The sequence below is a fragment of the Micromonospora sp. USAFONa4 genome (assembly GCF_057197825.1).
Genome location: NZ_CM170072.1, coordinates 1,314,692 through 1,770,579, shown reverse-complemented (window position 1 = coordinate 1,770,579; position 455,888 = coordinate 1,314,692). Strand labels below are relative to the sequence as shown.

The following is a 455,888-nucleotide window of genomic DNA, read 5'->3' as shown; positions in this document are numbered from 1 at the left end:
CTTCGCCGACCTGCACGCCCGCTCGTCCTGGCGCGGCGACCCCGAGGCGTACGGGCGCAACACCGCGCTGCTCTGCGGCGACCTCTGCGCCGCCTGGTCCGACCAGATGTTCCACGAGTGCGGCCTGGACGCGGGGCGGGTGCACCGGGGGTACGCGGTCTACGCGCTGATGCGCACCGAGGTGATCGCGGGGGAGTACCTGGACCTGGTCTCCGGGGTGGGCGACGGGTCGGTGGCGAGCGCGCTGACCGTGGTCCGGATGAAGGCGGCCCGCTACACGGTCACCCGGCCGTTGCAGATCGGGGCGACGCTGGCCGGGGCCGGGCCGGAACTGCTCGCCGCGCTGGCCGAGTTCGGCGACCCGCTGGGCGACGCGTTCCAACTGCGCGACGACGTGCTGGGGGTCTTCGGCGACCCGACGGTCACCGGCAAGTCGGTCCTGGACGACCTGCGGGAGGGCAAGCCGACGGTGATGATGGCGCTGGCCCGCGGCGCCGCCGACCGGGCGCAGGCCGCGCGGCTGCGGGAGCTGTTCGGCAACCCGGCGCTCGACGGCGACGGTGCCGCCGAGCTGCGGAAGATCATCGAGAGCACCGGGGCCCGCGAGCGGATCGAGGAGATGATCCGGGTACGCGCGGAGGCCGCCCTGGCTGCCCTGGGGTCCACCCCGGTGACCGCCGAGGCCCGTGCCGCCCTGACCGCCCTCGCCGCCCAGGCCGTCGACCGTCCCCACTGAGTCGCGGCTGCGACAGGCGGCGACTTTTGACGGGATCGACGAAAGTTGGTGCCGAATCGGCGGAAGGTATGGACACATCGATGCTCGCCATTTAATGTCGGGCCATCACGAATCTGTTTCGTCGAGGTGAACCGGCGGCGCGGGAACCCATCGACTGGTGACCTCCGATCGATGGGGTCCACTCCATCCCTCGCAGGTCGCGGCCAGCCGGGCACGGCACCCCGGCGGGCCGACCGCATCCCCCGCTACGGCATCCGGCGCGACGGCGCGCGCCCGCCCTGGCAGTCACTCGTCAGGAAGGGACGGCACACCCATGTCCACCCAGGACGCCCCCACCCCACGGCTCCGACGACGGCTCTCCGCCGCCTCGGCGCTGCTGCTGGCCGCCACCGCCGGCACGGTCGCCCTCGGCGCCGGCCCGGCCACACTGGGCGGCCCCGGCCCGGCCCAGGCCCACCCCATCGTCGGCACCGACTTCCAGCAGGTCACCCTCGCCAAGGGCGTCGCCGAGGTGGGCGAGCCCATGACGATCGCGGTGCTGCCCGACCGGTCGGTCCTGCACACCGCCCGCAACGGCACCGTCCGGCGTACGGACTCCGCCGGCACCACCTCCGTGATCGGCACGCTGCCGGTCTACACCCACGACGAGGAGGGGTTGCAGGGCGTCGGGGCCGACCCGAACTTCGCCAGCAACCGGCACATCTACCTCTACTACGCCCCGCCACTGGCCACCCCGGCCGGCGACGCGCCGGCGACCGGCACCGACTTCTCGGCCTGGCAGGGCGTCAACCGCCTCTCCCGGTTCACCCTCAACGCCGACTTCACGATCAACACCGGCAGCAAGGTCGACATCCTCGACGTGCCCGCCGACCGGGGCATGTGCTGCCACGTCGGCGGCGACATCGACTTCGACGCCGCCGGCAACCTCTACCTCTCCACCGGCGACGACACCAACCCGTTCGACTCCGCCGGGTACGCGCCCATCGACGAGCGCACCAACCGCAACCCCGCGTACGACGCGCAGCGCAGCGCGGCCAACACCAACGACCTGCGCGGCAAGATCCTGCGGATCAAGGTGAACGCCAACGGCACGTACTCGATCCCGGCGGGCAACATGTTCGTCGACTCGGACGCGCGGACCCGCCCCGAGATCTACGCGATGGGCTTCCGCAACCCGTTCCGGATGAGCGTGGACCGGGCCACCGGCATCGTCTACGTGGGCGACTACGGCCCGGACGCCGGCACCACCAGCGCCCGGGGGCCGAGCGGCCAGGTGGAGTTCAACCGGGTCACCGGGCCCGGCAACTACGGCTGGCCGTACTGCACCGGCACCAACACCGCCACCGAGACGTACGCCGAGTGGGACTTCGCCGCCGGGACCGGTGGGGCGAAGTACAACTGCTCCGGCGGGCCGACCAACAACTCGTTCCGCAACACCGGCCTGCCCACCCTGCCCGGCGCGAAGCCGGCCTGGATCCGGTACGCCGGCGACGCCGGCACCCCGCCCGAGTTCGGCGGCGGCTCCGAGTCGCCGATGGGCGGCCCCGTCTACCGCTACGACGCCGCGCTGAACTCCACCACCAAGTTCCCGCAGTCCTTCGACGGGCAGTTCTTCGCCGGCGAACTCGGCCGGGGCTGGGTCAAGCCGATCCACCTCAACGCCGACGGCAGCCCGGGCGGCATCGACACGTTCCCGTGGAACGGCAAGCAGATCATGGACATGGCGTTCGGGCCCGAGGGCGCGCTATACATCCTCGACTACGGCACCGGCTACTTCAACGGCGACGCCAACTCGGCGCTCTACCGCTACGACTACATCGCCGGCGGCAACCGGGCGCCGACCGCCGTCGCCGCGGCCGACAAGACCTCCGGCGCGGCCCCGCTGACCGTGAACTTCTCCTCGGCCGGGTCCAGCGACCCGGAGGGCGGGGGGCTCACGTACTCGTGGGCGTTCGGCGACGGCACCAGCTCGACGGCGGCCAACCCCAGCAAGACGTACACCGCCAACGGCACCTACCAGGTCACCCTGACCGTCCGCGACCCGCAGGGCGCCACCGGCACGGCGAACGTGCAGATCGGCGTCGGCAACACCGCGCCCACGGTCACCATCAACAGCCCGGCCAACGGCAAGCTGTTCAGCTACGGCGACACCGTGCCGTTCAGCATCACGGTGACCGACCCCGAGGACGCCGCCATCGACTGCACCAAGGTCAAGATGACGTACGTGCTGGGCCACGACAACCACGGCCACCAGATCACCTCGAAGAACGGCTGCTCCGGCTCGATCACCATCCCCGTCGACGGTGAACACGACGACGCGGCGAACATCTTCGCCGTCTTCGACGCCGAGTACACCGACGCGGGCGGGCTGACCACGCACAAGCAGCACACCCTCCAGCCGCGCAAGCGCCAGGCGGAGCACTTCAAGACCTCCTCCGGCGTCGGCACCTTCGACAAGGGCACCGCCGAGGGCGGCAGGACCGTCGGCGACATCAACAACGGCGACTGGATCGCGTTCGAGCCGTACCGGATCGACAACGCGACCTCGTTCAGCGCCCGGGTCTCCTCGGCCGGCGCCGGCGGCACCCTCCAGGTGCGGGTCGGCTCGCCCACGGGCACCGTGCTCGGCTCCGCCACCGTGCCGGTCACCGGCGCCTGGGACGCGTTCACCACGGTCAGCGGCAGCATCTCCGGGGCGCCGGCCAGCACCGGCACGCTCTACCTCACGTTCGCCGGCACGGGCACCGGCGCGCTCTACGACGTGGACACGTTCGCCTTCACCACCGGCTCGGCGGGGGTCCGCACCGGCCCGGTCGTCGGGCTCGGCGGCAAGTGCCTCGACGTACGCAACGCGGCCACCGCCGACGGCACCCAGATCCAGATCTACGGCTGCAACGGCACCGCCGCGCAGACGTGGACGGTGACGCCGAACTCGACGGTCAAGGCGCTGGGCAAGTGCCTGGACATCTCCGGCGGCGGGTCCGCCGACGGCACAAAGATCCAGCTGTACGGCTGCAACGGCACCGGCGCCCAGAACTGGTCGGCCCAGGCGGACGGCACGCTGAAGAACCCGCAGACCGGCAAGTGCCTGGACGTCTCGGGCAACACCCCGACCGACGGCCAGCCCGTGCACCTGTGGACCTGCCACACCGGCGCCAACCAGAAGTGGACCCTGCCCTGATCTGAGGCGGGGAGGGGCCGCCGCGCCCCTCCCCGCCCCGGCCGGCCCTCGACAGCCCCGGCAATTGGAGAGCGACATGCGCAGACTCCTCCGACCCCTCCTCGGCGCGGCCACCGCCGTCCTCGCCGTCCTCGCCTGCACCACCCCGGCCACGCCGGCCAGCGCCGCCGACGCCCCGTACGACGTGCTGGTCTTCTCCAAGACCGCCGGCTTCCGGCACGACTCCATCGCGGTCGGCACCCAGGCGATCCGCGACCTCGGCGCCGCCAACAACTTCACCGTCACCGCCACCGAGGACGCCGCCCAGTTCACGACCGCCAACCTGTCCCGCTTCGAGGCGGTGGTCTTCCTCAACACCACCGGCGACGTGCTCGACGGCACGCAGCAGAGCGCCTTCGAGTCGTACATCGGCGCCGGCGGCGGGTACGTCGGCGTGCACGCCGCCGCCGACACCGAGTACGGCTGGTCCTTCTACGGCAACCTGGTCGGGGCGTACTTCGCCTCGCATCCGGCCATCCAGCCGGCGAACGTGAAGGCGGAGAACCGGGCGCACCCGGCGACCGCGCACCTGCCGCAGACCTGGAACCGCACCGACGAGTGGTACAACTACCAGACCAACGCCCGCTCCACGGCCCGCGTGCTGGCCACCCTCGACGAGTCCTCCTACTCGGGCGGCTCGATGGGCGCCGACCACCCGCACTCGTGGTGCAAGACCTACAGCGGCGGCCGGGCCTTCTACACCGGTGGCGGGCACACCCAGGCGTCGTACGCCGAACCGGCCTTCCGGTCCCACCTGCTCGGCGGCATCCGGTACGCGGCCGGCCGGGCCAAGGCCGACTGCCGGCCCGAGACCGGCTACACGCCGCTCTACAACGGCTCCACCACCGGCTGGTCCCAGGCCGGGCCGGGCAGCTTCAGCAACGCCGACGCCACCCTCACCTCGGTCGGCGGGATGGGCCTGTACTGGTACAGCGCGAAGCAGTTCACCAACTACTCGCTGAAGCTGGACTGGCGGCTCGCCGGCGACGACAACTCCGGCGTCTTCATCGGCTTCCCGCCGTCGAGCGACCCCTGGTCGGCGGTCAACAACGGCTACGAGGTGCAGATCGACGCCACCGACGCGGCCGACCGCACGACCGGCGCCGTCTACACCTTCAAGTCCGCCGACATCGCCGCCCGCGACGCGGCGCTGAACCCGCCGGGGGAGTGGAACACCTACGAGCTGCTCGTCGAGGGCGAGCGCCTCCAGGTCTTCCTGAACGGCGTGAAGATCAACGACTTCACCAACACCGACCCGGTCCGCTCGCTCGCCGGCCACATCGGGCTCCAGAACCACGGCACCGGCGACGACGCCTCGTTCCGCAACATCCGGATCAAGGAACTCGGCGTCAACCCGCCGGTCGGGAACACCGTCCAGGCCGAGGCGTTCAGTTCGGCCTCCGGGGTATCGCCGTTCACCAAGGCCGGCGCGAACGGCGGGCAGACCCTCGGCCACATCGACCCGGGCGACTGGGCCGCGTACGCCGGGCTCGACCTGACCGGCACGACGTCGCTGCGGGCGCGGGTCGTCTCCGGCGGGGCGGGCGGCACCATCCAGGTGCGTACGGGCTCCGCGACCGGCACCGTCCTCGGCTCGGTGGCGGTGCCCAACACCGGCGGCTGGAACACCTTCGCCGACGTCACAGCCGCCCTCTCCGGTGTGCCGTCCGGCACCGGCACGCTCTACCTGACCTTCACCGGCTCGGGCACGGGGCTCTTCGACGTGGACGACTTCACGCTTGTCAAGTCCGGCGGCAGCGGTGGCGTCGGGCCGATCCGCGGCCTGGGCGGCAAGTGCCTGGACGTACGCAACGGCGCCGCGGCCGACGGCACCCAGATCCAGATCTACGGCTGCAACGGATCCACGGCGCAGACGTGGACGGTGACGCCGAACTCGACGGTGAAGGCGCTGGGCAAGTGCCTGGACGTCTCCGGCGGGGCGTCCGCCGACGGTACGAAGATCCAGTTGTGGACGTGCAACGGCACGGGGGCGCAGAACTGGTCGGCCCAGGCGGACGGGACGCTGAAGAACCCGCAGACCGGCAAGTGCCTGGACGTCTCGGGCAACAACCCGGCCGACGGTCAGGCCGTGCACCTGTGGACCTGCCACACCGGCGCCAACCAGAAGTGGACCCTGCCCTGATCCGCTGACCTCCCGTTCCTCCCCGCGATCCCGCGGTCCGCGCCCGGCACGGTGTGCACACCGGGAACGGACAGCCGCAGGATCGCGGGGAGGGGCGGGGGCTTTCGTGGGGGGCCCGGCGGTCCTAGAGTGGGGTCGGCGACCGTGGCGGTTGCCGGTGACCGGCGGGAGGCGCAACCCGGCGGGTCCAGGTGCATCCGCACCCACCGGTGTCCCGCCGTGGCCCGCCGCCGCACCGGCCCGGCCGGTCGCCCTCGCCCCGGTCACGCACCCACGGAATCCCCCATCAACACAGGGGAGAAGCACCATGGCGCGACCCATCACGCTCTTCACCGGCCAGTGGGCCGATCTTCCGTTCGACGAGGTGTGCCGCCTAGCCTCCGAGTGGGGCTACGACGGGCTGGAGATCGCCTGCTGGGGCGACCACTTCGAGGTCGACAGGGCACTCGCGGACGACTCGTACGTCGAGCGGAAGCGCGAGACCCTGGCGAAGCACAACCTGAAGGTCTTCGCGATCTCCAACCACCTGGTCGGCCAGGCTGTCTGCGACCACCCGATCGACGAGCGGCACCAGGGCATCCTGCCCGCCCGGATCTGGGGCGACGGCGAGCCCGAGGGCGTACGCCGCCGCGCCGCCGAGGAGATCAAGGACACCGCGCGGGCGGCGGCGAAGCTCGGGGTGGACACCGTCGTCGGCTTCACGGGCTCGTCGATCTGGCACACGCTGGCGATGTTCCCGCCGGTGCCACCGTCGATGATCGAGCGCGGCTACCAGGACTTCGCCGACCGGTGGAACCCGATCCTGGACGTCTTCGACGAGGTGGGCGTGCGCTTCGCCCACGAGGTGCACCCGAGCGAGATCGCGTACGACTACTGGACGACGAAGCGGGCGCTGGAGGCGGTCGGGCACCGGCCCGCGTTCGGGCTGAACTGGGACCCGTCGCACTTCGTCTGGCAGGAGCTGGACCCGGTGAACTTCATCTTCGACTTCGCCGACCGGATCTACCACGTCGACTGCAAGGACGCGAAGGTGCGCACCGGGGACGGGCGGCGGGGCCGGCTCGCCTCGCACCTGCCGTGGGCGGACATGCGGCGCGGCTGGGACTTCGTCTCCACCGGCCACGGCGACGTGCCCTGGGAGGACTGCTTCCGGGCCCTGAACGCGATCGGCTACGCCGGCCCGATCTCGATCGAGTGGGAGGACGCCGGGATGGACCGCCTCGTCGGCGCCCCGGAGGCGTTGCAGTTCGTCCGCCGGCTCGCCTTCGACGCCCCGGCCGCGGCCTTTGACGCCGCGTTCACCAGCAAGGACTGACCGCCCGGGGTCGTACCCCGAGCGGGCCGGCGTCGGGGGCCCGCACACGAACGGGCCGGTCGCCCTGAGGCGACCGGCCCGCGCGAAGGTGCGATCAGAGGGTGCTGCCGTTGGTGCCCGAGCTGGACGGCTTGCTACGGGGCGTGGCGGTGGTCGACCCGGAGGTCGAGGCCGTGCTCGACGACCCGGTGGAGCTCTTCGCGCCGACCGTGGCCGGCGTGCCGGCGAACGCGTCGTCGGCGGCGGTCAGCTCCTGCTTGTGGCCGTTGCTGCTGAGCTTCTCGCCCAGCTTCGACTGGCCGAGCTTGTCCTTGCCCTCGCTGTAGAGGCGGGTCGCCTGGGCCTGCGCGACACCGGCCGCCTCCTGGACGGTCGGGTGGTCGAGCACCTTGCGGCCCCGGATCACCAGCTCCTCGTACTTTTCCCGACCGGCACGGGCGCCCAGGACGAATCCCGCAGCCAGCCCGCCAAGGAACATCATCTTTCCGCGCATGGCGGCTCCTTCCGTACCTGACGCGCCGTCGACCGACGGTTACCCCGCCGGAGGCGACCAAATCGCGCCTGCCTTCTCTGTCTGCAGCTAACTACCCATCCTGCTCTCCGCTCATACCTCCTTGTGCCGGGATGACGATTTGTCCAGGTTTATTGTCGTGTGCGCGGGCGCCGACCGAAGCGGTAACCCCCTGGACCAACACCCCCCGGAATCCTGTACTCTTGTGCCGTCGCACGGCGCAGCGAGATCGGCGCCGGACGACGCAACGGTCCCCCGTAGCTCAATTGGCAGAGCAGCCGGCTGTTAACCGGCAGGTTTTTGGTTCGAGTCCAAACGGGGGAGCTTCCACACCAGACGCCCGTCGGCCACGCCGGCGGGCGTTCGCCGTTCCCCACGCCGGCCGTCGCCCGCGCCCGTCGTGGCGGGGATCGTGCCCGCCAGGTGCGGGACGACCTGTTTCGCCCACCTCCGGGGCGCGCGCCCGGCAGGATGGTCGCTGTCGACTTGGACTCCCGCTGCGTCGATTGGTGCGTCGATTCGTGGGTAGGTGAGTGGCCGGGCCGGCTTTTCCCGGACCGACGGAGAGCGGGAGGTGCGCGATGCTCGCCGAGACCGACGTCGTCGTGGTCGGCGGCGGCCTGGCCGGGCTCGCCGCGGCCCGGCGGCTGCACCGCGCGGGTGTGCCGTGGCGGCTGCTGGAGGCCGGCGGCCGGCTCGGCGGTCGGGTCGCCACCGACGCGGTCGACGGCTACCTGCTGGACCGGGGCTTCCAGGTGCTCAACACCGCGTACCCCCGGATCGGCGCACTGCTCGACGTCGACCGGCTGCGCCTCGGACACTTCACCTCCGGTGTGCTGGTGCGCAGGGGCGACCGGCTGGTCCGCCTGGTGAACCCGCTGCGCGAACCCACCGGCGCGCCCGGCACCGCGCTGGCCGGCGTGGGCTCCCTGCTCGACCGGCTACGGTTCGCCGCGCTCGCCACGGGCTGCGCCACCCTGCCGAAGGAACGGCTGCTCGCCGCCCAGGAGACCACCACCGAGGCCGCGCTGCGCCGCGCCGGCCTCTCCGACGCGATCGTCGAGGAACTGCTGCGGCCGTTCCTGTCGGGGGTCCTCATCGACCGCGAGCTGGAGACCTCCAGCCACGTGCTCGCGATGGTGCTGCGCTCCTTCGCCCGGGGCCGGATCGGCCTGCCCGCCGAGGGGATGGCCGCGCTGCCCCGCGCCGTCGCCGACCCGCTCCCCGCGGAGCTGATCGACCTGGACACCCCGGTCGCCGAGGTCGCGCCCGGCCGGGTCCGCACCCAGGCCGGCGACCTCCGCTGCCGCGCCGTCGTGGTCGCCGTGGACCCGCCCGCGGCGGCCACGCTGCTGCCGGGCCTGCCGGCGGTACGCACGCACGCCTACACGACCTACTACCACAGCACGCCGGAGCCGCCGCTTGACGAGCCGATCCTGCTCCTCGACGGCGACCGGCGCGAGATCGTCGCCAACACGGTGGTGGTCAGCAGGGCCGCGCCCACGTACGCGCCGGCGGGGCGGCACCTGGTCGCCACCTCGGTGGTCGGCCCGTCGGCCCCGCCCGAGCCGACGGTACGGGCGGAACTCACCCGGCTCTACGGCCGGTCCACGGCGGACTGGACCCATCTGACCACGGCGTCCATCCCCGACGCGCTGCCCGCCGCGCCCCCGCCGCAGGGGCGGCTGCGCAAGCCGGTGGCACTGGGGGAGGGACTGTTCGTGGCCGGGGACCACCGGGACAGCCCCTCCATCCAGGGTGCCCTCGCCAGCGGCTGGCGGGCCGCCGGGGCCGTCCTGTCGGAGCTGCGTACCGGCTGAACGGAGGGTCACGTCCCGTTGAAGATCACTTATGCTCCTCGCCATGCCCGCACCCCTTCCGCCGCCCGACTTCGACGCTGCGGCGGCGTACCCCCAGGTCGGTCAGGTGCGCGCGGCCCTCGCGGCGCGCGACTGGCCGGCCCTGCGCGCGCTCGTCGACGGGCAGGACCCGCACGGCCGGACCTTCCTCGTCGGCGAGGCCGGCGAGGCCGAGGACATCGAGGAGTTCCTGCGTGAGGTGCTGGCGCAGCGTCCCGACGACGCGCTCGCCGGCACCCTGCTGGGGTCGCACCTGATCCGCGCCGGCTGGCGGATCCGCTCGTCCTACCGGGCGCAGCACGTCAGCCGGGAGCAGTTCGCCCGGTTCCACGCCCACCTGCGGCGCGCCGAGCAGGTGCTGATCGACGTCACCGCCCGGCACCCGGACGACGCGGCGGCCTGGACGCAGCGGATCACCAACGCGCGCGGGCTGGAGCTCGGCCAGGCGGAGGCCCGCCGCCGCTACGACCAGCTCGCCAAGCACCACCCGCACCACCTGCCGGCCCAGGCCTCGCTGCTGCAACAGTTCTGTCCCAAGTGGAGTGGCACCTGGGAGCGGGCACACGGCTTCGCCCGGGAATGCGCCGACGCCGCCCCGCCCGGCGCCCCGAACGCGGTGCTGGTGGTCGAGGCCCACCTGGAGGAGGCGCTCGACCACGACGACCTGCGCGAGGCGGGCGCCCACCTGCGCGGCGCGCACGTGCAGCGCGAGATCCACCAGGCGGCGCAGCAGTCGGTCTGGCACCCCGAGTTCCGCAACGACTGGGGCTGGGTCTGGGTGCGCAGCGTCTTCGCGATGGCCTTCTGCCTGATGGACGAGTACCAGGCGGCGGCACAGCAGTTCGCGGCCATGGGGCCGCTCGGCGACGAGGCGATGTTCGGCTACATCGACGGCGACTCGACCAGGCAGTTCCAGAAGTTCCGCGACAAGGCGTACGCGAAGGGTGGGCGGTCATGATCCAGGAACTGGACGTGGACGGGGTGCCCACGCTGCTCGCCCCCACCGGCGGGCCGATGCGCGCCGGGCTGACCTTCCGGGTCGGCACCGCCGACGAGACGCTCGCCCGCAGCGGCATCACCCACCTGCTCGAACACCTCGCGCTGGCCCCCCTCGGGCTGGCCGACTACCACGTCAACGGCGCCACCGCGCCGGTGTTCACCACGTTCCACATGCAGGGCTCCGCGCAGGACATCGCCACCTTCCTCACCTCGGTCTGCGCCAACCTGACCGAACTGCCGCCCGGCCGGCTCGACGTGGAGAAGGAGATCCTGCGCACCGAGTACAGCAGCCGGGGCACGGCCGCCGTCGACGACATCCCGCTGTGGCGTCACGGCGCCCGCGACTTCGGCGTCACCAGCTACCCGGAGTGGGGGCTCTCCGCGCTCACCGCCGACGACCTGCGGCAGTGGGCGGCCCGCTGGTTCACCCGGGAGAACGCGGTGCTCTGGATCGCCGGGAAGGCCGTCCCCGCCGGGCTGCGCCTGACGCTGCCTGAGGGCGTACGGCAGCCGGTGCCGGCCGCGTCGTCGGCGTTGCCGCAGACCCCCGCGTACTTCGTCGGCGGGTCGCGGGCGGTGGTGCTGGACGCCGTCGTGCGGCGCCGGACCGCCGCGAGCGTCTTCGCCGGGGTGCTGGAGCGCGAGCTGTACCGGGCGCTGCGCCAGGACGGCGGGCTCTCCTACCAGACGACGGCGGGCTACGAGCCGCGCGGCGACGGCCACGCGACGCTGCGGGCGCTGGCCGACGCGCTGCCGGAGAAGCAGGACGCTGTGCTCGGCGGCTTCGTCGACACGCTCGCCAAGCTCCGGGTCGGCCGGATCGAACAGGCCGACCTCGACGCCGTCGTGGCGAAGCGGCAGGACTTCCTCGGCACCGCCGAGGTGGACGCGGCGCGGCTGCCGTCGTACGCCTTCAACGTGCTCACCGGGGAGCGCAACCTCACGGTCGACGAGCACCGCGCCGAGCTGAAGAACGTCGGCACGGACGACGTGCACGAGGTGGCCCGCGAGGCGCTGGCCGGGGCGCTGCTGATGGTGCCCGAGGGGCACCGGGCCGACTGGGCGGGCTTCGTCGCAGCGCCCACCCGCTCGGCCGACACGGTCGCCGGCACCCCCTACCGGGAGAAGGAAGGCGACGGCGAGCTGCACGTCGGCGTGGACGGGGTGAGCTGGCTCGGCCGCGGCGGCCCGCTCACCGTCCGGTACGCCGAATGCGCCCTCATGCTCGCCTGGCCCGACGGCGCCCGGCAGCTCATCGGCGACGACGCCATCTCGATGCGGATCGAACCGACAATGTTCGACCTGCACCCCGGGGCGATCCGGGTGATCGACTCCCAGGTGCCGGCCGACCGGCAGGTGGTCATGCCGGCCCGCGACCCGGACCGCATCCCGCAGCCACGGGCCGCGGCCGGCACCGAACGGCGGGAGCCGGTGAAGCGCTCCTGGTGGGAGATCCCACTGATGGTCGTCAGCGGCCTCGCCGCGCTGGCGATCGGCGGGGGGACCTTCCTGCTGACCCTCGGCATGTTCATCACCGAGACGGCCGAGAGCGACGAGGGCTGGCTGTGGGGCGTCATCGCGGTGGGATGGCTGCTCACTGTTATCCTCGCGTTGCCCATCGTGCTGCTACGCCGGCGACGCCGATGAGCGACGGCGCCGTTTCGTGCTGGCCGGTGATCCACCGGGCGGGATAAGATCCGGCGCGGTAATGGGGCGGTAGCTCAGCCGGTTAGAGCAGGGGACTCATAATCCCTCGGTCGCGGGTTCGAGTCCCGCCCGCCCCACCCCGAACGGAGGGGGCCAGGGCCGCATAGCGCAGGTCGCCGCGGATGTCCTGGCCTCGCTGTCATGCTCCGGCCCGACTCACGTTCTTGGCAGCAGGTGAGCGAGTTCCGCGCAGCGCCGCACGGGTTCGTCGCGTTCAGCTCGACATCTGGCGGAGATGCGGGCGGAGGCCGGGCTTCGGGGCGGCGGATGCGCCTTCCGGTGCCCGTCCTCGGGAGCGGCGAGTCAGTTCTGGCCGGGGCTTGCTACCGGTAGTCCTGCGGCCTTGGCCGATTCAAGCAGCCGCCGGTCGTAGGTGACAAAGGCGATGAGTGTCGTTCCGGACTCGTTGGTCAGTACCTGGGCGGTGGCGAGGTGGATGGCGTCGAGGCTGCGTAGCGTCGGCTCGGCGAACGCGGCCGCGGTCGCGCGGATCGTGCTGTCGATCTCTAGTCGGAAGAGCCGTCCGACGGCCGTCGGTACTCCGATCAAGGCTTGCGGAGCTGACCGGCGCAGCGCTCCGGGCACTTCCACCTCGACGAGGGCAGAGGAAACCAGCGGCACGTCGTCGTGGCTGTTGAGCCAGGAGACGAGGTCAGTGGTGCATGCCTCCTGCCGAACCAGCTTGACGACGGCGGCGGAGTCGAGGTAGATCACCAGCGCTCCTCATCCCGCAGCGCGGTGAGGGTGGCGGCCACGTCCACATCCTCGTCGCCGAGCTTCGGTGGAAGCGGAACAGGACCACCGCCGGTGGGGGCGACGGCTCGCCCCGCAGCTACCAGCTTGGCCAGCATCGACCTGTCGTCGCGTACTGGAACAAGTCGCGCGATCGGGTGACCTCGGTCGGTGATCTCGACGGTCTCACCGCCGCTCACCCGAGCCAACACCTGGCTCGTGTTCTGGTTCAGCTCCCGCACACCGATGCGCTCCATGGACAGAAGTGTAGAACTAAATGTTCTACGGTTCCAGTAGCCCGCGTGACCAGCGGCTTCCTTCTCGCCAAGAACAGAAGCGACGGCACCAGGCAGCCAATCAGGAGCCCTCCGGAGATCCCGCAACGCGGTACCCCGTCCGACCACCGCCTGCCCTCGGGATGCCACGGACGTCGGCCGCACGTCGGGCGTGGCGTCGACGCCATCCATACCAGGCGGCAGCGGCACCACCGCCACGGCCGACTCATGGCCCCTGGAAAAGGTAGATCACATCCCCGACCGCCAGCGCGATGCCGGCAAGCATGAAGCCGACACCGGCGACGGACATCGTGGTGCCGGGAGGAACTGGCGGATAGCCGACTGTCCGTTCCTGCTTCTGCCACGAAAAGGCGGATTACGGTGATCTCTGCTTCACCCCCCGGCAGGGGCCACCGACCTCGGCGCGTACGCGGCGGAAGGGATTCCGATGAGCAGTTCGTCAATGTCGTTCGACACCGCGCGTCGGATCCTCGGCCAGCGTGACTCCGAGTGGAGCAACAGGCTGAATACCCTGCTCGGGCTGGCGGCCCTGGGTAGCGGGGCCGTCGGTTTCGCTGTGCCGGCGATCAAAGCCGGGTGGGGTTGGATCGATCAGAAGAACGAACTGGTCAGCCAGCTCACCTCGGCCGTCGACCGCGTACGCGACCGGTGCCTGGGCGCCAGGGGCCGCGAGCGACACGAACTCATCGCGGCGGCACACACCGCCGTGGTCACCGGCGCGTTCTTCGCCGCCCTCAGCGAGGTGGTCGGCAAGAAGTACGCGCGGCTCAGCCTCACCGAGGTCGAGAAGCAGCAACTGGTCTCCGGCAGCGTCGACGGCGACCACGAGAGCATGGTGTCCTACCTGCTGAACGTGCAGGTGCCGATGCCGTGGGCCGCCTGCGGATTCGAGGAGAACCTCGCGGCTTCGGTGGCTCCCTTCTACGAAGGCCTGACGGGGCGCTGCCTGCACTTCTTCCGGGGGCTCGCCGCCTGGCAGCGGATCGAGCCCGAGATCCGGGCCTCCGACGAGGGCAGGACGCTGGCGTCGGTCGTCGTGAGCAGGGCCGTCACGCGCTACCGGAACGACTACCGGCGGCTGGCGGCCGAGGTGCCGGAGTTCGGCATGTGGGCACTGCTGGACCAGTTCGAACACGCGACGGCGGCCCGGAAGTCGGCTCGTCAGCGGTCCGAGGAGTTCCAGCGGCGTTCCCTCTCGCTGATGGAGCAACTTCTCGCCGGCCTCTCCCGGATGCGGGAGAGGGACCTGCCGACCGAACGTAGCCGGACGATCATGGCGCAGCGCAATCGTCAGCTCCTGTCCGAGCCGCTCGCGCACGTCACGAAGGTCGACCTGGAGTCCGGCCTGAGCATGCCGGACACCGAGACCGGCTACGTCAACCCACGCTTCCAGTGGGCGGTGATGGGCGGCAGTTCCCGCGCGTGGGACGAGGAGTGGTGGGAGCAGCAGCGGCGCGGGCACCGCCTGGACCACTTCCTGGCCGCGTACTTCACCTCGGCGCGCAGCGCCGAACTTCCGCTGGTCATCCTGGGCCACCCGGGCGCGGGGAAGTCCCTCCTGACCAAGATCATGGCGGCCCGGCTGCCGCCCGAGCACTTCACCACGGTCCGCGTGCCGTTGCGCCAGGTGCGGAACCCCGCAGCCAAGATCTACGAACAGATCCAGGACTTCCTCGACGACGACACGCACCTCGGCGTGCGATGGCGGGACCTGTCCGACGCCAGCCGGGAGGCCACGAGGGTGGTGATCCTCGACGGCCTGGACGAGCTGATGCAGGCCACCCGGACGACCGAGTCGGGATTCCTGCACGAGGTCCGGGAATTCCAGGAGAAGGAGGCCAAGCTCGGTTCGCCGGTCTCGGTGGTGGTGACCTCCCGCACCGTCGTGGCCGACATCGCGAACATTCCGGCGGGTTCCCTGGTCGTCAAGCTCGAAGACTTCGATCGGAGCCAGGTCGATCACTGGGTCGACATGTGGAACAAGGTCAACCAGGAGCCGATCGCGAACGGCACCGTGAAGCCGCTCGCGGTGGACAGCGTCTGGGCGATGGGCGAGCTCGCGCGCCAGCCGCTCCTGCTCCTCATGTTGGCCGTCTTCGGCGCCACGGAGGATCCGCCGACCGGCGGCGACGGTCAGGTCACGCAGGCCCAGGTGTACCAGTGGTTGCTCAACGGCTACATCGCGCGCGAGGTCGCGAAGACGCCAGGGACGGCCACGAACCTCCTCTCCGAGGACGAGGAGATCGCAGCGCGCGCGGACCACGAACTCTGGCAGCTCGCGATCGCGGCCTTCGCGATGTTCAACCGCGGCCAGCAATCCGTCACCGGCCAGGACCTCAACAGTGACCTGGCTCCGATGTTGCGTGCGGGCGCGGCGCAGGGGAGCCACCGCAAGCGCCTGGCCCAACCGCTGGATCCCGCCATCCGCACCATCGCCCGGTTCTTCTTCATCCACGCGGCCGACGTCAGTGGCGTGGTCTCCGGGAGCAGTTACGAGTTCCTGCACGCGACGTTCGGCGAGTACCTGATCGCCTACCACGTGCTGGAGCAGCTGAAAGGTCTCGCCGACGCGCGCCGTCGGCTGCCGGTGGGCCAGGAGTGGACCGACGACCAGTTCTTCGCGCTGCTGTCCCACCAGCAACTGTCGGTCGGCGGTGCCATCATGCCGTTCCTGCGGGAACTCTTCGAGGCCGCGCCGACGGCTCAACGGCAGGCGATCGTCGCGGAGCTGAAGGCCCTCGTCCGGTTCAGCCAGGAACGGGAGGGAGTGGGTCGCTTCGAGGGCTACAACCCGTCGAGCCGTTTCCTGCTCGGCCGGGTCGCCGCGTACCTCGGCAACCTGCTCACGCTGCTGACCGAGCTCTGCGACGGGCCTGTTCCGCTCGACGAACTCGCGCCCGAGGGGGACGACCAGCTGACCTGGTGGCGGTCCACCGTGCGCTTCCTGCACGCCGGACTCGACGACAACGGGTGGTCGATGCTGCTGTCCAGCATCGACCTGTCCGTCGCCGACGAGGTGCCGTCCATCCTCAAGCGGCGGGCGCCGATAGACAGGTTGCTCATCCACCCGTACGAGGCGCGACTCGCCGGAGATCCCGAGCGTGAGTTGCAGCTCCTGCTCGGCGCCACGGCCCTGCACGGGCGTCGCCTCGCCCACTGGGGTGACGAGACCGGCGACGTGTGCATGAAGATCGTGTCGTCCCTGGTGCACCGCGACGAACGGACCGGCGACCACGAGGCCATCATGGACGCGGCGGCCTCGTCAGCCTCGCCGGAGACGGGGAACCTCTTCGTCGAGTACCTGGTCCGCCATGCCGGTCGGCTCAACTACAAGGACGTACGGAAGCTGGCCCAGACCGCGCTCTGGATGAACAGCACCCAGGCGGCCGTGCGCATCGCCCCGGTGGTGGCGCAGCACCCGAAGCTGTTCATCGAGTACCCGCGGCTCCTCAGCATCTACGAACGGGGTCTCACGGACGCCCGCGAGATCGCCGAGGTCTTCGCCGCGATGCGCGTCGGACTCGCCGTGTGGCAGGGCGATGACGCCGAGGCGTTCAAGGAGATCGTCGGTCACCTCGTCGCCCGGCAACGGGGCCGTTGGAGGGAGGTAGCCATCCAGCCGATCAAGGGCCTGTCGAACCTGGCCACCGAGGTCATGCGGCCGGCCATCCCGCCTCTCGTCGCGATCCTGGCGGACGACTACCAGCGACGTCCCCCTGTCCCGGCCTACTACTCGTCACTGTCGAGTGGGCGGCACCGGGAGGACGGACCGGTTCAGGATCGCCGGCCTGACCGGAGCAACTGACGATGGCCGCCGGGACGCGAGCGGGAGGCGGTACGTCGACCCGGGGCGACGCGATGGACGCGCCCCGGGTCGGCGGGTACGGCCTGCCGTCAGCGGGGAGCGGGCTGCCCCAGCAGTTCCAGCGCCAGGCGCACCAGTTCCGGGCCGGCCTTCTCGGGGCTGCCCGTGTCGAACGGCGGATCGGGGTCGTACTCGACGACCAGTTGGAGTGCCTGGGCGATCCGTTCGCCGGCGATCTTCGCGGCGAGGTGCAGGGACATGTCGATCCCGGCGGACATGCCGGCGGCGGTCATGATCCGGCCCGCCTCGACGTAGCGGCCCGGGACGAAGGTCGCGCCGAACTGGGCGAGCTGGTCCCTCAGGCTCCAGTACGTGGTCGCGCGCAGCCCGCGTAGCAGGCCGGCCGTGCCCAGGACGAGGGCGCCGGTGCAGACCGAGACGGTCCAGGTCGTGTGCCGGTGGATCCGCTGGACCCAGCGGATCGTGTCGGGATCGGCCTGGACGCCGCGGACGTTTCCCCCGGGCACCAGCAGCACGTCGGCGCGGCGCACCTGGCTGAGCGTGCGGTCCACCCCGAGGGTGAGCACGCCGTTGTCCGTCCGGACCGGGCCGGTCCGCTTGCCGACGGTCACCACGGACGCGCCCGGGATCCGGGACAGCACCTCGTACGGGCCGATGGCGTCGATCGGGGCGATCCCGTCGAAGAGCAGGATCGCGATGCGTGGTCCCCGGGCGGGCCCGTCCGGGTCGGTGGGCCGCTCCGCGCGGGCCGGATCGCCCAGGCCGGTGGCGGCCAGGCCGACGCCGGCCCCGCCGGCCACCGCCGCCCGCAACGCCGTCCGCCGGTTCACGTCCATGCTGAACATCGATTGCCCCCTTCGGTCGGGCTGAGCTTGCGCATGTCCCGGTGGTCGGTCACGCCGCGGCTCCGGTTCCGCACGACGCGAGGCAGGTCCGGATGCGAGGGCCCCCGGTCCGGATCGGCGGGTCCGGTGCGGCATCTCGCTCCGTGTACCGGCCGACCCGCCCACCACCGGGCGACCGACGTGCCGGAGGGCGGTCCGTGGGGACCGGGCACCGTACGGCCGGCACCGCCGTGAACAGCACGGTGCCGTCGACCGGGCCAGCGGCGGTCGGCGCGGATCGTGGCAGCGTCGTCAGTCGCCGGAGGGCTGTGCGCCGACGCCCCGGGCGGACTTCGGGCGTGGCCCGTTCGCGGTCGCCGACCCGGTGAGCGCCGCCGCCCGCCCGCTCAGCGCGTCGACGCGTTCGACGAGTCGGCGTACGGCGTCCTCGTCGTCCGCGTCCACGGCCGTCACGTGTTCGAGCAGCGCGGCGTAGTCCGACGTCAGCGCCAGGTACTTCCTGCCGAACGTCTCCTTGGCGCCGTCGATGTAGGCCTGGCGCTGCGCCATGGCGTACCACCGGTCGAGGTCGATGATCTGCTGGGCGAGCACGGCGGCGGCGGCGCTGAGCGCGCTGCGGGCGTCGGCGTTGTCGTCGCGGCGGCGGCGACGGGCGTCCGCGAGCCGGCCCGCGCGGCGGCCCCCGACGTAGAGCACCGTCGCCCCGGCGACGACGGCCACGATCGCCGCGGTGGCGAGCAGGAAGCGGGGCAGCGACGGGCTGATCGTCCGCGCGCCGTCGGGCACGGTGCCGGCCTTCACCAGCAGGTCGTAGTTGACGGTGACGACCTTCAGCGCCTCCAGGGGGCGGTCGGCGAAGGTGTCGACGCCCCGGCTGACGGCCATCTCCGCCACGAAGGCCCGGCCGAAGTTCCCGTCGTCGCGCCCGGGCAGCAGCGCGCACCCGTAGGTGTCGTACTCGTCGCCGTCGCGGCTCATCACCAGCACGACGGTCCCGTCGGCGGCGCGCTCGACCTGGCGGCAGCCCTGCCTGAGGTCGGCGCCCGGTGCCAGCATCAGCACGACCAGCCGGCGGTTGCCGATGATCCGTTCGGCCGCTGCGCGGTCCAGTTCGACGCCCGGCGCGACGTACACGGAGGAGGCGCGCACGTGGCGGGCGACAGGGCCGTCCAGCGCCCCGCCGGTCCACACCGCCCAGCCGGCCAGCGCCAGGCAGGCCAGGACGGCGACGCCGAAGGGCGTGCCGAACAGGTCGGCGAGCCGACGTCGTACGGACTGGCTCACGACAACCTGCCCCGGAGGTAGAGGTGCGGGCGGTAGCTGGCGATGCCCAACGTCCGGGCGCCGTCGTCCAGCTCGTCGACGGCCTCGTCCAGCAACGTCCGCACGTGGCGGTCCGGCAGCCCCTCGTCGAGCGCGGCGCGGGCGGCCTGGAGCTTGACGATGCCCCGGGTCAGCGCCGGATCGCTGCGGGCGTCGGTGAGCAGGGACATCTCGACGGCGAGCGAGGTGAGACCGGCCAACCGGGCCGGTGTGCCACCCCGCCCGGGGTCGCCCCGCCGGACCACCAGGGCCTCCGACCGGCGCAGCGACCGGACCGAGAGGATCAGGAACGTCGCCACGCAGCCCGCGAAGAGCCACGGCAGGGCGGGCAGCGCCACCCGCAGCGGGTCGATCGGCCGGTACGGCAGCGGGCGGTCGAACAGCCCCGAGTAGCGCAGGTCGGTGACCCGGTTCAGGTACGCCGTCAGGATGTTGCCCTGGGGGTAGTCGTACCGGCTCAGCCGACCGCCGAACTGGCCGTAGAAGCTCGCCCCGGCCAGCTCCGCGAAGTCGTCGGCCGCCGGGCCGTGGTACTCGATCCAGAGGCCGTACATCACGACGATCGGCGTGTTCGGGAACAGCTCGGCCAGCGCCGGACCGTACCGGGGCACCGGCTCGCCGAACGGCTGCGCGGGCAGCGCCACGTACCGGGCGCCGTCCGGGAAGGCGTTGCGCGCGGCCTTCTCGGGGACGCCGGTCAGCGTGGCCCCGGCGCCCAGGTGCAGGCCGGTGGCCCGCAGGTCGGCGGCGACGGCGGCCAGCTCCCGGTCGGTCGGGTCACGCCATCGCAGCTCGTCGTGCTCGGGCGGGTCGGGCGCGTCCCGCAGCGCGGCGATCAACGCCACCAGCATGCCTGTCACGTCGGCGGTGGCGAACTGGGCGCGCCAGCCGGGCAGGGTGTCGGGTACGGCCTGGTAGATGCCGCCGCTGACCTCGGTGCCGATCACCCGGACGGTCGCGTTCTTCACGTCCCGGACCCGTTCGCGTTCGTCCTCGTCGAGCCCGGGCGGCGCGACCAGGATGCGGACGGGTTCGGCGCCGGCGGCCTCGCGGACCCGCTGCTCGTTCCAGCGCGCCGTCGCGCCGGGGAGCCGCACCACGGGGTCGGCGGCCACCAGCGCGGTCATCTCGTCCACCGAGGGCACGCTCGCGTCGCTCAGCTCACCCGCCGAGCCCTCGTCGATCTTCGCCGGGGCGGCCGGCGACCGGCCGTAGCTGACGTCGACGCTCTGCCGCTGGGCGAGCAGGAAGACGACCAGGACGACCACGGCGACGCCGAGCAGCGACCAGCGCAGCAGCTCGTACCGGTATCGCCTGCGGGGTTTCACTGGTGCGTGCGCCACAGCCGGTCGGCCTCCCTCGCGTGTTGCGCCGCCTCCCGGGCTGCGGACGCCCCGCCGTGCCCGGCGGCGATGGACTCGGCGCGGGCCAGCAACTGCTCGGCCTGCGGCACCCGGGTCGCCGCCGCGTCCCGGCTGACGGCCGCGCTGTCGATGGCCGCGCGGGCGGCGGACCAGGCGGTCCGGCGCTCCCGCCCCCGCGCCCGCCACCGGGGCAGCAGGGTCGTCGCGAAGCCCGCGCCCACCAGCAGGACGCCGCCGACCAACCAGGCGAGGAGGGTGTGGGACATGCGCTCCAACCATCGGGCGAGGGGTACGGGGGTGCGCTCGGGAGCCGTCGGGGCAGGCAGGGGTACGACCGAGTCTGGCTCATCGAGGCGAATCGGTGCGCACCAGCCCCACCGGCCCTGGCCTGCGGTCGGCCCGGCACGCCGGGGCGTCGTATCGTCTCCGCATGGCGCACCCGGTCTGGGCGGACGGCAGGGCCTACGAGGCGTACGTGGGCCGGTGGAGCCGCCCCGTCGCGCGGGAGTTCCTGCGGTGGCTGGCTGTGCCACCGGACCACCGCTGGCTCGACGTGGGCTGCGGCACGGGCGCGCTCACGTCGACCGTGCTGGCACTGGGGGGCCCGGCGTACGTCTCGGGCGTCGACAGCTCGCCGGGCTTCGTCGCGTACGCCCGCGCGGCCGTCCGCGACGAACGGGTGGCCTTCCAGGTCGGCGACGCCCGGGCGCTGCCCCTGCCCGACTGCTGCGTCGACGTCGTCGTCAGCGGCCTCGCGGTCAACTTCGTGCCCGAGCCGGCGCGCGCCGTCGCCGAGTTCGCCCGGGTCGTCCGCCCCGGCGGAGTGGCCGCCGCCTACGTCTGGGACTACGCCGGCGGCATGGCGCTGCTGCGGCACTTCTGGGACGCCGCCGCCCTGCTCGACCCGGCCGTGGCCGAGCGGGACGAGGGCCGCCGCTTCGCGGGGTGCGACCCGGACTCCCTGCGCGGGATGTGGACCGACGCGGGCCTGACGGCGGTGGCGCTCCGGCCCGTCGACGTGCCCATGGTGTTCGCGGACGTCGACGACTACTGGACGCCGTTCCTGGGCGGGCAGGGCCCCGCCCCCTCGTACGTCGCCTCCCTGACGGCGCCGCAGCGCGCCCGCCTGCGCGATCTGCTCTCGGCCCGCCTGCCCGTGGCACCGGACGGCTCGATCCGGCTCACCGCCCGGGCCTGGGCCGTCCGGGGCGCGGCGCCGGCCTGAGCACCGCAGGTGCCCGCCGGGCCTTCGCGGTCGGGGGCGCGCAGCCGGGGTGAGGCCGTCCGGCTGTCCGCTTCGAGACCCAGCGGTACCCGCCGCCGACGTCCTCGGTCAACCTGATCCGTGACGCCGGGTGTCCCGCCCGTCGTGGAGATCGGAGGACCGATGAAGGCCCGTTTCCGATGGCGGTCGACCCGGGTGACGCTGTTCGCGGCCCTGGCCGCCGCGCTGGTCGTCGCACTGCTGCCCGCCTCGCCGGCGCTCGCGCTGCCCTCCGGCAGCGGCTGGTCGGCCTCGTGGAGCTACTACCATCCCACCGCCTACCAGTACGCCGGCACGCTGCCCGGCGTCCGGCTGACCGGCTACGCCACCGACAACTCCGGCACCAGCACCACGGTCGGTACGATCGAGGACACCGCCGACGACGGCCGCTGCGCCAGGGTGATGCTCTACGCCAACGGCGTCGGCTACGTCGCCGACCGGACCACCTGCGGCAGTGGCAGCTACCTGACCTACTCCACCGGCAGCTACAGCCAGGGGCTGCTGGTGATCGTCTACCGGATGATCGCGGGCACGAGCACCCACGACAAGGGCTTCGCCATGTTCGTTCCCGGTTCGTCCGCCGATCCGGAGCTGCGCACCGTGGGCACGGGCGCCAGCTGGTCGTACTACACGTCGACGGCGTTCCAGTACACGGTCACCCGTCCCGGCGTGCGGCTGACCGGCTACGGCGCCCACCAGTACGCGGACCAGCGCTCCTCGCTGAACACGGTGGAGAAGACCGCCGCCACGGTCGGCTGCGCCACGGCCAAGGTCACCGGCGGTATGTCCACCAGCGGCGGCACCTGCGTCAACGGCGGCAGCACGTCCTTCTCCCGCTCCGACCTGACCAACAACCTGGAGGCGTCCGCCTGCTACCAGCCGGTCCCCGGCACCCAGCGCTGCCTCGCGGTGGGCATCCCCGAGCCCTGGTGAGGAGACCGGCACCCGGCGGACGCACCCGGCCCGCCGGCCCGGCAGTCCCGCCGTCCCCGGACCTACCCGGGGACGGCGGGCCCGTCAGCGGCGGCGCTTCGGCAGGTCGAACTGGTCGGCGGCCCGGCAGTCGCGTGGACCGCCGACCGCGCCCGGCCCGGCCCGGTCGAGCGCGGCGCGCGCCCGGATCCGGCCCAGGTTCCAGGCGTACCAGGGGTCCGGCTCGTCGAGGTCCTTGGCGACCCAGCTCAGCGTGCAGCGGCGCACCGGATCGGGCAGGCCCGCCAGCGCCGGCGTCGCGTCGGCCGAGAGCGCCCGCAGGTACCAGGCGTCGATCTTCCCCGTCTGCTCGTACCGGGCGATGTTGCGGCGGGCGGCGTAGTCCTCCGGGTTGAGCACGGCCAGGCCCAGCAGCATCACCACGGCGAGCGCCACCGTCGTGCCGGGGATCCAGGCGCCGCGCCAGCGGAGCCCGGCCACCAGGATCATCAGGAACACGGTGCCGAGCAGCAGCTCGAACGCCATCACGAAGAGCCGCTCGCCGGTGAAGCTGTACGCCTTCTGGTACGTGTACATGCGGGACAGCGCCGACCCCACGATGACGAAGCTGAGCACGCTGAGCAGGCCCAGCAGGACCCGCAGCAGGTGGCGCTCGACGGCCCGGTCCCGTCGCGCCCAGCGGGCCACCCCGCCGAGCACCGCCAGCGTCAGCATGGTGACGACGACGAGCTGCCAGAACCCGCTGCGGGCGTACTCGGCGTAGCTGAGGCCGGCGGTGCGCAGCACGTGTCGCTGTCCACCGAACAGGACGGTGAACTGCACCGCCACGAAGCCGCCGAAGAGCAGCGTCAGGGCGCTGATGACCGGCGCCCACTCCACGAGGCCGAATCGGCGCGTGCCGGGCCGGTCCATCGTCGACAGGTCGGGCGGCGCGGCCAGCGTGTAGACGGCGGCGACGGCGCAGAGCCCGCCCACGGCGGCGAGGAGGATCCAACGGAACGTCGCGCCGCCGTCGACCTCGGGAACCAGCTCGCCGAGCATCACGGAGAAGGCGCCGTCGGCCGAGGACAGGAGCGCGCCGAAGACGATCAGCGCGGCCACGGTGGCGGCGGCCGACCCGACGACCCGGCGGGCCAGGTGCGGGTTCGCCGGGGCGTGCAGGTGCCCACGCACCCACGGCAGCCCCCGCAACGCCGCGAAGGGGGCCGCCACCAGGCTGAACAGGATGGAGCGGACGAGCCGGCCGCCCACGATCGCGAGGGTCGCGCAGCAGAGCGCGCCGAGCACGCAGAACGTCACCAGCCACCAGGCGTTGCGGAAGGCCAGGACCGACAGCAGCGCCAGGGCCGCCACCGCCCAGCCGGCGCGGATCAGCCGGTCGGCGCGCGGCAGTTCCGCACCCGTCCGCCGGACCGCGAGGACCACCGCGACGGTCAGGGCGAGCCAGCCGAGGAACCAGCCGATGCCGGTGCGGGTGAGCGGTACGAAGAACGCCAGGCCCAACGCTCCGGCGAGGACCGCGAGCGGTACGGCCCGGTCCTGGGTGGGCGCCGGCCCCGGCCAGCGCGTGTCGAGGAACGACGGCGGGCGCGGGACCGGCTGGTAGCCGCGGTACGGCGCCGGCGCGCCGGCCGGCACCCCGATCCGGTACGGCGCCGGCAGCGGCGCGGCGGCGGGCTGCTGGACGGTGGTCGCGGGCGGGCGGGCAGCGGATGCGCCGGTGCCCGCCGACGCGGCGGCCGGTGCTCCAGCGGTGGCCGCCGCCGTGACAACCGGTGCTCCTGCGGGGGACGGCGTGGCGGTCGCGGGCGTCCCGGTGTCGGGGGTCGCCTCGCTGGTGGGCCCGTTCGTGGTTGGCGCAGCGGGGGCGGTGGTGGTCGGTGCGGCGTCGGTGCCCTCCGGCGGCGGGCTGACGGCGTCAGGTGGCGGCGCGGCAGTCGGTGCCGCGGCGTCCGCCGCCGCCATCCTGACGGTCTGCGTTGGGATGTTTCTCGCCGGCTCGACGACGACCGTCGGCATGCTCGTGGCGGTCGCCTCGGCCGGTCCGGCGGCGGGGACGGCCGGTGCCGGGGCCGGCGGGTCGGAGGCGACCGCAGCCGCCGTGGGGGCGGCCGGCACCAGCGGGATGAACACCGCGTAGCCGCGCGTCCCGGCCGGGATGCTGACGGGGATCGCCCAGGCGGGGGCGCCCTCCGCCCCGGGCCACACCATCGGGGGCGGCGCGCCCTCGATGGACGGCATGACGAGCAGGTGCGGCGTCGCGTCTCGGGGGTCGTCACCGTCGGTGCTGCCGGGCGCCTCGCCGGAGCCCGGAGGGCCCGGCACCGGTGGTGGCTGGGTCACGGAACCCCTCCTCGTTAGAACGGTCGGCACACTGTACGGCCGACTCCGGCGTTTCCGCCGCCCCGCGTGCCAGCCGGCACCGAGGTGGCGAACGGGAAAGGCGAAGCGGACTCATTCGGCATATCACCAGAGTTTCCGCAAGTGCTGTCCTCAGGGATCAGCCGTCCGATAACGGACAGGACGCCGATCGCCTCTCCGGCGCACTGTTGTAGCAGGTCAGAGGCGTGAGGATGGCGGGCCACAACCCATTCCTCGGGCCCGGCGGGGACAGCATCGTCCCCGCCGACACCGCCATCACCGAACCGACCCCGCGACGGCCGCGGCGTAGCGCAGCGCCGTCCGCCCACGCAGCGCGAGGTCGCGATCCGGCAGTCACGTCCCGGGTGCCCGGGCGTCGCCCGTCCCATCCTGCCCACCGGAACCGGCCCTGCTCCCAGCCGGTCGGTCCGGTCACCGAGCACGAGAGGAGCCGGCAATGGCCGCTCCCACCGCCACCGCCTCCCTGAACGCCTCCACCTACTCACCCGGCGACCAGATGATCCTGACGGTCACCTACGGCGACGCCGACACCAAGCCGGTGACCGTCACGATCGTGGTGACCGACGCGCAGGGCAACAGCAGCGCGCCGGTCAAGGTCACCGCCGTCATCGACCCGCTCACCCTCACCGTCACCGACGACTCCGGCCGCACCTGGACCAGGGCGTCGGACAACGGGTCCGTCGCCGTCTACCGGGCGGTGGCGTGATGCCCCGGGTCACCGTCACGGTGCGCGACAACGGCGGGCGTACCGCCACCGCGACCGCCGACTACACGATCGCGCCGCCGGTGCTGGGCGGCTACTACCTCTCCGGCGGCGCCGACCCGACGGCCGACATGGCCGGCGGCAACTTCCGCTCGCTGACCCAGTACCGCAGCTTCGCCGACGGTTACATCTTCCCCGGCTACCAACGGCCGTGGCTCGTCACGCTCGGCAGGGCCGGGATGCAGATCAACATGGTGCTGGAGCTGAAGCACTACGGCGCGCCCAACGCCGGGCCGCAGACCTTCACCGTGGACGGCGTGACCTACACCGTCCCGGCGCCCGCGATGACCATCCAGCAGCGTCCGGGCACGACCTGGCCCCGGGCGTACGGCTACAGCCAGGTCCTGGCCGGGCACTGCGACGGGCTCTTCGCCCGCGCCCTGTCCCAGTACCGGACCATGGGCTTCGGGGTGAACATCCAGCTCGCCTCCGAGCTGGACACCGACCACGAGTTCGGCACCACCGAGTCCGGCGTCACCTACCCGTGGGCGCAGTCGGACGCCCGTGCGGTGCAGGCGATGACGTACATCGTGAACTGGTTCAAGGCCCGCCAACTGCCCGCCGGCACGACGTTCTCGGTCGGGGTGGGCGGCTTCGACCGGGCCTGCTTCCAGCGCACCCACCCGGAGTCGCTGATGGCCAGGCTCGACTTCCTCCAGTGGAACGCCTACGCCACCAGCCCCACCCACACGGCGCTGGCCCGGTTCCGCCGGGCGAAGGACTGGGCGGTGGCCGACCTCGGCCCGGTCGCTCTCTCCCGCCCGGTGATCATCGCCGAGTGGGGCGTACGGGTGGCGGAGGTGCCGGACCAGGCGGGCTGGATCGCCACCGTCCCGGCCGCCATCGCCCAGCTCAACGCCGAGCGGGGACCCCGGATCGCGCGGACCAACTACTTCAACTCGGGCTGGGGCACCCTGTCGCCGAAGTCGACGGGGCTGGCCGCGCTGAAGGCGGCGTACGCCACCCGGCCGTACGTCTGAGCGGCCGGCCGGAGGTCCGCCGGGAGCCGGGGAGCCCGGCGGCGGAAGGATAGACGTCGATCATGAGGTCCATCGATGGTGGTATAAGATCCGCCGGATCGCGCGCAGGCCCGCTCGTGCGCCTCCCGGTGCGATGTCCACCGAGCCCGCTGCGCCAGGACAGCCATGGAGATCATGTGAAGTTCAGTCGTCGTCTCGCCCCTGCGATGGCCGCCCTCGTGCTCGCGGTCGGCGCCGTGGTCGCCCCGGCCGGCGCCGCACAGGCGCATCCTGAAGCGGACACGGTAAACGTCTATCCGCCGATCCAGGGTTCGTCCACCTGGGACCGGTTCGGTCTCTCCGGGCCGACCTCGCACCACATCGTCTTCGGCCACTGGGGCTACCCCAACGACTGGGCCGTCGACATCTACCGCAGCCCGGGCGCCACGATCGTCTCGCCGTTCGGCACCAAGACCGCTTCCGGGCACCCGGTCGCCGTCAAGGTGGTCACCGTCCAGGCCGGCTGCGCGACCCGCAATCTCGCCGACGGCGGCTACCGCATCGGGCTCGAGGCCCGGGACACCACGACCGGGCAGATCCTCGGCCGGGCGGACGTGATGCACGTGAACAACAAGCCCGGCGGCATCGTCGTCGGCGCCTCGGTCGGTCCGTGGACCAAGCTCGGCGAGACGGGCCGCTTCCGCTGGTCCAGCTGCTACCAGGTCAACGGTGACAGCGGGGTCCACATCCACCTCGAAGTCATCAACCAGCACCGCTACTCGTGCTACGTGTCCCGTGGTGCGAACACCGCCCTGACCGACCTGACCGTGGTGGGCAAGGTCGGCGTGCACTACACGGGGCAGCGGCAGCGCTGCTGATCCGTCGATCGACGGCGGACGGGTGCCCCGGCTCCGGTCGGAAGCCGGGACACCCGCCCGAGCCGGGCGCACGCGCGGCTCCACCCCGGCGTCAGTAGGCCAGCTCCACCGGCCGGCCGAGCACCCGCGCGCCGTTGTTGGCGAGCCAGCCCTCGGCCGCCGCCGCGTGCTGGCTGAACGTGTGGATGTCGCGGAACCGGCGCTGCAACGACGACGAGTCCCGGGCCGCCCCGCCGCCGGCCGCCCGGTAGCAGGTGTCGACCGCGGCGGCTGCCCGCTCCGTCACCCAGGGCAGCGCGGCGGAGATCCGCGGGTGCAGCGCGGGGATCGCCGCCGGATCGGTGGCGCAGGCCGCCCAGAGCTCGTCGGCCAGGTCCCGCAGCAGCGCCCGGGCGGCCCGTACGTCCAGGTCGGCGCGGCCGAGCTGGAGGCGGAAGGCCGGCGAGTCGGCGAGCGACTGCCGGGCGTAGAGCCGCTGCCGGCCGCCCTCGAGCAGCGCGACCATGTCGTCCAGCGCGCCCTGCGCGATGCCGACCGCCACCGCGCCGAGGTGCAGGACGAAGTGGACCAGCGGCGCCACGAAGCCCGGCCCCGGCACGCAGGGCACGCCGGTGAACAGGTCGAAGCTCTCCTCCGTGGGGCAGAAGGCGTCCGCCACCTCGATGTCGTGGCTGCCGGTGCCGCGCAGGCCGAGCACGTGCCAGGTGTCGTGCACGGTGACCCGGGAGGCCGGGAAGAGCATGGAGCGCATCGCCGGCGGTGCCCCCGCCGGCCCGGCGTCCCCGGCCAGCACGCAGTTGCCGAAGATCCAGTCGGCGTGCCGGGCGCCGCTCGCGAACGCCCACCGACCGGTGACCCGGAAGCCGCCGTCGACCGCCTCGGCGCGCCCCTGCGGGGCGAACCCGCCCCCGACGACCACGTCCGGACCGTCGGCGTAGAACTTGTCGAACCGGTCGCGGGAGAGCATCGCCACCAGGTGCGGCGTCTCGGCGCCGATCATCACCGTCCACCCGGTGGAGCCGTCGGCCCGGGCCAGCGACTCCAGCACCCGCAGCCCGGTGTGCAGGTCCGCCTCGTACCCGCCGTGGCTGCGGGGGACGAACATCCGGAAGCAGCCGGCCGCCCGCAGCGAGTCGAGCAGATCGGCGGGCAGCCCCCGGGCCGCCTCGATCTCCCCGGCCCGGCGGGACACCTCCGGGAGCAGTGCGTCCACCGCCCCCGTCAGCCCGTCGGGGTGCTGGTCCTCCATGGGTTCCTCCTCGCCTCGTCGCTCGGCCTCCACTCTGGACCGGCGGACGACCCGGGGCCAGGCTCGCCGCTATCGGATCCCCGCCACTTCGCGCGGTGGGCATCCGCCCGACGCCGCCGCCCGGGGAAGGGCCGGAACGGCACGCCGACCCGACCCGCTCCCTATGCTCGAAGCATGGAACTGCGGATCTTCACCGAACCCCAGCAGGGCGCGACGTACGACGACCTGCTCGCCGTGGCCCGCTGCGCGGAGGAGGCCGGCTACGGCGCCTTCTTCCGTTCCGACCACTACCTGAAGATGGGCGCGGTGAGCGGCGACCCCGGCCCGACGGACGCGTGGACCACGCTCGCCGGCCTGGCCCGGGACACCCGGCGGATCCGGCTGGGCACGCTGATGACCGCCGCCACCTTCCGGCTGCCCGGCCCGCTGGCCATCACCGTCGCGCAGGTCGACCAGATGAGCGGCGGCCGGGTCGAGCTGGGCATCGGCGCCGGCTGGTACGCCGAGGAGCACACCGCGTACGGGATTCCCTTCCCGTCACTGGGGGAGCGCTTCGACCGGCTGGAGGAGCAGCTCGCGGTCGTCACGGGGCTCTGGGCGACGCCGCCCGGCGCGACCTTCGACTTCGCCGGGACGTACTACCCGGTCGGCGACTCGCCGGCCCTGCCGAAGCCGGTGCAGGACCCGCGCCCGCCGATCCTGCTCGGCGGCATGGGCCCGAAGCGCACGCCCCGCCTGGCCGCCCGCTACGCCGACGAGTTCAACCTGCCGTTCGCCTCGATCGAGGACTCCGCCGCCCAGTTCGACCGGGTCCGGGCCGCCTGCGCCGAGACCGGCCGCGACCCGGGCGAGCTGCGCTGGTCCAACGCCCTGGTGCTCTGCTGCGGGCGCGACGACGCCGAGGTGGCCCGGCGGGCCGCCGCGATCGGCCGGGAGCCGGACGAGCTGCGCGAGAACGGCCTCGCGGGCACCCCCGCCGAGGTGGTCGACAAGATCGGCCGGTACGCCGAGATCGGCAGTGAGCGGATCTACCTCCAGGTGCACGACCTGGCCGACCTCGACCACCTGGAGCTGGTCGCCGCCGAGGTGAAGCCCCAGCTCTGAGCCGGCGGGCAACCGCCGCCCCACCACCGCGTCGACTCCATGCACCCACGACGGCGGGAAGTCGCGCGGGGCGGCGGCCCCCGTCGTACCGGCCGTCAGGCGTGGCCCACCCGGGGCGCCGGCCCCGGATGGGGCACCGGGTGCGGCGGGGGCGTCGGCGGCGGCGCCGGCTTGGGGCGGGGCGTGGTGCCCGCCGGGTACGCCCCGGCCGACGACACCGGTCCGATGCCGGTCGGGTCGATCTCCTCCTCGGAGGGGAACACGTCGCCCCGCGGGGCGGGATCGCGGTAGCTGCTCATCGGCGTAGGGTTCCCCGACGGGGGCGCGGTAACCGTGCCCGATCGACCGGTTTTCCGTCCCGCCCTGCTCGTCGGATGATGCGTCCCGACGACCGCGGTGTCGAACGGGGGTACGACATGGAACTGCACCGCAACCGGGGGGCGTTGGTGCTGCCCCTGGCCTGCGTGATCGGGGGCGGGGTGCTGCTGGCGCTGCCGGGGGAGCACGTGCTGCTGCGCCGGCTGGTCGCCGTCGGCGCCGTGCTGCTGGGTGCGGGCGTGCTGGTCGGCCTGCTGCGCCCGTTCCGGTTCGTCATCGGCGCCGACGGCCTGAGCGTCCGCCGCCCCGGGCTGCGCCGCACGATCGCGTGGGCGGAGGTCGCGGCGCTGGCGCTGGCCCGGCCGCCCGCCCGGCAGGGGCTGCCGTCGACGCCGCGACTGCTGCTGGTCCCCGCGCCGGGCGCGCTGGTCGACCTGCCGGCCGACGCGCACCACCCGGTCGACGGCCGGGCCGCGGTGGAGCTGCTGGACCTGACGCGGGTCCGGGAGAGGCCCGCCGAGGTGGCGGCGGCGCTGACCCGGCACGCCGGGGACCGTTTCGTCGACGCGCTCGGCGGGGCCCCGGCCGCCGACCGCCACCGCACCCCGTGACCACCGCCGGGGCCGGGCCGCGGCACAACTGGGCGGGCAACGTCCGCTACGCCGCCCGCCGCCACCACCGCCCCTCCTCGCTCGACGAGCTGCGCCGGCTGGTGGCGGGCAGCGACCGGCTCCGGGTGGTGGGCACCGGGCACTCGTTCAACCGCCTCGGCGACACCACCGGCGACCTGGTCTCGCTGGCCGGGCTGCCCGCGACCGTCGCGCTCGACCCGGACCGCCGGACCGTCACCGTGCCGGCCGCCATGCGGTACGGGGACCTCGCGGCCTGGCTGCACGCACGCGGGTACGCCCTGGCCAACCTCGCCTCGCTGCCGCACATCTCGGTCGCCGGGGCGGTCGCCACGGGCACCCACGGCTCGGGGGAGACGATCGGCAACCTGGCCAGCGCGGTCGCCGGGCTGGAACTGGTCACCGCCGGCGGCGACCTGCTGACCGTGGACCGGGCGGCCGACGGGGACACCTTCGCCGGGATGGTCGTGTCGCTGGGCGCGCTGGGCGTCGTCACCCGGGTCACCCTGGACGTGGTGCCGACCTTCGAGATCCGCCAGCACGTCCGCCTCGGCCTGCCCCGCGCGGCGCTGGACGCGGCGTTCGCCTCGGCGTACAGCGTCAGCGTCTTCACCGACTGGCGGTCGCCGCGGCTGCGGGAGGTGTGGGTCAAGCAGCGCGCGGACGCGGCCCCGCTCCCGGCGGACTGGCTCGGCACGACGGCGGCCGACGCGCCGCGGCACCCGGTGCCGGGCATGCCCGCGCGGAACTGCACCGCACAGCTCGGCGAGCCGGGCCCGTGGCACGAACGGCTGCCGCACTTCCGGCTGGAGTTCACGCCCAGCAGCGGGGCGGAGTTGCAGTCGGAGTACCACGTGCCGCGCGGCTCGGCGTCGGCAGCGCTGGCCGCGCTCGATCCGGTGGCGCACCTGATCGCGCCGGTGCTCCAGGTCTGCGAGCTGCGGGCGGTGGCCGCCGACGGGTTGTGGCTCAGCCCGAACCACGGGCGGGACAGCCTGGCCATCCACTTCACCTGGACCGCCGACGCGGCGGTGGTGCTGCCGGTGGTGGCGGCGGTGGAGCAGCGGCTCGCGCCGTTCGCGCCGCGCCCGCACTGGGGGAAGGTCTTCGGCCTCGCCCCGGCGGCGGTCGCCGCGGCCCTGCCCCGGTACGCCGACTTCCTCGACCTGGCGTGCCGGCTCGACCCGGCCGGCACGTTCCGCACCGACCTGCTCGACGCGTACCTCCCGCGGCCCTGACGGGCGGAGGCCGGGGGAGCGGTCCGGTCAAGTGTCGGATGTTTGCCTCGACACCTCCGACGGCTTTCCGACAGCAGGGTTCCCGTGGTTGCCTCTGACGACCCTGTCGTGTCCACAGAGGAGAGACATGTCCCCGGATCTGGCCGGCGCCGGCGACCGGTTGACGCCGATCGACAACCGCGACCTCGCCCCCATCACCGTCGTGGCCCAGTGCCTGGACAACCAGTGGGTGACCCAGGACCTGCTCGAACGGATGCTGAGCCGGCGGCTGTCGTACCGGGACGTCGAGCGCTCGCGTCGACGCGACGCCCGCGCCGAGTACCTGCGCTCGATCCTCAACGCCGAGCAGGTCGTGGTGAACCGGGCCTACTTCTTCAACAACCCCGTCGTCCACCAGGACTTCACCACCGAGGGCCCGCAGCGGGACGCCTTCCGCGCGTTGCTCGACGAGAGCGTGCTCGTGCCGTTCCTGCTGTCCGAGCGCACCCCGGTGGCGGAGCCGAGGTTCGGCGTCGACTCGGCGGGCTGGTCGGCGTGGGTACGCGTGCTCGACGAGGTCGACACCGTACGCTGCCTGCGCCTGTCCTGGGACGACGCGCAGAACCGGCTGCTCACCGAGCGCTGCATCATCGCCGAGTTCCGTCGCTTCCTGCTCCAGCTGCCGGCGTTCAACCTGGCGGAGCTCCAGCGGGACCTCCGGCTGGACGACGACAGCCTGCCGCTGCTCAAGCGCCGGTTGCAGGAGGTCGCCATGTGGGCTCTCAGCGCCGAGCAGGCCGACCGGGAGGGCTTCTACCGGGAGTTCCTGATGGAGCCCGACACCAACCCGGCCGACGGGATGTTCCGCGCCGGGCCCCTGGTCGCCGAGCTCAAGCAGCTCGTCGACCTGCGCTACAACACGGCCCTGCCGGACGCCGTCGACGGCTTCGCGCTCATCCCGGCGGACTCGCTGCGCCGCACGGCGATGCAGGAGTACCGGCGGGAGCGGCCCCCGGAGCGCGACATGGACGACCTGCTCGGCCTGCTGCGGACGCTGCGGCCGTACGCCTTCGACCTGGTGCAGCTCCCGCTGCGGATCGACCTGACCGGCCTCGAACTGCACCACGTGCACCAGGCCCGGCGGACCGACGAGTGGCGGGGGTACGTGGAGAGCCTCCGGGCCCTGCTGGACGAGCCGCTCGACTTCGTCACCCGCTCCCAGCAGGTGTACGACCGCTACGTCGCCCTGGCCCGGCGGCTCACCGACATCGTGGGGGAGCGGCGGCTGGACCGGATCAACGCCTGGGAGCCCGTGATCCGGGTGACCGTCGAGGTGATGGGGAGCAGCGTCTCGATCGTGTTCGACGGCGACCCGCGGGTGGAACTGGTCGGGGAGGTGGCCACCGAGGTCGCCGCGCGCGGGGCGACGGCCGTCGTCCGGTTCGCCGTGGTGGGGCGGGACCAGCGGCGGGCGGGGCGCGAGCTGGGCACCGGTATCGACGTCATGCGGGTACGTCTCCAGCGGGCCGGGGAGGATTGGCGGGAACTCGTGCGCCGGCTGCGGGAGATGGGCTTCCCGGTGTCCGACGGCGACGAGGAGGCCAACGAGGCGAACATCGACCGGCCGGAGGGGGACGATGACTGACGAGCGGGGCGAGTACGCCGAGCTGCGCAGGCGGCGGCCCGAGTACTTCACCAACCCGCCGGACGCGGCGGTCGAGATCCTCGACGGGGCGGAACAGGTGGCGGCGGCGGAACGCGCCAAGGCGGCGGCGCTGCGCGCCCGTGGCCTGCCGGTCGAGTGGAGCCGGACGGGGGTGGTCTACCGGGACGAGTACGTGACGCTGCTGCGCGACCCGGTCCGCCTCCCCGGCGGGGCTGTCGGGACGTACGTCCGGAAGCTGCCCACGGGCGGCGCCGACGGGGTCGTGCTGCTGCCGGTGCTCGACGGCGCGGTCGTGCTGGTCGAGCACTTCCGGCACGCCACCAGGCGCTGGCACCTGGAGGCGCCCCGGGGGTTCGGCGAGGCGGGGGTGGCCGCCGAGGAGCAGGCCGTCCGGGAGCTGCGTGAGGAGCTGGGGGTGGCGCCGACCCGCCTGGTCGACCTCGGTGAGGTGCACCCCGACACCGGCACCGCGACCGACGCGGTCCGCCTCTATCTCGCCGAGATCGCCGAGCTGGGGCCGGTCGGCGCGGCGGAGGGCATCCGGGCGCCCCGGGCCCACCCGCCGGAGCGGGTCGGCGAGCTGATCAGCGACGGGACGATCACCGACTCGTTCACCATCGCCGCCTGGACCCGAGCCTGGCTGCGCGGGCTGCTGGCGGCCGGTACGCGCTGATCCCGCGACCGTCCGGTGCCGGCCGCCCGCCCGTTCCCCGGCGGCCGGCACCCGGTCAGTGCCGGTTGCCGGCCAGCTGATCGCGGAGGCTGCCGCGCTGCACCGCCCGGCTGATGTCGCTCGGCGAGACGATCCCGACGAGGCGGCCGTCGGCGACCACCAGCGCACGCCCGTCGGCGCACTCGCTGAGCCGGGGGAGCAGCTCGTTCAGCGGCTCGTCGGGCCGGGCGAGCACCAGTTCGTCGGCGCGGCAGGCCACCTCGGCCAGCGTCGTGCCGGCCCGGCGGTCCGCCGGGATGCCGCGCACCCGGTCGAGGGTGACCAGGCCGACGGGCCGGTCGTCCTCGGTCAGCGGCAGCGCCGTGTGCCGGTACGCGAAGAGGTAGTGGTCGACGAAGTCGCCCACCGTCATCTGTCCCGACGCGGTCTGCGGCTGCGGCGTCATCACGTCGGCCACCCGGATGCCCTGAAGCGCGCTGCCCATCCGGGCCTGCCGCTCCTCCATGCCGGCGGCGCCGATCAGGAACCAACCGATCAGGGTCAGCCACAGCCCGCCGATGCCGACGCCGGCCAGGAACTGCCACAGCCCCAGCCCGATCAGCACCGCGCCGAGCACCCAGCCGGCCCGGGCGGCGACGACCGACGCCTTCGTCCGGTCGCCGGTCGCCTTCCACACGGCGGCGCGCAGCAGCCGCCCGCCGTCCAGCGGGGCGGCCGGCAGCGCGTTGAAGACCGCCAGCAGCACGTTGATGCCGGCCAGCCAGGCCAGCGAGCCCAGCAGGAGCCCCTGCACCCCGGCCACGGCGAGCACCACCGCGATCGCGCCGAAGAAGAGTCCGATCAGCAGGCTCACCAGCGGGCCGACGCCGGCGATGCGCAGCTCCGCGCCCGGGTCGCGCGCCTCGCCGCGCAGCTCGGCCACCCCGCCGAAGAGCCAGAGGGTGATCCCGCCGACCTCCAGCCCGTTGCGCTTGGCGACGATCGCGTGCGACACCTCGTGGGCGAGCAGGCCGAGGAAGAAGACCACCGCCGCCGCGAGCCCCGCCAGGACGTACGCGGCGACCGGCCGGTCCGGGTAGGCCCGGGGGAACTGGTTGGCCGACAGCCCCCAGGCGATCAGCGCGAAGATGACCAGGACGCTCCAGTTGACCCCGACCGGTACGCCCGCGATCCGGCCGAGCCGGAAACTCGCCCTCATGTTTCGGGTACTACCCGCGATCGTCGCGCCCATGCCAGTTCGGAAGGCCATGCTGGCCGATGCCGCGACGGGCGGACCGTCCGATGACGAGGTCCTGGCCGGTTGCTGCGCCGGAACTCGGCGTGGTTAGCGCTCAGGCCCACCGCCAGCGGAAATGACGGACGGCGGCCCGCTGAACCAGTCGGGCCGCCGTCCGCAGAATGGGATCAGAGCGAGCGGATGTTCTCCGCCTGCGGGCCCTTCTGGCCCTGGGTGATGTCGAACTCCACCCGCTGGTTCTCATCGAGGCTGCGGAAGCCACTCGATGCGATCGCGGAGAAGTGGGCGAAGACGTCGGGGCCGCCGCCGTCCTGGGCGATGAAGCCGAAGCCCTTGTCGCCGTTGAACCACTTCACGGTGCCTGTAGCCATGTCTGCTCCTTCGCAGGCTGTTGGAGACCGCACGGTGTGCGGACTCTCGCGCCGCCGCGTTGATCGCCCGCGCCGAACCGACACGACAAACGAAAAGAGCGCCTGGATGAGGTTTCAGATAACCCCATCAGGCGCCGGAAACGTCTACGGAAATCAAAACTGCAACAGGGAGACCGTAGCACAGGCGGGTAACAGCCCCTGGTCTCCCTGCGTGTGTCCCTGTCCTGGCGGCGCGACGTCCGCAGGTTCTTCGGGGTGCGGCAGACGGTCCTTCTCGTGGTGGAGAAGGACCGTGCGGCGCGGGGTCAGGTAGCGCCGGCCTGCTGGCGGCACTGGTGGTCGCGGTTGTGCTGGAGGGCCTCTTCCAGCTGGTCTTCGAGGATGATGATCCGGCAGGCGGCTTCGAGGGCGGTGCCCTGGTCGACCATCTCCCGGGCCCGTGCGGCCAGGCGCAGCTGGTAGCGGGAGTAGCGGCGATGTCCGCCGGCGGAGCGGAACGGGCTGATCAGCTTCGCCTCGTCGAGGCGGCGCAGGAAATCCTGCGAGGCACCCACGATCTCGGCGGCGCGGCCCATGGTGTAGGCGGGGTAGTCGTCGTCGTTGAGCATGTCGTCGGGTTGGGCCATACATTCCTCTTCGCGAACGAGGGCCCCGGCGCAACACGCGCCGGGGCCCAGGGTTACGGGTTGAGTACACCATCCACCGACAGGTTCGTCGGGTTCTCGTTTCCGCACCGTGCCGCTATCGGCAGGCGGTGCGAGGATCGCATAAGCGTGACCGGAGACCACCTCACGTTCGATGGGACTACGGCGTCCGCCTCAGAACTCGCACTACGTCCTGACAGCGGGCGATCCAACGGCGTCCAGCCCTCCCTTTCCTCTTCTTGCATTGCCTACGGTTGCTATCCGCCGATGCCGGAGCCCCACGCGACTTCATGGCCCCGCACATGTGCGGCGGATCCTTGCTGCATCAGGCGGAGCCCCGAACCTTGCATCGGCCCTGCCTGCGGTCTGCCCTGACCTGGAGTTACGTCAAGGTCTTGTCCTGCACTTGCCGTGTTGCGCGCGGTGATGTGGTTCCACCGCAGTTGCCGAGCGGGCCGCGAGAAGTTCCGGGCCCTGCTTCGACGCTCCTGCTCTCGTCAGCGTCTTTAACCGATCTCTGTCGTCAACGGAGGCAACACTACCCAGCCCCACCAAGAATGTCTAGCCTCGGGAGACCAGATTTTCTGGGCCGCTGATCGCGGGTCTCCCCACCGTGCCGCCGGCCCGCGGGGATGTGCGCCCGGCGACGCGCAGGTCAGCCAGCGCTTCGAGATGTGCGCGAGGACGGCGGCGACCTGCGCTGCCGAAGCCGGTCCGGTTCGTGGCTGTCTGAGCTGCGGTACGTAATCAACTGCTGACGGCGACGTTGACGGCTTCCCCGTGGACGTATACCTATTTAGTCATCGTCGTCAATCTTTCGGTCGCCGCCACGAGCCGATGGCCGGGAGACGCAGAGGAGTCCATGTGAACCGACGCACCTTCCGCCGCGCCGTCCTGTCACTCGGCATCGCGACGACCACTCTGGTCGCAGCGACCGGCACCCCGGCGTACGCCCGGCCCGACCACCCCGCGCCGGCCCCGGCGGTCGCCAGCCCGGTGTTCGCCATCACCGACGGCGTGGCCCGTCAGGTGGCCCTCACCGGTCGGTCCGAGCTGACCCGGTTGGGCGGCTCCGCCGTGAACGGCCCGGTCGACCTGCTCGCCGCCGGCGTCGACGCCCGGCTCGCCGGTGACCTCCGCGCCGCCAACCAGCGGCTGCTGGTCGCCAAGGGCCTGCCGGGCGGCACCGGCTCGCTGTTGCGGTTGCGGCTGGCCCACCCGGACATGCGCGCGGCGCTGGCCCGCGGCGAGGCACCGCTGGTGGCCGCCACCCCGCCCGACGACTCGGCGACGAGCGTGACCGCCTACGACCGCTCCGGCGGCACGGTGGTGCTGGATGCCACGCGGGTGCCGCGGCAGCCGGTGCTCGTGGTGGACGTGGACACCGAGCGGGCGCTCACCGCGGGGCTGGCGATGATGCGCCAGGAGCTGGGCGAGAGGGGCATCGGCCGGGCGGCTCCGGCGCGTCCGGCGACCCGCGCCTCCGGGGTGACCGCGTCGGCCGGTTACTGGGCCACCAAGGTCGACGCGGTCCGGCTGAGCGACGACGAGGAGCCCTGGATCAAGGGGGACGCCGAGATCTACAACCTCGTGGCCGGGTTCGGGTTGGACGGCAAGGTCAAGGTCGACCTCGTGCAGATGCCGTATCTGGATCACGACGGCACCACCTACCAGCCGAACCAGTTGCTGGTGCACTTCTCCTCGTACAAGTACAACCTGGCCGACGTGGTCATGATGGAGGACGACGGGGACACCAACTACGCGGCCCTGGTCAAGGCCATCGCCGGCGCGTTGCTGGTGATCGTGGACGGTGGCGCGTACACCCCGTTGGTCAACGCGATCCTGGACGCCGTCCCCACCTCCTGGTACACCGACGACCCGGACTTCGTGGACGCCTGGTACACCCTGAGCACCGCCAGCAGCGGCCGGAAGCACGGCGCCGCCGCCAATGGCTGGATGGACCTCTCTCCGTACTGGGTCGCGCAGTTCTGACAGGCCCGCTCTTCGGGCAACGCGGGACCACGGCCGCCCTGGCCGTCGGCGACGCCTTCGCCGCCCTGCGGGCCGGGTTGCGGGAGGTGCTCGACGCGCAGGGCCGCATCCCCTACCCCGGGTGGCGCGGTGACCATCTCGCCCATGCCGGCGCGGCTCACTGGGCGCGCTGTACCCGTTGAACGGGCGTAACGGAGGAAATGTCTGTCAGTTCCGCTCGACCCCCGCTGGACGTCTCCGGGCAGCGGATTGTCTACTCATCTATACATTTACATGCATTACAGTGGCGCCGTGCCAGCCCGTACGGGTACAGGCGGCCCACGGCGGCCTCCCGGCATCCCTAATCTTGTGGAGAGGTGCTCGTGATCAGTAACTCCTCAGCGCGCCGCCGTACCCTGCTGGCTGCCGCCGCTGGTTTCGTCGTGGCTCCGTGGGCGGCGACCGGCGTCGCGCACGCGGCGGTCCCGAAGGTCTACCTCGACCCCGGGCATGGCGGCACCGACCCCGGCGCCGTCGGCAACGGCCTGACCGAGAAGGCCCTGACCCTCAGCATCGCGCTCCAGACCCGCGACATCCTCAAGGCCAGTTACAGCGTCGACGTGCGGATGTCCCGCACCTCGGACATCACCCGCAGTCTCACGTACCGCACGAGCGACGCCAACGCGTGGGGCGCCACGATCTTCGTCAGCATCCACATCAACTCCGGCGGCGGTACGGGTTTCGAGAGCTACCGGTACCCGGGCACCTCCAGCGCCCTGCACAGTCCGGTGCACTCCCGGGTCCTGTCGGGCATGCGCACCGTCGGCTCGGTCACCGACCGCGGCCTGAAGACCGCCAACTTCCATGTGCTGCGCGAAACCGCCATGCCCGCCGTCCTGGCCGAGAACCTGTTCATCGACACCGTGGCCGACGCGAACCTGCTCAAGCGCGCCGCCTTCATCACCGCCACCGCCCGGGGGCACGCCAACGGCATCGCCGCCTACCTCGGCCTCTAGGATGCTGCGTCGCTGAGGCGCCTGCACGCCGCAGCGGGGCCGGCGAGGACGCGCTACGTGGTCCTGGCCGTACGCGCGGGGTGGCTGCTCGTTCAGGTCGGCAGCCGCCCCTGGTCGTGGCCGTGATGGAGTCAGCCGGCGGCTTTGGCGACGATGCGACTGATCTCCTCCTGGCCGAAGGCCCGCATGGTCGTGGTGCGGACGTTGCCCGCCCCGCCGAGCCGCACGAGCGCCGCGGAGGCGGTCTCGTCGTCGGGCGCCTCGACGACGGCCACGAGGTCGTACAGCCCGGCGGTCCACCAGATGTTCTGGAGATTCGCCCCCAGTTTCTGTGTCGCTGCGGCGAAGGCCTCGGCGTGCTTCGCGGTGTCCTTGGAGTTTTGGATCCCCTGATCGGTCCAGTTCAGCAACGCGACATACGTCGACATGACCCTTCACCTCCACGAAGAGGTTTCAGCGTAAGGTAAATTCTGGTCATAATTGCCGAAAGCCACCAGAGGGTCGGCGCCGGTAGTGGATTGGAGCACGACGCCGTCGAGGACTGCTGCCGGGTCGACGTCACGGTCATGATCACGCTGATGCCGTGGGCGGCCGTCGCCGCCGGGCCTGCCTTGGCTCGTGGTCGGGGTGGCGCGGGTAATTCAGTCGTCGCAGCCGACGCCGTCGCCGTCACGGTCGAGGTCGTAGATGTCGCTGCCGATCACTCGCACCGGACCATGGACGTACGCCGGTCCATTCCCGCTGCCACCAGCGCAGTCGACGTCACTGGCAATGGGCACGCATCCGCTGTAGTTGGGGTCGCACTGGCGTTCCTGCTTCGTGCCGACTCGGACGACCTGGGTGACGGGTGCTTTCGTGACCTGCGACCGGATGAGCTTCTTGGATGTCTGTACGCCGTCGACCAGCGTGATCTCGTAGGTGAGGGTGCGGATCCCGGGGGCACCGCGAGTCTTCACCTTTGTGGTGCCTTCGGGTAGCGACGAGTCCTTGACCGTCCTGGTCGTGTAGTTGATCCGCTGCTTCTCCGTGACGGTCCGGGTTTGCGGCACAGGCGTAGGGGCCGCGCTGGGCGTCGTCACGGCAGCGCCATGTGTCGGTGTCGTGCTGGGTGGCGGGTCGCTGGCCGGCACCGTCATCGGCTCGTTGACGGCGCTGATACTCGGAGCAGCCTCGGCTGCCTTGCCGTTGGTCTCGGTAGCTGGCGGCGAGGCGAGCGCGGCCACGATCGATCCTCCGCAGCAGAGGAGCGTCAGCACGGCGGCGCAGGCGAGGGCGATCTTAGCCACGCTGGGTCGGGCCTGCGGATGAATCGGCAGGCCGGAGACGGATCCGGCGGTCGGGAGCTGCGGTGCTGGGTAGGCAGCCACAGGCCCGTCTGCGCCGGGCTGGATGCTGTGGGGTGGTGGTGGCGCCTGCTGCGACCACGGGTCCTGTGAATGTGGAGATGTCACGCGCCAAAGTGTGTTGAACGACAGCGACCGGCATCAGTGGCTGGCCGGACACGATCGGTATCATTTGATTCGAACGTGGCAACTGACGGGTGTCGTGGGGTAGCCCATCGGCGCACGATTTCTCTGCTTTGCCGACCCCGCATCCGGCCTTTGGCGACCCAGGGTTCCGAGCGTCGGCTGCACAACCTGGCCCATAGGTCGGCGCGGCCTGCTGTGTGGTGTGCTGGAAATGCCATAGCAAGGGAATCGGCTGTCGGAATTCCGACATCGATTAGTGCGGCTGCTCGGTGGCAACTAGCCTGCGTCAGGCAATCAGTGCGCCGGTGGTTGAGCGACGCCGACAAGATCCATCTCGTTAGGACGAAAAGTGAGTTCAAGCCTTCCGGGTCCTGAGGTGTCAGGCGACCAATACCCGACCGACGCGGAGCTTAGGTCGATGAGTTCCGAGGAGTTGAGTGCGCTTGCCCAGTCGCTTGGTGCCCCACAGGCCCCGGCACCGCTCAGGGTGACCGGCCAGAAGTGGAAACTTGCGGTTGCGGCTGCCGTTGGAGGCGTGTTCCTGTTTGGTGCTGGTCTTGCCACGGGTGCCGTGGTCTTTCGCCCTTCTGGCCAAGTTGAGGGGGGAGGAGAAGGCGACCCCGTCTTGGTTGCTGCTAAGGACAAGTGTTCGTTGTCTGAGTACGCGACGGTCGGAGACGGCGGGAAGTCACTCACCCTTGATAGCGGAGGGAAGGAGGCCTTGGGGCTCGCCTACTCGGACATCGAGTGCGTTCTGAAAGAGGTGAGGGCGCCTGACCATGTTGTTTCTGAGATGACGTCTACCCGGGCGCTTGACGGCAAGCAAAGCGCCAGGTGGGGCAAGATGCGAGCTTCATGGACGTATCATCCGGACCAGGGGCTTGATGTGATCCTTGTTGCCGATTGAGATCCTGGGGCCTGCCGGTCAGCGGCACGGGGCGGCGATTGCTGGGTTCACAGTTGCAAGGTTGCTTGAACGCAGCTAATTTTGTAATGCCGATTGCGTGCATCCCGGCGCAGTACCTCGTTAGGAGCGATGAGTAACCGCCGCCGCCGAGACTTCGGTTCCGGGCCCATGCCCTCGTGAATTTGTCGATGTCCGCGATAAACATGCGCCCTGTCCAGCGGCCATCACGGCCCGCTCACCCAGGAAGCGTCAAAAGCGGGCTAAGTCGCTCGTCAGCGGCTAGGTGGCGGGCTCTTGATGCCTTCAACAAAAGCAACCCAGCTGCTCGGGTTGAAGGTCAGCGTCGGGCCGTTCGGATCCTTGCTGTCCCAGCTGCGACCGGTGACCGAACGCTGGGTGGTCCACCTGCCCGTGGTGGTCGGGGATCTGCTCGCCGCGCAGCGGATCGCCCGAGTGGTGGCGCACTGGACGCACGTGCTGCCACAGGCCGACCCGGCGGGCACGACCGTGTCGGCCGAGGACGACCAGAACGTACGCCACTGCCTGTTCTGCGACCGGCGCCTGGCCAGCGGCCTGCGGTGTCTGCTCTGGCTCGACCACGACGGCGAGTGCTTACGGCGGCCAAGATGGCGGTGAGCGGGTAGTCGTCGTCATGCCGACAGGCACCCGGCTCGGGCGGGAGTTCCCCGTCGGGGATAGTGGCGGGGTGGCTGGGTTGACCGTGGGGACCGACGACGCGTACCTCTGGCTGGAAGATCTTGATGGTGCGGACGCCGCGCGGTGGGTGCGGGACCGCAACGCGGAGACCGTTGTCGCCCTGACCGGGGGCGACGCCTTCGCCGCCCTGCGGGCCGAGCTCCGCCAGGTGCTCGACGCGGACGACCGCATCCCCTACCCCGGGTGGCGCGGCGACCATCTCTACTACAACTTCTGGACCGACGCGGCGCGCCCGCGCGGGCTCTGGCGACGGACGACCCTGGAGCAGTACCGCCGGCCGGAGCCGGAGTGGGACGTGCTGCTCGACCTGGACGCGCTGGCCGCCGAGGAGGGCGAGAACTGGGTCTGGGGCGGGGCGACGGTCCTGCGGCCCGGCTACGGGCGCGCCCTGGTCAGCCTCTCCCGGGGCGGGGGCGACGCGGTCGTGGTGCGGGAGTTCGACCTCGACCGCCGCGTCTTCGTCGAGGACGGCTTCACGCTGCCCGAGGCGAAGAGCGACGTCGACTGGATCGACGCCGACCACGTCTACGTCGCCACCGACTTCGGGCCGGGCTCGCTGACCTCCTCCGGCTATCCGCGCCTCGCCAAGCGGTGGCGGCGGGGCACGCCGCTCGCCGAGGCCGACGTCGTCTACGAGGGGCACGCGGACGACGTCGTCGTGTACGCCACGCACGACCCCACGCCGGGGTTCGAGCGCGACTTCGTGGGCCGCCGGCTGGACTTCTACCGTACGGAGAATTTCCTCCTGACCGGGGCGGGCGATCGGGTCCCGATCGCCGTGCCGGAGGACGCCCAGTGGGACGTGCACCGGGAGTGGCTGCTGATCCGGCTGCGCTCGCCGTGGCCGGTGGCCGGGGTGACCCATCCCGCGGGCGCCCTGCTGGCGACCCGGTTCGACGCGTTCCTCGCCGGTGGGCGGGAGCTGACGGTGCTCTTCCGGCCCGACGACCGTACGGCGCTCAGCGGCTGGTCCTGGACCCGTGACCGGCTGATCCTGGCCACCCTCGTCGACGTGCGCAGCCGGCTGGAGGTGCTGACGCCCGACGGCGAGGGCTGGCGGCGGGAGCCGCTGCCCGGGGTGCCGGAGTTCGACCACAGCGAGATCGTGGACACCGACCCGGACAACGACGACGCCTACCTGCTCGCCTCGGAGGGGTTCCTCCAGCCGGCGACGCTGCGCCTCGGGCAGGTCGGCGGGGCGGTCGAGACGCTCAAGCGGGCGCCGGCGTCCTTCGACGCGGACGGCCTGGCGGTACGCCAGTTCTTCGCCACCTCGGCCGACGGCACGCGGGTGCCGTACTTCGTGGTCGGGGACCCGGACGCGCCCGCCGGTCCGACGCTGCTCACCGGCTACGGCGGGTACGAGATCTCCCTGACCCCGGGCTACAGCGGGATGATCGGCCGGGGGTGGCTGGCCCGGGGCGGCACGTACGTGGTCGCGAACATCCGGGGCGGCGGGGAGTACGGCCCCCGGTGGCATCGGGCCGCGATCCGGGAGAACCGGCCCCGGGCGTACGAGGACTTCGCGGCGGTGGCGGCGGACCTGGTGGCCCGGGGCATCACCACGCCGGAGACGCTCGGCATCGAGGGCGGCAGCAACGGTGGGCTGCTGATGGGCGTGATGCTGACCCGCCATCCGTCGCTCTTCGGGGCCGTCGTCGCGCACGTGCCGTTGCTCGACATGCGGCGCTACCACCGGATGCTGGCCGGCGCCTCGTGGATGGCCGAGTACGGCGACCCGGACGTGCCAGCCGACTGGGAGTTCCTGCGCGGCTACTCGCCGTACCACAACGTCGACGGCGACCGGGCGTACCCGCCGGTCCTGCTCGTCACCTCGACCCGCGACGACCGGGTGCATCCCGGGCACGCCCGCAAGATGGCGGCCCGGCTGCGCGAGCACGGCCACGACATGGCCTACTACGAGAACGTCGAGGGCGGGCACGGCGCGGCGGCGAACAACGAGCAGCGCGCCTTCGTCTGGGCGCTGACGCTGGAGTTCCTGTGGCGCAAGCTGGCCGGGCAGACCCGCCCGCCCCTGCCGCGCCGGTCCTCGCCAGCCGCCGTGGACGAGCGGATCGCTCCCTGACCGGGCGCGACGCGATCCGGGGACGCCGCCAGCCGGCCGTGGGGTGCCGGCGAACGGAACCGTCAGGCCGTCGGGGGTGGGGCGGGCAGCTCGTCGACCACCACGACCTCGGTGCCGGGGCGCACCTCGGCCAGCAGTTCCCGCTGCCCGCTCTTCGTCAGCCGGATGCAGCCGTTCGTGGTGTTCCGGCCCAGTTCGCCGTCGTGGTACCAGCTGTGGATGCCGATGTGCGCCCCGCGCAGGCCGGCCGGCACCGAGTCGGGGTCGTCGGGCACCGAGCCGAGGGCGTAGATGTCGACGCCCCCGTACACGCTCTGCGGCGGCGGGGTGCGGCCCAGGATGAAGGTCCGGCCCAGCGGGGTCTCCTGGCCGCGCTGGCCGAGGCTGACCTCCCAGCTGCGCACGGCCCGGCCGGCGCGGTACCAGGTGAGGCGGTGGTGCCTGCGTTCGATCACGATCTGGTCGGCCAGCGCCACGGTGGTGTGGCCGCCGGGCGGCAGCCAGGCGAGCGTGCGGTTGGCCGACGGGAGCAGCACCGCCGTCCAGCCGGCCCGCCGCTGGGCGATCGGCATGGTCAGCTCGACGCCGCTGATGGTGGGGTCGAGGAACGCCAGCGGCCGGCCGCCGGGGGCGGTGTAGGCGGCGATGCGGCGGGTCGGGTGCAGGCCCTCGGTCAGGGGCGTGGTGTCCATCGTGTCCCGATCGGCCGGGAAGCCGGTGGGCGCCGGGCCGTAGTCGACCACCGGCAGGTCGTCCGGCGCGGGCGCGGCGACGGGCACCCGCTCCGGCGCCGCGCTGGTCGGGGCCGCGCCGGTCGGCGCGGGCGGCCCGATGACGACCGGCGGCGCGGTGGGCTCGGCCCCGGGGGTCAGCGCCCAGCCGGTGGCCCCGGCGGCCAGCAGGAGCAGGGGTACGCCGACGGCGGCGGCCAGCGCGCGGACGTGTCGCCGGTTCATTCGGTCAAAACGCACAAACTAACTGTAACGGGTGAACGGCGGCGAAACCCCGTCCCGGCCGGAATGCCGGCCGGGACGGGGTCCGCAGGGTGGAGCCTCAGCTCAGCCGCGCGCCAACGTGGATGGCGATCGCGTCGTGGGCGGGCACGTTCGCGGCGAACCAGCCGCCGCCGTCCACGGTGATCACCGGCCCGCTGCACGTGCCGTTGCTGAAGGTGCCGTGGACGACGTCGCAGTAGCGGCCGGCCGGCAGCCCGCTCTGGTAGGACCGGCCGTTGACCGCGGAGTCCTCGTCGTTGATCGTGACGTAGCCCTTGCCGGACCGGCCGAAGGCGATGTGGTTGTTGCCGTTGTCGTACCAGTTGACGACGCCGGCGCCCTCGGTGGCGTTGCGGAAGCCGACCATGTTGGCGATGACCGGCCAGCGGTGCTCGCACTCCCAGCCGGAGTAGCAGGTGGTGTTGAGGGTCCGCCCGGAGCCGTCCGAGGGCGGGCCCTGGTCGCGCTGGCTGTACGTGTAGCTCGACATCACCGTCGGGGAGCCGTACGGCCAGGCGAGCATGAACGCGTTGGCCAGCGCGTAGATGCCCCGGTCGCGGTAGGTCAGCACCCCGCCGACGTCGCGCTGGGTGTCGTGGTTGTCCACGAAGACGGCCGCCGAGGAGCTGGGCAGGTGCCCCCACCCCTCGCCGAAGTTGCGCAGGTAGGCCAGCTTCTCGGAGCGGAAGACCCGGGCCAGGTCCTTGCCGTAGCGGAACTCGTGCACGTCGCCGTTGCCGGTGTACTCGCCCGGCTGGATGGGCTCGCCGGCGCCGTGGATCACCTCCTGCACGATGTACGCCGAGCGGGACAGCTTGCCCCTGATGGCGGCGATGTCGGCGGCCGGCATGTGCTTGCTGGCGTCCATCCGGAAGCCGTCGACGCCCAGCGAGAGCAGGTCGTTGAGGTAGCCGGCGATCTTCGTCCGGACGTAGTCCGACTCGGTCTTCAGGTCGGCGAGGTTGACCAGCTCGCAGTTCTGCACCTCCCACCGGTCGTTGTAGTTGGCGATGTCGTCGCCGCCGTTGCGGCCGCAGTGGTGGAAGTCCTGCGTCTGGTAGATCCCCGGGTAGTCGTAGTGCCCGTACGACGAGCCGGCCCAGCCGGTGCCGCCGTTGTCCTGCCCGGACATGTGGTTGACGACCGCGTCGACGACCACCTTCACCCCGGCGGCGTGGCAGGTGTCGACCATGGACTTGAACTGCGCGCGGGTGCCCTTGCGGGACTCGATCCGGTAGCTGACCGGCTGGTACGCCAGCCACCACTGCGAGCCCCGCACGTGCTCCTGGGGCGGCGAGACCTGCACCCAGCCGTACCCCTTCGGGCCGAGGTTGGTGCGGCACTCGGTGGCCACCGACGACCAGTTCCACTCGAAGAGGTTGGCGATGACCTTCTTGCCGCCTGCCGGGGCCGCGCCGGCCGGGGGAGCGGTCGCGGCGGTGGGGACGATCAGGCCGGCGATCACGCCGAGGGCGACGATCGCCGACAACCGTCGACGTCTCTGCATGGAGGACTCCTGACGGGGGATGGGGGACGGGCGGTGGCGAGGCCGGGAGGCCCCGATGGTGCCGGGATCTTGCAGTACGGCTTGAAAATTTCCGAAAGGTTACAAGCGCATTGCAAGTACTGTCAATGCATGGGCATGTGTGGATGCCTTCGGCCTGCCGGCCTCGTACGACGGCCAGGCGCCTGCGACCGAGCGGTCAGGTGGCCGCGTCGAGCCAGCGTCGCCAGCTCGTGCGGGTGAGAGCCTGCTCGGGATGCGCGGCCACATGGAGGACGAACTGTGCCCGGAGCCGGACCAGGGGATCATCGGCGGACGTCAGCGTCCCCACCTCACGGAGGAACGGCGAGTCGTGAAGCTGCCGGACCAGGCTGGCGTACAGCCAGTCCTTGCACCGGTACGGCCGCCTCAGCGCCGCGAGGATCAGCTCAGCGATCTCTGGCCTGACGGCCTCCGGGAGACCGCCCCGATCGAGCCGGCGAAGGAGCACCTCCTTCGTTCCCCAGCGGGACCACATCCACGACTCCGGCGCTCCCCACTCGTCGGGATACTCCGCCTCCCACCGCAGGTAGAGGGCGGCGATCGGCGCCCACCGTGCGCGGCCGGCGCGGTCGTCGTCCGAAGCGTCCCGGAAGGCATCGAGAGGTCCGTGGATCGTCTGCGCCTGATGCCACCGGAAGTCGGCGCGCGCCTGGTCCAACCTCGCGGCGAGCCGAGCCTGACCGGACCTCGACCGGTACTGCGCTGCCCACAGGTCGTTCGACAGGTGCAACGCTTCGCCCGCCGCGGCGAGCAGGGCCTGATGCCGAGCGAGCGCATGGTGACGTACGACCGGATCGACCGCCACCAGGTCGAACAGCCAGGAGTAGTCGCCGCGCGGCTCCGCAGACACCATGGCAGCTTGCCATCCCCGCCCAACCAGGAAGCGGCAGGCTTCAGCAGAGGTGCCAGCTTGGCCTGAGACCTCGTCAGGTGGAGCCGACGAGCAGCCCGCGATCGGCCATGAAGGCTCGCAACGTCTCCGCGTCCTCAGCGAACATCAAGCGGCGTGGGATCACGGTCGCCGGCATCCGGCCGACGTACACGATCCAGAACTCGGGGGTGTCCCGCACCCGAGCCACCCCGTCCCAGGCGATACCGCCGGACTCCGAGCCGCTGCGCATCATGATGTTGTCGTCGGTGATGTCGTAGGCACCCTCGACGGCGTAGCGACCGGAGCGACGCCGGGCCCGCCACTGCACCCAGGGTGAGTACAACATCGACAGCACGCCACCCAGGACCATCGCCATGCACAGCGACGAAACCCGGTCACCCCACGAGAACCCCCGCGAGACGGCAAACCCGATCGCCCCGACCGCCACCAGCGCCGCACCGACGTAGCCGAACTTGCGCAACCGGACACTGCCGAGCGCAGCGGCCACGCGGCCCGGGTAGGCGGGATCGGCGGGGACGTCGAAACGGATGTGCACGCCAGAACGATAGTGCCCCCTACCGTTCGTCGGCAGCGCCTGACTCGCACCGACCGACCGGATCGTCCGTCGTCAGCGGTACGACCCCGACGTACCGTCCCGGGATGACCTTCTCGCCTGCCTCGTCGCAGCAAGGTCGGGTGGCACAATGCGCCTGTGTCGATCTCCACGGAAGGCTCTCCCAAGGCTCGGATCGTCACGGCGTTGCTGCGGGACGACAACCGGGTGCTGTTGTGCCACCGATCTCCTGAGCGCCGTTGGTATCCCGACGTCTGGGACATGCCCGGTGGGCACGTGGATCCCGGGGAACTGCCCGGCGCGGCACTCGCCCGGGAGCTTCGAGAGGAACTGGGCATCGACATCGCGGCGCCGTCGGGTCCGCCCGTGCACGAAGTTCATGCCGACACGTTCGACATGCAGATCTGGCTGATCGAAGCGTGGACGGGTTCTCCGGTCAACGCCGCGCCGGACGAACACGACGCCATCGCGTGGTTCACCGAGGACGCGCTCGGAGAACTGTCCCTGGCTCATGACAGCTACCTCGCCCTGTTCAGCAAGGTCCTTGGCGAGCACCGAGCCTGACCACGACCGGACCCTCTGAAGATCACACGCAGGCCCCCGCTTCGGCGCCGGTGCGCGGAATTTCCGCGCGCCGGTGATCCGCCCGCCCTGTCGGTCCGTACTCGATGGGGAACAGGGCCGGCCGGTGGTGCGCCGCCGCGAGACGATCGAGGAGCAGATGGCCCGGGCACAACGGAACCAGAAGCCGCCCACCGTCCGGACCACCAGCACCAGCCGGGGGGCCCGCACCCGGTCCCGGCCCGCGGTGGCCCTGCTGACCCTCTCGGCGCTCGCCGCACTGTGGGCCGCCACCATGCTGACCGGCGCCGGCTCGGCCGCGTACGCGTACGGCTTCTTCTTCACCGAGTTCTTCGCCGGGGTGGTCGCCCTCGTGGCGTTGAGCCTCACCGTGATGATGGGGCTGCTCGCCACCGACCGGCTGGTGCTGCTGATCCGGCACCGGGTGCTGCTCCAGTCCGCGCACCGGGCCACCGGCATCCTCGGCGTCGCCGGGCTGGTCTTCCACGTGCTCACGAAGATCGCCACCGGCCGGGCGGCGAGCACCGACGCGGTGGTCCCCTTCGTCGGTGGACGGGGCCTCTACGTCGGCCTCGGCACGGTGGCCGCCCTGCTGATGGTGAGCGTGCTCTGGACCGGTGTCGTCCGGGCCCGCTTCGCCGGGGTCGGCCCGAAGTGGCTCTGGCGGACCCTGCACTCGGCCGCGTACCTCTCCTGGCCGTTCGCCATCGTGCACGGGCTCAACGCCGGGCGGCCCGCGAAGCCCTGGGTGCTGCTGAGTTACCTCGCCTGCGTCCTGCTGGTCGTGCTGGCGCTGCTGGTCCGCCTCTCCGTCAGCCTCGGCCGGCGCCGCCGGGAGCAGCACCAGGCCGCCGCGATGAACCAGGCCCTGGCCGGGCGGCCCGCCGAGGACGCCCCGCGTCGGTCGCTGTTGCGGGGCCGGACCCGACGCGCCGACCGGGCGGCGGAGCCGGAGAGGCGCGCGGGGACCTGGGCCGGCGCCACGATCGCCGGCACGGCGGTCACCGGCACCTGGTCCGTCCCCGCCGCGCGGCGCCGCGACCCGGAGCGGTTCACCGTGCCGGCCGTGCCCGAGCCCGGCACGCTCCGCGACCCGGCACGCCCCCGCCGGCGTGCGGCGGAACTCGCCCCGGCCGGTCGGCGCCGAGAGGAGGAGGCGCCCACGTCGACCGGCCGCCGCCGTGCGGAGCCCGCGTCGATCAGTCCCCGACGCGAGGAGGCACCTGCGTCGACCGGCCGCCGCCGCGCCGGCGAGAGCACTCGCCGGGACCGGGCGGAGCGGGACGGGGCGCGGCGAGTGGTTTCGCCGCCCCGCCGCCGGGAGGAGGCCGAGGAACCCTGGGACAGCCCCCGACGCTGGGAGACGAGCGACCCGATCTCCGCCGGTCCCGTGTCCGCCGCGCCGCGCAGCGGCGGTGGCCGGCACAGCGTCGAGGACGACCGGGACCTCGAACCGGACTACTGGCGGCCCCCGGTGCGGTACGTCCCCGAGGAGGTCCCGCTGCCGGCCGACGACACGCCGACCCTGGTCGACCTCGCGTCCCGGCGGGCACGCCGGGCCGCCGGCGAGAGCCGGTCGGTGCGCCGCCGCCGGGTCAACGCCGACGCCGTCGACGGGGCGTACTGGGCCGGGCTGCGGGGTGAGGCGAAGTGACGCGGACGACCGTGCCGCCGGTGGCCTGCGTCGGCGAGCCCCGGCTCACCGCCGGCTTCGCCGAGTTCGGCCGGCTCGACCTGCCCGCCCACGAGGAGGTGCACGGGCCGGTCGGCCCGATGGAGCCGGCCACCCTGCTCCGGCTCGCCGAGGGCGTACAGCTCAAGGGCAAGGGCGGCGCGGGCTTCCCGTTCGCGAGGAAGCTCCGCTCGGTGCTGGAGTCCTGCGAGCGGGGGGACCTCCCGGCGGCGGTGGTGGTCAACGCCACCGAGGGGGAGCCGGCGAGCTGGAAGGACAAGGTGCTGCTCACCCGGGCCCCGCACCTGGTCCTCGACGGCGCCGCGCTGGCCGCGTACGCGTTGGACGCCGACGAGATCGTCGTCGGGGTGGCCGACGACGGGGTGGGCCGCGACTCCCTGACCGAGGCGCTGGAGGAACGCCGGATGCCGGCGCCCACCAGCATCGTCACCGTGCCGCACCGGTTCATCTCCGGCGAGGGCGGAGCCCTGGTCAACGGCATCAACGGGCTGCCGCACATCCCGCCGGGCACCAAGCGACGCTCCAGCGACTCCGGCGTCGGCGGCCTGCCCACCCTGCTCTCCAACGCCGAGACGTACGCCCAACTCGCGGTCGCCGCCCGGCTCGGCCCGTACGAGTACGCGGCGCTCGGCACCGACGACGAGCCGGGCACCGTCCTGCTCACCGTCACCGGCGCGGCGGGACGCCCGGCGGTGGTGGAGTGCGCGGCCGGCACCGCGCTGCGCGAGATCCTCGACCTGTGCGAGGTGCCGGACGGGCCGGGCATCCTGACGGGCGGCTACCACGGCAGGTGGATCACCCGGGAGGCGGCGGAGCGGGCGGAGATCTCCCGCAGGGGGCTGGCAGCCGTGGGCGGCACCCTCGGCGCGGGCATCCTCGTCCCGCTCGGCGCGGACACCTGCCCGCTCGGCGAGGCCGCCCAGGTGGTGCGCTACCTGGCGGGCGAGTCCGCGGGGCAGTGCGGCCCGTGCCGGATGGGCCTGCCCGACCTGGCCCGCGCCGTCGACCTGGCGGTCGCCGGCAGCGCCCCGGTGGAGGTGGTCCGCGCCGCCGCCGGCGACGTGAAGGGCCGCGGGGCGTGCAGCCACCCCGACGGTACGGCCCGGTTCGCGCTCTCCGCGATGGAGGTGTTCGCCGAGGACCTGCGGCTGCACACCACCGGCGAGGGTTGTGGCCGGCGGGTCCGGGCGGTGATGGGCCTGCCGGGCGCCCCCGACCCGAACCCGCAGCGGCTCACGCTGGACTGGTCCCGCTGCGACGGGCACGGGCTGTGCGCGCACGTCGTGCCGGACTTCATCCGGCTCGACGGGAACGGCTACCCCGCCTTCCCGCCCACCCCCGTGCCGACCTGGCTGCGCGAGGGCGCGCGCAAGGCGGTCAAGGTCTGCCCCGAACTCGCGCTGCGGCTCACCCCCGCCCCCTGAGGGGGCGGGGGAGGCCGGCGGGTCAGCGGGGGGTGAGGCGGTCGGTGCCCAGGCGGGCCTGGAGGACCTCGGGGACCAGCACCGAGCCGTCGGGCTGCTGGAACTGCTCCAGGATGGCCGGGAAGAGCCGGCTGGTGGCCAGCGCCGACCCGTTGAGGGTGTGCACGAAGCGGGTCTGCTTGCCGCCCGGCTCGCGGTAGCGGATGGCTGCCCGGCGCGCCTGGTAGTCGCCGGCCCAGGAGACCGACGACACCTCCTTGTACTTGCCGGTGCTCGGCATCCACACCTCGATGTCGAGGGTCTTCTTCATCGACGCGCTGGCGTCGCCCGCCGACAGCAGGGTGCGCTGGTAGTGCAGGCCCAGCTTCTCGACCAGGCTCTCCGCGTGCAGGAGCATCTCCTCCAGCGCGGCGTCGGCCTGCTCCGGCAGGCAGAACTGGAAGATCTCCACCTTGTTGAACTGGTGGCCCCGGACGGTGCCCCGCTCGTCCGAGTGCGAGCCGGCCGCCTCGCGGCGGTAGCAGGGCGTGTAGGCGAACGCCTTCAGCGGCAGCTTCGCCGTCTCCAGGATCTCGTCCTGGTAGGCCCCGAGGATCGCCGTCTCCGAGGTGGGCAGCAGGAACTGCCCGCGCGGGGCGGACTCCCGGTCCAGGTGGTAGACGTCGTCGTAGAACTTCGGGAACTGACCGGCGGCGAAGCCGGCGGTGTCCAGCAGCAGGTGCGGCGGGAGCAGGAACTCGTAGCCGGCGCTGATGTGCTCGTCGACGAAGAAGTTGAGCAGCGCCCACTCCAGCCGGGCGCCCATGCCCGTGTACATCCAGAAGCCGGAGCCGCCGAGCTTGACCCCGCGCTCGTGGTCGACCAGGCCCAGCATCCGGCTCAGCTCGATGTGGTCGCGGACCTTCTCGATCGCCGGCGGCTCGCCGAAGGTCCGGACGACCCGGTTGGCCTCCTTGCCGCCCGGCAGCACGTCGTCGGCGGGCAGGTTGGGCAGCTCGCTCATCACGGTGCGCAGCCGCGCCTGCACCTCGTCCAGCTCGGACTCCAGCTCGGCGAGCTGCTTGCGCCCCGCCTCCGGCGTGGAGACCTCCGGCTCGGTGCCGGCGCGCTTGGCCGCCGCGTAGGCGCGCGCCTCGGCCTTGCGGCGCTGCCGCTCGCCGTCGATGCCACTGATCAGGGCGCGGCGTTCCTGGTCGAGCCGCTGGATCTCGTCCAGGGCGCGGTTGACCTCGGCGGGATCCAGTCGCTTCGCCAGCGCGGTCGCCACCGCCTCGCGATCCTTCCGGATCAACTCCATGTCGAGCATGCTGCTCCGTACGCTCCGTCCGGACGTCGGGTGGACCCACCGATGCTACCGCCGCGGCCCGCTCGCGCCCCGGCCCGGTCTCGACGACCCTTCCTTACCCGTCAGGCGGTCAGAGCCGGATGGGCATCAGGACGGAGAACGCCTCGGCGTCGTCCGGCCGGCGCACGGCCAGCGGGGCGATCGGCCCGTCCAGCTCCAGCAGCAGCTGGCCCCGGCCGGCCGCGTCGAGGGCCTCCAGCAGGTAGCCGCCGTTCACCCCGACGCGGAAGGCGTCGGACTCCCCGGCCAGCTCGTCCGCCCCGACCAGCCGCACCCCGCCCCGGCCGTCCGGGCCGAGCACGGTCACCGCGAGCGGAAGGCCGTCGTGTCGCCGGGTGACGACGGGGGCGTCGGCGCTGGTCAGGGCCGCCCGCAGGGCGTCGGCGTCGACCGTCAGCCGGTGCGCCGGACCGTCGGACGTCGGACGGAGCAGCCGGCGGTGGTCCGGGAAGTCGTACGGCAGGACGGCGGCATCGACCGTGCGGCCGGCGACGGAGACGGAGATCGTGCCGGCGGCCACCGTCAGCCGGGCCTCGGGGGTGCTCCCCGCGCCGGTGTCGAGCAGGGCCCGCACCTCGTCGACGAAGGCGACCGGGGCGAGCACCCGCACCGCCGGCCCGTCGACCCGGGCGTCCGCCCGCGCGACGGCCAGCCGGTGCCGGTCGGTCGCCACCAGCCGTACGCCGTCGGCGTCGGACTCGAACAGCACGCCGGCCAGCACCGGCAGGTCGGGGTCGGCGCCGACGGCGAAGCGGACCGCGTCCACGGCGGCGGCCAGGTCGGCGCGGGACAGGACGAGACGGGTGGTCATGGCGGGCTCCCCGGGGTCGATGAGCGTACGGATCCGGGAGAGCTCCCTGCGGGCGTCGGCGAGACCGTCCTCCAACCGGCGCAGGTGCGCGTCGAGCAGGCGGTGGATCTGGACCGGCTCGGACCGCAGCGCGGCGGCGATCTCGGCGACCGGCATGCCGATCCGGCGCAGCCCGGCCACCAGCCGGGCGGGGGCCACCTGGTCGGCCGTGTACCAGCGGTAGCCGGTCACCGGGTCGACCAGGGCCGGGGCCAGCACCCCGGCCGAGTCGTAGAACCGCAGGGCGCTCACGGTCAACCCGCTGGCCCGGGCCAGCTCGCCGATGCTGCGCAGGTCGCTCTCCACGGCGCCGATCCTGTCGTCTCAACCTGGTCGAGGGTCAACCCGCGCGGGGCCGGGCGGCCCGACGGTCGGGGCCTGCGCTCAGCGGGGCCGGTCCAGCACCCGGAAGGTCATCCCCGCCCGCACCAGCCGGTCCAGCAGCGCGTCGCCCATCGCGGTCACCGGGGTCACCTGCCCCGCCGTGGCGGGCAGTTCGTCGCCGGCCAGGCAGAGCGCCGACTCGCCGAGCATCTTCGCCGTCTCGTCGTAGCCGGGGTCGCCGCCGGCCACCTCGGTCAGCACCCGCCGCCCGCCGCCCGTGGCGACGAACCGGACCCGGAACCAGGACTTCGCCCGCTGCTGCGGCGTCGGCCCCTGCCCGGAGGCGAGCCGGCCGAGCAGCCAGCGCCGGGCCGGCGGCAGCCTCACCAGCGCCACCAGCCCGCCCAGCCCGACCCCGCCCGCCAGCACCGTGGGCAGCCGCTTCACGGCCGCGAAGTGCCGGTAGCGGAAGTCCGGCCCGTACTCCGGGCGGGCGGCAGCCGAGCGGCGGACCACCTGCGGGTCGATTGTCGGCAGCGGCACGATCCACATGCCCAGCTCCTTCGAGCGGGCGAGGCGGCCGGGCACCGCGCGTACCCGCCGCCCGGTCGGTCGCGGCTCGACCTGCCGCCGCTCGCGGGCCGCCCGGGACGCCTCGGCGGTACGGGAGAAGGCGGTGAGCGCCGAGTGGTACGTGCCGGCGGAGAACCGCCCCCCGGCCCGGACGAAGCCGTCGACGGTGATCGGCACGTCGTCCGGGAGGTGCTTGAGCGTGAACCAGACGCCCAGGTCGTGGGGGATCGAGTCGAACCCGCAGGCGTGCACGAGCCGGGCCCCGGTGCGCTCGGCCTCGGCGTGGTGGCGCACGTACATCAGGTCGACGAACTCGGGTTCGCCGGTGATGTCGAGGTAGTCGGTGCCGGCGCGGGCGCAGGCGGCGACCAGCGGCTCCCCGTGGTGCACGTACGGGCCGACGGTGGTGGCCACCACCCGGGCGCTCTCGGCGACCGCCCGCAGCGACTCCGCATCGGTGACGTCGGCGGTGAGCAGGGGCAGCCCGGCCAGCGCCGGGTCGATGGCGGCCAGCCGGTCCCGTACGGTGGCCAGCCTGCCGGGGTTGCGCCCCGCGAGCGCCCAGCGCAGCCCCGGCGGAGCGTTGCGGGCCAGGTACTCGGCGGTCAGCCCCCCGGTGAAGCCGGTGGCCCCGAAGAGGACGACGTCGTACGTCCGCTGCTCACGCATCTGCCGAGTCTGCCACCCGGCACGGCGGGCCGCAGCGTTGCGCCTCAGCCGGCGGCGGCCGGAAGATCGGGGCTGAGTACGGCGCGGACGCAGCCGTCGGCCCGGTCCCGGAACAGCGCGTACGCCTGCGCCCCCCGCTCCAACGGCAGCCGGTGGGTGGCCAGGTGCTCGGTACGCAGCTCGTCGCGGGCCATCCGCTCCAGCAGCATCGGGATGTAGCGCTGCCCGTGCTGCCGCGCGCCCCGCACCGTCAGCCCCTTCTGGGTGACCGCCCCGAGCGGGAAGGTGTCGACGAAGCCGGTGAACTCGCCGAGCAGGAAGACCGAGCCGCCCTTGCGGCAGGCGTGCACGGCCTCGCGGACGGCGGCCGGTCGCTCGGCGCCGCCGGTGAACCGCTCGGCCAGCGACCGGGGGCCGTGCCCGTCCCAGGCCGCCCCGACCGCCTCGACGCACACGTCCGGCCCTCGCCCGCCGGTGCGCTCGCGCAGCTCGGCGACGACGTCGGCGCGCCGGTGGTCGATCGTCTCCGCGCCGGCGTGCCGTTCGACCATCCGCAGCCGCTCCTCGTCGGTGTCGACGACGACCACCCGCTCCGCGCCGAGCAGCCCCGCCGCCCGGGCCGCGAGCTGCCCGACCGCGCCCGCGCCCCAGACCGCCACCACGTCGCCGGGGCGCACCTGGCCGAGGTCCGCGCCCATCCAGCCGGCCGGCGCGGCGTCGGAGGCGAACAGGGCGCGGTCGTCGCTGACCGCCTCCGGCACGGCGAACGCGCCGACGTCCGCGTACGGCACCCGGACGTACTCCGCGTGGCTGCCGGCGAAGCCGCCCATCGCCCGGGGCTGGCCGAACGCCCCGCCGGTGGGATGGCCCCAGGCCGCCTCGGTGACGGCCGGGTCGGCGCTGCCGTTGTCGCAGCAGGAGGGGAGGTCGCGCCGGCAGTACCAGCAGCTGCCGCAGGCCACCGACGAGCAGACCACCACCCGGTCGCCGACCCGGTGCCGGCGTACCTCCGGCCCGGCCTCGACCACCTCGCCGAGGAACTCGTGCCCGAGCACGTCCCCGACGGCGAGGAACGGCACCCGCCCGGCCAGCAGCGGCAGGTCCCCGCCGCAGGTGGCGCTCTGCCGGACCCGGACGATCACGTCGTGGCCGTTGCGCAGCTCCGGGTCGGGCACCTGCCGTACCGCCAGCTCGCCCGCGCCCACCCAGCACAGCGCCCTCACCGCGGCGGTCCCGGCGGACGGTCGGCCGGCCAGCGGTCCGCGCGGAGCACCTCGCCGGTCTCGGCGAGCTGCTTGACCTCCCGCAACGCCCGCCGGACCAGCAGGCCGGGATCGTCGCCGACCAGGTGGGCGGCGAGCCCCGCCGGGGCCGCCGCGCCAGGCACCGGCCGGGCGGCCAGCTCCGTGCCCCGGCAGCCGGGGGCCGGCCGCAGCTCGACCTGCACCGCGCGGCCGAGCCGGCGCAGGGGCTCCGGCCAGCGACCGCCGGGCAGCACCTCGCCGGGCGGGCGGTCGACGGTCACCACCTGCCAGCGCGCGGGCCGCGGGTCGGCGCCCGCCGCGCGGGGCCAGGCCGAGCCGCGTCGCCGTACGGCCAGCGCCCGGCCCGCCGCCGCGACGGCGAGCGCCACCGCGGTCGCGCCCGCCAGCCGTCGTCTCCGATCCACCTCGGCCCCGCCTCCCGGTCCCCTCCCACGCCGGACGCGCACCGGTGCGCGCGGCCGGTCACCCGCGTACGACCAGGGTCGGCCGGGGCGGGGTGAAGCCGGCTCCCCCCGAAGGGGTGAACGGGCCCGCGCCGGGTAACCGCCGCCGGCGGGACCTGGGGGAGTGGACGCGTCGGTGGAGGGCGGGGCCGGATGCCGGAGGACGTACGGGACACGGGAGTCGTCGCGGTCGCACCCGGGCCGGCCGGCACACCGCTGCTGACGTCGCGGCTGTGCCCCGCCCCGCCGCCGGAGCCGCTGGTGCTGCGGCCCCGGCTGCTGCGGGCGCTCGACGAGGGGACCGCCGGGCCGGTCACCCTGGTCCGCGCCCCCGCGGGGTGGGGCAAGACGACGTTGCTCGCCTCCTGGTTCCGGGCCGCCGGAGAGGCCGGCGCGCCAGAGGGCCGGGTGGGGCGGGGGCCGGTGACCGCCGCCGCCGGGGGGCGCCGGGACGACGGGCCGACCGGTGCCGCGCCGGGCGACTTCGGCGCGGCGGCGGGCGTACCGGCGGAGCCCCGCCGGCCCCGGGCGGCCTGGGTCTCGGTGGAGACCGGCGACGACGGGGACCGGCTCTGGTCCTACCTCGCGGCGGCGCTGCGCGCGGCCACCGGTCCCGCCGACGACGTGCCGGGGCCACCCGTGCCCGACCGGCCACCCCGCCCCGACCAGTTGGAGGTGCTGGCCGCGGCCCTCGCCGCCCGGGAACGGCCGGTGCTGCTGGTCCTGGACGACCTGCACCGGATCACCGACCCCGAGGCACTGGCCGGACTGGAGTTCCTGCTCCGCCACGCCGAGCAGCGGCTGCGGCTGGTGGTCGGCGCCCGTGCCGGGCTGCCGCTGGCCGTGCACCGGTTGCGGCTGGCCGGCGAGCTGACCGAGGTCGGCCCCGACGAGCTGGCCTTCGGCGACGACGAGGTCGCCGACCTGCTGACCGCGCACGGGGTGGCGCTGCCGGCGGCCGGGGTGCGCCGGCTGCGGGAACGCACCGGCGGCTGGCCGGCGGCGCTCCGCTTCGCCGCGCTGGCGCTACGCGGGCAACCGGATCCGGCCCGCTGGGCCGAGCAGTTCGGCGGCGACCAGCCGGACGTGGCCGGGTACCTGCGCGAGGAGGTGCTCGCGGGGCTCGACCCGGACGCGCGGGACGTGCTGCGCCGCTCCGCCGTCGCCGACGCGGTCTGTGCCGGCCTCGCCGACGCGTTGACCGGCCGGACCGACGCCGAGCAGGCGCTGGCCGGCCTGGCCGGCGACGGTGGGCTGCTGCGCCGCGACGACAGCCGCCCGCCCTGGTACCGGTGCCCCCCGCTGCTGGCCGACCTGCTGCACGCCGAGCTGGGCCGGCTGCCCGCCGACGAACTGCGCGACCTGCACCTGCGCGCGGCCGGCTGGTACGCCGACAACGGGCGGCCCGCCGAGGCGCTGCGGCACGCGCTCGCCGGAGGCGACCACGACCGGGCCGCCGCGCTCTTCGTGGCCCGCTGGCCGGAGCTGGTCCCGTACGACCGGGAGACGCCCGCCGACCGTCCGCCCGTGCCTCCGCCGCCGGAGGCCGTGCGCCGCGATCCGGAGCTCGGGCTGGCCTGCGCCGCCGAGCGGGCCCGGGCCGGCGACGCCACCGCCGCCGCCGGGCACCTGCGCGACGCCGTCGAGGCCGCCCGGACGCTGCCGGCGCCGCGCCGGGACCGGTTCCGGCGGTTGGCCACCGCGCTGGAACTCACCCTGGCCCGGCTGGCCGACGACCCCCAAGCGGTACGCGCCGCCGCAGCCCGGCTGCTCGCCACCCGCCCCGCCCCGTCCCCGGCGTCGCCCGACCTGCTCGCCGAGCCGGTGCCCGCCGAGCCGCGCGGCGCCGCCGCCGAGGACGCCGACGTGCGGGCGGTGGCCGGCGCCGCGCTGGGCCTGGCCGACCTCGCGGACGGGGACCTGCCCGCCGCCGGCCTCGCGTTCGCCCGGTCGCTCTCGGCGGCCCGGGAGGCCGGGCGACCGCGTACGGAGCTGGTCTGCGCCAGCCGGGCGGCCCTGCTGCACGCCGTGCGGGGCGAGCTGCGGGCCGCCGAGAACCTCGCCCGGGACGCCCTCGCCATGCCGCCCTGCCACGGCTGGTCCTGCCGGGAGGACTGCGCCCACGCGTACCTGGCGCTGGCCCTGGTCGCGCTGCACCGGGACCAGCCCGAGGAGGCGGCGGCGAACCTGGCGCTGGCCGCGCCCGCCACCGGCGAGCCCGTGGTGGGGGCGGTGGCGGCGCTGTGCCGGACGTACCTGCTGCGGGACGCCGGTGACCTGCCCGAGGGCCACCGGGTGCTGGCCGAGGCCCGGGAGCGGCTGGCCGACCGCCCCCGGGCCGGCGAGCTGACGCACTGGCTGCTGGCCGCCGAGTCGGACGTACGCGGGGCGCGGGGTGACCTGGGCGCCGCCCGGGACCTGCTCGGGCGGGCACCCGACGCGAGCGCCCCGCCGCTGGCCGTCGCCCTCGCCCGGGTGGAGTTGCGTGCCGGCGACCCGCGCGCCGCCGGGTATGCCCTGCCGGACTGGGAGTCGCCGGAGGCGGCCGGCTGGCCGCTGCCCGTACGCCTGGACGCCGCCGTGCTCGACGCGGTGCTGGCCGGGCGCGCGGGCGACGACCGGCGGGCCGGACGGCTGCTGGAGCGGGCTCTCGACCTGGCCGGGCCGGAGGGGTTCCGGCGGGCGTTCACCCGCGCCGAGCCCGGGGTCCGTGACCTGCTCGCCGCGCACCTGGACGCCGGTACCGCGCACTGGCCGACGGTCAGCGACCTCGTCCGGGGCGCCGACGCGCCGGCCGAGCGGGCCCCGGCGGAGCGGGGCACGGGGGCGCTGGACGAGCCGCTGACCGAGCGGGAGCTGACGATCCTGCGCTACCTGCAGAGCATCCTGTCCAACGTGGAGATCGCGGCCGAGCTGTCCCTGTCGGTCAACACGGTCAAGACCCACGTGCGCAACATCTACCGCAAGCTCGACGCCACCCGCCGCCGCGAGGCCGTCCGCCGAGCCCGCGCCCTCCACCTGATCTGACCCGCCCACCCGCCTGCCCACGGCCCCTCCGCGGTGATCATGAGGTTTGCGCCTTGGGAATGCGCATTCCAGTGCGCAAACCTCATGATCACCGACCCGGACGCGGCCCGGAGCCGGGTGGTCCGGGGGTGGTCGGTGGGTTACGGGGTGGCGGTGTCTACGGCCGTCAGGAGGTCCGCCAGGTCGTAGTCGCCGTCGTGGCGGGTGCCGTTGACGAACAGGGTCGGGGTGGCGTGGACGCCGCTGCGGATGCCGCCCACGAAGTCCCGCCGCACCCGGTCGCCGTGCGCCTGCCGCTCCACCTCCGCGGCGACCTCGTCGGCGGGCAGGCCGAGCTGCTCCATGCCGAGCGACAGGTGCACGGGGTCGAGCTGGTCCTGGTGCTCGTAGAGCCAGTCGTGCATCGCCCAGAACTGCCCGCGCCGGCCCGCCGCCTCGGCCGCCTCGGCGGCCTGCTCCGCGTACGGGTGCATGTTGGTGATGGGGAAGTGCCGGTACACCAGCCGCACCGTGTCGGCCCGCTGTCGCAGCAGCTCCCGCAGGTTCGCGTACGCGGCTCCGCAGAACCGGCACTGGAAGTCGGCGTACTCGACGATTGTCACCGGCGCGTCCACCGGCCCGCGGACGTTGTCGTGCCCGGTCACCGGGGTCCGCAGGCGGGCGGTGACCTGGAGTGGCGTGGTCATCGGGTCACCTCAGTCATGTCTCCCAGCCTTCTCCGTGACGGGGTGAGGGTGGCTCACCCCGCCCGGGTGGTCCGGCGTCCGGCTCAGCCCAGCACCGGGGCGACCGCGATGTGGTTCTGCACCTCGCGGATGCCCGGCGCGCACCAGACGGTCCGTTCCACCTCGGCCCGCTCCGGCATCGAGTGGACCAGCCCGCCGAGCAGCACGGTGTCGCCGTGCACCCGGACGGTGATCCGCTCCGCCTCGGTGGCCCCGTTGCGGGCCAGCGCGTCGACGATCCGTACCGCCAGGTCGTGCCCGTCCGGCCGGGTGTCCGGGCGGACGGTGATGCCGTTGCTGACCCCGCGTACGCCGGTCAACCGGGCCACGGCGCGTTCGGCGGCGCGGCGCTGGTACTCCCAGTCCACCTCGCCGTGCAGCGTGACCCAGCCGTGCGAGACGGTCACGTCGAGCTGCTCCAGGGGCACGAACGCGTCCCACTCCAGCGTGTGCCCGGCCGCGGCGGCGATGTCCGGATCGGCGCGTTCCGCGCCGGTGCCGAGGCGTACCGCCAGGTCGTTGGCGACCGCCCGGACCCGTGCCACCCGGTGCGCCGCCCGCTCGGCGGCCCACTTCTTGGCGTAGCTGTCCACCCGGCCGGTCAGCGTGACCACGCCCTCGGCGACCGTCACGCCGATCTCGTGCGGCCGTACCCGGGGTTCCCAGGTCAGCTCGTCGAGGACGGCCGACTGGATGTCCTGGTCGGTGCGGCTGATCGTCTCGGTGGCCATCTGTCACTCCTCACGGGATAGCTGCCGGCGCGTACGGGTCCGCCGGGACCGATCCTGGCGCTGGCCGGGGTGACGGCCCCTCACCCGACCCGGATGATCCTTGGGAGCGCTTCCAAGCGGCGCTCGGATCGGTTAGGGTAAGCGCGTTCCTCGGGTGCGGGAGCCGTCGCGCCGATGACCGGAGCCAGGGCAGCTCCGGCGCGATTCCGCACGCTCCCGTTGCCGGGTCCGGCCGTCACCACGTCGGCTCCCGGCGTCCGAACCCGGAAGGAACCGCAGATGCGCAGAAGTTACGCCGGCGCGGTCGTGTCCGCGTTGGTCGTCGCCGCGGCCGTCGTGGCGGCACCGTTCACCGCGGCCGGTGCGCCCACCGCCGCAGCCGCCGCCGAACCGTACACCTGGAAGAACGTCCGGATCGACGGCGGCGGCTTCGTCCCCGGCATCGTCTTCAACCCCACCGAGAAGAACCTGATCTACGCCCGCACGGACATCGGCGGGATGTACCGGTGGACGCAGGCCACGCAGTCCTGGACGCCGTTGCTGGACTGGGTCGGCGCCGACAGGTGGGGCTGGAACGGCGTGGTCAGCGTCGCCACGGACCCGGTGCAGACCAACCGCGTCTACGCGGCCGTCGGGATGTACACCAATGACTGGGACCCGAACAACGGCGCGATCCTGCGCTCGGCCGACAAGGGCGCCACCTGGCAGGTCAGCGAGCTGCCGTTCAAGAACGGCGGGAACATGCCGGGCCGGGGCATGGGCGAGCGGTTGGCCGTCGACCCCAACCGCAACAGCATCCTCTACTACGGCGCCGAGGGCGGCAACGGCCTGTGGCGCAGCACCGACTTCGGGGCGACCTGGGCCAAGGTGACCAACTTTCCCAACGTCGGCAACTACCGGGCGGACCCCAGCGACCCGAACGGCTACAACGGCCAGAACCAGGGCCTGACCTGGGTCAGCTTCGACAAGAGCACCGGTACGGCCGGCACCGCCACGCAGACGATCTACGTCGGCGTGGCCGACAAGGAGAACCCGGTCTACCGCAGCACGAACGGCGGCGCCACCTGGGAGCGGATCGCGGGGCAGCCGACCGGCTACCTCGCGCACAAGGGCGTCGTCGACCCGGTGGGCGGCTTCCTCTACATCGCCACCAGCGACACCGGCGGCCCGTACGACGGCGGCAAGGGCGACGTCTGGAAGTTCAGCCGCGCCACCGGCGCGTGGACGCGGATCAGCCCGGTCCCGTCCACCAGTACCGACGCGTACTTCGGCTACAGCGGCCTGACCATCGACCGGCAGCGGCCGAGCACGCTGATGGTGGCCACGCAGATATCGTGGTGGCCGGACGCGATCTTCTGGCGCAGCACCGACGGGGGCGCCACCTGGACCAGGATCTGGGAGTTCACCAGCTATCCGAACCGCTCCAAGCGCTACACGATGGACGTCAGCTCGGTGCCGTGGCTGACCTTCGGCAGCAACCCGTCCCCGCCGGAGGAGACCCCGAAGCTGGGCTGGATGAACGAGTCGGTCGAGATCGACCCGCACGACAGCAACCGCTTCCTGTACGGCACCGGCGCGACCATCTACGGCAGCACCGACCTCACCAAGTGGGACGCCGGCAGCCAGTTCACCATCAGACCCATGGTCAGGGGCCTGGAGGAGACCGCGGTGCTCGACCTGGTCAGCCCGCCGTCCGGGGCGCCGCTGGTCAGCGCGCTCGGCGACATCGGCGGCTTCCGGCACACCGACCTGGACGCCGTGCCGCCGATGATGTTCACCCAGCCGAACTTCACCAGCACCACCAGCCTGGACTACGCCGAGACGAAGCCGGCCGTGATGGTGCGCGCCGGCAACTTCACCGACGCGGACCGCCCCAACGACAGCCACGTCGCGTTCTCCACCGACGGCGGGGCCAACTGGTTCCAGGGCAGCGAGCCGTCCGGCATCAACAGCGGCGGCACGGTCGCCGCGTCGGCCGACGGCAGCCGCTTCGTCTGGGCCCCGGGGGACGCCGGCCAGCAGGTGGTGCACTCGGTCGGGTTCGGCAACTCGTGGACCGCGTCGACGGGCATCCCGGCCAACGCGACGATCGAGTCCGACCGGGTCGACCCGAACAAGTTCTACGGCTTCAGCGGCGGCAGGCTCTACGTCAGCACCAACGGCGGGGCGAGCTTCACCGCCTCGGCCGCCGCAGGCCTGCCCAGCACCGGCAACGTCAAGTTCAAGGCGCTGCCCGGCAGGGAGGGCGAGCTGTGGCTGGCCGGCGAGGGCGGGCTGTGGCGCTCCAGCGACTCCGGGGCCACGTTCACGAAGCTGGCCGGGGTGAGTACCGCCGGCAACGTCGGCTTCGGCAAGGCCGCCCCGGGACGGACCTACCCGGCGCTGTACCTGTTCGGCACCGTCAACGGCCAGCACGGCGTGCACCGCTCGGACGACACCGGCGCGAGCTGGGTGCGGATCAACGACGACCAGCACCAGTACGGCAACGCGGGCGAGGCGCTGACCGGCGATCCCCGGGTCTACGGCCGGGTCTACCTCGGCACCAACGGTCGCGGCATCCTGGTGGCGGACCGCCTCGGCGGCACGCCCGACCCGACGCCGACCACCTCCACCCCGCCCCCGACGACCCCGCCTCCCACGACGCCGCCCCCGACCACCCCGCCCCCGACCACACCGCCTCCGACCACCCCGCCGCCGACCAGCGGTTGCACGGCGACGTACCGGGTGACCGGCTCCTGGCAGGGCGGCTTCCAGGGCGAACTGGTGGTCCGCAACGCCGGCAGCGCGGCGATCGCCGGCTGGACGGTGGGCTGGACCTTCCCCGACGGTCAGCAGATCACCCAGCTCTGGGGCGGCACCCACACCCAGACCGGGGCGACCGTCTCCGTCCGTGACGCCGGCTGGAACGGCGCCCTCGGTGCGGGCGCCACCGCCACCGCCGGCTTCCTGGCCAGTACGGCCGGCGCGAACACCGCCCCGACCACCGTCACCTGCACCGCCCGCTGACCGCCGCGCTCCGCCGACCGCGCACCCCCGTCCCACCAGGGGCGGGACGTGCGCGGTCGTGCGGAGCGGCCGCGCGGCCCGGGTCTCCTACCGGCGCCGACGGGCTCCGGCTGCCCCGTTCCGGTCGGCACCGCCTCCGGTTCGTGGCCGGAAGGGAGGCGGGATACCCGGCACGCACCGAGAGGGCCGGTGTCCCCGCAAGCCATAGGCTCGGAGCTTCGCCCGTCGAAGGAGGGATCCTCCGTGAGTCCGATCAGGACGGCCTACCTCACCGCCGCGCGCTCGGCGGTGGACCTGCTCGCCGACCCCGCCGTAGCAACCCGCTGGGACGAACCGAGCGCCCTGCCCGCGTTCGGCGTGGGGGGCCTGGCCGGCCACCTCGCCAGCCAGGTGCTCGGCGTCCCCGCCGTGCTGGCCGCAACCGTCCCCGCCGGCGACCCCGTGGGACTGCTCGACCACTACGCGCGCAGCACCTGGCTCGGCTCCCCGGTCGACGCCACGGTGAACGTCGCCATCCGCCGCGCCGGTGACGGCCTCGCCGCCGACGGCCCGGCCGCTCTGGTCGACCGGTGCGCCGCCACACTCCGCGAGTTGACGGACGTGCTGGCGGCGGAGCCGTCCGATCGGGTCGTGCACGTCGCCCGTGGCCCGTGGTCGCTCACCCTGGACGACTACCTGGCCACCCGGCTGATGGAACTCGTCGTGCACGCGGACGACCTCGCGGTCAGCGTCGGTGTGCCCACCCCGGAGCTGCCGGCCGAGACGGTCGGCCCGGTGCTGACGCTGCTGGCCCGTCTCGCCGTACGCCGGCACGGGCAACCGGCGGTGCTGCGCGCCCTGAGCCGGGCGGAACGGGCCCCGGCGAGCGTCGCCGCCCTCTGACACCACCCCTTGCAGGGCCGCGAGCCTTCAGAAAACAGGCGCGGGCCCCGGCCGACCTCGATGGTCGACCGGGGCCCGCGCGTCGCGAGCGGGTGCCGGACCGGTCAGCCGTCGAGGCCGACGGGGGAGTTGGGTCGGTCGACGTCGACGAACTCGATGTCGTCCATCGCCCGGTCGCCCCGGCTGCCGGCGGCCCGCGCGGCGGTGCCGGCGGCCCAACCGATCGCCGCGCCGACCAGCGTGGCGCCGATCAGCAGCGTCCAGGGCAGCGCCGGCCGGCGGCCGGCGAGCGCGTCGAAGGCCTGGGTGGCCCGGCGCCGGGCCTCGTCCGCCGCCGATCCCACCAGGTCGCCGGCCTCGTCGGCGAGACCGGAGCCGCCCCGACGGGCCGAACGGGCGGTGTCGCGGACGCTGTCGCTGGCGGAGCTGACCGCCGAGACCAGGTGCTGCCACGCCTGGTCCGTGATCCGCTCGGGCTTGCTGCGGCGGTCCAGCAGGTTGCTTCCGAACATGGTGGTTACCTCCTCGGGGCCGAAGCGGGCGGCCATTTCGACTTCGGCGTCGCACCGGCGTGTGACGGTTCGCTCGTTTCCGCCTGTGCCCCGTGGGGCTGCTCCGCAAACCCCGTGTCGCGGGTGCGGCGGCCCGGGCGACGTTGGCCGGCGGCGCGCGGGCCCGGCGTCAGCGGACGGCGACCGCCACGGTCACGCCCCGCGCGAAGTCGTCGTCGCCGTCGTCGTCATCGTCGCCCCCGCCACCGCCGAACCCGCAGGCCAGTACGAGGGCCAACAGCGCGCTGACGCCGGCCAGCGCGGCAAGTCTCCTGAGCATCGATCGTCCTCCCGGTCGCAGTCGTGTCTCCGAGCCGATGCTAGGCAGAACGGGCAAGGCCCGGGGCCGAAGCGGAGCGGGCCACGCCGGGGGCCGGCTGTTGGGCGGTGCCGGCGGGAGCCGGCTACCCTGGGGCGCGACGTGTCAGCGGCAGCTGATCGTTGGTCGGACAAAACGTCAATAGTCCGGATAAGGGCGACTTGCTGTGCCCTGATCCGCGAATTGCTCATCCCGAGGGGTGGCGACCGAGGCCGTCAGAGGAATACTCTCGGTCGCGGCCCGCGTACTGATGAGGCGCCCGTCGGACGGGCGAGTGGAGGTGCTCGCGTGAGCCTGTCGATCGTGAAGTCGGTCCTGCCCGGTGGTGTCATCGAGATCGCCCCGCGGGGTGAGATCGACGTCGACACCGCGTACGAGGTGCGCGAGGCGATCGCCGAGGTCCTGACCAAGGGGCGCCCCGGTCGGATCGAGCTGAACATGCGGCTCGTCACCTTCATCGACTCGGTGGGCATCAGCGCGATGGTCGCCGGCTTCCAGACCGCCGAGGTGAGCGGCGTCAAGCTCGTCGTCACCGAGCCGAGCCGCTTCGTGCACCGGCAGCTCTGGGTGACCGGCCTGCTCGGCCTCTTCGGCGCCCCCGAGCCCTACTACGCCGGCGCACCGACCCCCGAGGTCCTCCCGGGCGCCTGACCGCCCCGCCGTCGGCCGCGAGGTCGGAGGCGGACCGCTCAGGCGTCGCCGAGGCCCGACAGGTCGACGTCCGCCACCTCGGTGACCGCGCGGATCGCCGTCACCGAGGCGTACCCCTCGGCCAGCAGCGCCAGGTCGGTGCCGGGCTGCACGGCCTGCCCCGGCTCCTCCAGCGACGTGCGGACGAAGCCGTGCCCGGCCTCCGCCACCGTCATCTGCACCTGGCCGAAGGTGGCAAGCGTGCCCCGGCGCACCCCGCGCAGCCGGCCGTGCGGCAGGTCCGGCGCGTTCACGTTGAGCACGCTCTCCACCGGCCCGGCGGTGAGCCGGGGCAGCAGGTCCAGGGCGACCCGGGCGGCCGTCGGCCAGTGCCGCTCGGCGTCGCGTACCCGGGCGGCGGCGGCCACCGCGGCACCCCCGCTGGCGGCCGTGGCCTCCCCGGCCGAGAGCACGTCGAGCGAGACGGCCATCGCCCGGCAGCCGTTCGCGGCGGCGGTGAAGGCCGCACCCACCGTGCCCGAGTGCAGCACCGCGCGTCCCGCGTTCGCGCCCCGGTTGATGCCGGACAGCACCACCGCCGGCGGAGGCCCGAAGGCGCCGTGCACGGCGATAAGCGCGATGAAGCCGGGGGAGCCGCCGACCGCGAACGCCGGCACCCCCGGCACCTCCGGCAGCGGGTGCTCGTGGACCACCACCTGCCCGTCGCGCTCCACGGCGGTCATCGCGGCGCTGGTGCCGCTCGCCTCCTCCAGCGGCGCGGCGACGACCACGTCCAGGCCCCGGTCCGCCGCCGCCCGCGCCAGCGCCTGGATGCCGGGCGCGGCGATCCCGTCGTCGTTGGTGACCAGTACCCGCAGCGTCATCGCTCGGCCGCCCGTTCGGCCAGTTCGTCGGGGCTGGTCCGCTCCTGCGGCCGGCTGCCGGCCGGTACGAGACGCACCCGGTCGACCAGGCCGGTGATCGAGTCGAGCCGGCCGGTGCCCAGGCCGTGCCGGGTCACGTTCAGCGCGCCGGCCGCCGCGCCGGTACGGATCGCGGTGCGCACGTCGCCGCCGCGCGCCACCACGGCCGCCACCCCGGCGGTCATCGAGTCGCCCGCCCCGCGCGGGTCGGCCGCCTCCAGCCGGGGCATCTCGACCTCGAAGACCTCGCCGTCGACCAGGGCGAGGGCGGGCTTGTCGGCCCGGCTCACCACCACGTTCTCCGCACCGCCGTCGTGCAGGTCGTACAGGGCCCGGGTGAGCTGCTCCTCGTCGTCGCCGTCGGCGCGGCCGTCGGCGATCAGCTCCTCGTGGCTGACCTTGAGGAAGAAGACGCCGCTGTCCAGCACGGCGTCGAGGTGCTCGCCGCAGAGGTCGACCACCACCCGGCTACCGTTGGCCCCCAGGTCGGCGGCGAACCGCCGGTAGAGGTCGGCCGGGACCAGCGACGGCTCGTTCGGCCCGCTCAGCACGCTGACCGTGGCGCGCAGGCCCTCGCCGAGCGCCAGGTTGTAGAGCTCGTCCAGCTCGTGCCGGCTGAGCGGCTGGCCGGGCACGTCCACGATCTCCTGCCGGGAGCCCTCGCGGCGGTCGTGCACGTACCCGCCGCTGCCGGAGTCGCGGACCACCACCTTCAGGTGCACGCCCTCGCTGACCAGCAGCGGCTCCAGCACCTGGCCGATCTCGCCACCGAGGGCGGCGCAGAGCACCACGTCGACGCCGAGCGACATCACCATCCGGGCCTGCCAGACGCCCTGCCCGCCGGGGTGCAGGTGCAGCTCCGGCGCCTCGCTGGGCTGGTCGACGGTCACCGTCAGCCGGGGCGTGGGCGCGAAGACCATCACGTGCCCGCTCATCCGTCGTACCCGTTCATGCGCCATCCTCCGCCGGTCGACACGTACCGTGACCATCCATCAGCTGACCGTAGTGGGGTCGGCGGCCGGACGTCCGGACTCCGGGCGGGATCGGCGCGGCGTTGCCAGGGCGCCCGGCATGCGCGACGATCGGGCGACCACCGACGCTGGGGAGACGGCGTGCTCAGGCGAAGTTCCTTCAGCTACACCGTCCAGGCGTGCTGCTCCCTCGCGGAGGCCGCGGCGCTGCTCGCCGACCCCACCCGGCAGGAGGACCTGCACCCGCTGATCGTCCGGGTCCGCCGGGTTCCGCCCCGTCCTGGCGCGCGGGCCAGCTACGACATCACCGATCGACTGGCCGCCGGGCCGGTGCGCCTGCCGATCACCTACCGGGCCGACGTCCTCGTCGTCGAGCCCGACGAGATCGTCACCGTGGCCCGGCAGTGGCCTGCCACCACGGTGCGCAACCACACCCGGCTGCGGGCGGAGCCCGACGGGGTGGTCCGCATCGAGGTCGAGATCACCCTCGCCGCGCCCGCGCCGCTCTTCGGCTACGCGTTCCGCCAGGCCCGCGCCGCCCACCTCGGGCTGGCCGCCCGCCTCGCCACGGCCCTCGACACGAGCCCGCCCGGGTCGCCGGCCGGCTGACCGCCGGACGGGCCGGCCGCGGTGAGCCGGAGGCGAAGGACGCCGTCGCGCCCCGGTCACCCGCGACGGGCGGGGCACCGGGGCGCGGGCGTCAGTAGACCGACAGGTGCACGTGGTTGGTGTGGTCGCTGGACGGGTCGCCGTTGGCCCCGCTGTACGACTTCCAGCCGCTGCTGGGGAGCCAGATCTGCCTGTACCAGATCACGTAGAGCACGGCGAGCCGGTCGGCGTTGCGCACGAAGTACGCCGACAGGTTGTTGCCGTACGTCCGGTCGCCGCCGGTGGCGTCGCCGCCGAAGCCGCCCTTCTGAGCCGCAAAGTCGCAGGCCCGGCCCTTCGGGTGTTCGCCCGAGCCACCGGGGCGGTAGCAGGAGACGTAGCGGGTGAAGCCCGCCGCCTTGGCCTGGTTGAGCGCGTGCAGGGTGCGCGGCGTGATGCAGCCGTTGGCGGGGGTGGGGTCGTTGACGCTGCACGACTCGCGCGGCCAGGAGCCGTCGGAGTTGCGCGGGGCCGCCTTCGCCGTCTTGCTGGAGGTGCCGCCCGGCGAGGTGCCCGCCCCCGTGGACTGCTGCCGCTGTTGCTGCTGCTCGCGGTTGGCGACCGTCAGCGCCCGCTCGGCCTGCTCCTTGCGCTTGGCCATCACGGTGACCTGCTTGCGCTGCTCCCGGATCTCGCCGTCCAGGGCGAGCTTGGTGCGGGTGGCCTGGTCCCGGGTCTCCTGGAGTTCGCGCAGGGCCCGGTCCTCCTTGGCGGCCACCGCGTCGAGGGCGGCGGCGCGGTCCATGAAGCCGTCCGGCGAGCTGCTGTTGAGTAGGGCGGACGCCACGCTGAGTCGGCCGGTGCGGTAGGCCGCCCCCGCGATCTCGCCGACCCTGGCGGTGTGCGCGGCCAGCTCGACCTCGGTGGTCTTGAGCTGCGCGGCGAGCTGCTGCTGCCGCCTGGCCGACGTGTCCAGGGCGCGCTTGGCGTCGAGGTAGCCCTTGCTGGCGGCCTCCAACTGGGCCCGCAGGGCGGGGGTGCCGCCCTCCTCGTCCTGGCCGGGGGCCGCCGCGAGCAGTCCGGCCCGGGTGGCGGCCGCCGCCGGGGCGGCGGTGACCGGGGCCACCGCGGCGCCGAGGGCGAGCATCGTGGCGATCAGGGCCGCCGTCCGGGCGGCACGTCGTCGTACAGGTGCCATCACTGGCATACACGTGTCCTTCCGTCAGCCGCCGACCGGGTTAGCTGACGGGTTCGGGACGGAAGATCCCTACCGCTGAAGCGGATGCACCCCACGAACATGGTTCCCCGGTTCGCCCCGCCGGGCGATTAGGCGGCGGCCACCGCCGGCACCGGTGGGTGCCGCCTGGCGGAGGCCGAAGCCGAGCCTACCGGTGCCGGTGTGACTGATGCAGCGCAGGTGACGCAGGGTGTACGTCCACTAACAGTCAAATCCGGCATAAGCGCACAATACTCTCCCAGATTTAAGGTTGTCCTCATTACCACTCAAGCGACCCGCAGGCCCCGCGCGACGCTCCGGGCTCGATCTGCAACGTGGCGTGCTCGATGTGGAAGTCGTCGTGCAGCGCGGCCCGGGCGGCGCCCAGCACCGCGCCGACCTCCGCGCCGGGTGCCATGGTCAGGTGGGCCGAGGCCACCTCCATCCCGGAGGTCAGCGTCCAGACGTGCAGGTCGTGCACCTCGGCGACGCCGGGCACGGCGGCCAGTCGGTCGTGCACCGCGGTCACCTGGAGGTGCTCCGGCGCGGCCTGCACCAGGATGCGCAGCGCGGCCCGCCCGAGCCGCCAGGTGCGCGGCAGGATGAGCACCCCGATCGCGACCGCCACCAGTGGGTCCGCCCACCACCAGCCGGTGGTGGCGATCAGCAGCGCGGCCCCGATCACGCCGAGTGACCCAAGCAGGTCGCCGAGCACCTCCAGGTACGCGCCGTGGACGTTGATGCTCTCCTTCGCCCCGGAGCGCAGCAGCGCGAAGGCGCCGATGTTGGCGAGCAGGCCGAGCACGGCGACCACCAGCATCGGGCCGGCCAGCACCTCCGGCGGGTCGCCGAAGCGGCGTACCGCCTCGATCACGACGTAGACCGCGACGCCGCAGAGCAGGGCGGCGTTGGCCAGTGCTGCCAGTACCTCCAGCCGGTAGAGGCCGAAGGTGCGCTGCGGGTCGGCGCCCGCCCGCCGGGTCGCGGCGATCGCCGCGAGCGCCATGCCGATGCCGAGCACGTCGGTGAACATGTGCCCGGCGTCGCTCAGCAGGGCCAGCGAGCCCGTGCGGAAGGCCGCCACCGCCTCCACCACCATGAGGCCGGCGAGCAGCCCGAACGCCGCCCAGAGCCGGCCCCGGTGGCGGTGCGCGGCATTCGCCACCGACCCGTGATGGTGGTCATGACCTGCGCCCACGCGCCCACCCTCCGTCAGGCGTCCGGATTCACGTTCAATCTATGCTCACATCGCTATGTATGCAAGTAACGGCAGCTCAGCCGATCGGGTCGACGGTGGTCAGCCGCTGGGTGGCCCGGGACAGCGCCACGTAGAGCGTCCGCACCCCCGACCCCGGGTCGGCCCGGATCTCGCCCGGGGCGACGAGGACGACCCCGTCGTACTCCATGCCCTTGGCCTCCAGGCTGGTCACCACCTGCAAACGCGGCGCGCCGAGCCCGCCCAGCCAGCCGGCCACCTCGTCGCGGCGCGGCACCGGCGTGATCACCCCGACCGTGCCCTCGACCTCGGCGAGCAGCGCGCCGGCCGCCGCCACCACCGCGGCCTCCAGCTCCCCCGGCGGCACCGACAGCGCGACCGGGTCGACGCCGGTGGAGCGCACCGCCCGGGGCAGCGGCAGGTCCGGGTGCAGCCGGCGGATCTCGGCCGCCGCCACCGCGAAGATCTCCGCCGAGTTGCGGTAGTTCGTGGTGAGGGTGAAGTGGTGCCGCTTGCGCCGGCCCAACGCCTGGTCCCGGGCCCGGTGCAGCTCCTCGGGATCCCCCGTCCACGCCGTCTGCGCCGGGTCGCCCACCACCGTCCATGAGGCCAGCCGGCCCCGCCTGCCGATCATGCGCCACTGCATCGGCGAGACGTCCTGCGACTCGTCGACCACCACGTGCGCGTACTCCCGGTAGTCGTCCGGGCGTTCCCGCGCCGCCTCGCGGGCGGCGCGCTGCCGGTCGGCGAAGGTGCTCAGCTCGCGGACCCCACCGGCCAGCTGGAACGGGTCCCGCTTCGCCCGGGCGGGCTTCATCGGCTTGCCGAGCAGCGCGTCAAGCTCGTCGAGCAGGGCGATGTCGGCGATCGTCAACCCGGCGGCGTCGAGGCTGCGGTACGCGTCGGTCAGCAGCCGGATCTCGGCGCGGGAGAGGATCCCCTCGGCGTAGCGGTGCAGCCGGTCCGGACGGGCCAGCCAGCCCAGCACGTGCCGGGGGTGCAGCCGGGGCCACCACGCCTTCAGGAACTCCCGGAACTCCGGCCGCTCGGCGATCTCGTCCTCGAACGCGCGCTGCTCGGGCAGCCGGCCCACGCCCAACCTGCGGGCCTGCGCCCACAGCGCCGCGAAGACCCCGTCGAAGCCGGCCCGGCGCACCTCGTTGCGGCGGGCGCCCCGGGGCATCGCCCGATCCCGGATGCCGTCCAGCTCGCGGCCCTCCAGCCGGAGCAGCTCGCCCCGGTAGAGCAGGCGCAGCTCGGTCGGGCCGCCCGGCACCGCGTCCCGGACCGCCCGCTCCAGCACCCGCCGCATCCGCAGCGAGCCCTTCACCGCCGCCACCGCCGGCGGATCGGTGCGGGTGGCGGTCAGGCCCGCGAAGAGGGTGCCCAGCGAGTGCAGGGTGGCGGTGTCCTCGCCGAGCGAGGGCAGCACCGAGGCGATGTACTCGACGAAGACCGAGGACGGGCCCACCACCAGGATGCCGCCGCCGGCGAACCGGCTGCGGTCGGAATAGAGCAGGTACGCGGCCCGGTGCAGGGCGACGGCCGTCTTCCCGGTGCCCGGACCGCCGGAAACGATCGTCACGCCCGAGCCGGGGGAGCGGATGGCCTCGTCCTGCTCCCGCTGGATGGTGGCGACGATGTCCCGCATCCCCCGGCCGGTGGCCTTCGACAGCGTGGCCAGCAGCGCGCCGTCGCCGACCACCGCCATGTCGGCGGGCGCGGCGACCGGATCGAGCAGGTCGTCCTCGATCCGGGTGACCCGCTCGGCGGAGGACTGGATCGTGCGCCGCCGCACCACGCCCAGCGGCTGCGCGGGGGTGGCCTGGTAGAAGGCGGCGGCTGCCGGGGCCCGCCAGTCGACCACCAGCGTGGACGCGTCGTCGTCGCGGATGCCGAGCCGCCCGACGTGCAGCACCTGCCGGTCGAGCAGGTCCAGCCGGCCGAAGACCAGGCCCTCGTGCTCGGCGTCCAGCATGTGCCGCCGCCGTGCGGCGTGGAACACCATCGCGTCCCGTTCGACAAGCGCCCCGAAGTTGCCCACCCGGGCGAGCCGGTAGCCCTCCTTCTCGGCGCTGACCGCCGACCGGCGCAGCTCGGCCAGTCGGGCGTACACCCGGTCGAGATGCCGCTGCTCGACGGCGATCTCCTGTTCCAGGGTGGTCTGGTCGGTCACCGCTCGCTCCTCCTGACGTCGGCGGCGGGCGGCGCGAACCGTGCGAACCGCGCCAGGCCAACCGCAAGAGGGTACGGCCCGCAGGCAACCAGCGGCGCCACCGGTGCGGGAAAGGAACCCGCGTCACGCCCGCAGGGGCCGCGACGCGCTCCCCGCCGGGCCCGGTCCAGTCCGCGTGGCGCTTCCCGTCGGGCCCGGTTCAGCCCGTGCCGCGCTCTCTGCCGGGCCCGGTTCAGTCCGCGCGGGTGGCGGCGGTGGCGCCCGCCCCGGGGGCGGTGAGCACGCGACGGAGCACGCCGCCGAGCGCCGCGTTGACCTCGTCGGGGCGTTCCATCATCAGCATGTGCCCGGCACCCGGGCAGACGGTCAGCTCGGTCGCCGGCAGCGCGCCGGCGATCGACTCGGCGCAGGGCGGCGGGGTGAGCCGGTCCCGGTCGCCGACCAGGGCGGCGGCCGGCAGGTGGGCCAGCGCGGCGAGGGTGTCCAGCCGGTGCTGCGCCCCGATGGACGCGCGGAACCCGCCGATCGAGCGGAGGGTCGCGCGGGCCACCGCCGAGGTGACCAGCCGGATGTCGTGCGGGTCGCAGCGGTCGCCGAAGAGCATCCAGCGGATGCTGGGACGCAGCGCGCGCAGCAGCGCCCGGGGCGGTCGCCAGGCCCCGCACCGGGCCAGCACGCCGGCCCCCGTGGTCTCGGCGAGCCGGATCAACCGGGCGATCCGGGGCGAGAGGCCGTACGCCGTGTGCGTGTGCCCCTCGGCGGTGGTGGAGACGAAGACCAGCCCGGCCGTCCGGGCGGCGAAGTGCGCGGGGTGGCGGTGCGCGTACTCCATGATCGTCATGCCGCCCATCGAGTGGCCGACCAGCACGACACGCCCGGCCGGGGCCACCTCGTCCAGCACCGCGGCGAGGTCGTCGCCGAGCTGGGCCACGGTGGCGGTGGGCAGCGCCATGCAGCTCGACCGGCCGTGGCCGCGGGCGTCGTAGGTCACCACCCGCACCGCGTCGCCGAAGCGTTGCCGCAGGTCGGCGAGCTGCCGGTGCCAGGCCCGCCCGTCCAGCGTCCAGCCGTGCAGCAGCACGACGGTGACCTCGGCATCGGCTGGTCCTACCGCCTCGACGTGCAGGCGTACGTCGTCGGGAAGACGTACCTCGACGTGCTCCGACATGGTCACCCCCCCAGGGCCGCACAGAACCGCAACACCGGGGATACCCGGTGGTAACACCGGCTACCCGTCATGAGACCACGGCAACCATGTCGGTGAGAAGGTTCGCAACCCGCTCCGGGCGGCCGGCGGGCCCGCCAAGCTGGGGGCATGGGGTCGCCCCGGGCCGCGCTGGCCGAGCTGCTCGCCGGCAACCGCCGATTCGTCAGCGGCCAGCCGGTGCACGGCCACGACGTCACCGCCGCCGCGGCGGCTTCGGGCGACCAGCAGCCGTACGCGGTCCTGCTCGGCTGCATCGACTCGCGGGTGCCGCTGGAGGCGATCTTCGACCAGACCTTCGGCTCGATCTGCGTGATCCGCACCGGTGGGCACGTACTGGACCGGGCGGTGCTCGGCTCCATCGAGTACGTGGTCGGTGAGCTGGACGTGCCGCTGGTGATGGTGCTCGGGCACGAGCGGTGCGGCGCGGTGGCCTCCGCCGTGGACGCGTTGCGTGGCGGGCGGTCACCGGGCGGCGCGCTGGCCCACCTCGTCGAGCAGATCGCCCCGGCGGTGACCGAGGTGGGCATCGACGACCCCCGGGTGCACCCGATGGCGGTCCGCCGGCACGTGCTCCGTACGGTCGCCGCCCTGCGCGCCGACGACCGGCTCGCCGTCCCGGTCGCCGCCGGCCGGCTGACGGTGGTCGGTGCCCTCTACGACCTGACGACCGGCGAGGTCACCCTGCTTGAGCCTTAGAAAAGCTCTCCGCCGCGTTGATCATGAAGTTGTTGCGACACGCCGAGGCGAAGCGCAACAACTTCATGATCAACGGGCAGAGGGGGCCGGACGCGCGAACGCCCGCCGGGAGGATCCCGGCGGGCGTTCAGGTGTCGCGTGGGGGAGGGGTCAGCCCTCGAAGACGCCGGCCTCGACGAGGCGCTTCTCGGTGGCGTCCCAGCCGTCACCCGGGTGGGTGGTGTTCAGGTTGTTGATCTCGGCGCGGATCTTCGCGGCGTGGCCGGCGGCGGCCAGCACCCGGATCTCCTCGACGAAGGCCTCGGAGTCGGTGCGCAGGTGCGCGGTCTTGCCGTTGGTCAGGTTCCGCACGTAGGCGTGCTTGCCGCCGTTGAGCGGGATGAGGTACTTGAACTCGCCCAGCACGCTGAGGGCGCCACCCTGGCCAGCCTGGCCGGCCCGGACTGACGCGCGCGCGGTCTTAGAGGTGTTGCTCGCCACGGAGGTACTCCTTGCAAGACGTACGGGAGGACGGAACGTCCGGGGGCTGTGCGGACGACACCCTGGTGGGTGGGCCCGCGGAAGATGTGCGCGGCACAGGCCGCCGATGGAACTGTACACGACCGCGGTCCCTGGCTGGTCATCGCGTCGTGAGGGGTCAACCGGGGTGCTCGTCCGACTATTCCGACCCGCGAATTTTCCGATTCCCTGGCGCATCATCCGTCACACCAGTCATCATGTGTTCCAGCAACCACTCGGGTGGTCGAGGTCGTAGGGGAAGACGCACCTCGCTCTCCGGGAGGTCACCGTGCCAACGCGTGGCGTCGTATACGTCCACTCGACCCCGCTCGCCGTGTGCTCACACGTCGAGTGGGCGATCGCGCGCGTCCTCGCCGCGCCGGTCAACCTGCAGTGGACGGCTCAGCCCGTCGACCCCGGCGCACGCCGGGCCGAGTGCGGGTGGACCGGTCGCCCGGGGACGGGCGCCGAGCTGGCTGCTGCCCTCCGGCAGTGGCCCATGATCCGTTTCGAGGTCACCGAGGAACCAAGCCCCGGCGCCGACGGCGAGCGCTTCATGTACGTGCCCGGACGGGGCCTGTTCCGGGCGAGCGTCGGCGCCGCCGGCGACATCCAGCTCGGCGAGGACCGCCTGCGCAGCATCATGGCGGGCGCGCGGGCGCCCGAGGCCCTCGCGCACGCCCTCGACAAGGCGCTCGGCACGGCGTGGGACGCCGAGTTGGAGCCCTACCGGTACGCCGGCGACGGCGCGCCGGTGACCCTGCTCACCCGCGTCGGCTGACGCCGGGGCCCGGACCGGGGCCGACTCATCCTGGCGGGTGAAGGTCAAGTTGCCCCGATAAGGGGTGAACTGGTGGGATGGGCCGCGTGTCGACTACCCCGCGACGTGCCGGCGTCGCGCTCGCCGCCCTGACCGCGCTGCTCGTCTCCGGGTGCTCCGGGCCAGCGGACCGCCGTCCCGACCCGGCCCCGACGAGCGCCGCCGCCCCGACGGCCATCCCGACACCCGCCGCGAGCGTCCCCGGCGCCGACCCCGCCGCCCGCGCCGCCGCCCTCGTGGCCTCGCTCGCCGACGAGGACCTCGTCGGCCAGGTGCTGATGCCGTACGCCTACGGCGACGCGGCCACCCGGGTCTCGCCCGGCTCGGCGGCCGGCAACCAGGCGCTGGCCGGGGTGGACACCCCCGCCCAGATGGTCGAGAAGTACCGGCTCGGCGGGCTGATCCTGGTCGGCTTCAGCGCCGACGACCCGACCAAGGGCAACCAGGAGACGACGAACGTCGACAACCCGAAGCAGGTCCGCGCGCTGACCGACGGCCTGCGCGCGACCGCCGGTCGGCTGCCCGCCGGGCCGGCGCCCTTCCTGATCGGCACCGACCAGGAGCACGGCGTGGTCACCCGGATCACCGACGGCGTGACCCTGCTGCCCAGCGCCCTCGCCGCCGGCGCCGCCGGACGGCCGGACCTGACCGAGGCCGCCTGGCGGGCGGCCGGCACCGAACTCGCCGCGATGGGGATCAACCTCGACTTCGCCCCCGTCGCCGACGTGCTCGCCACGCGCAGCACCGTGATCGGCTCCCGGTCGTACGGTGCGGACCCGAAGGTGACGGCGGGGCAGGTCGCGGGCGCGGTCCGGGGCCTGCAGGCCGCGGGCGTCGCGGCCACCGTCAAGCACTTCCCGGGGCACGGGCACAGCGCCGCCGACTCCCACGAGGGACTGCCGGTGCTCGACCAGCCCCGCCGGACGTTGGAGACCGGGGCGTGGCCGCCCTTCTCCGCCGCCATCGACGCGGGCACGATGGCCGTGATGTCCGCCCACCTCGACGCGCGGTCGGTGGACCCGGGCACCGCGGCGACCTTCTCGCACAAGCTGCTCACCGACGTGCTCCGTGGCCAACTCGGCTTCCAGGGCGTGGTGATCACCGACGGGATGAACATGCCGCCGGCCAAGCGCTGGTCGCCGGGCGAGGCCGCCGTGCGCGCGCTGAAGGCGGGCAACGACCTCATCCTCATGCCGCCGAACGTCCGCCAGGCGTACGACGGGCTGCTCGCCGCGCTCCGCGACAAGTCGCTGCCCCGGACCCGCCTCGTCGAGGCCGCGACCCGGGTGCTGACGATGAAGTTCAAGCTGGCCGACCGGCCCACGCCCGAGCTGTCCACGCTGGCCGGACCGGCGCACCGCAAGGCGGCGGAGGACCTGGCCGCGGCGGCGGTGACGGTGCTGCGGGGCGCCTGCGGCGGCGGCGTACGGGGGCCGGTGACCGTGACCGCCTCCGGCGGGCGCGAGCACACGCGGGCGGCGCTGACCGAGGCGCTCAAGGCGGCCGGGGTCAAGGTGGTGGCCGGCGGCGGCACGGTGGTGCACCTCGTCGGGTACGGCGACGGCGCCGGTGACCTGCGCGCCGACGCCGCCGTCACGGTCGCCATGGACACCCCGTACGTGCTGGCGAAGGCCAAGTCGCCCACCCTCCTGGCGACCTACTCCTCCAGCCGGGCGTCGATGACCGCCCTCGCCGGGGTGCTGGCCGGCAAGACCCGACCGGGCGGCCGGTCCCCGGTGCCGGTGACCGGCCTGTCCGCCACCACCTGCGGGGCCTGAGCCGCGTCAGTCCCGGTTGATCCGGGCCGACTGCTTCGCCAGCTGGTACGCCGGCAGCAGCTCCATGGGGTCCGAGGTGTCCAGGCTCAGCACGATCGGACCGTAGAGGGAGGAGATCGCGATGGCGCGGTCGTTGACCGTGCCGCCGTCCTCCTTGGGGTAGCTCGCCTCGACGGCGTCGACGGTGCCGGCCTTCACCCGCCGGTACTCCGCGTCCGCGTCCTCCGGCGCATAGGCGTCGAGGAAGTACTTGAGGTGCTCCTGTGCGCCGCCGGCGACCCCGTCGACCCGCCACACCCGCAGGAACCCGGTGGAGCCGGTCGACCGGGCGTCGATCTCGCACAGCATGAGGGCCTTGCCGAGGCGGGGCTCGCCGAACTTCGCCGAACCCTTCACCGCCTTAACCTTCCACCTCGCCGGCACCGAGAAGGTGACCGGCAGCTCGCAGGGCGTGCCCTTGCCGCCCACCGTGGTCCCGGCGGGAGCCGCCACCACCTCGTCGTGCCAGGGCGGGCCGGGGGGCACCGGGGAGGCGGTGACGCTCGGCGAGGCCGAAGGGGAGCCGCCGGCCGACGGTGCCTCCTTCCCGTCGGCGCAGCCGCCGGTCAGTCCGATGGTGAGCGCCGCGAGCACGGCGGCGCGGGTACGACGTTGCATGGTGTCCATTCCCCGTTGACGACGAGAGCCGGCTCATCAAAGCGGCGCGGAGCGGCGACGTCAATCCGGTTGATCTACGGTGCCGCGCGCAGGGCGGCCACCAGCCACTCCACGGCGGGCACCGTGGGCGGGAACGGGGGCCGCCGGTTGAGCACCCCGATCAGCTGCCAGTACCGCTCCACCCGCCGGTCGGTGAAGGTCGCGATGCCGTCGGCGAGCGCGAGCCGTTCGGCGCGGGACAGCCCCGGGTCCACCATCTCGTCGAGCACCGCCCGCGCCCGCCCGGAGTCCGGGGCGATCCCGGCGGCGAGCGCGGCGCGCGCCGGCTCGACGGAGGGCATCGCCGGCGGCGGGGACGTCGCCGCCGCCCCGGCCACCGCCATCGCCCGTACCCGTAGCCGGAAGGCGGGGTCGGCGACCAGCCCGGCCAGCTCGACCCAGGCGTCCACCTCCTCGTCGGTGGGCTCGTCGGGCAGGTCGGCGGGGAGCGTCCGCATCGCCCGGGCCAGCCCGTCGCCGCCGGGACCGGGCTCCACGCCACCGAAGACCTCGGCGACGAACTCGTCGATGATCCGTTGCCGCTCGCGGGCGGAGAGGCGGGCCAGGTCGTTCATCAGTCTCAACTCCTCGGTCGTGCTGCCACGTCGGGCGACCGACCGCAGCACCGCCCGGCGCAACCGCAGGGTGCGGATCTCCGCGTCCAGGGCGCGGCTGTGCGCCTGGGCCACCTCCCGGACGCTCGTCCGCCGCTGGAGGATCCGGCGGACGTCGTCCAGGCCGATCCCCAGCTCCCGCAGGCTGCGGACGAGGTCCAGCCGGGCCACGGCCGCCGCGTCGTAGAGGCGGTAGCCGCCGGTGGACCGGGCGGTGGGCGGGAGCAGGTCGAGGTCGGACCAGAAGCGGATCGTCCGGACGGACAGGCCGGTCCGGCGGGCGAGTTGCCCGATGGTGAACAGGTCGGTGCGGTCGGCCACGTCGACAAGCCTCCTGTCTCCAGCCGATGGAGAGTCAAGCGGGAAAACCGGGTCGCCTTCGGCCGTCCCACCTGGCACCCTCTGCGCCCATGGGGACAGCAGAGGGTTTCGCGTACGTCGAGCGGTCGGACGGCACGGTGGTCGTCACCCACCACGGCCGGGCGGCGGGCACCCTGCGCGGCGGCCGGGCGGCGGAGTTCCTCGCCGAGGTCGACGGCGACCCGCAGCTCGTGATGGCCCGGTGGACCGGCAACTACCGCCGGGGCAACGAGCGGACCGCCCGCCAGCACCCCCGCAACCGGGCTTGAACGACGCGCAAGGGCCCGCGCTCGTGCTGAGCGCGGGCCCTTGCGACGGTGTGTGCGGCTACAGCGGGATGTTGCCGTGCGCGCCCCGCGCCGCCGGGGCGGCGGCGAGGGCTTCGGCGATGCGGCGGCGGGTCTCGGCCGGGGTGATGACGTCGTCGACGACGCCGATCTCGAGGGCCCGGTTGACGCCACCGGCGATGCGGGTCTGCTCCTCGACGAGCTGCGCGCGCAGCGCCTCGCGCTCCTCGGCCGGGGCGGCGGCGAGCTTCTTGCGGTGCAGGATGTTGACTGCGGCGCCGGCGCCCATCACCGCGACCTCCGCGTCGGGCCAGGCGAACACCGCGGTGGCGCCCAGGGATCGGGAGTTCATCGCGATGTACGCCCCGCCGTAGGCCTTGCGGGTGACCAGGGTGACCCGGGGAACGACGGCCTCGGCGAAGGCGTGCAGGAGCTTCGCGCCCCGGCGGACGACGCCGTCCCACTCCTGGCCGAGGCCGGGCAGGTAGCCGGGTACGTCGACCAGGACGATCAGCGGCACGCCGAGGGAGTCGCACATGCGCACGAACCGGGCGGCCTTCTCGGCGCTGGAGGCGTCCAGGCAGCCGCCCAGGCGCAGCGGGTTGTTCGCGATGACCCCGACGGTACGCCCGGCGAAGCGACCCAGGGTGGTCACGACGTTCGGCGCCCACTTGGCGTGCAGCTCCACCCCGGGGGCGTCCAGCAGCGCCTTCACCACCGGCTTGACGTCGTAGGCCCGGTTCGTCTCGACCGGCATCTTCGCCGTCAGGTCGTGTCCTCCCTCGTCCTGGGCGGACACGTCGTCGGGCGACAGGCGCCCCTGCCGGCCGAGCAGCGCGGCGAGCTTGCGCGTCTCGGCCAGCGCCGCCTCGTCGTCGGCGCAGGTCACGTGGACCACCCCGGAGCGGCGGCCGTGCGGCTCGGGCCCACCGAGGCGGGCCATGTCGACCTGCTCGCCGGTGACGCTGCGGACCACCTCCGGGCCGGTCACGAAGATCCGACCCGCGCCGCTCATCACCACGATGTCGGTCAGCGCCGGCCCGTACGCGGCACCACCGGCCGCCGGGCCCAGCACCGTGGAGATCTGCGGCACCCGCCCCGAGGCCCGCACCATCGCCGCGAACACCTGACCCACCGCGTCCAGGGCGACCACGCCCTCGGCCAACCGCGCACCACCCGAGTGCCACAACCCGATCACCGGCACCCGCTCCCGTACCGCGGTGTCGATCGCGTCCACGACGTGCCGGCACCCCTCGGTGCCCATCGCCCCGCCCATCCGCGTCGCGTCCGTGGCGTACGCGACGACCGGCGAGCCCTCGACCTCACCGCGCGCCCACAGCACACCCGAGGTGTCCCGTGGCACCGACAGCCGCAACGAACCGGCGTCGAACAACGCCCGGAGCCGAACCTCCGGATCCCGATGGTCCGCGACGGACGAGGTGTCCACGCCAACGGCGGTGGTGGTCACGTGAGCCTCCATGGCTGTGGTCTCAGGCCCGCGTGAAGACGAGAGCCACGTTGTGCCCGCCGAAGCCGAACGAGTTGTTCAGCGCGGCGGGGATGTCCATGTGGCGCGCCTCGTTGGCGGCCACGTCCAGGCTGAGCCCGTCGTCGGGGTCGTCCAGGTTGATCGTCGGCGGTACGACACCGTCGCGGATCGCCAGGATGGTGGCGATCGACTCCAGCGCGCCCGCCGCGCCCAGCAGGTGACCGGACATCGACTTGGTCGAGGTCAGCACCGGGTGGTCACCCAGCGCCGCGCGCAGCGCGGTGATCTCCGCGACGTCCCCGACCGGGGTCGACGTGGCGTGTGCGTTGACGTGCACGATGTCCGCCCTGGCGACGCCCGCGTCCGCGATCGCCTTCGCGATCGCCCGGATCGCGCCCTCGCCCTCCGGGTGCGGCTGGACGATGTCGTAGCCGTCGGAGGTGAGTCCGGCGCCGGCCAGCCGGGCGTAGACCCGGGCGCCCCGGGCGGCGGCGTGCTCCGCCCGCTCCAGCACCACGATGCCCGCGCCCTCACCCAGCACGAAGCCGTCGCGGCCCTTGTCCCACGGCCGGGAGGCCCGCTCCGGCTCGTCGTTGCGGGTCGACATCGCCCGCATCGAACTGAACCCGGCGATCGGCAGCTGGTGGATGACCGCCTCGGTGCCGCCGGCCACCACCACGTCGGCCCGGCCGGCACGGATCATGTCCATGCCGAGCGCGATCGCCTCAGCGCCGGTCGCGCAGGCGCTGGCCACCGAGTGCACCCCGGCCTTCGCGCCCAGCTCCAGCCCCACCCAGGCGGCGGGGCCGTTCGGCATCAGCATCGGGATCGTGTGCGGGGAGACCCGCCGCGGGCCGGACGCCTCCAGGATGTCGTCCTGGGCGAGCAGCGTCAGCGCGCCGCCGATGCCGGAGCCCACGCTGACGCCCAGCCGCTCCGGGTCCAGCCCGGAGTCGGCCAGGCCCGAGTCGGCCCAGGCCTGCTGCGCCGCGATGATCGCGATCGCCTCGGAACGGTCGAGCCGGCGGAGCTTGACCCGGTCGATCAGGCCGGTCGGCTCGACCGCGAGCCGGGCGGCGATCCGGACCGGCAGTTGCTCGGCCCACTCCTGGGTGAGCGGACCCACCCCGGAGCGGCCGGCGAGCATGGCGTCCCAGGTCGACGCGACGTCCCCGCCCAGCGGGGTGGTCGCGCCGAGCCCGGTGACGACGACGTCGGTGTGAGCCATGATCAGGACTGCGCCTCGATGTAGCTGACGGCGTCCCCGACGGTCTTCAGGTTCTGCACCTCGTTGTCCGGGATCTTGACGCCGAACTTCTCCTCGGCCGCCACCACGACCTCCACCATGGAGAGCGAGTCGACGTCCAGGTCGTCGGTGAAGGACTTCCCCTCGGCCACGTCGTCCGGGTTCACCCCGGCAACCTCTTCGAGGATCTCGGCGAGGCCGGCGGTGATCTCGTCACGGGTCATTGCGGTTGGTTCCTCTCATCGTGGATCATTCGACGGCCGACGACGCCGGCCGTCACTCCCCGGCGCAGCGGCCGGAGGGGCTTTCAGGGGCAGCGGACGACCTGACCGGCGTAGGTCAGGCCACCGCCGAAGCCGAAGAGCAGCACGGGGGCGCCGGAGGGCACCTCCCGCCGCTCGACCAGCTTGGACAGGGCCAGCGGCACGCTCGCCGCCGAGGTGTTGCCGGACTCGACGATGTCCTTGGCGATGATCGCGTTCGGGATGCCGAGCCGCTTCGCGATGCCGTCGATGATCCGGGCGTTGGCCTGGTGCGGCACGAAGGCCGCCAGGTCCGACGGGTCGACCCCGGCGCGCTCGCACGCCTGCCGGGCCAGCGGCGCCAGCTCCGTGGTGGCCCAGCGGAAGACCGACTGGCCCTCCTGCTGGATGGACGGGCGCCAGCCCTCGATGCGTACCGCGTCGCCGCGCTCCGGCACCGAGCCCCAGACCACCGGGCCGACGCCGGCGGGCTCGCCCTCGCCGACGGCCGACACCACGGCGGCGCCGGCGCCGTCAGCGAAGATGATGCAGGTGGAGCGGTCCGTCCAGTCGACGATGTCGGACAGCTTCTCCGCGCCGATGACCAGGGCGTTGCGCGAGGCGCCGGCCCGGATGGCGTGGTCCACGGTGCCCAGCGCGTACGCGAAGCCGGAACAGGCCGTGTTGAGGTCGAACGCCCCGGGCGCGGTGATGCCGAGCTTGGCGGCGACCCGGCAGGCCACGTTCGGGCTGCGGTCGGCGGAGCTGCACGTCGCCACGACGACCAGGTCGATGTCGGCGGCGGTGAGCCCGGAGTTGGCCAGCGCCTTGCCGGCGGCGGCGGCGGCCATGTCGGCGACCGTCTCACCGTCGGCGATCCGCCGGGTGACGATGCCGACCCGGTCCCGGATCCACTCGTCGCTGGTCTCCACCAACTGGGCGATGTCGTCGTTGGTGACCACGCGGGAGGGCTGGTAGTGCCCCAGCGCGACGATCCGACTGCCGGTCATGCGTGACCTCCGATGCGGACGAGCGGTTGGCCCGGCGCGACCGGGTCGTCGTGGTGGGCGAGCCACTCGGTGAGCACGCCGCTGCCGTGCGCGGTCACCTCGACCGGGCCCTGCCGGGTGGCCACGTGGCCGACGACCTGGCCGGCGCGGATCGTGTCGCCCTCGGTGAGTTCCCGCGCCGGCTCGAAGGTGCCGGCCGACGGGGCCACCACCACGCGGAACTGCATGGTCGGCTCGTGGCCCGGCGCCATGCCGTGCCGGGCGATCAGGTCCCGGGCGGCGGGCAGGTCGTCGGGGGTGTTGAGGGTGACCACCTCGGGGGCCCCGGCCCCCTTCAGCTCCCGCTTCACCAGGCCCGCGAGGGTGCCGGCCGGGGGCAGCTCGATCACGCCGGTCACCCCGAGGTCGGCCAGGGTGCGCATGCAGAGGTCCCAGCGCACCGGCGCGGTGACCTGACGGACCAGGCGCTGCACCATGTCACGTCCGTGGTTGACCGCGGCCCCGTCGAGATTCGACAGCAGGATCCGGGCCGGGTCGCTCGGGGTGATCCCGGCGGCCACGGCGGCCAGCGCCGTCTCGGCGGGGGCCATGTAGGGCGTGTGGAAGGCGCCGGCCACCTTCAGGCGGATCACCCGGGCCTTGGCCGGCGGCTCGGCGGCGAGCTTCTCCAGCCCCTCGACGGAGCCGGCGGCGACGAACTGGCCGGCGCCGTTGCGGTTGGCCGGGTGCAGTCCGTGCGCGACGATCGAGGCGAGCACCTCCTCGGGGTCCCCGCCCAGCACGGCGGCCATCCCGGTCGGCTCCAGGGCGCAGGCCGCGGCCATCTCCCGCCCGCGTACGCCGGCCAGGGTGATCGCCGCCTCGGCCGGGAGCACCCCGGCGAGCGCCGCCGCGCCCAGCTCGCCGACGCTGTGGCCGACGGTGAGCGTGACGTCGTACATCGGCAGGTGCTCGGCGGCCAGCAGCGCGGCGGCGACCAGCAGCGGCTGGGTCCGCGCGGTGTCCCTGATCTCGTCCGCGTCGGCGGCGGTGCCGAGGTGCACCAGGTCGACCCCGGCCAGCGCCGACCACCAGCGCAGACGTGCTTCGGCGCCGGTGAGGTCCAGCCAGGGAGTCAGGAAGCCGGGTTTCTGGGAACCCTGGCCGGGCGAGAGTACGGCGAGCACGTCTATGACTCTCCCGGATACGCGCGGGTAGCGCTGTGCCGCCTCCGACCAAACCGCACTAGAACCTTTGGAGGGTTCCTACAAAAATCGGCGGCGATCATCACCTGTGTGTGATGTCTTGCTGCTATTCGGGGTCATTGTCTGGGTTGGTGCGACCGGGACCACCGGGTCGAGCCGGCCGACCGTGAGGGCCACCTGGAGCGCGAAGGCGTCCCGCGCCGCGAGCGGCGAGAAACCGGTGACGTCGGAGATCCGCCGCAGCCGGTAGCGCACCGTGTTCGGGTGCACGAAGAGGGAGCGCGCGGCGCTCTCCAGCGTGCCGCCGGCCGCGAAGAAGGCGTCGAGGGTCTCCAGCAGTTCCCCGCCGGCCCGCACCAGCGCGGCGTAGACGTCGTGCCGCAGCCGCCGGCGCGCCTCCGCGTCACCGGCCAGCGCCCGCTCCGGCAGCAGGTCGTCCGCCGGCACCGGCCGGGGCGCGGTCGGCCAGGCCGGTGCGGCCCGGAAGCCGGCCAGCGCGGCGCGCGCCGACTCGGTCGCCTCGTCCAGGCTCGGCACGGCCGGACCGACCACCACCGGCCCGTCCCCGAAGGCGCCGAGCAGCTTGCCGGTGGCCGCGACGGGGTCGGCGGCGCCGCCGAGCACGATGACCAGGCGGTCGCCGTGCACGCCGCCGATCACCTCCGTGCCGATGCGCCGGGCCTGCCGGTGCACGGTGTGCAGCACGGCGGAGACCTCCCCGCCGGGGGAGCGGCCGACCGCCACCGCCACCGGCGGGGCGTCCGCCCAGCCGAGCGCCGCCGCCCGGCTCGCCAGCACGTCCGGCGAGTCGCCCCGCAGCAGCGCGTCCACCAGCAACGCCTGCAACCGGGCGTCCCAGGAACCGCGCGACTCGGCGGCCCGGGCGTACACCCGGGCGGCGGCGAAGGCGATCTCCCGGGAGAACCGCAGCACCGCCTCGCGCAACTGCTGTTCCTCGCCCTTCGCCGCCAGGTGCGAGACCTGCTCCTCGACGACGTCGATCATCACCTTCACCAGCGCGACGGTCTGCTGGAGGCTGATCGAGCGGGCGAGCGCCTGCGGCGCGGTGGCGAAGACCTCGTCCGAGACCTCCTGGGTGCTGTCCGCCGTGCCGCCGCCGTCGCGCAGCCACTGCACCAGCGACCGGGCGCCGGCCTGGGCCACCAGCATCACCCAGGAGCGGTGGTCGGGCGGCAGGTCGCGGAACCAGGGCAGCGTCTCGTCCATCCGGGCCACGCTGGCGCTGGCCAGCGCCCCCGCCGCCCGCTCGATCCGGCGCAGCGTGGCCGACAGTTCCGTCCCGCCCGGCTCGCTCACCGCCCCAGCCTGACACGCCCCGACCTGCGCCTCCGCGCCGGGCGGCCCCGTCCGCCGGCCGTGGCCTGCCGGCCGTGGCCCGGCCCCGGGCTGCCCCACCGCCCCCGGCCCCGGGTGGCCCACCCGGGCGCGGGTGACGGGCCCGTGCCCCGGGCGGCGGTGGGTCAGGCCGGCGGCGGGACGGGCAGTCCCAGCTCCTGGGCCAGGATGGCGGCCTGCACCCGGCTGCGCAGGTCCAACTTGGCGAGGATCCGGCTGACGTGGGTCTTGGTGGTGCTCTCGGCCATCGCCAACCGGTCGGCGACCTGCTGGTTGGACAGGCCGAGCCCGAGACAGGCCAGCACGTCGCGCTCCCGGGGGGTCAGCGCGTCCACCGCCTGCCGGGCCGCGGCGGAGCTGGTGGGGGCGGTCGCCGCGAACTCGGTGATCAGGCGGCGGGTGACCGCCGGGGCGATGAACCCCTCGCCCCGGGCGACCGTCCGCACCGCCGCCACCAGCCCCGCCGCGTCGATGTCCTTGAGGACGAAGCCCGCCGCGCCGGCCCGCAGCGCCCCGAAGACGTACTCGTCGACGTCGAAGGTGGTGAGCACGAGCACGTCGGCGAGCCGGTCGGCGGCGATCTCCCGGGTGGCCGAGATGCCGTCCAGCCTGGGCATCCGCACGTCCAGCACCGCGACGTCCGGGCGCAGCTCCCGGCACAGCCGGACCGCCTCGGCGCCGTCCTCGGCCTCGCCCACCACCTCGACGCCGGCCGCCCCGGCCAGGATCAGCGCCAGCCCGGCCCGCACCGCCGGCTGGTCATCGGCGAGCAGCACCCGGATCACCTCGGCCATGCCACGCCCCGTCCCCTCACGACGCCACCTCCGTCGGCAGCTCCACCCGTACCCGCCAGCGGCCTCCCGCCGGGCCGGCGGCGAACCGGCCGTTCAGCAGCGCCGCCCGCTCCCGCATCCCGATCAGGCCGGCGCCGGCGCCGGTCAGCGTGCCCCGGCCGGCGCCGACCGGGTTCTCCACGCCCACCACCACCCCCGCCGGCTCGTACGCGACCAGCAGGTCGGCCTCGCCGGCGCCGTGCTTGAGCGCGTTGGTCAGCGACTCCTGCACGATCCGGTACGCGGCCAGGTCCACCCCGACCGGCAGCGCGCGGGGCTCGCCGCGCCGGGTCGCCCGGACGGTCAGCCCGGCGGCGCGTACCCGGTCCACGAGAGCGTCGACCTCGCTGAGCCGCGCCCGGGTCGTCTCGTCGGTGGCGTCGACGGCCGCACCGCCCTCCGCCGGCTCCCGCAGCAGGCCGATCATCTGCCGCATCTCGCCCAGCCCCTGCACGCTGCTCTCCCGGATCACCCGCAGCGCCGACTCGACCTGCGACCGGTCGAGCCCGGGCACGGAGAGCGCGGCCGTGGCGTGGATGGCCACCGCGCTCAGGTGGTTGGCGATCACGTCGTGCAGCTCCCGGGCCATCCGGGCCCGCTCCGCGCCGACGGCCTGCCGGCGGTCCAGCTCCACCAGCCGGGCCGTCTGCTCGGCCCGGGCCCGTTCGGCGACCGCCTGGTCCCGGTACTGCCGCACGCTGATCCCGGTGAGCACCGGCAGCACCCCGGCCAGCACCACGGGCGCCCCGATGCCCACGCCCCGCCAGTCGCCTCTCAGCAGCACCCCCACCGCCGTGCCGAGGACGCTCAATCCGATCGTGACCTGGAGCAGCCGGCGCCAGGTCCGGGCCGAGCCGTACACGCACGCGTCGTAGAGCACCTGGGTGTAGACGAGGACGGTGGCCAGGGAGCCGCCCATCGCGAGGTCGGCCAGCACCGCCACCGTGCCGAGCGCCAGGCTGGCCCGGGTGGCGACCCGGCGCAGGCCCACCGCCGTGCAGACCACCGCCAGCGGCAGCAGGAACAGCGGTTCCGGCAGGCCCGGGTGCCAGGACAGTTGCGGCTGCGTGCCCAGCCCGTACAGGACCACCCCGCCAACCAGCGAGGCGCAGGCCAGCACGAAGTCCCGCCCACCCGTCCCGGCCCCCACCCACCCCGCCACCCTGCCCCACCCACCCGCCGCCACCCCCCGATCCCACCACACCCCCACCCCGCCCGTTTCCGCCGATCATGCAGTCGTGGTGGGGGACGAAAGCTGCACCGGCGTACGAAATCCCCACCACGACTGCGTGATCGCGAGGGGAGGGGCGGGGGCGGTGGGGGAGTCGGGTGTGGCGTCGGTGCCGGCCAGTACGGTGACAGGGCCCGTCGGAGCGACCCCGGCGGGCGGGGCGAGCGTGAGGAGACTCCGATGGCGCACGGGGAGGCCGAGCACGGCTGCGCCCAGGGCGAGCCCTGCCGGCCGGGCCACCACGAGCAGCAGGCGGCAGCAAAGCACCGCCGGCTGCCCGGAGGGCTCCCGGCCCACTCGCCGGAGCACCCGGCCCGCGCGCCCGAGCGCCCCGAGGACGACGTCACGGTGCCCCGGCAGCGCGTCGCGGAACCGGCTTCGACCGGCGAGGCCGAGTTGGCGGCGCTCCCGGGCTGCCGCAGCGACCTGCCCGGCTGGGCCGGCGCGCACCGGCACGGCCCGGTCCGCCCCCGGCCGCGCGGCACCCGCCGCGAGCGGCCGCCACGCCGCTGGTGCTGACCACGGCGACGCCGCCCGGCCGCTAGCGTGACCGGTGTGAAGGCGATCGCGATCGACACGTACGGCCCGGCCGACCTGCTGACCGTCCGGGACCTGCCCGACCCGCCGGTCGGCCCGGACACGGTGCTCGTACGGGTGCGGGCGGCCGGGGTGAACCCGGTCGACTGGAAGGTGCGCGAGGGGCACCTGGCCGGTGCGATCCCGGGTCACTTCCCGCTCGTCCCCGGCTGGGACGCGGCCGGGGTGATCGAGGCGGTCGGGCCGGCGGTGACCGGGTTCGCCGTCGGCGACGAGGTCGTCGGCTACGTCCGGCGCGACCACATCCAGCACGGCACGTACGCCGAACTCGTCCCGGCACCCGAGCGGGCGCTGGCGGCCAAGCCGGTGCGGGCGTCCTGGGCCGAGGCGGGCGGTCTGCCCCTGGCGGGCCTCACGGCGTACCAGGCGCTCCAGTCGGCCCGCACCGGCGCCGGCGACACGGTGCTGGTGCACGGGGCGTCCGGCGGGGTGGGCCACCTGGCGGTGCAGATCGCCCGGGCGTTCGGCGCCGACCGCGTGATCGGCACGGCCGGCGCGGCCAACCACGACTTCGTCCGGTCGCTGGGCGCCGAGCCGGTCGCGTACGGCGACGGGCTGGCCGACCGGGTCCGCGCGGTCGCGCCCGACGGGGTGGACGTGGTGCTCGACCTGTTCGGCGGCGACGCGCTCGACGTGTCGGCCGAGCTGATCACCCGTCCCGCGCGGCTGGTCTCGACGGCCGACCCGGAGCACGTCACCCGGCTGGGCGGCAGCTATCTGTTCGTCAAGCCGTCGACCGTGGACCTGGGCATGCTCGCCGGGCTGGTGGACGCCGGCCGGCTGACCGTCCACGTCGAACGGACGTTCCCGCTGGCGCAGGCGGCGGACGCGCAGCGCCTGGTGGAGGCGGGGCACGTCCGCGGCAAGGTGGTCCTGGAGATCTGACCCCGCCCGGGGCCGGCCGTCCGGCGGGCGCCGGCGGCGGGCTCAGCGGGTGCGGCGGCGGACCAGCAGCGCGATCCCGGCGAGCCCCGACGTGATGACCAGCACCACCGCGACGTTGAGCAGCAGCAGCCGCTGCAACTCGCCGAGCGCCTCGTCGATGTCCTTCGCCGGGTTGAGCGCGTCCTCCGGGATGACCCGCTCGCCGCCGCCGACGCCCCCGCTGACGGTGTCGAACTGCCGCTCCAGCGGCACGCCCGCCGTGCGGAGGGTCTCCGACATGCTGAGCCGGCCGAGGAACCAGCCCGCGGCGGTCTTGCGGGCGTCCGGCTGCTTGGCCGGGCGGAAGACGCGCGGCCCGCCGACCGCCTTCGGGTAGAGGTCGTACGTCTGCTTCGCGACGTCACCGGCGAACACCACGACGGTGTACTTCGGACCGAGGTCGGCCGCCTTCGGGCCCTTGGGCTGCCCCGTACGGCCGAGGAAGTTGACCTGGTCGATGATCGCCACCACGTGCGTCGGGTGGGCCTCCGCGCGCAGCCGCAGCGGTTCTGCCAGCCCGTGCCCGGTGATCTCCACTCCGGCCGGTGGGGTCTTCGGCGCCGCCGTCGCCGTCCCGGCGGGACCGAGCGACAGGACCGCCGCCGCGAGCCCGCCCACCAACACCGCGACCAGCCGCCGCATCGTTCGGACCATCGCCGCCTCCTCGCCCCGTTCGATGGATGGCTTGCTGCAGGTCACGCGTTGGTTGGCTGACGGGGGTGACCGAACCCGTGCAGGGTGCCACCCTCAAGACTGCGCAGAACGTCGATCGGTTGCAGCTCGTGGAACAGTAATTGGAACTATCTGTGATCCCGGCCCGACCAATGAACGGTAGCCGTGGATCAGCGGGCGGATCGTACCTTTACGGAGGGGTTCATGGGGGGCAGGTTCCCACGTGTGGCGCTCACCTGGCCAGTGGTGGTCGGCGTGGCGATCGGTGTGTCGTTGGTGTTGCCGGCCGCGCCGGCGGCTGCTCACAACTCGCTGACCGGCAGCGATCCGCGCAACGGCGCCCGGGTGGCCGAGGCGCCGTCCCGGATCGAGCTGCGTTTCCTGGCGAAGGCGGACCCGAATACGACGAAGATCACAGTGACCGGTCCGGACAACGTGGCCGCGCTGGGCGGCGCGCCGGCCTTCTCCGGCTCGCGGGTGAGCGTCCCGTTCAAGCCGGGCCGGGCGGGGCTCTACATCGTCGGCTACCAGTTGGCGTCCAGCGACGGGCACCCGGTCTCCGGCGAGGTGCGGTTCACCCTGACCACCGGCACCCCCGCCGGGTCGCCGACGGGCGCGGGCACCGCCGGCCCGAGCGCCCCGGCGTCGGCCGTACCGCCTCCGTCCGGCGCCGTGCCGACCTCGGCCGCGCCCGATCCGACGGCCGCGGGCACGCCGGGGTCCGCGGTGCCCGCGGCGAAGGAGAGCGACGACGCGGCCGGGCGCGGCTGGCTGTGGGCGCTCGGCGGCGTGCTTCTCCTGGCCGCCCTCGCCGCCGGCCTGCTGCTGCGTCGCCGCTCCGCCCGCCGCTGACCGGCACGAGCCCGGGACGCCTCAGCGCCCGGACCCACCGGTCCGGGCGCTGAGCGGGTACGCCGCCGTCAGGCACCACCCCGAGCCGGAGGTCGCGGACCGACGTGGCGACGGCGTCGCAGGCGCGCGGGTGGGCCGTCCCGGCGGGGCGGTCGTGGCCGTCGGGAACGGGCCCGGCTCAGAACAGGCGGACCCGGGCGGCGCGCAGCCGGCTCAGGGTGCGCTCGCGGCCGAGCACCTCCAGCGACTCGAACAGCGGCAACCCGACGGTACGGCCGGTGACCGCGACGCGCACCGGCGCCTGGGCCTTGCCGAGCTTGAGCCCGCGCTCGGCGCCGACCGCCTCCAGCGTCGACTTCAGCGTCTCGGCGTCCCACGACTCCAGTGCCTCGAACGCCGCCGTGGCGGCGTCCAGCAGCTCCGCCGAGCCCTCCTTCATCGCCTTGGCCCAGGCGGCCTCGTCGATCAGGGGCGCGGCGAGGAAGAGGAAGTCGACGTTCGGCACGATCTCGCTGAGCAGCGCGATCCGGGTCTGCGCCAGCGGGGCCACGGCCGCGAAGGCGTCCGCGTCGAACTCCTCCGGCTGCCACGGCGGCGGGGCGATGGTGCCGGTGCCCGTCAGCCACGGCCGGCAGGCCTCGACGAACTCCTCGACCGGCAGCGCCCGGATGTACTCGCCGTTGAACGCGCGGAGCTTCTTCTCGTCGAAGAACGCCGGGGAGGGGTTGACGTCCTCCAGCCGGTACTCCTGCTCGATCACCGACCACTCGACGATCTCCCGGTCGCCCGACGGCGCCCAGCCGAGCAGCATCAGGTAGTTGCGCATCGCGGCGGCCAGGTAGCCCTCGTCCCGGAACGCCTCCAGGGCCACCTTGTCGCGGCGCTTGGAGAGCTTCTGCCGCTTCTCGTTGACCACCACCGGCACGTGCGCCCAGATCGGCGGCTTGACCCCGAGCGCCTCCCAGAGCAGCTGCTGCTTCGGGGTGTTGGGCAGGTGCTCCTCGGCCCGGATCACGTGGGTGATGCCCATGGTCATGTCGTCGACCACGTTGGCGAGCAGGAAGACCGGCGAGCCGTCGCCCCGGGCGATGACGAAGTCCTCGATCAGCTTGTTCTCGAAGGTCGGCTCGCCGCGGATCAGGTCGACCACCACGGTCTCGCCCTCGTCGGGCGTACGGAAGCGCAGGGCGCGCCCCTCGCCGGCCGACAGGCCCCGGTCCCGGCAGAAGCCGTCGTAGCCCTGGTACTGCGAGCCGGTGCGGGCCTGCACGGCCTCGCGGGTGCAGTCGCAATAGTAGGCGCGGCCGGACGCGTGCAGCCGCGCGGCGGCGGCCCGGTGCTCGCCGGCGTACTCCGACTGGAAGTACGGGCCCTCGTAGCCGCCGCGCTCGATGCCGATCCAGTCCAGCGCGGAGAGGATGCCCTCGGTCCACTCCGGCTTGTTGCGGGCCGCGTCGGTGTCCTCGACGCGGAGCACGAACACCCCGCCCTGCTGCTTTGCGTAGATCCAGTTCTGCAACGCCGAGCGGGCGCCGCCGACGTGGAACATACCGGTCGGGGAGGGGGCGAAGCGCACACGTACCGTCACGTCCCCCAGCCTACGGCGGCCCGCGACCGGATTCCGTCAGGGGTGCGGCTCAGGGCACCGAGCGGATCTTCAGCACCAGGACGCTGCCCAGCACGGTGACCGCCGCGGTGACCGCGTAGAGCACCGGGTAGCCGCCGAGGTGCACCACGAGCGGGGCGGAGAGCGCCGGGCCGAGCACCTGCGGGGCGGAGTTGGCGATGTTGATCACGCCCAGGTCCTTGGCCCGGTCGGTCGCGGCGGGCAGCACCTGGGTGATCAGCGCGGCGTCCACCGACAGGTAGACGCCGTAGCCGGCGCCGAGCAGCAGCGCGGCGGCCACGGCCACCGGCCAGACCGGGGCGACGGCGAGCAGCAGCGCGGCGACCGCGATGATGCCGCCGGCGGTGATGACGAAGACCTTCCGCTTCCCGGAGCGGTCCGACAGCCGGCCGGCCACCACGGCGGTGGCCGCCAGGCCGGCCGTGTAGAGCAGGATCAGCACCAGCAGGCCGCCCTCGGGGTCGGGGTGGCGCACCTCGTCGGTGAGGAAGTAGAGCAGGTAGAGCGTGCCGAGCGCGTTGCCGAGCTGCACCAGGAACCGGGTGATCCAGGCCCAGCCGAAGTCGGGGTGGCGGCGCGGCGAGATCCACATCGACGCGAGCAGGGCGCGCCACCGCAGCGCCGGCCGGTGCGCCCGGGGCAGCGGGTCGTCGGCGGTGAGCAGCGCGAACGGCAGGGCCAGCAGCAGCACCGCCGCGGCCATCGCCAGGTAGCCGGCGGCGGTGCCGCTCACCACGGCGGTGACCAGCACCACCCCGAGCACCAGCCCCAGCGCCTGGGGGATGCCGACCCAGCCGGAGACGCCGCCGCGCTGGGCGACCGGCACCCGGTCCGGCACGGCGGCGGTCAGGCTGGCCAGCATCGCGTTGAAGCAGACCTGGGCGGCGACCCAGCCGAGCGCGACCCCGGCGACGGTGCGTTGCTGCGCCAGCAGCACCAGGGCCGCCGCGCCGAGCAGCGCCCCGCCGGCGGTCCAGACGTGCCGCCGGCCGAACTCCCGCCCGGCCAGCCGCAGGCAGGTGCGGTCCGACAGCGCCCCGGCGAGGGGGTTCGCGAGCACGGCGGCGAGCGCGCCGAGGCCGGTGACGACGGCGAGCGCAGTCTCCTTGTCGGCCGGAGCGATCCGTTCCAGCTGCTGCGGCAGCAGCACCTGGATGGGCGTGAAGAACGCCATCCAGACCCCGAGGTTCGCGGCGAAGATCAGCGCGATCCAGCCCCGCCGCACCGGCGTGGTCGGCTCGGCGAGCGCCGCGGGCAGCGACGCGGGCGTCGGATCGACGGTGGTCACGGCCGGGCGATCAGGTCGCGGAACCAGGCGTACGAGGACTTGGGCGTACGGAGCTGGGTGTCGAAGTCGACGTGCACGAGGCCGAAGCGCTTGGTGAAGCCCTCCGCCCACTCCCAGTTGTCCAGCAGCGACCAGACGAAGTAGCCGGTTACGTCGACGCCCTCGGCCATCGCCGCGCGTACCGCGCGCAGGTGCCCGTCGAGGTACGCGATGCGCTCCGGGTCGTGCACCCGGCCGTCGGCGTCGGGCGCGTCGTCGTACGCGCAGCCGCTCTCGGTGACCTGGATCGGCGGCAGCTCGTCGCCGTACGTGCGGTGCAGCCAGCCGAGCAGCTCGCGCAGCCCGTCGGGGGCGACCGGCCAGTCGAAGGCGGTACGCGGATATCCCTCCAGCGGCACGAACTCGAACGGCAGGGGCGAGCCCTCCTGCGGGGCGCGTACGCCGGTCGGGTTGTAGTAGTTGACCCCCAGCACGTCGATCGGCGCGGCGATCACGTCGAGGTCGCCGGCGCGCACCACGGCGGTGTCGAAGCCCAGCTCGGCGGGATAGCCCCGGCCGAACAGCGGGTCCGTGAAGAGGCGGTTGTGCAGCGCCTCGTACGCCGCGGCGGCCGCCCGGTCGGCGTCGGTGTCCCCGGCGATGCGCACCGGCGAGTAGTTGTTCGCGATGGCGACCGGGCTGGTGGTGCGCGCCCGCAGCGCGGCGACGGCGAGTCCGTGGGCGAGCAACTGGTGGTGGGCCACCGGGAAGGCGTCGAAGAGCAGCGTCCGGCCGGGGGCGTGCTCGCCCGTGCCGTGGCCGAGGCTCATGTGGATGAAGGGCTCGTTGAGGGTGATCCAGAGCTTCACCCGGTCGCCGAGGCGGGCGGCGGTCGCGTCGGCGTACTCGGCGAAGCGGTGGGCGGTGTCCCGGTTCAGCCAGCCGCCCGCGTCCTCGAGGGCCTGCGGCAGGTCCCAGTGGAAGAGTGTGGCGACCGGGTCGACGCCGTGGGCGAGCAGGTCGTCCACGAGCCGGTCGTAGAAGTCCAGCCCGCGCGGGTCGACCGGGCCGTCGCCGGTGGGCCGCACCCGGGGCCAGGCGATCGAGAAGCGGTACGCCGAGACGCCCAGCCCGGCCAGCAGCGCGACGTCCTCGGCGTGCCGGTGGTAGTGGTCGCAGGCCACGTCGCCGGTGCTGCCGTCGGCGACCCGGCCGGGGGTGTGGGCGAAGGTGTCCCAGATGGACGCTCCCCGCCCGTTCTCGTCGGCGCCGCCCTCGATCTGGTAGGCGGAGGTGGACACTCCCCAGCGGAATCCGGCGGGGAACTCGGGCATCGCTGCGGTCGACATGCGCCCTCCCGTCGTACGTGAATCGTGCTCGCGACTCTAGAGCGCCGTCGATCGATGCGCCATAGGTCTTCCGGCGCCGCAACGCAATGGTTTTCGGCGTGTCTTTTCCGAACCCGTCCTAGTACGTCCGAATTTGCGCATAGAGTGCCGATATCGTGGGATGTCCTCACTGGAGGAAAGACGGAAATGATCCTCGTGGAACGCAGTGCGCACGTGATGGCGCCGGTGGAAGCGGTCTGGGACGTCGTGCAGCGGGCCGAGCAGTTGCCGGCCTGGCTGGCGGGGGTCCGTGCGGCCGAGGTGCTCTCGGGAGAGGGCTTCGGGCGCCGACAACTCGTCCAGGCCGGACGTGGCGCCGCGCATGAGGCCGAGGTGATCGCCTATCAGGCACCGACCCTGATCGGCTGGCGCGAACGCGCCAAGGGCGCCGGTGCCCGGGCGGAGGCGCGCACCGAGATCTACGTCCAGCTCACCGCGGACGAGGAGGAGGGCGGGACGATCGTGCGGCTCATCGTCGTACGCTGGCCGGCCGGTCCGGTCAAGGCCGCCCTGCTCCGCCTCGGCCTGCGCCGGGTCGGCGCCGACCTGGAGGACTCGCTCGCCCGGCTGACCGATCTGGCCGCCGTCGGCTGAGCCGGGCACGTCCTGGCGCCCACCCGCGACGGCGGTGGCCCGGTGTCCCCGCCAGGGACTCCGGACCACCGCCCGTTCGCTCGTCGGCGAACGACGAAGGGCCCGGCGCGAAAAGCGCCGGGCCCTTCGTCTCGTACGTCCTAGCTGTCGCCGCCGGTCTCGCCGACCGGGGCCGCGTTCACGTCCTCGATGGCGTACTTCTTGGCCGCCTCGGCCGGCACGCCCGCCGGCACCACGCCGCGCAGGGCGAGCTGCCGCAGCGTCGCGACCACCACCGACTCGGCGTCGACGTGGAAGTGCCGGCGCAGGGCGTGGCGGGTGTCGGACATGCCGAACCCGTCCGTGCCGAGCGAGGTGTAGTCGCCGGGCACCCAGCGGGCGATCAGGTCCGGCACCGCGCGCATCCAGTCGCTGACCGCGACCTTCGGACCCTCGGCGTCGGCCAGCTTCTGCTGGATGTACGGCACCCGCTGCTCCGCGCCCGGGTTGAGCAGGTTGTGCTCCTCGCACTCCACCGCGTCCCGGCGTAGCTCCGTCCAGGAGGTCACCGACCAGACGTCGGCGGCCACGCCCCAGTCCTGGGCCAGCAGCTGCTGGGCCTTGATCGCCCACTGCATGCCCGTGCCCGAGGCGAGCACGTTGGCCTTCGGCGCGTCGTCGCCCACCGACGGGGCGGGGGAGTAGCGGTAGATGCCCTTGAGCAGCCCCTCCACGTCCACGCCCTCCGGCTCCGCCGGCTGGAGGATCGGCTCGTTGTAGATCGTCAGGTAGTAGAAGACGTTCTCCTGCGCCTCGCCGTACATGCGGTGCAGGCCGTTCTCCACGATGTGCGCGATCTCGAACGCGAACGCCGGGTCGTACGCGACCACCGCCGGGTTGGTGGCGGCGATCAGCAGCGAGTGGCCGTCCTCGTGCTGGAGGCCCTCGCCGTTGAGCGTGGTCCGGCCGGCGGTGGCGCCGAGCAGGAAGCCCCGGGCCATCTGGTCGGCGGCGGCCCACAGCCCGTCGGCGGTGCGCTGGAACCCGAACATCGAGTAGAAGATGTACATCGGGATCATCGGCTCGTCGTGGGTGGCGTACGCCGAGCCCGCCGCCGTGAACGAGGCGACCGAGCCGGCCTCGTTGATCCCCTCGTGCAGGATCTGCCCGCCGGTGGACTCCTTGTACGACAGGAACAGCTCCCGGTCGACCGAGGTGTAGCGCTGGCCGTGCGGCGAGTAGATCTTCTGCGTCGGGAAGAGCGAGTCCATGCCGAAGGTGCGGGCCTCGTCCGGGATGATCGGCACCCAGCGCTTGCCGAACTCCTTGTCCTTCATCACGTCCTTGAGCAGGCGGACGAAGGCCATCGTGGTGGCCACCTTCTGCTTGCCCGAGCCGCGCTTGACGTCGGCGAAGCGCTCCGGGCCGGGGATGGCCAGCCGCTTCTGGCCCGAGCGCCGCGACGGCAGGTAGCCGCCGAGCTGCTGGCGCCGCTCCTTGAGGTACGCGATCTCGTCGGACTTCTCGCCCGGGGTGTAGTACGGCGGCAGGTAGGGGTTGTCCTCCAGCGCCTTGTCCGGGATGTCCAGGTAGAGCCGGTCGCGGAAGGTCTTCAGGTCCTCCAGCGTCAGCTTCTTCATCTGGTGGGTGGCGTTGCGGCCCTCGAAGTGCGAGCCCAGCGTCCAGCCCTTGATCGTCTTGGCCAGGATGACGGTCGGCTGACCGGTGTGCTCCATCGCCGCCTTGTAGGCCGCGTAGAGCTTGCGGTAGTCGTGCCCGCCCCGCTTGAGGTTCCAGATCTCGTCGTCGCTGAGGTCCTCGACCATCTTGCGGGTCCGCTGGTCGCGGCCGAAGAAGTGCTCCCGGACGTACGCCCCGGACTCCGCCTTGTAGGTCTGGTAGTCACCGTCGGGCGTGGTGTTCATCAGGTTGACCAGCGCGCCGTCGGTGTCCGCGGCGAGCAGCGGGTCCCACTCCCGGCCCCAGACCACCTTGATGACGTTCCAGCCGGCGCCCCGGAAGAACGCCTCCAGCTCCTGCATGACCTTGCCGTTGCCGCGCACCGGCCCGTCGAGCCGCTGGAGGTTGCAGTTGATCACGAAGGTGAGGTTGTCCAGCTCCTCGCGGGCGGCCACGCCGATCGCGCCGAGCGTCTCCGGCTCGTCCATCTCGCCGTCGCCCAGGTAGGCCCACACGTGCTGGTCCGAGGTGTCCTTGATGCCCCGGTGGTGCAGGTAGCGGTTGAACCGCGCCTGGTAGATCGCGTTCAGCCCGCCCAGGCCCATCGAGACCGTGGGGAACTCCCAGAAGTCCGGCATCAGCCGCGGGTGCGGGTACGACGGCAGGCCGCCGCCCGGGTGCGACAGCTCCTGGCGGAACCCGTCGAGCTGGTGCTCGGTCAGCCGCCCCTCCAGGAACGCCCGCGCGTACATGCCGGGGGAGGCGTGGCCCTGGTAGAAGATGTGGTCGCCGCCGCCCGGGTGGTTCTTGCCCCGGAAGAAGTGGTTGAAGCCCACCTCGTAGAGCGAGGCCGAGCTGGCGAAGGTGGAGATGTGCCCACCGACGCCGATCTCGGGACGCTGCGCCCGGTGCACGAGCATGGCCGCGTTCCACCGGACGTACGCCCGGATCCGCCGTTCCACGTGCTCGTCGCCCGGGAACCACGGCTCGTGCTCCGGCGGGATGGTGTTGATGTAGTCGGTGGTGGTCAGCGACGGCACCCCGACCTGGCGCTCGCGGGCCCGCTCCAGCAGGCGCAGCATGACGTAGCGGGCGCGCTTTGTCCCGCGCTCGTCGATGACACCGTCGAGCGACTCGACCCATTCGCTGGTCTCTTCAGGGTCGATGTCCGGAAGCTGGCTCGGCAGACCAGCGGTGATCACCGGGCGCTTGCGTTCCGTAGCCACAGGCGTTCCCTCGGTTCTGTGTGGGATAGGTCTCTAGCGCCATCCTGCCCCCTGGTGGCACCTGTCGTCACGCCCACCGCCCGGAGACGCGACGCGCGACACAGGTACCCGCCGGTAACTTTGCGCAACCGGCCGGCTTGCGCGCAAGGAAGGGCCCCTTCCTGACGCATTGCGTCAGGAAGGGGCCCTTCCTCGCACCCGGGCGCGCGGCGTCCGGCGGCGGGTGTCGATCTGCTCGGGCAGAATGCGCCGTATGCGCAGTGAGGTGATCACCGTCCAGACCGGGGCCCGGCCGACCGTCCGGGACATCACCGCGGAGGCCGAGCGGTTCGTCGCCGGGCAGGGCGACGGACTGCTGCACGTCTTCGTGCCGCACGCCACCGCCGGGCTGGCGATCATCGAGACCGGCTCGGGGTCCGACGACGACCTGCTGGCCGCGCTCGACGACCTGCTTCCCACCGACGACCGGTGGCGGCACCGGCACGGCTCGCCCGGCCACGGGCGCGACCATGTCCTGCCGGCGTTCGTCCCCCCGTACGCGACGCTGCCGGTCGTCGACGGCCGGCTGGCGTTGGGCACCTGGCAGTCGGTCTGCCTGGTCGACCCCAACGGCGACAACCCCACCCGGACCGTCCGCTTCTCGTTCCTGCCCGGCTGAGGGCGTGCCCGGGCTGCCGGTCAGACCGCCACGTCGCGTCGGGCGAAGGTGGCCGCGCCGACGGCGGCCAGCGCCACGGTGGCGGCGCCGAGCAGCAGCGCCCCGACCGGCTGCACGCCGTCGAGCAGCGGCGAGCCGCCCAGGTACCAGTGGAACGGGGACGCCTCCCGCGCCCAGGCGAGCCCCTGCACCTGGGGCAGGACGGAGTTCGCCAGGTAGCCGAGCACGGCCACCGCGGCGCTGACGCCGAGCGCCGCGGCCCGGCGCCCGGTGGCCGCGCCGACGGCGAAGGCGAGCGCGGCGAAGGCCAGCCCGAACAGGGCCAGGTGCAGGGTCATCGCCGCGAAGCCGCCGACACTGACGCCGTCGAACTGCGCCGGCCCGCTCAGCGCCACCATCGTCAGGCCGAGCAGGACGGCCACCGCCACGATGCCGACCGCCACCGCGGCGAGGCGGAGCAGGGCCAGCCGGGTCCGGCTGACCGGGTGGGCGAGCACCAGGTCGAGTGTGCCGGCCTCCTCGTCCCCGGCCACCGCGCGGGCCCCGGCGGCGATGGCGAACACGGCGATCAGCAGCGGCACCAGCAGGCCGTACACGGCGCTGCCGAGGTAGCCGGCTGCGCTGGTGAGGTCGCTGTAGTTGAACGCCTCCAGCAGCCCCTCCGGGTACGCCTGCAACGCCTTGGTCATCTCCGGCGTCTGCATCGTCGGCCAGAACGAGGCGTACATCGCCCCGACCGCGACGATCGACACGGTCCAGCCGAGCAGCGACCGGCGCGCGTCGTGGAGGGCCTTGGTGAACGGGTCACGCAGCAGCACGGACGGACTCCTCCCGCGAGTAGTAGCCGAAGAACAGCTCCTCGAGATCGGGCTCCTCGGAGAGCAGCCCGATCACCGTGTGCCCGGCGGCCGCCTTGACCAGCGCGTCGGCCCGCCCGTCGAGGCGGCAGCGCAGGGTCGTTCCCGCGACCGTCACCTCGCTGACGCCCGGCAGGGCGGCGAACTCCGCCTCGGCGACCGGCTCGGCGAAGGTGACCTCCACCCGGCGTACGGCACGCTCGCGCAGCTCCTCGACCCGCGCCACGGTGATCAGTCGACCCTCGCGGATGATGCCCACCCGATCGGCGGCCTGCTGCACCTCGCTCATCACGTGCGAGGACATGAACACCGTCCGGCCGTCGGCGCGCGCCTCCCGTACCAACGACAGGAACTCCTGCTGGAGGAACGGGTCCAGCCCGCTGGTCGGCTCGTCGAGGATCAGCAGCTCCGGGTCGTGCATGAACGCCTGCACCACGCCGACCTTCTGCCGGTTGCCCTTGCTGAGCCCGCTGATCCGCCGGCCGAGGTCCAGGTCGAGCCGGGCGGCCAACTCGTCGATCCGGGCCCTGGGTACCCCGCCGCGCAGGTTGCCCAGGTAGGTGAGCAGCTCCCGGGCGCTCTGCCGGCCGTCCACGACGAAGTCGCCGGCCAGGTAGCCGATCCGGCGGCGCAGGGCGACCCCTTCGCGGCGGGGGTCCGCGCCGAGGACGCTGATCCGGCCGCTGGTCGGGCGGATCAGGTCGAGCAGCAGCCGGATCGTGGTGGATTTGCCGGCTCCGTTGGGACCGAGGAACCCGTACACCTCGCCGCGCTCGACCCGCAGGTTCAGCCCGGTCAGGCCCCGGTTGCGTCCGTAGGTCTTGACCAGGTCGCCGGTCTCGATGGCAGGGTCAGCCATCGCTGCCTCCCCTCTTGTCGTACTCGGCCTCGAAGCGTTCGACGAGCTTCGGCATCTCGCGCTCGACGAACGCGTAGAAGTCGCGCATCACCCGCAGCCGTTCGCTGCCGGGCGTGCCCTCGCCGCCGACGACGGTCAGCCCCTGCTCCATGAGCTGGCGGAACACCCGGAACTTGGTGGCGTCGGCGGCGATGCGGATGATCGCGTCCGGCCTGACCTCGTAGGCGTGCCCCCGGTGGCCCGGCACCGGCACCCGCCGGGCCAGCCCGCTGGTCTCCAGCATCCGCATGCCGGTGCTGACCGAGCCCTTGGAGAGCCCGAGACCCTCGGCGAGCTGGGCACTGGTCTGCCACGGCGGGTCGCAGACGAGCAGCCAGCCGAGCAGTTTGCCGTACGCCGGCGGCAGGCCGAGCCCGCTCAGCACGACGGCGGCCTCCTCGGCGTAGTGACGCTGGGCGGACACTTCCGTCATCGACTCCTCGTTTCGAACATTCAATAAGTTTTAAACTGACGGTACGCGCGGGGCGGCGTCCCCGGCAAGGGGCGTCACGCCGCCGGCAGACCCGTACGGCCCGGGCGCCGAACTATCGGCCGAAAGTAGGATGTGCGGCATGGCGCAGCACACCGTCCCCGTCGGCCCGGCGGATCCCACCCGCGCGGCGCTGGCGGGCGACGTGGTGCGCCGCATCACGCACGTCGCCGCCGCGCTGCGCCACCACCAGGACCGGGAGATCGCCGAGCTGGGGCTGACCCCCGCGACCGCGCGGGCGCTGCACGAGCTGGACCCCGACCTGCCGCTGCCGGCCCGCGACCTCGCCGAAGGGCTGGGCTGCGACCGCTCCAACGTGACCGCCCTGGTCGACAAGCTGGAGCGGGCCGGGCTGGTCGAGCGGCACGCCGACCCCGCCGACCGGCGGCAGAGGACGCTGGTGGTGACCGGGCCCGGGCGGCGGGTGCGGGCCCGCGTGCACCAGGTCATGTCGGACTCCCGACTGCTCGCCGGGCTCACCGACGAGGAACTGGCGACCCTGCGCGAGCTGGTCTGGAAGGTCTCCGACGGCGGCTGCCCCGAGCGGTGCGACGACGACTGACCCACACTGCGTCGTTCGTGTCCGAGTGGGCGCACAGGCCGCTCGTCGGTAATGCTGTCCGACGTGACCACCCCGCAAGATCTCGACGACCGGTTCCGGGAGACGTTGGCCGCGCTGGCCACCCCGTCGCAGCGGCGTGACCCCGCACGGCCGGTCACCGACGACACGACGCTGACCGGCGCGCGGGCGCTGGACCTCTTCGACGCGCAGGCCGTCAGCCGCCAGCTCGACCTGGCAGGCCGGTGGCTGCGCAGCTTCGGCGAGGGCTACTACACGATCGGCTCCGCCGGCCACGAGGGCAACGCCGCGGTCGCCGCCGCGCTGCGCGCCACCGACCCGGCGCTGCTGCACTACCGCTCGGGCGCCTTCTACTGCGTCCGCGCCGCCCAGGCCGCCGGATGGACGCCGACCGAGCGCCCCGAGGCCGACCGGGACGGGACCGACCAGCCCTCGGATGAGCGGTCCGACCCCGGGCGGTTCGAGGTCGAGCGGTCCGACGCCGAGGGGTCCGAGGCCGGGCGGGGCGGTACCGACCGGCCGGCGGCGGCCGACGGGCCCGTCGAGGCCGCGCCGGCCGACCCGGACGGCCCCGGCGACGGTTCCGCGCCGGACGCCGGCGGCCCGGAGGAGCCGACCGGCGGCGCCGGGCCCGCCGTGGACCGGCCGCTCCGTCCGGGGTACGCCGAGGCGGCCCGCGACGTGCTGCGGGGCATGGTCGCCTCCAGCAGCGAGCCCCTCGCCGGCGGCCGGCACAAGGTCTTCGGCCGCGCCGACCTGGCCGTCGTCCCGACCACCTCCACGATCGCCTCGCACCTGCCCCGCGCCGTCGGGATGGGGCTGGCCGTGGAACGGCTGCGCCGGCTGGACACCGCCGGTCGGCGGGACGGGGTGCCGACCAGCGGCGACGGGGGCGCCACGCACACCTCCTGGCCGCCGGACGCCATCGTGGTCTGCTCGTTCGGCGACGCGTCGGTCAACCACGCCAGCGCCACGGCCGCGTTCAACACCGCCGGCTGGTACGACCACACGGGCCTGCGCATCCCGGTGCTCTTCGTCTGCGAGGACAACGGCCTCGGCATCAGCGTCCGCTCCCCGAAGGGGTGGGTGGAGACCACCCTGCGGTCGAAGCCGGGGGTTCGTTACTTCTCCGCCGACGGCGGCGACCTGCCGCGGGCGTACGAGGCGGCCGCCGAGGCGGCGGCCTGGGTGCGCCGGCACCGACGCCCCGCCGTGCTGCACCTGTCGACCGTACGGCTGATGGGACACGCCGGCGCGGACGCCGAGACCGCGTACCGGAGCCCGGGGGAGATCGCGGCCGACCTCGCCCGGGATCCGCTGACCGCCACGGCACGGCTGCTGGTGGGGGCGGGCCTCGCCACCGGCGAGGAGCTGCTGGCCCGGTACGACGAGATCGGCTGGCAGGTGCGGCGGATCGCCGAGGAGGTGCTGGACGAGCCGAAGCTGACCGCACCTGCCGACGTGGTCGCCCCGCTGGCACCGCGCCGGCCGGCACGCCTCGCCCGGGCGGTGGCGGACGCGGCGGCGCGTGCCGGCGGCCCCGGCGCCGGTGCCCGGGCGGAGGCGTTCGGCGGGAAGCCGCCGGAGCTGACCGGCCCGCTGACGCTGGCGCAGAGCATCAACGCCGCGCTCGCCGACGGGATGCTCGACCATCCGCAGATGGCCGTGTTCGGCGAGGACGTCGGCGCCAAGGGCGGCGTGTACGGGGTGACCAAGGGGCTGCGGGACCGCTTCGGCGTGGCCCGGGTCTTCGACACGCTGCTCGACGAGACCTCGATCCTCGGGCTGGGGCTCGGCGCCGGGCTGGCCGGGATGCTGCCCGTGCCCGAGATCCAGTACCTGGCGTACCTGCACAACGCCGAGGACCAGTTGCGTGGCGAGGCCGCCACGATGCAGTTCTTCTCGCAGGGTGCGTTCCGCAACCCGATGGTGGTGCGGGTGGCCGGGCTGGCGTACCAGGAGGGCTTCGGGGGGCACTTCCACAACGACAACTCGGTGGCCGTACTCCGAGACGTGCCGGGCCTGGTGATCGCGGTGCCGGCGCGGCCGGACGACGCCGCGCCCATGCTGCGCACCTGCCTGGCCAGCGCGGCGGTGGACGGCACCGTCTGCGTCTTCCTGGAGCCGATCGCGCTCTACCACACCCGTGACCTCTACGCCGACGGTGACGGTGAGTGGTTGTCCCACTACGCCGAGCCCGGCGCGTGGACCGGCGGTCACGTGCCGATCGGGCGGGCCCGCGTCTACGGCGTCGGCTCCGCCGAGGACGTCACAATCATCACGTTCGGTAACGGGGTGCCGATGTCGTTGCGCGCGGCGGCGACCCTCGCCGACGAGGGGGTCGGCACGCGCGTGGTGGACCTGCGCTGGCTCTCCCCGCTGCCGGTGGCCGACATCATCCGGGAGGCGGCGGCGACCGGCCGCGTGCTGGTCGTGGACGAGACCCGCCGCTCCGGCGGGGTCGGCGAGGGGGTCATCGCGGCCCTGGTGGATGCCGGATATGTCGGAGCGGCGCGACGGGTAGCCGGAGTTGACTCTTTTGTACCATTAGGTCCGGCGGCCCGTCAGGTTCTGGTCTCCGAGGAAGCAATTACCCAGGGTGCCCGCACGCTTCTGGCACGGTAAATTCCGTTCCACCCGGTGCGCCACTTGCGCGGGGAGCCACAACTGTGTGGACTTTGCCTGACGGCGTCGACGCGACGCCGCGGGCAGGGACGAGATGAGGAGGCACGCGACAGTGAGCGCGACCGCTGGTCAGGCCGCCGACGGGGTACGCAGCCTGGCGGACCGGTTCGGGATCGAACCGGGGATGGTCGTCATGGAGATGGGGTACGACGACGACGTCGACCAGGATCTCCGGGACGCCCTGACCGACCGCTGTGGAGATCTGGTCGACGAGGACACCGACGAGGTGGTCGACGCGGTGCTGGTCTGGTACCGCGACGGCGACGGTGACCTCTTCGAGCTTCTCGTCGACGCCCTCGGCCCGCTGGCCGACAACGGTGTCGTGTGGCTGCTCACGCCCAAGGCGGGGCGCGAGGGGCACGTCGAGCCGAGCGAGGTCGCCGAGTCCGCGCCCACCGCCGGCCTCCAGCAGACCTCCACCGTCAACGCCGGCCGGGACTGGAGCGGCGCCCGCCTCGTCCTGCGCCGCGGGGCCAAGGGCAAGAAGTAGGCCGGAGTCGGCGATCACCCGGCGGCGCCCGCTGCCGGGTGTGGCAGGCTGTTGCCCATCCGACCCCATCCTGAGGAGCTCGCATGCCGATCGAGGTTGGCGCCGAGGCGCCGGACTTCGTGCTCAAGGACCAGAACAACCAGGAGGTCCGGCTCTCGGACTTCCGTGGCAAGCGCACCGTGCTGCTGGTCTTCTACCCGCTCGCCTTCACCGGGATCTGCCAGGGTGAGCTGTGCGAGGTGCGGGACAACCTCAACGACTACGTCAACGACGACGTCCAGGTGCTGACCGTCAGCGTCGACTCGGTCTACGCCCACAAGATCTGGGCCGACAAGGAGGGCTACCAGTTCCCGCTGCTGGCCGACTTCTGGCCGCACGGCGCGGTCGCCCAGTCGTACGGCGTCTTCAACGACGTCGCGGGCATCGCCAACCGGGGCACCTTCGTGATCGACAAGGCGGGCGTGGTCCGCTTCGCCGAGATGAACATGCCGGGTGAGGCGCGCGACCAGCAGGGTTGGCGCAAGGCCCTCGCCGAGGCCGTCGCGGCCTGACCGACCGGGCACGCCGTACGACCGGGCCGGTGGGGGCAGGGTAAGCTTGCCACCCTCCGGCCCGCCGTACGGGGGGTTCCGGGCGCGTAGCTCAGTGGGAGAGCACTCGCCTTACAAGCGAGGGGTCGCAGGTTCGAAACCTGCCGCGCCCACCACCAATCACCAGCCGAAACCGCCCCAGGAAGATCACTCCCTGGGGCGGTGACAGCAACGGTGACAGCAGTAGCGGTCACGAGAGCCGACCGTCGAGCTTCCCGAGCGCCTGCCGCATGGCATCAAGGTTGGCGTGCGAGTAGATCTTGAGTGTGATCTTCACGTCGGCGTGTCGGGCGATGGCCTGGACGACGTGCGGCGGGACGCCCAGCTCCATCAGCAGCGACACGACCGTGTGTCGTAGATCGTGTAGCCGGACCTCCGGGCAGCCGGCCACCTCCCGCAAGGCGGCGAAGTGACGGTTCAGGTTGCGTGGCTCCATCGGAGTGCCAACTTCGGAGGGGAAGACTAGGCCGTGGTCCTGCCACACCTCCGCCAGCCGAGAGCGTTCCTTGCGCTGCCGTTCCTGGTGGTCGAGCAGGACGAGCCAGGGCCAGTCCGGCAGCGGAAGGATGCTGTCTGAGTCCTCGGTCTTGGTGTCCTGCAGGCGGAGCTTCCCGCCGGTCCGCTGCACGGTCTGACCGATGGCGGCGGTGCCGTTGTCCAGGTCCAGATCTGACCAGCGCAGCCCTAGGAGTTCGCCGCGCCGCAGTCCGAGCGTGGCCGCCACCACGTAGAGCGGGTAGAGCCGGTGGCCCTCGGCTGCGGCGAGGATCTTTCGAACTTGGTCGACGGACAGGCCCTTACCGATGCGGTAACGAGGAGAGGGGATGCGTACCAGCTTGGCGACGTTGCGGGAAAGCAGCTCTTCCCGCATGGCGTGCTGGAGCGCGTTGCGCAGCACCGCGTGCACGAACTGGATCTGACGGGTGCTCGGGTAGCGCTGACAGCACCGGCCAACCGAGCAGCACCGCCGATCGGGTCGACGGCTCTTGTCGAGGCCAGCGGTGCAGCAGAGACACTTCTGGCGGAACTCGTCTATGAACGCCTTGACGTGCTGGACCTGGAGGCCGTCGAGGCGCTTGCTGCCGAGTGCCGGGACCAGGTGCAGCCGGACGGCGCTCTCGTATCCCCGCGCGGTGGTGGGCTTGAGGTCGGCAACGTAGGCGGCCAGCCAGTAGGGCAGGTAGTCGGAGAGCTTCCAAGCCCGATCGGGAACGGGTATGCCGCGCTGGGATTTCGCCTTTAGCTCGATGAGCTTGGCGTGGGCTTCGTCCCAGGTTGCGCCGTAGACGAACTTCCGTTTGCGGGTGCCGTCGGTGGTGAGGACGTATGCCTGTCCGACCCAGCGGCCGTCGCTGGCGCGTTGGTAGATGGAGCCTTCGCCGTTGGGGTTGCGCCGGGCGTTGGTCGGGCGGGGTTTGGGCTGTCTGGGCATCAGGCGGCTTCCTCGGTGAGCATGGTGATGGCTTCGTCGATGGCGGCGGCGGGGATGAGGCGGCGGCTGCCGACTTTGAAGGAGCGGAGCCGGCCGGAGCGGATGAGGTCGTAGACGAGTGATCGGCCGATGCCTAGGGCATGGGCGGCTTCCTCGACGCGCAGCACGCGAGGACCGAACGGAGAGGTGGGGGTGGCGCTCAACGGGGTTCCTTTCTGGCTTGCTGTCGTGCCGTTCGGATGCGGTCACCGATGGCGGTGGCGAGTTCGAGCTGTTCCGGCGAGTCGTAGCCGATGCCGAGGATCTGCCAGTCGTTGACGACCAGGACGTCGGTGTCGTCGGGCAGTCCAGCGTCGGTGAGTGCGGTGTGGATCTGGTGGGTTCGGCGTTCCGCGCGGAGGTTCTTAAAGGTCGTGCTGTAGATGCGCGATTTGGTGAGGAAGTGGCCTCGGAAGCCGAGCATGTGCGCCCAGTGGCGCAGTTTGAGATCGGCGTACTGGTCGAGTCCGCCGAGGTTCCACGCGGTTTGGATCATTGCGCGGTGGTGAGCGGAGACCCGTAGCCGGTCGATGTATGCCTGTGAGCGGATGCGCCGGTCGCCGGTCTCGGTGGCGCCGGTGCCCTTGGTGGCGTACTTGGCGATGTAGCCGGCAAGCCGGGTGTCGGCCACGGCCTGGTCCCCGTCGTCGTCTGCGTCGTCGATGTCGACATCGGTGGCGGTGATGTCCTTGACGTCGACCTGTGCGCCCCACCCGAGGGGCAAGGGGGTTCCGTCCGGTCGTGCGGTGTCCAGCTCGACGGAGGAAGCCGCGGAACGCACCGCGTCGGCCAACACGTCGGCGGTGAGCCACACCGGGGGCGACGAGTCCGGCCCGGACGGGCCATCGGCGCGGATGACGGCGTGGAAGTGGACCAGGCCGCGCCGCTGGTATTCGGCCACCTTGGCGTAGGAGATCCGCAGGTGCGCCCCGGATGCGCGGACGGTGAGGCCACCAGCGGCGGCGACGGCGCGGCGTAGCGCGATGGTGAAGCGGTGCCAGAGTTGGCCGCTGTGTGCCTGCCACAGCACCGCGCCCGTGTAGTCGTAGGTTGCCGGGTCGACCGGGCTACCCAGGAGCGGGTGTCCCTCGGGGTGCCAGCGTCCGCAGGAGCAGGGCCGCTTACCGGGCCGGTTGTGCACCGCACCGAACGACGGGGCGGTGAGCGTGACGAACAGCCGCGTGGACCGAGCCACGGTGTCGGGGACGCCCTTGCCGCCGGACATGCCCGCGTGGATCAGGTGCCAGGCGTCAGCGGCGTACCGGTCGGCGCAGGACGGGCATACGGCCGATCGGCGGGTACCGCACGGCGCCCACACCTTGCCCTGCCGAGAGGCGATGAGGTCACCGCTGCCGGTGTGCCGAACCTCGAACTTGCCGAGCAGCCGCACCGGTTGCAGGCAGCCTTTGACGCTCTCGACGCCGGCCCGCCATTCCTTATAGGCCGGGGTGCGCATCCACCGGGACAGGGCTGCCTCAGCGTCATACGCGGTGGTAGGTGGTAGTGCCATGGGGTTCCTCCTTTCGGAGACGGGCCTGCCGTGCTCCAGGACGTGAAGCACGGCAGGGTCAGAGCGAGGTGGGGAGGGCTCGAACGTCAGTGGGCGTAGCTGGGAACCGCAGCGCCGCTGAGGTCACGAACCCGCACGACCGGCCGAGCGGTGGCAGCCGGGGCGGTGTGGTCATCGCGGCGAGGGTCGAACGTGGCGACTCCGGCGCGGGTGGTCTTGGCTCGGTACATCGCGGCGTCAGCAGCGGCGAGAGCGGCAGGCAGGTCACCAGCAGTAGGGGCAAGGCCGATGCTGGCCGTCACCGAGACCGTCACTCCGGTGGGCAGTACGACCGGGGCGGCGATCACCTGGGCGAGGTGGTCAGCGACGGCGGCCGGGTCGGGTTCGTCGATGAGTGCGGCGAACTCGTCTCCGCCGAGCCGCGCGGTTACTGCGTTGATCGTGTGGAGGCGGCCGGCGATGGTGGTGAGGACGATGTCGCCGGCGGCGTGGCCGTGGGTGTCGTTGACGGGTTTGAAGCCGTCGAGGTCGATCACCGCCACGTGCGGCCGGGCGGCAGCGAGGTGCGTCCACGCCTGGGTGAGTCCGGCGCGGTTGGCCAGGCCGGTCAAGGGGTCACGCAGAACGGCCCGCCGCAGGGCGGCCAGCTCGTAGCGGAGCACGGTCAGCCGATACCGGTTCCAGCCCACCAGGGCGACGGCGGCGACCAGGAGCAGACCGGTAACGAGGGCGAGGCTTATCGGCGCCCCATTGTGGACGGTGAGCGACGACAGGTAGGACAGCGAACGGGACACGGGGTGCCTCCTCGGCAGGGAAAGACAGGGGCCGTGCGGGGCCTGCCGCGCCCGCAGGATGGAGCGCGGCAGGCCAGGAGATGAGCGGGGTTAGTGCGTGTAGCCGTTGGCCGTGGCCGGGGTGAACCGGTCAGCGACCTTCGAGGCGATCGATGCCGGTAGCCGGGTGGCCTGTTGGATGTCGACGGCGGTGACCGGGCGGTCCAGGTCCGCGACGAGTCGCCGGATCTGGGCTTGCATCACGGCCGGGATGCCCAAGCCGTCCAGGGCCGGAGGCTCCGCAACGGCGTCACTGGTCGGCTCCACCCGGGGGACCGGGATCGAGGCGGGAACCTGCACCGGAGCGGGCGCCGCAGCTGGGACCGGTGCCGGGGTGGCGGGTTCCGCGACGGCGGCCGGCACGGTCACCGAAGCCGAAGCCGAAGCCGAAGCCGGAGCCGGAGCCGGAGCCGGAACGGGAGCAGGGGCCGGGGCCGGGGTGGGGGTCGGGGTGTTCGTGAGGTTGATGGACCGTCGTGCTTGGGTGCAGCGTGCCTGCACGATCGGCATGACCTCGGCCAGGAAGAACACCAGGATCGGCACCATGAGGTGCGCGGCCAGCATTCATGTCAACCATCAGCCGAGGCCGCAGTGTCAAACATCAACCGACGCACGACACTATGGCCGAAGCGTGGTGTGTTCAGACTTTCTTTACTTGGTCAAGGGCGGGCCTGCGGCCCGCCGCCGGGGCGCGCGTGCGGCCTGGCGGCCGGTCACGCCCCGGCGGGCCTGGAGCAGAGGAACAGCAGCAGCGCCCCGATCACTCAGCGCTAGTACCGATCGCCGTCGGAGCGCCGCCCCGAGAAGGCCCCGCACGGTAGGAGCGGCAAGACCCGAGCATGGGGGCGGCGCCCGCCGTGTCCAAGCAGACGACCCCCCGCGCCAGCCGCTACCGCAGCCCAGGTCAAGTCAAACCCGGCATCTGGGAGGGGGGTGGTTGCCGTCGTGCTCGGGCCGGTCGCCCAGGAGCCGACGCCGTACGCGGTCCCGGTCAAGTCAAAGGCGGCTGCTGTGGCGGTGTCCGGCGGGGGCGGGGTCCGCGACACGAAAGCCGAGCCCGAGCCAGGGCACCCGTCAGGGCAACGTGGTGGACTTCGTGGGTGCAGGAAGCTATTCCTGATCTTCCAGATACCGCAAACATACAAAACCGAATTCGGTCGGATGCCAGGTCGGGTCTTTTTCGTTGGAATAGCTGAGAACGGCATCTGGGCCGCGAGCGGCCATGCCCCAGCGATCCAGCGTTGCCAAGATTGGGGTTAGTCCGGAACGAAGTCCCGGGAAGTGTATCTCAAGCCCGGATTGGAGCCAGGAATATTCGGGTAGATCTTCACGTGTGTAAGTATGAGCCATGCCGTTGATATTGATCAGGGCGTGCAAAATGCGGATGTGCGGTGCTTCCAGGTCCGCGAGTGCAGCAACGATCATAATGGATAAATCAAGCGTGGCCACGTCATTGATGTTGTCGGCGAGGACTGCTGCCAGCGCCTTTACCTTCTGCTCGTGCATGGTATTGTTCGCAGCCTGGAATGCGCTGGTGGCTAACATTAGCCGGCCGTCATTATCGCCCGCCCATTCACTGAATTCCTCGGGTGATAGTCCAGTGGCTTCTTGAATTCCCGTCACCACTTGCTTGATGTTGTGCATGCCCCGTTCTTCGCGGACCGCGACTAGTTCGAGCGCGGGCTTGATGGCGGCGCCCACCAACGCGCCAACCGGTCCGGCCAGCCCCAGGCTGGCTGTGGCGATCTCGATGGCGGTGCGAGCGCCGAGCCGTCTCGCTCCCTCACTCTTGCTCATGCCCTCTTATAACCCATCCAGGCAACCACGATCTTGCGGCTCGGCCGCCCTTACAGCCGCAGTTTCGTCCAACTCCCATGATCATCAGGTCACTGGCAACGGCTGGGGCCAAGCGGCCCATGCCGCAGCGACGGCGCACAGCATTAGGCAGACGAACAGGCAACTCAGCGCGCCGCAGAGCACCAGTGCGACCGTCCCAAGGCCCTCCACGGGCATATCGTAGGCGGTGAGTCAGCCGTGTTGTCGCCCTGCACTTTCGACAGCAACGGGGACAGCAACAGGGCCAGACAGGCCGGGCCGAAGCCGAGCAGCGATGGACTGCGATCCGAGGTCAGAGGCACGTGCGGACTGGGCTGGACGAAGTGCCCAGAACTTACAAGCGAGGGGTCGCAGGTTCGAAACCTGCCGCGCCCACACTCTGACCAGCACGGAAACGGGCCGCCGGATGACCGGCGGCCCGCTGTCGTGGGCGGTCAGCTCGCGCAGACGGCGTACGCGCGCACCTTCCAGTTTCCGCTGAAGCCGTCCTCGTCCTCCATGGCACGGACGGTGACGACGGTCGAGCTCGTGGCCCGCATCTCGGTGAGGCGCACCTGGCCGTCTCCGCCGAGGATCTCGCCGCCCACCCCGTGCACGCGCGTGCCGGTAGGGCAGGTGGCGGTGACCGACTGGATGGAGGCGGAGCTGTAGACGCTGTCGTCGATCACCCGCTGCTCGCCGGGCAGCGGGTCGGCGCAGATCGCGGTGGCGTCCAGCCACCACGAGCCGGCGAAGCCGGTGCCGTCCTCGGCGCCTGCCACCACGACGCTGTTCTGGTGGATGCGCAGGTCCTCCAGGACGACCTCGCTGTTCGACGCCCCGACGACCGCGCCGCCGACCCCGATCGCGCGCTTGCCGGCCGGGCAGGACTTCTCGAACCAGTTCGACGTGCCGAAGCTCGGCGCGGAGCTGCCGGACACCATCACCAGACCGGCGGGCGGCGTGGCGCAGACGGCGTTCGCCGTGACCGCCCAGTTGCCGCCGACGCCGTTCTCGTCCTCGCGGCCGGTCACCGAGTACGCGTCCCCGCCGATCAGCGGCCGCATGATGTCCATGCCGACCTGCCCGAGGCCGGAACCGGTGATCGCGCCGCCGCCGCCGATGACCTTGGTGCCGGCCGGGCAGGTGGCGCTCTGCGACTTCGCGGCGCTGTTGCTCGGGCCGGTCGTCGTCTTGTAGGTCAGGCCGGGCACCGCCGCCACCGGCCCGGCAAGGGCGATCTGGCCGAGCACGAGCGCGCTCAACGCGGCCCCGCCCATGGCAGCCGTCCGACGCGTCCACCGGTTGCTGTTGAATCCCTCTCGCATGGTGTCTTCCTCTCCCTGGCGCTGTTCGCTTGCGATGACACCGGTAGGAGAGGCGTGGGGTCGGGATGCCAACAGAAAGTTCGAAGAAAAATTTCCCGCGGTTCTAATTGACCGGACGACGAGGAGCGAGGGACTGGATGGACATGGCGGCACCGGACGACATCGCCCTGGTCGAGGCACTGCGGCGCGGCGAACGGGCCGGGCTGGAGGGCATGTACCGGCGCTACGCCGACCGGCTCTACACGTACGCCCGGACCATGCTGCGCGAGCCGGAGGCCGCCGCGGACGCCGTCCACGACGCGTTCCTCACCGCCAGCCAGCGCATCGACCAGCTCCGCGAGCCCGACCGGCTGCGCTCCTGGCTGTACGCGATCGTGCGCAACGAGTGCCTCCGGCAGCTGCGGGAGAGGTCCCGTTCCCTGCCGCTGGAGGAGGCCGGCGAGCCGGCGGCCGACATCGCCGACCCGGGCACGGGCGTCAACGCCGATCAGGTACGCGACCTGGTGCACAGCGCGGTGGCGGCGCTGAACCCGGGCGACCGTGAGGTGGTGCACCTGGCCATCCGCCACGACCTGTCGTCCGCCGACATCGGCGCGGCCCTCGGGGTGCCCACGAACCACGCGCACGCCCGCCTGTCGCGCGCCCGCTCGCAGCTCGAACGGGCGTTGGGGGCGCTGCTGGTGGCCCGCACCGGAGCCCGGGACTGCCCGGGTCTCGCCGACCTGATCGACGGCTGGCAGGGCCGGCTCACCCCGACGCTGCGCAAGCGGGTGTCGCGGCACATCGAGAGCTGTGCGGTGTGCGGGCTGCTCCGGCGGGAACAGCTCAGCCCGGCCGCGCTGCTGTCGGCGTACACGGCTCCGGCCTTCCTGGTCGTCGCCGACTCGGTGTGGCCGCGACTGGCCGAGGCCGCGACCGCCGCCCCGGCCGATCCGGCACCCGGCGCGGGGACCGATCCGGCGGGCCCGGTCACGGCCGACCCCGCGCCGGCCGACCCGACGCTGCCAGCCGATCCGGCACCGTCCGCCGATCCGGCTTCGTCCGCCGATGCGGCACCGTTCGCCGGTCCGGCTTCGTCCGCCGATCCGGCGCCGCCGGCCGAGGCAATCCCCGGGATGGGGGACACCGGACAGGCACAGGGGGCCGCTAAGGGGCCTGCGGCGGATGGCGCGGTCGACGGGCCTACGCCTGCGGCGAACCGGCCGGTGACCCCGGACGGTGCGGCGGCGGGGCCCTCGGGCGGTGTGACGGCAGCGTCCTCGAACGATGCGGCAGCCGCTGCAGGCGGTGCGGTGGCGTCGCGCGGTGCGGCGCATCCTGTGCGGACGACCTCGCCAGCGGACCGCAAGCGGCACCGCCGGCAGGTTTCCGCGTCCGTGGCGCTGCTGATCCTCCTCGCCGCACTCGGGACCTGGGCGCTGGCACCCGGACGCCCGACCGCCGCGCAGGACGCCGCCGGCCAGCCGGTGTCGGAGACGCGCGGACCGGCGGCCGGCGATCCGGTGACGTCCGCCTCCGTGCTGCCGTCGGGCACTGCCCCGTTGACCGGCACGCGGGCCGCCGAACCGCCGCCGGCGGGCGGCGTCGGTCCGACACCCGGGCCCGTGGTCACGCCGGCGGACGGCGACGGGGTCACCCGGACTGACGCGCCCGACGCCGTGCCGGGTGGCCCCGCACCGGCACCGACCACGGCACCGACCAGACCTCCGGCCGTGCCCCGGCCGACCGTCACGCTGAAGGTGGCGGCGCCGTTCACGGTCTCCGCCACCGCCCACGTGCGGTGCGGGTCGGACACGTACACCCTCGTGGTGCAGGCCACCGGCAGTGCCACGCTCGGCGACGCCGAGGTGCGCTGGACACCCGCCGGGGGCAGGACGTCGGTCCGGGCCATGACGGTGGACGGAACGACCGCGCGGGCGACCGTCGGGCAACTGCGCGCACCGACGCTGACCTGGTCGGTACGGGCGACTGCCGGGGACGGCCGCACGGCGGGCAGCCCCACCTACACGGTCACCGATCCGTGCGTACGGCCGGGATAGCCGGGACGGTCGCGGGCGGCCTGCGGGACGAGCGGCCCGTCGGCGTCACTGTGGACGGGCCCGGGCGCAAGTGGACCCCGATGTCCTTGTTGTCCTTCCCGGGCGGTCCGGTCCGGACGGCTGAAATACGGTGTCGGGGTGGCGACGCTGAGACTTGAGCCGATGACCGCCGAGCAGTACCTCCGGTATCGGCGTGGGGCGGAGGCGAGCTACGCGCAGCACATCGCCGAGTCCGGCGCGCTGCCGGCGCCGGAGGCCGAACGGAAGGCCCAGGAGGATTACGCGAAGCTCCTGCCCGACGGCCTGGCCACGCCGGGGCACCATCTCTGGACGGCTTACGACGGTGACGACGAGGTCGGCATGCTCTGGCTGCACGTCGAACAGAAGTCGGACGGGCCGCACGCCTTCTGCTACGACGTCGAGGTGCGACCGGAACAGCGGCGCAGGGGCCACGGGCGGGCCATGTTCCAGGCCGTCGAACAGCGGTGCCGGGAGTGGGGAGTCGTCTCGATCGGCCTGAGCGTCTTCGGCTTCAACCTCCCCGCGCGCAGGCTCTACGAGCAGCTGGGCTTCGAGGCGACCGCCATCCAGATGCGCAAGCGGCTGTAGCCCACGAGAGCACGGCCGGGCATGCCCGGACGGCCGATCGGCCGCGTACGTCGTGCGGGCCGGGTTGGATGGGACGATGAGCTACGCGGAGGTCGCCGGGCTGCGCCTGTGGCACGAGGAGCACGGCGCCGGCCGTCCGCTGCTGTTGTTGCACGGCGGCTTCGGGTCGGTGGAGACGTTCGCGCCGATCCTGCCGGCGCTGGCCGCGCGTCGTCGGGTGATCGCGGTCGACCTCCAGGGCCACGGGCGCACCGCCGACGTCGACCGTCCGCTGCGCTACGAGTCGATGGCCGACGACGTCGCGGCGCTGATCGCGCACCTCGACCTGGCCGAGGCCGACGTGCTGGGCTACTCGCTCGGCGGCGGCGTGGCGCTGCGTACCGCGATCCAGCACCCGGCGCTGGTGCGCCGGCTGGTCGTCGTCTCCGCGCCGTGCCGGCGGCTGGGCTGGTATCCGGAGGTGCTGGCGGGCATGCCCGAGCCCGACGAGGAGGCGGGCGAGCGGATGCGGGGCACGCCGCCGCACGCGCTCTACACCCGCGTCGCGCCCCGGCCGGGGGACTGGTCGCGGCTCTGGGCGAAGACCGGCGAGCTGCTGCGCCGCGACTACGACTGGTCGGCCGAGGTGGCCGCCCTCACCGTGCCCACCCTGCTGGTCTTCGCCGACGCCGACTCGGTCAGCGCCGCACACGCGGTGGAGTTCTTCGGGCTGCTCGGCGGCGGCCACCGGGACGCCGGTGGGGACGGCGCCGACCGCCCGGCCTCCCGGCTCGCCGTGCTGCCGGGGCTCACCCACTACGACATCGTCGTCTCGCCGGCGCTGCCCGCCGCCGTGCTGCCGTTCCTCACCCACCCGGTGGCGCCGCCCGGCTGACGCCGGGCGCTGTCGGGACCGGGCGCCGCCGGAACCTCCGGCCGGTTGCGTTCCGGGTCGCCCGGTCACTCCGCCCCGGCGGGGCGGGCGTAGTGGAGGATGACCACCCCGCTGTCGAACGGGCGGGTGTCGACCAGGTCGAACCGGCGCGGGTCGAACCCCCGGTCGGCGAGCGGGATGCCGCTGCCGACCACGTACGGGTTGAGCTTGATGATCAGCTCGTCGACCTCGGGCAGGAGCTGGCCGGCGAGCTGGGCGCCGCCGCAGAGCCAGATGTCGCGGCCGGGTCGGCACTTCAGCTCCCGGACGAAGTCCACCGGATCCGTGGAGACGATCTCCACCTCCGGCTCGGCGGCCGGCGGCAGGGTGCGGGAGAAGACGTACTGCTTGAGGTGCGCGTACGGGCTGGTGACGCCCATCTTCAGCGCCGGGTCGTAGGTGGCCCGGCCCATCACCACCGCGTCGAAGCGGCCCGTCGGCTCGTCGATGCCGAACTGCGGGTGGGCGAACGTCGGGAGGGTCTGGGACCAGTTGGCAGCCAGGTGGGCGGCCAGGTCGGGCTCCAACGGGAAGAAGTCGTACGACCCGTCGGGGGCGGCGATGAAGCCGTCGAGGGTGCTGGCGACGTAGTACACGAGTTTGCGCAAACCGTTCCCCAATCACTACTGGTGTCGTGGATGAAGTTACTACATACGTAGTGGTTGTTGCTACGGTGTTTCCCGTGGCGAGAAACGTGGAACGACGGGCGGCCCTGGCCGACGCGGGGCTGCGGGTACTGGCGGCGACCGGGGCACGCGGCCTCACCCACCGGGCGGTCGACGCCGAGGCGGGCGTGCCGACGGGGACCGCCTCCAACTACTTCCGCTCCCGGGACGCCCTGCTCGGCGCGCTCGGCGAGCGGATCATGGAGCGCTTCGCCCCCGACGAGCGGGTCCTGGCCGAGCTGGGCGTCCGCGAGCCGTCCCTGGAGCTGTTCACGGACTACCTGCGCTACATCGTCGAGCGGACCACGCGGCAGCCCGAGCTCACCCGGGCGCTGATCGAGCTGCGGCTGGAGGCCGCCCGCCGCCCCGACCTGGCCCGGATCCTCGGCGACACCCTGCGGCGCGGCTACCGCGACGACGTCGCGTTCCACCTCGCCGCCGGATTACCGGGTGGCGCGTTCGAGGTCGCTCTGCTGCACTACGCCGTGGACGGGCTGCTGCTCGATCTGCTCGGCACGTCCATCGAGGCGGGATTCGACCCCGACGAGGTGGTCGTGGCGTTCGTGTCCCGGCTGGTCGGCGGTGTCGACCGGTGACTCCGACACAGGGAGGCGGCGTGGTGGAACTGGTGCCGATGACGGCCGAGGAGTTCGCGCGGGTGCGGGAGCCGCTCGTGCGCTCGTACGCCGAGGCGATGGTCACCGACCGCGGCCTGGCGCCGGCCGCGGCCCTGGAGCGGGCCACCACCCAGCTGCGCGAACAGCTCCCCGACGGCGTCGACAGCGCAGGCGCCCTGCTCCGCACGGCCCGGGTGGGCGACGTCGAGGTGGGGTGGATCTGGGTCGGCCTCCCCGGCGGCCCCGCCGGGCCCCACACCGCGTGGCTCAACAGCGTCGAGGTGCATCCCGGACACCGCAGACAGGGGTACGGGCGGCGGATGATCCAGCTCGTCGAGGCGGAACTCGCCGCCCTCGGGGTGCCCGAGCTGGGACTGAACGTCTTCGGCTCCAACACCGGGGCCATCCACCTTTACCACGACCTCGGCTACCGGGTCGCCGCCCAGCAGATGACGAAGCGCATCTCCCCGGCCGGCTGAGCCCGTCAGGAGTGTTCCCCGGCGCAACGGGAACCCCGCCCCGGACGCACCTGGGGAGGAGCGACGGATGAGGCATGGCGGCGGACTGACCATCGGTGTGCTCGGCTCGTACGGCGGTCGCAACCTCGGTGACGAGGCGATCCTGAGCGGTCTGCTCGCCGATCTGCGCGAGCAGGAGCCGAACGGGCGGATCATCGTCTTCTCCCGGAACCCGGAGCACACCAGGATCGCCCATCCCGACGTGGAGGCGGTGCCCTGGGAGGGGATCAGCCGGACCGACTCGGCGCTGGTCCTGGCCCAACTCGACGTGCTGATCCTCGGCGGCGGCGGCATCCTCTACGACCGGGAGGCCCGCCGCTACCTGCGGGTGGTCCGGGTCGCCCAGGAGCGGGGCCTGCCGCTGCTGACGTACGCGGTGGGGGTCGGGCCGCTCAGCGAGGACGTGGACACCGGCATGGTGCGGGAGACCCTGGCCAGCGCCACCCAGGTGACCGTGCGGGACCAGGAGTCCCGGATGGTGCTGGAGGAGGCGGGGCTGCTCAACCCGATCACCGTCACCGCCGATCCCGCGTTCCTGATCGAGCCCGAGGACTTCCCGGCGGAGCTGCTCCGCGAGGAGGGGGTGCCGGCGGGCAAGCGGCTGGTCGGGATGAGCGTGCGGGAGCCGGGCCGGGCCGCCGAGCGGCTCGACGTCGACGGCTACCACCGGCTGCTCGCCCAGATCGGCGACTTCCTGGTGCACCGGATCGACGCCTACGTGCTCTTCGTCCCGATGGAGCGCGACGACATCCGGCACTCGCACGGCGTGCTGTCGCACATGGTCGCCGCCGAGCGGGGCCGGATCCTGCACGGCACCTACTCGCCCCAGCAGGTGCTCGGGCTGATGCGCCACTTCGACCTGGCCGTGGGCATGCGGCTGCACTTCCTGATCTTCGCCGCGATGGCGGGCACGCCGTTCCTGCCCCTGCCGTACGCCGGCAAGGTCTTCGACCTCGCCCAGCGGCTCGGGGTGCCGGCGCTGCGCGGCGTGGAGCGGGAGGTCGAGGGCCCGCTGCTGGCCGAGGTCGACCGGCTCTGGGACGAGCGGGAGCAGCGGGCCGAGGCCACCGCCCGACGCGTGGCCGAGGTGTGCGAAGAGGCCCGGGGAACCTCCCAGGTCACCCGCGCCATGCTGGACAGCCTGCGGGCCCGCACCCTGGCCCCGGCGGCCTGACCCGCCGGCTCAGACCGCCGGCCCCCGCCAGCGGTAGCACCACCGGTCGGCGTTGGCGTCCACGGACTCCAGCTCGTAGATCTCCGCCTCGGCCAGCCCCTTCGCGCCGAGGTGGTGATGCGTCAACGGCGGGCGGCCGTTCGGGTCCAGCTCCACGGTGACGGTCTCGCCGTCGGCCACGCCACCGACCAGGGGGATCTCTGCCGTTGATGCCATGCGCCCCATCCTGCCCCGCCCCGGGGGACCCCGCAGCGGATAGCGGGGCAGCGGGCCGGGGCGGCCCGGCACTAGGGTCGGTGGATGGCGGAGATGGCGATCGATCCCACGCTCGGCCCGGTGCTGGCGCGCACCGGCGACGAGCGGGCCGTGCTCGAATCGTTCCTCGACTTCCACCGGGGCGTGCTGCTGCGCAAGGTGCGCGGGCTCTCCGACGCTGACGCGGCCCGCCGGCTGGTGCCCTCGGCCACCACCGTCGCCGGTCTCGTCAGACACCTGACGCTGGTGGAGCGGAACTGGTTCCCGTGCCTGCTCGCCCCCGGCCCGGGCGACGTCTACCTCACCTCGGAGGAGGACGCGGCGGCGAGCTTCGCGCTCACCGACGACGACACCGTCGAACGGCTCGCCGCCGCGTACGAGCGGGCGTGCGCCCGGTCCCGGGAGGTCGCCGGCCGGTTCGACCTCGACCACGTCGTGCCGCACCCGCAGCTCGGTGAGGTCTCGCTGCGCTGGATCCTCGTGCACATGATCGAGGAGACCGCCCGGCACGTCGGGCACGCCGACATCCTCCGCGAGCTGACCGACGGCGCCACCGGCACGCTCTGACCGCCGCCGGCCGGCGCGGCGACCCTGACCCGGGCGCGCCGACGCACGGCGGGCTCAGCGACGGGGCAGCAGGTCGGGCGGATACTCCATGCCGTCGTGGGTGCAGGCCGCCGCGGCGACCCGGGCCGCGTACGCCGCCGCGTCGGTCAGCGCCGCGTCGCGCAGCCGGGCGGCGATCACGCCCGCCGCGAAGGCGTCCCCCGCGCCGTTGGTGTCGACGACCGGTGCGGGCGGTGCGGCGGCGGGCACCGCCGTCGGTGCGCCCCCGCCGGTGTGCAGCTCGGCGCCGTCCGCGCCCCGGGTCACCAGTACCGTGCGGGGCGCCAGCGTGGCGGCGAGCGCGCCGGCCCCCGCGCCCAGCCGGACCCCGCTGACGAAGACCAGGTCGGCCACCTCGGCGAAGGGCCGGTGGTAGGCGTTCGCGCCGTCCCAGTCGTGCAGGTCGGTGGAGAGGACGACCCCGCCGGCCAGCCCCGCGCGCAGGGCGGGCAGCAGGGGAAGCGTCCAATCCATGATCGACAGGTGTACGTGGGCCGCCTGCCGGACCAGCGCGGTCACCTCGGCCGCCGGGAACGGGGCCGGCCCGTGCCAGGGGCGCGGGTCGTAGAGCGACATCCGCCGGCCGGCCGGGTCGACCATGTTCACCGACCGCCGGGTGCCGGCCGGGGCGTCGCCCAGCACGGCGTGCACGCCGGTGCGGGCCAGCGCGGCGCGGACCACGTCGCCGGCCGGGTCGGCACCGATGACGTCGACCACCGCCACCCGGAGCCCGAGCGCGTGCGCGGCGAGCGCCACCCCGGCGCCGGTGTTGCCGATCCGCAGGTCGATCGGGCCGACGGTGACGGAGTCGGCGGCCGGCAGCGGGATCGCGGGCACCCGTACCCGCACGTCGACGCCGAGACCGCCGATCACGAGGAGGTCGTACACGCGCCAGACCCTATCCCCGCCGCCCGGCGGCCACGGGGCCCGGGCCGCCCGCCGCCGGCTCGTCCAGACGGCCGACGGTGTGCTGGCCGGGGCCGTCGGCCCGGACCGATATCCTCGCCGGGGTCGTCGCGAGGAGGGGGACGCGTGCTGGTCGTCCACGGGGTCTGGCGGTCCGGCGTGGGGCTCGCCGTCTGGGCCGAGGACAGCGCGCTGCCGTCCCACGCGCCGCGCCGCCCGGGCCGGGCGCCCCGGGAACGGCCGCACCCGTTCGCCGCCGACCAGGCCGCGCTCGTCGCCGCGCTGGCCGCGGCGGCCGAGCCGGCCCACCTCGGCACCGCCCTGCTCACCCTCCCCACCCGGGCCGGCGCACCGCTGGACTCCCCGGAACTCGTCCGCGCCGACGTCGCCGCGGCGGTCCGCGGGCCGGTCACCCTCGCCGGCTGGCGGGTGCCCGTCCTCTGGTACGCCCCCGACGCCGCCCTGGCCCTGCTGCGCGGCGTCGACGCGGTGGCCGCCGTGCCGGGCGCGACCCTGCGCCACCTCGCCGAGCTGGCCGACTTCGCGGTCGACCTGGCGGCCCGGGGCCGGGTCCTGCCCGGCCTCGCCGAGGCACCCCCGGCGGCTCGCTCCGGGGCGGCCAGCGGCGGCTGCGCGGCTACTCCGGCTCCGGGCCGGACCCGCGCGGGCGGGGAGCGGGCGGAGGCCGGCGCCCGGGCGCTCTGGCGACCGTTGCTGACCGGCACGGACGCCGCCTGGGCCCGGGCGCTGGCGCTGGCGCTGCCCCCGGCCGCCCGCGCCGCCACCGGGCCGGACGCACCGGGCGACCCCGGTGCCGCCGCCAGGGCGGACACCCCGTCCGGGCCGGTCGCCGCCCGCCGCGCGCGACCCGGCCCGCCCGCCGGAGGCCACCGGCCCGCGCCGGCCGCCGTCGACGCGCCGGGCGCGCTGGTCGCCGACGCGCTCGACGCGCTCACCGACGCCGCCGTCCGGGCGGCCCTGGCGGAGACCGCGCTGGCCCGGGGTGTACGCCCGAACGGCGCGGTGCCGGCCTGGCTGGCCGCGCTCACCGGGCCGGTGCGGGAGTTCGCCGCCGACCCGGCCGCGCTGGACACCCTCCGCGCCGAACTGGACGCCTGGCAGCGCGACGCGGCCGGCGGCGCGGTGCGGGCCAGCTTCCGCCTGGTCGAGCCGCCGGCCGACGAGCTCACCGAGGCGGTGGTCGTGGTGCCCGCCGACCCGGCGGCGACGGCGCGACCGGCGGGGCGGTGGCGGATCGAGTTCGGGCTCCAGGCGGCGGACGAGCCGAGCCTGCACGTGGACGCCGGGCAGGTCTGGCGGGCGCCGGCGAGCGTCGCCGGGCTGGCCGGCCGCGGCGACGACCCGCAGGAGACCCTGCTCGCCGAGCTGGGGCGCGCCAGCCGGCTCTGGCCAGAGCTGGACAACGCCCTGCGTACGGCCACGCCGGAGGCCCTGGAGCTGGACGTCGAGGGGGCACACCGGTTCCTGCGCGAGGGCGCGCCGGTGCTGCACGCCGCCGGGTTCGCCGTGCTGCTGCCGTCCTGGTGGCGGCGCCCGTCGTCCCGGCTCGGCGCCCGGTTGCAGGCCCGCAGCCGGACCGCCCCGGGCACCGTCGCCGCCACCGTCGGGGGCGTCGGGCTGGACGCCCTCGTCGACTACCGCTGGGAGGTGTCCCTCGGCGACCAGCCGCTCACGGCCGAGGAACTGGCTTCGCTGGCCGCGCTGAAGACCCCGCTGGTGCGGCTGCGCGGGCAGTGGGTCGAACTGGACCCGAAGCGGCTCGCCGCCGGCCTGCGGCTGCTCCGTTCCTCCGGGGAGCTGACCGTCGCCGACCTGCTCCGGCTCGGCCTGACCGACGCCGAGCAGCCGGACGCGCTGCCGGTGCTGGAGGTCAGCGCCGACGGCGCGCTGGGCGACCTGCTCGCCGGGGCGGTGGAGCGCCGGCTCGCCCCGCTGGACCCGCCGCCGGAGTTCCACGGCACGCTGCGGCCGTACCAGCGGCGGGGGCTGGCCTGGTTGGCGTTCCTCCAGTCGCTGGGGCTCGGCGCGGTGCTCGCCGACGACATGGGGCTGGGCAAGACGGTGCAGCTGCTCGCCCTGCTCGCCGGGGACCCGCCGGACGCCGGCCCGACCCTGCTGGTCTGCCCGATGTCGTTGGTGGGCAACTGGCAGCGCGAGGCGGCGCGGTTCACGCCGGGGCTGCGCGTACACGTGCACCACGGCGCGGAGCGGGCGCGGGGCGAGGCGTTCGGCGCGGCCGTGCACGACGCGGACCTGGTCCTCACCACCTACTCGGTCGCGGCCCGCGACGCGGTCGAGCTGGCCGGGATCGACTGGCGGCGGGTGGTGGTCGACGAGGCCCAGGCCATCAAGAACGCCGCCACCCGGCAGGCCGAGGCGGTCCGCGCGCTGCCCGCCCGGCACCGGATCGCCGTCACCGGCACGCCCGTGGAGAACCGACTGGCGGACCTCTGGTCGATCATGCAGTTCGCCAACCCCGGCCTGCTCGGGCCGGCGGCGACCTTCCGCAAGAAGTACGCCGAGCCGATCGAGCGGCACGGCGACGCCGAGACGGCCGAGCGGCTGCGCCGGATCACCGGCCCGTTCGTGCTGCGCCGGCTCAAGACCGACTCCTCGATCATCTCCGACCTGCCGGAGAAGCTGGAGATGGAGGTGCTCTGCAACCTCACCGCCGAGCAGGCCTCGCTCTACCGGGCGATCGTCGACGACATGATGGCGCGGATCGAGTCCAGCGACGGCATCGAACGCCGTGGGCTCGTGCTCGCCGCCATGACCCGGCTCAAGCAGGTCTGCAACCACCCCGCGCAACTGCTGCGCGACGGCTCGGCGCTGCCCGGCCGCTCCGGCAAGCTGGCCCGCCTGGAGGAGATCCTGGACGAGGTCCTCGCGGCGGGGGAGCGGGCCCTGCTCTTCACCCAGTACGCCGAGTTCGGCGGCATGCTGCGCGGGCACCTGTCGGCCCGCTTCGGCCGGGAGGTGCTCTTCCTGCACGGCGGCGTCGGCAAGGCCGACCGGGACGCAATGGTGACCCGATTCCAGTCCCCGGGGGGACCGGCGATCTTCGTCCTGTCGCTCAAGGCCGGCGGCACCGGGCTCACCCTCACCGAGGCCAACCACGTGGTGCACGTCGACCGGTGGTGGAACCCCGCCGTCGAGGACCAGGCCACCGACCGGGCGTTCCGCATCGGCCAGCGGCGCCGGGTGCAGGTCCGCAAGTTCGTCTGCGCCGGCACGGTGGAGGAGAAGGTGGCGGCGCTGATCGCCGACAAGCGCAGCCTCGCCGCCTCGGTCGTCGGCACCGGCGAGCAGTGGGTCACCGAGCTGTCCACGACGCAGCTGCGCGAGCTGTTCACCCTGGAGGCCGGGGCGGTGGTGGAGTGAGCGGGCAGGCGCAGGGCGACGGCGGCGCCAACGGCCGGTTCGCCGACTACGGCCGGCCCCGCCGGGTGGACGGCGGGCTGCGGGCCCGCAGCACCCGGGGGGCCATCGGCCGGTCCTGGTGGTCCCAACGCTTCCTGGAGGTGCTGGAGTCGTTCGCCCTCGGCACCCGGCTGACCCGTGGCCGGTCGTACGCGCGGGCCGGTCAGGTGGTCCGGCTGGAGGTCGCCCCGGGCACCGTCGACGCCGTCGTGCAGGGCTCCCGCGCGCAGCCGTACGAGGTGGGCATCGCGCTGCCGCCGTTCCCGGAGGCGGTCTGGGCCCGCGTGGAGGCGGAGCTGGCCGCCCAGGCGTTCTTCAGCGCCCGGCTGCTCGCCGGCGACCTGCCCCCGGAACTGGAGGAGCTGTTCGGGGCCGCCGGCGCCCCGCTCTTCCCCGCCGGCGTGGCGGAGCTGCGTCAGCGGTGCAGCTGCCCCGACTTCGCCGTTCCCTGCAAGCATCTCGCGGCCACGTTCTACCTGCTTGCGGAGGCGTTCGACGCCGACCCGTTTCAGTTGCTGCACTGGCGGGGCCGGAGCCGGACGCAGTTGCTCGACCGGCTACGTGTCCTGCGGGCCGACGCCGCAGGCGCCGACGACCAGCCGGCCGCGACCGAGGTCGCACCGACATCGCCGTCCCTGCCGAACGGTGCCGTGCCGACGGCCGCGTCGTCCACGCCGGACGATGCCGTGCCGCCGGCCGCCCCGTCCGTGGTGGACGGTGCCGTGCCGCCTGTCGTGCCGTCCACGGCGCAGCCCGTGCCGTCCAGACCGGACGGTGCGGTCGCGCCGACGGTCGAGTCCACGCGGGACGGCGGTGTACCGGGTGCCGGGCGGGACGCCGAGGCCGTCCCGCCGGTCGGGGCGTCGCGGGCGCTCGCCGGCCTGCCGCCGGCCCCGCTGGCCGAGGCGGTCGACCGGTTCTGGCTGCCGCCGGTCCCGTTGCCCGACCGGCCACCCAGCCTGTCGACCGGACCGGACCTGCTGCTGCGGCAGCTCGGCGCGCCGGCCCCCGCCATCGGCGGGCCCGGTCTCCTGGAGCGGCTGCGGCGGGCGTACCGGCTCCTCGGCGGTTGAGACCGCCGACGGAACGGTACGCGGCCCCGGTTCACAGCCAGCGGCGGCGGAACCGCCACATGAGTGCGGCGTTGGCCACCAGGACCACCGCGCAGACGGCCCCGGCCAGTCGCCCGGCCAGCACGGTCATCGCCGGCAGCGATGCCCACAGCACGATCGTCAACAGCATCAGCCAGCGGCCGCGACGGGCCCGGGCCCGGTTGTCGAGCCGGGCGAAGAACGCCGGATCGCTCTCCCGGAGCTGACGGGTGATCTGCTCGAACCTGCGCTGATCCTCTTTGCTGAGCATGTGCCTTCCCCTCACGTGTTCAGCGGTTCGGCGGCATACCCGCTGCGGCGGCGGCTCACGCTCCCGTCCTGCTGCTACTTTGCCGCCCCGCCGGGCCCACGCCCGTCCGGCCGCGCCCCGGCCCTCCGGGCGCGCGGGGGAGCGCCTCAGCGCAGGCTTAGCCGCACCTTAAATTTGCCTGTGGCGATGAAAGGGGCCTCCCGCGCCGGGTCGGCCGCGATGGCCGGGTCCGGCCGGTGCCGTGCCGCGTACGCCCTGCTCGCGAGGTCCGTGCCGGGCCGCGCCGAGTTCCGGGGGCGCCGGCCCGCGCTGAGCGGCGCCTTAAGTGCCGTCCTGGGGGCTTCCGGTGCTGCTTGAAGGCACCTGAACGCTTCATTACCTTCCGGTGCAACCCCCTCAGGCACCAGTCGCCGCACCTGCCCCCGTGCCCGGTGCCAGTCGTCGCGGCGCAGCAGAAACGGATTGGTACATGGCCGACCAGAATGTGCCACCACGGCGACCGCGGGACGATCGCGGATGGGACGGGCGTCAGTACCCCGCCGCCGGCGACGGTCACCGCGACACCTACGCCCCCACCCCCTACGGCCACGACGCGCGCGCCCCGCACCAGGGCGGACACCCCGAAGGCACGCAGGGCCAGTACGCGCACGCCGGGCACCCGGCCGCGCGCGGGCCGCAGTGGGTCGGCCCGGAGGGCTTCGCGCGGCAGACCGCCGCGCCGTCGGCCGGCCCGGGACTGCCCAACCTGGACGACGGCGACGAGCCGGGCCCCAAGGTCGGCCGGCGCAAGGCCCTCGTCGCCCTCGGCGGCACCGCGGCCGTGGTCGCCGGCGGCGCCGCCCTGGCGATGACCCCGCAGATCCGCAGCCTCCTCGGCGACGAGGCGGTGGCCGGCGACGCCACCGGCACCACGGTCACCGACGGCACCCCCGCCCGGCCGAGCGGCCAGCAGCCGAGCACGGTGCGCACCTACACCGAGCAGAACGAGAGCTACATGGGCTCCCGGGCCGGCGAGGCGCTGAAGAAGAACGCGCCGGCCGGCGGCCGGACCTTCTCCGGGCCGGCCGCCGCCGCTGCGGAGACCAAGGTGACCGTCAAGACGGTGCTCGCCAAGGACCCGGTCCTGCACCTGGCCCGGCGGGCCACCTTCGGCGCCACCGGGCAGGTCCTCGCCGACATCAGGGAGCGGGGCATCGACGGCTGGCTGCGTTGGCAGCTCGACCCCGACAAGATCGCCCCGACGAAGGCCGAGCTGAAGCTCGCCGACCTGCCGACGCTGAAGCTGGGTACCGCGCAGCTGCGCGAGCAGCGCGAGCAGCTCAACGAGCGCGGCGCGCAGCCGGAGAAGGAGATGGTGGACGCCACCATCGCCCGGCAGATCTGGTCGCAGCGGCAGCTGTTCGAGGTCATGGTCGACTTCTGGAACGACTTCCTGCACGTCGCCGCGGACTTCGACGGGGGCGAGGTCTACCGCGCGTCCTTCGACCGGGACGTCGTGCGGGCGCACGCCCTCGGCAGCTACCCCGAGATGCTGCTCGCCGCGAACCGGCACCCGGCGCTGCTGCTCTACCTCAACCAGAACGACTCCCGCGCCGACGCGGTCAACGAGAACCTGGCCCGCGAGAACCTGGAGCTGTACTCGGTCGGCGTCGACGGCGGCTACACCGAGAAGGACGTCCGGCAGGCGGCCCTGCTCCAGACCGGCCGGGGCGTCAACGACGGGAAGTACGTGTTCCGCCCCGAGCGGCACTACGTCGGCAAGGTGAAGGTGCTCGGCTTCACCCACGCGAACGCCTCGAAGGACCCGAAGAAGGCCGAGGCGGCCATCGACGCGTACATCACGTACATCGCGCTGCACCCGTCCACCGCGAAGTACGTGGCGCAGAGCCTGGCCACCCGGTTCGTCTCGGACACCCCGCCGAAGTCCCTCGTGGAGCGGCTGGCGAAGTCGTACAGCCTGAACAAGGGCATGATCAAGCCGGTGCTGATGACGCTGTTCAGCTCCTCGGAGTTCTGGGCGGCGGTGGGCCAGAAGGTGCGCCGGCCGATGGAGTACCTGGTCGCCACGTACCGGGCCCTGGGGGTGTCCCCGGAGGCGTCGCCGAAGCACGACAACGGCGACAACAAGCGCACCCCGTACGCCCGGGGGCTGCGGCAGATCCACGACAGGATGCGCGAGCTGGGCCAGTACCCGATGGGCCAGCCCACCCCCGACGGCTACCCGGACGTCTACGTGGCCTGGACCTCCGCCGGCACCATGGTCCACGGCTGGAACGAGGCGGGCGAGCTGCTCGCCGGCCGACGCACCGTCTTCACCTACACCCCGCCGGAGAAGCTGGTGGCCCGGCCACCGGCCACCGCCGGGGCGTACGTCGACGCGCTGGCCCTGCGGCTGGTGGGTCAGAAGCTGAGCGCCAGGGAACGGTCCCTGATCCTCGGCGTGGCCGGCGTCGCTGCCGGCGAGAAGGTCGACGCCACGTTCGACGGGGCCGTCACCGCCGTAGCGCGGGCGATCCTCGCTTCCCCCCAGCACCACCTCCGGTGAGGCACCCGATGGAGAAGACTGTGCACACGTTCCCCCTGCACCCCGAATGCCCCGACCTGCGGCGGCTGGCCGACGACCCGGCCGAGGCGCTGCTGCGGGCGGAGGCCGACATCGTCGCCGCCGAGAACGCCGCCGAGGCCGACCGCTACCGGCAGCTGGAGGACCTCGAGGAGGCCCAGCAGGACGGCCGGGGCGTGACCCGGCGGACGTTCGTGGCCGGCGCCGCCGCCACCGCCACCGCCCTCGCGACCGCCCAGTTCGTCACCACCTCCGCCTCGTTCGCCGCCACCAAGACCGGCACCCTGATCCACGTCTTCCTCTACGGCGGGCTGGACGGGCTGAGCCTGGTCGCCCCGGCGGACGACCCGGTGCTCGCCAAGGCCCGCCCCGACCTGCTGCTCGGCGAAGACTCCCTGGCCGTCGGCCGCGGCTTCAAGCTGACCAGCGCGTTCAAGCCGCTGGAGAAGTGGCTGAAGAGCGGCAACCTGGGCTTCGTCCCGGCGGTCTCCGACGAGCGGCTGTCCCGCAGCCACTTCCAGGCTGCGGACGCCTGCAACCTCGGGGGGCTGCCCAGCGAGACCGGCGGCCGGGGCTGGCTGGACAGCCTGGTCGACGCGCTCGGCACGGGCACCGCGTTCCGCAGCGTCGGCATCGGCAGCACGCTGCCCCGGTCGCTGGTCGGCAACAACGGCGCGCTCTCCCTCAACAGCGTCGGCTCGCTGCGGCTCAACGGCGACGACCGGTACCGGGCCGCGACCGAGAAGGCGATCAAGGGGCTCTTCACCGGGATCAACCACCCCGTGCAGGAGGCCGTGCAGGACGGCCTTGGGGCGCTGGCCACCGCGCAGCGCCTCGCCGCGAAGCCGTACCAGGCGGCCGAGGGCGTCGAGTACAAGGGCGTCGGCAACGCGTTCCAGCAGCTCGCCCAGCTCATCAAGGGCGGGGCGAACGTCCGGGTCGCCACCGTCGGGATGGGCGGCTACGACACCCACGAGAACCAGGGCACCCGCGACGGCGGTCAGCTGCACCGGCGGCTCAACGAGCTGGCCGGCGCCATGGCGGCGTTCTTCACCGACCTGGGGGAGAAGTCGGCCGACGTGACCATCATGGTCTCCAGCGAGTTCGGCCGGCGGGTCGCCTCCAACGGCGGCGGCACCGACCACGGCCACGGCGGCGTGGTCACCGTGCTCTCCGGCCGCAAGCTCGCCGGCTCGCTGCTGGGCACCTGGAACGGCCTGGCCGACCTGGACTCCGGCGACGTGCCCGAGTACAACAACATGTTCAACGTCTACGGGGCCGTCGCGCAGGGCCGCTTCGGGCTCACCAACGCGGAGGTGGACAAGATCTTCCCCCGGCAGAAGTACCGCCCGATGAAGCTGTACGCGTGACGTACCCGCGCACCCACGCCGCCGGCCGCCGCGCCGGGACGACCCCGTCCCGGCGCGGCGGCCGGCCGGCTGCGGACGTACGCCCGCTGGTGCCGCCGCGACGCGGACCCGGCGGCCGGCGGTTGCTGGCCGCGCTGCTCGTCGTCGGCCTGCTCGCCAGCGTGCTGCCCTGGTGGCTGGACACCCCGCCCGGGTCGCTGCGGACGACGGCCGCCACCGTGACCGCCGCCGGCCGGATCACCGGGCTGGTCGCCGGCTACCTGCTGCTCGTGCAGGTGCTGATGATGAGCCGCCTGCCGATCCTGGAGCGGTGGGCCGGCGGCGAGCGGATCGCCCGCTGGCACCGCGACGTCGGGGCCACCCTGCTGGTGGCCGTGCTCGCGCACGCGTCGCTGATCCTGGTCGGGTACGCCGACCTGGAGGACAACCCGGTGCTCACCGAGGCCGGCGTGCTGCTGCGCGACTACGAGGACATGGTCTCCGCGTTCGCCGCCGCCGGCATCCTGGTGCTGGTCGGCCTCACCAGCGTCCGGGCGATCCGCACCGCGCTGCCCTACGAGCTGTGGCACGCCCTGCACCTGTCGAGCTACGCGGTGCTGCTGCTCGGCTTCGCCCACCAGTTCAGCAACGGCGCGCAGCTGTTCCGGCCCGGCCCGGTGCGTACCTTCTGGATCGGCATGTACGTGGTGGTGCTCGCCGCCCTGCTCTGGGGCCGGGTCGTCGCGCCGCTGGCGTTCAACCTGCGGCACCGGCTGCGGGTCGCCGACGTGGTCGCGGAGAGCCCGGACACGATCTCGATCTACCTGACCGGCGACCGGCTGGAGCGCCTGGAGATGCTCGGCGGGCAGTTCTTCCGCTGGCGGTTCCTCGCCCGGGGCTGCTGGTGGCAGGCGCACCCGTTCTCGGTCTCGGCCGCCGCCAACGGCCGCTGGCTGCGGCTCACCGTCAAGGTGGTCGGCAGGCACACCGCCGACCTGCGCGACCTCGAAGCGGGCACCCGCGTCTGGGCGGAGGGCCCGTCGGGCACCTTCACCGCCGCCCACCGCACCCGCGAGCGGGCCCTGCTGATCGCCGGCGGCAGCGGGATCACCCCCATCCGGGCGATGCTGGAGGAGCTGCCGCCCGGCGCCGCCCTGATCTACCGCGCCCGCACCCCGGGCGACGTGCTGCTGCACCGCGAGCTGGACTGGCTCGCCGAGGCCCGGGACACCGCGATCTGGTACGTCGTCGGCTCCCGCGACGATCCCGGCCCCCGCCAGGTGATGAGCCCGGACGGGCTGCGCCGGCTGGTGCCCGACCTCGCCCGGCGCGACGTCTACCTCTGCGGGCCGCCCGGCCTGGTCGAGCAGTCGCTGCGGGTGCTCCGCGAGGCCGGCGTGCCCCGCCGGCAGATCCACCTGGCCACGTTCGAGCTGTAGGAAGGCTTCCATGCGTCGCGCCCTGCTCGCGATCACCGGCCTGGCGGCCGGCACCACCGCCTTGGTGGTGCTGAAGGGCTCGCCGGGCACCAGCCCGGTCGCCCAGGACCTGCCGGCGGCGCCCCCGCCGGTGGCCCCCGCGCCAGCCGGTCCGACCCCGGGCGGCGGGGAGGTCTCCGCCCCGCCGTCGCCGGCCCGCACCAGCGCGTCCCCCCGGCCCGGGCGCACCGCCACCCGGGCGCCGGCGAGCCGGCCCAGCGCCACCAGCCGGGCGCCGTCCGCGCCGCGTACCACCACGAAGCCGCCGCCCGCGCCGACGACCCGCACCGTCACGGGGCCGGTGGTGGAGAACGAGTACGGCAACGTGCAGGTGCAGATCACCCTCTCCGGGACGCGGATCGTCGACGTGGTGGCCCTGGAGCTGCCCGAGGAGACCGCCCAGTCCGACCAGCGCAGCGAGCAGGTCGACGGCCGCTACAGCGGCGGCTCCGGGCTGGTGGTGCAGCGGCAGAGCGCCGACGTGGACACCGTCTCCGGGGCGACCGCCACCAGCACCTCGTACAAGCAGTCGTTGCAGGCCGCGATCGACCGGGCGAGGTGACGTGCCGGTGCCGGCGGCGGGGCGGCGCGAGCCGGGCGGGTCTCCGCCGGCGACCAGGCCGGGGCTGCGCCGGGTCGAGCAGGTCATGGGCACGGCGATCAGCCTCGACCTCGCCGACGACCTGCCCGCCGCCGAGCTGGCGGGGCTGGCCGGGGACGTGTTCGCCTGGCTGCGCGAGGTGGACGCCCGGTTCAGCACGTACCGGGCCGACAGCGAGGTGTGCCGCGTCGACCGGGGCGAGCTGCCGCTCGCCGGGGCCGGCGCCGACCTGCGGGACGTGCTGGCACGCTGCGCCGACCTGTGGCAGGCCACCGACGGCTTCTTCGACGCGTACGCCACCGGGCGGCTCGACCCGTCCGGCTACGTCAAGGGCTGGTCGGTGCAGGTCGCCTCGGACCGGCTGCTCGCCGTCGGGGCGGCGAACCACTGCCTGAACGCCGGCGGCGACGTGCGGGTACGCGGCCACTCCTCGACCGGGCGACCGTGGCGGATCGGCGTCCGCCACCCGTGGGACGCGATGTCCACCTGCCTCGTGCTCACCGGCACCGACCTGGCCGTGGCCACGTCCGGCGTCTACGAGCGCGGCCACCACGTGCTCGACCCGCGCCGGGGCGTGCCGGCCCGGGGGCTGCGCTCGGTCACCGTGGTCGGGCCGGACCTGGGGCTGGCCGACGCGTACGCCACCGCGGCCGTCGCGATGGGCCCGGCCGGCATCGGCTGGCTGGACGGCCTGCCCGGGCACCAGCACGCGGTCGTCACCGACGACGCCCGCCTCCTGCACTCCACCGCCCTGCCCCTGGCCGGCTGAGGTCAGCGGAAGGGGCGGGTGGTGGCGGGGCGGGAGCCGAGAGGGCGGGGGCGGCCCGGGCGGGAGCCGACGGGACGGGTGACCGGCCAGCGGCGGCGCGGCCGGTGCCGGGGCGGCGGCTCCGCGCCGTCCGGCTGGCGCGCGGTGTCGTCGGTGGACATCTAACCCCCCGCTCCCGGCGCGGGTGCGCCGTCGCCGTGCTCAACGAGCGCCGGCCCTCCGGCGTCGCTGCCGCGCCGCCGTCACATGCCCCGCCGCGGCAGCGGCAGGTGCCCGGGGAGCAGGTCGGAGGTGACTTTGACCCCGGTGGCCCGCAGTGCCTCGATCAGCGCGTTCTGCACCAGGTAGGAGTCGGGCAGTTGCCAGCGGGCCTGTTCGGGCGCGACCGCCCACCGGACGGTGCCCTCCGGCAGCCGGGTCGGTGGGGCCGGGATCCAGGAGCCGGGGCCGTGCCGGACCACGTGGAAGCAGTGGTCCAGCTCGGGGCGGAGCGGGTCGCCGGGGCGGACCAGGAACATCCAGCGGCCGGTCGGGGTCACCAGCACCGGCCCGCGTACGCCGACGCCGGCCGGGTGCGTCCGGACCGCGTCGAGCACGTGCCGGCCGAGGTGCGTGGGGACCTCCAGCACGTCGAACGCCCGCCCGGTGGGCAGCAGCACCCCGTGCGGCCGGGTGCGCCACCATGTCGCGACCCGGGCCGGGTCGGCGCTCGCCGCGTGCTCCCAGTTCTCCAGGGCGGGGTGGCAGCCGACCGTCGGGCAGCCGGCCCGCCCGCAGACGAAGCGGCTGCGGGCGAGGCAGGCGCCGGGGGTGACGTCCCAGCCGTGCATGGCGTACCGCACGGCCACCCGGCGCAGCCGCACCCGTTCCAACGGGGACAGTTGAACGACGCGCGGCGCGACATTCCCCCACATGTGCCATCTCCCCTCGCCGGACCCGGCCGGTGCCCAGGTCGCATGTCGAGCACCGTCACTGCCGTAACCCGCGATCGTTGAGCTGACGAACGGCTCGTGCAACTTGCACGAAAACTACGAGAACTGGCTGTACGGCTGACGCACACGCTGTGCGACCAGCGAAAACCTGAGACGTACGGATCGATCGCCGCACCCGGCAGGACCGGCCGGCACGCCCGCTCGAGCAGGCACAGGGGAAGGAACGGGTGGATGGACGAGTTGCCCATCGGGCGGCGGGTGGCCTACTGGCGAGGGCGGCGCAAGATGTCGCAGCAGGTCTTCGCCGACCGGCTGGGCAAGTCGAAGAGCTGGGTGGACAAGGTCGAGCGCGGGGTGCGCCGGCTGGACAAGTTCTCCGTCCTCTACGAGATCGCCGACATCCTCCAGGTCGACGTGCAGCTGCTGCTCGGCAAGGACCCGGAGCGGCGTACGGACGCGCTGAACTGCATCGACCAGGTGGAGGTGCAGGAGATCCGGGCGGCCCTGGAGCGGTACGACTCGATGAGCGCGTACTTCGACGCCGCGCCGTGCCCGCCGCCCCTGGCCGACATGCGCAAGGCCGTCAACCACGCCTGGCTCACCTACCAGTACGGCCGCTACGGAATGCTCACCCGGGCGCTGCCGAAGCTGCTGCGCGACGCCCAGGCCGCCGACGCGGGCCACGGCGGCGACCAGGCGGTCGAGGCGGCCCACCTGCTCGGGCAGGTCTACCAGATCGCCTCGTCGGTGCTGCGCAAGCTGGGCGAGTGCGACCTGGCCTGGCTGGCCGCCGACCGCTCGATGGCGGTGGCCCAGCGCGCCGACGACCCGCTGCTGGCCGGCATCGCCACCACCCGGGTCTGCAACGCGCTGGTGGCGATGGGCCGGCCCCGGCCCGCCCTCGAACTCAACGTCACCATCGCCAACCGGCTCGCCCCCGGCTCCGGCAACGCCGCCGACCCTGCCCTGCTCTCGGTCTACGGGATGCTGCTGCTCCAGGGTGCGATGGCCGCCGCCCGGATCGGCGACTCCGCCACGGTCGGCGACCTGATCAACGGCGCGCAGGAGGCGGCCGTCCTGCTGGGCGGCGACCACAACCACTACTGGACCTCGTTCGGGCCGACCAACGTGGAGCTGCACCGGGCGGCGGCGGCGGTCGAGCTCGGCGACGGGGGCCGGGCGGTCGAGGTGCACCAGCAGCGCATCCAGGAGCCGGCCTTCGGCGCCCTGCTGCCGGAACGCCGGGCCCACCACCTGCTCGACATCGCCCGGGGCTTCGCCCAGATCGGCGACGTGGCCAACGCCGGCGAGATGCTGCTGCGCGGCGACCGCCTCGCCCCGTCGGAGATCCGCTGCCGGCCGATCGCCCACGAGGTGATGTCGGACGTCCTGCGTCGCACACGTGGTGCGCCGCCTTCTCCGATTGCGGAGTTGGCTGAGCACATGGGAGTAGGGGTATGAGCGCGGTGGCGGCCTGATGGCCGGCCCGCACCCGAGCAGCGAGCGCCGTGAGGTGCTCTACGTCATCGCCTGCGGTTCGCCGCTGGCCCGCCACGTCGGCCGGCTCGTCGAGCTGGCGCACCAGGACGGTTGGGACGTCTGCGTGGTCACCACGCCGGACGGCGCCAAGTTCGTCGACCGGGCCGCGCTGGCCCGGCAGACCGGCCATCCGGTCCGCACCCACTACAAGAACCCGGGCGATCTCGACGTGCTGCCGCAGGCCGACGCGATAATCGTCTGCCCGGCGACGGTCAACACCGTCAACAAGTGGGCGGCCGGGATCACCGACACACTCGCCCTCGGGCTGCTGGTGGAGGCGCAGGGCCTGGGCGTGCCGGTGGTGGCGGTGCCGTACACGAACGCGGCGATGGCGGCCCACCCCGCCTTCCGGGCGGGCATCGCCCGGCTCGCGGAGTGGGGGGTCACGGTGCTCTTCGGCGATGACGTCTTCCCGTTGCACCCGCCGGGCACCGGCGAGCGGCACGTGCACGCCTTCCCGTGGGCCCTGGGCCTGGCCGCCGTACGCGACCGGCTCTGCCCCGTCGCCTGACGTGGAAGGAAGGGCCCCTGGCAATCGCTACGCGATTGCCAGGGGCCCTTCCTCACACCCGGGACACGCCGCCGTGTCGGTGGGCGAGGGCCCCGGCCGGGTCCGCGCCGGTAAGCTGGCCCGCCGTGAGCACCAACGCAGTCCCGCCGACCGTCGCCGACGTGGTCGCCGAGCTGGAGCGGCGCTATCCGCCGGCCTGGGCCGAGGACTGGGACCGGGTCGGGCTCGTGCTCGGCGAGCCGTGCGCCCCGGTCCGCCGGGTCCTCTGCGTCGTCGACGTGGTGCCCGAGACGGTCGCCGAGGCGCTCGACGCCGGCGTCGACATGATCGTCGCCCACCATCCGCTGCTGCTGCGGGGCGTCTCCTCGGTGGCCCCCACGACCTTCAAAGGCCGGATCGTGCACCGGCTGATCAAGTCCGACGTGGCGCTGTACGTCGCGCACACCAACGCCGACGTGGCCGCCCCGGGGGTCTCCGACGCCCTCGCCGCCCGGTTCGGGCTGACCGGGCTGCGCCCGCTGCACCGGCCCGCACCCGGTACGCCCGCGCACGGCGACGGCCGGGGGATCGGCCGGATCGGCGAGCTGCCGGAGCCGATGACGCTGGCGGAGCTGACCCGGCACGCCGCCGCCGTGCTGCCCGCCACCGCCTGGGGAGTTCGCGCTGCCGGGGAGCCCGGGCGTATGGTTCGTACCCTCGCGGTCAGCGGCGGCGCGGGGGACGGTTTCCTCGCCGACGCGACCGCGGCCGGGGTGGACGCGTTCCTCACCGCCGACCTGCGCCACCACCCGGCCGGCGAGCACCTGGCCGCCGACGGCCCGGCCCTGCTCGACGCCGCCCACTGGGCGACGGAACGACCGTGGCTGGACGACCTGGCCGTCCTCCTGCGGGAGGCGACGGGTGTCGAGACGCTGGTGTCCGACCTGGCCACCGACCCGTGGACCGTACACGCCGCCCCACCCGCGGTGGACGACAAGGAGCCCCGACCGTGAAGGCTGACCCCCAGGTCCAGCGCCGCCTGCTCGACCTCCAGGCGATCGACACCTCCCTCGCCCAGCTCGCCCACCGGCGCCGTTCGCTGCCGGAGCGGGCCGAGCTGGACGCGCTGGCCCGGGAGCTGTCCGCGCTGGAGGACGAGCGGGTCCGCGCCCAGGTCGCGGTCGACGACCTGGACCGGGACATCGCCCGCATGGAGAAGGACGTCGACCAGGTGCGGGCCCGCAAGTCCAAGAACGAGGCCCGGCTCGCCGCCGGCTCCGGCCCGGCCCGGGAGCTGGAGGCCCTCCAGCACGAGCTGGTCTCGCTCAACCGCCGCCAGGGCGACCTGGAGGACGCCGAGCTGGAGCTGATGGAGCAGCGGGAGACGGCCCAGGGCGTGCTGGACGGCGTCGAGCAGCGGCTCGCGGAGGTGCGGGAGAAGCGCGACGCCGCCGAGCGGCGCCGCGACGAGAGCCTGGCCGAGATCGCCAAGGAGGAGGAGTTCAAGCGCGGCGCCCGCCAGCCGCTGGCGGGCGACCTCCCGGCCGACCTGGTGCAGCTCTACGACAAGATCCGCGAGGACACCGGGCTCGGCGCGGCGCTGCTGACCGCCGGCCGGTGCGGCGGCTGCCGTCTGACGCTCTCCGGCGCCGACGTGGCCCGGATCCGCAAGACCGACCCGGACGAGGTCGTCCGCTGCGAGGACTGCCGACGGATCATGGTCCGTACCAACGAGTCCGGCCTGTAGTCCCGTGGCGCCGCGCGTGGTCGTCGTCGAGGCCGACGGCGGATCCCGGGGCAACCCCGGCCCGGCCGGCTACGGCGCGGTGGTCCGCGACGCGGACACCGGTGAGGTGCTGGCCGAGCGGGGCGAGTCGATCGGCGTCGCCACCAACAACGTCGCCGAGTACCGGGGGCTGATCGCCGGGCTGGAGGCCGCCGCCGAGCTGGGCGCCGCCGAGGTCGAGGCCAGGATGGACTCGAAGCTGGTGGTCGAGCAGATGTGCGGCCGCTGGCAGATCAAGCACCCCGGGCTGCGTCCGCTCGCCGCGCAGGCCGCCGGGCTGGTCGACCGCTTCGCCGCGGTGCGGTTCCACTGGATTCCCCGGGAACGCAACCGGCACGCCGACGCCCTCGCCAACGCCGCCATGGACGCCGCCGCCGGCAAGGCGCCGGCCCGGGCCGCGGTCGCGCCGCCGCGCGTCGTGGAGCCGCCGCGCGAGGTCGCCGCTCCCGACTCGCCGGCCCGCGCGAGGGCCCGGGAGGTGGCCGCCCGCGCCGCGTCGGCGTCGAGCACCGGCACCGACCCGGCCACCGCGCCCGCCTCCTGGGAGCCGCGGCCGAGCTTCACCGCCACCCGGCTCGTGCTCGTCCGGCACGGCGAGACGGCCTTCACCGAACAGCGCCGCTACTCCGGTCGCGGCGACGTGCCGCTGTCCGAGCGCGGCCGGGCCCAGGTCCGGGCCACGGCCGCCCGGGTGGCCGCGCTGGCCCCGACCGTCGCGGCCGTGGTCAGCTCGCCCCTGTCCCGGTGTACGGCGACAGCCGAGGCGATCGCCGGGGCGCTCGGCGGCGTGCCGGTGCGCCGCGAGGACGACCTGATCGAGTGCGACTTCGGGGCCTGGGAGGGGCGCACCTTCGCCGAGGTCCGCCAGGAGTGGCCGGGCGAGATGGACGCCTGGCTGGCCTCGACCCGGGTGGCTCCGCCGGGCGGCGAGTCGTTCGTCGACGTCGCCGAGCGCTGCCGGCGCGTGGTCGACGGGCTGTGCCGGGCGTACCCGGGGGAGACCGTGGTGGTGGTCTCCCACGTCTCGCCGATCAAGCTGGTGCTACGCGACGCCCTCGCGGCCGGCGACGGCTTCCTGCACCGGCTGTTCCTGGACGCGGCCGGCATCTCGGTGCTCGACACGTGGCCCGACGGCGGGGTCGCCGTCCGCACGGTCAACGACACCGCGCACCTCGCCGGGATCTGAGCCGGGCGAGCCGCCGTCCGGCCGCCCCGGTTCGCCGTTCGGCGCACGCCGTCCGCCGTTCGGCGCAGCAACCTCCTCCCGTAGAACGTGACCCCGGTCACAGGGTCGTAGCCTCCGGCCGTCATCAGTGTCGATCTACGACTCGCGGAGGTTTGTCGCAATGGCCGCACCCGAACCGGAGGCGCCGACAGCGGCGCGCTCCAGGGCGAAGGACCACAGCCCCTGGAACTGGTTGCTCTTCATCCCCATCGTGGTGCCCCTGATCCCGGTCTTCTTCAACGCCGACTCGCCCCGGTTCCTCGGCTTTCCGCGCTTCTACTGGCTCCAGCTCGTCTACATCCTGCTCGGCGTGGCCACCACCACGCTGGTGTACCAGATGACGAAGAAGCGGGCCGGCGCGCCGTCGGACGGGCCGGGCGACGCGGCGGCGGGTGATCGCTGATGTGGCGCGACCACCTCACCGAGATCATCGTCTTCTCGGTGCTCTTCCTGCTGGTCAGCGGGCTGGGATTCGTGGCGGCCCGGTGGCGGGCCCCGAAGGACATGGCCCACCTCGACGAGTGGGGGCTGGGCGGGCGCAACTTCGGCGGCTGGATCACCTGGTTCCTGGTGGGCGGCGACCTGTACACCGCGTACACCTTCGTGGCGGTGCCGGCGCTGATGTTCGGTGCCGGCGCGGCCGGCTTCTTCGCCGTCCCGTACACCATCGTCATCTATCCGCTGGTGTTCCTGGTGCTGTGCCGGCTCTGGTCGGTCTCGCACCGGCACGGCTTCGTCACCCCGGCGGACTTCGTCCGCAAGCGGTTCGACTCGCCGGTGCTGGCGCTGCTCATCGCGATCACCGGCATCGTGGCGACGATGCCGTACATCGCGCTGCAACTGGTCGGCATCGAGGCGGTGCTCAAGACCATGGGGGTGACCGGCGAGAGCACTCTGGCCCGGCACCTGCCGATCATCGTCGCCTTCGCGATCCTGGCCGCGTACACCTACCAGTCGGGGCTGCGCGCGCCGGCGCTGATCGCGTTCGTCAAGGACACGCTGATCTACATCGTGATCCTGGTGGCGGTGCTCTACCTGCCGTACAAGCTGGGCGGCTGGGGCGAGATCTTCGACGCCGCCGACGCGAAGTTCGACGCGTCGCCGAACCCCAACGACGGGGTGCTGCTCAACGCCAACAACCAGCTCCAGTACGTCACGCTGGCGTTCGGCTCGGCGCTGGCGCTGTTCCTCTACCCGCACAGCATCACCGGCGTGCTGGCCAGCCGGAACCGCGACGTGATCAAGCGGAACATGTCGGCGCTGCCCGCGTACAGCCTGCTGCTCGGCCTGATCGCGCTGCTCGGCTTCATGGCCATCGCGGCCGGGGTGAAGCCGCTGCCCGGGTCGAAGGAGGGCACCGTGGACAGCAACACGGTGGTGCCGGTCCTGTTCGACCAGCAGTTCCCCGACTGGTTCGCCGGCGTCGCGTACGCGGCCATCGGCATCGGCGCGCTGGTGCCGGCGGCGATCATGTCGATCGCGGCGGCGAACCTGTTCACCCGCAACATCTACAAGGAGTACCTGAAGCGGGACGCCAGCCCCGCGCAGGAGGCGAACGTCTCCAAGATCACCTCGCTGGTGGTGAAGGTCGGCGCGGTGGCGTGCATCGTCTTCCTCGACCCGCAGTTCTCCATCGACCTCCAGCTCATCGGCGGCGTGATCATCCTCCAGACGCTGCCGGCGGTGGCGCTGGGCCTCTACACCCGCTGGTTCCACCGGGGGGCGCTGATCGGCGGCTGGATCGCGGGCATGGGGCTCGGCATGTGGATGCTCTACCAGATCCCGAACGCCGCGACCGGCCGCAAGCACTTCGGCGGCTCGGCGTTCCCGCTGGCCGACTTCGGCTTCGACACCCCGAAGACGATCTACGTCGGGATCGTGGCGGTGCTGGTCAACCTCGCGGTCGCGGCGCTGCTCACGGTGGTGCTGCGGGCGGCGAAGGTGCGCGACGGCGGCGACGGCACCACGTCGGACGACTACTTCGCCGACGAGGGCGACCCGCGCGTCGTACCCGGCCCGCACCGGGACGCCGACGCCGCCCCGGAACCGGTCGCCTGAGCCTCTCCCGGGGACCGCGTCGCCCCCGGCCCCCTGCGGCCGGGGGCGACGCGGCGGGGGTGGCCGCCCTTCGTACGCTGACGCCCATGACGAGACGCGCGCTGGTGGCCGTCCTCGGCGGCTCCGCCGCGCTGCTGCTGGTGGTCGTCGGATGCGTGGGAGCCGCGATCCGGGCCGTCGACAACGACCCGGGCGACACGCCCGAGTGCCGGGAGTCGGTGCGCGCCGAGGAGGCGAAGGTGCGCACCAACCGGTGGACTCCGCCCGAGCAGCTGCCCGACCTCGGCGAATACCCGGAGATCCACTGGCAGTTGCGCGCGTCGGGCGACCCGTGCAGCCGCGCGCCGGGCCCGGTGGACTGGGCGTACCAGGGCGTGGTCCGGCTGCGTCCGGCGGACGCGCGGACGCTGGCGCAGCGGTACGACTTCGCGCCGTACGCACCCGCTGTCCCGGCTCCCCACTCCGGCAGCCCGGCGGACGCGTGGCCCGCTCTCGCGCCGTTCCTGCCGGCCGCGCCCCGTTGGCTGCACAGCCGGGTGTACGACGAGGCGACCCCGTCCACCCGGTGGCGGACCGCCTTCCTGGACGTCGAGCACCGGACGCTCCTCTTCACGCTCCAGGACCACTAGCCGCCCGGGCGTGCGTCCTTCGCCCGACCGGTCACCTGGCCAGCCTCCCGGCCGGGCAGCTGTCGCCGAGGCTCAGCGCAGCGCGCGCCAGAGCAGGTAGAGCCCGATCGACGTGCCGAAGACCACGATCAGCACCTTCAGCACCACCGGCGGCAGCCGGCGCACCAGCCGCGCGCCGGCGTACCCGCCGACAAGCGTCGCCGGCGCGACCACCGCCACGGCCGCCCAGTTCACCGGCCCGAACAGCGAGAACACCACGAGCGTGGTCAGCCCGACCAGGGCGGAGAGCAGATTCTTCAGCGCGCTCACCCGCGCCAGCGTCGCGTCCAGCACCAGGGCCAGGCCCGCCACCAGCATCACCCCGAGCGCCGCGCCGAAGTAGCCGCCGTACACCGCGCCGACGGCGACCATGGCCTGCACGGTGACCGTACGGCGGCGCGGCGCCAGGTCGCGCGGATGCCCGACGAGCCGGCGCAGCGGATCCTGGAACGCCAGCACCGCCGTCGCCCCGAGCACCAGGAAGGGCACCACCAGCTCGAACGCCCGGGCCGGGGTGGCCAGCAGCAGCAGGGCGCCGGCTATCGTGCCGACGATCGTGGTGGGCACCAGCGTGGCCAGCACCCGCCGGGGCGGCAGGTCCTGCCGGCTGCCCGCCACGCTCGCCACGTACCCCGGAAAGACCGCGACCGAATTGCTCACGTTGGCCGGCACCGGCGGCAGGCCCACCGCGATCATCGCCGGAAAGGTGATGAGCGAGCCCCCGCCGGCCACCGCGTTGACCGTGCCCGCGGCGAGACCGGCGGCGAGCAGCAGCGCGGCGTCGGAGACATCCATGGTCACCAGAGGCTAGTACCCGCCTCCGCCAGGACGGGTGCCGGACAGCCCCGGGGCGGCAATAGGCGCGGCCGTGGCGTCGTTAGGATGGATGCGCGACGGACGAGTCGACCGGGCGGTCGCGTCGGCGGGCTCCGGCCCGCCGCCGAGGAACGTCCGGACTCCACAGGGCAGGGTGGTTGCTAACGGCAACCCGGGGCGACCCGCGGGACAGTGCCACAGAAAACAGACCGCCGACCCCATCGGGGACGGTAAGGGTGAAACGGTGGGGTAAAAGCCCACCAGCACCCCGGGTGACCGGGGTGGCTCGGTAAACCCCACCCGGAGCAAGGCCAAGCAAGGGCCGTCACCAGACATGATGACGACCCGGCGCAGACGCTTGAGGGCTGCCCGCCCGATGTCTGCGGGTAGGCCGCTCGAGCCTGCCGGCGACGGCAGGCCTAGATGGATGGCCGCCGCCGACGCGAGCCCCTCGGGGCGCGCGCCGGTCACAGAATCCGGCGTACAGGTCGACTCGTCCGTCGCCCACCAGCTCAGAGACCTGATCAAGGCTCTGAGCTGGTGCTATTTTCGGGTGTCGATGGTCGTCTCTGGTCAACTTTGGTCGGCATTTGACGGCCTGACAACGGCCTGACGGCCTGGAGACGGCCTGATCTTGAAGGCGGATGGGGCGCGTTGCGGGTGGTTGTCGTCTGCCAGTGGAGCTGAGGTAGTGCCAGCACGTCCGAGTCACCTCGTAGTTCTTGCCATCTAAGTTGAGGTACCCAGCTCATGAGCATGACCGCATCGAGGCGAACCATGGACATCACGCAAGACGGGCCCTTCCTCATCATCGAACGCGACCGGTTCGTCGCCCGCTTTCCCGCCGACCCAAACGACGACCTGGAACAACTTCAGGACCAGGACATCTATGTGACCGTCGCTGGCGGACCGACCTACTACGTGAGCCTCATGACCCTCGGCGCGATCGACGCCGTCCTTCGCCGGTGGGCCCAGACCGGCGAAGCCGCCGGAGGGCGGTACTTCTACACGACGGACCTGGTCATCACGCCCCGACCAGGCATCACCGCGATGATCGAGGCTATCGATGGACTCGTTCGTGAACGAGAGATCGGCAGTGCCTGTCAGGTCATCCCTGACCCCGTGGGTAGTCGAGATGCCTCAGATTGAGTGGCAGGAGGCACCCGGCGAATCTGCCACTCAACCTGAGGCACCGCAGGTTACCGGCATGCTGGTGCCTTAAAAGAATTGGCAGACGACAGTGATCTACGGCCCGACGATTCGGACTTCGCCGGCCCCGTACGTCTCCACTCCTCCGGCGGCCCTGGTGACTACTACCGTTCCGGGACCGTTGTACGTCACCGAGTCGCCCGGCCCGATGGTGATGTCCTCGATCCGCCCGGCATCTCGGACGTACGTTGCTCGTGGGTGGCCTGGCCGCTGTTCTACGACCACCAGGCCGTCACTCTTCAGGGAGGCGATCACGGTGCGGATGGTGGTTCGGCTGACACCGTAGCCCTGGGATAGGTCCGTCTCGCTGGGTAGTCGCGACCCGGCCGCGTGCTCACCCGCTGCGATCTTGCGGCGGATGTCGTCGGCAACCTGTCGCCAGATCGCCCGCTCTGGGTCGAAATCGATCACAGCTCAGACCGTATGTGAGCACGTAGACCGCTAGGTCTGTACGTACTAATCTACATAACGTACGGTGAGGTATTCCGCTGTGCCGGTGATGGAGGACGCGAACCCGCCATCGGCCCGGTGGATGCGCCCTGCCCGGCCGGGCATCCTCCGAACTCGCGCCGGGCAGGGCGGCCCTCAAGCAGGGAGGAGCCCCATGCCGGCCGAACAGAGCACCTGGGCCAGGCCGCAGCCGCGCCCGCCCAAGCCTGGTGATGAGCTGTGGATCGACCGGGAAGCCTCGGTGCAGTTCGTGGGGCAACGGTTTGTGTTCCGGGTGATCTCGGTGTGCCCGAAGCCGACCTACCGCGGCTGGGTGTGGCTGACGGGCTACCAACTCGATGACCAGGGCAACGCTGTCGACAAGCGGGAGATCTTCGTTCGGCTGGCCGGCTTACGCGCTGCCCGTTGCCCTGATGCGGGCCTGGGGTCGGGCTCGGCTTTCGTGTCACGGCCCGACACCCGGCGGACACTGCCACAGCGGCGCTCTTGACCTAAACCGCGACCGGCAGCGAAGTCGGCTCCTGGCCGACCACCCCAACCCCGATGGCCACCACCCCCTTCCAGGCGCAGGTGTTGACCTGACCCGAACTTGGTGGCTGCTGGCACGGAGAGCCGTCTGCCCGGCACTACGGACGCCGCCCCCATGCTTGGGGCTTGCCGGTCCTGCCCTGCGCGTCATTCTCGGCGCTCAGTGCCCGGCGGCGGTCCGTTCTGACGCCGGGGTACACGAGGGTTAGCCCGGTCCGCCGGGGAGCTGCACTGCGGCTGTCAAGGGCTTCCCTGATACGCCGTGCGCCGGGGCGTGACCGGCCGCCAGGCCGCACGCGCGCCCCGGCGCGAACACAGCGGCGGGCCGCAGGCCCGCCCTTGACCAAGTAAAGAAAGTCTGAACACGCTACGCTCCGGCCACAGTGTCCTCCGACCCTAAGCACGTGGATAGCGGCAGCTGTGTACGTGCAAGAATCGAAGGCTTCGCTATGCGGCTCACGTCTTTCGTCTCCGGTGGGCAAGTCGTGGGGGCGGCGAGTTCGATGCTTGACGCTCCGTCTGGTACCAGGCGGTACGGCTACCGGGAGGCATGATGAGCCGGGCAGGACAGGCTGGCGAGGTCGGAAGTGTGTTCCGCTGCCTCGTCGCAACGCATTTGGCGGTGCATGGACTCCGGAGCCGCTCTGTCCTAGGTTTGGACCTGCCGAGCGGTGCGGATCCGATCCGGCTTGACTTTGAGACGAGCGATCCGACCGATGATATCCGTGTCACGTTCTCTGATGGGCGCCGGGCCTATGTGTCGGCGAAACGTAAGGTCGCCAAGGGCCGGCCGCTGACCGAGACTGTCGCTGGGTGGATTGCCCAAGCACCCACCTTGGGACTTGACGATCTTCTGATCATCGCAGGCGAGGACTTCGTCGGCCCTACTAAAGACCTTGACCGAGTGCTACGGAGACATAGGGCCGGCCTCCCGATGGAGACCAAGGATGAGCGCGATGCCTTCAACGCCCTTGCCGACCTGCTTCCCCAGGACGTGCGCGACCTTGTCCTTAACCGAGCCCGAGTCCTGCACTTGCCCGATTCGACTGGCGCAGGAACATCCCGGGAACTCTTGGCAGCCTTAATGGATTACGCCGTTTCCGATATGCAGGGTCGTCGGGCCGTTAGCACCCTTGCTGATCTCTTCCATCGGCAGGCTGGAGCAGCGCTCGGAAGCGGTATCGATGACTGGGTTGTTGCCTTAAATTCCGATGGTCTAACTGTGATTGCGGATCAAGGCGGTCCTGCGGGTATGCGCGCGGCGGCCCGACTTAGTGCGGTCCGTACCTACTGCAACAGGTTGAAGGCAGACGCTGGGCGGATCGATCTCAGTATGCTAGCCGACGGCTTGCCGCCCGTCGTCGTCGACGGCCTTGTCGACGGTCTGGAAGTCAGCATTGAGGGAGAGCGCACTCCTCAGAAGTTGCTGCGGTATTTGAGGCGTTGGCGGCGGATGCTTATTGTCGGCCAGCCTGGAGCAGGCAAGTCCATTGCATTGCGCGAGATTGCTGCACACTGTGCCACCCACTATCACGCCCCCATTCCGATACGCGTTTCGCTGCCGCGCCTGATGAAACAGCAGCCGGAACGGTTGACGATGGATGGAATCATCGCTGGAGCGATAGCGGATCTTGTTAGCGACGACCAGCGTCCCTCGCTGGCTGAGCACTTGATTGGAGAACTCGCGGAAGGCCGCGCAATCGTCCTTTGTGACGGGCTCGATGAGTGCGGTGCTCGCGCTCCATGGGTCGCGCAACAACTGGCCGATGTTCTCGATTCCCTGCACCCTAGAGTCGGCTTCGTTCTGGCCACGAGGGCGAGCGCCCAGATTCCGGCCGGCCGCCTCGGATTACCCAGGGTGGAATTAGCATCTCCGCAGGATCTCAGCACAACCGTCGACAGCGTCCTCGTCGCATGCGCTGATGCTCGCATCCCCGAGGGCGAGCGAGAGGCATGGTTAGCGACGCGGCGTGCTTGGATTAGGGATGCTAAAACCCAGTCGGATCACCTTCTCGCGGTGCCGTTGCTCGCCATCTTGCTGACGCTAGTATGTGCCAGCGCGGCGGATGCAGATCTTCCAAAGGGGCGCGCAACCCTACTGCATAGAGCGGTAGAACAGTCGGTCTACCGCTGGGAACAGACGCGAGGCACCCTAGACTCATCTCGGCCGTGGTCGCCCGCGCTGACTGCGGCCATGCTGCTCGACGGATTTATCGTGCTCGGCCGCATCCTCGACGGCGGGGCGACACCGCAGCGTGCCGAAGTTCTGGGAGCCTTGAGTAAGCTATTGAGAGATCCGGACCGTTGGGGGATGCCGCCCGCCCAGGCTCGTGAGGTGGCAGAGCACGTGCTCCGCTTCTGGGACGAGCACGTTGCTGTCTTTGTCGTGAACGCTGCGGACGAGCTCACGACTCGAAGCAAGGTGTTTGCCGAGATTGCCACCGCAATGTGGGCCCGCAGCTGCAACCAGATGCACTTGACGGAGTGGCTGAGTGAAGCTCTGGCCTACACGGATTCAGATGGCGCCATCGCGCTTGCAAGCGGACTTGATCCGCGAATTGTCGGAGCGCTGCTCGATGTCGCTGTCAACGATCGCCCAGACGCCACCCTCATGGTGGCCGACCTGGCGATCCGGGGAATAGCGGCGCCTACGCACAGCGAGTTGGAACGTACCCTGAATCAAATTGCAGCCGGAATCGTTGCCTCCGGCGAGGGCCGGCCACCTTCGAAGCGCGGCCCAAAAAATCGTTCGAGCCGGATTTTGATGTTTGGAGACAAGACTCGTGCTCCCGGCCCGTGGCCTTTCGTCCAAGCTGCGTGCCTGCTGGCACTGCCGGTCGACCACAGGCAGCAGCGTGCGGATTTGATCGCGAGGGCTGGACTCGACGCTCGTTCTAAGACAATCGCGGCAGCGCTGTGCGAGCTAACGGACGCGACGGTAGATGATCGCCCGTTGGGTTGGGAAGGGACGGCTGCTGTGAACGCGGCGCTTGCGATTCCGTTGCCGCCCAAGGGGGAGATGGTCCGAGAAAGCCGCCGACGGTATTCGATTGTGGGCAAAGACCAGCTCGCGCCTGGGCTGGCTCGGGTCGCTTTGGCGGCAGTCGACCGCCTTGACGAACTCGCAAATGATGCAGGAGAGCGGATATCCCAGATCGCGCACCGTGCTCCCGTCCGCACGGCTGAGCACATCTTCGACGCGCTAAGCCGTGCTGGGGTCGACACCGGCCTACGGTGGCCCGGCCTTGAATCCCTGACCAGTTGGATATCCAGCCACAAGGCTTACGAAGCGGCCCTGCTTGCCGACCTCAGTTCGCTTGCTGAGACCGGTTCAAGCCCGAGCAATGGGCTGTGGTCCCTCAGCGATGTCGGGGATCTAATAGCAGCGACGGGATACGACAATGTTGGATTGGGCGACTTCAGTCGAGCGTTCGTTTACGATGACGTAGAGGTTCGACGATCTTGGCTGGATGCGATAGCTGACGCGTATGGCATCAACAAGTCGGCGGTAGCGGAACAGGCCCGCCATCTCCAACGCATGAAAGAAGGGGTGAGTGACCCTAAGGTTGCAAGTGAGGATTGGTTTGTAGCGTCGGTGAGGCCACTAGTAGAGCCACGTTTGGTAGCCGATGTCGACACCGCGCTCAATACCAAGCAGCGTCGAGATTTGCTGTCGTTTCTTGAGGCGGACTCCACCTGGATTGCGCTGGCATCGGCAAAAGTCGTCGCGCAGGTGAAGAGGCCTCCCTGGGACAGCCGGGAACTTCTCGGTAAGGACATGTCGGTTTGGTCTCGATATCGCGCGGGGCTGCTTTACCTAGTTGCGATTCTCACTGCCGGGGATAGGCGGAGCGAACTGTTGGCCCAGGCTGTCGCCTCGGAATTGGCGGATCATCGATACGCGGCACGTATGACGATTTCGGCCGCACCAGGTTCCGACCCGGACGGCTTTATAGGGGAGGCATTGCGCCGAGACGTCGACCTATCAATCCGTCCGAGGGATGCGCGGAAGGAGCCGCCCGCACCGATTCATTGGACCTGCAATGACTGCAGAGCGGTCAATGATCTAGATGTAGAAGACTGCCCGGAGTGCGACGACGGTGTGCGGCCTGAAGCCTGATCTGCCGGCATCTTCCGCAGGTGCGAAATCATTTTAATAACACGTCAGCGATTTCCCGCATGCTGGTGACTACTGCATGCGCTCCGGCTGCACGGAACCTATCGACCTTAGCGGGGCGGTTCGCGTATCCGATTACAGGTACGCCGGCTGCTCGCGCCCCTTCGATGTCCGTAAGGGAGTCACCAATTAGTACGCATCGGGCCGGCGGCTCGCCTACCGCGTGAGCAGCTTGCCGGATCGGTTGCGGGTTGCCTGTCGCCTTCACCCGGTCGGACCACCACTGGAACAACTCGTCGCTCGGCACACTCCAGCCGAGGTCGTCGCCGGGCGCGGCGATGTATCCGTCCAGGCTCAGGTTCATGCCGAAGGTCAGTCTTCGCATGGTAGTCAGCCTCCCGTGAGCCGATACTCGGCGTACAGACCAGCGCGGCACGGAAGAATCATCGGTCACGCCACACCGAGGGCCGGTTCACCACCATGCCAGGACTCCTTAGCGCCATGGTGGCGATGCGTGCCCTCGGCGACCCGTAACCCGGCAACCGCAACGACACCATCGTCTACCGCACCCGCCATCCGGATCTGCCGCGAAGCGCCCCATGGTGTCGATAGACCCGCTCCTACTCGCCGGCGGAGTCCCAGACACGCTCGAACGCGTCTCGCGTGATCATGTAGGGGCTCCAGTCCTCGTCCGCGTCATCGAGGCTCGCCTGCCCCAAGCCGCCGTGCTGGTCTTCCTCCTGTCCGGGCCCGTAGCGGAGGACCGGACCGTTGTCGTACGCCTCGATCTGCCGTACGGGCCCGCCGTCCTCGGCGACCTCGAAGTACCAGACCGAGGGTCCCCAATCGTCGAATTCGTCGCCTCGTGACTCGTCCCAGCGCCGGCGGATGAAGCGGCTCGCCATAGTGGGAGCCTATGGTCCTCGCATGCACAGACCTGCCGACAACCGCGCCCGTACCGCGAAGCCGGTTTCCATGCTCCTGGGCGTCCAACCCGCTGAACTCGCCGTTCGGAAGACGGCTCGCGCAACCGAAACTCAGCCGTCGGTCACGAGCACAACCCGGTCGGGCCTCCACGTCGTACCCGAGCACCGGCTCGATTCCCAGCCCCTCGGGCGTCAAGAGCACCGATTTGCGTAGCCTGCGGCCGCTCGTGGCTCCAGAAGAGCGGGCCCCAACGGAATGCGCCCAGGCGCTCCGGTCCGTCAGGGGAGTACGGGCGTCGCGAACATGGGATGAGCCATCTCCATCGTGACAGTTCCGGTCACGGCCGGGCCGTTCGGTTACCGGCCGGCGTCGGTGCCGGTGACGGACGGGACGGCGAGTTGGTCCAGCGCGTCCTCGTACACCCCGACCTTGAAGTTGACCAGGTCCAGACACTTCCGGAGCTGGTTCATCTGGTCCAGGACCCGCTCTCGGTGCTCCCGCAGCAGCACCAGCCGCTCCGCCTCGGTGCCGCCGCCCGCACGGACCAGCTCGGTGTAGCGCCGGATCTCCGGCAGCGACATGCCGGAGCCGCGCAGGATGACGCAGACGGCGAGCCAGTCCACATCGCCCTTGTGGTAGACGCGGCGCCCGCCGGCATCGCGCCGGACCGGGTTGGCCAGGATGCCTTCCCGCTCGTAGAACCGCAGCGTGTGCACGCTCAGCCCGGTGCGCTCGGCGACCTCGCCGATGCTCAGGCCCGGGCCGACTTCGGACATGCCGTCCAGCGTAACGGGTTGACCTAGAGTCGGCTCCAGCTCCTAGGGTGCTCGCACGGGTAGCCGGCTGGCCGACCGCCCGGCGCGCGACGACCACAAAGGAGCCCCACCATGCGTTACCGCGTCCTGGGCCGTACCGGCATCGAGGTGAGCGTCCACTGCCTCGGCACCATGATGTTCGGCTCCGTGGGCAATACCGACCACGACGATTGTGCGCGGATCGTCCACGCCGCTCTCGACCAGGGGATCAACTTCGTGGACACCGCGGACATGTACTCCGCCAGCGAGTCCGAGACGATCGTCGGCAAGGCGCTGCAAGGCCACCGGGACGACGTGGTGCTCGCCACCAAGGTGCACTTCCCGATGGGCGAGGGACGCAACCGGGGCGGCAACTCGCGGCGCTGGATCGTCCGGGAGGTCGAGGAGAGCCTGCGCCGGCTGAGCACCGACTGGATCGACCTTTACCAGGTGCATCGGCCGGACTCCACCACCGACATCGAAGAGACACTATCGGCGCTGACCGATCTGGTACGCCAGGGAAAGATCCGCGCCTTCGGCTGCTCGACCTTCCCGGCCGAGCAGATCGTCGAGGCGCACCACGTCGCGGAGCGACGCGGGCTGCACCGGTTCCGGACCGAGCAACCGCCGTACTCGCTGCTCGCCCGGGGAATCGAGACTGACCTGCTCCCGGTCACCCAGCGCTACGGCATGGGCGTGCTGACCTGGAGCCCGCTTGCCTCCGGTTTCCTTACCGGCCGCTACCGCAAGGGGCGACCGGTGGACCTGTCCACAGGCCGGGCCGCGCTCACCCCGGCCCGGTTCGATCCCGCGATCGAGGAGAACGTGCGCAAGCTGGACGTGGTGGAGCGGCTCGTCGAGCTGGCGTCGGAGATCGGCTGTACGCTGCCGGAGCTGGCGCTGGCCTTCCCGGCGGCGCATCCCGGGGTCACCTCGGTGATCATCGGGCCACGCACCATGGAACAGCTCGACGCCGCGCTGAAGGGCGCCGAGCTCACACTGGACGACGCCGTGCTGGACCGGATCGACGAGATCATCCCGCCGGGCACCAACCTGTACCAGGCCGACGGGGCCTGGCGTCCGCCGGCGCTGACCGACCCGGCGCTGCGCCGTCGCCCGGTTGCCGACCGCGCAGCCGCCTGACGCCCAGGCCCCTGTCCGCACAGGCCGCGATCCGCGTGTCACGTCACGTGATCGCGGGTGACACCCCGGCAGGCGCCCGGCACTGCCGGGAAGAGCGATCGCTCGGATCGTGACGGTCACGGCTACGAGGAGGTGCTGCGGCTGCTCACGCAGGGTCTGCCGGGCCAGCGACGGTGGCGGGGAACACGGGTCCACGGCCGCGTTGCGCGGCTGTGGACCCGTCCCATCTTGGAGCCGCGCCCCAGCGCTCAGCGCGAGGCGCGGGCATGCGCCCAGCCGATGAGTTCGTCGACGTATCCGGCCGCCCGGGGCCGCTCGGCGAAAGCCTCGCGTAATCCGGCGCAGGCAGCATCCAGTTCCGGTGACGGTCCTCGCCCGGAGAGCAGGATGACCAGTGGTGGCCAATGGCCGATCTGCTTGTCGGGCAGTGCGCTCAGCTCGGCCAGGTAGCGGCCTGGCTGCAGCAGTTCGACCAGCCGATCCGCTGCCCGCGTCACGCCAGTGAGGAGATCGGCGCGCAGCCGATCCACATCGGTGTCGGCTGTCACCTGCCAGCGCTCGCGGTCACTGGCGGCGGGGTGGGGGCACGGCACCCGGCGTTCCATGAGGCCGATGCTGTAGATCTCGCTCGCTTTGTTCATCGGTCGGGTCTGCCCGGTCCTCCACGCCATCCACTCCCACCACTCCTTCGGGGCCGCTGCGGTATCGATGTAGAACATTTTCGCGGTGGGCCGGGACCGCTCCGACGGCTGTTTGTGAATGACGGCGACACCCTCGGGCGTAGTCAGTCGCCACACCGCACCGGAGCTACGAAAGCCCCGTGGATGCAAGGTCACGCCGATGTCATGCAGCAGGCCGCGTATCACCACGTCGAGTTCCGCCATGACCTTGACGGTACGGTCGTCCACCGGAGTCGGTGCAGCGCGCCGACGCAGCTTCGATCCGGCGATCTGCCCCGCCTCCGCTAGCTCGCCGAAGGACTGCCCCAGTACCACGACGTCGTCACCGCCGGCCTGACCCTGCCGTGCAGCCCGGGTCAGGTCGAAGGCCACAACGTCCGGGTCAGATGGCTCGACCTCCTGCGTCGGCCTGGCCCTGTGCGCATCGTTCTAGTGCGCGAATGCTCGGCCAAGCCAGATGCGGACACGTCAGCCCGACTGCGTCCGCCCGGCCTGCAGCCGGGGGTGACGAGGCGCTGCCAATTCCCGGACCGCTGACAGCAGACCGCTACCTCGATGGTCGTCAGCATGTTGCTGCTCGCGTCCTGGTGGGCGTACACCCCCACCATGGTTGTGGCGCTGCTCGGCGAGGTCGGCGGCGCGGGCAACTGCTCGCTCTGGCCTGTTGCACGGCGGCGACCGCAGCCGTGCTCCGGGGGCTCTGGCACGGCGGCCCGACGGCGTGGCGGGTGGTACGCGGCTTCGCCGCGCCGGTCGCCGTCGCGTTCCTGGTCGCAGCCGGCATCATGCTGCTCTTCGGGCCGCGCCTCGGATCCCTGATCACGACCCCGGTCGACCCGGCCCTCATCGCGACGGCGGCGGGCGGGCTGCTGGCGGTGCTGGCGCTGTCGGTCAGCGGGCTCCTGGTCCGTACCGCGTCGGCCCGCGCCTGGTGCGGCGACCGCTGAGCCCCTCATCCCGTCCGGCGCGGGCGCCCGTGCCGGCGGGCGCCCGCCGGCGGCGTGGCCGCGTCGCCGACCAAGGCGCCGCTGGGAGCGTTAGCGCCCCCGTCCGACGGGTAGTCGGCGAGGGCTCCTGACAAGCGGCGGGGAGGTCGTATGACGACGACCAGCACCTTCTTCGAGCAGTTGGCCGACGTCGGTCACGATCCACGGTTGTGCAAGGTCCGCGGCACCGTCCGGTTCGACATCCGGGAGGGGGACCGGGTGGAGCAGTGGCTGCTGGACATCGACCACGGAAGCATGAAGGTGACGCAGGGCGACAGCCCGGCGGACACCGTCATCACGGTCTCCGCCGATGTCGCGGAGGCGATGACGCGGGGCGAGATGAACGGCCTGGCCGGGATCGCCCGGGGCGAGATCATGGTCGACGGGGACCTCGCGTTGGCGATGCGGGTCGGGCGGCTGTTCCCGGTGCCCCCCGCCGCACGGCAGCAGGCCGCCTCCGGCCGCGGGGAGTGACCCGATGAAGGACATCCCGGGCACCGTGTCGTGCATCGACGGCAGCACCTTCATCGTCTCGGATTCCAGCGGTGACGTGGAGTCCTCGCCCGCGACCCCGGTCGGCCTGTTCGCCGCCGACTCGCGCTTCCTGTCCCGCTGGGTGCTCACCGTCAACGGCGAGCGGCTGACCGCGCTGTCGGTGGACGACAGCCAGTACTACGAGGCCGCGTTCTTCGTGGTGCCGGGCGGGCAGACCGACTACGTGGAGGCCGACGTGTCGGCGATCCGGCGGCGGCGGATCGGGCCGGATCTCACCGAGTCGCTGACGGTGTTCAACTACGGCGAGAAGGAGATGGACCTCGATGTGCGACTGGAGGTGGCGGCCGACTTCGCCGACATCTTCGACATCAAGTTCGACATCCGCCAGAAGGCCGGCAGTCACTACACCCACGTCGGTCCGGACGAGTTGCGCCTGGGCTACCGGCGCGGCACGTTCCAGCGCGAGGTGTCCGTATCGGCGAGTGAGCCCGCCGACTTCGACCGGGACGGTCTCCGCTTCACGCTGCGGCTGCCGCCCGGCGCCCGGTGGTCGACGGAGCTGCGGGTGGTCATGCGGGCGCTGCGTCCGGACGGTGTCGACCTCCGCGCCCCCGTGCGCGCGCTGCGTCCGGACGCCGCCACGCTGCCGACGAGCGTACGGGAGTGGGTCGCGGAGGCCCCGAAGCTCGACACCGACAGCGACGCACTGCAAGAGGTGTACCACCGCAGCCTGGTGGACCTGGCGGCGCTGCGCTTCGCTCCGCTCTCGCTCAGCGGCGCGACCGTGCCGGCGGCCGGGTTGCCCTGGTTCATGACCCTGTTCGGTCGGGACAGCCTGCTGACCTGCCTGCAGACCCTGCCCTTCACCCCGTCGCTGACCCCGCCGACGCTGCGGATCCTGGCGTCGTTGCAGGGCGCCCGGACCGACAACGTCCTGGAGGAGGACCCCGGTCGGATCCTGCACGAGCTGCGCTACGGCGAGTCGGCCGCGTTCGAGGAGCAGGCGCACTCGCCGTACTACGGCACCGTGGACGCCTCGCCGCTGTTCGTGGTGCTGCTCGACGAGTACGAACGGTGGAGCGGCGACACGGCGCTGGTGATGGAGCTGGAGCAGGAGGCCCGGGCGGCCCTGGCGTGGATCGACCAGTACGCCGACCTGACGTCCACCGGCTACCTCTGGTATGAGCGACGCAACCGGGTCACCGGGCTGGAGAACCAGTGCTGGAAGGACTCCTGGGACAGCATCTCCTACGCCGATGGCCGGCTGCCGGGCTTCCCCAGGGCCACCTGCGAGGCCCAGGGCTACGCCTACGACGCCAAGATCCGGGCGGCGCGGCTGGCCCGTACGTTCTGGAACGACCCGGCCTACGCGGACCGGCTGGAAAGCGAGGCGGCGGCGCTGTACGAGCGCTTCAACCGGGACTTCTGGCTCGACGACCGGGGTTACTACGCGCTCGCCCTCGACGGCGACGGCACTCCCGTCGACAGCCTCTCCTCCAACATCGGGCACCTGCTGTGGAGCGGGATCGTGCCCCCGGAACGGGCCGCGCGGGTCGCCGAGCACCTGCTGGGACCGGCGCTCTTCTCCGGCTGGGGAGTGCGGACCCTCGCCGAGGGGCAGGGCCGCTACAACCCGCTCGGATACCACCGTGGCACCGTCTGGCCCTTCGACAACTCGTTCATCGCCTGGGGCCTGCGCCGCTACGGATTCGCCGCCGAGGCGGGACGCATCGCCGAGGGCATCATCGACGCGGCCACCTACTTCCAGGGCCGGCTTCCCGAAGCCTTCGGCGGGTTCGACCGGCACACCACGCGGTACCCGGTCCGGTACCCCACCGCCGGCAGCCCACAGGCATGGTCCAGCGGAGCGTCCCTGCTGTTCATCCGGATCATGCTCGGCATCGAACCGCACGAGGACCATCTCGCCGTGGACCCGGCACTGCCTCCCGGCTTCGACCGGCTCGCACTGCTGGACATCCCGGGCCGCTGGGGCAGGGTGGACGCGTTCGCCCGGCACCGCTTCGACCGGCCGCGAGCCAACGGCGGCGGATCCGACCCGGGCCCTGCCTGAGCCGGAGCCGAACCCTGGATCCCGGTGGAGCCCGTCACCGGCTGATCTCGTCCAGCACACCACGCTGGAAGGCGCGGGCCTCGGGACCGCTCGGCGGCGGCCCGCCGGCCCGCGCCGCGATCGACCGTTCGATCAGGTCGGCAGCCGCGCCGCCGGTCGCGTGGCCGGCGGCCCCACCGCCGATCAGGCGGCGGGCAGCCGCGCCGTCGTCGGTCGGGTCGGCCCGCCGGCCGTCGGCGGCCAGCCGGCGGCCGGCGTCGACCTTCGACAGCCAGACGCCGTGCCGGACCTTGACCAGGGAGCGGCAGGCGCCGAGCACCGCGTCCTCGGCCCCGGAAGCGGGACCGTCGCCGGGCGGGGCCGGCAGGGCCAGCCACCAGCGCAGCGCGTCGGTCAGCAGGCGGCGCAGGTCGGCGGGGGAGAGGTCGGCGAAGGCCTCGGCGGCCGGCGGCCCGAGCAGCGCGTACCCGCACTGGTGCAGGATGCTGCGGTCCAGGCCGTACCAGAACAGGCCGTCCCCGGCGGGGCGGTCGGCGGCGGCCCACGTGGCCCGGAACGGCATCCGCGCCCCGGTGTTCAGCTCGACCTCGAACCCGGGTTCCGGCGTGCCGGAGCGGGCGACCTCCCGGCGGTACACGACCAGCTCCAGCCCGCGCGCGGGGCACGGCAGCGCCTCGTGCCGCAGCCGCGCCACCAGCTCCTGCCCGCGCCCGAGGTCGAGGGCGTCGGCGCAGACCAGCGCGACGTCCACGTCGCTGCGCCCCGGCTGGTACGCGCCCAGCCCGACCGAGCCGGCCGCGTACGCCCCGACGAGGTCGTCGCCGAGCACGTCGCGGGCGGCGGCGACCAGGTCGGCGAGGTAGCGGCGCAGGGGCGGGTCGAGGTCAGTCATCGGACTCGGCCCAGGCCGTCCCGGCGGGCAGGAACCACGCGCCCGCCTCGGCGCCGAGGGCGTGCGCGACGGTCAGCCGGGCGTGCCGGTCGAGCGCGGGCAGCCGGTCCGGCGGGAACCACTCCACGGCCACCGACTCGTCGTCGTTGACCCGGGCGGTGCCGGCGACCAGCCGGCAGTGGAAGCCGAGGTTGAAGAACTCGCAGCGGTCGCCGTTGGGGTAGGTGTGCGGGTGCGACACGACGCTGCTCAGGCGGACCGGCTCGACCTCCAGGCCCGTCTCCTCCCGCACCTCGCGGACCACCGCCGTGGCCGGCTGCTCGCCCGGCTCGACGATGCCGCTGACCACCGACCAGCGCCCGTCGTCGGCACGCCTGCCGAGCAGCAGCTCGCCGGCGTCGTTGCGCACCACCGCGCTCACGCTCGGCAGCAGGAGCAGGTCGTGGCCGACGCGCTCGCGCAGCCGCAGGATGTGGTCGGGAACGCCCATCCGGCGACCCTAACCGCCCCCCGTCCGTCAGTCGGGGCACGACAGCCGTTCCAGGGCGACGGGGCCGGCGTCGGAGGGCACGGCCAGCGCGAAGCACGCCGCCGAGTCGGCCCGCTGCCAGCCGAAGACGGAGGCCGCCGTCTTCGCGACCCGGACGCGGAAGACCAGCCGTACGGTCGCCTCCGCGCGGGGCCCGTCGCTGCGTACGGTCAGCACCTCGACCCCGTCCACCGCGTCGGCGGCCCGCCGCAGCGTCGACTCCCCGGCGGTCGGTTCGGCGAGCAACCGCGCGCGGGCGAGCTGCGCGGTGGCGGTCACCTCCCGCTCGGCCCGTTGCTCCAGCCGCTGCTGTGACCGGGCCCGCAGCAGCGGCAGCCCGGTGGCCGCCCCGACCACCGCCAGCACGATCGCCGGCACCGCCACCGCCAGTACGCGCCGCGGCCACACCGATGTCCCACCCCCGTGTCGCACGGGGCGATTGTGCGCCACGGCCCCGCCCCGCGGCTGCCCCGTCGCGGGCCGACGGGACGGGCACCGTACCCCCGAATGGCCCTGTTTTCGCAGTTCCAGCCCTTGACGGCGGGGGCACGTCTACTGTGGAGAACATCGGCGACTTGTGGTGTTCCGGTGGCGGCCGGGTGGTTCGCGGTGCACAGTGATCCCATGAGCGACAGCGGAAGCGGTGGGCACTTCTACTGGTGCACCCGGCACCACCGGGTCGAGACCGACGCCGACGTGTGCCCCGCCAGGCACGTTCTGGGGCCGTACGCCTCAGCCGCCGACGCGGAGAACGCCCTGCAGACGGTGCGGGAGCGCAACGACGCGTGGGAGGCCGAGGACGCCCGCTGGGCCGGGGAGGACAGATAGGCGGCGCGGGACGGCCCGCGCCGAGGCACGTGGTGCTCCGCGAGGGCGAGAGCACGTCCCCAGGAAGGGAACCGAGATGGCCGAAGCACAGCAGGCCACCACCCGCCCGGCCGCCAGACGTACGCCCGCCAGGAAGACCGCCGCGGCGGAGCGGACCGCGGGCACGACGCGGACCGTGCGCCCGGCCGCCACGTCCACGGCGGCGAAGAAGGCACCGGCCAGCAAGGCGACCGGCGGCGCGGGACGGGCCCCGGCGAAGAAGACCACCGCCGCGAAGGCTCCCGCCGCGAAGGCTCCCGCCGCGAAGGCTCCCGCGAAGAAGGCTTCCGCTGCGAAGGCTCCCGCCGGGAAGGCTCCCGCGAAGAAGGCGGCGACCAGGGTCGCCACCGCGGCGAAGAAGACGACGGGCGCGGCGAAGAAGACGACCGCCACCGCCGCGAAGAAGGCGCCCGCCGCGGCGAAGCGGACGACGGCGGCGGCCAAGAGCACGGCGGCGAAGAAGACGACCTCGGCGAAGACGCCAGCCCGGCAGGCGGCGACGAAGGCCGCCACCACGGCAAGGAAGGCCACCGCCAGCGGCACCGCCCCCGCCCGCAAGGTCACTTCGGCGGCGAAGAAGACCACGACGGCGGCGGGGAAGAGCACCACCACGGCGGCGAAGAAGACCACGACGGCGGCGAAGGCCCCGGCGAAGAAGGCCACCGCCGGGAAGACGACGCCGGCCAAGAAGACGACGGCGGCGAGGAAGACGGCCGCGACCCGGCCCACCGGCGGCGCCCGCAAGGCCGCCGCGACGAAGGCCCCCGCCAACAAGGCCACCGCGACCTCCTCGGCCACCACCCGCAAGGCGGCGGCGAAGAAGGCCCCGGCGAAGAAGACGACAGTCGCCCGGGCGCCGGCGAAGAAGGTCACCGCCCGCAAGGCGCCCGCCCCGACGACCGCGGCCCGGGCCACCGCACCCCGGGGCGTACGGGCGAGCGCGCGCAGGGCGACCGGCTGACCGCGACGCGGATGACCGGCGCTCGCCGGGAAGCGGATCATCCGCCACACTGTCAGGATTGACCCCGTGGTGATCCGACGCGTACTCGCACCCCGCATCGACTTCGGCGCGCTGCGCCGCGAACTGGGACTGCCCGAGGGGTTCCCGGCCGAGGCGCAGCGCGAGGCCGACGCCGCGGCGGCCGCGCCGCCCCGGCCCGCCGCCGACCGTACCGACGTCCCGTTCGTCACCGTGGACCCCGCCGGTTCCCGCGACCTGGACCAGGCGATGCACCTCGCCCGCCGCCCCGGTGGCGGCTACCGGGTGTCGTACGCGATCGCCGACGTCGCCGCGCACGTCCGCCCCGGCGGCGCGCTGGAGGAGGAGACCTGGCGGCGCGGGCAGACCGTCTACCTGCCCGACGGCACCGTGCCGTTGCACCCCGAGACCCTCAGCGAGGGCGCGGCCAGCCTCCTGCCGGACGTCGACCGGGCCGCCGTGCTGTGGACGATCGACCTGGACGCCGACGGCGGCACCGTCGGGGTCACGCTCGAACGCGCGCTGGTGCGCAGCCGGGCCAAGCTGGACTACGTCGGCGTCCAGGCGGACGCCGACGCCGGCCGGCTACCCGATGCCATCGCCCTGCTGCCCGAGATCGGGGCCCTGCTCACCGCGCGCGGGCTGCGCCGGGGAGCGATCAACCTGCCGCTGCCCGAGCAGGACGTCGAGGCAGACGGCGACGGCTGGCGGCTGGTGCTGCGCGGGCCGGTGCCGATGGAGGAGCACAACGCCCAGATCTCGCTGCTGACCGGGATGGCCGCCGCCGACATCATGCTCGCCGGCGGCATCGGCCTGCTGCGTACGATGCCGGCGCCGAAGCCCGAGGCGGTGGCGCGGCTGCGGGCCGCCGCCGCCCCGCTGGGCGTGCACTGGCCGGACGGCGCCGGCCCCGGCGAGGTGATCGCCGGGCTGGACCCGTCGCAGCCCCGGGCCGCCGCCTTCGTGGACCAGGCCGCCGAGCTGATGCGGGGCGCCGCGTACACGGCCTTCGACGGCACGCCGCCCGAGCAGCGGGAGCACGGCGGGGTCGCGGCCGCGTACGCCCACGTCACGGCGCCGCTGCGGCGACTGGCCGACAGGTACGCCACGGAGGTCTGCCTGGCCCTGCACGAGGGCCGTGCGGTGCCCGACTGGGCCCGCGCGGCGCTGCCCCGGCTGCCCGAGGTGATGGCCACGACCGACCGGACCGCCTCGGCAGCCACCCGGGGCGCGATCGAGCTGGCTGAGGCGGTGCTGCTGGAGCACCGGGTGGGGGAGACCTTCGACGCGGCGGTGCTGGACGTCGACGCGGCCCCGGACGGCAAGGCCCGCCCGGGCCGTCGGCCCGGCGGCACCGTGGCGCTGGACGAACCGCCGGTGCGCGCCCGCTGCCTCGGCGAGCTGCCGCTCGGCGAGCGGGTGCGGGTCCGCCTGGTCACCGCCGACCCCGCCACCCGCGCGGTGGCCTTCGAACTGGCCTGATCCGCCGGCCCGCCGCCTCTGCGCGCGATGGCTGCCGGGCGGCCCCGGTCCCGCTGGCGGACGCCCCGGCACCGTCGGCGGCAGCGGGGATTGTCACAGCGCCCACCGGTGCCGCCGGCCTGCGGGTTTGCGAGGATGGCGGCATGGCTTACGACGCGAGCACGCTGCCCGACGTGTCCGGGCTGACCGTCGGCATCATCGGCGGCACCGGCGACCAGGGGAGGGGCCTCGCCTACCGGTTCGCCCGGGCCGGCCTGTCCGTGCTGATCGGGTCCCGTACCGCCGAGCGGGCCGTCCGGTCCGCCGAGGAGATCGCGGCCCTGCCTGGCGTGCCCGCCGGGGCACCGGTGGCCGGCGGCGGCAACGAGGACGTGGCCCGGCGCAGCGACGTGGTCGTCATCGCGGTGCCGTGGGACGGGCACGCCGCCACCGTCGCCGCGCTCGCCGAGCCGCTCGCCGGCAAGATCGTCGTCGACTGCGTGAACCCGCTCGGCTTCGACAAGCAGGGCCCGTACGCCCTCAAGGTCGCCGAGGGCAGCGCCGTGCAGCAGGCCGCCGCGCTGCTGCCCGACTCCCGGGTCTGCGCCGCGTTCAACCACGTCAGCGCCCCGCTGCTGGCCGACCCGGAGATCGAGCGGATCGACCTCGACGTGCTGATCTGCACCGAGGACCGCGAGCTGGTCGGCGTGGTCGCCGCGCTGGCCGCACGGATCCCCGGCATGCGCGGCATCTACGCCGGCCGGCTACGCAACGCCCACCAGATCGAGGCGTTCACCGCCAACCTGATCGCCATCAACAAGCGCTACAAGGCGCACGCCGGCATCCGCGTCACCGACCTCTGACGGCCGGCCGCGTCCGCCGCTTCAGACCTTGGTAGGAAACGGCCCCTCCAGGGGCCTGCTCCTACCAAGATCTCTACCCGCGTCCGAGCGGGTGGCGGCGGTAGTGGGGGTGCGGAGGACCGACGGTGAGGGCGTTCTCGTCGAGGCCGTTGTAGACGACCAGATCGGTGTCGGCGAACGCGAAGCCGAGTGCGATGCTGCCGTTGGCCAGGTCGCCCGTCCCGCCCCACCACTCCAACAGCGCGACCTCGCGCAACCGGCGGCCCGGCAGGGCGGCCAACCCAGGCAGCGGCTCGGCACGCCAGGCCAGCCGGAAGCCGTCGGAGGTGGGCCAGGCGAGCGTGCCGCCCGGGGAGACCGAGTTCCAGGTGATCGAGAGATCGTCGAACTTCTGGTGGTTGACCTCCACCTGCTCGCCGGCGAAGTCCAGCAGCACCGGACAGTCCGCGAACCACTCGTCCTCGTCCAGATCCCAGACCAGCCAGACGCGAGTGAGCGTACGGCCGGCCAGCGCGGCGAGCCGGGCGCCGTGCGCCGTCTCGAGGTCGGGCCGCCCGTGCAACCAGGTCGGCCGGTAGCCGGGGATGCCAAAGTCGAACACCGGACGATTGTCGGCCACGAGGCGGACGGGGCGGGGAGGGGCCTTGGGCGCCGGTGCCGCGTACCACCTCCCGCCCGGACGCCGGTCCTGCGACGTCCGGGCGGGAGGCGGCCGGCCGGTGTCAGAAGGTGTGTTCCTCGGCGGGGAAGTCGCCGCCACGGACCTCGTCGGCGAAGCGCCGCGTCGCGTCGGTCAGGGCGCCCGCCAGGTCGGCGTAGCGCTTCACGAAGCGCGGCGCCCTGCCGGTACGCAGGCCGGCCATGTCCTGCCAGACCAGCACCTGGGCGTCGGTGTCGGCGCCGGCGCCGATGCCCACGGTCGGGATCGGCAGCTCCGCCGTGATCCGCTTGGCCACCTGCCCCGGCACCATCTCCAGCACCACGGCGAAGGCGCCCGCCTCGGCCACCGCCCGGGCGTCGGCGATCACGTCGTCGGCCGTGTCGCCGCGCCCCTGCACCCGGTAGCCGCCGATGGCGTGCTCGCTCTGCGGGGTGAAGCCGATGTGCGCCATCACCGGGATGCCGGCGCCGGTGATGGCGGCGATCTGCGCCGCGCAGCGCCGGCCGCCCTCCAGCTTCACCGCGTGGCAGCCGCCCTCCTTCATGAACCGCACGGCGGTACGCAGCGCCTGCGTGGGGCCCTCCTCGTAGGAGCCGAACGGCAGGTCGCCGACGACCAGCGCGTGCCTGGTCGCCCGGACCACCGCGCGGACGAGCGGGAGCAGCTCCTCGGCGGTCACCGGGACCGTGGTCTCGTAGCCGAAGACGTTGTTGGCCGCCGAGTCGCCGACCAGCAGCACCGGGATGCCGGCCTGGTCGAAGATCGAGGCGGTGTACTGGTCGTACGAGGTTAGCATCGGCCACCGCTCGCCGCGCTCCTTGGCGGCGATCAGGTCGCGGGTGCGTACCCGCCGGGTGGCCGGGCCGCCGTAGAGGGCGGTCACCTCGGACGGGGTGGACTCCACCATGGCTCTCTCCTTCCTCGAGGCCGCGTGCGCGGTCCCCGGGTTCCGCCGCGATCGTCGCACCCGACGACCGGCCGGCGGCAGAGCGCAGTGGAGGATGTCACTCCCGGGCCGCTGCCGGCCCGGGAGCGACCCGGCTCAGCCGTCCTCGCGCCACCGGTTCGTGATCGGCAGCCGCCGGTCCCGCCCGAAGGCCTTCATCGAGATCTTCGCGCCCGGCGCGGACTGGCGGCGCTTGTACTCGGCGGTATCCACCATCCGCAGCACCCGGTCGACGACGGCCGGGTCGTGGCCGGACGCGACCAGCCCGTCGCGGCCCAGGTCACCGTCGACGTAGCCGATCAGGATCGGGTCCAGCACGTCGTAGTCGGGCAGCGTGTCGCTGTCGAGCTGGCCCGGGCTCAGCTCGGCGCTCGGCGGCTTGCCGATGGAGTTCTCCGGGATGGGCGGGGTCTCGCCCCGGCGGGCGGCGTCGGCGTTGCGCCACTTCGCCAGCCGCCAGACCAGCGTCTTCCAGACGTCCTTGACCGGGTTGAAGCCGCCGACCGAGTCGCCGTAGAGGGTGGAGTAGCCGACCGCCAGCTCGCTCTTGTTGCCGGTGGTCAGCACCAGGTGCCCCTCCTGGTTCGACAGCGCCATGAGGATCACCCCGCGTACGCGCGCCTGGAGGTTCTCCACGGAGACCCCGGAGAGCGACATGTTCGCCAGGAAGGTGTCCACCATCGGCTGGATCGGCTCGACCCGGTAGTCGAGCCCGGTGCGCTTCGCCAGGTCGGCCGCGTCCTCCCGGCTGTGCTCGGAGGAGTGCTGGCTGGGCAGCGAGACGCCGACCACCCGGTCGGGCCCGAGCGCGTCGACGGCCAGCGCGGCCACCACCGCCGAGTCGATGCCGCCGGAGAGGCCCAGCACCACCGAGGGGAAGCGGTTCTTGTTGACGTAGTCGCGCAGGCCCAGCACGAGCGCCTGCCACACCTCGGCCTCGTCGGCCACCGGGGCGATCGTCCCACCGGTGACGGCCGGCCCGGCGGGCGCCGGCGGGATGTCCCCGGCCTCCGCCCGCACCACGCGCATCCCGTCCGCCAGCTCCTGCTCCGGGGCGACCGGCTCGCCGGCGGCGGGCAGCTCCACGTCGTGCACCAGCAGGTGCTCGACGAACTGCGGGGCCCGGGCGAGCAGCGTGCCGTCGGCGCCCACGATCATCGAGTCGCCCTCGAAGACCAGCTCGTCCTGCCCGCCGACCATGTTGACGTACGCGATCGTCGCCCCGGCCTCGGCGGCCCGGCGGCGGACCAGTGGCAGCCGGACGTCGTCCTTGTTCAGCTCGTACGGCGAGCCGTTGACGCAGAGGACGAGGCCGACGCCGGCCTGGCGGGCGGCGGCGAACGGACCGCCGGCCTGCCACAGGTCCTCGCAGATGGTCAGCGCCACGTCCACCCCGCCGACGCGGACGACGCTCAGCGCGTCGCCGGAGACGAAGTAGCGGTCCTCGTCGAAGACGCCGTAGTTGGGCAGGTGGTGCTTGAAGTAGGTGGCGACGATCCGGCCGTGGTGCAGCAGGGCCGCCGCGTTGCGGGCGCCGCGACCGGGCTCGGCGTCGCCGCTGACCTGCGGCGGGCCGTCGGCGTCCAGATAGCCGACCAGCACCGGCAGGGCGCCCGACCCGTCGGCGTCGAGGTCGGCGGCGAGGCGTTCCAGCGCGGCCTTCGACGCGGCGACGAAGGACCGGCGGAAGACCAGGTCCTCGACCGGATAGCCGGTCAGCATCATCTCCGGGAACGCGACGATCTGGGCGCCGGCGTCGGCGGCCCGGCGGGTCCAGTCACGGACCAGGCCGGAGTTGCCGGCGAGGTCACCGACGGTCGGGTTGACCTGGCACAGGGCGAGACGCAGGGTGGGCATGTCCTCATCTTGCCCCAGCCGTGCGGACCCGACACGCGGGCGGGGCGGGACGACGGGAGCCGCGGGACAGGGCGGGACGCCGGCCGGCCGGTCGCGTAACGTCGGCGTAACGAGGCCGGTGGAGACTGGTCGGTCAGGCCGGGTCGACCCCGGTCGCAGGTGCGCAACGGTGTCGCGAGGGGTGGAAGTGGACCGTCAGCAGGAGTTCGTCCTCCGTACGCTGGAAGAGCGGGACATCCGGTTCGTCCGGCTGTGGTTCACCGACGTGCTGGGCACGCTCAAGAGCGTGTCGGTGGCCCCCGCCGAGCTGGAGGCGGCCTTCGAGGAGGGCATCGGGTTCGACGGCTCGGCGATCGAGGGCTTCGCCCGGGTCTTCGAGTCCGACATGGTGGCCATGCCCGACCCGACGACCTTCCAGGTCTTCCCGTTCGAGGGCGGGGCCAGCGGCGAGAGCGCCCGGATGTTCTGCGACATCCTGCTGCCCGACGGCGGCCCGTCCTGGGCCGACCCGCGGCACGTGCTGCGCCGGGCGCTGTCCAAGGCCGCCGAGAAGGGCTTCACCTTCTACACCCACCCCGAGATCGAGTTCTTCCTGCTGGAGAACGGTCCGATGGACGGCTCGGTGCCGGTCCCGGTCGACACCGGCGGCTACTTCGAGCACACCACCCACGCGGTGGCCCGCGACTTCCGCCGGCAGGGCGTGCTGGCGCTGGAGCGGATCGGCATCTCCGTGGAGTTCAGCCACCACGAGGTGGCCCCCGGCCAGCAGGAGATCGACCTGCGCTACGCCGACGCGCTCACCACGGCCGACAACATCATGACCTTCCGGCACGTGGTCAAGGAGGTGGCGCTCTCCACCGGCGTGCAGGCCACCTTCATGCCGAAGCCGTTCACCGACCAGCCGGGCAGCGGCATGCACACCCACCTGTCGCTGTTCGAGGGGGAGCGCAACGCGTTCCACGACGCCAGCGACCCGATGAAGCTGTCCAAGGTGGCCCGGGCGTTCATCGCCGGGCTGCTGGTGCACGCCCGGGAGTACACGGCCGTCACCAACCAGTGGGTCAACTCCTACAAGCGGCTGTTCCCGCAGGCGTTGCCGGACCGGGTGACCGAGAGCCCCGCGTACGTCTGCTGGGGTCACCTGAACCGGTCCGCGCTGGTCCGGGTCCCCGCCTACGGCAAGCCGAACTCCGCCCGGGTGGAGGTCCGCTCGCCGGACTCGGCGGCCAACCCCTACCTGGCCTTCGCGGTGCTGCTCGGTGCCGGGATGAAGGGCATCGAGGAGGGCTACGAGCTGCCGCCGGGCGCCGAGGACGACGTGTGGTCGTTGACCAGCGCCGAGCGGCGGGCGATGGGCTACGAGCCGCTGCCGGAGAACCTGGCCGAGGCGATCGACGTGATGGCCGGCTCCGAACTGGTCGCCGAGGTGCTCGGCGAGCACGTCTTCGACTTCTTCCTGCGCAACAAGCGGGCCGAGTGGGAGCAGTACCGCCGCGAGGTCACCCCCTACGAGCGGCAGCGATACCTGTCGCTGTAGGCCCCCTCCCGGAGCCGGAGCGGGGCTCCCGCTGCTGGCGCGGTGCCGCTATCGTCTCGGTCACCGCGCCGGCACCCCCGCCGGGCGCAGAGTTCGGGAGGCAGTCGGTGCTGGAAGACCTGCTCAGCGGAGCCTGGCAGAGCGTCGTGTTCGGGGTCGTCGGGGTGGCCCTGATGGCGGCCGGGTTCGGGCTGGTCGACATGCTCACCCCCGGCAGGCTGCGGGAGCTGATCTGGGTACGGCGCAACGGCAACGCCGCGCTGCTGCTCGCCGCCAACCAGCTCGGCATCGCCGGGATCGTGTTCACCGCGATCCTGACCAGCTACAGCGACTTCGCCAAGGGGCTCGCCTCGACCCTCGTCTTCGGCCTGGTCGGGCTGGTCATCATGGCGCTGGCGTTCTTCGTGCTGGACCTGCTCACCCCCGGCAAGCTCGGCGAGATCATCTGCTCGGACGAGCCGCACCCGGCGGCGCGGGTCAGTGCCGCCACGCACTTCGGCGCCGCGCTGATCGTCTGCGCCTGCATCGCCTGACCTGTCCCGTCACACCCCCGTCGTAGGTTGCGGGGGTGAACCGGACGGACCGTCTCTACGCCCTGGTCGAGGAGCTGCGCGCCGTGTCGCCACGGCCGCGCAGCGCCCGCTGGCTCGCCGCCCGCTTCGAGGTGAGCACCCGCACCATCGAGCGCGACATCGGCGCCCTCCAGGAGTCGGGCGTGCCGATCTGGGCCGAGCCGGGCCGCACCGGCGGCTACGCGCTCGACCGGGCCCGCACCCTGCCGCCGGTCAACCTCACCCCCGTCGAGGCGGTCGCCATGGCGGTGGCGTTGCACCGGATGCGCGGCACGCCGTTCGCCGCCGCGGCCGGCACCGCCCTGCGCAAGCTGATCTCCGTGATGCCGGCCGCCGACGCCGCCGAGGCGCACCGGCTCGCCGCCCGGGTGCACCTGATCGGCGACGGCCCGGTGACGCCCGTCCCGGCCGCCGTCGCCGACGCGGTGCGCGCGCGACGCGTGCTGCGCCTGCGCTACGCCGACCGCGCCGGTGCCGGCTCGCTGCGTGACGTGGAGCCGCTGGGCTACCTCGGCAATCCCCGACACTGGTACCTGCTCGGCTGGTGCCGGCTGCGGGCCGGCATCCGCGCCTTCCGCGTCGACCGGATCACCTCGGTCACGACCCTCGCCGAGCGGGTGCCGGAGCGCGAGCTCTCCGCCGACGACATCGACATCCCCCAGGAGCGGATCCGCCGGCTCAGCCTGGTCTGAGCCGGGACAGCGCGGCCCTCCCGTGCACGGCATGCTGTCTCTTCCGCATGTTCCCCGCAGGAGGTCACCACGTGCCCGACGCGCTCAGCTACGCCGACGCCGTTCGCCTGCTCGGCGGGGAGAAGAGCAGGGTCGTCGACTGGTTCGACAAGCTGACCGGAGGAGCCCTGCTGGCCGCCTCGGTGCCGGTGCCGGCGCTGCTGGGGATCTTCGACGCGAAGGCGGAGTTCGTCCGGCTCGGCCACGAGCTGGTACGCGGCATGTCCGAGAAGCGCTCCGGGCTGTCCCGGTACGACCGCACGCAGCGCCTGGAGGCGGCGCACGCCGTCATCGCGGTGACCGCCTTCTTCGAGGTGCTGAGCGAGATCGACCTGCCCTTCGACGTGGCGAGCGCCCGGATCAGCAAGGCCGAGCAGTTGTCGTTGGCCGGCTCAGGAGCGGTGCACGAGGCGGCCCTCACCGACGCGTTCTTCGCCACCGCGGCGCCGCTGCCCGGTCCGCAACTGCCCTATCCCGCGTTCCGCCAGGCCCTGGTCGCCTACTACGGCGGGCTCGTCGGCCGGCTGCAACACCTCCTACACGGCCTGGCCGTGTGGGAGGCCGTCGACGAATGGCGGCGACAGGCGACGGAGAAGGTGCTGCTCCGGCTGCCCATGACCGCCGCCGACCGGCACCGCGACCTGCTGACCCAGCTCGCGGTGGACTACGTCGAGGTGTCGTTCTGGATCGGCCTGCACGAGCACGAGGCGACCCGGACGCAGGTGCGTGCCCTCTCGGTGGGGCTGGACGAGATGCGGCAGGCCCTGGTCGCCCTCTCCGCGGGAGGCCCGCCCGACGGCCGTCGGGCGGCGCTCGCCGCGGCGCACACCGCGGAGTTGGGACGGCCGATCATCTCGTCCGGGGAGGTGCCGGCCGGGCTGACGGTGCCGACGCTCGGCGAGGCGTACGTGCCGCCGCTGTGCCGGATCGAGGAGTTGCCCGCCCACGCGCGACCGAGCGACGAGGCGTGGTGGGACGGGCGGCCGTTGCGTGACGACCTGTGGCAGTCCCTGGTCGTGCACCTCACCTCGCCGAACGCCACCCGCGCCCCGCTGCTGGTGCTCGGCCAACCGGGCTCCGGCAAGTCCGTGCTGACCCGGGTCCTCGCCGCGCAGCTGCCGGCTGCCGACTTCATGGTGGTGCGAGTGGTGCTGCGAGACGTCCACGCCGCCGGGGAGCTCCAGGACCAGATCGAGCAGGCGGTCCGTAACGACACCGGAGAGAGGGTGGACTGGCCCGGCCTGTCCAGGTCGGCCGGCGACGCCCTGCCGGTCGTGCTGCTCGACGGCTTCGACGAGCTGCTCCAGGCCACCGGAGTCAGCCAGACCGACTACCTGCGCCGGGTGGCGGCCTTCCAACGGCGCGAGGCCGACCAGGGGCGTCCGGTGGCGGTGCTGGTGACCAGCCGTACCAGCGTCGCCGACCGGGCGCAGCCGCCGCCCGGCACGGTGGCCGTACGGCTGGAACCGTTCGACGGCGAGCGGGTACGGGCCTGGACCGCCACCTGGAACCGGGTCAACGACGGGGCGTTCCGCGCGCTCGGCGTGCAGCCGCTGGAGCCGGCGACGGTGCTGGCCCACCGTGAGCTGGCCGAACAGCCGCTGTTGCTGCTGATGCTGGCGCTCTACGACGCCGAGGGCAACGACCTGCGATCGGCTGGCGAGCTGCGCCGGGGCGAGCTCTACGAGCGCCTGTTGCGCAGCTTCGCCCGCCGCGAGGTCATGAAGCACCGGCCGGGCCTGTCCGAGCGGGACCTGGACCGGGCGACGGAGGACGAGCTGCGCAGGTTGTCGATCGTGGCGTTCGGCATGTTCAACCGGGGCGTCCAGTGGGTCACCGAGAACGACTTCGAGTCGGATCTCGCCGCGCTGCCGTTCCTGGGCAGCCGTCCGGCGGCTGTCACGACCGACGGACACCTGCGTACCCCGCTGCGACCTGCCGAGATCGTCCTGGGCCGCTTCTTCTTCGTGCACCGCTCACAGGCGATGCGGGACCAGACCCGGGCCAGCACCTACGAGTTCCTGCACGCCACCTTCGGTGAGTTCCTGATCGCCCGGACGACCGCGCTGGTGCTGGACGACCTGGTGGCCCGGGAGGCGAGCGCCCTGCTGGGGGCCACGCCGACGGACGACGACCCGCTCCACGCCCTGCTGTCCTTCGCGACACTGACCGGACGCACCCCGATCGTCACCTTCCTCACCGAGATCCTGACGTCGTGGGGCGGAAGCCGGCGGGACGCCGTGGTCGACATGCTGCTGCGCCTGTTCCGGGCGGCGCCTGGCCGGCGACCGGCTCGCCACTTCGAGTCGTATGAGCCTCGGCAGTTGTCGGTTCCGAAGCGCCACGCCGTGTACGGCGTGAACCTGCTCGTGCTGCTGCTCGCCGCGAGCGGGCAACTGCGGGGAAGCGAACTCCCCTTGGACAGCGGCGACGTCGTGTCCGGGTGGAACCGACTGGCTCTCTTCTGGCGTTCCCAGCTCAGCGACAGCGAGTACGCCGGCCTGTTGGGCGCGGTGCGGATCGAGCGGGCGTGGATGGGAACGCGACGGGATCTGCTCCTCTGCATCGGAGAAGGTCGGGACGAGTCGCCGCCGCCGGCGGGCGACCCCGGTTGGTTCGTCACCGGCTCCAGGGACGACAGCCATTCGGAGGAGGACGCGGCGAGCTACTACCTGACGACCGAAACGAACTTTGCGCTGCTCGCTCGGACCGCGCACTTCGAGTGCGACCCGAATCTCGACGCGGCGCTGCACGCGCTGGGACCGCTGGGGCATTCGCTCGACGCGCTCGACGGCCGCTGGACCTTCCCCGACGGCAACCGGTCGGAAGCCCGGCTCCTGCTCGACGTGTCGCTTCTCCCGATCCTCGGTGCGGGTGCTCGGGAGCGGGAGCGGGCCTACCAACGCCTGCTGGCCATCGTGCAGGAGCCGGACGAGACACCGCAGCTGCCGGTGGCGGAGTTCGTGCTGGATCGGATCTCGACCGATCCCGGGCTGTCCGCCGCGTTCGTCGCCGATGTGCTGTGTCGTGTCCAACGGGACGCGACGATCGTCGGCTCCCTGCTGGCGTCGGCCGCCCGCTGCGTTCTTGCCTTCCTCGGCCGCGACCGGGAGACCGACGTCAGGCTGGCTGAACAGGCCGACCGCCTGATCGCCGGCGCACAGTGGTACGCCGCCGCTGGCGGCAGTCCGCTCCACTGGCTCGACACCGACACCGCGGAGTTGGCCGTCCGCACGTACGAGGCGGGCGTGCGGCGGTACCCGGTATCGGTGGCCGAAGCGGCGAGTTTCCGCGCCCGCCACGGATCGCGTCGCCCCGACCTGGTCGACCGGTTGATTCCGCTCACCGACCCGTCCGAGTAGCGGTACTGGTCGCAAACACCGACAGGACGGTGTCGCGGACGGGGCGGAGGCTGACTCCTGACGGCGCCGGCCGAACGGCCGGCGCGCGAACGGGAGGCGACACATGGCCACGATCACCAGCGGGGTCAACTGGTTCGAGGTCGGCACGGACCGGCCGGAGGAGACCGGGCGCTTCTACACCGACCTGTTCGGTTGGGCGTTCGGCGAGCAGGGGACGCCGGAGGCGTCGTACCGGGTGACGGAGGCGGGGCCAGCGGGTTCCATCCAGGGCGCGATCCGGGACACCGGCGGGGCGAGCCCGAACTACGCCATCTTCTACGTGCAGGTGGCCGACGTGGCCGACGCCGCCCGGCGGGCGGAGGCGACGGGCGGCAAGGTGCTGGTGCCGCCGAGGTCCAACGACAACGGGCTCACCTTCGCCCACCTGGCCGACCCGGTCGGCAACCACTTCGGCGTCTACGCCCCGCCACCGGGGGCCTGAGCAAGACCGGCCGGGTCGCCGTCCGCCCCGGCCGGATCGCCGGGACGGACGGCGTACGTCACTTGCCAGCCGGTCCGCCGTGCCCGCCCCGGCCGCCCGGGCCGGGCAGGACGCCGGCCTCGGCGGCGGCGGTGACGGCGTCGGCCTGCTCCTGGGTCAGCTTGCCGTCCTCGACGGCCTGCGCCAGGCGCTCCTTCATCGCGGCCTGCCGGTCGGCGGGGTCGCCCTTCCCGGGCCGGTCGCCCTTCCCGGGCCGGTCGGCGGGCTTGTGCTCCCCGCGCAGCTTCTCCAGCGCGGCCGTCACCTTGTCGGTGTCGACGCCCAGCTCCGCGGCCAGCTTCTCGGCGAACTCCGCCTGCCGGTCGGCCCGCTGCTGCTGGCGGTCGCCGTCCTCGGCGGCGCTGGTGCTGGCGCCCGGCGCCGGGGTGTCGCCGTCCGCGGCGAACGCGACCGTCGGGGCGGCGAGGCCCACGCCGAGTACGCCGGCCGCGGCCAGCCCGGCCAGCAGGTGCTTCTTCCTCGTGGTGCGGGACATGTCGTCCTCCAGCTCGTCGATGGGTGGTGCGATGACCGCACCGACAGTGACCGGCAGGGCTGAGGGGATGCCGTGGCGACCCTGTCAGCGAGCTGGCAATCCGGGCCGGCCGATCGGACAAACGGGTTGCATCGGCGCGCGGGGGCGGCGAGGGTGTGCGGTCGGCAGGGCCCCGCAGGGGCGGAGCAGGTGACGGAAGGTGACCCTCGTGACGACGTCCGCGAAGATCAGGGAAGTCCCGCTGGGCGGGGCGGGCGGCGGCCCGTACGGCATCACGGTCGGCCCCGACGGCGCGCTCTGGCTGACGCTGGCCCATGCCGGCGGCATCGCCCGGATGGGTGCGGGCGGTGAGCTGCGCACCTGGTCGGTGTCGCCCGACAGCCGACCGTTGATCATCACGCCGGGCCCCGACGGCGCCCTCTGGTTCACCCGCTCCGGCGACGACCGGATCGGCCGGATCACCACCGGCGGCGAGCTGAGCGCCGTCGCGCTTGCGGCCGGGACCGGCCCCTGCGGCATTGCCGCCGGTCCCGACGGCGCCCTCTGGTACGCGGCCATGAGCGCCGACGCGATCGGCCGGGTCACCGTAGACGGGGAGCAGACGCAGTTCCCGCTGCCGGTGAGCGGCGGCTTCGCCTCGATGGTCGCCGCCGGGCCGGACGAGGCCGTCTGGTTCACGCTCAACCAGGCGAACGCGGTGGGCCGGATCGGCATGGACGGCGTTGTGACCCTGCACGCGTTGCCGACCGAGGGGGCCGCGCCGGTCGGCATCACCGCCGGCGTCGACGGGGCGCTCTGGTTCGTCGAGATCGGCGCCGGTCAGCTCGGCCGGATCACCCCGGACGGGCGGATCACCGAGTACCCGCTGCCGGACCGGTCGGCCCGGCCGCACGCGATCGTCGCCGACCCGGCCGGCGGCTGCTGGTACACCGAGTGGGGCGGCAACCGCATCGGCCATGTCGCCCCGGGCGGCGCGATCGACACGTACGACCTTCCGACCCCGGCCTCCGAACCCCACGGCCTCACGGTCGCCCCGGACGCCACGGTCTGGGCCGCCCTGGAAACCGGCGCCCTGGCCCACCTGACCCCCTGACCCCACCCACCCCCCCAGGTCCCACCCACCCCGGCGCGTTGATCATGAAGTTATTGCCGCCAGACGCCCGTATTGCCGCAATCAACTTCATGATCAACGCGCCGGGCGTGGCGCGGGCCGGGCGGGAGCCGGGCGCGGGCGCGGCGGGGGCCGGGCGCGGGGTGGGGTGGGGGCCGGGCGCGGGGTGGGGTGGGGTCAGCGGACTGCGGGGGTGACCGTCAGGGTGCCGGTTTCCGTGTCGAGGGTGGCCTCGGTGCCCACGGGGACGGTGAGCTGGCCGGGGCCGTGGCCGATCGGCAGGCCGCCGAGGACGGGGACGCCGAGGTCGCCGAGGCGCTCGGAGAGCACGTCGGCGACGCCGACCGACCAGCCGTCCGCGCAGTCGGTGAACTGGCCCACCGCGATCCCGGCCAGCCCGTCCAGGACCCCGGCGCGGCGGAGCTGGGTGAGCATCCGGTCCACCTTGTAGGGCGGCTCCTGGACGTCCTCGACGAGCAGGACCGCGCCGGTCAGGTCCGGCATGTCCGGGGTGCCCAGCGACGCCACGACCAGGCAGAGGTTGCCGCCCAGCAGCGGGCCGGTGGCCCGGCCGGGTACGCGTACCGCGAAGGTCTCCTCCTCGGCGACGGCGCTGACCGCGACCGGCTCGGTGGTCATCAGGGCGGCGTGCAGCGACTCGGCCGAGCGCAGCGGCGTGCGCTCGTCCAGCCAGGCCGCCCCCGGGCCGTGCACGCCGGCCAGCCGGGCGCCCCGCCAGAGCGCGAACTGCAACGCCGTGATGTCGGAGAACCCGGCGACCACCTTCGGGTCGCGGCGTACGGCGGCCATGTCGATCGCGTCGACGATCCGCTGGGCGCCGTAGCCGCCCCGGGTGCAGATCACCCCGCGCACCTCGGGATCGGCGAACGCCGCGTTCAGGTCGGCGGCGCGCAGGTCGTCCGCGCCGGCGAGGTAGCCCTGCCGGGCGTACGCGTTCGGGGCCAGCACCGGCCGCAGTCCCCAGCCGGTGAGCAGCTCGACACCCCGGGCCACCCGTTCCGGTCGGGTCGGCCCGGACGGCGACACCAGCATCACCGTGTCGCCGGGACGCAGCGCCGGCGGTCGTACGGCGGTGGCGGGACTCGTGCGGGCGGGGTCTGACACAGCGGCAGAGCCTAGTCCCGCGGGCGGCTCAACCGTCGAGGTACTGCTCGGCGTACACCCCCGACGGGGGGATGGGCGTGATCACGTCGATCAGGACGCGGTCGGGTGCGGCGACGATGAAGTGCCGCTGCCCGAAGTCCTCGTCGCGCAGCGGCAGTTCGGCGTGCAGTCCGCCCCGGACGACGAGCCGCTCCCATTCGGCGTCGACGTCGGTCACCTCCAGGTTGAGCAGGAGTCCTCGCGCGGGTGCCCGGTACGCCTCGGGCAGCGTCCGGTGCTGGTGGTCGAGCAGCGCCAGTTCGTACGCGGGCGGTCCCGGTCGGCGCAGGCTCACGTACCAGTCGGCCTCGAAGGTCGTCTCGAAGCCGAAGAACCGTCGGTAGAAGTCGTGTGACTCGCGCAGCCGCGCGGTGCAGACGACGGGGTAGAAGCTGGTCAGGTTCATCTCGGCCCCTTCGCATACCATCGGTATGTCGAGGACCGTATTTCACATACCGTCGGTATGTCAACGAGGGGGCGCGATGACCGAGGGTGTCCGGGCGCAGCAGCGGGAACAGACCCGGCGGGCCCTGGTGGCCGAGAGTCGGCAGCTGTTCGCCACCCGGGGCTACGCGGCGGTCGGCCTGGCGGAGATCGTGCGGGTGGCCGGGGTCACCAAGGGCGCGCTCTACCACCACTTCGCCGGCAAGGCCGAGCTGTTCCGGGCGGTGCTGGCGGAGGTGCAGCGGGAGGTGGCACACCGGGTCGCCACGACCGCCGACGCCGAGGAGGAGCCGTGGGCCCGGTTCACGGCGGGCTGCCAGGCGTTCCTCACCGCGAGCACCGATCCCGAGATCCAGCAGATCATGTTGATCGACGGCCCGGCGGTGCTCGGCTGGAACGAGTGGCGTGCGCTGGACGAGGCGGCGTCGGGCCGGCACCTGGCCGACGCGTTGACCCTGCTGATCGAGGAGGGGCTGATCGCGCCGCAGCCGGTGGCGCCCCTGACCCATCTGCTCTCGGGTGCGATGAACGAGGCGGCGCTCTGGATCGCCGGGGCGGCCGACCCGACCGCCCTGGCCGACACCCGTACCGCCCTGGCCCGGATGCTCGACGCGCTGCGCGCCCCCTGAGTCCGATCGTCCGCCGCGCCGGTGGAGGCGTTCCGGGGTCCGTCCGGGCCACCGGCTAGCCTCGACGTCGTGGCTACCGCGCTGGTGATCGAGAACGACCCGACCGACGACGTCCGCCGGCTGGGCGAGTGGCTGACCGAGGCCGGCCTCGACCTGTGGGTGGTCCGCGCCCACGCCGGTGACGAGATCCCCGCCGACCTGGAGGGATACTCGGCGCTGGTCGTGCTCGGCGGCGCGATGGCGCCGTACCCGCTGCCGGACGGGTCGCCCGCCGCGCCCTGGCTGCCGGCGCTGGAGGGGCTGCTGCGCAAGGCCGTCCGGCACCGGGTGCCGACCCTCGGCATCTGCCTCGGCGCGCAGTTGCTGGCCACCTCGCACGCGGGCGAGGTCGTACGCAGCCCGAGCGGCCCGGAGGTCGGCCCCTGCGTGGTCGGCAAGCGGGACGCCGCCGACACCGACCCGCTGTTCCGTTACGTTCCGCTGATCCCCGACGTGTTCCAGTGGCACGCCGACGAGATCACCGAGCTGCCCCGCGGCGCCACCCTGCTGGCGGCCTCCACCCGCTACCCCCACCAGGCGTTCCGCCTCGGCGACCGGGCCTGGGGGTTGCAGTTCCACATCGAGTGCGACACCGCCATGATCGCCGACTGGGCCGCCGACTCGAGGCTGCTGGCCGAGCTGGGCTACGACCCCGACCTGGTGGTGGCGGCCTGCCACGACGTGATGGTCGACGTCGAGGAGGTCTGGCAGCCGTTCGCCGCCCGGTTCGCCGCGCTGGCCCTCGGTGAGCTGGAGGACGCCACGCCCCGCCGCAGCCTGCCCCTGCTCGGGCAGTGATGAGCCGGCCGGCCAGGGCCGCGGGACGGCTCGCCCGCTACGGCTTCGGCACCGACGGCGGTGCCGGCGCCACCCGCGCCGCCGACCTGCTCGGCCCGGACGGGCTGGGGCTGTGGCGGCCGGACGTGCAGGAGCCCACCGACGGCAGCGCGGCGGAGCTGCTCGCCGCGCTCTCCCGGGCCGCCGACCCGGACCTGGCGCTGCGCCAGCTGCACCGCATCGTCGAGGCCGAGCGCCGGATGGCCGCGAACGGCACCGGTCCCGCCACGGGCCGGTCCGGGGGGAAGGCCCATCCCGGGACGCCTGTCGGGGCCGAGCGTCGGGAGGCCCCGGAGCAGGCGCTGCTGGCGGGGCTCGCCGACGACCCCGGCCTGCGCCGCCGGCTGATCGCCGTCCTCGGCGCCTCGTCGGCGCTCGGCGACCACCTGGTCGCCAACCCGGACCAGTGGCCCGCGCTGCGCACCGCCCCGGACGGGCTGGCGCCGACCGCCGAGGGACGGCTCGACCTGTCCGGCGACGGGCAGCCGGTGGCGGTGCTGCGCAGGGCGTACCGGCTGGCGCTGCTGCGGATCGCGGCGGCCGACCTGACCGGCGGCCGGGGCCTGGAGCAGACCATGGCCGCGCTCTCCGCGCTGGCGGACGCGACCCTGGCAGCGGCGTACGAGATCGCGGTCGGCGAGCTGCCGGCGGGCACCCCCCGGCCCCGGCTGGCCGTCGTCGCGATGGGCAAGTGCGGCGGCGACGAGCTGAACTACGTCTCCGACGTCGACGTGATCTTCGTGGCCGCCGAGGACGACGACCTCGCCGCGGCCACCACCATCGCCACCCGGCTCATCCACGTCTGCGGGCTGGTCGCCTGGCCGGTCGACGCGGCCCTACGCCCGGAGGGCAACCGCGGGCCGCTGGTGCGGACGCTGGCCAGCCACCTCGCGTACTACCGGCGCTGGGCGCGCACCTGGGAGTTCCAGGCGCTGCTCAAGGCGCGGCCGGCGGCCGGCGACCTGGCGCTGGGCCGGGAGTGGATCGACCAGCTCGCCCCGCTGGTGTGGCGGGCCGCCGAGCGGCCCGAGGCGGTCGAGGACGTCCGCGCCATGCGGCGCAAGATCATCGACAACATCCCGCCGAAGGAGCTGGAGCGCGAGATCAAGCGGGGTCCGGGCGGGCTGCGCGACATCGAGTTCGCCGTGCAGCTGCTGCAACTCGTGCACGGCCGGGGCGACGAGTCGCTGCGGGTGCCCGGCACCATCCCGGCGCTGCGCGCGCTGGTCGCCGGCGGCTACGTCGGCCGGGCCGACGGCGAGGGGCTGCTGCGCGGCTACCGCTTCCTGCGCGGCGTCGAGCACCGCCTCCAGCTCCAGGGGCTGCGCCGCACCCACACCGTGCCGACCGAGCCGGCCGCGCTGCGCTGGCTGGCCGCCGCGCTGGGCCACACCGCCACGCCGGGCCGCAGCGCCGTCGAGGAGTTCCGCGCCGAGTGGGTCACCCACGCCGCCGAGGTACGCCGACTGCACGCCAAGCTGCTCTACCGGCCGCTGCTGGAGTCGGTGGCCCGGGTGCCGGCCGACGGGCTGCGGCTCACCCCCGAGGCGGCCCGGCACCGGCTGGAGATCCTCGGCTTCGCCGACCCCGCCGGGGCGCTGCGTCACCTCCAGGCCCTCACCGGCGGGGTGAGCCGCACCGCCGCCATCCAGCGCACCCTGCTGCCGGTGCTGCTCAGCGAGTTCGCCGACGCCCCCGAGCCGGACCGCGGCCTGCTCAACTACCGGCAGGTCTCCGACAAGCTCGGCAGCACCCCCTGGTACCTGCGCCTGCTGCGCGACTCCGGGCCGGTGGCCCGCCGGCTGGCCCGGGTGCTCTCCTCCTCGCGGTACGCCGCCGACCTGCTGGCCCGCGAGCCGGAGGCGCTGCGGCTGCTGGCCGAGGAGAGCGAGCTGGCGCCCCGGCCCAGCACGGTCCTCTGCGAGGGCTTCGCCGCCGCCGCGGCCCGGCACTCCGACCCGGTCGAGGCCACCCGGGCGATCCGCGCGCTGCGCCGCCGGGAACTGGTCCGGATCGCCTGCGCCGACCTGCTGAGCCGGGCCGGCTCGCTGGCCCCGTCGCCGCCCCGGCCCGACGGCGGGCGCGCGGCGCTGGGCCTGGCCGACGTGACCGCCGTCGGCACCGCCCTGGCGGACGTCACCGACGCCACCCTGGCCGCCGCCCTGCGGGCCGCCCGCGCGGCTCAACCGCCCGTGCCGGGGCTGCGCTTCGCCGTCATCGGCATGGGCCGGCTCGGCGGGTACGAGTCGAACTACCTCTCCGACGCCGACGTGCTCTTCGTCTACGACGCGCCGGCCGGCGCGGGCGACGGCGCGGCGGGTGCCGCCGCCCGCGCGATCGCCGAGGAGCTGCGCCGGCTGCTCGGCATGCCCGCGCCCGACCCGCCGCTGGGCGTCGACGCCGACCTGCGCCCCGAGGGCCGGCAGGGCCCGCTGGTGCGCAGCCTCGCCGCGTACGCGCAGTACTACGCCCGCTGGTCGAAGGTGTGGGAGGCGCAGGCGCTGCTGCGGGCCCGGTTCGTCTGCGGCGACGCCGACCTCGGCGCCGAGTTCGTGGCGATGGTCGACCCGGTGCGCTACCCGGCCGACGGGCTGAGCCGCGAGCAGGTGGTGGAGATCCGCCGGATCAAGGCGCGGGTGGAGCACGAGCGGCTGCCCCGGGGCGCCGACCCGGCCACCCACACCAAGCTGGGGCGGGGTGGCCTCGCCGACGTCGAGTGGGCCGTGCAGCTGCTCCAGCTCCGGCACGCGGGGGCGATCCCGGCGCTGCGCGGCACGCGTACGCTCGACGCCCTCGCGGCGGCCCGGGACGCGGGCCTGGTCGACCCGACGGACGCCACCGAGATGGCGGCCGGCTGGACGCTGGCCGCACAGGTCCGCAACGCGCTGATGCTGGTCCGGGGCCGGGAGGGCGACCAGCTGCCCCGGCACGGCGTCGAACTGGCCGGCGTGGTCCGGCTGCTGGGCCGCGACGACCCCGGCGAGTTCCTCGACGAGTACCTGCGCACCTGCCGCCGCTCCCGGGCGGCGATGGAACGGGTGCTCGACTCCTGAGCCCGCCGCCCGGCCGGTCGTCGCTGCGGAGCTCAGCGGCGGCGGTGCACAAGCACCACGTGGTCGACCAGCTCGCCGGGCTCGCCGTTCGGGCCGGTGGCCTGCCGGCGCGGGGCGTCGAGCCGCTCGGTGTCCCAGCGGTCGGGGTCGAGGTCCAGCGCGGCCAGGGTCTCCTGCGGCGTGGAGAAGCGCGCGTGCGCGTGGTCGTGCCGTCCCCACGGCGGGACCTCGCCGTGCTCGACGATCAGCAGCCGGCCGCCGGGGGCCACGGCCCGGGCCGCCGATTGCAGCAGCTCCGCCCGGGGGAGCTCCAGCGGCGACTGGAGGAACTGCGCGGAGACCAGGTCGTACGCGCCGGGCGGAAAAGTGCGGGTGAGGTCGTGCCGGCGGAACTCGATGCGGGACGTGACCCCGGCGGCGGCGGCCTCCTCGGCGGCCCGGGCCAGGGCGGTCTCGGAGACGTCGACGGCGGTCACCCGCCAGCCCCGCGCGGCCAGCCAGAGCGCGTCGCCGCCCTCCCCGCAGCCGAGGTCCAGCACGGTGCCGGCCGGCAGCGAGCCGGCGACGTCGACCAGGATCGGGTTCGCCCGGCCGCTCCAGACCCTCTCGTGCCGCCCGTAGTGCTCCTCCCAGAACCGCGCGGTCTCCTCGTCCACGTCCGGGTGCCGCCCGTCGTGGCCGGTGGCCGTCGTGGTGTGGTCGTGCCGGTGTCCACCGGTCGTCGCGTCGTGCTGCACGTCTCGTCCTCCTGGTGCGCTGCCTGCCTCCTCGCCGAGCGTGCCGGCTGCGACGAGGTCGTCCCTGCCCGTCGATCGTGACGTGGCGGCAGCCCGGGAGCAAAGATTGTTGCCGGGTCGGCAAAAAGGTGGGCGACCGGTCAGCTGCCGAGCCGGTACTGCCCGGCGCGCGGCACCGTCACCGCCGTCCAGTCGCCGGCGGCGGCGACCGTGGCCCCGCCCGAGGCGGTCAGCCATCGGCTGTGCCGCACCCGGACCGGCACCGTGCCGGCTTCCGGAGCCCGGAACGTCACCGACGCGCCGTCCTGCGCGACCAGCTCGGCCGGCGCTTCGACGATCGGGGTCGGGTCGGTCACCGCCCAGACCCGCCAGTGCGGGCCGGACCAGACGGGCGTCAGGTAGGGCAGCCCGCCCGCGACCAGCTCGGCCTCGGCCCGTCCCACCCAGGACAGCGGGGCGTCCGGCACCGCGACGAACTGCACCGCGTTGGCGGTGAGCCAGTCCCGGTAGCTCGCGGCGGTCAGTGGCACCCCGGTGCCCGCGGCCCCCGGCACGGTGGTGAAGAAGAGCGGGTTGCGGTCGATGTCGGCCTGCCGCAGCCAGCCCCGGGCCAGGGGCACCTCGCCCAGCCTCGCCGCCTCCCAGTAGTTGCGGGTCGGCGGGACCTCCACCCGGCCGGTGAGGCGCTGCCCGTCGAGGAACGCCCGCAGCGGCGCGAAGTAGCCCGCCCGGCTGGTCGGGTCGTCGACGCTGCGCAGGTCGGCGGGGGGCACCGGCGGCTGCCACCAGCACACCGCCGCCAGCAGCCCGGCCAGCGCGACGCCCCAGGCCCGCGTGCCGCCGGCTCCGGCGGGTCCTACGCCGGTCCGCCTGGCGGCCCCGGGCCCGTCGGCGGGTGACGCGCCGCCCCGGCCCAGCCATGCCGTCAGCCGGGCCGGTGGGCGGGCGGCGGCGGCCAGCAGGGGCAGGGCGAACATGACGGCCAGCCGGGTGGCGTTCAGCCCCACCGGGGTGTGCACCAGCGCCGCCGCCAGCACCCCGGCCGCCGAGAGCAGCGCCCCCACCCGCACCGGCCGGTAGCCCACGAGCGCGGCCACGAGCAGGCTGGTCAGCACGGCGCGCACCGTGTCGGTGCGGCTGATGTTCATCCAGCCGCCGTCGCCGAAGAGCAGGGCGGTCAGCCCGAGCGGCAGCGCGGCGGCGACGCCGAGCACCAGGCCGTCGGCGTACCGGCGGGTCAGCAGGAGCGCCGCCCCGGCCAGGCCGACGAAGAGACCCGCGACCGGGCTCGTCGCCGAGGCCAGCAGCGCCCCGGCCGCCGCCAACCCGAGCCGCACGAGCCGCCCCCGCCTGTCGGGGCCCGCGCCGGTCGGTCCACCCGGGCCGGAATCGGTCGGTCCACCCCGGGCGCCGCCGGTGGAGGCGGTCGGACCGAGGGTGAGGGCGAGCAGCGCGCCGAGGCCGAAGGCCACCCCGAGGCCGTACGTCACCCGGCCCGAGACCAGGTTGCCGGCGATGGTGAGCACCCCGACGAGGCTGCCGAGCAACGGGCGGGGCACCCCGGTACGCACCAGCAGCGCCGCGAACGCGGTCGCCGCCGCCACCAGGGCCAGCGCGCCGGTGACCCGTACCCCGAGCAGCGCCATCACCGGCTGGGAGAGCAGGCTGTAGCCGAACTGCTGCACGCCGCCGTACCAGCGCAGGTCCACCGGGGCGAGGCCGTGCGCGGCGAAGAAGTCGGCCCGGGCCACCTGCGCGGCGAGGTCGGAGCCGGTCGGCGGGAGGGCGACGTACGCCACTGCGAGGAGCACGGCGGAGACGGCGGCCACCGCCACCACCCGACTGCGCCGCATGCCCACCTCCGTACCGCGACCACCGTACTGGCAGCATGTCCGGCGTGCCTCACCACCTCGCGCGCTGGACCGGCCTCGCCGGCTCGACGCTGCTCGCCGTGGCCGCGTTCCTCGGCGGAGCGTTCCCCGACGGCGACCTGCGCCCCACCCCGGTCAGCATCTGGCAGGGCCCGTACGGCCCGCTGATCATCGCCACCTGGGCGGTCGGCACCGGTGCAATGGCGTACGCCTGGTGGACGCTGCGTGACCGCGTGCCGTCGACCCGCTGGGCGCTGGTCACCGTCGGGCTCTGGCTGCTGCCGCTGCTTCTCACGCCGCCGCTGGGCAGCCGGGACGTCTACGCGTACGCCTGCCAGGGGGCCAGCTTCTCCGCCGGCCTGAACCCGTACGAGCAGGGCGTCTCGGCGCTGCCGTGCCCGTGGCTGGACACCATCTCCTACATCTGGCGGGACACCTCGGCCCCGTACGGGCCGCTGTTCGTGCTGCTCGCCGGGGCGGTGGTGAAGGCCACCGGGTCGCTGTACGGCAGCATCGTGCTGTTCCGGCTGCTCGCCGTCGTCGGGGTGGGGCTGACGGCGGCCTGCCTGCCGGCGCTGGCCCGCCGCTGCGGCGTACCGGGCGGCCGGGCCGTCTGGCTGGCGCTGGGCTCGCCGCTGATCGGGGTGCACCTGGTCTCCGGGGCGCACAACGACGCGCTGATGGTGGGGCTGCTCGTCGCCGGGCTGGCCGTGGTGGTGTCCCGGCCGGGTCGCCCCGGCCCGCTGCTCGGCGGGGGAGTGCTGCTCGGCCTCGCCGTCGCGATCAAGGTGACCGCGCTGGTCGTGGTGCCGTTCGCCGCGCTGGCCGCGATCGTCGGGGCGTACTCGATCAGGGCGCTGGTGCGCGACGGCGGGTGGGTGGTCGGCGGGGCGGTCGCCGCCGTGGTCGGCGCGACCCTCGCCACCGGCCTCGGCTTCGGCTGGGTGACCGGGCTCGAACAGGGCGGCCTGGTGATCGCCTGGACCTCGCCGCCGACGGCGGTGGGGCAGACCGTCGCCTACCTCGCCGCGCCGTTCGGCTGGCACGGCGACCCGCTGCCGGCCACCCGGGGGATCGGCATGGCGGCGCTGGCGCTGGTGCTGCTCTGGCTGTGGTGGCGGGCGCGCACCCGGGAACCGATCTGGCACGCCGGCCTGGCGCTGGCCGCCACCGTCGCGCTCGCCCCGCTCTTCCACCCCTGGTACTGGCCGTGGCCGCTCGCGGTGCTCGCGGCCACGGCCCGGCGCACCGGGTGGTTCGCGGTCGTCGCGATCGTCTCGTCGTTCCTGGTGCTCGCCGACGGCACGGGGCTGGCCCGGTACACCAAGACCGTCGGGGCGCCGCTGATGACGCTGTTCGTGATCGTGGTGGTGGTCCGCTTGGTACGGTCGGCCCGGGCGGCCCGTCGGCCGGTCGCCGTGGACTGAGGAGAGGGACGCCGGTGACCGCTCCCGGCACCCCGCCGCCGCCCGGCCCGGGCTCCCCACGGCCGCCCGGTCCGCCACCCGGGCCCCCGCCGTCGTCCGGATCTCCGTCGCCCGGACCCGCGCCGCCGTCGCCCGGTGCCGCCGGGCTCGCCCGTTGGGTCGGCCTGGCCGGGGCGGTGCTGCTGACCGTCGCCGGCTGGCTCGGCGGCGCGCTGCCCCGGGCAGCCACCCCCGCTCCGGGCCTCGGCGACGAGCCGTGGACCGTCGCGCTGTGGCTCGTCGGCACCGGGCTGCTGGTCGGCGCCTGGTGGGCGCTGCGCCGGGGTGCGCCGTCGACGCGGTGGGCGTACCGGACCGCCGGGCTGTGGGCGCTGCCGCTGCTGGCCGCGCCGCCGCTGGGCAGCCGGGACGTCTACTCGTACGCCTGCCAGGGCTGGGCGTACGCGCACGGCGTCGACCCGTACGCCGTCGGCGTGGCCGGGGCCGGCTGCCCCTGGGTGGACGCGGTCGCCCCGATCTGGCGGGACACGCCCGCGCCGTACGGGCCGGTCTTCGTGCTGCTCGCCGCGTTCGCCGTGACCCTCGGCGGCGGCCTGGTGGGCGCGATCGTGGCGTTCCGGCTGTTCGCGGTCGCCGGGGTGCTGCTGACCGCCGCCTGCCTGGTCGGGCTGGCCCGGGCCGCCGACGTGCCCACCCGCCGGGCGGCCTGGCTGGCGCTGGCCAGCCCGCTGGTCGCGGTGCACCTGATCGCCGGCGCGCACAACGACGCGGTGATGCTCGGGCTGCTGACGCTGGGCCTGCTCGTGCTGGTCCGCCGTCCCGGCAGGCCGGGGCCGCTGCTGCTGGCCGGGGCGCTGCTCGGGCTGGCGGTGACCGTGAAGGCGACCGCCGTGGTGGTGCTCCCGTTCGCGGCGCTGGCCGCCGTGCACGGCCGGCACACCGTACGGGCGCTGCTGCGCGACGGCGGCTGGCTGGCCGGCGGGGTGCTCGGCGCGGTGGCCGTCGCCTCGCTGCTCTCGGGGCTCGGCCTCGGCTGGGTGGGCGGGCTGACCCGCAGCGGCGACTCGGAGCAGTGGACGTCCCCGCCCACGGCGGTCGGCTTCGTCGTCGACTACGCGGGCGGCCTCGCCGGCCGGGAGCCGGGCGCGGTGCCGGTCGTCCGCGCGGCGGCCCTGCTGCTGCTCGCCGTGCTGGTGGCGGCGCTGTGGTGGCGGGCGTGGTCGGGGCTGCGCGGGGCGAGCGGCGTCGGGCAGCGGGTGGCCCGCCCGGACGCCGCCCGCCCCCGGGCCGCGTTGCTCGGGGCCGGGCTGGCGCTGGCCGCCACGGTCGCGCTGGCTCCGGTCTTCCATCCCTGGTACGCCACCTGGCCGCTGGCGCTGCTCGCGGTCGCCGCGACGCGTACGACCTGGTTCGTGGCGCCCTGCGCGGCGGCGGCCTTCCTCGCCCTGCCCGACGGCACCAACCTGGCCCGGTTCAGCAAGGCCCCGGGCGCGCTGGCGATGACCGCGCTGGCGGCCGGACTGGCGGCGTGGGGCCTGCTCCGACTCCGCCGGGCCGGTGCCGCGCGCCCGGACTGAGGGGCCGTGCCGCGCGTTCGGACTGAGGGGCCGTGCCGCGCGTTCGGGCCGGCGGGGTTCGCGCCGCGTTCTCGGGGCGTCGCGCCCGTGCCGCGCGCCCGGCTGAGGTCCGTGACGTGCGTTGTGGCTGGCGAGCCCATGATCGTGGGATGAGCGCAACCGAGGAAACGTTGCCGGGCAACGCCACCGCCGGCGTGGTGCGTGTCGGCGACACCGTGCGCCGTCCGGCCGGCCCCTGGACCGACGCGGTCGACGCCCTGCTGGAACACCTGCACGCGGTGGGGTTCTCCGGCGCGCCCCGACCCCTGGGCCGGGACGCGCAGGGCCGGCAGGTGCTGGAGTACGTCCCCGGCGAGGTCGGCGCGGCATCGGGCACGTACCCGGTGGCGGACCTGTTCGCGATCGGCCGGATGCTGGCCGAGCTGCACGAGGCGCTGGCCGGCTTCACCCCGCCGGCCGGCGCGGCGTGGCAGCGGCTCATCCCGCCCGACCGGGAGGAACTCGTCTGCCACAACGACGTGGCCCCCTGGAACCTGATCAGGACGGACCGCGGCTGGGTGCTCATCGACTGGGACGCCGCCGCGCCGGGCTCCCGGCTGTGGGACGTCGCGTACGCCGCGCAGAGCATGGCCGGCCTGCGCCCGGACCGGCCGGTGGCCGAGTCGGCGGCCCGGCTGCGTGCCTTCGCCGACGGCTACCGCCTCGACGAGGCGTCCCGCCCGGCCCTGGCCGGAATGCTCGGCCGCCGCGCCCGGGCGATGTACGACCTGCTGCGCGAGGGCGCGGAGCAGCGGCGCGAGCCGTGGGCCCGGATCTGGACCGAGGACGGCCCGTACTGGCTGGCCACCGCCGACCACCTCGCCGCCCACACGCGGGAATGGGAGGCGGCCCTGCGCTGACCGTCCTCCGGCGGGTGGAACGCTGTGGCTGTCAAAACCCTCGGTCGACAGCCGTGGTGTTCCACTCGCCGCCCGGGTGCCGCTGCCCCTGGTCTACGGGACCCGCTCGGTGGTACGCCCGCAGGACGGGCATCGGTCGCCGGTGCCGACCGGCCAGGGTCCGCGTAGGCGCTTGCGCAGGGCGATCGCCAACGGCAGCAGCGCGGGGCCGGCGACGCCGATGAGGACGGCCGTCGCGGCGAGGGCGTCCCAGCCGGGGTTGGGCGCGCCGCGCATGTTGCCGTCGAGCGCGCCGGCCAGCGGCTGAAGGAAGAGCAAGCCGACCGGGGTCAGCAGCACCAGCAGCGCCCAGCCGCCCCGGGGGTCGGCCCGCAGGGCCAGCCCCGCGCCGAGCAGCAGCACCACGACGAGCAGCGTCACGGCGGCGCCGGGCAGTATCCCGCTCGCCGTCCAGCCGTGGTAGCTGACGTAGGAGTCGTAGCGGGGCAGCAGGTTGACACTCGTGAGGCCGGCGGCGGCCATCGCGAGCAGGGGCGCCGCCCGGATCAGCGCCGGCAGCCGTCCGGGCAGGGCCAGCGCCACCAGCCCCAGCCCGACCTGTGGCAGCAGCACGAACAGCGGTGGCCGGGGCAGGCCGGCGAGGGCCGCAACCGGTACGACCGCGACCGTGAGCAGCAGGGCCAGGGCCACCGCGCGGCGGGTCCAAACACCAGGTGCCGCCGCGTGCACGGCTGCGGCGAGCAGCCAGGCCGCCCACACCCCGATCCCGAGCGAGACGAACGGTCCGGCGTGCGGCACGCCCCACTGCGCCATCGGCGGGTGCAGCTCCAGCCCCGACCAGGCCCCCGCCAGCGCCGTCGCGGTGAGGAAGGCGAGGACGGCGGCGAGGCGTACACCCGGGGTCAGGTCGGCGGCCCCGGCGGCCCGCAGCCGCTGGCGCAGGCCGCCGCGCACGAGGTCCGCGGCGTCCGCAGGCGAGGGCCAGCGTCGCCCCGGCCCGGCCAGGTCGAGGTACGTGCCGACGATCTCCGCGCCGCGCGCCCGCCGGTACTCGGCCGGGTAGGCGCGCAGCAGGCGGTGGTAGCGCCGCTCCAACTCGCTCATGCCAACCCCCCGGCGGTACGCGGGGCGAGCGGTCGGGCCGCGCGGGCGCGCAGGCGGGCGGTGGCCGCCTCGACGTTGCGGCGCAGGCGCTCGGTCTCGGCGCTCAGCGTGGCGTCGCCGGCCGGGGAGAGGCGGTAGTAGCGGCGCAGCCGGCCGTCCACCACCTCCTCGCGGTCGACCTCGACCAGGCCGGCGTCGGTCAGCCGGTCGAGCGCGCCGTAGAGGGTGCCGGGCCGCAGCGACACGCGCCCGTCGGAGAGGGCGGCGACCTCGCCGATCAGGCCGTAGCCGTGCATCGGCTCGCCGGCCAGCGCGGTGAGGATCAGGAAGGTGGGTTCGCGCAGCGGAGTGTCCACGGCAGCAATATAACGGACGCGAAGGTATTCAGCGGCCCCGTTACGTGTTGAACCTGCTCCGACCTCGGCCTTCGCGCGTCCGGGGTCCTGAGCAGCGCCAGTTCCTCGGCACTGCCCCAGTGACATGTGGACGCAGGAAGGCCCCGGGGGACCCGGGGCCTTCCTGAGGTGTCCTGCTGCGTCAGCAGTCGAAGTACATCGCGAACTCGTGCGGGGTCGGGCGCAGGCGCACCGGGTCGACCTCGTTGGCGCGCTTCCACTCGATCCAGGTCGAGATCAGGTCGGGGGTGAACACCCCGCCGTCGAGCAGGTAGTCGTGGTCGGCTTCGAGGGAGTCGAGCACCGCCGACAGCGAGCCCGGCACCTGCTTGACGTCGCCCCACTCCTCCGGCGGCAGGTCGTAGAGGTCCTTGTCGATGGGCGCCGGCGGCTCGATCTTGCTCTTGATGCCGTCGAGGCCGGCCATCATCATCGCCGAGAAGGCCAGGTAGACGTTGGCCGACGGGTCCGGCACGCGGAACTCGACGCGCTTGGCCTTCGGGTTGCTGCCGGTCACCGGGATGCGGGTGCAGGCGGAGCGGTTGCGCTGCGAGTAGACCAGGTTGACCGGCGCCTCGAAGCCCGGCACCAGCCGGCGGTACGAGTTGACCGTCGGGTTGGTGAAGGCCAGCAGCGACGGGGCGTGGTGCAGCAGGCCGCCGATGTACCAGCGGGCCATGTCGGACAGGCCGGCGTAGCCGGTCTCGTCGTAGAACAGCGGCTCGCCGTTGAGCCACAGGCTCTGGTGGGTGTGCATGCCGGAGCCGTTGTCGCCGAAGAGCGGCTTCGGCATGAAGGTCGCGGTCTTGCCGTTGGCCCAGGTCTCGTTCTTCACGATGTACTTGAAGAGCTGGAGCTGGTCGGCCGCGTGCAGCAGCGTCGAGAACCGGTAGTTGATCTCGGACTGGCCGGCGGTGCCCACCTCGTGGTGCGAGCGCTCCACGGTGAACCCGCTGTCGACCAGCCGGCGCACGATGCTGTCGCGCAGGTCGGCGAGGTGGTCGACAGGCGGCACCGGGAAGTAGCCGCCCTTGTACGCGGTCTTGTAGCCGCGGTTGCCGCCCGGCTCCTCGCGGCCGGTGTTCCAGGCGCCCTCGATCGAGTCGATGTAGTAGAACGACTGGTGCGCCGAGGTCTCGTGGCGGATGGAGTCGAAGATGTAGAACTCCGCCTCCGCGCCGAAGTACGCGGTGTCGGCGATGCCGCTGGCGGCCAGGTAGGCCTCGGCCTTCTTCGCCACGTTGCGCGGGTCGCGGCTGTAGGCCTCGCGGGTGAACGGGTCGTGGATGAAGAAGTTGAGCGCGAGGGTCTTCTGCGCCCGGAAGGGGTCGATGAAGGCGGTGGCGACGTCCGGGAGCAGGAGCATGTCCGACTCGTGGATCGCCTGGAAACCGCGGATCGACGACCCGTCGAAGGCCAGGCCCTCGGTGAAGAAGGCATCGTCGACGGACTCGACCGGCAGGTTGAAGTGCTGCATCACGCCGGGCAGGTCACAGAACCGTACGTCGACGAACCTCACGTCCTCGTTCTTGAGGTATCGCAGGAGTTCCTCGGGATTGGCGAACACACGTCCTCCTGGCACGTCCACGGGTGGCTAGGCTCTTGGCGACGCTATGGCCGCGCGGTTGCCCGGCCATGTCTTGAGTGTTTCTGCCGTGTTACGTCCCTCGCGGAGCGTCATCCGCGCCGCTCGGGCGGGCCGGACCGGGCGACGGGACACCACCGGCTGTGCCATTCTATTGACACTTGCTCGCTTTCGCCCCTTTTTGCTGCCCGGGTGCGGGCGACCGTCCCCGATCCGTCCACACCCCCTGGATACCCTTGACCGTTGTGACCAAGCCGCATGATCGCCCCGTACCGCCCGCGTCGGATCCCGCCTTCACGCCGCCCAGCCTGGGGCGCCGGTTCGGCGCGCTGGTGATCGACTGGGTGCTCTGCCTGCTCGTCGCCGGGGGCTTCGCCGACCCGGTCCGTGACGGGTGGGCGCCCGTGCTGGTGCTGATCGTCGAGTACGGCTTCTTCCTCGGGCTCTTCGCGCAGACGCCGGGCATGTTCATCACGAAGGTCCGCTGCGTCGCCTGGGCCGACGGCGGCCGCATCGGGGTGGCCCGGGCACTGCTGCGCGGCCTGCTGCTCGCCCTGGTCGTCCCGGCCCTGCTGATGGACGGCCACCGACGCGGCCTGCACGACCGTCTGGCGGGCTCCGTCGTCACCGACGCCCCCCGCCCCTGAGACGCACGAAGAGCCGGGCCCCGCGAGCAGGCCCGGCTCTTTCGCGTACGCGTCGGAAGGTCAGCGACCGCGCGTCTGGCGGAACGCGCCCCGCGCGGGTCGCATGTTCTTCGGGATCGCGCCCTTGGGCATCTGCGGGCGGGCGGTGAGCGCCTTGAGCCGCTTGTCCAGCGAGTTGACGTCCTTGCCGCTGAGGTTGCGCGGCAGCCGCATCAGCGTCATGCGCAGCTTGCGGATCGGCAGCTCGCCCTCCTCCTGCCCGATCACGTAGTCGAAGAGCGGGGCGGAGCCGATCACCTTCGCCAGCCGCCGCTTCTCCTGGCCGAGCAGCCCGCGTACCCGCTGCGGGTTGCCCTCCGCCAGCAGGATCACCCCGGGCCGGCCGATGACCAGGTGGACCATGTCCATCTGCGTGGTGGAGCTGACCGCCGGGGTGACCCGCCAGTCGCCCCGCATGCTCTCCATGATCTGGGCCGCCGCGCCGGGCTGCCCCTCGGCGGCGTTCATCATCGCCCGGTTGGACCGCAGGTTGAGCACGATCAGCAGGCAGAGCAGGGCGAACAGGATGCCCAGCGGCAGCCAGATCCAGCCCCAGAGCAGGACCGCGACCACGGTGAGCGCGAGCGGGATCAGCACCGCGGCAGCGGCCAACGGCGCGAACCACCGGTCCTGCTTGGCGGTGAACTTGAACACCATCCCGATCTGCTTCAGCCGCTGGCCGAACGAGACCTTCTCCTGGGGCTTTGCCATGCCGCAGAGTCTAGTGGTCGCCGCACGTCGCGTTGTCCGCGGCCGGGCTGAGCCCCTTACGCCGCCGTGCCGCGGCCGAGGGCCGCGAGGAGGACGGGGGAGCGGGCGGCCCCGGACCCACCTCCCGCGCGCGTCCGGCCCGCGCCGACTCCAGCTCCGCTGGCTTGCACGGGCTCCAGCTTCGTGCTGGCTCGCGCCGGTTTCAGCTCCGCGCCGAGCTGCACTGGCTTCAGCTCCGCGCTGGCTCGCGCCGACTCCAGCTCCGCGCCGGGCTGCGCTGGCTTCAGCTCCGACGCCGGACTGCGGCTCGGCCGGGCCCACCCCACCGCTCAGGAGCTGGTGGACCGCGCCCTGGCCTGGGGTGGCGGCGTCGGTCAGGGGCGGGGCAGGTAGATCCGCCAGCCGGGGACGGTGACCAGGTCGAACGCGGCCGGGTTGGCGCGACGGCGCTCGTCCAGGCGGGCCGCCAGCGGTGAGCCGGCCGGCGCGACCCAGGCCGGTGCCGCAGATTGCCGCACAGCCCGGCGGTACGGCAGGTACCGGTCGTGCCCCGGGCGCAGGTCGTCGTCGACGACCGCGCAGAGCACGTCCTCGCGGGTGGCGAAGGTGAGCCGGTTGCAGGTCCAGTAGCCGCCGTACACGTGCCGGACGCCCCGCTGGCGCAGCGCGGCGACCAGTCCGGCGTGCCGGGCCTCGGCGGCGCGGGCGGCCGGCGCGACCTCGACCGTGCCTGCGGTGGCCACGGCGGCGGTGCCCAGCGTCGCCGCGAGCACCAGGACCGCCGCGACACCCGTCACGCCCCGGCGGGCGGCCGACCAGAGCGGCCAGAGCAGGGCCGGAACGGAGATGAGCAGGCAGGACAGGTACCGGGAGCTTTCCACCGGCGTGCGGCCCGCGGCGTTGCTGGCCGTGTAGACGGCGAGCGTCCCGACGGCGGCCGCCACCAGGGCGAGCCGCACCGCCCCGCCCGCCGCCGCGTTGGATCTTGGACAGTTGCCGTCGGCCCTGAACGGCAACTGTCCAAGATCTGCGACGGGTGGGCGTAGCGCGCGCCAGGCCGAGAGGGCGGCCGCGAGGAGCAGTAGCGGGAGGGCGACCGCCCACCACGACTGGCCGGGCGCGCAGTGGCCCGGGGAGCAGAAGCCCATGCCCAGCGGCGGGCCGAGCACCAGCCCGCCGTGCAGCCGGTCCGCCCAGCCGGCGGGCTGCCCGGAGCCACCGGCGGCGAGCACCGCCGCGACCGGATTGCGCCCCGTCGCCAGGCTGTGTACCAGCAGCGGCCCGGCCCCGACGAGCGCGGCGGCACCGAGCAGCACGCCGGCCCTGCCGCGCAGCTCCCGCCGGCCGTACGCGAGGAGCACCGCGCCGGTCGCCGCCACGTACGGCAGCACCAGCGGGTCCACCCAGAGCATCAGCCCGGCCAGGAATCCCCACCCCGCCCAGCGCGGCAGTCGGCGTCCCGGCCGGCCGGTCGCCAGGTCGTACGCCAGCACGGCCAGCGCCACCCCGGCCGCGTTCATCTCCGGGTACCCGCCCCCGGCGATGAGCTGGTTCTTCACGACCCGGTCCGAGCCGAGCGCCAGCAGCGCCACGACGAGCAGGGCGAACCAGTGGTCCCTGGTCAGCCGCAGCGTCAGCCGCCAGGCGAGCACGACGAAGACCGCGTACAGGGCGAGCGTGGGCAGGCGTAGCCCGAGCGTCGACGGGCCGAACAGCGCGAACACCGGCGCGGCCAGGTAGGCCTCCAGCGTGCCCATGTACGCCTGGCCGTAAAACCAGACGGGGAACTCCTGCCCGCGGGAGATGTGCAGCGCGGCCAGGCCCATGGTGGCCTCGTCGCTGTTGGTCGGCGGCGCGTCGTGCAGCAGCAGCCCGAGGCGGTAGCCGGTCCCGGCCACGACGGCGAGCACGGCGAGGACGGTCGGCAGCACGGGCCGCCGGTCGGGCGGGAGCGCGGAACGCGAGTCACGCCACCGCTGGCGTACGCCGACCGTCATGAGCCGATCATGGCAGTTTGCCGCCGGCCCGTGGTCGAACGGTGCCGGCGCGTCGCCGGGGTGGTCAGCCGGCGGTGACCGGAAGGCCCTCGCGGGCCTCGAGCGCCTGCCGGTAGAGCCGCCCGGCCCGGTACGACGAGCGCACCAGCGGCCCGCTCATCACGCCCGCGAAGCCGATCTCCTCGGCCTCCTCGCGCAGCTCGACGAACTCCTCCGGCTTGACCCAGCGGGTGACGGGGTGGTGCCGGGGGGTGGGGCGCAGGTACTGCGTAATGGTGATCAGCTCGCAGCCGGCCTCGTGCAGGTCGCGCAGCGCCTGGGAGACCTCGGCGCGCTCCTCGCCCATGCCCAGGATGAGGTTGGACTTGGTGACCAACCCGTCGGCGCGGGCCTGCCGGATCACGTCCAGCGACCGCTCGTAGCGGAAGGCCGGCCGGATCCGCTTGAAGATCCGCGGCACGGTCTCCACGTTGTGGGCGAGCACCTCCGGCCGGGCGCCGAAGACCTCGGCGAGCTGCTCGGGGACCGCGTTGAAGTCGGGGATCAGCAGCTCGACGCCGCAGCCCGGCTGGAGGGCGTGGATCTGCCGGACGGTCTCGGCGTAGAGCCAGGCGCCGCCGTCGGGCAGGTCGTCGCGGGCCACGCCGGTGATGGTCGCGTAGCGCAGGCCCATCGAGACCACCGACTCGGCGACGCGGCGCGGCTCGTCGGCGTCGAACTCGGCCGGCTTGCCGGTGTCGATCTGGCAGAAGTCGCAGCGCCGGGTGCACTGGTCGCCACCGATGAGGAAGGTGGCCTCCCGGTCCTCCCAGCACTCGTAGATGTTGGGGCAGCCGGCCTCCTGGCAGACGGTGTGCAGCCCCTCGCGCGAGACGAGCCCGCGCAGCTGGGTGTACTCCGGCCCCATCTTGGCCTTGACCTTGATCCACGGCGGTTTGCGCTCGATCGGTGTCTCGGCGTTGCGCGCCTCGATCCGCAGGAGGCGCCGCCCCTCGGGGGCGGGCGTCGTCGTGCGCGCTGCCTGGCCGGTCGTCGGCGCGGAGTGCTCGATCGTCACAAAACCGAGCCTACGCCCGACGGCCGCCGTCGATGTAGTTCGGGCGACCGGCGTCACCCCGGGAGTCTTGTGACGCCGGACACCGGGGCCGGGAAAAACCAGTCACAGGAGCCCCGGCGTGGGTGCTAGCGTGCCCGCCAGAGCTGTGACGGAGCCGAGTAGCGCCCCGACCCGCCAGTTGAAGAGAGCCGCCGGTTGCTGCGAGGCGGTCTGGCACCGGGCCCGCGAAGACCCTCCCGAGCTGCGGGAAGAACGGCGGATGGCCGGCGCGCCGCGCGCCTGCGCGGGCAGGCCGCACCGCCCAGTAGAGCCCGCCCGGCTGGCCCCGGTGAAAAGGCGACGAACGAGGCCCCCGTGCGCGGGGGCGAAGGTGTGGTGGCACCGCGAGGTTTCCCGCTCGCCCGCACCTGACGGGGTTGGGGCGACGCCCGCCACCGGAGTTGGCAGGCGTCGCGATCGACCGAGAGGCAGCCCTGCCATGCAACGCGTCCTGTCCCGCCAACTCTCCGCCCATGTCGGCGTACCCGTCCGGATCGCCGGCTGGGTGCACCGCCGCCGGCTGCTCAAGTCGGTGGCCTTCCTGATCGTCCGGGACGCCGCCGGCCTGACCCAGGTGGTCATCACCGACCCGGCCGTGCGCGCCGAGGTGGAGGCACTCACCGAGGAGACGGTCGTCGAGGTCACCGGCACGGTGGTCGCGAACCCGACTGCGCCCGCCGGGGTCGAGCTGACCGCGCCGACGGTACGACCACTCGGCCCGCCCGCCGTACCGCCGCCGTTCGACCTGTACCGGCCGGCGCTCACCGCGAGCCTGCCCACCCAGCTCGACCACGCGCCCGTCGCGCTGCGCCACCCGACCCGCTCGGCGGCGCTGCGCGTCTCGGCGGCGGCGGTGGCCGGGTTCCGGGCCACGCTCGACGCCCGCGACTTCGTGGAGATCCACACGCCGAAGGTGGTGGGCTCGTCCACCGAGAGCGGGGCGAACGTCTTCGCGCTGGACTGGTTCGGCCGGCCCGCGTACCTGGCGCAGTCGCCGCAGTTCTACAAGCAGCTCATGGTCGGCGTCTTCGAGCGCGTCTACGAGGTGGGGCCGGTGTTCCGGGCCGAGCCGCACGACACCGTCCGGCACCTGGCGCAGTACACCTCGCTGGACGCCGAACTGGGCTTCGTCGCCGACCACCGGGACGTCATGGCCGTGCTGCGCGACACGCTGGCCGGGATGCTGGGCAGTGTCACCGAGCGGGCCGGGGCCGCGCTGGCCGCCCTCGGGGTGTCGCCCCCGGACGTGCCGGCCGAGATCCCCGCCGTGCACTTCACCGAGGCGCTCAGGATCGCCGGCGCGCCGGCCGACGAGCCGGACCTGGCCCCGGCGCACGAGCGGGCGCTGGGCGAGTGGGCGCGGCGGGAGCACGGCTCGGAGTTCCTCTTCGTCACCGGGTACCCGATGGCGAAGCGGCCCTTCTACACCCACCCGGACCCGGCGCGGCCCGCGTACTCCAACGGGTTCGACCTGCTCTTCCGGGGACTGGAGCTGGTGACGGGCGGGCAGCGGCTGCACTGGCACGGCGACTACCTGGCGGCGCTCGCCGCCCGGGGCGAGCCGGTCGAGCCGTACGCCGGCTACGTCGACGCGTTCCGGCACGGCATGCCGCCACACGGCGGCTTCGCCATCGGCCTGGAACGCTTCGTGGCCCGCCTGACGGGCGCGACAAACGTCCGAGAGGTCACCGCCTTCCCCCGCGACCTCCACCGCCTGACCCCCTAACCCCCACGCCCCATCTGGCGATCATGAGGTTGGCGGCACTGAAGGAGATCGACTTCGCCGCCAACCTCATGATCGACGGCGCAGGCGTGGGGGTGGGTGGGGGCCGGGGGGTGGGTGGGGTGGGTGGGTGGGGTGGGTGGGGTCAGGGTGGGCCTAGGAGGTCCCAGGGGTTGCCGGCTATGTCGCGGAAGACGGCGACCCGGCCGTACGGTTCCGTGCGCGGGGGCTTCACGAACTCCACGCCCGCCTCGACCATCCGTCGGTGGACGGCGTCGAAGTCGTCGACCTGGAGGAAGAAGCCGACCCGGCCGGCGACCTGGTCCCCGACCGATCGAGCCTGCCGGTCGCCGTCGGCGCGGGCCAGCAGCAGCCCGGTCTGCGCGCCCGGCGGGCGGACGACGACCCAGCGCTTCGGCCGGCCGCCGTTGGTCAGCGACGGGGAGTCCTCCACCAGCTCGAAACCGAGCACCCCGGTGAAGAAGTCGATGGCCGGGTCGTACTCGGCCACGACGATCGTGACCAGGTCGATCCGCATCGGTCAGGCCGTGACGAGGGTGGGCAGGTGGCGCTCGACGACCGGCAGCACGTCGGCCACGGACACCGGGCGGCCCAGCTCGGCGGTGAGCGAGGTGACGCCGGCGTCGCGGATGCCGCAGGGCACGATCCGGTCGAAGTGGCCCAGGTCGCAGTCGCAGTTGATGGAGAAGCCGTGCAGGGTCACCCCGCGGGCGACCCGGATGCCGATGGCCGCCACCTTGCGCGCCGGGCCCCGGTCGTCCTCGGGCACCCAGACCCCGCTGCGCCCCTCGACCCGGCCGGCGGTCAGCCCGAACTCGGCGCAGACGTCGATCAGTAGCTGCTCGGTGCGGCGGACGTAGGCGACCACGTCGACCGGGTCGGGCAACCGCACGATGGGGTAGCCGACCAGCTGCCCCGGGCCGTGCCAGGTGATCTTGCCGCCCCGGTCCACGTCGACGACCGGGGTGCCGTCCATGGGGCGGTCCCACGGCTCCGTGCGCTTGCCGGCGGTGTAGACGCTCGGGTGCTCCAGCAGCAGAACGGTGTCGCCGCGCTCGCCGGCCACCACCGACTCGTGCAGCCGGCGCTGCTCGTCCCAGGCGGCCTGGTAGTCGAGGACACCGGCGCGGACGGCCGTGAGGCCGGAGGTCGTCGTGGTCACGCCGCCAAGCCTAGACCCGTACCGGCCGGTCACCATCGGTGACGCGGCTCACGACGGGACCCTGCGGCGGGGCCGGCCGCCCGCGATCGCCAGGGCGACGCCTCAGCCCTGCGGGACCCGCCACAGCCACACGTCGTCGACCCGCTCGGGCGGCCCGAGCAGCGACGTCACCGTACGCCGGATGGCCTCCTCGTCGACCGGCCACTTCGCCCCGTGCACCTCGTCGGGCAGCACGATCGTCTCGATCCGCCAGTGCCGCAGGTCGGCGCGGACCTCCTCGACGCTGCCCTCCGTGATGATCGGCACCAGCCCGGTCCGGCCGGCCTGGTCCATCAGCGCGCCGAACGGGCGCGGCGGCGGGCCGATCCGGCCCCGCCCGTCCGGGCCGCCGGGGCCGAGGAAGAAGCCGGAGGGGATGGCGAACTCGCCCTGCCGGTGCGCCAGCGCGTGCGCCTGCCAGCGCTGGCCGTCGGGGTAGACGTCGAGGGCCAGCGGCACCGGGGTCAGCACCCCGCCGGGGGAGACGTACTCCCGCCACGTCCCGGCGGTGATGAAGCGCGGGATCGGCTCGCGTTCGATGGTCAGCAGCGGCGTCGGCACGAGCGGCAGCAGCGCCAGCGCGAACCCCGCCCACCAGGCCAGCCGCGTCCGGCGGCGCCGGGGTGGATCGGCGCGGAGCTGGTCGACGGCGTACGCGAGCAGCACCCCGATCACCGGCGCCACGACCAGCGCCAGCCGGGCGGGCAGGGCGGCGTTCACCACCGGCAGGTGCCCGAGCAGGTCGAACGGCATCGGCAGGTCCGTACGACGGCCGTCGATCTTGGCCTCGGGACCGAAGGAGAGCACGGTGAAGACGACGGCGGTCACGCCCAGCGCCCAGAGCGTCGCCCGGCGGGCCGCGTCGGCCCGGCGCCACAGCGCCACGAAGCAGGCGACGGTGAGCAGCAGCAGCCCGATGCCGAAGAAGGAGTTCTCCTCGGTCGGGTTCGGCGCCAGCCGGGTGCCCAGGCCCACCTCCCCGGCCAGCGACCGGCGCGGGTACGCGCCGTAGGCGACCACGTCCTCGGAGTGGATGACCGCGTCGAAGCCGGTGCCGTGGAAGCGCTGCGGGCCGGCGAAGTGCAGCCACAGCGGGTACGCCAGCAGCACGCCCGCGACGACGGCGGTCACGCCGAGGCCGCGCAGGAAGGTCGGCAGCGCCGCGCGGGCCTCGGCGCGACGGGCCGGGTGCAGCGCCCAGACGGCGACGAAGACGCCGAGCGCCAGCGCCGTGAAGAAGAGCCCCTCGGCGGCGATGGAGAAGGCGACGGCGACGAGCAGGCCGAGGATCGCGCCGTCGCGCAGCGGGTGCCGGGAGCGGCGCAGCGCGAAGGTCCGCCAGATCAGCAGCGGCACCAGCCAGCCCGCCGTCCAGTTCAGGTGGGCGTTGGCGTGCGAGACCATGCCGGGGGAGAAGCCGATGAACAGCCCGCCGACGGCGGCGGCGAGCGGGCTGCGGACCAGGTGCCGGGAGAGCAGCCAGTACCAGGCGAGCGCGGTGGCGGCCAGGTTGAGGGTGAGGATCACCAGGAACGTGGCAGGCGGCCCGATCAGGTACGTCAGCGGCGCGAAGACCACCGCGTACACGGTGATCGAGGTGTTGACCGCGAGGTTCACCCCGTCGGGGACGTTGATCAGGTAGGTGAAGAGCGGGTTGTCGCCGTGGGTCACCGCGTGGCCGCCGAAGGCCAGCAGCCATTCGAAGAGCGCCTGGTCGCTGGAGTTGACCGTGATGGCGCGGCTGTTCGGGTCCTGCCACAGCCCGCTGGTCACCCAGACGGCGAGCGCCAGCGCGACCAGCGCCACGATCAGGTCGGCCCGCCGGTGGCGGACGACGCGGGGCGGCGAGGCCGGCGAAGGCGCCAGGGACGGGGAGGTCGGCACGCAGCGGACGTTACCAACCGCACCGGGGCACGCCGGTCAGGACGCACATCCTCCGGGCGCGGAATGTGTGACCGTGCCCCATGTCACACCATCGACGCATCGACGTAACGTCGCGGCAATTCGCGGGTGACCCAGTTCACACCCCGTCCCCAGGAGGCCCCGTGCGCCGCTCCCCGTCCCTGCTCTCCCGGCTGACCGGCGCGGTCGCCGGGATGGTCCTCGCCGTCGCCGCGGTGGCGACCGTCGCCGCCCCCGCCCAGGCCGCCACCCTCACCCAGGTCACCAACTTCGGCTCCAACCCGGGCAACCTCGCCATGTACGCGTACCGGCCGGACAACCTGCCGGCGGGGGCCCCGGCCGTCGTGCTGCTGCACGGCTGCACCCAGAACGCGGCCGGCTACTTCGCCAACTCCGGCTGGCAGAAGTTCGCCGACCAGTGGAAGTTCACCCTGATCGTGCCGCAGCAGTCCAGCGCCAACCAGCCGCTGAGCTGCTTCAACTGGTTCACCGAGCAGGACATCACCCGAGGCTCCGGCGAGGCCCTGTCGATCAGGCAGATGGTCGACCACGCGAGGAACAACTACGGCACCGACGCCCGCCGGGTGTTCGTCAGCGGCCTCTCCGCCGGCGGGGGGATGAGCGCGGTCATGCTGGCCACCTACCCGGACGTGTTCGCCGCCGGCTCGGTCGTCGCCGGCCTGCCGTACCGCTGCTCGCCGCCCGCCTCCACCAGTACCTGCCAGTACAGCGGGGTGAACAAGACCCCGCAGGAGTGGGGCAACGCGGTCCGGGCCGCGTACCCCGGGCACACCGGCCCGCGCCCCCGGGTCGCCATCTGGCACGGCACGTCGGACTCCACCGTCGTACCGGCCAACGCCACCGAGCTGCGCGACCAGTGGACCAACGTCCGGGGCGTCTCGCAGACCCCCACCAGCACCGCGTCGCTGCCCGCCAACACCAGCCTGGAGGTGTACGGCAACAACGACGTCCGCGTCTACCGGGTCTCCGGCATGGGGCACGGCACCCCGGTCGACCCGGGCCCGGGTGCCGAGCAGTGCGGCACCGCCGCCGCGTACCTGCTCGACACCATCTGCTCGGCGTACCACGACGCGGTCTTCTTCGGCCTGAACGGCGGGACGAACCCCACCCCGACGCCGACGGCGAGCCCCACCGCGTCCCCGACGGCGAGCCCCACGGCCTCCCCGACCGCCAGCCCGACCACGGCGCCGACCTGCGTCACGGCCAGCAACTACGCGCACGTCGCCGCCGGCCGCGCCTACCAGTCCGGCGGCTACGCCTACGCCAACGGCTCGAACCAGCGGATGGGCCTCTACAACACCTTCTACACCAGCACCCTCAAGCAGACCGCCCCCAACCACTGGGTGATCGGCTGCTAGCCCCCCACCCGACTCCCAAGCGTTGATCATGAAGTTGTTGTCGCCGCGCCCGGCGTGTCCCGACAACAACTTCATGATCAACGGGGATCGCGGAGGCAGGGGCAGGGGCAGGGGGTTGGTGGGGTCAGGGGGCGGTGAGGGCCGCGTGCAGGGCGGCGGCCAGGGTGGGGTGGCGGTAGGTGAAGCCGGCCCCGGTGAGCACGCCCGGGAGGACTCGGGTGCTGGTCAGCGCCTCGTGCGCGAAGCCGCCCAGCACCACCTTCAACGCCAGCGCCGGGATCGGGACGATCGCCGGCCGGCGCAGCTGCCGGGCCAGCTCCCGGGTGAACTCGGCGTTGGTCACCGGGGCCGGCCCGACCAGGTTGACCGGTCCCACCAGGTCGTCGCGGTCCAGCACGAACCGCGCGGCGTCCAGCCAGTCCGCCATGGAGATCCACGGCAGCCACTGCCGGCCGCTGCCGAGCCGCCCGGCGATGCCCAGCCGGAACGGCAGCAGCTGCGGCTTGAGCAGCCCGCCGTCGCGGTGCAGCGGCAGGCCGATGCGCAGCCGCACGACGCGTACGCCCGCGTCTTCGGCCGGCCGGGTCGCGGCCTCCCAGACCCGGCATACGTCGGCCAGGAAGCCCTCGCCCGCCGGGGCGTCCTCCTCGACCGCCCGGTCGCCGGTGTTGCCGTACCAGCCGACCGCCGAGGAGTTCAGCAGTGTCCTCGGCCGGTCGACCTCGGGCAGGCCGGCGATGGTGATCGCCAGCGTGGTGGTGGTGTCGACCCGGCTGGACCGGATCAGCTGCCGGTACTCGTCGTTCCACCGCTTGTCGCCCACGCCCGCGCCGGCCAGGTTGACGACCGCGTCCGCCTCCGCCACCACCGCCGGGTCGAGCTGCGCGGCGGACGGGTTCCACTGCCGCTCGTCGGCGGTGCGCGGCGGCCGGCGGACCAGCCGGGTGACCTGGTGGCCGTCCGCCGTGAGCCGGTCGACCAGCCGGGTGCCGAGGAAGCCGGACGCGCCGGCCATGAGGATCCGCATGCTCCCATCTTCGGGTACGGACGGCGGATCGGATGCGCTGTGGCGGGCACGCACCGCACCGGGCGCGACGCCGCCGACCGGCCGGCCGGCGGCGTCGCGCCGGATCAGCAGCCGGCGGTACGCGTGTAGTTCTGCGTCCCGAAGTAGAGCGCCAGGTTGCCGCTGAAGCGCACCTTGATGTCGCTGCCGTTGAGGCGCTGCTCGTAGTGCAGGTGGGAGCCGGAGGAGCCGCCGCTGTTGCCCACGTAGCCGATGGTGGTGCTGTAGCCGACGGACTGGCCGACCGAGACGTTGAAGCCGCTGAGGTGGGCGTAGTAGGTGGTGTACCCGTTGCCGTGGTTGATCCGTACGTAACGGCCGTAGCTGGTGTCGCCGAGGTTGGCGACGACGTCCACCGTGCCCGGGGCGCTGGCCTTGACCGGATCGCCGTGGTCGTTGGTCCGGTTGAAGTCGATCGCGTACTGCGGGCTGTGGGTGGTGCGGGTCTGGCCGGACCACGTCTGGTTGCACGGGAACGGCGTGCGGAACGACGGCGCGGCGGCGGCGGGCGACGCCGGCACCAGGAACGCGGCGGTCGCCAGCAGGGCGGCGCTGAGGGAACTCGTCAGGCGGGTACGCATCCGAACCTCCACGGTCATAACCTTCGATCTATCTGCCGGATGATGTCAGAGAGTTTCGATGACCGGAAGCGTCCCTACCCAGGCGCACCATCGCGCTGCGAGGTGCCGCCGAAGGCGTTCCGACCTGAATGCCGTCGATGCGTCGCTCAGGCGGCGAGGCGGGCCAGCACCGGCGTGAGCGGGTCGAGTGCGTCCTCGCGTACGACGAAACGGGTGACGCCCCAGCGGCGCCCGTGTGCGGCGACCGCCGCGACGATCTCGTCCTCCGTGCCGATCAGCACGAATGGCGTCGCGAGCAGCTCGGCGACCGTTAGGCCGATCCGCTCGGCGGTCGGCGCGGCGGCGGCCTCGGCGTCGTCGGTGACGACGACGTGCTGCACGAGCGCCTCCAGCACCGGCGGCTCGTCCCGCCCCCGCGCTCCGGCGGCGACGCAGGCCAGTTGCGCCTCGATGTCCGCCTCGCGCCAGCGCACGTCGTGCCGGTGGCCGTCGGGCAGCGTGCGCCCCAGGCCGGACAGCCCGACCACGTCGGCGTGCGCGCCGGCCCAGCGCAGCATCGCGGAGTTCGCCGTGCCGAGGGTGAACGGGATCCGCCGCTGCACCGGGCGCGGGGCCTCCAGCCGCGCGCCCCGCACGACCAGGTCGGGGGAGTCGACGGTGACCTCCTCGCCGTCGAGCAGAGCGCGGACGGCCTCGGCCACGGCCAGGCAGCGGCGCACCCGCCCGGCGACGTCGGGGCGCTCCCGGCCGATCGCGCGCCACTCGGCCGGGGTGTGGCCGGCGCCGAGGCCGAACCGGGCCCGCCCGCCGGAGAGCAGGTCGAGGGAGGCCACGTCCGAGGCGAGCAGCATCGGCTCGCGGACGCCGGCGTTGGAGACGTACGAGCCCAGGCCGATCGTCGAGGTCACCGCCGCCGCGGCGGCCAGCGAGACGAAGGGGGACGCCGCCGAACCCGGATGGTCGGCGGTGAACAGGGCGTCGAAGCCGGCAGCCTCGACCCGCCGGGCCAGCTCCAGCCAGCTCGGGCCGTTGGACGGGATCGCCTGGAGGGTGAAGGTCGCCATGCGCCCACCCTGCCGGGCTCGGTCCGACCGGCCAAGCCCGACGGGGGCGATTCTGCTACCGGCAGACCTACCCGATCTCCCGGTGAGCGTGCTCTGCCACGACACGGTCCTAGTCCAGGATGGGGAGTGCTACCACCCGGCGGGGGAGGGTGCTCCGGTGCCAACTGTCAGGTCGAGGGCTCGTCCGGGGTGGGCTCGCGCCAGCGGGCCCGCCAGGCGGCCTCGTGCGCCTCGTGGGTGCTCTTCTCCTCGAAGACCATCTCGCGCAGGGCGCGCCGGGAGTCCGCCATGACCACCGCCTCGACGGCCACGAGCCCGACGCAGATCGCGGTGAGCAGGGTGAGGGCGGCCAGCCCCGGCAGCCGTTGGCCGACGGGAAGGGTGGCGGCCAACAGCAGCACGGCGCCGACCCTGGTCCACGAGACGGTGCCCAGGGTGCGCCACTGGAAAAGCATGTTCGCGCACAGGTAGCAGGCGACCCCGCCGAACAGCAGCAGGACGCCGGGCCCCTGCGTGGGGTCCCCGACAGGCGTGCCCGGATCGGCGACCTGGTGCACGATCTCCTCGGCGCCGAGGGCGAACAGGATGATCCCGGCGATCATCGGCAGGTACATGTAGGCGTACGCGTCGCGGGCCATCGAGACCCGGGGCCGGCCCTCGGCCGCGTGCAGGGCTATCCGGGCGGCCGGTGCGATCACGTCGTAGTGCGCCCACCACAGCGCGGCCGTGAAGAAGATGCCGAGCACCGCTGCGGCGACCGCCGGCCAGGTCGGGGGCTGGCCGAGCAGGTTGCTGCCGACGCCGACGGAGATGACGGACTCGCCCAGGGCGATGATCAGGATGAGGTCGTAGCGCTCGGTCCAGTGCTCGGCGGAGGTCACCGTCCAGCCCCAGGCGCCGGCGACCAGGCCCATGCCGTACTGGAGCAGGACGACGCTGACCCACAGGCCGTCGCGCAGCATCGCCGCCCGGCCCGGGTCGTCGATCTGGGGCGGGATCAGCGCGGCGGCCGTGAGCAGCATGGTGCTGATCGTGACCTCCGGGGAGTACTTCAGCAGCAGCCGCCGCTCCCCGGGTCTCTCCTGCGCGACGTGCCAGTACAGCGCCAGGTGCACGCCCCGGATCACCACGTAGCTGAGCGCGACCACCATCGGTCCGGCGGCCACGTCGGTCGCGTCGCTGAAGGCCTGGGGGAGCGACAGCGCGAAGCAGAACAGCGCCGCCATGCCGACGACCATCAGCACCGGGACGAAGCCCTCGCCGAGCCGGACCCGGGTGGCGACCACGCAGTGCACCACCCAGCACCACCAGAGCACGGCGAGCACGAGCAGGGCGTGTGCGAGCTGATAGCCGGAGATGTGGGCGGCGGTGGCGCGGGTGATGATGAAGAACGAGAAGACGAAGACCAGGTCGAAGAAGACCTCGAACCGGTCGACCCGGGCGCCGGGGGCGATCGAGACGGCCGGTCCCAGCCGCTCGCGCCACCGGATGCCGCCCACCTCATCCACTCTGGCAGCGCCCTGTCGCCGCCGGGCCGGAATCGCGTGAGCGTGCCGGGGGCGACGGTGAACGAGGCGGCCGGAACGGTGACGGGCGCCCCGGTCGGTGACCGGGGCGCCCGTCGTGTGGTCCAGGCGGGAACTACAGGCCGAGCTCGGCCTCGAAGCTGCCCGACTCCAGCCGCTCCTTGACCGCGACCAGGAAGCGGGCGGCGTCCGCGCCGTCGATCAGCCGGTGGTCGTACGACAGGGCCAGGTAGACCATCGACCGGACGGCGATGACCTCGCCCAGCTCCGGGTCGTTGACGACGACCGGACGCTTGACCACGGCACCCGTGCCGAGCATCGCCGACTGCGGCGACGGCACGATCGGGGTGTCGAAGAGGGCGCCCCGGCTGCCGGTGTTGGTCAGCGTGAAGGTCGCCCCGGCGATCTCGTCCGGGCTGATCTTGTTGGTCCGGGTGCGCTCGGCCAGGTCGGCGATCCGCTTGGCGATGCCACCCAGGTTCAGGTCGCCCGCGCCGTGGATCACCGGCACCATCAGGCCCCGCTCGGTGTCCACGGCGATGCCGAGGTTCTCCGAGTCCGGGTAGGTGATCGTGCCGGCGTCGAGGTCCATGCTGGCGTTCACGATCGGGTACGCCTGCAGGGCCTCGACCGCCGCGAGGGCGAAGAACGGCAGGAACGACAGCTTGACGCCGTGCCGCTGCTGGAACGACTCCTTGGCCTGCGCCCGCAGCTTGGCGACCCTGGTGACGTCCACCTCGACCACGGTGGTCAGCTGCGCCATCTCGTGCAGCGACTGCTGCATCCGCTTGGCGATCGTCGCGCGGATCCGGGGGAGCTTCTCGGTGCTGCCGCGCTTGGCGCTCGGCTGCGGCCTGGCGGCCGGCTTGGCCGGGGCAGCCGCGGCGGGCTGCTGCGCCGGGGCCGGCGCGGCCTTGGCGGCCTTCGCCTTCTCCGCCGCCTCCAGCACGTCCTGCTTGCGGATCCGGCCGCCGACGCCGGTGCCGTTGACCGAGGAGAGGTCGACGCCGTGCTCGCTGGCCAGCTTGCGCACCAGCGGGGTCACGTAGCCGGCGGCCTCCTCGCCGCCGCCCTGGGCGGGCGCCGACGGGCGCTGCGGGGCCGGGGCCGACGGCACGGCCTTCTGCTCGGCCTGCGCGGGCTGCGCCGAGGTCTCGGCCTCCGCCGACGGCTCGTTGTACGACATGCCCGGGGTCGGCTCCTCGACCTTGGGCTCCGGCTTGGCCTCGGCCTTCGGCTCCGGCTTCGGCTCGGGCTTGGCCTCCGCCTTGGGCTCGGGCTTCGGCTCCGGCTTCGCCTCGGCCGGGGCGGCGCCGATCACGGCCAGATCGGCGCCGACCGCGGCGGTCTCGTCCTCGGGAACCTTGATCTCCAGGACCGTGCCGGCCACCGGCGACGGGATCTCGGTGTCGACCTTGTCGGTGGACACCTCCAGCAGGGGCTCGTCCACCTCGACGGTGTCGCCGACCTGCTTGAGCCAGCGGGTGACGGTGCCCTCGGTGACGCTCTCGCCCAGCGCTGGCATCTTGACCGGGGTGCCCTCGCCCGACGGCGCGGCCTGCGCCTGGGTCTCCGGCTCCTCGACGGCCGGCTGCTCCGCCTCGGCCTGCGGCTCCTCGGCGGCCTCGGCGGCCTCCTCGGCCGGCTCCTCCTGCTGCGGGGCGGTCTCGCCGCCGCCGGTGGACTCGCCCTCGCCCGCGATCACGGCCAGCTCGCTGCCGACCTCGGCGGTCTCGTCCTCGCCGACCACGATCCGGCTCAGCACGCCCGCCGCCGGGGACGGGATCTCGGTGTCGACCTTGTCGGTCGACACCTCGAGCAGGGGCTCGTCGACCTCGACGGTGTCGCCCTCCTGCTTGAGCCAGCGCGTGACGGTGCCCTCGGTGACGCTCTCACCGAGCCGGGGCATGGTGACCGATACCGGCATCTTCAAAGACTCCTTCATTCCCCTGGTGGGATCATCGCCCGTCGCCGGACGCCGCGGTTGTCGTGATCAGGCGTGTGCGTGCAGCGGCTTGCCGGCGAGCGCCAGGTGCGCCTCGCCCAGGGCCTCGTTCTGCGTCGGGTGGGCGTGCACGAGCTGCGCCACCTCGGCCGGGTACGCCTCCCAGTTGTAGATGAGCTGCGCCTCGCCGACCATCTCACCGACCCGGGCGCCGACCATGTGCACGCCGACGACGGGGCCGTCCTCCACCCGGACGAGCTTGACGAAGCCGGCCGTCTTGAGGATCTGGCTCTTGCCGTTGCCGCCCAGGTTGTAGTTGTAGGTCTTGACCTTGTCGGCGCCGTACTGCTCCTTGGCCTTCGCCTCGGTCAGGCCGACCGACGCCAGCTCCGGGTCGGAGTAGGTGACGCGGGGGATGCCGACCTCGTCGATGACGGCCGGGTTCTGCCCGGCGATCTCCTCGGCGACGAAGATGCCCTGCTGGAAGCCCCGGTGGGCGAGCTGGAGGCCGGGCACGATGTCGCCGACGGCGTAGACGTTCGGCACGCTGGTGCGCAGCCGCTCGTCGGTCAGCACGTAGCCGCGGTCCATCTTGACGCCCTGCTCCTCGTAGCCGAGGTCGGCGGTGTTCGGGCCGCGGCCGACGGCGACCAGCAGCAGCTCCGCCTCGACGGTGTCACCGCCGGCGATGGTGACCTTGACGCCCTTGTCGGTCTTCTCGACCTTCTCGAACGGCTTGCCGACCTTGAAGTTGATCTTCCGCTTGCGGAACGCCCGCTCCAGCGCCTTCGAGGACTCCTCGTCCTCGGCCGCGACCAGCCGGGGGAGCGCCTCGACGATCGTGACGTCGACGCCGAAGGACTTCCACACGCTGGCGAACTCGACGCCGATCACGCCACCACCGAGCACGATCGCCGAGGCCGGGACCCGGTCGAGGGTGAGCGCGTGGTCGCTGGTGATGACCCGCTCGCCGTCGACCTCCAGGCCGGGCAGGCTCTTCGCGTACGAACCGGAGGCCAGCACGATGTTGCGGCCGGTGTAGCGCTTGCCGTCGACCTCGACGACGTTCTTGCCGACCAGCTTGCCGTGGCCCTCGACGATGGTGATCGACTTGTTGCCCTTGAGCATGCCCTGCAGGCCCTTGTAGAGCCGGGAGATCACGCCGTCCTTGTAGGCGTTGACCCCCGCCATGTCGATGCCGACCAGCTCGGCCTTCACGCCGAACTGCTCCGACTCGCGGGTCTGGTCGGCGATCTCGGCCGCGTGCAGCAGCGCCTTGGTCGGAATGCAACCGTTGTGCAGGCAGGTGCCGCCGAGCTTGCCCTTCTCGACCAGCGCGACCTTCAGGCCCAGCTGGACGGCGCGCAGGGCGGTCGCGTAGCCGCCGCTGCCACCTCCGAGGATGACGATGTCGAAGGTTGCGTCGTTCGGCTCGCTCACGTCCAACTCCCAGGTCGCGTCACTGCTTCGGGGGTCACGGCGGGGCAACACGGGCACACCCCACCTCGGTCATCTTGTCACCACCGCCCGCCGCCCGCGTAGTGAGGTGCCCAACGACACGTCCGTGACACGTACGCTTGGCACTGGCTTCGATGACGGACTGAGGGGGAGACGCTCGGTGGGACTGTTCCGGCGACGCAAGAAGACGCGGGCGGTCAGCCTCGACCGGGCCGCCGACCGCGCCGATCTGGAGCACCTCGAGGGCTTCGTCCGCAGCCGGCGCGGGGTCGAGGCCTACATCGAGCCGCGGACCACCGTCACCGAGACCACGGTCATGCTGATCGCCGACGACGGGGAGTGGACCCGCCGCCGCATCGACGGCCCCGACGGCGCCCGCCGCTTCGCATACCGGATGGGCATCCCGGTCTACGACGTGCGGCTGATGGGCTACCCGCAGCGGATGCGCGACTACAACGAGCGCCGCAAGCGCCGCCCCGAGCTGTTCTGAGCCGGCGCCCGGCCGGGTGGAACGCAAGGAGGGCCCCTCGTCGGCGAGGGGCCCTCCTTCGCGTACGTCAGCCGTTGGCGGCGACGTCCTCCACCAGCTGGACGAGCGTGCGGACCGGCACGCCCGTGCCGCCCTTGGTCCAGTAGCCGGTCGCCTCGCCCGAGTGGTAGCTCGGGCCCGCGATGTCGATGTGCGCCCAGTCGACGTCGGCGCTGACGAACTCCCGCAGGAACACCCCGCCCTGGAGCATGTGCCCCGCCCGGTCCATGCCGGCGTTGACCTGGGAGATGTCGGCGACGTCGGAGTCCATGCCCTTGCGCACGTCGTCCGGCAGCGGCATCGGCCAGGCCGGCTCGCCGACCGCGTCGCCGGCGGTGCGGACCCGCTCGCACAGCTCGGGGCTGCCCATCACGCCGGCGATCCGCTTGCCCAGCGCGACGACCTGCCCGCCCGTGAGGGTGGAGGTCTCGAAGAGGTAGTCGCAGCCGTCCTCGCAGGCCCGCGCCATCGCGTCGGCCAGGATCATCCGGCCCTCGGCGTCGGTGTTGAGCACCTCCACCTTCTTGCCGTTGTACATGCTGATCACGTCACCCGGCCGGTACGACCGCCCGGACGGCATGTTCTCCGCCATCGGCAGGTACGCCGTCACGGCCACCGACGGCTTGAGCGCGGCGACCGCCAGCATGGTCGCGGCCACCGCGGCGGCGCCTCCCATGTCGGACTTCATCTCCCACATGCCCTGCGCCGGCTTGATCGAGATGCCGCCGGTGTCGAAGGTGATGCCCTTGCCGACGAGCGCCACCCGCTTGCCGTTGCCGCCGCCGGTCGGGGTGTAGGTCAGCTTCACCAGCCGCGGCGGGGCCTCCGAGCCCTGCCCGACGGCGATGATGCCGCCGTAGCCGCCGGCGGCCAGGGCCGCCTCGTCGAGCACCTCGACCGTCAGGCCGGCCTCCCGGGCGGAGTCCGCCACCGAGTCGGCGAAGGACGGCGGGCGCAGCTCGTTCGGGGCGGTGTTGACCCAGTCCCGGCTGCGCCGGACCGCGCCGCACACCACCTGGGCGCGGGCGATCTCGGCCTGGGCGCCGGCGTCACCGGCGTCCGGCACGGCGACCAGCACCTCGGCCACCGGCTCCCGCCGGGACGGCTGCGGCCGGGTCTTGTAGCCGGCGAAGCGGTAGCCGCCGAGCAGCGCGCCCTCCGCCACCGCGCGCAGCGCCGCTGGGGCGTCGGCGTCGTCCGGCAGCGGCAGCGCGAGCGCCACCCGCGGCGCGCCCGCGAGCGCCCGTACGGCCCCGCCGGCGGCGCGGCGCAGGGTCTCCGGGGCCGGGGCGGCGCCGGTCGGCTCCGGGCCGAGCCCGACGGCGGCGACCACCGGGGCGGTCACGGTGCCCAGCGTGGCCAGCTTGATCACCTCGCCGGGGGCGCCGGTCGCGCCGAGCAGGGCCAGCGTCTCGGTCAGCTTGCCGTCGAAGGCGGCGGCGATGCTCTCCGCGCCGCTGGCCAGCAGCAGGGTTCCGGCCAGGCCGGTGGTGGCGTCCTGCTCGCCGGTCTGGCTGTGCAGGCCGATCACGATCGCGTCGACGGCGAGCTCGGCGGGGTCGGTGTCGACCAGGCTCAGGGTGGTGCTGGGCGATGTCACTGAAGCTACTCCGGGCGGGCCGGGCCGGTCGCGTCGTCGCGTACCGGCGATGGAGGTCTCCGGCGGAACGTACCCGTCGGAGGTCGGGGCTGTCCCGTCGACGGCTCCGACGGGTCCCGCCGATGCTAACCAGCCGCCCAGCTCCCGGTAAGTTCCCACCCATGACCGACGTGACCTCCGACGCCGCCGCGACCCGGCTGCGCCGTTCCCCGCTGCACGAGCGGCACACCGCTCGCGGCGCCAAGTTCGCCCCGTTCGGTGGCTGGGAGATGCCGCTGGAGTACGCCGGGGGCGGGGTGCTGAAGGAACACACCTCGGTGCGGACCGGGGTGGGCGTGTTCGACGTCTCCCACCTGGGCAAGGCGCGGGTCACCGGGCCGGGCGCGGCGGAGTTCGTCAACGCCTGCCTCAGCAACGACCTGGGCCGGATCGGGCCGGGCCGGGCGCAGTACACCCTCTGCTGCGACGACGCCACCGGCGGCGTGGTGGACGACATCATCGCCTACCTGCACGCCGACGACCACGTCTTCCTCATCCCGAACGCCGCGAACACCGCCGAGGTGGTGCGCCGGCTGCGCGCCGCCGCCCCGGCGTCGGTCACGGTCACCGACGAGCACGAGGCGTACGCCGTCCTCGCCGTGCAGGGCCCGCGCTCGGCCGAGCTGCTCGACGCGCTGGGCCTGCCGACCGGGCACGACTACATGAGCTTCTCCACCGCGACGCTCGACGGGGTCGAGCTGACGGTGTGCCGCACCGGCTACACCGGGGAGCTGGGCTATGAGCTGGTGGTGCCGGCGGCCGACGCGGTCGCGGTCTGGGACGCGCTCTTCGCGGCGGATCCCGAGCTGCGCGCCTGCGGGCTGGCCGCCCGGGACACCCTGCGCACCGAGATGGGCTACCCGCTGCACGGTCAGGACCTGTCGCCGGAGATCACCCCGGTGCAGGGCCGCTCCGGCTGGGCGGTCGGCTGGGACAAGCCGGCCTTCTGGGGCCGCGACGCGCTGCTCGCGGAGAAGGCCGCCGGCCCCAGGCGTACGCTGCGCGGCCTGGAGGCGGTCGACCGGGCGATCCCGCGCCCCGGCATGAAGGTGCACGTCGGCGACGCGGAGGTCGGCACGATCACCAGCGGCACGTTCTCGCCGACGAAGAAGCAGGGCGTCGCCCTCGCCCTCCTCGACACCGCCGCGAAGCTGACCGACGGCGACCTGGTCGAGGTCGACATCCGCGGCCGCCGCGCCCAGATGCGCGTCACCCGCCCCCCGTTCGTCACCCCCTCGGTGCGCTGACCGCGCCAGCCCCGCCCCTCCCGCCGTTTCCCCTTCCCGCAGTCGATCATGAAGTTGTTGTCACCCGGACCGGCGTGTCCCGGCAACAACTTCATGATCAACGCGGAAGTGGGAGGGGGAGGGGGTGGGGCAGGGGTCAGAGTGGGGGGTGGGGGCGTTCGCCGGCGTCCAGGACGGCCTGGGTCCAGCCGCCCTCGATGACGCCGGTGCCGTCCAGGACGGCCCAGTCGACGACGTCGGTGGCCTCCACGACGACCGGGGAACCGATGCGCACGCTCGGGTCGGTGTTGGCGTCGCAGGCGCTGGCGGCCACGATCCGCTCCGGGGCGTCCCACGAGGTCACCCCGGCCCAGACGAGCTCCGGGCCGTCGTCGCCGGGCAGGCCGTACTTCACCACGAGCTGCGTCTCCGGCGGGAGCTGGCCGGCGAGGAACCGGGCCCGGATGTCGCCCAGCCCCGCCCGGGCGGTGGCGACCGCCCTGCTCATCGCGTCGCCTGAGCGGGCGTAACGCACGTCCGGCTGGATGCCGGCGAAGAGGGTGGCGCAGGCGGCGGCGTAGTAGCGGCCGTCCGGCCCCGGGTGCCCGGCGGGCGGGCGCAGGCTGAGGAACGAGTCGGCGTCGGGGTCGGTGGCCGGGTCCAGCTCCAGGCGCAGCAGCACCGGCGCCGTCGCGCCGTGCTGTTCCGGATTGCCGTACGCCACCGCGATGTCGTGCCCGGTCACCGTGGCCAGCACCGGCAGCTGCACGAACGCCGGCACCTCCTCCCCGGAGAGCCCGTCGGTCCAGTCCCGCAGCAGCCGCCTGGCGGCCCCGGTCATCACCGCGCCCCAGGCCCGGGTCAGGTGGTCCGGCACGCCCTGGGTCTGCAACTCCAGCAGCCCGAAGCGGCGCAGTCCCTTCGTGGTGAACCAGAGCCCCTCGGCGTCGGAGGAGTAGGGCACCAGCACCCAGTCGACCAGCCGGATCCGCCCCTGGTCGTCGGGGAGCGAGCGCAGCGCCGTCGCCGGGTCGAGGAACTGGAGGCCGAACACGTCCACCACGTCGCCGTCGACGGACTCGGCGACGGCGGCGGCCACCGCCCGGGCCGCCCACTCGTGGGCCGGCGGCCAGCCGGGCCGGTACTCGGCCTGCACCACGACCAGGTGGCTCGCGGCGGCCAGCCGGGCCAGCTGCGCCTCGGTGGCGCCGAACGCGGTGAGCAGGTCCGGCGGCAGCTCGGGGAACTCGGCGATCGGCCGGGTGTCGACGCTCATCAGCGGGCTGTCGAGCATGTGCCGCGCCAGCCCGTGCACCGGCTCCGCCAGCCGGCCGGTGAGCCGCGCCACCGCCGTCTTCGCGCTCACCTTCGGCAGCCCCGTCATGGGCACCAGGTAGGTCGCGCTCAGCGACTCCGGAACCGGTACGGGCAGGAAGTCGTCCGTGATGAGCATGTCGTCCCCCGGTTGGCCGCGCCGGTGCTGTCGTGGGAGAACGCTACCCGGCGCGGTGCGCCCTGTTCAGCCGGACAGCACCACTCCCAGGTAGACCAGCGTGGTGACCACCTCCACGGTCGCGCCGAGCACGTCGCCGGTGACGCCGCCGAGCCGGCGTACCACGTGTCGCAGCAGCCCCACCGCGACGGCGAGGGCCACGGCGACGGCGAGGGGCCCCTGCCACGGGCGGCCCGGCACGGCCGCGAGCGCCGGCAGCGCGACGGCAACCGCCCCGGCGGCCAGGGCGACCGGGCCGACGGTGCCCGCGACCAGCGCGCCGAGCCCCTCCGGGCGGGCGGCCCGCACCCCGCGCCGGCAGGCCACCGCCACCCCGAACCGGCCCGCGGCGGTCGCCGTGACCACCGCCGCGAGCGCCGCCGGCCACGAGCGTCCCGCCAGCTCCGCGAGGGCCGCCGCCTGCACCAGGAGTACGACCACCAGCGCGACCACCCCGAACGGGCCCACGTCCGGCTTCTTCATGATCTCCAGCGCGGCGTCCCCGCGCCGGTACGACCCCAGCGCGTCCACGGTGTCGGCCAGCCCGTCGAGGTGCAGCCCCCGGGTGAGCAGCGCCCCGGCGCCGACGGTCACCGCCGCCGCCACCAGCGGGGGCGCGAGCGCACCAGGGAGCAGCAGGACGCCGGCGAGGAGGACGCCGAGCAGCGCGCCGACCGCCGGGGCGAGCGCCATCGCCGTGCCCGCCACCGACCGGTCGACGCGGCCGGCGCGTACCGGCAGGGTGGTGAAGGTGGTCAGCGCCAGCCGCGCCCCGTCGGCGAGCCGCGACTCAGCCGGCACGCCGGCCGGACGGGTCCACCGCTTCCGTGTCCGGCCCGGCGCCGTGGGGCTCGCGGAGGTCGGCCTCGGTGCTGGTCGGTCCGGGGCCGGCGGGCTCCGGCTCGCGGAAGTCGGGTTCGGTGCTGGTCGGTCCGGGGCCGGCCGGCTCCGGCTCGCGGAAGTCGGGTTCGTCGGTGTCCGGCTCGTCGTCCTCGCCGCCGCCGAGCGACGGGTGGGCCGGCAGCGCGGCGGCCAGCGCCAGCACCGAGCGCAGCAGCGGCAGCGCGGCCAGCGCGTTCGCGCCCTCGCCCAGGTCGAGCCGCAGGTCGAGCAGCGGGGTCAGGCCGAGCACGTCGGCGCCGAGTTGCACGGCGGGGTGCCCGCCGTGGTCGGCCAGCAGGCACCAGTGCCGGGCCTGCCCGGCCAGGTCGCGGGTGACCATGGCGGCGGCCACCCCGACCGGACCGTCGAGCATCACCGGCAGCCGGCGGGCGGTGGCGCCGAGCAGCACGCCGGTGGCCACGGCGACGTCCCCGCCGCCCAGTTCGGCCAGCACGTCCTTGGCGCTGCGGGGCGAGTTCCGGGTGCGGTGCAGCGCGTCCCGTACGGCCGCGCACCGCCGCATCCAGGCCGCGTCGTCGATCTCGCCCGAGTCGGTGACCACCCGCCGGAGCACGGCCGGCGCCTCGGCGCCCGCCGTCGCCACCAGCACCGCCGCCGCGGCGGCCTCGGTGCCTGCGCCGCACGCCCCGAGCACCAGCAGTCGTACGCCCGCGTCGGCGGCCTCCTCGGCGAGCCGCCAGCCGTAGCGCAGGGCGACCTCGACCTGCTCGCCGGTCAGCGTGGGCTCGGTCTCCATCGGCGCGGACGACGGGACCTCCACCACCTGGAGCTCGGCGCCGCTCTCGGCGGCCAGCCGGGCCAGCGCCCCCTGCCCGGCGCGGGCCTGCCGGGCCCGGCGCGCCGACTCGCCCTCCACGGTGCCGGCGGCGGCGTCGCCGAGGTGGTCGCCGTGCAGCAGCAGCACCCGCACCCGGCCCCACGGGGCCGGGGTGACGGTGCCCTGGGTGGCGGCGGCGAACCCGACCGCCCGCTCCAGCACGCCCAGCCCCGACCCGGGCACGTCCAGGGTGGCGAGCCGCTCGATCGCCTGCGGACCGGCGTACTCGTCGGGCATGGGCAGTTCCATGCCGGGCTGGATGACCAGGCCCGTGGCGACCATCGGCAGCGCCATGGTCGGGGCGGCCCAGGCGGTACCGGTCGGCTCGGTGCCGGGCGCCGCTTCCGGGGCGGCCGGCGGCGTGGGGGTGAACACGTCCGGGGAGGGCTCCGACGCGGCCACCGACCCGCCAGCGCCGCCGGGAGAGCCCGCGCCGTCGGGAACGCCCGGGGCGCCGACCTGCGCCCGGCCGGCCTGCGCGGACCCGGTCTGTGCGGGGCCGGCCTGTGCGGGGCCGGCCTGTGCGGGCACGGTGGCCGGGTGCGGGGCGCCCGGCTTGAGCCAGGCGGCCTGGCCGGCGACCACGAGGACGACCGCGTCGCAGGCGTCGGCGACCGCCCGGTTGGCCGCGCCCAGCGCGTCGGTGAAGGCCCGCCCGAGCGGGGTGGTGGGCACCAGGGAGAGCCCGACCTCGGGGCTGACCAGCACCAGCCGGGCCGCGCAGGAGCGCACCGCCGCCGCCAGCTCGGCGATGGTGGCGGTGTCGTCCGCCGGCTGGTGCGCCGGGTCGAGCAGCACGGTCACCCAGCCGCCGAGGTCGTCGACGAGCAGCGTCTCGTTGGGCCCGGCGGAGGCGAGCACGTCCGCGAGGCGGCGCGGGTCGGCCGCGGTCTCCTCGGTGGTCCAGGTCTCCGGTCGGCGCTCGCGGTGCGCCGCCAGCCGGGCCGCCCACTCCGCGTCGTCGGCGGGCGCGTCGGCGGCCGTGGCCACGTAGCGGACCGTCGGCGCGTCGGCGACCAGGGACTCGGCGAACTCGGACTTTCCGGACCGGATACCGCCGAGCACCAGGACCGTGTTCCACCCGTCAACGGACATGCCCGTACTTTAGAGCCAGCGCCCGGGTGCGGCCCCCCGGAGGTGCGGGGTACGACCGGCCCGGACCCCGCGGCGGCCGGCCGGTCACCGCCGCGGGCAGGGGCACCCCCGGGCCGCGCTCAGTCGCAGTGCTCGAAACCGCTGCCGTAGCTGGCCCCGCCGGTGGACCCGCCCCACTTCACGCACACCCCGGCGGCCCTGGCCCGCACCGGCCCCGCGTAGTACGAGAACGACCCGCTGTCGGTGCTGCGGGCCCGGCCCCGCACCTCCAGCCACGCCGAGGCGGCCGTCGCCGTGCCCACCGCGATCTCCTTCATCGTGACCACGCAGTTGTTGCCGCTGCCGGCGTGGTAGAGCAGGTAGACCCTGCCCTTCCGGCTGCCCGAGACGGTCAGCGGGGCCGAGTCGATCACCCTGTACCCGCTGCCGCACGCCTCGACCGGCGTGTACGGGTTCGGCTTCGCCGGCTGGCCGGTCGTCGGTCCGGGGCCGGGTGCGCCGGGAGCGGTCGCGGTCGGCTCGCCGCTGCCCGCCGTCGGAACCGGGGAGCGCCCGGGCGGCGACGCCGACGGACTGCGGGACGCCGACGACGACGCCGTCGCGCGGGTGGCGCCCGGCGTCGGCTCGACGCGCAACCGGCCCGTACCGTCGTCGGCCGCCGCGCCGGACGGACCCGCCGCCGCGGACTCGCCGGTCAGCGCCGCCGGGACGTCTCCGCCGGCCGGGCCTCTGTCGGGGGCCAGGGCGAGCGCGGCCACCCCGACCAGCACCACGAGCCCGGTGGCCGCCGAGCCGAGCAGCGCGGCCCGGCGCCGCCGTGCCGGCTGCGGCACGACCGGGTCCTCCCGGGTGGGCGGGACCGGTCCCCGGGCGTCGCTTCCCGTCGCCGGTCCCGGGTGCGGGCGGGCGGCGACGGGCGGCAGCGGCGCCCACGGATCCGGCGGGGCGACCGGCCCGGCGGGGGCCGGCGCGACGGCGTCACCGGCCGGGGTACTGCCCTGGTCCGGTCGCGCGGCGGCGGGGGCCGCCGAGGTCGGGCCGGCGACGGCCCACGGCGGGCGGGCGGACGTCGGCACCACGGCCAGGGTCGCGTCGCGGGCCTCGGCCGCGGCGTCGGCCATCGCCGCCGCGTCGCCGAACCGGTCGCCGGGGCGCTTCGCCATCGCCCGCCGCACCAGCGCGGCCACCGCCGCCGGGATGTCGGGCGGCAGCGGGGGCGGCTCCTCCTGGAGGTGCCGCAACGCCACCTGGAGCGGGTTGTCCCCGTCGAACGGCGGCTGGCCGGTCAGGCAGAAGTACGCCACCGCGCCGAGCGCGTAGACGTCCGTCGCCGGGGAGACCGGCTGGTTCGCGGCCTGCTCCGGCGACATGTACGAGGCGGTACCGAGCATCACGTTGGCGGCGGTGATGCCCGCCGTGGTGCCGGAGCGGGCGATGCCGAAGTCGACGAGCACCACCCGGCCGTCGCCCTTCACCAGCAGGTTGCCCGGCTTGACGTCCCGGTGCACGATGCCGGCGAGGTGGGCGGTGTGCAGCGCCTCGGCGGCCTGCGCCACCACCGACATGGTCGACGCCGGGTCGAGCCGCCCCGCGCGCCGCAGCCAGGAACTCAGCGGCTGGCCGTCCACGTACTCCATCACCAGGTAGTCGACCTGGCTGCCGTCGTCGAGGACGGACCGGCCGACGTCGTGCACGGCGACCACGCCCGGGTGGCGCAGCGCCGCCAGCATCCGCGCCTCCGCCCGGAACCGGGCCGTGAAATCGGGATCCGCGCTCAACGCCGGCAGCAGCGCCTTCACCGCCACCGTGCGTTCCAGCATGAGGTCGGTGCACCGCCAGACCGCGCCCATGCCGCCGATCGCCACCCGGTCGTCCAGCCGGTACCGGTCGCTCAGCACCACTCCCCGAGTAAGCACCGCGACACCGTACCGGCCCGGCGGAGCGGGGCTGGCCGCCCGGCGGGGCGGCGGCGGGCTACCGGGGTGTCTGGTACTGGAAGTCGTTGGGGTTGACCGCCGCCGGCTTCGGGTCCTCCTGCCAGGCGCCCTCCCCGGGGCGGGCGACGAGGGCGTCCAGCAGGTCCTCCCGTTCCATGTGCGCGGCTCCCACGATGCCGCCGCGCACCGCCATCGCCCGTAGCGCCTCGGTGTCCTTGTCGTGCAGCGGTTCGTCCATCGTCGCCTCCTCCAGGCCCGTCGGCGGTCGGCGACCGCCCCCGTCGCGCGTCAGGAGGCCCATACCCGGACAGGGGCCCGGGAACCCTGCGCCGCCCGCCCGGCGTACGGATGTCGGGCCGCCCCGCGCGCGGCCGACTACGCTGGCGGGGGTTCGTCCCACGGGACATCAGCGGCGAGGGGAGACGCGGCATGGCGTGGAGCTGGCGGTACGAGGGCGCGAACGGCGAGTCGGTCGAGGGGCCGGCGGAGTCGTTCAGCAGCCAGGCGGACGCCGAGTCCTGGATCGGTCAGGCCTGGCGGGAGCTCGCGGCGTCCGGCGTCACCTCGGTCGCGCTCGTGGAGGACGACCGGGTGGACTACCGCATGAGCCTGCTGCCTCCGGCGGAGTGATGGCCGGCGACCGCCCGGGGGGCGAGCCGTTGGTGCTCGGCGTGCCCCGGGCGGCGTTCCGGCCCAGCCCCGTCTTCCTCGCCCTGGTCGCGCTCTTCGTGACCAGCGGGGTGCTCACCTGGAACGGGTTCGGCAACGTCCGGCTCGACGTGTTCCTCTTCGTCGTGTCCGGCTGGCTGGTCTCGCTCTGCCTGCACGAGTACGCCCACGCCGTCGTCGCCTACCGGGCCGGCGACCGCAGCGTCGCCCACCGGGGCTACCTGACGCTCAACCCGCTGAAGTACAGCCACCCGCTGCTGTCGATCGCGCTGCCCGTGGTGGTCGTGCTGCTCGGCGGCATCGGCCTGCCCGGCGGGGCGGTCTGGGTGGACCGGCACGCCATCCCGGGGCGGCTGAGGCACACCCTGGTCAGCCTCGCCGGCCCGGCCACCAACGTGCTGTTCACGCTGGTGCTGGTGCTCGCCGTACGCCTCGGGGCGGCCGGCGGCGGGCCGGTCGAGTTCTGGGCGGCCGTGGCGCTGCTGGCGTTCCTCCAGCTCACCGCGAGCGTGCTCAACCTGCTCCCGGTGCCCGGCCTGGACGGCGGCAACATGATCCAGCCGTGGCTGAACCCGCAGTGGCGCAGAATGTACGACCTGTTCGCCCCGTTCGGCTTCATCCTGCTGTTCGCGCTGCTGTGGAACCCGCGGATCGGCGGCTGGTTCTTCGACGGGGTCTTCGCCGTCGGCGACTTCCTCGGCCTGCCCCCGTGGCTGTACGCCCTCGGCCTGGACCTGATCCGCTTCTGGCAGGGCTGACCCGCGCCCCGCCGGCACGACCCGGCCTGGCGGCACGACCCGGCTGGCGGCACGACCCGGCTGGCGGCACGATCCGGCCTGGCGGCACGGTCCGGCCTGGCGGCGCGGGCCGGGCGGCCTGTGGTGGCGCTGTGCGGTGGCCTGTGGTGACGCGGTCCGGCCCGGGCGGCCCTGTACGGGCCGGCCCGGGCCGGGACGCGTCACGGGCGCTCGGCGGGGGACTCCGTGCGGGCCGGGTCGCGCTCGACGATCGGGTCGACGATCTCGTCGATCGCCTTGAGCAGCTCGGCGTCGAGCTTCACGCCGGCCGCCTTGACGTTGTCGTGCACCTGCTCCGGGCGGGAGGCGCCGACGATCGCCGAGGAGACGTTCGGGTTCTGCAACACCCAGGCGACGGCGAGCTGCGCCATGCTCAGCCCGGCCTGCTCGGCCAGCGGCTTGAGCCGCTGCACCCGGGTCAGGACCTCGTCCGTCATGAACCGGGAGATGAAGCCCGCGCCCGACTTCTCGTCGGTGGCCCGGGAGCCGGCCGGGGGCGGCTGGCCCGGCAGGTACTTGCCCGAGAGCACGCCCTGCGCGATCGGCGACCAGACGATCTGCCCGATGCCCAGCTCCTCGCTGGTGGGGACGACCTCGGACTCGATGACCCGCCAGAGCATCGAGTACTGCGGCTGGTTGGAGACCAGCGGGATGTGCAGCTCACGGGCGAGCTGGTGGGCCTCACGGATCTCCGACGCCTTCCACTCGGAGACGCCGATGTAGAGCGCCTTGCCGGAGTGCACGACGTCGGCGAACGCCTCCATCGTCTCCTCCAGCGGCGTGCTGTGGTCGTACCGGTGGGCCTGGTAGAGGTCCACGTAGTCGGTGCGCAGCCGGCGCAGCGAGCCGTTGATCGACTCCATGATGTGCTTGCGGGACAGGCCCCGGTCGTTGCGGCCCGGCCCGGTGGGCCAGTACACCTTGGTGAAGATCTCCAGCCCCTCGCGCCGCTCGCCCTCCAGCGCGCGGCCCAGCACGTCCTCGGCGCGGGTGCCCGCGTACACGTCGGCCGTGTCGAAGGTGGTGACGCCGGCGTCCAGGGCGGCCCGGACGCAGGCGAACGCCGCGTCCTCCTCGACCTGCGAGCCGTGGGTGATCCAGTTGCCGTACGAGATCTCGCTGACCATCAGGCCGGAACGGCCCAGGTGACGGAATTCCATGAGTCGACCCTAGCCCGTTCCGATCATGCCCACCCCTCGTGGCGGGCCTCCGTGTCGCTCAGAGCACGGGGCTGGTGTCGACGAGCAGCCGCTCGATCTCGGCGACGACCTCGTCGCGGTCGCGGTGCACCGGCTCGATGAGCGGCTCGCCCCGCCGGTCGAGCGCGCCCCAGCGGCCCGTGCCGTCGCCGACCAGGAACGCGACCGGGTGGACGACCAGCGCCGGATAGCTGGGCGCCACCAGCACCTTCCCGGCCCGGTTCACCACGCCGCGCCGGCCGGCCACCTCCACCACGGCCAGCCCCTCCTCGGTGAAGCCGTCGACGTACCGGCCGTCGGCCAGGACGGTGGCGAACCCGTGGTGCCGGGTGGGCACCACGATCCGGCCGTTGCGGTCGACCGCACCCCAGCCGTCGCGGCGGACCACGGCCACGCCGCGTTGGAACGGGCGTACGTCCGCGAAGCCGTGCGGCACGACCACCTCGCCGGTGGCGTCGATCGCCACCCAGCCGGCGTCGCCGCCGTCGGACACCCAGGCCAGCCCGTCGGAGAACGAGCGGACCACCGGGTACGACGGTTCGAGCACCGTGGCGCCGGCGCGGTCGATGAGCGACCACCGCTCGGTCTCGGGGCGCCGCACCCAGGCCAGCCCGTCGCGGAACGGCTGCGCCTCCGCGTACTCGGCCGCGATGACCAGGTCGCCGTCCGGGTCGGAGAAACCCCACAGGTCGCCGTCGCGGGCCGGCATCGGGGGCCGGTCACGCTCCAGCACCTCCTCGCGGCTGCGCGGGTACGGCCCGAAGCCCGTCTCCGCGACCCGCTCCGCCACCGCGTCCAGGCTCAGCCGGATCCGGGCCTGCAACTCGGGGTCCTCGGTGCCACGCAGGTCCAGGGCGCGCTCGAAGTGGTGACAGGCCTCCATCAGCCGGCCCTGGTCGTAGCAGGACCGCCCGGCGTGCTCGTGCAGCACCGCGCGTAGCCGCTGTGGCAACTCCGTGGAGTTCGCCTCGGCGAAGAGCCGGTCGGCCTCGACGAACTCGCCGCGCCAGCGCAACACGTGCGCCAGCCGGGCCTGGGCCACCGCCGTACGCCGCAGCTCCCCGGTGGCCTCGGCGTAGGTGAGCGCGAGCCGACCGTCCGCAAGGGCGTCGTCCAGTTCGCCGAGAATCCGGGACACCACCGCCCGCAGGCTGAGCAGCCGGGCGCGCGACTTGTTGTCCACGGCCGCGCCCAGCTTCTCGGTCAGCCGCCGCCGAATGGTGCGGAACTCGTCCGGCTCCTCCACGATCTCCCGCAGGGTGGCCGGATCGAGCCGCCATCGGTAGCTCGCCAGCACCTGCTCCGGATCGCCCTGCGCCGCGCTCTGGTGCCCGGCGTCCCGCGACCCGACAGGCATCCCGGCGGCCCGTGGTCCGCCGCTGCCCACGTCGGCGTCCCGTGTTCCATCGGCCCGTGTTCCGTCGACCTGTGGTCCGTCGGCCGGTGGTCCGGCCGCGTTCGGTTGGGTGGTCCGTGGTTCGGTGGTGCGCGGTTCGGTAGCCAGTGGTCCGGTGGTGCTCGGTCCGGTGGTGCCTGGTTCGGCGGCCCGTGACTCGGTGGTGCTCGGTTCGGTGGCCCGTGGTTCGGCGGCGCTGGCTCCGACGGCGTGGGGTTCGGGGGTGTTCGTCGCGGCGATGGCTGATTCGGCGGTGCGGGGCGCGGAGGGCTGTTCCGCGCTCGTCGATGGCACCTGCCCACCGAGCGGCGTGGCGGCGGGCGGCGTGGCGAGAGAGGGCACGGCGTCGGGCGAAGCGGCGACAGGCGGCGCGGACACCGGCTGCGCCGACGGCTCGGAGGCGGGCGAAGCGGCGACAGGCGGCGCGGACACCGGCTGCGCCGACGGCTCGGAGGCGGGCGGTACCGGCGAGGCGTCCGTGGGCGGTGCCGGGGCTGTCGGCGGCGCGGAAACGGGCCGGGCCGGCACGAGGTCTGCGGCGGCTGCGGTGACAGGCTGCGGCGCCTGCGACGACGCGCCGTGGACGCTGGGCGGGGGCGGCGCCGACGCGGCGGGCGGAGCGGAGACCGGCTCGCCCGGCGGGGCCGACACCGCGTCGGCTTGTGTGGCGGTAGTGGCGGACGCGTCCTGCGCAGGCGCGTACGTATCTGACGCGACGGGCGGCCCCGAAACAGGCGGTACCGGCGGCGCGTCGACGGGTTGGGCCGGTGGCGCGGAGACAGGACGCGGGGCCGGTGCGGCGGGGACCGGCTCGCTCGTCCCGGCGGCCGGCCCGACAGAACCGGCCCGGGACGCCTCCGCCCGCTCGGCCGGAGGGCCGGCGACGGGGGAGACCGGCGCTGTGGACACCGGCGTCGCAGCGCCGACGGGCGGAGCGGACACGGAACGCGGATCGGTCGCGGCGGGTGGAACACCACGGGTGTCAAGAGCCTTCGGTGACAACCATGGTGTTCCACCGGTGGGCGCAGCCAGCTCGTTCAGCGTCCGCTCGACCGGTTCGAGCGTGGAAGTGGTGGCGTGCCCGTCCATGCGCGGGGCCGACGTGTCCGTGTCCGCCGCGTTCAGGTAGGGCGGCGGCGCTGATTCGTACCGTGCCGCTGCCGTCGGGGCGGTTCCATTCGCCGTAACGGGATCGGGCCCGGTCGGCTGTGTCTGGGCTGCCGCCGTCGGTGCTTCCGGCACCGGCCGTACGACCGGCGCTGCGACCAGCGGGCCGGACGGTGGTGCCGACACCGGCCGGGCAGGAGTTGCGGAGACCGGGCGCGGCGCGGAGTCGGTCTGCCCGGGAGGCGCGGAGACGGGCGCTGCGGAGTTGCTCTGCACCAGCGGCGCGGACGGTGCGGAGACGGGCGGCGGTGCGGGCACGGGCGGCGCGGACGCAGGCGGCGTGGACGGTGCGGGCACGGGCACAGGCGGCGTGAACGGTGCGGGGATGGGTGGCGCGGGCGCTGCGGGGACGGACGACGCGGGCGGTGCGGAGACCGGCTGCTCCGGCGGGACGGCGAACGGCGTCGGGTCCGCCGGCGTCGGTTCCTGAACGGTCGGCGGCGTCGGGACGGTAGGCGCAGGGGACGTCGGGGCAGGCGCGGAGGTCGGGCCGGCGGGCGGACCGGACACCGGGTCGGGTGCGGAAGGCGCCGGCCCAGCGGGCGAACCGTGTACCGACGCGGGAAGGGTGGGCGCGGGCGATGTCGGCTCAGCGGGCGGACCGGACACCTGCTCGGAAAGCGAGGACGCGGGCGGTGCCGGCGCTGTCGCCGGTACGACCCGTGGGCCGGATGCCGGTGGGATGGCCGGCGGGACCGGGGCCGATTCCGCCGGGGCGACCTCGGTCGGCGGTTCCGGGTGGTCGTGAGACGGCGACGTGGATCTCGCCGACGACGAGGTGGCAGGTTCGGGCGAGGCGGCACCGCCATCGGGAGGATTCGGGACCGACCCGTCGAGGGCACGGGTCGGCACGGCGTCTACGCCCGACGCGCTGTGGGGAGTCGACACGCCGCTTGCAGCCACCGTGCCGCTTGGTGCCGTACCACTCGGGGCCGCCACCTCGCTGAATGCCGGCGCGCCGCTCGATGGGGCCGTGCTGCTCGGAGTTGACACGCCGCTCGACGCCGCCGCGCCACTCTGCGCCGCCGTGCTGCTCGGAGTCGCCGTGCCACTCTGCGCTGGCGTGCCGCCCAGGGGCGGCGTGGTGGTCGGGGGCGGGTCAGCCTGGCCGGCCGGTTGAGAGCCGTCCGGCGTGACCGGGGCAGGTGCCACGGGCCGGGACGGTCGGAACCAGGCGTCCGGTCCGCTCGGGGTAGGTGCCTGGGGAGGCGGCGGAGCGGCCGGTGTGGGCGGGCCGCTCGGCGGTGGCGGGACGTACCGCCTGGGCCTGTCGGGCGCGATGGGCGCCTGCGGTGCCGGGACGTCCTGCCTGGCCGTGCCTGCGGCTCCCGGGGCTTCCGGCGAGCGGTGCGGTGCGGTCGGACGGGTGGCGGACGGCTGCCCGGACGGCGTGGGGGCCGGGGGCTGGGTCACGGACCGGGCTTCGCCGTGCCCGGTGCCCGGGTGCGGCGTCGGTGCGTCCGGCCGGGCCGGTCCTGGGTGTGCCGGGACCGGGCCGGGTGCCGTGCTGGCTGTCGTGTGGCGGGCCGGACCGGCCGCGTCGACGGTCGTCTCCGGGGCCGGACCAGGCGCCGCGCTGGCAGTCGCCGGCCGGGCCGCGTCCGGGGCCGGACCGGACACCCTGCTGGCGGTTGCCTCCGGCGCAGGCAGGAACTCCAGGCGCGGTCGGGCGGCGGGAGGCGCCGAGATCGGCGCGGCGTCGTCCTCAGGGGCCGGGCGGGGCGTGTGGCCGGTGGCCGGACCCGCCGGCGGCACCGGCCGCCCTACCACCTGATCCACCGGGCCTGCCGGCGACACCGGGTGGCGGCCGACGGTCGGGCCTGCCGGCGATACCGGGTGGCGGCCGTCCGGGCCTGCCGGCGACACCGGGCGGCCGTCCGGGCCTGCCGGCGAGACCGGGCGGTTGATGGTCGGACCCGCCGGAGACGCCGGGGCCGGGGCGGGACCCGCCGGCGCCGTTCGCCTGGAGAGGGGCCCGGCGGGTGAGACCGGGTTGGCAGGCGAGACAGGCCCGGACAGAGGACCGGCAGGCGACACCGGCCGACCGTGGACCGGCGCGGTCGGGTCGGGCCGGTCGGAGCGTGGCAGGTCGCGGGCCGGCGCGGGGGAGACGGGGCGGCCCGGCGGCGGAACGTCCCGGGCCGGGGCCCGGAAGCCCGCCGGTCCGGGGGCCTGCGGCCCGGACGTCGTCGGGGAGCCGTAGGTGGGGGACTGCGGCCGTTGGTCGTACCCGGGCGGGAGCGGCGGGGTCGCGGCGTCCTGGGGGCGGTCGGCCGGTCGCCGGTGCTCGGGGCGGGGTTCGGCGCGCCGCGCCGCGTCCCGGTCGGAATTGGGGCGCAGGGGGCCGGCCGGGGGCCAGGGCAGGACGCCGTCCTGCTGCGGGTGTCCCCGGTACGCCTCGGCCTGGCGAGGGGCGTCGGGCCGGGCGACCCCGCGCGGTCCCCGCTCCGGGTACGTCTCGGCACGCGCCGCCTCGTGCGCCCGCCAGCGCTCCTCGGGCTCCTGCTGCCGCCGCTGGCCGTCCGCAGGCGCCTGCTGCCCGGCGGGGGCCCGGTCGGGGCGCGGCCACCCGTCGGCGGGTACGCCGGCCTCGCGGCCCCGTCCACCGGGGCTGCGGTCCCACTGCGAGTCGGCGGAGCGCTCCGGCTGCGCGGCGGCCGAACGCCCCCACTGGGAGCCGGAAGGACGCTCCCGCTGCCCGTCGACCGGACGCTCCCGCTGCCCGTCGACCGGACGCTCCCGCTGCCCGTCGACCGGACGCTCCCGCTGCCCGTCGACCGGACGCTCCCGCTGCCCGTCAAAAGGACGCTCACGCTGGCCGTCGGACAGGCGGGGCTCCGGGGCAGGGGTCGCCCACTGGTAGCGGCGCCCGTCAGCGTCCGCCTGGCGGTCGTCGACGGTCTCCGCCCGGCGGTCGTGGCTGGACGCGACCGGGCGGTCGTGAACGCGCCCGGGGCGGTGGTCGTGGCCCGGGTCCTGCCGGCGGTCGTAGCCGGTGTCCGGGCGCTCGTACGCCGCGGGGCGGCGGGGCGGCGTGTCCTCGTCGGGCTCCGGGAGCCAGCCCGGCTCGGGCCGGCCGGCGGGGGAGACGGGGCGGTCCCGCCCGGCCGGCTCGTACCGGGGGGTGCGGCTGTCGTAGCGGTCGGGACCTGCGTGGTCGCGCTGTCGGGGGGAGTCGACGGGCCGGCCGGGGGCGTCGAACTGACCCCGGTCGTTGCGGTGCGGCGGCTCCTGCCGGGGCGGCCACTGCCGGTCGTCCGGCCGGCGCGGCTCGGCGGGCGGGCGGCGGTACGACTCGTCGCCGTACCGACGAGCGTCGGGGCCGTCCGGTTGGCCGTGCCACGCGTCGTGCCGACCGGGCCGCCCGTCGGGCAGGTCGTCCCACGACCGGCCGATGTAGGTCCCGTCCGGCCGGGTGGGCGCGAGCGGGGGCACCTCGGCCCGGCCCACGGCGGAGCGGCCCCGGGGCGCGGCCGGTGCGTGTTCGACGCCGATGTCGCCCGCGTAGCGCTGGCCGGGGAACTGCGGGTGCCACTCGGTGGTGGGCTCGATCATCCAGGCCGGTTCGCCGGAGTCGTGCCAGTGGTCGGAGTAGCGGCTCATCCGGTTGCCCTGTCGCCACGGAGGGTAGGCGGAACGCCCGGAGCCAGCCGCCGGCAGGCGGGCGCGCCCGGGTGCCCGGCTGGCGTCCGTCCGCTCACGGCGGAGCCCCGGTGGCCGGCCCGCGTCCGCTCGCTCACGGCGATGTCACCTCGTTGGAAATTGTCGCGCTGGGCGCTCCACGTGCCGGTAGAGTCGCCCCTCCGGTACGGCGTGGCTGCGGAAGGAGGGTAGCGGCGTGGGCTCGCTCACCGCCACTGTGGCACCGCCCACCGCCCCAAACGTTATCCTATGGTTCCGGACATTTAAGGCTATAACCGGATCAGGCTTCCGCCGTTACGCCACGTACCGGCAGGCGTCGTTGGCGGGCGTCGTGACCAACACGGTCTTCGGCTTCCTGCGGTGCTACGTCCTGCTCGCGGCGGTCGGCGCGGCCGGCACGGTGGCCGGGTACGACCGGGGGCAGCTCGCCACCTTCGTCTGGGTGGGCCAGGGCCTGCTGGCGGTCGTCCTGCTCTGGGGCTGGACCGAGCTGGCCGACCGGATCCGCACCGGCGACGTCGCCAGCGACCTGCTGCGGCCCGTGCACCCGGTGACCAGCCATCTCGCCGCCGACCTGGGTCGCGCCGGCCACGCCGCGCTGGTCCGGTTCCTGCCGCCGGTGCTGGTCGGGCCGCTCTTCTTCGAGGTCCACGTGCCCCGCCGCTGGGCCACCCTGCCGATCTTCGCGTTCTCCGCGGTCGTCGCCGTGGTCCTCTGCTTCGGCTGCCGGTTCCTGGTCAACGCGACCGCGTACTGGTTGCAGGACGTCCGGGGGCCGGTGATCCTCTGGACCCTCGCGTCGGGCGTGCTCGCCGGGCTCTACTTCCCGCTGCGCTTCCTGCCGGAGTGGCTCCAGCTCGTCCTCTGGCTGGGCACCCCATTCCCGAGCCTGCTCCAGACCCCGCTCGACGTGCTGGTCGAGCGCGACCCGACCGGCACGCAGGTCGGGCTGGTCGGCCTCCAGCTCGCCTGGGCGGTGCTGATCCTGGCCGCCTGCCGGCTGGTGCAGCGACGCGCGGAACGCCGCCTGGTGGTGCAGGGTGGCTGAGACGTCGGGCGGGGCGCTGGCCGCGTACCGGGCGCTGCTCGGCGCGCAGGCCCGGGCGCAGACGGCGTACCGGACCTCGTTCGTCATCGACGTGGTCGGCAACGTCGGGTCCACCGTCTTCGACGTGCTGACCGTACTGGTGATCTTCGGGGTCACCCGGGAGCTGGGCGGCTTCACGCTGCGCGAGACGCTTGTGGTCGTCGGCCTCTCGACGTGCGCGTTCGCCGTCGCCGACCTGCTGGTGGGCAACATCGAGCGGCTGCCCCGGTACGTGCGCACCGGGCTCTTCGACGCGGTGCTGGTCCGCCCGCTCGGCGCCCTGCCCCAACTGCTGCTGATGGACCTGCCGCTGCGCAAGGTGTCCCGGGCGGTCTTCGGCCTCGCCGTGCTGGTCGTCGCGGTCGGCTCCGCCGGCGTCGAGTGGACCCCGGCGCGGGCGCTGCTGGTGGTCCTCGCCCCGCTGGCCGGGGTGGTCTTCTTCGGGTCGGTCTTCGTGGCCACCGCCACCGTCTCGTTCTGGTGGGTCGACTCGGGTGAGCTGGCCAACTCGGTCACCTACGGCGGGCGGGACTTCACCTCGTACCCGGTCACCGTCTTCGAGGGCTGGTTCCGGGCGGTGTTCGCGTACGGCCTGGGCTTCGCCTTCGTCAGCTACCACCCGGCGCTGGCGCTGCTCGGCCGCGCCGACCCGCTCGGCCTGCCGGCGTGGGTCGGCTGGACCGCGCCGGCCGTCGCGCTGGTCGCGGCCGTCGGTGCGGCGGCGGCCTGGCGCACCGGGGTCCGCCACTACCGGAGTACGGGGTCGTGAGCGACGACGTGATCGTGGCCGACGGGCTGCGCAAGGAGTTCACCGTCCGGGTGCGCACCGGCCGGCTGCGGCGGGAGAAGCGGCGGGTCACCGCCGTGGACGGGATCGACCTGCGGGTGGCGCGCGGCGAGATGCTCGGCTACATCGGGCCCAACGGCGCCGGCAAGTCGACGACGCTCAAGATGTTCACGGGCGTGCTGACGCCCTCCGCCGGCGAGGTACGCGTGTGCGGCCTGCGCCCGGTGGCCGAGCGGACCCGGCTCGCGCTGCGCGTCGGCGTGGTCTTCGGCCAGCGCTCGCAGCTCTGGTGGGACCTGCCGCTGGGCGACTCGTTCGCGCTGCTGCGGCACGTCTACCGGGTGCCGGCCGCCGCGCACGCCGCCCGGCTGCGCCGCTGCCGGAGCCTGCTCGACCTGGATCCGTTCCTGGACACCCCGGTCCGGCAGCTCTCCCTCGGGCAGCGGATGCGCGGCGAGCTGACCGCCGCGCTGCTGCACGGCCCGGAGGTGCTCTTCCTCGACGAGCCCACCATCGGCCTCGACGTGGTCAGCAAGCAGGCGGTCCGCGGCTTCCTCGGCGAGCTGGGCCGGGCCGGGGACACGACGCTGGTGCTCACCACGCACGACCTGGCCGACATCGAGCGGCTCTGCCGGCGCCTGGTGGTGGTCGACCACGGGCGGGTGGTGCACGACGGGTCGATCGCCGCGCTGCACGAGCGGTACGGGTCGCGCCGGCTGCTCGTCGCCGACCTGGACGCCCCGCTGGCCGAGCCGCCGGTGCTGCCCGGCGCGCCGCTGCACCGCCAGGAGGCCGACGGGCACCGGCTGGTCTTCGCGTTGGAGTCGGCGGGGGTGGCCGAGGTGGTGGCGGCCCTGGCCGGGCTGGGCGCGCTGCGGGACGTCTCGATCGTCGAGCCGGACATCGAGGACGTGGTGGCACGGCTCTACGGCAGCCGCTGACGCCGCCGCAGGGCCAGCCGCCGGGGCCCCGACGGCGACGGCCCCGTACCGCGGGGCGGTAGGGGCCGTCGGAGCGGCAGGCTCAGACCGGGTCGCCGATGTTCACCCGGGGCGCGGGGGCGCGCATCCGGCGGAAGGTGATCGACCGCATGATGGCGTAGAGGTAGAGCGAGCCCATCCGCTGCCCGGTGTTCGGGAAACGCTCCCTGACCAGCTTGCGGATCTTGCGCGAGATCAGGAGCGAGTCGACCACCACACCCAGGGCGAGCGCGCCCCAGAGGATGTTGGAGACCAGGCGGACGACCGGCGGCATCGCGGCGTTCGAGCCGATCAGCACGATCAGCGCCCCACCGAAGAACCAGGTGCCGACCGTACGCCGGGAGTCGACCACGTTGCGGGCCAGCAGCCGCTCCGGGCCGCGGTCGCGGGGGCCGCCCTCACGACGGAACTCCTCCGCCGCCTCGGCGCGCAGCTGGCGCTTGCGCTCCCGCTGCTCCTCCTTGGTCAGCGGCTTGGTGGCCGCGGCCGGCCGGCGGCCGGCGGTCGGCCGCTTCGGGGTGGCCTTGCCCAGCTCCTTCTTGCTCGGGGTGTAGCCCCGGGGCTGGGCGGGCGTGGACTCCTCGTCGGGGGTCACCGGGGTGACGGCCTCGTCGACGAGGTCGGAGGACTTGCGGCGAAACAGCGACGGCACGCGGAAAGGGTAGCCAAACGACGGCGCCCGGTGCACATCGCGGTGCACCGGGCGCGTACGGGAGTGGTCGACGTTACGGGCGCTCGACGTGCGCGCCCAGGTCGGCAAGCTTCGCCTCGAAGTCCTCGTAGCCCCGGTTGATCAGGTCCACGCCGTAGACGCGGGAGGTGCCCTCGGCGGCCAGCGCGGCGATCAGGTGGCTGAAACCGGCCCGCAGGTCGGGGATGACCAGGTCGGCGGCGTGCAGCTTGCTCGGCCCCGCGATCACCGCCGAGTGCTTGAAGTTGCGCCGGCCGAAGCGGCACGGCGTGCCGCCCAGGCAGTCCCGGTAGACCTGGATGTTGGCGCCCATCGAGTTGAGCGCCTCGGTGTAGCCCAGCCGCTGCTCGTAGACCGTCTCGTGGACGATGGACAGGCCCCGGGCCTGGGTGAGCGCCACCACCAGCGGCTGCTGCCAGTCGGTCATGAAGCCCGGGTGCACGTCGGTCTCCAGCGCCACGGCGTGCAGCTCGCCGCCCGGGTGCCAGAACCGGATCCCGCCCTCCTGGCCCGGGTCGCCCAGCTTCGGCGGCCGGGCGTCGGTGACCTCGTACTCGCCGCCGACGGAGCGGAAGATGTTCAGGAAGGTCATCATGTCGGCCTGCTGCGCGCCGAGCACCTCGACGTGGCCGCGGGTGGCCAGCGCCGCCGCCGCCCAGCTCGCCGCCTCGATCCGGTCCGGGATCGGCCGGTGCGTGTAGCCGTGCAGCCTCGGCACACCCTGGATCTCGATGACCCGGTCGGTGTGCACCTTGATGATCGCGCCCATCTTCTGCAGGATGCAGATCAGGTCGATGATCTCCGGCTCCACCGCGGCGTTGCGCAGCTCGGTGACGCCCTCGGCCATCACGGCGGTCAGCAGCACCTGCTCGGTCGCGCCGACGCTCGGGTACGGCAGGGCGAACTTGGTGCCGTGCAGCCCGTTGGGCGCCGACAGGTGCAGCCCCTCCGGGGTCTTCTCGACCGTCGCACCGAACTCCCGCAGCGCCTGGAGGTGGAAGTCGATCGGGCGCGGCCCGATGTGGCAGCCCCCCAGGTCGGGGATGAAGGCGTGGCCGAGGCGGTGCAGCAGCGGCCCGCAGAAGAGGATCGGGATCCGGCTGGAGCCCGCGTGCACGTTGATCTGGTCCGTGCTGGCGCTCTCCACGTTCGCCGGGTCGAAGACGAGCTCGCCGTCCTCCCCGCCGTCGGTGACCTTGACCCCGTGCAGGCCGAGCAGGCCCCGGACCACCTCGACGTCGCGGATCTTCGGTACGTCGAACAGTCGGCTCGGGCTGTCACCCAGCAGGGCGGCGACCATCGCCTTCGAGACCAGGTTCTTCGCGCCGCGCACGCGGATCCGCCCTTCGAGCGGGGTACCTCCGTGTACGACCAGGACGTCGTCGGTCAACGCAACCTCCAGCGCGTCGGTGCTGCCGTGTTGATGGTGGGGCACGCGATAGTCATCGCTACCCGGAATGCGGCCATGTCGAAACGGCCCGCGTGAGTCGTCGCACCGGCAGCATAGCCCTCGGTGACGATCATGGACCCGGTCACATCGTCCCTGAGGGTACTAATCGGTGATCGGACCCTTTTCCGTGCCAATACTGCTACGGAGGGTGATCAGCTCGCTGCGGGCGGCGGGGTGTCGGCCGCGGGCAGGGCCAGCATCTTCTCCAGCGCCACCCGGGCGTGGTGCGCGGTGTCCGGGTCGACGGTGATCTGGTTGACCAGCCGGCCGGCCACCAGCTCCTCCAGCGCCCAGACCAGGTGGGGCAGGTCGATCCGGTTCATGGTCGAGCAGTAGCAGACGGCCTTGTCCAGGAACATGATCTGCTTGTCGGGGTGGGCCAGCGCGAGCCGGCGGACCAGGTTCAGCTCGGTGCCGACCGCCCACGCCGAGCCGGCCGGGGCCGCCTCGATGGCCTTGATGATGTATTCCGTCGAACCGACGTGGTCGGCGGCGGTGACCACCTCGTGCCGGCACTCCGGGTGGACCAGCACGTTCACCCCCGGCACCCGCTCCCGCACGTCGTCGACGCTGTCCAGCGTGAAGCGGCCGTGCACCGAGCAGTGCCCGCGCCACAGGATCATCCGCGCGTCACGCAGCTGCTGCGGGGTGAGCCCGCCGTTGGGCTTGTGCGGGTCGTAGAGGACGCAGTCGTCCAGCGAGAAGCCCATCTCCAGCACCGCCGTGTTGCGACCCAGGTGCTGGTCGGGGAAGAAGAAGACCTTCGAGCCCTGCTCGTACGCCCACTCCAGCGCCCGCTTCGCGTTGGACGAGGTGCAGACCACGCCGCCGTTGCGGCCGACGAAGCCCTTGATGTCCGCCGAGGAGTTCATGTACGTCACCGGGACGGTCTCCGCCGCGATGCCCAGTTCGGTGAGCACGTCCCAGGCGGTCTCGACCTGTGACAGCACCGCCATGTCCGCCATCGAGCAGCCGGCGGCCAGGTCGGGCAGGATCACCTTCTGCGCGTCCGAGGTGAGGATGTCGGCGCTCTCGGCCATGAAGTGCACGCCGCAGAAGACGACGTACTCCGCGTCGGGCCGGGCCGCCGCCTCGCGGGCCAGCTTGAACGAGTCGCCGGTCACGTCGGCGAACTGGATCACCTCGTCGCGCTGGTAGTGGTGCCCCAGCACGAAGACCTTGCTGCCCAGCGCCGCCTTCGCCGCCGTCGCCCGGGCCACCAGGTCCGGGTCGCTGGGCGCCGGCAGATCACCCGGACACTCGACGCCGCGCTCCGTGGCGGGGTCGCTGCCCCGGCCGAGCAGCAGCAGTGCCGTCGCGGTGTTGGAGGGTTCCACCCAGGTCGAAGTCACGTGCCCCATGGTCCCACAGTGCGGCCTCGGCGCAGCCTCCAGCGGTGTGTGCTGCCACACTGCTCGGCATGCGCGTGCTGCTCTGTCCGGACAAGTTCGCCGGCACCCTGCCGGCCCCGCAGGTCGCCGACGCCGTGGCCACCGGCTGGCGGGAGGTCGCGCCCGGCGACGACCTGCTCGTGCGGCCCCTGTCGGACGGTGGGCCGGGCTTCATCGACGTGCTCTCCGACGCCCTGGGCGGGCGCCGGCTCCCGGTGCCGACCGTCGACCCGCTGGGCCGCCCGACGACCGGTGAGATCCTGCTCACGGACGGCGGTGCGACCGCCTGGCTGGAGAGCGCCCAGGCGTGCGGGCTGCACCTGCTCGACGCGGCCGAGCGGGACCCGAAGACCACCTCCTCGTACGGGCTGGGGGTGCTGGTGGCCGCCGCCGTGGAGGCCGGCGCCCGGACGGTCGTGATCGGGCTGGGCGGCTCCGGCACCAACGACGGTGGCGCGGGCATGCTCGCCGCGCTCGGCGTGACCCCGCTGGACGCCACCGGCCAGGCACTGCCGTACGGCGGGGGCGCGCTCGGCGCGGCGGACGCCCTCGACGGCGCGCCCCGGCTGCGCGACGCCCGCCTGGTGGCCGCCACCGACGTGGACAACCCGCTGCTCGGGCTGCACGGGGCCAGCAACGTGTTCGGCCCCCAGAAGGGCGCCGACCGGGCCGACGTGCTGCTGCTCGACGCCGCGCTGGAGCGCTTCGCCGCCGTGCTGGAGCGGGACCTGCCCGGCTGCCCCGAACGGCTGGGCGCGCTGCCCGGCGGCGGCGCGGCCGGCGGGCTGGGCGCGGCCGTCCTGGCGCTGGGCGGGCACTGCGAGTCGGGCATCGGCCTGGTCACCCGGGCGATCGGGCTGGACGTCACCCTCGACGAGGTCGACCTGGTGATCACCGGGGAGGGCTCGTTCGACCACCAGTCGCTGCGCGGCAAGGTGGTGGCCGGGGTGGCCGGCGCCGCCCGGGACCGGGGCGTGCCCTGCGTGGTGGTCGCGGGTCGGGTGAGCACCGGGCGGCGGGAGGCCGGGGCGGCCGGGGTGACCGACGCGTACAGCCTGGTGGAGCACTTCGGGGGCGAGGAACGCGGCGGGCTGGCCGCCGCGATGGAGCGCCCGGCCGAGGGGCTGCGGGCGCTCGGCACCCGGCTCGCCCGGCAGTGGAGCCGCTGACCACGGCCCGTGCGGGGGCGCGCCGGACGGCGGCCCTGGTCACGCCGGACGGGTGGGGCCGGCCGTGGCGGCGTACGATCGGATCTGGACCACACCGGGAATGGCTGGGCGACAGGAGATGTTGGCCAGTTGCGTCCGGACCCAACCGCGCAGGGAGATTTCACGTGACCACGCCAGCGCAGACCGAGTCGACCGAGGCCAAGGCCCCCACGTCCGTCGTCCTCACCGACGTCGCGGCGCAGAAGGTCAAGGCCCTGATCGAGCAGGAGGGCCGCGACGACCTGCGGCTCCGGGTCGCCGTGCAGCCGGGTGGCTGCTCCGGCCTGCGGTACCAGCTCTTCTTCGACGAGCGCTCGCTCGACGGTGACGTCGTCACCGACTTCGACGGTGTCGAGGTCGTCGTCGACCGGATGAGCGCCCCCTACCTGGCCGGCGCCACCATCGACTTCGCCGACCGGATCGACGCCCAGGGCTTCACCATCGACAACCCCAACGCGGGCAACTCCTGCGCCTGCGGTGACTCGTTCAGCTGAGCCAGACCTCCGCTGACCACGGCGGGGCCGTCCTCCGGGGCGGCCCCGCCGTCGTCTTCCGGTCGGGAACGAGCCGTCGGGAAGATGACCCGGGGCCGACCGACCGGTCATCCTGAGGGGGCCGGGCCGGTAGGCTGACCGGCGCCCTGCTCCCGACCCCGAGGGTTGACATGAAGATCGCCGTGACCGGCTCGATCGCCACCGACCATCTGATGAGCTTCCCCGGTCGCTTCGCCGACCAGTTCATCGCCGATCAGTTGCACAAGGTCTCGCTCTCCTTCCTGGTGGACGACCTGGTGCTGCGGCGTGGCGGGGTGGCGGCCAACATCGCCTTCGGCATGGGGCAGCTCGGCCTGCGCCCGGTCCTGGTCGGCGCGGTCGGCGCGGACTTCGCCGACTACCGCTCCTGGCTGGAGCGCCACGGCGTCGACTGCGACTCGGTGCACGTCAGCGAGGTGGCGCACACCGCCCGGTTCGTCTGCACCACGGACACCGACATGTGCCAGATCGCCTCGTTCTACGCCGGGGCGATGAGCGAGGCACGCAACATCGAGCTGGCGCCGGTGGCCCGCCGCCTCGACGGGCTGGACCTGGTCCTGGTCGGCGCGAACGACCCGGAGGCGATGCTGCGGCACTCCGCCGAGTGCCGGGAGCGCGGCTACCGGTTCGCCGCCGACCCGTCCCAGCAGCTCGCCCGCATGGACGGCGAGGACGTCGTCGGGCTGATCGAGGGCGCCGAGTACCTCATGACCAACGACTACGAGAAGTCGCTGCTGCAGAGCAAGGCCGGGCTGACCGACGCGCAGCTGCTCGACCGGGTCAAGGTGCGGGTCACGACGCTGGGCAAGGACGGGGTGGAGATCGCCGGGCGGGACTTCGACCGGATCCACGTGCCGATCGCGCGGGAGACCCAGGCGATCGACCCGACCGGCGTCGGCGACGGCTTCCGGGCCGGCTTCTTCACCGCCCTCTCCTGGGGGCTCGGGCTGGAGCGGGCCGCCCAGGTCGGCTCCCTGCTCGCCACGCTGGTGCTGGAGACCGTCGGCACCCAGGAGTACGAGGTCCGCCGCGACCTGTTCGTCAAGCGCCTGGCCGAGTCGTACGGCGACGTCGCCGCCGAGGACGTCCGCCCGCACCTCGTACCGTGAGGTGACACCGGCGCTGGTCGCGTCCGTCGGGCCGCCGGGAGTGGGCAGGAACGCCCCCGGCGGCCACCCGGCATCGGCGGCGTGGTGCGGTCGGGCCCCGCGCCATACGGGTCAGTGGCGGCGGCGGACGTCGAAGGCGGGGCCGTCCGGGCCGGTGATCGTGCCGAGGAACTCGTGGCCACGCATCCGGCACCAGGCCGGGATGTCCACCGCCGCGGCCGGGTCGTCGGCGAGCACCCGCACCACCGTGCCGACGGGCAGCTCGGGCAGCCGCCGGGCCGCCGCGATCACCGGCAGCGGGCAGCGCTGACCGCGGCAGTCGAGGATCTCCGCCGGCGCCGTCACAGCCCCACCACCCCGGCCTCGGCGCGCAGCCCCGCCACGACGCCGGGCAGTTCGGTGAGGAACCTCTCGACGTCGGCCTCCGTCGACTCCCGGTGCAGCGAGACCCGTACGTTGCCGTGCGAGAGCACCCCCATCGCCTCCAGCACGTGCGACGGCCGCAGCGTCGACGACGTGCACGAGGAACCCGAGGAGACGGCGAACCCGCGCCGGTCGAGCGCGTGCAGCAGGGCCTCGCCGTCGACGTAGAGGCAGGAGAAGGTCACCAGGTGCGGCAGGCGGTGGTCGGGGTCACCCACCACCTCCACGTCGGGCACCTCCGCCGCCACCCGGTCCCGGATCCGGGCCACGAGCGGCGCGAGCCGGGCCGCCTCGGCCGCCGCGTCGGCCGCCGCCGCGCGCAGGCTCGCCGCCGCCGCCACCACCGCCGGCAGGTTGAGCGTGCCCGGCGTACGACCGGCCTCCCGCTCGTCGGCCGGCCAGGGCGACTCCCAGCGGGTGCCCTTGCGCACGACCAGCAACCCCACCCCGGGCGGCCCGCCCCACTTGTGCGCGCTGGCGGTCAGCACCGACCAGCCCGCCGGCACCGGGGCCCGGCCCACCACCTGGGCGGCGTCCACGTACAGCGGCACCCCCGCCTCGGCGCACTCCCGCGCGGCCCCGGCCACCGGCTGGAGCGTGCCGACCTCGTGGCTGGCGGCGATCAGCGCGGCCAGCGCCACCCCCGGCGCCCGGACCGCCGCCGCCCAGCGGTCCAGGTCGAGCCGGCCGAGCCGGTCCACCGGCACGGACGTGGCCGTGCCGCCCGCCGCGACGTGCCTCTCGGCGGCGTGCAGCACCGCCGAGTGCTCGATCGCGGAGTGCACCAGGGCGGCGCCCACCCGACGCCGGCCGGTCAGGCCCCCCAGCACGGCGGAGTGCGCGGCCGTCGTACCGCTGGGGGTGAAGGACAGCTCGTCGGCGCGGACGCTGAGCGTCTGCGCGCAGGCCTCGCGGGCGGCGTCGAGGAGTTGACGGGCGCGGCGGGCCTGGGTGTAGAGCCGGCCGGGGTCGGCCCAGCCGTCGTCGAGGGCGGCCAGCAGCGCCTGCCGGGCGACCGGATGCAGCGGCGCGGCGGTGGCCGCGTCCAGGTAGACCGGGGATGCGCTCACGCAAGCCAACGTATCGCGCCGGTATGCCCAAGATCCCCCCGATGGGGGCCGACAGCGACCCCAACACGGTCCAGCCCGTCATGGTCGAGTAATCTGCGACCGTCGGTGACGCCTTTGCCGCTGGTGCTGTCGCTCCGCAGGCGGAGGGCAGGGACAAGACACCGCGGCGCGCTAGGGAGGCAGGACCAGGTGGTCGCAAGGAGTTCGGAGGTACGGCCGTCGGCCGTACGGCACAGCGCTTCCCCAGGAGCCGGTGGGCGCCGGGGACGTGGTGCCGGTCGGATCGCCGGGCTCGGTCTCGGCGGAGCGGCGCTGCTGGTCCTGCTCACGGGCTGCGACGTCGGCGCGGCGTTCGGCGGCTTCGGCTGGCCGCAGGGCGGCATCACGCCCGAGTCGCACCGGATGTACGACCTGTGGATCGCCTCGTGCATCGCGGCGCTCGCGGTCGGCGTCTTCGTGTGGGGCCTGATCTTCTGGTGCGTCGTGCGCTACCGCAAGCGGGGCAACGAGCTGCCGGTGCAGACCCGTTACAACATGCCGATGGAGTTCCTCTACACCATCGCGCCGATCCTGATCGTCTCCGTGCTGTTCTACTACACGGCGGTCGTGCAGACCGACGTGGTGCGGACGACCAAGAACCCCGACGTCACGGTCGAGGTGGTCGCGTTCAAGTGGAACTGGCAGTTCAACTACCGCGACGGTCAGGGCCAGGACGCCAACACGGTCGCCTCCGTGCTCGGCACCAGCGAGGTCATCCCGATCCTGGTGCTGCCGACCGACCGGTCCATCCGGTTCGAGGAGACCAGCCGCGACGTCATCCACTCGTTCTGGGTGCCGGAGCTGCTGTTCAAGCGCGACGTCATGCCGGGCAAGATCCGCAACGTCTTCGAGGTCTCGAAGCTGGAGTCCGAGGGCGCCTACGTCGGCCGCTGCGCGGAGCTCTGCGGCAGCTACCACGCCTTCATGAACTTCGAGCTGCGGGTCGTCTCCCCGGAGAAGTACGAGCAGTTCCTGGCGGCCAAGCGGGACGGCAGGTCCACGCAGGAGGCGCTGACGGCCATCGGCGAGGACCCGTACGCGAAGACCACGAAGCCGTTCGAGACCCGTCGCACCGAGGCCAACTTCAACCCGGACGACGCGCCGGCTGGCGCGGGAAGCTGAGGGATCGGGCATGAAGACCGAGTGGCGCATCTTCCTGGTCATCGCCGGGTTCCTGCTCTTCGCCACCTTCCTCTACGGCGGGTGGACCGCCGCCGACTCCGGCGGCCAGGTCGAGTGGGTCGGCACGGTCGCCCTGCTGCTGAGCTTCCTGCTCTGCACGATGTGCGGCGGCTTCTTCTGGTTCGTCTCCCGCCGGATCGACCTTCGGCCGGAGGACCGGCCGGACGGCGAGATCGCCGACGGCGCGGGCGAGATCGGCTTCTTCAGCCCGGGCAGCTACTGGCCGTTCGGCCTGGCGATCGCCGTCGGGATGGCCGGCTTCGGCCTCGCGTTCTGGCAGTTCTGGCTGCTCGGCCTCGGCATGCTGGCGGTCACGTTCTCCGTCTGCGGCCTGCTGTTCGAGTACTACAGCGGCACCCGGCGCACCGCCGAGCACTGATCGCTCGGTCGCCCGCGAACGTCCCGAAGGCCCGCCTCCCCGGGGAGGCGGGCCTTCGGCGTGGAACGGGTGGCGCGGGACGTGTGCGGCGGCGCTGAGCGGTCACCGTGCGGGGATGGACGCCCGCTCAGCGGTGCCGGTTTCAGGCGGCGCGGCGGCGGCTCGCCGGGCGGTGCCGGCCGCTCGGACGCGCCAGGCGGAGCGTGAATGTGGGGACGAGCACGGCCGCGCCGCAGCCCGTGCAGACCAGTTCGGGGCAGTCGGCGCCGTGGCCGTCGGCGCACGGCGGCGCCTCGAACGGCTCGACGCCCTCACAGGTGTCGCAGTAGAGCTCGCGCTCCGACACGGGCGTCTCCTCTCGCTCCGGTCCCGCGGGGTGTTGTCGCACACGCCCGACGGGGATCGCCGCGCTCGACGGCGCAGGACGGATGTGGGAACTACTCAGCTGTAGTTTCCTACGGGGGTCCGACAACCTTCGGCGAGGCCCGGGGCTCAGAGGGAGCGCGCGACCTCGATCCAGCGGTCGAGGACGCGGGCGGCGGCCCCGGAGTCGACGGACTCGGCGGCCCGGTCGAGCCCGGCCCGCAGGGCCACGGTGAGGTCGCCGTCGAGCGGGCCCTGCGTGGCGAGCGCCGCCGCCGCGTTGACCAGGACCGCGTCGCGCACCGGGCCGGTCTCGCCGGCCAGCAGCCGGCGGACCACGTCCGCGTTGAAGGCGGCGTCACCGCCGCGCAGGTCGGCCAGGGTGGCCCGGGGTACGCCGAGGTCGGCGGCGTCCAGCAGCGACTCCCTGACGACGCCGCCCTGGGCCGCCCAGATGCGGGTCGGCGCGGCGGTGGTGAACTCGTCCAGCCCGTCCTCGCCGCGCATCACCAGCACGGAGTCGCCCCGGGCGGCGAAGACGCCGGCCATCACCGGGGCCATCCGGGCGTCGAAGCAGCCGACCGCTCCGGCGCGGGGCCGCGCCGGGTTGGTCAGCGGGCCGAGGAAGTTGAACACCGTGGGCACGCCCAGCTCCCGGCGCACCGGGCCGGTGTGCCGCATCCCGGGGTGGAACCGGGCCGCGAAGCAGAAGCCCATGCCGGCCTCGGCGACGCACCGGGCCACCCCCTCGGGGCCCAGGTCGAGCGGCACGCCGAGGAACTCCAGCACGTCGGCGGTGCCGCAGGAGGAGGAGGCCGCCCGGTTGCCGTGCTTGACCACCCGGACACCGGCGCCGGCCACCACCAGCGAGGCCATGGTCGAGATGTTCACGGTGTGCGCGAGGTCACCGCCGGTGCCGACCACGTCGAGGGCGGTGGCGCGCAGCTCGTCGGGCAGCTCGACCGGGACCGCCCGGCCGAGCATCGCCTCCACCAGACCGGCCAGCTCGGCCGAGGTCTCACCCTTGGCGCGCAGCGCGACGACGAAGCCCGCCATCTGTGCCGGGGCGGCCGAGCCGGCCATGATCTCGCCCATCGCCCAGGCGGTGTCGGCGGTGGCGAGTTCCTCGCCGCGCAGCAGCGCGTTGAGCAGGTGCGGCCAGGTCCGATCGCCCAAGGCGGGCCTCCCGAGCGTGCGAGATGCGGGTGGGATGGAACCGGCACCGGTCGGCCCGGCGCCGTGGCGGGCCGGAGCGGGGGACGTCAGGCGGGTGCGTGCGTCCGCAGCAGCTCGGCCACCGTGGTGCCGGTGGTCACCGGGTCGAGCGGGTGCACCAGGGTGGCGTCGACCTCGGCGTACGCCGCGAGCCACCGGTCGGCGGCGCGGGCGATCACCACGCAGGTCGGGGGGGCGTCGGCCCGGTCGTCCTTGATCTGCCGGGCGATGCCGATGCCGCCGCCCGGGCTCGCCTCGCCGTCGAGCACCAGCAGGTCGATCTCGTAGTCGTCGACGAGCCGGACGCACTCGGCGTAGTCGGACGCCTCGACGAACTCGACCCGCAGGCCGGGCGCGGGGCGCGGCCCGACGGCGAGCCGCATCCGGTCGCGGACCTCCGGGTCGTCGCTGTAGAGCAGGACGGTGCAAAGACGATCGCTCATGCCGGCACTCCGCTTCGCTCCGTGCCGTCGTGCGGCACCATCACACTGAGCCTGATGATTCGTTCGCTGCGCGCTCGTCGGTCGGACTGGCTCCCACCTCGTCGCCGCCCGCTGATCGTACCGGTCCGTGTGAGGTGTGCGACGTCCGCCCGGCGGCGGCCCCGGGGCGTACCGGCTGCCCGGCTCAGGCCGTGGACTCCGCGGCGCGCTGACGGGCCTCCTGGCGGTCCAGGTCGCGGTCGACGCGGCGGGCCTCCCGCTCGGCGTGCCGCATCCACTGCACGACCAGCACGGCCAGCATGGTCACGCTGACGAACTCGCCGCCGGCCCAGAGGATGCCGCCGGCGACCACCTGGTCCTGCCACGGGTCCGACCAGGTGAGTCCGAGCGACGGGTACCAGTCGCCCCCGAAGAGCGTGCTGCTCTGCATGATGGTGAGGCCGAGCACGGTGTGGAACGGCACGGAGAGCAGCATCAGCAGCGCCCGCGCCGGGTACGGCCAGCGGCCCGGCAGCGGGTCGAGCCCGAGCAGCGGCCAGAAGAACACGCAGCCGGTCATGATGAAGTGCGCGTGCACGACCTCGTGCGCCCACACGTGCTCGAGGGTGTAGCGGTACAGGTCGGTGAAGTAGAGCGCGAACGGGTTGACCACGAAGATGGTGAACGCCACCAGGGGGAAGCTGTAGATCCGGGCGATCCGGCTGTGCACGACCGCCAGCAGGCGCTTGCGCGGTCGCGGCGGCAGGGTGCGCAGGGCCAGCGTCACCGGCGCGCCCAGCGCGAGGAAGATCGGCGAGATCATGGAGAGCACCATGTGCTGGACCATGTGCACCGACAGCAGTGCCGTGTCGTACGCGTGCAGGCCGCTGACGGTGACCGCCGCGATGCCGCCGAGGCCGGGGCCGAGGAAGAAGACCGTCCGGGCGACCGGCCACCGGTCGCCCCGGACCCGCAGCCGGTGCACCCCGTAGAGGTAGACGCCGGCGGCGAGCACCAGGCCGACGGCGAGCCAGCTGTCCAGCTTCGTCTCGGTGAACACCGAGGTCACGGTGAACGGTGGCGGGGTGGCCGCGCTCGCCGCCGGCGCGGCGACGGCGGCTGCGGCGGAGATCGGATCGGCGTGCAGCACGCTTTTCAGCCTAGGTCAGGCGAACCGGACTGCCCCGATCGGGCTGTGGATGCCACGGGTTTGGCCCCCCGCTGATCGGCGGCCCCGGTCAAGGGCAATAATGACCGCGTGACTGCGGCCCCAGCCATTGACAAGAGCCGGATCCACTCCCTGACCCGACCCAACATGGTCAGCGTCGGGACGATCGTGTGGCTCTCCAGCGAACTCATGTTCTTCGCGGCGCTGTTCGCGATGTACTTCTCCATCCGCGCGGCGGCGCCGGAGCAGTGGGCGGAACACACCACGCACCTCAACATCCCCTACGCGACCACCTTCACGGTGATCCTGGTGTTGTCGTCGGTGACCTGCCAGCTCGGTGTCTTCGCCGCGGAGAAGGGTGACGTCCACGCGCTGCGGCGCTGGTTCACGATCACCTTCGTGATGGGCCTGATCTTCGTCCTCGGCCAGCTCAACGAGTACCGCGAGCTGGTGCACGCGGGCATCAAGATCAACGAAGACGGTTACGGGTCGATGTTCTACCTGACCACCGGCTTCCACGGACTGCACGTGGCCGGCGGTCTGGTCGCCTTCGTCATCTTCATGATCCGCACCACCATGGGCCGGTTCACACCGGCGCAGGCCACGTCGGCGATCGTCGTGTCCTACTACTGGCACTTCGTCGACGTCGTGTGGATCGGGCTCTACGCCATGATCTACTGGCTTCAGTGATCTTGGCGCGTCACGAACCGCGCCGCTGCTCCGTCCCCTGAGACAAGGTCCAACCGGTTAAGGACACAGGTCATGACTTCTGACAACGACCGCCGACGCGGTCTGCTCGCGCGGCTGCGCGAGCGGCCCGCGGCGCGCAGCAGGGGCCGCCGCCGGCTGGGTGCCGCGGTCCGGCTGTTCGCCGCGCTGATGCTGGCCGGCGGCGCCTACACCGTCTTCGCCCCCGGCGTGCAGGCGCAGGACACCCCGCTCACCGGTGCCGCCGCGGAGGGCAAGGCGCTGTTCGACGTGAGCTGTGTGACCTGTCACGGTCGCAACGCGCAGGGCGTCGAGGGGCGCGGGCCGAGCCTGATCGGCGTCGGCGCGGCCTCGGTCGAGTTCCAGGTCGGCTCCGGCCGGATGCCGATGGCCCGGCAGGAGGCCCAGGCCCAGCGCAAGCCTGAGCTCTTCACCGACGAGGAGACCCGCCAGCTCGCGCAGTACGTCCAGGAACTCGGCGGCGGCCCGGTGGTGCCCGACGGTGACGACCTGCACGCCGACGGGAACGTCGCCGCCGGCGGCGAGCTGTTCCGGATCAACTGCGCGCAGTGCCACGCCTTCGGCGGCGGCGGCGGCGCCCTGTCCTCCGGCAAGTACGCGCCGAGCCTGCGCCCGGCCACCGACCGGCAGATCTACGCCGCCATGCTGAGCGGCCCGCAGAACATGCCGGTCTTCGGCGACAACCAGATCTCCCCGGACCAGAAGGCGGACCTCATCGCCTACATCCAGGAGACCCTGAAGCACGACCAGGACCCGGGCGGCTTCAACCTCGGTCGGTACGGGCCGTCCACCGAGGGCCTGGCGATCTTCCTGGTGGGCATCGTCGCGCTCGTCTTCGCGAGCCTGTGGATTGCGGGCAAGTCGTGACCGGGCGGCTCATCCGATTCAGTGCCGTGGTGCCGCAGCGCGGCACCGCCCGTAGCGAGGTGACGGCATGACCACGCACACCGAGCACCAGGCCCAGCAGGGCCGGGAGCCGCTCGACGTGAACACCCCCGGGCTCAGCCAGTTCGACATCGTCCGCGAGGGCGCGCGCCGGGACGACATCGAGATCGTCCACTACGAGCCGCAGGTGGCGCCGGGCAGCAAGGCCGAGCGCCGGCTGACCCGTACGGTCGCGTCGTTCTTCCTGCTGACCGGCCTGGCGGCGACCGCGTTCCTGGTGATCTACATCTGGTGGCCGTGGGAGTACTCCCCGGGCAGCGGCGGCGACAAGTGGTACACGCCCCTGCTCGGCGTCACCCTCGGCGTGGCCCTGCTCGGCATCGGCTTCGGCATCCTGACCTGGGGCAAGAAGCTGCTGCCGAAGGAGGTCTCGATCCAGGACCGGCACGAGGGTGCCGTCGCCTCCGACGACCGGATCATCACCGGCCAGACCATGCTCTACATGGCCGACGAGCTGGGCGTGAAGCGCCGGCCGCTGCTCGGCATCTCGCTGCTGGCCGGTCTCGCGCCGGTCGGCGCGGTCGCCGCGGCGCCCCTGGTCGGCGGTCTGATCTCCCAGCCGCACAAGAACAACCAGATGTTCACGACCGGGTTCGCCCCGGCCGAGGGCGGCCAGAAGATCCGGCTGGTCCGCGAGGACGGCCGGCCGGTCCGCCCGGCGGACGTCAGCACGGGCGGCCAGATCACCGTCTTCCCCGGCATCGACCACGGCGTGAGCAACCTGCACGCGGACTCGCCGACCCTGCTGATCCACCTGCGGGACTCCGACGCGCAGGAGTCGCGCCGGGCCAACGAGCGGGTCGGGCACGGCGACTACATGTGGGGCAACTACGCCGCCTACTCGAAGATCTGCACGCACGCCGGCTGCCCGGCGAGCCTGTACGAGCAGCAGACCAACCGCCTGCTCTGCCCGTGCCACCAGTCGCAGTTCCTGATCACCGACAACGCCCGGCCCATCTTCGGCCCGGCCAGCCGACGGCTGCCGCAGCTGCCGATCGAGGTGGACTCCGAGGGCTACTTCGTGGCCAAGTCCGACTACACCGAGACCGTCGGGCCCGACTTCTGGGAGCGGCCGTGAAGCGGCGCAAGTTTGACAAGGCAGCAGTGCCGGGGAACGTCGCCCGGGGAGTGGACGACCGCTTCCAGGTGGCCACCCCGCTGCGCCGGCTGCTGAACAAGGTCTTCCCGGACCACTGGTCGTTCCTGCTCGGCGAGATCGCGCTGTTCTCGTTCGTCGTCCTGCTGCTGACCGGTGTCTTCCTGACCTTCTTCTACGAGCCGGCGATGACCGAGGTCGTCTACAACGGCAGCTACGCCCCGCTGCGGGGCACGCCGATGTCGGCCGCGTACGCCTCCAGCCTGGACATCTCGTTCGACGTCCGCGGTGGCCTGATCATGCGGCAGATGCACCACTGGTCGGCGCTGCTGTTCATGGCCGCCATCGTGGTGCACATGCTCCGGGTCTTCTTCACCGGCGCGTTCCGCAAGCCGCGCGAGACCAACTGGATCATCGGCTCGCTGCTGTTCTGGGTCGGCTTCCTCGCCGGCTTCACCGGCTACTCGCTGCCGGACGACGGCCTCTCCGGCACCGGCCTGCGGATCGCGTCGGCGATCATGCTCTCCATCCCGGTGATCGGCTCCTGGGTCACCTCGTCGGTCTTCGGCGGGGAGTTCCCGGGCACGATCATCATCAGCCGGTTCTACATCGCCCACGTGCTGCTCGTCCCGGGCCTGCTGCTCGCGCTGATCGGCGCCCACCTGGGCCTGGTCTTCAAGCAGAAGCACACCCAGTGGCCCGGTCCCGGCCGGACCAACGGCAACGTGGTCGGCGAGCGGATGTTCCCCCGCTACGCGATCAAGCAGGGCGGCTTCTTCATGGTCGTCTTCGGCGTGATCGCGCTGATGGGCGGCCTGTTCCAGATCAACCCGATCTGGCTGTTCGGCCCGTACGAGGCGTGGGTGGTCTCGGCCGCCAGCCAGCCCGACTGGTACGTCATGTTCCTCGACGGCTCGACCCGCCTGATGCCCGCCTGGGAGATCAACATCCCGATCGGCGACGGGTACGTGATCCCGCCGCTGTTCTGGCCGACGGTCGTGCTGCCGGGCATCCTGGTCGGCCTGTCGACGCTCTACCCGTTCCTGGAGGCCCGGCGCCTCAAGGACACCAGGAGCCACAACCTGCTCCAGCGTCCCCGGGACGTGCCGGCCCGGACCGGCCTGGGCGCCATGGCGCTGGCGTTCTTCGTGGTGCTGACCCTCTCCGGCGCCAACGACGTCATCGCCGACAAGTTCCAGATCAGCCTGAACGCGATGACCTGGGCCGGCCGCATCGGCCTGCTGGTGCTGCCGCCGCTGGCGTACTACGTCACCTACCGGATCTGCCTGGGTCTCCAGCAGCACGACCGGGAGGTGCTCGCCCACGGTGTCGAGACCGGCATCATCCGGCGCCTGCCGGACGGCCGGTTCGAAGAGGTGCACCAGCCGCTCGTGGCGGCCGACGGGCACGGCGACGGCCACGGCGCGCTGCCGTACGCCGGCTGGGTCGTGCCGAAGAAGATGAACCGGCTCGGCGCCCTCGGCCCGGCCATCCGGGGCTTCTTCTACCCGATCGAGAAGCCGGCCGAGGCGCCGGTCTCGCCGGGGCACCCGCCGGTCGAGCCCCGACCGGAGCGGGAGGAGATCGGCAGCGGCGAGAGCCGCCGCTGATCCCGCGACACCTCGACGTGGCGCCCACCGGAGTCCTCCGGCGGGCGCCACGTCCGTTTCCGCCCCCCGACGGTCCGACACGGGCGTGTCGGTCGGTCGCCTCCCCGACGGGGGATCGCAGGAATAACCCCGGTCAGCCGGGTATCCGTGCGATCCAACGTCTCAAGGGGGGGAAGCATGTTGGGTATCAAACGCCTCGGCCTGCTGGCCGCGCTGGTGCTGGTGGGGATCGCGCCGGCCGCGGCGGCACAGGCCGCGGTGCAGCCGTCGCAGCAGGACACCCAGTACCTGCAGGCCGTGCACCAGGTGAATCTGTTCGAGATCACCGCGGGTGACCTGGCGCAGCAGAAGGGCCAGAGCCAGGGGGTCAAGGACCTGGGCGCCCGGCTCAAGACGGACCACACCCAGCTCGACCAGACGGTGCAGCAGACCGCGTCGCAGCTGGGCGTGGAGTTGCCGAGTGAGCCGACCGCGGATCAGCAGTCCGTCATCGACCAGCTGAACAACGCCAGCGGCGAGGAGTTCGACCGGCTCTGGGTGACCAGCGAGCTGGCCGGCCACGTCCAGGCCATCCAGGCCACCCAGACGGAGATCTCGCAGGGCTCCGAGCAGTCGGTGGTCCAGCTGGCCCAGACCGCCCTGCCGACCCTGCAGGCGCACTACGACGCGCTGGTGCAGCTTGCGGAGCAGCTGGGCATCCCGGTGCCGCAGACCAGCGCCAGCGGCACCCCGAGCCCGGGCGGCACGACGCCGGCTCCGGGTGGCACCACCGAGTCGCCGGCTCCGGGTGGCACCACCACCGAGTCGCCGGCTCCGGGCGGCACCGAGCAGGTGCCGGCTCCCACGCAGAGCTGACGCCCACGCACCACGGCGGCCGGTCCATCCTCCCGGATGGGCCGGCCGTCCGGCGTACGCGCCGGGCCGCGTCGCCCGCCCGGCGTCCGGATCAGTCGGCGTTCGCCAGGCCGATCGCGAAGGCCTCCTCCAGGTCGTGCTGGGAGTACGCCCGGAAGGCGATGTGCGACTCGGTGTTGAGCACCCCGGGCACCTTGGAGATGCTGCCGGCGATCACCTGGGCGATCTGCTCGAACTCCCGTACCCGGACCATCGCGATCAGGTCGACGTGGCCCGCCACGGAGTAGACCTCGCTGACGCCGGGCAGGTTGGCCAGGTTCTCGGCCACCTCGGGGATCGAGTCGGTGGCGCAGTCGATCAGCACGATCGCGGTGATCACGGGACATTTCTCCGTTCGTCGGCGTCGTCGCCCATGCTAGAGGCTTCCCCGGCCCGGGGACGGCGGTGTGCCGGGGACGGTGAGGGCGGTGCCGGCGCGTACGGCGTCGCGCAGGTGCTCGCCGGGGCCGACGGTGGCGCCGGGCCAGACGACCGCCCGCTCCACGTCGCCGTGCACCACGGCGCCCGCGCCGACCACCGCCGAGCGGCAGCGGCCCGTCACCGTGGCCGTCGGGTCCACCAGGTTGCCGCCGCCGGCCGCGTGCAGGTTGGCCGCCAGGTAGTCGGCTGGGGTGCCGGTGTCGTAGAAGGTGCCGGGGTACGGCACGACGGTCAGCGCGCCGGCCGCCTCCGCCGGCCGCCAGAGCGCCCGGACGAGGTCGCCGAACCCGACCGGCAGCTCCCGCACCAGCCGCCACGGCAGCAGCGAGAAGCCGGTGAAGACGTGGCCGTCGAAGGTGCCCGGTGCCGCCGGGTCAGGGGCGGGCTGGCCGAGCAGGCGTACGGAGTCGCCGTCCCAGTCGTGCAGCAGCGCGGCGATGTCGGGGCCCGGGGGACGGGCCGGGTCGGCGAGGTAGGCGTCGGCGTTGCCGACCAGCACCCCGCGCCCGGCGATCCAGTCCCGCAGGTTCGCCACGCCGCCGGCGGTGCCGAGCGGGTCGCCCGGCTCGACCGAGAGGCGGGCGCGGTCCCCGACGTGGTCGACGACCTGGTCGCCGAGGTAGCAGGCGTTGACGGCGACCCGGCCGGGCCCGACCAGGCCGAGCCCGGCCAGCCGGTGCAGCGCCCGGTCGAGCAGCGGCACGTTGCCGACCGGGCAGAGGGCCTTGGGCAGCCGCTCGGTCAGCGGCCGCAGCCGGGTGCCCTCGCCGGCGGCGAGCACCACCGCGCAGACCTCCGCCGGGGCTGCGGTCACGGCTTCGTGTCGGGCACCGGTGGCGGGAACTGCCCGGCCAGCGGCCCGATGTCGTAGTACGCGAGCAGCCGGGCCGTCGGCCAGGTCAGCTTGGGCAGGTCGTCCAGGGGGTGCCAGGCGGCCTCGTAGACCTCGGCCCCGTCGACCTTCAACTCGGTGCTCGACGCCGGCACCTCGGCGGTGAACACCACGTCCACCCAGCCCTTGGCGTGCACCACGGCGTTCGGCACGGCGGGGCTCAGTTGCCGGGGCGACAGCCGGATCCCGGACTCCTCGTGCAGCTCCCGGGCGGCGCCCACCACCGGCGCCTCGCCCTTCTGCAACAGGCCGGCCGGCAGCCCCCAGCCCCTGCCGGGCGGCTGACGCAGCAGCAGCAGCCGGCCCGCGCCCTCCGCCTCGCTGTCCCGGACCAGGGTGACCGCGCCGACGATGTACTTCGGCACGGCCAGCCGGACCAGGCGGCGGCGTACCGGCAGTGGCAGCCGGTAGAAGACCTGGTAGGCGACGGCTCGACCGGTGGCGCGCGAGCGGGGGATCATGCGTCCAGGCTAGTGGCCGCGAGGAGCGTTCGGACCACCCGGGCCCGGGGCGGTCACTGCCGGTGGTCCACCAGGTCGATGAGCTGGCGCACGACCGTGTCCGGTTCGATCACCCGGTCGAAGACCGCGACCAGCAGCGTCTCCAGGTCGGGGTAGCCCAACTCCTCCGACAGCCGCAGCAGCGGCAGGTCGCTGGCGAGGCCCCGGTCGTGCTTGCGCAGGGCCAGCCCGATGGTGGCCCGGCCGAGGCGGACCTTGTCGGTGATGGAGATGCCGGGCTCGGTGTGCTCGGCGAACCACCGGCTGATCTGCATCTGCGCCTGTGGCGACTTGACGAAGCCGAGCCACTCCCGGCGGGGGCCACGCGGGGCGACGTCGGCGTCGAAGCCGTTCGCCGCGTCGGTCTCGGTGAAGATCTCCACCACGTCGCCCTCGTCCAGTTCGGAGGAGAGCGGGGCCAGCCGGCCGTTGATCCGCGCCGCGAGGCAGTGGTCGCCCCGCTCGGTGGCCAACTCGTACGCGAGGTCCACCGGGGTCGCCCCGGCGGGCAGCACGACCTGCCGCCCGTCGGCGAAGACCTGGATCTGCGCCTCGGCGAGGTCGCAGCGCAGCGATTCGAGGAACTGGGCCGGGTCGGCCGTGTCCTGCTCCCAGTCGAGCACCCGGCGCAGCCAGTCGAGCTGCTCGGCCCGGGCCGGGCCGCCGCCGGAGCGCGGAAAACGGAAGTCGGCGGCCACCCCGTACTCCGCCGAGCGGTGCATCTCCACGGTGCGGATCAGCACCTCCACCGTGCGGTTCCTGGGCCCGCAGACGGTGGTGTGCAGCGAGCGGTAGAGGTTGTTCTTGGGGGAGGCGATGAAGTCCTTGAACCGGCCGGGGACCGGCCGCCACACGCCGTGGACCGCGCCGAGCGCCGCGTAGCAGTCGGTCGCCGGGCCGTCCACCACGATCACGATGCGGGGCAGGTCGAAGGGGGCGCTGTGGCCGCCGGCCACGGTGTCCTTCCAGATCGAGTAGAGGTGCCGGGAGCGGGGGGTCACCGTCGCGTCCACCCGGCTGCGGCGCAGGGCCGACTTCGCGTGGGTGACCACCTCGTCGAGGTACGCGTCCCAGCCGGGCCGGTCGTGCACGTGCCGGGCGATCCGGGCGTGCTCGTCGGGCTCCAGGTGCAGCAGCACCACGTCGTCGAGCTCGCGCTTGAGCGTCTGGATGCCGAGCCGGTCGCAGAGCGGGACCAGCACCTCCTGCGTCTTGCGGGCGATCCGCTCCCGGGACGCCGCCGACCGGACGCCCAGGGTACGCATGTTGTGCAGCCGGTCGGCCAACTTGATGATCAGGACCCGGACGTCCTTGCCGGCCGCGATGATCATCTTGCGGATCGTCTCGGCCTCGGCGGCCTTGCCGTAGAAGGCCTTGTCGAACTTGGTCACCCCGTCGACCAGGTGGGCCACCTCCGGCCCGAAGTCCTCGGCGAGCGCCTGGAGGGTGTAGCGGGTGTCCTCCACGGTGTCGTGCAGCAGCGCGGCGACCAGGGTGATGGCGTCCATGCCGATCTCGGCGCAGATCTGGGCCACCGCCAGCGGGTGCGTGATGTAGGGCTCACCGCTCTTGCGGAACTGCCCGCGGTGCATGTTCTCCGCGATGGTGTAGGCCCTGCGCAGCACGGAGGGCTCGGTGCCGGGATGGATCGTCCGGTGGGTCCGGACGAGTTGGCTGACCGGGTCGGTGTCGGCGGTGGGCCAGCTCAGCAGCGACCGGAGCCGGCGGGCCAGTGGCAGCTCGCCCGCCTGGGTCGGAAGGGCGCCCCCCAGGGCGGCGCCGTGTCCGGCGTCGACGTCCACGTGGGACACCTCCTCACCCCGGCTCCACGGCCGCCAAAACCCGGCAACCGGGAGCAGGCCCACGAAACGGGCAGGACTGCACTTCTCTAACAGCCTAAGGGAGTGGAGGTAGTCCGATCGGTCACTTGGTCATGGGCGTTCGGTCGAGCTTTGGTGGGAAGCGGCGTTCTCGGCCTTGCGCAGCAGGTCGCGAAAGCGGGCCGCACCGGCCACCGGGGACGCCCAGCCGGACGACATCTCCACCAGCCTGGTCTCCGGTCGCTCCAACCAGGACAGGATGCGTTCGGTCTCCTCGGCCGAGGCGCGCGGAACCGGGCCGTGGCCGGGCGGGACGGTCTCGGCGGTCGCCCGGATCGCGGCGATCGTCGGTCGGGGGTGGACGCCGGGGGGTGAGACCCCCGCCCCGGCCAGCCGGCCGTGCCGCACCAGCGCCAGCTCCCAGCCGCCACGGGCCGCCGGACGCGCGGCGGCCAGCTCGGCGATCCCGGTCAATGCCGTCAGCCGTTGCATCCGCACGGTCGCCCGCAGCACCGCCGCCAGCCGGGACCGGGCCACCGCCGCCTCCTCGTAGCGCTGGGCGCCCGAGAGCGTGTCGATCCGGGCGAGCAGGGCGTCGACCACCCGCTGCGGGTCGCTGGCGGTGGCGGTGCGGAACGGCGCGACCGCGCGGGCGTCGTAGTCCTCCGGGGAGATCCGGTGCTCGCAGGGCGCCGGGCAGCGACCCAGCTCGGCCAGCGCGCAGGCCGGCGTGACCGTGCGCAGCGAGAGCCGGTGGGTGCACTGGCGCAGCGGCACGGCGTCGTGGAAGCCGGCGGCGGCCAGCTCCGCCGCCCGACGGGAGCTGAACGGCCCGAGGTAGGCGGCGTCGCCGGGGGAGATGGCCCGGACCACCGACAGCCGGGGGTACGGCCCGTCGGTCAGCTTCAGCCAGAGCACCCGCTCCGGGAACTTCGACCGCCGGTTGTACGGCGGGGCGTGCGCCCCGATCAGCCGCAGCTCGCGGACCTCCGCCTCCAGCGAGTGGGCGCACTCCACCGCCTCCACCCGCTCCGCGGCGGCGAGCATCTCGGAGATCCGGGCCCGCTTCTCCGCCGCCGTGAAGTAGCTGCGCACCCGGGTGGCGATGTCGCCGGAGGTGCCGACGTAGAGCGGCCGGTCGTCGGCGGCCCGGAAGATGTAGACCCCCGGCGCCTTGGGCAGGCCCTCGGCCAGGTGCCGCTTGCGCCGCTGGGTGGGGGTGACCGCCCGGGCGAACTCGATGGCGTCGCCGACGGTGTCGACCCGGTGCCCGCCCAGGCGGGCGATCAGCCCGTGCAGCACGTCGACGGTGGCCTTGGCGTCGTCGAGCGCCCGGTGGGTCGGCTGGGTGGCGGTGCGGAAGTAGGCCGCGAGGGTGCCGAGCTTGCGGTTGGGCACCTCGTCGCGGGTGAGCACCCGGCGGGCCAGCGCGGCGGTGTCGAGCACCCGCGGGTTGGGCCAGCGGTAGCCGTGCTTCGCGCACGCGGCCTTGAGGAAGCCCACGTCGTAGGGGGCGTTGTGGGCGACCAGCACGGCGTCGGTGATGAACTCCAGGAAGCTCGGCAGCACCTGCTCGATCGGCGGGGCCGGCACCAGCATGGCCTGGGTGATGCCGGTGAGCACGGTGATGAACGGTGGGATCGGCACACCGGGGTTGACCAGGGTGGCCAGCACGCCCAGCTCCTCGCCGCCGCGCACCTTGACCGCGCCGATCTCGGTGATCCCGCCGCCGTCCGGCGCGCCGCCGGTGGTCTCCAGGTCGACCACCACGAACGTCGTCGCGTACAGCGGCAGCGCCGGGTCGACCCCGCCCGCGCCGGGGTCGAAACCGGCCAGCGGCTCCTGGACGTACTCGGTCTGTGCCATCGGCGGCACGCTAACGGTCCGGTCCGACACTCCCGTCCCAACGGCATCAGACGTCACCACCGGTCTAGGATGAGAGATCGGCTCACTCACCGGGCGGTGGGCCCGGTCGCGGTGGGAGACTTGCCACATGCCCCTCACCGAGCCGCACGACGACCACCTCCGGCAGGAGGATCCGGTCGACGCTGCGCGCGACCCCGGTGAGGGCGTCCCCGCCGGGACCACCCCGCCCGACGCTGCGGCTGCCGAGGCTGAGGCGGCGGCGCCCGAGCCGGAGCCCGTGCTGCCGGAGCCGGTCCGGCAGCGCATCGTGGCGCTCACCGCGACGGTGCTGCCCGGGCTGCCCGCCGACGAGGTGCCGGTCCCGCTGCGCCGGGTCGCCAAGTTCGCCCCCAACCGCAGGGCCCGGCTCGGCGCCCCGGCCATCGCCGCCCAGCTCACCGCGGACCCGCTGTTCCGCCAACGGATCACCGCCCGGGTCCTCGCCGACACCGGCGACCTGGGCGCCGCCGTGCTGGAGGGCACCGCGCCGGCCGCCGCCGATCCGGTCGAGGTGGCCGCGCTGGCCTACCTGGCCCGCCCCCGGGGCTGGCGGGAGCTGATCGAGGCCAGCGGCGCGGCGGTCCGCGCCGAGGCCGACAGCGCGGTGGTCGCCGAGCTGGTCCGCGAGGCCGAGCAGCGGGCCACCCGCGCCGAGCACGACCGGGCGGTGGCCCGGGTCGAGGCGGAGAAGCTCCGCGACGAGCTGGCCCGGGTCCGCGAGGAGCTCGGCCAGCTGCGCGAGGAGAGCCGGCAGCTGACCCGGTCGCTGCGCGAGACGCAGGCCCGCGAGCGCAAGGCCACCGAGCTGCTCGCCACCGAGCGGGGGCGGGCCGCCCGCGCGACGGCGGACGCCGACGCCGAGCTGCGCCGGGTGCGGGCCCGGCTGGCCGAGGCGGAGGCGGCGGCGGGGGTCGCCCGGGCCAGCGCCAAGGAGGCCCGCTCGGTCGACGACGCCCGGCTCTGGCTGCTGCTGGAGACCATCGGGCAGGCCGCCGTCGGGCTGCGCCGCGAGCTGGCGCTCGATCCGGTCGACAAGCTGCCCGCGGACTTCGTCGCCGACGCCTTCGCCGACCAGACCGCCGCCCCGGCGGCCGGCGCCGCGACGCGCGCCCGGGACACCGACGACCCCGCTCGCCTCGACCAGCTGCTCGCCCTGCCCCGGGCGCACCTTGTCGTCGACGGCTACAACGTGACCAAGCGCGGCTTCGGCGAGATGTCCCTGGAACAGCAGCGCAAGCGGCTGATCACGGGCCTGGGCGGGATCGCCGCGCAGACCGGCGACGAGGTCACGGTGGTCTTCGACGGCGCCGAACGGATGCACGGGCTGCCGCCGGCGCCGCGCGGCGTACGGGTGCTCTTCTCCCGCAAGGGGGAGACCGCCGACGAGCTGATCCGGCGCCTGGTCCGCGCCGAGCCGCCGGGACGGCCGGTGGTCGTGGTCTCCTCCGACCGGGAGGTCGCCGACGGCGTACGTCGGCACGGGGCGTACCCGCTCGGCGCCGACTCGCTGCTGCGCCGCCTGGCCCGTTCCTGATCGGGGCGCTTGATCGCTTTCGGGCCGTCCGCGACCGGTTGTCCCTTTTCTGTCGTACCCCCTGCCTACCGTCGTGGTGACCGACGGTGCTCGGGTGGCGACGGTGACGCCGCGCCCGGTCACCGCAGCGCATCAGGAGGCGAGATGCTCATCGACTGCGCGGGGTGCGGTATCCGGGGGACCGGCTGCGGCGACTGCCTGGTTACCGCCCTGCTCGACGATTCGTCCCCGGCCGCCGGGCTGGACGGCGCGGAGGCCCGGGCGATCGAGGTGTTCGCCCGGGCCGGGTTCGAGGTGGAGGTCCTGCCCGCCCCCGGGCCGGCCGGGCGGCGCACCCGACGCCGCCGCGTCGCGTGACGGGCCACGGCCGGCGCCCCGACGACGCCCGTTCCCCGGGCCGGTGGCTCGGGGAACGGGCGTCGGGGGCGACGGTCAGCGGGACGGGTCCCGGTTGAACAGCTTCTTCGACCAGAGATAGCCGACCAGCGCGATGGCGGCGCACCAGGCCGCCGCGAGCGCGGCGTTCGTCCCCACCGGCCCGCCGGTCAACAGGCCGCGCAGGGTCTCGATGATGGGGGTGAAGGGCTGATACTCGGCGAACTGCCGCAGCCCGTCGGGCATCGAGTCGGTGGGCACGAACCCGCTGCCGATGAAGGGCAGGTAGGTCAGCGGCATGGGTAGGTTGCTCGCCGTCTCGACGCTCTTGGAGACCAGCCCCAGCGCGACCGAGAGCCAGACGAAGGCGAAGGCGGTCATGACCAGCACGCCGGCGGCCGCCAGCCAGGCCAGCGGGCCCGTGGTGGGCCGGAATCCGATCAGCAGGGCGACCCCGGTGACCATCGCCAGGCCGAGCATGCTCTGTGCCAGGCTGGCCAGCACGTGGCCGGTCAGCACCGACGCCCGGGCGATCGCCATGGTCCGGAAGCGGGCGATGATGCCCTCGGTCATGTCCATCGCGACCGACACCGCCGTCCCGGTGGCCGCCAGGCCGGCGGTCATCAGCAGGATCCCCGGGGTCACGTAGTTGACGTAGTCGCCCCGGTCGCCCGCACCGCCGCCCAGCCCGGCACCGAGGGTGCCGCCGAAGACGTAGACGAACAACAGCAGCAGCATGACGGGCATGCCGACGAGCAGCACCGTCATCGACGGGTAGCGCACCCAGCGGCGCAGGTTGCGGCGCAGCATCGTGCCGGAGTCGCGGACGGCGTACGTCATGGTGCTCATCGGGGGGTTCCCACCTTCTCGGGCCGGCCGGTGAGGGCCAGGAAGACGTCGTCGAGATCGGGCGTGTGCACGGACAGCGACTCCACGGCGATCGACTCGCTGTCCAGCAGGTCGAGCAGGTCCCGCAGCGACCGGACGCCGCCGTCGCCGGGCACGTGCAGGGTGAGTTCGGCGGCGTCGCGGGACTGCCCGGGCAGCACCCGGACGGCCGTGTCGAACGCGGCCCGGTCGGCGAAACGCAGGCTGACGTGCCCGCCGGGGACGAGCCGCTTGAGTTCCGCCGGGCTGCCCTCGGCCACCAGACGGCCGTGGTCGAGCACGGCGATGCGGTCGGCGAGCTGGTCCGCCTCCTCCAGGTACTGGGTGGTGAGGAGGATGGTGACGCCGTCCGCCACCAGGTCCCGGACGATCTGCCACATGGCCTGCCGGCTGCGCGGGTCGAGTCCCGTGGTGGGCTCGTCGAGGAAGACGACGCGGGGGCGGCCGACCAGACCCATGGCCAGGTCGAGTCGCCGGCGCATCCCGCCGGAGTAGCTGCCGGCGGGCTTGCCGGCGGCCTCGACCAGGTCGAACATCCTGAGCAGGCCCCGCGCGCGCTGCCGTCCCTCGGCCCGGGGCAGGTGGTGCAGGTCGGCCATGAGCCGCAGGTTCTCCTCGCCGGTGAGCAGTCCGTCGACGGCGGAGAACTGGCCGGTCACGCCGATCGCGGCGCGTACTGCGTCAGGCTCCCGAGCGACGTCGTGACCGGCCACCCGCGCCTCGCCGGAGTCGGCGCCGATCAGGGTGGACAGGATCTGCACGGTGGTGGTCTTGCCGGCGCCGTTGGGGCCGAGCAGGGCGAAGATCGTCCCTGCGGCGACGGTGAGGTCGATCCCGTCGAGCACCACGTGATCGCCGAAGGACTTCCGGAGGCCGGTGACCGTGATGGCCGCCGGGGCCGAGCTGGGTGGCATGTCTTCTCCTTCACGCCGGCCGTCGGGCCGGTCGGGGCGGGCCGGCCGTCGGGGCCGGTCGGGCGGGCGGAGCGGTAATTCAGCAGCGGCGGATCACGATGTCGCCGAAGGAGGTCCGGGCGGTCACCCGCACGGCGCCCTCGGGCTCGCCGGGCGGTTCGTACGCCTCGAGGTGGTTGTCCACGCGGCCGAACTGGGTGTGCAGGTCGAGCAGGGCGGCGGTGCCGGAGCGGACGCCGATGTCGAGCCCGCCGGTCGCGGTGCGGACCGACACCGTGCCCGCCGAGACCTCGCCGATGCGGATGTCGCCGTTGGCGGCCGTGGCGGTGACCGGACCGTGCGCGCGGTCCACGGTGGTCTCGCCGTTGGCGGCCTTCACCCGCACCTCGCCGGTGACCGTGCCGAGCCAGCTGTCACCGTTGGAGTTCTTGACCACGGCGTCGCCGCCGACCCGCTGCACCTGGATCCGCCCGGATCCGGTGCTGATCCGGGCCGCACCGGCCACCTGCCCGACGCGGACGCCGCCGGCGGAGGTGTCGAGGTCGACGTCGGCGGTCTGCTCCAGCTCGATGTCGCCGGTCGCGATCCGGACCCGGCAGCTGCCGAGCCGGCCGCTGCCGCGGAACGCCGCCACGGAGGCGTCGCCGTGCAGGTGCGAGCCGGTGGGCAACCCGATCGTCACGTCGACCGAGCCGGGCTTGCCGAACAGCCCGAACCCGCGCTGCCGGGGCGACCTGACGACGAGCCGGCCGTCGGCGTACTCCACCCGGGTCTGTTCGGCGGCCCGCACGTCGGCTTCGGTGGCGGCGTTGCTCGGGCGGACCTCGACGTGGGTGTCGGTGCGGTCGGTGGCGGTGAGCTGGACGTCACCGACGACGAGGTCGACGGTGGCCGAGATGGGGGTCGGGGTGTCGAATGTGGGCACGGCGCAGTCCCTTCTGGCGGGTGGGCGTCCCGGATCGGGACGGTTGGTCGGAGGCGTGCGGCGGACCGGCGGGCGGTTCAGCGGGCCCAGCCGGTGTAGCGCTGCCCGCTGGACGGGGCGCGTCGCTGCGGCTGCCGGCCCGCCCCGCTGGACGCCACGGCGGCCGTGGCCGCCCGGACCAGCCAGGCGTTGACCGAGAGGCCGTCGCGGGCGGCCGCCTCCTCGATGCGGCTCTTGAGGTGTTCGGAGAGGCGGAAGCTGATCCGCGAGGTGGCACCCTCCTCGGCGTCCGCCGGCGGGACGGCCGGCTCGGGGGCCGCGGCCTCGCCCTGCGATTCCGGGCCGGCCGGCGGTGGCGTCACGACGAAGCTCGGCTCCCGCCCGCGCAGGCGCAGCTCGACCGACCCGGGGGCCAGGTCGCGGGTGATCTCGGCCGCCGCCGCGGTCAGCGCGTCCAGGAGCGCCAGCCGGAGCGCCGAGTCGAGCGGCCCCGCCAGTCGCTCGGCGAGTGCGCGGGCCTCGTTGCCGCCGAGTTCGGCGACGCCGGCCAGTTCCTGCCGGAGGTTGTCGACATACGACGTCAGATCCATGACGTCACTATGGCATCAAGGTGGCGTCATAGCAAGCCTTGATGGCTTCGGATGGCGTCATGATGGCAGCCGGTGACGCCAGAGGGGGTGGATCGGCCGCCGGGACCGCGCGGGCCGGGCCGCGCGGGCGGCGGCGCGGCGGGCAATAGGATGGGCGGTCACGGCGGAGGGAGCGGCGGCATGACGCGGGTACGGATGCGCACTGCTCGCGACGACGCGGCGCCAGGACGGCCGCGGTGACCCCGCGCGGCTGGGCCCTGCTCACCCTCGCCGGGCTGACCCTCGCCCTCCTCGTCGCGGCGGCGCTGCTGATCCCGTGGCACCGGCCGCCGGCTCCCCGGGCCGACCAGCTCGCCGCGCTGGGCGACCTCCCCGCCGAGCAGGTGGCCCGCAGCCGGGAGTTCCGCTCCGCGCTGCGCCCCGCCGGCTGGGCCGCCATCGCGATCGGCCTGCTGGTGGCCCTGCTGCTCGGCCTGACCCCGCTGGGCAGCCGGCTCGTCGAGCTGGCCGGGCGCCCGTTCGGCGACCACTGGGCCGCCCAGGCCGTCCTCGGCGGGCTGGGCGTGGTGCTCGTCGCCGACCTGGTGACCCTCCCGTTCGCCGCCTGGCGGCAGGGCGTGCTCACCCGCTACGGACTGAGCACCAACGGCTGGGGCGGCTGGACCGTCGACCTGCTCAAGTCGTACGCGGTCAGCGCCGTCATCGGCGCGGTGGCGCTGCTCGGCTTCTACACCGTCGTCCGGCTGTCGCCGCGCTGGTGGTGGGCGTTCGGCGCGGCCGGCGCGGCGACCCTGGTGGTGCTGCTCTCCTTCGTGCTGCCGGTGCTGGTGGAGCCGGTCTTCAACAGGTTCACCCCGATGGAGCAGGGCCCGCTGCGCACCGAGCTGACACAGCTGGCGGCCCGGGACGGGGTCCCGGTGCGCGACGTGCTGGTAGCCGACGCCTCGCGCCGCACCCGGGCGGTCAACGCGTACGTCTCCGGGCTCGGGCCGACCCGGCGGGTGGTGGTCTACGACACGCTGCTGCGCGAGGCGACGCCGGCCGAGGTGACCGCCGTGGTGGCCCACGAGCTGGGGCACGCCAAGGACCGGGACGTCGCGGTCGGCACGCTGACCGGGGCGCTGGGCGCCGCCGCCGCGGTGGTCGCGCTCTACCTGCTCGGCTCCGCCGGCCCGCTGCTGCGGCTGGCGGGCGTCGACTCGGTCGCCCAGCCGCGCGCGTTCCCCCTGCTGGTGGCCCTGGTGACGGTGGCCGGGCTGGTCTCCGCGCCGGCCCAGGCGCTGATGTCGCGGCGGGTGGAGGCGCGCGCCGACGCGCACGCGCTCGCGTTGACCGGCGACCCGGCCGCCTTCGAGGCGATGCAGCGGCGGCTCGCCGGCATCAACCTCGCCGACCCCGATCCGCCACGCTGGGAGTACCTCTACTCCGCCACGCACCCGTCCACGGTCGAGCGGATGGCCGCCGCCCGCGCCCACGCCAGGGAGGCCGGCCGATGAGCCGTACGCTGCTGATCACCAACGACTTCCCGCCGCGCCCCGGCGGCATCCAGTCCTTCGTGCACAACCTCGCGGTGCGCCAGCCCGCCGGGTCGGTGGTCGTCTACGCCTCGACGTGGCGGGGCGCGGAGAAGTTCGACGCCGACCAGCCGTTCGACGTGGTCCGGGACCGCACCCGGGTGCTGCTGCCCACGCCGCTCGTGGCCCGCCGGGCGGCCCGCCTGGCGCGCGCGTACGACTGCGACACGGTGTGGTTCGGCGCGGCGGCCCCCCTCGGGCTGCTCGCCGCGGGCCTGCGCCGCCGGACGGGCATCCGTCGGGCGGTGGCGCTGACCCACGGGCACGAGGTCGGCTGGGCCGCGCTGCCGGCCGCCCGGGCCGCGTTACGGCGGATCGGGCGCGGGGTCGACGTGACGACCTACCTGGGCGAGTACACCCGGGTGCGGCTGGAGCGGGCGCTGCACGGGGTGACCGAACTGCACCGGCTCGCGCCCGGGGTGGACGTGGACGCCTACCACCCGTCGGTCGACGGCGAACCGGTCCGGCTCCGGCTCGGGCTGGCCGACCGCCCGGTGGTGGTCTGCGTGTCCCGGCTGGTGCCGCGCAAGGGGCAGGACATGCTGATCCGGGCGATGCCCGAGATCCGCCGCCGGGTGCCCGACGCCGCGCTGCTCGTGGTCGGCGGCGGGCCCTACCGGGCCACGCTGGAGAAGCTGGCCCGCCAGACGGGCGTCGACCGGGACGTGGTCTTCACCGGCTCGGTGCCGTCGGCCGAACTGCCGGCCCACTACGCCGCCGGCGACGTCTACGCCATGCCCTGCCGCACCCGCAACCGGGGCCTGGACGTCGAGGGGCTCGGGATCGTCTACCTGGAGGCCTCCGCGACCGGCCTGCCGGTGGTCGCCGGCGACTCCGGCGGCGCGCCGGACGCGGTCCGCGAGGGCGAGACCGGTTTCGTGGTCCGTGGCCGCGACGTCGCCCAGCTCGCCGACCGGGTGGCCACGCTGCTCGCCGACCGGGACCTGGCCCGCCAGTTCGGTGCCGCCGGTCGCGCGTGGGTGGAGCGGGAGTGGCGCTGGGAGGCACAGGCGCAGCGGATGGCCGCCCTGCTCGCCGGCTGACGGCCGCACGACGGGCTCAGCGGCGGTGTCCGCACCCGGCCCGGGCGGTGGCGTGCCAGCTGGCCCGCGCGGCGGACGGGTGACCCGTCAGCGCAGGCGGGCCAGGACGCGCTCGGCGGAGTCCGGGCGGCCGAAGTGCCAGCCCTGGCCGGCGTCGCAGTCGATCGCCCGCAGCCGCTCCGCCTGCGCGGCCGTCTCCACACCCTCGGCGGTGACGGTCAGGTCCAGCGCGTGCGCCAGCGAGACGAGCGAGGCGAGGATCCGCTCGTCGGCCCGGGCCTCCGGCGCCCGCAGCCCGGCCACGAACTCCCCGGCCACCTTCAGCTCGGTCACCGGCAGGTCCCGCAGGTACGCCAGGTTGCAGTAGCCGGTGCCGAAGTCGTCGATGGCGATCCGGACGCCGAGGTCGGCGAGCACCCGCAGGGCCCGGACCGGCTCCTCGGCGGTGCTCATCATGGTGCTCTCGGTGATCTCCAACTGGAGCCGTTCCGGCGACAGGCCGGTGTGCCGCAGCAGCGCGCGCACCTCCTGCACCAGGCCGGCGCGGCGCACCTGTCGCACCGCCAGGTTGACGCTGACGAAGGGGGCCGGCCCGGTGCCGACGGCCCAGCTCTCGGCCTGCCGGCACGCCTCGGCCAGCACCCACCCGCCGAGCGGGACGATCAGCCCGGTCTCCTCGGCCAGCCCGATGAAGCTGTCGGGCCGCAGGACGCCCAGCTCGGGGTGCCGCCAGCGCACCAGGGCCTCCATCCCGAGGACGCGGCCGTCGCGCAGCGAGGTCAGCGGCTGGAAGTCGAGGTAGAACTCGCCCCGCTCCAGCGCCGCGGGGATGGCCGCGGAGAGCGCGTACCGGGCCAGGTCCTGGCGGTCCCGGTCGGCGTCGTAGAGCGCCCAGCGGGCGCCACCGGCAGCCTTCGCCCAGTGCAGCGTGCTGTCGGCCGCCCGCATCAGGTCACCGGGGGAGGTGCCGGCGACCTCCCGCTCGACGATGCCGATGCTCGCCGAGACGCTCAGCTCGTGGCCGTCCACCAGCACCGGCTCGCGTACCGCCGCGAGGGCGGCCTCGGCGACGGCGACGGCGTCGTCGGTGCCGGTGGTGCCCTCGACCAGGACGACGAACTCGTCCCCGCCGAGCCGCGCGACCAGGTGCCCGTCGAGGGCCAGGCGGAGCCGGTCCGCCACGGCCACCAGCAGCCCGTCGCCGACCTGGTGCCCGTGCGAGTCGTTGACCACCTTGAAGCGGTCGAGGTCGAGGAAGCAGACGCCGAGGCGCGCCGAGCCCCCGGCGGGCGAGTCGATGGCCGCGCTGAGGCGCTCCGTCAACAGCGTGCGGTTGGGCAGGTCGGTCAGCGGGTCGTGGGTGGCCTGGTGGCGGAAGCGCGCCTCGCTGCTGCGCAACGCCCGCTCGGCCTCCGCCCGGGCGGTCATCGCGGCCCGGCGGATCGTCTCCTGCTCGTCCAGCGTCCGGTCCCGCATCGCGCGGGCGTAACCGGTGGTCACGGCGGCCAGCAGCCGGGCCAGCCGGTCCTCGACCTCCTCCTCGACCAGGCCGAGGTCGCGGGCCAGCCGGAGCTGGACGACCTCGACCGTACGACCCAGCGCCTCGGCCGAGGCGATGTGGGCGGCCACCAGTTCGGTGCCCACCCGGTGGCCGACCCGCAGGTCGATCGGCTCGGCCAGCAGCGCCGCCGCGAGTTCCTCGGTGAGGCGTTGCAGCAGCGCCTCCAGCTGGGCCTGGGTCATCGGCAGGTAACTGGTGCCGGAGACGGCCTTGGCCCACGCCCGGGCGAAGGTGCCCGGGCGGGACGGGTGCCGCACGGTGGTGCCGGTCGGGGCGACGGTGGTCGCCCCGGGCGGCTCAGCCACCGAGTCGCCCGACGCCGCCGATGAAGGCCGCCCGCTCGGCGTCCTCGGCGCTGTCGGGGGAATCCGGGCGCCACTGCGGCACCCAGACCACGCCGGGGTCGACCAGCTCGAAGCCGTCGAAGAGGGCGGTGAGTTCGCCGCGGCTGCGGATCCACAGCGGATTGTCGGTCCGCCGGTAGACCCGTTCGGCGTCGGCCCGCTCGTCGTCACCACGGCCGTCGCCGCTGGTCTGCGACAGCACCAGGTAGCTGCCCGGCGCCAGCGCCTCGCGCAGCGTCCGCAGCAGTTCGGCCGGCCGGTCGTCGTCGGGCACGAAGTGCAGCACCGCCACGATCATCACGGCGATCGGCTGGTCGAAGTCGAGCAGCCGGCGGACGTCGGGGTGGGCGACGATGCGCTCGGGACGGCGCAGGTCCTCCTGCACCACCACGGCACGGTCGTTGCCCTCCAGGATCTCCCGGCTGTGGGCCACCGCCACCGGGTCCACGTCGACGTAGACCACCCGGGCGTCGGAGGCCCCGCGCTGGGCGATCTCGTGCACGTTGCCGACGGTCGGGATGCCCGAGCCGATGTCCAGGAACTGCCGGACGCCGGCGTCGAGGAGGAACTGCACCGCCCGGCGGAGGAACGCCCGGTTCGCCTGCGCCATCAGCGGGGCCTCCGGCACCGCCGCCACCATCGCCTGGGCCGCCGCCCGGTCGACCGCGAAGTTGTGCGAGCCGCCGAGGTAGTAGTCGTACATGCGGGCCACGCTGGGGCGTTCGATGTCGATCTCGTCGGGTGCCCAGTCCGGCCGCTGCATGCGTTCACCCCTCCTGTCGGTGTGCGGGACACCGTTGCCCGCGCCGGTATTCTGCCGGCTGACCGCCCGGGAGACCATAGCGCGCCGCGAACGCTTCGACGCCGCCGCGCGATGCGACGACGACGGGTCCGCGCCGCCCTTCGGCGGTCGCGGACCCGTCGGTGGTACGTCGTCGGGCTCCCGGCGGGAGCGGTCAGAACTTCGGGGCGTCCGGCGCCTCGAGCAGACCGAGCCGCAGCGCGGTCATCAGCGCCTGGGCCCGGTTCGCCGCGCCCAGCTTCTCGTAGAGCTTCGAGATGTGGGTCTTGGCGGTGGACTCGCTGACGAAGAGCTGCTTGGCGATGCCCGCCACGCTCATCCCGTCGGCGAGCAGCCGCAGCACCTGCCCCTCGCGCGGGGAGAGCTGCGGCCCGGACGGGGCCAGCCGGCGCTTCATCGCCTCGGCCAGGTCGGCGGCCGTGAAGGCGCTGGGGGAGGAGGCGGCGTGCCGGGCGGCGGCGACCACCTCGTCCGCCGGCGCGGTCTTGGGCACGAAGGCGCTGGCCCCGGCCTCCAGGGCGCCGAAGAGCTGGTCGTCGCCGGCGTACATGGTGAGCACGACGATGCCCATCGAGGCGCTCGACTTGCGCAGCGCCCGGGTGGCCTCCAGGCCGCTGCCGTCGGGCAGGCGCAGGTCCATGATCACCACGTCCGGCTGCAGCGCACCCGCCTGGCGCACCCCTTCCGCCGCCGTGGCGGCCTCCCCGACGACCTCGAACTGCCGGTCGCGCTCGAACGCGTGCCGCAGGCCCTTGCGGATCAGGTCGTGATCGTCGACAAGGAGGACCTTGGTACGGGTGGCCGGTGTCGGACTTGTGGTCATCCTCGGGTTACTCCCCTTCTACTGCCGCTGCGCTACCGCGCACGTTATCGCGCCGGGGCGAGGAGCCGAGCACCACCGCCACGGTCGTGCCGCTCGGTTGCCGCGGCCTGATCTCCAACCGGCCCCGGATACGTTCCGCCCTCTCGGCCATGATCGCAAGACCGTAGTGCCCGTCGGACCGCTGGTCAGCGATCCCCTGACCGTCATCCGACACTTCGATTTGCGCGTACGGGGGGTCGACCTCACAGGTGACCCAGAGATTCGACGCGCCCGCGTGCTTGCGCGCGTTGGTGACCGCCTCCTGGGCGATGCGCAGCAACTCGGCCTCGGTGGCGGCGGGCAGCCGCGCGGTGGACTCGTCCAGGGACAGGTGCACCCGCAGCCCGCCGGAGGCGCCGACCGTGCGGGCGTACTCGGCGATCGCGGCGGCCAGGCCGCCGTGCCGGTCCACCTCGCTGCGCAGCTCGAAGAGGCTCAGCCGCAGCTCGGTGATCACCCGGGTCACCTCGCCGCGTAGCGTGCGCAGCGCCTCGGCGGTCTCCTGCGGGTCCTCGTCGACGTACGCCAGGGCGTTGTCGATGCCGTAGCCGACCATCACCAGTTCCTGCGCCACCCCGTCGTGGATCTCCCGGGCCAGCCGCTGCCGCTCCTCGTTGGTCGCCAGCGAACGGACCTCGTCGAAGAGCAGCGCCGCCTCCAGCCGCAGGGCGGCCGGGCGGGTCAGGCCGGTTACCCGGGACACCACGCCGGGCGGGTATGCCTGCGCCGCGTCCGCCTCCAGCACCACCAGCCCGACGGTGCGCACCCCGGCCACCAGCGGCACGATCAGGGCGGACACGTCGCCACCGCGGTGCGACCGGGCCTGCGAGCGGGCGGCGGTGTGCGGCTGCTGGCTGGCCCACGCGTCGGCGATGGCCGAGTCCGCGTCCAGCGTCGTCTCCCAGTCGACCCGCTCCACGCCCACCTGGGCGAGCACCACCAGCCGGCCGCCGCCGCTGGCCGACAGCACGGCCGCCCGGTCCGCCCGGGCCACGGTGCGTAGCTCCTCCAACAGGTGCTCGGAGATGCCGCCCGGGTCCAGGGTGGCCCCGGGCAGCTGCCGGGCCACGGTACGCAGTTGGGTGAGCAGCCGGGTCGCCTCGGCGTACGGCTGCGGCTTGCCCTCGTTGCGGACCTGCATGACCCGGTGCAGGCCGCTGGCAGCGGCGAGGCCGAGCCCGGCCAGGATCAGCCACTGGGCGCAGATCACCAGGTAGCCGAGTTCGCCGATCTGCCGCTGGCCGTCGGTCTCGGTGAGGGCACCCGCCACCAGCAGGGTGGCCGCCGCGACGGCCAGCAGGGCGACGCCCTCGCGGAACCGGCGGCGCAGCGCGGTGACGGTCACCGGGACCGCCAGGTAGGGCAGCACCGCCGAGGCGCCCAGCCCGCCGACGTCCCCGCCGACGGTGGCCACGGCGGCGACCTGGCTCGCGGCCAGCCCCAGCACCAGCACCTCGGCGACCCGGCTGAGCGGGCCGACGGGCCGGTGTTCGGGCGCCAGCAGGGCGGGCAGCCCGGCGACCGCCAGCAGCGCGATCCACCAGAGCTGGCCGGGGTCGTGCGTGGCGTACAGGGTCAGGACGGCGACGAGCGCCAGCATGACCACGCGCGCGGCGGCGGCGAGGGGATGCGGCTGGGGCCGGGGGGGCGTCGAGGCGGGCACGTGACGGATCGTAGTCAGGCCCGGTAGATGTCGGCGATCTCCGCCGCGTACGACTTGTGCACCACCTGGCGCTTGACCTTCAGCGACGGGGTCAGCTCGCCCGTCGCCTCGGTGAAGTCGCGCGGCAGGATCCGGAACACCTTGATCGCCTCGGCCTTGGAGACCGCCTGGTTCGCGGCGTCGACGGCGCCCTGGATCTCGGCGCGCAGCCCGTCGTGGTCGCGCAGCTTCTCGACGGGGGTGTCCTCGGGCAGGCCGGCCGAGGCGAGCCAGCGCGGCAGCGCCTCCTCGTCGATCGTGACCAGCGCGGCGATGAACGGCGCCCGGTCGCCGACCACCACGCACTGGCTGATCAGGGGGTGGGCCCGGACCTGGTCCTCCAGCACGGCCGGGGCGACGTTCTTGCCGCCGGCCGTCACGATGATCTCCTTCTTCCGGCCGGTGATGCTCAGGAAGCCGTCGTCGTCGAGCTGGCCCAGGTCGCCGGTGCGGAACCAGCCGTCCGCGCTGAGCGCCTCGGCGGTGGCCGCCTCGTTGCGCCAGTAGCCCTTGAAGATCAGATCGCCGGCGATCAGGATCTCGCCGTCGTCGTCGATCCGGATGGTGACCCCCGGCAGCGGCCGGCCGACCGAACCGATCCGGGTGGCGTCGGGCAGGTTCGCGGCGGCGGCGGGGGAGGTCTCGGTCAGGCCGTAGCCCTCGCACACGTTCACGCCGATGCCGCGGAAGAAGTGGCCGAGCCGCGCGCCGAGCGGGGCGCCGCCGGAGATGGCGTCGCGGCACCGGCCGCCGAGCGCCGCCCGCAGCTTGCGGTAGACCAGCTTGTCGAAGAGCGCGTGCTGCACGCGTAGCGCCAGGCCGGGGCCGCCGGGGGTCTCCAGCGCCTCGCTGTACGCGATGGCGACCTGCTCCGCGCGGGCGAAGATCCTGCCCTTGCCGTCGGCCTCGGCCTTCTGCTTGGCGCCGTTGTAGACCTTCTCGAACACCCGGGGCACCGAGAGCACGAAGGTGGGGCGGAACTCCTGCAACTCGCCGACCAGGTTCTTGGTGTCCGCGCAGTGCCGCATGGTGGCCCGCGCCTGCACCACGCCGATCTGGATGAGCCGGGCGAAGGCGTGCGCCAGCGGGAGGAAGAGCAGGGTCGAGGCGCCCGGCCGGAAGAGGTTGGGCAGCACCGGCACGGCGTTGGCGATGTCGGCGTACATGTTGCGGTGGGTCAGCACGCAGCCCTTGGGGCGGCCGGTGGTGCCGCTGGTGTAGATGATGGTGGCGAGGTCGTCGGCGCGGACGGCGGCCCGCCGCCGGTCGATCTCCGTGGGGTCGACCGCCTCGCCGGCCCGGACCAGTTCGGCCACGGCGTCGAGGTCGATCTGCCAGACGTGACGCAGGTCGGGCAGCCGGTCCTGGACGCCGGCGACCAGGGTGGCGTGCGCGCTGCTCTCCACCACGCAGGCCACCGCGCCGGAGTCGGACAGGATCCAGGCGGTCTGGTCGGGGCTGGAGGTCTCGTAGATCGGCACGGTGACCGCGCCGGCCGCCCAGATCGCGTAGTCCAGCAGGGTCCACTCGTAGCGGGTGCGGCTCATCAGGCCGACCCGGTCGCCGGGCTGGACGCCGGCGGCCACCAGGCCCCGGGCCGCCGCGACGACCTCGTCGCGGAACTGCCGGCAGGTGACGTCGGCCCAGGTGCCCCCCGCGCCGGTGGGGCGGACGAACTGGACCGCGTCCGGGGCGACCTCGGCGTTGTCCCAGACCGGGTCGGTGAGGTTGGCCGCGTCGCCGACGGTGACGATCGGCGGGACGGAGAACTCGCGCACCTGCACTCCCTCGTGCTCACACTGGCCGGGCGGGCCGCCACCACGGGTCGGCTCCGTCGAAACCTACCCGCCCCGGCGGCCGGGGCGAAAAGGCAGGTCGCCCAGGCTGCCCGCCGGTCGCCGCCGGACGCCTCGATCCGGCGTGCCGGGGGCGGCGCGGCGTGGGCGCCGCCGGTGCCGGGTAGCCTCCCTGCATGGCGGACACCTCCACCCAGTCGATCGTCGTCGGCGCGTCACCGGAGCGGGTGGCGGCGGTCATCTGCGACTTCCCGAGCTACCCGGAGTGGACCGAGGCGATGCGGCGGGTCGAGGTGATCGAGGAGTACGAGGACGGCTACGCCAGCCAGGTCCGGTTCACCATCGACGCTGGCGTGATGGCCGACGAGTACGTGCTGGCCTACGAGTACGCCGAGGACCTCTCCCGGATCGAGTGGCACCTGGTGGCGCCCTCGAAGATGCAGAAGTTCCAGCGCGGCTCGTACGACCTGGACGGCAACCCGGACGGCAGCACGACGGTGACCTACACCCTGGAGGTCGAGCTCTCCGTCGGGATGCTCGGCATGTTCCGCCGCAAGGCCGAAAAAATGATCATGGATACCGCGTTGAAGCAGCTCAAGCGCCGGGTAGAAGCATCCGGCGCGGCGCAGTGACGCGGCCGGCGGCAGGGTAGGGGAGCCGACCATGGGTGCAACGGATCCGGGTTCGGCCCGGGAAGAGGCCGAACGTCTGGTCGCCACGGCGCTGGCCGCCGCCCGGCTGGCCGCGGCCGGCTCGAAGGGCGGCCAGTGGGGTCCGCTCGGTGGGATCGTGTCGAGTGTCCTCGGTCACAGCGGCAGCCCGGGTGCGTCGGCGGGGCCGCCCGCGGGCGGTTTCGCCACCGGCGCGGCCGAGTGCTGCGTCTGCCCGGTCTGCCGGGGCATCGCCGCCCTGCGCGATCCGAGTCCCGAGTTCGCCGAGCGCCTCGCCACCGGCGCGGGCGACCTGGCCGCCGGTGTGGCCAGCCTGCTGCGCGCGTTCACCCCGCCCGAGCCCTCCGCCGACGCCCCCGCCGGGCCGGCGGCCACCCCGGGTCCGGGTGGCGGGGACGACCACGTGTGGCGCGAGGCCACCCGCAGCGGGCATGATTCTCAGCCGGCACCGGAACGGGACGTCTGGTCCGCCGCCACGCGGGCGGAGGACGAGGCCGCCCCGGCCGCCGTACCGCCCGTCGACGTCGCCGGGCAGGCCGCCCCGGGGACCGTCCGGACGTCCACCGACGGGCCCGTGGTCCCCACGTCCCGGGCACCGGGGGACGAGGGCGGGCAACCTCCGGGCGACGGGGCCTGACCAACGCACATCCCGACCACGCGCCGGTCGTCCGCCGGCGCCGGTGCGGGCAGCACAGCAGAGGGGAGTGGCGGCGGTGACGCTGACCATCGGAGTCGACGTCGGTGGCACGAAGGTGGCCGGTGGTGTCGTGGACGCCGCCGGCACGGTCCTCGTGCAGGCCCGACGGGACACCCCCGCCGACGATGTCGCCAAGACCCGCGACGTCATCATCGAACTGGTCCGCGAGCTGGCCTCCGGGCATGCGATCGAGGCGGTCGGCATCGGCGCGGCCGGCTGGATCGACGCCAGCCGCTCGACCGTGCTGTTCGCTCCGAACCTGGCGTGGCGGGACGAGCCGCTGCGCGACTACGTCAGCGCCGCCACCGGCCTGCCGGTGATCGTGGAGAACGACGGCAACGTGGCGGCCTGGGCGGAGTTCCGCTACGGCGCGGCCCGCGAGGCCGACGACTCGATGGTCATGTTCACCATCGGCACCGGCGTCGGCGGCGGCATCGTGCTCAGCGGGGAACTGCTGCGGGGTGCCAACGGCATCGCCGCCGAGCTGGGCCACATGCTGACGGTGCCGGACGGCCACCAGTGCGGCTGCGGCCGGCTCGGCTGCATCGAGCAGTACGCCAGCGGCAGCGCCCTGGTGCGGTTCGCCCGTGCCGCCGCCCGGCAGGAGCCGCACCGCGCCACCGGCCTGCTGGAGCTGGCCGGCGGCGAGGCCGAGGCGGTCACCGGGCCCATGGTCACCGCCGCCGCGCAGGCCGGCGACCCGGTCTCCACCGAGGCGTTCGCGCAGGTCGGCCGGTGGCTCGGCACCAGCCTCGCCGACATGGCACAGATCCTCGACCCGCAGGTGCTCGTCGTCGGCGGCGGGGTGATCGAGGCCGGGGACCTGCTGCTCGGCCCGACCCGCAGGTCGTTCGCCACCGCGCTCGCCCAGCGCAGCCGCCTCCCCGTCGCCGAGATCCGTCCGGCCGAGCTGGGCAACACCGCCGGCGTCATCGGCGCCGCCGACCTGGCCCGCCGGATCTGAGGCGGTGACCGTGACGCAGAGTCCGGGCGTGCCGCTGCGCGTCGTGTCGTACAACATCCACAGCCAGCGCGACGACACGGCCGCGCTGGCGGCGGTGGTCCGCGACGTCAGGCCGGACGTGGTGATCGTGCAGGAGGGGCCGCGCCGGTTCCGGTGGCGGCAGAAGTCGGCGGCGCTGGCGGAGTCCTTCGGCCTGGTGGTGGCCGCCGGCGGGCTGCCCGCGCTCGGCAACCTGCTGCTGACCAGCCTGCGGGTGCGGGTGGTGGCCGACCGCTGCCAGCGCTTCCCGCTCACCCCCGGCCGGCACCTGCGCGGCGCCGCGTACGCCGAGTGCGTGGTCGCCGGCGCGGCCCGGTTCACCCTGGCCGGGTCGCACCTGTCCACGGACCCGGCCGAGCGGCCCGCGCAGGCCGAGCTGTTCAAGCGCGAGCTGGACGCCGCGACCACCCCGGTGGTCGCCGCGGCCGACCTGAACGAGGGGCCGGACGGGCCGGCCTGGGCCACCGTGGCGCGCGGGCTGACCGACGCCGCCGTGGCGATGGACCGGGCCGACCGGCTCACCTACTCCTGCGCGGACCCCCGGCGGCGCATCGACGCCCTCTTCGTCGATCCGCGGATCACGGTGGTCGACTACGACGTGGTGGACACCCCGCAGACCCGCCGCGCCAGCGACCACTTCCCGGTCCTGGTCGACCTGCTGCTGCCGGCCGCCGACTGACCGTCCGTCGCGGCCGGGGCTGGACAACCCGCTCCGTTGTGGAGAGGATGCTGCGCGACCCGGCACTCGTGCCGCACAAAAGGAGATCCCGGTGTCCACCTCCACCGACCACGGCCGGCCCGACCCGGAGGCGAGCACTCTCGCCCTGACCCGCGACGGCCGGCCGGTCTCCGACCGGGGCGACACCGTCTGCGTCGTCGGCGCGGGGGCCAGCGGTCTGACGGCGATCAAGAACCTGAAGGAACACGGCTTCGGCGTCGACTGCTACGAGCGGGAGACCGGCGTCGGCGGCGCCTGGAACTGGCGGCACGACCGCAGCCCGGTGTACGCGAGCACGCACCTGATCTCGTCGCGGCCGTTCACCCAGTTCCCCGACTTCCCGATGCCGGACGACTGGCCGGACTACCCGCACCACAGCCGGCTGCTGTCGTACTTCGAGCGGTACGCCGACCACTTCGACCTGCGCGGGCACATCTGGTTCGGCACCGAGGTCGTCCGGGTGGAGCCCGTGGCCGGTGACCGCTGGGACGTGACCACCCGCAGCACCGGCGGCTACGGCCCGGAACGCACCTCCCGCTATGCGGCCGTGGTGATCGCCAACGGCCACAACTGGTCGCCGAAGCTGCCCCGCTACGAGGGGCTGGAGGAGTTCCGGGGCGAGGTCATGCACGCCTCGTCCTACAAGGACCCGGCGCAACTGCGCGGCAAGCGGGTGCTGGTGGTGGGCGCCGGCAACACCGGCTGCGACATCGCCGTCGAGGCCGCCCAGCAGGCGTCGCGTTGCTGGCACTCGACCCGCCGGGGCTACTGGTACGCCCCGAAGTACGTCCTCGGCCGCCCCGCCGACCAGGTCAACGACGCGCTGCTGGCGCTGCGCGTGCCGTTGCGGGTGCGGCAGTGGCTCTACCACTGGACGCTGCGGCTGACGGTCGGCGACCTGACCCGGTTCGGCCTGCCGAAGCCCGACCACCGGGTCTACGAGACGCACCCGATCGCCAACAGCCAGCTCGTCTACTACGTGGGCCACGGCGCGATCGCGCCGGTGCCGGACGTCGTCCGCTTCCACCCGTACGCCGTCGAGCTCTCCGACGGCCGGGAGATCGACCCGGACCTGGTCGTCTTCGCGACCGGGTACCTGCCGCGCTTCGAGTTCCTCGACCCGAAGGTGCTCGGCGACGACGCGGGGGAGGGCCGCCCGAAGCTCTGGCTGAACGCCTTCGTCCCCGGTCGCCCCACGCTGGCCGTGGCCGGGCTGGTGCAGCCGGACTCGGGGATCTTCCCCCTGTCGCACTGGCAGTCGGTGCTCTTCGCCCGGCTGCTGCGGCTGCGCGTGACCCGTCCCGACCGGGCGGCGGCCTTCGCCGCCCGGGTGTCGGCGAAGGCGGGGGAGCGCTACGCCGGGCCCGTCAAGGACAGCAGCCGGCACTGGTTCGAGGTGGGCCACGCCGACTACCTGCGCGCGGTCCAACGCGCGCTGCACGACCTGGAGGACCGGTGAGCGCGAGGAGTGAGTTTGCGAGCCCCGCAGTCGCGAACGAAAGGCCGGAACAGTGAGTCAGGTGCGGATCATGCGCGGGCGGGAGTGGGCCCGCCCGGTCCGCCCGGTCCGGCGTGAGGTGCTCGGCGCGACCCCCGAGGTGGAACAGGGACGTCCGCCGCTGCTCTTCGTACCGGGCTTCGGGCACGGCGCGTGGGCGTTCGCCGAGCACTGGCTCGGCCACGCCGCGTCCCGGGGCTTCCCGGCGTACGCGCTGAGCCTGCGCGGGCACGGCGACAGCGGGCCGGCGCCGGAGGCGACGCTGCGGGCGTACGCCCACGACGTGACCCAGGTTGCGGCGGGCCTGCCGCGCCAGGCGGTGCTGGTGGGGCACGGCGCCGGGGCGCTCGTGGTGGCCCACGCACTGGCCCGCTACCCGGTCCGGGCGGCGGTGCTGGTCGCGCCGGTGTTCGGCGGCTGGGCGACGTTCGGGGCGGCGCTGCGCCGCAACCCGGTCGGCACGCTGCCGGCGGTGTTCGGCGGGCCGCTGCGGCTGCACCGCCGGCAGCTGTTCAGCCGGGAGCTGCCCGAGGCGGAGGCCCGGGGCTACACGGGCCGGCTGGGGCGGGCCGGCCGGCGCGCCCAGTGGCAGCTGCTGACCGGGTGGGCCGCCGAGCCGGCGGTGGGCGACCCGCCGGTGCTGGTGCTGGGCAGCCCCGACGACCGGGTGGTGCCGTCGGCGGCGCTGACCCGGGCGGCCCGGCGGTACGGCTCCGCCCCGCTGCTCTTCCCCGGCATGGGGCACGACATGATGCTCGACGCCCGGTGGCGGGAGCCGGTCGACGCGATCCTGGACTGGCTGGAGAAGCACCCCGCGCCGACCGGCCGGCCCTGACCGCCGCAGGCCGACCGGCCGCACGTGGCTGCCCCGCGCCGACCGGCCGACACTGACGCCCCGGGCCGGGCCGGCGGCCTCAGCCGGCGGCGCCCAGCCGGGTCAGCAGCGAGCCGCTGTCGTCGAGGGCGGAGAGGTAGGAGCGGGCCCACGCGCGGATGTCGTGCCGGTGCAGGTGCGCCCGCATGGCCCGCATCCGCGCGCCGAGGTCGTCCGGGCCCGCCCGCAGCGCCGCGAGCAGCCCCTGCTTGAGCCCCTCCAGATCGTGCGGGTTGACCAGGTACGCCTGCGGCAGTTCGGCCGCGGCGCCGGCGAACTCGCTGAGCAGCAGCGCGCCCGTGTCGTCGACCCGGGCGGCCACGTACTCCTTGGCGACGAGGTTCATCCCGTCGCGCAGCGGGGTCACCGCCATCACGTCGGCGACGCGGTAGAGCGCGGCCAGTTCGGCGCGGTCGAACGGCTGGGTCAGGTAGTGGATCGCCGGCTCGCCGACCCGGCCGAACTCGCCGTTGATCCGCCCGACCTCGCGCTCCACCCGTTCGCGGAGGATCTGGTACTGCCCGACCCGCTCCCGGCTGGGCACCGCCACCTGCACGAGCACGGTGTCGCGTACCTTGACGTGCCCGTGGGCGATCAGCTCGCTGTACGCCTTGAGCCGCTGCTCGATGCCCTTGGTGTAGTCCATCCGGTCGACGCTGAGGATCACCTGCTCGGGACTGCCGAGGTCATGGCGCAGCCGGGCGGCCCGGTCGGCCACGTCGGGCCGGGCGGCCAGCGCGGCCATCTCGGCGGTGTCGATGGAGACCGGGAAGGCGCCGATCCGGACCACCCGGTCGTCGACGGCGATCCGCCGGTCGGTGGCGGGGACGTCCAGCACCTTCGCCACCAGCTGGGCGAAGTTGTGCGCGGCCTGGGAGCGCTGGAAGCCGATCAGGTCGGCGCCGAGCATCCCGCGCAGCAGCTCGGCCCGGCGCGGGAGCTGCATGAACAGCTCGGGCGGCGGGAACGGCACGTGCAGGAAGAAGCCGATCCGCAGGTCCGGCCGCAGCTCCCGGAGCAGGCCGGGCACCAGTTGCAGGTGGTAGTCCTGCACCCAGACGACCGCGCCGGGCTCGGCCACGTCGGCCGTGGCCTCGGCGAACCGCTGGTTGACCCGCTGGTACGCCTCCCACCAGCTGCGGTGGTACTCCGGTTGCTCCACCGAGTCGTGGTAGAGCGGCCAGAGGGTGGCGTTGGCGAAGCCCTCGTAGTGGTCGCGCAGGTCGTCGGCGGTCAGCGGGACGGTGTGCATGCGGACGCCGTCCACGTCGGGCAGCGCGGGCGCCGGGCCGGTGCCGCCGGCCCACCCCACCCACGTCGCCGGGGTGTGTCGCAGGAGGGGATGGAGGGCGCTGACCAGGCCGCCGGGACTGCGGCGCCATTCGCAGGCACCGTCGGGCGCCACACTGTCGTCGATGGGCAGGCGGTTGGCCACCACCACGAGGGAACTCTGTCGCATCTCGGGCATTCCGATCAGCAGGGAGTGACCGCCGCAGCGGAGGAACAACCGGGCAGTCAGCGAGGGATGTGACGGACAGCGGTATTCCTACTGACAGTAAGTTACACCAGTGTTGCGCACCGGGCTCGGGGCGTCCGTCGTCCCGGGATGCGGGCAGGAGCGCCGGCGGACGGGGCGCCGGTCAGACGACCGCGCCGTCGTCCGGGTCGCGCTCGTCGTCGTCGCCACCGGGGCGCAGCCGCCAGATCAGCGAGACGAAGCCGGCGAGTATGCCGGTGAACCCGAACAGGTTGACCACCGACGGATCGGCCACCGGGAAGAGCGACGGGAACAGGAAGAGCACGAAGCCGACCACGATGGCCAGCACCCCGACCACCGTGTACTTCGAGAAGCGCGGCAGGGGCGGGGGCGGCGGCGGGGTGTAGCGCTCGTTCTCCGACTCGTCGTCGGGCAGGTCCGCGCCGAAGGTGTCCAGCCCGTCGAGCAGCGACGGCTCGTCCTGGCGGCCACGCGAGAGGGAGACGCCCGAGATGTCGGCCGCGTACGGCAGCCGTCGCACGTCGGTGGCGGTCGGCCCGGCGGGCTCGTCGGGCGTGCCGAGGGTCACCGGGCCGGCGGCGGGCCCGGGCGGGTCGTCCACGTCCTCGGCGGCGGGCCACGGGTTGTCGCCACCGCGGGGGGCGGTGGTGTGGAAGCCGGCGACGATACGGGCCCACTCGGCCTCGATGTCCGGCTCGTCGTCGCGGGGCTTCTCGGGGGCCGTCTCGTCCGCGAGCTGGGTCAGGTAGTCCCGCGCGGTCCTCAGGTGCGAGCGGTCGACGTAGAGCCGGTCGACGGGGCGGGCGGGCACGGTGGTGGTGCGGGTGACCGGGTTCAGGTCGGCTGAGGGCTGGAGGTAGGCGGCGATCCCACCGGCGGCCAGGACGTCGAGCAGGTGCTCACCGACGCGCGGATCCACGTCGCCGGCGATGGCGTACTCGCTCGCGTCGAGCCCGTTGTCCCGCCGTCCCCGGCGGGCCCCACCCGCTGACACCGGACATCCTCCTCATCACGCGCCCGCGGCGCGGCCGCCTGAGCCCCGTCGGCGCCGACCCGCACGCCGTGCCTTGAATCGTGACACGTCAGGACCCGGTTCCGGGAGTGCCTTGTGGCGCGGCGTACGAAGTCAGAGGCCCTGTCGCAGGTCGCGACCGGGGATTTATGTCCGTTCTTGCTGAATGTTTTTCAACGGAGCCCGCCTGCGGCACCGGCCGTGGGGCCGCCGGTGCCAACGAGCCCGCCGACCGCCGGTCAGCCCGGGCCGGGCGGTGATCCCGGCCGCACCAGACCGCTCTCGTACGCCGCCACGACGAGCTGCGACCGGTCCCGGGCGTGCAGCTTGGCCAGCAGCCGGCTCACGTACGTGCGCGCCGTCGCCGGGCTGATGTGCAGGACCGCGCCGATCTCATCGTTCGACCGGCCGGCGGCCACCTCGGCCAGGACCTCCCGCTCCCGGGCGGTCAGCGCCGCCAGCCGGGCCGGGTCCGGCTCCCGCCCCCCGGCGCGTACCGCCGTCATGACCCGCCGCGTCACCGCGGGGGAGAGCAGGGCCTCCCCGGCCCGGACGATGCGCACCGCCCCCCGCAGCTCGTCGGGGCCGGTGTCCTTGAGCAGGAAGCCGGACGCGCCCGCCCGGATCGCCTCGAAGACGTACTCGTCGGTGTCGAACGTGGTGAGCACGACGACCCGTACGCCGGTCAGCCGCTCGTCGGCGACGATCCGGCGGGTGGCCTCGATGCCGTCCGTGCCCGGCATCCGGACGTCCATCAGCAGGACGTCCGGCCGCTCGGTGACCGCCAGCCGGTACGCCGCGTCGCCGTCGCCCGCCTCGCCGACGACCTCGATGTCCGGTGCCCGGTTCAACAGCGCACGCAGCCCCGCGCGGACCAGGTGCTGGTCGTCGACGAGTCCCACCCGGATCACGTGGTCCCTCCCAGGGGTAGTTCGGCGCGTACCTCGAAGCCGCCGCCGGGTCGGTTGCCGGCGGTGACGGTGCCCCCGAGCAGGGCGGTGCGCTCCCGCATGCCGCCGAGCCCGTACCCGCGCGGGGTGTCCTCGCGCTGCCCACGGCCGTCGTCGCGGACGGCGACGGCGAGGGTGCCGGGGCCGCGGACGACGTCGATCTCGACGGTGCGCGCGCCGGCGTGGCGCAGGGTGTTGGTCAGCGCCTCCTGGATCAGCCGGTGGGCGGTCGAGTCGACCGCGGCGGGCAGCCCGGTCAGCTCGCCCTGCCGGTGGACGGCGATCCGCAGCCCGGTCGCCCGCGCGCCGGCGGCCAGGGCGTCCAGCCCGGCCAGCCCCGCCACCGGTTGCCGGGGCTCGGCCACGGCCGGGTCGCGCAGGAGACCGAGGGTGGTGCGCAGCTCCCGGGCGACCTGGGTGGTGGCCGAGCGGACGTGCCCCAGGGCGGCGCGGGCGGCCGCCGGGTCGTCGTCGAGGGCCTCGTCGGCCACGCCGGCGTGCAGCGAGATGACGGAGATGTGGTGGGCGATGACGTCGTGCAGGTCCCGGGCGATCCGGAGCCGTTCCTCCTCGACGCGGCGCGCCGCCTCCCGGGCGTGGTCGCGTTCCAGTTGCCGCAGCCGCCACCGTTGCTCCCGGCGCCGTAGCCGCCGGGACCGGACCCCGTCGCCGAGGGCGACCGCGGCGGCCATGATGGCGACGCTGGAGGCCAGCTCGAAGCCGATGAGGTACGCGACGCTCGCGCCGTCCGCCGTGCGGAACGCGGTGGAGACGACGAGCAGGCCGAGCCCCACGAGCACCGCCCAGCGCAGCTGCCCGGCCTCGGCCGCCGAGTAGAGCGCCGCGGCGAGGGGGAGGGCCAGCCCGACCGGCGGGTAGCCGGCCACGTAGTAGGCGACCAGGCCGGCGGCGCTGACCACCAGCACGGTGGTCGGCGCGCGGCGGCGCAGGAGCACGAGCGCGCCGAGCCCGACGGCGAACAGGTAGGCGGGGACGTCGCGGCCCCGGTCGCCGCCCAGGTTCGCGGTGATCGCCGCCGCCACGACGGCGGCGACGGCGACGCCGATGAGCAGGTCCAGCACGGCGGCCCGGGGCAGCCGGGCCAGCCTGCCCGCTCCCCGCCGCGCCCCGGCCACCCGCACACCACGAGCGTAGGTGCCGCCGGCCTTCGCGCGGAGCCGACGGGTGTCCCGACCGACCGTCGCCGCCCGCCGTACCCGCGACGGGCGGCGGTACGTCGACAGGCGACACCGCCCGCCGCCCGGCTGTGGCCGTCCGGGGTGGACGCTCGCGCCACGCGGGCCGGATCACGTTGTGGCGGCCGGCTTCGGGTTCGTAGGCTCATGCCCACGACGACCCGTGGCGACGCGGCGGCCTCGCGACCACCTCTGGAAAGGACGCCGGTGCTGTACTGGCTGATGAAGTACGTGCTCCTCGGCCCGCTGCTGAGGCTGGTCTTCCGCCCGCAGGTCGAGGGGCTGCACCACGTGCCCGACACCGGGCCGGTGATCCTCGCCAGCAACCACCTGTCGTTCTCCGACTCGATCTTCACGCCGCTGGTCGTGAAGCGGCGGGTGACGTTCATCGCCAAGGCCGAGTACTTCACCGGCAAGGGCGTCAAGGGCTGGCTGACGAAGATGTTCTTCGTCGGCTCCGGCACCATCCCGGTCGACCGCTCGGGCGGCCGGGCGGCCAGGGCGGCCCTGGACACCCAGCTGCGGGTGCTGCGAGCCGGTGGCATCGCCGGCATCTATCCCGAGGGCACCCGCTCGCCGGACGGCCGGCTCTACCGGGGCAAGACCGGCGTGGCCCGGCTGGCCCTGGAGAGCGGCGCCCCGGTCATCCCGACGGCGATGCTCAACGCCGACGAGATCCAGCCGCCCGGCAAGCTGATTCCCAAGATCGCCCGGGTGCGGATCCGGTTCGGCCCGCCGCTGGACTTCTCGCGCTACGCCGGGATGGCCGGTGACCGGTACGTCGAGCGCGCGGTGACCGACGAGATCATGTACGAGCTGATGGAGCTCTCCGGCCGCGAGTACGTCGACATGTACGCCCAGAAGGCCAAGAGCCCGCCCGCCGGCCCGGTCCCCCGCGAGCCGGTCCCCGCCTGACGGGCCGCCCGCCCGCGTCGCCCGGTCAGCAGGCCAGGGCGGTGTCGGCGGCGGTCGTCGGCGGGCGGGCCAGGTTCAGCAGGACGGGGGCGTCGTTGCGCAGCGCGAAGGCGCGCAGCTCGGCCAGCTCCGGGCGGCCCGCCGTCGACTCGCCGGCCCGCTCCAGCTCCACCGTCGCGAAGGTCAACGCCAGCATCCGGTCCGTCACGTCCGGGATGCCGGCGTAGATCTCGGCGCCGGCCAGGTGCAGCTCCGCGGCCCGCCGGTGGTCGCCGTCCGCGGCGGCCAGCGCACCGGCCACCGTCCGGCGTGCCGCCTCGGACCAGGGTGTGCGGTGCCCCACCCGGTCCAGCATCGCGCGTACCCGGGTCGCCGCTTCCCGCCCGGCGAGGCTGGCCGCGTACCCGGCCGCCGGGATCCACTCGCCGCTGGCGATGGCGGGCACCGCCGACCAGGAGTCGGCCAGCTCGTCGATCAGCGCCGTCGCCTCCTGCCGGCGTCCCTGCAGGGCCCGGCAGAGCGCGCCCATTCCCAGCATCGTCCAGTGCGGCCGGTGGAAACCGCTGCGCCGGGCGGCGTCGAGCGCAGCCGCCACATCGTCGCTGAACGTGGCGGCGGCGTCGTCGTCCGAGTGGGAGCGCGCCGGCGGCACCCGTTCGCCGCGCAGTACCAGCAGGCAGGAGCGAAGGCCGCGGACCTGCATGTCCCAGCTGCCGGTCGGGGTGTCCACGAAGGCCTCGGCGGCGGCCAGCAGCCGGTCGAAGTCGCCCTCGAACCAGGCGCGCATCGCCTCGGCCGAGTAGCTCGTGGTCAGCGTCTGCCCGCTGGCCTTGCGGGTCGGCGACGACGAGAGCAGGGCGTCCGAGCGCAGCCAGTCGCCCTCCTCGCAGACGGCGTAGGCGAGGTTCTGCATGGCGCGGGGCAGGGCGATCAGCTGGTTGGCGCGGCTGAGCTCGACGATCGCGTGCAGGTCGTCCAGGCCGGACCGGTCGCCCGCCTGGTAGCGGGCGATCGCCGAGGTGATCCGGGCGTTGGTGCGGGTCTCGGTCAGCCTCAGCCGCTCGCCGATCTCCGCCGCCCGGTCGGCTGCGGCGACCGCCGGATCACGCTCGTAGTTCAGCATGTGCAGCCGGCCCAGCTCGGCGTAGGCGTCCGCCTTCTGCGGGCTGTCCGGCAGCGGGTCGAAGAGCTCGACGGCCCGGTCCAGGCAGGCGAGCGCGGCGGCCCGGTCGGCGCGCAGCCACGCGGCCTGACCGAGCAGCGTCCAGGCGCGCGCCGCGCAGGCGTCGTCGTCGTGCGCCAGCAGCCGGTCGGCGAGCGCCTGCACCTGCTCGGGCCCGCCGCCGGAGAGGAAGACGTTGCCGTCGCGGTAGAAGGAGATCTCGGTGCTGAGCAGCTCGAGTTGGAGCCGGTCGAGCGGGTCGGAGTCGTCGGCCAGCCCGAGCGCCCGGCCCGCGTGGCTCGCCGCGACGTCGAGACTGTGCAGCGCGTACGCCCGGCGGGCCGCCCGGTGCAGCGCGGCCCGGGCGGGGCCGGCGAACCGGGTCATCTCCATGCCCAGCGACCGGGCGATCTCGTGGGCCGCCCACCGGTGGTGGGCCAGCACCTCCGCCAGGTCGGTGTCCCGGCTCTGCGAGAGCATGTCCAGCCACTGCGCCGTCCGCTCGTGCCGCGCCACCCGCTCGGTACGGGGCAGCCGCTGGTAGCAGACGTCGCGCACCAGCACGTGCCGGAACCGGTACTCGGGCTGCCCGGCCATCGTGGAGGCGGCCTGCTCGTGCACGAAGTCCCGCTGCTCCAGCCGGCGCAGCGCGCGCTCCACCGACTCGACGGGCTGCCCGAGCGCGGCGGCCACGGCCCCCGGCCAGAACTGCACGCCGACCACGGCGGCGGCCAGCAGCACCGTGCGCTCCTTGGCGTCGAGCAGGTCGATGCGGTTGGCGATGACGGCGTGCACGCTCTCCGGCATCGGCAGGTCGAGGTGCTTCTCCAGCGACCAGCCCCGCACGGACTGGCGCAGCGCGCCCTGCTCGATCAGCATCCGGACGTACTCGTGGGCGTAGAGCGGGTTGCCGCCGGCCACCTCGATCAGCGGGGTGAGCATGTCGGCGGAGAACGCCGCCCGCCCGAACATGTGGGCGTAGAGCGCGGCGATGCCCGTGTCCCGCAGCGGGGGCAGGGTGATGGTCACCGAGCCGGTGATCGTCCCCGCCCAGCTCGGGTCCCGGTCGACGAGTTCCGGCCGGGCGGTGCAGAGCAGCAGCAGCGGCACGTCCCGGGCGGCGGTGCCGAGCAGCTCCACGAAGCGCAGCATCGCGTCGTCGGCCCAGTGCAGGTCCTCGAAGACCAGTACGGTCGGCCGGCGCGCGGCCAGGGCGAGCAGGAAACGCCGCCACGCCGACCCGGTCTCCTCGGCCGGCAGCGCGGTCCCCGGCAACCCGACGAGGGGCCGCAGGGCGTCGACGAGGCGCTGCCGCTCGCCCGGGCCGACCAGCTCGCCGACGGCCGAGGCGAGCCGCTGCGCCGCGCTCGACGCCGGGTCGGTGTCCAGGATGCCGGCCTCGGACTTGACGATGTCGGCAAGCGCCGCGAACGTCACGTTCTCGCCGAACGGCGGACACCGCCCGATCCGCCAGGTCAGCGGCTCGTCGACCAGCTGGTCCACGTGCCGGTACAGCTCCCGGACCAGCCGGCTCTTGCCCAGCCCGGCCCGGCCGAAGACGGTCACCACCTGCGGGCGGCGGTCGCGCAACGACCGGTGCAGGGCGTTGACCAGCATCCCCAGCTCGTGTTCGCGGTCGATCAGCGGCGTGACGTCGGGCTGCCGGTCTGTCGGCTGCCGGCGGACCGGGGACAGGGCCAGCCACACCTCGGTCGTCGTCGACCGCCCGCGCAGGGTGACCGGCGGCTGCTCCGAGTAGCGGATCGCGTCCCGGGTGAGGGCGTGCGTCACGCCGCAGACCAGCACCCCGCCCGGCGGCGCGACCGACTGCATCCGGGAGGCCGTGTTGACCACGTCGCCGGCCACGATCGCCTGGCCGCCGTCGCGGGCGGCGGCCACGTCGACAAGCGCCTCCCCGGTGGCCACCCCGACCCGGAAGCGCAGCGCGTCGGCGCCGGTGGGGGTGAACCGCGTCAGCACCCGTTGCAGCTCCAGGCCGGCCCGCACGCAGCGTAGCGCGTCGGTCTCGGTCGCCACGGGCGCGCCGAACAGGGCCATCACCGCGTCGCCGATGTACTTCTCCACCACCCCGCCGTACTGCCCCACGACGCGGCGGGCGGCCGAGAAGAAACCGGTCTGCATGCCGCGGACCAGCTCCGGGTCGGCCCGCTCGACGTACGGGGTGAAGTCGATCAGGTCGACGAAGAGCACGCTGACCCGGCGACGGTCCTCCTGCGGGACCGGCTGTCGCTCGCTGCCCGGCCGGGCAGCGCCGCAGGAGGTGCAGAACGCCACGTCCTGGGCGAGCGGGCGCAGGCAGTGCGGACAGACCGCGCCCAGCTCGTTGCCGCAGCCGCCGCAGAAGCGGTCGCCCGCGGCAGCCGTGCGTCCACAGCGGTCACACTGCGTGGCGATGACGCCCTCCACTCGCGATCCCGCCGGCGCCGTGATCGGCACCGTTCCGGTGTCAGTATCGCCGTCCGCCCAGCTGTCGGGTACCGGGCTGTTGGCTTGTGGACAGTCCACCGGGCGGCCCTACGGTTACAGTCAGGCGGCTGAATGTCGACCATTGACCACAGGGGGATTCCCGATGGTGTACGTGATGTTGCAGAGCGACTGGACCGACGGCAGCGGGGTCAGCCACCTCGCGGGCGACTCCGTCGACGTGGACGCCGCCACGCTGGCCGCGCTCCAGGCGCAGGGGATCGTCAGCGAGCAGTCCGGTGGCGGCAAGGACGGCACGGAGTGGGTCGGGCCGGGCAGCACCAACTGGGTCGGGCCGGGCAGCAACACTCCCTGACAACCCGCATGAAAGGGCCGGAGCGGCTGCTCCGGCCCTTTTTCGCGTACGCCTCAGCGCTCGCTCATGCCGGCGCGGCGGCGCAGCGCCGCGACGTCGGTGACCACGATGCGCCGGCCCTCGGTGCGCAGCCAACCCCGGTTGGCGAACGACCCGATCGCCTGGTTGACGCTCTGCCGCGAGCCGCCGGCCATCTCCGCGAGCTGGCTCTGGTTGAGCTCGATGGTGATCATCGGGGCCTGGCTCTCGCCGGCCAGCCGCACCAGGGTCTTGGCCACCCGGCCGGGCAGGTCCAGGAAGACGTGGTCGGCGTTCTGCTCGGTGAGCCGTCGGATCAGCCCGCCGAGCGAGCGCATCACCGCGTCGAGGATGCGCGGGTTGGAGTGCACCAGCTCCATGAACGCGCCCCGGGACAGCGCGAGCGCGGCGCAGTCCTCGATCGCCTCGGCCGAGGCGGACCGGGTGGAGGCGTCGAGCAGGGAGACCTCGCCCAGCACGTCCGGCGGACGGATGACCGACAGCACGGCACGTTCGCCGGTCGGCGCGGTGCGGAAGACCGCGACCGCGCCCCGACGCAGGACGATGAGGGACTCGCCGGGGTCGTTCTCGACGAAGAGCAGTTGGCCCTTGCGGTACGTGCGGGGGACCGCCGCGGCGATCACCCGTTGCCGGACCTCCGGCTCCAGCCCGGCGAACATCTCCACGCCCGTGAGCGCGTCACCAGGCTCCGGCAGGCGCATCTCCACGGTCCAACCCCTCCCCGGTCAAGGACCACAACTCGCTCACCGGGTGAACCTGAAGGCCTCGACGAGGTGAACTGACACCGGTTCGGCGTCCGGTAGCGGTACACATCAGATCATGACGGTCCGGTCGCTTGCTGTACACCCCTCAAATCACTTCCGTGACACTCCCGAGCTGCGACGACCGGCGTGGTGGGGGGCGTTCCGGCCGCCCCGGTCGTCGGGACGCCGAGGGCGTGGGCGAGGATGACGGGCGATGGTCTACCGCTATTTCTACGACTGCGAGTTCATCGAGGACGGCCGGCTCGTCGACCTGGTGTCGATCGGCGTCGTCGACGAGTACGGCCGGGAGTTCTACGCCGTCTCGACCGAGTTCGACGACTCGCGGGCCGTGCCCTGGGTGCGCCGCAACGTGCTCGACAAGCTGCCCTCCCCGGCGAACCGCGCCTGGCGTTCCCGCGAGCGCATCCGCGACGAGCTGTACGACTTCCTCGTCGAGCCGGTCCGCGACCGCCCGGGCGAGCAGCTGGAGCTGTGGGCCTGGTACGCCGCGTACGACCACGTCGCCCTGGCCCAGCTGTGGGGCGCCATGCCGGCGCTGCCCCGGGAGATCCCCAGGTTCACCAAGGACCTGCGCCAACTCTGGGACGACCGGGGCCGGCCGCCGCTGCCGGACGCCGACGCGGCGCGGCACGACGCGCTTGTCGATGCCCGGCACAACCTGGCCCGGTGGCGGGCGATGACCGGTTCGTAGGTTTGGTCGGTTCTGTCCCGGGCACCGGTGCGACGTCGAGCCGATGTGAGGGAGAGTCCCAATGAGCAACGAACCGACCACCGCCGCCGAGGCCCGGCGCCGGGTGACCGAGCTGGTCCGCGAGGCCCGCATCTGCATGCTGACCACGATCGCCGTGGACGGCCGGATGGTGAGCCGTCCGATGGGGTTGCAGGAGGCGGAGTTCGACGGCGACCTGTGGTTCTTCGCGTACGCCGACTCCGCCAAGGTCCGGCAGATCCGCGTGAACCCCGAGGTCAACGTCTCCTTCTCCGACTCCCGGCGCAACTCCTGGGTGTCGGTCGCGGGCACGGCCCGGGAGGAGTACGACCGGGCGAAGGCCGAGGAGCTGTGGAACCCGGTGCTCAAGGCCTGGTTCCCGGACGGGCTGGAGACCCCCGGACTCACCCTGCTCAAGGTGCACGCCGGATCCGCGGAGTACTGGGACTCTCCGTCGAGCACGGTGGTGAACCTGTTCGGCTACGCGAAGGCGGCGGTGACCGGCAAGCCGCCGGAGGTGGGGGAGAACCACGAGGTCAGCTACTGACCGGTAGGCCGTCCGCCGGTGGGACCGGCCCGGGGCGCGGTGTCGGCGTGCGCCCGCGGCGACTACAGTGCGCACTGACGGCCCGCCCCGGGCCGGCAACGGCGCCGATGGTCTTGATTCGACACATATCCTGGGGCAAATCGGGCTTCACCTGATGCTCCCAGGAGGATGAGCGATCATGCGTATCGGCGTGCTCACCGGCGGCGGCGACTGCCCAGGTCTCAACGCGGTCATCCGGGCGGTGGTCCGCAAGGGCGTCGCCAGCTACGGCCACGAGTTCGTGGGTTTCCGGGACGGCTGGAAGGGTCCGTTGGAGGGCCTGTCCCGCCCCCTGGGCATCGCGGAGGTCCGCGGCATCCTGCCGCGCGGCGGCACCATCCTCGGCTCGTCCCGGACGAACCCCTTCAAGATCGAGAACGGCGTCGAGCGGATCAAGGAGAACCTCGCCGCGCAGGGCGTGGACGCGCTCATCGCGATCGGCGGCGAGGACACCCTCGGCGTGGCCACCAAGCTGCACGAGCTCGGGGTCCACGTCATCGGCGTGCCGAAGACGATCGACAACGACCTCGGCGCCACCGACTACACCTTCGGCTTCGACACCGCCGTCAACATCGCCATGGAGGCGATCGACCGGCTGCACACCACCGCCGAGAGCCACCACCGCACCCTGGTGGTCGAGGTGATGGGCCGGCACGCCGGCTGGATCGCCCTGCACGCCGGCCTGGCCGGTGGCGCCAACGTGATCCTGCTGCCGGAGCGGCAGTTCGACGTCGAGCAGGTCGCCGGCTACGTCGAGAAGCGCTTCCAGCACCAGTACGCCCCGATCGTCGTGGTCGCCGAGGGCGCCCAGCCGCTCGACGGCCAGATGGTCCTGCACAACCAGGAACTTGACGCGTTCGGCCACGTCCGCCTCGGCGGCATCGGCCAGTGGCTCGCCGAGCAGCTGGAGGCCAAGACCGGCAAGGAGGCCCGCACCGTCGTGCTCGGGCACATCCAGCGCGGCGGCACCCCGAGCGCCTTCGACCGGGTGCTCGCCACCCGGCTCGGCCTCCAGGCGATCGACGCGGTCCACGAGGGCGACTGGGGCAAGATGGTCGCCATGCAGAGCACGGACATCGTCCGCGTTCCGCTGGCCGAGGCCACCCGCGAGCTGAAGACCGTGCCGCTGGAGCGGTACGCCGAGGCCGAGGTCTTCTTCGGCAGCTGATCCATCCCCGGCGTCGCGGCGGGCCGTCCGGCCCGTCGCGACGCCGGTCCACTTCGAGGGGGTACGACGGCGATGGCGGGTTCGGTGCACACGGTCGCGGTCATCGGGGCCGGCAAGATCGGCGAGCTGATGCTCAGCGGGCTGCTGCGGTCGGGCTGGCCGGTCGACCGGCTGCTCGCCACCGCCCGCCGGCCCGCCCGCGCCGAGGAGCTGACCGCCCGCTACGGGATCCGGGTGGTCGACAACCTCACCGCCGTGGATGAGGCGGAGGTGCTCGCCGTCTCCGTCAAGCCGCAGGACGCGGCGACGCTGCTGGACGAGATCGGGCCGAAGGTGCCCGCCGACAAGCTCGTCATCTCCCTCTGCGCCGGCCTGCCGACCAGCTTCTTCAACCGCCGGCTGCCCGACGGCACGCCCGTGGTGCGGGTGATGACCAACACCCCGGCCCTGGTAGACCAGGCGATGACGGCGATCTCCGCCGGCGCCCACGCCACCGGCACGCACCTGGCGTTGGCCGAGGAGATGTTCAAGCCGCTGGGCTCGACCGTCCGGGTGCCCGAGTCCCAGCAGGACGCGGTGACCGCGCTCTCCGGCTCCGGGCCGGCGTACTTCTACCTGCTGGTCGAGGCGATGATCGACGCCGGCATCCTGCTCGGCCTGCCCCGACAGGTCGCGCACGAGCTGATCGTGCAGACCGCCATCGGCTCGGCCGTGATGCTGCGCGACTCCGGCGAGCACCCGGTGAAGCTGCGCGAGGCGGTCACCTCGCCGGCCGGCACCACCATCTCCGCCGTGCGCGAGCTGGAGAAGCACGGCGTACGCGCGGCGCTGCTCGCCGCGCTGGAGGCGGCCCGCGACCGCGCCCGCGAACTGGCCGCCCAGGCCGACTGAGTCGCACCGCCGACGGCCGTCGGTCGTCGGGTCCCGGCGGCGGCGCTGTGCGGCTGGGCTGGGCGGCGGCCCGACCTGGTGGCCCGGCGCAGGTCGCCACCCATGCCCTAGCTGGCCCTTCGAAAGTTGGTTCGCAGCACGACGCGCCGGGAGGCTGGCAAGGAAATCTGCTACAGGTTCCCCCGACCTGTATAGAGTTTCCTTGTGAAGTCGGCGGACGGGTCGGGGGCTGAGAACACGCCGCTGCGTGGGCTCCCGGCGACCTTCACCTATTCCCAAGCCCTCGAAGCCGGCCTTTCGGAGTGGCAGTTGTACCGGCTGCGCGATCGAGGGCTCGTCGAACGTGTCGGCAGAGGTCTCTACCGGCGGCCTGATGCCGAGGCGGCGGACATCGATCTCATCGAAGTCGCCAGCCGCGCTCCGTCAGCCACACTATGCCTGGTCACGGCCCTTGCCCGGCACGGTCTCACTGATGAAATCCCCGCTCGCATCGACGTCGCGCTACCTCGCGGGCAGCATCGGCCCGCCACCACGTCGCCGGTCGCCTGGCACTCGTTCGACCCGGCCACGTTCCAGATCGGTCGCACCGAGCTGCGACTGGATCCGGAGACCTCGATCGGGCTCTACAACCCTGAGCGCAGCATCCTCGATGCCGTCCGCCTGCGGCACCAGGAAGGGCCGGAACTGGCGTATGCGTCGCTGAGGCGCTGGCTGCGGCGGAGCGGCGCATCACCGTCGGCGCTGCTGACGATGGCTCGGCACTTCCCCAAGGCCGAGCGCCCTCTTCGAGAGGCGCTGGAGATCCTGCTGTGACGACACGCCCGACCCGTTCCACCGTCGCTGGCCGCGCCTATCTCGACCTGCAGAATCTCGCTCGCCGCACGGGTCGTCCCACGGATGAGCTGCACCAGGTCTACGCCCTGGAGGGTTTCTTCGCCCGGGTGACTCACTCCCCGTACGCGGACAAGCTCGTCCTCAAGGGCGGCGTGCTACTCGCCGCCTACACCGCCCGGCGGCCCACCCGCGACGTGGATCTCCAAGTCGATGGATCTCCAACGAGACCGATCAGGTGCTCGGCATCGTCCGCCAGATCGCGGCTCTGCACCTCGACGACGGTCTCGTGTTCGACGCGGCGGGCGCAGGCGCCGAGACGATCCGAGACGACGACGTGTACTCCGGAGTCCGCGTCACCCTGGCCGGCACTCTCGCCGCCGCGCGTCTGACCTTCCACGTCGACGTCAACGTGGGCGACCCGATCTGGCCCGATCCGCAGCAGGTCAAGCTGCCGCGTCTGCTCGACGGGGAAATCATCGTCACCGGCTGTCCGCTTCCGATGGTGCACGCGGAGAAATTGGTGACGGCACTGCAGCGCGGCGAGGCAAATACCCGCTGGCGCGACTTCGCCGACGTCTACCTGCTGTCGAATCGGCACGATGTCGATGGCGACGACCTGGCGGCGGCGGTGCAGCGGGTCGCTGAGTACCGCGAGGTGACGCTTGAGCCGCTGAGTCGCGCGCTCGACGGATATGCGGCGCTGGCGCAACCACGATGGGCGGCTTGGCGGCGTAAGCACCGCCTCGACGATCGGCTTCCCCGGGACTTCGGCGAGGTGTTGCAGCGGGTGTCGGAGCTCGCCGACCCCGCGCTGGCCGGAACCTGCCGTGGGCGAACCTGGATCGCGGCCGCCTCGACGTGGACTGGCACGTGATCACAGGCGAGGTACGGCATGCGGGCCCGGATCCGCAGGTGCCGTCCGCCACCCGCGATCCGGGCGGCGGACGGCCGGGCGTTCCTAGTAGAGCAGGTGGGGCTTGCGCTGCTGGTTGAAGGCCGCCAGCTCGTCGGCCCAGGCGCCGACCACGTCGTCCACGTCGGCGCCCGCGTCGATCATCGTGCGCAGCCGCGGCGACCCGGTGAGCTTGTCGATCCAGTACGGACGCACGGTGTCCCACGAGTCGCGCCGCCACGCGAAGGCCTCGTACTTGTGCGCCTCCACCAGCATCGCGACCGCCGTGCGGATCGGGTCGTACGTCGCGCGGTCGACGACCTTGACCTCGACCCCGGCGCAGAGCTTGTTGAGCAGCGCGGGCTTCTGCCCGGCGGACGTCGGCGTGAAGTACGCCTCGCGGAACTCGACGCCGGGCAGTTCGCGGGCGTTGAGCCGGTCGGACCAGTGGTAGTCGAAGTCGTCGGCCAGCCCGCCGATCAGCTCGAACGGCTTGCACGTGCCCCGGCCCTCGGTGAGCGAGGCGACGCCCTCGAACAGGCCGGTGCCGGGGTAGACCAGCGCGGTGTCCGTGGTGGGCATGTTCGGGCTGGGCAGCACCCAGGGCAGGTCGGTGTCGGCGGCCAGCTTGTCGCGCTTCCAGTGCCGGCACTTCACGACGTGCAGGTCGACCTGGCGGCCGGCCTCGGCGGGGAGGAACTCGGCGTTGAAGAACCGGGCCAGCTCGCCGACGGTCATGCCGTGCTGCTGGACGATCTCCTTCAGGCCCACCCCGGAGGTGTAGCCGGCGGTCATCATCGGCCCGTAGGCCCGGCCGCCGACCGGGTTCGGCCGGTCCAGCACCACGTACCGCTTGCCGACGCGGGCCGCGGCCATCATCGAGGTGTACATCGTCCAGATGTACGTGTAGAAGCGGGCGCCGACGTCCTGGATGTCGAAGACGACGGTGTCGACGCCGGCCTGGGTGAACATGGTCTCCCACTTGGCCAGCGAGGCGCCGTACGCGTCGTAGACGGTGATTCCGGTGCGGGCGTCGATGCCGGTGCCCTCGCTGCCGCCGGCCTGCGCCGAGCCGCGGAAGCCGTGCTCGGGGCCGAAGGCGGCGGCCAGCCGCACCGTGCCGGAGGCGTGCATCAGGTCGACCAGGTGCCGGTAGGCCGAGTCCACGCCGGTGGGGTTCGAGATCACCCCGACCCGCTGGCCGGCGAGTTCGGCGAAGTCGGACCGGACGAGCACGTCTAGCCCGGTCTCCACGTGGCGGATGCCGGGCGCGGCGTGACCGGCCGCGCCGGGTGCCGTCGCCGCGACCGCGCCCGCGGTGACCGCACCCGCTCCGGCCAGGAACTTCCTTCGCTCCATGTCGACCCTCCCGTCGGTTTGGTCGAAACTTAGCTACACGTTGATGCCCCGTCAAGGAAGGTTAGCTACAAAGTGGGGGTCGACGGGTCCGGCCGGCGGCGTTGTCGGACCTGCCGCCCCGGCGGCGCGTGGTGCGGGCCCACCGGTCGGGCGGTGCTCCATACTGGCCCGGTGTTCACCCTCGCCCAGGCCCGCCACCTGATCGCCACCCTGCGCCCGCGCGTCGACGAGCTGATCCGGCTGCGGGCCGACCTGGCCGAGCTGCGCGTCGACCTGGCCGACCGGGGCGCCAGCCCGCTCGGCGGGCTCGCCGAGGTCAAGGGGCTGGAGGCGCGGCTGCACGCCCTCGTCGAGGAGCTGCACTCCCACGACATCCAGGTGAAGGGGATCGCGCCGGTCCTGCTGGACTTCCCCGGCGAGCGCGACGGTCGGCCGGTGCTCTGGTGCTGGCTGGAGGGGGACACCGACGTGCGCTGGTACCACCGGGTGGAGTGCGGCTTCGCCGGTCGCCGCCCGCTCTGATCCCGGCCCGGCGGGGGACCGGTCGGCCCGTCGGCCGCGCCGGTGGTGCATCGGCCCGCAGTTCGACGGCCTCGTCGGCCCCTCCGGCGTGCGTCAGGCCAGGGACGCGAGCATGGCCGGGGAGACGTTCCCGCCGCTGAGGACCAGCACGGTACGGGTGCCCGGTCCGGCGTCGACCAGGCCGGCCCGCAGCGCGGCGAGGGTGACGGCGGCGGACGGTTCGACCAGGAGCTTCGTCGCGTCCAGCAGCTCCCACCAGGCGGCCCGGATGTCCTCCTCGGACACCTCGACCACCTCGTCCACGAGCGTGCGGACGTGCGCCAGGGTGTGCCGCCCCGCGAACGGCGCCGCCAGCCCGTCGGCGATCGACGTCGGTCGTACCGCCAGGGCGTCGCCGCCGGTGCGCAGCGCGTGGCCGACCGCGTTGGCGGTGGCCGGCTCGACCCCGACGACGCGGGCGGTGGGAACGGCCGCCCGGACGGCCGACGCCACCCCGCTGATCAGCCCGCCGCCGCCCATCGGCACGAGGACCAGCTCCGGCGGCGGGCCGTCGGCCAGGATCTCCCTGCCGACGGTGGCCTGGCCGGCGATGACGTCCGGCTCGTCGAACGGGTGCACGAGGTGGTAGCCGCGTTCCGCCGCGAGGGCCTGGCAGGTGCCCAGCAGGTCGTCGGTGAGGACGACCTCGCCGCCGTACCGCCGGACCGCCTCGATCTTGGTCGGCACCGCCTGCGGTGGCATGCAGACGACGGTCGGCAGGCCGAAGGCGCGACCGGCGAAGGCCACGGCCATCGCGTGGTTGCCGGCGGAGAAGGCGGTCAGCCCGGCGGGCGTCCCCTCCCGCTCGACGCGGGCGAGCAGCGCGTTCAGCGCGCCCCGCACCTTGAAGCTGCCGGTGTGCTGGAGGTTCTCCGCCTTGACCGCGAGGTCGAGCCGGAGCGGGTCGCCGAGGCGAGGGCAGGGCAGCAGCGGCGTGCGGACGACCCACCCCGCGACGCGCTTCTCGGCCGTGTCGATGTCGTCCACGGTGGTGAGCTGCACCGTCGCAGCCTAGCCCGGCCCGCCCGGCAGCACCGCTCGTCCGGACGCACCGCCTTGGTCCGGTCGCATCGCTCGGCCGGACGCACCGCCCGGCCGGTCGCGCCGTCCGTGGTGCGACCGGCCGTGGTGCCGGCGGCCGGACCGTCGCGCCACGGTGGGCGGGCGGTGCGGCGGTGCCGGCCGGAGGGGCGAACGCTCAGCGGGTGGCCTCGGTCAGGGCGGCCCGCACCCTGGCGGCGTCGGCCGGCGCCTCGCGCTCCCAGTCCGCCGGGTCGGCCGAGTAGATGGTCCCGTAGGCGGGGGTGTCCGGCTGGTAGCGCCAGCTCTCGGCGAGGGTGCCGGCGTCCACGGCGTCGTAGCCGATCCGGTCGAGGAAGGCGGTGGCCTCCGCCTTCGCGCCCGCGTTGTCGCCCGCGATGGGCAGCGCGCTGCGGTCGTCGGCGCCGGTCGGCCGGGCCAGCGAGTGCAGATGCTTGAAGAAGATGTTGTTGAACACCTTGACCACCCGCGACTGCGGCAGGTGCCGCTGGAGCAGTTCGCTGCTGGTGGTGGAGCCCGAGTCGAGCTCGGAGAACCGGCCGTCCCGCTCCGGGTAGTAGTTGTTGGTGTCCAGCACGAGCTTGCCGGCCAGCGGCTCGACCGGCACGTCCCGGTACGCCTTCAGCGGGATGGTGACGACCACCAGGTCGCCGGCCTCCGCAGCCTCGCTGGCCGTGGCCGCCCGGGCGCGCGGGCCCAGCTCCTCGACGAGATCCTTCAGGGTCTCCGGGCCGCGCGAGTTGCTCAGCACCACGTCGTAGCCGGCGGCTACCGCCAGCCGCGCCACCGTGCCGCCGATGTGTCCACTGCCGATCAGTCCCACAGTTGTCATGTCGGTCCCCAACCTCGTTCGCGGCGACGGTATTCCCCACCGGTGTGGTCGACAATTCCGTCTGGTGTCTGGTGTTCGGCGGGCCGGCCGGCGGGGGCGGCCCGGGCGGCGTCGGACCGGGCGCGCAGTGGCGGTGACGGCCTGCGCCGCCCGCCCAACGTACTGCCGGCCAGGGGGCCGGGGGCCGGCTTCGGGACAACGCCCGCCGGGCGGCCCGCAACGCCGTCACGGCGGGAACGATGTCGGCCCCGGCGGCTAGCCTGCCTCCACTTGCGAACACGGAACGGGGAGTGCGATGGGCACGTGGGCGGCGGGACCGTTCGACAACGACGAGGCGGCGGACTGGTGTGCCGACCTCGACGAGGCGTCGCCGGAGCGGCGGCCCCGGCTGGTGGAGCTGGCGCTGCGCGAGGCGGTGCGGGAGGGCGACTTCCTGGACGCGGGGCCCGGCGCCAAGGCGGTCGCGGCGTCGGCGGTGGTCGCCGCGCACCTCCCCGGCGGCCCGCCGGTCGACTCGGCGTACGCGCCGGACTTCCTCACCGCCGGCGGGCGTCTGACGCTCACCGCGGAGCTGTCGGCGCTGGCCCTGCGGGCGCTGGACCGGGTGCTCGCCGACGGGTCCGAGCTGGCCGAGCTCTGGGAGGAGGCCGGGGAGCTCGACGAGTTCGCCGCCGCGCTCGCCCCGATCCGGGTCGCGCTGGCCGATCCGACCGGGGCCGCCGTCGTCGCGGGCTGAGGCGCGAGGGTCACGGCCGGCGGGGCCCGGGCGGGGTGCGCCCGCTCCGGCCGCCCGGATCGCCGTCGCGCCGGACCGCCACCACCACCCGCTCGACGCGTTCGCCGGTCGTCGGGTCGGTCCAGACGAGCACCACCGGCCTGGCCGCCGCGGAGAGCTCCCGGGCGAAGGGCGGCAGGTCCTCGGGCGACATCCGGATGTAGGACGTCGCGTCCTCGAACCGGCCGCGCAGGTGCTCCAGCGTGGAGCGGTGCCGCCCCGGGCCGTCGAGGTGCGCGGGAGCCGGCGGGAGGTGCCGCAGGCGGCCGTGGTCGCGCAGCACGTCGTCGGGCACGGCGGCGTCGAGCACCACCCGCCCGGCGTCGAGCGGACGCTGGATGCTGACGTGGTGCTCGGGCCGGACCTGGCCCGGGGTGAGTGCCGGCTGCACCGCGAAGAACATCCCGCCCCCTCCACTCGGACCAGGTGTCGCCGATCGTAGTCCGTTCGGCACACAGCGGCACGGCCGAGGCGGGTGCCCTTAGGGCCTGTTTCATAAGAACTGGCCGGCCCGCGGCGGGCCCGGACGACGACCGGCGGCGTTGCGGTTTCGTCCGGATACAACACCGGTATCCGGACGAAACCGCGCCTTGCCGGATCGCCGCCCGGACTCCGCCTCGGCTCGACCGCCCTTATGAAACAGGCCCTCAGGCCGCCGGGGGCAGCACCTTCTCGATCGCGGCGCGCAGGTCGGCCGAGCCGGGCTCGACGGTGGGCGCGAACCGGGCCGCAACCGTGCCGTCCGGGGCGACGAGGAACTTCTCGAAGTTCCACCGCACGTCGCCGGCGTGGCCCTCCGCGTCGGCCGTGCCGACCAGCGCCGCGTAGAGCGGGTGGCGGCCGGGGCCGTTCACGTCGACCTTCTCGGTCAGGGGGAAGGTGACCCCGTAGTTGACCTGGCAGAAGTCGCTGATCTCGGCGGCGTTGCCCGGCTCCTGGCCGGCGAACTGGTTGCAGGGCACGCCGAGCACCACCAGGCCGCGGTCGGCGTACTCGTCGTGCAGCGCCTGGAGGCCGGCGTACTGCGGGGTGAGGCCGCAGCGCGAGGCGACGTTGACCACCAGCAGGGCGCGTCCGCGGTGCCGCGCGAGGTCGGCCGGACCTCCGGCCAGGGCGTCGATCCGGGTGTCGAAGACGGTCATGGGTCGAGGCTACGTGGCGTCGCCGGGCCGTCGCCCGGGGGAGCGGTCGGAGGGCTGGTCGCGCTCCCAAGGTAAATCGATACATCGACATCTTGACGAATGGATGACGGCGTGAGTAGCGTCTCACCATCAATCTGGAAAGTTTCCTAACTGTTTAGGGAGACGCCGCATGAAGAGATCGCTCCGCCGGGCCCTCTGGGTCGGCGCCGTGATGGCGGTCACCGCCGCCACGGTCCCGATGGCCAGTGCGTTCGGCGCCGGCAGCGTGACCGCCGGCTTCGCCAAGGCGCAGGACTGGGGGACCGGTCACGAGACGCGGGTGACCGTCACCAACGGGACGAGCGCCCCGGTGAGCACCTGGCGCATCGAGTTCGACCTGCCGTCGGGCACCAGCATCAGCAGTTCCTGGGACGCCGACGTCACGCGCACCGGCGACCACTACGTCGCCGTCAAGAAGAGCTGGGCCGGCCCGATCGCGGCGGGTGCCTCGTTCAGCTGGGGCTACAACGGCACCGGCGCGTACAAGGCGCCGCTGAACTGCACGATCAACGGCGCGCCGTGTGGCGGCGGCACCCCGCCCCCCACCACCGCGCCGCCGACCACCACCCCGCCGACCACGGCGCCGCCGACCACCCCGCCGCCGACCACGCCTCCGCCGACCACCCCGCCGCCGGGCCCGGGCGGCAAGAAGGTCGTCGGCTACTTCGCGCAGTGGGGCGTCTACGCCCGCAACTACCACGTGAAGAACATCCACACGAGTGGTTCGGCCGCCAAGCTGACCCACATCCTGTACGCCTTCGGCAACACCACCGGTGGCCGCTGCACCATCGGTGACAGCTACGCCGACTACGAGAAGGCCTACACCGCGGCGGACAGCGTGGACGGCGTCGCCGACACCTGGGACCAGCCGCTGCGCGGCAGCTTCAACCAGCTGCGCAAGCTCAAGAAGATGTACCCGAACCTGAAGGTGATCTGGTCCTTCGGCGGTTGGACCTGGTCGGGCGGCTTCACTCAGGCCGCGCAGAACCCGGCCGCGTTCGCCGAGAGCTGCCACAACCTGGTCGAGGACCCGCGCTGGGCGGACGTCTTCGACGGCATCGACGTCGACTGGGAGTACCCGAACGCCTGCGGGCTCACCTGCGACAGCAGCGGCCCGAACGCCTTCAAGAACGTGGTCAGCGCGCTGCGGTCGAAGTTCGGCTCGTCCGCGCTGGTCACCGCCGCGATCACGGCGGACGGCAGCAACGGCGGCAAGATCGACGCCACCGACTACGCCGGCGCCGCGACGCACCTCAACTGGATCATGCCGATGACGTACGACTACTTCGGCGCCTTCAACGCGCAGGGCCCCACCGCCCCGCACTCCCCGCTCACCTCGTACGCCGGCATCCCGCAGCAGGGCTTCTGGTCGGACGCGGCGATCCAGAAGCTCAAGAGCAAGGGCATCCCGTCGGACAAGCTGCTGCTCGGCATCGGCTTCTACGGCCGGGGCTGGACCGGGGTGACCCAGACCGCCCCGGGTGGCACCGCCACCGGCCCCGCCCCGGGCACCTACGAGCAGGGCATCGAGGACTACAAGGTCCTCAAGAACACCTGCCCGGCCACGGCCACCGTCGCCGGCACGGCGTACGCCAAGTGCGGCAGCAACTGGTGGAGCTACGACACCCCCTCCACGATCAACGGCAAGATGACGTACGCGAAGAACCAGGGCCTCGGTGGCGCGTTCTTCTGGGAGCTCTCCGGTGACACCGGCAACGGCGAGCTGATCGGCGCCATCAAGGGCGGTCTCGGCTGAGCCGAGGGCCGACGCACCACCCACACGGCGGGGAGGGACCGCGCACCGGTCCCTCCCCGCCCGCTGTGCCCGGGCCGACGCGGGGGAGTGTCCCGCGTCGGCCCGGTGGCGTCCGGGCACGGGCGAGACGCGTGCCGGTGACCGGGCGGTTCGGGCGCGGCGGCGTCGGGGCACGTGCGTCGATGTGACAGACTCGCCGCTCAACGGGCTCGATGTCCACGGCGACGGAGGTGGCGATGCGCGCGACGCGCGGGAGGCTCGCGGCGGGCGCCGTGCTGCTCGGGACCCTTCCCCTCGTCCTGCTCGGCTGCGGTATCGGCGAGGAGGAGGATCCGGCGACCAAGCCCGGACGGGCCCCGGCCGAGGAGGCCACCACGAAGTCGCGGGAGCGGGTGCAGGCCTACCTCGACGCGATGACCGCCAAGGACGTCGCGGCCGGGCGCAGCCAGCTCTGCGCCGCCCTCCAGGAGAGCTTCGACGCCGCCGCGACCGGCCCCAACGGCGACTTCGCCGACCACTTCACGGTGCCGCAGGCCGAGATCACCGACATCCGCTCCGGTCCCCGGGGCCAGGAGGTGAGCACGTCGATCTCGGTCGCCGCCGGCTCCCGCACGCTCACCCGGCCGCTGCTGTTCACGGTCACCCGCGACGGCGCCGACTGGTGCATCGCCGCCGAGGCGCCTGGTGGCAACACCCCGACCCCTGCCGCCACCCCCTGACCCACCTCCCGGGTGAGCCCGCTCTCACCTGCCGGAACCATCCCCCTCGCCGGTCGGTCGCCGGGCCGCTCGCCGTACGCTTTCTGTCATGCGCCATGAGTGGCATCAGCTGAGCCATCCCGCGGTGGGCAGCCCTGGGCTGCAGACCAGCCGTCCGACCGTCGACTCCGCCGAGGACGCGGCCCTCGGCCTCGACCGCTGGCGGGAACTGCCGCGCACACAGATTCCGCCGTGGCCGGATCCGGCGGAGGTCGCCGAGGTCTGCAAGGTGCTCGACACGGTGCCCTCGGTGGTGGCGCCCTACGAGGTCGACCAGCTCCGCCAACGGCTGGCGCTGGTGTGCGAGGGCAAGGCGTTCCTGCTCCAGGGCGGCGACTGCGCGGAGACCTTCGCCGACAACACCGAGAGCCACCTGCTGGCCAACGCCCGCACCCTGCTCCAGATGGCGATCGTGCTCACCTACGGCGCCTCGCTGCCGGTGGTCAAGGTGGCCCGGGTAGCCGGGCAGTACACCAAGCCCCGGTCGCTGCCGACCGACGCGCGCGGGCTGCCCGCCTACCGCGGCGACATGATCAACTCGCTGGAGGCGACACCGGAGGCCCGGGCCGCCGACCCGCAGCGCATGATCCGGGCGTACGCGAACTCGGCCGCCGCGATGAACATGCTCCGCGCGTACCTGGCCGGCGGGCTGGCCGACCTGCACGCCGTGCACGACTGGAACAAGGGTTTCGTCAAGAACTCCCCGGCCGGCGAGCGCTACGAGGCGATCGCCCGCGAGATCGACCGGGCGCTGGCCTTCATCCGGGCCTGCGGGATGACCGACGACGAGGCGCTGCGCACCGTCACCCTCTACTGCTCGCACGAGGCCCTCGCCCTGGAGTACGACCGGGCGCTGACCCGGGTCTCCGACCGCCGGGCGTACGGGCTGTCCGGGCACTTCCTGTGGATCGGCGAGCGCACCCGGCAGATCGACGGGGCGCACATCGACTTCATCTCCCGCATCGCCAACCCGATCGGCGTGAAGCTCGGCCCGACGACGACCCCCGACGAGGCCATCGAGCTCTGCGAGAAGCTCAACCCGGAGAACGTCCCCGGCCGGCTCACCCTGATCAGCCGGATGGGCAACCACCGGGTCCGCGACGCCCTGCCGCCGATCGTGGCGAAGGTGACCGCCGCCGGCGCCAAGGTGGTCTGGCAGTGCGACCCGATGCACGGCAACACGCACGAGTCGTCCAACGGCTACAAGACCCGGCACTTCGACCGCATCGTCGACGAGGTGCTCGGCTACTTCGAGGTGCACCGGGGCCTGGAGACCCACCCGGGCGGGCTGCACGTGGAGCTGACCGGTGAGGACGTCACCGAGTGCCTCGGCGGCGCCCAGGGCATCGAGGACCTCGACCTGCCCGGCCGCTACGAGACCGCCTGCGACCCGCGACTGAACACCCAGCAGTCGCTGGAGCTGGCCTTCCTCGTGGCGGAGATGCTCCGTGGCTGACGCGAGGAGTGAGCTTGCGAGCCCCGCAGTCGGCGGCCGAAGGGATGACAGTGGCTGACGCGAGGAGTGAGCTTGCGAGCCCCGCAGTCGGCGGCGGAGGGATGACAGTGGCTGACGTTTTCGTCGATCTTCGTTCGGACACCGTGACCCGGCCCACGCCGGGGATGCGGGAGGCGATGGCCACCGCCGACGTCGGCGACGACGTCTACGGCGAGGACCCGACCGTCAACGCGCTGGAGGCCGAGGTCGCCGCGCTGTTCGGGCACGAGGCGGCGCTGTTCGCCCCGAGCGGGTCGATGGCCAACCAGATCGCCCTGCAACTGGTCGTGCCGCCGGGCGACGAACTGCTCTGCGACGCCGACGCGCACGTGGTGACGTACGAGATCGGGGCCGCCGCCGCGTACGGTGGCATCTCCTCGCGGACCTGGTCACCGGTGGGCGCGGAGCTCGACCCGGACGTGGTCGCCGCGATGATCCGTCCTGAGGGCTACCACGCGGTTCCCACCCGGGCGATCGCCGTCGAGCAGACCCACAACCGGGGCGGGGGCGGGGTGATCCCGCTGGCCACCCTGCGCGAGCTGCGCCGGATCGCCGACGACGCGGGCGTGGCCCTGCACTGCGACGGGGCCAGGATCTGGCACGCGCACGTCGCCGACGGCGTGCCGCTGACCGAGTACGGCGCGCTGTTCGACACCCTGTCGGTCTGCCTGTCCAAGGGGCTCGGCGCGCCGGTCGGCTCGCTGGTCGTCGGCAGCGCCGACAAGATCGCGCGGGCCCGGGTGCTCCGCAAGCGGATGGGTGGCGGGATGCGGCAGGCGGGCGTCCTGGCCGCCGCCGGTCGGTACGCGCTGACCCACCACGTCGACCGGCTCGCCGCCGACCACGCGAAGGCGGCCCGGCTCGCCGAGGCGATCGCCCCGTTCGGGGTGCTGGCCACGACCGTCCGGAGCAACCTGGTGCCGCTGGACCTGACCAAGGCGCCCCTGGACGCGCACGCCCTGGCCACCGCCGCCCGCGCCGAGGGCGTCCTGGTCTCGGTGCTCGGCCCCCGCACCGCCCGCCTGGTCACCCACCTGGACGTCGACGACGCCGGCATCGACCGCGCCGTCGAGGTCCTCACCCGCGTCCTGCGGGGCTGACCGCCCCGCAGGCCCCGCGTCAGGGGTGCAGGCGCCTGAGGGTGGCGATGTCGGCGGCGTGGCCGACGTGCTTCTCCGTCGGCGTCTCCACCACGACCGGGACGCCGGCGGTGGCCGGATGCGCCATCAGCTCGGCGAACGCCGGCTCGCCGATGGTGCCCTTGCCGATGTTCTCGTGCCGGTCCCGGGTGGAGCCGCAGAGGTCCTTCGAGTCGTTCGCGTGCACCAGCCGGAGCCGGTCGGCCCCGACCGTCGCCACGAGCGTGTCCAGCGTCGCGGTCATGCCGCCCTCGGCGGCCAGGTCGTGCCCTGCGGCCCAGGCGTGGCACGTGTCGAAGCAGACCCCGAGCCAGGGGTGCCGTTCCACGGCGTCGAGGTAGGGCCCGAGCTGCTCCACGCGGGAGGCGAGCGAGCGACCGCCGCCCGCGCTCGGCTCGACCAGCAGCCGCGGGCCGTCCGCTGCCGCCGCCTCGTCGAGCAGCGGCAGCAGCGTCTCGCGTACCTGCCGCATGGCGGCCTCGGCGTACCCCTCGTCGACCGCGCTGCCGGCGTGGAAGACCACGCCCTCGGCGCCGATCGCCCGGCCCCGGCGCAGCGCGTGGGCGAGCGTCTCCGCCGAACGCTCGACCGTGTTCGCGGTGGGGGAGCCGAGGTTGACCAGTAGGGACGCGTGGATGAAGACGGGCACGCCCCGCTCGCCGCAGCCGTCGCGGAACAACGCGTCCTGGGCCGGGTCGCCGGGCGGCAGCGCCCAGCCCCGCGAGTTGGACACGTAGACCTGCACGACCCGCGAGCCGGCCGCGTCGGCGTACGGCAGGGCGGCCCTCGCCAGGCCGCCGGAGGTGGGCGTGTGCGAGCCGACCAGCCGCTGCGGTGCCGGCATCGCTACATGCATCCGAGGGTGACCGGGGTGGCCGGCGGCACCTGCGTGTTCTCCGGCGGGTTCTGGAACCGGGTGATGCCGTTCGGGTTGAACTGGATCGCCACCGGGAAGCCCTGGCTCTCCAGGAGCTGCTTGGCCTGCTGGCAGGGCAGGTCGATGACCCGGGGCACGGCGACCAGCGGCGGGCCCTTGCTGAGTTCCAGCTTGACCTTCGCTCCCCGCTCCACCCCGGTGCCGTCGGCCGGGCTCTGCCCGAGGATCTCGTCCTTGGGCTTGTCGGAGTCCTTGTAGGTGGGCTCCACCAGCTCCAAGCCCAGCTGGGCGAGGATCGTCCTGGCCTCACCCAGGCTCTTGCCGACCAGGTTGGGCACGGAGATCGGGGCCTTGCCCTTGCTGAGGACGACCGTGACCTTGTCGCCCGGCTTCACCTCGGCGCCGACCTTCGGGTTGGTCTCCAACACGACGCCCGCGGGCAGGTTGTCGTCGTAGCGGGCGGCACCCTTCGCCACCACCAGCTTCGCGTCGAGCAGGTCCGCCTCGGCGAGCTCGAACTCCTTGCCCACCACGTCGGGCACCGGGAAACGCTCCGGCCCCAGCGAGAGGGTCAGCGTGATCGTGCCGCCCTTGACGATCCGGGTGGCCGAGGCCGGGTCCTGCGCCAGGACGGCGTCCTTCGGGACCTTCTCGTCGTAGCGCGGTTCGGCGTAGCTGAGGACGACCCCGAGGCGGGCGGCCTGCGCCTCCGCCTCGGCCTTGGTCATCGCCACCAGCTGCGGGGCCTCCGTGTAGCGTCCGGCCGCCAGCCACCAGCCACCGCCGGCGACCAGCAGGACCAGCACCACCGCGGCGGCGATGACCGCCCTGCGGCCGCGCGGGTCGCCCATCACCCGGGTGCGCAGCGCGGACAGCCGCGACCCCAGGCTCTCGCCCTCGTCGGGCTCGGCCCGGCGACGGCCCGCCCGGGGGGCGGCGCCCTCGGGCAGCCGGGCCCAGGCGGGCCGCTCGGCCGGCTGGACCGCCGCGACCATCATGGTCGGCCCGGCCATCGGCTCGTCGGACACCCGGCGCAACACGGCGGTACGCGTGTTCGCGTCGCCCAGGTCGTCCCGGACCGCCTGCACCTCGGCCAGCAACGCGCCGGCGTCGGTCGGCCGGGCGCCCGGATCACGCCGGGTGGCCCGGGCGACCAGTTCGTCGAGCGCCTTGGGCAGGCCGGGCACCAGGGTCGACGGCGTCGGGACGTCGTTGTCGACGTGCTGCCAGGCGACGTCGACCGGACGGTCCCCGTCGTAGGGCACCCGGCCGGTGAGCATCTCGAACAGCACGATGCCGGCGGAGTAGACGTCGGTGCGGGGGTCGGCGTGCCCGTCGGTGACCAGCTCCGGGGCCACGTACGCGACCGTGGCCATCAACTGGTTGCCGTTCTCGTCGTCGGCGCTCGCCTCGACCGCCTGGGCCAGCCCGAAGTCGGCGACCTTGACGACGCTGTCGACCAGGTTGGCCGCGCCGCCGGTGGGGGCCTCGGCGACCAGCACGTTCTCCGGCTTCACGTCGCGGTGCACAAGCCCCGCCCGGTGCGCGGCGGCGATCGCGGCGAGCATCTGCTCGGCGATGGCCAGCGCCTCGTCGGGGTTGAGCCGGCGCCGCTCGGCGAGCACGTCGCGCAGGGTGCGACCGCGGACGTACTCCATCACGAGGTAGGGCAGGCCCGAGTGTCTGCCCTGGTCGTAGACGGCGACGACGTTGGGGTGGGTCAGCCGGGCGATGGTCTTCGCCTCGTCGGTGAACCGCTCCACGAAGCCCGCCGTCCGCGCCCCTGGTTCCGGGGCCTGCGACGGATGAATGATCTTGAGTGCGACGGTGCGCTCGAGGCGTTCGTCGGTGGCGGTGTACACGGTCGCCATGCCGCCACGGGCCACGCGACCGCGGATGCGGTAGCGCCCGTCGATCAGCGAGCCCAGCAACGTGTCGGCGACCTGTGTGTCCATCGGCAGGGAGTCTATGTGTCCAGGGGGTGAAGGTTGAACAGGATGCTACAGATGGGGTGCGACCAGGACTGCCCCGCCGCGCTCGCTTCCCCCGTCGGCCCTGCTCAGCCGGCTCGTGGGGGTGCCGTTGACCCCGACCGGGCGGGGCATGGCAGGGTGGTCCGGTGACCGACTCAGTACCCGCCGACCGGGCCGTGCCCGGCCCCGAATCCGCCGGCCCCGCCGACGCCGCCGACTGGCTGACCCTGCCGGACGTGGCCGAGCGCCTCGACGTGTCGATCAGCAAGGTCCACCAGATGATCCGGGACCGGGAGCTGATCGCGGTACGCCGCGACGGCGTCCGCCGGGTACCGGCCGACCTGGTGGCCAACCAGACGGTGCTGAAGCACCTGCCCGGCGTGCTCAACCTGCTGGCCGACGGGGGCTACGACGACGAGGGCGCGCTGCGCTGGCTCTACGAGCCGGACGACACCCTGCCGGGCGGCACCCCCGCGAAGGCGCTCGCCGGCGACCAGGCCCGCGAGGTGAAGCGCCGGGCCCAGGCCCTGGGCTTCTGACCCCGCCCCTGCCCCTCGCTCCCGCGCGGGGTGGGCCGGGTCAGCGGGTCAGTCGGCGCGGCGGGTGGCGGCGATGGCCAGGTCGACCAGGGCCTGCCGGGCCTCGGTGTCCAGGTCGACGGCGGCCAGCGCCGCCAACGCGGTGTCGGTCAGCACACCGATCCGCTGCTCCGTACGCGCCAGCGCCCCGCTGCCGTCGATCAGCTCGCGCAGCCGGGTGACCCCGGCCTCGTCCAGCCCGGGATCGCCGAGCCCGCCGAGCAGCAGTTCCCGGCCCGCCTCGTCGGTCGTCTCCAGGGCCGCCGCCACCAGGTAGGTCCGCTTGCCCTCACGTAGGTCGTCGCCGGCCGGCTTGCCGGTCTGGGCGGGATCGCCGAAGACCCCCAGCACGTCGTCGCGGAGCTGGAACGCCTCGCCCAGCGGCAGCCCGTACGCGGAGTACGCCGCCCGGACCTCCGCGGGCGCGTCGGCCAGCGCGGCGCCGAGCAGCAGCGGCCGTTCGACCGTGTACTTCGCCGACTTGTAGCGGGCGACCTTGCCGGCCCGCTCCACCGAGGTGTCCCCGGTGACCTGGGTCAGCACGTCGAGGTACTGGCCGACGGTGACCTCGGTGCGCATGGCGTCGAAGACCGGCCGGGCCCGGGCCACCGTGTGCGGGTCCAGCCCGGCGGAGTGCAGCAGGGCGTCGGACCACACCAGGGACAGGTCGCCCAGCAGGATCGCCGCCGAGTCGCCGAAGCCGTCCGCGTCGCCGCCCCAGCCGGACGCCCGGTGCCGGGCCGCGAACCGCCGGTGCACCGCCGGCTCGCCGCGCCGGGTGTCGGAGCGGTCCATCAGGTCGTCGTGGATGAGCGCGCTGGCCTGCACGAACTCCAACGCGGCCAGGGCGGTGACCACCTGGTCGGTGTCCACCCCGCCGGCTCCCCGGAATCCCCAGTAGGCGAACGCCGGGCGCAGTCGCTTGCCGCCGCCGAGGACGAACGCCTCGATCGCCTCGGCGAGCGGAGCAAGGGCGTCGTCGACCCCGGCCATCCAGGCGCGCTGGCTCGCCAGGAACTCGGTCAGGGCCTTGTCGATCCGTTGGCGCAGCCCGGCGCGGTCGACGGGGGAAACAGGAGCAGCGTGGGTCACGCCACGACGCTAGCCGGTCGGGGTGGACCCCGTCGCGGCACCGGGGGGCCGACGCGCCGCACGCCACGTGGGAGCCCGCCGGCCGACCGGCCCAGGTGGCGGCCCCGGACGGGGCAGATACGGAGCCGCCGCGGCGGCGAGCGCCCGGTGGCGCCGGACGGCCGGCTCGTCGCCGTGCCCGGCCAGCCGCCGGCGTACGTCGGTCAGTTGGCCCACCGCGCGGGGCGACCCGGCGCGGACCGCGTCGAGCAGCGCCTCGCCGGCCACCGCGCAGGCCCGCTCCACCTCGCCGAGTTGCAGGTAGCCCCGGGCCAGCCAGCCGCCGTAGATCGCGGAGGTGCGGGGGCCGCGCCGCCGGACGGCGTGCAGGGGCGCCTCGGCCGGGAGCGGTCGGCCCAGAGCGACCAGCGCGCGGCCGGTCATCGCCGCCAACTCGGGCCCGTCGAGCCAGTAGAGCCACGGCGGCTCCCGGCCCGGCTCCGGCGCGTCGGTCATCCGGCGGGCCGCGTCGAGCGCCTGCCGGGCCGCCCCCGCCCGGCCGCCGAGCGCCGCGGCCAGGGCCACCCGATGCAGCAGCAGGGCACGCAGACCGGGGCTGGCCGACCGCCGTGCCCCCGCGTACGCGGTGCGGGCCAGCACCAGCGCGCCCTCCGGGTCGCCGACGCCGGTGAGCAGGTGGCTGGCCGAGCCGAGCACGTGCCCGGCGAGCGACGGGTCGCCGGCCGTCGCGGCGGCGCGCAGTGCCAGCCGGTACGCGTCCAGGGCGCCGGTGGCGTCCCCCGCGTCCGCGGCGAGCCAGCCGGCGAGCTGGGCGGACTCGGCCAGCTCGGGCAGCAGTCGGGGGCGTGCGGAGGGGGCGCACCCGGACAGCGCCCGCACCGCCCGTCTGAGCCGGTATGCCCCGAGCCCGGCCAGGTCGGCCCCGCCGACGAGGTCGTCGAGCCGGCGCAGCTCCGCCAGCCGTACCGGCCCCGTGCCGTCGCCCCCGACGGCGGGCCGGGTGGGAGTGCCGGGCAGCAGCACGGCGCGCGGGTCGGCGAGCCAGCGCTGGGCCAGGGCGAGCAGCGCCGCCCGGGGCCGGGACCCGCCGAAGGCCGGCGGCGGACCGAGGCTGCGGGTGCGGGCCGCGGCGGTGGCCAGCAGGTCGGCCGGCACCGCGAGGACCACGGCGAGCCAGCCCAGCCAGAACTCGCCGGGGACGCGCAGCTGCCGCTCCCACCGGGAGACCTCGTGCCGGCTGAGGGTCGGCACGCCGGACGCGGCGCAGAGCTCGGCCGCGACGCGTAGCTGGCTCCAGCCCCGGGCCAGCCGGAGCTGGGCGAGCAGCGGCCCGAGCAGTTGCGGGCCGGGCGGCGGGGGCGGCGTCATCGGTCCTCCGGGACGGCGTCGGCGTGGCGGTGGCGCGTACCCCGGAACGGGACCGTGCGCCACCGGTGGATGCTGACCCCGCGCGTGCCCCCGGCGGGTCGGCCTTCCGGCCGGGCCCACCCCGCGCAACCCCATGACTACTCCGGGGGTACGACGCTTTCCGGCCCCCGGCGGGGCCGGCGGCCGTGCGGTCCTTGTCCACCAGTGTGGGAAGGTCTCGGCCCGGAGGGCCCGGCCCGCTAGAGTCGGGGCGTGGCGCTCGGTCTTCCATCGGTCCTCCCCAATCCGCAGCCGGCGATCGGGGAGCTCATCCGTGACCGCCAGCCGACCTTCTCCTTCGAGTTCTTCCCGCCCAAGACCCCGCAGGGCGAGCGGCTGCTGTGGCAGGCGATCCGCGAGCTGGAGTCGCTGCGCCCGTCGTTCGTCTCGATCACCTACGGCGCGGGCGGGTCGACCCGCGACACCACCGTCGCGGTCACCGAGCGGATCGCCACCGAGACCACCCTGCTGCCGATGGCCCACCTGACCGCGGTCAACCACTCCGTGGCCGAGCTGCGCCACGTCATCGGCCGGCTCGCCGGGGTCGGGGTGCGCAACGTGCTCGCCGTGCGGGGCGACCCGCCGGGAGACCCGGGCGGCGACTGGGTGCGCCACCCTGAGGGGGTGCTCTACGCCGAGGACCTGGTCCGCCTGGTGCGCGACGCCGGCGACTTCAGCGTCGGGGTGGCGGCCTTCCCCTTCAAGCACCCGCGGTCACCCGACGTCGACAGCGACACCGAGCACTTCGTGCGCAAGTGCCGGGCCGGCGCCGACTTCGCGATCACCCAGATGTTCTTCGACGCCGACGACTACCTGCGGCTGCGCGACCGGGTCGCCGCCACCGGCTGCGACACCCCGATCCTGGCCGGCGTGATGCCGGTGACCCAGATCGGCACCATCGAGCGCTCCACGCAGCTCTCGGGGGCGCCCTTCCCGCCGGCCCTGGCCGAGCGGTTCGCGAAGGTCGCCGACGACCCGGAGGCGGTGCGCCGGCTCGGCGTCGAGCAGGCCAGCGAGATGTGCCGGCGGCTGCTCGACGAGGGCGTGCCGGGGATCCACTTCATCACCCTCAACCGTTCCACCGCCACCCGCGAGGTGTGGCAGAACCTCCAGGTCGACGCGCGGGTGTGACCCCGGTGCCGCGACACCTCAGCGGCGGTGCGACGGTTGTTCCGTGGTGGGCACACAGCTGAACTGGGACGAGTACGCCACGGCCTGGGCACGGCTGCACGGGGGCTTCGACCCCCGGGCGGCGGCCCCCGTCGTCCGCGCCTGGCTGCGGTTCGCCTACCACGTCGGGTTCGTGCTGGGCCGGCTGCGGGTCGGCCCGACCCCGGTCACCGTGGTCGGCGTGCTGCTCTGCGCCTGCGTGCCGCTGTTCGCCGTACGGCCGCAGGACGGCCCCTTCCTCGCGGCGCTGTTCGTGCTGCTCGCCGCGGTGGCGGACAGCGTCGACGGCGCGGTGGCGGTGGCCACGAACCGGACCACCCGGCTCGGCTACGTCTACGACTCGCTGGCCGACCGGCTCGGCGAGGTCGCCTGGCTGGCCGCGTTCTGGCTGGTCGGCGCGCCGGGGGCGCTCGTGGTGACCGCCGGCGCGCTCTCCTGGCTGCACGAGTACGTCCGCGCCCGGGCGGTCTCCGCCGGCATGCGGGAACTCGGCGCGGTGACCGTGGGGGAGCGCCCCACCCGGGTCTCGGTGGCTCTGGTGGGGCTGCTGCTGGCCGGGCTGACCGGGCTCATCGAGCTGGACCTGGCGGCCGGCACGATCACCATGGCGACCGCCGTCTGGGTGCTGTTGGCCGGGTTCGGCCTCGGCCAACTGCTCTCCGCCGTCCGCCGCGCCCTGATCGACGCCGGCTGACCGCGCACCGGCCCGTTCGGACGGTCTCTGACCCGGGGTGCCGTGGTGTGAGGAAGGGGCCCTTCCTCTGCCTCAGGCGTCAACAAGGTGCCCTTCCTTACACCCGAAGGAGCTACCAGGCGGGGCCGATGTCGTCGGCGACGATCTGGGCGGAGAGGGTCACCATCGGCAGGCCACCGCCGGGGTGGCTGGAGCCGCCGACCAGCCACAGCCCGTGCGCCGGGCCCCGGTTGGCCGGGCGCAGCAGGCCGCCGGCGGTGCCGTAGATCGAGCCGCCGGGCGCGCCGGTCGCGTCGTCCAGGTCGGCCGGGGTGCGGACCTCCCGGAACACCAGCCGGTCCCGCACGTCGACGCCGCGCTCGGCCAGCACGTCGAGGACCCGGTCGGCGTACGCCTCGGCGAGGCCGGGCCGGCGCCAGTCGACGGCACCGGTGGCGGTGCCGTGCCGGGGTGCGTTGACCAGCACGAACCACGCCTCGTGGCCGGCCGGCCGGACCACCGGGTCGTCGGCCACGGTGACGAAGACGGTGGGATCGGCCGCCGGTCGGGCCCGCACGCCGCGCCCCGGGTGGCCGAAGACCGCGTCGAACTCGGCGTCGTAGTCGCCGGGGAAGAACACGTTGTGGTGGGCCAGCCCGGAGTCCCCGGTCAGGCCGAGCAGCAGCACGAAACCGGCCAGGCTGCGGTCGGTCAGCCCGACCAGCCGGCGCGGGCTGGGCAGCAGGTCCCGGTAGAGGGTGAGCGCGTCGACGTTGGCCACCACCACGTCGGCGGGGACCGGGGCGGTGACGCCGCGCAGGCGTACGCCGTGCACCCGCCCGCCCGCGGCGTCGATCCGGGTGACCGTGGCGCCGGTCCGCACGATCACGCCGAGGTCCAGGCAGCGGGTCAGCAGCGCGTCGGCGAGCGTGCCCAGCCCGCCGCGCAGGTACCAGCCGCCGAAGGTCAGCTCGGCGTAGGGCACGGCGACCAGCGCGGCCGGCGCCCGGCGCGGGTCGGCGCCGGTGTAGGTGGCGTACCGGTCCAGCAGCATCCGTAGCCGGGGGTCGGACAGGTGCCGTCGGCCCAGCCCGCGCAGCGTCCGGCCCGGCCCGATGGCGGCCAGGTCGCCCAGCCGCCAGGCCAGCGCGGCCAGGTCCAGCGGGGAGTCGATCGGGCGGCGCAGGATGTCCCGGTGCGAGGCCTGCCACACCCGCGCGGCCCGGCGCCACAGCCGCTGCCAGTCCGCGGCGGCCCGGTCGCCGAAGGCCGCGCCGATCCGGGCGGCGAACTCGGCCGGGTCCGCGCACGAGTCGAGGGCCGCGTCGCCGCCGGGGAAGACGTGCCGCACGATCGGGTCCACCGGCGTCAGGTCCAGGTACTCGTCGAGCTTCGCGCCGGTCGCCTCGAACAGGTCGTGGAAGACGTCGGGCAGGGTGAGCAGGCTCGGCCCGGTGTCGAAGTGGAACGCGCCTGCCGGCGTGTCGCGGACGTACCGGCCGAGCTTGCCACCGACGGTGCCCGCGCGTTCGAGCACGGTGACCTGGTGCCCGGTGGCGGCCAGCCGGGCGGCGGTGGCCAGCCCTCCCACCCCGGCGCCGACGACCACGATCCGCGCCATGCCGCGCCTCCCTAGGTGACGGGGCGGCCGCGCCAGGACAGGCGACGCCGCTTCCGCAGATGGTACGACCGTAGGGTCAGCCAACCGAGGACCACGACCGACACGGGGTGTGCCAGCGCGTCGGGCCACCACCGGCCCCCGGTCGCCCGGGCGCTGACCGCCCGCCCGGTGACTCCGAGCAGGTAGGCGGCGAGCGCGGCGGCGGCCACCGTCGGCGCGCCGGCGGCCAGGGCGACGACCGCCAGCAGCGGGGGAGCGGTGTAGAGCAGGAGCAGCAGGGCCACCACGGCGGCCGCCGCGCCCGGGTTGCCGAAGGTCGCCCAGAGCGACTTCGAGTACCCGTCGCGCAGCTGCGGCCAGTCCTCGTACATCCGGCAGGCGGCCAGCCGCGAGCCGTCGGCGAGGGCGATCCGGCCGCCGGCCCGCTTGACCGCGCGGGCCAGCTCGACGTCCTCCAGGATCTGCCCGGCCACCACGGCGTGCCCGCCGGCGGCCTCGTAGCCGGCCCGGTCCACCACCAGGAACTGCCCGCCGGCGGCGGCCAGCGACGGCCGCCGCGAGCGCTCCATCGCCCGCAGCGGCAGGAAGGTGAGCCACAGCCACTGCAACAGCGGCTGGACCAGCCGGTCGGCCACCGTCGCCACCAGGATCCGGGGGTACGGCGACAGCAGGGTCACCCGCGCGGCGCGCAGCTCGGTGACGGCCGCCGCGACCGCGTCCGGGGCGAGCACCACGTCGGCGTCGACGAAGACCAGCGCGGTCGCCGCGGGGTCGGCCCGGGTGGCCAGCTGCCAGCAGGCGTGCGGCTTGCCCAGCCAGCCCGGCGGCGGGGCGACCCCGTCGAGCAGGGTGACCCGGGGGTCGTCGCCCGCCACCGCGCGGACCATGTCCGCGGTGCCGTCGGTCGACCCGTCGTCGAGCACCACCACGCGCAGCCGCGGCACGCCCCGCTGGGCGAGCAGCGCGCGCAGGCACGGGGTGACCCGCGCGGCCTCGTCGCGCAGCGGCAGCAGCACCGCCACCGGCTCGGTGACCGGCGCCGGCCGTTCGGTCGGGCGGCGCAGCCAGCGGCCGGCGTTGACCAGGGTGTGCGCGGTCAGCGCGGCCACGCCGAGCAGCAGCGCGAGGACGGCGGTCATGCCGTCGCGTCGACGCCGGGGCGCTGCGGCTGGCGGGGCCGGTGCCGGTCGTCGCGGCGCGAGCGGAGCAGCGTGACCGCCAGCGGCACGGCGGCCACCGACATGCCGACCGCACCCCAGAGCGCCGAGGCGGGCAGGTCGAGGAAGACCGCGTGGGCCAGCACGCTGGAGAAGTACGTCCACAGCCAGAGCGCGAACATCGGGCCGTCCCGCCCGTCGGTGGTGGCCACGGCGGGCCCGGCCAGCGGGCGCAGCGCGCTCATCATCAGCACGGCGAAGAGCAGCCAGCCCAGGTAGTTGCTCACCGGGATGCCGGGCAGGCCGGGCAGCGCGGGGGTGGCGTCCCGCCAGACCCAGTAGCCCTCGGCCACCATCTGCGGGTCGAGGAAGAGGTCCCAGGCGGCCAGCCCGACGGCGGCCAGCGCGATCCGCCGGACGGGGAACCGCCCGCCCCGGCGCCCAGGCCCGTCCCCGGCGCTCCGCCTGGCGCTCGGCCTGGCACCGGCGTCGCCGCCGGTCAGCCGGGTGGCGGCCAGCCAGGCCGGCCAGGCCATCCAGGTCCAGGCCAGCGGGATGATCAGCGGCACCCCGGCCAGCTTCGGCCCCAGCTCGCCGGAGTAGTCGTAGCTGCCGAACGGGAAGCCGGTGGCCACGCCGAGCGCCTCGATGGCGAACCCGCCGACCGTGGCCACCGCGACCAGCGCCGCCGCCGCACGCGGGCCCCGGCTGAGCAGCGCGTGGCCGACCGAGAGCAGGTAGCCGAGCACGACGGTGGCGACGGTCAGCCGGGCCCGGGCCTCCCCGGTGGTCAGCGGGTAGCAGATCTGCGCCAGCACCAGCACGGCCAGCAGCGCCCAGGACAGCCGTCGGGTCATGGCACGGGCCGGCCGGGCGGGGCGGGTGTCGGGGGCTCCAGCGGCAGGTCCCGGCCGAGCACGCCGAACGGGCGCTCGTCGCCGGGGAAGTGGAAGTCGCGCAGGACGTCGGCGAAGCCGAACCGGCGGTACAGCCGCCAGGCCCGGGACCGCTGCTCGTCGGCCTCGGGGGTGGAGAGCAGCGTGGTCGTCCCCTCCGCCAGGCTGAGCAGGGCCCGCAGCTGCCGCGCGCCCAGGCCGTGCCCCTGCGCGGGCGGGCGGACGTGCAGCTCCACCACCTCGAAGCAGTGGGTCAGCCAGCGCTGCCGGGTCGGGGCGTCCAGTGCCCGCCAGACCTGGTCGTGCCACCACTGCCCGGAGCCGCCCAGGTAGCCGTAGCCGAAGCCGGCCAGGTGGCCCTCGCTGGTCAGGCTGGCGACGGCGCGGAAGCCGGGCCGGCGTACGTGGGTGGCGATGTAGCCGCGTCGGGACTCCAGCAGCTCAGGGCGGTAGCCCATCGCCTCGCCGTAGACGGCCACCACGTCGTCCAGCCGTCGGACGAGATCGTCCGGCGTCCACCGCACCAACCTCATGCCCGTACACCCTCCGCCGCTCCCGGGTCGCCGTCCGCGACCCATCCCAGCACCGCCCGGTCACCCACCACGTCGCGCACCTCGAACCGCGCGAAGAGCTCCTCCGCGTACCACCCCTCGGTGGGGGTCCGCATGATCGCCGCCCGGTGCTCCGGGTGACGGTACGCGAACGCCACGAGGTCCGCCGGGGCGCGCCACACGCTCACCGTGCCCTGCCAGCCCAGCGGGGCCTCGCCGACGCCGAAGCGGGCCAGCAGGCCGGGCGCGGCGTGCAGCGCGGCGGCCACCGGTGGGATCGCCCGCCAGAAGGTGGCCGCCCGACGGGGCCGCAGCCGGGCCCGGGTCAGCGCCAGCACCGGGCCGGTGACCCGGCCGCCGGGCGGCTCCCCGAACGGCCGGCGCCCAGACCACTCGCCCCGGCTGCTCAGCGGGCGCAGGTCGACCCGGACGGACGCGCGGGCGATCCGCGCCCAGGCGCGCCCCACCGGCGAGCCGTCGAAGCCGGCCGCGGCGGCGGGGGAGTCCCACACGGTCAGCGCCGCCCACCGCGTGAGGTCGGCGTCGCCCGGCCCGAAGCCGGTGCCGGTCCCGGTGCCGAGCAGCTTGCCGAACCGCACGCCGGGCACGGCCCGCAGCCGGCGGGGGTCGAGCGCCATCCGGGTCAGCGCCCGGGGCAGCGCGGCGCGGGAGGTGCGCCACACGTGCAGGGTGACCAGCTCCGGGACGTCAGCCCCCACGCTCCGCTCGCTCACGCCACCGCCTCGCTCCGCTCCACGGTGGCGCGAGGCGCCACGCTGCTGAGCCCCATGGTTCGCTCGCTCCGCTCGCTCACGCCACCCCGGTCGGGACGCCGCCGGTGACCCGCAGCAGCTCCGGGTACGTGGTGGGGAAGACCGCCTGCGGCACGCCGCCGGCCGCCCAGATCTCGTCGTACGACTCCAGGGCGGTGTCCACCAGGGTGCGCAACGGGCGCGGGTGGCCGACCGGGGCGACCCCGCCGATCACCTGCCCGGTGTGCGCGCGGACGAACTCCGGGGTGGCCCGACGCAGCCGGCCGACCCCGATGGACGCGGCCAGGCCGGCGGTGTCCACCCGGTGCGCGCCGGAGGTGAGCACCAGCAGCGGCGCGCCGTCCGCCTCGAAGACGAGCGAGTTGGCGATCTGGCCGACCGCGACGCCGAGCGACTCGGCGGCGGCAGCGGCGGTGTGGACCGCGTCGGGCAGCAGGCGGACGAGGCTCGGCGCGCCGGACCCGTCCCGGGCGCCCGCGGCGTCGAGCACGTCCTGCACCGCCCGCACGTTCGGGTGTGGCTGCATGTCGGCCATTCTTCCCGGTACGCCGGTCGGCGGCTCAGCCGGCCGTGCCGGGCCCCGACCGGGCGGGGCGGGGCGCCGTCCGGTCGGCTCCGGGCGGGACGGTGGCGGCGTCCGGGGCGGACGGCACGGTGCCCTGGGCGGGCAGCCCTGTGCCCTGGGCGGGCGGCACGGTGTCCGGGGTGAGCGGCCCTGTGTCCTGGGCGGGCGGCGCGGTGGCCCGGGCCGGGGCGACCCGGGCCGTCTCGGCCAGCGCGACGCCCACCAGCACTAGGAGCCCGCCGGTGAGCTGGGCGGTGTTGAGCGCCTCACCGGGGCCGATCACGACCCAGGCGACCGCCGAGGCGAGCACCGGCTCGGCCATGCCGATGATCCCGACGCTGGTCGCGGGGAGGTGCCGCATCGCCCCGGCCACCAGCAGGTACGGCGCGATCGAGCCGAGCAGCACCGTGTACGCGCAGAGCAGCGCCACGGGCACGCCCCCCTCGGTGTCGGCGGCCAGCGGCTCCCAGCCGCCGGTGCCCACGGTGACCGCGCGGGTGAGCAGGCCCGCCACGGCGGAGGCGCCGAACGCCCAGGTGCACAGCGACAACGTGTCCCGGCGCGCCGTTCCGTGTGCGCCGAGCACGTAGTAGGCGGCGAGGAAGACCGCGGCCCCGAGACCGGCGAGCACGCCGAGGCCGTCCAGCTTCAGCTCGCCCCACACCTCGGCCACGCAGCCGAGGCCGACCAGGCTCAACGCCAGACCGGCCCAGAGCCGCGGGCGCACCCGGTGGCGCTGACCGAACCGGGCCCAGAGGGCGACCAGCAGCGGAGCGGTGTACTCGAACAGCAGCCCGATCCCGACCGGCAGCCGGGAGATGGCGACGAAGTAGAGCATCGGTACGGCGAAGAACCCGGCCAGCCCGTACCCGATCAGCAGCGGCAGTTGGCCGGGGGTGGCCCGCAGCCGGCGGGCCCCCGGACGCAGCAGCACGCTCAGCACCAGCAGCCCGGTGACGGCGCCGACGGCGCGCAGCAGGGTGAGCTGCGGGGCGTCCAGGCCGGCGCGGAGCACCAGCTTGGAGACGGTGCCGTTGACGGCGAAGAGCCCGGCCGAGGCGAGCACCATGGCGACCCCGAGGACGGGGCGGGGGGTGGTCACGGGCGGAGGCTACCGCCGCGGCCCTCTCCGCCGCCGACCGCGGTGGCGTACGCCCGGAGCCGGCACCTGCGTACGTCGTCCGAGGTCCGCGCGTCACACGTTGCATTTTCGTCGGAGGGAGGGTGTACTGTCAGCAGCAGTTAGAACGAGTGTTCGATTGCCTCGAACGCCCGTTCCAACCATCCCGGGGCGGTGTTTCGCGGCGCGGCTCCGGGCGGTGCGGCTCCGCGGGCCGCACCTGGGTCCCGGGCAGTCGCGAGTCCGGGCCCGTCAGGCAGGAGCGTCGCCCGCCGCCCACGACCCCCGGGCGGCGGGCGACGAACCCGCCGGAACGCCGGCCGGGTGTGGTGTGGGGAAGCGTCCACACCCGGCCGGCCACCCCACCGGTGCGTCTTCCTCCGCACCACTCGACCCGGCGTCCCGCCGGCGGCCCAGGGCCGTCTCCGGGGCGTCGCCTCGGCCACGTGGAGGAGACAGTCCCATGCCGACCAACCCGGCTCAGGCACCGACGGTGCCGGCGCACGTGCTGCCGCACCGCACCCCCGCCCAGCTTCTCGCGGTGGCCCGGCGCGGGCTGGCCGAGGCCGCCCAGACCCGTCCCGACGGCCTCCGCTACGCCGCCGCCCACCTGGCCGCGCTCCGCGCGGCCGCGGCCGTGCTCGCCGCCCGGGCGCGTCCCGCCCCCACCCGACGCCACCGGGTGACCAGCGTCTGGATCCTGCTCTCCGGTGTCGCCCCCGAGCTCGACGAGTGGGCCCGGTTCTTCGCCCTCGGCGCCGGCAAGCGGGCCGCCGCCGAGGCCGGCATCCCACGGGTCGTGACCGCCCGGGAGGCCGACGACCTGCTGCGCTCCGCCGAGCAGTTCGTCACGGTCGTGGAGGCCGCGCTCGGCGTGGCCCACCAACCGGCACTCGACGGCCTCGCGGCCTGACCCGGGCACCCGGCCAGCCGGCGACGACCGGGGGCCCGGCGCGGCACGCGCACGTCTGATCCGACAGCACGACGGGGGGTAGGTCCGATGGCGGGCCGGATGGTGGTCGGTTCCGCCGCACTGGCCGGTCTGGTGCGCCCGGCGAGCGCGCCGGACCCGACGACCGGTCACCGGCTGTTGCCGGTGGCCCCCGAGCTGACCGGGCTGCTGCCCAACCGGGGACTGCGACGGGGCAGCACGATCGCGGTCGCCACCGGCCAGCCCCGGCGCAGCGGCGGCACCTCGCTGGTCCTGGCGTTGCTCGCCGAGGCGTCCCGGGCCGGCTCGTGGTGCGCCGTGGTCGGGGTCCCGACGTTCGGGGCGGGCGCCGCCGCCGAGCTGGGCATCGCCCTGGACCGGCTCGCCCTGGTGCCCCACCCGGGCCCGGAGTGGGCCACCGTCATCGCCGCGCTGATCGACGGGGTGGACGTCGTGGTCGCCGCCGTGCCGGCGACGGTCTCCGCCTCGGTCGCCAACCGGCTGGCCGCCCGGGCCCGGCAGCGCGGCAGCGTCCTCGTCCCGTACGGGCGGTGGGACGGCGCGGACGTGACGCTCCAGGTGGTCCGGGGCGCCTGGGAGGGGCTCGGGCAGGGGCGGGGCCGGCTGCGTCGCCGCGAGGTCACCGTCTCCGCGCGGGGCCGCGGGGCCGCCGCCCGCCCCAAGGAGATCAAGGTCTGGCTGCCCGGGGACGGGCTCACCCGGGTCATTCCCCGCTCCGCTCCCGCCACCGCCACGGCCGTCTCCGCCACCGGCCGGTCGACCGCCGGCCGTCTTCACCAGGTAGGCCCGGCCGTCGCCTCCGCGCCCACCGCCCCGTCCCGTCGCGCCGCGCTCACCCTGGTCGGTCCGACGTGACCGCCGTGCTCACCCTGGTCGGTCCGACGTGACCGCCGCGCCCGTGCGGACCCTGCTGCTCTGGTGCCCGGACTGGCCGGTGCTCGCCGCGGAGATCGTCGACGGGGTGCCGGCCACCGATCCGGTCGCCGTGCTGCACGCCAACCGGGTGGTCGCCTGCTCCGAGCGGGCCCGCGCCGAAGGGGTGCGCCGAGGGCTGCGTAAACGGGAGGCTCAGGGCCGATGCCCCCAGCTCACCGCCGTCGAGTACGACCCTGGACGGGACGCCCGGGCGTTCGAGCCGGTGGTCGCCGCCGTCGAGGAACTGGTCGCCGGCGTCGAGGTGGTACGCCCCGGCGCGTGCGCGGTGGCGGCCCGGGGGCCGAGCCGCTACCTCGGGGGCGAGGAGGCGGCCGCCGAGCGGATCGTCGAGCACGTCGCCCAGGCCTGCGCGGTGGAGAGCCAGGTCGGCATCGCCGACGGGGTCTTCGCCGCCGGTCTGGCCGCCCGCGACGGACGGGTCGTTCCGCCCGGCGGGACACCGGGGTTCCTCGCCGACCTGCCGGTCGAGGCGCTCGGTCGCCCGGCCCTGGCCGACCTGCTGCGCCGGCTCGGCGTACGCACCCTGGGCGACTTCGCCGCGCTGCCCGCCAGCGACGTGCTGGCCCGGTTCGGCTTCGACGGTGCGTTGGCCCACCGGCTGGCGGCCGGGCGGGACCACCGTCCGCTCGCGGTCCGGCAACCCCCGGTCGACCTCGCGGTCACCGCCGACCACGACGAGCCGCTCGACCGGGTCGACGCGGCGGCCTTCGCCGCCCGGGCACTGGCCGAACGGCTGCACGACCGGCTCGCCGCGCACGGGCTGGCCTGCACCCGTCTCGGCATCGAGGCGGTCACCGCGCACGGCCAGGAACTGCACCGGGTCTGGCGGCACGACGGGCTGCTCACCGCCGCGGCCATCGCCGACCGGGTGCGCTGGCAGCTCGACGGCTGGCTGTCCGGCAGCACCGGCCGGGCGGGCACCCGCCCGACCCGCCCGACGGCGGGCATCATCCGGCTGCGGCTGGTCCCGGACGGGGTGGTCGCGCAGGCCGGCCTGCAACCCGGCCTGTGGGGGGAGACCGGTGCGGAGCAGGAGCGGGCGCACCGGGCGTTGAGCCGGGTGCAGGGCATCCTCGGCCCCGAGGCGGTGGTCACCGCGGTGCTCGGCGGCGGGCGCTCGCCGGCCGACCAGGTGCGCCTGGTGCCGTGGGGCGACGAACGCCTTCCGGCCCGGCCCGTCCCGCCGCCGTGGCCGGGCCGCCTGCCGCCACCAGCGCCGGCCGTGGTGCTGCCCGACCCGCTCGCCGCGGTCGTGCACGACGCCGCCGGTGAACCGGTCGAGGTCAGCGCGCGGCTCCAGGTAAGCGCCGAGCCGGCCCGGCTGACCGTGGGCGCCGCCCGGCCGGTCGAGATCGTCGGCTGGGCCGGCCCCTGGCCGGTCGACGAGCGCTGGTGGGCGCCGGCCGAGGCCCGCCGCCGGGCCCGGTTCCAGGTCTGCCTGGCCGACGGTACGGCCCTGCTGCTCGCCGTCGAGGCCGGGCGGTGGCTGGTGGAGGCGATCTATGACTGAGCGCCCGCCCGAGGTCCTCGACCGGCCCCCGCCCCGCCCCCGCCGCCCCGCCCGGCCCGACGCCCTGCCAACGGGTCGGCTCGGCCGGGATGGAGCCTTGCCTGCGGCCCGGTCTGCGCGAGGCGGAGCCCTGCCGGCGGGTCGGCTCGGCCGGCGTGAGGCTTCGCCAGCTGCCCCGCCGACGCTGTCGAGTTGCCCCGTTGAGGGGACCGCCGGACGCAGGCTCTCGGATCTTGGTGAGTTTCGGCCCCTCCAGGGGCTCAAACTCACCAAGATCTCTCCGGCTGCCCGCCCGGAGGGGCTCTGATGAGCTTCCACAACCCGAAGCTGCCCTGGTCGGAGTTGGAGCGTGTGCTCTCCGGTCGGGAATCCGGCACCGGCCGATCGGGCACCGGCCGATCGGGCGCGGGCCGGTCGGGTGCGGGCGGGATGGGCACGGGTCGGCCGGAGGCGGGCCGGACGGGTGTGGGGCGGCCGGGTGTGGGCCGAGCGGGTGCGGGGCGGTCGGGGGCGTCGGGCGAGGACCGGCCGGGTGCGGGTCGGTCGGGGGAGGGCAGCCGGGTGCGCGACGAGCGGCACCTGCACGTGGTCGACCCGTTGGCCGTGGACGCCGACGGCGGCGACTCTCCCGCCTGGAGCCGCAGGCGGGAGCACTACCGGCCGCCCGAGGTGGCCCGTCCCGACGACGCGGTGCCGTACGCCGAGTTGCACGCGCACACCAACTTCAGCTTCCTCGACGGTGCCAGCCACCCGGAGGAACTGGCCGAGGAGGCGGCCCGGCTGGGCCTCACCGCGCTCGCCGTCACCGACCATGACGGCTTCTACGGGGTGGTGCGCTTCGCCGAGGCGGCCCGCGCGCTGCACCTGCCGACGATCTTCGGCGCCGAGCTCTCCCTGGAGCTGCCCGGCCCGCAGAACGGCGAGCCCGATCCGCTCGGGCGGCATCTGCTGCTGCTCGCCCACGGCCACGAGGGGTACGCCCGGCTCGCCTCGACCATCGCCCGCGCCCAGTTGCGCGGCGGGGAGAAGGGCCGCCCGGTCTACGGCGACCTGGAGGAGATCGCCGAGCAGTTGCGCGACCACGTGCTGGTGCTCACCGGCTGCCGCAAGGGGCACGTGTCGTCGGCGCTGCTCACCGAGGGGGTGGACGCGGCGGCCCGCGAGTTGGACCGGCTGACCGCCCTGTTCGGCGCGGAGACGGTGGCGGTGGAGCTGACCGACCACGGGCACCCGGTGGACGCCGACCGCAACGACGCGCTCGCCGAGCTGGCGGCGTCCGCCGGCCTGCCCACGGTGGCCACCAACAACGTGCACTACGCCACCCCGGGCCGGCGGCGGCTGGCCACCACCGTCGCGGCCGTCCGGGCCCGGCGCAGCCTGGACGAGATCGACGGCTGGCTGCCCGCGGCCGGCACCGCCCACCTGAGGAGCGGCGCCGAGATGGCGGCCCGGTTCGCCGCGTACCCGGGGGCGGTGGCGCGGGCCGCCGAGTTCGGCGCCGAGCTCGCCTTCGACCTCCAGCTCGTCGCGCCGCGGCTGCCGGCGTACCCGGTGCCGCCCGGGCACACCGAGATGAGCTGGCTGCGCCACCTGACCCACGCCGGCGCCCGCGAGCGCTACGGCCCGCCCGAGGCGCACCCGAGGGCGTACGCGCAGCTCGACCACGAGCTGAACATGATCGAGGAGCTGGGCTTCCCCGGCTACTTCCTGGTGGTCTACGACATCGTCACGTTCTGCCGCGAGCAGGACATCTACTGCCAGGGGCGGGGCTCGGCGGCCAATTCGGCGGTCTGCTACGCGCTGCGGATCACCAACGTGGACGCCGTGCGGCACCGGCTGCTCTTCGAGCGCTTCCTCGCCCCGGAGCGCGACGGCCCGCCGGACATCGACGTCGACATCGAGTCCGACCGCCGGGAGGAGGTGATCCAGCACGTCTACGCCCGCTACGGCCGGGAGCACGCCGCCCAGGTCGCCAACGTCATCTCCTACCGGCCCCGCTCGGCGGTGCGGGACGTGGCCAAGGCGTTCGGGTTCTCGCCCGGCCAGCAGGACGCCTGGAGCAAGCAGATCGACCGCTGGGGCTCCGTGGCCCCGGTCGACGTGGCGGACATCCCCGAGCAGGTGGTCGCGTACGCCAACGAGTTGCAGACGTTCCCCCGGCACCTGGGCATCCACTCCGGCGGCATGGTGATCTGCGACCGGCCGGTGATCGAGGTGTGTCCGGTGGAGTGGGGGCGGATGCCGGGCCGCAGCGTGCTCCAGTGGGACAAGGACGACTGCGCCGCCGTCGGCCTGGTCAAGTTCGACCTGCTCGGGCTCGGCATGCTCTCCGCGCTGCACTACGGCTACGACATGATCGGGATGAGCCTGGACCTCGGGGACATGACGCTGGACGATCCCGAGGTCTACGACATGCTCTGCCGGGCCGACTCGGTCGGGGTGTTCCAGGTGGAGAGCCGCGCCCAGATGGCCACCCTGCCCCGGCTGAAGCCCCGCGAGTTCTACGACCTGGTGGTCGAGGTGGCGCTGATCCGGCCGGGCCCGATCCAGGGCGGCTCGGTGCACCCGTACATCCGGCGCAAGAACGGCCAGGAGCCGGTGACCTACCCGCACCCGCTGATGCGCAACGCGCTGGAGAAGACCCTTGGCGTGCCGCTGTTCCAGGAACAGCTCATGCAGCTCGCCATCGACCTGGCGGGCTTCGACGCCGCCGGGGCCGACCAGCTGCGCCGGGCGATGGGCGCGAAGCGTTCCGCGGAGCGGATGGCCCGCATCGCCGACCGGCTCTACGCGGGCATGGCGGAGCGGGGCATCACCGGCGAGCTGGCCGACGACGTCTTCCACAAGCTCTCCGCGTTCGCCAGCTACGGCTTCCCGGAGAGCCACGCGATGAGCTTCGCCTACCTGGTCTACGCCAGCTCCTGGCTCAAGCGCTACCACCCGGGGCCGTTCCTGGCCGCGCTGCTCAACGCCCAGCCGATGGGCTTCTACTCGCCGCAGACGCTTGTCGACGACGCCCGCCGGCACGGGGTGGAGGTACGCCGGCCGGACATCAACGCCAGCGGCGCGCTGGCGGTGCTGGAGTCCACCCCGCAGACCCGGTGGGGCAGCGCGTCGGGGGAGCCGCCGCACGCCTGGGGGCTGAACGGGCCCGCCGTCCGGCTCGGGCTCTCCGGCGTGCGTACCCTCGGCGACGGGGTGGCCGAGCGGATCGAGGCGGAGCGGGCGACGCGTGGGCCGTACCGCGACATGCCGGACCTGGCCCGGCGCGTGGGTCTCACCGCCGCGCAGCTGGAGGCGCTGGCCACCGCGGACGCCTTCGCCTGTTTCGGGCTGTCCCGGCGGCAGGCCCTCTGGGCCGCGGGCGCGGCGGCCCAGGACCGGCCGGGCCGGCTGCCGGGCACGGTGACCGGCGCGACCGCGCCCACCCTGCCCGGGATGGAGGCGGTGGAACGGCTGGTCGCCGACGTCTGGGCGACCGGGTTGTCGCCGGAGAGCCACCCGGCGAGCTTCATCCGCCCCCGGCTCGACGCGCTCGGCGCGGTGCCGATCGCCCGGCTCGGCGGGGTGGAGCCGGGGCGGCGCATCCGGGTCGGCGGGATCGTCACCCACCGGCAGCGGCCCGCGACCGCCGGCGGGGTCACCTTCCTCAACCTGGAGGACGAGACGGGGATGCTCAACGTCACCTGCTCCCCGGGCCTGTGGCAGCGCTACCGGCGGGTGGCCCGCACGAGCGCCGCGCTGGTGGTGCGGGGGCGGCTGCAACGGCACGAGGGAGTGATCAACCTCACCGCCGACCGGCTGGACGCCATCGAGCCCCCGGTCAGTCCGCCCTCGCGCGACTTCCGCTGACGGCAGTGATCCACATTACGGTTTTCCGGGCCGGATGGAGGGACACTCCAGCTCGCGCGGGCAGAGTGGCCCGCGCGAGCACGAGGGGGACGAACGATCATGGGAAACAACGACGGTAGCGGTGGGGTGGCGAACTCCCGGCGGACCCGGCTCGGCGCAGGTTGGACCCCGAGCCACCACACGGAGCCGCGCGAGTACGAGATCGTCGAGGGTCCGGTGGCCAACGCCCTGCGGTCGCGGGCCGAGGACGACGCCGCGGCCGGCGAGTCCTGACCTCCCACCCGGAGCCGGCCGGGCCGCCACAGGTGCGGCTCGGTGCGGCTGGACCGGGTGACTAGGCTCGACCGGGTGGAGCAGACCCCAGGCCGGCTCGCCGGGCCGCCGCTGACCCCCCGTACCGCCGTGATCTGGTCGGTGCTGCGCGCCGAGCTGGAGCGCCGCGCCGGCACCGCGCTGACCGTGCTCGATGTCGGCGGCGGCACGGGCGGCTTCGCCGTGCCGCTGGCCCAGGCCGGGCACCGGGTCACCGTGGTCGACGCCAGTCCCGACGCGCTCGCCGCGCTGACCCGCCGGGCCGCGGAGGCCGGCGTGGCCGAGCGGGTCCGCGCCGTGCAGGGCGACGGCGACGCGCTCGCCGGCCTGGTCGAGCCGGGCAGCGCCGACCTGGTGCTCTGCCACGCCGTGCTGGAGGTCGTCGACGACCCGGCGGCGGTGGTGGCGGCGTTGGCCGCCGCGCTGCGGCCGGGCGGCGCCGCGAGCGTGCTCGTCGCCGGCCGGGCCGCCGCCGTGCTCGGCCGGGCCATGAACGGGCACCTGGACGTCGCCGCCGCGCTGGCCGCCGATCCTGCCGGCACCGCCGGCGCCCGGGACACCCTGCGCCGGCGCTACGACGCCGACGGCGCCGCCGCGCTGCTCACCGCCGCCGGGCTCGTGGTCGAGCAGATCCACGGCGTACGCGTGCTCGCCGACCTGCTCCCCGCCGCCGTCGCCGACGGCCAGCCCACCGCCCTGGTCGAGTTGGAGCGGGCGCTCGCCGCGCGGGCGCCCTGGCGGGACCTCGCCGCCCAGCTGCACCTGTTCGCCCGCCGCCCGTGACCGCCCCGCCCCGCCCGCCGCACCCGCCCGGGCCCACGCTGGAGATCGTCGGGCCGCGCTACGGCGACGCCAGCCTCGCCGACGTCCTGCCGTCCGCGCTCGCCGTGCTCGACGTGCCCGGCGCCACCGACCCGCTCGGGCTGCGGGCCGCGCTGCCCGGGGTGCGCCGGATCGCGGTGCTGCTCGTCGACGGCCTCGGCTGGCACCAGATCCCGACCGCCGCCCCGTACGCGCCGACCCTGGTGGGGCTCGCCGCCACCGTCGGGCGGCAGCTGACCTCCGGCTTTCCGTCGACCACGCCGACCAGCCTGGTGACGCTGGGCACCGGCGCCGCCCCAGGCGCGCACGGCGTGCTCGGGTTCACGGTGCGGGTGCCGGGGACCGATCAGGTGCTCAACCACGTCGAGTGGGCGGCCGACCCGGCGCCGCTGCGCTGGCAGCCGGTGCGTACGCAGCTGGAACGGGCCCGCGCCGCCGGGGTCGCGGTGACCGTGGTGAGCCGGCCGGAGTTCGGCGGCAGCGGGCTGACGCTGGCCGCCAACCGGGGCGGCGACTACCGCGGCGCGGCCGGCGTCGACGCGCTCGCCGAACGGATGCTCGCCGCCCTGGCCGCCGGGCCGGGGCCCGCGCTGGTCTCCGGCTACCACCCCGACCTGGACCGGCACGGCCACCTCAGCGGTGTCGACTCGGCGCCCTGGCGGATCGCCGCCGCCGAGGTGGACCGGCTGCTGGCCCGGCTCGTCGACGGGCTGCCGCCCGACGCCGCGCTGCTGGTCACCGCCGACCACGGCCAGCTCGACGTGCCGGCCGAAGACCGCTTCGACCTGGACACCGACCCCCGGCTGCGCGCCGGGCTGGAGGTCGTGGCCGGGGAGCCCCGGGTCCGCTACCTGCACGTCGCCCCCGGCGCCGTGGACGACGTGGTGGCCGCCTGGTCGGCGGTGCTCGGCGACGCGGCCCGGGTGCGTACCCGCGACGAGGTGGTGGCCGCCGGCTGGTTCGGTCCGGTGGCGGAGGAACACCTGGCGCGCATCGGCGACGTGGTGGTGATCTGCAACGGCACGTACGCGGTGACCGCCTCCCGCTCCGAGCCGCCGGCGGTCTCCCGGCTGGTGGCGTACCACGGGGCGGACACGGCGGCCGAGATGGCGATCCCGCTGCTGGTCGTACGCGGCTGACCGGCCGGGCCTGCCGGGATGGCATGTCACAGGCCCGGGCTAGCCTGCGGGGATGGGCCGCAGCCAGTCGTTGCCCCGGGGCGGCGATCCCCGGTTCGGGCCGGACGCCGACGATTCCGGCTGCCCGATCCTGCACGTCGACATGGACGCCTTCTTCGCCTCGGTCGAGGTCCGCCGCCGGCCGGAGCTGCGCGGTCGGCCCGTCGTGGTCGGCGGGACCGGCCCGCGCGGGGTGGTGAGCTCCGCCAGCTACGAGGCCCGGCGCTACGGCGTACGCAGCGCCATGCCCACCGCCCGGGCCCGGGCGCTCTGCCCGCACGCGGTCTACCTGCCGCCGGACTTCACGCAGTACTCGGCGGCCTCCGCCGCGGTGATGCAGATCTTCCGGGACGTCACCCCGCTGGTCGAGCCGCTCTCCCTGGACGAGGCGTTCCTCGACGTGGCCGGCGCCCGGCGGCTCTTCGGCCCGCCGGCCGCCATCGCCCGGCGCATCCGCGAGCGGGTCGCGGGGGAGCAGGGGCTGAGCTGTTCCGTCGGCGTCGGGCCGAGCAAGTTCGTGGCCAAGCTCGGCTCGACCCGCGCCAAGCCCGATGGCCTGCTCGTCGTCCCGGCCACCCGGGTGCTCGACTTCCTGCACCCGCTGCCGGTGTCGGCGCTGTGGGGGGTGGGGGAGCGGTCCACCGAGACGCTGCGGCGGCTGGGCCTGGCCACGATCGGCGATCTCGCCGAGGCCCCGGTCGGCATGCTGCGCAAGGCGCTCGGCGAGGCGTCCGCCGTCCACCTGCACGAGCTGGCCTGGGGGCGCGACCCGCGCCGGGTCACCCCCGAGCAGGCGGAGAAGTCGATCGGCGCCGAGGTGACCTTCGACGTGGACGTCACCGACCCGCTGGAGATCCGCCGGGCGCTGCTCGCCCTCGCCGAGAAGGTCGGCATCCGGCTGCGCCGGGCCGGGCAGGTCGGGCGCACCGTGTCGCTCAAGGTGCGGCTGACCGATTTCCGCACCGTCAGCCGCTCCCGCACGGCGGGCGTGCCGACCGACGTCGCCAGGGAGATCTTCGACACCGTCTGGGCGCTCTACACCGCGCTCGACCCGGGTGAGCCCGTCCGTCTGGTCGGCGTACGGGTCGAGGGGCTCGCCGCCGCGCGGGAGACCCCGCGGCAGCTCACCCTCGGTGCGCCCGAGCGGGGCTGGCGGGAGGCGGAGGCCGCAGCCGACGCCGCTGCTGCCCGTTTCGGGCGGTCCGTCATAGGTCCGGCCAGTCTGCTCGGGGTCCGCGAGGGGCGACGAAATGAAAATCCACCCCGGCCGTAGGTCGTCCCGCTTTCCGACGCGCGAGGGCCCTCGTAGACTTGCGGGTAAGCAGCCGGTTGGCTGCCACGGTCTGTCGGCCCGACCGGGCCGACCAACGTGACCGGGGAGGAGTGCCGTGCCGCTCTCGGAGCACGAGCAGCGGCTGTTCGAGCAGATCGAGCGGTCGCTTGCCGAGGACCCCAAATTCGCCTCGGCCGTGCGCGCCAGCGATCCGCGCTTCCACGCGCGGCGTCGCCTGCTCGTCGCTGCCGGCGTGATCATCGCTGGGCTGGCCCTGTTGGTCTATGGCGCGGTGATCAAGCTTCCGCCGCTGGCAGTGGCGGGTTTCGTCGTCATGCTGGCCTCGGCCGCGTTCGCGGTGCAGTCGCACCGTCGGGGGCAGTCACCGGACCTGCACGTCGTGGGCGGGACGACGAGCCGTCGTCGCCCCCGCGGCCGGTCGGGTCGTCGGCCCTCGATCCTGGACCGGATGGAGGACCGGTGGCGGCAGCGCCCGGAGGGGCACCGCTGAGCCCGGCCCGCCCCTGAGGCGGGCCGCGCGACAAACAGTCGGCCGCCGGGACGCCCGGCGGCCACCGACGACTCCGCACGCCCCGGGGGCGTGCATCCTCCGCATCTCTCGATGTCCGGCATCCGGCCGGTGCCTCGTCGACCCTTGAGCCCGGTCGGCCCCTGACGGCCGTCGCGGCCGGTTGGCCCTGACGGCCCGACGGCCGCGACGGCAGCCCCGCGAACGCGACGGGCCGGCGGGGGCGGGTGCCCCTACCGGCCCGTTCGCCGTTCGGTCAGCGGGCCATGCGGCCGGCCAGCAGGCGACGCGGGTTCCAGCGCAGCAACCGGTGCCGGGCCCGACCGCCCGCCGCCACCAGCCGGGACGACGCCTCGGCCGTGCCCGTGCGCCAGCGCAGCAGCACCGACGGCGGCAGCACCGCCGCCACCAGGCGGGTACGCCGGTCGGTCTGTGCGGCGAGCGCGGCGCGTACGGTGCGCAGGGCCGGCAGGAGTTGCTCGCCGGTCAGCGGATCGCGGGCGTAGCGGGCGCGTTCCTCGGCGCGGCCGAGCAGGCGTACCGCCGTGGTCGCCCCCGCGTCGGCGGTGAGCGCCTCCCGGGACAGCCGGTCGGCGGTCGCCCGGGGGGTCTCCGTCCGGTCCACCCGGACCCGGTAGTCCACGAGCGTGTCCAGCAGTTCGTCCCAGGCGGCGTGCGCGTCCGCCCGCGCCCGCTCCACGTCTGCCACCACCACCATGCGTCGCCCGTCGGTGGGCGCGTCGCCGGCGGCCCCGGGGCGCACCGCCGCCGCGGACGGTTTCGCCGGGCCGCTGCGCTTGCGGCGCAGGGCCGTGCGGCGCAGCGCCGGCAGGGCGAGCAGAGCGAGCAGGGCCAGCACCGCCGCGGCGGCGTACCAGGGCCAGACCGGGGCCTGGTCGGTCGGGGCGGTGCCGTCGAGGGCCAGGCCGGAGTCGATGTCCTCCTCGGGGCCCTCCGGCCCCGCCGGGCCGGCCGACGGGTCGACGTCGCCGGGGGCACTCGTCGGGCCTGCGGTCGGCGTGTCCGCCTCCGGGGCGTCGATGTCCGGCGCCCACGCCGACCGGGTCGAGCCCTGCACGCCGTACGCCGGGGTGGGGTCGAAGGGCACCCAACCGACCTCGTTGAAGTAGACCTCCGTCCAGGCGTGCAGGTTCCGGTTGGTCAGCGTGTACGTGCCGTCGCCGGAGTTGCTGCCGTTGGCGAAGCCGAACGCCACCCGGGCCGGTACGCCGGCGGCCCGGACCAGCCACGTCATCGCGGCGGCGTACTGCTGGCAGAAGCCGACCTTGTTGTCGAGGAAGTCGACGATCTCCCGCCCGCTGGTGCCGCCCTTGGTGCTCAGCGAGTAGGTGAAGCCGTTGTCCGCGGAGAAGTGGTCGTAGATCGCGCGGACCTTGTCGTACTCGGTGTCCTTGCCCCGTACCAGGGTGGAGACCAGTTCCTCGACCTCGGGCACCGGCGGCGGCGCGGGATGCAGGCGCCGCACGGCGTGGTCGGCCGGCAGCGGCGACGACCGGCGCAGGGCCGCCGGCGTGTAGGTCGAGCGCACGTACTCGAACGAGTAGCGCTTGTCGCGCGAGTTGTCCCGGTGGGAGAAGACCACCTGGAGGCTGGGGTCGTACGCCCAGCTGCCGTTGAGGCCCTCGGAGCGCACCGGTTCGGTGTAGACCGGCAGCAGCGGCATGTTGAGGGTCTTCGTCACCTCGACCGTGGCCTGGTACGTCCGCTGCTCGACGCCCCGCGCGGACGGCGCCGGCAGGTCGTCGACGGGCCGGCCCGTGGGGGTGCCCTCGCGGAAGCCGCTCGGCGTGAGCTTGTCGGCCACGCCGAAGCGCAGGTAGAAGGGGCGGGGCTCGTTCGTGGTGACCTTGACCAGGTCGGCGACCTCGGACTGGTTGAGCTGCCCGCTCAACGCCGCGAACAGGTCGATCCGGCCGGTGCCGCCCTGCCCGGAGCGCCCGTTACCGTTGCCGTTGCCCGAACCGCCCAGCGTGTCCAGCAGCCCGCCCGTCATCCCCGGCACGGCCAGCGGCAGCACCACGGCCAGTGCCACACCCACCACCGCCAGCCGCCGGCCGGCGGCGGCCAGCGGCGAGGCCTCCCAGACGTCGACGTCCCGCCCGTCGCCGGTGAACCGCCGGCCGAACCGGCGGACCCGGTCGACGTTGTCGGTCACCAGCAGCCAGAGGAACCCGGCGGCGCCGACGACGAACGGCACCGCCGGGACGCTGTCCACGTAGACCGCGACGGGCACCGAGTAGATCGCCAGCATCGGCAGGCCGGCCAGCGCCGGCCGGCGCAGCCCGACGGTGAGCACGTCGACCACCACGGCCACCCCGCCGATCCCGAGCACCGTGACGAACAGCAGCGGGTCGGTGTCGGGGACCTTGACGCCGTACGAGCGCATGTCCTCCAACGAGCCGTCGAGCAGCTCGCCGAAGTGCGTGAAGGTCGACGGGGTGGGCACGATGCCCAGCAGTTCGGTGCCGCCGGGGAAGAGCCAAGTCAGGGCCAGCGTCAGGCCGGCCAGCATGCCCAGCGCCTGGCCCCAGAGCGGAACCCGTGCCAGCCGGGCTAGCGCGGCCACGGCGGCGACCACGGCCACCGCGATCGTCGCCTGGATCAGCCACGTCCAGCGTTCGAAGATGGCCGACAGCGGCGCGGCGGCGAGCAGCGTCGCCGCGGCGGCCACGAAGCCCAGGTTCCGGTGGGCGATCATGAGGGGACCCTTCCGTTCATCGCATGCCGCCGGCCACCGTCTCGGCCATGGCCGCCCGCAGCGCGAAGCCCTGCGAGCCGCGGGCCGCCTGCGGCCACAGCGCGGGCAACTGCGTGCCGTGGTCGACGCCGATGACCCGCCAGCCGCTCTGCAACATGGCCAGCGCGGCGGCGCCGTGGGCGTGGTCGGCCTCGGCCCGGGCCTTGGCGGGCAGGTTGAGCCAGGTGGAGCTGTCGAGCAGGAAACCGACGCAGGTGGCGCCGTTGCCCCGCAGCCCGGCCAGCAGCTCGGCCTCGGCCGTGCTCACCGAGCCGAACAGGCCGATGATCAGGCCGCCGTCCGACCGTTGCCGGACCCGCTGCACCAGCGTGGTCAACTCGCCGTTCTTGTCGAGCCGGACCTCGGCGAGGTGGTCGAGGAGCACCCCGTCGCCGGCCGCCTCGGACGCGTCCACGTCCGCGCCGGAACCGGTGACCAGGCGCAGCTTGTAGCCGGCCTGCCGCAGGTGCACCGCGATGCTGGCCGCGGCGGAGACCGCCCACTCGAAGGAGGCCGTCGGCCCGTCGCCGCGGTGGCCGTACGCGCGGGTGTCCAGCACGACGGTGGCCCGGCTCTCCCAGGGCTGCTCCTCCCGGCGCACCATCAGCTCGCCCGTGCGCGCGGTGGACTTCCAGTGCACCCGGCGCAGGTCGTCGCCCATCCGGTACTCCCGGGTGGCGGCGTCGTCCTCGCCGTGCACCGCCACCGAGCGGGCCCGGCTGTCGCCGCTGCCGGCGTACTCGCCGGGCAAACGCACCGAGGGCAGCGGCGTGACCTGCGGGATGACGGTCAGATGATCGGTGCTCGGGAAGGCGCGGCTCAGCTCGCACAACCCGAACGGGTCGGTCATCCGGACCACCAGCGGGCCCACCTCGTAGCGGCCACGCACGTCGGCGCGCACCGTGTAGGCCACCGAGCTGGCCTGGTGGGCGCCGAGCCGCTCCAGCACCACCCGGGGCCGGCTGCCCAGCGCGTACGGCAGCCGGTCCTCCAGCAGCAGGGTGCCGGTGGGCAGGCGGGACATGTTCTGCAACCGCAGCACCACCCGGGAGCTGGCCCCGACGGGCACCCGGTGCGGGTCCAGCGACCGGTTGCAGGCCAGCTTGTAGCGGCTGCGCCCGACGTAGGCCGCGGCGAGCAGCGGCAGGACGGCCAGCAGCACGGCCACCCGGAGCAGGTCCTTCTCGCCGAGGATGCCGGCCGAGACCGCCGCCGCGACCGCGGCCGCCACGAACGAACGGCCGCGGGTGGTCAGGCCGCGCAGCCCGTCGCGCACGTCACCGCCTCCGCGGCTCGTACGTGGCTCGGCCGTTGCCCTCGCCCGTGGGGCGGGTGTCGTACGGGGAGCGCCCGCGGTCGTGCGGCAGCGGCAGCCGGTGCACCAGCTCGGAGACGATCGCGTCGGTCGTACGCCGGGCGAGCTGGGCGTCGGCGGTGGGAATGATCCGGTGCGCGAGCACCGGCACGGCCAGCACCTGGAGGTCGTCGGGCAGGACGTAGTCGCGCCCCTCCAGGGCGGCCACCGCGCGGGCGGTGCGCAGGAGCTGGAGGGTCGCCCGCGGGGAGGCGCCCAGCCGCAGGTCGGCGGCCTCGCGGGTGGCGGTGACCAGGTCGATCGCGTACTGCTTCACGGCGTCGGCGACGTGCACCTGCCGGACGTGGCCGATCAGCTGCCGCACGGTGTTGGCGTCGGCGACCGGACGCAGCTCGTCCAGCGGGTCCGTCGCGCCGTGCCCGTCGAGCATCGCCAGCTCGGCGCTCGGGTCCGGGTAGCCCATCGCGATGCGGGCGGTGAACCGGTCGCGCTGCGCCTCGGGGAGGGGATAGGTGCCCTCCATCTCGATCGGGTTCTGGGTCGCGACGACCATGAACGGCGTCTGGAGGTGGTAGGTGACGCCGTCGACGGTGACCTGGCGCTCCTCCATGCACTCCAGCAGCGCCGACTGCGTCTTCGGCGAGGCGCGGTTGATCTCGTCGCCGACGACCAGGTTGGCGAAGACCGCACCGGGGCGGAACTCGAAGTCGTGCGTCTCCTGGTTGTAGACGCTGACCCCCGTGACGTCGCTGGGCAGCAGGTCGGGGGTGAACTGGATGCGGCGCACGGAGCAGTCGATCGACCGGGCCATGGCCTTGGCGAGCTTGGTCTTGCCGACCCCGGGCACGTCCTCGATGAGCAGGTGGCCCTCGGCGAGCAGGACGGCCAGGGCGAGCCGCACGGTGGCGGTCTTACCCTCGATGACCTGCTCGATGTTGGACACGATGGCTTCGCTGGCGGCACGGAACTCGTCGTGCGGCAACACGCCGCCCACCTCGTCCCAGGTCTGTTGTGTCACGGGCCTCCTCCTCGTCGCCGGACGGCAGCTCTGTATAGAGCACCTGGACCCGCCGTAGGGTTCGCGACGCCGAGCCTCGTCTGCCGCAGAAATCTCACTGGTCTCTCAGGCTAACCATGTTTGTCGCCGTCGCCGACCCCCGCAGGTAGACGGCCGGTTACGCACCGAACATTCGCCGGGTCGGGGGAACGGACCGTCGCTCCCGGTGCCGGTGATGATCACGAAGGGCTGCCCCGGCGCGTACGTCCGCGGTCGCCGTCCCGACCTGTGGCGGCGGGCGACGTGCGGGACGGGACGGCGGGGTACACTCCCGGGCATGGCCGGATTCTTCCTGCTTCTTACCGGGCCGTGCTGATGCGCTGACGCGCGACAGCACGGCGGCCCCTCCTGCGCGAGGGGCTTTTTTGTGCCCTCCGCCGGACGCCCCGGCGATCGGCACCCGGCACCGGCGCCGGCCCCTCGGGCGGCGCGGCGCCGGCGGCGGGCAGACCCGAGCCAGACCGACATGACCGCGCCGAGCGAGGTCAGCACCCAGCCCGGCCGTGGCGTGGCCGGCGGCGACGAGCGAAGCGAGGAGACGCCATGAGTGAGGCAGCACCGGCCGACATTCCCCCGTTCCGGTACACCGCGGCCCTGGCCGAGGAGATCGAACAGCGCTGGCAGGACGCCTGGGCGCGGGAGGGGACGTTCCACGCCCCGAACCCGACCGGCCCGCTGGCCGACCCCGGTCACCCGCGCGCCGGGGCGGAGAAGCTGTACGTCCTGGACATGTTCCCGTACCCGTCGGGCGCGGGCCTGCACGTCGGCCACCCCCTGGGCTACATCGGCACCGACTGCTTCGCCCGTTACCAGCGGATGGCGGGGCGCAACGTGCTGCACGCCATGGGCTTCGACGCGTTCGGCCTGCCCGCCGAGCAGTACGCGGTGCAGACCGGCACCCATCCGCGGACCACGACCGTGGCCAACATCGAGCGCTACAAGGCGCAGCTGCGCCGGCTGGGCCTGGCCCACGACGAGCGCCGCTCGGTGGCCACCATCGACACCGACTTCTACCGCTGGACGCAGTGGATCTTCCTGCAGGTCTTCAACTCCTGGTACGACACCGGGGCGAAGCGGGCCCGCCCGATCGCCGAGCTGATCGCCGAGTTCGAGGGTGGCAACCGGCCCACGCCCGACGGAAGGCCGTGGGCGGAGCTGTCCGTCGCCGAGCGCCGGGGGATCGTCGACGAGCACCGGCTGGCGTACGTCTCGCAGGCGCCGGTCAACTGGTGCCCGGGGCTGGGCACCGTGCTGGCCAACGAGGAGGTCACCGCCGACGGCCGCTCCGAGCGCGGCAACTTCCCGGTCTTCAAGCGCAACCTGAAGCAGTGGATGATGCGGATCACCGCGTACGGCGACCGGCTGCTGGACGACCTGGACACGCTGGACTGGCCCGAGCCGATCAAGCTGATGCAGCGCAACTGGATCGGCCGCTCCACGGGCGCGCACATCGACTTCCCGACCGCCGTCGCGCCGATCCGGGTGTTCACCACCCGGCCGGACACCGTCTTCGGCGCCACCTACATGGTGCTGGCCCCCGAGCACGAGCTGGTCGACGCGCTGGCGCCGGCGGCCTGGCCCGAGGGGACGAAGGACGCGTGGACCGGCGGGCACGCCAACCCGCGCGCGGCCGTGGAGGCGTACCGCAAGGCGGCGGCGGCCAAGACCGACGTCGAGCGGCAGGCCGACACGAAGGAGAAGACCGGCGTCTTCGTCGGGGCGTACGCCACCAACCCGGTCACCGGTGGGCAGGTCCCGGTCTTCGTCGCCGACTACGTGCTGGCCGGCTACGGCACCGGTGCGATCATGGCGGTGCCCGGCCAGGACGAGCGGGACTGGGCGTTCGCCGAGGTCTTCGACCTGCCGATCGTGCGTACCGTGCAGCCGGCGGAGGGCTTCGACGGCAAGGCGTACACCGGGGACGGCCCGGCGGTCAACAGCGCCGCGCCCGAGCGCGGCCTGGACCTGAACGGCCTGGGGGTGGCCGAGGCGAAGGCCCGGATCATCGAGTGGCTGGAGGCCAACGGGCACGGCACGGGCGCGGTGACCTACCGGCTGCGCGACTGGCTGTTCTCCCGGCAGCGCTACTGGGGTGAGCCGTTCCCGATCGTGTACGACGAGACCGGTGCGGCCATCGCCCTGCCGGAGGAGATGCTGCCGGTCGAGCTGCCCGAGGTGGACGACTTCTCGCCGCGCACCTTCGACCCGGAGGACGCCGCCAGCAATCCGGAGACCCCGCTGTCGCGCCGGCGCGACTGGGTCGAGGTGGAGCTGGACCTGGGCGACGGCCCGAAGCGTTACACCCGCGAGACCAACGTGATGCCGCAGTGGGCCGGCTCGTGCTGGTACGAGCTGCGCTACCTGGACCCGACGAACTCCGAGCGCTTCGTCGACGCGGAGAACGAGGCGTACTGGATGGGGCCGCGCGGCGAGGGCGACTGCGGGGGCACCGACCTGTACGTCGGCGGCGCCGAGCACGCCGTGCTGCACCTGCTGTACGCGCGGTTCTGGCACAAGGTGCTGTACGACCTGGGGCACGTCTCGTCGTTCGAGCCGTTCCGCAAGCTGTTCAACCAGGGCTACATCCAGGCGTACGCGTACACCGACGCCCGGGGCGCCTACGTGCCGGCCGAGGAGGTCACCGAGCGCGACGGCGGCTTCTACCTGGGCGACACCCAGGTCAACCGCGAGTACGGCAAGATGGGCAAGTCCCTGAAGAACGTGGTCACGCCGGACGAGATGTGCGCCGCGTACGGGGCGGACACGTTCCGCGTCTACGAGATGTCGATGGGCCCGCTGGAGGTCTCCCGTCCGTGGGAGACCCGGGCGGTCGTCGGGTCGTACCGGTTCCTGCAACGGGTCTGGCGGGCGGTCGTCGACGAGCAGACCGGCGCGCTGCGGGTCACCGACGCGCCCGCCGACGAGGCGACCCGGCGGCTGCTGCACAAGGTGGTCGACGGGGTCCGCGGCGACATGGAGGCGATCCGGTTCAACACCGCGATCGCCAAGCTGATCGAGCTGACCAACGGGCTGACCCGGCTGGCGGAGACCCCGCGCGAGGTGGCCGAGCCGCTGGTGCTGATGCTGGCGCCGTTCGCCCCGCACGTCGCCGAGGAGCTGTGGCGCCGGCTGGGGCACGACACCTCCCTGACGTACGCGGACTTCCCGACCGCCGACCCCGCGCTGCTGGTGGCCGAGACGGTGACGTACCCGGTGCAGATCAACGGCAAGGTGCGGGGCCGCGTCGAGGTCCCCGCCGACGCGTCCGAGGAGACCGTCCGCGCGGCGGCCCTGGAGGCGGTCGCACCCTCGCTGGCCGGCAAGGAACCCCGCAAGGTCATCGTGATCAAGGGCCGCATGGTCTCCGTGGTGGCCTGACCCCGCGCTGTGCCGAAGTCGTCGATCATGCAGTTGTGGTGGGGGACAAGGTCCCCGGGCCGGGATGAGCCGGGCACCACGACTGCATGATCGACGCGCCGGGTGGGGTGGGTCAGGGGTCGCGGCGGTGGGTCAGGGTGATCGCCGCCAGGGTGGCGGCGGCGGACCAGGCGGCCAGGGTGAGCCAGGAGCCGGTGACGGTGGCCGGGTACGGGTCCGGGTTGAGGACGTCGGGATGCACCTCGATCAGTCGTAGCCAGGCGGTCAGCGGCAGGGCGTTGTACGCCTCGGCGATCCACCGGTGCTCGTCGCTGTCCACCGCCATCGGCACCAGCACGAGCACCGCCGTCGCGGCGGCCACCGCACCGGCGGCGTGCCGGGTGAGCGCGCCCAGACCCAGCCCGACCAGTGCGCACACGGGCACGAGCACGGCGCTCGCCACGACGGCGCGCAGCACCCCCGGCTCGCCGATCGACCAGCCGGCGTCCCGGTCGGCGAGGATCGTCTGGGACACCCAGAACGACGTCGCCGCGGTGACCGTGCCGAAGACGAGCATTACCCCGGCCAGTACGGCGGCCTTCGCCGCGACCAGCGCGCGACGGGCGGGAACGGCGGCGAACGTGGCCCGGATCAGCCCGCTCTGGTGCTCGCCGACGATCGTCAGGGCGCCGATGGTGGCCGAGGCGAGGATCAGCACCAGGTAGCCGACCTCGGGGAAGGCGTCGCGCACCGGCCCGTACAGGTGGAACATCTCCCGGCGCCCCTGCGGGTATCCCGGCCAGTTCCGGTGGTCGGCGAGGCTGGCGTTGACGCTGACCCCGACCACGAAGAGGAAGACCAGCGGCAGCGTCCAGCGGGTCGAGCGCAGCGACCAGAGTTTGATCCACTCGGCGGCCAGCAGGTCGCGGAACCGGGCCGGCGCCCCGGTCACGGTCGGCCGGCGGGTCGGCTGGGTCACGGCGGTCATCGGGTCCCCTCCCCGGCGAGATACTCGACGCTGTCGGCGGTGAGTGCCATGAAGGCCTCCTCCAGCGAGGCGGTATGGGCGGTCAGTTCGTGCAGCCCGACGCCGTGGGCGAGCGCGAGGTCGCCGATCCGCGCGGCCGTCAGGCCGGTCACGACGAGCGCCCCGGCGTCGTCCGGGCGGACGTGCGCGCCCTCGGCCGTGAGCACCGCGGACAGGGTCGCCGGGTCGGGCGTACGGACGGTCACGTCGGCCCGGGTGCTCCCGGCGGCGAACTCGGCGAGGCCCTGCTCGGCGATCAGCCGCCCCCGGCCGATCACCACGAGCCGGTCGACGCAGTTCTGCATCTCGCTCATCAGGTGGCTGGAGACGAAGACCGTGCGCCCCTCGGCCGCCAGCCGCCGGAACAGGTCCCGTACCCAGCGCACCCCCTCCGGGTCGAGGCCGTTGAAGGGCTCGTCGAAGAGCAGGACGGGCGGGTCCCCGAGCAGCGCGGCGGCGATCCCGAGCCGCTGCCGCATGCCGAGCGAGAAGCCGCCGATGCGCCGCCGGGCGACGGCCGACAGCCCCACCTCCCGCAGCACCTCGTCGACCCGGGCGCGCCCTATGCCGTTGCTGCGGGCCAGGGCCGACAGGTGTGCGACGGCGCTGCGCCCGCCGTGCACGTCCCCGGCGTCGAGCAACGCGCCGGCGTGGCGCAGCCCGCGTGGCCGGTCGGCGAAGCGGACCCCGTCCACCGTGACGGTGCCGCTGGTCGGCGCGGTGAGCCCGATGATCATCCGCAGCGTGGTGGACTTGCCGGCCCCGTTGGGGCCAAGGAACCCCGTCACGTGGCCGGGGCGCACGGTCAGGGTGAGGTCGTCGACGGCCGTCGTGCGGCCGTACCGTCTCGTCAGGGACTGAAGTTCGATCACTCCACCCACGCTGCCGGGCGGCGGGCGGCGGGGCGTCGCCCCGGCGGCCACACCCGGCGGCCGGACACCCGCCCGGGGCGTACGCCCGTGGGCCGATGCCCGGGCGGTGGCCGGCTGGCTACCGTGGGCGGATGGACGCCACCGTGCCGCTGCCGCGCCGCGCCGCGTCGCTGGCGCGGGCGGTCCTGCCCTGGGTGGGCGTCGCGCTGCTGCCCGTCACCGTGCTGCTCGCCCCGGCCGTCGCGTCGAGCCGGGGCGGCGTGGGGTTCGGCGACTGGTGGATCTCCGAGCGCTACCTGGTGCCGCTGCTGGCCGTGGTCCCGCCCGCCGGCCTGCTGCGCCGCCGCCCGGTGCTCGCCCTGGCCCTGATGGTCGTCGCGGCGTGCGTGGTCACCGCCGCCGTCAACGTTCCGGAGGGCGGCTACCTGACCGACATCTGGTACGCGCAGTTCCTGGCCATCGACCTGGTGGTGGGGCTGATCGCGGCGAGGAGGTCGCGCCGCGTCTCGGTGCCGGTGGCCGTCGCGGTGCTCGTCGTGCAGATCACCGCTGGCTTCGTGAACCCCGCCAGCGACCCCATCAACCGGGCCACGCTCGCCGTGCTGGCGGTCGTCACCGCGTGGACGGTCGGCAACTCCGTGCGGGCCCGGCGCGGCTACGCGGAGGCGCTCCGCTCGCACGCCGCCGCCGAGGCGGTCACCGCCGAGCGGCTGCGCATCGCCCGCGAGCTGCACGACATGGTCGCCCACAGCATCGGGGTGATCGCCATCCAGGCCGGCGTGGGCGCCCGGGTCATCGACACCCAGCCGGCCCAGGCCCGCGCCGCGCTCGCCACCATCGAGGCGACCAGCCGCGACACCCTGGCCGGCCTGCGGCGTACGCTCGGCGCGCTGCGCCGCCCGCAGTCGGAGTCTGCGTCGCTGGACCCGACGCCGGGGCTGGACGATCTCGACCGACTGGTCGCGGCTGCCGCCGACGCGGGGGTGCGGGTCGACCTGCGGCGGTCCGGCGAGCGGCGGCCCGTCCCGGCCGAGGTCGACCTCGCCGCGTTCCGGATCGTGCAGGAGGCGCTCACCAACGTGGTACGGCACGCGGGCACCGACCAGTGCCGGGTCACCGTCACGCACGGCCCCGACGAGGTGGCCGTGGAGGTCGTCGACGAGGGTCGGGGCGCCCGGGTCGGCGGTGAGGGGCACGGAATCCTCGGCATGCGCGAACGGGTCGCTCTGCTGGAGGGCCGGTTCCACGCCGGGCCCCGCCCCGAGGGCGGCTTCCGGGTGGCGGCGTGGCTACCGGCACCCCCCGCAGCGACGGCGGCACCGGCAGCGTTGGCGCCACCGGCAGCGCCGGCAGCACACGTGGCGACGGAGTCGGTCGGAGCGCGGGCCGGGGAGGCGGACCGGTGAGCGTCCGGGTGCTGCTCGTCGACGACCAGCCACTGGTCCGCGCCGGCCTGCGGGTGCTCATCGCCGACGCCCCCGACATCGACGTCGTCGGCGAGGCGGGTACGGGGACCGAGGCGGTGCGGCTGACCCGCGAGGTCGTGCCGGACGTGGTGCTGATGGACCTGCGGATGCCCGGCATGGACGGCATCCAGGCCACCCGCGCGATCACCGCGCACGGCGGCGCCACCCGCGTCCTCGTGCTCACCACCTTCGACGACGACGAGCACGTGCACGCCGCGCTGCGCGCCGGCGCGAGCGGGTTCCTGGTCAAGGACATGGCGCTGGACGACATCCTCGGCGCGGTCCGGGTGGTCGCCGCCGGGGACGCGCTGATCGCCCCCGGGGTCACCCGCCGGCTGATCGCCGAGTTCGCCCGCCGGCCGACCCCCGCCGCCCCGACCCGGGCCCTCGACGGCGTCACCGAGCGGGAACGCGAGGTGCTGACGCTCGTCGGCCGGGGCCTGTCCAACGGCGAGATCGCCGCCGAGCTGGTGATCAGCGCGGCCACCGCCAAGGCGCACGTGGCCCGGCTGTTCAGCAAGCTGGGCGCCCGCGACCGGGTGCACCTCGTCATCGCCGCCTACGAGGCCGGGCTGGTCTCCCCGGCGGGGTGAGGCGCGCGACCGGGCGCGCTTGGGGCGCTCAGCGCAGCGCGGCCGCCACCACCGGGCGGTTCCCGGCCAGCCAGTCATGCCAGCGGCGCACCGTGTCGGCGATCCCCGCGTCGCGGAGCCGGCACATGGCCGGATCGCCCCGCTCCGCGCCGGCCGCGATCCCGCGCCAGGTCCCGTCGATCTGGGCGAGCATCACGTCGACCAGTTCGGCGCGGGGCAGCGCGGGCGACCCCGGGCCGGCCGCGTCGTAGGCGTCGCAGAGCAGCCGTGCGCGCCGGCCCAGCTCCGCAGGGTCGGCCCCCGGCCCCGCCGCCGCCCAGTGCCAGGCGGCGAAGGCGACGTCCTCGACCCGCCGGCCGGGCGCGGCCAGGTCCCAGTCGATCAGCGCCACGGGCAGCGGGCCGGCCGGAGAGTCCCGGTACACCGTGTTCTTGGGGGACAGGTCGCGGTGGCAGACCGTCTCGGCGTCCCCGGCCAGCGGGCTGCCCGCGCAGGCGTCGTGCAGCCGCCGGACCAACTCGGCCAGCCGGGTCAGCGCCGGGTCGGCGAAGTACGCCGGATCCTCCCTGTCCCGCCACGGCACCCGGCCGTCGACGTGGCTGAGCACCTGCCGACCCTGCTCGTCCGTGCCGAGGTGGCGGGGCGCGACGTCCGCGCCCACCCGCTCCAGGTGCCGCAGCAGCGCGGCGACGAACCCGGCGTTCTCCGGCGGCGTACGCCGGACGGTGTCGCCGACCCGGACCACCTCGGCGATGAAGCCGCCCCGCAGCCGCTCCTCGGTGGCGGTCGGGTCGACGGGACCGGTGGCGGGCGAGTCGACGCGACCGACGACGGGCGGGTCGACGCGGCCGGTGGCGCCGGTCGGCTGCCGCCCCTCGTGTTCCGGCCCCGTGCCCCCGCCCGCTCCGGGTGACCGGCCGCGCACCGCCGGCCTCAGCTCGGCCCGAGCCGGCGCTGCCGCTCGGCGCGCCACCAGCGGTGGATCAGCACGACGCTGGCGATCAGGCCGAGCGCGGCCGGCGCGACGCCGAACCAGTTGACGTCGCCCGGGGAGGTGACCGTCGCACCCACCGCCGCGTAGCCGAACGCGGTGGGCGCGGAGGCGATCACGCTGCCGGCGAGGAACGGCAGCACCCGGGCGCCGGTGGTGCCGTAGCCGTAGCTGACCAGCCCGAAGCCGGCGATCGGCAGCAGCCGTACGGTGACCACGCCGAGGACGCTCTGGCGGGCGAACCAGCCGTCCAACCGGGCCAGCCGGCCGCGTACCCGCTCGGCGACGAAGTCCCGCCCGAGCAGGCGGCCGACCGTGAAGCCCAGCGCCGCCGCGAGCAGGGCGGCGCCCAGCGCGTACGTGGCGCCCTCCAGCGCACCGAAGATCGCGCCCGAGGCGAGCGTGATGAAGGTCCGGGGGACCAGCGCGACCAGCAGCAGCGCCCCGCCGAGGACCGCCGCCACGGGGGCGAGGCCGCCCAGCCGGTCGGCCAGCCCGGGCAGTTCCCGCGCCTCGGGCAGGTCGACGACGAGCAGCACCGCCCCGAAGATGGCGAGCAGGAGCAGCAGCAGGGCGAACCGGACGGCCGACGGCTGCCGCAGCAGCCGCCGGACGGCCAGGATCATGCCCGGGCGGCGGCGGCCACCGCGGTGCGGCGCTCGGCGCGCAGCCGGTCCGACCAGGTGTCGTCGAGCGGCGGGAGCTGGTGCGCGCCGGTGGCCCAGCGCAGCAGCAGGTCCGCCAGGGCGGGATTGCGGGCGAGGGCCGGGCCGTGCGAATACGTGCCGAGCAGCTTGCCCCGCCACGCCCCCTCGGTGGCGCCGTCGTTGCCGACCCCGGCGGTGACCCGGGCCAGCGGGGAGACCCCGGGGCCGAGGTGGGTGCGCCCGCCGTGGTTCTCGAACCCGGTCAGCGCCGGCACGCCCAGTCGCGGGTCGATCTCGCCGGCCAGCTCGCCGACGGCGCGGGTCGGCCCCCGGTCGGAGGAGAGGTCGAGCAGCTCCAGCCCGGCGCAGAGGGTGCCCTTGGCGAAGAAGGAGGTGCCGAGGAGCTGGTAGCCGGCGCAGACCCCGAACACGACCGATCCCTGGGCGACCGCCCGGTGCAGGCCGCCGTCGGCGAGCAGCCGCTGCGCGCCGAGCGCCTGCGGGCCGTCCTCGCCGCCGCCGATGAGGTAGATGTCGGCGGTGGAGGGGAGGCGCTGGTCGGAACGCACCTCCAGCACCTCGACCGGGAATCCGCGCTGCCGCGCCCGGCGGGCGAGGATCAGGGCGTTGCCCCGGTCGCCGTAGGTGGAGAGCAGGTCGGGGTAGATCCAGACGATGCGCAGGCTCTCAGTTGACACGGTCCAACTCCGCTCGGATGTCCTGGAACGCGGTGTAGTTCGCGATGACCTCCAGGCGCCCCGGGGGCACCGACCGGACGGCGTCGTCGAACGTCCGCACATGCTGGAAGGGCACGTCGTTGACCTCGAGCCGGACCGCGAGGTCGTACGCGCGGTCCCCGGTGATCAGCACCTGCCGGCCCCGTAGGGGGGCGAAGTCGACGTCGAAGAGCCACGAGGTGTCCAGCCCGTCGGGGTCCCGGGCGTTGATGGAGAGCAGCGTCGGGGCGACGTCGGCCATGTCGAAGGCCTCCAGCCAGCTGGCCGGGTTCTTCGCCAGCAGCAGCCGGATGTTGCGACCGTCCCGGTCGACCTGCGCGTAGCGGCCCGCGACGGAGGTCACGCTGCCGAGCTGGAGCACCGCGTCCACGGGCCGGACGCCGAACTCGGCGGCGACGGCCAGCGCGGTCGCGGCGTTGCCGACGTTGACCTTGCCCGGGAGCTGGAGTTTGACCTTGTGCCAGGCACCGGTCGGGTCGAGCACGCCGTCGTCCTCCACCGTCCACTGCGGCTGGGGCCGGCGCAGCGGGCAGCCGCTGCACCACCACTGGTCGCCGGAGCGCTGGATGGTGGAGCCGCACTCGGGGCAGACCCAGGAGTCGTCGTGCCAGCGTTGCCCGGCGCTGAACCAGGTGACCTGCGGCGGGGCGATGCGGTGGTCGTGGTTGGGCGGCGGGGTCGCAGCCCACACCACCATCGGGTCGTCGGCGTTGGCGACGACGCGGACGTCGGTGTGCCGGACCAGCGCGGCGCGCCAGAGCTGCGCCATCATGGCGACCTCCTTGGCCCGGTCGAGCTGGTCGCGGGAGAGGTTGAGCAGCGCCACCACGTGCGGCTCGGTGGCGTCCAGCACCTGGGCGAGGTAGTGCTCGTCCACCTCCAGCACCGCGTAGGGCGTGCTGCCGGCCTTGGCGAGCGCCGAGGTGTGCCCCGTCGGCATGTTGGCGCCGAACGAGTTGGTGGCGACGCGGCCGAGCACCCCGACCGCCGCCGCGGTGAGCCGGGTGGTGGTGGTCTTGCCGTTGGTGCCGGAGATCAGGGCGATGGCGCGCCCGGCCGACAGGTGGGCAAGCAGGTCCGGGTCGATCTTCAGGCCGATCCAGCCGCCGATCACCGAGCCGTCACCGCGCCCCGCGGCCCGCGACAGCGCCGCGGCGGTCCGCGACACCGAGCTTGCCACCTTTGCCCGCAGGGGCATCTTCGCGTCCGTCACCCGAGCGAGGTTACCGGACCGGCGACCCCGCCAGATCGCCGCCGACGGTGAACCGTTCGGCCGGGGTCCTCCGGCGGGGTGGTCGGGACGCGCTCAGCCGGACGGAGTCGATCTATGTCGGAAAGCGGACCGGCCCGGCGGGCCCCGCGGCCCTCCACTCCGCTCCACCCCCGTTGACGTGCGGTTTTGCGCGCCGAAAGGCCGCGCCACGCGGGCGATTCTGGTTGCGGGTGGAGGGAAGTGGAGTAGAGTGGGGCGCAGTGGTGAGGCCGGGAGGGCCCACCGGCCCGGGGGGTCAGCGGCGCCGCGAACGCCGCTCAAGGGCGAGGGGGTTGGGCCGATGTTCCTCGGCACCCACACCCCGCGCCTGGACGACAAAGGCCGGTTGATCCTCCCGGCGAAGTTCCGGGACGAGCTGGCGGGGGGTGTCGTGATCACCAAAGGGCAGGATCGCTGCCTCTACGCCTTCCCGATGCCCGAGTTCCAGCGGATCGCGGAGCAGTTGCGCGCGCAACCGATGACGAACAAGGCGGCCCGAGCCTACAGCCGGGTCTTCTTCGCCAGCGCGCACGACGAGGTGCCCGACAAGCAGGGCCGGGTGACGATCCCGGCCCACCTGCGGGACTACGCCGCCCTCGACCGGGATCTGGTCGTGATCGGCGCGAGCACCCGGGTGGAGATCTGGGACAAGGCTGCCTGGGAGACCTACCTCGCGGAGAGCGAAGACGACTTCGCCGACATCGAGGAGGGGGTGCTGCCCGGCGGTCTGTAGGGCGTGACGGCGCCCGACGTACTGCGAGATCTCCACCCGCTTTCGAGTTCCTGGCACCCCTTCCCCGGTGCCAGGCGCACGATCCGATCGGAGGGCCGCGGCCTCCGGCGGGCGGGAGCGGATGGGGATCTGGCGGTACGACGGCACGGCGTCGTCCGACGACAGACGCGTGAAGGACGAAGGTTTCACACCAGTGGGGGTCGACATGGGGGAGCTACGCGGCACGCACGTGCCGGTGCTGCTCGAGCGGTGTCTCGAGTTGCTGGCCCCCGCGCTGGGCCGGGGCGGGCGGACGGTCCACGTCGACGCGACGCTGGGTCTGGCCGGGCACGCCGAGGCGGTGCTCGAGGCGCATCCGGAGACGGTGCTGATCGGGCTGGACCGGGACACCGAGGCGCTCGCTCACGCACGCGTCCGGCTGGCCCGCTTCGCCGACCGCGTCCACCTGGAGCACGCCGTCTACGACGAGCTGCCGGAGGTGCTCGGTCGGCTGGGTTACCCGGCGATCGACGGCATCCTGTTCGACCTGGGCGTCTCCTCCCTGCAACTCGACGCACCCGACCGCGGGTTCGCCTACGCGCAGGACGCCCCGCTGGACATGCGGATGGACCAGACCCGGGGGGTGACCGCCGAGGAGGTGGTCAACACGTACGCCCATCCGGACCTGGCCCGCGTGCTGCGGGTCTACGGCGAGGAGAAGTTCGCGGGCCGGATCGCCTCGGCGATCATCCGCGAGCGGGAGCGGGCCCGGATCACCTCGTCGGCGCGGCTGGCCGAACTGGTCAGGGAGTCCATTCCGGCACCCGCCCGACGAACCGGGGGACACCCGGCCAAGAGAACGTTTCAGGCTTTACGGATCGAGGTAAACAAGGAACTGGCAGCGCTGGAGACGGCGCTGCCGGCCGCGCTCGACAAGCTCAACGTGGGCGGCCGCATGGTGGTCCTGTCCTACCACTCGCTGGAGGACCGGCTCACCAAGGCGGCGCTCAGCGACCGGGTCCGCAGCAAGGGCCCGGTCGACCTCCCGGTCGAACTGCCCGGGTCCGGTCCGACGTTCCGGCTGCTCAGCCGGGGCGCCGAACTGCCCGGGGAGGCGGAGGTCGCCGCGAACCCGCGGGCCGCGTCAGTGCGGCTGCGGGCCGCGGAGCGACTCGACCCGGACGCGGCACAGCAGGGCGGCACCGACCGCGAACGGTACCGCCGGCGGGTCAAGGCCATGCACCAACCAGGGGCGGGGTCTCCCGGATCCGACACGGATCCGGCGGACCCCGGGGGACGGGACAGGGACGGACGAAGAGGGGGAGGGACATGACTATTGACAAGCGCGACCGCCGGGACATCGCCGGCGGCGGGCAGCGCGCACCGCGGTCGGGGGGCCGGACCGCGGCGGAGCGGGCCACGCGCATCGGTACCGGCACGCCGCGGGCGGACCGCGCGAACCGGCAGGGGGAGACTCGCGCCCGGGGGGCGCGCGAGTTCCCGACCCAGGGCAGCGCCGCGCTGCGGCCGGCCGAGCGGGACAACGCCGGCACGGCCCGTCCGCCCCGGCTGCGGGTGGCGCCGCCGCCGCCGGTGAAGGTGCCGCGGGCGCCCTTCGCCGCCCTGGTGCTGGTGCTGGTGGTCGGCGGGGTGCTCGGCATCCTGGCGGTCAACACAAAGATCAACGAGAACGCCTTCCGGCTGGAGAAGCTCCAGGAGCAGCAGGCCAAGCTCGACGTGGAGCAGCAGCAGCTCAACAAGGAGATCGCCGACGCGGAGGCCCCGGGCAACCTGGAGGCCCGGGCCCGCCAGCTCGGTCTGGTGGAGGCGGGCGAGCCGGCCTACATCCGGCTGCCCGACGGCAAGGTCATCGGCGTGCCGCAGCCCGCCGGGGGCAAGCCCTCGATCACCAGCCAGCAGGGCGCGGGAGGCTGACGACCGTGCCGCCGAGATCGGAGGAACCGCGCCGGGACGCCACAGGCTCCCGGCGCGGTTCGTCGCGTAACGGGGGCCGGGGCGGCGAGCCGCGCTCCGGCGAGCCGGGGGTCGGTGGCATCTCCGACGCCCGGGCGTACACCCCGCGCGGTCGCACCGTGCGCGAGCAGCGCGCTGGCGGTCGCGCCGAGCGGGAGGCCGACGCCGGCCCCGCCGAGCAGCGCCGGACGCCACGCAGCACGCGCTCCGGCGACCCGTTCCGCCCCGCCCTCCAGGTCCTCGACGGCGGGCGCGCCGGCGCCGGCCGGGCCGGCCGGCGGGAGGCGGCGGGCCGCTCCGGCGTCGTCCGCACCGTCACGCCGCGCACCCCGCGCCACGACGACGAGCCGGCGGCGCCGCGCCGCCGCGCCGCCCCGCGCCCCGCCCGCCGGCCGGACCGTCCCGCCGCCCGGCGGCCGTCGCGCAAACCGCCGAAGCCGCCCCGGCTGGCCGATCCCCGTCGCCGGCTGCGGCTCGGCACCGTGCTCACCCTGACGCTCTTCGCCGTCATCGGCATCCGGCTGGTGGCCCTCCAGGCCGTGGAGACTCCGGCGTACGCCGGCGGTGGTCTCGCCGACCGGCTGCGCACCGTCACGCTGCCGGCGGCGCGCGGCGCCATCTACGACCGGTCCGGCGCCCCGCTGGCGCACAGCGTCGAGGCGCGCTACGTCTACGCCGACCCCACCCAGGTCAAGGACCAGCAGGCCACCGCCAGGGCGCTGTCCCCGCTGCTCGGCATGCCGGCCTCGGAGCTGGCGGAGAAGATGAAGCCCCGCAAGCGGGTCAACGGCGTCGACTCGCAGTTCGAATACCTGGCCCGTGGGGTGGACATCGACCGGGCCCGGAAGATCACGGCGCTGGAGCTGCCCGGCATCTACACCCACCGCGACGAGCGGCGCGAGGTGCCCGGCGGCGACCTCGCGGCCAACCTGCTCGGCTTCACCAGCCAGGACATGGTCGGGCTGGAAGGGCTGGAGGCCCGCTACGACGACGTGCTGCGCGGCAAGGACGGCAAGCGGGTCTACGAGGTCGGCCTCGGCGACCTCGCCGCGCCGATCCCCGGCGGCTACAGCGAGACGACGAAGGCCAAGCCGGGCAGCTCGCTCCAGCTCACCATCGACCGCGACCTGCAGTTCATGGTGCAGCGGATGCTGAGCCGGCACATGGCGCAGAGCAAGGGCAGCACCGGCGCCGCCGTGGTGATCGAGATCCCCTCCGGCGAGGTGCTGGCCCAGGCCAGCCACCCCACCTACAACGCGGCGAAGCCCACGCCGAGCGACCCGAAGGACCGCGAGGACGCGGCCACCAGCTTCGTGGTCGACCCCGGCTCGGTGCACAAGGCGATCACCTTCGGCGCCGCGCTCCAGGAACGCGTGATCACCCCCGACACCACGCTGCCCATCGCCAACAGCATCAAGATGGGCGACACCTGGTTCAACGACACGCACAAGGCGCACGGAAAGCGGATGAGCCTGCCCGGCATGATGGCGTACTCGTCCAACGTCGGCACCATCCAGATCGCCGACAAGCTCGGCCCGGAGCGGCTCATCGACTACCAGAAGCGCTTCGGCCTCGGGGAACCGACGCGGGTGGGCATGCCCGGCGAGGCCAGCGGTCGGCTGCTGCCGCTCGACGAGTGGAGCGGGTCGTCGTACGGGTCGGTGCCGATCGGGCACAGCGTCGACGCCACGCCGCTGCAGATGGCCGCCGTCTACGCGACGATCGCCAACAACGGCACGTACGTGCAGCCGCGCCTGGTCAAGGAGGTGATCGGGCCGGACGGGAAGCGTACGCCGACCGACCCTCCGGTCACCCGGTCGGTGCTCAGCCCGGAGAACGCCGCCGCGCTGCGGACCATCCTGGAGGCGGTCACCACGGTCGAGGACGCCACCGGCAGGGCCGCGGCGATCCCCGAGTGGCGGGTCGCCGGCAAGACTGGCACCGGCTGGCGGCTGGTCGACGGGCACAAGCAGCTCGGCGAGGTGGCCTCGTTCATCGGGATGGCCCCGGCCGAGAAGCCGCGCTACGTGATCGCGGTCTTCGCGCACACCCCCTCCGGTGGGGGCGGGGACATCGCGGCCCCCGCGTTCCGGGACATGATGCAGTTCACGCTGCGTCACTACGGGGTGCCGCCGAGTGGGGAGAAGGCCCCGAAGTTCACGGTCTATCCGCGTTGAGCGGCCACGCCGCGACATCATCGGTGAGTGCGGACGAACCACCGGGGCGGCAGTGCGGCCGGAACCGGACGACCGGGTAGGGTCTGACGCCGTGCCCGGCAATCCTCGTCCCCGTACCGTGATCGGTGTCCGGCTCGGCGACCTCGCCGCCCGGCTCGCCGTCGAGCCCCCGGAGGGCGCCGCCGAGCTGGTGGTGACCGGGGTGACCCACGCCAGCCAGGAGGTCCGCCCCGGCGACCTGTACGCGGCCCTGCCGGGCGCCCGCCGGCACGGGGCGGAGTTCGCCGCCGGTGCGGCGGCCGCCGGCGCGGTGGCCGTGCTGACCGACCCGGCGGGCGCCGACGCGGCGGCCGAGGCGGGCCTGCCGGCGCTGGTGGTGTCCGACCCGCGCGCCGCGCTGGGCACCCTCGCCGCGGCCGTCTACGGCGACCCGACCGAGGGACTGACGGTGATCGGGGTGACCGGGACGGCCGGCAAGACCTCGACGGCCTACCTGGTCGAGTCCGGCCTGCGCGCCGCCGGCCACACCACCGGACTGATCGGCACCGTCGAGACCCGCCTCGGCGACCTGGCGATCGACAGCGTGCGCACCACGCCCGAGGCCACCGACCTGCACGCCATGCTGGCCGCCGCCCGCGAGCGCGGCGTCACCGCCGTGGTCATGGAGGTCTCCAGCCACGCCCTGGCGATGGGCCGGGTCGGCGGCGTCCGGTTCACCGTCGGCGGCTACACCAACTTCGGCTCCGACCACCTGGACTTCCACGCCGACACGGCGGACTACTTCGCCGCGAAGGCGCAGCTGTTCGACGGGCGCTGCGCGGTCGAGGTGCTCAACCACGACGACCCGGCGCTGAAGTCGCTGTACCGCCCGACGACGGTCACCTACTCGGCGGCCGGCGACCCGGGCGCCACCTGGTGGGCCGACGAGGTCGGCGGCGAGGGCTACGCGCAGCGGTTCACCGCGCACGGCCCCGACGGGCTGACCCTGGCGGCCGGCGTGGCGCTGCCGGGCCGGCACAACGTGGCCAACGCCCTGCTGGCCATCGCCGTGCTGGTCGCCGCCGGGGTGGACCCGGAGACCGCCGCCGCCGGGGTCGCCGCGTGCGGCGGGGTCCCCGGCCGGCTGGAGCTGGTGAACGCCCCCGGCCCGGTCCGGGGCGTGGTCGACTACGCGCACAAGGCGGACGCGATCGTCGCCGCGCTGGCGGCGCTGCGGGAGCTCAGCGCGGGCCGACTGATCTGCGTGATCGGTGCCGGCGGGGACCGGGACCGGGGCAAGCGGCCGGTGATGGGCGCCGCCGCGGCGGAGGGAGCCGACGTGGTGCTGGTGACCGACGACAACCCGCGCACCGAGGACCCGGCGGCGATCCGGGCCGAGGTGCTCGCCGGCGCCCGGCGCGCCGGCACGACGGCCCGCGTCGAGGAGGTGGCCGACCGCCGGACGGCGATCGACGCGGCGGTCCGGCTGGCCGAGCCGGGCGACGTGGTCGCGGTGCTCGGCAAGGGCCACGAGCGCGGGCAGGAGATCGGTGGCGAGGTGCACCCGTTCGACGACCGCACCGAGCTGGCCGACGCGCTGCGCGCCCGCTTCGCCGACCCGGCGGGTCAGCGGTGATCCCGCTCAGCCTGGCCGAGGTCGCCTCGGCGGTCGACGGGCGGCTGGCCGGCGCCGACCCGCAGGCCCGGGTCACCGGCCCGGTCGAGTTCGACTCGCGCAAGGTGTGCCCCGGTGCGCTCTTCGTCGCCTTCCCGGGCGAGAAGGTGGACGGGCACGACTACGCCGCCGGCGCGGTGGCGGCCGGCGCGGTGGCCGTACTCGGCACCCGGGAGGTGCCCGGCGTGCCGATGGTGCTTGTCGACGACGCGCTGGCGGCCATGGGCCGGCTGGCCCGTGCGGTGGTCGACCGGCTGCCCGGGCTCACCGTCGTCGGGTTGACCGGCTCGTCGGGCAAGACCACCACCAAGGACCTGATCGCGCAGCTCACCGCGCGGCTCGGCCCGACCGTCGCCCCGCCCGGGTCGTTCAACAACGAGCTGGGGCACCCGTACACGGCGTTGCAGGCCGGGCCCGAGACCCGCTACCTGGTCATGGAGAAGGGCGCCCGGGGGGTGGGACACGTGCGCTACCTCTGCGACGTGGTGCCGCCCCGGATCTCCGTGGTGCTCAACGTCGGGGTGGCGCACATCGGCGAGTTCGGCTCGGTGGAGACGATCGCGCTGGCCAAGGGCGAACTGGTCGAGGCGCTGCCCGCCGACGGCCTGGCCGTGCTGAACGCCGACGACCCGCTGGTCGACGCGATGGCCTCGCGTACGGTCGCCCGGGTCGTCCGCTACGGCGAGGCGGCGCACGCCGACGTGCGGGCCGAGGACGTGACGCTGGACGACCGGGGACGGCCCGCGTACACCCTGGTCACCCCGGAGGGGACCGCGCCGGTGCGGCTCGGGCTGACCGGCCGGCACCAGGTGTCCAACTCGCTCGCCGCCGCCGCGGTGGCCCGTGAGCTGGGCATGCCGCTGGCCGAGCTGGCCATCGCGCTGGGCGCCATGGGGCTGGTCTCCACCCGTCGGATGGACGTCTTCGAACGCGCCGACGGGGTGACCGTGATCGACGACTCGTACAACGCCAACCCCGCCTCGATGGCGGTCGCGCTGCGCGCGCTGACCGGCATCGGGCGGGAGCGGCGCACCGTCGCGGTGCTGGGCTACATGGCCGAGCTGGGTCCCTTCGAACGCGACGGGCACGCCGAGGTCGGCCGGCTCGCGGCCGAACTGGGCGTCGACCGGCTGCTCGTGGTGGGCGAGCCGGCCGCGCCGATCCACGAAGGCGCGACATCGGTAGGTGACTGGGGAGGAGAGTCGGTGCTGCTCACCGATCAGGCGGCGGCCGTCGAGGTGCTGCGGAGCGAACTACGGCCGGGCGACGTCGTCCTGGTGAAGGGCTCCCGGTACCGCACCTGGGAGGTGGCCGACGCGCTGCGCGCGGACGCCGCCGGCAACGGATCCGATCCGACGGCGACGGGGGGCGGCGCCGCATGAGGGCGGTCATCGTCGCCATCGGGGTGGCCTTCCTGGTCTCGCTGCTCGCCACCCCGATCGCGATCAAGGTGTTCGCCCGGCTGAAGGCCGGCCAGCCGATCCGATCGAACCTCGGGCTCGCCAGCAACGAGGGCAAGAAGGGCACGCCGACGATGGGCGGCGTGGTGTTCATCCTGGCCACGGTCATCGCGTACGTGGCCGGGCACCTGGCGCTGACGACCCTGCCGGACGCGCAGATCGCCCAGGTCGAGCCGACGATCACCGCGCTGGTGCTGCTGGGGCTGATGGTCTTCTCCGGCGCGGTCGGCTTCATCGACGACTTCCTCAAGGTACGCAAGCGGCACAGCGGCGGGCTCAACAAGCGGGGCAAGCTGCTCGGCCAGATCCTGGTCGGCGCGGTCTTCGGCGTGGTGGCGCTCTACTTCCCGAGCACCATGACCGACGCCTCGGGCGCGGAGACCAACACCGAGACCGTGGGCAGCACGACGCTCAGCTTCATCCGGGACATTCCGGCGCTCGACCTCACCAAGATCGGCGCGGTGGTTCTCTTCATCTTCGTGGTGATGGCCGCGACCAACGGCGTCAACCTCACCGACGGCCTCGACGGCCTGGCCACCGGCGCCTCGGTGATGGTCCTCGCGGCGTACGCGCTGATCGCGTTCTGGCAGTACCGGCACTGGTGCGCCGACCCGAACTACACCCAGGACTACTGCTACGCCGTCCGGGACCCGCTGGAGATCGCGCTGATCGCCGGCGCGGCGGCCGGGGCCTGCGTGGGCTTCCTGTGGTGGAACACCTCGCCGGCGCGGATCTTCATGGGCGACACGGGCGCGCTGGGCCTCGGCGGCCTGATCGCCGGCATGGCGATGTCCACCCGGACGATCCTGCTGCTGCCGATCATCGGTGGCCTCTTCGTGATCATCACGATGTCCGTGGTGATCCAGATCATCTCGTTCCGCACCACCGGCAAGCGGGTGTTCCGGATGTCGCCGTTGCAGCACCACTTCGAGCTCGCTGGGTGGAGCGAGGTCAACATCGTGGTCCGGTTCTGGATCATCGCCGGCATCGGCGTGGCCATCGCGCTGGGCCTGTTCTACAGCGAGTTCCTCGCGAACATGACCTGAGCCGGCCGGCAGTTCCCGCCGCGGGGCCCGGGCGCGCGTCGCCCGGGCCCCGCGGCGTGTCCATCCACCGCGACGGCGCACGCGCTCCGGCGCAAGCCCGACACGCCGACCGGGCGGTTGCGCCGGTGGCGACCCGGCGGAACCGCCATGATGGTCGGGTGGGGGAGGGACGAGGCATCGAGGTCACGGCGGAGGGGACGTCCGGGCGGTCGGCGGGAGGCAGGCGTACGCGCGACGCGCCCGCCGCGACGCGGGGACCGGACGATCCCCAGGTGCCGCGCGGGCTGGACCCGGCGGGCGGGCTGGCCGCGCTGCGCGGGCTGCTGGACCGGCCGCTGGCCTCCTACTACCTGCTGCTGTCCAGCGCCGGCCTGCTGCTGCTGATCGGCCTCACCATGGTCTTCTCCGCGACCAGCGTCCGGGACTACGCGGAGAACGGCAACGCCTCGACGTCGCTGGTCAAGCAGGCGATCTTCGCGGTGATCGGCATCGTCGCGTTCTGGGCGTGCCAGCGGCTTCCGGCGACGACCTACCGGACGCTGGGCCGGCCGCTGCTGTTCACCGCCATCGGCCTGCTGCTGGTGCTCAACCTGCTGCTCGCCTACGCCCGGCTGACCGGTCAGGATTCCGCCCGGATCGGCCCGGTCGAGGCCCGGCTGCTCTGGCTCTTCGTCGGCGGCATCCAGGTGCAGCCCTCCGAGTTCGCGAAGTTCGCCCTGGTGCTCTGGGGGGCCCACGTGATCGCCCGCAAGGGCGCCGCGCTGGGCTGGTGGCGGGAGCTGGCCACCCCGCTCTTCCCGGTGGTGGGCCTGCTCTTCGTCCTCGTCGGCTACAACGACCTGGGCACGATGCTCTGCCTGCTCGCCCTGGTGGTGGGGCTGCTCTGGGCGGCCGGGGTGCGGATGCGCGTCTTCGCCGCACTCTCCGCGGTGGGCCTGCTCGGCATCGGTCTGCTGGTCGCGGTCGCCTCGCTCGGCGCCGGCTCCGGCGAGAAGGGCGAGGAGAACTACCGGCTGGCCCGGCTGACCGCCTTCATCAGCCCGCCCCCGCCGGACGAGTGCAAGCTGGCCGACTGCTACCAGATCGCCCAGGCCCGCTACGCGATCGAGAACGGCGGCTGGTTCGGCGTCGGCCTCGGCAAGAGCATCGCCAAGTGGCAGTGGCTGCCGGCGGCGGAGAACGACTTCATCTTCGCCGTGGTCGCCGAGGAGCTGGGCGTCGTCGGGTGCGTCGTGGTGGTGGCGCTCTTCGCCGTGCTGGCGTACACCGGGCTGCGGATCGCCCGCCGGGTCGACGACCCGTTCCGCCGGCTCGCCGCCGCGGCGGCGACCACCTGGCTGGTCGGCCAGGCGGTGATCAACATCGGCGGGGTGGTCGGCCTGCTGCCGCTGACCGGTGTGCCGCTGCCGTTCATCTCCGACGGCGGCAGCGCCCTGGTCGTCACCCTCGCCGCCATCGGGATGCTCGCCTCCTTCGCCCGCGCCGAACCCGACGCCGCCAGAGCACTGCATGCCCGTCCGCCGGCCCGATGGGTCCGACTACTCTGGGCCCCGTTGCCGCCGCTTCCCGGGCGGCGCCGCCGTCCGGCGGCGCCCCCGGCTGCCCGAGGGTCCGTGCCCCGGTCGCGGGAGCGGCGGCCGGACGATGTGGCCGCACCGCGCGGCGTCCGGCTGGCCCGGACCCGCCGCGGGTCGGCGGACGAGAGGAGACGTTGATGGGTCCGCTGCGTTCGGTGGTGCTCGCGGGAGGTGGCACCGGGGGGCACATCTACCCGCTGCTCGCCTTCGCCGACTGCCTGCGCCGACACGACCCCGGCGTCCGGATCACCTGCCTGGGGACACCGAAGGGCCTGGAGAACGAGCTGATCCCGCCGCAGGGCTACGACCTGCGGCAGATCCCGGCCTACCAGCTGCCCCGGTCGGTGAACATGAACCTGGTCAAGACCCCCGGCCGGATGTGGACCGCGGCCCGTGCCGCGGGCAAGGTCATCGACGAGGTGCGCGCCGACGTGGTGGTCGGCTTCGGCGGGTACGTCTCCGTGCCGGCCTACCTCGCCGCCTGGCGGCGCGAGCTGCCGATCGTGATCCACGAGGTAAACGTGCCGCCGGGGGTGGCCAACCGGCTGGGGATGAGGTTCACCCGCCACGTGGCGGTCGGCTTCCCGCACCAGCCCGCCCAGGCCGAGGCCCTGCGCGACGCGCGGGTCGTCGGCGTGCCGCTGCGCCGGGGCATCGCCGGGCTGGACCGGTTCGCCATGCGCAACGCCGCCAGGGCCCACTTCGGACTCCGCCCCGACCTGCCGGTGCTCTTCGTCGCCGGTGGCTCGCAGGGTGCCCGCTCGATCAACCTCGCGGTCGCCGGGGCGGCGAAGGAACTCGCCCGCAACGGGGTGCAGGTGCTGCACGTGATCGGCGCCCGCAACGAGCCGGTGCCGGTCCCCACCGACCTGCCGGTGCCGTACGTGACGCTGCCGTACCTGTCCGAGATGGAGGCCGGCTACGCCGCGGCGGACCTGATGCTCGGCCGGGGCGGGGCGATGACCTGTGCGGAGGTGGCCGCCATCGGGCTGCCCACCATCTACGTGCCGTACCCGCACAGCAACCAGGAGCAGAAGCGCAACGCGCTGCCCGTGGTGGAGGCCGGCGGCGGGCTGCTCGTCGACGACGCCGAGCTGACCCCGGACTGGGTCGAGCGGACGATCATCCCGCTGATCCGCGACCCGCACCGGCTGCACGCGATGGGCTCCGCCGCCGCCGCGTACGGCCGCCGCGACGGCGACGAGGTACTGCTCAACTTCGTCCTGGAGGCGGTGGCCCCGTGAGCGCGAGGAGTGAGCTTGCGAGCCCCGCAGTCGCGAACGAAAGGCAGGCGCCCGTGAGCGCGAGGAGTGAGCTTGCGAGCCCCGCAGTCGCGAACGAAAGGCAGGCGCCCGTGAGTGGGTGCACCGCGACGGGAAGGTACTCGGCATGAACACCGCACAGTTCACCCCGGCCGGCACGCTCACCGCCGAGGACCTGGGCACGATCCACCTGATCGGGGTGGGCGGGGTCGGCATGAGCGGGCTGGCCCGGCTCTTCCTGACCCGGGGCATCCGGGTCTCCGGCAGCGAGTTGCGGGAGTGGCCCTCCCTGGCCGGCATGCGCGCCCTCGGCGGCACGATCCACATGAGCCACGAGGCGTCCAACCTCGACGGCGTCGACACGGTCGTCTACTCCTCGGCGATCCCGCAGGACCACCTGGAGATGGTGGAGGCACGCCGGCGCGGCCTGCGCGTGCTGCACCGCTCCGAGGCGCTGGCCGCCGCGATGACGGGCCGCCGGACGGTGGCGGTCGCGGGCACCCACGGCAAGACCACCACCACCTCGATGGTCACGATGGTGCTCCAGCAGGCCGGGCAGGACCCGTCCTTCGTGATCGGTGGGGAGATCTCCGAGGTCGGCTCGGGCGCCCACCACGGCACGGGCGAGCACTTCGTGGTCGAGGCGGACGAGAGCGACCGCTCCTTCCTCATCTACCGCCCGTACGTGTCGATCATCACCAACGTCGAGGCCGACCACCTGAACACCTACGGCGACCTCGCCACGCTGGAGGCGGCCTTCGCCGAGTTCGCCCGGCTCACCGACCCGGACGGCTTCATCATCACCTGCGCCGACGACCCGGGCGGGCGGCGGCTGGCCGAGACGCTGCGCGCGGAGGGCCGTCGGGTGCACACCTACGGCGAGGCGGCCGACGCCGACCTGCGGCTGACCGACATCGCCTCGTCGGCCCGGGGCGTGCGCTACCTGGCGAGCATCGACGGGCGGTCGCTCGGCGAGTTCCGGCTGCCGGTGCCCGGGCGGCACATGGGGCTCAACAGCGCCTCGGCCGTGCTGACCGCGTACCTGCTGGGGCTGCCGCTGGAGGCGGCGGAGGGCGCGCTGGCGGCGTTCCCCGGCGTGCGGCGGCGCTTCGAGCGCAAGGGCGTCGCGGACGACGTGCTGGTCTACGACGAGTACGCCTACCACCCGACCTCGATGACGCTGGCGTTGCAGACGCTGCGCGAGGTGGCCGGGGACGGCCGACTGATCGTGGTCTTCCAGCCCTACCGGCTCTACCGCACCCGCGACCTCCAGGCGGAGATCGCCGAGTCGCTGGCCATCGCCGACGAGCTGGTGCTGCTGGAGGTCTTCGGCCCGGGCGAGCTGCGCGAGCCGGGGGAGGGATCGGCGGCGCTGATCGAGGCGGTGGCGTTGCCGGCGGAGCGGAAGGTCTTCGTGGACTCGTGGGAGGCCGCGCCGGTGGAGGTGGCCCGGCGGGCCCGCCCCGGCGACGTGGTGGTGACCATGGGCGCCCCGCCGATCTCGCTGATGGGGGACCAGCTGCTGGCCGCGCTCTCGGCGCGTACCACCGATCCGGCGGCGCCGGCGGGCACGACGACCATCGGCGACGCCGGCGGGACGACGACCATCGGCGGCACCGTCCCCGGTGCCGGCGGCGCGGTCGCGGACGGCGCGGCGCCCGCGGCCGGATGAGTCCCGGTCCGGCGCGGGGGCGCACCACCGGCGCGGACGGCGGCGGCCGGCGCGGGCCGCAGCGGCGGTGGCAACTGGTCCGTGCCGGCAGCGACGCGGTCCCCGCCTCGACCCGCCGGTTCATGGCCCGGGCCCGGCAGCGTCGGATGCGCGCGGCCCTGCCGTGGGCGGTCGCCGCGGGCGTGCTCGCGACGGCCGGGCTGGTCGCCTGGACCCTGCTCGGCACCGGCCTGTTCGGGGTGCGCGAGGTCCGCGTCGAGGGTGCCGCGCTGGTCACGACGGTGCAGGTCCGCGACGCGGCCGCGGTGCCCGACGACGCCCCGCTGGCCCGGGTGGACCTGGCCGCCACCGCGCGGCGGGTCGGCGAGCTGCCGGCGGTCCAGCGGGCGGTGGTGACCCGGGACTGGCCGGACACGCTTGTCGTCCGGGTGACGGAGCGCACCGGCGTGGCGGCGGTGCCGCGCGGGGAGCAGTTCGTGGTGCTCGACGGCGCGGGCGTGGTCTTCCGGACCGTGCCGCGGCCGCCGGACGGCCTGCCGGTGGTCCGGCTCGCCGACCCGGGGCCGGACGACGGGTCGACCCGGGCGGCGCTGGAGGTGCTCGGCGCGCTCACCCCGCAGCTGCGCGCCGAGCTGGTGGACGTGACCGTCGAGGGGCTGGCCCGGATCACGCTGCGGCTGCGCGGCGACCGGGTGGTGGTCTGGGGGGACGCGACCCGGGGCGCGGACAAGGCCCGGGTGGCCGGCGCCCTGCTCGACCGGAAGGCCGACACCATCGACGTCAGCGCGCCCGACGTGGTCACCCTGCGGTGACCGCCCGCTCAACCGGCGACGTGACCCGTCCCGCTCCGGCGGCGACACGCCGAGCGGGTCCTTGGCTCATCGCGTGAGGGCGCTTACGTTGCCCCGAAGGGGATCAGTGGTTGACATAACAGTAAGCCTCTAGTAGAGGGTGAGGGTTCAACCCTGATCCTCGCTGGTGACAGCTGTCGTCGGCCGCTGGTCTGGCCAGGCCCTACCCGGTCGGCCCATGCCAATCTCGAAGGGAAAGGACCGGAGATGACACCTCCGCACAACTACCTGGCGGTCATCAAGGTCGTCGGCATCGGTGGCGGCGGCGTCAACGCCGTCAACCGGATGATCGAGGTTGGGCTCAAGGGCGTCGAGTTCATCGCGATCAACACCGACGCGCAGGCGCTGCTCATGAGCGACGCCGACGTGAAGCTCGACGTCGGCCGTGAGCTGACCCGCGGGCTCGGCGCCGGCGCCAACCCCGACGTCGGCAAGAACGCCGCCGAGGACCACCGCGACGAGATCGAGGAGGTGCTCAAGGGCGCCGACATGGTCTTCGTGACCTGCGGTGAGGGCGGCGGCACCGGCACCGGCGGCGCGCCCGTGGTGGCGAACATCGCCCGCAAGCTCGGCGCGCTGACCATCGGCGTGGTCACCCGGCCGTTCTCGTTCGAGGGCAAGCGCCGCCAGGTGCAGGCGGAGTCCGGAATAGACGAGCTGCGCAACCAGTGCGACACGCTGATCGTCATCCCCAACGACCGGCTGCTGGCGCTCGGCGACCGCAACATCAGCATGATGGACGCGTTCCGCACCGCCGACCAGGTGCTGCTCTCCGGTGTCCAGGGCATCACCGACCTGATCACCACGCCGGGTCTGATCAACCTGGACTTCGCCGACGTGAAGAGCGTGATGAGCGGCGCGGGCAGCGCGCTCATGGGCATCGGCAGCGCGCGGGGCGAGAATCGTGCCGTCGAGGCGGCCGAGGCGGCCATCTCCAGCCCGCTGCTGGAGCAGAGCATGGACGGCGCGCGCGGCGTGCTGCTCTCCATCGCCGGCGGGTCGGACCTGGGCCTGTTCGAGATCAACGACGCGGCCCAGCTCGTCACCGACGCGGCCCACCCCGACGCCAACATCATCTTCGGTGCCGTCATCGACGACGCCCTCGGCGACGAGGTGCGGGTCACCGTCATCGCGGCGGGCTTCGACGGCGGCACGCCGGCGTACAAGGCGGCCGAGCCGCCCCGCAAGAGCAACCAGAACCAGCCGGCGCAGCCGAGCGCCCCGGTCGCGCCGCCGGCCACCATGCCGGCCCCGCAGCAGTCGCCCCGCCGGGTGCTCTTCGACGACGTCGACGTGCCCGACTTCCTCAAGAACGGTTCCTGAGTACCGCCGATGACCGACAGCCCAGCCACGGTGCGCCCGGACCGGCGCGCCGAGATCGCGGCCGGCCTGGGCCGCGTACGGTCCCGGATCGCGGACGCCTGTGCCGCCGCGGGTCGGGACGACTCCGAGGTCACCATGATCGCGGTGACCAAGACCTACCCGGCCGGGGACGTGGTGGCCCTGGCCGGGCTCGGCGTCGTCGACATGGGGGAGAACCGCGACCAGGAGGCGTCCGTCAAGTCGGCCGAGGTGGCCGCGGCGGGGGTGACGCCCCGGTGGCACTTCATCGGGCAGTTGCAGCGCAACAAGGCCCGGTCGGTGGTCCGCTACGCCGACGCCGTGCACTCGGTCGACAGTGTCCGGCTGGCGCGGGCGCTGGACGCGGCGTCGTCGGCGGCGCGGGACCGGCCGCTGGACGTGCTGGTCCAGGTCAGCATCGACGGCGACGCGGACCGGGGCGGGGCGCTGCCCGGCTCGGCCGACCCGGGTGCCGGGCTCGACGCGGTGGCCGAGACGGTGGCGGGCGCGGAGGCGCTGCGGCTGGCCGGCCTGATGGCGGTGGCGCCGCTGGGCTGGGAGCCGGAGCGGGCGTTCGCCCGGCTGGCCGAGGTGGCCGCCGGGTTCCGGGCGGTCCACCCGGGAGCCGCCGCGCTCTCCGCCGGGATGAGCGGCGACCTGGAAATCGCGATCCGGTACGGCGCGACACATGTCCGCGTCGGCAGCGCGTTGCTCGGAATGCGTCCCACGCTGCGGTAGCCTGACCGCGGGAAGCAAATTACATCTGTGTTGTTTGGGGGAGCGGCATCCCGTTGTCGGGGGTCGTGGCACGCGACGCGAATCGCGTGCCAGGGGATTGCCGATCCGCTCCGGTGGGCAGAAGTGGTCCACTCGCGACAAGCGACACGGTACGGGGGCGCGTGCCGCACGGCGGACGGGAAGGGCGCGGGATGGGTGCACTGCGCAAGGCGGGGGTCTGGCTCGGTCTGGTCGAAGAGGACGACGAGCGGGCCTACGACGACGGTGGCTACGACAAGGGTGGCTACCGCGATTCGCGTTACCGGCAGAGCCGGTACTCGGAGGAGTTCGCCGACGACGACGAGGACGACTCCGAGGAGCCGCCGGCGCCCCGGTCCCGGCTGAGCGACCGTGGCCGGCTCTCCGAGCGCGCCGCCGGTCGGGTGGCCGACGCCGAGCGGGGCGACACCGACCGGGCGGAGCGGGCCGAGCGGTCCAGCGTCCGCTCCATCACCCGGCCGTCGGCCGGCGACACGTCGGGCGCGCTGACCTACCACACCCGCGACAACCTGGCCCTGGCGCCGCAGGCGCAGCCCCGGGAGCGGGCGGTGGTCGCCGAGGAGGAGCAGCGCTACCAGATCACCACGCTGCACCCCACCACGTACCGGGAGGCGCGCACCATCGGTGAGCACTTCCGCGACAACGTTCCGGTGATCATCAACCTCACCGAGATGGACGAGGCCGACGCACGCCGACTTGTGGACTTCGCCGCCGGCCTCGCGTTCGGGCTGCGGGGTACGATCGAGCGCGTGACCAATCGGGTGTTCCTGCTCTCACCGGCCAATGTCCAGGTCACCGCGGAGGACAAGGCCAAGATCGCCGAGGGCGGCTTCTTCAGCCTGAGCTAGCCCCGCCCGACCCGAGGGACGTCGCCTGCCGTGTTGTCGATCGTGCTGCAAGTGCTGTATCTGGTGCTCTACTTCTTCCTGCTCGTCCTGCTGGCCCGTTTCGTCCTGAGCGCCGTCCTGCAGTACGGCCGCCGCTGGCAGCCGGGACGTGGGGCATCGGTGGGCTTGGAAATCGTGTGGAGCGTCACTGATCCCCCTCTCAACGCGTTGAGGCGTGTGATCCCTCCGTTGCGAATTGGTACCGTGAGCATCGACCTGGCCTCACTTGTGCTCCTGGTTATCCTGTTCGTGCTGATGGAGTTCGTGTTGAGGCGGTCGATCATCGGCACCGTCTGATGAGCGACGCGCTTTCGCGGCCGCAACTGACCCGAGGAGTTTCGATGCCGCTGACCCCGGCCGACGTCCACAACGTCGCCTTCAAAAAGCCGCCGATCGGCAAGCGGGGCTACGACGAGGAGGAGGTCGACGCTTTCCTCGACGAGGTCGAGCGTGAGCTTGCCCGGCTCATCGAGGAGAACAACGAGCTGCGCGCCCAGGTGGAGCGTGGCGGCCGTGGTGGCGCCCCCGCCGGCCCCGGCGGCGACGCCCGTCTCGCGGCGGAGCTCAACGACGTCAAGGCCCAGCTCGACCGGGTGCAGCGCGACAAGGCGGCGGCCGAGCAGGCCGCCCGCGCGATGCAGGCCGAGCTGGAGCAGACCCGCTCCGCCGGCGGCCCGGCCGTCGGTGGCGCCGACGGCGAGCAGCAGGCGCTGCGGGTGCTGATGATGGCCCAGCGGACCGCCGACGACCACGTCTCCGACGCCCGTCGCGAGGCCGACCAGCTGCTCTCCGAGGCCCGTTCCAAGGCCGAGGAGGTCACCCGCGAGGCCCGCGCCAAGGCCGACGCCCTGGAGCGCGACGCCCGCCAGCGGCACCAGGAGGCCATGGGCGGCCTGGACGCCAAGCGCACGGCCCTGCAGAAGCACATCGAGGAGCTCAAGCAGTTCGAGCGTGAGTACCGCACCCGGCTCAAGGCCTACCTGGAGAGCCAGCTGCGTGACCTCGACGGCCGCGGCCAGGGCCTGGAGGTCGAGATGACCCGTGGTGGTGAGGGCACCCGGGCCGCCGGCGGCGGCAACGGGCTGGCCACCGCAGGGCTCGCCGGCTCCTACGGCGGCGGCGGTCGCTCCGGCGCTCTCGAGACCGGGCGCTGAACCATCGGTCGGCGACCGTCGTCACGATGACGGTCGCCGACCTCGCCTCATCAGCACGACGCGGCGGGGGTGAGCCGTGATAGTCGCCAGTCTCCTGCTCATCCTCGTCGCGGTGGTGCTGCTGGTGCTCGGCCTGGCCGGTGGCTCCAGCGTTCTCCTGACCATCTCCATCGCGGCCAGCCTGCTGGCCGCCGTCGCGCTGGTCGCGGGCGCCCGCCAGGCGGCTGCGGACCGGGCGGCGGCGGACCCGGGCCGGCCGGGGTGGCGACCCCGTCGGGCGACCCGCCCGGCCGGCCCGGCCTTCGCCGGTGGGCCGCCGGCGGAGCCGGAGATCCCCGTCCAGCACGTTCCTTCCACGGTCGACGCCGACGGCACCGGGTGGCGGCAACCGCCCGAGCCGCCGGCGGCCGACGCCGCCGTCCCGGCCGCCGCCACGCCCGGTGCCGGCCCCGCGGTGCCGTACGACGACGAGCCGCCCGCGCAGGACGTCACCCCGGGCGAGGCCGCCCGGGTGGCCCGCCTCGCCGCCGAGGTGCGGGTGGTCGACGGGCGGCCCCGCTACCACCTGGCCGACTGCGCGTACCTGGTGGGGCGGGAGCACGAGCCGCTTCCGGTCGCGGAGGCCGTCGACCTCGGGTTCACCCCGTGCGCCCACTGCGCGCCCGACACCGCCCTGCTCGCCGACGCCGGTCGGATCTGAGCGGCGGGACGTTTCCTGATGGACGCCACGTTGACCGTCGCGGTCCGGGTGAAGCCCGGCTCCGCCCGGGCCCGCGTCGGCGGCCGCTTCGACGGGCCGCACGGGCCGGCCCTGGTGATCGCGGTGCACGCCCCCGCCGTGGACGGGCGGGCCACCGAGGCGGCCCGGCGGGCGCTGGCCGGGGCGCTGGGCGTACGGCCGGGCGTGGTGTCGTTGCGGGCCGGCGCGGCCAGCCGCGACAAGCTCTTCCTGGTCGAGGGGCCCGCCCCGGAGTTGACGGAGGCGCTGCGCCGGCTGCGTGACGGGGCCGCCGGGTGACGGACGCCGGGGCCGGGCGGCGGTGACGCCGGGGCTGGATCTCGCGCTCCTGCTCGGTGCGGGTGTCCTGCTGGTCGCGGTCGGCGCGGTCCGTCTCTCCACCCGGCTCGGCGTGCCCAGCCTCCTGGCCTACCTGGCCCTCGGGGTGGCGATCGGGGAGGCGGGGCTGGGCATCCGCTTCGACGACGTCGAGCTGACCCGGACCCTGGGCTTCTGCGCGCTCATCGTGATCATCGCCGAGGGCGGGCTGACCGCCCGGTGGAGCACCCTGCGCCCGGTGCTCGGGCTGGCCGCGCTGCTCTCCACGGTCGGCGTGGTGGTCAGCATCCTGGTCGTCGGCCTCGTCGTGCACCTGCTGCTGGGACTGGACTGGCGGCTGGCCCTGCTCTACGGCGCGGTGCTCTCCTCCACCGACGCGGCGGCGGTCTTCGCCACGCTGCGCCGGCTGCGGCTGCCGCCCCGCCTGGTGGCCACCCTGGAGGCGGAGTCGGGGATGAACGACGCCCCGGTCGTGCTGCTGGTGGTGCTGCTGTCCCGGGAGGGCGTCACCCACCCGTGGTGGTACGAGATCTCCCTGGTCAGCTACGAGCTGGGCGTCGGCGCGGCGGTCGGCCTCGCGGCCGGCGTCGGCGGGCGGTGGGCGCTGCGCCGGGCGGCGCTGCCGTCGGCGGGGCTCTACCCGATCGCGGCGGTCGGGCTGACCGTGTTCGCCTACGCCGCCGGCGCGGTGCTGCACGCCTCGGGTTTCCTCGCCGTCTACGTGGCGGGGGTGATCCTCGGCAACGCCCGGCTACCGCACCGGCAGGCGATCCTCGGCTTCGCGGACGGCCTGGCGTGGCTGGCCCAGATCGGGCTCTTCGTGCTGCTCGGGCTGCTCGTCTCGCCGGGCCGGCTGGGCTCGGCGGTGCTGCCGGCGGTGGTCGCCGGGCTGGCGCTGGTGCTGCTGGCCCGGCCGCTGTCGGTGGCGGCGTCCGCACTGCCGTTCCGGTTCGGCCTGCGCGAGCAGGCGTTCCTGTCCTGGGCGGGGCTGCGCGGGGCGGTGCCGATCGTGCTCGCCACCATTCCGCTGTCGGAGCGGGTGCCGGGCGCCGACCGGCTCTTCGACTCGGTCTTCGTACTGGTGGTGATCTTCACGCTGCTGCAGACCGGGACGCTGGCCCCGGTGGCCCGCCGGCTGCGGGTGACCGCGCCGGCCGAGGCGACGGAGATCCGGGTGGAGACGGCGCCGCTGGAGCGGATGGGCGCGGACCTGCTCCAGCTGGAGGTGCCGCCCGGTTCCCGGCTGGCCGGGGTGCACATCGACGAGTTGCGGCTGCCGCTGGGCGCCTCGGTGACCCTGGTGCTGCGCGACGGGGCGGGCGTCGTGCCCGGCCCGGACTTCCGGCTGAAGACCGGCGACAGCATGTTGATCGTGGCCACGGCCGGGGTGCGCGACGAGGCCGAGCGGCGGCTGCGGGCGGTCAGCCGGCGGGGTCGGCTGGCCCGCTGGTTTGGCGAGTACGGCCAGGGTCCCGACGCGTGATCTGCTAGCGTTCCTTTTGCCCCGGTTAGGGATGACCAGGGGCCGAACGTCGGTACGTCGGAGCGGCACGTTGTCGTGCGCCTGTACGTTCCGTATTCTTGCGAATCTCCGGAGTGCGCGGCCCCGTCGCCGCGCGCCCCTTTTGTACCTGGGGGCGCCGATGCCGGCGGCCCCTGTCCAGGTGCCGCGGAAGACCGCGGTTCCGCGGCCGAGGGAGCGACGATGGCGAAGCCAGCCGACACCAGGACCGCCGGCCGGAAGCCGGTGGCGAAGGCCACCCGCAGCGCTGCGGAGACCGAGAAGATCCGGGCGGCCCTGGCGGCGCGGCGTGACGAGTTGCGCGCCGAGTACGATCGGACGCTGAGCGAGATCACCGAGCTGCAGCGCGACCGGCTGACCGACTCGGCCGGGGACGACCAGGCCGACACCGGGACCAAGACGTTCGAGCGTGAGCAGGAGATCTCACTCGCCAACAGCATCCTGGAACGGATCACGCAGGTCGAGCGGGCGCTGGAGCGGCTCGACGAGGGTGGCTACGGCTGGTGCGAGCGGTGCGGCAACCCCATCCCGGTGGAGCGGCTCGCCGCCTTCCCGTCGGCCACCCTCTGCGTGACGTGCAAGCAGCTGGAGGAGCGGCGCTGAGGCCCGCTCCCCGGCGGCCATGGGAGGCGGCGCGGACGCGTCGCCGCGAGCGTCGATGGGGAGCAGATGTCCGAAGCACCGCCCGCCGGGCCCGGCAGCGCTGAGCCGGGTGCCGACAGCGCCGAGCCGGGGCCCGGCACGTCCCACCGCCGGGCCGCGGCCACCCTGTTCGGCCTCGCGCTCACGGTGCTCGCCGCCGACGCGGCGACCAAGCACCTCGCCCTGAGCGCCCTCGAGGACCGCGAGCCGGTCAGGCTGCTCGGCGGCGCGGTCTACCTCAGCCTCACCCGCAACAGCGGCGCGGCGTGGAGCATCGGCGCCGACTACACCTGGGTCTTCCCGCTGATCACCCTCGGGGTGGTCGGTTGGATCGTCTGGATGGCGCTGCGCCTGCGCTCGCTGCCCTGGGGGATCTCGCTGGGCCTGGTGCTGGGCGGGGCGCTGGGCAACTTCGCCGACCGGGTCTTCCGCGCCCCGGGCTGGTTCGTGGGGCACGTCGTGGACATGGTCAGCGTCTTCGCCCCGTACGGACGGGTGTTCCCGGTGTTCAACCTGGCCGACAGCGCCCTCGTCTGCGGCGTGCTGCTCGCCCTCCTGCTCGAGTTGACCGGCCGGCAGCGTGACGGCAGCCGGATCGGCCACGGCGAGTCCACCGACGAGGCGACGGCCCAGGCCGACGCCGGGCAGCGGGAGCGGGCATGACCGCCGCCTTCGCCGCCGGCGGCGACCACCGTTCCCTGCCCGTCCCCGACGGCCTCGACGGCACACGGCTCGACCAGGCCGTGTCGCGGCTGTTCGGGCTGTCCCGCACCGCCGCCGCGGCCCTGGTCGACGCCGGCGACGCGCTTGTCGACGGGGCCGCCCGGCCGAACTCCTACCGGGTGAAGGCCGGCTCCTGGCTGGAGGTGACCCTGCCCGCGCCGGTCGCCCCGCCCACCGTGGTGCCGCAGGCGGTCCCCGGGCTGCGGGTGGTGTACGCCGACGACGACATCGTGGTGGTGGACAAGCCGGTCGGCGTCGCGGCCCACCCGAGCCCCGGCTGGACCGGCCCGACAGTGATCGGCGCGCTGGCCGCCATCGGGCACCGCATCTCGACCAGCGGCGCCGCCGAGCGGCAGGGCGTGGTGCACCGGCTCGACGTCGGCACCACGGGCATCATGGCGGTGGCCAAGAGCGAGCAGGCGTACACCGCGTTGAAGCGGGCGTTCAAGTACCGCGAGGTGGAGAAGCGCTACCACGCGGTGGTGCAGGGGCACCTGGACCCGCTGCGCGGCACCGTCGACGCCCCGATCGACCGGCACCCCACCCACGACTACCGCTGGGCGGTGGTCTCCGGCGGCAAGCCGAGCATCACCCACTACGACACGGTGGAGGCGTTCCCGGCGGCGAGCCTGGTCGACGTGCGGCTGGAGACCGGGCGCACCCACCAGATCCGGGTGCACTTCTCGACGCTGCGGCACCCGTGCGTGGGCGACCTCACGTACGGCGCCGACCCGACCCTGTCCGCCCGGCTCGGCCTGTCCAGGCAGTGGCTGCACGCCCGGTCGCTGAGCTTCCTGCACCCCCGCACGGGGGACGAGATGCGCTTCGTCAGCGACTACCCTGACGACCTGGACCGGGCGCTCGAGATCCTCCGCGACTGAGCGTCGTCCCGCCCGTGACGATCCGACGAGGGGATCCCGCCGTGTGTGCCGGTGCCCCCGCCCCGACCGTGGGCGAAACGTCGGAACCCGCGCGGGGCGTGACGCAACCATCACCGAGATCGGCCGGACCGGCCGGCGGCGGGTCGCCGCCGGCGGTCCCGCCGACCTCCCCGTACGCCGGCGTCGACGGCGTACGGGGGCCCGTGCCGTGACCGGGACGAAGAACCGAAGGTGCGTAGACGGGTGTGGTCCGAATAGGGTTTCGTTCGTAGCCTGTCAGACGGGCATCAATGGCGCTGGGAGGGCGAGCCGTGGAGGGCAGCGAGACCGGCTGGGGGCGGCCGGCCGAACCAGCACCGCGGTGGCGGGCGCTGCTCGACCGGGCCCGGCACGGCAGCCGCACGGCCGAGCAGGCCGAGGCCGACCGACATGCCGATCCGCCGCCCCTCCCGCCGGAGCCGCTGCCCCGCCGCTCGTCGGGCAACGGCTACGCCGGGCGGGTGCCGGCCATCGGGCGGGCCCCCGAGCCGTACGCGCCGGAGCCCGGCCCACCGCCGTACGGCGCGGACGGCCCTCCGCCGTACGGCGCGGAGTACGGCCGTCCGGTCGACGCCGGCTACCGGGCCGAGGCCACCTACCGGGTGGAGCCGGCCTACCGGGTGGACCCGCTGGAGCCCGCCTACCGGGTGGAGCCGGAACAGCCGCCCGAGCCGAGCTACCGGTCTGATCCGGTCGAGCCGTCCTATCGGTCTGATCCGGTCGAGCCGTCCCACCGGTCGGGCTCCATCGAGCCGTCCTACCGGGCGGATCCGGTCGAGCCGTCCTACCGGTCGGGCTCCATCGAGCCGGCCTACCGGGCGGACCCGATCGAGCCGTCCTACCGGGCGGACCCGGGGTATCCGGCCGAGCCGGCGTACCGCGTGCCGGCCCAGCCCCCGCCGCCCCGCATCGAGACCGAGCCGCGCCGGGGCCCGGGGCCGGTCGAGTCGCGCTACGCGGTGCTGGACAACGGCTACCGGCACGAGCCGCCCCCGGTCGAGTCGCGCTACGCGGTGCTCGACAACGGCTATCGCTCCCGGCGCGCCCACCAGGCCCCGCCCGCCGCGCCGCCGCCGGTGGTGCCGCCACCCGCCGCACCACCGCCCGTTGTGCCGCCGCCCGTCGCGCCACCGCCAGCCGTGCCACCGCTCGCCGTGCCACCGCTCGCCGCGCCGCCGCCCGCCGAGCGGGGTTACCCGGCGCGCGTCGAGTGGCGCCCGCGCGGCACGGAGGACGAGGTGGAGCGCGCCGTCGGGGTGCTCCGCCGCGACCTGGGCACCCCCCGGGTGCTCGCGTTCGCCAACCCGAAGGGCGGCGTGCACAAGACCACCGCCACCGTGCTGGCCGCGGCGACCGTCGGCAGCGTACGCGGGCGGGGCGTGCTGGCCTGGGACGACAACGAACTGCGCGGCACGCTCGGGCTGCGCGCCGGCAGCGCCCGGCACGCCCGCACCATCCGGCACCTGGTCGGCGATCTCGCGCACGTCGAGATCAAGGAGGGCCCCGAGCTGCTGGCGCACCTGGACGACTACCTGCGGCACGCCTCCGACGGCTCGTACGACGTGCTGGCCGGCGAGGAGAGCCCGCGCTTCGCCCAGCGGCTCGACCAGTTCACCGTCCGGCGGGTGCTGGAGTTGCTGCGGCGCACCCACGACGTGGTCTGCGTGGACACGGGCAACAACGTGGAGAGCGCCAACTGGCGCACCGTCATGCAGGCGGCGGACCAGCTCGTGGTGACCACCGTGCCCCGCGAGGACGCCGCGTTCAGCGCCGACTGGATGCTGGACCTGCTGCACGAGGTCGGGATGGGGGAGCTGGCCGACAACGCGGTCACCCTGATCTCCTGCCCCACCCCGGGCCGCTCGCCGTTGCAGGACGACCTGGAGCGGCACTTCGCCACCCGTACCCGGGCCGTCGCCGTGGTGCCGTACGACCCGGCGCTGGAGACCGGCTCCTCGATCGAGTACCACCAGCTCCAGCAGGAGACCCGGCAGGCATGGCTGAAGGCCGCCTCGGTGATGCTGGAGCCGTTCGCCCGGTGAGCGGGTGTGCCGCCACCGACGGCCCACGGCGCCCACGGGCCTGAGAGGATCACCGGGTGAGCGCGGACACCCCCGAACCCGACCGACCCGGCCGCCGGCTCGACGAGCCGGGGGCACCGGCCGCCCGGGCGGAACCCGAGCCGTCGGCCCGCGTCGGCCCCGCCGACCCGTACGCCGCCCGGGAACCTGCCCCGTCGTACGACGCGGGTACGACACGGTCGCACGTCCCGACCGACGCGCCGTGGCAGACCACGACCGGCGCACCGGCGTACGCCCCGACCGGCGACGCGTGGCGGGCACCGGCCGGCGCGCCGCCGCACGACGGGCCGCTGGGGTACGTCGGGGGCAACACCGACCTCGGGTACGCCGCCGGCTATCCGCCAGTGCCCGTGGAGCCGGACCTGCCGCGCGGGCGGGCGGCGCGGCTCGCCCTGCTGACGGCGCTCGCGACGACCGTGCTGGGGGTGCCGCTCGGGCTGCTCTGGGCCGCCCTCGCCCCGGACACGCCGGTGATCAAGGTCGCCGAGGGGGCGATCTACGCCGAGCCGCAGCCGGAGCAGCCGATCGCCGCCGACGGCTGGTTCAGCCTGCTGGGGCTGGGCTTCGGGGTGCTCACCGCCCTCGTGCTGTGGTTCCTGCTGCGCCGGCTCCGGGGACCGGTCGGCCTGTTCGCCGGTGTGCTCGGCGCCTTCGGCGCGGCGCTGGTCGCCTGGCAGGTGGGCCGGCGCACGGGGCTGGCCGGCTACGAGCGGCTGCTGGAGAGCGCCCCCGTCGGGCAGGCCTTCGAGAAGCCGGCCGACCTGCGGGCCGGCGGGATCGAGTGGGTGTTCGGCGTGCTGCCGGTGCCGCACGGCAACCTGCTGCTGCCCGCGTTCGGCGCGGCCGTGACGTACACCCTGCTGGCCGGCTGGTCCCGCTGGCCGTCGTTGCGCCCGGAGCGCGCGCCCGGCGTGCCCGGACTCAGTTGGGGGTCGGCGGAGACGCCAGCTCCGTCAGCGGCACCGGAACCGCCCGCACCTGGCGCAGCAGCGCCGCCTCACGGTTGAGCAGGCGCAGCTCGGCGCGGAGCCGGGCGGCGGTGTCGTCGATGGCGAGCAGCCGCTGCCGGTCGGCCACGGTCAGCACGGCCGTCGCGGCGACCAGGTGCGACAGCACCGTCGGATCCTCCGGCAACTGCTCGGACAGCTCCTCGGGATCGGCCCGGATCAGGCCCAGGTACTGCCGGAAGACCGAGATCACCCGGGCGGCGAGCAGGTCGGCGACCTCGTCGGGCCCGCCCGGCTCGGGCAGCCACTCCACGCCGGCGGTCAGGTAGGGCTCCGTGTCCCGGTCGACGTCGGTGACGCGGAACCTGCGCTTGCCCACCGTGACGATGTCGAAGCCACCGTCGGGGCGCTCGGTGACCTGCCGCAGCTCGGCGGTGCAGCCCACCTCGTGCAGAGTGACGTCGCCGCCACCGGGCAGCGGCTTGCCGTCCGGCCCGGTCGGGGCGACCTCCCAGCCGGCCCGGATGGCCACCACGCCGAACTCGCGCGGGGCGTCCTCGGGCAGCGCGACCAGGTGCCGGACCAGGGCTCGGTAGCGCTCCTCGAATATGTGCAGCGGCAGCACCAGACCGGGAAAGAGGACCATTCCGAGCGGAAACACCGGCAGCCGCGCAGTCACGCGTCGAGCGTAGCCCGATCCCGGCGCGACGGCGTGGCCCGGCTCACCGTCCCGGCGTACGGGCGGCGCCGGTCGCCGTCCGGGCGGGCCGCCTAGACTCGCAAGGGTGTTGAACCGGATCGACCTGCGCGGCGGCGTCCGTGACCCGCGCCGCCTGCTGCCCCGTGCCCAACTCGACGTCTCCGTGGCCGTCGAGCGGATCCGCCCCCTCGTGGAGGCGGTCCGGGAGCATGGTTACCCGGCGATCCGGGAGGCCAGTGAGCGCTTCGACGGGGTCTCGCCCGAGGTGTTGCGGGTGCCCGCCGAGGCGATCGCCGAGGCGGAGGGCACCCTCGCTCCCGAGGTGCGCGCCGCGCTGCTGGAGTCCATCGCCCGGGCCCGCAAGGTGCACGCCGACCAGCGCCGCACCGACCACACCACCCAGGTGGTGCCGGGCGGCACGGTGACCGAGCGCTGGGTGCCGGTCGACCGGGTCGGCCTCTACGTCCCCGGCGGCCTGGCGATGTATCCGTCGACCGTGGTGATGAACGTGGTGCCGGCCCAGGCGGCCGGGGTGCGTTCGCTGGTGGTGGCGAGCCCACCGCAGAAGGAGAACGGCGGCCTGCCCGACGCCCGGGTGCTCGCCGCCTGCGCCCTGCTCGGTGTCGACGAGGTCTACGCCGTGGGCGGCGCCCAGGCCGTGGCGATGCTGGCGTACGGCGCGGCGGTCGACGCCGGGGGCGCCGCGCACTGCGATCCGGTCGACATGATCACCGGGCCGGGCAACATCTGGGTCACCGCCGCCAAGCGGCTGCTGCGCGGCGTCGTCGGCATCGACGCCGAGGCCGGCCCGACCGAGATCGCCATCCTGGCCGACGACACCGCCGACCCGGCACACGTCGCGGCCGACCTGGTCAGCCAGGCCGAGCACGACCCCCTCGCGGCCAGCGTGCTGGTCACCCCCTCGGTCGAGCTGGTGGAGGCCGTGGAGCGGGAGCTGGCCCGGCAGGTGCCGGCCACCAAGCACGCCGAGCGGGTCACCACCGCGCTCACCGGCGAGCAGAGCGGCGTCGTCCTGGTCGACGACCTCGACGCCGGGCTGCGGGTGGTCGACGCGTACGCGGCCGAGCACCTGGAGATCCAGACCCGGGACGCCCGGGAGTGGGCGCTGCGGGTGCGCAACGCAGGGGCGATCTTCGTCGGCGCCTGGTCGCCGGTGTCGCTCGGCGACTACTGCGCCGGCTCCAACCACGTGCTGCCCACCGGCGGCTGCGCCCGGCACTCCTCCGGGCTGTCGGTGCAGTCCTTCCTGCGCGGCATCCACCTGGTCGACTACTCCGAGCAGGCGCTGCGCGAGGTGGCCCCGCACGTGGTCACCCTGGCCAACGTCGAGGACCTGCCGGCGCACGGCCGGGCCGTCCAGGTGCGCTTCCCGGGGGAGCTGGCGTGAGCGAGCGCAGCGAGCGAACCAGCAGGCTCAGCCCCGATGCCGTCGCCGAGCGAAGCGAGGTGGCGGCATGACCACCCTCGACGACCTGCCGATCCGCGACGACCTGCGCGGGCTGTCGCCGTACGGGGCGCCGCAGCTCGACGTGCCCGTGCGGCTGAACACCAACGAGAACTCCTACCCGGTGCCCGAGCCGGTGGTGGACGCGATCGGCAAGGCCCTCGCGGCGGAGCTGCGCGACCTCAACCGCTACCCGGACCGCGACGCCGTGGCGCTGCGCGCCGACCTGGCCGGCTACCTGGGCCACGGGCTCACCGCCGAGCAGGTGTGGGCGGCCAACGGCTCCAACGAGATCCAGCAGCAGCTGCTCCAGGCGTTCGGCGGCCCGGGGCGCAGCGCGCTCGGCTTCGTTCCCGCGTACTCGATGCACCCGCTGCTGGCGCTCGGCACCGGCACCCGGTGGGTGCCGGCCCGCCGCGGCGTCGACTTCGGGCTGACCGCCGACGAGGCGGTCGCCCAGGTCCGCGAGCACGCCCCGGACGTGGTCTTCCTCTGCTCGCCGAACAACCCCACCGGCACCGCCCTCGACCCGGCGGTGGTCGCCGCGGTGCTGGACGCCGCGCCCGGCATGGTGGTCGTCGACGAGGCGTACGCCGAGTTCGCCCGCCCCGGCACGGTCAGCGCCCTGGCGGTGCTGCCCGGGCACCCGCGGCTGGTGGTGACCCGGACGATGAGCAAGGCGTTCGGCTTCGCCGGCGGCCGGCTGGGCTACCTGGCCGCCGACCCGGCGGTGGTGGCGGCGGTGCAGCTGGTCCGGCTGCCGTACCACCTCTCGGCGCTCACCCAGGCCGCGGCCCGGGCGGCGCTGGCGCACCGCGACGCCCTCCTCGACACGGTGGCCGCGATCTGCGCGCAGCGGGACCGGATCGTGGCGCGGCTGCGCGAGCGGGGGGTGCGGGTGGCCGACAGCGACGCCAACTTCGTGCTGTTCGAGGTCGGGGGCGACCAGGCCGCCGCCTGGCGCACCCTGCTCGACGCCGGCGTGCTGGTGCGCGACGTGGGCCTGCCCGGCTGGCTGCGGGTCACCGCCGGCACCCCCGCCGAGACCGACGCCTTCCTCGCCGCCGCGGAGAAGATCCAGTGAGCGTGCGAGCCCCGCAGTCGCGACCGAAAGGCAGGCAATGGGGAGCGCGAGGAGTGAGCTTGCGAGCCCCGCAGCCGCGACCGAAAGGCAGGCAATGAGCCGGACCGCCCGCGTGGAGCGGATCACCAAGGAGACGAAGGTTCTCGTCGAGATCGACCTCGACGGCACCGGCCGGGCCGAGATCGGCACCGGCGTCGGCTTCTACGACCACATGCTGCACCAGATCGCCCGGCACGGCGGCTTCGACCTGACCGTGCGCACCGTGGGTGACCTGGAGATCGACGCCCACCACACGATGGAGGACACCGCGCTCGCCCTGGGCGCCGCGTTCGACCAGGCGCTGGGGGACAAGGCCGGCATCCGGCGGTACGGCTCGGCCACCGTCCCCATGGACGAGGTCCTCGTCCGGGCAGCGGTCGACCTCTCCGGCCGCCCGTACGTGGTGCACGACGAGCCGGTGCTGGCCCCGTACATCGGGCCGGTCTACCCGACCAGCATGACCCGGCACATCTGGGAGTCCTTCGGCCAGGCGGCCCGGATCACCCTGCACGTGGACGTGCTGCGGGCGGCCCGCCCCGGCGGTCACCCGGACGCCCACCACGTGGTGGAGGCCCAGTTCAAGGCGGTCTCCCGCGCGCTGCGCGAGGCCACCGCCGTCGACCCGCGTGCGGCGGGCGCGATCCCCAGCACGAAGGGGGCCCTGTGAGCGCGAGGAACGCAGCGAAGCGGAGTCCCGCAGTCGCGAACGTGGTCGGTCCTGTGAGCGCGAGGAACGCAGCGAAGCGGAGTCCCGCAGTCGCGAGCGGAAGGTTGGCCCTGTGAGCGCGAGGAACGCAGCGCAGCGGAGTCCCGCAGTCGCGAGCGGAAGGCGGTCCTGATGGGTGGGGTGCTGCCGACGTTGCTGCTGATCCTGGCCGGTGTGCTGGTCGGCGGGGCGTGGTCGCTGCACAAGCAGGGCGCCCCGCGTGGGGCGGTGGTCGTCACGGCGCTGCTCGCCGCGCTGGCCACGGTCGGCGGCGTGCTGTGGCTGCTGCCGGGGGAGGGCGCGTGAGCCGGGTGGTGGTGCTCGACTACGGGTCGGGCAACCTGCGCTCGGCCGAGCGGGCCCTGGCCCACGCCGGTGCGGACGTGACGGTGACCGACGACCTGACCGCCGCCGCCGAGGCGGACGGCCTGGTGGTGCCGGGTGTGGGCGCGTACGCCGCCTGCATGACCGGGATCGAGGCCCTCGGTGCCGGCCCGGTGATCGCCGAGCGCGTCGCCGCCGGCCGTCCGGTGCTGGGCATCTGCGTGGGCATGCAGGTGCTCTTCGAGCACGGCGACGAGCACGGGGTGGTGACCAAGGGGCTCGGGCTGCTGCCCGGCGGGGTGACCAGGCTGGCCGCCCCCCGGCTGCCGCACATGGGCTGGAACACGGTCGCGGCGCCGGCGGGTTCGGTGCTCTTCGCCGGCCTGCCCGCCGACAGCCGGTTCTACTTCGTGCACTCGTACGGGGTCGGGGACCCGGGCGCGCTGGCGGAGGCCGGCGCCACGGTCACCACCGCCCACCACGGGACGGACTTCGTGGCGGCCGTGGAGCGGGGTCCGCTCTGCGCCGCGCAGTTCCACCCGGAGAAGTCCGCCGACACCGGTGCCGCGCTGCTGCGCAACTGGCTCGCCACGCTTCCCACCGGTGACTGAGCGCCTGCCCGGTGCGGCCGACCCGCTCCGGCCCGCCGCCGGCCGCCCTGTCGGGCGCCCACGACCAACCGGACGACCGCGCCCCCGGCGGGACACGCCGTGAGCAAGGAGCGGGCCCGGCGCCGGGCGGCCCGGGAGGCCGTGGCCGCCCGGGAACGGGCCGTCCGCGAGCGGCGGACCGCCCGGCGGTCGCGGCGGCGGGCACTGGTCCGCCGGTTGACGCCGTCGCTGCGCCGGGGGCGGACGGGCCGGCTGCCCCGGCACAGTCGCGGCGAGCGGGCCGCCATCGTGCTGCTGACCCTGGTGGCGATGGTCCTGATCTGGTCGCTCGTCGACGACCTGGCGCTGCGCATCGCGCTGGTCGTGCTGTTGCTGCTCGTACTGCCGGCGATCGTGGTGATCGCCCTGGACCGTCGCACCTGACTTCGAGGAGAAATACCGTGAGCCTCACCCTGTTGCCCGCCGTGGACGTCGCCGACGGCCAGGCCGTCCGACTCGTGCAGGGAGCCGCCGGCAGCGAGACGACGTACGGCGACCCGTTGGAGGCCGCGCTCGCCTGGCAGCGGGACGGCGCCGAGTGGATCCACCTGGTCGACCTCGACGCCGCGTTCGGCCGGGGCTCCAACGCGCACCTGCTGGCCGAGGTGGTGCGGCAGCTCGACGTGAAGGTGGAGCTGTCCGGCGGCATCCGCGACGACGAGTCGCTGCACGCCGCGCTCGGCACCGGCGCCGCCCGGGTGAACATCGGCACCGCCGCCCTGGAGGATCCGGTCTGGTGCGACCGGGTGTGCGGGGAGTACGGCGACCGGGTGGCGATCGGGCTCGACGTGCGGGGCCGTACCCTCTCCGCCCGGGGCTGGACGCGCGACGGCGGCGACCTCTTCGAGGTGCTGGAGCGGCTGGACAAGGCGGGCGCGGCGCGTTACGTCGTCACCGACATCACCAAGGACGGCACCATGCGCGGGCCGAACCTGGACCTGCTGCGCGAGGTCTGCGCCCGCACCGACGCCCCGGTGATCGCCTCCGGCGGCGTCTCCACCCTGGACGACCTGCGGGCGCTGGCCACCCTGGAGCCGATCGGGGTGGAGGGCGTGATCGCCGGCAAGGCGCTGTACGCGGGCGCCTTCACCGTGGCGCAGGCGCTGGAAACCCTGGCGGCGGCGTGACCGTCACCCGGCTCGGCTCGGGCGGCCCCTGGGAGTCGGTGTACGGCTACTGCCGGGTCGTCCGGGCCGGCGACCTGGCCTGGACGGCCGGCTGCACCTCCACGGTGGACGGCGTGGTCACCCACGTCGGGGACGCGGCGGCGCAGACCGCCCAGGCCCTGCGGATCGGCCTGGACGCGCTCGCCGAGGTGGGCGCGGAGCCCGGGGACGTGGTGCGGACCCGGATGTACGTCACCGACCGGACGTACGCCGACGAGGTGGGCCGGGCGCACAACGTGGTCTTCGGCGCGGTCCGTCCGGCGGCAACCATGGTGGTGGTGGCCGGCCTGCTCGACCCGGACCATCTGGTCGAGGTGGAGTTGGAGGCGTACCTCGGCGAGCGCTGAGCCCCGGGAAGCGCGCCGAGACGGTGCCGCCCGCCGTGCCGCTGCGCGCGACCTGATCGGTTGCGCGCAATCTAATCGCGCGCTACCGTTCCCGGGTGACCGACCATCTGGTACTGCGCCGGCAGGTGTGCTTCGCGCTCTACGCCGCGTCGCGCGCCCTCACCGACGTCTACCGGCCCGTCCTCGACGAGTTCGGCCTGACCTACCCGCAGTACCTGGTGCTGCTGGTGCTCTGGGAGCGCGACGACGCCCCCACGGTCTCCGAGCTCGGTGCTGCCCTGCGACTGGACTCCGGCACGCTCTCCCCGCTGCTCAAGCGGCTGGAGGGGGCGGGGCTGGTCGTCCGGACCCGGTCGGCGCGCGACGAGCGGCGGGTGGAGGTGGGCCTGACCGGCGACGGGCGGGCCCTGCGGCACCGGATGGACGAGGTGCCGCTGCGGGTCGCCCGCGCCACGGGCCTCACCGAGGCGGAGCTGGTCGCCCTGCGCGACACCCTCACCCGGGTCACCGAGACGATCCACCGACAGAAGGAGCAGTGACCACCATGCAGGTGCTCTACACCGCGTCCGCCCGGGCCACCGGGGACGGTCGGGACGGCCACGTCCGCACCTCCGACGGCACCGTCGAGCTCGACCTGGCCGTGCCGAAGGAGATGGGTGGCGCCGGCGGCGCCGCCAACCCCGAGCAGCTCTTCGCGGCCGGCTACGCCGCCTGCTTCCACTCGGCGCTGCGTCTGGTCGCCCGCAAGGCGAAGGTCGACGTCTCGGGCTCGGTCGTCGAGGCCGAGGTCGGCATCGGCGCCAACGGCAGCGGCGGCTTCGGGCTGGCGGTCACCCTTCTGGTCGACCTCCCGGCCGTCGAGCGGGCCGCCGCCGAGCAGGTCGTCGAGCAGGCCCACCAGGTCTGCCCGTACTCGAACGCCACCCGCGGCAACGTCGAGGTCGCCCTCACCGTGCGCGAGGCGCTGTGAGCACCCGCAACCGGGAGATCCACCTGGCCTCCCGCCCGCAGGGCTGGCCGACCGCCGACAACTTCCGGCTCGTCGAGACCGAGGTGCCCACCCCGGGGCCGGGGCAGATCGTGGTCCGTAACCAGTACGTGTCGGTCGACCCGTACATGCGGGGGCGGATGAACGACGTGAGGTCCTACGTGCCGCCGTTCGCGCTCGACGCCCCGCTGGACGGTGGGGCGGTCGGCGAGGTGGTGGCCAGCGAGGCCGAGGGCCTCCAGCCCGGCGACACCGTGCTGCACGGCCTCGGCTGGCGCGAGTACGCGCTGCTCGACGCGCGGGCCGCCCGGAAGGTCGACCCCGACCTCGCCCCGGTCAGCGCCTACCTGAGCGTGCTCGGCATGACCGGCCTGACCGCGTACGCCGGGCTGCTGGACGTCGCCGGGATGAAGGCGGGGGAGACCGTCTTCGTCTCCGCCGCCGCCGGCGCGGTGGGCAGCCTGGTCGGCCAGATCGCCAAGCTGCGGGGCGCGGCGCGCGTGGTCGGCAGCGCGGGCTCGGCAGCCAAGGTCGAGCGGCTGCGCGCGCTCGGCTTCGACGCCACCTTCGACTACCACGACGGGCCGGTGCGCGACTCGCTGAAGGCCGCCGCCCCGGACGGCGTCGACGTCTACTTCGACAACGTCGGCGGCGACCACCTGGAGGCGGCGATCTCCGCGATGAAGGTGCACGGCCGGGCCGCGATCTGCGGCATGATCGCGCAGTACAACGACACCGAGCCCCCGGCCGCGCCGCGCAATCTGGCGCTGGTCATCGGCAAGCGGCTCACCCTGCGCGGCTTCCTGGTCGGCGACCACGGCCACCTGCGCGACGAGTTCGTGCGCGAGATGGCCGGCTGGCTGCGCGACGGCAGGGTCTCGTACGACGAGACGGTCGTCGACGGCATCGAGAACGCCCCGGAGGCGTTCCTCGGCCTGCTGCGCGGCGAGAACCTGGGCAAGATGCTCGTCCGGGTGTAAGGAAGGGCACCTTCCTGACGCCTGCGGTAGAGGAAGGGCTCCTTCCCCACCCGAGCGTGGCGGCGCACCGCGACGGCGGTGGTCGGCCTCACAGGTCGGTCACCGCCGGTGCCGGGAAGGATAGGCTCGCGGCATGACGGTGGCGGTGCGGGTCATCCCGTGTCTCGACGTGGACGCCGGTCGGGTGGTCAAGGGGGTCAACTTCCTCGACCTGCGCGACGCCGGCGACCCGGTGGAACTGGCGGCGGCGTACGACCGGGCCGGCGCGGACGAGCTGACCTTCCTCGACGTCACCGCCTCCTCCAGCGACCGGGGCACCATGCTCGACGTGGTCCGCCGCACGGCGGAGTCGGTCTTCATCCCGCTGACGGTCGGCGGTGGCGTCCGGCAGGTCGCCGACGTCGACACCCTGCTGCGCGCCGGCGCGGACAAGGTCGGGGTGAACACCGCCGCCATCGCCCGCCCCGAGCTGATCGCCGAGATCGCCGACCGCTTCGGCCGGCAGGTGCTGGTGCTCTCGCTCGACGTGCGGCGCTCGCCCGGCGGCGGCACGCCCAGCGGTTTCGAGGTGACCACCCACGGCGGTCGGCGCGGCACCGGGCTGGACGCGGTCGAGTGGGCCCGGCGCGGCGCCGAGCTGGGCGCGGGCGAGATCCTGCTGAACTCGATGGACGCCGACGGCACCAAGGCCGGCTTCGACCTCGAACTCATCGGCGCGGTGCGCCGGGTGGTGGACGTGCCGGTGGTGGCCAGCGGCGGCGCGGGCGAGGTGGCGCACTTCGCGCCGGCGATCGGCGCCGGCGCCGACGCGGTGCTCGCCGCCAGCGTCTTCCACTTCGGCGAGCTGACCGTCGCCGAGGTCAAGGACGCGCTGCGCGGGGCCGGGCACCCCGTCCGCTGACCGTCCGCGCGATCCGTCCGGTCCCTCCGGCCCGCGCGATCCGTCCGGTCCCTCCGGCCCGCGTGATCGTCCGGTCCCTCCGGCCCGCCCGGCCCGTCGGCGTTCGCTCAGTCGCGGCGGGAACGGTTCTCGGGGGAGCGCCGGGGCGCCGGGATCGAGCGCACCACGTACTCCTGTACGGCGGCGGCGTGGTCGGCCTCGTCCAGCTGCCAGTCGGCGCTGACCGGGGCGTGTCGCCGGACCAGGACGCCCTGCACGGTGTCCACCGTGGTGGCCAGCCCGGCGCTCGGCCTGGTGCGCCAGAGGCGCTCACCGTCGGCGGTGATCCCGAACCAGCCGTCGGTGACGCTGACCAGCCCGGCCCCGACGAGGCGACGGACCGCCGCCTCCACCTCGTGCCGCTCGGGGATCGCCTGGTTGAGATGGTCGGCGGTGGAGAGCACGTCGGCGAGGCGTACGCCCTCGGGGCGGCGGCTGGTCGCCGCGCGGCGGTGCCGACCCGCACCGCTGGCGATCACCACCGAGACGAAGATCCAGGCATCGGTCCAGCGCCATCCGTTCTCCCCCATGCGAGGATTCTGCCGGGCGTGGCGTCCGAAGGGAACACCCGGCGTCCGGGTCGCGTCAGGTGGCGGGGAGCGGCGCGACCGGGCCCGGGGCGGGGTCCTGCGGCCCGGGGACCGTGAACAGCGGCAGGAAGACCTGGGTCAGCGGGCCGATGCCCAGCGCGTAGGCGATCGTGCCGACGCCCACCGTCCCGCCGAGCAGCCAGCCCAGCGCCAGCACCGTGACCTCGATGACGGTGCGGACGAGCCGGATCGAGCGGCCGGGCCGGCGGGCGACGTAGCCGGTCATCAGGCCGTCGCGGGGGCCGGGTCCGAGGCGGGTGCCGAGGTAGAGACCCGTCGCCGCCCCGTTGGCCACGATGCCGGCGACCAGCATCCCGGCCCGTACGCCCAGCGACCCGCCGGCCGGCATCAGCGCGAGTGTCGCGTCGACCACCAGCCCGACCACCAGCGCGTTGCTGACCGTGCCGAGGCCAGGGCGCTGGCGCAGCGGTATCCAGAGCAGCAGCACCAGCACGCCCACCGCGATGGTGACGGTGCCGATGGAGAGGCCGGTCAGCTCGGACAGGCCCTGGTGGAACACGTTCCACGGGTCCAGGCCCAGCTCCGAGTTGATCATCAGGGCCATGCTGACGCCGTAGAGGACGAGGCCCGCGTAGAGCTGGCTGAGCCGCCGCGCGGGACGATGTCGGAGATTGCCAATCGGTGTCACCCATGCCACGCTAAAGGCCAATTGGCGCAGCGTAAGAGCCAATCCGGGAGGAGTGGCCATGACGAGTCAGGTTCGGGGTGTCCAATTGGCCCGGCTCCTCGGTCAGTGGCATGCGCTTCCCGGCCGCCGGCGCAGCCCCGACTACGCCGCCCTGGCCGGTGCCGTACGCGGCCTGCTCGCCGACGGCCGGCTGCCGCTGGGCGTGCGGCTGCCCGCCGAGCGGGAGCTGGCCGAGGCGCTGAAGATCAGCCGGACCACGGTCACGGCCGCGTACCGGGAGCTGCGCGAGAGCGGGCACCTCGCCAGCCGGCGTGGTGCCGGCAGCTGGACGATGCTCCCGGGCACCCACCGGGTGGCGAGCACCGGGCTCTGGACCCCGCTGGACGACCGCGACATGATCGACCTCGGGGTCGCCGCGCTCGCCGCGCCGCCCGAGCTGCTGCCGGCCGCCCGCGCGGCGGCCGAGGACCTGCCCCGCTACCTGGGCGGCGCCGGCTACCACCCGACCGGGATCATCGAGCTGCGCGAGGCGGTGGCCCGCGCGTACACCGACCGGGGCCTGCCCACCTCGCCCGACCAGATCATGGTCACCAACGGCACCCAGCACGCCCTCGACCTGGTGCTCCGGCTGGCCCTCGCCCCCGGCGGCAACGTGCTGGTCGAGGCGCCCAGCTATCCGAACGCGCTGGCCGCGCTGGCCGCCCGCCGGGCCCGGATCACCACCCACGGCCTGGCCGTCGAGGAGCCCGGGTGGGACGCCGACCTGCTGCTCGGCGCCCTCCGGCAGGCCCGGCCCAAGCTGGCGTACCTGATCCCGGACTTCCAGAACCCGACCGGCCACCTGATGCCGGCCGCGCTGCGCGAGCGGGTGGTGGCCACCGCGCACGCCGTCGGCACCGACCTGGTCGTCGACGAGTCCTTCGTGGACCTGCCGCTGGACGGGACGGTGCTGCCCCCGCCCACCGCCAGCTTCGACCGGCACTCCCGGGTGGTCAGCATCGGCGGGATGAGCAAGCCCTTCTGGGGCGGCCTGCGGATCGGCTGGGTGCGCGCCTCCGCCCCGCAGGTGCAGCGGCTCGCCGCCGCCCGGGTCGGCGTCGACATGGCCAGCCCGGTCCTGGACCAGTTGGTCGCGGTCCACCTGCTCGCCGACGCGCCGGCCATCGTCGCCGCACGCCAGGCCCAGCTCACCGCCCAGCGCGACGCCCTGCTGGCGGCGCTCGCGCAGCGCCTGCCCGAGTGGCGGGTCACCGTCCCGCACGGCGGGGTGACCCTCTGGGCCGAACTCGACGGGCCGATCTCCAGCGCGCTGGCCCGGGCCGCCGAGGAGGTCGGCGTACGCCTGGCGCCCGGTCCCCGGTTCGGCCTGGATGGCACGTTGGAGCGCTTCCTGCGGTTGCCGTTCACCCTGCCGGCCGCCGACCTGGCCGAGGCGGTCGGCCGCATCGCCGCCGTCCGGTACGACCTGGACCGGGGCGGCCGGTCGCAGTGGCGGGAGCCGGCGGTCATCGCCTGAGGACGGGCCGGCGTGCCGGCCGGAAGTCGCGGCGCCGTCGGTGAATCGCGCCTGCGCGGCACCCGGGGCTGGGAGACTGCGCAGGTGGGGGACGCGCGGGGGATACGGTGGCCGCGCGGGATCCTGCCGAACGCCCCCGGCTCCCGCACCACCCGCCTGGAGCTCTTCTACGACCTCGTCTTCGTCTTCGCCTTCCTCAACGTGACCACGGTGACGGCCAGCAACCCGACCCCCCGCGGACTGGTCCAGCTCCTGGTGGTCCTCGCCCTGCTCTGGTGGTGCTGGAGCGGCTTCGCCGCCCTCGGCAACGTGGTCCGCACCGACCAGGGGATCGCGCCGCTGGTCGGGTTCGTCATCTCCGCCGCCGTCTTCGTGCTCGCGCTGAGCCTGCCGAAGGCGTTCGTCGACCGCCCCGGCGGGCTGCCCGGCCCGGTGGTCTTCGCCGTCTGCTACTTCCTGGTCCGCGCGACCCAGGTGTCGGTCTTCCTCTGGGCCGTACGCTCCGACCGGGAGGTGCGCCGGCGGATGCCCGTGCTGGCTCTGCCGTTCCTGCTGGCGACGGGCTTCATCCTGACCGCCGCGCTGGTGCCGCAGCGGATCCTCGACGGCCGCGCCGAGATGACGCTCCGGCTGGCGTTGTGGCTCGCCGCGCTCGGCGTCGAGTACGGTTCCGGCCTGGCCCAGCACCGCGCGGGGTGGACGGTGCTCTCGGCGGGGCACTGGGCGGAACGGCACGCGCTGATCATCATGGTGGCGCTCGGCGAGTCGATCATCGCGTTGGGGCTCGGGCCCGGCCCCACCGCCACCCTGCCGTTGACCTGGCCGGTGATCGTCGCGGCGCTCCTCGGCATCGCGGTGGTCGCGGCGCTGTGGTGGGCGTACTTCGACACCCTCGCCCTGGCGATGGAGCAGGTGCTGCACCGCACCCGGGAGCGGCGCACCCGCGCCGGGCTGGCCCGGGACGTGTACACCTACCTGCACCTGCCGCTGATCACGGGCGTGATCCTGTTCGCCCTCGGCCTCAAGGGACTGATCCACGAGGGCGCGGACCCGGCGACCCCGAGCTGGGGGGTGCCGCTGCCCGGCTTCGACATGCTGGCCCTCTTCGGCGGGGTCGCGCTCTACCTGCTCACGTTGATCCTGCTCGGGAGCCGGATGCTGGGCGCGGCGCGCTGGCCGACGATCTGCGGTGTCGTGCTCCTCGTCGCGCTGACCCCGGTGGCCGCGCAACTGCCGGAGCTGGTGGCCCTGGCCATGCTGGCGGTGGCCGCCGTGCTGACGGTCGCGGTGCAGACGGTCGTCGACGCCCCACGGCGGCGGCGCGTGCGGCAGGTGGCGCTGGAGGAGCAGCTCGCCTCGGAGGTCGAGCAGACGCGGTGGCGGGGCCACCACCTGTGAGCCGGCGCTCCCGCCCGTCCGACGTCGGCGACCCCGTACGGAAGGTGGGGCCGCCGACGTCGCGGGCTCAGAGCTCGGCCAGCGTGCCCGCGTACATCTTCTCGATCTCGCCGGCGAAGTTGCTCTCCACGCCGCGGCGCTTGATCTTGAGCGACGGGGTGATCTCGCCGTCCTCGATGGTCAGGTCGCGCGGCAGGATGGCGACCTTCTTGATCGTCTCCCAGCGGTTGAGCTTGGCGTTGAGCTCCGCCACGTACCCCTCGACCATGGCCTTCGCCTCCGGCGAGGTGACGATCTCCGTGTAGTCGCGGCCCTCCAGCGGGGTGCCGGCGGCCCAGCCCTTGATCGCCTCCGGGTCCAGCGTGACCAGCATCGTGCAGTAGTTGCGGGCCTGGCCGATCACCACCGCCTGGGAGGTGTACGGGCAGGTCGCCTTGAACATCCCCTCGATGTGCGAGGGCGCGATGTACTTGCCGCCGGAGGTCTTGACCAGGTCCTTCTTCCGGTCGGTGATCCTCAGGTAGCCGTCGGAGTCCAGGGTGCCGATGTCACCGGTGCGGAAGAAACCGTCCTCGGTGAACGCGGCGGCGGTCTCCTCGGGCAGGTTGTGGTAGCCGCGCATCACCGGCCGGCCACGCACCAGGATCTCGCCGTCGGTGTCGATCCGGCACTCCAGGTCGCCCATCGCCTTGCCGACGGTGCCGATCCGCAGCCCGTCCGGCGGGTTGACGAAGTTGCCGGCGCTGGTCTCGGTGAGGCCGTAGCCCTCGGAGATCGGCAGGTTCGCCGCGGCGAAGAAGGTGGCGATCTCCGGGCTGAGCGGGGCGGCGCCGGAGACGAGCACCCGGATCCGGCCGCCGAGGCGGGCCTGGAGCTTGCTGAACACCAGCTTCTCGGCCACCGTGTACTTCAGCTTCAGCCCCGTCGGGAGCGGCCGGCCGGCCTGCTCCAGGGCGACCTTCTCCTTGCCGACCCGGACGCCCCAGCCGAAGATCTTCGCCTTCGCGCCGCCGCCGGCCTGCGCGGTGGTCACCGCCTTGTTGTAGACCTTCTCGAAGACCCGGGGCGCGCCGCACATCAGCGTCGGCCGGATCACCGAGAGCAGCTCGACCAGCTTGTCGACCCGTCCGTCGACGTACGTCGGCAGGCCCACGTGGATCGCCCCGCAGAGCAGGGTCTTGCCGAACGAGTGCGACAGCGGGAGCCAGAGGTACTGCAGGTCGTCGTCGCGGAGCAGCCCCACCTCGACCTGCGCCACGCCCTCCCAGCACCAGCCGCCGTGCAGCAGCTCGACGCCCTTCGGGCGCCCGGTCGTGCCGGAGGTGTAGATCAGCGTGGCCAGGTGCTCGGGGCCGATCCCGGCGACCAGCATGTCGATCAGGTCGGGCTCGGCGGCCAGCGCGCGGGCGCCCTGCTCCTCCAGCTCGGCGAGGGTGAGCTGGGGGACGGCGGCGGCCGGGTCGGCGGCGCCGTCGAAGAGCACGACGTGGGTGAGCGCCGGCAGGTTCGCGCCGGCGATCTTGGCGGCCTGTGCCGGGTTCTCGGCGAACAGCACCCGCGAGCCGGAGTCGGCGATGATGTAGGTCGCGTCGTCGGGCTCCGTGGTGGGGTAGACGGTGGTGGTCGCGCCACCGGCGCACATGATGCCGAGGTCGGCGATCACCCAGTCGAGCCGGGTGTTCGCCAGGATCGCTACCGGATCCTCCAGGCCGACACCGAGGCCGTGCAGCCCGGCGGCGACCGCCTTGGCGCGACGGGCCATCTGCTCCCAGGTCAGCCAGACCGGCCCGGAGTCGTCGGGGGCCGGGTGGGCGAAGGCGTCGCGGTCGGGGGACGCCGCCACGCGCTTGAGGAACATGTCGGGGATGGAACGGTACGGTACATCGAGAGCCATCGCTGTAGCCGCCTTCGGGGGTGGAGACGTGACCACGGTCACGTCGGCGTTCGTTACCGAAGGGTATTGCCTGCGCCCGGGGATCGGCTAGTTCTGTGGATCACGGCTGGGCCACGTCTCGGAGGATGGACGCCCGGCTCAGGCGTACCGGGCCGCCGCCAGCGACCAGTCGTAGGTGGCCCGGATCCAGTTGCGCCGCGCGGTGAGGGCCGGCCGCAGGCCGTCGTCGCCGGTGGCGAGCAGCGCCGCCTCCGTCGCCAGGTACGCCGAGAGCCCCTCGTTGAACCGGTCGGCCGCCGCCCGCAGGGCCGACGACTGGTCGCCGCCCGCCCGCCCCGCGGCGATCACCGCGACCAGGTTGTGTACGTCCGGCTGCGCGAGGTGCTCCTTGCCGTACGAGAAGACGTCGTTGCACCAGCAGACCAGGTCGGCGGCGAGCAGGTCGAGCGCGACCAGCGAAGGCTCAGCGCGCTGGCTCGCGCCCGGCAGCGCCCCGGTGGCCAGCTCCGTGAGGGTGAAGCTGGGGTGGACCCCTCCGGTGTGCCGGCGCATCTGCACGTACTCGGCCAGCCCCGGCGCCCGCCCGTGCTCGCGGTTCGCCGCCTCCCAGAGCAGCGCCAGCAGGTATTCCCGCACCTCGCCGACGAAGCGCAGCAGCGCCACGGGCCCGCCGGCGGTGTGGGCCCGCCGGCACAGCTCGCCCAGCGCCTCGCCGAGCGGCCCGGCCACGGTCGCGTCGACCCGTCCCCCGTGGCCGTCCAGCACGTCCAGCAGGGCGGCGACGGTCGGCGCCAGCCGGGTGGGGGAGTCGCCGAGGCCGTCCTCGTCGCAGGCGTCGTCCATCACGAACAGCCAGGAGATCAGGTCGGTGAGCAGCCGCAGCCCCTCCACCGGGCCCTCCGGGCAGGCCCGCCCGGCCAGCCCGGCGGCGTCGGCCCGACGCAGCCGGTGCAGCCGGGGCCCGTCGCCGATCAGCCCGTGGCCGAGCGCCCACTCGATGCTCTCCCGCGCCACCCGTGCGGTGGCGTCGTGCTGGCGCGCGGGAAAGGGGGGTTCCCGTAGCGCCGAGATCGCGAAGGTCCGCACGGTGCCCCCCCTGTCGCGCCGCCCCGCAGCGGGACGGCGCGGGACAGCGTACGGGAGCAGAAATCGGTGACTGTCGCTGACCCAGGCGCCCCTTCGGATCGCGCTGCGGCTGTCCGCCTGCGGGGCGTCACATGCCCAGGTCGGCGCCCCGGAGTCGCTCGGCCGGTGCCGCCGGCCCGTCGATCTGCACCCGGGAGATCCGCTGCCGGCCGCTGAGGAACAGGACCAGCTCGCCCGGCGCCCCCACCACCCGCACGGGTTCGCCGCCCCGGCCGACGGAAAGCTCCCCGTAGCCGGGCGCCTGGACGAAGACGTCCGCCGGGAACCGGCGCAGCGCCAGCCGGGCCAGCCCGGTGCACCGCTTCCAGAGCGCCGCGTTCAGCCCCGCCCCCAGGTCGCGGGGGAGCCAGCCCGGGCGGGCGCGGCGCACGTCCTCGTGGTGGATGAAGAACTCCAGCGTGTTGGCCAGCTCGTCGGTGAGCGGGTTGCTGACCGGGCTCCACACCGGCGGCCGGCGCACCTCGTCGAGGAGGCGTGGCCAGGGGCGCGCGGCGACGCGCAGGCGCACCCGTTCGGCGTAGCCGCGCAGCGGCGGGAGCAGGATGCCGCCGGCGGCGTCGGGCCGGCGTTCGCGCAGCACCAGGTGGGCGGCGAGGTCGCGGGTGGTCCACCCCTCGTTGACCGTCGGCGCGTCCGGTCCCAGCGTCTGCATCAGGTCGACGAGCGCCTCGCGCTCCGTTCGGGCGTACCGCGGCATGCCCCGATCGTAGGCGCGCCCGGCCCACTCGGCGCGGCGAGCGGTCCGGGCGGCCGTGCCGGTGGACATAGCGGGCCGGGCGGCCGTGACGGTGGACATAGCGGTCCGGGGCGGCGGAGCTGGCTCGGACCGGTAAGGATGAGGAGGATAGGTGCGGCTTACGGCAGGGGAGAGCGTGGCGAGCAGGACAAGTCGGGACGTGCTGGTGCGGGGGCTGGCCGTCCTCGGGCGGGCTATCCGGGAGCAGCCGCGCATCTTCGCGGTCGCGGTGAGCGGCAGCGTGCTCTTCGGCGCCATGACGGTGGCCAGCGCCTACGTGGTGGGTGCCGTGGTCGGCGACGTGGTGGTGCCGGCGATCGAGCGTGGCGAGGTCGGAGTCGGCGGGCTGGCCCTGGCGGCCGTCGCGCTGTTCGGCATCAGCGTGCTGCGGGTGGCCGGCATCTTCGGCCGCCGGCTCGGCGCGGGTTACATGCAGTACCGCCTCCAGGCCGCCTACCGGCGCCGGGTCACCCGCCGCTACCTGGAACTGCCGTTGTCCTGGCACCACCGCAACGCCACCGGCACGCTGCTGTCCAACGCCAACTCCGACGTCGAGGCCGCCTGGCACCCGATCGCCCCGTTGCCGTTCGCGGTCGGCACCCTGGTGATGCTGGTCGGCGCGGTGGCCTCGCTCTTCCTCACCGACTGGGCGCTGGCCCTGGTCGGCCTCGCGGTCTTCCCGGCGCTCTTCGCGCTCAACGTCGCCTACTCCCGCCGGATGGCCCCCCGCCAGGCCCGGGCCCAGCGGCTGCGCGCCGAGGTCAGCGGAATCGCGCACGAGAGCTTCGACGGCGCCCTGGTCGTCAAGACGATGGGCCGGGAGGCGCAGGAGACCGACCGGTTCGCCGCCCGCGCGGGCGAGCTGCGCGACTCGCTGGTGGCGGTGGGGCGGCTGCGCGGCGTGTTCGACCCGCTGCTGGACACGCTGCCCAGCCTCGGCACCCTCACCGTGCTGGTGGTCGGCACGCTCCGACTGCGGCAGGGTGAGATCACCGTCGCCGAGCTGGTCAGCGTCGCCTTCCTCTTCACCGTGCTGGCGTTCCCCGTGCGGGCCATCGGCTGGGTGCTGGCCGAGCTGCCGCGCAGCGTCGCCGGCTGGGACCGGGTCCGCCGGGTGCTCGACGCCACCGGCGAGATGGCGTACGGCGACACGACGCTCGACGTGACGGACCCCCGCCCGGCCACCCTCGCGTTCGCGGGCGTGCGGTTCGGCTACGAGCCCGCCGAGGCGCACCTGCCCGGCACGGAGGTGCTCGGAGAGGTCTCCTTCACCGTGCCCGCCGGAAAGACCGTCGCCCTGGTCGGGCCGACCGGCTCCGGCAAGTCGACGATCGCCGCGCTGGCCGTGCGGCTGGTCGACCCCCGGGTCGGCACCGTCTGCCTGGACGGGGTGGACGTCCGCCGGCTCACCGCCGCCTCGCTGGCCGACACTGCCGCGCTGGTCGCCCAGGTGCCGTTCGTCTTCGACGACACGGTGCGCGGCAACGTCACCCTGGACCGGCCGGGCATCGGCGACGAGGAGGTCTGGGCCGCGCTGCGGCTGGCCGAGGCGGACGGCTTCGTCGCCGCCCTGCCCGACGGCCTCGACACGAGGGTCGGCGAGCGGGGCACCTCGCTCTCCGGCGGCCAGCGGCAGCGGCTCACCCTGGCCCGCGCGCTCGCCGGCCGGCCCCGCCTGCTGGTCCTCGACGACGCGACCAGCGCCGTCGACCCCCGGGTGGAGGCGGCCATCCTGGCTGGGCTGCGCTCCTCGGCGGGGGCGGCCGGGGTGCCGGCCGCGTCGATCCTGGTGGTCGCCTACCGGCGGGCCACCATCGCGCTGGCCGACGAGGTGGTCTACCTGGAGCAGGGCCGGGTGGTCGCCCGCGGCCCGCACGTCGAGCTGCTGGCCACGGTGCCCGGCTACGCCGACCTGGTCACCGCCTACGAGCAGGCCGAGATGGACCAGGCCAAGGACGAGACGTACGACGAGGTCGCCCCGCTGACGTCGGGCCTGGAAATCGAGGTGGACCGGTGAGCGCGAGGAGTGCAGCGCAGCGGAGCCCCGCAGTCGCGAACGAAAGGCCAACCCGGTGAGCGCTACTACCACCACGGACACGGCACGGAAAGCCGGGGCCGAGGCCGCCGACGTTCCGGAGACGCCCGAGACGACATGGCAGACGCTGCGCCGCGGCCTGGCGCTCTCCCCGGAGCTGCGGGTCGGCCTCGCCGGCACGCTCGGCCTGGCCCTGGTCTACATGGTCGGCCGGGCGGCCGTCCCGGTGGCGGTGCAGCAGGGCATCGACAACGGCATCGTCGGTGGCCTGGACCTGACCGTGGTCTGGACGGTGGTCGCCGCCACCGCCGGGGTGCTGGTGGTAACCACGCTCTGCGGCTACCTGATGACGCGTCGGCTCTTCACGGTCAGCGAGACCGCGCTGGCCAACGTGCGGATCCGGGCGTTCCGGCACGTGCACGACCTGTCCATGCTGCACCAGCAGTCCGAGCGCCGCGGCTCGCTGGTCTCCCGGGTGACCAGCGACGTCGACCAGATCACCCAGTTCCTCCAGTGGGGCGGCGTGATCCTGGTGGTCAACCTCGGCCAGCTGGTGATCACCACGCTTGTGATGTTCGCGTACTCCTGGCAGCTGACCCTGGTGGTCTTCGCCGCCTTCCTGCCCGCCGTGTTCGTGATCCGGCTGCTCCAGCGCCGCCTCGCCGGGGCGTACGGGGTGGTCCGGCAGCGCACCGGGACGCTGCTCGGTGCGATCGGGGAGAGCGTGGTCGGCGCGCCGGTGATCCGGGCCTACGGGATCGCCGGGCGGACCGCCCGACGGCTGGACGAGGCGATCGACTCCCAGCGGCGGGCCCAGCAGCGGACGATCAGGATCAGCGTCCTGGGCAGTTCGGTCGGTGAGCTGGCCGCCGGGCTGGCGCTGGCCGGTGTGGTGGTGCTCGGGGTGACCCTCGGCGCCGACCGCACCCTGAGCATCGGCGAGGTGACCGCCTTCCTCTTCCTGGTCACGCTCTTCATCCAGCCGGTGCAGGTCGCCACCGAGGTGCTCAACGAGGCGCAGAACGCCGTCGCCGGCTGGCGCCGGGTGCTGGACGTGCTGGACGTCGCGCCCGACGTCGCCGACCCGGGCGAGCAGGGGCGCGAGCTGCCGTCGGGGCCGCTGGACATCCGCTTCGCGGGGGTGCGCTTCGCGTACCCCGGGGGTCCGCCCGTGCTGCACGACGTCAGCCTGGAGATCCCGGCGAAGAGCCGGGTGGCGGTGGTGGGCGAGACCGGCAGCGGCAAGACCACCTTCGCCAAGCTGCTCACCCGCCTGATGGACCCGACCGCCGGCCAGGTGCTGCTCTCGGGCGTGCCGCTGGAGCGGGTCCGGTTCGGCTCGCTGCGTTCGCGGGTGGTGATGGTGCCGCAGGACGGCTTCCTCTTCGACGCCACGGTGGCGGAGAACGTCCGCTTCGCCCGCCCGGAGCTGACCGACGCGCAGCTCTCGGCGGCCTTCACCGAGCTGGGGCTGGCGGACTGGCTGGACGGGCTCCCGTCGGGCCTGCACACGCCGGTGGGGGAGCGCGGCGAGGCGCTGAGCGTGGGGGAGCGGCAGCTGGTGGCGCTGGCCCGCGCGTACGTGGCCGACCCGGACCTGCTGGTGCTGGACGAGGCGACCAGCGCGGTCGACCCGGCCACGGAGGTGCGGCTGCAACGCACCCTGGACGCGGTGACCCGGGGGCGCACCACCCTCGCGATCGCGCACCGGCTCTCCACGGCGCAGGCCGCCGACGAGGTGATCGTGGTGGACAAGGGCCGGATCGTGCAGCGCGGTCCGCACGACGATCTGGTCCGCGACCCGGAGTCGGTCTACGGCCTGCTCTACGCCTCCTGGCTGGAGCAGACCCGCTGAGCAGACCCGCCGGGCCGGCCCGCTGAGCAGATTCGGCGCGGGCGTCGGGCCGGTGCGGCGCGCGGCCCGGCGTTGTGCCGGGCCGCGCGGTGCTCAGCGGGAGTAGAACTCCACCACCAGCTGCTCGTCGCAGATCACCGGCACCTCGTGCCGGGCGGGCTCGCGCACCAACGTGGCCCGCAGCTCGGCCAGCTCCACCGACAGGTACGGCTGGCCGGGTCCCTCGGTGGCGTTGGCGCCCGCGGCGGCGAGCTGGAACGGCACGGTCGTGCGGCTGCGTTCGCGGACGGCCACCACCTGTCCCGGACGCAGCCGGTACGACGGCCGGTCGACCTTGCGCCCGTCGACGGTGAAGTGGCCGTGCGCGACGAGCTGCCGGGCCTGGTAGATGCTGCGGGTCAGGCCGGCCCGGTGCACCACGGCGTCGAGCCGTCGCTCCAGGAGCGCGACCAGGCTCTCGCCGGTCTTGCCCGCGCTCCGGGCGGCCTCGTCGAAGGCGCGCCGTAGCTGGGTCTCGCTGACGTTGTACTGGTGGCGCAGGCGCTGCTTCTCCAGTAGCCGCACCTGGTAGTCCGAGGTCTTGCGGCGCTGCCGGCCGTGCACTCCGGGTGGGAAGGGACGCCGCTCGAAGTACCGCACGCACTTGCGGGTGAGGGGGATGCCGAGGGCGCGGGAGAGGCGGGCCTTGGGCCTGGGTTGGTTCACGCTGGACGTCTCCGATCCGGTGCTCTAGTCTCCGAGTTAGGTAAGGCTAACCTACGAAGGAGTCGTTCATGCGGCCCAGCCCGGCGGAGATCGTCCGTACCCTCGTCGCGGGCCGGCTGCCCGGCATCGCCCACGTCGCGCACCGGCCCGGCCCGCACCAGGTCCGGCACGTGACCGACCCGGACGGTCGGGTGCTGCTGCTGGTGCCGGTCGTCAGCGACCTCGCCGCCGCGCTGCGCCCCGCCGACGGTGACTCCGACGTCGCGCTGGTGCTGGACGTGCTGGACCTGCCGCCCGCCGCCGGCGCGCCCAGCCTCGGCCGGGCCTGGGTCTCCGGCTGGGCGGCCGGGCTGGACGGCGACGAGGAGCGCCGCGCCGCGCTGGACTTCGCGGCCGTGGAGCCGGCCGGTGACCTGCTCGACGTCGGCACCCGGTTCCGGCTGCACCGCTTCGAGGTGGTCGAGGCCCGCTGGGAACGCGGCGACACCGTCCGCCGCATCGACCCCGAGGCATACGCCGAGGCGGAGCCCGACCCGCTGCACGCCGTCGAGGCCGAGCTCCTGGCCGACCTCGCCGACCACCACGCCGCCGAGGTGGCCGGGTACCTGCGCCGCCAGCTCGGCCTCGCCGACGGCGGCACCGACACCGCGCCCCGGGTGGTCCGGATCGACCGGTACGGCCTGCTGGTCGCCCACGGCCGACCCGGTGCCCGCCGGCGCGTCCGGCTGGCGTTCCCGCGTCCGCTGGACTGCCAGGCGGAGCTGACCCGGCTCCTGCATCCGCTGGTCTGCCGGCACGCCCCGTCCCGGCACGCCGACCACGCCTGACCGGGTGCCGCCGCCCCGGCCGTCAGGTCAGCCGGCGAAGACCTCGGCGAGGTCGCCCGTCAGGTAGCGCTGCACGGTGGGGCCGACCGCCGCGACGAGGGTCTCCGGGGCGGCCGAGGCGACCGGTTCCAGCCGGACCACGTGCCGCATCATGGCCAGCCCGATCAGCTGGCTGGCCACCAGCGAGCCGCGCAGCGGCAGCTCGGCTGGGTCGACGTCGAGCTGGTCGAGGATCCTGCGCAGCACCTGGGTGACCAGGAACTCCCGCAGCAGCCGGGCGGTCCACTCGTTGCTCACCGCCGAGCGCAGCAGGGCCACGCCGGCGGTGCCGGCCGGGGAGTCCCAGACGCCGAGGAAGGTGCGCACCAGCCGCTCCCCGAGACCCGCGCGGTCGCCCGCGAGCACCCTCGGCAGCAGCTCGGCCGGGTCGACCGGCGCGTGCATCGCGGCCAGGAAGAGGCGGTCCTTGCTGCCGAAGTAGTGGTGCACCAGCGCCGGGTCCACCTGCGCGGCGGCGGCGACGGCCCGGATCGAGGCACCGTCGAAGCCCCGCTCGGCGAAGGCGGCGCGGGCCGCGTCGAGGATGGCCTGCCGGGTGTCCGGGTTGCCGGGTCGTCGTCCGGTCCGCCGCGCCATCGTCGCCCTTCGCTCCACCGTCGTCCCGCCGCCGGCCGCGTCGCGCCCCGCCAACCGGGCGGCGGCTCAGCCGCTGCGCCGCCGGAGGGTGGCCGCGGCGAGCACCAGCGCCAGCGCCGCCGCGCCGGCGACCACCGCCACGTCCCGCCACATCGTGCCGGTCGGCTCCGCGTGGGCGCCGACCTCCTGGAGCGCCTCGACGGCGTACGACAGGGGCAGCACGTCGCTGACCGCCTGCAACCAGCCCGCCATCTCGCCCCGGGGCACGAAGAGCCCGCAGAGCAGCAACTGGGGCACGACCACGACCGGCATGAACTGTACGGCCTGGAACTCGGTGCGGGCGAAGGCGCTGCAGAACAGCCCGAGCGCGACGGCGAGCACGGCGTTCAGCGCGGCGACCAGCACCACCAGCCCGCTGTGCCCGGCGGTGTCCAGCCCGAAGACGCCGTACGCGACCACGGACGCGACGACCGCCTGGACCACCGCGGCCAGCCCGAACGCGATGCCGTAGCCGAAGAGCAGGTCGAGCTTGCCCAGCGGGGTGGTGAGCAGCCGCTCCAGCGTGCCCGTGGTGCGCTCGCGCAGCATCGCGATGCTGGTCACCAGGAACATGATCACGAAGGGGAAGAAGCCGAGCATCACCAGGGCGACCCGGTCGAAGGTCGACGGCTGCCCCGGCGGGGCGGGCTGGTCGACGTACATGGCGTGGACCAGGGCGAGCAGCACCGACGGGACCACCAGCAGCAGCGCCACGGTGCGCCGGTCGTGCCGCAGCTGGCGCAGGATGCGGCCGGTGGTGGCGGCCAGGATCCGGGGGTTCACGACGCCTCCCGTCCGGCGGTGCCCGCCCTGATCAACCGCAGGAACGCCTCGTCCAGGTCGTCGGTGCCGGCGGCGGCGCGGACCGCGTCGGGGGTGTCGTCGGCGATCAGCCGCCCCTCGCGGATCAGCAGCAGCCGGTCGCAGCGGGCCGCCTCGTCCATGACGTGGCTGGAGACCAGCAGGGTGGTGCCGGCGGCGGCCATGGCGTGGAACCGGGCCCACAGGTCGGCCCGCAGCACCGGGTCCTGGCCGACGGTCGGTTCGTCGAGGACGAGCAGTTCCGGCTCCCCGACCAGGGCGCAGGCCAGCGACGCCCGGCTGCGCTGCCCGCCGGAGAGGGTGCCGACCAGTTGGCCGGCGGCCGACCCGAGCCCGACGTCGGCGACCGCCCGGTCGGCTTCGGCCCGCCCCCGGCCGTGCAGGGCGGCGAAGTAGCGCGCGTTCTCGCGCACCGTCAGGTCGGCGTAGACGCTGGGCGCCTGGGTGAGGTAGCCGACCCGGCGGCGCAGTTCCGGCGACCCGGCGGGGCGCCCCAGCACGGTCACCGAGCCGGCGCCGAGCACCTGCACGCCGACCACCGCCCGCAGCAGCGTGGTCTTGCCGCTGCCGCTCGGGCCGAGCAGCCCGGTGACCGAACCACGCGGCACGTCCGCGCTGATGCCGTGCAGCACCCGCCGCCCACCCCGCTCGACGACCAGGTCGCGTACGGCGATCGCCTCGTCCACCGGCGCCTCCCGGGGAAACTCATCATCCGTTGAACTCGACGCTAACGGAGACGCCCGCCGAGCCGCAACGGTCGACACCGGTCCACCCGCACGGACCCCGGAGCGGCGGGCGGATCGGTCGGGCATTAGCCTTCGGACCCGGACAGCGGGTCCGCCAACGGGCATCAGGCGCGGCATCGGGCATTGCGCCCTGATCGGACGTACGGCACGATGGCGCCGTGGGTCACGCTGCGTCACCGGACGAGAGGTTCCTCGGCGAATGGGCGGCCCGGTTGCGGGCCGGAGCCGAGCAGCCCGTGGTGGGCATCATGCTGCGCGGCAGCCACGCCCGGCGGGCCGCCACCGCACACAGCGACGTCGACGTCGACGTGCTGCTCGACGGCGCCCCGTACGCCGCCCGCCGGGCGTTCCTGGCCGAGCACGGGGGCCGGCTGACCCACGTGTCGGTGGCCGCCCGCGACGTGAACTCCTGGCTGACCCGCCTCGGCGAGCCCGCCGACTGGGCGTTCGGGCTGCCCGTGACGGCGCCGGCCCGACTGCTGTGGGCGGACCCGCACTGGCGGCCCCGGATCGACCTGCCGGTGCTCTGCCATCCGGCCGGCGAGCCGCAGCTGGAGGAGCTGATCGCGACGCTCGGTAAGGTGGCCGGCGCGCGGGACGCCGACGACCACCTCGGCGTGCGGCTGGCCGCCGCCGATCTGGCCCGGCTCTGCCCGTCCGTGCTGCGGCTGGCCAACCCCACGGTCCGGGTGACGTCCCGGCGGGCGGCGTTCTCCGCCGCCCTCGACCTGCCGGTGGCGCCCCCGCACTACCGGGAGGACCTGCTGCTCTGCCTCGGCCTGCGGCCCGGCTCCGTCGGCCAGCTCTGCGCCGCCGCGGCCCGCCTCGTCACCGGCGTCCTGCCGCTGGTCCGCCCGTACGCGGCCGAGGTCGCGCGGGCCGCCGGCGCGGACCTGGCCGACGCCCTGACGGACGGCCGGCTGGACCGCTACGTCGACCAGCTCACCCGGCCCGCCCACCGGCCGCCGCGGCCCCGGCGGGAGCCGTCACCCGTGCCCGCCCCGCGTGCGGGACAATGGGTAACTGTGCCCGTACCTGACGCGCCCGTGACCGGCGCCCACCCCAGTCCGCAGGAGCCCGCGGCCGACGGCGCGGTCCGTCCGTCCCGGCTCGACCCGGCCATCGCCGCCCGGCTGCGCCGCACCCCCGACGGGCTGGTGGCCGCCGTGGTCCGCCAGCACGACTCGGGTGAGGTGCTGATGGTCGCCTGGATGGACGACGAGGCGCTGCACCGCACCCTGACCACCGGCCGGGCCACCTACTGGTCGCGTAGCCGCCGGGAGTACTGGGTCAAGGGCGCCACCTCCGGGCACCACCAGTACGTCCGCGCGGTGGCCCTGGACTGCGACGGCGACGCGCTGCTGGTCGACGTCGACCAGGTCGGCGCGGCCTGCCACACGGGGCACCGCACCTGCTTCTTCACCGAGCTGCCGGTCGGCGGGGACGGGGCGGGTGCCCGGTGAGCGCGCAACACGTCACGCCCGGCGGCTCCCGCACCGACGGCGCGGTCAGTCCCGACCCGGCCACCTTCGCCGAGCTGGCCGCCCGCTGGCGGGTCGTGCCGGTCACCCGCCGGCTGCTCGCCGACGCGGAGACCCCCGTCGGCGTCTACCGCAAGCTCGCCGGCGGCCCGGGGACGTTCCTGCTGGAGTCGGCCGAGCAGGGCGTCGGCTCGGCCGGCCTGGCCTGGTCGCGCTACTCGTTCATCGGCGTACGCAGCAGCGCCACGCTGACCGAGCGGGACGGCGCCGCGGTGTGGACGGGCCACCCACCGGCCGGCCTGCCCACCTCCGGCGACCCGGTCCGGGTGCTGCGCGAGACCGTCGAGGCGCTCGCCGGCCCGGCGTTCGACGCGGCCAGCGGCATGCCCCCGCTGACCGGCGGCATGGTCGGCTACCTGGGCTACGAGCTGATCCGGCGCTTCGAGCGGCTGCCCGAGCTGACCGAGGACGACCTGGGCGTGCCCGAGCTGGGCATGATGCTCGCCACCGACCTGGTGGTGCTCGACCACTACGACGGCTCGGCGATCCTCGTCGCCAACGCCATCCTGCCGCCGTTGGAGGAGCCGGACTCCGACGCCCAGGTCACGGCGGCCTACCACCACGCGGTCGGGCGGCTCGACGCGATGACCACCGCGCTGTCCCGGCCGATCCCGCCGATGGTCTCGACCGTCGGGCGGCCCCCGGCCGGCGAGGTGCGCAGCCGTACGCCCGAGGGCGGTTACCCGAAGGCCGTCGAGGCGGCCAAGGAGGCGATCCGGGCCGGCGAGTGCTTCCAGATCGTGCTGGCCCAGCGGTTCGAGCGGGACACGCACGCCGACCCGCTGGACGTCTACCGCGTGCTGCGCACGACGAACCCCAGCCCGTACATGTACCTGCTGCGCTTCGACGGCTTCGACATCGTCGGCTCCTCGCCGGAGGCGCACCTGAAGGTGACCGGCGACGCCGAGGGGCGGCAGCGGGCGCTGCTGCACCCGATCGCCGGCACCCGGCCGCGCGGCGGCACCCCCGAGGCCGACGCCCGCCTCGCCGCGGAGCTGCTCGCCGACCCGAAGGAGCGCGCCGAGCACGTGATGCTTGTCGACCTGGGGCGCAACGACCTGGGCCGGGTCTGCCGCCCCGGCACCGTCGAGGTGCCGGAGTTCGCCACCATCGAGCGCTACAGCCACGTCATGCACATCGTCTCGACCGTGGTCGGCACGCTGCGCGAGGACCGCACGGCCTTCGACGCGCTGGCCGCGACCTTCCCCGCCGGCACCCTCTCCGGCGCGCCCAAGGTGCGGGCCATGGAGATCATCGAGGAGCTGGAACCGGTCCGCCGCGGCATCTACGGCGGCACCGTGGGCTACTTCGGCTTCGGCGGCGACCTGGACATGGCGATCGCGATCCGCACCGCGCTGATGCGCGAAGGCCGGGCGTACGTGCAGGCCGGGGCGGGGGTGGTGGCCGACTCCGACCCGGCCGCCGAGGACCAGGAGACCCGGAACAAGGCCGCCGCCGTGCTCGCCGCCATCGCCGCCGCCGAGACCCTGCGGCCCGCCCGATGACGGCCGCCGAGCCGGGGACGACTCCGGCCGCCGACGCGGGCGGGGGCGGGCGGTCCGGCACGCAGCGGCGCGAGCTGACGTACGCCGTGCTGCTCTGCGTGGCCGGCGCGGGCCTGGCGCTGTGGGCGTCGACCCGCACCTGGGCGGTCGAGCTGACCGCCCGGCCCACCCCGCTGCCGCCGGTACGCGACGCCCGCACGGGCGCCGGCCTGCTGCCCTGGCTGCCGGCGCTGGCCCTGGTCGGGCTGGCCGGCGGCGGGGCCGTGCTCGCCACCCGGGGACGGGTGCGGCGGCTGCTGGGTGGGCTGCTGTGTGTGCTCGGCGCGGCCGTGGCGGCCGGCGGCGGCTACGGCCTGGTCGCGGCGCTCGACGGCGAGGTCGCCCGGCAGTGGCCGGCGCTCTGCCTGCTCGGCGGGGTGCTCGCCACGGCGGGCGGGCTGCTGACGGCGCTGCGGGGGCGGCGCTGGCCGGCGATGGGTGCCCGCTACGAGCGGCGGCCCGCGGGTGACGCCGCGCCGGCCGCCCGGGGCGAGGGCGACCGGGTCACCGGCCGGCACACCACCGAGGCGTGGGACGCGCTGGACCGGGGCGAGGATCCGACGGTCAGCTGACCGGCTGGTGCTCGCGGGCGGCGGCCCGGGCCGCCGCCAGCTCCGCCACCAGGCGGTCCAGCTCGGCCCGCTGCTCGGCCCGGGCCCGGTCGGCGCAGACCGCCTCCCAGGCGTTGCCCCGCGCGGTCCGCATGCGGGCCTCGCCCACCACGGCGCGCTCGAGGGTGTGGACCACGCCGACGGCGAGCGATGCGACCGTACGCGAGACGGTCGTCAGTCCGATGGGCTGGTGCGGCTCGACAGTGCTCATGATCACCCCGCGAGGATCGTTGGTGACGGTGGGGCAGGCGCGTCATCGAGTCTGCCCGAGGACGATGCTGGCTGGTTCACGTTTCGCCGTGGTGACCGACACGTCAACACTGCTCGCAGGGCCGCCACCAGGCAAAGGGCCGTTCGACCTTGAGGTAGGTCACACCATCGACCGGCGTCCGCGGCGGGTGCCGGACCGGGCGGCCGACCGTGGCCTCAGATAGGATCACGTCGATGACCCGGGGGGCGGAGGCGGGAATGTCGGGTGTCGTTCGTCGTGGGGTGCGGTCGCCCTGCGTGACATCCCGTTCACCGGAGGTCGGCCATTATGCCCCAGCCCATCTCGTGAGGCACGCCATACCCCCGGCGGCCGTCGCCAGGTGGCGCCCCCTAGCATCGGCCCATGACACCCGGAGAGGGGAGTCCGTTGGTGACTGCTGAGCATGCGCACGCGGAGGGGGACGACGCCGGTACGGCAGCGTCCGTAGGCGTGCTCGACGAGATCCTGGCCGGCGTGCGCGAGGACGTCGCCCGGCGCCAGGAGCAGGTTCCGCTGGAGCGGATCCGCGAACTGGCCGCCGCCGCGCCGCCGCCGCTGGACGCGTACGCGGCCCTGCGCAAGCCGGGCGTCGCGGTGATCGCCGAGGTGAAGCGCTCGTCGCCGTCCAAGGGGCGGCTGGCCGAGATCGCCGACCCGGCCGACCTGGCCGGCGACTACGCCGCCGGCGGGGCGCGGGCGATCAGCGTGCTCACCGAGGGGCGCTGGTTCGGCGGCTCGCTCGACGACCTGGCCGCCGTCCGCGCCGCCGTCCGCATCCCGGTGCTGCGCAAGGACTTCGTCGTCTCCAGCTACCAGGTGCACGAGGCCCGTGCGCACGGTGCCGACCTGGTACTGCTGATCGTCGCCGCGCTGGAGCAGAACGCCCTCGTCGGCCTGCTGGAGCGGATCGAGTCGCTGGGCATGACCGCGCTGGTCGAGGTCCACGACGAGGAGGAGGCCGACCGCGCCCTGGAGGCCGGCGCCCAGGTCATCGGGGTCAACGCCCGCAACCTGCGTACCCTTGAGGTCGACCGCTCGGTGTTCGAGCGGATCGCGCCCGGCCTGCCCAGCAGCGTCGTCAAGATCGCGGAGTCGGGGGTGCGCGGCCCGCACGACCTCATCCGGTACGCCTCGGCCGGCGCCGACGCGGTCCTGGTAGGCGAGGGTCTGGTCACCCAGAAGAGCCCCCGCGAGGCGGTGGCCGAGCTGGTCAACGCCGGCAACCACCCGGCCACGCCCCGCCCGGTGCGCTGACCCCGCGCCGGTTCGTCAGCACCGAGAGGACGGTCTCATGAGCGCCGACTTGACGGCTGCGGCCGATCCGCTGCCCGACCCCGCCGGTCACTTCGGCCGGTTCGGCGGCCGGTTCGTACCGGAGGCGCTGGTCGCGGCGCTCGACGAGCTGGACGCGGCGCACCGCGCGGCGATGGCCGACGAGTCGTTCCGGGCCGAGTTCGGCGCCCTGCTGCGCGACTACGCCGGCACTCCCTCGCTGCTCTACGTGGCGGAGCGGTTCTCCGCCAAGCTGGGCGCGCGGGTGCTGCTCAAGCGGGAGGACCTCAACCACACGGGGGCGCACAAGGTGCGCAACGTGCTCGGCCAGGCCCTGCTGACCAGGCGGATGGGCAAGCGCCGGGTGATCGCGGAGACCGGGGCCGGCCAGCACGGCGTCGCCACCGCCACCGCCGCCGCCCTGTTCGACCTCGACTGCGTGGTCTACATGGGGCAGGTCGACACCGAGCGGCAGGCGCTCAACGTGGCCCGGATGCGGATGCTCGGCGCCACCGTCGTCCCCGTCACCAACGGCTCGCGCACCCTCAAGGACGCGATGAACGAGGCGATGCGCGACTGGGTCGCCAACGTCGACGACACCCACTACCTGATCGGCACCGCCGCCGGGCCGCATCCCTTCCCGGCCATGGTCCGCGACTTCGTCCGGGGCATCGGCGACGAGGCGCGCCAGCAGTGCCTCGACCTCACCGGCGCGCTGCCGGACGCCGTCACCGCCTGCGTCGGCGGCGGCTCCAACGCGTTGGGCATCTTCCACGCCTTCGTCGGCGACCCCGACGTGCGGCTCTACGGCTTCGAGGCCGGCGGCGACGGGGTGGAGACCGGCCGGCACGCGGCCAGCATCACCGGCGGGTCCGCCGGGGTGCTGCACGGCACCCGGACGTACGTGCTCCAGGACGCCGACGGGCAGACGTGCGAGTCGCACTCGATCTCCGCCGGGCTGGACTACCCGGGCGTCGGGCCGGAGCACGCCTGGCTGCACGACAGCGGCCGGGCGACGTACCTGCCGGTCACCGACGAGGAGGCGATGGCCGCGTTCGAGCTGCTCTGCCGCACCGAGGGCATCATCCCGGCGATCGAGAGCGCGCACGCGCTCGCCGGCACCCTCAAGGTCGCGCCGAAGCTCACCGCCGAGCTGGGCCGGGAGCCGACGATCGTGGTCAACCTCTCCGGGCGGGGCGACAAGGACGTGCACACCGCCGGCGACTACTTCGGCATCCTCGACAAGGAGCAGTGAGAACGTGAGCCGGATCGGGGTGGCCTTCGACAAGGCCCGCGCCGACGGGCGGGCCGTGCTGGTCGGCTGCATGCCGGCCGGCTTCCCGACCGTCGAGGGCAGCATCGCCGCGATGACCGCCATGGTCGAGGCAGGCGTTGACGTCATCGAGGTGGAGATCCCGTACTCCGATCCGGTGATGGACGGCCCGGTGATCCAGAAGGCCAGCGACATCGCCCTCGCCGGCGGCGTACGCACCCGCGACACGCTGCGCGTGATCGAGGCCGTCGCGGCCACCGGGGCGCCCGTGGTCACCATGACCTACTGGAACCCGGTCGAGCGCTACGGCGTCGACGCCTTCGCCCGGGACCTCGCCTCGGCCGGGGGCACCGGGCTGGTCACCCCGGACCTGATCCCGGAGGAGGCCGGCGAGTGGCTCGCCGCCTCGGACGCGTACGGGCTGGACCGCACCTTCCTGGTCTCGCCGTCCTCGACCGACGCGCGGCTGGCGATGACCGTCGAGCACTGCCGGGGCTTCGTCTACGCCACCGCGATCATGGGTGTCACCGGCGCCCGGGCGAAGACCTCCGACGCGGCCCCGATCCTGGTCTCCCGCACGCGGGAGGTCACCGACCTGCCGGTCGGCGTCGGGCTGGGCGTCGGCACGGGCGCGCAGGCCGGCACGGTCGCCGGGTACGCCGACGGCGTCATCGTCGGCAGCGCGCTGATCCGCTGCCTGCTCGACGCGCCGGACGAGGCGTCCGGGCTGGCCGCCCTGCGCGCGCTGAGCGCGGAACTCGCCGAGGGCGTCCGCAACCCGACCCGCTGACCCGACCGCCCCTGCCGCCCGCCCGGTTGCCCCGGGCCAGTGGTGCGGTGTCCGGCCTGTCGTGCGGTGCCAGGCCTCCCGCCCCGCCCCGGGTCAGTGGCGCGCTGCCCGGCCTCCCGGCCCGCACCCGTCAGTGGTGCGGTGCCCGGTCGGCCGGCGGGGTGCTCCGCTGCCCCGGTGGGTGGCCCGCCGTCGGCGCCGGGGTGTCCGGGGCGGTGTCCCGCAGCACGCCGGAGCGGCCCGCCATGGCGTCGGTGAGCGCCGCCCGCGTGGTCGGGGTGAGCGCCTCGGGCAGCGCCGAGGGGTGGTGCCAGGACGGCCGGCAGCCGCCCACCGGGTCGCCGGCCGGCCCCGACCCCCGCGTACGCGCCCGGAAGACGTGCACCAACACGTCGGGCAGCGGCCCGGCCCGCCCGGCCGCCGGGGCCGGACCGACCTGCGCCGCCGGCGACGCCCCGTACCGCCCGGCGAGGTGGTAGAGGCCGACCAGGTCGACGACCTCGACCTCCCACCCCGTCTCGGCCCGGATGTCGCGGATGACCGCGTGCACGGGGCTCTCAGCCGGGCGCAGTCGCCCACCGGGCAGCCCGTGGCGCTCGCCCCGGCCCTGCCGGCACAGCAGCACCCGGCCGGCGTCGTCGGTGACGACCGCGGCGACCGCCCAGGTGAGCGCGCTCATGGACAAAGAGCCTACGGCGGCGCAAACCAGAAGTCACCGGGACCGGCGGACGGTGGACCGGGGTGCCGCCGGAGGGGGCCACGGCGGTAGCGTGTGCACCCGTGACTCTCGCCTCGCTGACTCCCCAGGCGGCCCTGCCCAGCCCCAGCACCGCCGTCTGGCAGCTCGGACCGGTGCCGATCCGGGCGTACGCGCTGTGCATCATCGTCGGCATCGTGGTGGCCTGCTGGGTCACCGAGCGGCGGCTGCGCCAGCGCGGCGTCGCCCCCGGTGCGGTCCTCGACATCGCCGTCTGGGCGGTGCCGGCCGGCATCGTCGGCGCCCGCATCTACCACGTGATCACCTCTCCGGAGAAGTACTTCGGCACCGGCGGCGACCCGATGAAGGCGTTCGCCATCTGGGAGGGCGGTCTCGGCATCTGGGGCGCGGTGGCCGGCGGGGCCGTCGGCGCGTGGTTCGCGGCCCGGCAGCTCGGCATCCCGTTCGGGGTGGTCGCCGACGCGCTGGCCCCCGGCCTGCCGCTGGCCCAGGCGATCGGCCGGCTCGGCAACTGGTTCAACAACGAGCTCTACGGCGGCCGGACCACCCTGCCCTGGGGGCTGGAGATCCACCGGATGGACCCGGACAACCCGGGCCACGCGCTGCGCGACGACGCCGGCAAGCCGATCCTCGAACCGGGCCTCTACCACCCGACGTTCGCCTACGAGCTGCTGTGGAACGTCGGCGTGGCCGCGCTCGTCCTCGTCCTCGACCGCAAGCTGCGCCTCGGCCGGGGACGGGCGTTCGCGCTCTACGTCATGGGCTACACGGCCGGGCGGTTCTGGATCGAGCTGATGCGCACCGACGAGGCGAACACCATCCTCGGCGTACGCCTGAACGTCTGGACCGCAGGCCTGGTCTTCCTCGGCGCCCTCGCCTACTTCGTACGGGTGCGCGGCCCCCGGGAGTACGTCATCCCCATCGGCGCCGCCGCGACCGCGGAGCCGGCCGTCGGCTCCGACGTCTCGCAGGTCGACCTGTCCGCGCAGGAGGCCGGCGCCCGGCCGGCGGCCCCGCAGGGCTACCGGGTGGTGAGCGAGGAGCAGTACCGGCACTGGCAGGAGACCGGCGAGACGCCGGCCCAGCCGGACGCCGAGGCCCCGTCCGACGGGCCGTCGAACGCGCCGGACACTGACGACGACCTGCCCGCCAAGTCCGCCGCCGCCGGGGACGACGGCGTGCCCGCCGGGGAGAGCCCGCAGGACCGGGCCGGGGCCACGGGCACCCGGCCCGCCGAGCGCGACAGCTGAGGAGGAGCACCCGATGCGTAGCGCGGTCGTGGTCGGCGCCGGGATCGGCGGCCTCGCGGTCGCCGGCGCGCTGGCCCGCTCCGGCTGGCGGGTCACCCTGCTGGAGCGTGCCGACCGCGTCCGCCCCGAGCCGACCGCCGTGGCGCTCTGGCCCAACGGCGTACGCGCGCTGCGCGCCCTGGGCCTCGGCGCCGGCCTGGAGGCGATCGCCACGGAGCTGCCCGATGGCGGGGTACGCCGCCCGGACGGGCACTGGCTGGTGCAGCCCCGCCCCACGCCGGCCGACCGGATGCCGGTGGTGGTGCACCGGGAGGACCTGCACGACGCGCTCATCGCCGGCCTGGGCGACGAGGTCGAGCTGCGCACCGGGGTGACCGTGCGGACGGTCCGCGCCGTCTCCGGGGAGCGCCCCTCGGTCGGCGACGGCCGGCACACCATCGAGGCCGACCTGGTCGTCGCCGCCGACGGCACCGACAGTGCGCTGCGCCGGCAACTCGCCCCCGAGTCCGGCGTGGTCAGCTCCGGCTGCGCCGCCTGGCGGGCGGTGATCCCCTGGTACCGGGCCCCGAAGCTGCCCGCCGACCGGCCCGTCGGCGGCGAGGTGCTCGGTGCCGGCTACCGCTTCGTGTCGGCCTCGCTCGGCGAGCGCGGCTCCTCCGGCGGCTCCAGCCGGGGCGGCATCTACTGGGTCGCCACCGCCGTCGGCGCGCCCCGCCCGGAGCCGCCGGAGACCCAGCTCGCCCTGCTCCGCCGCTGGTACGCGGGCTGGCCCGCGCCGATCGCCGACCTGCTCGACGCCACCGACCCGGCGGACCTGGTGCAGCAGGAGATCCGCGAGCTGCGGCCGCTGCCGAGGTCGTACGGCTTCCCGACCGGCCCGGGCGGGGTGGTGCTGCTCGGCGACGCCGCCCACGCCATGCCGCCGCACCTCGGTCAGGGCGCCTGCCTCGCCTTCGAGGACGCCGCCACCCTCGCCTCGCTGCTGCGCGAGTCCCGCCTGCCCGACGCGGTGGTCGCGTACGACCGGGTGCGCCGGCCCCGGGCGGCGACGGTGGTCCGGCAGACCCGCCGGATGTCGGCGGTGCTGAAGGCCCGGGGCCCCCTGGCGCTGCGCGCCCGCGACGTGGCCCTGGGCGCCCTGAGCCCTCGCCTGCTCTCCACGGCCGCCACCACGGCCGCCCAGTGGCGGCCCCCGACCTGACCCGTCGGGCCGATGTGCCGCCCCGAGCGCTCGGTCAGGGGGTTACCGGGGTGGGGTCGGCGATGCAGGCGGTGCCGATGCGGCGGAAGCCGACGCGCAGGTAGACCCGGGCGATGTCCTCGCTGCCCGCCGAGAGGAAGACCAGGTCGGTGCCGGCGGCCAGCAGCTCGCGGGCCAGCGTGGCGGTGACCGCCGCGCCCAGGCCTCGGCGGCGGGCGGCCGGCAGGGTGGCCACGCCGGCGATCTCGGCGACGTCGCCGACGCGCATCGCCATCCCGCTGGCCAGCGCGCCCTCGGCGGGCGTCTCCGCCAGCACGGACAGGCGCCGGCCGTCCGCGACGCGGGTCCGCTCCTCGTCGAGCGCCGCCTCGTCCAGCTCGGCCATCGCGGCGTCGCGCTGCGCGGTGCCGGCCTCGCCGGGTTCGGTGCCGGCCGCGGAGAACCCGACGGCGGCGACCGCCCGCCGTGCCGCCACGTCCGCCGCGAAGTCGGGCGCCGCCGAGTCGAGCATCCGCAGCGGTACGTCAGTGAGGGTGCCTGGGTCGGGCAGGGCGGCCGGGTCGAGCACCATCAGCGGCGCCTCCAGCACCGCCAGCCCCGCCGAGCGGGCCACGGCCAGCAGGTCGGGGGTGGTCTCGTGCACCCATTCGAGGGCCTCGGGCAGGCCGAGTTCGCGCTGCCGCTCGCGTACGGCCGTGATGTCCGCCAGCGACGGCGCACCGGTGGCGTCGAGCCGGGGCCGGGCGTAGAACGGCCAGCCGGCGCCTTCCCTGACGAACAGTACGAGCGGGCCGTACTCCTCCGTACGCGCCGCGTCCCGGGGCACCGCGTCGTAGAAGTGCTCCAACCGGCCGAACAGGTCCCTGTCAAGAGAATCCACCGCGCGAGACTACACGTCCCAGAGTCTGGAAGGTGTGATCAATCTGCACTGGCCTTGCGCTCCGGACCCTAACGTAGACTCAATAGACCCTTGAGGGCCGACGTCGTCCCGATCGAGATCCACCCTGAGCGACGACAGGAGGCCCGGTGGCCTTTCCGTACCCTCACAGCAGCCCGAAGCAGGCCCCGCACCTCGGCCCGGGAGCGCCCGCGGCCGGGCTCTACGACCCCGCGCAGGAGCACGACGCCTGCGGTGTGGCCTTCGTGGCGGACCTGCACGGGCGGCGCTCGCACGCGGTCGTGGTCAACGGCCTCGACGCGCTCTGCCGGCTGGACCACCGGGGAGCCCGAGGCGCGGAACCCAACACCGGCGACGGCGCGGGCATCATGATCCAGATTCCGGACGCGTTCCTGCGCGCGGTGGTGGACTTCCCGCTGCCGCCCGCCGGCGAGTACGCCACCGGCCTGGTCTTCCTTCCCGACGACGACGCCGCCGAGGCCCGCGCGCGCCGCGTGGTGGAGAAGTACGCGCTGGTCGAGGGGGCCGACGTGCTCGGCTGGCGGGACGTGCCGGTCGACCCGGGCGGCCTCGGCGAGACCGCCCTCGCGGCGATGCCCCGGGTGCGGCAGCTCTTCCTCGCCGCGCGCCGGCTCACGGGCTCGGCGGCCGGGCCGGCCGGGTCGCCGCTGGGCGGCGTCGAGCTGGAGCGGGTCGCGTTCTGCGTGCGCAAGCAGGCCGAGCGGGAGAGCGCCGAGCGGGGCGTGCCGGCCTACTTCCCGTCGCTGTCCGGGCGGACCATGGTGTTCAAGGGCATGCTCACCCCCGACCAGCTCCCGGCGTTCTATCCGGAGCTGTCCGACGCGCGGGTGGAGAGCGCGATCGCGCTGGTGCACTCCCGGTTCTCCACCAACACGTTCCCGTCCTGGCCGCTGGCGCACCCGTACCGGCTCATCGCGCACAACGGCGAGATCAACACGATCCGGGGCAACCGGAACTGGATGCAGGCCCGCGAGGCGCTGCTGCGCACCCCGAACCTGCCGGGCAACATCCGCCGGGTCTTCCCGGTCTGCACCCCGGCCGCCTCCGACTCGGCGAACTTCGACGAGGTCCTCGAACTGCTGCACCTGGCCGGGCGGAGCCTGCCGCACGCGGTGCTGATGATGATCCCGGAGGCGTGGGAGAACGACCCCGACATGGCCGCCGACAAGCGCGCCTTCTACCGCTTCCACGCGAGCCTGATGGAGCCGTGGGACGGGCCGGCCTCGGTCGCCTTCACCGACGGCGAGGTCGTCGGCGCCGTGCTGGACCGCAACGGGCTGCGCCCGGGCCGCTGGTGGCGTACGGACGACGGGCTCGTGGTGCTCGGCAGCGAGGCGGGCGTGCTCGACCTCGACCCGGCCCGCGTGGTCGCCAAGGGCCGCCTCCAGCCGGGCAAGATGTTCCTGGTCGACACCGTCGCCGGCCGCATCGTGCACGACGAGGAGATCAAGGCGGAGCTGGCGGCCGAGCAGCCGTACGCCGACTGGCTGCACGCCGGCCTGATCGAGCTGACCGACCTGCCCCCGCGCCGGCACACCGTCTACACCCACGACTCCGTACGCCGCCGCCAGCAGACCTTCGGCTACACCGAGGAGGAGCTGAAGATCCTGCTCGCGCCGATGGCGCGCACGGGCGCCGAGCCGCTCGGCTCGATGGGCACCGACACCCCGATCGCCCCGCTCTCCACCCGGCCGCGGCTGCTCTACGACTACTTCCACCAGCTCTTCGCGCAGGTCACCAACCCGCCGCTGGACGCCATCCGCGAGGAGCTGGTGACCAGCCTGGCGTCCACCATCGGCCCGGAGGGCAACCTGCTCGACCCGGGCCCGGCGAGCTGCCGGCAGATCGTGCTGCCGTACCCGGTGATCGACAACGACGAGCTGGCGAAGATCCTCTCCATCGACGAGGACGGCGACCTGCCCGGGTTCAAGGCGGTCCGGGTCTCCGGGCTCTACCGGGTCCGGGAGGGCGGCGCCGGCATCAAGGCCCGGCTGACGGAGATCTGCCGGCACGTCTCCGAGGCCATCGAGGACGGCGTACGCATCCTGGTGCTGTCGGACCGGGACTCCAACGCCGACCTCGCCCCCATCCCGTCGCTGCTGCTCACCGCCGCCGTGCACCAGCACCTCGTGCGCGAGCAGACCCGCACCCAGGTGGCGTTGATCGTCGAGTCCGGCGACTGCCGCGAGGTGCACCACGCGGCGGTGCTGATCGGCTACGGCGCGGCGGCGGTGAATCCGTACCTGGCGTTCGAGTCGGTGGAGGACATGATCTCCACCGGGGCGCTGGTCGGCGTGGAACCCGCCAAGGCCGTGCGCAACTACGTCAAGGGCCTCGGCAAGGGCGTCCTGAAGATCATGTCCAAGATGGGCATCTCGACGGTGTCGTCGTACTGCGGGGCGCAGGTCTTCGAGGCCGTCGGGCTGGACGCCAAGCTGGTCCAGCGCTACTTCCGGGGCACCCCGAGCAAGATCGGCGGGATCGGGCTGGACGGCATCCACGCCGAGGTCGCCGCCCGGCACGCCGTGGCCTGGCCGGCGCCGGGCGCCGTGGCGTCCGACCGGCTGGAGGTCGGCGGCGAGTACCAGTGGCGCCGCGAGGGCGAGCTGCACCTGTTCAACCCGGAGACGGTCTTCCTGCTCCAGCACGCCACCCGCAGCCGCCAGTACGACGTCTTCCGCCAGTACACGGCCAAGGTCGACGAGCTGGCCGCCGCGGCCGGCTCGCTGCGCGGGCTGTTCACCCTGCGTACGGGCGTGCGGCCCCCGGTGCCCCTCGACGAGGTCGAGCCGGCCACCGAGATCGTCAAGCGGTTCGCCACCGGCGCCATGTCGTACGGGTCGATCTCGGCGGAGGCGCACGAGACCCTCGCCATCGCGATGAACCGCCTCGGCGGCAAGTCCAACACCGGCGAGGGCGGCGAGGACGTGGAGCGGCTGCACGACCCGGCCCGCCGCTCGGCCGTGAAGCAGATCGCCAGCGGCCGGTTCGGGGTGACCAGCGAATACCTGGTCAACGCCGACGACCTCCAGATCAAGATGGCCCAGGGCGCCAAGCCGGGCGAGGGCGGGCAGCTGCCCGGCAACAAGGTCTGGCCGTGGATCGCCCGTACCCGGCACGCCACCCCGGGCGTCGGCCTGATCTCCCCGCCGCCGCACCACGACATCTACTCCATCGAGGACCTCGCGCAGCTCGTCCACGACCTGAAGTGCGTCAACCCGTCCGCCAGGGTGCACGTCAAGCTCGTCAGCGAGGTCGGCGTCGGCACCGTCGCGGCGGGCGTGGCGAAGCTCAAGGCCGACGTCATCCTGATCTCCGGCCACGACGGCGGCACCGGCGCGTCCCCGCTGAACTCGCTCAAGCACGCCGGCACCCCGTGGGAGCTGGGCCTGGCCGAGGCGCAGCAGACGCTGCTGCTCAACAAGCTGCGCGACCGGGTCACCGTGCAGGTCGACGGGCAGCTCAAGACCGGCCGCGACGTGCTGGTCGCCGCGCTGCTCGGCGCCGAGGAGTTCGGCTTCGCCACCGCGCCGCTGATCGTCGAGGGCTGCGTCATGATGCGCGTCTGCCACCTCGACACCTGCCCGGTCGGCATCGCCACCCAGAACCCGGTGCTGCGGGAACGCTTCACCGGCCGGCCGGAGTTCGTGGAGAACTTCTTCCTCTTCCTCGCCGAGGAGGTCCGCGGCTACCTGGCCGAGCTGGGCCTGCGGTCGATCGAGGAGGCCATCGGCCAGGCCGAGCTGCTCGACGTGGCCCCGGCGATCGCCCACTGGAAGGCCGGCGGGCTGGACCTGACCCCCGTGCTGCACCTGCCGGAGCTGCCGGCCGGGGCCGCGCGCCGGGGCGTACGGGCCCAGGACCACGGGCTGGAGCTGGCGCTGGACAACGAGCTGATCGCCCTGGCCGGGCCCGCGCTGGCCGACGGTACGCCGGTGCGGGTGGAGGTGGCGGTGCGCAACGAGCACCGCAGCGTCGGCGCGATGCTCGGCGGCGAGGTGACCCGCCGCTTCGGCGGGGCCGGCCTGCCCGCCGACACGATCGAGTTCACGCTGCGCGGCACCGCCGGCCAGTCGTTCGGCGCGTTCCTGCCGGGCGGGGTAACCCTCCGGCTGCACGGCGACGCCAACGACTACGTGGGCAAGGGCCTCTCCGGCGGTCGGCTCGTCGTGCGGCCCGACGCCGCCGCGCCCTTCCTCGACGGCGAGGCCGAGCCGGGGCAGCGGGCCGAGGACCAGACCATCGCCGGCAACACCATCCTCTACGGGGCCACCGCGGGCGAGCTGTTCCTGCGCGGCCGGGTGGGGGAGCGGTTCGCCGTACGCAACTCCGGCGCGGTGGCCGTCGTCGAGGGCGTCGGGGACCACGGCTGCGAGTACATGACCGGCGGGACCGTGGTGGTGCTGGGCCCGACCGGCCGTAACTTCGCCGCCGGCATGTCCGGCGGCATGGCCTTCGTGCACCGGCTGGACCGCCGCCGGGTCAACGCGGAGCTGGTCGACCTGGCGCCGCTGTCCGGGGAGGAGCAGGCGGTGCTGCACGAGCTGGTGCAGCGGCACTTCGCCGAGACCGACTCGGCGGTCGCCGAGGGGCTGCTCAAGCGCTGGCCGGAAGCGGTGGCGGAGTTCACCGCCGTGGTGCCCCGGGACTACCGCCGGGTGCTGGAGATCATGCGGGCCGCCGAAGCCGCCGGCCGCGACGTCGACGACGCGGTGATGAGCGCACTCGCGGTGAACACCGCCCCAGCTGCGCAGTCGGCGCCCTCCGCTTCGTCTGTTCCGACCCTGCCCGCCGCGCGGGTGACGGTCCAGGAGGTGGCTCGTGCCTGACCCGAACGGTTTCCTGCGCTACGACCGGCGGCTGCCCGCGCGCCGCCCGGTGCCGGTGCGGATCAGCGACTGGCGCGAGGTGTACCCGCCGGCAGGCGAGGAGCTCATCCGCGAGCAGGCCACCCGCTGCATGGACTGCGGCATCCCGTTCTGCCACGACGGCTGCCCGCTGGGCAACCGCATCCCGGACTGGAACGACCTGGTCCGCACCGGGACCTGGGACGCCGCTGTCGAGTCGCTGCACGCCACCAACAACTTCCCCGAGTTCACCGGCCGGCTCTGCCCGGCGCCCTGCGAGGCGGCCTGCGTGCTCGGCATCGGTGGCGGGCAGCCGGTCACCATCAAGCAGGTCGAGGTGGAGATCGCCGACGCGGCCGTCGCGCGGGGCGGCCTGCTGCCGCGCCCGGCCCCGGCGCCGACGGGCCGCTCGGTCGCCGTGGTCGGCTCCGGGCCCGCCGGCCTCGCCGCCGCGCAGCAGCTCGCCCGTGCCGGTCACGCCGTCACGGTGTACGAGCGCGACGACGCGATCGGCGGCCTCCTGCGGTACGGCATCCCCGACTTCAAGCTGGAGAAGGTCCACATCGACCGGCGCCTGGCCCAGCTCACCGCAGAGGGCGTGCGCTTCCGCACCGGGGTGAACGTCGGCGTCGACGTCACCGCCGAGCAGTTGCGCGCCGAGCACGACGCGGTGCTGCTCGCCTGCGGCGCGCTGCGGGGCCGCGACACCCCCGAGACACCGGGTCGCGGGCTGCGCGGCGTACACCAGGCGATGGACCATCTCGTCGCGGCCAACCGGGTGGTCGCCGCGGCGGCCGGCGGCCGGCCCGACACGGCGGTGCTGCCCGACGGCAACCCGATCGACGCGGCCGGCAAGCACATCGTGATCATCGGTGGCGGCGACACGGCGGCGGACTGCCTGGGCGTGGCGCACCGCCAGGGCGCGGCCGGCGTACACCAGTTGGACCTCTACCCGCAGCCGCCGCAGGCGCGCGACGAGGCCCGGGACCCGTGGCCCACGTGGCCGTGGCTGCTGCGCAGCTACCCGGCGCACGAGGAGGGCGGCGAGCGGGTCTTCGCCGTCGCGGTCCAGGAGTTCGTCGACGACGGCACCGGCCAGGTGCGGGCGGTGCGGATCGCCGAGGTGACCGTGGAGAAGCGCGACGGGCGGCGCATCGTCACCCCGCTGCCCGGCTCGGAGCGGGAGTTGCCGGCCGACCTGGTGCTGCTGGCGATCGGCTTCGAGGGCACCGAGGAGCAGCCGCTGCTCGACCAGCTCGGGGTCGGCCGCAACGCCCGTGGCGCGATCGACGCCCGGTCCGACTGGCAGACCGGCACCGACGGCGTCTTCGTCGCCGGCGACATGCACCGGGGCGCCTCGCTGATCGTCTGGGCGATCGCCGAGGGCCGCGCCGCGGCCGCCGCGATCCACGCCCACCTGGGCGGGACGGGCGCCCTGCCCGCCCCGGTGGACCCTGCCCGCCAACCCCTGGCCGCGCGCTGAGCCCATCGCCCGCGACCGCCGGTGCCCGCCCGGAGATCCGGGTGGGCACCGGCGTACCGCTCAGCGGGTCAGGAGCTGGTGCGACTCGCGGAGCTTGGTCCAGGACTTCGGTTCGGCGGGCGGGCCGGCCTTGCGGGCCGCGCCAGCCACCTCCGGACGGCCGGGGGTGAGCAGCCAGGTGGTGAAGAAGTCATCCAGGTCCAGACCGGAGATCCGTTCGGCCAGGGCCTGGAACTGTGCGGTGGTGGCGTTGCCGTGCCGGTGCGCGGCCGTCCAGGCCGGCAGGAGTGCGAAGAACGCCTCGTCGCCGATGGCCAGCCGCAGCTGGTGCACGGTCATCGCGCCCCGGTCGTAGACCGCGGCGTCGAAGATCCTGCCCGGTCCGGGCGCGCCCGGCGGCACCTGCCAGAACCCGTCGTCGGCCGGGTAGCTGGCGTACGTGAAGTCGAACAGCTCCTGCGCGGTGCCCTCGCCCTGCTCCTCCGACCAGAGCCATTCCGCGTACGAGGCGAAGCCCTCGTTCAGCCAGATGTCGCTCCAGTCCGTCAGCGAGACCGAGTTGCCGAACCACTGGTGGGCCTGCTCGTGCACCACCACGTAGGTGTTGGCGCCCCGGCGCCAGAAGCCCGGCCCGTACACCGGGCGGGTCTGCGTCTCCAGGGCGAAGCCGATGCCGTCGACGGGCCCGGCCACGCCGCCCTGCGCCTCGAACGGGTACGGCCCGAAGATCCCGCTGCACCACTCGACGACCTCGGCCGTGCGCCCGATGCTGGCCCGCGCGGCCGGCCCCAGCTCGCCGAGGCCGGCGCTGTACGCGTTGACCACCGGCTGTCCGTTCGGCGCCGTGTCGGTGACGATGTCGTACTGGCCGATGGCGAGGAACGACAGGTAGGTGGCGGTGGGTGAGGTGGTCCGCCAGCTCCACCGGGTGCGGTTGCCCGCCTCGGCCAGCGGCGGGCGGGGCTGGACGCCGTTGCTGATCACCTCGACGCCGGTCGGCACCGAGACGGAGACGTCGAAGGTGGCCTTGTCCTGCGGGTGGTCGTTGCTGGGGTACCACCACCAGGCCGACTCCGGCTCGTTGACCACCATCGCCCCGTCGGCGGTGCGGGTCCAGCCGGTGTAGCCGCCGACCAGCGTCTCCGACGGCACGCCCGAGTAGCGCACCACGATGGTGAGCTGCCTGCCGGCCGGGATCGCGCGGCGCGGGGTGACCGCCAGCTCGTGCACGCCCTCCCGGGTGGCCGTGGCCTGCCAGCCGTCGACCCGCACCGACTCGACGTCGAGCAGGAAGTCCAGGTTGAACCGGGACAGGTCCTCAGTGGCCCGGGCCAGGATGGTGGTGGTGCCGGTTAGCAGGTCGGTGGCCGGGTCGTAGCGCAGCCGGACGTCGTAGTGCTGGACGTCGTAGCCGCCGTTGCCGTAGTCGGGGAAGTAGCTGTCGCCCAGTCCCGGGCCGCCGGGTTGCGGTGCGGCGGCGGGGACGGGCCGGCCCAGGGCCGGTGGGGCGGCCTGGCCGGGGGTGCCGGCGACCAGGCCGCCGGCGGTGGTGACGGTCAGGGCGGCGATGGCCGCCGTGAGAGCGCGTCGCACGGGGTGGACTCCCTCCGTCGGGGGTGTACGCACCGGCCAACCTAATCGACGATCGTGAACCTGTCGGTCCCGTCGCCCGATCCGACCCATTCCATTGATCTGAATGTTTCGATAGCATTACCGCCTGGTAACAAGCCCCCGTCCCTGGCCACGCGCGCGGTCACCGGGCCCACCACCCCCTGTCCCGTGGAGGTCCCCTCATGCCCCACCGCCCGCTGGCCCGTGCCCTCGCCGCGCTGGTCGCCCTGTCCACCGCCGCCCTCGGTGCGCTGCTCGCCCCCGGCACCGCCCAGGCCGCCGCAGCCGTCAACTACGTGGCCCTCGGCGACTCCTACTCCTCCGGCGTCGGCGCCGGCCCGTACGACCCGTCCACCTGCCTGCGCAGCCAGAAGTCGTACGCCCCGCTGTGGGCCGCCGCGAACGCGGTCACCAGCTTCACGTTCCCCGCGTGCGGCGGCGCCGTCACCTCCGACGTCATCAACAACCAGGTCGGCTCGCTGAGCGCCAGCACCACCCTGGTCACCATCACCATCGGCGGCAACGACGCCGGCTTCGCCGACGTGATCACCAGCTGCCGCTTCGGCAGCACGTCGAGCTGCACCAACGCCGTCAACGAGTCGAAGGCGTTCGCCACCACCACGCTGCCGGGCCGGCTGGACGCCACGTACGCGGCGATCCGGAACCGGGCCCCGAACGCGCGGCTGATCGTGCTCGGCTACCCGCGCCTGTTCGAGACCGGCTCCTGCGGGCTGCTGGCGATGAGCACCTACAAGCGGACCATCCTCAACGAGGCCGCCGACGTGCTCGCCACCGTCATCTCCGGCCGGGCCGCCGCGGCCGGTGCCACGTTCGCCGACACCCGCCCCTACTTCGCCGGCCACGGGGTCTGCGCGGCCGACCCGTGGATCCGCGACGTCAGCGGCGTCATCGAGGCGTACCACCCGAACGCCGACGGCTACCGGTACGGCTACCTCCCGGCCCTCAACGCCGTCACCGGCTGACCGCCCCACATGTAAGGGAGGTGCCCTTCCTGTCGCCTAGGCGATAGGAAGGGCACCTCCCTTACACCTCAGCCGACGCGCCCGGCTTCGTCACTGTCCGGTGTCGCCGGTGTCCGTTAGGGTCCTTGTGGATCAGGTGGGACGACGGCGACGGGAGCGAGAAGTGGGCAGGCTCGCGTCGGCGTACGGGCAGGCGGTCGCCGCCCACCGGGCCGCCCGCGTCCACCTCGAGAACGCCCGCGCCGCGTGGCGTGCCGCGCCACCGCCCGCCCCACCGGCGGCCGACCCCGACCTGGTCGCGCGGCTGGCCCGCGTCGGCGGCGCGCTCGCCGCCCCCGCCCCGGGCACCCCGCTGACCGGTACGCCCCGGCCGGTCCGCCTCGGTGAGGCGATCACCGCTGGCGGCGGGTTCCCCGTGCTGGTGCCCCTCGGCGGCGGGCATCACCTGTCCGTCGACGTCGACGCCCGGGACCCGCGTACCGCAGCGCTGCTGCGGGCCGTCGTCCTGCGGATGCTGGCCACCGCGCCGCCCGGTGGGCTGCGGGTCGCCGGGCTCGACGCCGCCGCCCTCGGGGCCACCTTCGGACCGCTGCGCCCGCTTGTCGACGCCGGGGTGCTCGACCCGCCCGCCACCACCGAGGCGGAGGTGGCCGCGCTGCTCGACGACGCGGAGCGGCACGCCCGCGCCGCCCGTAACGGCGACCGCGTCGACCAGGAGCTGTTGCTGGTGGTGGCCGCGTCCGCCCCGTCGCCCCGGGAGGCCGCCCGGCTCGCCGCGCTCACCCACGCCGGCCCGGCCGCCGCCGTCTGCGTCCTGGTCGGCGGCTGGTCGTCCGGGCCGTCGGCGACCCCACCGCCGCCGCTGGGCACCACCACCGCGCTGCGCCTGACCCCCGACGGGTACGCCCACGTCGGCGACCCGCCCGGCGCGCCGTTCAGCCCCGACGGCAGCGGGTTGGCCGTGCCGGTGCTGCTCGACGGCGATCCGCCGCCGGCGGCCGTGTCGGCCCTCGCGGAGCACCTCGACGCCGCCGTCCGCCGCCAGGCCGCCGTGGGCTTCGCCGAGCTGCTGCCCCCGCACCGGTGGACGGAGTCCGGCCGGGCTGGCCTGCGTACCGTGGTCGGGCGCGCCGGCCGGGACGCCGTCACGGTCGCCTTCGACGACGCCACCCCGCACTGGCTCGTCGGCGGGCGCACCGGCGGCGGCAAGACGGTCTTTCTGCTCGACGTCCTCTACGGGCTGGCCGCCCGCTACTCCTCGGCCGAGCTTCAGCTCTACCTGCTCGATTTCAAGGAGGGCGTGAGCTTCACGGAGTTCGTGCCGACCGAGCGCGACCCCGCCTGGCTGCCGCACGCCCGCGCGGTGGGCATCGAGAGCGACCGCGAGTACGGCGTCGCCGTGCTGCGCGAGCTGCGCCGCGAGCTGAACCGCCGGGCCACCCTGCTCAAGCGGCACGGCGTCACGAAGCTCGCCGACCTGCCCGCCGACGTCGCGGCCCCCCGGGTCGTGGCGGTGGTCGACGAGTTCCAGGTGCTGCTGGCCGGCCGGGACGCCATCGCCCGCGAGTCGGTGGACCTGCTGGAGGAGTTGGCCCGCAAGGGCCGCTCCTACGGGGTGCACCTGGTGCTGGCCAGCCAGAGCACGACCGGCATCGAGGCCCTCTACGGGCGGGCCGAGGCCGTCTTCGGGCAGTTCGCCCTGCGGGTGGCACTGCCCGGAGGTGGCGGCGTGCTCGACCGCGACAACCCCTCCGCCGCCACCCTGAGCGTCGGCACCGCCGTGCTCAACACCGCCGCCGGGGCCGCCGGCGCCGACTCGGTCGTCCGCTTTCCCGATGCGCATGCCGAATCCGGCGTGCTGGCCCGGCTGCGCCACGAGCTGTGGCAGGCCCGCCCGGCGGGTGCCCGTCCGCCGTCGGTGTTCCGGGGCTACGAGGGGGCCCGCGTCGAGGACGACACCACGTTCGCGGGTCTGCGCCCCGGCGGCCGGCGTCCCCTGGCGCTGGTCGGCCGCACCGTCGACATGGACGGCACGTCCGCGCTGTTCATGATGGACACCAGTCCCGGCCGGCACCTGGCCGTCGTGGGCACCGCCGTCACCGCCGCCGAGGTGCTGCGCGCGGCCACCCTCAGCCTCGCCCGCCAGCACGGCCCCGGCGAGGCGCTGTTCCTGCTCGCACCCCTCGTGGCCGCCGCCGACCCGGCCGTCGACGACACCGTCGCCGCGCTCGTCGCCGCCGGCCACACCGTGGAACGCCTCGACGCGCACGCCCTGCGCGACCGGATCGTGGCGCTGGCCGCGCCGGCCCCCGCCCCGCACGCGGCGCCCGGCCCGGACGCGACGGCCGGCGCGGCGGGATCCACGGGTGCGGGGCCGGGCCGCAGCTACCTGGTCGTGTTCGGGATGGACGCCGCCTCCGCCGTGCTCGCCGCCGCTGATCCGGTGACGTTCCGTTCCGCCCACGAGGACCTGCGTGCCCTGCTCCGTCAGGGGCCGGGGCGCGGCGTGCACCTGCTGGGCTGGTGGCGCGGCCTGCGCCGGCTCGCCGACGACCTCGGTGGCACCCAGAACCGGGACGACGTGGCCTGTCTGGTCGCGCTGAACGTGACCGGCGCCGAGCTGGGGCTGCACCTGGGCGTGCACGATCTGGCCTACGAGCCGCGCGCCGACCGGGCGCTGCTGGTCGACCGGCACGACCAGCGGGTACGCCTCATCGTGCCGTTCACCCGCGACGGGCACCCGCCGGACGGAGAGAGCTGAGTGTCCACCTTCGAGGACTACGCGGCGCTGGCCCGTCATCTCGCCGCTCAGCGGCAGGCCGGCGAGCAGGGTGCCGCCGCCGAGTCGGCCCGCCAGCGGGACCTGCACGCCGCCGTCGACTACCTCGACCGCCGGCTCACCGCGCAGGGGCAGCGCCTCGACCAGATCGGCCACACGATCGGCAGTCCACCCCCGCCCCCCGGCCAGCCCGCCCCCGGCGCCCCACCGGGCGGCCCGGTTCCGGCTGCGCCGACGTCGGGCGGCCCGGTGGCGACTGCGCCCACGTCGGGCGGCCCGTCGGCCGTCGGGGTGCCGTCGGCCGGGCGGCCTGACGGGTTGCCGCCACCGGGGACGGGATCGATCGGCGGCGCAGCCGCCGTGCCGGGGCGGCCGGGGGTCGGGGCGTACCCCCAGGGGAGCCCGGGGGAGACGGCGCTGGCGGTGCCGGGCGGGGTGCCCGCGCCGCGCGCCGGGGAGCTGGACCCGGCGGCGGAGCTGGAGTCGGCGCGGCGCTGGGCCGACGAGGCCGACCGGCTGGGCCAGCAGGTCGAGCTGCTGGCCCAGCGCCCGGCGCTCCTGCCGGGTTGGTCACCGATGGCCCGGGCGCTCGCCGTCTATCTCGGCTGTGCCGGCGTCGGCGTGCTGCTGATGCTGGTCATGGTGCTCGCCTCCGGCGTCGGGGCGCTCGGCCTCGGCACGCTCTACACGTGGATGTGCGCCGGGTTGCCCGCCGTGTCGCTGATCGCCGGGTGGCTCATCCTCGGTCGCTGGGGCACGCCCGCCGTGGTCGTCGGCACGCCGCCGCGCTACCCCCTGCTGGGCATCCTGATCTGCTTCCTGGCAGTCCCGCTGGCCTACTGCGGCTACCTGCTGATGTTCCGCGCCCTGCGCTGACGCCGCGCCGTCGCGCCGGGCGGCGGTCTCGGTGGCGGCGAGGAAGGCGTCCAGCTCGGCGGGGGTGAGCCCTTCGTCCTCCAGCAGCGCCAGGAGCAGCACCGTGCCGGCGGTCACCGCCGGGGCGGTGCCGGGCGGCGGCGGGCGCTCGCCCAAAGCCGCGCCGAGCAGCGCCTCCGCCAGCGTCGGGTCGACGTCCACGCCGGTCAGGTCGTAGCGTTCCCGGGCCGCCGCGACGAACCTGATCAGCGGCGCGCGGTCCTGCCCGGCGACGAACCGGCGGCGCGCGGCCACCAGCAGCGCCCCGGCGAGCAGGTCGGCGTAGCGCAGCCACTGCGGCTCGGTGAAGCGGCGCAACCGGCGGTCGTGCCGGCCGAGCCGCCCGTCGAGCAGGCTCCGTAGGGCGGTCGTCGGGTCGTCGGTCATGGGCGGTGCCACCTTCCTCGCTTCTGTCGGCTGCGCGGCAGGCCCGCTCCGGCCCGCCGGTCGTGCCGTCTGGCGTTGGCGACGACCAGGTCGGCGGCGGCCTGTGCCCCCTGTGCCGTCGCCCGTGCGGTCGCTGATGCGTCCGCCCGCGCTGGAGCGACCCGCCGGGGCGGCAGCGCGGGTGCCGGCTCCGGTGTGCCGGCCAGGGCCGCCGCCCACCGGTCGATGGCCCGGCCGCCGTGCGCCAACCGCGCGGCCACCAGGTCCAGCCGGGCCACGGCCGCCCGGAACCGGCTCGCCGCGGCCAGGTCGCTCAGATCGCGCGCCGCGCCGGGCCGCTGCGGCAGGGCGCCCCCGCCGGTGGGGTCGGAACGCTCCCGGTGGTGGCTGCGGCGGATCCGGTCCTCGGCTGCCGCCAGCCACCATCGGGTCCTGGCGGCCTCGGCGGCGGCCCGGTCCGCGTCGGCGCGGGCCGCCCGCAGCCCGGCGAGCAGGTCACCGGCGCTGCCGGAACCGGCCCGGGCCACGCCGAGCCCGGCGTGCACGAGGCTCAGCGCCCGCCAGCATTCGGTCACGGCGTCCTGCCAGGGCAGCCGCCGGCCGGGCGGTCCCGTGCCGTGCAGCAGCCCGCCGGCCCGGTCGGCCGCCGCGATGGTCGCCAGCCAGGCGTCCCGAAGCCGATCGACGGCACGCGCGTGCCCTGGCAACTCCGGTGGCGCCGGCCGGCCTCGGGGCGCCGGCAGCACTGGCGACGCCGGGCGGATCGGCGGCGGGGCGTCGCGCCGGTCACGGAGCCGGGCCCGCGCGGCGCGCTGCACGTCGCAGGGGCCGGGCCGTCCGCACCTGCGGCAGATCCCGGTGTACGCCTCCGTGTCGTGCTCGACCACCGTCCGCCGCGCCTCGACCAGCTCGCACAGGACGTGGTGGCGCAGCTCGTCGGCGTTCACAGGGTGACCCTGGCGTGCTTGACCAGGCGAGCGAAGCTCACCTCCGGGCACGGGTACGGCTCGCCGCACCCGCACATCCAGCGCGTCACGGGCCGGGGCGGGTGGGCGAACAGCACGTCGTCCGCGTCCTCGACGTCCTGCGCCGACGCGAATTCCGTGCCGCTGGTGGGTGGGGTGTGTTCGCCGGGTGGCATGTTTGGTTCGTAGGGCACGAGGGTGTCTCCCGTCCGTCGCTGGCGGTGCGGAATCCAGCCGGGGCCGCGTGCGGGCGGCCACGGCACGCCCGGCCGACCGGGGGGATCGACCGGCCGGGCGCTCTGTGCGGTGGGGAAGAACCAACTCCGTGGTTGCTGACCAGGGGAGCCGGCCGAAAGACAGCTTTACATGTGCGCCCATTCAAAGCAAGGCCTGATCGGCATAGGAGGTCATTTCTTGCCATGTAAAGCGTCGACGTGATCAAATAGCGGTGCTGACCAGGGAGTCCACATGCCCGCCAAACCCAAGTGGGAGCGGCTCGCCGACCATCTGCGCGCTCAGATCGAGTCGGGTGAGCTGCCACCCGGAGCCAAACTGCCATCGACCGCTGAGCTGTGTTCGGAGCACAAGGTCTCTGCGATCACCGTGCGCCAGGCCATCTTCAAGTTGCGTACCGAGGGTCTGATCGAGGGCGTTCAGGGTGTCGGCGTCTTCGTCGTGGACGAGTGACGTCCGAGCGTGTGGTTCAGCACTGCCGCCGCTGAACGATCCGGGTTGCGTCTCGGACTTCCGTAGATCTTGGCAGCTTTCGGCCCTCAGTAGGGCCGGAGATTTCCAAGATCTAGTCGCCGGTGCTGTCTTCAGGTGATCGCACGGTCGCGCTCGGTACGTTGATCTCGTACTCTCCTCTGTGGCCGTCGCTCGTGCGGGGCGCGGCCCGTCAGGAACCGGGGGAGGGCGTGTGAGTGCAGCGGAGATGATCGCCAGGTTGGCGGCGGCGTCGCAGAAGCTGGATGAGGCGAAGGCGAAGACGGCGGCGGCTGCCCAGGACGCGGCCGAGGCGCGGCAGCTCGTTGCGGGTGCACTACAGGGCATCGGGGCCGGGCCGCTGATCGGCATGATCGACTCGTACCGCGAGGCGCTGATGCGGGCGGCCCAGGGAAGCGAGCCGGCCAAGCAGCAGGTGCAGGAGACGATCGCCAAGGTACGCGCGCTGGGAAACTGAGCACGGGTGGTGGCGGCATAACCAGCCAACCACCCGTGGTGCTTCGACCATCTATTCCGGACGGTGCCAGGTCGACCGCAGTCGAACGCCCCTTCGATAGAGGTACAAGATCGGTTAACCGGCGCGAGGCGCCCCCTCCAGCCCGCCGAGAGCGAGTCAGCTCAGAGGCGGTGGCCGTTGGAGGGACGACCGCGACCTTCGTGTGGTCCACCTTCGTGGAATTCCTTCCGGTACTACCGAAGGCTGTGGGTGGCATGGTGTTGGCTGGCGTGTCGACATGGAGCGCCGTCAAGGCATTACGCGCGAGACGACAAACGCGAGGAGGGTCAGATGCGGATCGATGAGGGCGTCGAGCAGCAGGTGCGGGCAGCGCTGCACCATGTGGTCAAGCAGCAATCGGAGGAATTCGACGCCGCTCTCCGATCTTTCCCCGACGACCGCTCCCGCCGTGATGCCCTGGAGTTGCTCGTCGCGATCACGTACTACACCTTGGTTGACGCCTACGGCAGGCGACCTTCCCTGGAGGAGGTCCACGAGGTTGCCGCATCCGTTGCTGAGTCCGAACGATGGGTTCCACTCTCGCACAGCGAGGTCGAGCGGTATCTCAACCAGGTTCTCGGTGGGCAACCCCTGACCGATGCACTGGAGCCGGAGGCCGCTGTTCTGCTTGCGTTCGTCGTCGCTGGCAGCCTGCTTTCCTCACGTCCTCAGGGCGAGGGGGAGTGGTGGTTCAACTATCTGGACAAGGTGGAGGCGGCGATCGAGGCGGCGGGATGAGCTGGGTGTCCGAGCCGGTGACGCGTGACGGTGGGGTGCTGGACGGGTTCCACATCCGGCAGGTGCCGGGTGACGTCGGCACCGAGGTCTCCGACTTCGCCAGCGAATGGGACGACGTCCGGTTCGCCACGCGGGTCTGGGAACGGCAGATCGACGACGGTCACCAGGTCGACCTGCGCGTCCACGTCCTGCGGGGCGAGCGGCTGACCGACCTTGCCGCGCTGCGCGACTTCCTCACCGAGTACCACGAGCGCGATCCCGACGACTGGCCGTTGACCGAGTTCATGCGCGGTGACGGTGCGGGACTTCGTGACGACTTGCAGGCGTTCTGGCTTGCTGAGCCTGGCGTCGCCGTCAACGTGCTGGTCGCCGCCGACCTGGCGGGCGAGGGGCCGCTTCTCGCAACGGCGCTTGGAACCGTGGCGGTTTCGGATCGAGACGGCTAGCCCACCGGCTCGTCGTGCAGCAGGTCAGTCGCCTGGTCCAAGGCGGCCGCGAATTCGTCTGGTGCGATTCTGGCGACGAAGACCTTGCCCACGTCTTCAGGGAAGGGATGGTCGGCTCGCCGGAACGCGAAGACGATCACCAGGTCATCGTCGAGGTAGGCGTAGCACGACACGTTGTCGACGATCTCGCTCCACTGCATGAACCAGTACTGCTCGCGGAAGTCTGTCTCGTCGGCCTCAAGCCGCCGGAAAATCTCCTCCGGTGACTGTTCGGGAGAGGGGCAGGACTGAATCGCGCGCCGGCGTACATGCGCTGCCGCAGTGCGCATGTAGTAGCAGAGAGACGGTACGTGGGCCACGTTGTCATGGGTCGTCAGCTTTTTGCCTGCCGCCCATAGGTCGACGACGCGAAGGTTGGGAGACAGGGTCTCGCCGACCTCGACGCCGAAGGTGTCCCGATTGCCGAATCGTCCTGTCATCAGCCCAGCAAGCAGCCAGCCAGCCAGCCCGGCGGCGCGGCTGCTGACGGCGTGAACAGAAGGGCCGGTGGTGATCAGGCGCGCTCGACCACGATCACTGGGATCTCCCGCTCGGTCTCCTGCTGGTAGCGGGCGTACGTCGGGAAGACCTCCGTCATCACCTGCCACAGCCGGGGTCGCTCCTCGGCGGTGGCGGTGCGCGCCGTGCCCTGGAACTTCTCGGCCCCGACCTGCACCTCCACCTGCGGGTCGGCGCACAGGTTGAGATACCAGGCGGGGTGCCGTGCCGCGCCGCCGTTCGACGCCACCAGCAGGTAGCGGTCGCCGTCGCGGCCGTAGAGGAGCGCGGTGCGCCGCAGCGTGCCGGACCGGCGCCCCCGGGTGGTGATCAGCAGGGCGTCGTAGCCGTGGTACTTCCCGCCGTCGGCGCCATCGGTCGCCAGGTAGCGCTGCACGTGGCTGGCCACCCACTCGACCGGACTGTCCTTAATGGTTTCCCCCATCGGCCCAGCCTAGCGGTCGCGCCGCGACGGCGATGGCCCCGCGCAGGGACGGTCAGGGGTCGGTGAGCAGCAGCCAGTCGTCGTCGAGCGGGGCGACGGTCGTGCCCTCGGGCCAGACGTGCGAGCCGGCGGTCGTCGCCCGCGCCTGGTCCACCAGGGGACGGCGGGCGAACGTCGCCCCGTCGAAGGTCACCGGGCCGTGGAAGCGGGCCCGGCCGAAGTTCGAGGCCCCCTCGAACCGGGCCCGCTCGAACCAGGTCTGGTCACCGAACTCGGTCCACCGGAACAGGGCCAGGTCCGCGAAGCGGGTCTGCCGGAAGCCGGCGTAGCCGGTGAACGTGGCGTGGTCCATCGAGACCCCGCTCAGGAAGACCGCCTCGCGGAAGGTCGCGCTGTCGGTGAAGCGGGACGCGTCGAAGCTCGCCGTCCGGTGGAAGGTGACGCCCCGGAAGGAGGCCCGGGCGACGGTGGCGTGCCGGCACGACAGCCCGCCGGCGAGGTCGGCGCGGTCGAAGCTGACCCGGCCGGTGATCCGGGCGCGGTCGAGGACGATCTCGGCGTCGCCGCGCAGGTCGTCGCAGGCCAGGTCCGCGAAGGTCGCGCCGAGGGAGAGCCGCCCGCGCACGGTCGCGCCGGCCAGGCTGGTGGTGCCGGCGCAGACCGCGCCGGTGAGGTCCGCGTCCTCCAGCGTGCAGCCGGCGGCGTCGAAGCCGTCGAGCCGGGCGCCGGTCAGGTCCAGCCTGACCCCGGGCCAGTAGGCGTCGTCGTCCGCGCGCAGGTGCCGGGTCAGGACCCGCTGGGCGGTGCGGCGCACCTCCGCCTCGCGCGCGTCGTCCTCCGGCGCCGGCATCCGCAGGTACGCGCAGAGCACCGCCACGATCGTCTCCCGCTGGGCGGGATTGTCCTGCCCGAGCCGCTCCAGGGCGTGCAGGCCGCCCAGGCGTACGGCCGCGTTGTCGTTGCCGAGCAGTGCGACGGCGCTGGTGTACAGCTCGGTCAGTCGGCGCTCGGCGGCGTCGTGCTCGGCGGCCTCGGCCTGCCGTTCCTGGTGGCTCTGCCCGGCCTCGGCGATTGCCTCCGCGTGCGCCTGCACCCGTTCCCGGTGCGCCTGGTCCTGCGCGGCGACGGCCTCCTGGTGCCGCTGGGCGCGTTCGCCGATCCACTGTCGCCGGGCGGCCAGCAGCAGGGCGAGCCCGCCGCCGGTGCCGGCGACCACGGTCAGCCCGGTGCGGATGGCGTCGATGCGCAGCGTCGCGCGGGTGTCCGGCTGGGCGGCGCGGTCGGCCTCGCCGAGCAGCCAGTCGAGCACCAGCCAGCCGAGCAGCGCGGCGACCAGCAGCCCGACGAGCACCAGCCACCACGGCATCACCCGCAGCGGCTCTTCGCGGGGCGGGGTCGGGCGCACGGGTCACAGCATGCCACCGCGCCAGGGTCGACGTGGGAACCGCGGGAGCTCCGGCGACGCCGGACGGGTACGTAGGCGATCGTGATCCGCTCCGTGTTGCGGTGCCGGGCCGCGCGGGTACGTCATGCGGCGACGATTGGTTGTGGGACCGGGTGAACGACCCGGCGGCGGTCGCGAAAGACGAGGATGACATGGAGTTTCTAGCCAGTCCCGAGCTGTGGATCGCATTCGCGACGCTGCTCCTGCTGGAGATCGTGCTGGGCGTCGACAACGTGGTGTTCATCTCGATCCTGGCCGGGCGGCTGCCCGAGCACCAGCAGGCCCGCGCCCGCACGATCGGGCTCTCGCTGGCCCTGGTGACGCGGCTGATCCTGCTGGCGTCGCTGTCCTGGGTGATCGGGCTGACCGCACCGCTGTTCACTGTGCTGGGTCAGGAGATCTCCGGGCGGGACCTGATCCTGCTACTGGGCGGATTGTTCCTGTTGGGCAAGGCCACCTACGAGATCCACGAGCACCTGGAGGGGGAGGAGCACGCCAAGTCGGGCAAGGTCGCCTCGTTCGGCGCGGTGATCGCCCAGATCCTCGTCCTCGACGTGGTCTTCTCCCTCGACTCGGTGATCACCGCAGTCGGCATGGTCGACCAGCTGTTCATCATGGTCGCGGCGGTGATCATCGCCATGATCGTCATGTTGGTGTCGGCCGGCGCCATCAGCCGGTTCGTCAACGAGCACCCGACGGTGAAGATGCTGGCCCTGTCGTTCCTGCTGCTCATCGGGGCCAGCCTGGTCGCCGAGGGCTTCGACCAGCACATCCCGAAGGGCTACGTGTACGGCCCGATCGCCTTCTCGATCTTCGTCGAGTTCCTCAACCTGCGGGCCCGCAAGAAGCGCCAGGAGGCGAAGCCGGTGCACCTGCACCCGACGTACGTCAAGAACGGCCAGGCCCACCCTGAGCCGGAGTCGACGGCGCCGGTCGGCTGACCGACGGGGCTCCGACGCCGCTCCCGCCCACCCGGGCGGGGGCGGCGTTCGTCGTGGGTGGACGGAGGGCGGGTCGGCGCGGGATGTTGCCGGGGGCCACGCGGGGAGCTACCCGCGCGTAACTTTCCATTGACGTTTCCGGATTGTGGCGGGCATCATCGTGTCCACGATCGATCGGAACCACCCCCGCCCCGCCCGGTGCCACCGGGTTCCTCCATGGGAGGTGCAGCTTTGCTGCTCCGAAAGATCGTCCCCGCCCTCGCCGTCACGGTTGCCGCCGTCCTCGCCGCCCCCGCCGCCGCCGTCGCGGCCCCCGACCGGCCTGCGGCCAGCGCAAGCGCCACCGCCGCCGTAGCCGGGGAACGCGTCACCAGCACCGCCGCCGAGATCGCCGCCGCCGAGGCAGGTAACCCCGTCATCGTCGTCGGTGGCCTCAGCGGCATCGCCCCCGCGTACGAGCCGCTGGCCTCCCGGCTGCGCGTCGACGGGTACCGGGTCTGGGTCTACCAGCTGCCCAACCTCGGGCTCGGCGACATCCCCACCTCGGCCCGCGCGTTCAGCAGCTTCGTCGGGCAGGTCCGCGCGTCGACCGGCGCGACCAAGGTCGACGTCGTCGCCCACTCCGAGGGCGGCCTGGTGTCCCGGTACTTCATCAAGAGCCTGGGCGGGACCAGCAGCGTCGACCGCTACGTCAGCCTCGGCACCCCGCAGTACGGCACGTACGTGGCCAACATCGTGAAGTTCCTCGGCCTGGGCAGCTGCGCCGGCATCGTCGCCTGCCAGCAGATGTCGATCGGCTCGTCGTTCCTCGCCGGCCTCAACGCGGGCGACGACACCCCCGGCACGGTCCGCTGGACGGCGGTGCGCACCCTCCAGGACGAGCTGGTGCGCCCCGTCGACAACGCCAAACTGGCCGACGGAGTGACAAACGTGCTGATCCAGTCGGCGTGCCCCCTGCGGGTCGTCGGGCACCTCGGCCTGGTGCTCGACGGCACCACCTACACGGTGATCCGGCAGGCCCTGCGCGACCAGCCGATCCGCCCCAACTGCTTCGCCCTGTAGCGCTCGCGTGGGGCGACGGCCCGTGTGCCGCCCGCCCCACGGCCACGTCGTCAGGCCGCCCTGGCCAGGGCCGCGTACTCGTCGTCGGTCAGCCGCACCTCGGCGGCGGCCACGTTCTCCTCCAGGTGCGCCACCGACGACGTGCCCGGGATCGGCAGCATCACCGGCGACCGGCGCAGCAGCCAGGCGAGCGCGAGCTGGGCGGGCGTCGCGCCGTGTCCGGTGCTGATCGCGTCCAGCGGACCGCCCGGCCGCGCCAGGTTGCCGGTGGCGATCGGGAACCAGGGGATGAACGCGAGGTCGTTGCGCTCGCAGTGCTCCAGGACGGCCTCCGCGCTGCGGTCCGCCAGGTTGTAGAGGTTCTGCACCGAGACGATCGGGGTGACGGCGCGGGCCGCCTCGATCTGCTCGACGGTCACCTCGGACAGGCCGATGTGCCGGATCTTGCCCTCCTGCTTGAGCAGCGCCAGCTCCCCGAGCTGGTCGGCGAGCGGCACCTGCGGGTCGATCCGGTGCAGCTGGTAGAGCCCGATGGCCTCCAGGCCGAGGTGCCGCAGGCTCAGCTCGCACTGCTGGCGCAGGTACTCCGGGCGCCCCACCGGACGCCAGTCGCCGGGGCCGGAGCGGGTCAGGCCGGCCTTGGTCGCGATGACCAGGTCGTCGGCGTACGGGTGCAGGGCCTCCCGGATGAGCAGCTCGCTGACGAAGGGCCCGTAGGAGTCGGCCGTGTCGATGAACGTCACGCCCAGCTCGTACGCCCGGCGCAGCACCCGCACGGCCTCGGCCGGGTCCTTCGGGTCGCCCCACACGCCGGGGCCGGTGAGCTGCATCGCCCCGTAGCCGAGCCGGTCGACCTGGAGGTCGCCCCCGATCCGGTACGTCCCCGAGGCCTTCGCGGGCTGCTTGCCGGCGTCATTCGTCATGCGTGGATTCCCATCCTGTCGTCCGTCTCCGGCGGTCGATCCCACCACCTGGAGGCTTTCCCGCCGATCGCCGCCCGCACCACCGCCGGGGCGGATCGAGACCGGGATCACCCGGGCCGCACGTGCACCGGGGCCGGCACGTGGTCGAGGTGGGTGTGCCGGAAGGGCCGGGTCAGCGGGCACGGGTCCAGCCCCAGTGCGTCGAGGATTGCCACGTGCTGGCACTCGGCGAACAGCCGGGGCGCGTCGTCGAGCGGCACCTCCCCGCGCAGCGCCGCGCCGAGCGCGGCGACGTCGACCGCGCCGACGCCCAGCCGCACGAACAGGGTCGGGTCGTCCCCGCTCGGGCCGGGCGGCGGCGGGGCGTCCAGTGGGTAGATCGTGCCGTCGAAGCCGGCGAGGACCTCGTTGTCGTCGTCGTCCCAGTATTCCGTCACCCAGCTCCGGTCGGAGAGGTAACGGTGCGTCTCCCGGCCGTCGACATGCAGGGTGGCGGTCATGACGCTGGAGTCGAAGACGTCGAAGGTGACCGCCGGCTCGCGCGTGAGCAGGGTGATCAGCTGCGCCAGGTCGTCGACCTCGGCGTAGCCGCTCTCCTCCTCCTCGCGCGAGACGACCGCCCACCGGCGCTCGCCGACCTGCGTCACGTACGCCTCGGTGCCGACGTCGGTCAGCACCCTGCGAATCTCCGTCAGCTCGCCCACGGCCAGGATCGTCTGGTAGCTCGTGCCCACGCCGGCAGCGTAGGACGGGGGTCGGACAGCGCCCGGCCGCCGCGCCCCGTGTGCAGCGCCGGTGCCCTGCCAGCGGCGCCGACCGGGCTGCGGAAACGGCGCGAGCGGGCCGCAACCGGGCCGGGCGGCCGACGAAGTTGCCCGGAGCACCCGTGCTGGCCGGCTGCCCGTGCGACGCTGGGCCGTGCCGGCTCGACGTCGACCACGGGCGCTCGCCCCGCCGGTCGACCAAGCGCACGTCGCCGCGTGCGGCGCGACGCGGGAGGGGAGCGCCATGACGGGAGTGCCGCAGGTCGACTTCGCGCTCGACACGTACGAGTGCATCGTGCTGTATCCCGGCGCGGCCGGGCGGGCGCTGCCGGCGGAGACGGTGCAGCGGTTGCAGGCCGAGCACCTCGCGCACATGCAGGCCCTGCAACGGCGGGGGATCATTCTGGTCGCCGGCTCGGTGGACGGCCCGGCCCGCGAACCGGACCCGCCGATCGGCTTCGGCCTGGCCCGCACCGGCTCCGTGGACGACGTGCGCAGCGTGATGGAGGCCGACCCGGCCGTCCAGGCGGGGCTCTACCGGGTGGACGTGCTGACCTTCCTCTGCCCGGAGGGCTCGCTGGAGTTCCCGCTGGTCAAGATGCAGAGCTGACCCGCCCGCCCCGCCGGCCAGGACGCGGAGCCGGCGGCGCGGCCGGGGCGCACCCGCCCGCGAAGCCGTCCGCTGGGGTGCCGTCGAGCCGCGTAGCCGCGCAGACGCGCAGACGCCACTCCCTACCGCGGCAGTCACACAGGGTAGGCAATCTCCACCGCCGGACCCTCCCGCCGTTTCCCCTTTGCTCTGCAGGCATATAGGCACCGGACACGTTGCGTAAGCGGTGCGTATGTGGCTGCAGAGCAAAGGGTTGCGGGAAGGGTGGGTGACGCGATCGAGGCATTCCGCAAAGCCGCTGTTCAGGGGCTTCTGTCGGCGACGGGGGGCGGAAGGGCGTGCTACGCGGCTGGTCGGCGGTTACGCAGAGCAACTTCGAGGGCGTAACAGGATGCGATTACCTGACGTTACCGAAGCTGCCCGGTTGGGACGTCCGGGTGTCCGGGTGTCCCGGGTGCGCGCGGCGCGCCCTCCACCGTCCAGCGTGACGCGGTCCGTGGCGGATCCCGGCCACCGCGCGCGTCAATCGGGCGGCGACGAGTGGGCGGCTGCTTCCCGTCGCCGGTCGATCGGCGGGGAGCACCCGGCTGTCCGTTCGCGCCGGGGGCGTACGATTCCCCGCGCGCGGTCGCCGATGCCCGCCGCCTCAACGTTCCGGCGTGGGTTCCGCCCGCCGGCTGCGCGCGTGACGCGCGTCGTTGGACAATGTTCCGCAGTCCGCAAGGGGTCGGCCCACAGCCAGACCCGGAGGAGAGACTAGCCTGATGGGCGTGACACGCCGCGCGAAGATCGTCTGCACTCTTGGTCCTGCCACCTCGTCGCCGGAGCGCATCCGGGGCCTCGTCGAGGCCGGCATGAACGTGGCGAGACTCAACTTCAGCCACGGGAGCCACGAGGATCACGAGGCGGTGTACCGGCTGGTCCGCGAAGCCGCCGAGGCTGCCGGACGGCCCGTGGCCGTGCTCGCCGACCTCCAGGGCCCGAAGATCCGGCTCGGCCGGTTCGCCGACGGCCCGCACGAGTGGCGCACCGGCGACTCGGTCGTCATCACCGGTGACGACGTGCTCGGCACCAAGGAGCGGGTCTCCTGCACCTACCGCAAGCTTCCGCAGGAGGTGAAGCCCGGCGACCGGCTGCTGATCGACGACGGCCGGGTCGCCGTCGAGGTCACCGACGTCACCGGCAACGACATCCGCTGCCTGGTCACCGAGGGCGGCCCGGTCTCCAACAACAAGGGCGTCTCGCTGCCGAACGTGGCGGTCAGTGTGCCGGCGATGTCCGAGAAGGACGCCGAGGACCTCCGGTTCGCCCTCGGCCTGGGCGTCGACCTGATCGCGCTCTCCTTCGTCCGCTCGGCGGACGACATCAAGCTGGTGCACGGCATCATGGCCGAGGAGGGCGTGCACCGCCCCGTGCTGGCCAAGGTGGAGAAGCCCGAGGCGGTCGACTGCCTGGAGCAGATCGTGCTGGCCTTCGACGGCGTCATGGTCGCCCGCGGCGACCTCGGCGTGGAGCTGCCGCTCGACCAGGTGCCGCTGGTGCAGAAGCGTGCCGTGCAGCTCTGCCGGGAGAACGCCAAGCCGGTCATCGTGGCCACCCAGATGCTCGACTCCATGATCGAGAACTCCCGGCCGACCCGCGCCGAGGCCTCCGACGTGGCCAACGCCGTGCTCGACGGCGCGGACGCGGTGATGCTCTCCGGCGAGACCAGCGTCGGCAAGTACCCGGTGCTCACCGTCAGCACCATGGCGAAGATCGTCACCACCACCGAGTCCGGCTCGATCGGCGTGCCGCGCCTGCAGCACGACCCCCGTACGCACGGTGGCGCGCTGACCGTCGCCGCCTCCTCGATCGCCCGGGCCATCGGCGCCAAGGCCCTGGTCGCCTTCTCGCAGACCGGCGACACCGTGCGGCGGCTGTCCCGGCTGCACTGCGACCTGCCGCTGCTCGCCTTCACCCCGGTGCCCGAGGTGCGCAACCAGCTCGCCCTCTCCTGGGGCGTCGAGACGTTCCTGATGCCGTTCGTCGAGCACACCGACGACATGTTCCGGCAGGTCGACCAGGCGCTGCTCGGGCTCGACCGGGCCAACCCCGGCGACTACGTGGTGATCGTCGCCGGCAGCCCGCCCGGCACCCCCGGCTCGACCAACACGCTGCGCGTACACCAGCTCGGATCGCTGGTCGACGCGGCGTCGGCGCGGGCCTTGCAGTGAGCGACGCGGACGTCGCGGTCGGGCAGGCCGCGGTCGACCAGCTCCTGGAGGTGCTCGACCTGGAGCACACCGGCGGGATGACCTTCCGGGGGATGAGCCCCCCGGTCGGTCCCCAGCGGGTGTACGGCGGCCAGGTCGCCGGCCAGGCGCTTGTCGCCGCCGGACGCACCGTCGACCCGGCCCGCTTCGTGCACTCCCTGCACGGCTACTTCGTGCGGCCCGGCGACCCGGCCGAGCCGATCGTCTACGAGGTGGAGAACGTCCGCGACGGCCGCTCCTTCTCGGTGCGCCGCTCGGTGGCGCTACAGCACGACAAGCCGATCTTCTTCATGTCGGCGTCGTTCCAGCGGACGGAGGAGGGCCTGGACCACCAGGCCCCCACCCCGCCCGACGTGCCGGGGCCGGACGAGGTCCCGACGATGGCCGACCGGCTCGCCCGCTACCCGGAGCGGCTCGGCATCTGGGCGCAGATCCCGCGCCCCATCGACGTCCGCTACGTCGGCGAGCCCGGCTGGGTACGCCCCGGCGACCGCCCCGCCGACCCCCACCAGCGGGTCTGGATGCGCATCGACGGCAAGCTGCCCGAGGATCCGCTGCTGCACGCCTGCGCGCTCACGTACGCCTCCGACCTGACGCTGCTCGACTCGGTGCTCTCCGTGCACGGCGAGGTCTGGGGCCCGGGCGGCGTGGTCGGAGCCAGCCTCGACCACGCGCTCTGGTTCCACCGGCCGTTCCGCGCCGACGAGTGGTTCCTCTACGACTGCTGGAGCCCGTCGGCCTCCGGCGCCCGGGGGCTCGCCACCGGCCGCATGTTCACCACCGACGGGCACCACATCGCCAGCGCCGTGCAGGAGGGGCTGCTGCGCCGCGTCGGCGACTGACCGTCCCGACCGTCGTGGCGCGGCCCGGCCCGAGGCCGCCACCTTCCATCGGCTGTGCCGCGAGGTCGAACGCGGCTACCCGTCGGGCTCGCCACCAGCGTCGTCTCCGGCGCCGCCCGCGCATCGCCACCGGCCGATCGGTCGAGGGGTGATCGTCCGGGCGGGTCGGTCGGGCGACTAACCTTGCCGCATGCGCCTCTCCGCCCGGGTCGACTACGCCCTCCGCGCGGTCGCCGAGCTCGCCTCGGTGACCGCGGACGCCGGGCCCGGGCGAAGCCGGCCCGTGACCGCCGACCAGATCGCCCGCGCCCAGGAGATCCCGCCGAAGTTCCTGGAGAGCATCCTGCTGCAACTGCGCCGGGGCGGCATCGTGCAGGCCCAGCGCGGCCCGGAGGGCGGCTATTGGCTGGCCCGACCGGCCGGGGAGATCTCGCTGGCCGAGGTGATCCGGGTGATCGACGGCCCGCTCGCGCACGTACGCGGGCAGCGGCCCGAGGAACTCGGCTACCACGGGGCGGCGCGCGCCCTCCAGGAGGTCTGGATCGCCCTGCGGGCCAGCGAACGCGAGATCCTGGAACTGGTCACCGTCGCCGACGTGGCCGGCGGCACCCTGCCGGGCCGGGTCGTCGAGCTGGCCGCCGACCCCCGCGCCTGGACCTGACCCGCACCGGCCCCGCCGCCGGACCCGTTCCGCAGTTCCGCTGCGCTCCGGGTCCAAATCCCCACCTGGTCCGGTGCCTGAGGGTCCCGGGGCAGCCCCGGGCCTGGCCTGGTCCCGCACGCCCGCCGGACTCCCTTCCGCTCCGTATCGTGCTCGTCGTCGCCCCGGCCGGGCGGCGTCTGTCGTCTCACTGACCGGTTGGAGGCTTGACCGGGGCACGCCCCGTGCCGCATTGTCGACCAAGTCGATAGGAGATGCCGAAAAGTCAGGGGGCGCTCGTGCGCAAGCTGCTGGTCCTCGCGCTGGTCGGGCTCGCCGCGCAACTCGTCGACGGCGCGCTCGGCATGGCGTACGGGCTGACCTCCTCCACGTTGCTGCTGCTCGTCGGGGTGGCGCCGGCCGCCGCGTCGGCGTCCGTGCACCTGGCCGAGATCGGCACCACGCTCGCCGCCGGGGTGTCGCACTGGCGGTTCGGCAACGTCGACTGGCGGGTGGTCGGCCGGATCGCCCTGCCCGGCGCCGTGGGCGCGTTCGCCGGCGCGACCTTCCTCAGCTCGATCTCCACCGAGTCGGCCGCCCCGTGGATGGCCGGCATCCTGTTCACCCTCGGTGCGTACCTGCTGGTGCGCTTCTCCCGACCGCTGCGCACCGATCGGCGCGGCGGCCGGTTGCGTAGCCGCTTCCTCGGCCCGCTCGGCCTGGTCGCCGGCTTCGTCGACGCCACCGGCGGCGGCGGGTGGGGCCCGGTCGCCACGCCGGCCCTGCTGGTCAGCGGGCGGATGGAGCCGCGCAAGGTGATCGGCTCGGTGGACACGTCCGAGTTCGTGGTCGCCGGCGCCGCCAGCCTCGGCTTCCTGATCGGCCTCGGCTCCGAGGGCTTCCTGCTGCCCATGGTGGCCGCGCTGCTCATCGGCGGTCTGATCGCCGCGCCGATCGCGGCCTGGCTGGTGCGCATCGTCCCCGCCCAACTGCTCGGCGCGGCGATCGGCGGCGTCATCGTGCTGACCAACGCCCGTACGCTGATGCGCTCGGCCGACCTCGGCGGCACGGCCCGGCCGGCCGTCTACGCGCTGCTGGCCGTCGCCTGGGCCGCCGCCCTGGCACTGGCCGTACGGGCGCTGCTGCGCACCCGCCGCCAGCGCACCGTCGCCGCCACCGCCCTCGCGGCCGGCCCCACGTTCTCGGCGGCCGAGCGCCCGTTCTCGGCCGACGCCCCCTCGACGGAGTCCCCGGCCGCCGACCCTCTCCCGACCGTGGCGGCGGTCCCCTCGCTCAACAACCGCTAACCCCCGCCCCGGCGCCGCCCTGCCCCGCCCCGCCCCGCCCCGCCCCGCGTCGTGTCGTGTCGTGTCGCGTAGATCTTGGTAGAAGCGTGCCCCTCCAGGGGCCGATTCCTACCAAGATCTCTAGCCGCCCCGCACCCGCACCGGCATCGGGCGGTCAGCGGGGGAGGAGGGCGGTCGCGGCGTCGGTGAGGAGGGTCCACGCCTCGTCGACGTGGACCTCGGTGCTCTGCGGGGAGCCGACGGCCAGGCGCAGCGTGTAGCGGCCGTTCACCCGGGTGTGCGTCAGGTGCACCCGGCCCGTGGCGTTGACCCGGGCCAGCAGCTCCGCGTTGACCTCGTCGTCCGCCGCCAGCCGGAAGCACACCAGGGAGTACGGGTGCGCCCCCACCAGCGCGAACCGGTCGTCGGCGCGGACCCGGTCGGCGAACCGGGCGGCGAGCGCCACGCCGGAGCGGATGTGCGCGCGCAGCCCCTCGGCACCGTACCAGCGCAGCACGAACCAGAGCTTCAGCGCCCGGAACCGGCGGCCCAGCGGCACCTGCCAGTCCCGGTAGTCGATCACCGCGCCGGACTCGGTGGCGGCGTTGCGCAGGTACTCCGGCAGCACGCTCAGCGCCTCGATCAGCTCCGCCGTGTCGGCCACCCAGAACGCGTCGCAGTCGAAGCCGGTGAGCAGCCACTTGTGCGGGTCGAAGCAGTACGAGTCGGCGTACTCCAGGCCGGCGTGCCCGAACCGCAGCTCCGGGCAGACCGCCGCCGCTCCCGCGTACGCGGCGTCGACGTGCAGGAAGACGCCGTACTCGGCGCAGATCGCGCCGATCTGCGGCAGCGGGTCGATCGCGGTCGTGGAGGTGGTGCCGACGGTGGCCACCACGATCGCCGGCACCACGCCGGCCGCCAGGTCCGCCTCGATCGCCGCACGCAGCGCCGCCGGGGACATCGCCTGCGTCTCGGGGTCGACCTCGACCGGCCGTACGCCGTCGGCGCCCAGCCCGGCGATGCGGGCGGCCTTCTCGATGGACGAGTGGCCCTGGGTGGAGGCGTAGGCGCGGTAGCGACGGTCGACGCCGACCTCCCGCCACCGGCCGCCACCGGCGCGGTGCAGCGCGACCAGGGTCGCCACCAGCGTCGCCGAGGACGCCGAGTCCTGGATCACCCCGCCGCCCCCGGAGCCGGAGCGGAACCGCTTCGGCAGGTCCAGCAGGTCGGCGAGCCAGTCCAGCAGCACCGTCTCCAGTTCGGTGCACGCCGGCCCGGTCGCCCAGAGCATCCCCTGCACGCCCAGCCCGGCGCTGACCAGGTCGCCGAGCACGCTGGGCCCCGAGGTGTTGGCCGGGAAGTAGCCGAAGAAGCCCGGGTGCTGCCAGTGCGTCAGCCCCGGCGTGATCAGGGTGTCCAGGTCGGCCAGGACGGCCTCCACCGGCTCGCCGTGCTCCGGCGGGCCGGCGGGCAGCCGGGCGGCCACCGTCCCGGGTGGGTCCTGCGAGGTCACCGGACGCTGCTCCAGCGTCGCCCAGTAGTCGGCGATCCAGTCCACCACGGCGTGCCCGGCGCGTCGGAACTCGTCCGGGGTCATGTGCTCAGCCACGCCCTGAGTCGATCAAGAATCCGGGCCGGGGGCAAGGGAAGTGGCTGGTGCCCCCCGCCACGGGGACACCCGGCCAGGGCGGCCGGGGGGACGGATTGTCCGCTGAAAGCGCTTGCCCTAGCATCGCAGGTGCGCGGAGCCACCCCTCGACGCCGCCCGCCGGAGCACCGACGCCGCACTGCCGGCGCCGGAGTGCCGACACCGGAGCGGCGGCGACGACACCGACGCCGCACCGACGGCATCGGACCACCGCCGCAAGCGCGGCGTCTCCTCCCGCCGGCCCGGGCAGGCCGACGGCGACGGTCGCCGCGCGCCCAACCTCCCCGGAGGACACTCCCCATGCCCGTCACCCACCGCCGCGTCGCGCTGCTCGCCGCAGCCGCCGCGGCCGCACTCGCCGCCGGTACGCTCCCGACCCTCACCGCCTCGGCTGCCGCCGCCGGCTGCCGCGTCGAGCATCGGATCACCAACCAGTGGCCCGGCGGCTTCGGCGCCGACGTCACCGTCACCAACCTGGGCGACCCGGTGAACGGCTGGACCCTCACCTGGTCGTACACCGCCGGACAGCGGGTCACCCAGGCGTGGAGCGCCGTCGTCGACCAGTCCGGCGCCCAGGTGACCGCCCGCAACGTCGACTACAACGCGGTGATCGCCACCGGCGCCAGTGCCGCTTTCGGCTTCACCGGCTCCTGGGACGGCAGCAACCCGGCGCCGACCAGCTTCGCCCTCAACGGCACCGTCTGCACCGGCACCGTGCCCACCGGCGGCCCGACCACCCCGCCACCCACGACCCCGCCACCCACGACCCCGCCACCCACCACCCCGCCGCCGACCGGGGCGGTGCAGATGGAGGACCTCGACCGGGGGCTGGTCAGCGTCCGCTCCGGCAGCGGCAACCTGGTCTCCTGGCGGCTGCTCGGCACCGAGACGACCGGGGTGGCCTTCAACCTCTACCGCGGCGCGACCAGGGTCAACGCCAGCCCGATCACCGGGGCGACCAACTACCTGGACAGCGGCGCGGCGGCCGACGCGACCTACACCGTGCGCGCCGTCGTCGGCGGCACCGAACAGGCGGCCTCCGCGGCGGCGCTCCGGCTCCCCGCCGGCTACCTCGACGTGCCGTTGCAGGTGCCGGCGGGCGCGAGCACGCCGAGCGGCGAGAGCTACACGTACTCCGCCAGCGACGCCTCCGTGGGCGACCTCGACGGCGACGGCGACTACGAGTTCGTGGTCAAGTGGGAGCCGTCCAACGCCAAGGACAACTCCCAGTCGGGCTACACCGGCAACGTGTACGTCGATGCGTACACCCTCGCCGGCACCCGGCTGTGGCGCGTCGACCTGGGCCGCAACATCCGGGCCGGGGCCCACTACACCCAGTTCCAGGTGTACGACTACGACGGCGACGGCCGCGCCGAGGTGGCCATGAAGACCGCCGACGGCACCCGCTCCGGCACCGGCCAGGTGATCGGCTCCGCCACCGCCGACCACCGCAACTCCAGCGGGTACGTCCTCGCCGGCCCCGAGTACCTGACCATGTTCGACGGCCGCACCGGCGCGATCCTCTCCACCGTCAACTACGACCCGCCGCGGGGCACGGTCTCCTCCTGGGGCGACAACTACGGCAACCGGGTCGACCGCTTCCTCGCCGCCACCGCCTACCTCGACGGGCAGCGCCCCTCCCTGGTGATGGCCCGCGGCTACTACACCCGGGCGGTCGTGGCGGCCTGGGACTTCCGCGACGGCACCCTGCGCAAGCGGTGGACCTTCGACTCCAACGCCTCGGGCAACGGCGCCGCCTACGGCCAGGGCAACCACAACCTCTCCGTCGCCGACGTCGACGCCGACGGACGCCAGGAGATCGTGTACGGGTCGGCCACCATCAACGACGACGGCCGCCTGATGTACGCCACCGGCTTCGGCCACGGCGACGCCCTGCACGTCGGTGACCTCGTCCCCGGCCGCGCCGGCCTGGAGGTCTTCACGATCCACGAGTCCGGCAACCAGCCGGCGGCCGACCTGCACGACGCCCGCACCGGCCAGGTCGTCTGGCAGCGGCCGAACAACGGGGGAGTCGAGGGCCCCGGCCGGGGCGTCGCCGCCGACATCCACGCCGGCAGCCCCGGCGCCGAGGTCTGGGGCGCCGGCACCCACATGGGCGACCTCTACAGCGCCACCGGGGCCGTCGTCGGGCGCCGGCCGTCCTCGGCGAACTTCCTCGCCTGGTGGGACGGCGACCCCGTCCGGGAACTGCTCGACGGCACCCGCATCGACAAGTACGGCACCGGTGGCGACACCCGCCTGCTGACCGCCAGCGGCGTGGCGGCGAACAACGGCACCAAGTCCACCCCGGCGCTCTCCGCCGACCTGTTCGGCGACTGGCGCGAGGAGGTCGTCTGGCGCACCAGCGACAGCCGGGCCCTGCGGATCTACAGCACGCCCACGCTCACCGGCACCCGGATCCACACGCTCATGCACGACCCGCAGTACCGGGTGGCGGTCGCCTGGCAGAACACCGCCTACAACCAGCCCCCGCACCCGGGCTTCTTCCTCGGCGACGGCATGGCCGCCCCGCCCACGCCCAACGTCTACCTGCGGTGAAGCGACGACCGGCCGGCGGCGGCGCCTTCGGGGCACCCCGTCGGCCGGTCGCGGGACGGAAAAGGCACCGGGCCGCAGCCGCGGAATCCGCACAGCTCCGGCCCGGTGCCCCACACCGCGGCATCCCCGACCCGTCCCGACCGGGAATGCCGTACCACCACCGAGGTCAAAACTAGGCGGGCCACGCGTCGCCCCGGTGACGCCGACGTGAAGATCGTGTTTCAGCCCTCGCGGCGCAGGCCACCGGCCACGTGCTCGGCGATCAGCTCGTACGAGCGCACCCGGTCGGCCACGTCGTACACCAGCGTGGTCAGCATCAGCTCGTCCGCGCCGGTGCGCGCCAGCAGCTCGCCGAGCTGCCGCCGTACCGTCTCCGGGGAGCCCGTCGCCTGCCCGTCGCGGCGCTGCCGCACGAACTCGCGCTCGGCCTCCGTGTACGGGTACGCCGCCGCCTCGTCCGGCGTCGACAGGGGCTCGGGCCGCCCCGAGCGCAGCCGCAGGAACGACAGCGCCGCCGGCCCCGCCAGCCACTCCGCCCGCTCGTCGGTGTCCGCGCAGACCGCGTTGACGGCCACCATCGCGTACGGCTTCTCCAGCCACTTCGACGGCCGGAAGTGCTGCCGGTACAGCGCCAGTGCGGGCACCGTGTTCTGCGCGCTGAAGTGGTGCGCGAAGGAGAACGGCAGGCCCAGCAGCCCGGCCAGCTGGGCGCTGAACCCGCTGGAGCCGAGCAGCCAGACGGCCGGCTGCTCGCCGAGGCCCGGGGTGGCGGTGATCGGCCCCGGCCGCTCGCCGCTGAAGTAGTTCATCAGGTCCGCCAGCTCCCGGGGGAAGCCCTCCGCCGACAGCCCCTCCATCGTCCGGCGCAGCGCCAGCGCGGTCACCTGGTCGGTGCCGGGGGCGCGGCCGATGCCCAGGTCGATGCGGCCCGGGTGCAACGCTTCGAGGGTGCCGAACTGCTCGGCCACCACCAGCGGCGCGTGGTTGGGCAGCATCACCCCGCCCGAGCCCAGCCGGATCGTCGACGTGTGCGCCGCCAGGTGCGCGAGCAGCACCGCCGGCGCGGAACTCGCGATCGCCGGCATGTTGTGGTGCTCGGCCACCCAGAACCGGTGGTACCCGAGTTCCTCCGTGCGCCGGGCCAGCTCGGTGGTGTGCCGCAGCGCCGCGCCGGCGGTGGCGCCGGCCGCGACCGGGGCAAGATCGAGAACAGACAGCGGTACGTTGATCACAAGGGTGGCCAACCCGTCCCACCTCGGGTTTGTTCCCCGGGGCGATCCGCCTCACGCGCCTGTCGCGGGCCCGTGGCGCGCTCAGCCCATGCCCCGCGCCTGCTCGAAGATCAGGCTCGTCTGGGTGTGCTGCACCGCCGGGTCCACGGCCAGGTGGTCCAGCACGAAGTCCCGCAGGGCGTCCGCCGAGGCCGCCCGCACGTGCAGCACGTAGTCCTCCGCGCCCGCCACGTGGAACACCGCCACCACCCCCGGCAGCCGCACCGACCGGGCCCGGAACGCGTCCACCGCCGCCCGCTCGTGCGCGGTCAGCCGCACCGACACCAGCGCCTGCAACGGCAGCCCCACCGCCGCCGGATCGACCTCCGCGTGGAACCCGCGGATCGCCCCGCGCTCCCGCAGGGCGCGGGTGCGGGTCAGGCACGTCGAGGGGGCCACCCCGACCCGCTCGGCGAGGGCGTTGTTCGGCAGGCGGCCGTCGGCGGCCAGCTCCGACAGGATCGCCCGGTCGGTGTCGTCCAGATCGGCGAACCGCCGCACATCATTCGTAGCAAGGGGCATGGAAGCATCATCTATCGAACCGACCCGCGCCTCCAAGGGCAATTACCGAATCATGTTCGGAACTATTGCCGCCCGTTGGCGCTATGTTCGATCCTTCCAGCATGACGACCGTGGACACCAGAGCCGTGCACGCCGGCCGCGACGACCTCGCCGCCCTCGGCGTCCACGTGCCGCCCATCGACTTCTCCACCACCAACCCGCTGCCGTCCGTCGACGCCGGCGGCGACGCGTACGAGGCCCTCGCCACCGGAGGCACCCTCCCCGCCGGCGGCAGCGCCGTCTACCAGCGCCTGTGGAACCCCACCGTGGCCCGCTTCGAGACCGCCCTCGCCGACCTCGAGGACACCACCGACGCCGTCGCCTTCGCCAGTGGCATGGCCGCCCTCACCGCCACCCTGCTCGCCGCCACCCGGGACGGCAGGCGGCACCTCGTCGCCGTCCGCCCCCTCTACGGCGGCACCGACCACGTGCTCGCCACCGGCCTGCTCGGCACCACCGTCACCTGGGCCCGCCCCGACGAGGTCGCCGCCGCCGTCCGCCCCGACACCGCCCTGGTGATCGTCGAGACCCCGGCGAACCCCACCCTCGACCTGGTCGACATCGCCGCCCTCGCCCGCGCCGCTGGCGACGTGCCGCTGCTCGTCGACAACACCGTCGCCACCCCCGTGCTCCAGCAGCCCACCCGGCACGGCGCGACGCTCGTGCTGCACAGCGCCACCAAGAGCATCGGCGGGCACGGCGACGTCCTCGCCGGCGTGGTCGCCTGCGACGCCGACTGGGCCGCCCGGCTGCGCCAGGTCCGCGCGCTCACCGGCGCGATCCTGCACCCCCTCGGCGCGTACCTGCTGCACCGCGGCCTGCAGACCCTGCCGGTACGGGTGCGTGCCCAGCAGGCCGGCGCCGAGAAGCTCGCCGCCTGGCTCGCCGCCCACCCCGCCGTCGCGCAGGTGCACCACCCGTCGCTGCACGACCCCGCCGGGCTCGTCGGACGGCAGATGAGCGGCCCCGGCAGCCTCCTCGCCTTCGAGGTACGCGGCGGCGCGCCCGCCGCGGCCGCCGTCGCGAACGCCTGCCGGCTGATCACCCACGCGGTCTCGCTGGGCGGCGTCGACACCCTCATCCAGCACCCGGCCTCGCTGACCCACCGCCCCGTCGAGGGGGAGGCCAAGCCGTGCGGGGGCCTGCTGCGCGTCTCGGTGGGCCTGGAGGACGCCGAGGACCTGCGCGCGGACCTGGCCCAGGCCCTCGCCGAACTCGGCTGACCGCCCCCGTCGCCGCCCTCGCTCCCGCGAGTCGGTCGCCCCCGTCGCCGCGAGTCGCCCCGCCGCGGGCGTCGTGGCGCACGGGTGGAACGCCACGGGTGCCAACGGGCCCCGGTGACACCCGTGGCGTTCCACCCGTGGGGGCCGACCGGGCGGCACGGTCAGGACTTCGGGCCGACGTGGCGGTCGAGGGCGGCGACGGCGTCCCGGCGCGCCACGGAGAGGGAGTTGCGGCGGTTCATCCGCCAGGCGATGCCGAGCAGGTCCAGCGCCCACTGACAGAGGCCCATGATGTCGGCCGACTCGTTGACGAACATGTAGCGGGGGTAGACGTAGCTCCTGCCGCGCACCGTCACCCGGTTGGTGACGCGGCACCCGTCGGAGTGGAACAGGCCCCGCAGGAAGTCGCCGGGTCGCGCCGTGAGGATCTCCCGCTGCCAGTCGGCGAGGACGATCTGACGCTCGTGCTTCTTGCCGGGACCGTGCTGCGGGAACAGGCACGGCCAGTGCCTGCCGGTGCTCTGGACCGCCACGCAGCCCTGCTTCTGGATCCGCTGGACCTTCTTGGCGAGCACCGCCCTCATCGCCACATCGCAGGCGTCGATGAGGTCAGGCCATGCGTCGGCGCAGTAGATGCGCAGGACGGGAACCCGGTCGGTGGTGACCAGGTGACCGTCCCCGAGATAGAGGCCCAGCAGGTAGGGATAGGCCGTCGGGTCAGTCGGATTGCCGACATCGGGGGAACAGCGGAAGCAGCGAGCGGCGGTGCCGACCATGACCGGCTCGGGTCGGTCCACGCACCAGTGCCAGACGGTGCTGTATGGCAGGGACAGGTCCCGGGCGACCGACCGGATGTTGCTGCCGCGAGCGCGGAGGGCGCGGGCTCGCGCCCGCATCTCAGGTGGGTGCACCCACGCATCATCGAACAGGTGTATGACAGGTGTGCCGGGAGCGGGATTCGAACCCGCAAGCCCTTTCGGGCAGAAGTGTTTGAGACTTCCGTGTATGCCGTTCCACCATCCCGGCGAGTGCGGCTTACTGTACCCGACTACGCTCGTGCGGGAGCATGGGTGGTAGCCGTGCCGGGAACGATGGTGGGAGTGGCTCGTGGCCGAGATGCAGACGGACGTCGAGCGCAGGCGCGTTCTGATCGCCGAGGACGAGGCGCTGATCCGGCTGGACCTGGCCGAGATGCTCGTCGAGGAGGGCTACGAGGTCGTCGGGGAGGCGGGTGACGGCGAGACCGCCGTCCGGCTCGCCGAGGAGCTCAAGCCGGATCTGGTCATCCTCGACATCAAGATGCCGATCATGGACGGGCTGGCCGCCGCTGAGCGGATCGCGGGCGCCCGGATCGCCCCGGTGATCATCCTGACCGCGTTCAGCCAGCGTGACCTGGTGGAGCGGGCCCGGGCGGCCGGCGCGATGGCGTACCTCGTGAAGCCCTTCCAGAAGAGCGACCTGGTGCCGGCGGTGGAGATCGCGCTGTCGCGCTACTCGGAGATCGCCGCCCTGGAGTCGGAGGTCGCGGGGCTGACCGACCGGCTGGAGATCCGCAAGACGGTCGAGCGCGCCAAGGGCGCGCTGATGACGACGTACGGGATGACCGAGCCGCAGGCGTTCAAGTGGATCCAGCGCACGGCGATGGACCACCGGATGACCATGAAGGAGGTCGCCGAGCGGATCCTCGCCGAGACCGCTGGCGGCGAGGTCGCCCAGCCCGCGTCCTGAGGTGCCGTCGGGGCGGCGCGACACGCCGGGGAGCGCTCCGGGGGCTCCTCGCGGGAGCCGCTGATCGATAACATCTGATCCATGCGGACCCGACGGCTGGTGGCGGTGCTCGGTGTCCTCGCGGTGCTGCCGGCCGGCTGCGACCGGGCCCCGGCGGAGCCCGCGGTCGAGGCCGAGCCGCTGCGCCCGCGGTGGCAGCCGCTGACCCTGCCGGCGCCGCCGGGCGCCCCCGGCCGGCCGCTGCTGCGCGACGCCGTTGCCTGCGCCGGCACGTGGTTCGTGGTCGGCGGGCTGGCCGACGCGGCGGGGGAGACCCGGCCGGCGGCCTGGCGCAGCACCGACGGCGTGTCGTGGACGGCGCTGCCGGTCTCGCCGTCGAGCCACTACGGCCGCCAGCACGTGCTCTACGCGGCCGGGTGCCGCGACGGCCGGCTGGCGGCGCTCGGGGCGAAGAACGGCGGCGCGCACGGCAACCCGCGCACGGGCACCTGGTCGCAGTCGCCGGGCGGGCAGCTCCGGGAGGCGCCGGCGCCCTTCGAGCTGTACGCCGGCCCGCGCGCGGTGAGCGTGGCGCGGCTCGCGGCGGGGCCGGCCGGGTGGCTGATCGCGGGGGCGCGGGTCGACGGGGCGGCGGTCTGGACGTCGCCGGACGGCGAGCGCTTCACGATCCGGGAGGGCGTCGCGGAACTCGCCGGTGACGGGCGGGGGCGGACGGTCGCGTACGACGCGGTGGCCGTGCCGTCGGGCTGGTGGGTGGTGGGCGCGGTGCTGCCGCCCGGCGCGACGGCGCTGACGCCCCTGGCCTGGAGCTCGGCCGACGGGCGGTCCTGGCGGCGGGTGGCGCTGCCGGTGCCGGACGGGCGGGGCCAGGCGCAGCGGGTGGCCTCGGTCGACGGTGCGGTGGTGGCCCTCGGCCCGGTGCGCGGCGGGTTCGCGACCTGGCGGCTGGCGGGCGACGGGTGGCGGCGGGCCGGCGGGTTCGGCGCGGCCGGCCCGGGGGTGTCCACGGTCGACGCCCTGGTGCCGGCCGGGCGGGAGCTGGTCGCGGTGACGGGGGACGGCGGCGGTCACGGACTGTGGCTTTCCGCCGATGCGGGGGATTCGTGGCGACTGATGGCCATGCCGGCCCCGGTGCCGGATGGTGGGAACACGGCCGTGGCGGTCGCGTCACAGGGTGATCGACTGGTGTTGGTGTCTGACGACGGGCAGGCGTCCCGTGCCTGGTCAGTCGGGTTGCCGACCATCGATCGGTAAAGGGTGGACGAGGTTCGACCCGTTACCGATGAAACGAAGGCGAAGGCCTTTCGCCGCCGACGGTTCTTACAGCGATCGTTTCGAACCCGCCACGCCGTGTAACGGTTCGGTCAACCCGCTCCCCTGGGGCTTTCGTCACAGCTCAAAGGTGGGATAGCGTCCGGCCCCAGACCGGCGACGACGGTCTGGTTCGTCCGCCCCCGCAAGGGCCAATCGGCAGCGGGTGGTTCGGACCATGGGACGGAGGAGGGTTCGGGCCTTGAGGCAGAAGCTCGCGCGCGTTATCGGTGGGGTCGCCATGCTGGCGCTCGTCGCCGGCGGCACGGCATGCTCCAGTAGCGACGACGCGGCGTCCGGTGGCGACGCCTGCGGCAACAAGATCGCGTTCTTCGGCGCGCTGACCGGCCCGTCGGCGGCGCTCGGCATCAACGAGAACAACGGCGTCAAGCTGGCGGTCGACAAGTACAACAAGGAGAACGCCGACTGCAAGGTCGAGCTGGTTCCCCTGGACTCGCAGGGCAGCCCGGACCAGGCCCCGGGTCTGGCCCAGAAGGCCATCGACGACACCAAGATCCTCGGCATCGTCGGCCCGGCCTACTCGGGTGAGTCGGAGGCCGCCGGTCCGCTCTTCAACGAGGCCGGTCTGGTGACCATCACCCCCTCCGCGACCCGCCCGAGCCTGGCGGACCAGGGCTGGAAGACCTTCTTCCGCGCGGTCGGCAACGACTTCAGCCAGGGCCCGGCGGCCGGCAACTACATCAAGAACGTGCTGAAGGCCGACAAGGTCTACGTCATCGACGACCAGTCCGCGTACGGCGCCGGCCTGGCCGACGAGGTCAAGAAGGTGCTCGGCCCCGCGGTCGTCGGCTCCGACAAGGTCCAGGGCGAGGGCAAGCAGGTCGAGTTCTCGGCCGTGGTCACCAAGGTCAAGGCCGCCAACGTCAAGGCGATCTTCTACGGTGGCTACTACCAGGAGGCCGGCCTGATCCGCAAGCAGCTCACCGCTGCCGGGATCACCGCTCCGCTGATCGCGGGCGACGGCGTGAACGACGCCGCGTACATCACCTCCGCGGGTGCGGCGGCGGCCGAGGGCACCATCCTCACCTGCCCGTGCCAGCCGGCCGCCGAGGCGCGCGGCACCTTCGTCGAGGAGTACAAGGCGCTCAACGGGGCCGACCCGGGCACCTACAGCGACACGGCCTACGACGCGGCGAACATCCTGCTGGCCGGCATCAAGGCGGGCAAGACCACCCGTGAGGGCCTGCTGGAGTTCGTGAAGGGCTACAGCGGCGAGGGCGTCGCGGCGAGCTACAAGTTCGTCGAGGGCGGCGAGCTCGACCCGGCGCAGGTCAAGGTCTGGGCCTTCAAGGTCCAGGGCGGCAAGGTCGTGCCGGAGCAGGAGATCCCCAAGTCCTGACGTCGGTCGCTGCTACGGCGATTGAGTGGTGATCGCGGGCGCGGCCGGGAGCTGTGCTCCCGGCCGCGCCCCACTTTTCTCTCCAGACCCTGATGGAGTGTCCCTTCATTGAACTTCGACGACCTGTTCTCCAACTTCGGGACATACACGACGACCGGCCTGACGCAGGGTGCGATCTACGCCCTGGTCGCGCTCGGCTACACGCTGGTCTACGGCGTGCTGAGACTCATCAACTTCGCCCACTCCGAGGTCTTCATCGCCGGCGCGTTCGCAGCGATCTGGACCTGGAACGGCTTCGGGCTCGACCAGAACTCGCAGGTCAGCGGCGTCGGGTCGATCATGTTCTACCTGCTGGTGGCGATGATCGTCGCGGCGATCGCCTCCGCCGGCACGGCCACCGTCATCGAGCGGGTGGCGTACCGGCCGCTGCGTAAGCGCAACGCGCCGCCGCTGGCCTTCCTGATCACCGCGATCGGCGCGTCGATCGCCATCTCCGAGGCGTTCGGCATCTGGACCCGCCGCCGTCCCGAGGGCGCCCCGATCCTGGTCAGCCAGGAGCCGCTGTTCCACGTCTTCGGCGTGCCGATCGACGCGGTGCAGCTGCTCACCCTCGGCGCGGCGCTGGCGATGATGGTCGCGCTGGACCTGTTCATCAACCGCAGCCGGGTCGGTCGCGGCATCCGGGCGGTCGCCCAGGACGCCAACACCGCCGCGCTGATGGGCGTGAACAAGGACCGGATCATCCTGATGGTCTTCATCGCCGGCGGCAGCATGGCCGGCGTCGCCGGTCTGCTCTACGACGTACGGATCCAGACCCTCACCTACAGCGTCGGCTTCCTGCTCGGCCTCAAGGCCTTCACCGCCGCGGTGCTCGGCGGCATCGGCAACCTGCGCGGCGCGCTGCTCGGCGGCCTGCTGCTGGGCGTGGTGGAGAACTACGCCTCCGGCCTGTTCGGCAGCGAGTGGAAGGACTTCGCCGCGTTCGCGCTGCTGGTGGTGCTGCTGATGTTCCGGCCGACCGGTCTGCTGGGTGAGTCGCTGGGGAGGGCACGGGCATGACGACCGTCTTGGAAAAGGTGCGCTCCGGCCGCGAGGCGGCCGGCGAACGGTGGCGCGGCGCGCCGCGCTGGGTGCGCTGGGCGCTGCTGGCCGCGGTGATCGTGTTCTTCTACGCGCTGCCGAACAAGGAGTTCTACCAGTACCTCGGGCCGATCCCGACCCCCGGTGCGAACTTCACCCAGGTGATGTTCACCGTCTCGATCTACGTGCTGCTGGCCGTCGGCCTGAACATCGTGGTCGGCTTCGCCGGCCTGCTCGACCTCGGCTACTTCGGCTTCTTCGCCGTCGGCGCGTACACCGTGGCGGTGCTGACCTCGCCGAGCAGCGACATCAAGACGCTGTGGCCGTGGCTGCTGGCGGTGCCGGTGGCGATCGCCCTGACGATGGTCTCCGGCGTGATGCTCGGTACGCCGACCCTGCGGCTGCGGGGCGACTACCTGGCCCTGGTGACGCTCGGCTTCGCCGAGATGATCCGGATCGGCGCGGTCAGCTCGGAGTTCCTCAAGGGCCAGCGGGGCTTCAACCAGATCCCGCACCCGCCGGGCCAGTACGCCGACGGCAAGCCGTTCTTCGGCGTGCTCGACGCCCGGCCGTACTACTGGCTGGTCCTCACGGTGATCATCCTGGTGGTCATCGGGGTGCGGAACCTGACCCACAGCCGGGTCGGGCGCGCCTGGATCTCCATTCGCGAGGACGAGGACGCCGCGCAGCTCATGGGCGTGCCCACGTTCAAGTTCAAGCTGTGGGCGTTCGCCGCGGGCGCCGCGATCGCCGGTCTCGCCGGCGCGCTCTTCGCGGGCAAGCAGAACTTCGTCAACTCGCAGAACTTCGAGCTGCTGAACTCGATCATCATCCTGGCTGCGGTCATCTTCGGCGGTTCGGGCAACATCGTCGGCGCGATCGTCGGCGGTGGCCTGGTGGCGTACATGATCGAGCGGTTCCGTGGCATCGAGCTGCTGGGCGTCGAGCTGTACGAGTACCGGTTCCTGTTCTTCGGCCTGGTGCTGGTGGTCATGATGATCTTCCGGCCGGAGGGTCTGATCCCCAACCGACGACGTGCGGCGGAGTTCAAGGATCGTCGCAAGGAGGTGACCGTCGGTGAGTGACACCGAGCAGACGCCGGTCGTTCCGGCGCAGGCCGGCGCGCCGGCCGTGGAGGCGGTGCCCACCCGGGAGCCGCTGCTGGAGGTCGACAAGGTCACGCTGCGCTTCGGCGGCGTGGTCGCCCTGAACGAGGTGGACTTCACCCTCTACAAGGGCGAGATCCTCGGTCTGATCGGCCCGAACGGCGCCGGCAAGACCACCTGCTTCAACGCCATGACCGGCATCTACCAGCCCACGGAGGGGCAGATCCGGTTCCGTGGCCAGAAGGTCAGCGGCAAGAAGCGGCACCAGATCACCAAGATGGGCATGGCGCGGACGTTCCAGAACATCCGCCTCTTCCCGGAGATGACGGCGCTGGAGAACGTCCTGGTGGGCGCGGACGCGCACAACAAGACGAGCGTCATCTCCGCGCTGTTCCGCCTGCCGCGGTACTGGAAGGAGGAGCGCGAGAGCCGGGAGAAGGCCGAGCGCCTGCTGGAGTTCGTCGGCGTCCGCAAGCGGATGCACGAGTTCGCCCGCAACCTCTCCTACGGCGAGCAGCGGCGGCTGGAGATCGCCCGCGCGCTGGCCACCGACCCGGTGCTGCTCTGCCTGGACGAGCCGGCCGCCGGCTTCAACCCGGCGGAGAAGGAGGAACTGCTCCAGCTCATCCGGCAGATCCGGGACACCGGCGTGACCGTGCTGCTCATCGAGCACGACATGCGCCTGGTCATGGGGGTCACCGACCGGATCGTGGTGCTGGAGTTCGGAAAGAAGATCGCCGAGGGGCTGCCCGCCGAGGTGCGGGAGAACCCGAAGGTGATCGCGGCGTACCTGGGGGTGCCGGACGATGCTGCTTGAGATCGACGATGTGAGCCTGCTCTACGGGCGGATCCAGGCGCTGCACGGCATCAGCCTGACGGTGGACGAGGGCGAGATCGTCGCCCTGATCGGCGCCAATGGCGCCGGCAAGTCGACCACGATGCGGGCGATCTCCGGGATCCGGCCGGTCGCCAGCGGCAGCATCCGGTTCGACGGTGAGGACATCACCAAGCTCCGGGCGGACCTGCGGGTCCGGCGGGGGCTGTGCCAGGCGCCCGAGGGCCGCGGGATCTTCCCGGGCATGACGGTGCTGGAGAACCTCGACATGGGCGCGTACACCCGGCGCGACCGGGCCGGGATCGCCCAGGACCTCGACCGGGTGCTGGGCCTCTTCCCCCGCCTGGCCGAGCGGCGCAAGCAGCAGGGCGGCACCCTCTCCGGCGGCGAGCAGCAGATGCTGGCCGTCGGGCGGGCGCTGATGAGCCGGCCGAAGCTGCTGCTGCTCGACGAGCCCTCGATGGGTCTGGCGCCGATGCTGATCCAGCAGATCTTCGACATCATCGTCGAGATCAACCAGCAGGGCACCACCGTCCTGCTGGTCGAGCAGAACGCCCAGCAGGCGCTGGCCCGGGCCCACCGGGCGTACGTGCTGGAGACCGGCGTGATCGTCAAGAGCGGCACCGGTGCCGAGCTGCTGCACGACCCGGCGGTCAAAGAGGCCTACCTCGGCGTGGCCTGACCGGCCGTCACCCCTCATCGCAAGGAGTACCCCATGTTCCGCATCAGTGGTGGCCGCCGGGCCGCCCTCGGCGCCACCGGCGCCGCCCTGCTCGCCCTCTCGCTGGCCGGCTGCGGCGAGAAGGAGAGCACCGAGCAGCCCGGCGCCGGCCCCAGCGTCACCGCCGCCGCCGACTCGGCGCTGGCCGCGAAGGTGCCCGACGCCATCAAGGCCGACGGCGTGATCAAGGTCGGCACCGACTCGACGTACGCCCCGGCGGAGTTCCTCGACGCCGACGGCAAGACGGTGGTCGGCTTCGACATCGAGCTGTTCAACGCGGTCGCGCAGAAGCTCGGCCTCAAGGCCGAGTACGAGTCGGCGCCGTTCGACGCGATCCTGCCCGGCGTCGACTCGGGCAAGTACGAGGTCGGCGTCTCCTCGTTCACCATCAACGCCGAGCGGATGAAGACCGTCAACATGGTCAGCTACTTCTCCGCCGGCACCCAGTGGGCGACCAAGGCCGGCAACCCGGCCAAGGTCGACACCGAGAACGCCTGCGGCAAGAAGATCGCCGTGCAGGTCGGCACCGTGCAGCTCGACGACATCACGGCCCGGTCGAAGAAGTGCACCGACGCCGGCAAGCCGGCCATCACCATCGACCAGTACCAGGCGCAGAGCGACGCCACGGCCGCCGTGGTCAGCGGCAAGAACGACGCCATGCTGGCCGACTCCCCGGTCGGCGCGTACGCGGTGAAGCAGAGCAGCGGCCAGCTGGAGCTGCTCGGCGACATCTACGAGTCGGCCCCGTACGGCTACGCGGTGAAGAAGGACCAGGCCGCGTTCGCCGAGGTGCTCAAGGAGGCCGTCACGGCGGTCATCGCCGACGGCACGTACGAGGGCGCGCTGAAGAAGTGGGGCGTCGAGGGTGGCGCCATCACGACTCCGGCGCTGAACCCGACCAGCTGACCATGTCAGTCGGAACAGACACACCCGAACGGGCACGGCCGGAACCCATCCAGGCCGTGCCCGTGCGGCATCCCGGGCGGTGGGTCGCCGTCGCCGTGATCGGGGTGCTGGTGGCCATGTTCGTGCACCTGCTGGTGACGAACAAGGCGTTCAACTGGCCGTTCATGGTCGACGAGATGTTCCGTCCGCCGATCATGGCGGGGGTACGCGGCAGCCTCGCGCTGCTGGTGACCGCCATGCTGATCGGCATCGTGCTGGGCGTCGTCATCGCCGTCATGCGGCTGTCGGAGAACCCGATCCTGCGCGGCGTCGCCTGGGCGTACACCTGGTTCTTCCGGGCGGTGCCCCGGCTGGTGCTGGCGATCCTCTTCGGCAACCTGGGCATCCTCTGGGCGCGCATCGAGTTCGGGCTGCCCTTCGACCGGCAGATCGGCGCGCTGTTCGGGGTCGACGACTTCGAGGCGCGGCTGTTCGGCTTCTCGACGGTGGACATCCTGACCGGGTTCGTGGCCGGCGCGCTGGCGCTGGGTCTCTCGGAGGCCGCCTACATGGCGGAGATCGTCCGGGCCGGCATCCAGTCGGTCGACGAGGGGCAGACGGAGGCCGCCCAGGCGCTGGGCTTGCGGCGGTCGCAGATCCTGCGCCGCATCGTGTTGCCGCAGGCCATGCGGGTGGTCGTGCCGCCGACCGGCAACGAGACCATCGCCATGCTCAAGGACACCTCGCTGGTGGCCTTCGTGCCGGTCTCGATGGAGCTGTTCTTCCAGCTCAGAGCCGTGGGTAGCCGGACCTTCCAGGTCTTCCCGATGCTGGTCGCGGCGACCCTCTGGTACCTGCTGCTGAGCAGCGTGCTGCTGGTCGGGCAGTACTACCTGGAGCGGCACTTCTCCAAGGGCGTGCGGCGCAGCGGGCGGGCGAGGACCAGGCTGCGCACGATCACGGCGGAGAGCGGCGGCACGACCGGGAAGGCGGGCGGCGCATGACCGAGCTGACGGTGCCGGCACCGGCCGGCGGAGCGACGGCGGATTCCACGCCGATGGTGCGGGCCGAGCAGGTGCACAAGTCGTTCGGGTCGATCGAGGTGCTCAAGGGCATCGACCTGGAGGTCCGCAGCGGCGAGGTGTGCTGCCTGCTGGGCCCCTCGGGCTCCGGCAAGTCGACGTTCCTGCGCTGCATCAACCACCTGGAGAAGATTAACGCCGGCCGCATCTGGGTGGACGGCGACCTGATCGGCTACCGCGAGCGCGGCGGCAAGCTGCACGAGATGCGGGAGAAGGACGTCGCCGCCCAGCGCCGCGCGATCGGCATGGTGTTCCAGCGGTTCAACCTCTTCCCGCACATGACCGCCCTGCAGAACGTCGCCGAGGCGCCGGTGCTGCTGGGCCGCGAGTCCAAGGCCGCCGCCCGGGACCGGGCCGCCGCCCTGCTGGAGCGGGTGGGGCTGGGCGACAAGCTCGGCAACTACCCGAGCCAGCTCTCCGGCGGGCAGCAGCAGCGGGTGGCGATCGCCCGGGCGCTGGCGATGCAGCCGAAGCTGATGCTCTTCGACGAGCCCACCAGCGCGCTCGACCCGGAGCTGGTCGGCGAGGTGCTCGACGTGATGAAGGACCTGGCCCGCGACGGCATGACGATGATCGTGGTCACCCACGAGATCGGCTTCGCCCGCGAGGTCGGCGACTCGCTGGTCTTCATGGACGGCGGCGTCGTGGTCGAGTCCGGGGTGCCCCGCGAGGTGATCGCCAACCCCCGGCACGACCGGACGAAGGCGTTCCTGGCCAAGGTGCTCTGAGCGGTACGCCGGCGCGGCCCACCCCGGGCCGTGCCGGCCTCCGGCTCGGACCGCACCGGCGTCCGTGCCGGTGTCCCGGAGTGTCGGAGCGGGCGGCTAGAGTCGCTGCCGTGACAGCTACGACGCCGCGCCTGCTTCTCGTCGACGGACATTCCATGGCATACCGGGCGTTCTTCGCCCTGCCGGTGGAGAACTTCTCCACCACGACGGGGCAGCCGACCAACGCGGTCTACGGCTTCACGTCCATGCTGATCAACGTGCTGCGCGACGAGCAGCCGACGCACATCGTCGTCGCCTTCGACGTCTCCCGCCGCTCCTTCCGCACGGAGAAGTACGCGGAGTACAAGGCCGGCCGCAGCGAGACCCCGACCGACTTCAAGGGCCAGGTGAGCCTGGTCAAGGAGGTCCTCGCGGCGCTGCGCATCCCGGTGGTGGAGAAGGAGGGCTTCGAGGCCGACGACATCATCGCCACCCTCGCCTGCCAGGCCCGCGACCAGGGCATGTCGGTCCTGATCAGCAGCGGCGACCGCGACGCGTTCCAGCTCGTCGGCGACCAGATCACGGTGCTCTACCCGCGCAAGGGCGTCTCGGACCTGGCCCGGATGGACCCGGCGGCGATCGAGGCGAAGTACGGCGTCCCCCCGGAGCGCTACCGCGACCTGGCCGCCCTGGTCGGCGAGACCAGCGACAACCTGCCCGGCGTGCCGGGCGTCGGGCCGAAGACCGCCGCGAAGTGGATCAACACGTACGGCGGGGTCGACGGGGTCGTCGCGCGGGCCGACGAGATCAAGGGCAAGGCCGGCGACAGCCTGCGCGAGCGGCTCGCCGACGTGATCCGCAACTACGAGATCAATTGCCTCGTCTCCGACCTGGAGCTGCCGCTGCGCCCCGAGGACGCGCGGTGGGAGGGGTGGGACCGCGAGGCCGTCCACCAGGTCTTCGACACCCTCGAGTTCCGCATCCTGCGCGACCGGCTCTATCAATACCTGGAGGCGGTGGAGCCGGAGGCCGAGTCCGGGTTCGACCTGACCGGCGAGGTACTCACCGAGCCCGGGGCGCTCGCCGGGTGGCTGGAGACGCACGCGCCGGCCGACACCCCGGTGGGCGTGGCGGCGAAGCTCGACACGGGCCCCAACCGCAGGCACACCGCCTCGGTGACCGGGCTGGCGCTGGCCACCGCCGGCGGCGCGGCGGCCTGGTGCGATCCCGCCACCCTGGAGCCGACCGACGAGGCGGCCCTGGCGGCCTGGCTGGCCGACGCCGGGCGGCCCAAGGTGCTGCACGACAGCAAGCCGGCGGTGCTGGCGTTCGCCGCGCACGGCTGGCGCCTGGAGGGCATCCTCCGCGACACCCAGATCGCCGCCTACCTGGCCCGCCCCGACCAGCGCTCCTACGACCTGACCGACCTGGCCCTGCGCTACCTGCACCGCGAGCTGCGGGTCGACGCCCCGGAGACCGGCCAGCTCACCCTGGAGGGGCTCGGCAACGACGGTGAGGCGGAGCAGAACCTCATGCTCCAGGCCCGCGCCACCCTCGACCTGGCCGACGCGATCGACGCCGAGCTGTCCCGCGACGGCGAGCAGTCGGCGCGGCTGATGGCCGGGGTGGAGCTGCCGCTGATGCGGGTGCTCGCCGGCATGGAACGCACCGGCATCGCCGCCGACACGCACTACCTCTCCGAGCTGGAGGCGCACTTCGCCGCCGAGGTGAAGGCCGCCGCCCAGGGGGCCTACGAGTCGGTCGGCCGGGAGTTCAACCTCGGCTCGCCGAAGCAGTTGCAGGAGATCCTCTTCGGCGAGCTGGGCCTGCCCAAGACCAAGAAGATCAAGACCGGCTACACCACCGACGCCGACGCCCTCCAGTGGCTGCACGCGCAGAACCCGCACCCGGTGCTGGCCCACCTGCTGCGCCACCGCGACGTGGCGAAGCTCAAGACGACCGTCGACGGGCTGCTCAAGTCGGTCTCCGACGACGGCCGCATCCACACCACGTTCAACCAGACGGTGGCGGCCACGGGGCGGCTCTCCTCCACCGAGCCCAACCTGCAGAACATCCCGATCCGCACTGAGGAGGGGCGCCGCATCCGGCGCGCCTTCGTGGTGGGGGAGGGCTACGAGTGCCTGCTCACCGCCGACTACAGCCAGATCGAGATGCGGATCATGGCGCACCTGTCGTCGGACGACGCGCTGATCGACGCGTTCAACTCCGGTGCCGACTTCCACGCCGCCACCGCCTCGTCGGTCTTCGAGGTGCCGGTCGGCGAGGTCACCGCCGACCAGCGGCGCAAGATCAAGGCAATGAACTACGGCCTGGCGTACGGGCTGAGCGCGTTCGGCCTCTCCCAGCAGCTCGGGATCACCGCCGAGGAGGCGCGCGGGCTGATGGAGAACTACTTCGCCGGTTTCGGGGGCGTGCGCGACTACCTCCAGGAGGTAGTCGCCCGCGCCCGGCACGACGGCTACACCTCCACCATCCTGGGCCGCCGCCGCTACCTGCCCGACCTGGTCAGCGACAACCGGCAGCGCCGGGAGATGGCGGAGCGGATGGCGCTCAACGCCCCCATCCAGGGTTCGGCGGCCGACATCATCAAGGTCGCCATGCTGCACGTCGACACGGCGCTGCGCGAGGCGGGCCTGCGCTCCCGGATGCTGCTCCAGGTGCACGACGAGCTGGTCTTCGAGGTCGCCCCGGGCGAACGGGAGACCCTGGAGGCGCTGGTGCGGCGGGAGATGGGCGGGGCGCACCCGCTGTCGGTGCCGCTGGAGGTCTCCGTCGGCGAGGGCCGGGACTGGAACAGCGCCGACCACTGACGGGCCGTCCCGCCGCGCGTCGGCCCCGGGCCCTGGCCGGCGGGCGCCGTCCCGCTGCCGGCACCGGGCCCTGCCCGCAGAGGGCGGCAGGGCCCGCGTCGCCGTCGGATAGCGCGGGACGGCCGTGGTCGGGGCAGGGGTGGCCGGTCCGCGTCGTCGTCAGACGTCTGGGACGGCCGTGCCCGCCGCGCGTAGGGCCGCCGCCAGCCGGTCGCGTACCGCCGTCTGCGCCGCGATCCGGGCGTCGAGCACCGCGAGGCGGTCCAGTCCGACCCGGACGCCGGCCGGCGCGGGCGGGGCGGCGGCCACGTCCCCGTCCAGGCAGGGCAGGAACGTCCGCACGTCGTCCAGCGTCAGGCCGGCGGCCAGCAGGTGACG

The 455,888-nt window shown here is 73.9% G+C and carries 406 protein-coding genes, 4 tRNA genes, 1 other RNA gene, 9 pseudogenes and 1 riboswitch (2 of these 421 running past the window's edge); of the genes and pseudogenes, 231 read left to right on the top strand and 189 right to left on the bottom strand.

Going from position 1 to position 455,888, the window contains the following annotated elements:
• From AC0OO9_RS07280 to AC0OO9_RS07265, 4 genes are all read left to right on the top strand, one after another.
• Window positions 1-736 carry the 3' portion of a polyprenyl synthetase family protein gene (locus AC0OO9_RS07280; protein WP_484516496.1) on the top strand. It extends 332 nt beyond the left edge of the window, so the window shows 736 of its 1,068 coding nt (coding positions 333-1,068); its start codon lies beyond the left edge, outside the window; its stop codon occupies window positions 734-736.
• 313 nt (window positions 737-1,049) lie between these two features.
• Window positions 1,050-3,917 (top strand): PQQ-dependent sugar dehydrogenase, encoded by a 2,868-nt coding sequence (locus AC0OO9_RS07275; protein ID WP_484516494.1) that lies wholly within the window; start codon window positions 1,050-1,052, stop codon window positions 3,915-3,917.
• A 76-nt stretch (window positions 3,918-3,993) separates the two neighbouring features.
• Window positions 3,994-6,099 (top strand): ThuA domain-containing protein, encoded by a 2,106-nt coding sequence (locus tag AC0OO9_RS07270; RefSeq protein WP_484516492.1) that lies wholly within the window; start codon window positions 3,994-3,996, stop codon window positions 6,097-6,099.
• A gap of 307 nt (window positions 6,100-6,406) precedes the next feature.
• Entirely contained in the window at window positions 6,407-7,414 is a 1,008-nt protein-coding gene (locus AC0OO9_RS07265; RefSeq protein WP_151455397.1) for a sugar phosphate isomerase/epimerase family protein, read from the top strand.
• Between the two features lie 94 nt (window positions 7,415-7,508).
• Here the strand turns inward: AC0OO9_RS07265 and AC0OO9_RS07260 are convergent, their stop codons facing one another.
• Entirely contained in the window at window positions 7,509-7,907 is a 399-nt protein-coding gene (locus tag AC0OO9_RS07260; RefSeq protein WP_357578147.1) for a hypothetical protein, read from the bottom strand.
• 269 nt (window positions 7,908-8,176) lie between these two features.
• Between AC0OO9_RS07260 and AC0OO9_RS07255 the strand changes: the two genes are divergently transcribed.
• The 5 genes from AC0OO9_RS07255 (at window position 8,177) to AC0OO9_RS07235 (ending at window position 12,567) form a co-directional block, all read left to right on the top strand.
• Window positions 8,177-8,249, top strand: a tRNA-Asn gene (locus AC0OO9_RS07255).
• 257 nt (window positions 8,250-8,506) lie between these two features.
• A complete protein-coding gene (locus AC0OO9_RS07250) occupies window positions 8,507-9,745 on the top strand; it encodes an NAD(P)/FAD-dependent oxidoreductase (RefSeq protein WP_484516490.1) in 1,239 nt (412 codons plus the stop codon).
• 43 nt (window positions 9,746-9,788) lie between these two features.
• Window positions 9,789-10,742, top strand: coding sequence for a hypothetical protein (locus AC0OO9_RS07245; RefSeq protein WP_484516488.1), 954 nt, complete (start codon window positions 9,789-9,791; stop codon window positions 10,740-10,742).
• Window positions 10,739-12,430 (top strand): M16 family metallopeptidase, encoded by a 1,692-nt coding sequence (locus AC0OO9_RS07240; protein WP_484516486.1) that lies wholly within the window; start codon window positions 10,739-10,741, stop codon window positions 12,428-12,430. The genes AC0OO9_RS07245 and AC0OO9_RS07240 overlap by 4 nt, the downstream gene beginning before the upstream one ends.
• A gap of 63 nt (window positions 12,431-12,493) precedes the next feature.
• Window positions 12,494-12,567, top strand: a tRNA-Ile gene (locus AC0OO9_RS07235).
• 226 nt (window positions 12,568-12,793) lie between these two features.
• Here the strand turns inward: AC0OO9_RS07235 and AC0OO9_RS07230 are convergent.
• On the bottom strand, window positions 12,794-13,204 hold the full coding sequence (locus tag AC0OO9_RS07230) for a type II toxin-antitoxin system VapC family toxin (protein WP_484516484.1): 411 nt from the start codon (window positions 13,202-13,204) through the stop codon (window positions 12,794-12,796).
• Entirely contained in the window at window positions 13,201-13,479 is a 279-nt protein-coding gene (locus AC0OO9_RS07225) for a type II toxin-antitoxin system Phd/YefM family antitoxin (RefSeq protein ID WP_484516482.1), read from the bottom strand. Before AC0OO9_RS07225 ends, AC0OO9_RS07230 begins: the two co-directional genes overlap by 4 nt.
• Window positions 13,480-13,945: 466 nt before the next feature.
• On the opposite strand from AC0OO9_RS07225, the gene AC0OO9_RS07220 reads away from it, so the two are divergent.
• Window positions 13,946-17,323 (top strand): NACHT domain-containing protein, encoded by a 3,378-nt coding sequence (locus AC0OO9_RS07220; RefSeq protein ID WP_484516480.1) that lies wholly within the window; start codon window positions 13,946-13,948, stop codon window positions 17,321-17,323.
• Between the two features lie 89 nt (window positions 17,324-17,412).
• Here the strand turns inward: AC0OO9_RS07220 and AC0OO9_RS07215 are convergent, their stop codons facing one another.
• From AC0OO9_RS07215 to AC0OO9_RS07200, 4 genes are all read right to left on the bottom strand, one after another.
• Window positions 17,413-18,189 carry a DJ-1/PfpI family protein gene (locus AC0OO9_RS07215; RefSeq protein WP_484516478.1) on the bottom strand — a complete coding sequence of 259 codons (777 nt, stop codon included), beginning with the start codon at window positions 18,187-18,189 and terminating at the stop codon, window positions 17,413-17,415.
• 291 nt (window positions 18,190-18,480) lie between these two features.
• Window positions 18,481-19,473, bottom strand: a complete 993-nt coding sequence (locus AC0OO9_RS07210; RefSeq protein ID WP_484516476.1) for a hypothetical protein — start codon at window positions 19,471-19,473, stop codon at window positions 18,481-18,483.
• A complete protein-coding gene (locus AC0OO9_RS07205) occupies window positions 19,470-20,855 on the bottom strand; it encodes a hypothetical protein (protein WP_484516475.1) in 1,386 nt (461 codons plus the stop codon). Before AC0OO9_RS07205 ends, AC0OO9_RS07210 begins: the two co-directional genes overlap by 4 nt.
• The gene (locus tag AC0OO9_RS07200) at window positions 20,837-21,142 is read right to left on the bottom strand and encodes a DUF6403 family protein (RefSeq protein ID WP_484516473.1); all 306 of its coding nucleotides are present in this window, start codon (window positions 21,140-21,142) and stop codon (window positions 20,837-20,839) included. Before AC0OO9_RS07200 ends, AC0OO9_RS07205 begins: the two co-directional genes overlap by 19 nt.
• 164 nt (window positions 21,143-21,306) lie before the next feature.
• Between AC0OO9_RS07200 and AC0OO9_RS07195 the strand changes: the two genes are divergently transcribed.
• Window positions 21,307-22,101: a class I SAM-dependent methyltransferase gene (locus tag AC0OO9_RS07195; RefSeq protein WP_484516471.1), complete on the top strand. Its 795-nt coding sequence runs from the start codon at window positions 21,307-21,309 to the stop codon at window positions 22,099-22,101.
• A gap of 162 nt (window positions 22,102-22,263) precedes the next feature.
• Window positions 22,264-23,073, top strand: coding sequence for a hypothetical protein (locus tag AC0OO9_RS07190; protein ID WP_484516469.1), 810 nt, complete (start codon window positions 22,264-22,266; stop codon window positions 23,071-23,073).
• Between the two features lie 84 nt (window positions 23,074-23,157).
• Here AC0OO9_RS07190 and AC0OO9_RS07185 read toward each other — a convergent pair whose 3' ends face one another.
• The gene (locus AC0OO9_RS07185) at window positions 23,158-25,416 is read right to left on the bottom strand and encodes a DUF4153 domain-containing protein (RefSeq protein ID WP_484516467.1); all 2,259 of its coding nucleotides are present in this window, start codon (window positions 25,414-25,416) and stop codon (window positions 23,158-23,160) included.
• A gap of 475 nt (window positions 25,417-25,891) precedes the next feature.
• On the opposite strand from AC0OO9_RS07185, the gene AC0OO9_RS07180 reads away from it, so the two are divergent.
• The 3 genes from AC0OO9_RS07180 (at window position 25,892) to AC0OO9_RS07170 (ending at window position 28,055) form a co-directional block, all read left to right on the top strand.
• On the top strand, window positions 25,892-26,161 hold the full coding sequence (locus tag AC0OO9_RS07180; RefSeq protein WP_151453705.1) for a hypothetical protein: 270 nt from the start codon (window positions 25,892-25,894) through the stop codon (window positions 26,159-26,161).
• Window positions 26,161-27,198, top strand: a complete 1,038-nt coding sequence (locus AC0OO9_RS07175; RefSeq protein WP_484516466.1) for a hypothetical protein — start codon at window positions 26,161-26,163, stop codon at window positions 27,196-27,198. The genes AC0OO9_RS07180 and AC0OO9_RS07175 overlap by 1 nt, the downstream gene beginning before the upstream one ends.
• A 176-nt stretch (window positions 27,199-27,374) precedes the next feature.
• Window positions 27,375-28,055: a hypothetical protein gene (locus AC0OO9_RS07170; RefSeq protein WP_484516464.1), complete on the top strand. Its 681-nt coding sequence runs from the start codon at window positions 27,375-27,377 to the stop codon at window positions 28,053-28,055.
• A gap of 91 nt (window positions 28,056-28,146) precedes the next feature.
• On the opposite strand, the gene AC0OO9_RS07165 is transcribed toward AC0OO9_RS07170, so the two are convergent.
• On the bottom strand, window positions 28,147-29,304 hold the full coding sequence (locus AC0OO9_RS07165) for an acyl-CoA dehydrogenase family protein (protein WP_484516463.1): 1,158 nt from the start codon (window positions 29,302-29,304) through the stop codon (window positions 28,147-28,149).
• 174 nt (window positions 29,305-29,478) lie between these two features.
• On the opposite strand from AC0OO9_RS07165, the gene AC0OO9_RS07160 reads away from it, so the two are divergent.
• Entirely contained in the window at window positions 29,479-30,408 is a 930-nt protein-coding gene (locus AC0OO9_RS07160; RefSeq protein WP_484516461.1) for an LLM class F420-dependent oxidoreductase, read from the top strand.
• A 95-nt stretch (window positions 30,409-30,503) separates the two neighbouring features.
• Here AC0OO9_RS07160 and AC0OO9_RS07155 read toward each other — a convergent pair whose 3' ends face one another.
• Window positions 30,504-30,707 (bottom strand): hypothetical protein, encoded by a 204-nt coding sequence (locus tag AC0OO9_RS07155; protein WP_484516460.1) that lies wholly within the window; start codon window positions 30,705-30,707, stop codon window positions 30,504-30,506.
• 75 nt (window positions 30,708-30,782) lie between these two features.
• Here AC0OO9_RS07155 and AC0OO9_RS07150 point away from each other — a divergent pair, with 75 nt between their 5' ends.
• The 4 genes from AC0OO9_RS07150 to AC0OO9_RS07135 all read left to right on the top strand — a co-directional run bounded on the left by AC0OO9_RS07150 (window position 30,783) and on the right by AC0OO9_RS07135 (window position 34,911).
• The gene (locus AC0OO9_RS07150) at window positions 30,783-31,337 is read left to right on the top strand and encodes a hypothetical protein (protein ID WP_484516458.1); all 555 of its coding nucleotides are present in this window, start codon (window positions 30,783-30,785) and stop codon (window positions 31,335-31,337) included.
• Entirely contained in the window at window positions 31,334-32,593 is a 1,260-nt protein-coding gene (locus tag AC0OO9_RS07145; RefSeq protein WP_484516457.1) for an FAD-binding protein, read from the top strand. Before AC0OO9_RS07150 ends, AC0OO9_RS07145 begins: the two co-directional genes overlap by 4 nt.
• Window positions 32,594-32,720: 127 nt before the next feature.
• Window positions 32,721-34,217: a hypothetical protein gene (locus tag AC0OO9_RS07140; RefSeq protein WP_484516455.1), complete on the top strand. Its 1,497-nt coding sequence runs from the start codon at window positions 32,721-32,723 to the stop codon at window positions 34,215-34,217.
• On the top strand, window positions 34,210-34,911 hold the full coding sequence (locus AC0OO9_RS07135; RefSeq protein ID WP_484516453.1) for an NUDIX hydrolase: 702 nt from the start codon (window positions 34,210-34,212) through the stop codon (window positions 34,909-34,911). The genes AC0OO9_RS07140 and AC0OO9_RS07135 overlap by 8 nt, the downstream gene beginning before the upstream one ends.
• Before the next feature lie 55 nt (window positions 34,912-34,966).
• On the opposite strand, the gene AC0OO9_RS07130 is transcribed toward AC0OO9_RS07135, so the two are convergent.
• The 3 genes from AC0OO9_RS07130 to AC0OO9_RS07120 form a co-directional block, all read right to left on the bottom strand.
• The gene (locus AC0OO9_RS07130; protein ID WP_484516451.1) at window positions 34,967-36,109 is read right to left on the bottom strand and encodes a site-2 protease family protein; all 1,143 of its coding nucleotides are present in this window, start codon (window positions 36,107-36,109) and stop codon (window positions 34,967-34,969) included.
• A 206-nt stretch (window positions 36,110-36,315) separates the two neighbouring features.
• Window positions 36,316-36,519, bottom strand: coding sequence for a cold-shock protein (locus tag AC0OO9_RS07125; RefSeq protein ID WP_132237154.1), 204 nt, complete (start codon window positions 36,517-36,519; stop codon window positions 36,316-36,318).
• A 305-nt stretch (window positions 36,520-36,824) separates the two neighbouring features.
• Window positions 36,825-37,145, bottom strand: coding sequence for a MerR family transcriptional regulator (locus AC0OO9_RS07120; RefSeq protein WP_484516449.1), 321 nt, complete (start codon window positions 37,143-37,145; stop codon window positions 36,825-36,827).
• 882 nt (window positions 37,146-38,027) lie between these two features.
• Here AC0OO9_RS07120 and AC0OO9_RS07115 point away from each other — a divergent pair.
• Both AC0OO9_RS07115 and AC0OO9_RS07110 read left to right on the top strand, forming a co-directional pair.
• Window positions 38,028-39,155: a DUF3103 family protein gene (locus tag AC0OO9_RS07115; protein ID WP_484516447.1), complete on the top strand. Its 1,128-nt coding sequence runs from the start codon at window positions 38,028-38,030 to the stop codon at window positions 39,153-39,155.
• A 356-nt stretch (window positions 39,156-39,511) separates the two neighbouring features.
• The gene (locus AC0OO9_RS07110; RefSeq protein ID WP_484516445.1) at window positions 39,512-40,150 is read left to right on the top strand and encodes an N-acetylmuramoyl-L-alanine amidase family protein; all 639 of its coding nucleotides are present in this window, start codon (window positions 39,512-39,514) and stop codon (window positions 40,148-40,150) included.
• Window positions 40,151-40,281: 131 nt separating this feature from the next.
• Here AC0OO9_RS07110 and AC0OO9_RS07105 read toward each other — a convergent pair whose 3' ends face one another.
• Together AC0OO9_RS07105 and AC0OO9_RS07100 are read right to left on the bottom strand one after the other, a co-directional pair.
• Window positions 40,282-40,578 (bottom strand): GYD domain-containing protein, encoded by a 297-nt coding sequence (locus AC0OO9_RS07105; protein WP_484516443.1) that lies wholly within the window; start codon window positions 40,576-40,578, stop codon window positions 40,282-40,284.
• 213 nt (window positions 40,579-40,791) lie between these two features.
• Window positions 40,792-41,373: a G5 domain-containing protein gene (locus AC0OO9_RS07100; RefSeq protein ID WP_484516441.1), complete on the bottom strand. Its 582-nt coding sequence runs from the start codon at window positions 41,371-41,373 to the stop codon at window positions 40,792-40,794.
• A gap of 664 nt (window positions 41,374-42,037) precedes the next feature.
• Between AC0OO9_RS07100 and AC0OO9_RS07095 the strand changes: the two genes are divergently transcribed.
• Window positions 42,038-42,526: a hypothetical protein gene (locus tag AC0OO9_RS07095; protein ID WP_484516439.1), complete on the top strand. Its 489-nt coding sequence runs from the start codon at window positions 42,038-42,040 to the stop codon at window positions 42,524-42,526.
• A 272-nt stretch (window positions 42,527-42,798) separates the two neighbouring features.
• Here AC0OO9_RS07095 and AC0OO9_RS07090 read toward each other — a convergent pair whose 3' ends face one another.
• Window positions 42,799-42,972, bottom strand: a complete 174-nt coding sequence (locus AC0OO9_RS07090; RefSeq protein WP_484517874.1) for a DUF397 domain-containing protein — start codon at window positions 42,970-42,972, stop codon at window positions 42,799-42,801.
• Between AC0OO9_RS07090 and AC0OO9_RS07085 the strand changes: the two genes are divergently transcribed.
• Window positions 42,908-43,162, top strand: coding sequence for a hypothetical protein (locus AC0OO9_RS07085; protein ID WP_484516437.1), 255 nt, complete (start codon window positions 42,908-42,910; stop codon window positions 43,160-43,162). The two genes, AC0OO9_RS07090 and AC0OO9_RS07085, sit on opposite strands and share 65 nt — an antisense overlap.
• 70 nt (window positions 43,163-43,232) lie before the next feature.
• The gene (locus AC0OO9_RS07080; RefSeq protein ID WP_484516435.1) at window positions 43,233-45,329 is read left to right on the top strand and encodes a prolyl oligopeptidase family serine peptidase; all 2,097 of its coding nucleotides are present in this window, start codon (window positions 43,233-43,235) and stop codon (window positions 45,327-45,329) included.
• A gap of 62 nt (window positions 45,330-45,391) precedes the next feature.
• On the opposite strand, the gene AC0OO9_RS07075 is transcribed toward AC0OO9_RS07080, so the two are convergent.
• The 4 genes from AC0OO9_RS07075 to AC0OO9_RS07060 all read right to left on the bottom strand — a co-directional run bounded on the left by AC0OO9_RS07075 (window position 45,392) and on the right by AC0OO9_RS07060 (window position 49,297).
• The gene (locus AC0OO9_RS07075) at window positions 45,392-46,300 is read right to left on the bottom strand and encodes a L,D-transpeptidase (protein WP_484516433.1); all 909 of its coding nucleotides are present in this window, start codon (window positions 46,298-46,300) and stop codon (window positions 45,392-45,394) included.
• Between the two features lie 82 nt (window positions 46,301-46,382).
• Entirely contained in the window at window positions 46,383-47,831 is a 1,449-nt protein-coding gene (locus AC0OO9_RS07070) for an alpha-amylase (RefSeq protein ID WP_484516432.1), read from the bottom strand.
• Window positions 47,832-48,027: 196 nt separating this feature from the next.
• Entirely contained in the window at window positions 48,028-48,723 is a 696-nt protein-coding gene (locus AC0OO9_RS07065; protein WP_484516430.1) for a hypothetical protein, read from the bottom strand.
• A 73-nt stretch (window positions 48,724-48,796) separates the two neighbouring features.
• Window positions 48,797-49,297, bottom strand: coding sequence for a YcxB family protein (locus AC0OO9_RS07060; RefSeq protein ID WP_484516429.1), 501 nt, complete (start codon window positions 49,295-49,297; stop codon window positions 48,797-48,799).
• A gap of 156 nt (window positions 49,298-49,453) precedes the next feature.
• On the opposite strand from AC0OO9_RS07060, the gene AC0OO9_RS07055 reads away from it, so the two are divergent.
• The 3 genes from AC0OO9_RS07055 to AC0OO9_RS07045 all read left to right on the top strand — a co-directional run bounded on the left by AC0OO9_RS07055 (window position 49,454) and on the right by AC0OO9_RS07045 (window position 53,014).
• Entirely contained in the window at window positions 49,454-49,879 is a 426-nt protein-coding gene (locus AC0OO9_RS07055) for an NUDIX domain-containing protein (protein WP_484516428.1), read from the top strand.
• A 124-nt stretch (window positions 49,880-50,003) separates the two neighbouring features.
• Complete coding sequence (locus AC0OO9_RS07050; protein WP_484516427.1) at window positions 50,004-51,551, top strand: ferric reductase-like transmembrane domain-containing protein; 1,548 nt, start codon at window positions 50,004-50,006, stop codon at window positions 51,549-51,551.
• Window positions 51,548-53,014, top strand: coding sequence for an NADH-ubiquinone oxidoreductase-F iron-sulfur binding region domain-containing protein (locus tag AC0OO9_RS07045; protein WP_484516425.1), 1,467 nt, complete (start codon window positions 51,548-51,550; stop codon window positions 53,012-53,014). Before AC0OO9_RS07050 ends, AC0OO9_RS07045 begins: the two co-directional genes overlap by 4 nt.
• 22 nt (window positions 53,015-53,036) lie before the next feature.
• Here the strand turns inward: AC0OO9_RS07045 and serS are convergent, their stop codons facing one another.
• The 5 genes from serS to AC0OO9_RS07020 all read right to left on the bottom strand — a co-directional run bounded on the left by serS (window position 53,037) and on the right by AC0OO9_RS07020 (window position 58,444).
• On the bottom strand, window positions 53,037-54,320 hold the full coding sequence (gene serS / locus AC0OO9_RS07040) for a serine--tRNA ligase (protein WP_484516423.1): 1,284 nt from the start codon (window positions 54,318-54,320) through the stop codon (window positions 53,037-53,039).
• Between the two features lie 109 nt (window positions 54,321-54,429).
• Complete coding sequence (locus AC0OO9_RS07035; protein ID WP_484517873.1) at window positions 54,430-55,503, bottom strand: DNA polymerase III subunit beta family protein; 1,074 nt, start codon at window positions 55,501-55,503, stop codon at window positions 54,430-54,432.
• 90 nt (window positions 55,504-55,593) lie between these two features.
• Window positions 55,594-56,775, bottom strand: coding sequence for a saccharopine dehydrogenase family protein (locus tag AC0OO9_RS07030; RefSeq protein ID WP_484516421.1), 1,182 nt, complete (start codon window positions 56,773-56,775; stop codon window positions 55,594-55,596).
• Window positions 56,776-56,819: 44 nt separating this feature from the next.
• Entirely contained in the window at window positions 56,820-57,998 is a 1,179-nt protein-coding gene (locus AC0OO9_RS07025; RefSeq protein ID WP_484516419.1) for an alcohol dehydrogenase catalytic domain-containing protein, read from the bottom strand.
• The gene (locus AC0OO9_RS07020; protein ID WP_484516417.1) at window positions 57,995-58,444 is read right to left on the bottom strand and encodes a hypothetical protein; all 450 of its coding nucleotides are present in this window, start codon (window positions 58,442-58,444) and stop codon (window positions 57,995-57,997) included. The genes AC0OO9_RS07025 and AC0OO9_RS07020 overlap by 4 nt, the downstream gene beginning before the upstream one ends.
• 192 nt (window positions 58,445-58,636) lie before the next feature.
• On the opposite strand from AC0OO9_RS07020, the gene AC0OO9_RS07015 reads away from it, so the two are divergent.
• Window positions 58,637-61,510 carry a winged helix-turn-helix domain-containing protein gene (locus AC0OO9_RS07015; RefSeq protein ID WP_484516416.1) on the top strand — a complete coding sequence of 958 codons (2,874 nt, stop codon included), beginning with the start codon at window positions 58,637-58,639 and terminating at the stop codon, window positions 61,508-61,510.
• 140 nt (window positions 61,511-61,650) lie between these two features.
• Here AC0OO9_RS07015 and AC0OO9_RS07010 read toward each other — a convergent pair whose 3' ends face one another.
• Together AC0OO9_RS07010 and AC0OO9_RS07005 are read right to left on the bottom strand one after the other, a co-directional pair.
• On the bottom strand, window positions 61,651-62,196 hold the full coding sequence (locus tag AC0OO9_RS07010; protein WP_484516414.1) for a DsbA family protein: 546 nt from the start codon (window positions 62,194-62,196) through the stop codon (window positions 61,651-61,653).
• Window positions 62,197-62,279: 83 nt separating this feature from the next.
• A complete protein-coding gene (locus tag AC0OO9_RS07005; protein ID WP_484516413.1) occupies window positions 62,280-62,966 on the bottom strand; it encodes a BON domain-containing protein in 687 nt (228 codons plus the stop codon).
• Window positions 62,967-63,245: 279 nt separating this feature from the next.
• On the opposite strand from AC0OO9_RS07005, the gene AC0OO9_RS07000 reads away from it, so the two are divergent.
• Window positions 63,246-65,972 carry a cellulose binding domain-containing protein gene (locus tag AC0OO9_RS07000; RefSeq protein WP_484516411.1) on the top strand — a complete coding sequence of 909 codons (2,727 nt, stop codon included), beginning with the start codon at window positions 63,246-63,248 and terminating at the stop codon, window positions 65,970-65,972.
• Between the two features lie 243 nt (window positions 65,973-66,215).
• Window positions 66,216-66,854, top strand: a complete 639-nt coding sequence (locus tag AC0OO9_RS06995; RefSeq protein ID WP_484516410.1) for a maleylpyruvate isomerase N-terminal domain-containing protein — start codon at window positions 66,216-66,218, stop codon at window positions 66,852-66,854.
• 104 nt (window positions 66,855-66,958) lie between these two features.
• Here the strand turns inward: AC0OO9_RS06995 and AC0OO9_RS06990 are convergent, their stop codons facing one another.
• Both AC0OO9_RS06990 and AC0OO9_RS06985 read right to left on the bottom strand, forming a co-directional pair.
• Window positions 66,959-67,366, bottom strand: coding sequence for a hypothetical protein (locus AC0OO9_RS06990; protein WP_121400322.1), 408 nt, complete (start codon window positions 67,364-67,366; stop codon window positions 66,959-66,961).
• Between the two features lie 169 nt (window positions 67,367-67,535).
• Window positions 67,536-67,685, bottom strand: coding sequence for a hypothetical protein (locus AC0OO9_RS06985; RefSeq protein ID WP_311411905.1), 150 nt, complete (start codon window positions 67,683-67,685; stop codon window positions 67,536-67,538).
• A gap of 327 nt (window positions 67,686-68,012) precedes the next feature.
• Between AC0OO9_RS06985 and AC0OO9_RS06980 the strand changes: the two genes are divergently transcribed.
• The gene (locus tag AC0OO9_RS06980; protein WP_088998998.1) at window positions 68,013-68,375 is read left to right on the top strand and encodes an STAS domain-containing protein; all 363 of its coding nucleotides are present in this window, start codon (window positions 68,013-68,015) and stop codon (window positions 68,373-68,375) included.
• A 38-nt stretch (window positions 68,376-68,413) separates the two neighbouring features.
• Here AC0OO9_RS06980 and surE read toward each other — a convergent pair whose 3' ends face one another.
• Both surE and AC0OO9_RS06970 read right to left on the bottom strand, forming a co-directional pair.
• Window positions 68,414-69,238 carry a 5'/3'-nucleotidase SurE gene (gene surE / locus AC0OO9_RS06975; protein WP_132237184.1) on the bottom strand — a complete coding sequence of 275 codons (825 nt, stop codon included), beginning with the start codon at window positions 69,236-69,238 and terminating at the stop codon, window positions 68,414-68,416.
• Window positions 69,235-70,212, bottom strand: a complete 978-nt coding sequence (locus tag AC0OO9_RS06970) for a 1-phosphofructokinase family hexose kinase (RefSeq protein WP_484516406.1) — start codon at window positions 70,210-70,212, stop codon at window positions 69,235-69,237. Before AC0OO9_RS06970 ends, surE begins: the two co-directional genes overlap by 4 nt.
• A 177-nt stretch (window positions 70,213-70,389) precedes the next feature.
• Here AC0OO9_RS06970 and AC0OO9_RS06965 point away from each other — a divergent pair, with 177 nt between their 5' ends.
• Complete coding sequence (locus tag AC0OO9_RS06965; RefSeq protein WP_484516405.1) at window positions 70,390-70,857, top strand: SRPBCC family protein; 468 nt, start codon at window positions 70,390-70,392, stop codon at window positions 70,855-70,857.
• A gap of 91 nt (window positions 70,858-70,948) precedes the next feature.
• On the opposite strand, the gene AC0OO9_RS06960 is transcribed toward AC0OO9_RS06965, so the two are convergent.
• The 4 genes from AC0OO9_RS06960 to AC0OO9_RS06945 all read right to left on the bottom strand — a co-directional run bounded on the left by AC0OO9_RS06960 (window position 70,949) and on the right by AC0OO9_RS06945 (window position 76,612).
• Window positions 70,949-72,034 carry a coiled-coil domain-containing protein gene (locus AC0OO9_RS06960; protein ID WP_484517872.1) on the bottom strand — a complete coding sequence of 362 codons (1,086 nt, stop codon included), beginning with the start codon at window positions 72,032-72,034 and terminating at the stop codon, window positions 70,949-70,951.
• Between the two features lie 13 nt (window positions 72,035-72,047).
• Window positions 72,048-72,179, bottom strand: a riboswitch (cyclic di-AMP (ydaO/yuaA leader).
• Between the two features lie 153 nt (window positions 72,180-72,332).
• Entirely contained in the window at window positions 72,333-73,250 is a 918-nt protein-coding gene (locus tag AC0OO9_RS06955) for a cation diffusion facilitator family transporter (RefSeq protein WP_484516403.1), read from the bottom strand.
• Between the two features lie 76 nt (window positions 73,251-73,326).
• Window positions 73,327-75,444, bottom strand: coding sequence for a HelD family protein (locus AC0OO9_RS06950; protein ID WP_484516401.1), 2,118 nt, complete (start codon window positions 75,442-75,444; stop codon window positions 73,327-73,329).
• 232 nt (window positions 75,445-75,676) lie between these two features.
• Complete coding sequence (locus tag AC0OO9_RS06945; RefSeq protein WP_484516399.1) at window positions 75,677-76,612, bottom strand: alpha/beta fold hydrolase; 936 nt, start codon at window positions 76,610-76,612, stop codon at window positions 75,677-75,679.
• 147 nt (window positions 76,613-76,759) lie between these two features.
• On the opposite strand from AC0OO9_RS06945, the gene AC0OO9_RS06940 reads away from it, so the two are divergent.
• Window positions 76,760-77,347 carry a carbonic anhydrase gene (locus AC0OO9_RS06940; protein ID WP_484516397.1) on the top strand — a complete coding sequence of 196 codons (588 nt, stop codon included), beginning with the start codon at window positions 76,760-76,762 and terminating at the stop codon, window positions 77,345-77,347.
• Window positions 77,348-77,497: 150 nt separating this feature from the next.
• Here the strand turns inward: AC0OO9_RS06940 and AC0OO9_RS06935 are convergent, their stop codons facing one another.
• A complete protein-coding gene (locus AC0OO9_RS06935; protein ID WP_074313395.1) occupies window positions 77,498-77,827 on the bottom strand; it encodes a hypothetical protein in 330 nt (109 codons plus the stop codon).
• Window positions 77,828-78,134: 307 nt separating this feature from the next.
• Between AC0OO9_RS06935 and AC0OO9_RS06930 the strand changes: the two genes are divergently transcribed.
• Together AC0OO9_RS06930 and AC0OO9_RS06925 are read left to right on the top strand one after the other, a co-directional pair.
• Window positions 78,135-78,626: a DUF3145 domain-containing protein gene (locus tag AC0OO9_RS06930; RefSeq protein ID WP_121400330.1), complete on the top strand. Its 492-nt coding sequence runs from the start codon at window positions 78,135-78,137 to the stop codon at window positions 78,624-78,626.
• Window positions 78,627-78,703: 77 nt separating this feature from the next.
• Window positions 78,704-80,443, top strand: a complete 1,740-nt coding sequence (locus AC0OO9_RS06925) for a glycoside hydrolase family 3 protein (protein ID WP_484516395.1) — start codon at window positions 78,704-78,706, stop codon at window positions 80,441-80,443.
• Between the two features lie 6 nt (window positions 80,444-80,449).
• On the opposite strand, the gene AC0OO9_RS06920 is transcribed toward AC0OO9_RS06925, so the two are convergent.
• Entirely contained in the window at window positions 80,450-81,100 is a 651-nt protein-coding gene (locus AC0OO9_RS06920; RefSeq protein ID WP_484516393.1) for a lipoprotein, read from the bottom strand.
• A gap of 74 nt (window positions 81,101-81,174) precedes the next feature.
• A complete protein-coding gene (locus AC0OO9_RS06915) occupies window positions 81,175-82,074 on the bottom strand; it encodes a helix-turn-helix domain-containing protein (protein WP_484516391.1) in 900 nt (299 codons plus the stop codon).
• An 89-nt stretch (window positions 82,075-82,163) separates the two neighbouring features.
• On the opposite strand from AC0OO9_RS06915, the gene AC0OO9_RS06910 reads away from it, so the two are divergent.
• Window positions 82,164-82,382: a hypothetical protein gene (locus tag AC0OO9_RS06910; RefSeq protein ID WP_484516389.1), complete on the top strand. Its 219-nt coding sequence runs from the start codon at window positions 82,164-82,166 to the stop codon at window positions 82,380-82,382.
• 58 nt (window positions 82,383-82,440) lie between these two features.
• Here AC0OO9_RS06910 and AC0OO9_RS06905 read toward each other — a convergent pair whose 3' ends face one another.
• The 8 genes from AC0OO9_RS06905 to AC0OO9_RS06870 all read right to left on the bottom strand — a co-directional run bounded on the left by AC0OO9_RS06905 (window position 82,441) and on the right by AC0OO9_RS06870 (window position 90,922).
• On the bottom strand, window positions 82,441-83,880 hold the full coding sequence (locus tag AC0OO9_RS06905) for an acyl-CoA carboxylase subunit beta (protein ID WP_484516388.1): 1,440 nt from the start codon (window positions 83,878-83,880) through the stop codon (window positions 82,441-82,443).
• Window positions 83,881-83,890: 10 nt separating this feature from the next.
• Window positions 83,891-85,117, bottom strand: a complete 1,227-nt coding sequence (fabF, locus tag AC0OO9_RS06900; protein ID WP_132237208.1) for a beta-ketoacyl-ACP synthase II — start codon at window positions 85,115-85,117, stop codon at window positions 83,891-83,893.
• A gap of 2 nt (window positions 85,118-85,119) precedes the next feature.
• The gene (locus AC0OO9_RS06895) at window positions 85,120-85,359 is read right to left on the bottom strand and encodes an acyl carrier protein (RefSeq protein ID WP_007072348.1); all 240 of its coding nucleotides are present in this window, start codon (window positions 85,357-85,359) and stop codon (window positions 85,120-85,122) included.
• An 83-nt stretch (window positions 85,360-85,442) separates the two neighbouring features.
• Complete coding sequence (locus tag AC0OO9_RS06890) at window positions 85,443-86,387, bottom strand: beta-ketoacyl-ACP synthase III (protein WP_484516385.1); 945 nt, start codon at window positions 86,385-86,387, stop codon at window positions 85,443-85,445.
• A complete protein-coding gene (locus tag AC0OO9_RS06885; protein WP_484516383.1) occupies window positions 86,384-87,553 on the bottom strand; it encodes an ACP S-malonyltransferase in 1,170 nt (389 codons plus the stop codon). The genes AC0OO9_RS06890 and AC0OO9_RS06885 overlap by 4 nt, the downstream gene beginning before the upstream one ends.
• Window positions 87,554-87,631: 78 nt before the next feature.
• Entirely contained in the window at window positions 87,632-89,011 is a 1,380-nt protein-coding gene (locus tag AC0OO9_RS06880) for a PucR family transcriptional regulator (RefSeq protein WP_484516381.1), read from the bottom strand.
• Window positions 89,012-89,052: 41 nt separating this feature from the next.
• Entirely contained in the window at window positions 89,053-89,721 is a 669-nt protein-coding gene (locus AC0OO9_RS06875; RefSeq protein WP_484516379.1) for a response regulator, read from the bottom strand.
• A gap of 16 nt (window positions 89,722-89,737) precedes the next feature.
• Entirely contained in the window at window positions 89,738-90,922 is a 1,185-nt protein-coding gene (locus AC0OO9_RS06870; RefSeq protein WP_484516377.1) for a sensor histidine kinase, read from the bottom strand.
• Between the two features lie 249 nt (window positions 90,923-91,171).
• Between AC0OO9_RS06870 and AC0OO9_RS06865 the strand changes: the two genes are divergently transcribed.
• Both AC0OO9_RS06865 and AC0OO9_RS06860 read left to right on the top strand, forming a co-directional pair.
• Window positions 91,172-91,510: a hypothetical protein gene (locus AC0OO9_RS06865; protein ID WP_484516376.1), complete on the top strand. Its 339-nt coding sequence runs from the start codon at window positions 91,172-91,174 to the stop codon at window positions 91,508-91,510.
• 36 nt (window positions 91,511-91,546) lie between these two features.
• Entirely contained in the window at window positions 91,547-92,473 is a 927-nt protein-coding gene (locus AC0OO9_RS06860) for an NADP-dependent oxidoreductase (protein WP_484516374.1), read from the top strand.
• A gap of 42 nt (window positions 92,474-92,515) precedes the next feature.
• On the opposite strand, the gene AC0OO9_RS06855 is transcribed toward AC0OO9_RS06860, so the two are convergent.
• Window positions 92,516-93,166 carry a hypothetical protein gene (locus tag AC0OO9_RS06855; protein WP_484516373.1) on the bottom strand — a complete coding sequence of 217 codons (651 nt, stop codon included), beginning with the start codon at window positions 93,164-93,166 and terminating at the stop codon, window positions 92,516-92,518.
• A gap of 222 nt (window positions 93,167-93,388) precedes the next feature.
• Here AC0OO9_RS06855 and AC0OO9_RS06850 point away from each other — a divergent pair, with 222 nt between their 5' ends.
• On the top strand, window positions 93,389-94,036 hold the full coding sequence (locus AC0OO9_RS06850; RefSeq protein ID WP_484516372.1) for a copper resistance CopC family protein: 648 nt from the start codon (window positions 93,389-93,391) through the stop codon (window positions 94,034-94,036).
• Window positions 94,037-94,214: 178 nt separating this feature from the next.
• Here the strand turns inward: AC0OO9_RS06850 and gltX are convergent, their stop codons facing one another.
• The 3 genes from gltX to AC0OO9_RS06835 are packed head-to-tail and all read right to left on the bottom strand — an operon-like array spanning window position 94,215 to window position 98,279.
• Complete coding sequence (gene gltX / locus AC0OO9_RS06845) at window positions 94,215-95,624, bottom strand: glutamate--tRNA ligase (RefSeq protein ID WP_393165062.1); 1,410 nt, start codon at window positions 95,622-95,624, stop codon at window positions 94,215-94,217.
• A gap of 49 nt (window positions 95,625-95,673) precedes the next feature.
• On the bottom strand, window positions 95,674-96,951 hold the full coding sequence (locus tag AC0OO9_RS06840) for an MFS transporter (RefSeq protein ID WP_484516370.1): 1,278 nt from the start codon (window positions 96,949-96,951) through the stop codon (window positions 95,674-95,676).
• A complete protein-coding gene (locus AC0OO9_RS06835) occupies window positions 96,948-98,279 on the bottom strand; it encodes a GH1 family beta-glucosidase (protein ID WP_484516368.1) in 1,332 nt (443 codons plus the stop codon). Before AC0OO9_RS06835 ends, AC0OO9_RS06840 begins: the two co-directional genes overlap by 4 nt.
• A gap of 186 nt (window positions 98,280-98,465) precedes the next feature.
• On the opposite strand from AC0OO9_RS06835, the gene AC0OO9_RS06830 reads away from it, so the two are divergent.
• Complete coding sequence (locus AC0OO9_RS06830; protein WP_121400347.1) at window positions 98,466-98,912, top strand: SRPBCC family protein; 447 nt, start codon at window positions 98,466-98,468, stop codon at window positions 98,910-98,912.
• Window positions 98,913-99,052: 140 nt separating this feature from the next.
• Here the strand turns inward: AC0OO9_RS06830 and aceE are convergent, their stop codons facing one another.
• Window positions 99,053-101,797, bottom strand: coding sequence for a pyruvate dehydrogenase (acetyl-transferring), homodimeric type (gene aceE, locus AC0OO9_RS06825; RefSeq protein ID WP_484516366.1), 2,745 nt, complete (start codon window positions 101,795-101,797; stop codon window positions 99,053-99,055).
• A gap of 253 nt (window positions 101,798-102,050) precedes the next feature.
• On the opposite strand from aceE, the gene AC0OO9_RS06820 reads away from it, so the two are divergent.
• Window positions 102,051-102,455 (top strand): YjbQ family protein, encoded by a 405-nt coding sequence (locus AC0OO9_RS06820; RefSeq protein WP_132237228.1) that lies wholly within the window; start codon window positions 102,051-102,053, stop codon window positions 102,453-102,455.
• A 20-nt stretch (window positions 102,456-102,475) separates the two neighbouring features.
• Here AC0OO9_RS06820 and AC0OO9_RS06815 read toward each other — a convergent pair whose 3' ends face one another.
• From AC0OO9_RS06815 to AC0OO9_RS06805, 3 genes are read right to left on the bottom strand one after another with little or no spacing between them, the layout of a single operon-like run.
• Window positions 102,476-103,273 (bottom strand): ABC transporter permease subunit, encoded by a 798-nt coding sequence (locus tag AC0OO9_RS06815; protein ID WP_484516364.1) that lies wholly within the window; start codon window positions 103,271-103,273, stop codon window positions 102,476-102,478.
• Window positions 103,260-104,171, bottom strand: a complete 912-nt coding sequence (locus AC0OO9_RS06810; RefSeq protein WP_484516363.1) for an ABC transporter ATP-binding protein — start codon at window positions 104,169-104,171, stop codon at window positions 103,260-103,262. Before AC0OO9_RS06810 ends, AC0OO9_RS06815 begins: the two co-directional genes overlap by 14 nt.
• Window positions 104,164-104,643, bottom strand: a complete 480-nt coding sequence (locus AC0OO9_RS06805) for a GbsR/MarR family transcriptional regulator (protein WP_484516362.1) — start codon at window positions 104,641-104,643, stop codon at window positions 104,164-104,166. Before AC0OO9_RS06805 ends, AC0OO9_RS06810 begins: the two co-directional genes overlap by 8 nt.
• 139 nt (window positions 104,644-104,782) lie before the next feature.
• On the opposite strand from AC0OO9_RS06805, the gene AC0OO9_RS06800 reads away from it, so the two are divergent.
• From AC0OO9_RS06800 to AC0OO9_RS06780, 5 genes are all read left to right on the top strand, one after another.
• Window positions 104,783-105,262 carry a MarR family winged helix-turn-helix transcriptional regulator gene (locus tag AC0OO9_RS06800; RefSeq protein WP_484516361.1) on the top strand — a complete coding sequence of 160 codons (480 nt, stop codon included), beginning with the start codon at window positions 104,783-104,785 and terminating at the stop codon, window positions 105,260-105,262.
• A gap of 51 nt (window positions 105,263-105,313) precedes the next feature.
• Window positions 105,314-107,905 (top strand): transketolase C-terminal domain-containing protein, encoded by a 2,592-nt coding sequence (locus tag AC0OO9_RS06795; RefSeq protein ID WP_484516360.1) that lies wholly within the window; start codon window positions 105,314-105,316, stop codon window positions 107,903-107,905.
• Window positions 107,906-108,017: 112 nt separating this feature from the next.
• Window positions 108,018-108,455, top strand: coding sequence for a DUF3052 domain-containing protein (locus tag AC0OO9_RS06790; protein WP_132237238.1), 438 nt, complete (start codon window positions 108,018-108,020; stop codon window positions 108,453-108,455).
• Between the two features lie 83 nt (window positions 108,456-108,538).
• Entirely contained in the window at window positions 108,539-109,006 is a 468-nt protein-coding gene (locus AC0OO9_RS06785) for a peroxiredoxin (RefSeq protein ID WP_121400357.1), read from the top strand.
• Window positions 109,007-109,086: 80 nt separating this feature from the next.
• Window positions 109,087-109,161, top strand: a tRNA-Val gene (locus tag AC0OO9_RS06780).
• Between the two features lie 74 nt (window positions 109,162-109,235).
• Here AC0OO9_RS06780 and AC0OO9_RS06775 read toward each other — a convergent pair.
• The 7 genes and pseudogenes from AC0OO9_RS06775 to AC0OO9_RS06745 all read right to left on the bottom strand — a co-directional run bounded on the left by AC0OO9_RS06775 (window position 109,236) and on the right by AC0OO9_RS06745 (window position 116,002).
• Window positions 109,236-110,477, bottom strand: a complete 1,242-nt coding sequence (locus tag AC0OO9_RS06775) for a tyrosine-type recombinase/integrase (RefSeq protein ID WP_474609163.1) — start codon at window positions 110,475-110,477, stop codon at window positions 109,236-109,238.
• A complete protein-coding gene (locus AC0OO9_RS06770; protein WP_484516357.1) occupies window positions 110,477-110,680 on the bottom strand; it encodes a helix-turn-helix domain-containing protein in 204 nt (67 codons plus the stop codon). The genes AC0OO9_RS06775 and AC0OO9_RS06770 overlap by 1 nt, the downstream gene beginning before the upstream one ends.
• A complete protein-coding gene (locus AC0OO9_RS06765; protein WP_484516356.1) occupies window positions 110,677-111,972 on the bottom strand; it encodes a replication initiator in 1,296 nt (431 codons plus the stop codon). The genes AC0OO9_RS06770 and AC0OO9_RS06765 overlap by 4 nt, the downstream gene beginning before the upstream one ends.
• A 140-nt stretch (window positions 111,973-112,112) precedes the next feature.
• Window positions 112,113-112,799, bottom strand: coding sequence for a GGDEF domain-containing protein (locus AC0OO9_RS06760; protein WP_484517871.1), 687 nt, complete (start codon window positions 112,797-112,799; stop codon window positions 112,113-112,115).
• A 111-nt stretch (window positions 112,800-112,910) separates the two neighbouring features.
• Window positions 112,911-113,423 (bottom strand): annotated as a pseudogene (locus tag AC0OO9_RS06755) (hypothetical protein); the annotation flags it as partial.
• 546 nt (window positions 113,424-113,969) lie between these two features.
• Window positions 113,970-114,656 (bottom strand): hypothetical protein, encoded by a 687-nt coding sequence (locus tag AC0OO9_RS06750; RefSeq protein WP_484516354.1) that lies wholly within the window; start codon window positions 114,654-114,656, stop codon window positions 113,970-113,972.
• Window positions 114,657-115,129: 473 nt separating this feature from the next.
• On the bottom strand, window positions 115,130-116,002 hold the full coding sequence (locus AC0OO9_RS06745) for a hypothetical protein (protein ID WP_484516352.1): 873 nt from the start codon (window positions 116,000-116,002) through the stop codon (window positions 115,130-115,132).
• 137 nt (window positions 116,003-116,139) lie between these two features.
• On the opposite strand from AC0OO9_RS06745, the gene AC0OO9_RS06740 reads away from it, so the two are divergent.
• The 3 genes from AC0OO9_RS06740 to AC0OO9_RS06730 all read left to right on the top strand — a co-directional run bounded on the left by AC0OO9_RS06740 (window position 116,140) and on the right by AC0OO9_RS06730 (window position 119,524).
• Window positions 116,140-118,041 (top strand): RNA polymerase sigma factor, encoded by a 1,902-nt coding sequence (locus tag AC0OO9_RS06740; RefSeq protein WP_484516350.1) that lies wholly within the window; start codon window positions 116,140-116,142, stop codon window positions 118,039-118,041.
• A gap of 138 nt (window positions 118,042-118,179) precedes the next feature.
• Window positions 118,180-118,650: a GNAT family N-acetyltransferase gene (locus AC0OO9_RS06735; protein ID WP_484516348.1), complete on the top strand. Its 471-nt coding sequence runs from the start codon at window positions 118,180-118,182 to the stop codon at window positions 118,648-118,650.
• A 76-nt stretch (window positions 118,651-118,726) separates the two neighbouring features.
• On the top strand, window positions 118,727-119,524 hold the full coding sequence (locus AC0OO9_RS06730; protein WP_484516346.1) for an alpha/beta fold hydrolase: 798 nt from the start codon (window positions 118,727-118,729) through the stop codon (window positions 119,522-119,524).
• 65 nt (window positions 119,525-119,589) lie between these two features.
• On the opposite strand, the gene AC0OO9_RS06725 is transcribed toward AC0OO9_RS06730, so the two are convergent.
• Window positions 119,590-120,171, bottom strand: a complete 582-nt coding sequence (locus AC0OO9_RS06725; RefSeq protein WP_484516344.1) for a dihydrofolate reductase family protein — start codon at window positions 120,169-120,171, stop codon at window positions 119,590-119,592.
• A gap of 74 nt (window positions 120,172-120,245) precedes the next feature.
• Here AC0OO9_RS06725 and AC0OO9_RS06720 point away from each other — a divergent pair, with 74 nt between their 5' ends.
• The 3 genes from AC0OO9_RS06720 to AC0OO9_RS06710 all read left to right on the top strand — a co-directional run bounded on the left by AC0OO9_RS06720 (window position 120,246) and on the right by AC0OO9_RS06710 (window position 122,537).
• Entirely contained in the window at window positions 120,246-120,824 is a 579-nt protein-coding gene (locus tag AC0OO9_RS06720; RefSeq protein ID WP_484516342.1) for a TetR/AcrR family transcriptional regulator, read from the top strand.
• Between the two features lie 20 nt (window positions 120,825-120,844).
• Complete coding sequence (locus AC0OO9_RS06715; protein ID WP_327029226.1) at window positions 120,845-121,324, top strand: GNAT family N-acetyltransferase; 480 nt, start codon at window positions 120,845-120,847, stop codon at window positions 121,322-121,324.
• A gap of 67 nt (window positions 121,325-121,391) precedes the next feature.
• Window positions 121,392-122,537 carry a polysaccharide pyruvyl transferase family protein gene (locus tag AC0OO9_RS06710; protein ID WP_484516340.1) on the top strand — a complete coding sequence of 382 codons (1,146 nt, stop codon included), beginning with the start codon at window positions 121,392-121,394 and terminating at the stop codon, window positions 122,535-122,537.
• A gap of 9 nt (window positions 122,538-122,546) precedes the next feature.
• Here the strand turns inward: AC0OO9_RS06710 and AC0OO9_RS06705 are convergent, their stop codons facing one another.
• Window positions 122,547-122,753 (bottom strand): hypothetical protein, encoded by a 207-nt coding sequence (locus AC0OO9_RS06705; protein ID WP_484516338.1) that lies wholly within the window; start codon window positions 122,751-122,753, stop codon window positions 122,547-122,549.
• A gap of 84 nt (window positions 122,754-122,837) precedes the next feature.
• Here AC0OO9_RS06705 and AC0OO9_RS06700 point away from each other — a divergent pair, with 84 nt between their 5' ends.
• Window positions 122,838-123,359 carry a DinB family protein gene (locus AC0OO9_RS06700; RefSeq protein ID WP_484516336.1) on the top strand — a complete coding sequence of 174 codons (522 nt, stop codon included), beginning with the start codon at window positions 122,838-122,840 and terminating at the stop codon, window positions 123,357-123,359.
• A 54-nt stretch (window positions 123,360-123,413) separates the two neighbouring features.
• On the opposite strand, the gene AC0OO9_RS06695 is transcribed toward AC0OO9_RS06700, so the two are convergent.
• Entirely contained in the window at window positions 123,414-124,286 is an 873-nt protein-coding gene (locus AC0OO9_RS06695) for a carbohydrate kinase family protein (RefSeq protein WP_484516334.1), read from the bottom strand.
• Window positions 124,287-124,430: 144 nt separating this feature from the next.
• On the opposite strand from AC0OO9_RS06695, the pseudogene AC0OO9_RS06690 reads away from it, so the two are divergent.
• The 3 genes and pseudogenes from AC0OO9_RS06690 to AC0OO9_RS06680 all read left to right on the top strand — a co-directional run.
• Window positions 124,431-124,914 (top strand): annotated as a pseudogene (locus AC0OO9_RS06690) (ATP-dependent helicase); the annotation flags it as partial.
• An 80-nt stretch (window positions 124,915-124,994) separates the two neighbouring features.
• Window positions 124,995-127,706 (top strand): annotated as a pseudogene (locus tag AC0OO9_RS06685) (DEAD/DEAH box helicase); the annotation flags it as partial.
• Entirely contained in the window at window positions 127,703-128,818 is a 1,116-nt protein-coding gene (locus AC0OO9_RS06680) for an SWIM zinc finger family protein (RefSeq protein ID WP_484516332.1), read from the top strand. The pseudogene AC0OO9_RS06685 and the gene AC0OO9_RS06680, both read left to right, overlap by 4 nt.
• A 31-nt stretch (window positions 128,819-128,849) precedes the next feature.
• Here the strand turns inward: AC0OO9_RS06680 and AC0OO9_RS06675 are convergent, their stop codons facing one another.
• Complete coding sequence (locus AC0OO9_RS06675; protein WP_121400370.1) at window positions 128,850-129,107, bottom strand: DUF3040 domain-containing protein; 258 nt, start codon at window positions 129,105-129,107, stop codon at window positions 128,850-128,852.
• Window positions 129,108-129,576: 469 nt separating this feature from the next.
• Between AC0OO9_RS06675 and AC0OO9_RS06670 the strand changes: the two genes are divergently transcribed.
• The 5 genes from AC0OO9_RS06670 (at window position 129,577) to AC0OO9_RS06650 (ending at window position 135,867) form a co-directional block, all read left to right on the top strand.
• Window positions 129,577-131,652, top strand: a complete 2,076-nt coding sequence (locus AC0OO9_RS06670) for a DUF1800 domain-containing protein (protein WP_484516330.1) — start codon at window positions 129,577-129,579, stop codon at window positions 131,650-131,652.
• Between the two features lie 8 nt (window positions 131,653-131,660).
• On the top strand, window positions 131,661-133,040 hold the full coding sequence (locus AC0OO9_RS06665; protein ID WP_484516329.1) for a DUF1501 domain-containing protein: 1,380 nt from the start codon (window positions 131,661-131,663) through the stop codon (window positions 133,038-133,040).
• Window positions 133,037-134,458 carry a ferredoxin reductase family protein gene (locus AC0OO9_RS06660; protein WP_484516327.1) on the top strand — a complete coding sequence of 474 codons (1,422 nt, stop codon included), beginning with the start codon at window positions 133,037-133,039 and terminating at the stop codon, window positions 134,456-134,458. Before AC0OO9_RS06665 ends, AC0OO9_RS06660 begins: the two co-directional genes overlap by 4 nt.
• Window positions 134,459-134,468: 10 nt before the next feature.
• Entirely contained in the window at window positions 134,469-135,059 is a 591-nt protein-coding gene (locus tag AC0OO9_RS06655; RefSeq protein ID WP_484516325.1) for an FMN-binding protein, read from the top strand.
• An 85-nt stretch (window positions 135,060-135,144) separates the two neighbouring features.
• Window positions 135,145-135,867, top strand: coding sequence for an FAD:protein FMN transferase (locus AC0OO9_RS06650; RefSeq protein ID WP_484517870.1), 723 nt, complete (start codon window positions 135,145-135,147; stop codon window positions 135,865-135,867).
• A 2-nt stretch (window positions 135,868-135,869) separates the two neighbouring features.
• Here the strand turns inward: AC0OO9_RS06650 and AC0OO9_RS06645 are convergent, their stop codons facing one another.
• The gene (locus tag AC0OO9_RS06645) at window positions 135,870-136,028 is read right to left on the bottom strand and encodes a hypothetical protein (protein WP_158619084.1); all 159 of its coding nucleotides are present in this window, start codon (window positions 136,026-136,028) and stop codon (window positions 135,870-135,872) included.
• Between the two features lie 81 nt (window positions 136,029-136,109).
• Window positions 136,110-136,781 carry a bifunctional DNA primase/polymerase gene (locus AC0OO9_RS06640; protein WP_484516323.1) on the bottom strand — a complete coding sequence of 224 codons (672 nt, stop codon included), beginning with the start codon at window positions 136,779-136,781 and terminating at the stop codon, window positions 136,110-136,112.
• Between the two features lie 249 nt (window positions 136,782-137,030).
• Between AC0OO9_RS06640 and AC0OO9_RS06635 the strand changes: the two genes are divergently transcribed.
• The 8 genes from AC0OO9_RS06635 (at window position 137,031) to AC0OO9_RS06600 (ending at window position 144,526) form a co-directional block, all read left to right on the top strand.
• On the top strand, window positions 137,031-138,260 hold the full coding sequence (locus AC0OO9_RS06635; RefSeq protein ID WP_484516322.1) for a helix-turn-helix domain-containing protein: 1,230 nt from the start codon (window positions 137,031-137,033) through the stop codon (window positions 138,258-138,260).
• Window positions 138,261-138,276: 16 nt separating this feature from the next.
• Window positions 138,277-138,849: a flavoprotein gene (locus AC0OO9_RS06630; RefSeq protein ID WP_357580956.1), complete on the top strand. Its 573-nt coding sequence runs from the start codon at window positions 138,277-138,279 to the stop codon at window positions 138,847-138,849.
• A gap of 161 nt (window positions 138,850-139,010) precedes the next feature.
• Window positions 139,011-139,841 carry a Nif3-like dinuclear metal center hexameric protein gene (locus tag AC0OO9_RS06625; protein ID WP_484517869.1) on the top strand — a complete coding sequence of 277 codons (831 nt, stop codon included), beginning with the start codon at window positions 139,011-139,013 and terminating at the stop codon, window positions 139,839-139,841.
• Window positions 139,838-140,575, top strand: a complete 738-nt coding sequence (locus tag AC0OO9_RS06620) for a zinc ribbon domain-containing protein (protein ID WP_484516320.1) — start codon at window positions 139,838-139,840, stop codon at window positions 140,573-140,575. The genes AC0OO9_RS06625 and AC0OO9_RS06620 overlap by 4 nt, the downstream gene beginning before the upstream one ends.
• Window positions 140,576-140,579: 4 nt before the next feature.
• Window positions 140,580-141,800: a bifunctional RNase H/acid phosphatase gene (locus AC0OO9_RS06615; protein ID WP_484516318.1), complete on the top strand. Its 1,221-nt coding sequence runs from the start codon at window positions 140,580-140,582 to the stop codon at window positions 141,798-141,800.
• Window positions 141,801-141,960: 160 nt separating this feature from the next.
• Entirely contained in the window at window positions 141,961-142,242 is a 282-nt protein-coding gene (locus AC0OO9_RS06610) for a DUF3311 domain-containing protein (protein ID WP_484516316.1), read from the top strand.
• Window positions 142,242-143,897: a monocarboxylate uptake permease MctP gene (mctP, locus tag AC0OO9_RS06605; protein WP_484516315.1), complete on the top strand. Its 1,656-nt coding sequence runs from the start codon at window positions 142,242-142,244 to the stop codon at window positions 143,895-143,897. The genes AC0OO9_RS06610 and mctP overlap by 1 nt, the downstream gene beginning before the upstream one ends.
• An 86-nt stretch (window positions 143,898-143,983) precedes the next feature.
• Window positions 143,984-144,526 (top strand): hypothetical protein, encoded by a 543-nt coding sequence (locus AC0OO9_RS06600; protein ID WP_484516313.1) that lies wholly within the window; start codon window positions 143,984-143,986, stop codon window positions 144,524-144,526.
• 72 nt (window positions 144,527-144,598) lie between these two features.
• Here the strand turns inward: AC0OO9_RS06600 and AC0OO9_RS06595 are convergent, their stop codons facing one another.
• Complete coding sequence (locus AC0OO9_RS06595) at window positions 144,599-145,360, bottom strand: sulfite exporter TauE/SafE family protein (protein WP_484516311.1); 762 nt, start codon at window positions 145,358-145,360, stop codon at window positions 144,599-144,601.
• A gap of 103 nt (window positions 145,361-145,463) precedes the next feature.
• Here AC0OO9_RS06595 and rnpB point away from each other — a divergent pair.
• Both rnpB and AC0OO9_RS06585 read left to right on the top strand, forming a co-directional pair.
• Window positions 145,464-145,881, top strand: an RNA gene (gene rnpB / locus AC0OO9_RS06590) — RNase P RNA component class A.
• 250 nt (window positions 145,882-146,131) lie between these two features.
• Window positions 146,132-146,530 (top strand): hypothetical protein, encoded by a 399-nt coding sequence (locus AC0OO9_RS06585; protein WP_484516310.1) that lies wholly within the window; start codon window positions 146,132-146,134, stop codon window positions 146,528-146,530.
• A gap of 96 nt (window positions 146,531-146,626) precedes the next feature.
• Here AC0OO9_RS06585 and AC0OO9_RS06580 read toward each other — a convergent pair whose 3' ends face one another.
• Complete coding sequence (locus tag AC0OO9_RS06580) at window positions 146,627-147,001, bottom strand: winged helix-turn-helix domain-containing protein (RefSeq protein ID WP_484516308.1); 375 nt, start codon at window positions 146,999-147,001, stop codon at window positions 146,627-146,629.
• A 193-nt stretch (window positions 147,002-147,194) separates the two neighbouring features.
• Here AC0OO9_RS06580 and AC0OO9_RS06575 point away from each other — a divergent pair.
• Window positions 147,195-147,470 (top strand): annotated as a pseudogene (locus AC0OO9_RS06575) (hypothetical protein); the annotation flags it as partial.
• A gap of 753 nt (window positions 147,471-148,223) precedes the next feature.
• Window positions 148,224-151,688 (top strand): NACHT domain-containing protein, encoded by a 3,465-nt coding sequence (locus tag AC0OO9_RS06570; protein WP_484516306.1) that lies wholly within the window; start codon window positions 148,224-148,226, stop codon window positions 151,686-151,688.
• A 28-nt stretch (window positions 151,689-151,716) separates the two neighbouring features.
• Here AC0OO9_RS06570 and AC0OO9_RS06565 read toward each other — a convergent pair.
• The 3 genes and pseudogenes from AC0OO9_RS06565 to AC0OO9_RS06555 all read right to left on the bottom strand — a co-directional run.
• Window positions 151,717-151,938: pseudogene (locus AC0OO9_RS06565) on the bottom strand (HAD family hydrolase); the annotation flags it as partial.
• 367 nt (window positions 151,939-152,305) lie between these two features.
• Window positions 152,306-152,590 carry a DUF6881 domain-containing protein gene (locus AC0OO9_RS06560; protein WP_132237292.1) on the bottom strand — a complete coding sequence of 95 codons (285 nt, stop codon included), beginning with the start codon at window positions 152,588-152,590 and terminating at the stop codon, window positions 152,306-152,308.
• Between the two features lie 378 nt (window positions 152,591-152,968).
• Window positions 152,969-153,388, bottom strand: coding sequence for a MerR family transcriptional regulator (locus AC0OO9_RS06555; RefSeq protein WP_484516304.1), 420 nt, complete (start codon window positions 153,386-153,388; stop codon window positions 152,969-152,971).
• A gap of 111 nt (window positions 153,389-153,499) precedes the next feature.
• Here AC0OO9_RS06555 and AC0OO9_RS06550 point away from each other — a divergent pair, with 111 nt between their 5' ends.
• Window positions 153,500-154,549 (top strand): aldo/keto reductase, encoded by a 1,050-nt coding sequence (locus AC0OO9_RS06550; RefSeq protein WP_484516302.1) that lies wholly within the window; start codon window positions 153,500-153,502, stop codon window positions 154,547-154,549.
• A 248-nt stretch (window positions 154,550-154,797) separates the two neighbouring features.
• Here the strand turns inward: AC0OO9_RS06550 and AC0OO9_RS06545 are convergent, their stop codons facing one another.
• Window positions 154,798-155,601 (bottom strand): DUF4304 domain-containing protein, encoded by an 804-nt coding sequence (locus AC0OO9_RS06545; RefSeq protein WP_484516300.1) that lies wholly within the window; start codon window positions 155,599-155,601, stop codon window positions 154,798-154,800.
• Window positions 155,602-155,915: 314 nt separating this feature from the next.
• Here AC0OO9_RS06545 and AC0OO9_RS06540 point away from each other — a divergent pair, with 314 nt between their 5' ends.
• From AC0OO9_RS06540 to AC0OO9_RS06530, 3 genes are all read left to right on the top strand, one after another.
• The gene (locus tag AC0OO9_RS06540; protein ID WP_132237300.1) at window positions 155,916-156,176 is read left to right on the top strand and encodes a hypothetical protein; all 261 of its coding nucleotides are present in this window, start codon (window positions 155,916-155,918) and stop codon (window positions 156,174-156,176) included.
• Window positions 156,177-156,326: 150 nt separating this feature from the next.
• Complete coding sequence (locus AC0OO9_RS06535; RefSeq protein WP_484516298.1) at window positions 156,327-156,689, top strand: SCP2 sterol-binding domain-containing protein; 363 nt, start codon at window positions 156,327-156,329, stop codon at window positions 156,687-156,689.
• Window positions 156,690-156,693: 4 nt separating this feature from the next.
• Window positions 156,694-158,781, top strand: coding sequence for an amylo-alpha-1,6-glucosidase (locus AC0OO9_RS06530; protein WP_484516296.1), 2,088 nt, complete (start codon window positions 156,694-156,696; stop codon window positions 158,779-158,781).
• A gap of 34 nt (window positions 158,782-158,815) precedes the next feature.
• Here the strand turns inward: AC0OO9_RS06530 and AC0OO9_RS06525 are convergent, their stop codons facing one another.
• The 4 genes from AC0OO9_RS06525 to AC0OO9_RS06510 form a co-directional block, all read right to left on the bottom strand.
• Entirely contained in the window at window positions 158,816-159,673 is an 858-nt protein-coding gene (locus AC0OO9_RS06525) for a nucleotidyltransferase domain-containing protein (protein ID WP_484516294.1), read from the bottom strand.
• Window positions 159,666-160,163 carry an NUDIX hydrolase gene (locus AC0OO9_RS06520; protein WP_484516292.1) on the bottom strand — a complete coding sequence of 166 codons (498 nt, stop codon included), beginning with the start codon at window positions 160,161-160,163 and terminating at the stop codon, window positions 159,666-159,668. Before AC0OO9_RS06520 ends, AC0OO9_RS06525 begins: the two co-directional genes overlap by 8 nt.
• Before the next feature lie 27 nt (window positions 160,164-160,190).
• Entirely contained in the window at window positions 160,191-160,610 is a 420-nt protein-coding gene (locus tag AC0OO9_RS06515; RefSeq protein WP_484516290.1) for a hypothetical protein, read from the bottom strand.
• 324 nt (window positions 160,611-160,934) lie between these two features.
• A complete protein-coding gene (locus AC0OO9_RS06510; protein WP_484516288.1) occupies window positions 160,935-162,071 on the bottom strand; it encodes a hypothetical protein in 1,137 nt (378 codons plus the stop codon).
• 25 nt (window positions 162,072-162,096) lie between these two features.
• Here AC0OO9_RS06510 and AC0OO9_RS06505 point away from each other — a divergent pair, with 25 nt between their 5' ends.
• Both AC0OO9_RS06505 and npdG read left to right on the top strand, forming a co-directional pair.
• Window positions 162,097-163,530 (top strand): RNB domain-containing ribonuclease, encoded by a 1,434-nt coding sequence (locus AC0OO9_RS06505; protein ID WP_484516287.1) that lies wholly within the window; start codon window positions 162,097-162,099, stop codon window positions 163,528-163,530.
• 143 nt (window positions 163,531-163,673) lie between these two features.
• Window positions 163,674-164,372 carry an NADPH-dependent F420 reductase gene (gene npdG / locus AC0OO9_RS06500; RefSeq protein WP_484516286.1) on the top strand — a complete coding sequence of 233 codons (699 nt, stop codon included), beginning with the start codon at window positions 163,674-163,676 and terminating at the stop codon, window positions 164,370-164,372.
• Window positions 164,373-164,445: 73 nt separating this feature from the next.
• Here the strand turns inward: npdG and AC0OO9_RS06495 are convergent, their stop codons facing one another.
• The 3 genes from AC0OO9_RS06495 to AC0OO9_RS06485 form a co-directional block, all read right to left on the bottom strand.
• Window positions 164,446-164,973: a hypothetical protein gene (locus tag AC0OO9_RS06495; protein WP_132237314.1), complete on the bottom strand. Its 528-nt coding sequence runs from the start codon at window positions 164,971-164,973 to the stop codon at window positions 164,446-164,448.
• A 121-nt stretch (window positions 164,974-165,094) separates the two neighbouring features.
• The gene (gene panB, locus AC0OO9_RS06490) at window positions 165,095-165,940 is read right to left on the bottom strand and encodes a 3-methyl-2-oxobutanoate hydroxymethyltransferase (RefSeq protein WP_311414958.1); all 846 of its coding nucleotides are present in this window, start codon (window positions 165,938-165,940) and stop codon (window positions 165,095-165,097) included.
• Window positions 165,941-166,075: 135 nt separating this feature from the next.
• Window positions 166,076-167,836: an NAD+ synthase gene (locus AC0OO9_RS06485; protein ID WP_484516283.1), complete on the bottom strand. Its 1,761-nt coding sequence runs from the start codon at window positions 167,834-167,836 to the stop codon at window positions 166,076-166,078.
• A gap of 187 nt (window positions 167,837-168,023) precedes the next feature.
• On the opposite strand from AC0OO9_RS06485, the gene glnA (AC0OO9_RS06480) reads away from it, so the two are divergent.
• The 5 genes from glnA (AC0OO9_RS06480) to AC0OO9_RS06460 all read left to right on the top strand — a co-directional run bounded on the left by glnA (AC0OO9_RS06480) (window position 168,024) and on the right by AC0OO9_RS06460 (window position 174,519).
• Window positions 168,024-169,373 carry a type I glutamate--ammonia ligase gene (gene glnA / locus AC0OO9_RS06480; protein WP_484516282.1) on the top strand — a complete coding sequence of 450 codons (1,350 nt, stop codon included), beginning with the start codon at window positions 168,024-168,026 and terminating at the stop codon, window positions 169,371-169,373.
• A 107-nt stretch (window positions 169,374-169,480) separates the two neighbouring features.
• Entirely contained in the window at window positions 169,481-169,906 is a 426-nt protein-coding gene (locus AC0OO9_RS06475) for a DUF350 domain-containing protein (protein ID WP_132237322.1), read from the top strand.
• A gap of 35 nt (window positions 169,907-169,941) precedes the next feature.
• The gene (locus AC0OO9_RS06470; RefSeq protein WP_484516279.1) at window positions 169,942-170,637 is read left to right on the top strand and encodes a helix-turn-helix transcriptional regulator; all 696 of its coding nucleotides are present in this window, start codon (window positions 169,942-169,944) and stop codon (window positions 170,635-170,637) included.
• A 71-nt stretch (window positions 170,638-170,708) separates the two neighbouring features.
• Window positions 170,709-174,038 (top strand): NACHT domain-containing protein, encoded by a 3,330-nt coding sequence (locus AC0OO9_RS06465; protein WP_484516277.1) that lies wholly within the window; start codon window positions 170,709-170,711, stop codon window positions 174,036-174,038.
• A 103-nt stretch (window positions 174,039-174,141) separates the two neighbouring features.
• Complete coding sequence (locus AC0OO9_RS06460; RefSeq protein WP_484516275.1) at window positions 174,142-174,519, top strand: VOC family protein; 378 nt, start codon at window positions 174,142-174,144, stop codon at window positions 174,517-174,519.
• A gap of 58 nt (window positions 174,520-174,577) precedes the next feature.
• Here AC0OO9_RS06460 and AC0OO9_RS06455 read toward each other — a convergent pair whose 3' ends face one another.
• Window positions 174,578-175,054 carry a hypothetical protein gene (locus AC0OO9_RS06455; RefSeq protein WP_484516273.1) on the bottom strand — a complete coding sequence of 159 codons (477 nt, stop codon included), beginning with the start codon at window positions 175,052-175,054 and terminating at the stop codon, window positions 174,578-174,580.
• Window positions 175,055-175,262: 208 nt separating this feature from the next.
• On the opposite strand from AC0OO9_RS06455, the gene AC0OO9_RS06450 reads away from it, so the two are divergent.
• Complete coding sequence (locus AC0OO9_RS06450; RefSeq protein WP_484516271.1) at window positions 175,263-176,147, top strand: Vgb family protein; 885 nt, start codon at window positions 175,263-175,265, stop codon at window positions 176,145-176,147.
• 195 nt (window positions 176,148-176,342) lie between these two features.
• On the opposite strand, the gene AC0OO9_RS06445 is transcribed toward AC0OO9_RS06450, so the two are convergent.
• Together AC0OO9_RS06445 and AC0OO9_RS06440 are read right to left on the bottom strand one after the other, a co-directional pair.
• Entirely contained in the window at window positions 176,343-177,218 is an 876-nt protein-coding gene (locus AC0OO9_RS06445) for a S66 peptidase family protein (protein ID WP_484517868.1), read from the bottom strand.
• 100 nt (window positions 177,219-177,318) lie between these two features.
• Entirely contained in the window at window positions 177,319-177,735 is a 417-nt protein-coding gene (locus tag AC0OO9_RS06440) for a VOC family protein (RefSeq protein ID WP_484516270.1), read from the bottom strand.
• A gap of 76 nt (window positions 177,736-177,811) precedes the next feature.
• Between AC0OO9_RS06440 and AC0OO9_RS06435 the strand changes: the two genes are divergently transcribed.
• The 3 genes from AC0OO9_RS06435 (at window position 177,812) to AC0OO9_RS06425 (ending at window position 182,331) form a co-directional block, all read left to right on the top strand.
• Complete coding sequence (locus tag AC0OO9_RS06435) at window positions 177,812-178,402, top strand: TetR/AcrR family transcriptional regulator (RefSeq protein ID WP_484516268.1); 591 nt, start codon at window positions 177,812-177,814, stop codon at window positions 178,400-178,402.
• Between the two features lie 69 nt (window positions 178,403-178,471).
• Window positions 178,472-179,239: a type 1 glutamine amidotransferase gene (locus tag AC0OO9_RS06430; RefSeq protein ID WP_132237334.1), complete on the top strand. Its 768-nt coding sequence runs from the start codon at window positions 178,472-178,474 to the stop codon at window positions 179,237-179,239.
• Entirely contained in the window at window positions 179,239-182,331 is a 3,093-nt protein-coding gene (locus AC0OO9_RS06425; RefSeq protein ID WP_484516266.1) for a bifunctional [glutamine synthetase] adenylyltransferase/[glutamine synthetase]-adenylyl-L-tyrosine phosphorylase, read from the top strand. The genes AC0OO9_RS06430 and AC0OO9_RS06425 overlap by 1 nt, the downstream gene beginning before the upstream one ends.
• Before the next feature lie 32 nt (window positions 182,332-182,363).
• On the opposite strand, the gene AC0OO9_RS06420 is transcribed toward AC0OO9_RS06425, so the two are convergent.
• On the bottom strand, window positions 182,364-183,068 hold the full coding sequence (locus AC0OO9_RS06420; protein ID WP_484516264.1) for an SAM-dependent methyltransferase: 705 nt from the start codon (window positions 183,066-183,068) through the stop codon (window positions 182,364-182,366).
• Between the two features lie 140 nt (window positions 183,069-183,208).
• Window positions 183,209-184,921: a hypothetical protein gene (locus AC0OO9_RS06415; RefSeq protein ID WP_484516262.1), complete on the bottom strand. Its 1,713-nt coding sequence runs from the start codon at window positions 184,919-184,921 to the stop codon at window positions 183,209-183,211.
• A 44-nt stretch (window positions 184,922-184,965) separates the two neighbouring features.
• Here AC0OO9_RS06415 and mptB (AC0OO9_RS06410) point away from each other — a divergent pair, with 44 nt between their 5' ends.
• The 3 genes from mptB (AC0OO9_RS06410) to AC0OO9_RS06400 all read left to right on the top strand — a co-directional run bounded on the left by mptB (AC0OO9_RS06410) (window position 184,966) and on the right by AC0OO9_RS06400 (window position 188,842).
• On the top strand, window positions 184,966-186,366 hold the full coding sequence (mptB, locus tag AC0OO9_RS06410) for a polyprenol phosphomannose-dependent alpha 1,6 mannosyltransferase MptB (RefSeq protein WP_484516260.1): 1,401 nt from the start codon (window positions 184,966-184,968) through the stop codon (window positions 186,364-186,366).
• Between the two features lie 14 nt (window positions 186,367-186,380).
• Window positions 186,381-187,943 (top strand): polyprenol phosphomannose-dependent alpha 1,6 mannosyltransferase MptB, encoded by a 1,563-nt coding sequence (mptB, locus tag AC0OO9_RS06405; protein ID WP_484516258.1) that lies wholly within the window; start codon window positions 186,381-186,383, stop codon window positions 187,941-187,943.
• Between the two features lie 149 nt (window positions 187,944-188,092).
• Window positions 188,093-188,842, top strand: a complete 750-nt coding sequence (locus AC0OO9_RS06400) for a phosphotransferase (RefSeq protein WP_484516256.1) — start codon at window positions 188,093-188,095, stop codon at window positions 188,840-188,842.
• Between the two features lie 93 nt (window positions 188,843-188,935).
• Here the strand turns inward: AC0OO9_RS06400 and AC0OO9_RS06395 are convergent, their stop codons facing one another.
• From AC0OO9_RS06395 to glnA (AC0OO9_RS06385), 3 genes are all read right to left on the bottom strand, one after another.
• Window positions 188,936-189,946 (bottom strand): hypothetical protein, encoded by a 1,011-nt coding sequence (locus tag AC0OO9_RS06395; protein WP_484516254.1) that lies wholly within the window; start codon window positions 189,944-189,946, stop codon window positions 188,936-188,938.
• Entirely contained in the window at window positions 189,943-190,302 is a 360-nt protein-coding gene (locus AC0OO9_RS06390) for a PadR family transcriptional regulator (RefSeq protein WP_132237346.1), read from the bottom strand. Before AC0OO9_RS06390 ends, AC0OO9_RS06395 begins: the two co-directional genes overlap by 4 nt.
• Before the next feature lie 181 nt (window positions 190,303-190,483).
• Entirely contained in the window at window positions 190,484-191,908 is a 1,425-nt protein-coding gene (gene glnA, locus AC0OO9_RS06385) for a type I glutamate--ammonia ligase (RefSeq protein ID WP_393164959.1), read from the bottom strand.
• Between the two features lie 263 nt (window positions 191,909-192,171).
• Here glnA (AC0OO9_RS06385) and AC0OO9_RS06380 point away from each other — a divergent pair, with 263 nt between their 5' ends.
• Window positions 192,172-192,573, top strand: coding sequence for an RDD family protein (locus AC0OO9_RS06380; protein ID WP_132236061.1), 402 nt, complete (start codon window positions 192,172-192,174; stop codon window positions 192,571-192,573).
• Window positions 192,574-192,633: 60 nt separating this feature from the next.
• On the opposite strand, the gene AC0OO9_RS06375 is transcribed toward AC0OO9_RS06380, so the two are convergent.
• The 3 genes from AC0OO9_RS06375 to lipA form a co-directional block, all read right to left on the bottom strand.
• A complete protein-coding gene (locus AC0OO9_RS06375) occupies window positions 192,634-193,323 on the bottom strand; it encodes a DUF4191 domain-containing protein (RefSeq protein WP_358091789.1) in 690 nt (229 codons plus the stop codon).
• A 374-nt stretch (window positions 193,324-193,697) separates the two neighbouring features.
• Entirely contained in the window at window positions 193,698-195,320 is a 1,623-nt protein-coding gene (locus tag AC0OO9_RS06370; protein WP_484516250.1) for a hypothetical protein, read from the bottom strand.
• 64 nt (window positions 195,321-195,384) lie between these two features.
• On the bottom strand, window positions 195,385-196,434 hold the full coding sequence (gene lipA, locus AC0OO9_RS06365) for a lipoyl synthase (RefSeq protein WP_192581533.1): 1,050 nt from the start codon (window positions 196,432-196,434) through the stop codon (window positions 195,385-195,387).
• Between the two features lie 421 nt (window positions 196,435-196,855).
• Between lipA and aspS the strand changes: the two genes are divergently transcribed.
• Window positions 196,856-198,142 carry an aspartate--tRNA(Asn) ligase gene (aspS, locus tag AC0OO9_RS06360; protein WP_484516248.1) on the top strand — a complete coding sequence of 429 codons (1,287 nt, stop codon included), beginning with the start codon at window positions 196,856-196,858 and terminating at the stop codon, window positions 198,140-198,142.
• A gap of 142 nt (window positions 198,143-198,284) precedes the next feature.
• Here aspS and AC0OO9_RS06355 read toward each other — a convergent pair whose 3' ends face one another.
• The 3 genes from AC0OO9_RS06355 to AC0OO9_RS06345 form a co-directional block, all read right to left on the bottom strand.
• Window positions 198,285-198,677, bottom strand: a complete 393-nt coding sequence (locus AC0OO9_RS06355) for a VOC family protein (protein ID WP_484516246.1) — start codon at window positions 198,675-198,677, stop codon at window positions 198,285-198,287.
• 3 nt (window positions 198,678-198,680) lie between these two features.
• On the bottom strand, window positions 198,681-199,322 hold the full coding sequence (gene lipB, locus AC0OO9_RS06350; RefSeq protein WP_327029189.1) for a lipoyl(octanoyl) transferase LipB: 642 nt from the start codon (window positions 199,320-199,322) through the stop codon (window positions 198,681-198,683).
• Window positions 199,323-199,424: 102 nt separating this feature from the next.
• Window positions 199,425-201,245: a DUF6311 domain-containing protein gene (locus AC0OO9_RS06345; RefSeq protein WP_484516244.1), complete on the bottom strand. Its 1,821-nt coding sequence runs from the start codon at window positions 201,243-201,245 to the stop codon at window positions 199,425-199,427.
• A 161-nt stretch (window positions 201,246-201,406) separates the two neighbouring features.
• Between AC0OO9_RS06345 and AC0OO9_RS06340 the strand changes: the two genes are divergently transcribed.
• Window positions 201,407-202,642, top strand: a complete 1,236-nt coding sequence (locus AC0OO9_RS06340; RefSeq protein WP_484516242.1) for an extracellular catalytic domain type 1 short-chain-length polyhydroxyalkanoate depolymerase — start codon at window positions 201,407-201,409, stop codon at window positions 202,640-202,642.
• A 124-nt stretch (window positions 202,643-202,766) separates the two neighbouring features.
• Here AC0OO9_RS06340 and AC0OO9_RS06335 read toward each other — a convergent pair whose 3' ends face one another.
• The 6 genes from AC0OO9_RS06335 to lpdA form a co-directional block, all read right to left on the bottom strand.
• On the bottom strand, window positions 202,767-203,669 hold the full coding sequence (locus tag AC0OO9_RS06335) for a TIGR01777 family oxidoreductase (RefSeq protein ID WP_484516240.1): 903 nt from the start codon (window positions 203,667-203,669) through the stop codon (window positions 202,767-202,769).
• A 104-nt stretch (window positions 203,670-203,773) separates the two neighbouring features.
• Window positions 203,774-204,289 (bottom strand): M23 family metallopeptidase, encoded by a 516-nt coding sequence (locus tag AC0OO9_RS06330; RefSeq protein ID WP_311414743.1) that lies wholly within the window; start codon window positions 204,287-204,289, stop codon window positions 203,774-203,776.
• A 146-nt stretch (window positions 204,290-204,435) separates the two neighbouring features.
• Complete coding sequence (locus AC0OO9_RS06325) at window positions 204,436-205,353, bottom strand: LLM class flavin-dependent oxidoreductase (protein WP_484516239.1); 918 nt, start codon at window positions 205,351-205,353, stop codon at window positions 204,436-204,438.
• A gap of 167 nt (window positions 205,354-205,520) precedes the next feature.
• A complete protein-coding gene (locus tag AC0OO9_RS06320) occupies window positions 205,521-206,852 on the bottom strand; it encodes a low temperature requirement protein A (protein ID WP_484516237.1) in 1,332 nt (443 codons plus the stop codon).
• A 142-nt stretch (window positions 206,853-206,994) separates the two neighbouring features.
• On the bottom strand, window positions 206,995-208,806 hold the full coding sequence (gene sucB, locus AC0OO9_RS06315) for a 2-oxoglutarate dehydrogenase, E2 component, dihydrolipoamide succinyltransferase (RefSeq protein WP_484516235.1): 1,812 nt from the start codon (window positions 208,804-208,806) through the stop codon (window positions 206,995-206,997).
• Between the two features lie 66 nt (window positions 208,807-208,872).
• Complete coding sequence (gene lpdA / locus AC0OO9_RS06310) at window positions 208,873-210,264, bottom strand: dihydrolipoyl dehydrogenase (protein ID WP_132236095.1); 1,392 nt, start codon at window positions 210,262-210,264, stop codon at window positions 208,873-208,875.
• 178 nt (window positions 210,265-210,442) lie between these two features.
• Between lpdA and AC0OO9_RS06305 the strand changes: the two genes are divergently transcribed.
• On the top strand, window positions 210,443-210,772 hold the full coding sequence (locus AC0OO9_RS06305) for a hypothetical protein (RefSeq protein ID WP_121400443.1): 330 nt from the start codon (window positions 210,443-210,445) through the stop codon (window positions 210,770-210,772).
• Between the two features lie 67 nt (window positions 210,773-210,839).
• Here AC0OO9_RS06305 and AC0OO9_RS06300 read toward each other — a convergent pair whose 3' ends face one another.
• Window positions 210,840-212,411, bottom strand: a complete 1,572-nt coding sequence (locus tag AC0OO9_RS06300) for a leucyl aminopeptidase (protein WP_357578203.1) — start codon at window positions 212,409-212,411, stop codon at window positions 210,840-210,842.
• 161 nt (window positions 212,412-212,572) lie between these two features.
• Between AC0OO9_RS06300 and gcvT the strand changes: the two genes are divergently transcribed.
• A complete protein-coding gene (gene gcvT, locus AC0OO9_RS06295) occupies window positions 212,573-213,697 on the top strand; it encodes a glycine cleavage system aminomethyltransferase GcvT (RefSeq protein WP_484516233.1) in 1,125 nt (374 codons plus the stop codon).
• A gap of 136 nt (window positions 213,698-213,833) precedes the next feature.
• Here gcvT and AC0OO9_RS06290 read toward each other — a convergent pair whose 3' ends face one another.
• The 5 genes from AC0OO9_RS06290 to AC0OO9_RS06270 all read right to left on the bottom strand — a co-directional run bounded on the left by AC0OO9_RS06290 (window position 213,834) and on the right by AC0OO9_RS06270 (window position 220,158).
• Window positions 213,834-215,129, bottom strand: a complete 1,296-nt coding sequence (locus AC0OO9_RS06290) for a DUF2314 domain-containing protein (protein WP_484516231.1) — start codon at window positions 215,127-215,129, stop codon at window positions 213,834-213,836.
• A 66-nt stretch (window positions 215,130-215,195) separates the two neighbouring features.
• Window positions 215,196-215,969 (bottom strand): adenosylcobinamide-GDP ribazoletransferase, encoded by a 774-nt coding sequence (gene cobS / locus AC0OO9_RS06285; protein ID WP_484516229.1) that lies wholly within the window; start codon window positions 215,967-215,969, stop codon window positions 215,196-215,198.
• The gene (locus tag AC0OO9_RS06280) at window positions 215,959-217,983 is read right to left on the bottom strand and encodes a bifunctional adenosylcobinamide kinase/adenosylcobinamide-phosphate guanylyltransferase (protein WP_484516227.1); all 2,025 of its coding nucleotides are present in this window, start codon (window positions 217,981-217,983) and stop codon (window positions 215,959-215,961) included. Before AC0OO9_RS06280 ends, cobS begins: the two co-directional genes overlap by 11 nt.
• 119 nt (window positions 217,984-218,102) lie before the next feature.
• Window positions 218,103-219,899 (bottom strand): protein kinase domain-containing protein, encoded by a 1,797-nt coding sequence (locus AC0OO9_RS06275; RefSeq protein WP_484516225.1) that lies wholly within the window; start codon window positions 219,897-219,899, stop codon window positions 218,103-218,105.
• A 58-nt stretch (window positions 219,900-219,957) separates the two neighbouring features.
• On the bottom strand, window positions 219,958-220,158 hold the full coding sequence (locus AC0OO9_RS06270; RefSeq protein WP_121400450.1) for a hypothetical protein: 201 nt from the start codon (window positions 220,156-220,158) through the stop codon (window positions 219,958-219,960).
• Window positions 220,159-220,349: 191 nt separating this feature from the next.
• Between AC0OO9_RS06270 and AC0OO9_RS06265 the strand changes: the two genes are divergently transcribed.
• Complete coding sequence (locus AC0OO9_RS06265) at window positions 220,350-220,550, top strand: hypothetical protein (RefSeq protein WP_132236111.1); 201 nt, start codon at window positions 220,350-220,352, stop codon at window positions 220,548-220,550.
• On the top strand, window positions 220,550-221,347 hold the full coding sequence (locus tag AC0OO9_RS06260) for a site-2 protease family protein (protein WP_484516223.1): 798 nt from the start codon (window positions 220,550-220,552) through the stop codon (window positions 221,345-221,347). The genes AC0OO9_RS06265 and AC0OO9_RS06260 overlap by 1 nt, the downstream gene beginning before the upstream one ends.
• 200 nt (window positions 221,348-221,547) lie before the next feature.
• On the opposite strand, the gene AC0OO9_RS06255 is transcribed toward AC0OO9_RS06260, so the two are convergent.
• Window positions 221,548-222,546, bottom strand: coding sequence for an aldo/keto reductase family protein (locus tag AC0OO9_RS06255; RefSeq protein ID WP_421452334.1), 999 nt, complete (start codon window positions 222,544-222,546; stop codon window positions 221,548-221,550).
• Window positions 222,547-222,604: 58 nt separating this feature from the next.
• Window positions 222,605-224,632, bottom strand: a complete 2,028-nt coding sequence (locus AC0OO9_RS06250; RefSeq protein ID WP_484516221.1) for a WG repeat-containing protein — start codon at window positions 224,630-224,632, stop codon at window positions 222,605-222,607.
• Between the two features lie 1,273 nt (window positions 224,633-225,905).
• Between AC0OO9_RS06250 and AC0OO9_RS06245 the strand changes: the two genes are divergently transcribed.
• From AC0OO9_RS06245 to AC0OO9_RS06230, 4 genes are all read left to right on the top strand, one after another.
• Entirely contained in the window at window positions 225,906-226,268 is a 363-nt protein-coding gene (locus tag AC0OO9_RS06245; protein ID WP_484516219.1) for a hypothetical protein, read from the top strand.
• A gap of 2,718 nt (window positions 226,269-228,986) precedes the next feature.
• Window positions 228,987-229,838 (top strand): ABC transporter permease, encoded by an 852-nt coding sequence (locus AC0OO9_RS06240; RefSeq protein WP_484516217.1) that lies wholly within the window; start codon window positions 228,987-228,989, stop codon window positions 229,836-229,838.
• The gene (locus AC0OO9_RS06235; RefSeq protein WP_311411539.1) at window positions 229,831-230,646 is read left to right on the top strand and encodes an ABC transporter permease; all 816 of its coding nucleotides are present in this window, start codon (window positions 229,831-229,833) and stop codon (window positions 230,644-230,646) included. The genes AC0OO9_RS06240 and AC0OO9_RS06235 overlap by 8 nt, the downstream gene beginning before the upstream one ends.
• Window positions 230,643-231,605, top strand: a complete 963-nt coding sequence (locus AC0OO9_RS06230) for an ABC transporter ATP-binding protein (RefSeq protein ID WP_484516215.1) — start codon at window positions 230,643-230,645, stop codon at window positions 231,603-231,605. Before AC0OO9_RS06235 ends, AC0OO9_RS06230 begins: the two co-directional genes overlap by 4 nt.
• Before the next feature lie 82 nt (window positions 231,606-231,687).
• On the opposite strand, the gene AC0OO9_RS06225 is transcribed toward AC0OO9_RS06230, so the two are convergent.
• From AC0OO9_RS06225 to nadA, 3 genes are all read right to left on the bottom strand, one after another.
• A complete protein-coding gene (locus AC0OO9_RS06225; RefSeq protein ID WP_421452319.1) occupies window positions 231,688-232,296 on the bottom strand; it encodes a DUF3043 domain-containing protein in 609 nt (202 codons plus the stop codon).
• A gap of 73 nt (window positions 232,297-232,369) precedes the next feature.
• Window positions 232,370-233,770, bottom strand: coding sequence for a UDP-N-acetylglucosamine 1-carboxyvinyltransferase (murA, locus tag AC0OO9_RS06220; protein WP_484516214.1), 1,401 nt, complete (start codon window positions 233,768-233,770; stop codon window positions 232,370-232,372).
• A gap of 167 nt (window positions 233,771-233,937) precedes the next feature.
• On the bottom strand, window positions 233,938-235,137 hold the full coding sequence (gene nadA, locus AC0OO9_RS06215) for a quinolinate synthase NadA (protein ID WP_484516212.1): 1,200 nt from the start codon (window positions 235,135-235,137) through the stop codon (window positions 233,938-233,940).
• A 68-nt stretch (window positions 235,138-235,205) separates the two neighbouring features.
• On the opposite strand from nadA, the gene AC0OO9_RS06210 reads away from it, so the two are divergent.
• From AC0OO9_RS06210 to AC0OO9_RS06200, 3 genes are all read left to right on the top strand, one after another.
• Complete coding sequence (locus AC0OO9_RS06210) at window positions 235,206-236,345, top strand: glycerate kinase family protein (protein WP_484517867.1); 1,140 nt, start codon at window positions 235,206-235,208, stop codon at window positions 236,343-236,345.
• Between the two features lie 164 nt (window positions 236,346-236,509).
• The gene (gene erpA / locus AC0OO9_RS06205; protein WP_091104634.1) at window positions 236,510-236,878 is read left to right on the top strand and encodes an iron-sulfur cluster insertion protein ErpA; all 369 of its coding nucleotides are present in this window, start codon (window positions 236,510-236,512) and stop codon (window positions 236,876-236,878) included.
• Window positions 236,879-237,048: 170 nt separating this feature from the next.
• A complete protein-coding gene (locus AC0OO9_RS06200; RefSeq protein WP_484516211.1) occupies window positions 237,049-238,026 on the top strand; it encodes a carbohydrate kinase family protein in 978 nt (325 codons plus the stop codon).
• A 111-nt stretch (window positions 238,027-238,137) separates the two neighbouring features.
• Here AC0OO9_RS06200 and AC0OO9_RS06195 read toward each other — a convergent pair whose 3' ends face one another.
• Together AC0OO9_RS06195 and AC0OO9_RS06190 are read right to left on the bottom strand one after the other, a co-directional pair.
• Window positions 238,138-238,371 (bottom strand): sulfurtransferase TusA family protein, encoded by a 234-nt coding sequence (locus AC0OO9_RS06195; protein ID WP_132236127.1) that lies wholly within the window; start codon window positions 238,369-238,371, stop codon window positions 238,138-238,140.
• Window positions 238,368-239,519, bottom strand: coding sequence for a cysteine desulfurase family protein (locus AC0OO9_RS06190; protein ID WP_484516208.1), 1,152 nt, complete (start codon window positions 239,517-239,519; stop codon window positions 238,368-238,370). Before AC0OO9_RS06190 ends, AC0OO9_RS06195 begins: the two co-directional genes overlap by 4 nt.
• Before the next feature lie 189 nt (window positions 239,520-239,708).
• Between AC0OO9_RS06190 and ctaC the strand changes: the two genes are divergently transcribed.
• Window positions 239,709-240,680, top strand: coding sequence for an aa3-type cytochrome oxidase subunit II (gene ctaC, locus AC0OO9_RS06185; RefSeq protein WP_132236131.1), 972 nt, complete (start codon window positions 239,709-239,711; stop codon window positions 240,678-240,680).
• 10 nt (window positions 240,681-240,690) lie between these two features.
• Window positions 240,691-241,119, top strand: coding sequence for a cytochrome c oxidase subunit 4 (locus AC0OO9_RS06180; protein WP_484516206.1), 429 nt, complete (start codon window positions 240,691-240,693; stop codon window positions 241,117-241,119).
• Between the two features lie 142 nt (window positions 241,120-241,261).
• Here the strand turns inward: AC0OO9_RS06180 and AC0OO9_RS06175 are convergent, their stop codons facing one another.
• The 4 genes from AC0OO9_RS06175 to AC0OO9_RS06160 form a co-directional block, all read right to left on the bottom strand.
• On the bottom strand, window positions 241,262-241,465 hold the full coding sequence (locus AC0OO9_RS06175; RefSeq protein WP_132236135.1) for a hypothetical protein: 204 nt from the start codon (window positions 241,463-241,465) through the stop codon (window positions 241,262-241,264).
• Window positions 241,466-241,611: 146 nt separating this feature from the next.
• Window positions 241,612-242,658, bottom strand: coding sequence for an anthranilate phosphoribosyltransferase (gene trpD / locus AC0OO9_RS06170; RefSeq protein ID WP_484516205.1), 1,047 nt, complete (start codon window positions 242,656-242,658; stop codon window positions 241,612-241,614).
• An 86-nt stretch (window positions 242,659-242,744) separates the two neighbouring features.
• Window positions 242,745-243,140: a response regulator gene (locus tag AC0OO9_RS06165; protein WP_132236139.1), complete on the bottom strand. Its 396-nt coding sequence runs from the start codon at window positions 243,138-243,140 to the stop codon at window positions 242,745-242,747.
• Window positions 243,141-243,324: 184 nt separating this feature from the next.
• Window positions 243,325-244,269 carry a cytochrome c oxidase assembly protein gene (locus AC0OO9_RS06160; RefSeq protein ID WP_484516203.1) on the bottom strand — a complete coding sequence of 315 codons (945 nt, stop codon included), beginning with the start codon at window positions 244,267-244,269 and terminating at the stop codon, window positions 243,325-243,327.
• A gap of 108 nt (window positions 244,270-244,377) precedes the next feature.
• On the opposite strand from AC0OO9_RS06160, the gene ctaE reads away from it, so the two are divergent.
• The 5 genes from ctaE to AC0OO9_RS06135 all read left to right on the top strand — a co-directional run bounded on the left by ctaE (window position 244,378) and on the right by AC0OO9_RS06135 (window position 249,522).
• Complete coding sequence (gene ctaE, locus AC0OO9_RS06155; protein WP_132236143.1) at window positions 244,378-244,977, top strand: aa3-type cytochrome oxidase subunit III; 600 nt, start codon at window positions 244,378-244,380, stop codon at window positions 244,975-244,977.
• 72 nt (window positions 244,978-245,049) lie between these two features.
• Window positions 245,050-245,883, top strand: a complete 834-nt coding sequence (qcrC, locus tag AC0OO9_RS06150) for a cytochrome bc1 complex diheme cytochrome c subunit (protein WP_421452294.1) — start codon at window positions 245,050-245,052, stop codon at window positions 245,881-245,883.
• 67 nt (window positions 245,884-245,950) lie between these two features.
• Window positions 245,951-247,039 carry a cytochrome bc1 complex Rieske iron-sulfur subunit gene (qcrA, locus tag AC0OO9_RS06145; RefSeq protein WP_484516200.1) on the top strand — a complete coding sequence of 363 codons (1,089 nt, stop codon included), beginning with the start codon at window positions 245,951-245,953 and terminating at the stop codon, window positions 247,037-247,039.
• The gene (gene qcrB / locus AC0OO9_RS06140; protein WP_484516198.1) at window positions 247,036-248,667 is read left to right on the top strand and encodes a cytochrome bc1 complex cytochrome b subunit; all 1,632 of its coding nucleotides are present in this window, start codon (window positions 247,036-247,038) and stop codon (window positions 248,665-248,667) included. Before qcrA ends, qcrB begins: the two co-directional genes overlap by 4 nt.
• 177 nt (window positions 248,668-248,844) lie before the next feature.
• Entirely contained in the window at window positions 248,845-249,522 is a 678-nt protein-coding gene (locus AC0OO9_RS06135) for a DUF4142 domain-containing protein (RefSeq protein WP_484516197.1), read from the top strand.
• Between the two features lie 91 nt (window positions 249,523-249,613).
• Here the strand turns inward: AC0OO9_RS06135 and AC0OO9_RS06130 are convergent, their stop codons facing one another.
• From AC0OO9_RS06130 to AC0OO9_RS06110, 5 genes are all read right to left on the bottom strand, one after another.
• A complete protein-coding gene (locus AC0OO9_RS06130) occupies window positions 249,614-249,901 on the bottom strand; it encodes an Lrp/AsnC family transcriptional regulator (protein ID WP_088999172.1) in 288 nt (95 codons plus the stop codon).
• 36 nt (window positions 249,902-249,937) lie between these two features.
• A complete protein-coding gene (locus tag AC0OO9_RS06125) occupies window positions 249,938-250,816 on the bottom strand; it encodes a nucleotidyltransferase family protein (RefSeq protein WP_484516195.1) in 879 nt (292 codons plus the stop codon).
• Complete coding sequence (locus AC0OO9_RS06120; RefSeq protein ID WP_484516193.1) at window positions 250,813-251,355, bottom strand: NUDIX domain-containing protein; 543 nt, start codon at window positions 251,353-251,355, stop codon at window positions 250,813-250,815. The genes AC0OO9_RS06125 and AC0OO9_RS06120 overlap by 4 nt, the downstream gene beginning before the upstream one ends.
• Window positions 251,356-251,408: 53 nt before the next feature.
• A complete protein-coding gene (locus AC0OO9_RS06115; RefSeq protein WP_484516192.1) occupies window positions 251,409-253,196 on the bottom strand; it encodes a RelA/SpoT family protein in 1,788 nt (595 codons plus the stop codon).
• A gap of 129 nt (window positions 253,197-253,325) precedes the next feature.
• Window positions 253,326-255,080, bottom strand: a complete 1,755-nt coding sequence (locus tag AC0OO9_RS06110; RefSeq protein WP_484516190.1) for a DEDD exonuclease domain-containing protein — start codon at window positions 255,078-255,080, stop codon at window positions 253,326-253,328.
• Between the two features lie 127 nt (window positions 255,081-255,207).
• Here AC0OO9_RS06110 and AC0OO9_RS06105 point away from each other — a divergent pair, with 127 nt between their 5' ends.
• Together AC0OO9_RS06105 and AC0OO9_RS06100 are read left to right on the top strand one after the other, a co-directional pair.
• The gene (locus AC0OO9_RS06105) at window positions 255,208-256,653 is read left to right on the top strand and encodes an NYN domain-containing protein (RefSeq protein ID WP_484516188.1); all 1,446 of its coding nucleotides are present in this window, start codon (window positions 255,208-255,210) and stop codon (window positions 256,651-256,653) included.
• Between the two features lie 144 nt (window positions 256,654-256,797).
• The gene (locus AC0OO9_RS06100; protein ID WP_151454486.1) at window positions 256,798-257,010 is read left to right on the top strand and encodes a hypothetical protein; all 213 of its coding nucleotides are present in this window, start codon (window positions 256,798-256,800) and stop codon (window positions 257,008-257,010) included.
• Between the two features lie 75 nt (window positions 257,011-257,085).
• Here AC0OO9_RS06100 and AC0OO9_RS06095 read toward each other — a convergent pair whose 3' ends face one another.
• From AC0OO9_RS06095 to AC0OO9_RS06080, 4 genes are all read right to left on the bottom strand, one after another.
• The gene (locus AC0OO9_RS06095) at window positions 257,086-257,877 is read right to left on the bottom strand and encodes an ABC transporter permease (RefSeq protein ID WP_421452274.1); all 792 of its coding nucleotides are present in this window, start codon (window positions 257,875-257,877) and stop codon (window positions 257,086-257,088) included.
• Window positions 257,874-258,830, bottom strand: coding sequence for an ATP-binding cassette domain-containing protein (locus tag AC0OO9_RS06090; RefSeq protein WP_132236163.1), 957 nt, complete (start codon window positions 258,828-258,830; stop codon window positions 257,874-257,876). The genes AC0OO9_RS06095 and AC0OO9_RS06090 overlap by 4 nt, the downstream gene beginning before the upstream one ends.
• 79 nt (window positions 258,831-258,909) lie before the next feature.
• The gene (locus AC0OO9_RS06085) at window positions 258,910-259,755 is read right to left on the bottom strand and encodes a DUF4097 family beta strand repeat-containing protein (protein ID WP_484516185.1); all 846 of its coding nucleotides are present in this window, start codon (window positions 259,753-259,755) and stop codon (window positions 258,910-258,912) included.
• A 77-nt stretch (window positions 259,756-259,832) separates the two neighbouring features.
• Window positions 259,833-260,345 carry a hypothetical protein gene (locus AC0OO9_RS06080; protein WP_484516183.1) on the bottom strand — a complete coding sequence of 171 codons (513 nt, stop codon included), beginning with the start codon at window positions 260,343-260,345 and terminating at the stop codon, window positions 259,833-259,835.
• Between the two features lie 236 nt (window positions 260,346-260,581).
• Here AC0OO9_RS06080 and AC0OO9_RS06075 point away from each other — a divergent pair, with 236 nt between their 5' ends.
• Together AC0OO9_RS06075 and AC0OO9_RS06070 are read left to right on the top strand one after the other, a co-directional pair.
• Complete coding sequence (locus AC0OO9_RS06075; protein WP_484516181.1) at window positions 260,582-261,841, top strand: M48 family metallopeptidase; 1,260 nt, start codon at window positions 260,582-260,584, stop codon at window positions 261,839-261,841.
• Window positions 261,838-262,962 carry a glycosyltransferase family 4 protein gene (locus AC0OO9_RS06070; protein WP_484516179.1) on the top strand — a complete coding sequence of 375 codons (1,125 nt, stop codon included), beginning with the start codon at window positions 261,838-261,840 and terminating at the stop codon, window positions 262,960-262,962. The genes AC0OO9_RS06075 and AC0OO9_RS06070 overlap by 4 nt, the downstream gene beginning before the upstream one ends.
• An 87-nt stretch (window positions 262,963-263,049) precedes the next feature.
• Here AC0OO9_RS06070 and AC0OO9_RS06065 read toward each other — a convergent pair whose 3' ends face one another.
• The 5 genes from AC0OO9_RS06065 to AC0OO9_RS06045 form a co-directional block, all read right to left on the bottom strand.
• On the bottom strand, window positions 263,050-264,705 hold the full coding sequence (locus AC0OO9_RS06065) for a putative bifunctional diguanylate cyclase/phosphodiesterase (protein ID WP_484517866.1): 1,656 nt from the start codon (window positions 264,703-264,705) through the stop codon (window positions 263,050-263,052).
• Window positions 264,706-264,820: 115 nt separating this feature from the next.
• Window positions 264,821-265,630: an SAM-dependent methyltransferase gene (locus tag AC0OO9_RS06060; RefSeq protein ID WP_484516177.1), complete on the bottom strand. Its 810-nt coding sequence runs from the start codon at window positions 265,628-265,630 to the stop codon at window positions 264,821-264,823.
• Window positions 265,631-265,823: 193 nt separating this feature from the next.
• Window positions 265,824-266,492, bottom strand: coding sequence for a response regulator transcription factor (locus AC0OO9_RS06055; RefSeq protein ID WP_007072219.1), 669 nt, complete (start codon window positions 266,490-266,492; stop codon window positions 265,824-265,826).
• A gap of 7 nt (window positions 266,493-266,499) precedes the next feature.
• On the bottom strand, window positions 266,500-268,194 hold the full coding sequence (locus AC0OO9_RS06050) for a sensor histidine kinase (protein ID WP_393164914.1): 1,695 nt from the start codon (window positions 268,192-268,194) through the stop codon (window positions 266,500-266,502).
• Window positions 268,195-268,208: 14 nt separating this feature from the next.
• The gene (locus AC0OO9_RS06045) at window positions 268,209-270,011 is read right to left on the bottom strand and encodes an AMP-dependent synthetase/ligase (RefSeq protein WP_484516175.1); all 1,803 of its coding nucleotides are present in this window, start codon (window positions 270,009-270,011) and stop codon (window positions 268,209-268,211) included.
• A gap of 194 nt (window positions 270,012-270,205) precedes the next feature.
• On the opposite strand from AC0OO9_RS06045, the gene AC0OO9_RS06040 reads away from it, so the two are divergent.
• The 6 genes from AC0OO9_RS06040 to AC0OO9_RS06015 all read left to right on the top strand — a co-directional run bounded on the left by AC0OO9_RS06040 (window position 270,206) and on the right by AC0OO9_RS06015 (window position 275,451).
• The gene (locus tag AC0OO9_RS06040; protein ID WP_421452255.1) at window positions 270,206-270,661 is read left to right on the top strand and encodes an SRPBCC family protein; all 456 of its coding nucleotides are present in this window, start codon (window positions 270,206-270,208) and stop codon (window positions 270,659-270,661) included.
• A gap of 31 nt (window positions 270,662-270,692) precedes the next feature.
• The gene (locus AC0OO9_RS06035) at window positions 270,693-271,337 is read left to right on the top strand and encodes a hypothetical protein (RefSeq protein WP_484516173.1); all 645 of its coding nucleotides are present in this window, start codon (window positions 270,693-270,695) and stop codon (window positions 271,335-271,337) included.
• A gap of 76 nt (window positions 271,338-271,413) precedes the next feature.
• On the top strand, window positions 271,414-272,361 hold the full coding sequence (locus tag AC0OO9_RS06030) for an ROK family glucokinase (RefSeq protein WP_484516171.1): 948 nt from the start codon (window positions 271,414-271,416) through the stop codon (window positions 272,359-272,361).
• 10 nt (window positions 272,362-272,371) lie between these two features.
• Window positions 272,372-273,079, top strand: a complete 708-nt coding sequence (locus AC0OO9_RS06025; protein ID WP_484516169.1) for an endonuclease/exonuclease/phosphatase family protein — start codon at window positions 272,372-272,374, stop codon at window positions 273,077-273,079.
• A gap of 91 nt (window positions 273,080-273,170) precedes the next feature.
• Complete coding sequence (locus AC0OO9_RS06020; protein ID WP_484516167.1) at window positions 273,171-274,577, top strand: flavin-containing monooxygenase; 1,407 nt, start codon at window positions 273,171-273,173, stop codon at window positions 274,575-274,577.
• A gap of 70 nt (window positions 274,578-274,647) precedes the next feature.
• Window positions 274,648-275,451 carry an alpha/beta hydrolase gene (locus tag AC0OO9_RS06015; protein ID WP_484517865.1) on the top strand — a complete coding sequence of 268 codons (804 nt, stop codon included), beginning with the start codon at window positions 274,648-274,650 and terminating at the stop codon, window positions 275,449-275,451.
• Window positions 275,452-275,530: 79 nt separating this feature from the next.
• Here the strand turns inward: AC0OO9_RS06015 and AC0OO9_RS06010 are convergent, their stop codons facing one another.
• From AC0OO9_RS06010 to AC0OO9_RS05995, 4 genes are all read right to left on the bottom strand, one after another.
• Window positions 275,531-276,949: an alpha,alpha-trehalose-phosphate synthase (UDP-forming) gene (locus AC0OO9_RS06010; protein WP_484516165.1), complete on the bottom strand. Its 1,419-nt coding sequence runs from the start codon at window positions 276,947-276,949 to the stop codon at window positions 275,531-275,533.
• Between the two features lie 181 nt (window positions 276,950-277,130).
• Window positions 277,131-277,982 carry a DUF308 domain-containing protein gene (locus AC0OO9_RS06005; protein WP_484516163.1) on the bottom strand — a complete coding sequence of 284 codons (852 nt, stop codon included), beginning with the start codon at window positions 277,980-277,982 and terminating at the stop codon, window positions 277,131-277,133.
• A gap of 257 nt (window positions 277,983-278,239) precedes the next feature.
• Window positions 278,240-278,911, bottom strand: coding sequence for a response regulator transcription factor (locus AC0OO9_RS06000; protein ID WP_132236195.1), 672 nt, complete (start codon window positions 278,909-278,911; stop codon window positions 278,240-278,242).
• Window positions 278,908-280,092, bottom strand: a complete 1,185-nt coding sequence (locus AC0OO9_RS05995; protein WP_484516161.1) for a sensor histidine kinase — start codon at window positions 280,090-280,092, stop codon at window positions 278,908-278,910. Before AC0OO9_RS05995 ends, AC0OO9_RS06000 begins: the two co-directional genes overlap by 4 nt.
• A gap of 261 nt (window positions 280,093-280,353) precedes the next feature.
• Between AC0OO9_RS05995 and AC0OO9_RS05990 the strand changes: the two genes are divergently transcribed.
• Window positions 280,354-281,061, top strand: coding sequence for a lysophospholipid acyltransferase family protein (locus AC0OO9_RS05990; protein ID WP_484516160.1), 708 nt, complete (start codon window positions 280,354-280,356; stop codon window positions 281,059-281,061).
• 25 nt (window positions 281,062-281,086) lie between these two features.
• On the opposite strand, the gene AC0OO9_RS05985 is transcribed toward AC0OO9_RS05990, so the two are convergent.
• Window positions 281,087-284,650 carry an ATP-binding protein gene (locus AC0OO9_RS05985; protein ID WP_484516158.1) on the bottom strand — a complete coding sequence of 1,188 codons (3,564 nt, stop codon included), beginning with the start codon at window positions 284,648-284,650 and terminating at the stop codon, window positions 281,087-281,089.
• A 163-nt stretch (window positions 284,651-284,813) separates the two neighbouring features.
• Between AC0OO9_RS05985 and AC0OO9_RS05980 the strand changes: the two genes are divergently transcribed.
• On the top strand, window positions 284,814-285,023 hold the full coding sequence (locus tag AC0OO9_RS05980; protein WP_091629607.1) for a hypothetical protein: 210 nt from the start codon (window positions 284,814-284,816) through the stop codon (window positions 285,021-285,023).
• Window positions 285,024-285,076: 53 nt separating this feature from the next.
• On the opposite strand, the gene AC0OO9_RS05975 is transcribed toward AC0OO9_RS05980, so the two are convergent.
• Window positions 285,077-285,769 carry a Crp/Fnr family transcriptional regulator gene (locus AC0OO9_RS05975; RefSeq protein WP_121400498.1) on the bottom strand — a complete coding sequence of 231 codons (693 nt, stop codon included), beginning with the start codon at window positions 285,767-285,769 and terminating at the stop codon, window positions 285,077-285,079.
• A 250-nt stretch (window positions 285,770-286,019) separates the two neighbouring features.
• Between AC0OO9_RS05975 and AC0OO9_RS05970 the strand changes: the two genes are divergently transcribed.
• The 6 genes and pseudogenes from AC0OO9_RS05970 (at window position 286,020) to AC0OO9_RS05945 (ending at window position 290,888) form a co-directional block, all read left to right on the top strand.
• On the top strand, window positions 286,020-286,517 hold the full coding sequence (locus tag AC0OO9_RS05970) for a polyadenylate-specific 3'-exoribonuclease AS (protein WP_089003323.1): 498 nt from the start codon (window positions 286,020-286,022) through the stop codon (window positions 286,515-286,517).
• 61 nt (window positions 286,518-286,578) lie between these two features.
• Window positions 286,579-287,082, top strand: a complete 504-nt coding sequence (locus AC0OO9_RS05965) for a pyridoxamine 5'-phosphate oxidase family protein (protein WP_484516155.1) — start codon at window positions 286,579-286,581, stop codon at window positions 287,080-287,082.
• A gap of 178 nt (window positions 287,083-287,260) precedes the next feature.
• Window positions 287,261-288,289, top strand: a complete 1,029-nt coding sequence (locus AC0OO9_RS05960; protein ID WP_132236203.1) for a 6-phosphofructokinase — start codon at window positions 287,261-287,263, stop codon at window positions 288,287-288,289.
• Between the two features lie 72 nt (window positions 288,290-288,361).
• Window positions 288,362-289,180, top strand: a complete 819-nt coding sequence (proC, locus tag AC0OO9_RS05955; RefSeq protein WP_484516153.1) for a pyrroline-5-carboxylate reductase — start codon at window positions 288,362-288,364, stop codon at window positions 289,178-289,180.
• Between the two features lie 204 nt (window positions 289,181-289,384).
• Window positions 289,385-289,993: a type IV toxin-antitoxin system AbiEi family antitoxin domain-containing protein gene (locus tag AC0OO9_RS05950; RefSeq protein WP_357580206.1), complete on the top strand. Its 609-nt coding sequence runs from the start codon at window positions 289,385-289,387 to the stop codon at window positions 289,991-289,993.
• A pseudogene (locus tag AC0OO9_RS05945) lies at window positions 289,990-290,888 on the top strand (nucleotidyl transferase AbiEii/AbiGii toxin family protein). Before AC0OO9_RS05950 ends, AC0OO9_RS05945 begins: the two are co-directional and overlap by 4 nt.
• An 84-nt stretch (window positions 290,889-290,972) precedes the next feature.
• Here the strand turns inward: AC0OO9_RS05945 and AC0OO9_RS05940 are convergent.
• The gene (locus AC0OO9_RS05940; protein WP_484516151.1) at window positions 290,973-292,265 is read right to left on the bottom strand and encodes an exo-beta-N-acetylmuramidase NamZ family protein; all 1,293 of its coding nucleotides are present in this window, start codon (window positions 292,263-292,265) and stop codon (window positions 290,973-290,975) included.
• A 171-nt stretch (window positions 292,266-292,436) separates the two neighbouring features.
• On the opposite strand from AC0OO9_RS05940, the gene AC0OO9_RS05935 reads away from it, so the two are divergent.
• Window positions 292,437-292,787 carry a DUF2203 domain-containing protein gene (locus tag AC0OO9_RS05935; protein ID WP_311411580.1) on the top strand — a complete coding sequence of 117 codons (351 nt, stop codon included), beginning with the start codon at window positions 292,437-292,439 and terminating at the stop codon, window positions 292,785-292,787.
• 93 nt (window positions 292,788-292,880) lie between these two features.
• On the opposite strand, the gene AC0OO9_RS05930 is transcribed toward AC0OO9_RS05935, so the two are convergent.
• Window positions 292,881-293,828, bottom strand: a complete 948-nt coding sequence (locus AC0OO9_RS05930; protein WP_484516149.1) for a threonine ammonia-lyase — start codon at window positions 293,826-293,828, stop codon at window positions 292,881-292,883.
• Between the two features lie 196 nt (window positions 293,829-294,024).
• Window positions 294,025-294,771 (bottom strand): annotated as a pseudogene (locus AC0OO9_RS05925) (NADPH-dependent F420 reductase); the annotation flags it as partial.
• A gap of 223 nt (window positions 294,772-294,994) precedes the next feature.
• Between AC0OO9_RS05925 and AC0OO9_RS05920 the strand changes: the two are divergent.
• A complete protein-coding gene (locus AC0OO9_RS05920; RefSeq protein ID WP_484516147.1) occupies window positions 294,995-295,435 on the top strand; it encodes a DUF4259 domain-containing protein in 441 nt (146 codons plus the stop codon).
• A gap of 10 nt (window positions 295,436-295,445) precedes the next feature.
• Here the strand turns inward: AC0OO9_RS05920 and AC0OO9_RS05915 are convergent, their stop codons facing one another.
• Window positions 295,446-295,877 carry a hypothetical protein gene (locus AC0OO9_RS05915; RefSeq protein ID WP_484516145.1) on the bottom strand — a complete coding sequence of 144 codons (432 nt, stop codon included), beginning with the start codon at window positions 295,875-295,877 and terminating at the stop codon, window positions 295,446-295,448.
• Window positions 295,878-296,121: 244 nt separating this feature from the next.
• Window positions 296,122-296,616, bottom strand: a complete 495-nt coding sequence (locus AC0OO9_RS05910) for a glutathione peroxidase (protein ID WP_484516143.1) — start codon at window positions 296,614-296,616, stop codon at window positions 296,122-296,124.
• A gap of 169 nt (window positions 296,617-296,785) precedes the next feature.
• On the opposite strand from AC0OO9_RS05910, the gene AC0OO9_RS05905 reads away from it, so the two are divergent.
• The 4 genes from AC0OO9_RS05905 to AC0OO9_RS05890 all read left to right on the top strand — a co-directional run bounded on the left by AC0OO9_RS05905 (window position 296,786) and on the right by AC0OO9_RS05890 (window position 301,764).
• Window positions 296,786-298,411, top strand: a complete 1,626-nt coding sequence (locus AC0OO9_RS05905; RefSeq protein WP_484516141.1) for a glycosyl hydrolase family 18 protein — start codon at window positions 296,786-296,788, stop codon at window positions 298,409-298,411.
• A gap of 236 nt (window positions 298,412-298,647) precedes the next feature.
• Window positions 298,648-299,130 carry a hypothetical protein gene (locus tag AC0OO9_RS05900; protein WP_484516139.1) on the top strand — a complete coding sequence of 161 codons (483 nt, stop codon included), beginning with the start codon at window positions 298,648-298,650 and terminating at the stop codon, window positions 299,128-299,130.
• 88 nt (window positions 299,131-299,218) lie between these two features.
• Window positions 299,219-300,625, top strand: a complete 1,407-nt coding sequence (locus AC0OO9_RS05895) for a class II 3-deoxy-7-phosphoheptulonate synthase (protein WP_311411588.1) — start codon at window positions 299,219-299,221, stop codon at window positions 300,623-300,625.
• Between the two features lie 101 nt (window positions 300,626-300,726).
• On the top strand, window positions 300,727-301,764 hold the full coding sequence (locus AC0OO9_RS05890; protein WP_484516138.1) for a threonine aldolase family protein: 1,038 nt from the start codon (window positions 300,727-300,729) through the stop codon (window positions 301,762-301,764).
• A 19-nt stretch (window positions 301,765-301,783) separates the two neighbouring features.
• Here the strand turns inward: AC0OO9_RS05890 and AC0OO9_RS05885 are convergent, their stop codons facing one another.
• Together AC0OO9_RS05885 and pknB are read right to left on the bottom strand one after the other, a co-directional pair.
• Window positions 301,784-302,647: a deoxyribonuclease IV gene (locus AC0OO9_RS05885; protein ID WP_132236227.1), complete on the bottom strand. Its 864-nt coding sequence runs from the start codon at window positions 302,645-302,647 to the stop codon at window positions 301,784-301,786.
• Between the two features lie 2 nt (window positions 302,648-302,649).
• Entirely contained in the window at window positions 302,650-304,635 is a 1,986-nt protein-coding gene (pknB, locus tag AC0OO9_RS05880) for a Stk1 family PASTA domain-containing Ser/Thr kinase (protein WP_484516136.1), read from the bottom strand.
• Between the two features lie 164 nt (window positions 304,636-304,799).
• Here pknB and AC0OO9_RS05875 point away from each other — a divergent pair, with 164 nt between their 5' ends.
• Window positions 304,800-305,192 (top strand): Rv2175c family DNA-binding protein, encoded by a 393-nt coding sequence (locus tag AC0OO9_RS05875; RefSeq protein WP_421452194.1) that lies wholly within the window; start codon window positions 304,800-304,802, stop codon window positions 305,190-305,192.
• A 48-nt stretch (window positions 305,193-305,240) separates the two neighbouring features.
• On the opposite strand, the gene AC0OO9_RS05870 is transcribed toward AC0OO9_RS05875, so the two are convergent.
• Window positions 305,241-306,323, bottom strand: coding sequence for a polyprenyl synthetase family protein (locus AC0OO9_RS05870; protein WP_484516134.1), 1,083 nt, complete (start codon window positions 306,321-306,323; stop codon window positions 305,241-305,243).
• Window positions 306,324-306,332: 9 nt separating this feature from the next.
• Window positions 306,333-307,691 (bottom strand): NsdA family TPR-like regulatory protein, encoded by a 1,359-nt coding sequence (locus AC0OO9_RS05865; RefSeq protein WP_484516132.1) that lies wholly within the window; start codon window positions 307,689-307,691, stop codon window positions 306,333-306,335.
• A 252-nt stretch (window positions 307,692-307,943) separates the two neighbouring features.
• On the opposite strand from AC0OO9_RS05865, the gene metF reads away from it, so the two are divergent.
• Complete coding sequence (metF, locus tag AC0OO9_RS05860; protein WP_421452188.1) at window positions 307,944-308,861, top strand: methylenetetrahydrofolate reductase [NAD(P)H]; 918 nt, start codon at window positions 307,944-307,946, stop codon at window positions 308,859-308,861.
• 43 nt (window positions 308,862-308,904) lie between these two features.
• Window positions 308,905-309,594, top strand: coding sequence for a CDP-alcohol phosphatidyltransferase family protein (locus AC0OO9_RS05855; RefSeq protein ID WP_484516131.1), 690 nt, complete (start codon window positions 308,905-308,907; stop codon window positions 309,592-309,594).
• 112 nt (window positions 309,595-309,706) lie between these two features.
• Here the strand turns inward: AC0OO9_RS05855 and AC0OO9_RS05850 are convergent, their stop codons facing one another.
• The 7 genes from AC0OO9_RS05850 to AC0OO9_RS05820 all read right to left on the bottom strand — a co-directional run bounded on the left by AC0OO9_RS05850 (window position 309,707) and on the right by AC0OO9_RS05820 (window position 316,238).
• Window positions 309,707-311,194 (bottom strand): phytoene desaturase family protein, encoded by a 1,488-nt coding sequence (locus AC0OO9_RS05850; RefSeq protein WP_484516130.1) that lies wholly within the window; start codon window positions 311,192-311,194, stop codon window positions 309,707-309,709.
• Between the two features lie 11 nt (window positions 311,195-311,205).
• Complete coding sequence (locus tag AC0OO9_RS05845; protein ID WP_484516128.1) at window positions 311,206-312,333, bottom strand: glycosyltransferase family 2 protein; 1,128 nt, start codon at window positions 312,331-312,333, stop codon at window positions 311,206-311,208.
• On the bottom strand, window positions 312,330-313,208 hold the full coding sequence (locus tag AC0OO9_RS05840; protein ID WP_484516126.1) for a carotenoid biosynthesis protein: 879 nt from the start codon (window positions 313,206-313,208) through the stop codon (window positions 312,330-312,332). The genes AC0OO9_RS05845 and AC0OO9_RS05840 overlap by 4 nt, the downstream gene beginning before the upstream one ends.
• The gene (locus tag AC0OO9_RS05835; RefSeq protein WP_421452171.1) at window positions 313,205-313,780 is read right to left on the bottom strand and encodes a GNAT family N-acetyltransferase; all 576 of its coding nucleotides are present in this window, start codon (window positions 313,778-313,780) and stop codon (window positions 313,205-313,207) included. The genes AC0OO9_RS05840 and AC0OO9_RS05835 overlap by 4 nt, the downstream gene beginning before the upstream one ends.
• Complete coding sequence (locus AC0OO9_RS05830; protein ID WP_484516124.1) at window positions 313,777-314,532, bottom strand: monooxygenase; 756 nt, start codon at window positions 314,530-314,532, stop codon at window positions 313,777-313,779. The genes AC0OO9_RS05835 and AC0OO9_RS05830 overlap by 4 nt, the downstream gene beginning before the upstream one ends.
• 76 nt (window positions 314,533-314,608) lie before the next feature.
• Window positions 314,609-315,097 (bottom strand): YbaK/EbsC family protein, encoded by a 489-nt coding sequence (locus tag AC0OO9_RS05825; protein ID WP_311411600.1) that lies wholly within the window; start codon window positions 315,095-315,097, stop codon window positions 314,609-314,611.
• A gap of 34 nt (window positions 315,098-315,131) precedes the next feature.
• Window positions 315,132-316,238: an EamA family transporter gene (locus AC0OO9_RS05820; protein WP_484516122.1), complete on the bottom strand. Its 1,107-nt coding sequence runs from the start codon at window positions 316,236-316,238 to the stop codon at window positions 315,132-315,134.
• A gap of 481 nt (window positions 316,239-316,719) precedes the next feature.
• On the opposite strand from AC0OO9_RS05820, the gene AC0OO9_RS05815 reads away from it, so the two are divergent.
• The 9 genes from AC0OO9_RS05815 to AC0OO9_RS05775 all read left to right on the top strand — a co-directional run bounded on the left by AC0OO9_RS05815 (window position 316,720) and on the right by AC0OO9_RS05775 (window position 327,602).
• Window positions 316,720-317,169, top strand: coding sequence for an SAV_6107 family HEPN domain-containing protein (locus AC0OO9_RS05815; RefSeq protein WP_132236251.1), 450 nt, complete (start codon window positions 316,720-316,722; stop codon window positions 317,167-317,169).
• Between the two features lie 87 nt (window positions 317,170-317,256).
• Window positions 317,257-318,063 (top strand): hypothetical protein, encoded by an 807-nt coding sequence (locus AC0OO9_RS05810; RefSeq protein ID WP_484516120.1) that lies wholly within the window; start codon window positions 317,257-317,259, stop codon window positions 318,061-318,063.
• A gap of 28 nt (window positions 318,064-318,091) precedes the next feature.
• Window positions 318,092-319,654 carry a DNA polymerase Y family protein gene (locus AC0OO9_RS05805; RefSeq protein WP_484516118.1) on the top strand — a complete coding sequence of 521 codons (1,563 nt, stop codon included), beginning with the start codon at window positions 318,092-318,094 and terminating at the stop codon, window positions 319,652-319,654.
• 306 nt (window positions 319,655-319,960) lie between these two features.
• Window positions 319,961-323,506 (top strand): error-prone DNA polymerase, encoded by a 3,546-nt coding sequence (locus AC0OO9_RS05800; protein WP_484516116.1) that lies wholly within the window; start codon window positions 319,961-319,963, stop codon window positions 323,504-323,506.
• Between the two features lie 99 nt (window positions 323,507-323,605).
• Complete coding sequence (locus AC0OO9_RS05795; RefSeq protein WP_165947806.1) at window positions 323,606-323,779, top strand: hypothetical protein; 174 nt, start codon at window positions 323,606-323,608, stop codon at window positions 323,777-323,779.
• A 57-nt stretch (window positions 323,780-323,836) separates the two neighbouring features.
• A complete protein-coding gene (locus AC0OO9_RS05790) occupies window positions 323,837-324,601 on the top strand; it encodes a methyltransferase domain-containing protein (protein ID WP_484516114.1) in 765 nt (254 codons plus the stop codon).
• On the top strand, window positions 324,553-325,779 hold the full coding sequence (locus AC0OO9_RS05785; protein ID WP_484517864.1) for an alkaline phosphatase family protein: 1,227 nt from the start codon (window positions 324,553-324,555) through the stop codon (window positions 325,777-325,779). The genes AC0OO9_RS05790 and AC0OO9_RS05785 overlap by 49 nt, the downstream gene beginning before the upstream one ends.
• Window positions 325,780-325,831: 52 nt before the next feature.
• Window positions 325,832-327,091 (top strand): DNA polymerase IV, encoded by a 1,260-nt coding sequence (locus AC0OO9_RS05780; protein ID WP_484516112.1) that lies wholly within the window; start codon window positions 325,832-325,834, stop codon window positions 327,089-327,091.
• A 115-nt stretch (window positions 327,092-327,206) separates the two neighbouring features.
• Complete coding sequence (locus AC0OO9_RS05775; RefSeq protein ID WP_132236265.1) at window positions 327,207-327,602, top strand: DUF3040 domain-containing protein; 396 nt, start codon at window positions 327,207-327,209, stop codon at window positions 327,600-327,602.
• A 274-nt stretch (window positions 327,603-327,876) separates the two neighbouring features.
• Here AC0OO9_RS05775 and AC0OO9_RS05770 read toward each other — a convergent pair whose 3' ends face one another.
• Genes AC0OO9_RS05770 through AC0OO9_RS05760 form a run of 3 tightly spaced genes read right to left on the bottom strand, consistent with a single transcriptional unit; the run spans window position 327,877 to window position 332,711 of the window.
• Window positions 327,877-330,339: a transglutaminase TgpA family protein gene (locus tag AC0OO9_RS05770; protein ID WP_484516109.1), complete on the bottom strand. Its 2,463-nt coding sequence runs from the start codon at window positions 330,337-330,339 to the stop codon at window positions 327,877-327,879.
• 16 nt (window positions 330,340-330,355) lie between these two features.
• Window positions 330,356-331,654: a DUF58 domain-containing protein gene (locus AC0OO9_RS05765; protein ID WP_357580148.1), complete on the bottom strand. Its 1,299-nt coding sequence runs from the start codon at window positions 331,652-331,654 to the stop codon at window positions 330,356-330,358.
• 1 nt (window position 331,655) lies between these two features.
• Window positions 331,656-332,711 (bottom strand): AAA family ATPase, encoded by a 1,056-nt coding sequence (locus tag AC0OO9_RS05760; protein ID WP_357580149.1) that lies wholly within the window; start codon window positions 332,709-332,711, stop codon window positions 331,656-331,658.
• 582 nt (window positions 332,712-333,293) lie between these two features.
• On the opposite strand from AC0OO9_RS05760, the gene leuS reads away from it, so the two are divergent.
• Window positions 333,294-336,128: a leucine--tRNA ligase gene (leuS, locus tag AC0OO9_RS05755; RefSeq protein ID WP_484516107.1), complete on the top strand. Its 2,835-nt coding sequence runs from the start codon at window positions 333,294-333,296 to the stop codon at window positions 336,126-336,128.
• 112 nt (window positions 336,129-336,240) lie between these two features.
• Here leuS and AC0OO9_RS05750 read toward each other — a convergent pair whose 3' ends face one another.
• Window positions 336,241-337,095 (bottom strand): hypothetical protein, encoded by an 855-nt coding sequence (locus AC0OO9_RS05750; RefSeq protein ID WP_484516105.1) that lies wholly within the window; start codon window positions 337,093-337,095, stop codon window positions 336,241-336,243.
• Window positions 337,092-338,006 (bottom strand): ABC transporter ATP-binding protein, encoded by a 915-nt coding sequence (locus AC0OO9_RS05745; protein ID WP_484516104.1) that lies wholly within the window; start codon window positions 338,004-338,006, stop codon window positions 337,092-337,094. The genes AC0OO9_RS05750 and AC0OO9_RS05745 overlap by 4 nt, the downstream gene beginning before the upstream one ends.
• A 131-nt stretch (window positions 338,007-338,137) precedes the next feature.
• Here AC0OO9_RS05745 and AC0OO9_RS05740 point away from each other — a divergent pair, with 131 nt between their 5' ends.
• Together AC0OO9_RS05740 and AC0OO9_RS05735 are read left to right on the top strand one after the other, a co-directional pair.
• Window positions 338,138-339,412 carry a sensor histidine kinase gene (locus AC0OO9_RS05740; RefSeq protein ID WP_484516102.1) on the top strand — a complete coding sequence of 425 codons (1,275 nt, stop codon included), beginning with the start codon at window positions 338,138-338,140 and terminating at the stop codon, window positions 339,410-339,412.
• Entirely contained in the window at window positions 339,409-340,065 is a 657-nt protein-coding gene (locus tag AC0OO9_RS05735) for a response regulator (RefSeq protein WP_484516100.1), read from the top strand. Before AC0OO9_RS05740 ends, AC0OO9_RS05735 begins: the two co-directional genes overlap by 4 nt.
• A gap of 28 nt (window positions 340,066-340,093) precedes the next feature.
• On the opposite strand, the gene AC0OO9_RS05730 is transcribed toward AC0OO9_RS05735, so the two are convergent.
• Genes AC0OO9_RS05730 through AC0OO9_RS05715 form a run of 4 tightly spaced genes read right to left on the bottom strand, consistent with a single transcriptional unit; the run spans window position 340,094 to window position 343,638 of the window.
• Window positions 340,094-340,990, bottom strand: coding sequence for a phosphotransferase (locus AC0OO9_RS05730; RefSeq protein WP_484516098.1), 897 nt, complete (start codon window positions 340,988-340,990; stop codon window positions 340,094-340,096).
• 8 nt (window positions 340,991-340,998) lie between these two features.
• A complete protein-coding gene (locus tag AC0OO9_RS05725; RefSeq protein ID WP_484516097.1) occupies window positions 340,999-341,682 on the bottom strand; it encodes a TVP38/TMEM64 family protein in 684 nt (227 codons plus the stop codon).
• Window positions 341,679-342,401 carry a type 1 glutamine amidotransferase gene (locus tag AC0OO9_RS05720; protein ID WP_132236287.1) on the bottom strand — a complete coding sequence of 241 codons (723 nt, stop codon included), beginning with the start codon at window positions 342,399-342,401 and terminating at the stop codon, window positions 341,679-341,681. The genes AC0OO9_RS05725 and AC0OO9_RS05720 overlap by 4 nt, the downstream gene beginning before the upstream one ends.
• Window positions 342,391-343,638, bottom strand: a complete 1,248-nt coding sequence (locus AC0OO9_RS05715) for a MurT ligase domain-containing protein (protein WP_484517863.1) — start codon at window positions 343,636-343,638, stop codon at window positions 342,391-342,393. Before AC0OO9_RS05715 ends, AC0OO9_RS05720 begins: the two co-directional genes overlap by 11 nt.
• Before the next feature lie 355 nt (window positions 343,639-343,993).
• Between AC0OO9_RS05715 and mraZ the strand changes: the two genes are divergently transcribed.
• The 24 genes and pseudogenes from mraZ (at window position 343,994) to AC0OO9_RS05595 (ending at window position 370,188) form a co-directional block, all read left to right on the top strand.
• Complete coding sequence (gene mraZ, locus AC0OO9_RS05710) at window positions 343,994-344,425, top strand: division/cell wall cluster transcriptional repressor MraZ (RefSeq protein ID WP_132236289.1); 432 nt, start codon at window positions 343,994-343,996, stop codon at window positions 344,423-344,425.
• A 205-nt stretch (window positions 344,426-344,630) separates the two neighbouring features.
• Window positions 344,631-345,744, top strand: a pseudogene (rsmH, locus tag AC0OO9_RS05705) (16S rRNA (cytosine(1402)-N(4))-methyltransferase RsmH).
• The gene (gene ftsL / locus AC0OO9_RS05700) at window positions 345,734-346,339 is read left to right on the top strand and encodes a cell division protein FtsL (RefSeq protein WP_484516095.1); all 606 of its coding nucleotides are present in this window, start codon (window positions 345,734-345,736) and stop codon (window positions 346,337-346,339) included. Before rsmH ends, ftsL begins: the two are co-directional and overlap by 11 nt.
• Window positions 346,340-346,344: 5 nt before the next feature.
• Window positions 346,345-348,555 (top strand): peptidoglycan D,D-transpeptidase FtsI family protein, encoded by a 2,211-nt coding sequence (locus AC0OO9_RS05695; RefSeq protein ID WP_484516093.1) that lies wholly within the window; start codon window positions 346,345-346,347, stop codon window positions 348,553-348,555.
• A gap of 52 nt (window positions 348,556-348,607) precedes the next feature.
• On the top strand, window positions 348,608-350,170 hold the full coding sequence (locus tag AC0OO9_RS05690) for a UDP-N-acetylmuramoyl-L-alanyl-D-glutamate--2,6-diaminopimelate ligase (RefSeq protein WP_484516092.1): 1,563 nt from the start codon (window positions 348,608-348,610) through the stop codon (window positions 350,168-350,170).
• The gene (locus tag AC0OO9_RS05685) at window positions 350,167-351,591 is read left to right on the top strand and encodes a UDP-N-acetylmuramoyl-tripeptide--D-alanyl-D-alanine ligase (protein WP_484516090.1); all 1,425 of its coding nucleotides are present in this window, start codon (window positions 350,167-350,169) and stop codon (window positions 351,589-351,591) included. Before AC0OO9_RS05690 ends, AC0OO9_RS05685 begins: the two co-directional genes overlap by 4 nt.
• Entirely contained in the window at window positions 351,588-352,715 is a 1,128-nt protein-coding gene (gene mraY / locus AC0OO9_RS05680) for a phospho-N-acetylmuramoyl-pentapeptide-transferase (RefSeq protein WP_132236299.1), read from the top strand. Before AC0OO9_RS05685 ends, mraY begins: the two co-directional genes overlap by 4 nt.
• A gap of 302 nt (window positions 352,716-353,017) precedes the next feature.
• Entirely contained in the window at window positions 353,018-354,430 is a 1,413-nt protein-coding gene (locus tag AC0OO9_RS05675) for an FtsW/RodA/SpoVE family cell cycle protein (protein WP_484517862.1), read from the top strand.
• Window positions 354,430-355,536: an undecaprenyldiphospho-muramoylpentapeptide beta-N-acetylglucosaminyltransferase gene (gene murG, locus AC0OO9_RS05670; RefSeq protein ID WP_484516088.1), complete on the top strand. Its 1,107-nt coding sequence runs from the start codon at window positions 354,430-354,432 to the stop codon at window positions 355,534-355,536. The genes AC0OO9_RS05675 and murG overlap by 1 nt, the downstream gene beginning before the upstream one ends.
• Before the next feature lie 145 nt (window positions 355,537-355,681).
• The gene (murC, locus tag AC0OO9_RS05665; protein WP_484516087.1) at window positions 355,682-357,226 is read left to right on the top strand and encodes a UDP-N-acetylmuramate--L-alanine ligase; all 1,545 of its coding nucleotides are present in this window, start codon (window positions 355,682-355,684) and stop codon (window positions 357,224-357,226) included.
• A complete protein-coding gene (locus AC0OO9_RS05660; RefSeq protein WP_484516086.1) occupies window positions 357,223-358,038 on the top strand; it encodes a cell division protein FtsQ/DivIB in 816 nt (271 codons plus the stop codon). Before murC ends, AC0OO9_RS05660 begins: the two co-directional genes overlap by 4 nt.
• 246 nt (window positions 358,039-358,284) lie before the next feature.
• Window positions 358,285-359,400 (top strand): cell division protein FtsZ, encoded by a 1,116-nt coding sequence (ftsZ, locus tag AC0OO9_RS05655; RefSeq protein WP_132236307.1) that lies wholly within the window; start codon window positions 358,285-358,287, stop codon window positions 359,398-359,400.
• 9 nt (window positions 359,401-359,409) lie between these two features.
• A complete protein-coding gene (locus AC0OO9_RS05650; RefSeq protein WP_484516084.1) occupies window positions 359,410-360,156 on the top strand; it encodes a YggS family pyridoxal phosphate-dependent enzyme in 747 nt (248 codons plus the stop codon).
• Between the two features lie 191 nt (window positions 360,157-360,347).
• On the top strand, window positions 360,348-361,043 hold the full coding sequence (locus tag AC0OO9_RS05645) for a cell division protein SepF (RefSeq protein ID WP_132236311.1): 696 nt from the start codon (window positions 360,348-360,350) through the stop codon (window positions 361,041-361,043).
• Window positions 361,044-361,073: 30 nt separating this feature from the next.
• Complete coding sequence (locus AC0OO9_RS05640; protein WP_088999245.1) at window positions 361,074-361,379, top strand: YggT family protein; 306 nt, start codon at window positions 361,074-361,076, stop codon at window positions 361,377-361,379.
• Between the two features lie 44 nt (window positions 361,380-361,423).
• The gene (locus AC0OO9_RS05635) at window positions 361,424-362,236 is read left to right on the top strand and encodes a DivIVA domain-containing protein (RefSeq protein WP_484516082.1); all 813 of its coding nucleotides are present in this window, start codon (window positions 361,424-361,426) and stop codon (window positions 362,234-362,236) included.
• A 76-nt stretch (window positions 362,237-362,312) separates the two neighbouring features.
• The gene (locus AC0OO9_RS05630; protein ID WP_484516080.1) at window positions 362,313-362,936 is read left to right on the top strand and encodes a hypothetical protein; all 624 of its coding nucleotides are present in this window, start codon (window positions 362,313-362,315) and stop codon (window positions 362,934-362,936) included.
• Between the two features lie 18 nt (window positions 362,937-362,954).
• Complete coding sequence (locus tag AC0OO9_RS05625) at window positions 362,955-363,254, top strand: DUF167 domain-containing protein (protein ID WP_421452091.1); 300 nt, start codon at window positions 362,955-362,957, stop codon at window positions 363,252-363,254.
• Window positions 363,255-363,276: 22 nt separating this feature from the next.
• On the top strand, window positions 363,277-364,776 hold the full coding sequence (locus AC0OO9_RS05620; protein ID WP_484517861.1) for a potassium/proton antiporter: 1,500 nt from the start codon (window positions 363,277-363,279) through the stop codon (window positions 364,774-364,776).
• Window positions 364,777-364,998: 222 nt separating this feature from the next.
• The gene (locus tag AC0OO9_RS05615; protein ID WP_121400566.1) at window positions 364,999-365,418 is read left to right on the top strand and encodes a TraR/DksA family transcriptional regulator; all 420 of its coding nucleotides are present in this window, start codon (window positions 364,999-365,001) and stop codon (window positions 365,416-365,418) included.
• Window positions 365,419-365,484: 66 nt separating this feature from the next.
• Entirely contained in the window at window positions 365,485-366,120 is a 636-nt protein-coding gene (lspA, locus tag AC0OO9_RS05610) for a signal peptidase II (protein WP_484516079.1), read from the top strand.
• Complete coding sequence (locus AC0OO9_RS05605) at window positions 366,117-367,061, top strand: RluA family pseudouridine synthase (protein ID WP_484516078.1); 945 nt, start codon at window positions 366,117-366,119, stop codon at window positions 367,059-367,061. Before lspA ends, AC0OO9_RS05605 begins: the two co-directional genes overlap by 4 nt.
• Window positions 367,062-367,351: 290 nt before the next feature.
• Window positions 367,352-369,142, top strand: coding sequence for an ATPase (locus AC0OO9_RS05600; RefSeq protein WP_484516077.1), 1,791 nt, complete (start codon window positions 367,352-367,354; stop codon window positions 369,140-369,142).
• Between the two features lie 56 nt (window positions 369,143-369,198).
• Window positions 369,199-370,188, top strand: a complete 990-nt coding sequence (locus tag AC0OO9_RS05595; RefSeq protein WP_484516076.1) for a DUF2567 domain-containing protein — start codon at window positions 369,199-369,201, stop codon at window positions 370,186-370,188.
• Here AC0OO9_RS05595 and AC0OO9_RS05590 read toward each other — a convergent pair.
• The gene (locus tag AC0OO9_RS05590; RefSeq protein ID WP_484516075.1) at window positions 370,103-370,807 is read right to left on the bottom strand and encodes an LON peptidase substrate-binding domain-containing protein; all 705 of its coding nucleotides are present in this window, start codon (window positions 370,805-370,807) and stop codon (window positions 370,103-370,105) included. The two genes, AC0OO9_RS05595 and AC0OO9_RS05590, sit on opposite strands and share 86 nt — an antisense overlap.
• Before the next feature lie 106 nt (window positions 370,808-370,913).
• Here AC0OO9_RS05590 and hisD point away from each other — a divergent pair, with 106 nt between their 5' ends.
• The 12 genes from hisD (at window position 370,914) to hisF (ending at window position 379,478) form a co-directional block, all read left to right on the top strand.
• Window positions 370,914-372,236 (top strand): histidinol dehydrogenase, encoded by a 1,323-nt coding sequence (hisD, locus tag AC0OO9_RS05585; RefSeq protein ID WP_484516074.1) that lies wholly within the window; start codon window positions 370,914-370,916, stop codon window positions 372,234-372,236.
• 67 nt (window positions 372,237-372,303) lie between these two features.
• Window positions 372,304-373,377, top strand: a complete 1,074-nt coding sequence (locus AC0OO9_RS05580; protein ID WP_484516072.1) for a histidinol-phosphate transaminase — start codon at window positions 372,304-372,306, stop codon at window positions 373,375-373,377.
• Between the two features lie 94 nt (window positions 373,378-373,471).
• Complete coding sequence (gene hisB / locus AC0OO9_RS05575; RefSeq protein ID WP_132236332.1) at window positions 373,472-374,083, top strand: imidazoleglycerol-phosphate dehydratase HisB; 612 nt, start codon at window positions 373,472-373,474, stop codon at window positions 374,081-374,083.
• A gap of 171 nt (window positions 374,084-374,254) precedes the next feature.
• On the top strand, window positions 374,255-374,428 hold the full coding sequence (locus AC0OO9_RS05570; protein WP_165947807.1) for a hypothetical protein: 174 nt from the start codon (window positions 374,255-374,257) through the stop codon (window positions 374,426-374,428).
• A complete protein-coding gene (gene hisH, locus AC0OO9_RS05565) occupies window positions 374,425-375,057 on the top strand; it encodes an imidazole glycerol phosphate synthase subunit HisH (RefSeq protein WP_484516070.1) in 633 nt (210 codons plus the stop codon). The genes AC0OO9_RS05570 and hisH overlap by 4 nt, the downstream gene beginning before the upstream one ends.
• A gap of 99 nt (window positions 375,058-375,156) precedes the next feature.
• Window positions 375,157-375,480: a hypothetical protein gene (locus tag AC0OO9_RS05560; RefSeq protein WP_484516068.1), complete on the top strand. Its 324-nt coding sequence runs from the start codon at window positions 375,157-375,159 to the stop codon at window positions 375,478-375,480.
• A gap of 17 nt (window positions 375,481-375,497) precedes the next feature.
• On the top strand, window positions 375,498-376,223 hold the full coding sequence (gene priA, locus AC0OO9_RS05555; protein WP_151454280.1) for a bifunctional 1-(5-phosphoribosyl)-5-((5-phosphoribosylamino)methylideneamino)imidazole-4-carboxamide isomerase/phosphoribosylanthranilate isomerase PriA: 726 nt from the start codon (window positions 375,498-375,500) through the stop codon (window positions 376,221-376,223).
• Window positions 376,220-376,609, top strand: coding sequence for a RidA family protein (locus AC0OO9_RS05550; RefSeq protein ID WP_132236340.1), 390 nt, complete (start codon window positions 376,220-376,222; stop codon window positions 376,607-376,609). The genes priA and AC0OO9_RS05550 overlap by 4 nt, the downstream gene beginning before the upstream one ends.
• A gap of 95 nt (window positions 376,610-376,704) precedes the next feature.
• Complete coding sequence (locus AC0OO9_RS05545; protein WP_151454278.1) at window positions 376,705-377,148, top strand: MarR family winged helix-turn-helix transcriptional regulator; 444 nt, start codon at window positions 376,705-376,707, stop codon at window positions 377,146-377,148.
• A gap of 5 nt (window positions 377,149-377,153) precedes the next feature.
• A complete protein-coding gene (locus tag AC0OO9_RS05540; protein WP_101415131.1) occupies window positions 377,154-377,579 on the top strand; it encodes an organic hydroperoxide resistance protein in 426 nt (141 codons plus the stop codon).
• Entirely contained in the window at window positions 377,576-378,577 is a 1,002-nt protein-coding gene (locus tag AC0OO9_RS05535; RefSeq protein WP_484516066.1) for an NADP-dependent oxidoreductase, read from the top strand. Before AC0OO9_RS05540 ends, AC0OO9_RS05535 begins: the two co-directional genes overlap by 4 nt.
• 133 nt (window positions 378,578-378,710) lie before the next feature.
• Window positions 378,711-379,478 (top strand): imidazole glycerol phosphate synthase subunit HisF, encoded by a 768-nt coding sequence (hisF, locus tag AC0OO9_RS05530; RefSeq protein WP_132236346.1) that lies wholly within the window; start codon window positions 378,711-378,713, stop codon window positions 379,476-379,478.
• A gap of 107 nt (window positions 379,479-379,585) precedes the next feature.
• Here hisF and AC0OO9_RS05525 read toward each other — a convergent pair whose 3' ends face one another.
• Both AC0OO9_RS05525 and yczE read right to left on the bottom strand, forming a co-directional pair.
• Window positions 379,586-380,047, bottom strand: a complete 462-nt coding sequence (locus tag AC0OO9_RS05525; RefSeq protein ID WP_484516064.1) for a hypothetical protein — start codon at window positions 380,045-380,047, stop codon at window positions 379,586-379,588.
• A 55-nt stretch (window positions 380,048-380,102) separates the two neighbouring features.
• Complete coding sequence (gene yczE / locus AC0OO9_RS05520; protein ID WP_484516063.1) at window positions 380,103-380,756, bottom strand: membrane protein YczE; 654 nt, start codon at window positions 380,754-380,756, stop codon at window positions 380,103-380,105.
• 58 nt (window positions 380,757-380,814) lie between these two features.
• On the opposite strand from yczE, the gene yczR reads away from it, so the two are divergent.
• Both yczR and AC0OO9_RS05510 read left to right on the top strand, forming a co-directional pair.
• Complete coding sequence (yczR, locus tag AC0OO9_RS05515) at window positions 380,815-382,272, top strand: MocR-like transcription factor YczR (RefSeq protein ID WP_421452056.1); 1,458 nt, start codon at window positions 380,815-380,817, stop codon at window positions 382,270-382,272.
• 84 nt (window positions 382,273-382,356) lie between these two features.
• Entirely contained in the window at window positions 382,357-383,670 is a 1,314-nt protein-coding gene (locus AC0OO9_RS05510) for a low temperature requirement protein A (protein ID WP_484516061.1), read from the top strand.
• Between the two features lie 67 nt (window positions 383,671-383,737).
• Here the strand turns inward: AC0OO9_RS05510 and AC0OO9_RS05505 are convergent, their stop codons facing one another.
• From AC0OO9_RS05505 to AC0OO9_RS05495, 3 genes are all read right to left on the bottom strand, one after another.
• Complete coding sequence (locus AC0OO9_RS05505; protein WP_421452051.1) at window positions 383,738-385,564, bottom strand: AMP-dependent synthetase/ligase; 1,827 nt, start codon at window positions 385,562-385,564, stop codon at window positions 383,738-383,740.
• A gap of 138 nt (window positions 385,565-385,702) precedes the next feature.
• Complete coding sequence (locus AC0OO9_RS05500) at window positions 385,703-386,650, bottom strand: terpene synthase family protein (RefSeq protein ID WP_484516059.1); 948 nt, start codon at window positions 386,648-386,650, stop codon at window positions 385,703-385,705.
• Window positions 386,651-386,777: 127 nt separating this feature from the next.
• Window positions 386,778-387,407, bottom strand: coding sequence for a TIGR03085 family metal-binding protein (locus AC0OO9_RS05495; protein WP_484516058.1), 630 nt, complete (start codon window positions 387,405-387,407; stop codon window positions 386,778-386,780).
• A gap of 175 nt (window positions 387,408-387,582) precedes the next feature.
• On the opposite strand from AC0OO9_RS05495, the gene AC0OO9_RS05490 reads away from it, so the two are divergent.
• Both AC0OO9_RS05490 and AC0OO9_RS05485 read left to right on the top strand, forming a co-directional pair.
• Window positions 387,583-389,463: an ABC transporter ATP-binding protein gene (locus AC0OO9_RS05490; protein WP_484517859.1), complete on the top strand. Its 1,881-nt coding sequence runs from the start codon at window positions 387,583-387,585 to the stop codon at window positions 389,461-389,463.
• Window positions 389,464-389,608: 145 nt separating this feature from the next.
• A complete protein-coding gene (locus AC0OO9_RS05485; protein ID WP_484517858.1) occupies window positions 389,609-391,336 on the top strand; it encodes an ABC transporter ATP-binding protein in 1,728 nt (575 codons plus the stop codon).
• 93 nt (window positions 391,337-391,429) lie between these two features.
• Here AC0OO9_RS05485 and rpsD read toward each other — a convergent pair whose 3' ends face one another.
• On the bottom strand, window positions 391,430-392,041 hold the full coding sequence (rpsD, locus tag AC0OO9_RS05480) for a 30S ribosomal protein S4 (RefSeq protein ID WP_484516056.1): 612 nt from the start codon (window positions 392,039-392,041) through the stop codon (window positions 391,430-391,432).
• A gap of 68 nt (window positions 392,042-392,109) precedes the next feature.
• On the opposite strand from rpsD, the gene AC0OO9_RS05475 reads away from it, so the two are divergent.
• Window positions 392,110-392,868, top strand: a complete 759-nt coding sequence (locus AC0OO9_RS05475; RefSeq protein ID WP_484516054.1) for a DUF2470 domain-containing protein — start codon at window positions 392,110-392,112, stop codon at window positions 392,866-392,868.
• Between the two features lie 27 nt (window positions 392,869-392,895).
• Here AC0OO9_RS05475 and AC0OO9_RS05470 read toward each other — a convergent pair whose 3' ends face one another.
• The 3 genes from AC0OO9_RS05470 to AC0OO9_RS05460 all read right to left on the bottom strand — a co-directional run bounded on the left by AC0OO9_RS05470 (window position 392,896) and on the right by AC0OO9_RS05460 (window position 395,051).
• On the bottom strand, window positions 392,896-393,504 hold the full coding sequence (locus AC0OO9_RS05470; RefSeq protein ID WP_421452038.1) for a TetR/AcrR family transcriptional regulator: 609 nt from the start codon (window positions 393,502-393,504) through the stop codon (window positions 392,896-392,898).
• Window positions 393,505-393,570: 66 nt separating this feature from the next.
• Entirely contained in the window at window positions 393,571-394,326 is a 756-nt protein-coding gene (locus AC0OO9_RS05465; RefSeq protein ID WP_358116665.1) for an ABC transporter permease, read from the bottom strand.
• Window positions 394,323-395,051 carry an ABC transporter ATP-binding protein gene (locus AC0OO9_RS05460; protein ID WP_484516052.1) on the bottom strand — a complete coding sequence of 243 codons (729 nt, stop codon included), beginning with the start codon at window positions 395,049-395,051 and terminating at the stop codon, window positions 394,323-394,325. The genes AC0OO9_RS05465 and AC0OO9_RS05460 overlap by 4 nt, the downstream gene beginning before the upstream one ends.
• A gap of 308 nt (window positions 395,052-395,359) precedes the next feature.
• Between AC0OO9_RS05460 and AC0OO9_RS05455 the strand changes: the two are divergent.
• From AC0OO9_RS05455 to AC0OO9_RS05440, 4 genes and pseudogenes are all read left to right on the top strand, one after another.
• A pseudogene (locus tag AC0OO9_RS05455) lies at window positions 395,360-395,941 on the top strand (phosphoribosyl-AMP cyclohydrolase); the annotation flags it as partial.
• Window positions 395,942-396,136: 195 nt separating this feature from the next.
• A complete protein-coding gene (hisI, locus tag AC0OO9_RS05450; protein ID WP_311411668.1) occupies window positions 396,137-396,574 on the top strand; it encodes a phosphoribosyl-AMP cyclohydrolase in 438 nt (145 codons plus the stop codon).
• Window positions 396,571-398,157, top strand: coding sequence for an anthranilate synthase component I (locus AC0OO9_RS05445; RefSeq protein ID WP_484516050.1), 1,587 nt, complete (start codon window positions 396,571-396,573; stop codon window positions 398,155-398,157). Before hisI ends, AC0OO9_RS05445 begins: the two co-directional genes overlap by 4 nt.
• Complete coding sequence (locus AC0OO9_RS05440) at window positions 398,154-398,768, top strand: Trp biosynthesis-associated membrane protein (protein ID WP_484516049.1); 615 nt, start codon at window positions 398,154-398,156, stop codon at window positions 398,766-398,768. Before AC0OO9_RS05445 ends, AC0OO9_RS05440 begins: the two co-directional genes overlap by 4 nt.
• On the opposite strand, the gene AC0OO9_RS05435 is transcribed toward AC0OO9_RS05440, so the two are convergent.
• Window positions 398,761-399,018, bottom strand: coding sequence for a hypothetical protein (locus AC0OO9_RS05435; RefSeq protein WP_151454286.1), 258 nt, complete (start codon window positions 399,016-399,018; stop codon window positions 398,761-398,763). The two genes, AC0OO9_RS05440 and AC0OO9_RS05435, sit on opposite strands and share 8 nt — an antisense overlap.
• 489 nt (window positions 399,019-399,507) lie before the next feature.
• On the opposite strand from AC0OO9_RS05435, the gene trpC reads away from it, so the two are divergent.
• From trpC to trpA, 3 genes are read left to right on the top strand one after another with little or no spacing between them, the layout of a single operon-like run.
• On the top strand, window positions 399,508-400,311 hold the full coding sequence (gene trpC, locus AC0OO9_RS05430) for an indole-3-glycerol phosphate synthase TrpC (protein ID WP_192581374.1): 804 nt from the start codon (window positions 399,508-399,510) through the stop codon (window positions 400,309-400,311).
• Between the two features lie 37 nt (window positions 400,312-400,348).
• Entirely contained in the window at window positions 400,349-401,584 is a 1,236-nt protein-coding gene (gene trpB, locus AC0OO9_RS05425) for a tryptophan synthase subunit beta (RefSeq protein WP_484516047.1), read from the top strand.
• A gap of 4 nt (window positions 401,585-401,588) precedes the next feature.
• Window positions 401,589-402,392: a tryptophan synthase subunit alpha gene (gene trpA, locus AC0OO9_RS05420; RefSeq protein ID WP_132236378.1), complete on the top strand. Its 804-nt coding sequence runs from the start codon at window positions 401,589-401,591 to the stop codon at window positions 402,390-402,392.
• 130 nt (window positions 402,393-402,522) lie between these two features.
• Here trpA and AC0OO9_RS05415 read toward each other — a convergent pair whose 3' ends face one another.
• Window positions 402,523-403,071: an NUDIX hydrolase gene (locus tag AC0OO9_RS05415; protein WP_484516046.1), complete on the bottom strand. Its 549-nt coding sequence runs from the start codon at window positions 403,069-403,071 to the stop codon at window positions 402,523-402,525.
• 101 nt (window positions 403,072-403,172) lie between these two features.
• Here AC0OO9_RS05415 and lgt point away from each other — a divergent pair, with 101 nt between their 5' ends.
• Both lgt and AC0OO9_RS05405 read left to right on the top strand, forming a co-directional pair.
• Window positions 403,173-404,360, top strand: a complete 1,188-nt coding sequence (gene lgt / locus AC0OO9_RS05410) for a prolipoprotein diacylglyceryl transferase (RefSeq protein WP_484516045.1) — start codon at window positions 403,173-403,175, stop codon at window positions 404,358-404,360.
• 13 nt (window positions 404,361-404,373) lie between these two features.
• Window positions 404,374-405,561, top strand: coding sequence for an FAD-dependent oxidoreductase (locus tag AC0OO9_RS05405; protein ID WP_484516043.1), 1,188 nt, complete (start codon window positions 404,374-404,376; stop codon window positions 405,559-405,561).
• 34 nt (window positions 405,562-405,595) lie between these two features.
• On the opposite strand, the gene AC0OO9_RS05400 is transcribed toward AC0OO9_RS05405, so the two are convergent.
• Window positions 405,596-406,441 (bottom strand): GNAT family N-acetyltransferase, encoded by an 846-nt coding sequence (locus tag AC0OO9_RS05400; RefSeq protein WP_484516042.1) that lies wholly within the window; start codon window positions 406,439-406,441, stop codon window positions 405,596-405,598.
• Window positions 406,442-406,587: 146 nt separating this feature from the next.
• On the opposite strand from AC0OO9_RS05400, the gene gltB reads away from it, so the two are divergent.
• Together gltB and AC0OO9_RS05390 are read left to right on the top strand one after the other, a co-directional pair.
• A complete protein-coding gene (gene gltB / locus AC0OO9_RS05395) occupies window positions 406,588-411,309 on the top strand; it encodes a glutamate synthase large subunit (protein ID WP_484516040.1) in 4,722 nt (1,573 codons plus the stop codon).
• Window positions 411,302-412,810 (top strand): glutamate synthase subunit beta, encoded by a 1,509-nt coding sequence (locus AC0OO9_RS05390; RefSeq protein WP_484516039.1) that lies wholly within the window; start codon window positions 411,302-411,304, stop codon window positions 412,808-412,810. Before gltB ends, AC0OO9_RS05390 begins: the two co-directional genes overlap by 8 nt.
• Window positions 412,811-412,870: 60 nt before the next feature.
• On the opposite strand, the gene AC0OO9_RS05385 is transcribed toward AC0OO9_RS05390, so the two are convergent.
• Window positions 412,871-414,403 (bottom strand): M1 family metallopeptidase, encoded by a 1,533-nt coding sequence (locus AC0OO9_RS05385; RefSeq protein ID WP_484516038.1) that lies wholly within the window; start codon window positions 414,401-414,403, stop codon window positions 412,871-412,873.
• 200 nt (window positions 414,404-414,603) lie between these two features.
• Here AC0OO9_RS05385 and AC0OO9_RS05380 point away from each other — a divergent pair, with 200 nt between their 5' ends.
• The 3 genes from AC0OO9_RS05380 to AC0OO9_RS05370 all read left to right on the top strand — a co-directional run bounded on the left by AC0OO9_RS05380 (window position 414,604) and on the right by AC0OO9_RS05370 (window position 419,059).
• Window positions 414,604-415,404, top strand: coding sequence for an SGNH/GDSL hydrolase family protein (locus AC0OO9_RS05380; protein ID WP_484516036.1), 801 nt, complete (start codon window positions 414,604-414,606; stop codon window positions 415,402-415,404).
• 163 nt (window positions 415,405-415,567) lie between these two features.
• On the top strand, window positions 415,568-418,165 hold the full coding sequence (locus AC0OO9_RS05375; protein ID WP_484516035.1) for an FtsK/SpoIIIE domain-containing protein: 2,598 nt from the start codon (window positions 415,568-415,570) through the stop codon (window positions 418,163-418,165).
• The gene (locus AC0OO9_RS05370; protein WP_484516033.1) at window positions 418,166-419,059 is read left to right on the top strand and encodes a hypothetical protein; all 894 of its coding nucleotides are present in this window, start codon (window positions 418,166-418,168) and stop codon (window positions 419,057-419,059) included.
• 422 nt (window positions 419,060-419,481) lie between these two features.
• Here the strand turns inward: AC0OO9_RS05370 and AC0OO9_RS05365 are convergent, their stop codons facing one another.
• Both AC0OO9_RS05365 and AC0OO9_RS05360 read right to left on the bottom strand, forming a co-directional pair.
• Entirely contained in the window at window positions 419,482-420,432 is a 951-nt protein-coding gene (locus AC0OO9_RS05365; RefSeq protein WP_484516031.1) for a hypothetical protein, read from the bottom strand.
• Window positions 420,429-420,626 carry a hypothetical protein gene (locus AC0OO9_RS05360; RefSeq protein WP_484516029.1) on the bottom strand — a complete coding sequence of 66 codons (198 nt, stop codon included), beginning with the start codon at window positions 420,624-420,626 and terminating at the stop codon, window positions 420,429-420,431. The genes AC0OO9_RS05365 and AC0OO9_RS05360 overlap by 4 nt, the downstream gene beginning before the upstream one ends.
• A gap of 292 nt (window positions 420,627-420,918) precedes the next feature.
• Between AC0OO9_RS05360 and AC0OO9_RS05355 the strand changes: the two genes are divergently transcribed.
• The 4 genes from AC0OO9_RS05355 to AC0OO9_RS05340 all read left to right on the top strand — a co-directional run bounded on the left by AC0OO9_RS05355 (window position 420,919) and on the right by AC0OO9_RS05340 (window position 422,856).
• Entirely contained in the window at window positions 420,919-421,137 is a 219-nt protein-coding gene (locus AC0OO9_RS05355) for a winged helix-turn-helix domain-containing protein (protein WP_484516027.1), read from the top strand.
• A 232-nt stretch (window positions 421,138-421,369) separates the two neighbouring features.
• Entirely contained in the window at window positions 421,370-421,633 is a 264-nt protein-coding gene (locus tag AC0OO9_RS05350) for a DUF6244 family protein (protein ID WP_484516025.1), read from the top strand.
• 330 nt (window positions 421,634-421,963) lie between these two features.
• Window positions 421,964-422,410: a hypothetical protein gene (locus tag AC0OO9_RS05345; protein ID WP_484516024.1), complete on the top strand. Its 447-nt coding sequence runs from the start codon at window positions 421,964-421,966 to the stop codon at window positions 422,408-422,410.
• A 5-nt stretch (window positions 422,411-422,415) separates the two neighbouring features.
• A complete protein-coding gene (locus AC0OO9_RS05340) occupies window positions 422,416-422,856 on the top strand; it encodes a hypothetical protein (RefSeq protein WP_484516022.1) in 441 nt (146 codons plus the stop codon).
• Here AC0OO9_RS05340 and AC0OO9_RS05335 read toward each other — a convergent pair.
• The 3 genes from AC0OO9_RS05335 to AC0OO9_RS05325 form a co-directional block, all read right to left on the bottom strand.
• Window positions 422,853-423,335 (bottom strand): hypothetical protein, encoded by a 483-nt coding sequence (locus AC0OO9_RS05335; RefSeq protein WP_484516020.1) that lies wholly within the window; start codon window positions 423,333-423,335, stop codon window positions 422,853-422,855. The two genes, AC0OO9_RS05340 and AC0OO9_RS05335, sit on opposite strands and share 4 nt — an antisense overlap.
• A 74-nt stretch (window positions 423,336-423,409) precedes the next feature.
• Window positions 423,410-423,838: a nitroreductase family deazaflavin-dependent oxidoreductase gene (locus tag AC0OO9_RS05330; protein WP_484516018.1), complete on the bottom strand. Its 429-nt coding sequence runs from the start codon at window positions 423,836-423,838 to the stop codon at window positions 423,410-423,412.
• Between the two features lie 52 nt (window positions 423,839-423,890).
• Complete coding sequence (locus AC0OO9_RS05325; protein WP_484516016.1) at window positions 423,891-425,243, bottom strand: pentapeptide repeat-containing protein; 1,353 nt, start codon at window positions 425,241-425,243, stop codon at window positions 423,891-423,893.
• A 191-nt stretch (window positions 425,244-425,434) separates the two neighbouring features.
• On the opposite strand from AC0OO9_RS05325, the gene AC0OO9_RS05320 reads away from it, so the two are divergent.
• Together AC0OO9_RS05320 and AC0OO9_RS05315 are read left to right on the top strand one after the other, a co-directional pair.
• Window positions 425,435-426,223 carry a TerC family protein gene (locus AC0OO9_RS05320; protein ID WP_484516014.1) on the top strand — a complete coding sequence of 263 codons (789 nt, stop codon included), beginning with the start codon at window positions 425,435-425,437 and terminating at the stop codon, window positions 426,221-426,223.
• Window positions 426,224-426,454: 231 nt separating this feature from the next.
• Complete coding sequence (locus AC0OO9_RS05315; protein ID WP_484516012.1) at window positions 426,455-427,285, top strand: esterase/lipase family protein; 831 nt, start codon at window positions 426,455-426,457, stop codon at window positions 427,283-427,285.
• Between the two features lie 50 nt (window positions 427,286-427,335).
• On the opposite strand, the gene AC0OO9_RS05310 is transcribed toward AC0OO9_RS05315, so the two are convergent.
• Entirely contained in the window at window positions 427,336-428,208 is an 873-nt protein-coding gene (locus AC0OO9_RS05310; protein WP_484516010.1) for an aldo/keto reductase, read from the bottom strand.
• Between the two features lie 107 nt (window positions 428,209-428,315).
• Entirely contained in the window at window positions 428,316-428,942 is a 627-nt protein-coding gene (locus AC0OO9_RS05305; protein ID WP_484516009.1) for a hypothetical protein, read from the bottom strand.
• A 274-nt stretch (window positions 428,943-429,216) separates the two neighbouring features.
• Here AC0OO9_RS05305 and AC0OO9_RS05300 point away from each other — a divergent pair, with 274 nt between their 5' ends.
• From AC0OO9_RS05300 to AC0OO9_RS05280, 5 genes are all read left to right on the top strand, one after another.
• The gene (locus AC0OO9_RS05300) at window positions 429,217-429,582 is read left to right on the top strand and encodes a YciI family protein (RefSeq protein ID WP_484516007.1); all 366 of its coding nucleotides are present in this window, start codon (window positions 429,217-429,219) and stop codon (window positions 429,580-429,582) included.
• Window positions 429,583-430,346: 764 nt separating this feature from the next.
• Entirely contained in the window at window positions 430,347-431,795 is a 1,449-nt protein-coding gene (gene pyk / locus AC0OO9_RS05295; RefSeq protein ID WP_366642117.1) for a pyruvate kinase, read from the top strand.
• Window positions 431,792-432,676 (top strand): acyl-CoA thioesterase, encoded by an 885-nt coding sequence (locus AC0OO9_RS05290; RefSeq protein WP_132236419.1) that lies wholly within the window; start codon window positions 431,792-431,794, stop codon window positions 432,674-432,676. The genes pyk and AC0OO9_RS05290 overlap by 4 nt, the downstream gene beginning before the upstream one ends.
• A 190-nt stretch (window positions 432,677-432,866) precedes the next feature.
• Complete coding sequence (locus AC0OO9_RS05285; protein ID WP_311413602.1) at window positions 432,867-433,337, top strand: RrF2 family transcriptional regulator; 471 nt, start codon at window positions 432,867-432,869, stop codon at window positions 433,335-433,337.
• Window positions 433,338-433,615: 278 nt separating this feature from the next.
• On the top strand, window positions 433,616-434,623 hold the full coding sequence (locus tag AC0OO9_RS05280; RefSeq protein ID WP_484517857.1) for a sulfite exporter TauE/SafE family protein: 1,008 nt from the start codon (window positions 433,616-433,618) through the stop codon (window positions 434,621-434,623).
• A 154-nt stretch (window positions 434,624-434,777) separates the two neighbouring features.
• Here the strand turns inward: AC0OO9_RS05280 and AC0OO9_RS05275 are convergent, their stop codons facing one another.
• Window positions 434,778-436,211 (bottom strand): pyridoxal-dependent decarboxylase, encoded by a 1,434-nt coding sequence (locus tag AC0OO9_RS05275; protein ID WP_484516003.1) that lies wholly within the window; start codon window positions 436,209-436,211, stop codon window positions 434,778-434,780.
• Window positions 436,212-436,550: 339 nt separating this feature from the next.
• On the opposite strand from AC0OO9_RS05275, the gene AC0OO9_RS05270 reads away from it, so the two are divergent.
• Window positions 436,551-438,809, top strand: coding sequence for a rhamnogalacturonan lyase family protein (locus AC0OO9_RS05270; RefSeq protein ID WP_484516001.1), 2,259 nt, complete (start codon window positions 436,551-436,553; stop codon window positions 438,807-438,809).
• A 221-nt stretch (window positions 438,810-439,030) separates the two neighbouring features.
• Here AC0OO9_RS05270 and AC0OO9_RS05265 read toward each other — a convergent pair whose 3' ends face one another.
• Together AC0OO9_RS05265 and AC0OO9_RS05260 are read right to left on the bottom strand one after the other, a co-directional pair.
• Window positions 439,031-440,041 carry an LLM class flavin-dependent oxidoreductase gene (locus AC0OO9_RS05265; RefSeq protein WP_484517856.1) on the bottom strand — a complete coding sequence of 337 codons (1,011 nt, stop codon included), beginning with the start codon at window positions 440,039-440,041 and terminating at the stop codon, window positions 439,031-439,033.
• A gap of 81 nt (window positions 440,042-440,122) precedes the next feature.
• Entirely contained in the window at window positions 440,123-440,602 is a 480-nt protein-coding gene (locus AC0OO9_RS05260) for an Lrp/AsnC family transcriptional regulator (RefSeq protein WP_132236429.1), read from the bottom strand.
• An 83-nt stretch (window positions 440,603-440,685) separates the two neighbouring features.
• Between AC0OO9_RS05260 and AC0OO9_RS05255 the strand changes: the two genes are divergently transcribed.
• On the top strand, window positions 440,686-441,864 hold the full coding sequence (locus AC0OO9_RS05255) for a trans-sulfuration enzyme family protein (RefSeq protein WP_484515998.1): 1,179 nt from the start codon (window positions 440,686-440,688) through the stop codon (window positions 441,862-441,864).
• Between the two features lie 161 nt (window positions 441,865-442,025).
• On the opposite strand, the gene AC0OO9_RS05250 is transcribed toward AC0OO9_RS05255, so the two are convergent.
• Both AC0OO9_RS05250 and AC0OO9_RS05245 read right to left on the bottom strand, forming a co-directional pair.
• Window positions 442,026-442,775 (bottom strand): transcriptional regulator, encoded by a 750-nt coding sequence (locus tag AC0OO9_RS05250; RefSeq protein WP_484515996.1) that lies wholly within the window; start codon window positions 442,773-442,775, stop codon window positions 442,026-442,028.
• 32 nt (window positions 442,776-442,807) lie between these two features.
• Window positions 442,808-442,890 (bottom strand) — tRNA-Leu (locus AC0OO9_RS05245).
• 81 nt (window positions 442,891-442,971) lie between these two features.
• Between AC0OO9_RS05245 and AC0OO9_RS05240 the strand changes: the two genes are divergently transcribed.
• From AC0OO9_RS05240 to polA, 11 genes are all read left to right on the top strand, one after another.
• Window positions 442,972-443,592, top strand: coding sequence for an ANTAR domain-containing response regulator (locus tag AC0OO9_RS05240; RefSeq protein WP_484515994.1), 621 nt, complete (start codon window positions 442,972-442,974; stop codon window positions 443,590-443,592).
• Between the two features lie 81 nt (window positions 443,593-443,673).
• On the top strand, window positions 443,674-444,846 hold the full coding sequence (locus AC0OO9_RS05235; protein WP_484515992.1) for a beta propeller repeat protein: 1,173 nt from the start codon (window positions 443,674-443,676) through the stop codon (window positions 444,844-444,846).
• Window positions 444,847-445,105: 259 nt separating this feature from the next.
• Window positions 445,106-446,263 carry a branched-chain amino acid ABC transporter substrate-binding protein gene (locus AC0OO9_RS05230; RefSeq protein ID WP_484515990.1) on the top strand — a complete coding sequence of 386 codons (1,158 nt, stop codon included), beginning with the start codon at window positions 445,106-445,108 and terminating at the stop codon, window positions 446,261-446,263.
• A 108-nt stretch (window positions 446,264-446,371) separates the two neighbouring features.
• A complete protein-coding gene (locus AC0OO9_RS05225; RefSeq protein WP_484515988.1) occupies window positions 446,372-447,322 on the top strand; it encodes a branched-chain amino acid ABC transporter permease in 951 nt (316 codons plus the stop codon).
• Window positions 447,319-448,428, top strand: a complete 1,110-nt coding sequence (locus tag AC0OO9_RS05220; protein ID WP_121400628.1) for a branched-chain amino acid ABC transporter permease — start codon at window positions 447,319-447,321, stop codon at window positions 448,426-448,428. The genes AC0OO9_RS05225 and AC0OO9_RS05220 overlap by 4 nt, the downstream gene beginning before the upstream one ends.
• Window positions 448,421-449,266, top strand: coding sequence for an ABC transporter ATP-binding protein (locus AC0OO9_RS05215; RefSeq protein WP_484515986.1), 846 nt, complete (start codon window positions 448,421-448,423; stop codon window positions 449,264-449,266). Before AC0OO9_RS05220 ends, AC0OO9_RS05215 begins: the two co-directional genes overlap by 8 nt.
• The gene (locus AC0OO9_RS05210; RefSeq protein WP_357579255.1) at window positions 449,256-449,966 is read left to right on the top strand and encodes an ABC transporter ATP-binding protein; all 711 of its coding nucleotides are present in this window, start codon (window positions 449,256-449,258) and stop codon (window positions 449,964-449,966) included. Before AC0OO9_RS05215 ends, AC0OO9_RS05210 begins: the two co-directional genes overlap by 11 nt.
• 33 nt (window positions 449,967-449,999) lie before the next feature.
• Window positions 450,000-450,911, top strand: a complete 912-nt coding sequence (locus AC0OO9_RS05205) for an ABC transporter substrate-binding protein (protein ID WP_484515983.1) — start codon at window positions 450,000-450,002, stop codon at window positions 450,909-450,911.
• 2 nt (window positions 450,912-450,913) lie between these two features.
• A complete protein-coding gene (locus AC0OO9_RS05200) occupies window positions 450,914-451,894 on the top strand; it encodes an amino acid ABC transporter permease (RefSeq protein ID WP_101411740.1) in 981 nt (326 codons plus the stop codon).
• Entirely contained in the window at window positions 451,891-452,700 is an 810-nt protein-coding gene (locus AC0OO9_RS05195; protein WP_101411738.1) for an amino acid ABC transporter ATP-binding protein, read from the top strand. Before AC0OO9_RS05200 ends, AC0OO9_RS05195 begins: the two co-directional genes overlap by 4 nt.
• 110 nt (window positions 452,701-452,810) lie before the next feature.
• Window positions 452,811-455,510: a DNA polymerase I gene (gene polA / locus AC0OO9_RS05190; protein WP_484515980.1), complete on the top strand. Its 2,700-nt coding sequence runs from the start codon at window positions 452,811-452,813 to the stop codon at window positions 455,508-455,510.
• A 159-nt stretch (window positions 455,511-455,669) separates the two neighbouring features.
• On the opposite strand, the gene AC0OO9_RS05185 is transcribed toward polA, so the two are convergent.
• Window positions 455,670-455,888, bottom strand: the 3' portion of a protein-coding gene (locus AC0OO9_RS05185) for a MerR family transcriptional regulator (RefSeq protein ID WP_484517855.1). The gene runs 147 nt beyond the window's last position; only the last 219 of its 366 coding nucleotides appear in the window; its start codon lies beyond the right edge, outside the window — the gene reads right to left on this strand; it ends in the stop codon at window positions 455,670-455,672.

Coding starts and splice junctions, on each gene's coding strand:
- AC0OO9_RS05540 (WP_101415131.1), top strand. CDS start 377,154: ATGCAGGTGCTCTACACCGCGTCCGCCCGGGCCACCGGGGACGGTCGG.
- AC0OO9_RS05570 (WP_165947807.1), top strand. CDS start 374,255: ATGGGTGGGGTGCTGCCGACGTTGCTGCTGATCCTGGCCGGTGTGCTG.
- AC0OO9_RS05795 (WP_165947806.1), top strand. CDS start 323,606: ATGGGAAACAACGACGGTAGCGGTGGGGTGGCGAACTCCCGGCGGACC.
- AC0OO9_RS06260 (WP_484516223.1), top strand. CDS start 220,550: ATGGCCGGCGACCGCCCGGGGGGCGAGCCGTTGGTGCTCGGCGTGCCC.
- lspA (WP_484516079.1), top strand. CDS start 365,485: ATGTCCGAAGCACCGCCCGCCGGGCCCGGCAGCGCTGAGCCGGGTGCC.
- AC0OO9_RS06080 (WP_484516183.1), bottom strand. CDS start 260,345: ATGGATCTGACGTCGTATGTCGACAACCTCCGGCAGGAACTGGCCGGC.
- AC0OO9_RS05220 (WP_121400628.1), top strand. CDS start 447,319: ATGACGACCGTCTTGGAAAAGGTGCGCTCCGGCCGCGAGGCGGCCGGC.
- AC0OO9_RS05645 (WP_132236311.1), top strand. CDS start 360,348: ATGGGTGCACTGCGCAAGGCGGGGGTCTGGCTCGGTCTGGTCGAAGAG.
- AC0OO9_RS06090 (WP_132236163.1), bottom strand. CDS start 258,830: ATGCCACCCAGCTCGGCCCCGGCGGCCATCACGGTCACCGGCCTCCGG.
- AC0OO9_RS07000 (WP_484516411.1), top strand. CDS start 63,246: ATGCGCAGAAGTTACGCCGGCGCGGTCGTGTCCGCGTTGGTCGTCGCC.
- AC0OO9_RS06800 (WP_484516361.1), top strand. CDS start 104,783: ATGGCGCAGCACACCGTCCCCGTCGGCCCGGCGGATCCCACCCGCGCG.
- AC0OO9_RS05600 (WP_484516077.1), top strand. CDS start 367,352: ATGGCGCTGGGAGGGCGAGCCGTGGAGGGCAGCGAGACCGGCTGGGGG.
- AC0OO9_RS05770 (WP_484516109.1), bottom strand. CDS start 330,339: ATGATCGCCCACCGGAACCTGGGCTTCGTGGCCGCCGCGGCGACGCTG.
- AC0OO9_RS06265 (WP_132236111.1), top strand. CDS start 220,350: ATGGCGTGGAGCTGGCGGTACGAGGGCGCGAACGGCGAGTCGGTCGAG.
- AC0OO9_RS05915 (WP_484516145.1), bottom strand. CDS start 295,877: ATGTTCTTCGCGGTGCAGCCGGCACTCACCCCGGGCCAGGTCCGGCCC.
- AC0OO9_RS06370 (WP_484516250.1), bottom strand. CDS start 195,320: ATGACGGTCGGCGTACGCCAGCGGTGGCGTGACTCGCGTTCCGCGCTC.
- AC0OO9_RS05850 (WP_484516130.1), bottom strand. CDS start 311,194: ATGGCGCGGATCGTGGTCGTCGGCGCCGGGGTGGGAGGGCTGGCCACC.
- AC0OO9_RS06180 (WP_484516206.1), top strand. CDS start 240,691: ATGAAGACCGAGTGGCGCATCTTCCTGGTCATCGCCGGGTTCCTGCTC.
- AC0OO9_RS07125 (WP_132237154.1), bottom strand. CDS start 36,519: ATGGCTACAGGCACCGTGAAGTGGTTCAACGGCGACAAGGGCTTCGGC.
- AC0OO9_RS07005 (WP_484516413.1), bottom strand. CDS start 62,966: ATGGCCACCGAGACGATCAGCCGCACCGACCAGGACATCCAGTCGGCC.
- AC0OO9_RS06395 (WP_484516254.1), bottom strand. CDS start 189,946: ATGAGCGAGTTGGAGCGGCGCTACCACCGCCTGCTGCGCGCCTACCCG.
- AC0OO9_RS05200 (WP_101411740.1), top strand. CDS start 450,914: ATGTCAGTCGGAACAGACACACCCGAACGGGCACGGCCGGAACCCATC.
- AC0OO9_RS06630 (WP_357580956.1), top strand. CDS start 138,277: ATGGCCGGCCCGCACCCGAGCAGCGAGCGCCGTGAGGTGCTCTACGTC.
- AC0OO9_RS06920 (WP_484516393.1), bottom strand. CDS start 81,100: ATGCAACGTCGTACCCGCGCCGCCGTGCTCGCGGCGCTCACCATCGGA.
- AC0OO9_RS05725 (WP_484516097.1), bottom strand. CDS start 341,682: ATGATCCTGGCCGTCCGGCGGCTGCTGCGGCAGCCGTCGGCCGTCCGG.
- AC0OO9_RS05715 (WP_484517863.1), bottom strand. CDS start 343,638: ATGCCCCTGCGGGCAAAGGTGGCAAGCTCGGTGTCGCGGACCGCCGCG.
- AC0OO9_RS06280 (WP_484516227.1), bottom strand. CDS start 217,983: ATGTCCGTTGACGGGTGGAACACGGTCCTGGTGCTCGGCGGTATCCGG.
- qcrA (WP_484516200.1), top strand. CDS start 245,951: ATGACCACGCACACCGAGCACCAGGCCCAGCAGGGCCGGGAGCCGCTC.
- AC0OO9_RS06520 (WP_484516292.1), bottom strand. CDS start 160,163: ATGGGCGTTCCCGACCACATCCTGCGGCTGCGCGAGCGCGTCGGCCAC.
- AC0OO9_RS06165 (WP_132236139.1), bottom strand. CDS start 243,140: ATGAGCGATCGTCTTTGCACCGTCCTGCTCTACAGCGACGACCCGGAG.
- AC0OO9_RS07010 (WP_484516414.1), bottom strand. CDS start 62,196: ATGACCACGCCACTCCAGGTCACCGCCCGCCTGCGGACCCCGGTGACC.
- mctP (WP_484516315.1), top strand. CDS start 142,242: ATGTGGCGCGACCACCTCACCGAGATCATCGTCTTCTCGGTGCTCTTC.
- AC0OO9_RS05440 (WP_484516049.1), top strand. CDS start 398,154: ATGACGGCCGCCGAGCCGGGGACGACTCCGGCCGCCGACGCGGGCGGG.
- AC0OO9_RS06325 (WP_484516239.1), bottom strand. CDS start 205,353: ATGGCGACCTTCACCCTCCAGGCGATCCCGTCCAACGGCCCGAGCTGG.
- AC0OO9_RS07130 (WP_484516451.1), bottom strand. CDS start 36,109: ATGAGGGCGAGTTTCCGGCTCGGCCGGATCGCGGGCGTACCGGTCGGG.
- AC0OO9_RS05660 (WP_484516086.1), top strand. CDS start 357,223: ATGAGTCCCGGTCCGGCGCGGGGGCGCACCACCGGCGCGGACGGCGGC.
- AC0OO9_RS06775 (WP_474609163.1), bottom strand. CDS start 110,477: ATGCCCAGACAGCCCAAACCCCGCCCGACCAACGCCCGGCGCAACCCC.
- AC0OO9_RS05840 (WP_484516126.1), bottom strand. CDS start 313,208: ATGACCCGACGGCTGTCCTGGGCGCTGCTGGCCGTGCTGGTGCTGGCG.
- AC0OO9_RS06875 (WP_484516379.1), bottom strand. CDS start 89,721: ATGGCCGAGGTGATCCGGGTGCTGCTCGCCGATGACCAGCCGGCGGTG.
- AC0OO9_RS06210 (WP_484517867.1), top strand. CDS start 235,206: ATGCGCGTGCTGCTCTGTCCGGACAAGTTCGCCGGCACCCTGCCGGCC.
- AC0OO9_RS06710 (WP_484516340.1), top strand. CDS start 121,392: ATGAGGCATGGCGGCGGACTGACCATCGGTGTGCTCGGCTCGTACGGC.
- AC0OO9_RS06550 (WP_484516302.1), top strand. CDS start 153,500: ATGCGTTACCGCGTCCTGGGCCGTACCGGCATCGAGGTGAGCGTCCAC.
- AC0OO9_RS05380 (WP_484516036.1), top strand. CDS start 414,604: ATGCCCCACCGCCCGCTGGCCCGTGCCCTCGCCGCGCTGGTCGCCCTG.
- AC0OO9_RS06835 (WP_484516368.1), bottom strand. CDS start 98,279: ATGTCGACCGCAGCGATGCCCGAGTTCCCCGCCGGATTCCGCTGGGGA.
- AC0OO9_RS06945 (WP_484516399.1), bottom strand. CDS start 76,612: ATGTCGGAGCACGTCGAGGTACGTCTTCCCGACGACGTACGCCTGCAC.
- AC0OO9_RS06110 (WP_484516190.1), bottom strand. CDS start 255,080: ATGGCACAGACCGAGTACGTCCAGGAGCCGCTGGCCGGTTTCGACCCC.
- AC0OO9_RS07225 (WP_484516482.1), bottom strand. CDS start 13,479: ATGGAGCGCATCGGTGTGCGGGAGCTGAACCAGAACACGAGCCAGGTG.
- AC0OO9_RS06040 (WP_421452255.1), top strand. CDS start 270,206: ATGGCGGACACCTCCACCCAGTCGATCGTCGTCGGCGCGTCACCGGAG.
- AC0OO9_RS06270 (WP_121400450.1), bottom strand. CDS start 220,158: ATGGACGAACCGCTGCACGACAAGGACACCGAGGCGCTACGGGCGATG.
- AC0OO9_RS06750 (WP_484516354.1), bottom strand. CDS start 114,656: ATGAGCAAGAGTGAGGGAGCGAGACGGCTCGGCGCTCGCACCGCCATC.
- sucB (WP_484516235.1), bottom strand. CDS start 208,806: ATGCCGGTATCGGTCACCATGCCCCGGCTCGGTGAGAGCGTCACCGAG.
- AC0OO9_RS07180 (WP_151453705.1), top strand. CDS start 25,892: ATGGCCGCTCCCACCGCCACCGCCTCCCTGAACGCCTCCACCTACTCA.
- AC0OO9_RS05235 (WP_484515992.1), top strand. CDS start 443,674: ATGCGGACCCGACGGCTGGTGGCGGTGCTCGGTGTCCTCGCGGTGCTG.
- AC0OO9_RS06700 (WP_484516336.1), top strand. CDS start 122,838: ATGGCGGAGATGGCGATCGATCCCACGCTCGGCCCGGTGCTGGCGCGC.
- AC0OO9_RS06375 (WP_358091789.1), bottom strand. CDS start 193,323: ATGGCAAAGCCCCAGGAGAAGGTCTCGTTCGGCCAGCGGCTGAAGCAG.
- AC0OO9_RS05980 (WP_091629607.1), top strand. CDS start 284,814: ATGGTGTACGTGATGTTGCAGAGCGACTGGACCGACGGCAGCGGGGTC.
- AC0OO9_RS06525 (WP_484516294.1), bottom strand. CDS start 159,673: ATGACTGACCTCGACCCGCCCCTGCGCCGCTACCTCGCCGACCTGGTC.
- AC0OO9_RS05605 (WP_484516078.1), top strand. CDS start 366,117: ATGACCGCCGCCTTCGCCGCCGGCGGCGACCACCGTTCCCTGCCCGTC.
- AC0OO9_RS06200 (WP_484516211.1), top strand. CDS start 237,049: ATGAAGATCGCCGTGACCGGCTCGATCGCCACCGACCATCTGATGAGC.
- AC0OO9_RS06560 (WP_132237292.1), bottom strand. CDS start 152,590: ATGGCGAGCCGCTTCATCCGCCGGCGCTGGGACGAGTCACGAGGCGAC.
- AC0OO9_RS06640 (WP_484516323.1), bottom strand. CDS start 136,781: ATGTGGGGGAATGTCGCGCCGCGCGTCGTTCAACTGTCCCCGTTGGAA.
- AC0OO9_RS05865 (WP_484516132.1), bottom strand. CDS start 307,691: ATGACGCCGCCCCCGCCGCCCGGCCCGCAACTGCTCGGGCCGCTGCTC.
- AC0OO9_RS06635 (WP_484516322.1), top strand. CDS start 137,031: ATGGACGAGTTGCCCATCGGGCGGCGGGTGGCCTACTGGCGAGGGCGG.
- AC0OO9_RS07215 (WP_484516478.1), bottom strand. CDS start 18,189: ATGTTCAGCATGGACGTGAACCGGCGGACGGCGTTGCGGGCGGCGGTG.
- aspS (WP_484516248.1), top strand. CDS start 196,856: ATGCAACGCGTCCTGTCCCGCCAACTCTCCGCCCATGTCGGCGTACCC.
- AC0OO9_RS06415 (WP_484516262.1), bottom strand. CDS start 184,921: ATGCGGCGCAGTCGGGTGGTGGCGGTGGCCGCCGTCTCCGCCGTGCTC.
- AC0OO9_RS05405 (WP_484516043.1), top strand. CDS start 404,374: ATGCGTAGCGCGGTCGTGGTCGGCGCCGGGATCGGCGGCCTCGCGGTC.
- hisF (WP_132236346.1), top strand. CDS start 378,711: ATGACGGTGGCGGTGCGGGTCATCCCGTGTCTCGACGTGGACGCCGGT.
- AC0OO9_RS07120 (WP_484516449.1), bottom strand. CDS start 37,145: ATGGCCCAACCCGACGACATGCTCAACGACGACGACTACCCCGCCTAC.
- AC0OO9_RS06290 (WP_484516231.1), bottom strand. CDS start 215,129: ATGCTCATCACGGACGACTTCCTGCCCGTACCGGTTCCGGAGTCGCTG.
- AC0OO9_RS05625 (WP_421452091.1), top strand. CDS start 362,955: ATGGACGCCACGTTGACCGTCGCGGTCCGGGTGAAGCCCGGCTCCGCC.
- gcvT (WP_484516233.1), top strand. CDS start 212,573: ATGACCGACGTGACCTCCGACGCCGCCGCGACCCGGCTGCGCCGTTCC.
- AC0OO9_RS06600 (WP_484516313.1), top strand. CDS start 143,984: ATGACGAGACGCGCGCTGGTGGCCGTCCTCGGCGGCTCCGCCGCGCTG.
- AC0OO9_RS06120 (WP_484516193.1), bottom strand. CDS start 251,355: ATGATCCCCCGCTCGCGCGCCACCGGTCGAGCCGTCGCCTACCAGGTC.
- AC0OO9_RS06095 (WP_421452274.1), bottom strand. CDS start 257,877: ATGAGCACCATGACGTACGCCGTCCGCGACTCCGGCACGATGCTGCGC.
- AC0OO9_RS05415 (WP_484516046.1), bottom strand. CDS start 403,071: ATGAGCGCGCTCACCTGGGCGGTCGCCGCGGTCGTCACCGACGACGCC.
- AC0OO9_RS05920 (WP_484516147.1), top strand. CDS start 294,995: ATGGGCACGTGGGCGGCGGGACCGTTCGACAACGACGAGGCGGCGGAC.
- AC0OO9_RS07250 (WP_484516490.1), top strand. CDS start 8,507: ATGCTCGCCGAGACCGACGTCGTCGTGGTCGGCGGCGGCCTGGCCGGG.
- AC0OO9_RS06925 (WP_484516395.1), top strand. CDS start 78,704: ATGGGCCGCGTGTCGACTACCCCGCGACGTGCCGGCGTCGCGCTCGCC.
- AC0OO9_RS06730 (WP_484516346.1), top strand. CDS start 118,727: ATGAGCTACGCGGAGGTCGCCGGGCTGCGCCTGTGGCACGAGGAGCAC.
- AC0OO9_RS06855 (WP_484516373.1), bottom strand. CDS start 93,166: ATGGTCCGAACGATGCGGCGGCTGGTCGCGGTGTTGGTGGGCGGGCTC.
- AC0OO9_RS07165 (WP_484516463.1), bottom strand. CDS start 29,304: ATGGAGGACCAGCACCCCGACGGGCTGACGGGGGCGGTGGACGCACTG.
- AC0OO9_RS05900 (WP_484516139.1), top strand. CDS start 298,648: ATGCGCGCGACGCGCGGGAGGCTCGCGGCGGGCGCCGTGCTGCTCGGG.
- AC0OO9_RS07030 (WP_484516421.1), bottom strand. CDS start 56,775: ATGCGTGAGCAGCGGACGTACGACGTCGTCCTCTTCGGGGCCACCGGC.
- AC0OO9_RS05750 (WP_484516105.1), bottom strand. CDS start 337,095: ATGACCGCCGTGACCCAGCCGACCCGCCGGCCGACCGTGACCGGGGCG.
- AC0OO9_RS07160 (WP_484516461.1), top strand. CDS start 29,479: ATGGAACTGCGGATCTTCACCGAACCCCAGCAGGGCGCGACGTACGAC.
- AC0OO9_RS05320 (WP_484516014.1), top strand. CDS start 425,435: ATGGAGTTTCTAGCCAGTCCCGAGCTGTGGATCGCATTCGCGACGCTG.
- AC0OO9_RS05210 (WP_357579255.1), top strand. CDS start 449,256: ATGCTGCTTGAGATCGACGATGTGAGCCTGCTCTACGGGCGGATCCAG.
- AC0OO9_RS07195 (WP_484516471.1), top strand. CDS start 21,307: ATGGCGCACCCGGTCTGGGCGGACGGCAGGGCCTACGAGGCGTACGTG.
- AC0OO9_RS05895 (WP_311411588.1), top strand. CDS start 299,219: ATGCGCCATGAGTGGCATCAGCTGAGCCATCCCGCGGTGGGCAGCCCT.
- AC0OO9_RS06060 (WP_484516177.1), bottom strand. CDS start 265,630: ATGCAGCGGCCGGACTGGGCACCCGACGAGATCGACATCGAACGCCCC.
- AC0OO9_RS06460 (WP_484516275.1), top strand. CDS start 174,142: ATGGCCACGATCACCAGCGGGGTCAACTGGTTCGAGGTCGGCACGGAC.
- AC0OO9_RS07200 (WP_484516473.1), bottom strand. CDS start 21,142: ATGTCCCACACCCTCCTCGCCTGGTTGGTCGGCGGCGTCCTGCTGGTG.
- AC0OO9_RS05800 (WP_484516116.1), top strand. CDS start 319,961: ATGAGCTTCCACAACCCGAAGCTGCCCTGGTCGGAGTTGGAGCGTGTG.
- AC0OO9_RS05845 (WP_484516128.1), bottom strand. CDS start 312,333: ATGACCGCCGTCCTCGCGCTGCTGCTCGGCGTGGCCGCGCTGACCGCG.
- AC0OO9_RS05810 (WP_484516120.1), top strand. CDS start 317,257: ATGGCGGGCCGGATGGTGGTCGGTTCCGCCGCACTGGCCGGTCTGGTG.
- npdG (WP_484516286.1), top strand. CDS start 163,674: ATGGCTTACGACGCGAGCACGCTGCCCGACGTGTCCGGGCTGACCGTC.
- AC0OO9_RS06740 (WP_484516350.1), top strand. CDS start 116,140: ATGGACATGGCGGCACCGGACGACATCGCCCTGGTCGAGGCACTGCGG.
- AC0OO9_RS06435 (WP_484516268.1), top strand. CDS start 177,812: ATGACCGAGGGTGTCCGGGCGCAGCAGCGGGAACAGACCCGGCGGGCC.
- AC0OO9_RS05355 (WP_484516027.1), top strand. CDS start 420,919: ATGCCCGCCAAACCCAAGTGGGAGCGGCTCGCCGACCATCTGCGCGCT.
- AC0OO9_RS06485 (WP_484516283.1), bottom strand. CDS start 167,836: ATGCCCACCCTGCGTCTCGCCCTGTGCCAGGTCAACCCGACCGTCGGT.
- AC0OO9_RS05270 (WP_484516001.1), top strand. CDS start 436,551: ATGCCCGTCACCCACCGCCGCGTCGCGCTGCTCGCCGCAGCCGCCGCG.
- AC0OO9_RS06440 (WP_484516270.1), bottom strand. CDS start 177,735: ATGAACCTGACCAGCTTCTACCCCGTCGTCTGCACCGCGCGGCTGCGC.
- AC0OO9_RS06785 (WP_121400357.1), top strand. CDS start 108,539: ATGCCGATCGAGGTTGGCGCCGAGGCGCCGGACTTCGTGCTCAAGGAC.
- AC0OO9_RS06805 (WP_484516362.1), bottom strand. CDS start 104,643: ATGACGGAAGTGTCCGCCCAGCGTCACTACGCCGAGGAGGCCGCCGTC.
- AC0OO9_RS06010 (WP_484516165.1), bottom strand. CDS start 276,949: ATGCGACAGAGTTCCCTCGTGGTGGTGGCCAACCGCCTGCCCATCGAC.
- AC0OO9_RS06070 (WP_484516179.1), top strand. CDS start 261,838: ATGAGCCGTACGCTGCTGATCACCAACGACTTCCCGCCGCGCCCCGGC.
- surE (WP_132237184.1), bottom strand. CDS start 69,238: ATGACGCTGCGGGTACTGGTCACCAACGACGACGGGATCGCCGCGCCC.
- yczR (WP_421452056.1), top strand. CDS start 380,815: ATGACGAGTCAGGTTCGGGGTGTCCAATTGGCCCGGCTCCTCGGTCAG.
- AC0OO9_RS07240 (WP_484516486.1), top strand. CDS start 10,739: ATGATCCAGGAACTGGACGTGGACGGGGTGCCCACGCTGCTCGCCCCC.
- AC0OO9_RS06940 (WP_484516397.1), top strand. CDS start 76,760: ATGGGGTCGCCCCGGGCCGCGCTGGCCGAGCTGCTCGCCGGCAACCGC.
- AC0OO9_RS05885 (WP_132236227.1), bottom strand. CDS start 302,647: ATGCCGGCACCGCAGCGGCTGGTCGGCTCGCACACGCCCACCTCCGGC.
- pyk (WP_366642117.1), top strand. CDS start 430,347: ATGGGCGTGACACGCCGCGCGAAGATCGTCTGCACTCTTGGTCCTGCC.
- mraY (WP_132236299.1), top strand. CDS start 351,588: ATGAGGGCGGTCATCGTCGCCATCGGGGTGGCCTTCCTGGTCTCGCTG.
- AC0OO9_RS06890 (WP_484516385.1), bottom strand. CDS start 86,387: ATGACCGGCAGTCGGATCGTCGCGCTGGGGCACTACCAGCCCTCCCGC.
- AC0OO9_RS07260 (WP_357578147.1), bottom strand. CDS start 7,907: ATGCGCGGAAAGATGATGTTCCTTGGCGGGCTGGCTGCGGGATTCGTC.
- AC0OO9_RS05335 (WP_484516020.1), bottom strand. CDS start 423,335: ATGACAGGACGATTCGGCAATCGGGACACCTTCGGCGTCGAGGTCGGC.
- AC0OO9_RS06990 (WP_121400322.1), bottom strand. CDS start 67,366: ATGTTCGGAAGCAACCTGCTGGACCGCCGCAGCAAGCCCGAGCGGATC.
- AC0OO9_RS06355 (WP_484516246.1), bottom strand. CDS start 198,677: ATGCGGATCGACCTGGTCACGATCGTCGTGGCCGAGTACGACCCGGCC.
- AC0OO9_RS06035 (WP_484516173.1), top strand. CDS start 270,693: ATGGGTGCAACGGATCCGGGTTCGGCCCGGGAAGAGGCCGAACGTCTG.
- AC0OO9_RS06795 (WP_484516360.1), top strand. CDS start 105,314: ATGCTGTCCGACGTGACCACCCCGCAAGATCTCGACGACCGGTTCCGG.
- AC0OO9_RS05835 (WP_421452171.1), bottom strand. CDS start 313,780: ATGAGGTTGGTGCGGTGGACGCCGGACGATCTCGTCCGACGGCTGGAC.
- AC0OO9_RS05890 (WP_484516138.1), top strand. CDS start 300,727: ATGACAGTGGCTGACGTTTTCGTCGATCTTCGTTCGGACACCGTGACC.
- AC0OO9_RS06335 (WP_484516240.1), bottom strand. CDS start 203,669: ATGCGGATCCTCATGGCCGGCGCGTCCGGCTTCCTCGGCACCCGGCTG.
- AC0OO9_RS05650 (WP_484516084.1), top strand. CDS start 359,410: ATGACCGACAGCCCAGCCACGGTGCGCCCGGACCGGCGCGCCGAGATC.
- AC0OO9_RS07105 (WP_484516443.1), bottom strand. CDS start 40,578: ATGTCGACGTATGTCGCGTTGCTGAACTGGACCGATCAGGGGATCCAA.
- AC0OO9_RS06065 (WP_484517866.1), bottom strand. CDS start 264,705: ATGACCCAGGCCCAGCTGGAGGCGCTGCTGCAACGCCTCACCGAGGAA.
- AC0OO9_RS05300 (WP_484516007.1), top strand. CDS start 429,217: ATGACGGGAGTGCCGCAGGTCGACTTCGCGCTCGACACGTACGAGTGC.
- AC0OO9_RS06675 (WP_121400370.1), bottom strand. CDS start 129,107: ATGCTCAGCAAAGAGGATCAGCGCAGGTTCGAGCAGATCACCCGTCAG.
- AC0OO9_RS05255 (WP_484515998.1), top strand. CDS start 440,686: ATGTTCGATCCTTCCAGCATGACGACCGTGGACACCAGAGCCGTGCAC.
- AC0OO9_RS06100 (WP_151454486.1), top strand. CDS start 256,798: ATGCTCATCGACTGCGCGGGGTGCGGTATCCGGGGGACCGGCTGCGGC.
- AC0OO9_RS06105 (WP_484516188.1), top strand. CDS start 255,208: ATGCCCCTCACCGAGCCGCACGACGACCACCTCCGGCAGGAGGATCCG.
- AC0OO9_RS06830 (WP_121400347.1), top strand. CDS start 98,466: ATGATCCTCGTGGAACGCAGTGCGCACGTGATGGCGCCGGTGGAAGCG.
- AC0OO9_RS06820 (WP_132237228.1), top strand. CDS start 102,051: ATGCGCAGTGAGGTGATCACCGTCCAGACCGGGGCCCGGCCGACCGTC.
- trpB (WP_484516047.1), top strand. CDS start 400,349: ATGAGCGCCGACTTGACGGCTGCGGCCGATCCGCTGCCCGACCCCGCC.
- AC0OO9_RS05815 (WP_132236251.1), top strand. CDS start 316,720: ATGCCGACCAACCCGGCTCAGGCACCGACGGTGCCGGCGCACGTGCTG.
- fabF (WP_132237208.1), bottom strand. CDS start 85,117: ATGGCTCACACCGACGTCGTCGTCACCGGGCTCGGCGCGACCACCCCG.
- AC0OO9_RS05205 (WP_484515983.1), top strand. CDS start 450,000: ATGTTCCGCATCAGTGGTGGCCGCCGGGCCGCCCTCGGCGCCACCGGC.
- panB (WP_311414958.1), bottom strand. CDS start 165,940: ATGGTGGAGTCCACCCCGTCCGAGGTGACCGCCCTCTACGGCGGCCCG.
- AC0OO9_RS06895 (WP_007072348.1), bottom strand. CDS start 85,359: ATGACCCGTGACGAGATCACCGCCGGCCTCGCCGAGATCCTCGAAGAG.
- AC0OO9_RS06595 (WP_484516311.1), bottom strand. CDS start 145,360: ATGGATGTCTCCGACGCCGCGCTGCTGCTCGCCGCCGGTCTCGCCGCG.
- AC0OO9_RS07155 (WP_484516460.1), bottom strand. CDS start 30,707: ATGAGCAGCTACCGCGATCCCGCCCCGCGGGGCGACGTGTTCCCCTCC.
- AC0OO9_RS06970 (WP_484516406.1), bottom strand. CDS start 70,212: ATGAGCGGGCACGTGATGGTCTTCGCGCCCACGCCCCGGCTGACGGTG.
- AC0OO9_RS06910 (WP_484516389.1), top strand. CDS start 82,164: ATGGGGACAGCAGAGGGTTTCGCGTACGTCGAGCGGTCGGACGGCACG.
- AC0OO9_RS05260 (WP_132236429.1), bottom strand. CDS start 440,602: ATGCCCCTTGCTACGAATGATGTGCGGCGGTTCGCCGATCTGGACGAC.
- AC0OO9_RS05965 (WP_484516155.1), top strand. CDS start 286,579: ATGAGCAACGAACCGACCACCGCCGCCGAGGCCCGGCGCCGGGTGACC.
- AC0OO9_RS07265 (WP_151455397.1), top strand. CDS start 6,407: ATGGCGCGACCCATCACGCTCTTCACCGGCCAGTGGGCCGATCTTCCG.
- serS (WP_484516423.1), bottom strand. CDS start 54,320: ATGCTCGACATGGAGTTGATCCGGAAGGATCGCGAGGCGGTGGCGACC.
- AC0OO9_RS07135 (WP_484516453.1), top strand. CDS start 34,210: ATGACTGACGAGCGGGGCGAGTACGCCGAGCTGCGCAGGCGGCGGCCC.
- AC0OO9_RS05470 (WP_421452038.1), bottom strand. CDS start 393,504: ATGGCGCGGCGGACCGGACGACGACCCGGCAACCCGGACACCCGGCAG.
- AC0OO9_RS07270 (WP_484516492.1), top strand. CDS start 3,994: ATGCGCAGACTCCTCCGACCCCTCCTCGGCGCGGCCACCGCCGTCCTC.
- AC0OO9_RS05970 (WP_089003323.1), top strand. CDS start 286,020: ATGGTCTACCGCTATTTCTACGACTGCGAGTTCATCGAGGACGGCCGG.
- AC0OO9_RS06665 (WP_484516329.1), top strand. CDS start 131,661: ATGGAGAAGACTGTGCACACGTTCCCCCTGCACCCCGAATGCCCCGAC.
- AC0OO9_RS06670 (WP_484516330.1), top strand. CDS start 129,577: ATGGCCGACCAGAATGTGCCACCACGGCGACCGCGGGACGATCGCGGA.
- hisB (WP_132236332.1), top strand. CDS start 373,472: ATGAGCCGGACCGCCCGCGTGGAGCGGATCACCAAGGAGACGAAGGTT.
- ftsZ (WP_132236307.1), top strand. CDS start 358,285: ATGACACCTCCGCACAACTACCTGGCGGTCATCAAGGTCGTCGGCATC.
- AC0OO9_RS06255 (WP_421452334.1), bottom strand. CDS start 222,546: ATGGAATTCCGTCACCTGGGCCGTTCCGGCCTGATGGTCAGCGAGATC.
- AC0OO9_RS06135 (WP_484516197.1), top strand. CDS start 248,845: ATGTTGGGTATCAAACGCCTCGGCCTGCTGGCCGCGCTGGTGCTGGTG.
- murG (WP_484516088.1), top strand. CDS start 354,430: ATGGGTCCGCTGCGTTCGGTGGTGCTCGCGGGAGGTGGCACCGGGGGG.
- AC0OO9_RS05580 (WP_484516072.1), top strand. CDS start 372,304: ATGACCACCCTCGACGACCTGCCGATCCGCGACGACCTGCGCGGGCTG.
- AC0OO9_RS06015 (WP_484517865.1), top strand. CDS start 274,648: ATGCGCGGGCGGGAGTGGGCCCGCCCGGTCCGCCCGGTCCGGCGTGAG.
- AC0OO9_RS05740 (WP_484516102.1), top strand. CDS start 338,138: ATGGACGCCACCGTGCCGCTGCCGCGCCGCGCCGCGTCGCTGGCGCGG.
- AC0OO9_RS06765 (WP_484516356.1), bottom strand. CDS start 111,972: ATGCGCACCCCGGCCTATAAGGAATGGCGGGCCGGCGTCGAGAGCGTC.
- AC0OO9_RS05435 (WP_151454286.1), bottom strand. CDS start 399,018: ATGAGCACTGTCGAGCCGCACCAGCCCATCGGACTGACGACCGTCTCG.
- AC0OO9_RS05285 (WP_311413602.1), top strand. CDS start 432,867: ATGCGCCTCTCCGCCCGGGTCGACTACGCCCTCCGCGCGGTCGCCGAG.
- AC0OO9_RS05825 (WP_311411600.1), bottom strand. CDS start 315,097: ATGCAGCCACACCCGAACGTGCGGGCGGTGCAGGACGTGCTCGACGCC.
- AC0OO9_RS06645 (WP_158619084.1), bottom strand. CDS start 136,028: ATGTCCACCGACGACACCGCGCGCCAGCCGGACGGCGCGGAGCCGCCG.
- AC0OO9_RS06425 (WP_484516266.1), top strand. CDS start 179,239: ATGAGCCGGCCGGCCAGGGCCGCGGGACGGCTCGCCCGCTACGGCTTC.
- AC0OO9_RS07175 (WP_484516466.1), top strand. CDS start 26,161: ATGCCCCGGGTCACCGTCACGGTGCGCGACAACGGCGGGCGTACCGCC.
- AC0OO9_RS05495 (WP_484516058.1), bottom strand. CDS start 387,407: ATGCCGCGGTACGCCCGAACGGAGCGCGAGGCGCTCGTCGACCTGATG.
- AC0OO9_RS06865 (WP_484516376.1), top strand. CDS start 91,172: ATGGCGCACGGGGAGGCCGAGCACGGCTGCGCCCAGGGCGAGCCCTGC.
- AC0OO9_RS05615 (WP_121400566.1), top strand. CDS start 364,999: ATGGCGAAGCCAGCCGACACCAGGACCGCCGGCCGGAAGCCGGTGGCG.
- AC0OO9_RS06585 (WP_484516310.1), top strand. CDS start 146,132: ATGAGCATGACCGCATCGAGGCGAACCATGGACATCACGCAAGACGGG.
- AC0OO9_RS06400 (WP_484516256.1), top strand. CDS start 188,093: ATGAGCGCAACCGAGGAAACGTTGCCGGGCAACGCCACCGCCGGCGTG.
- AC0OO9_RS05345 (WP_484516024.1), top strand. CDS start 421,964: ATGCGGATCGATGAGGGCGTCGAGCAGCAGGTGCGGGCAGCGCTGCAC.
- murC (WP_484516087.1), top strand. CDS start 355,682: ATGAACACCGCACAGTTCACCCCGGCCGGCACGCTCACCGCCGAGGAC.
- AC0OO9_RS07245 (WP_484516488.1), top strand. CDS start 9,789: ATGCCCGCACCCCTTCCGCCGCCCGACTTCGACGCTGCGGCGGCGTAC.
- AC0OO9_RS05195 (WP_101411738.1), top strand. CDS start 451,891: ATGACCGAGCTGACGGTGCCGGCACCGGCCGGCGGAGCGACGGCGGAT.
- AC0OO9_RS06330 (WP_311414743.1), bottom strand. CDS start 204,289: ATGCGTACCCGCCTGACGAGTTCCCTCAGCGCCGCCCTGCTGGCGACC.
- AC0OO9_RS07070 (WP_484516432.1), bottom strand. CDS start 47,831: ATGCAGAGACGTCGACGGTTGTCGGCGATCGTCGCCCTCGGCGTGATC.
- AC0OO9_RS07190 (WP_484516469.1), top strand. CDS start 22,264: ATGAAGGCCCGTTTCCGATGGCGGTCGACCCGGGTGACGCTGTTCGCG.
- qcrC (WP_421452294.1), top strand. CDS start 245,050: ATGACTTCTGACAACGACCGCCGACGCGGTCTGCTCGCGCGGCTGCGC.
- AC0OO9_RS07065 (WP_484516430.1), bottom strand. CDS start 48,723: ATGGTGTCTGCGGAGCCGCGCGGCGACTACTCCTGGCTGTTCGACCTG.
- AC0OO9_RS06055 (WP_007072219.1), bottom strand. CDS start 266,492: ATGACCACAAGTCCGACACCGGCCACCCGTACCAAGGTCCTCCTTGTC.
- AC0OO9_RS06530 (WP_484516296.1), top strand. CDS start 156,694: ATGAAGGACATCCCGGGCACCGTGTCGTGCATCGACGGCAGCACCTTC.
- AC0OO9_RS06850 (WP_484516372.1), top strand. CDS start 93,389: ATGGGGGGCAGGTTCCCACGTGTGGCGCTCACCTGGCCAGTGGTGGTC.
- AC0OO9_RS06960 (WP_484517872.1), bottom strand. CDS start 72,034: ATGGCACCTGTACGACGACGTGCCGCCCGGACGGCGGCCCTGATCGCC.
- AC0OO9_RS06705 (WP_484516338.1), bottom strand. CDS start 122,753: ATGGCATCAACGGCAGAGATCCCCCTGGTCGGTGGCGTGGCCGACGGC.
- AC0OO9_RS05905 (WP_484516141.1), top strand. CDS start 296,786: ATGAAGAGATCGCTCCGCCGGGCCCTCTGGGTCGGCGCCGTGATGGCG.
- AC0OO9_RS05310 (WP_484516010.1), bottom strand. CDS start 428,208: ATGACGAATGACGCCGGCAAGCAGCCCGCGAAGGCCTCGGGGACGTAC.
- AC0OO9_RS07220 (WP_484516480.1), top strand. CDS start 13,946: ATGAGCAGTTCGTCAATGTCGTTCGACACCGCGCGTCGGATCCTCGGC.
- AC0OO9_RS05940 (WP_484516151.1), bottom strand. CDS start 292,265: ATGGAGCGAAGGAAGTTCCTGGCCGGAGCGGGTGCGGTCACCGCGGGC.
- AC0OO9_RS06905 (WP_484516388.1), bottom strand. CDS start 83,880: ATGGAGGCTCACGTGACCACCACCGCCGTTGGCGTGGACACCTCGTCC.
- AC0OO9_RS05635 (WP_484516082.1), top strand. CDS start 361,424: ATGCCGCTGACCCCGGCCGACGTCCACAACGTCGCCTTCAAAAAGCCG.
- AC0OO9_RS06455 (WP_484516273.1), bottom strand. CDS start 175,054: ATGTCCCGCACCACGAGGAAGAAGCACCTGCTGGCCGGGCTGGCCGCG.
- AC0OO9_RS05910 (WP_484516143.1), bottom strand. CDS start 296,616: ATGACCGTCTTCGACACCCGGATCGACGCCCTGGCCGGAGGTCCGGCC.
- AC0OO9_RS07095 (WP_484516439.1), top strand. CDS start 42,038: ATGAGTTCCGAGGAGTTGAGTGCGCTTGCCCAGTCGCTTGGTGCCCCA.
- AC0OO9_RS06985 (WP_311411905.1), bottom strand. CDS start 67,685: ATGCTCAGGAGACTTGCCGCGCTGGCCGGCGTCAGCGCGCTGTTGGCC.
- AC0OO9_RS06555 (WP_484516304.1), bottom strand. CDS start 153,388: ATGTCCGAAGTCGGCCCGGGCCTGAGCATCGGCGAGGTCGCCGAGCGC.
- AC0OO9_RS07140 (WP_484516455.1), top strand. CDS start 32,721: ATGTCCCCGGATCTGGCCGGCGCCGGCGACCGGTTGACGCCGATCGAC.
- AC0OO9_RS06745 (WP_484516352.1), bottom strand. CDS start 116,002: ATGCGAGAGGGATTCAACAGCAACCGGTGGACGCGTCGGACGGCTGCC.
- AC0OO9_RS05360 (WP_484516029.1), bottom strand. CDS start 420,626: ATGCCACCCGGCGAACACACCCCACCCACCAGCGGCACGGAATTCGCG.
- AC0OO9_RS05780 (WP_484516112.1), top strand. CDS start 325,832: ATGGGCCGCAGCCAGTCGTTGCCCCGGGGCGGCGATCCCCGGTTCGGG.
- AC0OO9_RS05475 (WP_484516054.1), top strand. CDS start 392,110: ATGCGGCCCAGCCCGGCGGAGATCGTCCGTACCCTCGTCGCGGGCCGG.
- AC0OO9_RS07015 (WP_484516416.1), top strand. CDS start 58,637: ATGCCGGAGGACGTACGGGACACGGGAGTCGTCGCGGTCGCACCCGGG.
- AC0OO9_RS05960 (WP_132236203.1), top strand. CDS start 287,261: ATGCGTATCGGCGTGCTCACCGGCGGCGGCGACTGCCCAGGTCTCAAC.
- AC0OO9_RS06810 (WP_484516363.1), bottom strand. CDS start 104,171: ATGGCTGACCCTGCCATCGAGACCGGCGACCTGGTCAAGACCTACGGA.
- AC0OO9_RS05330 (WP_484516018.1), bottom strand. CDS start 423,838: ATGGGGGAAACCATTAAGGACAGTCCGGTCGAGTGGGTGGCCAGCCAC.
- mraZ (WP_132236289.1), top strand. CDS start 343,994: ATGTTCCTCGGCACCCACACCCCGCGCCTGGACGACAAAGGCCGGTTG.
- AC0OO9_RS05525 (WP_484516064.1), bottom strand. CDS start 380,047: ATGGGGGAGAACGGATGGCGCTGGACCGATGCCTGGATCTTCGTCTCG.
- AC0OO9_RS06610 (WP_484516316.1), top strand. CDS start 141,961: ATGGCCGCACCCGAACCGGAGGCGCCGACAGCGGCGCGCTCCAGGGCG.
- AC0OO9_RS06655 (WP_484516325.1), top strand. CDS start 134,469: ATGCGTCGCGCCCTGCTCGCGATCACCGGCCTGGCGGCCGGCACCACC.
- leuS (WP_484516107.1), top strand. CDS start 333,294: ATGAGTGAGGCAGCACCGGCCGACATTCCCCCGTTCCGGTACACCGCG.
- pknB (WP_484516136.1), bottom strand. CDS start 304,635: ATGGACACACAGGTCGCCGACACGTTGCTGGGCTCGCTGATCGACGGG.
- AC0OO9_RS06510 (WP_484516288.1), bottom strand. CDS start 162,071: ATGATCCGCTTCCCGGCGAGCGCCGGTCATCCGCGTCGCGGTCAGCCG.
- proC (WP_484516153.1), top strand. CDS start 288,362: ATGGCGGGTTCGGTGCACACGGTCGCGGTCATCGGGGCCGGCAAGATC.
- AC0OO9_RS06445 (WP_484517868.1), bottom strand. CDS start 177,218: ATGCTGGTGTCGCCGTCCGGGCCGACCCGACCGGAACGGGTGGCCCGG.
- AC0OO9_RS05505 (WP_421452051.1), bottom strand. CDS start 385,564: ATGGCTCTCGATGTACCGTACCGTTCCATCCCCGACATGTTCCTCAAG.
- AC0OO9_RS06535 (WP_484516298.1), top strand. CDS start 156,327: ATGACGACGACCAGCACCTTCTTCGAGCAGTTGGCCGACGTCGGTCAC.
- AC0OO9_RS06650 (WP_484517870.1), top strand. CDS start 135,145: ATGGGCACGGCGATCAGCCTCGACCTCGCCGACGACCTGCCCGCCGCC.
- AC0OO9_RS07275 (WP_484516494.1), top strand. CDS start 1,050: ATGTCCACCCAGGACGCCCCCACCCCACGGCTCCGACGACGGCTCTCC.
- ftsL (WP_484516095.1), top strand. CDS start 345,734: ATGACTATTGACAAGCGCGACCGCCGGGACATCGCCGGCGGCGGGCAG.
- AC0OO9_RS07150 (WP_484516458.1), top strand. CDS start 30,783: ATGATGCGTCCCGACGACCGCGGTGTCGAACGGGGGTACGACATGGAA.